The sequence below is a fragment of the Aestuariibius insulae genome (assembly GCF_040783535.2).
Classification (GTDB): Bacteria; Pseudomonadota; Alphaproteobacteria; order Rhodobacterales; family Rhodobacteraceae; genus Aestuariibius; species Aestuariibius insulae.
This window is the reverse complement of record NZ_JBFONW020000001.1, coordinates 831,659-1,280,029: the sequence shown is the minus strand read 5'-3', so window position 1 is coordinate 1,280,029 and position 448,371 is coordinate 831,659. Positions and strand designations below refer to the sequence as shown.

Genomic DNA, 448,371 nt, shown 5'->3' with positions numbered 1-448,371 from the left:
CTCGAAAAGACGGCAAAGGGAGGATCCGACCGTTTCTGCGGTGCGGAATAGTTCGCGGACTGAAATAATGTATGACGACGCCGACGAGACCGGCTGCGGCCCCAGACCAAGCGGACCCAGAAGCGAATCACAGCCCCTGCGCCAGCAGGTTTTCGAATTCGTGCGCGCCGCCGGTCAGGCCCCCCGGATGGACGTGGCCCGGCTGCTCGAGATTTCCCCCGGATCGGTGACGTCCCTGACCTCCGATCTGATCGCGACCGGCTTTCTCGAAGAGGTCGAAAGCGTCCCCCGCGATACCGGACGCGGACGTCCTCCGGTTGCCCTGCAGGTCGCGAACGGTGCCGGACTTGTCGTCGGAATGAAGCTCGCCGACCGGACGCATTCCGCCGTTCTCGTCGACATGGCTGGCCGGATGCTGGCCGAAGCCGAAGAGCTCTGCGGCGGGAGGCGGCAAAGCTATGGCGTGACGGTCGATGAGGCCGACAGGCTGCTGACGACATTGCTGGACGGGGCCGGGCGGCAGCGCAGCGATATTGCGGCGGTGGGCGTGGGCCTGCCCGGGATCGTCGATGCAGCCACAGGCATCGTCGCCTGGTCACCGATCCTGAGCGAGACGGATGCCGATCTTGGCCAATGCCTGAACGATCATCTGGGGCTGCCAGTGCATCTGGACAACGATGCCAATGTGCTCACCCTGGCCGAGCTGTGGTTCGGAGCAGGTCGCGGCATGTCGGATTTTGCCGTGGTCACCATCGAACACGGCGTCGGCATGGGGCTCGTTCTGGGCGGAGAGCTCTTTCGCGGGGCGCAAGGCCTTGGCATCGAGCTGGGCCATACCAAGGTGCATCTGGACGGCGCGCTCTGCCGATGCGGACGGCGCGGCTGTCTTGAGGCTTATGTCGCCGACTACGCGCTGGTGCGCGAGGCGGCGACGGCGCTCGACCGCGAGATGACGGAAGGCGCCAGCGCCATTCTCGAGCATCTCTATGCAGAGGCGAAGGCAGGCCATAGCGCGGCGCAGACGATTTTTCGGCGCGCCGGGCGCTACCTGGCGCTCGGCCTCTCGAACGTCGTCCAGCTTTTCGATCCGACCAAGATCCTGCTCAGCGGGGAGCGTCTGCGCTACGATTATCTCTACGCCGAAGATGCCATGGCCGAGATGGCGGAAATGGCCCTCCCCCTCAGTCGCCCGCCCGTCCCGGTCGAAATACATGCATGGGGCGACCGGGTTTGGGCGCGGGGCGCGGCGGCTCTGGCGCTCGACGCTGTCACCGCAGATCGGCTGGGCCGATGAAAGGCCTGATCGCCGCGCTTCTGCTTGCCGGAGGCGCCCAGGCCGAGGTGCGGTTCGAGGACCGCTCGGAGGCCCTTCCCGAGCACATCTATAACGGCGGCTGGGAACATTTCGTCGGTGGCGGCGTGGCTATCTTCGACTGCAACGGCGACGGGCTGCCTGAGATTTTCGCCGCAGGTGGAGAGAACCGGGCGCGGCTCTTCCTGAACCGTGGAGAGTTTGTCTTCGAAGAAGGATCGCTGCCGGATCTGACCGGCGTCACCGGAGCCTACCCTCTGGATCTGGACGGGGACGGGACGCTCGATCTTTATGTGATGCGGGTTGGAGAAGATCTGGCGCTGAAGGGACATGGCGCGTGTCATTTCAAGGACGCGACGCAAGGTCTGGGCCTGCCCGTTAGTGATCAATGGACAACTGCTTTCACCGCGTGGTGGGAGCCGGGGGCGGATCGTCCGGTCCTTGCGCTTGGCCATTATGTGGACCGGACGGATCCGGACGGGCCTTTTGAGGCCTGCGACACGAACCGGATCCTTTGGCCAGCGCAGACGGGTTGGCGCGCCGAGGTGCTGTCGCTCGGGTTTTGCCCGCTCTCGATGCTGGCGGCGGAGGATGCGCGCGGTCGCATGACGCTGAGGATCTCGAACGACCGGCACTACTATGTCCGCGGCGGGGCCGAGCAGATGTGGGACATCGAAGAGCGGCGATTTCTCGGGCCCGAAGATGGCTGGGAGGGGCCGCAGCTTTGGGGCATGGGCATCGCCTCGCGCGATCTCAATGGGGATAGCGCGGATGAGGTGATGCTGACCTCGATGGGCGACCAGCTTCTTCAAATCGCGGAGGGCGGCGGCTATGTCGCCGCCCCGTTCGAGATGGGAACGACCGCGCACCGCCCCCATGAGGGCGATGACGGTCGCCCCTCGACCGGCTGGCACTCGGAATTCGGCGATGTCGATAATGACGGGCGACCGGATCTTTTCATCGCCAAGGGCAATGTGGACCAGATGCCGGGCAACGCGATGGAGGACCCCAACAGCCTGCTGATGCAACAGCCGAACGGGACGTTCCGCGAGGTCGCCGGGCGGGCGGGCGTCGCGCAAAGCGCGCGGTCGCGCGGGGCGGCGCTGGCCGATCTGGATCTGGACGGACGGCTCGATCTCGTGGTGGTGAACCGGCGCGCGCCTATGGGCCTCTGGCGGAATGTCAGCGATGCGGGCGGGTTCGTCACCGTCGAGACGCCGCCCGGGCTCGGTGGCCGCGTGCAGCTGCGAACCGAAGACGGCGTCCAAAGCCAGCAAATCACGGTAGGCGGCGGTCACGCGGGCGGAGAGGCCCTGCCCCTGCATTTCGGGCTCGGAAACGCGCCCAGGGCCGAGCTGCGCTGGCGTCCCCCCTCGGGCGATTGGAGGCCATGGCAGACCGTCGACGCAGGGGGAACTCTGGTCCTCACCGCACCCCGCTAAGCGCAGGCAGGATTTTCTAGAAAATCCTGAAGGGCAAAATCTTCCAGAAGATTTTGGCTACGGATGATCAACCGGAAGCCCCGATGGCACAGCGTCCGGACTGCCCAGACGTCCCTCCAGCGCGACCGGATCGTCAAGCGCCGCCAAAAAGGACATCAAGGCATCGAGATCCCGCTCGGACAAGGTCGCCGTCACGCCAATCGCGGCATCCGCGATCCTCCTCGTTTCGGCAGCATCGCCCGCAATCCTGAAATCCTCGACTGGCAGATCGGGAAGACGCACGGTCTCGATCAGCCCGGCAATCCGTCCCGAACCCGCCTTCGGATCGGCGTGATCGCGCAGAAACGCGCGCAGATTGGCATGGGTGCCCGCATGACCCCAGGGCCCGGTTCGCGTCACGTTGCGCAAGGACGGCGTGCGGAAGGCGTAGAGGTCTGCCGGTTCCCCCGTCACCCGGAACCGCCCTTCGTCGCGGGCGTGGCTCTCGAACCGGGCCGCCTTTCCCGGACCGATCTGCGGCGCACCCATCGCGTGAAACCCGTGATCCGTCTGAAACGGCCCGGAATGGCAGGCCGCGCACCCCGCCTCACCGTAAAAGAGGGCCATCCCCTCGGCCGCCGCCCCGGCCAAAGGCCGCTCCCCGCGCAGATGCGCATCGAACGGGCTGTCCTCCGAGCGCCATTCATGGGCGATGAAGGCAGCGATCGCATTCGAGATATCCGTGAAGGCGATATCTTCCGGCGCGTCGATATGCGGATAGATCCGGAACGCCTCTGCATAGGCGGGAATGCCCGCCACGCGGCCCGAGATCAGGTGCCAGGCCCCACCCTCTCCGGTGATGCGTCCCATCCGGATCGCCTGGCTGATCTCGTTCTCGGAATAATGCCCCGCCATCTCGTCCGGTGACAGAACCGGGAACATCGTCTGCGCCGACAGGATCGAAGCGAAACCTTCGCTCATATCGTCCCCCAGCGGCGTCCGCAGCGTTCCGTCCGCGCGGACCTCGATACGGCCGTCGTGAAACAGGGTCGTGAACTCCGCATGACCCAGATTGAACAGCGCGGGCGAATTACGCGGGATCCTTTGCTCGGGCAGGTTTGTCGGATCGGCCCGCCGCGCGGGTCCAAGCCCCCGGCCCCCGTCCCCCAGACCCAGCGCCAGACCGTCCGACGTAGCGAAGGCGGGATGATGACAGCTTGCGCAGGACACCGCGCGGTTGCCCGACAGGATCGGATCGTAGAACAGAAGCTGCCCCAGGGCGATCTCGTCCGGATCGGCTGCCGCGTAGTCCGCAGGATCGACCGGAGCGGGCATCCCATCGGCCAACAGCGTTGTTGCCAGCGCGGCAAAGGGCAAAGACAGAAACAATCCGGCCAGAGCATTCCGCATGAGAAGTAGAACTATAACAATGTCTTTCCGCCGAGCGCCGCGATACACGCCACTTTCTTCTTTCGAAGCCGCACAAGCCGACATAGGCTTTCCCATAGCAAAACATGCTCCCCCACCTTTTTTGGACTGTGAAGAGACGCTGCGCCGGATGCAAGACTGCCTCACCCCTCCCCTTTCGCTGCGCGAGCGGCTCAGACGGGACCTGCAGGACGAACATGAGGCGCTGGATCGCAAGATCTCGACTCTGGATCTGACACAGATCCACGGCTACCGGGCCTTTCTTGCCATCCATTACATCGCCCTGAGGGGACTTCAGACCGACGCTCCGCAGGCGATGCTGGGCGATATGATCGACGCGCTCGGCACGGATCTCGATGCGATGGGTGCGCCGACCCTCCCGACCCTTGCGCCCCTTTCGGTCCACACAGTCGCGCTCGATTACATGCTGATCGGATCCCGGCTCGGCACGCAGGTGTTGCGCAAACGCTGGCTTGCAGCAACGGACCCTCGCGTGACGGCAAACGGATGCTACTTCGCCCTGCCCGCCCAAGGCCGCGCCTGGGGCGCTTTGACGAAGGCGCTCGGCGCCATGAATGGCTCGGACGAGCGGGCCGCACAGATCGTCGCGGATGCCCGCGCCCTGTTCCTGCGCTTTTCGACCAGCTATGATCGCGTGCAAACCTCCTTGTCCCTCCCTGCGGAGCAGATTTCGAATGGCCCTTATGCCTCAGCATGATCCTCAAACGAGGCAGCCGATCGACCTGACGAATTGCGATCGGGAGCCGATCCACATTCTGGGCAATGTCCAGCCGTTCGGATGCCTGATCGCGGTCTCCCGGGACTGGATCGTCACGCATTTGTCCACAAATGCAAAGAACATGATCGGCCTCGATCCAGAACATGTGATTGGAACCCCGATTGCCGATCACCTGCCAAAGGACGTGCTGCATTCGCTGCGCTCCAGGCTGCAGATCGCGGCCTATTCCGAAACACCCTCGCGCCTTTTCAACGTCAAGGCATTGGGCGACGACCGTCTGTTCGACATCGCCGCGCATCAGTCCGGAACCAACTGGGTGATCGAGCTCGAGCCGAAAGGCGAGATCGAGACGACCCCCGACGGCGTCTGGTCGGTCCAGCCGCTCGTTGCGCGCCTGCGCCGGCATGACAGCATCAAACGCCTGGCCATGGAAGGCGCGCAGGCGATCCGGGCCATGTCGGGCTTTGACCGGGTCATGGTCTACCAGTTCAACGAGGATCACAGCGGATCGGTCATCGCCGAGATCAAGCAGCCGGGGATGGAACCCTATCTGGGGCTGAGATATCCGGCCACCGACATCCCCAAACAGGCCCGCGAGATGTACAAGCGCAGCGTTCTGCGCCTGATCGCGGATGTGGATGCCGAGGTGTCGCCGATCGTCCCCGAGCTGAATGCGGAAGGGCAACCTCTCGATCTGAGCCTGAGCGTCACGCGGGCCGTCTCTCCGATCCATCTGGAATATCTGCGCAACATGGGGGTTCAGGCCTCCATGTCCGTTTCGATCCTCAAGGACGGAGAGCTGTGGGGGCTCTTTGCCTGCCATCACCGCACCCCGCGCGTCGTCGATTACGAAAAGCGCACGATGATCGAGCTTTACGCCCAGCTCTTCAACTACGAGATCGCGTTGAAAGATTCGGAGCAGAGCCGGCAGGAAGCCGAAGATGCCAAGGAGCTTCACGACCGCCTGATGACCCGTGCGGCGGACCATCACGGATTTGCCAAGAATTTCGAGATCATCAGCGAAGAGATCCGCCAGGTCATCCCGTTCGATGGCATTATCTTCTATTCCGACGACAGGATCATGCGTCTTGGATCGACGCCCGATGACGACCAGTTCATGGCGCTGATCCGGTTCCTGAATACAACCGCCGCCTCGAACGTGTTCGCCTCCGAAGCGCTGAGCGAACGGCACCCGCCTGCCGCCGATTATGCAAACGAGGTCGCCGGTGTGATGGCTCTGCCGATCTCGCGACATCCCCGCGATTATATCGTCCTTTTCAGACGCGAGGTCGCTCAATCCGTCAAATGGGCCGGCAATCCGGAAAAACCTGTCGAGGCGGGGCCGAACGGGGCCCGTCTGACGCCGCGCAAAAGCTTCGAGGCGTGGCAGCAGATCGTGAAAGGCCAATCGACACCCTGGACCAAAAGCGAAAGAAACGCCGCCGAAGCGCTGCGGATCACGCTGATCGAGGTCGTTCTGAAACTCTCCGATGCGGCAGCCATCGCGCGCAAGCAATCGGCTGACAAGCAGGATCTTCTGATTGCCGAGCTGAACCACCGGGTTCGCAATATTCTCAATCTGATCCAGGGGCTCGTTCGGCAAGGGCGGGACGACGCTTTGTCGACCGAGGCCTATACCCGCGAGCTTGGTGGGCGGATCCACGCTCTGGCGCGCGCCCATGATCTGATCACGGCCGAGAACTGGTCGCCCACATCCGTGAAGGAACTGGTTGAGCTCGAGGTCGCAGCCTTCCTCTCTGACAAGGCGGACCGGTTGCACCTCGACGGCGACGATGTCCTCCTTGCGCCCGAGGCAATGACGACGATCGCGCTTGTGATCCACGAACTCGTCACCAATTCGACCAAGCACGGAGCACTGAGCAACGAGACCGGTGTCATCAACCTGGACCTATCCCGCGACGATCGAAAAGCCCTCGTCGTGGATTGGACCGAGACGGGCGGACCGGCCGTCACCGCACCATCGCGCCGCGGCTTCGGCTCCACGATCATCGAACGCTCCATCCCGTTCGAGCTGAAAGGCGAGGCCGAACTGAATTACCGGCTGACCGGGCTCCATGCCCGGTTCGTCATTCCTGAACGCTATGTCAGCGACGCAAAAGTTCAGCGCAAGGAAACGCTCGAAATCGTGACCAGCGACACCGAAGACGGGCCGGTTCCCTCCCACGTGCTGGTGGTCGAGGACAACATGATCATCGCGCTCGATGTAACGGACAGTCTCACGGAACTCGGCGTCGAGGCGTCCCAGGTAGCCAGCAGCGTGACAGAGGCCTTGTCCCTTTTGGACAAGGAGGCTTTCGATCTGGCGCTTCTCGACGTCAATCTGGGCGCGGAGACGTCGATCCAGATCGCGGAGCGACTTCAGAAAGACGGAATCCCGTTCATCCTGGCCACCGGCTATGGCGGAGCGAACGAACTGGCACGCCGCTATCCGGACGCCCCGATCCTGAGCAAGCCCTTCGGAAGCGACAAGCTGAAGCAGGCCATGACCCGGATACTGCTCGAAAAATAAAGAAAATTTGTCCGAACGCGCGGATTTGGCGGTTGCCGGAACACCGGTTTCGGCAATCTGTATGGTTTGACTCGGGCCCGAACACGGACTAGAACATAAAGGGAACAAACTCTTTTGCTGTCTGGTTCTGTCTCATGTCTGTTACCCCTTCCACAGCCGAACGGCTGCGTCATGCCTCCTCCCTGATCGATCAGCTTCCGCGCGCCGCGCGTCCCCTGCCCCGCTCCGTTCCGGGCGCTGACGCGAATGGCCCCGAAGATGTCTTCGCCCCCGGTGCACCGCTTCTGTCCGAGGTGTTTTCGTCCACCGGCAATTGCGGCGTGCCTGTGGGGTTTGTTCTGTCGCAACTGCCCGAACGCGCGTTCCAGGGCGCGCCGATCCTGTGGATTCGCGACCGGCTGACCCGTCTGGAGGCGGGGCGCCCCTATCTGGGTGGAATGCGCCCTGGTCTGCGGGTGATCCGGGTGGATGTCTCGCGTCCGGTCGATGCGCTCTGGGCCATGGAAGAAGGACTGCGCTGCGGCACTTTGGGCGCTGTGATCGCAGAGGTTTGGGGCGATCCGCAGGTTCTGGATTTCACGGCCAGCAAGCGGCTTGCCCTTCGCTCGGAAGCGTCGGGCGTTCCGGCCTGGCTGGTGCGCCGGGCGGCGACAGCACATCTCAGCGCCGCGCGGCGGCGATGGCGCCTCTCTCCGCGGCTGTCACTCTGCGACCCTCACGACCCTCAAGCGCCCGGCCAGATCCGCTGGGAGGCCGAGCTGTTTCGAACCCGAACCGGCAAGCCCGGGCACTGGCACCTGACGCCCGGCCCCGACCGTCTCGAGGTCGAAATCCCATCGGACGAGGTGCAAGACGACAGATGGGATGCAGACCACCCTCTGCCCCAGGCGGTCTGAGGCAGCAGGATGTCGTGTCTACCCTCCCTCCCCCTTCCCTCCGATCCGGATACCCGCATCCAGATGCGCCCCGGACCCGGCTCGGAAGCCGCCCGGCGGATCGTGTCGGTCTATTTGCCCCGCTTTTCGATGGAGCGCTGGCAGCGCGTGCTCGCCCGCTCCGGAGAGGCGCCGCTGGAGGATCTTCCGGCCGGCCTGACGATCGAGGGGCCGCATGGCCCTGTCCTGCATGCAACCAACCGCGCCGCCGAAGCCCTTGGCGTCAAAATCGGCGCGCGCGTGACGGATATGCGCGCCATCTGTCCCGATCTGCGCGCCGATTACGCCGATATCGCAGGCGACCGCGCGATGCTGGAGCGGCTGATGCTCTGGTCCCGCCGCTGGTGTCCTTGGACCTGCCTGGACGCAGAGGACGGGCTGCTCTTTGACACAACCGGCTCGGATTACCTCTGGGGCGGAGAGGCCGCGATGCTGGCCCGCATCGAAGAGGCGTTTTCGACCTTGGGCTTCTCAGCCGATCTGGCCATGGCTCCAACGCCCGGAGCGGCTTGGGCGCTGGCGCGCTTCGGCCCGGTCCGCGCCATCGCGACCCCCCGGACACTGGCAGCCGATCTGGCCGGGCTGCCGGTGCGCGGCTTGCGGCTCAGCGCGGATCAGACCCTTTTGCTTGACCGGCTTGGTCTCAAGACGATCGGCGCTCTGGCGCAGGTGCCGCGCGCGGCCCTCACCCGCCGCTTTCGCGCCAGCGCGGTAGAGGACAATCCACTCCTGCGGCTCGATCAGATCACGGGGCGGCTGGCCGAGCCGCTGTCCTGCCCCGAGGATCCGCCGCGATTTTCCGTCCAGACCCGCCTGCCCGAACCGGTGGAGGATCCCGCGCCCCATCTGGCCGCGCTCTGCACAGAGCTTTGCCGCGTGATGGGGCGCGAGGGGATGGGCGTCCGCCAACTCCGGCTCAGCATCTACCGCACCGATGGCGAGGTCCGTCACCTCGAGACCGCAACCGCCGTTCCCTCGCGCGATCCGGCCCATCTCGAACGGCTCTGGGCGGACCGTCTGGAACGGATCGATCCAGGCTTCGGCTTCGACCTGATCACGCTCTCTGCGCTCTGGGCCGAACCATTGGCCGATCGCCAGACCCGGCTGGGCGGCGGCGCCGACGACGACATCGCACTGGCCCGGATGGTCGACCGGCTGACGGCCCGGCTGGGCCCCCGCGCGGTCAGCGCTCCGGCGCCGCGCGACAGTCACATTCCCGAACGGCGCGAAAGCTGGGTGCCCGCGCTGGGCGCGGCCCCCTCTTCGGCCAGGGGCGATCCGGATCGCGCTCCGCGCCCGCTTCAGCTTCTGGACAGACCCGAGGAGGTTCACGTCGTCTATGCCGTCCCGGACGGGCCGCCCGCCCAGATCGTCTGGCGCAAACGCACCTTGCGGGTGATCCGGTTCGCCGGACCGGAACGGATTTCACCCGAATGGTGGGCGGATCGGCCATCGGCCCGGCTGCGCGATTATTACAGGGTCGAGGATCAGACGGGCCAAAGACTGTGGCTCTTTCGCGAAGGCGTGCATGGCGACGGCCGGGCAGAGCCACCCCGGTGGTGCATCCACGGGATCTTCGCATGACAAAGGGAAAGATTTTTCTAGAAAAATCTTGGGGCCAAAATCTTCTAGAAGATTTTGAGTGACAGAATTTTCTAGAAAATTCTGACCAGCCCATGCCACAGAACGATCATCAGGCCTCCAAGCGCACCCTGTCCTCGACCGGGGAGTTTACAGCCAATCCCCCCGCGCCTTTCGTGGAGCTGGGGCTGGCGACCTGTTTCTCCTTCCTGCGCGGCGCCTCCGACGCGGTCGATTTGACGCTGATGGCCTGGCAGCTGGGCTATGACCGCATCGGCGTCGCCGACTGGAACAGTCTGGCCGGGGTCGTGCGCCTTCATGTGGAATGCGAGACGACAAAGATGCGCGCCGTCATCGGTGCCCGTCTCGTCCTTGTCACAGGCGAGGCGTTTCTGGCCTATCCCAAAGACCGCGAGGCCTATGCCCGCCTCTCCGGCCTGCTGACAAAGGGCATGCGCCACGGCACCGATGGCGCCTGGCAGCAGAAAGGCATCTGCGATCTCACGCTAGACGATCTGGCCTCCCATGCGGATGGCATCCAGCTCATCGCCATTCCCGAAGGCGACCCCGAGGACGTCGCGCGCAGCCTGCCGCGCCTTCTGCGCCGTCTTCCCGGCTTGCGCCATATCGCGGCCAGCTACCTCTACAGAGGCGACGACCGGGCGCGCATCAACCGGCTGGACGCGATTGCACGTGCGCATGGCATCTCGATCCTCGCCACCAATGACGTTCTCTATCATAGCCCGGACCGGCGCCCCCTGCAGGATGTGATGACCTGCATCCGCGAGAAGGTGAAAATCGCAGAGGCCGGATCTCTCCTGGCCCCGAATGCCGAACGGCACCTGAAATCTCCCGAAGAGATGGTCCATCTTTTTGCCGATTGGCCCCATGCAATCACGGCCACGCGCGAGGTGGCCGATCGGTGCAGGTTCTCTTTGAAAGAACTGAAATACGAATACCCCCATGAAAGCCAACCCGAAGGCCGCTCGCCGATCGCGCAACTGCGCCATGACACAGCGCTTGGCGCGGCGGATCGCTACCCGCAGGGTGTGCCGGAGAAAGTGCAGGCAGTGCTCGACAAGGAGCTGGACCTGATCGAGAAAATGGAGGTCGCGCGCTACATCCTGACGATCAAAAGCATCGTCGATTTCGCCCGCTACGAGGCCAAGCCTCCGATCCTCTGCCAGGGGCGCGGATCGGCGGCCAATTCCGCCGTCTGCTTCTGCCTTGGGATTACCGCTGTCGATCCGGACGAGCATCAGGTTCTCTTTGAACGCTTCATCTCGGAGGAGCGCAAGGAGCCGCCCGATATAGACGTCGATTTCGAACATGAGCGGCGCGAGGAGGTGATCCAGCACATCTACGAGAAATACGGTCGCCACCGCGCCGGACTTTGCGCCACGGTGATCCACTATCGCCCGCGCTCGGCCATTCGCGAGGTCGGCAAGGTCATGGGTCTCTCCGAGGATGTGACGACGGCGCTGGCCAAGACGATCTGGGGCAGCTGGGGTCGCGAGATTGGCGAGCAAAATGCGCGTGAGGCGGGGATCGACCTGACCGATCCGCTGATCCGGCGCACGATGATCGTGGCCGACCAGATGATCGGGCTGCCGCGTCATCTCGGCCAGCATGTGGGCGGCTTTATCCTGACCGAACGGCCCCTCTCCGAGACGGTGCCGATTGGGAACGGGGCGATGCCCGACCGCTCCTTCATCCAGTGGGACAAGGACGACATCGACGCGCTGGGGATCTTCAAGGTCGATGTGCTGGCCCTGGGGATGCTGACCTGCATCCGCAAATGTTTCGATCTGATCGAAGAGCGGTATGGCCTGCGCCATGATCTGGCGACGATCCCGCCCGGCGACGAGGCGACCTATGACATGCTCTGCAAAGGGGACAGTCTGGGCGTCTTTCAGGTCGAGAGCCGGGCACAGATGAACATGCTGCCGCGGCTGAAGCCGCGTGAATTCTACGATCTGGTGATCGAGGTCGCGATCGTGCGGCCCGGGCCCATCCAGGGGGACATGGTGCATCCGTTTCTCAAGCGGCGGCGCGGAGCGGAGAAGGTCGAATATCCCAAGCCGGGGCCGGAGCATGATCCCGACGAGCTGAAAAACATTCTGAGCCGGACGATGGGCGTGCCGATCTTTCAGGAACAGGCGATGAAGATCGCGCTCGAGGCCGCGCAGTTCAGCGCGGCGGAGGCGAACGAGCTGCGCCGCGCCATGGCGACCTTCCGGTCGCGCGGGACGATCGAGCTTTTGCAGGAGAAAATGGTCGGGCGCATGGTCAAGCGGGGCTACGATCCCGAATTTGCGCAGCGCTGCTTTGACCAGATCAAAGGCTTCGGGGAATACGGCTTTCCCGAAAGCCACGCGGCCAGCTTCGCCAAGCTGGTCTATGTCTCAAGCTGGCTGAAATGCCACTACCCCGATGCCTTTGCCGCCGCCTTGCTGAATTCGCAGCCGATGGGGTTCTACGCCCCCGCCCAGATCGTGCGCGATGCCGCCGAGCATGGCGTGACGGTCCGCGATGTAGATGTGAACTACTCGGACTGGGACTGCACGCTGGAGCCCGTCGCCGGCCAGACCCGAAGGGTACCGCCCGGGGATCGCGGCACCGGCTTCGCGCTGCGTCTGGGCCTGCGCCAGGTTGGCGGAGTGAGCGAGGACCATGCAAAGGCGCTGATCCATGCGCGCGAGGCGCCTTATCCCAGCATGGCGGATCTGCAGACCCGAAGCGGCCTGCGCGCCCCGGCCCTCCGCCAGCTGGCCGCCGCCGATGCCTTCCGCTCCATGGGGCTGCCGCGGCGGCAGGCCCTATGGGAGACCCGCGCGCTGCATGATGCGCCGGACCTGCCCTTGTTCGACGCCGCTCAGGCCCAGGACGAAGCGCCCGGCCCGATCGTGGAGCTGCCCCGGATGCCCCAAAGCGAGGAAGTCGTGGCCGACTACCAGACGCTCCGTCTGTCCCTGAAGGCGCATCCAATGTCGTTCCTGCGCCGCTCCATGGCCCGGCAGGGATATCTCTCGACCGAAGGCCTGAAAACGGCCCGCAATTTCCAGAAGGTCCGGATGGCAGGCGTCGTTCTGATCCGTCAGCGGCCGGGCAGCGCAAAAGGCGTCTGCTTCATCACGATCGAGGATGAAATGGGGGTGGCCAATCTGGTGATCTGGCCCAAGGTCATGGAGGCCTACAGACCCGTCGTGATGGCCTCGCGCCTGCTGCAGGTCGAGGGATATGTCCAGCGCGACACCGAGCTGATCCATGTCGTGGCCCAGCATATGGAGGATCGCTCGGACGCGCTCCTGAGGCTGAGCCAGGATATGGTCAAACCCGATATCGCCCGGGCCGACCATGTCCGAAACCCACTGCGCGCACCGTCGCAACGCCACCCCCGCAATGTGCGCATCATGCCCAATTCCCGCGACTTCCACTAAGCGGGCAAGATTTTTCGACGAAAAATCTTAAGACCAAAATCTTCTCGAAGATTTTGAAAACCAGAATTTTCTAGAAAATTCTGGCTCTACTCAGTCAATTCATACCGCTCAATCAGAACGCGCACCTTCCCTTGAGCATTGCCTCCACCCGCCCGATGAACCGCAAAAAGATAGCTCCCCGGCAAAACCCGCACCGCCACAAAACTGTCGAGGATCTCGGGCGCCACGTCGTCGTTCTCGGCCACGACCCGGCCAAGATCGTCAAAGATCGTCACGACAGGATCGATATCCTCATGCCCCACCGCCTCGATCACTAACAGTCCCGGCATCTCGATCTCGACGCTGTACCAGACTGCCGCATCCGCGACATCGGCATCGACCCTTTTGCGACCGGTCACTGCACCCAGAGAGAGGACCGGATGATCGCCGTCCAGACTCGGAGCGGCTTCGGCCGCATCGAACCGCGCGCGCTCCACCTCGACCGGATCATAGGCCGACAAGGAAACGGTCACCGGGGCCGACCCGTCCGAAAGAGCTTCCAGGCCCAGACAGTAGGATCCCGGCTCGAGCGGCTCGCTCACATCGATCCGCGCGTTCAGGCTAAGACCGTCATCATCGTTCTCTTCCAGCAGATCTCCGTCATAGGCATAGAGCCGCAGAACCGGATCGGCTTCTTCGTTGGTCGCAGTAATGGTCATGGTGCTGGGCCGGTCCAGCGAGAAGCGGTAAAACCCAGTCTCCGCGATGGCGGCCGAAACTTCCACCCCGTCCTCCAGCATTGCATCGACCGGACCATCCGCAAGCTCGGCGGCCTCTGTCGTGGGGCGACACGTCCCGCTGCTCTCGACGATATTGCCAGCCGTCAAAGGCTCGTGCGTCTCCAATCCGACCCGCATCTGAACCATCATCAACGCACCATCAAAACTGCCCGCGCTCAGGCAGTATCGTCCTGGCGCAAGCGTCGTCTCTGCGCGCGCCGACCGCTCTCCGCCGCCATCGTCATCCTCCAGCAGAATGCGCCCGCTCGCATCCCGAAGCTCCAGCAGAGGATCACCATCCCCCTGGGCTTGCGCCTCCACCCGAACTTCCGCCTCCTGCGACAGATAAAAGACACTGGCCGCCCTCCCGTTGAGAGGCACCAGCGTCATCGTGTCGAACGAAGCATCGGCCACCGTCAGATCGGAGGCCACCTCGCTTCCCCCAGCCCATCGCGCAGGAGCGTCAAGACCCACGCAATCGGGCGTCTGCTGCGCCAAGGCAGCCGTCCCCGTGAACAGCAGGCAGACAAGGGAAGAACGGACGACCATCATGATCAAAGCCTCTTTTGAACGGACATATCGGCAGTCCTGGCACATCGCCTTTGCAGCACCCTGTCAAGTAAACCGTCAGGGCAGCACAAAGCGCACCCCTGGCATCTGCAGGATCCGCGCCACATCCGCCTCATAAGTTGCGGTCAGCTCGTCGACCAGCGCTTGGCTCCAGCCGGGAATATCGATCATCTGCTCGACCTCCTTTGGATCGGCGTGCTGCGACAGGACCTCGGACAACAGGGCGCGCTGCCCATCGATATCGACCACATCCCCCTTCGCGAGCCGCGCGCGCAACGCAGAGCGTCCCTCAGCCGTCAGGACCCGGTCCAGAAGATCAAGCTCTCCTTCGATCTCGGTCTCCGCGTCGATATTCGAGATATCGCGCAGCAAGGCCGGCCAGATAAAGGGCGTGTCCTCGTTGCACCAGACGGTCAGCTGCGCGGCCGGGGCCGCCACGCGGATCCGCTCGATCACGTCCGACCACATCAGATCGCGCGGATCGAGACCGTTCATCAGATCGCGGTAAGGCATTCCGTCGGCCGCCTCGAGCACGACAGGCACGAAAGTCGCGGGATTGCGCAGCGCGAAATAGAGATGCAGATCGTCGCCCGAAAAAATCTCGGCCAAACCGCGCACTTTCGGCGTCGCCTGCTCGTAAAAGACCCCGTTCTCGAAAATCCGCCGCGGCACACAGAGAAACCGCCAATTGCTCATCACAAGCCGCTTGACCCGAACCTGATCGACGCCTTTCTCGAAGATCTCCTCGATCAGCGCATCTCGCGCGCCTGGCGCGGCGGGCGCCCCGTCAAGGATCTGCACGGCCTCCCGGATCTGCCCGCGATAGCGGCTGGGCCCAGGAACCGCGATCCCGGCCTTCAAAAGCGGGTCCGCATTCTTCATCAGAGCCTTCATCAGGCGGTCGTCATCGGTGCAGTTCGCGCCAATATGATATGCGATCTCCATGGGTGCCGCCTGTTTTCGCTCTGTTTTGCCGGACTATAGGCGCTTTTTCGGCCAGTCCAACGGCTTTCGGGCGATATCGACACAGCCCGCCTGAACCGGCCATATCTCGCACTTGCACCCTCGCCCCGCCGCGCGTAAACGAACCCCGGCGCCCCTATAGCTCAGCTGGTAGAGCAACTGATTTGTAATCAGTAGGTCCGCGGTTCGAGTCCGTGTGGGGGCACCATATTTTAATTTATTTTCAGTTACTTGAATCATCTGTGCGTAATTTTAGCGTAATGGGTGATGAGATTCTAGGATCTGTCCTTCAGATCGCGTTTAAGATCCTGCAAGAACCTTATTTGCTACTCCCTCTCACCCATACACTGAGTCCTCTTAGCTATCAGCGTCAACGAGGCGTTCTACTGCGTCTCCACCGTTACCTCAGAGGTCTGGCGTTTTGGAGTTCCCCCGGTTTCGTGGACACTTTTTCACTTGATGAAGGAGAGTGTTTTTCATGCCGAGAACGAGGAACCCGTACCCTGCGGAATTCAGGGAACAGTTGGTCGCGCTGGTGCGTACCGGTCGCAGTGTTGAAGTCTTTCGCGGGAGTATGAGCCCTGCGCCGCGACGATCCACGAATGGGTCAGGCAGGCCGCTGCCGACGATGGCGATGATCCGAGCAGACTGACCAGCGAAGAACGAGACGAACTGCGGCAGCTTCGACGCGAGGTGAAACAACTTCGGCAAGAGCGGGACATCTTGTCAAAGGCCGCGGCCTGGTTTGCACAAACCGATGTGACATCGCGGAGGTCTTCGAGTTCATGACCGCGAACCAGACCGAGTATTCGATCCAGATGATGTCACGCACGCTGGGGATGTCCCGCAGCGAGTTCTATGCCCATCGCAGCCGCCCGCCCAGTGCCCGTTCGTTGGTGGATAAGGCACTAAGCAAACAAATCTCTGCGATCCACGAGGCATCAAAGGAAATCTACGGAGCACCCCGCATCCATTCCGAGCTGGCCGATGAAGTTATCCTTGTGGGCCGCAAGCGTGTCGAGCGTCTGATGCTAGCCAAGGGCTTGAGAGGCGTCAGTCGCTGCAAGGTCGTAGTGACCACGAAGCGCAATCCAAGGATGCGCCCTGCCGCCTATCTGGTTGATCGCAACTTCTATGCAGACGCGCCAAATTTGCTATGGGTGGCCGACATCACCTTTGTTCCGACTTGGGCGGGCTTCCTGTATCTAGCAGTCGTACTCGATGCTTTCAGCTGTCGTGTAATTGGCTGGGCCATGAGCACCCGACAACGGGCGCAACTGGTGATCGACGCGATGAACATGGCAGTGGCACAGCGCAAGCCTGACAGCGTCATTCATCACAGCGACTAGGGATCGCAATACACATCCGTGGCCTTTGGCCTGCGCTGTAAGGAAATGGGCGACAGGCCTTCGATGGAAACGGTCGGTGATTGTTACGACAACGCAATGTGCGAGAGCTTCTTCGCCACGCTTGAATGCGAGTTGCTCGACCGTCGCAAGTTCAAAACCAAGGCTGAAGCCGCATGGCCTACTTTGAGTTCATCGAAGGTTGGTACAACCCCTCGCACCGTCATTCGGCTTTGGGGTACAAGTAACCCATCAACTACGAAAGGACCGCCGCTGAAGAGCTGGAGTCTGCAAGCACATAATCGTCCACGAAACCGGGGGAACCCCAACTCCGATAACGGAGGTGACGAGGCGGTGCAACCTATATCCCAGCAAAGGCCCTATCCTGCATTAGTCTGACGCAAGGGAAGCCTTGAAGCAATGCGTGCTTTAGCCTAGTAAAGATTCCCTCTTAGGTAGCGCCACGTCTCAGCGGCTAATTTTTGATTAAGATGACTGCTTGAGATCCTAGATGGGTGGCAGGACAATAGTTTCTGTTTATAATGCGTATTTGACGTCTTTGATGATTGTTAAGTAGAGCGACAAATCTCCTATATCTCAATTAGAGGGTTTAGCAAAAAGATAGATAAATGATTTGTGTTTTTAGATTAACTTCAATTTCAGGACAGACGCGGATAATTGAAAGGCTTTGGCGTTCTCTTTTCAATCGAGACATGCTCGTATGAGGGCATTATTCTATTGGATATTTAGCTTATGGTTTTTGAGCTTGGCACTTCACTCCTTAGGGTATCATATTAGCTCTAGCTTTATAGTGAATTTTCTCAATAACTTTAGTCATTATGATAGCCTGAGCTTTTTCTTCGTGCCGTGGGGTGGAGGGAGTATGCTGAAGGTTCTTGGGGGGCACATACTTTACTCTATGCTGTATGCGCTCATATCTATTCCATTACTATTATTTTCCGTCATAAAAAGTATAATATCTCAAGTTTTTCATATGGGTGACCATCGTCTACCTATAACTTTTTTTGCTCTTTGTGGGGTCTTGATCTTCGCCGGCTTATTTTGCTCTGTATGGAGCGATTACTCAGATTACAGCCAAGCCGGGCATAGGCTTAGTGGGATGCCGCTTTGGTGGATTCTGTTTGCGACAACTATCATGTGGCCGACAGTTCTATTCTTTTCATTCGTTGCTGCAGCTAGACCTAAAGATCTTGTGAAGAATTGGAAATAAGGGGACTTCACAATGACATCTGATATCGATAGATTTAATGAAGAAATCAGTAATATCTACCAAAATTTCGTTGAAGACTATATTTCACGTAATTCATCTGAAGCGTTCCCTTTGTCCTTCCCCCCTAGAACTGGGCCATTACATTGGCCGCGAGAGGGGGATTGGGCATGGCGAGGAAGCGACATTCAGACGACGACATCTTGAAGCTGCTGCGTGAGATAGAGCTGAAGCTGACGGCTGGTGATGATGTTGCATCGGCGTGTCGGAGCGTCGGGATCAGCGATGCTACGTATTACAATTGGCGGAGGCGGTTTGGCGGGATGGGCCGGTCGCAGTTGTCGGAGATGAAGAGCCTGGAGAAAGAGAACGCGCGGCTGAAGAAGATCGTCGCCGAGCTCGAACTGGACAAGCTCATCCTCAAGGAAAGCCTGAACCACCTAAAGCCCAGGGCCTGACCACAGAGGAGCTCCGTCAGGCCGTCATTCACACACGCCAGAAGCTTGCGACGTCTGAGCGACGGACGTGCCGGGTGATAGGACTGGCGCGGAGCTCCCTGCAATACCAACCGACACAAAGAGATGACGATGCGCTGCGTTTGGCAATCATCCGGCTTGCAAAGCAGTACGGCCGATATGGCTATCGCAAGGTTACTGAGCTGCTTCACGTCGAGGGCTGGCTGGTCAATCACAAGAAGGTCGAGCGGCTCTGGCGGGAAGAGGGGTTACAGCTTCCGCAGCGCCACAAGAAGCGCAAGCGGCTCTACCACAAGGACAGCTCGATCATCCGATTGAGGCCAACCCATCCGAACCACGTCTGGGCCATCGACTTCGTCCACGACAAGCTCAGCAATGGGCGCAGTTACAAGATGCTGACGGTTCTCGATGAGTTCACGCGGCAGGCCTTGGCTGTTGTGGTCCGCACCAAGATGGGTGCCGACGATGTTCTCGAAGCTCTCTATCCGCTCCTGCTGCGCCACGGTTCCCCGGAGTATATCCGATCCGATAACGGCCCCGAGTTCGCAGCAGAGGCGATGCAGGGATGGCTTCGACGCGTTGGTATCAAGCCGATCCGCATTTACCCGGGATCGCCCTGGGAGAACGGATACAACGAACGGTTCAATGGGACATTACGGCGAGAGGTTCTCAATGCGGAGTGGTTCACGACGACCAAGCAAGCTCAGATCGTCATCAATCACTGGCTCAGGCAGTACAATCACACCCGGCCGCATCAGGCACTCAACATGCGCCCGCCCGTTCCTGAAACCCTATTAGAGAAACCCCTGATAAATGGCCCAGACACAGGGGGCTAGACACTTGATCCTGACTCATACCCGGACGCCGATGTCTACGAAGAAGCAAGACAATATAACATTGAGGTCAATGAGTGGCTTGATGAGCGTAACCTTACTCTCCCCGGCTTGATGCTCGTTGGGGATGGCAGCCCTGACTTTGATCCGGTTGATGACTTCTGGGGTTTTGAAACAAGTACGTTTGGTGATCCATCCTTAGGTGGAGTTCGGGTCGGAAATGGATCTGGTCCGTATACGAGTAGGCCCCAAGTTGCAGCTCCTTTCGTACCAGATCCGCCAGCACCGTGCACCCGTCGAATGGCGACGGCATCGCCCATCGAGCGCGCCGTATCAACCTGCCTCAAAGTATCGAGACAACGACCGTAAGCGATGTGGAAGGCCGGGAGTATACATGCGAGATCTCAAGCGATCTGCACGGGACAGCAGTCGTCGAACAATGGGTGATCGAAGGGCAAGGTCACGCATGGTCGGGCGGGCGACCCGAAGGATCCTACACGGATCAGAAAGGTCCGGATGCCAGCGCCGAGATGATACGTTTCTTCTTTCAGAAAGGTGCCCCGACATCGGCGTGAAGGATCTGAAGAAATTATCTGTAAAGAAGGACAAGCGCTGTCATGGCAAACGCCTTCCCCTGACCAGATAGCCCAAGCAGACTGAATTCGCCTGTGTTAGGTGCCTCTGTATGTCCGAAGAGTATCATAGCTGCTTGGTGAGCCGCCTGTCTCGCTTTGTCACACTTACCGATCAGGAATGTGATTTCATCGCAGAGATGGAGAGCGATGAGCATCCTCGTCGGCGAGGTCGACCCATTGTTCGCGTCGGTGATCGGACCGAGGGGATAGCTATTCTGAAATCTGGTTGGGCAGTGGTCAAGGCGGACAGCTCAGATGGGCGAAGCCAAATTCTTCGCGTTTATTTGCCGGGCGAGGTCATGGGGATGACTGAAATCGGATCATCTCATGCGAACCACCGCATCGTTATGCAGACCGATGGCATCATTTGTCCATTTCCACGACAAGGCCTAGCACCGCTCTTCTCGGATTATCCCCGTCTCGGCGCATTGCTTGCAGCTGTCGGCAGCTTAGACCAGATTGCACTTCGCCATCACGCAAGCAGCCTCGGATCTATGAGCGCAACTGGCAAACTCAAATTTTGGCTACTGCAACTTCGCTCTCGACTAGAGGTCGCAAATATCGGGCTTGGAAACAGGTTCCAAGTGCCATTCAGCCAGGTCGAGATTGGACAGGCAGTGGGTCTGACATCGATCTACGTCAACAAATTGCTCCGCCGATTTGTTGATAATGGTGAGATCGAGATCGATCGTCCCTATGTTCGCCTTCTCAAGCGAGCCGATTGGGAGGAGGAGTGTGAATTCGTCAACGCATTCGTCAATATGGATACATCCTGGTTCCCTCCCGCGATCGGTCTAGAAACAACCGGAGAGGCGGATCTCGCCGAACGGAAGTAAGCCTATGCAATAATCTCTGTGTCCGTTCGGCCTGCGGCGAGCCTTGTCATAACGCGATCGTCTTTGTGGGAGACGTCCAGGCATTCCTTGAGGAGATATATATCCCGGTCCAACTCTAACCGGTCAGCGAAGGCAGCAATGTAGCCGTATCCCGCGATCGAGTAGTGAACCAGCCGCTGATACTGCGCGATGATCATCGCATCTCTGACTGCATTCTCGCAAAATACTTTCTCGATCACATGAGTATAGGCCTCTTTGACAAGGGCTTCCAGACCACGGCAGGTCCCGCCTTCCAACCGTTCGTCATGACCTTTAGAGATCTTTTCAATTGCAATGATCCCGCCCTGGATCCCGTCAGCACCTGAAATCAGGGCTTTGGTAAGGTATGGATCAGTCGCCGCATTTGCCATCGTTCTGGTGATATCCAGCACCTGCTGGCTGGCGCTGTAAATATCCTTGAGCTGTTCGAGATAGAGGTCCTCAAGCGTGTCGATGCTCATCGTCTATCCTTTCTAGGTAAGCCCTCACGCTATCTGGGTTCAGCCTCCTGAATAGTGGTCAATTGGCCCAAGCTTGTCATTGCTATGCAAACGCTAAACCAGATTAGCGTCTACATGCCGTTCAGCTCTGATCGTTCACATAAGCTGCTCTGACAAGGCGCGCCCATATCGCGTCATATAAAGGGATGCGCGATTTGAGCACGAGAGAGGAGCCATTACTCTCGATGACGGAGTTGAGCGTAACAATGAAGACAGTGCCGCAGAACACCTCGATCGGCGTTGTTCTGGATCCGCCCACCCAATGATAATGACGGAGAGAACTGGATGCTGAGCTGGATTTTCTGGCCTATGACGATCACCGTGCTGACCGTGACGCTCTTGCCGCTTACGAACGGGGTCGTCTGGTGGGTGCGCATCTGGGACTTCCCACGTCTTCACATCGCGATCTTGGCACTGACACTTTTGGTAGCTTGTCTTCCTTTCGCAATATCATTCAAGCCGTTGCTATGCGTGCTTCTCGGCTGAGTATTATCTTACCAAGCATTCCAGATCTTTCCATATACTCCACTAGCGCAGACGGAAATTGACTTTGTTCAGGCATCCGACCCATCAATCACGGTCTCGTTAATTTCCGTAAATGTTCTGATGGAGAACACGCTGCACGATGATCTTAAGGCCATCATCGATCGGGAAGACCCCGATATCTTGTTACTTATGGAAACCGATCAGGTTTGGAGCGATGCGCTCTCGGATCTGCTGGCTCGGTACCCAACAACCAAATCGCATCTTGCAGACGATCATTATGGCCTCATCTTTGCAACACGTCTCGAGACCCAGAGCTTGGAGTTGCTCTGGCCAGATGCGGACGACACACCGGCCATTCGTGCCGTCCTGAGATCGCCTGACGGTGTGGACTTCAACTTCCTTGGACTGCATCCACGGCCGCCGGTGCCAGGCAATACCACCGTGGTTCGTGATAAGCAGATCGAGGATGCCGCTCTCCTAACCCAATCCTCCATACGACCCACTGTCGTCATGGGAGACTTCAATGACGTAGCTTGGTCGTGGACCACAAGGCGCTTCAAGCGGTACAGCGGCCTTGTCGAACCGCGCGTGGGCCGAGGAATGATCTCAAGTTTTCACGCCAACTATTCGTTCTTGCGACTACCGATCGATCAGATCTTCATAACGAAAGATATAGGTTTAGTGTCGTTCAATCGTCTCGATAACTTTGGCTCTGACCATTTTCCAATGGCAGCAACGGTCCTTTTTGACAAATCATGGGAAGTCGCGGATGGACGATAGTCCGACAAGCGAGGCATCCCGCGAGACGGAAGCTCAAGCGCGAGCGCATACTGACCCTTGGCGGCGGCTGGACGTGCCCATAATTGGAATATTCTGCCTATTGCTGCTGCAGGCGCTCGTGTGGGCAAGCGACTTCCTAATCCCCGTGACGGCCGCCTGCCTGGGTTACTTCGTTCTGAACAAGCCACGCCGCTTCCTTGCCACGGTCGGGATCCCGCCCGTCGTCTCGGCTGCACTTTTCACTGCAATTCTTACGGCTCTGATCGCGCTTCTGCTTGTGCAGCTCAGTGCGCCGGCAGCTCAATTCATCGAAGATCTTCCGTCGCTGATGGCGCAAATAAAGCAGAAACTCTCGGCGGCAGGAGGCACCTTGGAGGCAATCAATGACGCAACCGTTGCCGCGGAAGAGATCATCGACAGTCAAGATGCCGAGACGGTAGAGGTCGAGATCGTGTCCGACACCGGGATCGCATCCGCGCTCTTTAGTATGGCTCCGGGCTTTCTCAGCCGTATTCTATTCGCGCTGATCCTTTTGTTCTTTCTTGTCGCATCGGGCGACATGTTTCTTGCTAAAGCTGTGCAAAGTTTTGACCGGTTTAAAGACAAGCGACGTACGGTCGAAGTCGTTCATACAATAGAGGAACGGTTAGGATACTATTTAGGCGGCATTGCCATCATTAACGCAGGGCTTAGTGTGGCCGTCGCAATTGCGATGACTATCTGGGGTCTACCCAACGCCGTGATCTTCGGTTTTATGGCTTTCGGCCTCAACTTCGTGCCCTTTCTGGGCGGCCTCATGGGCGCGACTATCGCCGCCGCAGTTGCGTTTGTCAGCTTGGACATCGCTTGGGCCACAGCAGGTGTTTTCCTGACCTATATCGCTCTGACTTCAGTAGAGGGCCAATTCATCACGCCACTCGTGATTTCCCGAAGGATGCGGCTCAACACGACGATCGTTTTTGTTTTCGTGGCGTTCTTTGCGTGGATTTGGTCGATCATAGGCATGATCGTCGCCCTACCTATTCTTATCGTCATTAAAATAGCCTGCGACGAGACACAATCATTGCAAACCCTTGCGCGATTCTTAGGCGATGTGGATGACAACAAGGCTGGTCCTGAGATATCGAATTGACAGCCTGACAGAGAACGTCTCAATCAGGCTGTCTTTTATCTCAGGTTTTTTTGACGCAGCAAACGCACAGTAAAGATTAAAAGGCATGCTCCTGCAGCCGCAACGATTAATTGACCGATCCACCCACCGAGCGTTGTACCGAAAACTGCAACCAGCAGCCAATTGAGAACGACCGCACCGACGATACCGAGCACGATATTCATGAAAAGCCCCTGATCCGATTTCATGATCTTCTCCGCAATCCACCCGGCAAGTGCGCCGATGATCAACGAACCGATCCATCCTATTCCAGTCATGATGACTAATCCTATTTTATTGAGTTTCCAAAACTATCTCGATGACGCGGCATCTCCGGTGTGTCGAAAAATTACATCAACGGCCACCGCAATGAAGGACAAAAACTGCCGCCGGATAACCGGCGGCAGGGATACTCGTTAAAACCTGATGAGGAGGGATCGTGGCTCCGCCTCCAAACCTTTTGTGGTTAGGCTTCAGTCCAGACCAACCTCTTCAGCAAGACGTACACCCGGCTCTAGAATGCGGACTTCGCTTTCGTTGAACTCTGGCATGTTCTCAAGTTGTGACTGAGTGAACTGAGGTACGATCAATTCGTTACCGCGAATGATCAGCTTTTCCAGCGGCACTGCTATTTCATTCTCACCCATACCAAGGAAACCGCCGACTCCGACGATTGCGACAAGCGTTTGCCCGCGAATACCGATGAAATCGACTTCGCCGACGTCTTCGCCCGACTCGGTGGCGACGCTACGGCCGACAAGGTCTTCGACGTTCTGATTGAAGATCGGCAGAACCTCGACAGACTCCTTATATCGAGCACGATCCTCTTCTGGCATGTTACCAGCTTCGTCTGCATTGAAGTCTTCCATGACGACACGTGCTTGCATCTGCTCGATTTCGATATTGGCCTCGCCACCTCCGACAACATTGACCTCCGGCTCTTCACTGGTAACGGACACATCAGCGCTCTCGCCCTGCTGAACATTCACCTGCGCATCTTCTTGCGTCACGCTTACCCGCGCATCTTGACCTGTCGCGACATTGATTTGCGCTTCGCCTTGTTCGAACTCGACACGAGGTTGCGCTTCCTGGATTGTGATCTTTGGCTCTGGCCGAATGAAACGGACGATTGGCTCAGGCTGATCCACATCAATAATGGGCTCGCCGGTCGCAACGTCGACTTCAGGTTTTGGGACCATGACAGTCACTACGGGTTCGGGAATGACCACGGTGATCTGGGGCTGCGCCTGCTCGACCGTAATGATTGGCGCCTGTTGACGTACCCTTACGGTCGGCTCCGGTACGACGACGGTAATTTCTGGCTGGGGCTGTTCAACAGTGACGACAGGCTGGCCTTGTGTCACTTCTACATTTGGATCCGGAACAGTGACATTGACAGTCGCATCCTCCTGCTCGACGACGACCTGTCCGCCTTGTGTCGGTAGAACAGTCTCATTCGTTTCAGCTGTGGTTTGGGCGAACGCGCTACCGGCCGTAAATGTGGTGATAGCGGCGGTGCCAAGTAGTCTCTTCATCGTAGCCTTCATTTTGTTTTCCTTCACAGCGGTCAGCCGAACATTGCACTCTCGCGCCATGCCGGAGATCTGAAGAACAGACCGCTAATGGTTTTCCGAAGTTCTCTCGTTGCAACGCTTGGCGTTGGACGAAAATTAACCAACGGTGGCTTGGATTTGCTGAACCGCTAATCCTCGAAGCTATTCACAAGCTATCAAGGCCTTCGAGAGAGCATGGCTCTTAAGCACTAATCTCAGACAAGTTTCGGGTGTTCTTCCTGGACCATACGGCTCCCCTGGATCTTAAAGTCATAATCGTCGATGTTCAGTTGATCGTCTTGAGAAACGGCAGGAGATCGGAGCCGTGACAGGTCAGATCTCCCCTGGTTGGAAACCGTATTGATCGTGCGTCTTGAGCCCTATCGCCCAAGAGCTCAAAGCAAGCCACACTCATCGAGTAAATTTATTTTAATCGATTGCAGCGATTTGAGGTAGCATGATGCGCCAGGCGCCGGCCAGCTGCTTGAGACGCTCTTTACGGTCTTGCAGTATCCCAGAAGCCGCGCATCCCCTCTTAAAGTGGCGAGGTCCAAGGCTGCCATCTATCGACCGGCAACTATCCTGCGCCGCAGTCCAGCGATCCACGCATTCACTACAAAGGTGAAAAAAAACAGAAAAAATTGAACTCACGGTGTGCGAGCAAAGCTACTGTTCGCCTCACTCTCTCGGTTCGTGCTGCGATCAAGAAACGGCCCATACCGGACTCTCACTACAGGCTAACGGTTCTGCGTTTGCAGCCTGCATTGCCGCCATTCGCCGCGCTTACAACATTTTGAGATGGTCGACCTCTCAGTCTGCGGACGACATGAGCTTTCTCCGCTAGTACGCCAATGACCGTATTTTTTAGTTTACGCGGCTCGGATCGAGGAAGAGCCTCGCCTCCAACGCTCCTGATAGCCAGTGTATTGTTACCTTTGCGGCACGCGAACTCCGTGCCACCCGCAGCTGTTATCGGGCTTCTAAAATTCGTCGAACTCCGGAACAGTGCCTAGCCTTACAAGGAAGCTTGGGTCGCCAACCTCTCCACTGCTTCGATCTTCGGTGACCATATAGGCGTCGGCGCCTGCGCAATCCTTGGATAAGGCCTCTCGTTCGGCTCTGTTTTGTGCTTCTGAAGCTGTGGAATATTCAAGTTGCTTGGCAATTTTTAGGCCGCTCTGCCCATTACGCTCAGCCTTCGTTTCAACATAAGTTTGGCAGATATAGTGAGTTTTTTCTGGGGAAAGCTCTGGATTTGTCATGGATGGATCCTTTTGATTGGCTGGGACGATTGGAAGTTCTGGGAACAGGTCTGGCCGATTTCAGCCTGGTTAAAGTGCCTCTTGCCCAGCGGAGCACATCACGCAAACAAAGCCTCCGAAGTTCAACTACCGCGCCGAAGCGGCTTTGATGCGACGCGATTTTGACGCTGCTGAATCTTTGGTTACAGGTGGCGTGTTTGCTTCTCTTCCAAGGCGAGCATTGCGCAGTCGGGAATTCTTGGCTTGTCGTTGTTCCGTTTCTTCGTCGACCATTTGTCTGACGACACGCGTCGTCTTATCCATCGGAGTTTCCGATTTAGAGTCATACACTTTGAACGCATTGTTTTTTTCGAGTTTCGTCAATTTTCAGTTTCCTTTGTTTTGCAGGTCGGTCGAACCAAGCGAGGTTCTTCAAACCAGCGCCAAGTGTTCGACCTTGCCTTGGGCGCGCCGTGATAATCGTGTGGGTGGATCGCCCAACAGTTTCACTTCGATATCTGGCGCAGCCATGGCATGCATCAACGCATTGTAATTCATCTGGAATCTCACCTCGGAACCCACCTGTTTCATAGATCGGGATGTTCCGATGACAAGATGATCGCTGGTCGCTCCGATCAATGTGCTTCCAACAGGCATCGAAAGCCCCAGAATGTCGGTGTCCTGATGTCCCATCGCGAGGATCATACGTGCAGAAGCACCACGGCTTGTTACAGTGCGAAGTCGTTCCGTAGTTGGATCGGTCAAGGCAATAGGGAAAGGCGCAGGTTTTACCCCCGTTTCGATAACTTCCGCGACAAGCGTGAAGGCATCCGTGTACATCCCGCCGATTTGGTCGCCGGAAGTTGGGTCAACGCCCAGAAGAATTGCCTCCCCCAGTCTTAGGTCGTTGATGCGTCCAGTGGTCCGGTCCCCAAGCGCCCACGGCAAGTTTGCTGAGTTGCCACCGGACACAGTTTTTAAGAATGGGCCACATACACCCTCAACTTCGTTCGCGAGGTCGCAAAGAGAGGCCATTTGAGACGCACTGGGGGCGATCCCACTCAGACAAGCAAAGTTTGCGCCAATACCTGTCAACGCCACCCCTTCCATCGTCATGACCTGCTGCGCAACTTCAGCGACGTTCTCAGGTAAAATACCTTCGCGTCGATCGCCCATCTCGACCATCAGTATGATACCGTGAACCTTATCTTTTCGGATGGCAGCAGACGCCAAGGCCGCAATGACAGCAATCTCTGTGTTATAGCTCGCTTCACAGAACTGAACGACCTCATCGACCTGACTTAGCATCGGCGTCCGGATCAGCGTGACCGGGCATGTGATGCCTGCTTGGCGTAGCCTCTGCACATTATTGATACGTGCATCCGTAAGCCCCAAGGCACCCCCGTCCAGTATGGCCTTGGCAATCGCAGGATGCCCGCAGACCGCCTTGGTAACGGCTGTGACGCCTATTCCACGCGGGCCCAACCGTCGAACGACGGTTTGTGTGTTGACACGTATCTTGCTCAAATCCACTTCGATGCGAGGGCAGCTCATATCGCGGCCATCGAATGCCTTTGCGTCAAACCGGGATATGCGGCCACCACCATCGCAAGCAAATGGGCAGCCGGTCGGGCCAATGCATCGGTGACAGGCAACCCGAGTTTGTGTGTTTGTGCTGCGATCGTGTCGCTGATTTCGGCTTCGGACATCCCCTCATGATTGAGCGTGACACCGATGACCTTTGTGTCGGCAAAGGCCTCGATCAAGGCAATCTCACTTGACGACGTGGGCATCGGCATATCGGGAAAGTCGCAGCGATGGACACGATTAGGCGCGTGCTGAAGGATGACAGCATCCGGCTGACTCCCCCGCAGGATAAAGGCAGATGTACAAAACGCGGGATGGCTCAATGCGCCTTGGCCTTCGATCAAAATAACATCGGGTTCTTCAGCTTCAGAAGCCGCAATAATCGCGCCTTCAAGTTCGCCACAGCAGAACTGGGGCGGCACGGCATCCATTGCGATGCCGTACTTGGCGCCCTGCATCAAGCCGGTCTGGCCCGTGCCGACAAGCACTGTCTTTATACCCTTCGCATTCAGGGCTGCCGCCAAAACGATCGCCGTTGTCCGCTTTCCTATGGCGCAATCGGTGCCGAGAACTGCGATCCGCAGTGCTTTGATACTAGCGACACTACCATCGAAGAGGCGCATGTCCTTACTGGGCTTTGGCTTGCGAATGTCGCGGATCGTGACATTCTGCTCCGAGGCAGCGCTGGCTATTTCTCGGTCATCGCTCAGATATTCATGCAGCCCACTCACAATGTTCATACCAAGCTCAATTGCTTGCAGAACAACGCCTCGGTCCGCAGTCGAGAGACGCCCCGTTGACGGAGCCATCCCATAGATTAGCGTATTGGGAAGGACGGTTTCATGGGCAACAGCGGCGTCCAGATGACCAAAGATGGGTATGCTGTTGCTGACGTCGTCTAGAACGGATCCGCTGTCTTGTCCGCTTACGGTGCTGTCGATGACGGAAAGGATGCGATAGGATTGAGAATGGCGCACAAGGCCATTTGCCGTTTTGCCATCGATTTGCGCGAAGTTCCCTTCGCAGTAGACGACCGCCGTCGGTGAGGACGTGATCTGCTTGCCTGACGTCAAGCCTGCAGGTTTGATCTGTTTCATTGGAGGCGCTTGTGCTCCCCTGACAGGGCGGCGGATGGTATCGACAGTTTCAGATTTGGTTTCCATTGTGGTTCTCTTCTCTAGGTTGGTACGGAGGGCAGAATCGCCCTTACATGCGCATTTTGAATGGGGATGGTTTCGTGTCCCGCGCCTAGTTGTTAAGGACGCACAGCCCCTTTGATTTTTTGAAATTTTTGTTGTATTCCCAGCGGTTGCCCGGCCTGTCCAAATGCGCGTTTTCAGGAACATCAATCAGCTCGCATGTCTCGCCAGAAGCGACATATCCACGATCACACTTCCACCCAGAGCTGTAGGTTCCGTCGTCAAAATATGCATTTTCGGGGATTACGACGGCTTCGCATAGACCGGCCTGCTCAAAGAAGCCGCGCTCACATGTCCAGGGCTGACCGTATCTTGATCCATTCAGATAGGCGTTGGCTGGAACCGCAATCGCAGTACACAGACCGTCAGTTGCTTCAAACCCGCGTTCGCACGTCCACATGGAGCCATATGAGGCATCTGCTAAGTATGCATTTGGTGGCAGCACGATCTCCTGACATGTGTCATCGACCTTGATGTAGCCACGCAAACACTGCCAACGTTCGCCTGACGGGTCCAAAAACCCACCTTCGGGTACCTCTACCGCAACACATGCCGCGTCATCGGTTCTGCGAAATCCATGCAGACATTCCCAACCGGACCCGTAGGACCGGTTCGTGTCGTATGCGTTTTGCGGCACAACAACATCGACACAGGTATCTTCGCTTAGTCGGGAGCCAATGTTACATTCCCATCCATCACCGTAACTTTTAGCATTGGCGTTCGCAGGCATTGCCTGAACGGTGGTTTGAGCAAATGCAGGGAGTGCAAGCAGCATGACCGCCAAAATCGAACCGACAAATAGGGCCATGACAGTTGGTGTTTGTGCAGGGGCACAGGCAGAGATTGCATCTGGACCACGAGGGTCTGTGAGTTGCGATTTACGAGCCATCTAAGGCAGGCCCCGCAAGACATGCGTCTGCGAGATCCCGGCTCGGGGTATCCGTGCCCGGCAATGTGGCCCAGCCGTCTTCCATCATCGCATTGCGCCGCTGAAAGCCAGAATCTTCTCGAAGCGTTGCCAGTACTTCAACTCGTTCCGCATAGGCTTCTGATAGGCCCAGACAGACCGGCACCATGGCCAAGGTGACTTGCTCTGCGGCAAAGCTATCAGCAATCTTCTGCGCACCGCCTGCAGTTGTCCAGCCGCCCCAAATGAAGCCAAGAATAGAGACAGCAACTGCGCCAACCAACGCGCCGAAAATACAGGGTTTCGTCCATTCGGGAATTGTCATTTTTAATCCTCTGACGGAGAAAGCGCCGCCGCACTATTCTTGGTCGCCTTTGTGTTTGCGTTGGCGTGATCCTGCGCCAGAGCCAAATCCAGATCCCGTTGATCCACTGCGCGCAGTTCTGACTTTCTTCCGCGCCAATGGATCAAGAGAAACGTGGCTGTCCGTCGGTATGCAGCAAAGCTGTGGCTCAGCATGACTTCGTCGTCTGCCACCACTTCATAGTCGCCTGCGGGCAGTTCATCGGTGTATCCGGCGACCACAAACGGATGAAGAAATGTCACAACTGAAGTGGTCGTGCGCGATGACATCGGCAACCTTCCCAAACATCAGATCCCTGCTAGAGGACACGACAGCTGAATTTTCATGGTGGATGGTTGTGGTCCGCTCTGGCAGGCTGATGCGCCTATGCCGCAGAGAACCGCAACCTTCATATTTCTTACTTAGTCTCTTAGTATCGGAAAAACAAGATTGGTGACTCTGGTTCCACTTCTCAGACCACCCATGCCACGAAAGAGGTCAAGGGTGGCGAGCCCTCGCCATAGGCACCCAAAGACCCCTTCCCAGCAAAGTGATTTTTGGTTCGCTCGCGTAGAAACCGCTATTGGGGTGTCTCGCAGCATTGGTAGATTTCGGCTCTCTGCGGTAATCGGATGCGGCGCAGCATTTACCAAATCAAGGCCTCAACCCATTTCACGGACCGGCCTACACCGGACCTTCACCCGACCGTCAAGATGCTGCTCCCGCAACCCGCAAAACTGCCATTCGCTGCATGTGCTCACTATCCTTACAAATGAAGGACCCGCAGGGGACTGGTCGTCAGATATGAGCGGAGATCGTTAAAGTCTCGAGATCTAATGGCCAGAATCATGACAAGGCGGTTTCATGGCTGCTCACGTAGCATGCTCAGAGATCGACCGAGGCTGCGATCAGTTGGCCCAACGCCGTGAGACGATATTGGATTTTTCTGTCATGGCTTCTTGCAACGAGACCTGTTGCTTGCAGGTCTGGACCGATCGATTCAAAGTCTGTCCCTGTGTTTTCACGAAGAATGTCGTTCTTCGTATTGAAGTCACCATCTTCACTCAGCACCCACAAGGCAACTCCAACAGTGTCACTCAGGAAGCCGCTGGGGAGATTTGGTTTTGCCTCCCAATTCTTGGCTTCTTCAGACGGCCGCTCAGAAGCGATCATAGCGGAAATCAAGCCGGTGACTTCTGAAGGAATACCTCCAGTCTTCGCCAGGATGGTGCTGCGAAGATCGGCAGAGTCTAGATCGGTTCTTTCGAGTTTGTCGAGGTGAACCCGGATCATCTCTGCACCCCAAGGGGTCAAGAATTGTGTTTGCTCACGGCGGCGGATTGCGAGCGCTCGCAGGTCAGGGTTCGACGCACTAATGGTGATCACAGGCCGAATGCTCTTGTTCAGGACTGACGTCCGGCGAGCAAGCAAATCGAGAAGCAGCTTTGCTTCGGTTGGTTCCTCGGCTTCGTAGACGACAATGTTGCGCTTACCAATTTCAGCGCGCGCCTTATCTACGATGCGACGCAAATCATTGGCGGAGGCTGCTTCTTGGACAATGATTTTATCATCCCTTGCGCCTGGGAAGGTTCCAGCTTCCGCGATCCTGCGCAATGCCTGTGAGACCTTGCCGATTCCGAGGACTTCAAGGCCACAGATGATCTGAACTGGATCCTCCGTTGTGTTACTGATGAGTCTTTCCATATGGAAGTCACTCAAGGGCGAGTAAGGCCATTGATTCTCAGGCTGCTTCGGAGCAGCGGAGTAGCGCTTCCGGTGGGTAGCACTATCGTAATTGATCGTCGGGTCCTTGTTCTCGATTTCGTCGAGAGCATGGTAGATATCATTTCCCGTGCCGAGCATCGCGGCGACTTCTCGCGTGCGGAGCAGGTAGTTGTAGCGATTCTCGCTTCCTGGAACCGGATTTCGCCCAAGAACCCCGAGATCGAAGAGTTCTTCCAAGAGCGCTTCGAAGGACGGGAGAGTTGGGGCTTCACTGGTTTTGGGCCAGAATAACGATGCCTCCTCCATCAGAAGACGTGTGGGAAGACCCGTGATGAGGGCTCGGCGCTCATCACCTTCGTAGATCAAGCGCGCGAGTGTGTAGGCAACCAGTGCGTAGCGAGGATCGAGATTGAGTGTGAGATGGAACTTCTCTCGAATCCGGGTCTCGATGTGCTCGAAACCTCGGTGAGCAAACAAGGTATTGGATGGAATAGTCCAAAGTGGGTCACCTGCGGGAAGTTTGTAGGTCTTACCGCTGCCGACGCCGTGCATCGTAGAAAGGAGTCCCTTCATGTATTCTTGCACGAGTGACGGATAGTAGTTGGCCCATGTCAAAATTTCCTCGACGGCCTGCATGTTCTCAAATGCAAAGCCAGCCGCTCGCATGGGGGAAACAACCAGATCGAAAGCTGCGCGCTTGTCATCAATGTTCTGATTGAGTGGGCCTATGCAGATCGGCTCACCAAGGTGCCAAAGCGGTGAGTTCGGCTGTCTATTCATCCTTTGAACATTGTGAAGGCCAGCGAAAACGACTTTGAAGGCACGCTGGGTCTTCTCCATAAGCTCTTTCAGTTTACTGAGCTGCGGATAGTCGTCGCGTGTATCTTGGGTAATGAAATTGTCGGCTTCATCGAACATGCAGATGATGCGTCCGTTCGGGTGTCGATTAACCCACGCCTGGATGTCCCTGGAGACTAGGTCGACGGAGGTGTGATCAGGCTTGACGATGTCATCCGGCAGCATATTGGATATATGTCTCCAGATCTCGCTGGTCTTTTCAGAGATACCCAACGCTTTGATCTCACGATTTACGAAGAAGCGTTTTTCGCTATCGTCATGTTGGGTCTGCGCAATATGGGCGAGGAGCGCCGATTTCCCGAGTTGCCGGCCACCGTAAACCAGGCAGCCGTCGGCCGTTTTCGCAATGATTTTATGAACCTCCCCTTCGCGCCCGAAGAACATCTCAGGTGGCAACTGACCTGCATCGGTTGTGTATGGGTCAATGCGCCCGTAGGGTAGTCCGCACTCAAAGACCGTGCGCGCGCGGGTTTCCCTGCGGGTGGCTGCGAAGGCAATCAAAGCCTCATCAATAAGCAGAGCAGGAATTGCCTTCGAGCGAAGGCGTTCTGCGATTTCCCGACGCCGGGAGGCATCCGCTACGCCGGAAAGAAAGATGATCGCCGGCCTGCTGGAATCTCCGATTGCCTTGATCATTGTCTCAGGGAGAGTTTCCGGAGATGCGACGACAAAGTTGTAGCCGCTGGTGGCATTGGAGCCGAAAACGGGCGGTAAGAACCATCCATCAGAAACAATGCGAGTATGGAGCGTCCCCGTCCAAGACCCCTTCCGGCCAAGCTCTTCGATCTTGGATACGTTGACCTGCTCGAACCCGATTTCCTCGAAGAGCGCTTTGATTTGGCCGTGTGTTGCCTTCTTCGTGCGCATACCGAGCATCAGGTCGCGATACATTACTATAAAGTTGACGGCAGCAGCGCGGCGGTCTTCCTCCGCAAACAGAAGATTTCCCTCTGTTGCGGTGGCCTCTTCGAATGCTTTGTTGTCGGCCGGCCATTTGTCTGAGCTGGCAAACGGAAGGAACTCAGGAGTAAACTTCCAAATGAGACCCTGTAGGTCAGTTTCAAAGACGGCTGCCGACCGGCCGTCACGAAGTTGAGCAATTCGATCCTCTAAGGCTTCAATCGTGAGCTCGTCGATTTTGTTGAGAAGAGTTTCGACATCGTCTTCGTTCTCAGGTTTTCGATACTCGTTGATCCGCGAGATTTGGCCATCACGGATGCTAAGTTCGATGTCGGCGATCGTTTGATCTAGGACGGCAAGGCGCTCCGTGATTCCGGCGATATCATGGACTTCGCTTCCAGCAGCCAGGCCGTCGATTTTTTCGAGTGTAAGCTTGCACCATGTAAGTTGACGGCTGATCTGCTCTTGGTTTTTGAAGTCGACCTTGTCGAGCGCTGTAAGCATTCGGTTCCGGTTTTCAACTTCAGGTCGCCAATCGGCTACGAAGGCCATTACCGCTTCCCGGACTTTTTTATCCGAAGAGACGTCGAATTGATCGACCATGCGATAGGCAGAGTCGAAGGCGCCCTCGGCGCAGGCGCGCTTAATAGCATCTTCCTGTCCAAGGATCTGATTTTCATTGAGGATTCGCGTGTAGATATCGGCGCGTTCTTCGCTGTCAGAAAGTTCATCCCGATCGACTGGCGGGAGCAAGTCCATCTCGGCGTAGAGGGCGTCCTCAAGCGTCGAGAACCGGCCAGTATCCCGCCCAAGAAGTGCGTCCCGGGTCTCATTGATCTGCTCGCTGATCCAGTAGGCTACGGCTGCGATCAAAGGATCGTCAGTGCGGCCAACTTCGGCTTCGAGGCCGTCTCCTGCTTTCTTGAGCTGCGTGCGGAGAGTGGCCGTGGTCAGCCTTGTTCGTTCTTCGGATTGCTGGCCGTTCGCTGCTGCGGATTGCGTCGTCTCAACCCAGCGTTTCAATAGTGCCACGGGTTCATCGAACTGACGAGCAAGATACTCGACGCCTTTCGAATAGAGGGCGAGATCGTTGTACCCTCTTTCGGCTGCATAGGTTTCGGAGAAGGCTTCGATGGATTGAGTGTCGCGCAAGTTCTTAACCGCGGCTCGGGCCAATTTCGGTGCGGTAGGGTCTTTTCTTGAGATGGCCTGAACTGCGGCGCCGAGTTCGCCGTTAAGCGACACGATGTAGTGCATGAGCTCGGTGGCAAAAGGCCAGCGGGACTTTTTTTGACTGAGGGCCTTGCAGATCCGTTCCAAACGATCCGTGAGGCGTTGCTTTTCAGGCGTTCCCGGTTGCCCTGAGAGTTCAGCGAGGCGATCAGGGCTGGGAGGGTAGTCGAAGCTGAGCCGCGACACGGTATCATTCACTTCGATCAGGTGTTGGCCAAGGGTGCCCTTGCAGAGATCGGAAACCTGGGTGCGAAGCGTCGTATCTTTTGAAAGGATCGCAGGTCGCAAAATCGACCCGAGAATAAGAACCGACGCGAGATCAGAGAGAGGCGTCGAGGTGGCATTTCCAACGTGTTCATTGAACTTATGTAGATCAGGACCAAATCCGCGATAAGACGCGCGACTTGCTGCAGCGACACGCAAAGCAACAGCGGGGAGCGGCAGCGCCATACCCTCGTGTTCATAGGCTGCTGCGGCATTGGCAGCGATCGCAATGAAGTCGCGTTCGATAAGAGAGGCGAATACATCCTTGTCGACAGGCGCGGGTTGAAGCGACTGAGAGGCAGCCGCTTCAAGTTGTTCGGGTTGAGTTTGCAGTTGGTCGTGAACCGACAGATCGGAAGCTTTGTCGTGTTGCTCGGCAGAATTTTGATGATCTGCTTCGTTATCTTCATTGCCTTCCGTTTCCGTCTGTGGACCGTGAGCTTTATCATTGGGAGCAGGATATTCATCTACCGCAGGATCCTCAGCCGGCTCTACATCTGCGGGCTGTATGTCGAGGTTAGAAGTGGCTTCCTCCGTGCTTGTCGCCTCAAACTCTGCGCTTGCCGCACGATTTCCTCGTTCCGCGACTTCATCAGAGGAGTTTTCAGTGCTTTCGTCTGCTCTCTCAACTTCTTCTTGAGTGTTGGGGTTGTCGGACTGGACCTGAAGAAGGCCTTGTTCGCGGATCTTGTCGAAAATCTCCAGATAATCTGATGGATCGGAGTTTTCGTCGAACGTGTCTGCATCTTGAGCGGGATCGTAGTTCTCGAGGAGCAACATAAAGCGATCAGGCGTCGGGTCACCGAGTGAGCGGAAGATGTCGAGGATGGCCTGGTAGGCCTCTTCCATCCGATTGATCTTGTTCTCAAGCTTCTCTGCCTGGGTCGCAAGCTCGCCGATCAATGCGAATTTTTTTGCTGCCGTTGCTTCGGCGATTTCATTACCGATGGCTTCAAGCTGATCGGTTGTGGTTGAGATTTTTTCCTTCCGACTGAGGATCAGATTGTAGAACTGATCGGAAAGCAAAATTCCGGCGGTCGGGCTGGCGATGCGATCAATATCATCCCCCTCCTCAATTGCGCCAAGTGTTCTGAGCCGGATTTCGACCTCCTCCGAGATCTCTTCAGTGAGGAAGTCCTGCATATCTCGGGCTGCGACCGAGAGATCGGCAATTAAAGAGATCCTCTGAACTTCGATAACCGAGCCAATCTGGAGTTCTTCGGCCAGACCCCGAATGGCCGTATGGAGATGCCCCAGGATGAGAGTGGAGCAAGCATCTGGTTCAGCTTTGATTAGATCAAGGATGTCAGCGGCAATGTCGCCCCAATCCATGTCTTCATCGATTTCAGGCAGTCTCTGTTCGACCCAGTCCGTTGGGCCGCGATGCGTGAGGATCTCCATGGCTTCCTCATGAACCCTTTCGAAACTGTCGGGTTCAGATAGCACGTGGTAATAGTTCATAACCGCGTATTCGCAGAAGGACGCGACGGCAATTTCAGGCGATAAATCGTCAAGGAGAAGTTCGTGGACGCGATCCTGCAGTTCCGCGTGGGCCTCGAGCCGAAGTTTCGAGAGCGGCAATCTGGCGATGACACCCTTCTTCATCGCGGCCTTTTTAGCGCGAGGACCCTTTTGGGTGCCCCGCTTCTGCATCACAACCGTTTCAAGTATAGGAAAGATCCAAGGCGCTTTTTGCGCCCGAAGGATTAGTGTCTTGTAGAGGTCGGCTGGTTTGTTCGGGTCGAATGTTACTCCCATGAGGCCAGCGATTGTCTTCATGTCTTTGTTGGTAAAATGGCCCGACTCAGCGAAGAATTCCGGAGCATTTTGGCAGATGTCGAGCAAGGGAAATTCGCTGAAATATTCAGGCGATTCCCAGTGTTCATATTTCCATGTGCTCATGGTTTGAACAGACGCCGGGATGCCGGCAAACGAAGCGTTTTCAGTTTGAGTCGTAAGAGCGAACGATGGCGTTTGTTTCGGGGTGTCTTCAGGCATGTTCGATCTCTTATTTGTTCCAGCTTTGCGTGAGCTTCACGCCAGCATCGAGAAGGATCGCTTCAATCCATGCAAGTGCGGGGCGCCGTTCGAACTCAGACCATAGTCGTTGGTTCGAGTAGTCGTTGAGGCAGCGCGTGCAACTTGTCACGCAGTCGGGGTTCTCGCAATTTAGGATTCTTCGGGCAGCGAGAAGAAGGTCCACAGATTGAAAGCCATCTTCCCGCGTCAGCCGCGTCGAATAACCAGCCCCGCCGGACACCGTGTCATAAAGCACAATCACGAGATGGCCGTCGAGCCTTTGAACAATGGCCCGAAGGTCACGCGCGTCCGTCTCGAGAAGCTCTGCTGCGCCGAGGCGTAGAGCTTCTTGCAATGTGCGGTCGATATTCGTCGACGTAATTAGATCTCCGTTTGGATCATGAGGTGTACCTTGAAAGAGAATAGCGCGCACGTCTGTCTCGAAGACATGCGCGAGATCGATCGGCCAGACTGGGAATGAGGGGTCGTATCGACAATCGCGCCCCGTTCGTGGGTTGGTATGAGCTTCCAAGGTCATAGGTTGCTGCCAGGCATTGTTGGGGCCAGCACTGATTGCAGGCACGGCGTGCTCACAACGGGGGCACCAAGCAAATCCGCCGCCATGCCGCCCTTTGTTGACAGTGATGATGCGCCCCAATTGATCGTCAGGGCGGTTTGAGCCTGGCGCGTGGAAGGTCAAAATCCCCGGCACATCCGTCGGCGTGTAGCTTGAGATTGGCGCTTCGGTCAGCAGAAGCGCCTCTTCGGATACGGTCGATCGAATTCGACTCGCGCCCGGGTCTCGGCCCTGACCGTCGCGCACCGACGTGAGGAAGCCGTGCGGCATGAGGAAGTCGCGCTTTCTATTGATGGAAGAGAACTGCGCACCGCATTGAGAGCAGTTTTCGTCGCGGGTGACACGTTGAGGGGTGATCTGCGGAGATCGGCAGACTTCGCAAACGCGATACTGAGCCTTCTCGATAAACGCGTCATCACCGGTGAACTTGGATCGCTTTGATATCCCGTCAGAGATCCAAACACGGCCACCAGCGACGATTTCCGAACCAGGAGCATATTCTGAGATGCCGATGGCTCCATCACGATCAAGCTCGAGCACGGAAGTGTCGGACGTTTGACCAGCCGCGTTGAGAACTTCGAGAGAAACGGAGTGCACTGGGAATGAATAGGTGGGGATGACCGCGCGCCGAGACAGCTGATCGATCATGAACTGCCCGATGTAGAGGCGTTGTTGTGTGCGAAGCGCCTCTTGGTATCGGCCGATGCGTGTGAAACCGGCAGAGTCGTTGGCGTCGAGTTGCTTTCGCTCCTCTTCAAGATCATCTATGCCGGACTGCATGATGGTCCAACGCCCCCAAACGGCATCGGCGAATTGCATCACTCTATTGCGTAACTCTCGGCGGCAACCTTCTGCATCGAGCGCAATATCCGCATTTGCGGCAGGTAGACGCGTTCCGAGCGCGGCCGCTGCCGCGACGTCTTCATCTGCGTTGTCGAGCCAAGTGTTGAAATTTTCATCAAAGGCAAGGCGCGCGTCGTCTGTCAAAGCGCTGGCGAAGACATCGCGAAGTTGAGGAGACCCGCTTCGTTGGTAGTCTGCGAGGCGGCGTTCGAGGAATTTCGCCAGAAGCATTGAGAGCTGGTGACGCTGAAAGAAACCACCGTTGTCCAGGCTGAGATACGGCACGCGTGGTTGCTCAGCCAGATATTCTTCGAACCGTTCGAAGACAGAACGGTCATACCTCCCGGAGCGGGAGGTTGTCAGAACGATAGGGGCGACTTGGGCGCGTCGCCCTGCCCGGCCTGCCCGCTGCTGATAGCTTGCGATGGATGGCGGAACGTTCTTGCAAAGGACACTTTCCAGATCACCGAGGTCGACGCCCATCTCCATCGTCGTCGTGCAGGAAAGAAGGTTTACCTCCCCGATTTTGAAGTCTTCCTCGATCGCGGTTCGGATTTCACCGGCAATCGCCGCAGTGTGCTCGCGCGCAATCCCCATGGCTGGATGCTCGTGGTATCTTGCAACGTAGTGGTTTTGCTCGAAGAGATCCGCGCGCTCCTCTGCGGCGATTTCAGTCAAGGTTCCCTTGCAGCCCATGGACTGACAAACTCCAGCGGTGTCGAACTGAGTTCGACTTCCGCACTTGATGCACTGATAAAGGTGGGTGTCCTGGCCAGGCACGACTTTGATGCCGGGGCCAAACCTAAGGCCCCGTCCTACTCCATGGCGGGCAGTGATGGAGCGAGGCCCCTCCATCACTTTCCAGAACGCAGTCAGAACATCGAGTATCTGGTTGTCGTCGATAGCCTCCCCTGTTGCGGTCGCCATTTTTTTAAGGAGAGCGGTGAAGCGGTTTGGTCGATTTGCCGCGGGGATGAGATTCATCGCCGTTGTTGCTCGGCTATTTTTCTCTCGTGTAAAACAGCGCGTCTGCTGCGCCGCAATGCGGGTCCAGACTGATTCATCGACCAGGTCTATCATGCCTGATCCCTGATCTGAGACAGCGCGATGTTCTCTGATCATCTTGAGAAGATAACGGACGTAAGCTTCCGCGAAGGGCTTCATCTTTTTCGGAAAGTGCTTCTCGACGGCGAAGACCGCACGATCGAGTTGATCGTAGTTGACGCCAAGGAGCCCAAAGCCTTCAAGGCCGAGACGTCCGCGGCCGAGGGTTGTCAGCTCAGCGACGATCAGGGCCTTCAGGCGCTGCATTTCATTTGTGCCGGTCTCGAGCTCTGGCAGAACACCGGGCCGGTAAAGTCTTAGTCCGTCTTTACGAAGCTCGTTTCGAACGGCAGAGACAAGATTGTCGATGTCGATTTCGCCATTGGCTTCGACGGCGCGGAGAATAGCACTGCGAAGGGCTTGCTCTCGCGAGGTGCGTTCAAAGAAGGGCGCAAAGAACGCGGCGTCCTGTCTGTTGTCAGAGAAGACCAGCAGGTTTCGTCCATCCATGGGGGGATTGGTTCCGAGATCTCTGGCAGGCATCGATTCAAGGATGGACTGCGCAGCAACGGCAGCAAGGGCTTCATCGCCCGGCCTAACCGTCGTGATCGGCTCCGGAAATCTGGATGAGCGATGGTGGCATGCTACGCAGCGCGGCATGTAACGTCGACCGTCGTCGGGATCCTCTTGCAGCTCGACATTCTCGAGGGCAACAGCGCCAGCCGCCTCCTCTTCGACCGGTAGGCCAGAAGCGGGGTCGAAGTAAATCATGTGCGGTGTATCATCTTCACTCGAGGTGTCATCTTCATCATCCTCCTCTACAGCCTTGCCGCCAGAGACCAAGCGCAGAAGACGACGAGGGCCGCCACCCGGCGTCGCCTCAAGGTGCGTGGGGCCATCCCAAGCCTCGATATAGGGTTCGCCGCAATTTCGGCAGACGAAGAGCTCAAAAGCGGGGCGCGCTTCGTCATCCATTTCTGCACCAATGACGACTTGCGACAGGCTTTCGCTGTCGTTGGCCTTAAGGGATACGCCGGTTCTGTCCGGTGCTCGCGATATCAAATGGTATCGAGCAGGGAGAAGAGGAAAGACGGCAGCGCTTCCGCTGACAGCCAAAACGCCGATAGAGATCAAACCGACCAGTGCTGGAATTGCGCCTTCATCCGCATCGGGAAACACGTTCTCAGCAAGCCGAGGGAGGGGGATGGATCCGCCTTCGAGGCGGCGGGCGATTTCGTGAACTTCCTCGAAGTCTGACAGCCGTTCGATTAATGCATCACCCAATGAAGGGTGAGAGGGGTCGAGGTTTAGTGCGTCCAGCCCAAGGAACTCCGCTTCGGCATTCCAGCTCTCGATGTCCATGGGAGCGCCTGTCTGAACGGTCTCGCGAACCATGTTTGCCAAGTTGGAGGCGTTAGCCCAGTCGTCAGAGCTAAGGCCACTTGCCGAGGCAGGCTTGGATAATTTTGGATGCAGTTTTCTCTTTGATGTAATGACTGCGGGTTCGCCAGCGAAGGGCTCGCCGAAAAGTCTTTCGGCGAAGTCGGAAAGCTCCCCTTTCCGCTTTGGGTTTAGCGATGCCGATGTACCAACGCATCTGACTTTTCCATCAGGGATCTCAAGGTGAGCCTTGAGGCGCCGCAGTAGGAAGGCGACTTCGATCGCCTGAGCGCCCGTATACGTATGGATCTCATCGAGAACGATGCGAGCGAGGCGCGCGTTCTGAAGGAGCGGGCGGTTTGTAGGCAGGAGCAGAATATGCTCCAGCATCGCATAGTTGGTGATGAGAATGTGCGGGGGTGTCTGCCGCATTTCCTGCCGCGAGAGCTTCCAGTTGAGAGGAACGTCGGCGTCCTCTCCGAAGGTTTGTTGGAAGCTGGGGGTTTCGCGGAGCCTTGTGACTTCCTGTTCTCGAGTTGCATGGGATTTCACCTGCCCAGTGTAGCGGCCAAGCGTGATGCCAGGATCTCCGAGATCGCGAAATAGGAGCTGGGCAATCCGGCCGAGTTGATCGTTCGCCAGAGCGTTGAGCGGATATACGAGGATAGCGCGCACGCCAGGCCGTTCGAGATTACCCTCCTTGAGGATGTCATTGATCATTGGGTAGAGGAAGCTTTCCGTCTTACCCGAGCCTGTTCCGGTTGCGACGAGATAGTTCTCGTCCCGGAGCAGTGTCTCTTCTTGGTGGGTATGAAGGGGACGCTCCCACACGGAGGGCTCATTCTGACCAAATTCGACCCATCTGTGGTCCAGTAGACCTTCACTGTGAAGTTGTGCGAGGCTGCGCCCTTTTTCGAAATCTGGAAGAGTTTCGACGTATGGTCCTTTTACGAAGGTGAGGCGTCTGACTTTTTCGCGGAGTCGTTCGGCAAGTTTGGGCGCGCGGATCTCATTTATTGGAGAAGATGTTGCCACAAAACGCGCGAGGGTCCGATTGAGGTCTTCGCGGTAGGCATTCGGATCGAGAATTGTCATTGGATGAATGCTCCCTGAGTGGTCGCGTGGCCCCAGAGGGCACGAAAATAGGCGAAGAGTTGGACGCCTGCGCGTAGCATCATGGTCATGGTGGAACCGATGTCTTGCCGTGATAGCCCCGTTCTCAAAATCAAATCATGAAGGAACTCCTCTGATCGCTTTTCGGCACAAGCACGAGCGAAACGCTCGATCTGAATCGCGATCTTCGCAGGAATTGGGTCTCCGCCTCCATTGTTATCAAAGGCTCGAATTTCATTTAGGTGCTCAACGTGAGCTTCACAGATAATCCGGCAAGCATTGCCAAGAGCGCCGCCTCCAATTAGGTCCACCATGTCTGTCTCTCTCAAACGGAAGCGAAGATCGACAAATGCGGTGCTTAAGGCGTTCGCTGACAACCCGTTCGGAATATCAGGGTCTTCTTGCAGTCGATTGATCCATGCTCCAAGCGGATGCCGGACCATGAGGTCTGGAGGTGGTTCCGGTGCTTGGATGGACTTCATGAGATCGAGGCTCGTGAAACCCGTTCCTTCCGAAAGCCCGGAAAGAGCGTGGGCCCCAGCCTCGAATACCCAAGGTGCCACCCCGACTATGTCGTGGCGAGCTGTGCCCCCGCCAAGTCGCGTGACGTTCAGAACTGGCTTGATGGCCCCGACGATCCTGTTTTTGGTGAGAACGTCGAATGCCTGCGCATAGGCGGGGTATAGTGCTGTCGACACTTGTCCGCTCAGTGCGTCAGGTTCCGGATGCGCCAGCATTTCAGCAAGTTTGACAACGGCACTGCGGTCGGCGGGGATTGACCCGGAGATCCCGATCGCAACGGGGGATCGAGATCCATCCCCTACGGGTTCGATGACGCCGTTGACCGATATGGTTTCAAATGTGATTCGCGCCGGACCCGAGAGCTGGGCTTTGTCGACACGAACCGTGATCAGCTTGGTGCCCTGGTCTCTCGTGGCCTCGATGGCCGGAAGAGGTGGCAGTGATGCCGGCAACACGCCGAAGGTGTAATCTCCGACATCGGTTTCTTGTCCGACCTTTTCTACATGAACGCGCAGGAAGTCGACGTCATCATGTGGTCGAAGCGTTAGGACGGCCAAATCTTCAGCTTCGTGCAGCGCGAGGGCGCCAGCGTCGGTGACGCGACGAAGGCGAGCGAGTAGGTCCAGCTTTCCATCCGCGCGTCGTATTGCGATGCGGTCGTCTCCTGTATCCTCTTCGAGTTTCTCAGCCCCAATCTCAAAGATTTGGCGTTGGATGAACGGGCGATTGATTTGCTGGCCGAGGACAATCAGGTCCGCATTACGATCGTGACAGCGAAATCGGAGCATGTCGTGGCGATTGTCGTAGCCAAAAGTCACCGTTCCTCCTTTTGGGACGAACACCTGATCATTGCTCGCGATCCGAAAGTGCCAGAGCTTTTCAGATCGGGCGATCAGATCGAACTCGAAGGCTTGCTCTTCGAGCGCAAGGCCAAGGATTGGTGTTTCAGCTTCAGATCGCGGATCAACCGAAAGTCGATCAAAGGAGTCAACGTGCAGTCCAGAACTTCTTGCAGGCACGTAGTTGGAGGGAACCTCGACGTTTTCAAGATCGCCGGTCGGCGGTGTCACGCCGGGCCAGACCCAGGAGGTCGCTTTGAGATCTGCGCGTGCGTTTGGATCACCAGCAGCGCCGGGGATCAAGACTTCGACGATGATCTTTCCGGGGTCGCTGTTAGGATCGAAGCCGAAACTATTGAATGTGACGCTCGCGTCGTTCTTACCATTGATGCGGATGCTCCTGTATCGCGACGAGACGCCAATTCGTGCACGCAAGATCCGCTCTTCGCCACCAACCTCAAGATCAAGCCGCATATGAATCTTGAGGTCATTCGCATAGAGAGCGCTATTTCCGTTTCTCCCGAGAACGGTGCCATCAAACCAGATCGCCGTGTCGATCGGAGCGGCGATTTGCAAGAGAGATCGATCTGATAACGAGAGCGTTTCACCGATTTCGATCCACGCAGAGAAAACTGCAGGATCAGCGGTCGGGATCGCTGCTCCAAACTCTGATGCGCTGAAAGGAACCTTGCTGATAGCAATCAGTCGCGTCGCAGATACTTGGACTTCGTCGATCGTCTCATCGACACGATATAGCAGCGAACCACTGTCGGCATCGAAGAGCATCACTTCGTTTTCGGTGGGTGCGAACGCAACGTCGATGTTTGCAGATCCCGCAATCCAGTTGATTGTATCGGGCCACGGGGCCTCTATGGATGTTCGCTTCCCACCAGGTATCTGTCTTGCGAATATACCATCCTTGATCGACTGAGATTTTGATGACTTCTCAGGCAGAAGCCCAAGTCCATTTCGATGCCAGATGACTGCTGGTGGTCCAACAATATCGGATCGTTTCTTTCCAATCCGGCTCGCAAATGTGTCGTAAGCTTCGAAGAGGGATCTTTCGCCCTCGCCAGCACCAGTATCGCCACGGCGCCAAGCATCGAAACGGCGCGCGTAATGGGCGGATTCATCGAAGCGAATTGGGGCGATAAGACGCGGTTGTCCCGCACAATGATTATCAACCGCAATTCGTTGCCAATGCCGGGAGGCAACCGTATCTTCGATCGCCGGTGGACCTTCTTGGATCGCAGTCCAAAGGAAAGCTTTTGCAAGGTTTTCATGTTGAGGCTCCGGCGCGCCAAGTGGTGCGAAAAACACTGTCGTCGGATCAGTGCTGCTCACAATCGGAATGCCGATTCTTCTGGCCGCTGTTGCGAACCGAGCTTTAAATGTTCTACGATCATCGCCGCGGATCGACTGGTTGAGAAATGCTTCTAGGTGAGGATAAACCTCCCGGTCTTTGGCTGTGTAACTCTTCGAAAGCGGGTAGAGGACGGCCCAGACCCCGAGTGTCGGGAACCTCATCAAGAGCATGTCGATCGAGTATTGGCGTGCAACGCGTCGGGCAGAGGCGAAGAGAGAGTCGGAAAGCTCAAGGTCAGCAATAAATGGAGCCGAGCTTTCGGCAGTCCACAGAGACCGCATTTCTTTCTCAATTACGCTTAGGTCGCTGATCGCCACTATAGTTCACTTTGCAAAAAGGCATAAGACGAAGGCAAAGCCTAATGTTCGATATTGAAGGTACTATTGCATTCTTTCAACCATGAGCCCCTCTCTCTTATTAAAACTCACACAAGGCTCAGATGGACGCAAGGCACTGAAAAAAGAAACCTTTCGCTCGACTCTGAGGTTCGCCTGCGGATCCCTCATTCGCTACGAGAGCTTGCAAGTTGCTTTTGGGTGGTCCGGCCAGCTGTATGGTTGATCCGTGTCGGGCGCGGAGCCCTCAAATTGCTCAACCGCACGGCACGTCGGCCGCGACGTCATGTTTGCAGGGTCAATTGCGGCCATACCGTGTTGTAGCTGTATCACCATGGGTCAGCTCGCGCTGTGCGTCGTCCATGTTGTCAAAGATCTCCCCATCGAAGCCTTCGATAGACGTGTTCCGCTGGGACCATCCCGAATCAAAACAGTTTCATGGCGGGGTTTTCCGTCGACCCATCCGAGAATGGCCCAGCTGGTGAGACGGCTCTTTCGCTTTCGTCTGCTCCTTCAGCGTTGGCGCGGGCTCCACATAACGGCAAGGGATTTCGCGGGCAGCAGTTCAGCTTCGAGAATACTTGCGGCACTCGAAACGGTTGCAGCAACAGTTCGCACCTGCAGCGAACTGCCGATATCCTGAAGAACCGTCCGGAAACAAGACCGCCGCCAGGTCTTGGCGTCGAAAGTCTGCTTTCGTACATCGCGCAGTTTCATGCTGCAAAACGGCGAATGTCGCCTTTCCGCCCCTCGAGCCAAGGCGTCTCGTTCGCCTTGCTCCATTCCCTATTATCCTCCCCCAAAACTTAATCGCCTTTCTCAGCCCCGACGCCGCTCAATATCTTGGAGGCCGGTCTCTGCCTGATCTGCCGGGAATAGCTAACTCTTTGATTTGTTTATCGTTCCTCTTACGCCAGCGCAGATCACCCGCATGTCGCACCCCATCTCCCTTCCCCTCCGCTCTTGATTTTCCGGTCCTGTGCAAAAAAAATCTGCGCCTGATAGGGGGACGGGTCTAGGGCTGGAGGGCTCCGAAGGTTTGACCTACCCCCCTCCCGCTCGGACGACTGAGCTGCCGGTTCACCTCGAGGTCACTATCGACGACATGCTGTGCCCTATGTCATCTCCACTCTACTTCGAGCGCGGCGTTCGCCACCAACACCCATGTCCTTTGAGGTTTCGCCTGGACGTTCTGGTTTGGACGGGTAGACCAGTGCCGATGATGATCCGCGCCGCCATTCCGCTGAGCCGATGTCCGATCCCATAAACCAGCTGGTGGGGCGGAGGATCCGTCTGATCCGGACGGCCCGAACCCTCCGGCAGGAGGATCTCGCGCAAGCGCTCGGCGTCTCGACCACCCAAGTCCAAAAATACGAGAATGGGACCAATCGGGTGCCTGCCAGCCGTCTTTTCAAGCTGTCGCAGCTCCTGGAACAACCAGTCGGCTGGTTCTTCGACGAGCCGAAGGGCAGATATGCAGTGACCGCAGTCGATCCCGAGGCGCTACAACTCGCGCAGACCGTAATGGCGATCTCGGACACGCCCAAACGGGCGGCCCTGCTCCGGCTCATCCACGCGCTTGCGCGACGCTAGGCGAGGGAGGGGCCAGACTCCTCTCATCGCTTCGCCTCGCCTACCTTCCGCCACGGCGTCGCTTCTGGCATGGCGTCGCTCAGCCTGACCTTCCGCAAGACGCCTTCCGTCTTCAGCTTTCGCCGCAACCAATCCACCGCCATCCACCAACGGATATAGGCATTCCGAGCGGCGCTGATCTCGGCAGCGTCTGGATGCCAGCGGCACGGGCACCAGCGGACCTCCACCTTGCGACTGACCCAGCTGCGACCCCGTAAGCCGTTCCGCATGGGACGCCGGACGGTGAGGGTCTCGAGCACCGCGGTCTTGGCCATGCCCTTCAGATTGCGCTCGACCGGCTCGATCCGCGGCCGGGCCTCCGGCATCCAGTCCGGCTGCCGTCCGGTTCGGGCCAGTTCGGCAATCGTGATCGCCATCCGCCGCCCGCCGAGCTCAGTTGGAAGGTCAGCCAAGACAGCCGCGATCGTCTCCGCATCCTCATGGGCCGAGCTCCGGCCGATCGAGGTATCGATCCGCATGCCGCCCAGACCGGCACGCTGCAGCAGCACATATTCCATCCCATAGCCGCGGGCTTTGGGCGCGGGCTGGTCTACGAACTCCAGACGGACCTTCTCACGTGCGAAGGCCCATTCAAGGGCCTCGAGAATGCCCCGCTCGGACGGAAGCTGACGCGGCCGAGGATGTGGAGCCACTGGTCGAGGCGGCAGATTGATGACTGTCGACCGGGACTGACCGTCATCCGGTGTCTCACCGGGCTCGCTTGGCGCGATCCGGGTGACCTCGGTTTTTTCCAGGAAAGCGTCGATGGCTGCCTGCTCTTCTTTAGTCATTTTGGCGCTTTGGCCCATTGTTTCACCTTTGATTCCTAGATGTTGTTCCTTCGACAGAAGGAGAGAGAATATGTTGAATGAGAGAGTCAGCTCATGGGGCGGCTGGGGCAGAACTCGTAAAGCTGGGGCCGAACCCCAGCAAAGGCGCCAAACAGATAACCCACTGAACAGAAACGCATAATCAAGACGGTGGGGCCCGTGGGGCGCTTGGGGCGCAGAATCGGGACCTACACGTGAGAGATCTCCTGCAAGCAAAGCTCCCCACACCCCGGATCTCGCGCGCGCACGTGAACCCCGCCAATTTGCGCCCCAAACGCCCCAGCCGCCCCGAACGAGGAGTAAGCCTTTGTCGCCCATACTGTTTTCGGATCGAACGCCCGCGAAAGAACGGCCCCGTTCTGGGGCCGATCTCGGAATTCGGCCCCAGAATTCGAAGAACTTGGGTAAAGGGGTGCGGGGTGCGGGCGGCGCTTTGAGGGGAGGAGGCCGCCCGGAGCATCACGTGAAGTCATCCTCGTCCGGCGGTCCATAGCCGCTGGCGCCGCTGGCGTTGCCAGAGCTGTCCTTGCGGACCATCGGCAGGCCTTTGGCGTCGCGAGGGGCGTCAGCGAGGCGCTGGCGCATGTCGCCCGTCAGACGGACGCCGCTATAGCCACGCACACCGACCCGCTTGTGGCGCTGATAGGTCTTGCCGCTGTTCGGGTGCCGGTATTTACCGCTGCGGTCCTTGAGCTTGCGCTGCAGATTGCCGGGCTGCCAGGCATGGGCCGTGTTCTCGAGCAGATAGAGATAGCAGGCATCGACGAGATCGCGGGCCGAGATGAACTCCGCGCTGCCATCCATCTCGCAGGCCGTCGCAAGGAAGTCGCCGATCGGATCGCTGTCCTTGCGGTACTCTTCGGTCGCCTGCAGCACCTGCGGCGGCTCCTGCAGACCGCCTTCGAGATAGTCGATCAAGCCCGCGATCATCCAGTTCAGGATGCCCGAGCGCTCCTCCTCGAAGAGCGTGTCGCCGAGCTTCTCGTCGCGCCGCGCCTCAGGGATCTGCACTTCGAACGGGCAGAGCAGCGGCCGCCGCCAGATCCCGTCATCGGTGCCTCGGATCTCGAGCTTGTGGTTGCCAGTGAAGACAAGCTTGAAGTAGGGCGTGAACTCGACGAAGTCCGAATGCAGGTTGCGCACCAGCATCTCGTCGCCGCCGGTCATCTCCTTGATCTTCTGTTCTTGCAGCCGCTCGCCCTCTTCGGGCTCGGCCGTGATCGCGGCGCGGGCACCGATCAGGCGCATGAGATCGGGCGTGGCGTCCGAGCCCGACTTGCGGTTCTTGCCCGTCAGGCTCTCGATCTTCACCATCGTGGCATAGTCGCCGAGCATCCGCCGCATGAGCCCCGCCAGCAGCGATTTGCCGTTGGCGCCCATGCCGTAGCAATAGAGGAACTTCTGCACCGGAAGGGCGGTCACCGAGAGGCCAAACCAGCGCTGCAAGAAGGCGCGCATCTCCGGATCGGGCTGCACGGTTGCAAGAAAGCGGTCAAACTTCGGACAGGTCGCGTCCGGATCGTACTCCACCGGCATCAGCTTGGTGATGTATTGCGGCCGGTTGCGGCCTTCGATTGGGACGATCCGCTCATGCGGCAAGAGAACGACCTCGGCCTGTTTGCCGCCGCCGTCCTCGCGCATGTCGACAATGGTAAAGCGCAGGAGGCCGGACTCGGTGTTGACCGTCAGAGGATCGGCGTCGAGATCCTCGACCTCGCGTTGCAGCGTGGTGGTGGCTTCCAGCAGCAGGTTCTTGATCGCCCCGCTATTGCCGGTCGATCGCGCAAAGGCCTTGTGCCGGGCCCGGGACGATCCGCGCCCCCAAAGCTCCCCGTTAAGCTTATCCCGCTCGGAAATCAGACACTGTCGCTTCTCGGCCCGGTCATCCTCCGAGAGATCCGGATAGGCCGCCCCTAGATCCCGCAGCTCGCTCCGGATCGCGTCCAGACGCTCGACCCGGCGACGCTCGGCCGCGTTGAGCTGGAGGTGCGGGATCTCCTTTTCGATCCATTCGTGGATCGTCTGGCCAAGGCCGCGCACGGCGATGCCATCGGGATCGAGCTTCCAGCGTCTCTGATCCCAGAGATGCCAGCCGACGCGCGGCACGAATAAGGCGTCCTGCCCGCAATAGATGACAAAGCGACGGCTGTTGCCGGTATCGTTCTGTGCCTGCTTAGCGCCCTCGACTTCGGGGCTCGGGATGCTCTCCGGCGGCCCTTGCCGATCGGGGGGCGGGGGACCGTCGCTATAGCCATCGTCTCGAGGCGCCGCGCCGGGTCCGGAAGAGACTTGTTCCTCTGGCGACACATCCTCGGCGTTCTCGAAGGCGGCTCTTACCTCGTCCGTCTTGTCGGTCATGCCGACCCCATCAGCAGATCGTTGAAATCCACCCCCTCACCGGCCCGGACGATCTGGCCGCGCAGATCGGGGCAATGGGCCATCGCCCTGCGCAGCCCGCATTCCAGCTTGGCGCGGGTCATTTTCGGCTCGGAATCCCCGTCCATCAGATAGATCAAACGTTTGACCCAAGGCGGCGGCAAAAAGGCCTCTTCATCGTCCAGATCAGGCAGCCCGGAATAGCGCTGGCCTTTGATCTTCCGCATTCGGCCGGCCATGTTGCCGAGATCGATGCCGCACCAATAGTCCGCATTCGGGACCGGCTGCACGACCTGAGCCGCGAGCGTCGTTTCGATCCCTTCGCCCATGATGAGAACCGGCGACGTCGCCATCGGTGTCAGGCGAATTGCGCCGCCTTTCTTCGAGCCCAGCACCTTCTTGGCATCGAGCACCGTTCCATCGTGTTCGATGATCGCCTTCCACTTCGACTCCGGAGAGGACAGATCGATCCACGTCCGATGGACGCCAATCAGTTGACCCGAAGGAGCCACGATCCCCGCCAGCATGGCCGGTCCCCGATGGAGTTCTGTCCAGGCCCCGTCGATCATATGCATGTAGCGAAGCGCCGGGTGGAAGCGCAGCGCACTTCGGGATGTGTCGAATTTGATTCCACGCAGGGCCAAGTATTTCTCGGCCGTACTCCCGGAAAAGATGCGCGCATCGGCCCAAAGCGCCCGCGCCATCGAGATCGCCTCGGCCCGCTTCCGCGCCGCGATCTGCGCGCGCCTCTTTTCGTCCTTCTCTCGTCTCTTTCGGCGGCGCTCGATCTCCTCATCGGACAGCTCCACGGCCCGTTCACCGACCAGCCAGTCGAGAGCTTCCTTGAAGTCGCAGTTGAGGACGTGTTCGACCAGGCGGATCCCGTCGCCACCGCCGCAGGTCCGGCAATTGAAGACGTTGTCTCCTGGATTGATGGCAAACCGGTCCGTCCCGCCGCATTTGGGACAGGGACCGGCGAGCTCATGACCAAGCGGCTTCAGACCTTCGATCTTCAGCCGATCCGCAATCTCCTTGATCGGCACCGCGCGGGCCTCCTCGAGGCGTCTATCGTCGGACCCGCTCATTGGCCAAGCTCCCGACCGAGTAGCGTCTCCGCCATTCGAATGAGGGTAAGCTGCACAAGCATCTTCAACTGAACCATCTGCCGGCCGTACTCCGACCCGCCTCGGCGGCAGGCCACAAGACCTTGCGCGATCGACAGGAGCTGGACGGTGGTGTCACCCAGAGGCTGCTTGTCATGCGACGGCAGGGAGACTTCACGCTGATTGATTAGCAGCTGCAGCCGGTTCATCTCGGAGACGAGGATATCCTCCTCTACCGGATCCAGTCGGCGGCAGCACAAAGCGGCCCCAAGATGAAGAAGCGCCCGCTCTTCCTTTGTTGGCGCCCGGCTAGACATGACCGATACGCCGTCGCTCCGCCCACCATCGCGGCGGCATCGAGCCATCATGACGGTCGGCGGGTACATCTCGCATCACCTTGTCGATCCGGTGATAGGCGCCAACCACAGAGCTGCGCGAGACACCGAACCGCTCCGCGATCTGGGCGAAGGTTAGACCCTCTACGTCCCTCAGATGCAGGAGCTGGAGAAGCCGCTGATCGGTCCAGTCGGTCGCTTTAGGATGGCTCATGGCGCCTCCAGCAAGGACAGGAGCCGACCATCCGGCGCCAGGGTCAGACCGAGCTTCCGGCAGTCGAGCCGGATCGTGGACAGACCCACGCCCCAGTCTTCGGCGATCTGACGGGCGGTCTCGCCCGCCTGCAATCGGCTCCAGAGATCACGATGGCGATCCGAAAGCCGCCGCGCCTCCTCGGACCGATAGGACTTACACCAAGGAGAAGACTCCCCAGCCGGAACCAGGTCATTCGCGATCTCGCACCAGACATAGGTGGTCAAGCTGGTCTCGCCCGGTGGGATCCGGCGGACGCGGCCCGCCGCAACGGCCCCGTCGATCAGGGCGCGCTCTGCGGCAGTGAGCACGCGGCTCATGGCAGTCGCCCTTCCCGAGGAGCCGCATCCGTCAAATGCCAAAGCGACAGAGCGATGCATGTCAGCACAGACTGGCCCTCACCGAGCCGTCGCGCGCCCACTTTGGAGTTGCCTGCTGCGCTCATGTCGCCGTACCACTGGCATAGTCCCGGTCGGGCAAGACATCTATCGATACGGATTGAGAGGGTTGAATGTCGGATCATGAGCCACCCCATACATCCTCTATAAAGGACGTAGCAAGTGTCTTCTATCGAGGACGTGCGATTTTATCCCCTTTCGCGGATAAGAAAGGCATGGAGTATGGTGATTTCAGAGAACGTCTGCGTACGGCCGTGGCGGCGTCGGATAAGTCTCTCCGAGCGATCTCATTGGCAGCAGGCGCAGGGCCTGGCTACCTTCATAGCATTCTCGAAGAGGGGAAAAGCCCGTCGGTCGATCGCCTGATGAAAGTCTGCGATGCGATCCCGGTCAGCCCCGCCTACATTATGCTCGGCATCGACGCGAAACCAGAAGATATGACTATTCTCGAATTGCTGCACAAAAACCCGGATGCCCGCGACGGAATCCTCAGGATCCTCGGCGCAGCATCTTCTTGATCTCTTCAATAATGATCGCCTTCTGTTCCGGCGTGAGCTTCTCCAGAAGCTCTAGTAAATCGTCCGTGGTCATCTAATCCTCCGTAGCGCCCCTCCAAGGACCGACTCTACCTGAGATATGTGGATCTCATAGGGAAATCGCCTCGCTACGTCCTCTATGGGGGACGGCCACTCTTGACATCCCCTATAGAGGATATAGTCTCTCTCCCTCATAAAGGAGACCTAAGATGAAGGGATGGCGCGCAGATCGGACGGAACATACCCCTTGCGAAGCGGCTGCCGGATCGAGGATCGGAGAGCCGTTCATGGGACGGACGAGGCGTGGCTCCGGCCTCATCGCGCCGAGGCAGAGCCCACGCTGCGGCCGTCCACGGAGAGAGACCCAGGAGGACTGAGATGACCCAAGTCAGGATCGTCACCGAGGACGACCTTCACCGGGCGATCGCCCCGCTCGAAGCTCAGCTTGCGCGTCTGGTGACGGCTCTCGAAAGCGCTCAGGTCCGCCCCAAATCCGCCTGGCTTTCGGTAAAGGACTACGCCAGGCTTCTGGGCGTGACCGAGCGGACCGTGCGGCGCCATATCAAGGACGGGCGTCTGGAGGCGCGCCGCATCGGCGGTGCGATCCGGCTCAGACGGCCATAGCCGCGCGGATCATCCAAGCTTCTTCGCGAGAGCATCGGCGCTCTCGTTATAATAGACCATCAGCATCCTCAGGTCCTTATGGCCGACCATTCGGGCCAGGTCGAGCACATCGAGCTTCTTAGCCAGCTGCGTAATCGCGCTGTGGCGCGCATCGTGGAAGGTCAGGTTCTCCACCCCCGCCCGATCGCGAAGCTTGCGCCAGAGCGCATCCAGCCGGGGCGGTGTAAGCCCAAAGACGGGATCGGCCTCCGGTAAGGCGGTCAGAAGCGCCACAGCCCGGCGGGACAGGGGGACATCGCGGGGATGGCCGTTCTTGGTGTCGACGAGGCGCGCCACCTGCCGGCCCAGATCGATGCGGTCCCAGGTCAGGCCAGTGATCTCTCCGGCCCGCATCGCGGTTTCGATCGAAAAGAGGAACGCCTGATAGGCGCGTCCCGTGGCGGTCCTGAGATCGTCGCCCGCAAACTCCGCCAGACGCGCGATCTCCTCCGGCGTCGCGAGCCGGTCCCGCGGCGGCGGCGCCTTCGGGCGACGCACCTCGCTCATCGGATTGACGGCGATCATCCCCCATTCCCGGCGCGCCAGGTTCAGGACCGACGAGATCAGCTGCATCTCCCGAATGACCGATCCCGGCGCGACCTCCCGAAGACGCCGGTCCCGCCACCCCGCAAGATCGGCGGGCCGAAGGTTCCCTATCCGGATCGCGGCGATGGCGTCACGCTTGAGCTTCTCAAGCCGGATGATCTCCCACCGAGCGCCCCGCTTTTGCGGCGAGACCTCGCGTGCATATCGGTCGAACAGCTCTGCCAACTTCGCCTGCGCCGTGATGATCTCTTTGTTCAGAACGAGATATTCCTGCTGCGCGGCCCAGTCTTTTGCTTGTTGCCGCGTCGCCCAGACCATCGATCTGCGCACACCGCCCCGGGCAATCTCCGCCCGGTACCGTCCCGAAGAGAGTTTCCTGATGCTCGCCATCCAACGCACCATGCGTAATTTGTGCGTAAAAGGATGACCACTTCGGGCCGTCTTGTCTAGGTCAGCTCTGGGGCATGGGCCAGGTAAGTCGCTGATCTGAGGAGAGATTCATGAAAGAAGAGGACAGATCAGAAGACTGATTGGTGCGGTGTGGGGGCACCATATACAGCATCAAATCCCCCCTTTTTCTATGACCCCTTAGCTCTCTGTGGTTTGATTAACTACAGAAATGACGACAAAGAGCTTGGCTATGGACTTACAAGTGAAGTACCTCAGCCTCCACGCGAATGAGCGCTGTCGCTACCGACGGGCAATCCTAGAAAAGCTGAGAAAAAAACTTCGGTGGTCGTCGGGAGATCACGAAGGTTCTAGGCAAGACCGCAGAAGAAGCGATGGCCAAATTCGATAGGTTTTCGAAACAGGTTGAGGCCGCTTTCGACGCTGGAAAACCGCTCGACAACACATCGTCCCCAATCGATGCGCTCGAGGAAACTCTTGCTTATGTGAAAATGCGGGGTTTCGACCCTTACCAAGGCAAGGAGGGTGTCTCAGTGAATGCAGTAGAAGTTCGCGAGTACTTCGTCAAAGAGATCCTCTCTAAGGATCTACCGTCAGGACCGAACGGAGAGCATCGAAGGCCTCAGGATCTGACGCACCGCGATCAACTAAGCATTGAGCTTCTACCAGGCGGTGAAACAGAGACGGCCATCGTTCCTACGCTCTCAGAGAGCTTCAACTATTATCGCAAAGGGAAAGGTCACACAGCTCCAGATGCTGGCCGTAAGAAACTGCGACGCTTTCGAGATGTGGAGACTTTCGGGCTCGCAGTACGGGAATATGGATCCTCCTCTTTGAACGAATGATAGACCTTTCAGGGGTGACGTATCAGCCTGCGACATGTCAGAATGATTTGAATTTGATGAGGCAACGGAAAAGGCGCTCAAAACTTATGGCGCAAGACGATCTGGCAGCGGAAAAACCATCGGTAGTGCTCGATGGCGACAGCCCCCTTACTTTTGATCTAGATGATCTCGGGTCCGGTCAACCTGTGTCTTTGCGGGATGGTGACCCGGCACGCTTTGGTGTGTTTGGGTGGGATGATCCTTTCGTTAACACTGACGGCATCCGTCAGGCAGACTGGCATAACATCGACATCGCCATGATCGGCAGCTCACGTCTACAATATGGGCTGTCGCCAATTTGCAATCCGATTTCTCTTACGCCAGAGAATTGGCGCGTCGTATGCGGTGTAGTGCGTCCGGCATTCCTGCTTGTGGAAAGTTTTATCCAGTCGTTCGACGGACACTGGTATCTCGATCAATTCCATACGGCGGATCAGTCTGATGGGACTTCTATCGCCGAAATCGTTGTTGCCTTTCGCGCAGCCGGGATCCCGACCGTCTTTTGGGATACTCTCGACGTCGCATTCGCTGACCATCTTGGCGGGATGGCTGATCAGTTCGATCTGCATTTTTTCAGCGACGGTCGACATCTTGACGGTTCGCGCTCCCGCTCGACAGTAAAGCGCGGAGATAGCGAATATCTGCCGCCTGCCTGTTCGCCTGCTCTTCAAACCCCGATCGATACCTCTCGCGGTTTTGCGGATCTTGGTTTTGCCGGTAACAGACGGCCAGGTGATACCGTTCCACGGATACTTTTTGACGGTTGGGCTGATATTATACGCCATCGTGACGCATTGTCGTTCCTCGAGACCCTGACGCCGGACGGCCTTCGGATCGTTGACTCGCGCTATCGGCTTTACAAAAATCAGATCGAGACGAGTGGCCCCCTCGGCGAGCATGTGCTTGGCTGTGTAACCCGTCCAAGTCTATGGTCTTTGACGCGGCGCGCCTCTGCGCGGATCGTATCGACGCAGACGATTGTGACGCCTCATGCGCAGCATTGGGATTTAGTAGAGGCTGCTGCCTGTGGCACGGCGATATTTCAGCACGGCACCCCGCAGCCAGGAGGTGCGCTGGACGGATTTTATGATTCCTATGAGAGCGGCAGCGATTTGGTCGATGCTGTCCAGAAACGGCTCGCTGATCCCGTCGATCTTTTAAACGAAACCCAACGAGGGTGGCGCCAAGCGGCGGGAAAAGAAAGCTATGCGCACCGGCTTCAGATTATCTTCGATCGGCTAGGGCTTGATAGCAAAGTTCGCGTGCAGCCAAAGGTATCCGTCTTGGCCGTAACGTTCCGCCTTCAATATCTGGAGCGCATTCTCAAGCAGTTTGACGCGCAGACCTATCCCAATAAGGAGCTTGTTCTTGTTGTTAATAGCAATGAGATAACTCTTTCCGATGTGACAAAACAGATCGGCATCCGAAGCGATGTTCGCATCGCAGTGCTGCCTGCTGAACGAGTAGAAGCGGGAAGCCTGAACCACGGAATCCGCATGGCGACAGGCGACTATATTGTGAAGATGGATGATGATGATCTTTACGGACCCAATTACGTCTCTGACATGATACTGCACGCAAGCATTCAAGATCTTGATCTTTTTGGAAAGGCGAACCGGTTCTTCTATTTCTCTGAGCTCAACCAAACATATGCACGGGACGAGAAGCAAACGTTAAAGCTAGTTAGGTCCGATGATTTACTGGAGGCGCATATCGGCGGGGCGACCCTTTCTGGAAGGACCAGTTTTTTTCGCCGGAACCCGTATCCCGAAGGAAACTTCTCTGCCACAGACACGCATTACTATTCCAACTTGCAAGGTCGTGTCGATGGGCGCTTCGCAATCCTCGACGACAGTAGTTTTGTCTATTGGCGCCGCGGAGCTGCAGAGCATAGCTGGAAAATCGATAATGAGAAAATGCTAGAAAATATGACATTCGTAAGTGATGGAGTTCCTCAATCTATGATAGAGTAGTCGTATCATGGCATATTCTTCCGGAGCCACAAAGGTATTAAATGGATGTAGCGCCCTTCTGTGTAGTAGGTCTGTTGAATATCAAAAGCGCTACGGTATTGCTAACTACACGGTCGAGGAACTTGCCAGAATGGCTGAGGATGTTGACTTCGACGGTCGGCGAGTTTTGGAGTTTGGCGGCTGGAGCATCTCGACAGAGATCACGATTAGCGACTTAGGTGCTTCAACATGGATCTCAGTTAATATGATTGGAAGTATTTCAGGCGCATATCAAGAACGACGCTTTGGACATCTGAAAGACGTGGAGATCCTTGACCATGATGCCGACGCCAAGAAAATAGGCCGGCAGCCTTCCACGATAATTGACGGAGACGCCACACTTCCACCTCCGGCCTTTTCGGACGCTTCGATATAGTTGCCTCCTTTGCAACGATCGAACATGTGCTGGATATGGTGAGGTTCCTTGAAAAGGCATGGCGTGCGTTGGTGCCGGGCGGTTTTTTTGCCATAAGGTTCGGCCCGATCTGGCCGTCTGTGATAGGGCATCACGCATATGTATCGAAAGATATCAATTTTCAGAAACCCGACGGACCAATCAGCCCATGGGGGCATTTATTATTGCGTCCTCTAGATATGCTTGAAAGCCTGCTTGCCGCTGGTGTGACCGAAACTGATGCTGCACTTACAGTCCAGCAACTTTATATATCTCCGCGTATCAACAGATATTTTAGCGAGGATTACCAAGGGTTCTTTGACGCATCGCGTTTTGCATCGACAGAATTTAAGGCGGCTTGGCCAAAATTTCCTCCGGCTGACATCGATGCGGCTCTACAGTTGATTTATCTGAGGCATAAGGAGTTTTGGCCGGAGCTTGGTATACCCTAAGTTACAAGACGTAGGACCGCCGAACCGATACTGAGCGAAGAAGAACTATTACCGGGCTAGGGTGACGATGACGTGATGATAAGGTAACTCGGAGGCCTATGACCAAGAAGACGTGATCTAGTTGGCCCTTTGCCTATAGTATGATCGAAAAGCTTTATCGGCTTGAAGCCTGTTCCAATTTACCTTTAGTCAGCAAGATGAAATCGAAAAGGGCCATCACGATGAAGATCGGGTTCATCGCCAGATCAACACTTGGCGCGATGGGGGAAGCTGCGCTTACGAACTATGTCCGACTGGTCCAAGAGCATCACGACGTTTTTGTTATTCAGACGCCGGGTCAGGAAAAGATTGTCAGAGCTCCATCCACAGGTTTGCAGCTTTATGACGTCCCGGCCAGTCCAGTAGCAGAACGTCGACGCGCGATCTACGACGTTTTGCGCAGCACGCGGCCTGACATCGTTCATATGATACAAAGTCCGTATTGTTTCGATGATTTTATGACGTTGAAACCTGTTTTTCCAGATATTAAATGGTGCCTTGATTTTCGCTCGCCTCATGTCGGACCGCGCGATGCGCCAAGCCTAAAGCGGTTTCAACAAATGCATCTTCACGTCGACGGCCTGATGACGCATTCTCTGGAAAGCCTACGCACTAATATTCGTCGCCGATGGCGCGCGGCCGTTGAAATTCCGCCGGGCGTCGACACCGCCTCTATCCCATTTGCTCCAGCGCGAGATAGGCAAGATGGATCAACGCGGCTTCGTCTCGTTTACGTGGGCAGTCTATCAAGAACTCGCAAGATCGACGCCTTGCTTGATATGATTGCCCAGGCTGTAAAGGTAACTCCGAACCTGCATGTAGACTTTTTCGGTGCTGGAAATGCTGAAGAAGAGCTAAAAGGCCATCTGATCAAAGCAAATCTTATTGATCGAGTGGTGTTTCAGGGGCAGGTTGATCAGGCGACGTTGTGGCAACGCATGAATAGCTATGATGCTGGAATTGCCTATGTTCCGAATGAAATGTTTGGCTCAGCACCATCATTGAAATCGATTGAATATGCCGCACTTGGGCTACCGGTTCTGGCCTCACGTACACCAGGTCATGTCTCCTTCCGCCGCAGACATGGGTTTGCATTCAATTTTTTCAGCAACACACCCGGTGGCCTTGCAACCGTACTTCAAACTGGCATAGATCGCTCTACAAAAACAATACAGACCAACCGGAAAGCCGCCGAGGCCCTTGACTGGAGGCGCATTATAGAAACCCGATTGCTTCCTGTTTATCAGAAACTGCTGCAATAAAATCTTAATCTGACGCGAGCAAATCTCTCGAGATCTTATCGAGCTGTTTTGCGGCCATTGTAGCGTACGTCTTGCGTATCGAAACGTTATGTGCTCGAATTGCGTCTGCTTCGGCTTTATCCCGCGGACGCTTCAGCATGAAATTCATATCACGAACGCCGAAACAGACTGGCACCTTAATATTTTCAGATAGGAGAAACGACATTAATAAAGCATCGTGACTTTGCCAAGGCTTCACAATGTCAGGCAATATCACACAGGTGTCGAGATCTACGCCTTCAAAAGCAATCTCGAAGTCATGGAACGATACACCCAAGCCGCGTCGCGCCCGCGTAAGCGCAAAGCCTTCCTCTCCCCCTTGAACATGGCTTTGTAGTAAATGCGACGCGAGCTTCAGGTCTGGATGAAGGCCTAGATAGCGATGAGCTGTCTTATCTGGTAAGCCGATCAGGAAGGGTATTTCGTGCGTATGAAGATCCTGCCACGATAAACGGTTCGGGGTATTGCCAACGTAAATATGAGCGTCGGGGATTCCAGTTTGGGGATCCATAGCTTTCCAAAGCCCGGAAAGCGTCGCCAGACGTTCGTCTTCGGTCATGTGTTCAAGTACAGCGAAGAGCATGAACACTGAACCAGGCTCAGCTGCACTGACGGCTGCGGCGACGACGTCCGCCGGGGGGAGATGGTGGAGTTCAAGATTATCGAGGCCATAGGCCTTTTTGCGTTCGAGGCAGAGCTCAAACATTTGTAGATCTATCTCAAAGGCATCCACATTCTTGAAAATCTCGGTAAAGGCGTGAGTAACAGATCCTGCACCACACCCGATTTCGACCACTTTACGAGTTGATGCCGGAGCACTCTCGGGGAAGGCACTCGTCATTCTTGGGCCAAATTCACGGTGAAAGCGGTCACGGCGCGCATAAGAGACATTTGCGATTGCAGCGTCTGTGTAACCGCGGCTTCGAAGCTCCTGGGCAAATGCCTCAGTGGCAGGGTGATCCGCCAGAGATGCAAGGGGTTGGGTGTTGCTTGAGGATGCAGCTGCCCCGACTGCATTAGCTTGGTGCGACATTGCTTCTCCTGAATGTCAGGTCGATGTCTATCAAGTGCTTTGATAGACTTGCACGGCTCGGCGCATCCGTGCAACACCTGCTTTGGCACAGATTACATGGGGTCCGACATGAGTGATTGCATCGTTATCACGGGGGCCGGTCGATCTGGTACATCACTCGTTTCAGGCCTTCTTGCAAAGGCAGGCATGCGTCTATCAGACGACTTGATCGAAGCGAGTGTCCAGAACCCACGTGGCAGTTTTGAAGATCGGGAAATCTTTTTGCTGCAACGTGAGATGCTGGCACAAGTGGGCCCCCTAAGATTGCCGCCGCCAGAAAACTGGATGGATAATCCCGCCGTCTCAAAAGCGGAGCCCTTATTGCGAGAGCTTTTAAGGAAGGGCGTTGCGGGTGAGGATACAGAGCCGGACAAGGGTCTAAAGCCGTGGGGCTTTAAGAGTCCCGACACGGCATATACATTTCGTTTGTGGCACCGAATCTTTAATGCCGAAAAGGTCGTTCCAAAAATTGTTCTATGTATACGTGAACCGTCGGCGGTCGTTACGTCTCTGATGAGACAGTATAACTGGGATGCAGGGACTGCCGAGCTCTTCTGGCTGACCAAATACCTTTCTGCGATTATAGATACTGGCGCTAATGTCTTCTTCGCCCGTTATGAACACATCTTGCGCGCTGATATGGATCATATCAATGCTTTGTGTGAGTTTACAGGTTTGGAGGGTGGGCTGAATCGCAATGCGGTAGATGAACTCCTAGAGCCAACCCTCAATCGCAGTGGAACCAACGGCTACACATGCTCTATTTCTGCTGTCGAACAGATGTGGGACGTTTTGAAGAGTGCCGTCAGTACGGAATTTGATCGTGAGATATTGCTCAAAAAAGCGCTGGAGATAAACGACTTAATTGCTCCGTTACGTGTCTGGCTGAATGAAGCTTACCGTATACATCAACAACAAGTGTCTTCAGTAGCTTCCAATACCAAAGATACCGATATGCCCTTGCGCAAAGCTTTGGAAGAAAGCGAATCTACTTTAGATGCGACTCGCAAGGAGTTTAAATCATCGGTTCTGCAGAATGTCGAACTGGAGCGTAAGATCGTCCTCGCCACCGAGGAAATTGAACGTCTGCGTGTCTTCTCAGCTGCTGCTGATCAGAAACGCAAAGAATCCGTAAGTAAGGCAGAGGACTTACGCCATGAGCTGGCAGGTGCACGCTTGCTTCGTAGAAAGGTACAAGAACCCAGAGAGAAATCAAATGACATTACCCATAAGGCAAACAAAGCTGCTATGAGGCGGTTAAAAACTGAAGTCGCCACTCTGAAAGACGACGTCATAGAGACTCGGAGTAGCACAAGTTTTCAACTTGGACATATTTTCATTCGAGCAATAAAACGACCAGGTCGTAACACAATAGCGGCTCCGTGGCGCATATTAAAGCTTAGTCTTGCTCAACGATCGCGACGAGCTCAATAGCAGATCCTGACTTCAGGGTTCATAGCGAATAGATGACGGTCGCCGCAAGAATGATGGCTGAGAGAACGATCTTCGGACAACGGTCGTACCGTGTTGTGACACGCCACCAACCCTTGAGCCTGCTGAACATGATCTCAATCCGATTGCGCCGTTTGTCGTATTTGACCGGGGTCTTTCACTGCTTTCGACAATGGATGCAGGCATGTATCCCTTTGTCTTTCAACGCTTCCTTGAACCAGTCGGCATCATATCCGCGGTCCCTGAACAGCCAGTCGACATTCGGCAGGCTGCTTAGCAATGCTCGCGCTTCGATGTAACCTCTGACCTGACCTTCCGTAATGAACAGGTTCAATGGCCGGCCCTTGCAATTGTCGCTCGGAGCAATGGCAATTCTATGGCTGTTCTGTCGTAGATAGCGTGCAGCTTAATGTTCAGGCCCCCCTTGTCCGACCAAATAGGCGTCCGCGCCTCCCTTTTTTTTGGACGCTCATCCTGTTCGATGGATTTTCAGGGAGGTGGCATCGATCGTCACAGTCTTTTTCTTGCTGTGCTCGGCGGCCAGACCCGCCATTACCCGGGCGAAGACACCCTGTTCGTGGCTCCTTTATACCAATAGCGTCAGCTACTCACCTCCACCGTTCCCAACGGTTGTACAGTATCTTATGCGTCCCATAGGCAGCAACGGCACTACGCCACCGTAAGACGTTGCGATTGATGAAAACAATCCCACTCAAAACAGGTCGATCATTAATACGAGTTTTGCAGTGGGACGTCGGGAAAAGGGCGCAACACGCATCATCTGCGCAGCCATGCGCCAGAAAAAATCAGACATGTTCACCGTGCATTTTCGAACTATGAGTTACGCCACCACGCAGAAATCATTGGTCCTGACCCTCAATTTGTAAGTGACGCGGCTAACCGCTGCTCTCCGCCCCATACCCGTTACCTTCCATAAGAAGCGGGCTGCCTCTCTCCTTCCCTGTCAGACTTAACCAATGATGCTCCTCAAGATCCAACCATCAAAATTGAACAATAATAACTGATAAAGGGACCAGCTTTTTCGAAGCCGATCTTCTGAAGACCCCCACCCCCTGGGACCCCTATTGATCCCTTCGATCGTACTTCTTCTACCCTGCCAATAGATCTTAGCCTTGTGTCAGCGCTGAGCTGTGGGGCGATAGCCTGATTATAGAGTGGTGTCCGCCTTTTGGCAGACCCGCCATCACAAGCTCTTAGACATCAATGGCAGACAGAAAGGGACGAATATGCTCATCGGATATGCACGGACATCTACAGTGGATCAGAGAAACGGCGTAAAGGCTCAGAGAGAGTCACTGAGCGCCGTAGGCTGTGAGCGGCTATAGTGAGCAAACAAGCTCCTTAGCCGTCAGGGAGGCCCTCAGAGCCGCTATCGACTATGCTACTCCTCCTGACATGCCGCCCAATTCAGACCGAAGCGGTCGAGGTATTTTCGCAGCCGGTCCGCGTCGTTCCGACTCGCCTTCTGCGACCGGGATGCTGCAAAAAGGCGGCGCCCCGCCGCGCTGAGGCTCGCGGAAGCCCGGCAGATCCGTATGACCGCAGCCAGCTGAACGCGATCGAACTCGTCGATACCGGTTGCCGCCTCGCCCATCACCGATGCAAGAAGCTGCAAATCGGGATCGCGACTGGCATCGTGCCAGATCCCCTTGAGCGTTTCGATCTCGTGGCTCACCATCGATTGGGTGATCCGCCCGCGCGGCGCGAGGGTGCACAACCGCTGGATGGAGGCCCCCAGATCCCGGAAATTGCCGGGCCATAGCGTTCCAGGATCGGTCGCGAACCTCTGATAGCTTGCATGCGCATCTGCATTGAACGTGATGCGGCTACCAAGCTCTTGTTCCATCCGATCCATCTCGAACGCAATATTCGGCGCAATGTCTTCGGGGCGGTCGCGCAATGCGGGCAACGTAAAGGTCCATAGATTAAGACGGGCGAACAGATCGGCGCGGAACCGGTTTTCAGCCACAAGCCTTGCCAGATCCCGCCCTGCGCCCGCGATCAGATGAAAGCGGCTAGTCACTTCATAGTCGGATCCAAGCGGAAGATAGGTCCCCGTCTCGACCGCGTGCAGGATCATCGCCTGTTCATCCAGCCCCAGCTCGTCGATCTCATCGAGAAACAACACTCCGCCATCGGCCTCCTGCAACAGGCCGCGGCGGTCAGCGCCGGCCCCTGGGACGGCCTGCCTTCGATGGCCAAACAAAGTCGATATCGCTCTCTCTCCCTTCAGGGTCGAGCAATTGACATGGACAAGCCGCCCCTTGATCCGACGGCGCTGAAGCTTCAGTTCGTAAAGCCGCCCGGCAAGGTTCGACTTGCCGGTTCCCGTCGGTCCCATCAGCAGCAGCGGCGCGTCCGAATTCGAGGTTACCAATTCCATCCGGTCGATCATTGCGTTGAAGGCCGGGTTTCTGGTGTCGATCCCGCCCTTCAAAAGCGTATTGAATTCCTTGGTGACAAGGTCGAACCGCTGCTGCAGGGCGTTGTATTTCGACAGATCGAGATCAACGATCTGCAAAGAGCCCGGCCCCTCCTCGTCCTGACGCGGTGGTCCGGTTTGGACCAGCTTCGCCGGAATATGGCGGGCTTCGGTCAGCAGAAACCAGCAGATCTGCGCCACATGTGTGCCGGTCGTCAGGTGAACGTGATACTCTTCCCGCTCGTCGTCAAAGCCGTAGTCGCGGGCGAAGTCGAACATCGCTCCATACATCTCTTCGAAATCCCAAGGATCCCGGATCTCCATCTGGTGCAGCAGCACCTCTGTTCCGGGATGTCTCGCTTCGATATCTGCCCGGATCTTTGCACCGAGCCCCTGCCAACGGCGACTATGGAGCAGCTCGAGCCGCGCGACAGGAAAGTCAGGATGATCATTAATCTGTACAGAAGGACGCCAGCGCCGTCGCTTTCCCGCATCCAGATTCGTCCCCAGAAAGCCGATAACAACGTTCTTCTTCATATCGCTATCCATATGTATAAACTACGATATGTGTAAATCTTAAAAATCTGTATCTTTATCCGGCGAGCTGGATTTACGGTACAAAATCAAAGTCTTACGTGAATATCGGTTTTTCTTCACGGCATCGATCCGATCCGGCAAAACGTCCTCACCAATGAGTGAAGGATAAGAGAAATGGCAAACAAATCCGTGTTTGCATCGATGAAGGGTCCGTTGTCTCCGGCAGGGACCGCCAGGAACCTGGCGGGGGCACCGGCCTACACCTATTCCGATGGGCATGCCTTGGCACAGATCGCGATGACCGGAACGTTCGGGCGGACGGTCTATCAGGACCCGATGCAAGAGCTCTCTCGCACGCTTGGTCTGGCACGCAAGGTCGATCCGTCCTTCCTGGCGAAGGCGGCAATCTATACCCGCAAGCAGGGGCATATGAAGGATATGCCTGCCCTGCTGCTGGCAGTCCTGTCGGCCCGCGATCCGATCCTATTCCGGCAGGTCTTCGGACGTGTGGTAGACAACGGCAAGATGCTCCGCACCTTCGTGCAGATCATGCGGTCGGGCCAGGCCGGGCGGACATCGCTGGGATCCGCACCAAAGCGAATGGTTGCCAACTGGCTGATCGACGCGCCGGATCGCGCAATCCTGCAGGCCAATGTCGGGAATGACCCGTCGCTGGCCGACGTGATCAAGATGGTGCATCCCAAACCGGGCAATGCCGCCCGCGAGGCGCTTTTCGCCTGGATTCTCTCAAAGCCGTGCGACATCGCATTGCTGCCAGACAACGTGCAGGATTTCCTGCGGTTCAAGAAGACGGGGAAAGGCCGTTTGCCGGATGCCCCGTTCCAGATGCTGACGCAGCTTGATCTGTCCACAATGCACTGGGCCCAGATCGCTGAAACGGCATCCTGGCAGATGACCCGCATGAACCTGAACACGTTCCTGCGGCACGGGGTTCTGGCTCTGCCGAAGATGCGCCGGATGATCGCAGATCGTTTGCGGGATCCGGATCTGATCGCGAGGGCACGGGTCTTCCCGTATCAGCTGATGACGGCCTATCAGGCCATGTCAGCCGAGATGCCAGAAGAGATCAGGGAAGCGCTGCATGAGGCGATGGAGCTTTCGGTGCGCAATGTGCCAAAGCTGCAAGGCCAGATCGTGGTCGCTCCGGACGTGTCCGGTTCCATGGCCGGTCCTGTAACCGGCTACCGCAAAGGAGCCACCACGGCGACCCGGTTCGTCCACGTGGCCGGCCTCGTTTCGGCATCAGTGCTGCGGCGCAACCCGCAGGCGACGGTGCTGCCGTTCGAGGTGACGGTGCGCGACATACGTCTTGAGCCGCGCGACACGGTCCTGACGAATGCGGCACGCCTGGCGGCTTTGGGTGGCGGCGGGACCAACTGTGCGGCACCGCTCGAATGGGTGCTGGAGAAAGGGCGCACCCCGGATCTGGTGATCATCGTCTCGGACAATCAGTCCTGGGCGCACAGCAAATATGGCAACCGTGGGACGGTGATGATGCAAGCTTGGGAAAAGCTGAAGCAGAGGAATCCGAAGGCCAGACTGGTCTGCATCGACATCGCCCCCTATGGGACCACCCAGGTCAAGGACCGAGCCGATGTGCTGAATATCGGCGGGTTTTCGGACACGGTCTTTGACCAGATCGCGGCATTTGCAGGCGGCGAGATGGGTCCGGACCACTGGGTCGGCCAAATCGAGGCCGTCGAGGTCTGAATAACCGGATCAGGCGGACAGCCTGAGGGGATGCGGGACAGGACCCTGCCTTGCCAAAGAATGTCCGCCTGATCCGACCCAAGAAGCTCCTCGGAGATCCGGACCGAACGTCCTGCCTCCGCAAAACCGTCCCGGTGTCCAAAGGGCCGCAGGACACCGATCGAATGGAAAGGAAGCTATCCCGGCGAATGCCGGTGGAACTACAGGGTAGAGCGCCGGTCACGGGATCGGAGGTCGCGGGTTCAAACCCCGCCGTCATGCAAGTGGCGTAGCTCAGCAAAAAACGTTTCACCTCCCCTTGTCGCCGGACCCGAAGAAATCTTGCCTGGCAAATGCCGGTGGAACTACATCGTGTCGCGGGTTCGAGCCCCGCCCTCGCCACTAGGCGGGGTAGCTCAGTCGGTAGAGCAGTTCGTTTCGCCAAACCCTTGTTGCCAGACCTGAACACTCCCGGGCGAAGCCTTGGTGGAACTACACAATAACTGTCGTGGTCGTGGGTTCGAACCCCACCCCCGCCGCCAAGCGGGGTAGCTCAGTCGGTAGAGCACGTAACGTTTCACCAGATTCTTGTCGCCCGGGTCAGATCAATCGAAGCGGACCGGGCTGCGTTCTGCGGTTTCCCTCAACGAGTCCGCCAGACCGCTATGCTCGAAAGACCAGTCCCAGCAGATGCGCTCATGTCATTGCAACGCGACCAACGAGAACAAAGAGACCTTAAAATGGACAAGCAAAAAGAAGGTGAGGCCTTTCGGTCTGCATGGAAAGGGATGAACGGGCAAGTCACCCCCTTGGCCATGCGCCGGTTCGAGGCTCGGCGAGAAGCCTATACGCCGTTTCAGATCGCAAAGCTGGATCCCATCTTTCGAGATGCCGTCCGGTATCACGTCCTAGCTTCGGACAGTTGGATCTCGCGTCTTTCTTCGCGGCGATCACACGTGGATCCGACGCGCCTTTTTCGGGACCACCCGCAATATGCCCTGATGGCGCTGCATGCTCCATCGGGGCAAATGCGGGAACTGGCCGTCAGGTGGGCTCCGATGAAGGATCCTGCAGCGCTGACCATGTTGCTCTTGCGGTGCAACGATTGGAGCGCGGTCGTTCGAACAGCCGCGTTCAAGCGGCTGGACGATAGCCTATCACAGCTTAACGACAGGCAAATTGCCCAACTGGCATTGTTTCTTCTGGCACGGGTCCCCCATTGGGGGCGTGGCGGGGCAGATGTCCTGCCTCGGTTCAAAGCGCTTCCCAAATGGCCGGCAGCCGTCAAGATGATGCTCAAAACAAGCCAATACGGCCCGCTCGCGAAAACCATGCGGCAGTTGCTGCGCCATCCGGACCACGACTGGATGCTGCCTGAACTCGCAATGCGCGCAAAGTCGGCTTTTGTCCGGGCAGTGGCCTGCGACACCGTGCTGACAGGTCGGGCAAAATGGCATGTCGGCTACGACTGGGTCTGGGAAGACCGGGTCTACAATCTCGGCCGCCGACGGGCGCTCTATGACAGCCGACCCGTCCCCGTCTCGTCCCAGTGCCGTGCGATGATCCTGAGATCGGCATGCAACGACAAAAGCGCCAAAGTCAGGTGCCTTGCCGCAGAGTATTTCATCTCCAACGGCATAGCGAAGCACGGCGATCTCGCGCAAACCTTGTTGCAGGATCGGGCCCGGACTGTCCGCGAACGGATGACGTATTCCACAAAGAAATGGTCCGCCCATCCGGAAGAAATCGATAGCGTTCAAAGCAGCCCTACCCGGTCTTAAAGATATGAAGATGAGATGACCACGAACATACAGAAAACCAGCCGCCTGCTGTCGCAGGTCCTCAGGCACGCCCCCGAAGCGATCGGGATCACCCTCGACGCCGAAGGCTGGGTCGCCGTCGACGACCTGCTGGAGCGGCTCGCCGCAAACGGGCACCCCCTTTCGCGCGCAGATCTGGAGCACATCGTCCGCACAAGCGACAAAAAGAGGTTTACCCTATCGCAAGACGGTGCGCGTCTCCGTGCGGCGCAGGGACATTCGGTGCCCGTGGACCTTGGGCTTGAGCCGAGGGAGCCGCCCGCGATCCTGTTCCATGGCACCGCCGCAAGCCACCTCGCACAGATCCGGGCAGATGGCCTGCTCCCTCAAAGGCGTCTGCAGGTCCACCTGTCTGCGGATCGGGACACCGCGATCCGGGTGGGACGGCGGCATGGAAAACCGGTCGTTCTGATCCTCGACGCCGCCGCGATGGTGGCGGACGGCTTCCGCTTTTATCAGGCCGAAAACGGGGTCTGGCTAACCGATCACGTACCAGCCGGATATCTAAGGCAAGACGACGACCCGAATCCCGAACCTTAAAAAGAGAAACCGTAACAAGTCGCGGAGCTTGTTCCTCACATCCCCAAGCCGCGGCCCGCCCAGAGAACCCGGCCTCCGCCCATCCCATTCAAACCTCCAGCAGATCACTCACCCGCGGCGGGCAGCAGATCCGGCCTGACGAGAAAGGCTTCATCCGTCAGACTCTCCAGGAACGCGATCAAAGCGGCCCGCTCGGCCGGGCTGATCTCGAAGCCGCGCACGAAATGCGACTTGTTGGGATTGAGCCGCCCATCCCCGGCAAACGGCCCCTCCGCCAGATGCCGCCCTCCCGCCGCATAATGGTCCACGACCTCCTCCAGCGTCGCAAGGCTGCCGTCATGCATATAGGGCGCCGTCAACGCGATGTTGCGCAGGCTCGGCGCGCGGAACAGACCGCGATGCCTCGGGTTCTGCGTCTGTTCGAACAGCCCCTGATTATCGACCGGGTAATCCCCCGTGTCGCCGACATTATAAAGACCGTTGGAAAAGAACATGAACGGCCGCGAGGCAGGATCCGAAGTGTCGTCCATATAGGCCGTCGTCAGCGTCGGCCCGCTATGGCAGTGAAAGCATTCCAGCCGCTCGCCGTTGAACAGCGCTAGCCCCAGCTGCTCCTCCTCCGTCAGAGCGGACAGATCGCCCTGCGCGAAGGCGTCGGCGCGGCTGTCGAAACTGGTCATGGTCCGCAAAAAACTCGCCAGCGCAAAGCTGATCTTGTTGAAACTCGCCCCCGTCTCGCTCTGCGGAAAGGCGTCGCGAAAAAGGCGTGCCATCTCGGGATCGTCGTCGAACCGGGCCAGAACCTCGGCCGCGTTCGCATCGTTCACGCCCAGCTCGACCGGCCGCTCCGACCGGATCGGAATGTGGATCTGCTCTTCCAGCGTGACCAGCGACTGGCTGGCCCAGGTCAATTGCGAAAACCAGGCGACATTGGCCAGCGACTGCGAGTTGCGCGGATGGATCTGCCCGGTCGAGCCTTCGGACCGCGCCACCCCATCGCTGAAGGCCAGCTCAGGCAAATGGCAACTGGCACAGGATTGCGTCTGGTTGCCCGACAGACGCGTATCGTAGAACAGCTCCCGGCCCAGCGCGATCTTCTCTGCCGTCAGCGGGTTGTAATCCGGGATCGCCGGCAGTTCGACATGGTCCGGCAGGTGAAGAAGGCCGCGCAGCTCGGCCTCCTCCGCCCCGGTCTGCGCGGTCAGGGTGGCGGCGCTTAAAAGAAGCATCGCTCCCGTCCAGCCCGCCCATAACCGGCTCATTCCATCACCTTGAAGACCATGTTCCGCGAAGCATCGCTTTCACCGCTGTTCAGATCGATCCCGAACGCATCAAAGATCGTCGCACAATCCTGCTGCATCTTCGCGCTGTGGCAGCTTGTGCCCGGCTGCATGCCAAGGACCTCGCGCGTTTCCATGTTCATGATCGGCGCCTGAAAATCGAGGCCCTCTAGAACCGCCTCCAGATCCAGCATCACCCGCAGATCCGATGGATCCGACACCGGCAGCACCACTTGCGCGGTATTGAGATACCCGCAGCGCTCCCGGTCCGTCAGCGCCTTGCCTTCAGCAGGCCCGCAATCGCCCGATCCGATATGGATATAGCCTTCGCCATAGGTGCCATCGGCAACATCAACCGTGTGGTTCAGCACGAAATGCCGATAGCCCGATGCCCAGTTCCAGTACATCTCGGCCAGCGGCGACGGCGCATCCTCGGCGGTGCCGCCCGCGATCACCGCCTGCATCACCGACTGGGGCACGCCGATGTCAAAGCTGACTTCGGTGATCCCCTCTACCGCGACGGATCCGGTGACGGCCTCATTCACTCGCGCCGTCCCTTCCCCGAAACTGACGGAGCCGGGCGCGCAGGTCCCGTCCGTATTCGCCGTCAGATCGACCAAAGCCACGCTGCCTGCGGAATGAACGAGCTGAAACGGTGTCTCCTCCAGCACCGCGAGATAGGCCGTGCCGTCCGCATCCCGAAAGCTCAGATTGCTGACATAAAACCGCAGATCATTGATCCCGACGGTCATGTCGCCCTTAGGGCCTAGTCCCGCAACCTGCGAGGTGCAATCGACCAGCGCCCCTTGCGCCATAGCCTGAAACGTCATGGAGAAGGGCACGTCCATCGCCGCCTCGCCGTCCATCTCGTGTTGCGAGTGATCCATCTCCTCCATCGCGCCGTCGCGGGTCTCGATGTTGAAGACGACCTCGACCGGCCCCGCCTGCTCGAAATTCAGCGTCGCGGCAAAGCTCTCTCCCTCTTCCCACGGATCGCCGCCCAGCCCCATGAACATGATGTGCAGCCCGCCGGGCTCCAGCACGAGCGTCTCGCCCGGGGCGATCTCCATCCCGTCCTCTTGGGACAGCATCCGCGCGACACCGGCATCGTCGATCTCGGTCCGGTGCAGCGTGATCCGCTCGAACTCGGCCTCGACCGATAGCAGGCGGTCGGGCGTGTCGCCTTCATTGGTGATCGACAGATAGCCGATCCCGCTGATCGCCGTGGCGGTCGTCTCGAAACTGTAGGGATGACCGATGACCAGATCACCGGTCGAGAACTCGTGCGCCGCCAAAGGCGTCGCAAGACTGCAGGCAAAACCCGCGACAAGAGAGATTGAGCGCATGGCGCCCTCCTTGAATGAAGCGTGCTCCCCGAGGGGGCGGGATAGGAAAGGATGTCCCATGAACCGGGACGGGATCGCGTCAGCCGATTTCCGGCGGTGCCCGCTGCCGATGCCGCCCCGAACCGCGCGCATCCTCGGCCCACGCGACGCGCAGAACCGCGCCCGCAGCATCCGGGCCTTCCAGATCCACAAGCGCGGCAAACGGCGCCGGACCGGACGCCTCGTCAAGAAGACGGCACAGCGGGCAATGATCACCCCCACCGCCAAGCTCACCGCAATAATCCGCAGCGGCCAGCCCCATCGCATAGACAGCACGCAGCTCGCTCGACGCCTCCGCGCGCGCGGGCGCAGTCCAGGCGCTCGCCAGGCTGACAAACAGCACAAGCCCAAGGGCCAGCAGGCCGGAAAGGAGCGGTCTTCCTCGCATGGCGGCAATCTATGCCACTCCCGCGCGGGTGAAAACCGCTAGCGTGTCGCAGCCCGGCGAAATCCGGATCCGGCATCGCTTCCACCTGCATCGTCCTGCCAATCCTGCTGCCCAAAATCGCGGCTCAAAATTAAATCTGGTTTAAGCCCTTGAATCGGGTAAGCTTCTTGGATCGCGCCTTCGTGCGGTGGTCCCGAGGCGACCGTGCTTCGGGCGTGACAGGCCTCCGTTCCCCCATCGGATCCGCCGTTCGGATCCTCCCGTCGCGCGACAGGGCCCGGGTCAGGAGACGGGCCGCCCTCCGGGCGCAGCGCGGTCGCGCCCCGACATCCAAAGGAACATCCCAAGACATAGGTACATCATGAGCGCGAAAATTGTCGTCGGACTTGACGGAGGCGGTTCAGGAAACCGCGCTGTCGATTATGCTAAGAAACTCGCCGGTCAGATCGGATCCTGCGAGCTGATCCTCGTCTACGTGATCGAGTGGTCGCCCTTCACCTTCCAGACCCCCGAAGAAAACGAAGAACGCCACAAGCGCCGCGAGGAAGAGATCTCCGCCGCTCAAAGCCGCATCATCCAGCCCGCTCTCGACCGGCTCGCTGATGAAGGCATACCAATACGCGGCATCGTCAAGCACGGCGACGTGGCCGAAACGCTCGACCGGGTTGCCAAGCAGGAGAAGGCCGACCAGATCGTCGTCGCCCGCACGTCCGAGACAGGAATGATCCGCCGGATCTTCGGCTCCTCGACAGCCAATCTCGTGATGCATTCCACCGTCCCCGTGACCGTCGTCGGATGAGGAGCGTTCCAGTGACATACAAAACAGCTTTCACCGCAGCCGCCCTCGCGCTCTGCACCGCCGCAGCCCATGCCCAGGAGGCCCCGGGCATCGACGAACGCGTCAACGACGCCTTCGCTGCCGCCACAGGCCCCTTCGTCGGCTTCATCTTCTCGTCCCTGCCCGGCACGGATTTCCCGTGGATCGTGCTCTGGCTCGTCATCGCGGCCAGCGTCTTCACGATCTATTTCGGCTTCATCCAGATCCGCGCCTTCGTCCATTCGATCCAGCTTGTCAAAGGTGACTATTCCGATCCCGACGATGCCGGAGAGGTCAGTCACTTTCAGGCCCTGACCACCGCCCTCTCGGGCACGGTCGGCCTCGGCAATATCGCGGGCGTCGCCGTCGCCGTCGGCATCGGCGGGCCGGGCGCGACCTTCTGGATGATCCTCGCGGGTCTTCTCGGAATGGCCTCCAAATTCACGGAATGCACGCTCGGCGTGAAATACCGCAACGAATATCCCGACGGCACCGTCTCGGGCGGCCCGATGTACTACATGAAGAAAGGCTTTGCCGAACGAAACCTGCCCGGCGGCGGATTTCTCGCCATCCTCTTCTCGATCTTCTGCATCCTGGGCGCCCTTGGCGGCGGCAACATGTTCCAGGCCAACCAAGCCCATGCTCAGATCATCGGGGTCACCGGAGACTATCCGGGCTGGATCACTGGCACCGTTATGGCGCTGGTCGTCTTTGCTGTCATCGTCGGCGGGATCAAATCCATCGCCCGCGTCACTGAAAAGGTCGTTCCGTTCATGGGCGTTCTTTATGTCGGCGCGGCCCTCGTGATCCTGCTGATAAATTTCGATCAGATCGGCTGGGCCTTCGGAGAGATCTTCCGCGGCGCCTTTACCGATACCGGGATCGTCGGCGGCGCCATCGGCGCGCTGATCCAGGGCTTCCGCCGCGCCGCCTTCTCCAACGAAGCGGGCGTCGGATCGGCGGCCATCGCCCACTCGGCGGTCCGCACCAAAGAGCCGATTACCGAAGGCTTCGTCTCACTTCTGGAGCCCTTCATCGATACGGTCGTCATCTGCACGATGACCGCGCTGGTCATTACGATCTCGGGCCAGCTGATGATAGATGCCGAAACCGGCAACTATCTTATCAGCGAAGGCGCGATCCAGACCGTGGGCGGCACTTCCGGCGTCGCGCTGACCTCGGCCGCCTTTGAAAGCGCGTTCAGCTGGTTTCCCTACGTGTTGGTGATCGCGGTAATCCTCTTCGCCTTTTCGACGATGATCTCGTGGTCCTATTACGGCCTCAAGGCCTGGACCTACATGTTCGGCGAAGGCAAGGCGAAGGAGCTCATCTTCAAGGTCATCTTCTGCCTCTTTGTTATCGTCGGAGCGGCGGCAGAGCTCGATGCGGTTATTGGCTTTTCGGATGCAGCAATCTTTTCGATGGCGTTGGTCAACATCCTCGCCCTCTACTTCCTGATGCCTATCGTCCGCCGCGAGCTGCGCAGCTATCAGGAGCGGCTGAAATCCGGCGAGATCAAGAAGTTCGTCCACTAGGGCGACGCTCAAAACGGCGCCGGATCGGTTTTCCTGACCGGCGCCTACCCCCGGCGCGCCGTCGACGCGCGCGCCTTGATCTCGGTCCCCAGATCCACGGCCTCCGGCTTCTCCTCGGGCGCATCGATCACCTGCATCAGCAGCTCCAGCGCTCCTCGCCCGATCCGGTAGCGCGGCGTTGCCACTGAACTCAGCGCGGGGTTCAGAAACCGGCTCATCTCCAGATCGTTGAACCCGCAGATCCCCAGTTGCCGGGGCACCTCGATCCCGCGCCGCGCGGCCTCCAGCAAGGCACCAGCCGCCAGATCGTCATTGTTGCAGAAAACCGCATCCACCTCCGGCGCGCGCGCCAGCAGATCCCCCAGAAGCTGCCCGCCTAGACCCACGGTCGACGCCGCAGGCGTCGTCACCACCCGCCGCGCCTCGAACAGACCTCGCGCCTTCAGCGCCTCGGTAAACCCCGCTAGCCGCCGCTGCGATCTCGGATCCATCCGCGCGCCCATAAATCCGATCCGCTCGTAGCCCTGCTCCAGCAGATGCTCCACAGCCGAAACCGCCCCGTCCCGATGGGAAAACCCAATCGCCAAATCCACAGGCGCGGGTCCCTGATCCATGATCTGCACCACCCGGCACTCGGCCCTCTCCAGCATCGCGCGCGAGCTGTCCGTCTGATCGAGCCCCGCCACGATCATCCCCGCCGGTTTCTGCCGGAGGAAGGTCCGGATCAACCGCTCTTCCCCCGACGGGCTATAGCGGAAATTGCCGATCTGCACGCTGTAAGGCGTCTCTTCGACCGCGTCATAGATCCCGCGCAGCACCTCGGAAAAGACGCTGTTGGTCAGCGACGGCACCAAGAGCCCCACCACATCCGTCCGCTTCGACGCCAGCGCGGAGGCCGCCGCATCGGGCACATAGCCCAGCCGCTCGATCGCCGCCGCGACCCGCAGCCGCGCCTCCTCCGACACCAGCTCGGGACGGCGAATCGACCGCGAGACGGTGATCGCGCTAACACCGGCAGCTTCGGCCACATCGACCATGGTCACCGCGCTACGTTTGGGATCGATCTCCTTCATCTGCTTTGAAATACAGCAAGAAACCCGATCCGCAAACCCTTTGGAGCATCTCGCGGTTTGACTTATGATTGCGCAATCATTAACCAACATTCAATCGGATCGCCCAAGATCCGAACACGACATCAGGGAGGATGCACCATGCGTGCCACATTCATCGCCACAGCGCTTGCCGTTCTGGCCTCAACCGCCAGCGCCCAGGATCACAGTTTCCGCTTCCAGTCATCCGACCCCGCGGGCAACGCCAATTTCCAGCTTCAGCAGCAATGGGCCGCAAGCGTCTCCGAGCTGACCGACGGCCGCGTCACGGTCGAGCTTCTGCCGGTCGAGACCATCGTCGCCCATACCGAAACGCAGGACGCGGTCGCCGCCGGGATCCTCGACGGCCACTTCACCGACACCTCCTATTTCGCGGGCAAGGAGCCTGCCTTCGGCCTCATCGCCAACCCCGTGGGCGCGTGGTCCGACCCGCAGGAAATGTTCGACTTCATGGAGAGTGGCGGCGGCAAGGAGCTGATGAACGAGATGCTTAACCCCTACGGGCTCCAGTTCATCGGCGCGACCACGCCGGGGCTGGAATCCTTCCTCTCCAAGGTCCCGCTCGAAGGTGTGGACGATCTCCAAGGCCTCAAGATGCGCGCCCCCGAAGGCATGGTGCAGCGCGTCTTCGCCGCCGCGGGCGCCGCCCCGGTCAACCTGCCGGGATCTGAGGTTTTCACATCGCTCGACAAAGGCGTGATCGATGCCGCCGACTACACGGTCTTCTCGACCAACCACGCCCAGGGCATGCATGACGTGGCCACTCACCCGGTCTATCCGGGCTTTCACTCCATGCCCCTTGTCGAGGTCTCGATGAACAAGGCCAAGTGGGACGCCTTGCCCGAAGATCTGCAAACCGCGCTCGAGCAAAGCGTGACAGACTTTGCCACCATGCAGGTCGAGGCGCTGGCCGAGGCCGATCAGGCCGCCATCGCCGAAGCCGAAGCTTCGGGCGAGGTCACGATCCACGACTGGCCCGCCGAGGAACGCGCCCGCTTCCGCTCCATCGCCACCACCGAATGGGAAAAGGCAGCCTCAGCCTCGGACGCCTCGCAGAAGGTCTACGACACGCTCACCGCCTATCTCGAATCCAACGGCCTGCTGAACTAGGCTCCAAACCGGCGGCGCCTCCCCCGGGGGGCGCCGCCGCTTCGTCCCGGAGCCTCGCCATGACCGACACGCCCGATCCCCTTCCCGCACGCGAAGATCCCGGCTCCGCCGAAGCGGCAGGGCTCTATGGCCGGGCGATCAACGCCATCGGCGTGATCTTCGCCATCGGCATCCTCGCCTCCGCCGGCATCCTCTTTCTGGAGGTGATCCTGCGCTACGGTCTGAACCGACCCACGATCTGGGCGCACGAGATGGTCATCTTCTTGAACGCCGCCGCCTTCGTCTTCGGCGGGCTCTATGTCGCCGCGCGCGACGCGCATATCCGCGTCGTCCTGATCTACGACCAGCTCTCGGGCCGCCTGCGCCGGATCTTCAACGTCGTCATCTCGATCGTCTGCGCCCTGTCCTCGGCAGCCTTCGCCGCCGCGATGTGGACCTCCGTCGCCCGCGCAGTCTGGACCCCGGCGGGAGACATCCGCTTCGAGACCACCGGCTCTGCCTGGGATCCGCCGACACCGGGCCTGCTGAAACTCTTTCTCTTCGTCGTCCTAATCTTGCTGGCGATCCAGTTCACGATCCTCGCGATCAACTACGCGCGCGGCAAAGGCCAGTGAGACAGCTCGGCCAGACCTTATGCCCGGTGGCACCGCCGGGCAGCGCCCGACCCTCCCCATGGGAGGGCGCTTCACGCTCCCCCAGGCTCGGACGCTGCCCTCCGCTTATCGCTCCCAAACCCACGGCCCACCCCTGATGGACCTCCTCCCCGACCTCTCCGCCATGGGCATCGAATGGGCGACCTTCGCCATGCTCGTCATGCTCATCGGCCTGCTGCTCACCGGCATGCCGCTGGCCTTCGTCACCCTGCTCGTCGCGCTGATCTTTGCGCTCGGCTGGTTCGGCCCCATGGCCGTCCCGCTGATCACCTCCCGCATCTTCTCCTTCGTCAATTCCTTCGTCTTCGTCTCCGTCCCGATGTTCGTGTTGATGGCCGCGATCCTCGACCGTTCGGGCATCGCCCGCGACCTCTTCGACGCGATGCGCGTCGTCGGAGGGCGGCTCAGAGGCGGCGTCGCCATCCAGACGCTGCTTGTCGCCGTCATCCTGGCGGCCATGTCCGGCATCATCGGCGGCGAAGTCGTCCTCCTTGGCCTCCTCGCGCTGCCCCAAATGCTGCGCCTCGGATACGACCGGCGGCTCGCCATCGGCGTCTGCTGCGCGGGCGGCGCGCTCGGCACGATGGTGCCGCCCTCGATCGTGCTCATCATCTACGGCCTCACCGCGTCGGTCTCGATCGGAGACCTATTCACCGCCGCCTTCATCCCCGGCCTGATGCTGGCCAGCTTCTACGTCGCCTACGTCCTGATCCGCGCCTATCTCGACCCCAGCATCGCCCCGATCCCCGAACAGGGAGAGATCCCAACCGCCGAAAAGCTCCGCCTCCTCAAAGGCCTGATCCTGCCGATCATGGTGGTGATCTTCGTTCTCGGCTCGATCTACGGCGGCATCGCATCCGTCACCGAAGCCTCCGCTATCGGCGTCATCGGCGTCACGCTCTCCACCGTCATCCGGGGCGAATTCTCCCTCACCCTACTGATGGGCGCCGCCCGTCAAACGCTCGCCACCGTCGGCATGATCGTCTGGATCGGCATCGGAGCCTCCGCCCTCGTCGGCGTCTTCAACCTGATGGGCGGCATCCAGTTCGTCTCAGGCCTCATCACCGGCATCTCGGACAATCCCACCATCGTCGTCCTCTTCATGATGGCGATCCTGTTCGTGCTCGGCATGTTCCTCGACTGGGTCGGCATCGCGCTATTAACCATGCCGATCTTCGTGCCGATCATCCGAGAGATGGGCCTTGATCCCGTCTGGTTCGGCGTCGTCTTCGCGATGAACATGCAGGTCAGCTTCCTCTCGCCCCCCTTCGGCCCCGCCGCCTTCTACCTCAAGTCCGTCACCCCGCCCGACATCTCGCTGGGAGAGATCTTCCGCTCCCTCCTCCCCTTCATCTGTCTGCAGATTCTGGCCCTCGCGATCCTCATCGCCTTCCCCGCGATCGCGGGGGGATAAGGAGAGCCAGACATGACCTTCGCCTACATCATCGAGCCCCCGTTCAACTATCACAATGAGAGCGGCACGCTCGCCGGATGCGATATCGATCTGGCCCGGCACGTTTTTAAACAGATCAACGACGAGGAGTTTGCCCCGGTACAAACCGAGTTCGCCGACCTCCTGCCGGGTCTGACCCGTGGCGACTGGCAGATGACCACCGGCCTCTTCTCCTCCGAAGAGCGGAGCAAGATCGCCACCTTCACCCGTCCGATCTGGGCGCTTCCGGATGGCCTGCTGGTGCCCGAAGGAAACCCGCACGCCATCACCGGCTACCGGTCGCTGGCCAAGACGGCCAACGGCACCCTCGCGGTCATTCGGGACCAGATCCAGCACCGCACCGCCCGCGATCTCGGCCTCCCCGAAAGCCGCATCACCGCCTTCGAGACCTATGAAGACGCCGCCGCAGCGGTCGAGAACGGGACTGTCTCCGCCTATGCCAGCGTGGCCCGGGCCCATGCAGGCTTTCTGGCCGGCCATCCCGACAAACCGCTCGAGGTCGTAGCGGTCCCTAGCTCGGAAAAGGCCCCCGCCTATGGCGCCTTCGCGGTCGCCCTCTCCCGCCCGGACCTGCTCGACCGGGCAAATGAAATCCTGTCCCAATACCTCGGAAGCCCCGACCACCGACGCATGATGGCGGGCTACGGCTTCACCGATGCCGAGATCGACCTTGTGAGCCCTCCGCACAACCGCCAAAGGTGACCCAAGCCAGCGCGCAAAAGGACCCCGCCCCATGACCTCCGCCGACACCCCCACTCTCCGCTCCCGCTCCTGGTTCGACAACCTCGCCGATCCCGAGATGACCGCGCTCTATCTCGAGCGCTATCTCAACTTCGGCCTCACTCCTGAAGAGCTCCGCTCCAACCGCCCGATCATCGGTATCGCGCAGACGGGCTCCGACCTCTCGCCCTGCAACCGCCACCATGTCGATCTGGCAAAGCGCTCCGCTCAGGCGATCCGCGACGCGGGCGGCCTGCCGCTCGAATTCCCCTGCCACCCGATTCAGGAGACCGGCAAGCGCCCCACCGCGATGCTCGACCGCAACCTCGCCTATCTTAGCCTGGTCGAGATCCTCTACGGCTACCCGATCGACGGCGTCCTCTTGACCATCGGCTGCGACAAGACCACGCCAGCCCTCCTGATGGCCGCCGCCACCGTCAACATCCCCGCCATCGCGCTCTCCGTCGGGCCGATGCTCAACGGCTGGCACAAGGGCAAGCGCGCGGGCTCCGGCTCGGTCATCTGGGAAAGCCGCCAGCGCCTCGCCGCAGGCGAAATCGACGCCGCCGAATTCCTCGAGATCGCCGCCTCCTCCGCCCCTTCGACGGGCTACTGCAACACGATGGGCACCGCGACCACGATGAATTCGCTCGCCGAGGCGCTCGGCATGCAGCTCCCCGGCTCGGCGGCCATCCCCGCCCCCTATCGAGAGCGCGGGCAGATGGCTTATCACACCGGCAAAGCCGCCGTTGAGGCCGTGATGCAAGACCGCCGTCCCGCCCAGATCATGACCCGCGCCTCCTTCGAGAATGCCATCGTCGTCAACTCCGCCCTGGGCGGCTCGACCAACGCGCCCATCCATCTCAATGCCATGGCCGCCCATCTCGGCATCACGCTCACCAACGACGACTGGGAGAGGATCGGCCACCACATCCCCCTCCTCGTGAACCTCCAGCCGGTCGGAGACTACCTCGGCGAGGACTTCCACCATGCCGGCGGCGTCCCCGCCGTCATCGGCCAGCTTCTCCGCGCGGGCCTGCTGCCCCACCCCGACGCACTCTGCATCACCGGCAAGACCATCGGCGAGACCTATCAAAATGCCCCCGTCCACAACGCAGAGGTCATCCTCAGCCCCGAGAAGCCGCTCAAGACCGATGCGGGCTTTCTCAACCTCTCCGGCAATCTCTTCGACAGCGCCATCATGAAAACCTCGGCCATCGGCGCCGAATTCCGTGACCGCTACCTGTCTAATCCCGACGATCCCGACGCCTTCGAAGGGCCCGCCGTCGTCTTCGATGGCCCCGAGGACTTTCACCATCGCATCGACGATCCCGCCCTGGGTATCACGCCGGACGCCATCCTCGTCATGCGCGGCGCGGGCCCCAAGGGCTATCCGGGCGGCGCCGAAGTCGTGAACATGCGCCCGCCCTCCTACCTCATCAAGAAGGGCGTCCACGCCATGGCCTGCATCGGCGACGGCCGCCAATCGGGCACCTCCGGCAGCGCCTCGATCCTCAACGCCTCGCCTGAGGCCGCAGACGGAGGCGGCCTCGCCCTCCTCCAATCCGGAGACCGCATCCGCGTCGACCTCAAAGCCCGCAAAGCCGACATGCTGGTGAGCGAAGACGCCCTCGCCTCTCGCCGCCAAACCCTCGAGGCCGCCGGAGGCTTCCCCTCCCCTGACAGCCAAACCCCCTGGCAGGCCCTCTTCCGCGAAAAGGTCAAACCCTTCGCCGATGGCATGGTCCTCGACGGAGCCCCCGATTTCCGCGACATCGCCTCAAAGGGGTTGCCGCGGAATAATCACTAGAGACCGGAAGTCATCTCTCCCGCGTAAAGCGCGAAATGCCTAATTGCGAAAAGGCTGTGCTTGCGGAAGAAAAGGAATGATCGATTTATAGAAGCTCAAAGGCGGGCGGGGACGAAGATCACCGCCAGACATGACGATTCTCGGATCGTGGCCGCGTTTAATCAGGAAATAATCCGTAACAAGCTGCGCCTGTGCTTCCGTTCGCAATGTCAAAAAGGAAACCGACCCCGGCGTTTGCATCATATAATTGTAATCGCTGAGAGACGAATGATGCTCATGGGTATCGTCGAACGCCGCGTCTCGCATTGCATCGACCAGTTTATTCTTCGTCTTAAACCGACCCTGAACAAATGTGCTGGTGCGCCAAAGAAAATCGGAGAGTCGCTCGCCTACTCTGGGCTGTGCGGCTGCACCGAGATGCGACAGGAACCGATCGTTGGAATAGATAGCCCACGCGGTTTGGTATTCAGGCTGTGGCCCAAACTCGAACACAGGATCCCATGCTTCTGCCTCCCAGTATTCTCCCTTGTCCTTCTTGTAGAGCGTGTTGTAATAATATTCTTTCTCAAACGCGTTATGCATTTTATCGATAAGGACACAGTCCTTTGCAGCAATGCTATCTGTAGCTGCTTCTTTAGTAAGGCCTTCGTACTTCCTTTGAAGCTCCTTGATCTTTCGCTGTAGTCTGTTCCAGTATATATCGCCCATAAATTCGTAATGGTCTGATAAAGTAAGATTGTGGTGATCGCTCTCTTCGAGCGCACTTTTGATCCCGTTCTGATGTTGCCAGATATGAGCTACCTCATGAACCAGCGTGGCCATATGCTTCGGCTTTTCGCTTTCGGACAGATCGTCTCGCCAGTCATCGCCGACAAGATAGATATCGTTGCCAGAAGCATGGGAGCGTCCGGGAAAATCCTTCTTCGCTTCATCATCGATATAGCCATTATGAATACGAACCAGATCGAAGATCACACCGGTGGCGAAGATTTCGCGAAGCAGGGTGATTTCCCCGGCCGTTAGCTTACGACCACCACGGTCTTGGGACAGGGCCATATTACTTGTTCTCTCTTACTTTGGGCGCGATAGATCTACCGCTTGAAATCTCAAATCTTTGAATAGCGTCTGGGCTGAACTCTATAGTCGGTCCAAATGGCTTCACAAGTGAAAGCTGCTCAGCTCGCCAAAGCATGGCCCGCGCCCCCACCCCGCCTCCACCGTCCCGAGCAGGGCTCCCCTGCGGGTGACTGCCGCCTGAACCTGATGCCGCAATCTCGGACCGAAACGCTTCGGGATCGCATTGGGCCTGGCGCGCGCCTCGCTTTCCCATCCCGTTGCGCCTGATGGCGACAGATCGCCCCGTTAACCCCGAAGCGCTCCTGCAATCCACCGACCAGATACCGACGCAATACCGACCGGATACCGAACCCCCGATTCCGCCCCAAAAGAATCGTTAACCATTCTCCGCGCACCCGCCCCTTTCCCCTTGCCGCCCTCTCCAAGCGGCGCGATCAATGGGCATGACTTACGACCTTCTGACCCTCGGCGAGCCGCTCTTCGAATTCGCTCATATCTCCGGTGACGACTGGCGCTCGGGCCATGGCGGAGACGTCTCGAACGTCGCCATCGCCGCCGCCCGCCAAGGCGCGAAAGCCGGGATCGTCACCCGGCTCGGCGACGACGGCTTCGGGCAAAGCTTTCGCGATCTCTGGAGCACCGAAGGCGTCGATCACAGCCACACCGAAACAGACCGCAACGCTCCCACAGGCCTTTATTTCATACGCCAAACCGATCAAGGTCATGTCTTCGACTACCGGCGCGCAGGCTCTGCTGCCGCGCAGTTCGCGCCCGAAACCCTGCCCAAAGAGCCGCTGCAAAAGACAAAGATCCTGCATTTCTCGGGCATCACCCAAGCCATCAGCGACAGATCGAACGAGGCCGCTCTCCTTGCCGCGCAAATCGCGAAAGAGGCCGGCGCCCGCATCTCCTACGACCCCAATCTTCGTCTCAAGCTTTGGCCGCTGGACAAAGCGCAAACCCAGATCGAGCGGGCACTGAAGATCACCGATATCGCCCTGCCCGGCCTCGACGACGCGCAACAGCTCACCGGCCTCCTAGACCCCGAAGCCATCATCGCTCTCTACCACGATCTGGGCCCTGAAATCGTCGCTCTCACCATGGGGGCGGAGGGCACTTTAGTCTCTGATAACAAGACGATAACCCACCTGCTGCCGCTCAAGGTCGAGGCGGTCGATGCCACCGGTGCGGGCGACTGTTTCGACGGCACCTTCCTAGCCCGTCTCGCCGCCGGAGACACCCCTCGCGACGCCGCAGCCTATGCCACGACTGCCGCCGCGATCTCAGTCACAGGCCACGGCGCGGTCAGCCCGATCCCGGTCACCGAGGATGTCCTGGCCCGGATGCCTCAGACCACTTAAAGGTCGAATTCCGGCATCGGCAAACTCTCCAAGGCGCGACCCAAAGCCTCGCCCCACCGAGACGAAACCTCGCGGATCAGGTCGTCCTCCGCCTCGAACCGCCGCGTGAAGCCGACCTCGTAGCTGTCCTTGGCATAGACCTGCAAATCCAGCGGCGGCCCGACCGACAGGTTCGCTTTGATCGTCGAGTCGAAACTCACCAACAACAGCCGCGTCGCCTCCTCAAAGGACATGTCCGAACGGTAGGCCCGCACGATAATGGGCCGTCCGTATTTCGTCTCTCCGATCTGGAAAAACGGCGTATCGTCCCCGGCCTCAACGAAATTTCCCTCGGGATAAACAAGGAACAGTCGCGGCGCGCTGCCCTTGATCTGGCCGCCCACGATGATCGTGGCGTCAAAGACCCCCTCGGACTGCTGCGCCGCGCCCTTGTACTCGGCAATGACGTCGCGCACCGTCTCGCCGATCATCCGTGCGACCTGAAACATCGACGGCGCTTCCAGAAGGCTCGGGCTGCGCTCGACCGGAGCCTTCATCCGCTCGTCCAGCATGGAGATCACAGCCTGCGTCGTCGCCAGATTGCCCGAGGTCATGACCGTGACGACCCGTTCTCCCGGGATCGACCATGTGTGCAGCTTCTGAAAGATCGAGATGTTGTCGATCCCGGCATTTGTCCGGGTATCGGACATGAAAACAAGGCCCTGATCCAGCCTCATCCCCACACAATATGTCATGAACTCGTCCTACTGCTGCTGTTGCACGGAAACGGTCACGTCGAGCTCTTCCTCGCCCGCGCCGAATCTCGTCCCACGTATGGGCGCAGCCTCGTTGTAATCAAGTCCCGTGGCGACCCTCACGTAGCGCGTATCGGGAGAAATACCGTTCGAGATATCGAAACCGACCCATCCAAGCCCCTCGACATAGGCCTCGGCCCAGGCATGGGTCGCGTCCTGCTCCACCCGGTCGTCCATCATCAGATAGCCCGAAACATATCGCGCCGGGATATCCATCATCCGCGCGCAACCGACGAAGATATGCGCATGATCCTGACACACGCCGCGCCCCGCAACCGCCGCCTCTTCACCGGTCCAGTCCGCGCCTGTCTGCCCTGTCTCATAGCTCACGCTGTCCCGGATCGCCTCGGACAGCGCGTGTAGCCGGTCCAGCGGCAGGCCCTCGCTCCCGATCTCCTTGACCAGAGCCCGCATCGTCTTGCCGGGCCGCGTTATTCCGGTATCCCGCTTGAAAAGCCACAGCGGCACATAGCCCCCATGGGTGCCCAGAATACCGTTGGTTTCCTCAAGCTGAACCGTCCCCCGGCTCTCGATGACGATCTCGGTCGCATAGGTGTCAACATTGCACAGCTGAACCCTGTTACGATGCTCGTCCTCGAATTCCAGCTGCAACTCCCCGCCGGAGACGGTGATGTCCCAGTCAAGGATCCGCTGCCCGTTATGACTTTTCGGCGTCAGCCGAAGCTGCTGCATGGCAAAGGTGACAGGCTGGTCATAGCGATAGGTGGTCCGGTGTGTGATCGCGAGTGTGTTCATCCGTGAAACCTGTATTGAAGCTCGATCCGCTGACCCAGCGCGCTGATCGTCTCGATGAAATTCTGGATGAACTCATGCAGACCCAGTTCAATCACGCTGTCGATATCCGTATCCTTCAGCAGGCGCCTCAGCGCATCCGACACATCTAGACTGTCCGTCCCGTGCCCGTCATCCGACAGGTAGCGCAGGTTCTCCCCGATCTTGCTGGTGCAGAACAGCAGCGACCGGGGCATGCGCCCGTCGAAGATTAGGAAATCGGCGATCTGTCGCGGCTCCACATCCTGCCCGTAAGCCCAACGATAGGCCCCTTCGGCCGAAACCGACCGCAGGATCGTCTCCCACTGCACATTATCGAGCGATGTGCCCACCGCGATCGCATGGGGCAGCAGCACGTAGTATTTCACATCGAGGATGCGCCCGGTATTGTCAGCCCGTTCGATAAACGTGCCGATCCGCGCGAAATTGTAGATCTCGTTGCGCATCATCGTGCCGTGGAGCGCCCCACGCACGAAGGCCGATCGTTGCCGGATCGTGCCCAGCACATCGGGCAGCTCGCGCAAGGAAACCTTCCGCTCCAGCAGGGGCGACAGCACCATCCAGCACTCGTTCACCGCCTCCCAGACCTCGCGCGTAAGCGCGGTCCGCACCGTCTTGGCATTGTCGCGCCCGGCATGGATGGCGCTGCGCACGCTCGACGGATTATCGAGATCCCGGAGCAGAAAATCGATGGCCGTATCCTGTTTGAAGGTCTCGTGCTTGGCCAGATACGCATCCCGCACCATGGCGGCCGACAGCACCGACTCCCATTCGGCATCCGCGTCCGACGACCGGGTGAGCGCAATCCTCTGGCCCGCATCAACCAGACGCGCCGTGTTCTCAGAGCGCTCCAGATACCGAAAGAGCCAATAGACCCCGCCTGCCGTTTTCCCCAGCATCTATTCCTCCAGCACCCAGGTATCCTTGGTGCCGCCTCCCTGGCTGGAATTGACGACAAGCGATCCTTTCTTCAGCGCCACCCGCGTTAGCCCGCCCGGCGTGATCTCAATGCCGCCCGGGCTCATCAGAACGAAGGGCCGCAGATCGACATGGCGCGGGGCCAGCCCGGCCTTGGTAAAGATCGGCACGGTCGACAGGCTCAGCGTCGGCTGCGCGATATAGTTGCCGGGTTTGGCTTCCAGCTTTGCCCGGAACTCCGCCAACTCCTTCTTCGAGGCGGTCGGCCCGATCAGCATCCCGTAGCCGCCCGAACCATGGACTTCCTTCACCACCAGATCGGAGAGGTTGTCGAGCACATAGGCCAGCGCGTCCTTTTCGGAACATCGCCATGTCTGCACATTCTTCAGCAAGGCCTTCTCGCCGGTATAGAACTCAACGATTTCCGGCATGTAGCTATAGATCGCCTTGTCGTCGGCAATACCCGTCCCCGGCGCGTTAGCAATGGTAATCCCGCCCGCGCGGTAGACATCCATGATCCCCGGCACGCCCAGCGCACTGTCAGGGTTGAAGTTCAGCGGATCGAGAAAGTCGTCATCCACGCGCCGGTACAGCACATCGATCGCCTTGTAGCCCCGCGTCGTGCGCATCGCGACGCGCCCGTCGATGACCCGCAAATCGTGCCCTTCGACCAGCTCCACCCCCATCTGATCGGCTAAAAAGGAATGCTCATAATAGGCCGAATTGTGAATCCCCGGCGTCAGCACCGCCACAACAGGATGCCGTCCGGCACTATCGGGCGCACTGCGGCACAGCGATTTATGCAAGAGTTTCGGGTAGTTGCTGACCCGCTGCACCCGGTTTTGCGAGAAGAGCTCGGGGAACATCTGCAGCATCGTCTCGCGGTTCTCGAGCATGTAGCTCACCCCCGACGGCGTGCGCGCATTGTCCTCCAGCACATAAACCTCGTCCTCGCCGGTCCGCACCAGATCGATCCCAACGATGTGGGTGTAAACCTTTCCGGGTGGCTCCACCCCGATCATCTTGGGCAAAAACGCCTCGTTCTGCGCGATCAGATGGGCCGGGATGCGTCCGGCCCTTAGGATCTCCTGGCGATGGTAGATGTCATGCAAAAACGCGTTGATCGCCTGCACGCGCTGCTCGATACCCTTCGAGAGCCTCCGCCACTCCGCGCCCGAGATGATGCGGGGGACGATATCGAACGGGATCAGCCGCTCTCCTGCCTCCTCGCGCCCGTAGACGTTGAAGGTGATCCCGGTCAGGCGAAACAGCTCCTCCGCCTGCTGTGCCTTCTTGCGGAGCCGGCTGGGATCCTCTGCATCGAACCACTGGTGAAAGTCCTGATACGGTCGCCGGGGATGCTCCCCCCGACCGAACATCTCGTCGAAGTGACGGTCTTCATTCATTCGGTCAGGCTAACCGCGCGCCATGCGTTTCACAACGCAAACCACGGATATCCCTCGGGATCACAGGCTCGCCGCCCATAATTTAAGCGCCCGGTCTGCCGGTCATGTCGTCACGTCAGGCTTATCCCGGCCGGTCATCTCGTGGATCTGCGCGATCTCGTCCGCCGCCGCAACGATCGTCTGAAGCGCCTCGTCCGCGGGCCGGTCCAGACCTTCCGGCCCTTCGACCCGATCCTCAAGGTAGACCCTAAGTGTCGCGCCTTGCGTACCCGTACCCGAGAGGCGAAAGACGATCCGCGCTCCACCCTCGAACATCACTCGGACACCCTGCCCTTCCGAGCGCGATCCATCGACCGGATCGTCATAGGCGAACTGATCGGCCGCTTCGACTGTCATCCCTTGCACGATCGTACCCGGCAGATCGGAGAGCTTCGCCTCCAGCCGCTCCAGCAGCGCATTGGCCTTGTCTGTCTCAACCGCCTCGTAGTCGTGGCGCGAATAATAGTTGCGACCATAGCTCGTCCAGTGATCCGCCATGATCTCGGCCACCGAGATCTTGCGCGCCGCCAGAATGTTCAGCCACAGCAGCACCGCCCACAGCCCGTCCTTCTCGCGCACATGGTCCGATCCGGTCCCCGCGCTTTCCTCTCCGCAGAGCGTGACCTTTCCAGCATCCAGCAGATTGCCGAAGAACTTCCAGCCCGTCGGCGTCTCGTAGGCCTCAATGCCCAGCGCCTCGGCCACCCGGTCGACCGCGCGCGACGTCGGCATCGACCGTGCCACGCCCGCCAGCCCATTGGCATAGCCCGGCGCAAGCGTCGCATTCGCGGCGAGAACGGCAAGGCTGTCGGATGGCGTCACATAGGCGCCCTTGCCCACGATCATGTTCCGGTCGCCATCCCCGTCCGAGGCCGCCCCGAAATCAGTAGCATCAGAACCCATCATGACGTCCATCAGCTCCTTGGCCCAGGTCGGGTTGGGATCGGGATGCCCGCCGCCGAAATCCGGGCTCGGGTTGCCATTCATGACCGTCCCCGCAGGCGCGCCGAGCCGCCTTTCGAGGATCTCAGTCGCATAAGGCCCCGTCACCGCATGCATCGCATCGAACCGCATAGTGAACCCGCCCGCGAATAGCGCCTTCAAAGCGCTGAAGTCGAAAAGTTCCTCCATCAATTCCGCATAGTCGTCAACAGGGTCGACGACCTCGACCGTCATCTCCCCACAGGAGGTCTCTCCTAACGAGGACACGTCCACATCCGCCCCTTCCCAGATCCGGTAGCCGATGATCCGCATCGTTAGATCATGCATTTTCGCGGTCAGGCTTTCCGGCGCAGGTCCACCATTGGGCCCGTTGAACTTGATCCCGAAATCCGCATCGATCCCGCCGGGATTATGCGAGGCCGACAGAATGATCCCGCCATCCGTGCCCCGCGTGCGGATCAGGTTCGAGGCCGCCGGTGTCGACAGGATCCCGCCCTGCCCCACGATCACCCGCGCCGCGCCTTCCGCCGCCGCCATCCGCAGGATCACCTGCACGGCGCGGTCGTTGAAATACCGCCCGTCGCCCCCAAGAACGAAGGTCTTACCCTCCGCCCCGCCGATCGCGCCAAAGATCGAGGCCACGAAATTCTCAAGGTAATGCGTGCCCATGAACGTCCGCGTCGTCTTGCGCAGGCCCGACGTCCCCGGTTTCTGCCCCTGAATGGGTGTCGTTTCGATGGTCAGAACACTCATGGCAGTGTCTCCTCTGAGGTTGAGGGCTGTAGAATGAAAACCGTAACGGAGCCGGCGGCAACGGTCTCGGCCTCGAGGGCCGGGCGCGGCGCGGAGGACGGATCGGCGCTGTCGATCTCGCGGCACCAGATGGTCCCCTCGGGCGTCTCGGGCATCGAGATCTCTTCGGCCGCGCCAGCATTAAGCACCAGTAAAAGCGCTCCGTCCCGATCCACATACTCAGGCGTGCCCGAGGCCGTGCGCACCTCCGCGATCACGAGCCGCAGCGCCTCGTCGCTCCAGTCGCCCGGCTGAATGGGAGTGCCGTCTGCCTTGTGCCAGAACAGATCGGGCGTCCCGTCGATAAGCCGCTCGCGCGAATGCAGGAACCGGACCTGCCGCAGCGCCGGATGCGCCTTGCGAAACGCGATCATCCGCCGGGTCCAATCGAAAAAGTTCCAATCCGCGCCCTCCCAGTCGATCCAGCCGACCGGATTGTCCTGATTATACGCGTTGTTGTTGCCGCCCTGCGAATTGCCGATCTCGTCGCCCGCCAGGATCAACGGCACCCCCTGGGACAGCAGCAGCGTCGCCATCATAGCTCGTCGCCGCGACGCCCGCGCGTCCGTCAGCGCCTCGGACGGGCCTTCCTGCCCCATATTGTCCGAGTAGTTCTCGCCGTGCCCGTCGAGGCCCTTTTCACCATTATCGAAATTGTGCCGCCGCTTGTACGACACCACGTCCGTCAGCGTGAACCCGTCATGCGCTGTCAGCATGTTCACCGAAGACGTCGCCAGCCGCCCGGAATGGTCGAACTCTCCCGCCGATCCCGCAAGCCGCGCTGCCATATCCGGCGCACGGCCCGCATCGCCGCGCCAGAACCGCCGTGCGCCATCGCGGTAGCGGTCGTTCCATTCCATAAAAGGCGGCGGATAGGAGCCGAGCTGATAGCCGCCCGGCCCAATATCCCAAGGCTCCGCGATCAGCTTGACCCCCGCCAGAACAGGATCCTGCCGCACCGCGCGAAAGAAGCCGCCGTTTGGATCAAAGCCCCCCGGCTCGCGCCCCAGCACACTGGCCAGATCGAACCGAAAGCCGTCGACATGGCCGACTTCCACCCAATACCTCAACGAATCCAGCACCATCCGCAGGACCATCGGCTGCGTCAGATCCAGCGTATTGCCCGTGCCGGTATCGTTTACGTAATGCCGCGCATTCACCGCATCGAGCTTGTAATAGCTCGCATTATCCAGCCCCCGAAAGCTCAGCGTCGGCCCCAGCTCGTTGCCCTCGGCGGTGTGGTTGTAGACCACATCGAGGATCACCTCGATCCCGGCGCCGTGCAGCCGTTTCACCATCTGCTGAAAGTCCCGCATCGTCCCATAGGCCGGATGCGGAGCAAAGAACCCGAGCGTCTGATAGCCCCAGTAATTCACCAGCCCCCTCTCTTCGAGAAAGCGGTCGGTGATGAAGGTCTGGACCGGCAGCAGCTCCAGCGCCGTAATGCCCAGCTTCGTGTAATGCGCGATCATCGCATCGCTGGCGACACCGGCAAAGCCGCCCTCCGAGACCTCAGGGTGCTGCGCCGTCAGCCCCTTCACGTGGCCTTCGTAGAACACCGTCTCCGCCGCAGGCCGTCGCAAGAGCCGGTCGCCCTCCCAATCGAACCGCTCGTCCACGACGATCCCGCGCGGCATGAAGGCGGCGCTGTCACGCGGATCGAGCGTCAGATCGTCCGCGCCGACCTCATAGCCCATCAGCGCATCGTCCCAGACCGGCAGTCCAGTCAGCGCCTTGGCATAGGGATCGAGCAGCAGCTTGTGCGGATTGAACCGATGCCCCTCCTCGGGCGTATATCGCCCCCGCGCGCGAAGGCCGTAGGTTTGGCCCACGCCGATACCGGCCACATGCCCGTGCCAGATATCACCCTCCCGCTCGGGCAGGTCGATCACCAGATCCTCGCGCCCGTCCTCGTCGAAGAGGCACAGCGTCACCCGATCCGCATGGGCCGAGAAGACGGCGAAGTTCACCCCGTCCTCCGTCACCGCCGCCCCCATCGGGAACGATCGTCCGCCTGTTACCGTGATGTCGCTCATGCGCTGGCCAGCACCTCGTATAGATCGGCATAGGCCCGCGCCGATTGCGCCCAGCCCACAGGCTGCGTCATCGCATTCTTCTGCAGCCGCGCCCAGATCCCGGGGTCGGCATAAAGCTCGGTCAGGCGGATCAGCGCCTGCGCCAGCGCCTCGGATGTCACGGGATAAAACTGAATCCCCGTCGCCACGCCCGTCGCCAAAGCCGCCGGATTGGCGTCGATGACCGTATCAGCCAGCCCGCCTGTCAGCGCGACGACCGGGATCGTGCCATAGCGCAGCCCATAAAGCTGGGTCAGCCCGCACGGCTCGAACCGCGAGGGCACGAGGATTGCATCGCCGCCTGCAATCATCCGGTGCGACAGCCCTTCGTCATAGCCGATCCTCACGGCGACCCCGTCATGCGCCTCGGCCACATGGGTGAACGCCACCTCCATCGCGGGACTGCCCGAGCCCAGAAGCGCAAGCTGCCCCCCGTTGTCGATCAGCGCAGGCAGCGCCTCGAGCAGCAGATCGAGCCCCTTCTGATCGCTCAGCCGAGAGATCACGACGCAAAGCGGACCAGCACTCTCCGGCAATCCCAGCTCCTTGCGCAGGGCAGCGGTGTTGCGGGCCTTGCCCTTGGCAGACTTGTAGCCCTTGATCTCGGGATCGCTCGCCGGGTTCCAGATCGCCTCGTCGATCCCGTTGAGGATCCCGCTCAGATCGCCCGATCTGGCCCGCATCACACCGTCCAGACCCATCCCGAATTCGGGCCGCATCAGCTCGCGCGCATAGGTCGGGCTGACCGTCGTGATCCTGTCCGACCAGACCAGCCCGGCCTTGAGTGAGCTGATCTTGCCCCAGAACTCATAGCCCTCCCGGTCGAAATCATGCGGATCCAGCCGCAGGCTCTCGATCTGGTCCCGCCCGGCCAGCCCGTGAAAGGCGATGTTGTGGATCGTCAGCACCGTCGGGATACCGCTATCCTTCAAATAATACGCGGCCAGCCCCGCCTGCCAGTCATGCAGATGAACCACATCGGGCCGCCATGTGCCCGCCTTGGCCACCGCCGCCGCCGCCCAGCTTAGCGCGGCGAACCGCTCGGGATTGTCGGGCCAGTCGTGCTTGTGCTCATCGAGGTATAGCGATCCGCCTCGATCAAAAAGATGCGCAGCCTCCAGCACCAGCAGATCGAAGCCCGCCGCCTCGCCGCTCAGAACCCGGCCTTTGCCGCCGAAGCAATCGTCGATCTTCAGAACGACCTTCGCACCCTCAAGCGCCGCCATCACCGCCGGATAGCCGGGCAGCATGACACGCATCTCCACCCCGACCTCGGCCAAGGCCCCCGGCAAAGCGCCAACCACATCGGCCAGCCCCCCGGTCTTGACCAAAGGCGCGCATTCCGAGGCGACCGACAGAACCTTCACTGCGCCGCGGCCCTCGCATCCAGCATCGGCTGGGTAATCAGCGTAACGCCCCCTTCGGAGACGCGGAACCACTTGGCGTCCTCCTCCGGATCCTCACCCACGACCAGCCCTTCAGGGATCTGCACCCCCCGGTCGATCACCACATCGCTGAGCTGAGCATGCCGCCCCACGTTGACATAAGGCATCACCACCGCCCGCGTCAGCGACGCGAAGGAGTTCGTATGCACCTGCGTGAAAAGCAGCGACTCCCGGATCTCGGTCCCCGAAATGATGCAGCCTCCCGCGACGAGCGAAGAGACCGCCGTCCCGCGCCGATCGTCCTCGTCATGAATGAACTTGGCGGGCGGCACGCTCTCCGAATAGGTCCAGATCGGCCAGTTCTTGTCCCAGAGGTTCAGATCCGGATCGAAGGTCGTCAGATCGATATTCGCCTTCCAATAGGCATCCACCGTCCCGACATCCCGCCAGTAGGACGGCGCCTCGTCGCTATGGCGCACGCAGCTGTCATCGAAGCGGTGCGCCACCGCCTTCCCGTTCCCCACGATATAGGGAATGATATCGCCGCCGAAATCATGCTTGCTCTCGGCATCGTCGGCATCGCGCTGCAACAGCTCGCGCAGAAACGACCACTTGAAGACGTAGATCCCCATCGAGGCCAGCGCATGATCGGGATCGCCAGGGATCGAGGGGGGATCGGCGGGCTTTTCCAGGAACGACGTGATCCGGTCGGTTTCGTCCACATGCATCACACCAAAAGCCGTCGCCTCCATCCGCGGCACTGTCAGACACCCGACAGTCACATCCGCCTCGCTGTCCACATGCTGACGCAGCATCAGCTCGTAATCCATCTTGTAGATGTGATCTCCTGCCAGAACGAGCAGGTAATCCACGTCATAGCTATCCACGATATCGATGTTCTGCGTCACCGCATCGGCCGTGCCGACATACCATTTCTCCTCGCTCACCCGCTGCGAGGCGGGCAGGATATCAAGGTATTCGTTCCGCTCGGCGCGAAAGAAGGACCAGCCCCGCTGGCAATGCCGGATCAACGAATGTGCCTTGTACTGCGTGGCCACCGCCATCTTGCGGATCCCGGAATTGAGGGCATTGGACAACGCGAAATCCACGATCCGCGTCTTGCCCCCGAAATAGACCGCCGGTTTCGCCCGCGTATCCGTCAGCTCCTTGAGGCGCGAGCCGCGCCCGCCCGCCAGCACGAAGGCCATCGTCCGGCTAGACAGCCTCTGGTTCGACATCGACATCGCAATCCTCCCTTATGACCCTTCATGCACCAGCATGATCACCGACAAAGGCGGCAGAACGAACCGGGCCGAACAAGGCTGGCCATGTGCCCCCTCATCGTCCGTCGTCACACCGCCCATATTGCCGCGCCCACCTCCTCCGTAGACATCGGCATCCGTATTCACGATCTCGCGCCAGCGTCCCGCCTCAGGCAGCCCAATTCGCCATTCCGTCCGCTCAACCGGCGTGAAGTTGCAGATCACCGCGACCGGCGCATCCCCCTTCGCCCCGAAGCGCAAGAACGATAGGACCGAATGATCCACATCCCCACCCTCGATCCACTGAAATCCCTCGGGCTCGCAATCCTTCACATGCAGCGCGGGCCAGTCGCGATAGGCCCTATTCAGATCCCGCACCAAGGCGCGGATCCCCTCATGCGCGGGGTTCTGAAGCGCATCCCAATCGACAGATGCATCGTGGTTCCACTCCGCCCCCTGCGCGACCTCATTGCCCATAAACAGCAGCTTCTTACCCGGATGGCCCCACATGAACCCGTAATAGGCGCGCAGATTGGCGAACTTCTCCCAATCGCTCCCCGGCATCTTGCCCAGCATCGAGCCCTTGCCATGGACCACCTCGTCATGGCTGATCGGCAGGATGAAATTCTCTGTAAAGGCGTAATCGATCCCGAAGGTCATCTTGTGGTGATGGTATTTCCGGTTAATCGGCTCTTCGGGCATGTATTCGAGCGTGTCGTTCATCCACCCCATGTTCCACTTGAACCCAAAGCCAAGCCCGCCCGCATCTACGGGTGACGACACGCCGGGATAGGCCGTCGATTCCTCGGCAACCGTCATGATCCCGGGCATCTCGCCATAGGTGATCGTGTTCATCTGCTGAAGCATCGCGATCGCCTCGTAGTTCTCGCGGCCGCCATCCTTGTTGGGGATCCACTCGCCATCCTTGCGCGAGTAATCGCGGTAGAGCATCGAGGCGACCGCATCCACACGCAGCCCGTCGAGGTGATATTCCTCCAGCCAATACAAGGCGTTAGAGGTCAGGTAATTCGCCACCTCCTTGCGCCCATAATTGTAGATCAGCGTGTTCCAGTCCTGGTGAAACCCCTCCTTGGGGTCCGCGTGCTCATAGAGATGCGTCCCATCAAAGAGCGCCAGCCCATGCGGGTCGCTCGGAAAATGCCCCGGCACCCAGTCGACCAGCACACCAAGCCCCGCTTTGTGCGCGGCCTCCACCAGATCGCGAAATTCATGCGGCGGCCCAAAGCGGATCGTCGGCGCATACATCCCCACTGGCTGATAGCCCCAGGACCCATCGAACGGAAACTCGCTGATCGGCATCAGCTCGATATGGGTGAAGCCCATTTCAGAAGCATAGCCCACCAGCTCATCCGCCGCCTCCTTGTACGAAATCGGCCGTCCATCCTCGCGCCGCTTCCAGCTTCCCAGATGGACCTCGTAGATCGAGATCGGCGCGTCCCGCCGGTTCCGCGCCGCGCGCCCCGCCATCCAGTCGTCGTCGGACCAGCCATAGCCCGCAATGTCGCGCACAACGCTCGCCGTCTCGGGCGGGTGCTGCGCGCCGAACCCCACCGGATCGGCCTTCATCGGCACAGGCCGCCCGCCAGCGCCGCGGATCATGAACTTGTAGGCCGCGCCATCACCCACACCGGGGACGAAAATCTCCCAAACGCCGGTCCCCCCGCGCCGCCGCATCACGTGCCGTCGCCCATCCCAGAAGTTAAAATCGCCCACGACGGCGACCCCGTCGGCATTCGGCGCCCAGACTGCGAAATGCGTCCCCGGCGTCCCTTCATGCTCCATCACATGCGCGCCAAGTACCTGCCAGATCCGCCGATGCGTGCCCTCGCCCAGCAGATACTCATCCGTCTCGCCCAGCACTGGCCCATAGCGATAAGGGTCGTCATACTCCCATTCGGCGCCGTCGCCCGCACCTTTCAGCCGGTAGACCCGCCCCGGAACCTCGCCCACGAAGACATGCGGCACATCTGTCGGCAAAAGCGGGTAATCCGTCCCTTCCTCGACCGCCCAAAGCTGCGAGGCGCCGGGATCGAAGGCCACAACCGTCAGTACGCCGCCGCGCTCGCGCGGCCCAAGGATCGAAAACGGATCGGGATGCAGCCCATCGGCAATCAGATGCGCGGTCTCGGCATCGAGGATATCGGCGCGGGTGAGTTCTGTTCCGGACGGCATGCTGATCGGTCGTCCCCCTTGTTGCGGGGTTAACCTTAGGGCACGTTTTCGGTTCCGTCAGGCGCTAACAGGCGAGATGCCCCAGATATCCGCCATATAGCCGCGGATCGTCCGATCCGACGAGAACCAGCCAGACCGCGCGACATTCAGCGCCGCCTTCTCGGCCCAGCCGTCTGCATCGGCAAACCAGCGGTCCGCCTCACGCTGCGCGCGCCAGTAATCGGCGAAGTCGGACGCAACGAGGAAATGATCCGGGCCGCTCACGTTATCGGCGATCCCCGCAAACAGATCCGGCCAGTCCGGAATAAAGGTCCCGTCCCTCAGCGCCTCAAGCGCCCGTGCCAGCCGAGGCTCCGCCTCAATCGCCGTGGCGGCATGATCCGGAATCGCGCGCCGGGACGAGACCTCCTCGGCGGTCATCCCGAAGAGCAAGAAATTCTCCGCCCCGACCCGCTCCCGAATTTCAACATTCGCGCCATCCAGCGTGCCGATGGTCAGCGCGCCATTCATCGCGAATTTCATGTTCCCCGTGCCCGACGCCTCTTTGCCCGCCGTCGAAATCTGCTCGCTCAGATCCGCCGCCGGGATCAGCCGCTCGGCCAGGCTGACATTGTAATTCGGCAGGAACACTACCTTGAGCAGATCGCCTGTCACGGGATCAGCGTTCACCATCCGAGCGACCTTGCCGATCAGATGGATGATCTCTTTGGCGAAGTGATACCCCGGCGCCGCCTTTCCCGCGAAAATCTTTACTCGCGGCACCCATCCCGCCTGAGGCGCATCGCGCATCTCCTGCCACAGGGCAATCGTCTCGAGAATGTTCAGATGCTGGCGCTTGTATTCGTGGATCCGCTTGATCTGCACGTCGAACATCGCGCCCGGATCAACCTGCACGCCCTGCGTCGCGCCAAGCCAGGCCGCCAGCTGCACCTTGTTCGCCCGCTTCACCTCGGCCATCGCCTCCACGACGCCCGGCTGCAAAGGCTCCAGCTCGCCCAGCCGCTCCAGATCCGTGAGCCATCCTTCCCCGATCGCCGCCGTCACCGCGCCCGCCAGCCCCGGATTGCATCCCGCGATCCAACGGCGCGGCGTCACCCCGTTCGTTTGGTTCACAATCCGCTCGGGGTGCTGCCGGTGCAGCCCGGCAAAGACCGTCTCCTTCATCAGCTCGGTATGCAAAGCCGACACGCCATTCACGCGGCCCGCCATCGCGAAGGCCAGGTTGCCCATCCGCACCTCGCTGCCGCCCAAGATCCCGGCCCCCGGCATCGCGCCCGCCAGCATCCGGATGATCTCCAGATGACGCGGCAAGAGCCAGCCCAGCAGCATCTCGGGCCAACTCTCGAGCGCCTCGGGAAGCAGCGTATGGTTGGTATAGTTCAGCACCCCCCGCGCCAGCTTCAAAGCCGCGTCGAACTCCAGCCCCTCCTCGTCGATCAGAACCCGCATCAGCTCGGGCCCCGCGATCGCCGGATGCGTGTCGTTGAGCTGGATCGCTACATGATCCGGCAACGTCTCCATTGGCAGGCCCGCCGCCCGATGATCGGCCAGCAGATCGGCGAGCGAGGCCGCCGACAGGAAATATTCCTGCTTCAGCCGCAGCGTCTGACCCGCCTCAGTTCCGTCATCGGGATAGAGCACCCGGCATAAGGCTCGCGCCGACGCCTCCGTCTCGGAGGCACCGACATGATCGCCGCCATTGAACCGGCCCAGATCGAAGCTCTGCACCGCCTCGGCCGCCCATAGCCGCAAGGTTCCGGCAAAAGAGCCCTGCCAGCCCGGGACCGGCACATCATAACCCTGCGCCCAGATCGTCTCGGAGGGCTTCCAGACCCCGTCCGTCACCGTCCCGAAAAACCCGATCCCGTAGCTGCGCGCGCTGCGCAGCTCCCAGGGATAGCCTCGGCTCAGCCAGTCCTCGGGCGTTTCGGTCTGCTTGTCGTCCTCGATCCCCTGCCGGAAGAGCCCATGTTCGTAGCGCAGCCCGTATCCGACCGCCGGGCATCCCACCGTGGCCATCGAGTCCAGAAAACACGCCGCCAATCGCCCAAGACCGCCATTGCCGAGCGCCGCATCCGGCTCCACTTCCAGCACATCGTCCAGTGTCAACCCCAGCTCCAAGCACACAGCCTTCGCCGCGTCCCGCAATCCCAGCGACAAAAGCGTATCGCCCGCCAGCCGCCCGATCAGGAATTCCATCGACAGATAGGCAACCCGCTTGTGCCCAGCGCCGCGCTCCAACGCAGACTGCCAGATCGGCACCACGACCCCGCGCAGAACCGCCGCCATCGCCCGCCGGACCGAGCACAGATCCCGCCGCCCGCCGTGATCCGAGCTCAACCGCTCGAGAACCGCCGCCCGAAAGGCCGCGTCGCTTGGCACCGTCACAGCTTCATCGCGCATATCGGCCATCGCCGGGGATCACATCCCCAACGCCTCCTTGTACATTTCGAGAACCGCCTCTTCCTCGGCGATATCGTCACGGTCGCGCTTGCGCAAAGCGATGACCTTGCGCATCACCTTCGTGTCGTAGCCGCGCCCTTTGGCCTCCGCCATGACCTCTTTTTGCTGCTCGGCAATGTCCTTTTTCTCGGCCTCGAGCCGCTCGAACCGCTCGATGAAGGACCGCAATTCGTCTGCCGTCACGCGGTATTGCTCGGTCACACTGCTCGTCTCGTCGCTCATCGCTCGCCTCTGATCGGGAAATTGCCACGCGCGGTCCTAGCCCGATGGGCCCCGCCCGCGCAAGCCCGCTTGCACGCAGGCCACGCCCGCGCTACCGCAAGGCATTCAACGGCCAAGGAAATCCCATGCAAGCGCTCGTCTGGATCGGAGCCCTTATCACGCTGATCGGCTTTGCCGGCATCGTCTGGAGCCTCCTGAAGGTGATGAAGGCCCGGCGCGAGGAGCTCTCCGACGACGAGCTTCGCCAGCGCATGCAAAAGATCGTGCCGGTCAATCTAGGCGCGTTTTTCCTATCGATGCTCGGTCTGATCTGCGTCGTCGTGGGTGTGATCCTGAGCTAACTTCGATCAAGACGCCCGACCGGCGGCCACGCCGGGCAGCGCCCGACCCGCCCCCCACGGGGCGGGCGCTTCTTCACCGTCTGGCTTCGCGCAGCCGTCCAGCCCCGACCGACATGCCGCGCTCAGTTCAACTCCGCCCCGCCGGGCCGGGCGCTGCCCTCGTCTCTCAAGACCAATCGCCTCAATCCAGCATCCCGACGATCATTTCCTCCAGAAGCGGCACAAGCTGCCCGTAGATCGCCCCTTTCGGATCCGATGCATTTCCCGCCGCCGCCCGGCTCGCGACCCCCTGCAGGATCGCCGCCAGCCGGAACCCCGAGAAGACCAGATAGAACGTCCAGTCCCCAACGCCGTCGATCCCGCGCGCCGCACTATAGGCCGCGACATACTCCTCTTCGGTCGGCAGCCCCAACGCCGCGCGATCCTTGCCCGCGAGGCCCCGCATCTGCCCCCCATGAGGCAGCCGCCATTGAAAGCACTGATAGGCCAGATCGGCCAGCGGATGGCCCAGCGTCGACAGTTCCCAGTCGAGCAAACCGATCACCCGGGACTCCCCCCGCGCGAACATCATGTTGTCCAGCCGGTAATCCCCGTGCACCAAAGCCACCTGCCCGTCATCTTCGGGCATCCGTTCGCGCAGCCAGGCCTCGATCCGCATCATCGCCTCCGACGGCGTCTCGACCGAAGCCCGGTATTGCTCCGCCCAACGCTCGGTCTGCCGCGCGAAGTAATTTCCCGGTTTGCCGTAATCGCATAGCCCCACCGCCTTGGGGTCGACCGAATGCAGCGCCGCCAGAACCCGGGCCATCTCGTCATAGTAGGCACGCCGATCCGTCTGAGAGATCTCTGGCAGGACCGGATCCCAAAAGATCTCCCCGTCCAGGTATTCCATCACGAAGAAAGCGCGACCCGTCGGCGATGTTGCGTCTTCGGCCAAAGCCAACATGTTCGGCACTGGAACATCCGTTTCCGCCAGGGCCGCCATGACCCGATACTCTCGTTCCACCAGATGTGCCGATCTCAGCAGCTTGCCCGGCGGTTTGGATCTCAGGACATAGGGTCCCGATGCGGTATCGATCCGATAGGTCGGATTGGATTGCCCGGATCCAAACTTGACCAGGCCGGTCACACCGGAAAGATCCGGGATATGAGCCATCAGCCAATCGGCGATCACCGACGGCTCGGCCCCCAGCGCTGCACTCTCATCTGTCATGATCTCATCTAGCCTCGGCCAGCTGAGGAAGTTCAAGAGAATTCCCCCGCTAAGCGGCGCACGCCATTGCACAGATCTCGCCCGCTCAACGTCCAGGCCGCCGCCTTCGGTTTTGCCACAATTGCACCGACCAAATACCGACGCGATACCGACGCGATACCGAAGGCTAAAATCAGTTGAATCGGGGATTGCAGCGCTTCCCGTCCACCGGCACTCTCAGGGTCCAATCTAGGAGCGTCACACATGGATCTCGGCCTCTCTCCCTCTCTTCAGACCACCTATGACGCCGTCCGCGACATGGTCCGAACCGAGATTGCTCCCCTCGATGACGAGTTCCTTGCCGAAGTGGAGAAGGGAGACCGCTGGACCTTCACCGATCGACAGACCGAGATCCTTGAAACCCTTAAGAACAAAGCGAAATCCCGTGGCCTCTGGAATTTCTGGGACACGTTTTCGGGCGGAGATCTAAGCACGGTCGACTACGCCTATCTCGCCGAGGGAATGGGCCGCAGCCATCTTGGCGCCGAGGTCTTCAACTGCAACGCTCCCGATACCGGCAACATGGAGGTCTTCTCTCGCTACGGCACGGATGAGCATAAAGAACGCTGGCTAACACGCTTGAAAGGCGGAGAAATCCGCTCTGCTTACCTGATGACCGAACCCGATGTCGCAAGCTCGGACGCCACCAATATCGCCATGTCCGCCATCCTCGATGGTGATCACTACACCCTCAACGGAGAGAAATGGTGGGCCACCGGAGCAGGCGATCCGCGCTGCGCCGTCTATATCGTGCTCGCCAAAACCGGCGGCGACCATTTCCCCAAACACGTTCAGCACTCCATGTTCGTGATCCCCGCCGACGCGCCCGGCATAAAAAAGCTAAGAGCCATGGAGGTTTACGGCCACGACGACGCCCCGCACGGCCATATGCATATCCGCTTCACAGACGTCCGCGTTCCCGCGAAAGATCTGCTTCTAGGCGAAGGGCGCGGCTTTGAAATCGCGCAAGGCCGCCTCGGCCCAGGCCGCATCCATCACTGCATGCGGGCCATCGGCCAAGCCGAGAAGGCCTTGGAACTTATGACAAAACGGTCAATCAGCCGGGTCGCTTTCGGCAAACCGCTCGCCCAGCTTGGCGCCAATTACGACGAAATCGCCGATGCCCGGATGGAGATCGAGCAGGCGCGTCTTCTTTGCCTCAAGGCAGCGTGGATGATGGACCAGGGCGACAAGCGCGCCGCTGCCCCATGGATCAGCAAAATCAAGGTGATAGCGCCCGAAATTGCGCTTCGGATCACGGATGCCGCCGTCCAGATGCATGGTGCGATGGGCGTCTCGCAGGACACACCGCTCGCGCGGCAATGGACGAACCTGCGCACACTCCGTCTTGCTGACGGACCCGACGCCGTTCACCGGCGCCAGGTCGCCCGCGCGGAGCTTCGCAAATACACCCAGGAAAAAGTTTAGCTTGTCAGGGCATTAGACCTGACAAGCTAAACCGGCATATTGTCGAATTGCGCCTCGATCGCCTCATCCCGCAATGATGCATTGAGCCGCCTTGCCCTGATCGGAACCGCCATGCGCTTTTGGTCCATTTCTATGATCACACGATGCAGCCTTGGCTGAAGGCTGGTCCGATCCGAACTTTCCTCGATCCGCTCCAGCAGGTCGCTCAGTTCATACTCCATCTGTTGGCTGGTCATCTCGCTCTCCCCATTGAGACGGTATCACCATATCAGATTCGCTCGCCCCGTGCTTGACTCAAATCAACTTATGGTTTTGCGCAGCTCGACTTTCCGATTGCTGATCGCTAGACGAAGAACACCGCGACCGGTAGGAAGGGCCATGGACATTCGCCCCCTCACGCCAACCTACGCCGTGTCTCCTCAGATAGAGCCGACCGATATCTACGCGATCCGCGAGGCGGGGTTCACGACAATCATTTGCAATCGGCCTGACATGGAGGTCCCTCCCGCTGTCCAAAGCGACGCGATACGGACGGCGGCAGAGGCGGCGGGCCTTGAGTTCAAGGATCTTCCTGTCACCCATCAGACCCTCACGCCAGAGATCATCGCGGAACAGAAACGCATCCTGGATGGATCAAGCGGTCCTGTCCTCGCCTATTGTGCATCGGGGACCCGGTCGTCTATCTTATGGTCCCTCGGCCAGGCGGGCGAGCGTCCTGCGGATGAGATCATCGCAGCAACCGCTCAGGCTGGATACGATCTTGCCGGACTTCGGCCGCAGATCGAGCAATTGGCAAAGTCCTAGGGGACGTCGGAGCTCGACCGGTTGTCCACACCCTCAAGGGCGTCGAGAACCTGATGCTCTTGAGGTATCCGAAGCTCGGGAACCTGATCCTCCGGCGAAGCGACCTTGGCAAGATCGAAGACAGGCTCGACCATGACCTCGCTGACAAGTCTGAGCGCCCGGGCCCCTGAAACCTGCCCTAGCCTCCCGCGCGCGACTGTCGCGCCGGAAAGCGTTTCGATCCGAACGCTGGACAGCGCAGCGACCGGGACAGGCACGATTGATCCAACCTTGAACGCGCGCAGTTCAGCAAGGGGAAGATTGGGGCGGTGCAGAACAGCCTCCAGATCCGCGGTCGCGCACATCAGACGCGATTTGAATTGAGAGCGCCAAGTCTCTACATTCGCCTGCTTTTCTGACATGGCTTGCACAGGTTCGGGTAGAATAATTTGAATGCGTCCACTTCGACCGGCTTCGCCTAACGCGACCTCGAGATCCGTGATCCGGAACGATCCATCGTTCAGCAAAAGCTCTGCCGCAGAAAGCTCAGACAGAAGCGTCAAGTGTCCGTATCCGCGAAATCGTTTGGCCAGCGACGTTCCTTCCGCCAGATCCAAAACCTGAAGCAACATCGCATCAATGAGTGAAGCCGCCATCGAAGCATCGGTGTGGGTAGGGCGCCGAGGTTCGGATGGATCGGCCGCAACCCGTCCTGTCGTCGCCACTTCGATGGTTGCGGACATTACCTGATGATCGAGAACCACCAAACCGTATCGCTCGTTCGGCCCGCGCATCAGAAGGATGAGCAGATCGTCTGTCAGATCCGCAAGGCAGTCTAGAAGGGACCTCACCTCCTCACGCCCGTCCACGACACGCAGATCAAGGTCTATCGCCTGCTCCGCACCTTTGCGCAGCGCGCGACCCAGTATCTTGAGATCAGCGTCATCCCGTCCTGCGCCAGCCCCGACAGGTCGCAACTTGCGCCGCAATACCGGATCCGTCTGACCCTCTCTTGTCATGTCTTCGCCCGCCATGCGCTCATACGGAGAAAGCCTTAACGGCTGAACGTTACTTGGGGGTTAAAGTCCTACTCGGCTGCAAGCGCTCGCGCATCCGGGAGAACAACGCGGAACGCAGCTCCATCGCGTCCAGGCAGATAATCGATCGAGCCGCCGAGCTTTTCCATAATCTCGCGGCAAATGGCGAGGCCGAGACCTGCGCCGCCTGCAGCCGAATGATCGGACAAGCGCGAGAACTTTTCGAATATAACCCGGCGCGATGCCTTTGGAATTCCGCTTCCGTTATCCACAATGTCGATGGTTCGCCCTCTTACCTCGATCCGCAATTCGGGGCTTTCCGCGTCACAGTATTTTGCGGCGTTCGAAATCAGATTGATGAAAACCTGGCTCAACCGATCGAGATCCGTTTCAAGCAGAAGGCTGGCCTCGGCATCGCGATCGCGAATGATGCGCAGACCGATTGTCTGCCGTTCGGTAGCAGCCACGGCCCTGTCGATCAGATCCACAAGCGGGCCGTCGGCGACATTAAGGGTTACCTGCCCGTTTTCCAGCACGCTTAGGTCAAGAAGATCGTCAAGGAGCCGTGTCAGTCGAACCGCCTCGTCCTGGATAATCCCAGCAAACCGGGCACGCTCATCTGCCGGAACGTCTCCGTCGCGCAGCAATTCCGAGAAGGCGCGGATCGACGTCATAGGCGTTCTAAGCTCATGGCTGATTTGGCTGAGAAATCCGTCCTTCTGGATCGAAAGAGCGGTCAGCTTCTCGTTGGCCTCCTGAAGCTGCTGCGCCGTCAGCGTCAGCTCTGCCGATTTCGCTTCTAGCCGGGAGGAATACTCCATCATCTGTGCCGTCTCGTCAGCCACCGCGATAAGATCCTCGACGGACACCGATGTTCCCCCCTGGATCTGTCCGATCATCGCATGGGCCGTCGCCGCACCGACAGAACCTGCAAGCTCCCGCTCGAGCCGATCAAGAAAGTCCGGAGTGACTTCCGGCAGATAGCCTGCGGTGCCTTGGAGCTTGGCCTGCCCTTCGAACAGGTGATGAGCTTGGGTGCTTCCGAGGATCCGTTGCGCCATGACGAGCAGGTCTTCCGCTTCCGCGGTGCCTTGCCCCCACCCTTTGGGACTGGCGGAATGGGCAAAAACGTCGACGACTTGCGCACCCTGAAGCCGCTCTAGCGGGCTGGGGAAGGACAGGACGGATCCGATAAAAACCGCAAGCGCGTTAAGGATCATTGACCACAGGACGGTGTGCAGTACCGGATCCATCCCTTCGATCCCAAAGAGCGCCTGCGGCCTGAGCCAGCCAATCCCCATCGGCCCGTCGGTCATGACGCTTTCGGGTAGACCAAGGCCACTGCCCGGTAAGAAGAGAGTGTAGATCCAAATCGCAAATCCGATCACAAGCCCTGCGCCCGCGCCAATCCGAGTCGCGCCTCTCCAGAACAGACCCGCGAGTAACGGCGGCAGGATCTGTGCACTCCCGGCAAAGGAAATCAGTCCGATAGACGCTAAGGCCTCCGTCGCGCCGGAGAGCTGAAAGTAGAGCCAACCCAAGGACAGGACCACCGCAATCGCGATGCGGCGAGACAGGATCACGGTCCGCCGAACATCGCCTGACATGCTGGCACGGTCGCCTGTCGAGCTAAGCCAGATCGGCATGACGATATGGTTCGACACCATGATCGAGAGCGCGATAGAGGCCACGATGACCATCGATGTCGCCGATGAGAGCCCGCCGAGAAAGGACAGAAAAGCAAGCCCGTCCGCACCCAGCTGAAGCGGCAGGGTCAATACGAAAAGATCCGGGTTCGACCCCTCCGGCATCACATCGAGGCCGATTACCGCGATCGGCAGGACGAAAAGGCTCATCGCTCCAAGATAAAGAGGGAACGCCCAGCTTGCGGTCGCCAGATGCCGTTCGTCAGAGTTTTCAACCACCATGACGTGGAACATCCGGGGCAGACAGAGAACCGCTGCAGCCGACAGGAAAATCAGTCCGGCCCAGCGTCCCGGCCCGATTTGCCATTCGGCCTGGGGCGACGCATCGATCCGCGCGAGCACGTCCGCCGGCCCATCGGCCACTTGCCAAACAACGAAAATTCCGACGGCGAGCAAGGCAAACAGTTTGACCACAGCCTCCAGGGCAATCGCCATCACCACGCCGTGGTGCCGTTCGTTAACGTCGAGATTGCGCGTCCCAAAAAGGATAGTGAAAAGAGCAAGCCCCACGGCGACCCAGAACGCCGTCGCATGCAAATCTGCCTCGCCCCAACCCTGCTCCGCGAAGACCGAAACGGACAGGGTGACCGACTGCAATTGCAGGGCGATGTATGGCGTGGTCGCCACGACAGTGATGACGGTCACGATCACGCCAAGCGTGTTCGATTTTCCGAACCGCGATGAAATCAGGTCGGCAATCGATGTGATCCTTTGCGTCCGCCCCACCCGGACCAACTTGCGCAGAAGGGCCCACCAGCCCACCAGAACAAGTGTTGGTCCCAGATAGATGACGAGATATTCCAGCCCGGATCTCGCGGCATATCCGACCGCGCCGTAGAAAGTCCAACCGGTGCAGTACACGGATAGAGAAAGCGTGTAGACCAGCGGCGATCTTAGCCAGCCGTCCCGTCCATTCGCGGCCCGCCGCTCCGCCCAGAAGGCAACGGCAAAGAGCACCGCGACGTAACTCAGCGCGACACCAACCAGCAGGTTGAAAGACAGCATCAGTCGCGACCTTCTCCGCCCTCATCCGGCTCCGGACGGCTGAGGGGCCCAGACAGACAAGCCGCCGCGACGATCAATGCAAGCCAGGCGCCAAAGACATAAAGAGCAGCATTGGAGTTCAGTTGAACAGAAGCCCCCGATCCGCCTGACCAGGTCAGAGGCACCATCAAGAGCACTGCGCCGACAATGGGCAAGACCCGCGCGACATCGCGAAGACGCCTGCGTCTATAGGTATCTCGTGCCAGAAAGATAGATGGTCTCTGGCTCATGACGCAGCAAGCGCGCGTACGCTTTCGAGCACTTCCGCGTTCGAAAACGGCTTGGTCATGAAACGGCTGACGCCAAGCCGAGCTGCCATTTCACGGTCCTTCGTCTGCCCGCGGGCCGTCAGCATCAGGACCGGTAGATCCGCCGTCGCCGCATCGGCACGAAGATCGCGCAGGATATCAAATCCACTGCGCCCCGGGAGCATGACATCGAGAATGACAAGTTCCGGGCGGCCTTCCCGCACCTTCTCTGTCGCCGTCTCCCCATCGGAATGCGTGTGCACGGTCCAGCCATCCCGGCTCAGAATAAAGCTGATCGCTTCGATGATATTGGGCTCATCTTCGATCAGCAGGACACGTCGTCCCATGTACCAGGTCCTCCCAAACCCTGTCACCGGCCGGTTCTCCGGCTCTTACATTGACTATCGCGACAATGGGGGAGCCTGTCAAAAAAACAAAGGGGATAGCATGCTCTTTCAGACTGCCATGGACCGCCGTCTAAAGGATAGACGCCTCCCGGCGAGCCGCACAACCGGTGCGGGGACACACTTTGCAGCTCGATCCGACCTCCAACGCCGTCGTCGTCTCAGGCCCATCCGCCAAGAGAAGCATGGTCGCTTCGACCACAGGGGGCTCATCGAACCGAGCGGGTCCCCGGATCTCGGCCGTTGCAAATGCTGTGAACCGCGCAGGCGGCGCAGCGGGCATGACAAGCTCCGCCCGGAGCGGCAGCCCGGCCCGGCCCATGGCGGTGAAGACCGGCCACCGCGCGCAAGCGGCTCCGAGAGAAGGCATCTGAAATCCGGGCACGGGCTTTCGGAACAGGATCGCTCCGGCCGCATCGCTTAGGACAAGACCGGTCGGCCGCCCGCCAAGCCCATCGCCTCCAACCGCAAGACGGCGCAGAACAGTCCCAAGATCCACGCCAAGCTGAGCTGCAAGTTGCGCTGGATCGATGTCCTTGGACTTACGGACTTTGGAAAGGGACGCTTCGGGCACCGCCTGCGCATCGCGGGCATATCGATTCAAAACCGGTCGTGCAGCGCGGCGGGCCTGAGGCGAAAAGAGCTCTTCGAGCGTTTTGTCCACCGCATCGAGCCCTCCGGCCTCAAGCGCATCAATCCGCCAGTCATGTGCCTGAAAGACCGACCCTATTTCGTCGGCCGGACTTTCCGAGGTCCCTTCGACCGTATCCCGCTCGAGATAGTCGACAAGGGCCTGACTATGCTCAGCAAGCCGTAGACTGTCATTGTAGAGATTGGCGTGAAACCGGCGGCGCCAGTCGGCATCTAGATTCTCTCCGTTCACTAGTATCGACGAGGTCGACCGGATCGCGGTCACCGCAGAGATCGTCTCGTGCAGGGACGCCGCGAGTGCCGGATCATGCACCATCCGGTCGGCGAGCGTTTCCACCCGTTCCGCCAGCAGATCGATCCTTGCAGCCTGCGCGGTGACCAACTTGGCCCAGCCTGGAAAACGGTTCGCGAACTCGTCGATCCGGTCAAGTTCCGTGTGGACGTCGACCGCATTCGATGCGGTCTGCAGATCGCGAACCAGAGCTGCCTCCGCCCCCTCCATCAGAAGAGACGGGTCCATCTCAAGTTCTCTGGCGATCGCATTGACAAGCCGGCCGCCAATTCTCCGGCGGTCATGCTCGATTAGGTTGAGATAGGAAGCCGAGATTTCAACCTGCCTGGCAAGATCCGCCTGTTTGATACCTGCGGCCATTCGCGCCTTGCGGATCCGCGACCCGATTTGCCCTGTCGATGATGCCACCGGTTTTCCCTGTCTTATCAACGGATCGCTGCATTGCACAGATAATAGGATTTACAAGTTTCTGCGACGCATTGTCGATAAATTTACAGAAAAGTTCAGCAGTGCAAAGGTCTTGTTGCGAGATTTTCCGCCAAGCACCATGACTCCTACACGCTGTAAACATGACAGTCGTCTGAATGCGCGAGGAGGCGCAGAGGCGATATGTCTATCGGGAGGATAACATGGCGAAATCCAATTTCACGCGTCGCGGCCTTATGCGCACAGGCGCATTAGGCGGTGCGGCTCTTGCGACCCCTACGCTCTTCACCAGCAGGGTCTGGGCGGAAGCGCATACCGGCTTCACCAATGCTCCGCCGGGCGACACGGTCACGTTGGGCTTCAACGTTCCGCAATCGGGGCCCTATGCGGATGAAGGCGCCGATGAACTGCGGGCCTTCGAGCTTGCAGTTGAGCATTTGAACGGAGAAGGCGATGGCGGCATGCTGCAGACCTTCTCGTCCAAGGTTCTCGACGGAACCGGGATCATGGGCAAGCGCGTCGAATTCGTGACTGGCGACACGCAGACGAAATCCGATGCCGCCCGCGCCTCGGCCCGGTCGATGATCGAGAAAGACGGCGCCATCATGGTGTCAGGCGGATCAAGCTCCGGCGTCGCCGTTGCCGTACAGGCGCTCTGCCAGGAAGCTGGCGTGATCTTCATGGCCGGCCTGACCCATGCGAACGACACGACCGGCAAGGACAAGAAGGCGAACGGCTTCCGCCATTTCTTCAACTCCTACATGTCGGGCGCCGCGCTTGCCCCAATCCTCGCCGCGCAATACGGCAATGATCGCAAGGCCTATCATCTGACAGCCGACTACAACTGGGGCTATACGACAGAGCAGGCCGTGCGCGAGTCAACCGAGGCTCTGGGCTGGGAGACAGTGAATACGGTGCTTACGCCGCTGACCCAGACCGACTTCTCGTCCTATATCGCGCCCGTTCTGCAGTCCGAGGCGGACGTCCTCGTCCTGAACCACTATGGCGGCAACATGGTCAACTCTCTGACTAACGCGGTCCAGTTTGGCCTGCGCAGCCGCCAAGCCAATGGCAAGCAGTTCGAAATCGTCGTGCCGCTCTATTCCGAACTGATGGCGCGCGGCGCGGGCGAGAATATCGCCGGCATCCTCGGCTCTCAGAACTGGGACTGGAAGCTGGAGAACCAGCTCGGCGAGCGCTACCTTGGCACAAACGCATTCGTGCAGAGCTTCGGCAACAAGTATGGCTTCCCGCCCTCTCAGGCCGCCCATACCTGCTACGTGCAGACGCTGCTTTACGCCGATGCCGTCACGCGGGCCGGATCGTTCAACCCTTGCGCCGTCGACGAAGCCTTGTCGGGCTTCGAATTCGACGGGATGGGCAACGGGCCGACCCTTTATCGTGCCGATGACCACCAGTGCTTCAAGGACGTCGTCGTGGTGCGCGGCAAGGAGAACCCGGAGAACGAATTCGACCTCGTTGAAATCGTAGAAGTTACTCCGGTCGATCAGGTCACATATGCGCCTGACCATCCGCAATTTGCGGGCGGCTCGCTGGGCGAGTGCAACCCGGGCGCCTGATCCGCGCCAATGCTACGGCCGTCGCTCCCGTGTCGGAGCGGCGGCCTTCCGATCCACCGGGTCGGATCAGATTGCAAACCGACACGTCATCTGACCGGAACGTCGCAGCGGGGCCGCCATGGACGCCATTATCCTTCAAATCCTGAACGGGCTCGATAAGGGCAGCGCTTACGCGCTGATCGCCCTCGGCCTCACGCTGATCTTCGGCACGCTGGGTGTCGTAAACTTCGCTCACGGCGCGCTCTTCATGCTGGGCGCGTTCTGTGCTGTCACCTTTTCGCGCCTGCTGAGCCTCGGCTTCGTTCCCGAGGATGCGGGCGACACATCCGTCGGCGGCTTCAGTTTCGGTGCGCTTCAGCAAGAGACGCCCTATGTCGTCCACTGGTTCGGTGAAGCGACGGGCAATGCTATAATAGACTGGGCTGTCCCGCTCTCGATCCTCTTTGCCATCCCCGTGATGATCGCAATCGGCGTCACGATGGAGCGCGGCTTGATTAAACACTTCTACAAACGCCCCCACGCCGACCAGATCCTCGTGACCTTCGGTCTCGCGATTGTGCTGCAAGAGATCATCAAATATTTCTATGGCGCGAACCCGATCCCGACCCCGGCCCCTTCGGCCTTTGTCGGCAGCTTCGACTTTGGCGTTCTCCTCGGGTTTGACCCCGGATCAATCGTCTATCCCTATTGGCGCCTCACCTACTTTTTCTTCGCCGCGATCTTGATCGCTGCGGTCTTTGCCTTCCTGCAATTCACGACATTCGGTATGGTGGTTCGCGCAGGCATGGCGGATCGCGAAACCGTGGGCATGCTTGGCATCGACATCGACAGGCGCTTTACCATCATGTTCGGGATCGCCGCTGCAGTGGCCGGACTTGCAGGGGTCATGTACGGACCCATCAATTCACCCAACTATCACATGGGCATGGACTTTCTCGTCCTGAGCTTCGTGGTGGTCGTCGTGGGCGGCATGGGCTCTCTGCCGGGGGCCGTTTTGGCAGGCTTTATGCTAGGCATCATCGAAGCCTTCGCGTCGATGACACAAGTTCTGAACGTTCTGCCCGGGATCAATCAGATCATCATCTATCTTGTCGCCATCGTCGTGCTTCTGACCCGTCCTCGCGGTCTGATGGGACGCAAGGGCGTGATGGAGGACTAAGCCATGACAGACCAAACCACCGATACTCGCGCTGTCCGCGCCTCCGCCTCAAAGACAAAAACGGGCTCGGGCAGAGTGATGGGTCTGGGGCGCAAGGATTTCTCGCTATTCTTGCTCGTTCTCGCGTTGTCCCTCTTTGCACCCTTCCTCCTCAATCCCTTCCCGGAGGGGTCTGCACTGTCTCAGTTCAATGCAGGCTACCCGGACCTGATGCAGCGCTTCGTAATCTTTGGGATCTTCGCGATCGGCTTTAACATCCTCTTCGGTCTGACCGGCTATCTGTCCTTCGGTCACGCCGCCTTTCTGGGCGTCGGTAGCTATGCTGGCATCTGGATGATGAAACTGCTGACGACCAATGTGATCCCGGCCATCCTCGGATCGATCGTCGTCGCGGGCCTTTTCGCATTGATCGTTGGTTTCATTTCGCTTCGGCGTTCCGGGATCTATTTCTCCATCCTGACTCTCGCCTTCGCGATGATGTCCTTCGCCTTGGCCTATTCGGTTCTCACCCCGATCACCGGCGGCGAGACGGGTCTGCAACTCAAGTACTTCGATCCCCGGATCCTCGATGCGGAACTTGCCCCCGGAAATCCGCCGCGTGCAAACCTCTTCGGTTTGAACATGACCTCAAGCTACGAGCTTGAGATCGGCGCTTGGGTCTTCACCTTCAATGCGGGCTATTATCTCGCAGCCTTCATGATGCTGCTGGCCTTCTATCTCTCGATCCGCATCTTCCGCTCTCCCTTCGGCATGATGCTGCGGGCCGTGAAATCCAATCAGAACCGGCTGAACTACACCGGCATCAGCTCAAAGCCGTACACTCTGGCAGCCTTTGTGATCTCGGGCATGTATGCGGGTCTGGCAGGTGGATTGCTGGTCGCGATGGACACGCAGGTCGGCGCAGAGCGAATGTTCTGGACGGCAAGTGGAGAGGTCGTTCTCATGACCATCCTTGGCGGTGCGGGAACGCTGATCGGGCCTGTCCTTGGTGCGGGCTTCATCAAGTATTTTGAGAACATCATCTCGAAGATCAACAGCACCGTCCTGCATGACTGGTTCGCCTTCTTGCCAGACGGCCTCGAGAATATCGTCGTCGCCATCATCTACCCCTTTGTCGGCAAAGGCTGGCACCTGACACTCGGCCTGCTCTTTATGTTGGTCGTGATCTTCCTGCCCGGCGGTCTCGTCCAGGGTGGCCAGAAGCTCGCGACGGTTTTCCGGCGCGGGAAGAAGGCCGGCTCGGTGGAAAGCGACGCGGCCAGAAAGCAGCCCGGCCATCCCGGCGAATAAGGAGACGGCAAATGGGAATTCTCGAAGTCAAAGGTGTGGGAAAGCGGTTCGGAGGTCTTCAGGCGCTAGGCGACGTCAATCTGTCGGTCACCGAAAGCACGGTTCACGCCATCATCGGTCCGAACGGGGCAGGCAAATCAACACTGCTCAACTGCCTTGTCGGCAAGCTGATCCCCGATACCGGTTCGGTCCTCTTCGATGGCAAATCCGTACTCGGACGCAAACCGCACGAGATCAACCAGATGGGTATTAGCCGGGTGTTCCAGACCCCCGAGATCTTCGCCGATCTCAGCGTGCTGGAGAATGTCATGATCCCCTGCTTTGCCAGACGGGACGGCGCCTTCCGTCTCCATGCCATCGAAAGCGTCGAGAATGAGAAAGGCCTGCAGGAGAAGGCGGAGGAGATGCTCGCCGATGTCAATATGCTGGAAAAGCGTGACATGATCGCAAGTTCGCTGTCGCGCGGTGACAAGCGCCGTCTCGAAATGGCGATGTGCCTCGTTCAGGATCCCCGTTTGCTTTTGCTCGACGAACCAACCGCCGGCATGGCGCGGGCGGATACCAACAACACCATCGATCTGCTCAAGGAGATCAACGAAAAGCGGGATATCACGATGTGCATTATCGAGCATGATATGCATGTGGTTTTCTCGCTGGCAGAGCGGATCACCGTTCTCGCGCAAGGCACGCCGCTCGTTGAAGATACACCGGAGAATATCAAGGGGCATCCAAAGGTCCGCGAAGCCTATCTGGGAGAAGCACATGTCTGACGCGCCAAAACCTTCTAGAAGGTTTTGAAGCTCAATTTTCTTCTAGAAGAAAATTCAAAGTCAGATTTTTCTAGAAAAATCTGTCCCCTAGGGAGAAGCCGATGAACGTTCCGTTTAACAAGAACGCCAATAACGCAGCCACTCACCCGGCCTTTCTTTCGCTTTGGGAGGTCGAGGCCTATTACGGGGAGAGCTACATCGTTCAAAACATCTCCTTCAATATCCACGAAGGAGAGATCCTCGCCTTGCTCGGACGCAATGGTGCAGGGAAAACCTCGACCTTGCGGACCATTGCGCGTCTCGACAATCCCGAGTTGCGGCATGGCGAGATCTGGCTCGACCACCAGCCGCTCCACGAGATGAAATCGCATCAGGCCTCTGCGGCCGGAATCGCGCTTGTCCCGGAGGACAGGCGGATCATTCCAGGCCTGACCGTCGAGGAAAATCTGCAACTGGCGCAGATCGCACCGCCCAAAGGATGGTCTATTGATCGGGTCTACGATCTCTTTCCGCGTCTTGGCGAGCGGCGTAAACAGGAAGGCGTCACCCTGTCTGGAGGGGAGCAACAAATGCTCTCGATCGCGCGAGCGCTTTGCAAAGACATCAAGGTGCTCTTGCTCGACGAACCTTATGAGGGCCTCGCCCCCGTCATCGTTCAGGAAATTGCTAAAACCCTCAACATCATCCGCGACCAAGGCATCACGACCATCATCGTCGAGCAAAATGCCGTTGCCGCGCTCAAGCTCGCCGATCGCGCGGTCATCCTCGATACCGGCTCGATCGTTTACGACGGCTCGGCGCAAGAGGTTCTGGACGACGAGATGCTGCGCGCCGAGTATCTTGCTATCTAACACCCCCAGGCGGCCCCTTCCCCTTGGCACGAAGCCGCCCCATCGCCGACCGCAAGTCAGCGGTCAGACAAAACCGAGGAGATCGATATGCTCGATGAGAAAACGCCCACGTACCCGCCCTCCGATGCCTTCGCCTCCACCGCTCATATCGATGCGGCAACCTACGAAGAGATGTACGCTGCCAGTATCGAAGATCCGGAGGGGTTCTGGGGAGAGCACGGCAAACGGATCGACTGGATCAAGCCCTATAGCATCGTAAAGAATACGAATTTCGACTTCGGCAACGTCTCGATCAAATGGTACGAGGACGGCACGCTCAACGTCGCAGCCAACTGCATCGACCGTCATCTAGAAGCGCGCGGCGACCAGACTGCCATCATCTGGGAGCCTGACGATCCGACCGAGGATGCACTCCACATCAGCTATCGGGACCTTCATCGCGAAGTCTGCGAGATGGCCAATGTTCTAAAGGCACTGGGTGTCGGGAAAGGGGATCGCGTGGTTCTCTACCTGCCGATGATCCCCGAAGCCGCCTATGCCATGCTCGCCTGTGCCCGGATCGGCGCCATTCACTCCATCGTCTTTGCCGGGTTCTCCGCCGACGCGCTGGGCGCGCGGATCAACGGATGTGATGCAAAGGTCGTGATAACCGCTGACGGCGCGCCGCGTGGCGGGCGGGTGACCAATCTCAAGGACAACGTCAATCAAGCGCTTCTGAACGTCATCCATACCTGCCAAAGCCTCGTCGTTCGCCGCACCGGTCAGCAAGTTGCCTGGCGGTCAGAGACCGACCATTGGCTGCACGAGATGAAAGAGACGGTTTCGGACGACTGCCCCGCCGAAGAGATAGGCGCAGAAGATCCACTCTTCATTCTCTACACGTCCGGCTCGACCGGTCAGCCCAAAGGGGTGGTGCACACCTCGGGCGGATATCTAGTCTACGCCGCGATGACCCATCAGATGACGTTCGATTACCATGATGGAGACGTCTATTGGTGCACCGCCGATGTCGGCTGGGTCACCGGACACAGCTATATCGTTTACGGCCCGCTTGCGAATGGCGGAACCACGGTCATGTTCGAAGGGGTGCCCACCTATCCCGACGCATCGCGCTTCTGGCAGGTCTGCGAGAAGCATAAGGTCAACCAATTCTACACCGCGCCGACCGCCATTCGGGCTTTGATGGGCAAAGGCAAGGAGTTCGTCGAGAAATCCGATTTGTCGTCGCTTAAGACGCTCGGAACAGTGGGTGAGCCGATCAACCCAGAAGCATGGAATTGGTACAACGAAGTCGTGGGAAAAGGCACATGCCCTATCGTTGATACCTGGTGGCAAACCGAAACAGGAGGTCACCTCCTGACACCGCTCCCCGGGGCGACGGCAACAAAGCCGGGATCCGCGATGACGCCGTTCTTCGGCATCAAACCCGTCGTGCTCGAACCGGAAAGTGGAAAGATCATCGATGATGACCCCGCCGAGGGCGTCTTATGTATCGCTGATAGCTGGCCCGCCCAGATGCGGACGGTCTGGGAAGATCATCCTCGGTTCGAGGCGACCTACTTTCAGCAGTACAAGGGATACTACTTCACCGGTGACGGCTGCCGCAGGGACGAGGATGGCCATTACTGGATCACCGGCCGCGTCGATGACGTGATCAACGTCTCGGGCCACCGCATGGGGACAGCCGAAGTGGAAAGCGCTCTGGTGGCACATGAGGCCGTCTCGGAAGCGGCCGTCGTCGGGTATCCCCACGACGTGAAAGGCCAGGGGATCTACGCTTACGTCACGCTCATGTCCAACAAGGAGCCGACCGACGAGCTGCGCAAGGAGTTGGAAGTCTGGGTGCGAAGCGAGATCGGACCGATCGCGAAGCCCGACCTTATCCAATGGGCCCCCGGATTACCGAAAACCCGATCGGGCAAGATCATGAGGCGTATTCTGCGCAAGATTGCAGAGAACGATTACGGCAGCCTTGGGGATACATCGACATTAGCCGAGCCAGAAGTTGTCGATAACCTTATCGAAAATCGAATGAACCGCTAACGATGACCGGGCCGCCGTTGTTCGGCGGTCCGTTAACTTTGCCTTCAGAAGTTGGGCGCGACTTAAGTCTCTCTTAACGAAGATGAACATAATCCTTCGATCTACCGGGTGGTGGCACTGAACGAAGGATTATAAATGATAGTCGAAACTATTGGTTCGTCGTCTCTATTTCCGACGACGCAGGCACCGAAACAAACCGTTGCGGGATCGGAAAGCGGACAATCCGCGGACCCGAAAGAAGAGACAGGCACGAACACCGCCCCAATCGCCGATGGCGAGGAAAATGCGTCCAGTCCGCCGCGCGAGGCACCGCCTGCAGCAAACGCGCCGACAGAGGTGACGCCGGCAAAACCCCAAGCTGATCCGCTCCTCTCCGCAGGTGTAGCAGTAGAGACGGCAGCACCGCCCAAACAATCGGTATTGCTGACACTGGATCCGCCCTCGCCCGAGACTTCTGTTGATGAAGCCCGGGCCAGAGCGGCGGACGTCCAGAAAGATCTCCGGATCGAAGCTTTGATCGATCAGGTCACATCGATCACTGACCCGGCAGAGAACACCGCTGAGGCTACGCGTTTTGCGGAAGACGCATCTGTCATTCGGGAAATCGCCGGAGGGCGCACTGGTCCTGAAATCGATCTGACCAATTAGATCTAAAATCTTCACCGGATCTTCAAACCTTAGACGTATCGAAGATCCGGTGGGGACGCTATCGATGTCGGAGTGTGAGATGGACATCCTCCAGATTTCTACAGGCCTTCGCGGCGGTTATCAGATGGCAACCGCGTGGATCAAACCGCCCTCGCCTATGCAGGCGGCCCGTACCACCCAGCTTGATATGGCAGAGCTTTCGACAGTCCGCCCTCCGGACCCCGGACAGAAGGCGGCAATCGGACGAACCCTTCTTGAAAGCCGCATCAGCGACGCTTCGGATCTGCCGCACTTTCTCAGGCAGATCGAGGTCACGCTCAAACCCTATGGGATCAGCATGCTGCCCCCTGATCCGGACGCACGCCCGGCGGATTCGCGAGCAATCTGATCGACCCTAGATCCGGCGATAGGATCCTTCCCTCTTGAAAGATGGCCCCTTTTGAGCGACCCACTTACGGCGAAAGCCTGTGAGAACGGCGCAACCGGTCGAGGACAAGATGGCGAAGAACACTCAGCACGACAGCGATGTCAGCTTCATCCGAGCATTGGCAGAGCTTCTGCGGGAGAATGATCTCACCGAACTGCGGGTAAAACGGGACTATTCCGAAAATGATTCGCTCGATGTTCGGGTCAGCCGGGGCTCCATCGCAATCGCACCTGCTCCCGTAGCATCCGCAGCCGCCGCCCCGGCGGCCCCCGTCGCCGCTCCGACACCAGCTTCTGCATCCGCGACCGAGGCGGAGGACCCAGCCGCGCATCCCGGGGCCATCACCTCTCCGATGGTTGGCACGATCTATCTACAGGCCGAGCCGGGCAACCCGCCCTTCGTCACAACAGGCCAGAAGGTCAGCGAGGGCGATACCCTTCTGATCGTGGAAGCGATGAAGACTATGAACCAGATCCCCGCCCCCAAATCAGGCACGGTCAAACGTATCCTCGTCGAAGACGGCGCCCCGGTTGAGTTCGGCGCTCCATTGATGATCATCGAGTAATGTTCGACAAGATCCTCATCGCCAATCGCGGCGAAATCGCCCTCCGTGTCGTCCGCGCCGCGCGCGAGATGGGCATCCGGACCGTCGCTGTTCATTCGACCGCGGATGCAGATGCCATGCATGTCCGAATGGCCGATGAGTCGGTCTGCATCGGCCCGCCTCCCAGCCCGCAAAGCTACCTGTCGATCCCCGCCATCATCTCCGCCTGCGAGATCACGGGCGCCCAGGCCATCCATCCCGGCTATGGTTTCCTAAGCGAGAACGCTAATTTTGTGCAGATCGTCGAAGATCATGACCTGACCTTCATCGGCCCGACCGCCGAACATATCCGCGTGATGGGCGACAAGATCACCGCGATTGAGACGATGAAGGCTCTAGGCGTGCCCTGCGTGCCAGGCTCGGATGGCGGTGTCCCCACACTCGAAGACGCCCGCCGTATCGCGTCCGAGATTGGCTACCCGGTCATCATCAAGGCCACTGCAGGCGGTGGCGGGCGCGGGATGAAGGTCGCCGAATCCGCAAGTCAGCTCGACACGGCCTTCGGTGCCGCCCGATCCGAGGCCAAGGCGGCCTTCGGCAACGACGAAGTCTATATCGAGAAATATCTCACCACACCGCGCCATATCGAGATCCAGGTCTTCGGCGATGGCAAGGGTAACGCCGTTCATCTCGGCGAGCGGGATTGCTCCCTGCAACGGCGCCACCAAAAGGTCTTCGAAGAGGCGCCCGGCCCCGCAATCGATGCCAAGACCCGCGCCGATATCGGCAAGACATGCGCCGAGGCCGTCGCTCGCATCAACTATATCGGCGCCGGAACCATCGAATTTCTCTATGAGAACGGCGAGTTCTACTTCATCGAAATGAATACCCGCCTTCAGGTCGAGCATCCTGTGACCGAAGCGATCTTCCGGCAGGACCTGGTCCGAGAACAGATTCGCGTGGCGGCGGGACTGCCGATGTCGTTTACTCAGGACGACCTCAAGATCGACGGGCACGCGATCGAAGTGCGCATCAACGCCGAGAAACTCCCGAATTTTGCTCCATCTCCCGGCAAGATCTCACAGTATCATGCACCAGGTGGGCTTGGTGTGCGGATGGACAGCGCGCTTTATGACGGCTATTCGATCCCACCCTACTACGACAGCCTGATCGGCAAGCTTATCGTCCACGGTAGGGACCGCCCTGAAGCGCTGGCTCGGCTTGAACGCGCCCTGGGCGAGCTGATCGTAGATGGCGTTGAAACCACTATTCCGCTCTTCAATGATCTGCTGGCCGAGAAGGATATCCTGACCGGAGCCTATAACATCCACTGGCTTGAAGAATGGCTCGAAAACAACCTCGGCTAGGCCGGTGACATCACGATCCGGTCTTAGCCCGGAGCGTCTTTTGCAAGGATACGCGTCGGGCATCTTTCCGATGTCCGAAGGGCGCGACACGGATGAGATCTTTTGGGTCGACCCGCGCCAGCGCGGCATTTTCCCGCTCGACCGGTTCCACATCTCGCGATCCCTGCGAAAGACGCTCCTCAAAGAGCCGTTTCGTCTCACGCTTGATCAGGCATTCATGCAGGTCGTCGAAGGCTGCGCTGATCGTGCGGATACCTGGATCAACAGGACCATCTTCAATCTTTACGGCGAGCTTCACGCGCTGGGCTTTGCCCATTCGATCGAGGTCTGGGACAACGACGATCTCGTCGGTGGGGTGTACGGCGTCACGCTAAAAGCAGCGTTTTTCGGCGAAAGCATGTTCTCTCGAAGAACCGATGCGTCCAAGATCGCTCTCGCATATCTCGTGGCCAGTCTCAGATCAGACGGGTTCAAGCTATTTGACACGCAGTTCCTGACAGATCACCTCGCCAGCCTCGGCGCGATCGAAGTGCCACGTCATGTGTACCAACAGCGTCTTGCGGATGCACTGGAGGGCTCTGCCAAATTCGGCGCAACGCCGCTGCTGCCTTCTCAGGAGGTTGTGCAGCTCAGCACCCAGACGTCATAGCGTGGGTGGTTCATCGCATGAAGCGCGGGGGCCGATCCGATCAACCAACCCCGGAAGGCGGGATCCTCAAGGCCCGTGACAAAAACCGTCACGAAGGCAAAAGCGTCTCCGGACGGATTGCCAGCGGGATAGCGGCACTCCTCCAAAGCAATCTCGACCCGGCCCTCTCCGCCGATCTGGCCGATAGCGACATCGACATCCTCGAGATCTCCTGTCGTTTTGTCGAGAATTCTCAATACACCGCCGGACGCCGAGACGACCTCGTCTTGCGAGGCAGCCGGACCAGCCAAAAGCGCCAAGGCCAAAGCAAGATATCTCATTCCGGCGTCCACGCTTCGTAATCTGTCGTCGGAGCCGGATCGCGACGGCGGATTGATCCCGGCGGCGCATAGGCAGCAGGAGTTCCCGTGAGGTTCGGGATATGAGGCTTTTCCCACTCTTTTCGCGGCAGCGGAGCCTCGGTCGGCGGCTCGTCCCATGTGTGGTGCAGCCAGCCATGCCAGTCCGGGCTTACCTTGCTGGCTTCCGCTTCATCATTGTAGATGACCCAGCGACGTTTGCCGCCATCAGTCTGATAATAGATATTGCCGATTTCATCCCGGCCGACCTCTTCGCCCTTCCGCCAGGTGAAAAGCTGGGTGCCCAAAGTCTGGCTGTTCCACCATGTCAATACACGGAGCAAACCTGTTTTCAGTCCCATCGAGATGTCCTTTTCGCTCGATCTGTCTATGACCCATCGCTCTTTCGGCGTCCAGTCTCAGCGCTGTGGCACGCGGGCGGTGACCTCGATCTCAATCCGGTATTTAGGGTCGATCAATCCGCATTCGATCATCGTCGCGGCGGGCGGCGCATCGCCAAACGTGGCTGAAAGAACCGGCCAACAGGCTTCGAACTCCGATCGGTCAGGCAGCATGTATGTCACCCGGACAACGTCCGAGAAACCGCTACCAGCTGCCAACAGGGCTTCCTCGATGATATCCAAGGCCTGCCTGCACTGAACGGCTATGTCAGAAGACACCTCGCCGGTCTGCCGGTCGACACCAACCGTCCCGGACACAAAGATCCATCCATCCGCGACGACAGCCCGGCAATAGCCTATCTTCTCTTCGTAAGTTCCGCCGCTTGGGATGCGCCGGATCACCTTATCCGGCAGAGGCCGACTCTTTCTCGCCCTCGGCGTAAATCATGAGAGGGGCCGCATCCGAATTCACCGCATCGTCATTGACGACAACCTCAGTCACGGCGTCCATGCCGGGCAGGTCAAACATCGTGTTAAGCAGGATGTCTTCAAGGATAGACCGTAATCCCCGCGCGCCGGTCTTGCGTTCGATGGCACGCTTGGCGATGGCCGCCAAAGCATCCTCGGTGAAGGTGAGTTTCGTGCTCTCCAATTCGAACAGGCGCTGGTACTGTTTAACCAAGGCGTTCTTCGGCTGGGTCAGGATCGTAATCAGCGCATCTTCATCGAGATCCTGAAGCGTCGCGATGACCGGCAAGCGGCCAACGAATTCCGGGATCAGACCGAACTTCAGCAGATCTTCCGGTTCCAGATCCATAAAGACCTCGCCGACACCGCGCTGGTCATTGTCGCGAACATCGGCCCCAAAGCCCATCGCAGACCCCTTGCCGCGCTGCGCAATGATCTTGTCGAGACCCGCAAAAGCCCCGCCACAGATGAAGAGAATATTCGTCGTATCGACCTGCAGAAATTCCTGTTGCGGATGCTTGCGACCGCCTTGCGGAGGAACGGAGGCCACGGTGCCTTCCATGATCTTCAGAAGCGCCTGCTGCACGCCCTCGCCCGACACATCGCGGGTGATCGAGGGGTTGTCGGACTTGCGCGTGATCTTGTCGACCTCGTCGATATAGACGATGCCTCGCTGCGCCCGTTCCACGTTGTATTCCGAGGCCTGAAGCAGCTTGAGGATGATGTTCTCAACATCCTCGCCGACATAGCCCGCTTCGGTCAGCGTCGTCGCATCGGCCATCGTGAACGGCACATCGAGGATCCGCGCCAGCGTCTGCGCCAGCAGCGTCTTGCCGCAGCCCGTCGGGCCAATCAGCATGATATTCGACTTCGCCAACTCGATATCGGTCGACTTGGACGAATGGTTCAGACGTTTGTAATGATTGTGCACTGCAACCGAGAGCACTCGCTTGGCATGGGCCTGTCCGATCACGTAATCGTCGAGGACCTCGCAAATCTCTTTCGGCGTCGGAACACCGTCAGCCGCCTTAAGCCCCGCGCTCTTGGTCTCCTCGCGGATGATGTCCATGCACAGTTCGACGCATTCATCGCAGATGAACACGGTCGGCCCGGCAATCAGCTTGCGAACCTCGTGCTGACTCTTCCCGCAAAAGCTGCAGTAAAGTGTGTTCTTGCTGTCGCTTCCGGAAGTGTTTGCCATGGGCGATCCTCGGTGACGCTACCAGCCGCCAACTATAACGGCTTTGTCGTTTTACCAGACTAAGGCAGCCCCCAACGGGCCACAACGGCAAAATGCCCGGATCACTGTCACGTAATCCGGGCGTTTCGTCTCACTCTTCGGTCTCGTCGTCGTCCTTGGCGCGGTTCTCGACGATCTCATCGATCAGGCCCCACTCCTTGGCTTCTTCAGGCGACATGAAGTTATCCCGCTCGAGCGCGGATTCGACCTCTTCAAGCGTCCGGCCGGTATGCTTGACATAGATCTCGTTCAACCGCGTCTTCAGCTTCTGCGTTTCCTGCGCATGGATCATGATATCAGTAGCTTGGCCCTGATATCCGCCCGAGGGCTGGTGCACCATAATCCGCGAATTGGGCAGTGAGAACCGCATCCCGGCCTCGCCTGCGGTGAGCAAAAGCGACCCCATCGACGCCGCTTGCCCGACGACCAGTGTCGAGACCTTCGGCTTGATGTACTGCATCGTGTCGTAGATCGAGAGGCCCGATGTCACGACGCCGCCGGGCGAATTGATATACATCGAGATCTCCTTGGACGGATTTTCCGCCTCAAGGTGTAGCAATTGCGCCACGATCAACTGGCTCATCCCGTCATGGACGGGACCGTTCACGAAGATGATCCGCTCCTTGAGGAGTCGCGAGAAGATGTCATAGGCGCGCTCGCCCCGGGCGGTCTGTTCGACGACCATTGGGACAAGGTTCATGTAGGTCTGGGCGGGATCTTGCATCGGGTGCCTGCTGATTTGGGGGAAAAGGATCCGGTCTGGGTTCGAAAGAGACTAGTTGTGCTCCTTGCGGCCTTCAAGGGCGGCCATGGACTTGACGTTTCAGTTCGTATTCGCTTACGGTAAGTCATGACTTACGAAGTTGCAATAGTCGCTCTCGCCGATCCCTCCCGCCGGGCCATCGTCGATATTCTGCGTCACGGCCCAGCCCCGGTGAGCGAACTTGCCAAAGCCCTTCCGATTAGCAGGCCCGCGGTTTCCCAGCATCTGCGCGTCCTCAGCGATGCCGGTCTTCTGACCGTGGCTCAGCATGGGACACGCCGGTACTACGCGATATCTCCCGAGGGCCTCGAAGATCTAAGGCGCTATCTCGACCATCTCTGGGACGATGCCTTGTCCGCATTCCGAGATGACGCTGTGAAACACTCCGAAAAGAAGGCTAACAAATAATGAAGACGTCAAAGCCGATTGAAAAAACAATCACCGTCCCGCTCAAGCAGGAAGAGGCGTACGACTTTTTCACCAACAATCTGGACAAGTGGTGGCCCTCACTGGACGAAACGGTCGATATCGATCCGAAGTTCGGAGGCATAATTCAAAGAAACGGTCCCGATGAAGGTCCGGAAATCCTGGGGCGCATCACGCATATCGACCCCGGAAAGAGTCTGACTTTCACGTGGCAGAAGGGAGATGCAGTCGTCGAGCTGCTTCTCACATTCACACAAACCGAAGACGGAACCCGGGTCGATCTCATAGAGCTTCCTCTCGCATTCGTTGACGCTGTGGCAGCGTGCAGATGGATCCCTTCCCCAGACGAAATCCTGCTCGCCTTCAGGTCCTGCGCCGTGCCTGTCATGGCTTGACCGCTTGAAGCGCCTTCCAGCTGCGCCATGTCAGCCGGACAATGACCTCAAGCTCTATCTGGCCCGGACCCGCCACACGCGATAATGCCCTGCGGCAGCTTTCAGAGTTTCTGCCGCAGGCGGGCTCGGACTATGCGGCCTTGCGAGGCTATGACCTCAAAGATCACCCTCACGTCTCCCGCCTGTCACCTTTCCTGCGACATCGTATCCTGACTGAAGACGAAGTCCTGCGAACTGTCCTTAGGAGCTACGACCGCGATACCGCGCAGAAATTTGTGGATGAGGTTCTCTGGCGAACCTATTGGAAAGGCTGGCTCGAGATGCGTCCGGGGGTCTGGCGCGATTACCGCCTCGGCGTTCAGGCCGCGTTGAACCGGATCCAAACGGAAAGCGGGCTGCGCTCCGAATGGGAGGCTGCGTGTTCTGGCCGAACAGAGATCGAGTGTTTCAATATCTGGGCCCGACAACTCACCCACGACGGGTATTTGCACAATCACGCTCGAATGTGGTTCGCCTCCATCTGGATCTTCACTCTGCGCCTCCCGTGGGAGCTGGGTGCCGATTTCTTCCTGCGGCATCTTTATGATGGCGATCCGGCCTCCAACACCCTTAGCTGGCGATGGGTCGCGGGCCTTCAGACCCGGGGCAAGGCCTATATCGCAGAAGCTTGGAATATCGAGAAATTCACGAAAGGTCGCGTCCCTCGCCCCGAGGACCTCGCCGCCAATCCCGCCCCTCTCGACGGCCCGCCATCTCCGGACCCATCGAGCCTCGATCTCGCGCTTGAATGGGACATGCATTGTCCCACCGGGCTTCTAATCACCGAGGAAGATCTCAGTCCATCTGACATCTTCCCCGAAACAGACAGGTTGCAGGCAATCGCGCACTATCACGCCACGCAAGACAGATCGCCGCTCGCTGTCTCTCCACATGTCGTCTCATTCGTATCGGACGCTATCGAGGCCTGTTGCGCCTCCCTACCAGGTCAGGCGACACATTGCCCAACGCCGGACGAGGTCGTGACCTGGGCGATCGCGCACGATCTCAAGCAAATCGTCACTGCCTATCCGCCTGTCGGCCCGACCGCCGACGCTCTCGCCGCCCTTGAACCCCGGCTCGAGGACGCCGGTATTGCCCTTGCACGCATCGCACGCCCCTACGACGCCGACGCATGGCCACGGGCAAGGGCAGGCTATTTCAAATTCAGGAAGACATCCGGTTCATTTCTCGAAAGGCTGGCGCAGGACGCGGCAGCCTAGATCGAGCTGTTATTGTTGCCCGTCAGCACGGCCATCGTTGCATTGTCGGTCATCTCGAGCGCGTCACCTTCCTCGAGCTCCAACAACTCGGTTAGACGCGCGCGCCCGCGATTGGCCCGGCTCTTGATCGTACCGATCGCCACACCGCACATGCCCGCCGCCTCCTCATAGGAGAACCCGGAGGCTCCCACGAGGATCAGCGCCTCACGCTGCTCGTCGGCGAGTTGCTCGAACGCGCGACGAAAATCCTTCATCTGCAATCGCCCGTCATGGGCAGGCTTCTCGGCCAGTCCGGCCGCGAAAATGCCGTCCACATCCGCGACCTCGCGCTTGGCCTTGCGCCGCCCGGTATAGAACGTGTTGCGCAAAATCGTGAAAAGCCAGGCCCGCAGATTCGTTCCCGGCTTGAACCGTTCGAAATTGCTCCACGCCTTGACCACGGTGTCCTGCACCAGATCGTCGGCAGCCGCCCCATTGCGCGCCAAGCTCAGCGCAAAGGCACGCAAGGCAGGAAGGTGTTCGATCAGCTCTTCCTTGGGATCACGAAAGCTCATGTATCGTCCTGCGTCTTGTCGACCGCGCCCGGACCTTCGGTCTTGAGACGTTCCAACAACAGCTTGAACCGGTCCGGAAGCTCTTCATCGAGCGCCTCCTGATAGACCCGTTTAAGGTTTTCTTCGATTTCATCCGTTTTTTTCGGTTCAGCCATGTATGTCTTCTGTTTTCGCCTACTTACAATTCGACTAGCTGTCTGAAAGCTTTATCGTGAGCTAGAGCCACAAGACCAGTGCATAAATAATATTAGGCTGTCCATGACCCAATCCGAAACCTTCGCAACACATATCGAGCGTCATATCCCCTTTCTGCGGCGATATGCCCGCGCTCTGTGTGGAAGCCAGAATGCTGGGGACGCGATCGCCGTCGAAGCGCTTGAGAAGGCAATCGAACAGTCCGGCAACCTGACTGAGTCGCCGGATATCAAGATCGCTCTCTTCCGGGCCTTCCACGAAATCTGGAGCGCGAAGTCTGTCGATGCGGAAAACGGCGATGAGGAGGATCACCTTCACGTCAGGGCGCAAAAGAATATGGCGCAGCTCACCGGCAACAGTCGCGAGGCCCTGCTTCTACACGCGATCGAGGAGTTCTCGTATAACGAGATCGCCCAAATTCTGGACGTGGATCGCGACCGAACGATGGAGCTGGTCGAAACCGCTCGTCAGGAAATGAAGGACGTTGTCGCTGGCCGGATCCTCATCATCGAGGATGAAGCGATTATCGCGATGGACCTGCAAAGCATCGTGACCGAGATGGGACACAGCCTGACCGGCATCGGCCGTACACGCGATCATGCGGTCAAGCTTGCAAAGGCAGAGACCCCTGCCCTTGTCATGGCCGATATCCAACTGGCCGATAACTCATCCGGGATCGATGCGGTTGGCGACATCCTCCAGATCGTCGGCGACGTTCCGGTCATCTTCATCACCGCGTTCCCGGAACGCCTGCTCACAGGGAAGAAGCCGGAGCCGGCCTTCCTGATCGCCAAACCCTATACCGAAGAGCAGGTACGCTCGGCGGTCAGTCAGGCGATGTTTTTCTCCTCCACAGAGACCTTGATCAAGCAGTAACAGGATCTGCCGCAGCGCTGTCGATTGCGTCACGGCGGATCCGCTCGGCCCGCGCATCCTCGAGAGCCACGTTCAAAGCGGCCCCGAGCAGGATCAAGAACGCGCTGATATAGGTCCACATCAGCATGGCGATGACCGCTCCGATTGATCCGTAGATCTCGTTATAGCGTCCGAAATTGGCAAGATAGAGAGAGAAAGCCGCCGAGGCCCCAGCCCAGGCGACAACGGCGACGAACGCGCCGGGTGTGATCCACGCCATCCGGGCGCCGCGACGGTTCGGCCCGAACCGGTAAAGCAAACTCAAAGCGACCAAAAGAACGAGGATCGCAACGAGCCAGCGCACAAGCTCAGCGACCAGCCCTGCAATCGGACCAAGCGGCAAAAACGCCAGAACGATCGGAGCCACGACAATCGCCAGAAGCGCGATGATCGCCATGCCGACCAGAGTAATCGTCAGCGTAAACGCTATGATGAAGTGCCGCACGCCGCCGCGGTTGGGCTGCCGGTTGATCGCGTTGAGGCCCCGCATCAAGGCCGCAACACCGGCCCGCGACGTGAACAATGCCGCTCCAATCGAAATCAGCGTGGCCAAACCCAGCTCTTCTGTGCGTGCGCCCGTCAAGCTCGCGATCTGCTGATCGATCAGCGCAAAAACGTCCCCGGGGATGATGTTGCGCATCAGATCGAGCTGCGCATCGACGACGACCGGATCCGCGACCAAACCAAAAAGGGCGATGATCGCGGCCAAACCAGGAAAGATGGCCAGCATACCAAAGAACGCGACCCCCGCCGAGATAAGCCCGAGATTCTTCTCATCCATCATCCGAAAGACGGCTTGAATGGCCTTGATCCAAGTCCGAACACGGTATCCGAAAAAACGATACATATACTTACACTAGTGCGTCAGCGATCGTCCGCAAACGGCAAGTCTATATCTGAAAGGGGAGGTGTCATCGGCGGTATGTCCAGGGGGGACGGTAAATTGGACATGCCGCCGATGATCAGGGGACAAGAGACATTCGGGAGTGTCTCTTCTGATGTGTGAACACCCGACCCCCGGTTGAGTTCCAAGAAAAATGCACCTGACCCGAAAAAAAAATGAAATGGCGCTTACTCGGTCGGGTCAAAGTCGTAGATCCAGCTCGATCTGCGCTTCAAAACGCCCGGCGCAAGGCGGCCCGCTAGCCACGCCGGACCATAGGTTGCTGCCCTAGCTAAAGCGTTCTTTTTATGGAACAACCTGACGTTCCGAGCAGACAGTGCAGCGATCCTCTGGCTGCGTTCCGACCGCAATTCGTAATACTGCGGCAATGCCTCGCGCACCGTCTTTCGTTCGAGAAGCCGCGCAAGAACGGCCGCATCTTCCATCGCCTGAACCGCTCCTTGTGCCATCGAAGGCAACATCGGATGCGCTGCATCTCCGAGAAGTCCGACCGATCCGTCTGACCATGACGGCAGCGGATCACGCTCGAACAGGCCCCATCGCCAAATCACGTCAACTGACCTCAGGCACGAGAGGATCGAAGGATGCCATCCGTCGAAATCCGACAGCGCATCGCTCGCGGACTCTTTCGTGCCCCACCCCTCGGCATCCCAATCGGGAGTTTCGACAACGCCGACCAGATTGACGACATCGCCTTTCCTGACGCGGGTTGTCACCACGTGACGCCCTCGGCCGACCCAAATGCACCCCGTTGGCGGAGGAGGCGCCCCTTCGAGTTGATCGACCGGGACCAGCATTCGCCACGCGGCATAGCCCGAGAACGTCGGGCGAATGTCTGGATGCATCTGCCGCGCAAAAACCGACCCGATCCCATCGGCGCCGAGAACCAGATCTCCGCCAAGCCTTTCTCCGGTCGCAAGCTCGACTTCTGCTCCATGCGCCGTTTGACGATAGCCAATGGCTATCTGCCCAGCGAGAAACCGGCCGGGCGTCACCGCCTCAAGCCGGGCCCGCAAAACCTGAACAAGGTCGGCCCGGTGCACCTGAACATACAAAGGACCGCGACCGTCCTCCCCGCCCACCAGCCGGTCCACCGGCAGCGAAAAAATCGGTCGACCTGACTGGCCAAGCCGCATCTCTATCGCTTCAGGTTCAAAGAGGAACGGCTCAAGATCCGCAGCCACATCCAACCAGCGAAGGACCCGCATCCCATTGGGCGAAATCTGTACCCCCGCCCCAACTTCGCCCGGCGTATCTGCGCGCTCCAGAACAGTGACATCCCACCCGATCCGGCTCAGCGCCAATGCCGCCGTTAATCCGCCAATGCCGCCGCCTGCAATAATGGCTTTCACGGATGCGACCCTCTCAGATCTTGTATGTCAGAGGGCCTGATCCAGCCTAGTCGTGTAAGACGGGAACCAGCTGATATCCATATCCTGATACCTGTTGGAGAAATCCGTCATCTCAGTCATCTCACCCTCTTTCAGGATCCTGATCGTCCCGCCGTCCCGTTTGATGAATCCATCCTCTTCCAGCCGCCGAAAAGTCTTACTGACATAGACATTCGTCAATCCGAGCAAATCTCCAATCTCGGTCTGCGACAGGGGAAGTCGCATCGTATCGGTCATCGAGACATTCGTGATCCGAAGCCGATGCAGAATATCGAGCAGAAGCGACACGATCCGCTCTCGCGCGCTCATCCGTCCCATCGCGCGGACAAGATCCATGAAAATCACTTGGTCCCGGACAGCCAGCGCAAACAGAAGCGCCGTCAGCCTTGGGGACAAACGAAACACGTCGTCCAGTCTCTTCTTGGGGAACGGACATAAGCACGCAGGCTCTGACGCTTGCACTGTGGTCGTCGCATGATGAAAAGCGAGATCCGGAAACCCGATGATATCGCCCGGATGAAAGATCCGAACCAATTGGCGCCGCCCGTCTGGCATGTCGACAAAGGCATAAAGCCAACCGGACTTCACGACATATAGTTTGGAGGTCTCCGTGCCGATCCGGGTGATGATCTCGTGCTTCTGCACATCGATCTGGTCCAGCTCGAACTGTGCCAAATGATGGCGGGATAAGTCATCGAGCTCGATATAATGCGACAGCTTTTGCACAAGGCAGCTGTCTTCTGTGTCCGTCATTCAGCAACTCCTGTCCTGCCTCAACAGCCAGAAGCACCCTGAGTTCCAGACAAGAGGCACAGGGAACGAACCGGCACGACAGCGCGTTTGAAATCTGACGTTCCTTCTCAAGCCCTCAAGACGACCGGGGAGATTGCCAAAATGCAAGATACCAAGACTTCCAATCCGAACTGGGATCCCGACGCCGCCGCACGCAAGATCAAGGATGACGCAGCGGATGTCGCAAAACATACGGCCCAAGATGCCAAGGGTCGAGTTTACGACGCGAAAGCCGATGTCGCCTCCGAGATCGGTTCAGCCGGTCTGGCCGCGCAGGATGCCGCCAGCCGGATGTCGCCGGGCAGCCCGCAACAAAGAACCCTCGACGAGATCGCGCGCGGCCTGACCGACGCATCGACCGCGCTTCACACAAAGACGATCGGTGAACTCGCCACCGATCTCAGCCAATTCGCACGGCGCAATCCCGCTCTCTTCCTCAGCGGGGCAGCCGTTCTTGGCTTTGCGGCAACGCGGTTTGCCCGCGCAAGCAGCCCGGCAGTCGTGCCAGGGCGGATCGATCCTGCCACGGGGAGCCGTATTTAATGGCAACTCAGGACAACATCCCGCCCACCAGCCTCGTCGAAGATGCCCTTCGCCAAGTCAGCGGCCTGGTTCGTAGCGAAGTTGATCTGGCCAAGGCTGAGATCACTCAGAACCTCACTCGCGCTGTCAAAGGCATCGTCCTGATCGTCGTCGCCACGGTGCTGGCGATCACCGCGCTTCATGTTCTGGCCGGCGCTCTTGTCGCTGCTTTTGTGCAGCTCGGCCTGACGCCTGGCCTCGCCGCTCTCGCGGTTGCTGCCCTGTTCGGCGGCGTGGCCGCCGTGATGATCATGATGGGCGTGAACGCTCTGAAATTGTCATCGATAGCGCCAACTCGGACTGCCAAAAACCTCAAAAGAGACGCCAATGCGGTAAAGGAGGTCTACGATGCCTGACGACAAACGCACCCCCGAAGAGATCGAGCGCGAGATCGAGCAAGAGCGCGAGAATCTCACCCAGACTCTGAACCGGCTGCAGGACTCCTTTTCTCCCGAAGCCGTAGTCGACAAGATCGGAACGCAGATCCGCGAAAACGGAAACGATGTTGCACGCACACTCGTTAATACGATCCGCGAGAACCCGGTCGCATTCGCTCTTACCGGCATCGGCCTTGCATGGCTGACACTGGGCGCGCCGCGCGACAAGGCATCGAAGACGCGAGCGCTCTCGCGTCCGCACGAAGTGCCGTCCTACCCATCGCTTCCGCCAGCCGCGAAGGGTGAGTGGGCGCGCAAGGCGGGCCAGATCGAACTCACGCCAGAACAACAGCAAGCCGAAATGAAGGCGAGCGTTGCGCGCCTCAAGCTCCGCTCGAAGGAATGGCGGGATCGCCTTTCTGAAGGAACGGAAGGCCTCAGCGAAGAAGCCCGTCTGCGCGTGCTCATCGCTCGAGAAAAAGCGTTGTTCTATCGCGACCAGTTCGAACGCGGCTATACAGCCAACAAAGAAAAGGCGGGAGATCTCTTCGAAGAGTACCCCTTGGTCGCGGGCGCTTTGTCCATGGCCTTTGGTGCAGCGATCGGTGGCGCCCTGCCTCGCTCTGACTTCGAGGATCGGGAGTTCGGACGCTACAGCGACGATCTCTTCAATGAAGCCGAAGACATCTTCAAGACCGAGATCGAAAAAGTCGGGACGCGCACGAAAAACGCAGCGCGTGACGCCACCGATGCAGCGAAGGATAGTCTGACAGGCACATCGAGCCCCGAGGGATCTTCCCATTTGGCCACAGCGAGAACGGCCTGATCTTCTGATCGTAAAAGGAGGTGCCGGGCGATTGCGCCCGGCATCCTCGTGAACGAAAGAAAACTGCGCAAAATCAGCAAAAATTAACCTTACGTCACCCTCGGATCATCTTGCCCTTAAAGCATCGAGTTGTCGCCTGACATACGCACAAAGACAGCTTCCTGCTCCTTTTCGAGCCGAAATCTTAACAAATTTATCTAATGTAGATAAGAGGTTGAGCGATAAGTGCTTCATATCCATGGCGCAATTAATCTTGTTTAATTCGCCTTCCCTGACTTTTGGATAGGTATTCTCCAACGTGAAGTCCGACCTTCGTGCATCCACGATGATGTCAGGCGACAAATGGAGAATAGAACATGTCGAGGTATTCGAGCTCACTTCTGATTCGGCTCGAAAGATATCTTCCTTTGCAGGAGGCAGAGCGCGAGACAGTTGCGAGTCTCGAAAAGTCCGAGCTGCGCCTTGACAAAGGAGACATTCTTCTCGATCGCGGGCAAATTTCGAATCAGATTTATGTGCTGAAATCCGGGTGGGCGGTCGTCAGAACCCAGCCGAGCCGTGGCCTCAGCTCTATCGCCCGCATCTATCTTCCCGGCGAGGTCATCGGCTTTGCCGAACTCGGCCTTCTTGAGACGCCTCATACCGTATCGATGCAGACCAGCGGCATTGTCGGAACGTTCGACAAGGACCAGTTGCCGAAACTCTGGCTTGAACATCCTCGGATCATGTCCCTTCTAACGGCGCTCTCCAGTCTCGATCAGATCGCGATGCGGGACCAGATCTTTACGTTGACGCGCCTCGATGCGCGTGACCGCTTGATGTACTTTCTTCTCAGTCTCAGGTCCCGTCTGGCAGTGTCCATCATGGGGATGGGCGACCGCTTTCACCTCCCATTCAATCAACAGGAGATCGGCGATGTGCTGGGGATCACGTCAGTTTACGTGAACAAGATCCTTCGCCAGCTCTCGGAGGATGGCGATATTGAGATCGATCGTCCCTACATCCGGCTCGCCAAGCGTGAAGAATGGATCCGGCATGTCAATTTCATCGACCGCTTTGCCGAAGTCGACACAAGCTGGTTCCCAAAGGTCGCCTGACCGCACGGGCCCATCTTGCTGCCTGGAGTTGAGCCTGAAAATGGCTCGGCAACCAGCACCCCTGGCGTAGCCGGACCAGAGAGAAAGAGCCCAATCTGTTTCCCAGATAAAGACTCGTCACATCAAGTCCGAGCGGCTAACGATATTCCGGTGACCATCGAGACATCGGGAGATTTGCGTGCAAGACAGCATATCCGACGCGAGCCATATCCTGAAACTACCGGATGAGGACGTCCCTGCTTTCATCCGCCAACAGATCCTCACAAAGTCCTTCTCGACAACAGTTCGGAACCTGAACGCCGATATGCTCAGCACCAACGAGCAGGACCGCTCAGCCGCCTTGACGGCGCTCAAACGCCTTGGTCTGGACGCCGATAGCTAAGGCCTACGGCAAGTGCCCCCGACTCGGCGGCGAGGGCACTTAGATGTTTATAGACGCAAATCTGAAAGAGGCGTCTGCTTAAGGCAGAAGAACCGCATCGATGACATGGATGATCCCGTTCGAGGTATTGATATCGGCCGAAATTACGTTGGACGAATTGATCCGCACCCCGTTCGCGCCGTGCAGACGAAGCGTCTGTCCTTGAACCGTCGGAATACGCCCGCTTTGACCGGCAAGCGCAGACGCCGGATAGCGGCCAGGCGCTACGTGATAGGTCAGGATGCTCACCAACTGGTCCTTGTTCTCAGGCTCCAGCAGGCTCTCGACGGTTCCGGCGGGCAATGCTGCAAAAGCCGCGTCATTCGGCGCGAAAACCGTGAAGGGACCCGGACCTTTCAGCGTCTCGACAAGTCCCGCAGCCTGAACAGCAGCGACCAGCGTGGTAAAGTCTCCGGCCGCAATCGCAGTATCAACGATATCAGGCTGAGCTTCGGCCATGGGCGCACAGGCGCTCAAAAGGGCGGTTCCGGTCAGGACAGAACCAGTGGCAAGCAGCGAACGACGAGTGATCATGAAGGTCTCCAGTGCAAGTTGGACAAGTTAATTTTACGTGTGTGTTTTTTTCACACATGACCAAGTGTCACACCTGTCAGATAAGTCAAGTTTTCTGTGGAACTTTTTTCCACGCGGATCTACTTATCTGACATGGCTGACAATGCGCCCCAGAAATTTACCAATGTTGTCAAAGGTCTCTTGCGACCCTTGGTACGTTTGCTCATCGCGCGCGGGGTGTCCGCGCCGATGGTCTACCGCGCGCTGAAGGAAGTTTACGTCTCCACTGCGGTTGAGGATTTTGCAATTGGAACAGACCGCCCCACCGACAGCAGGGTCAATATCTTGACCGGCATTCACCGGCGCGACGTCAAATCGATCCGCGAAGCGATCGAAACCGGCGAAAGCGCAACCCGCCAGAAAGCCACCCTCCTGACAACCGTCATCGGCCGCTGGACCGGATCAGAGCAGTTGCGCAGCGAAGACGGAACTCCGCGCCCGCTCCCCCGGTCTGCACCCGATGGGCCAAGCTTTGAAACGCTCGTGCGGCAAATCAATCGCGATATCCGGCCGCGCACCCTGCTGGACGAATTGCTGCGGCTTAATCTGGTCGAGATCGATGAAAGCGACATGATCACGCTCGACCCTACCGCCATCATCGGCCCTGGTGACCAGGATCAAAAGGCGCTGTTCCTTGCCGAGAACGTTGGCGACCACCTTGCCGCGGCTTCCGAAAATTTGATGGAGGACACGCCGGAATTTCTCGAACGGGCTGTCTTCTATAATAATCTCAGCAAAAGCTCGATCGACGCGATCGAGGCTCGCGCCCGCGATCTAAGCCAGAACGCCCTGCTTGAAATCAACGCGATGGCGCGGCAATTCCAGGAAGATGACGCCCAGACAGGCGGCACATTGCAGCGCTTTAGATACGGGGTCTATTTCTACCGCGAAAAAGCGGATAGCGACCCTGAGGACTGAGAACGGATCGCCACGATGAAACGTCGTCATTTTCTTGCCGCTACAGCCGGCACATGTCTAAGCGCGCCTTGGCTGGCCGCACAGGACAGCACTCCTCCCTCCGAAGGCGGCATCGGCGGCACGGGTATCGTCGGGATATTGACCGACCTCGGCAGTCTGATCGTAGCCGGACGCCGGGTCGAGACGACCAACCGGACGCGCTTCGTTAATGCATTCGGGGCCGCCCGCGAAAGCGATATCGGCATCGGCACCGCCTTGACGGTCGAGGCGGTGGCCCAGGGCGGCGCCCTCGTCGCGCAGCGGGTTCTCGTCAGCTATCCGCTGATCGGCACCTTGATGCAGGACGGATCGGTCAACGGAATCCGCGTGATCGCCGAACCCGGCGCCGTCGGACGCCCGGCCCCCGGAACCGTCGTCGCCGTCAGCGGTGTCTGGCGGGATGGCGCGGTCGTGGCAAGCCGGTTCGACCGGATCACCGGCGCGCCCTATTCGGTTATCGCAGGCGACATCCTCAGGGATGCGGATGGCAGCTGGCGGATCGGCACCGCCCGGCTGACCCTGCCGTTCGGAGCGCGCCCAACCGCAGGCACCTACGTAACAGCGCTCGGCAGTCCAGAGACGGACGGGTTCACCGTCAGACGCCAGAGCGCCGGGCGCTTTGGCAGGCGCGCCGTTCTGGGCGCCCTCGCGGTCGAGGGCTATCTGCGCCCTGCCCCTGCTGCACCCGGATACCGGCTCGCCGGTCTGGGCCATTCCTTCGACGAAGGCGCGCAGCTTCAGCCCTTCCACGGGCATAGGGCCCTCTTTACAGGTCCCTATGTGCAGACGTTCGAGGTATCGCGCGGGCTCATCCTGCCCGAACGGCTCGACCAGCGCAGGGCGGCAATGCGCGATGTCCTTGCGGGTCAGGCAACCTTCCGACCCGCAAGGTAGATCAGGCCCGCCGGAGTAGTCGGCAGGTCTGCACGTTCACAGTATGAACGCGTCGGGGTTCGTTCCGAGATCCAGACCGATGATCAGCGGATCATGATCGGACGCCGCAAAGACGTCATCGCTGTAAAAACCCGCATCGTTGAAGGCCGAATTGTAGTTCAGCAGATCCGGCTCCTGCGCGTTGATATGCCACTCGGTCGCGCCGGTGATGTTGTCAGCCAGCCCGGCAGATGCGAAGCCCTGATCGAGCGTGCCTTGCTGGCCGTCGAAGATGAAGCTGAACGCATCCTCCTGACCGCCTGCAAACTCGTCGATCACATCGACATAGTCCGCCGATCCATCCCCGTTCAGATCAACATCGCGGAGCGTCTGCGTGGGATCGTCCTGCGCATAGGCATTGAAATCCCCCAGAACCAGAACGTTTGCGCCATCGCTGGTTCCGTATTCGTCCTCGAGATACTCGGTCAGCTCGGTCGATCCATCGTTCCGCACGGCATTCCAGAATCCCTGACCATCTCCCTGATCAAAGTTGGGATCGGCCTTCAGTGCTGCCAGATTGGCCTCGACCATCGCCACATCCTCGGGCGGGATGGATCCATTCGCCAATGCCGTCTCAATCCCGTCCGCAAGGTCCTGCAGGTTGCTGTCGCCCTTGGACTTGTGGTGGACCGATACGACCGTGAAGGTCTCCCCGGTCTCGTTATCCTCGAACGTCGCAATGGTTGCCGGACGGTTCCGCTGGAAGTCCCCAACCTGATCGCCGTCGGAGACGTAAGGATTAAGCTGCTCAGCAATCGCAAAGGTCGCCTGTCCGCTCGCCTCCTCGAAGACCAGCGTTTCGGAACTGACCAGAGTCACCGCGTTTGCGTCATAGAGGATACCGGTCGTGATCGCATCCGTTCCGATGAAGCCATCACTGCCCGGATCGGTCGGATCGACAAAGCGGATATCTGTCGCCGGATCGGCCGCATCCAGCTCAGAGGCCAGCCTGACGATCGCACCATCCTCACCGAAGCCGTTATTCTCGACCTCCTGAATGGCAAAAACCTCCGCGCCAGTTCCGGTCAGCGCGTTGACAAGGCTGTCCGTCTGCCGGTCGAGATCCTCTTCCGAAGACGCACCCCGTGGATCGAGCGCTCCGTCCGGTCCGGTCGTGTTTCCGTCCCGGTCCAGCGTGGTGAAGTAGTTCAGCACGTTGAACGATGCGATCTGCAGGCTACCGCCCACATCGTCCGGCGTCTCCGGCCGCGCATCCCCGTTCGTGCTTTCGTCGATCTCCATCGTCTCGGTCGCATAGACGCGGTAATTGCCGAAGCCTTCCGACATGATCCCCTCGATCGGCGCCGTCACTTCGGCCCCAAGGCGCAGCGTGCCGCCCTGATCGAAATCATCCCCCGCATCCAGGATTCCGTTGCCGTTATCGCCCGGCGAGGTGTTCGGAATGAACGCGAACTCGCTCGGATTGGAGCCCAACGGACCGTCATCGATGATCAGCCGGTTGTTCGCGTTCGCCTCTTGAAGTGCCGCGATCTCCGCAGCTTGCGTCTGCGCATCGAAAAGCTGTGTCGGCTGGGTCTGCGTGCCGGCGCTCACCGTGATCTCGCCAAACCGGTCGAGGTTGAAGTTCTGCGTCACCGTAAGCGCTTCGTCCACCTCTCCGCTGACGACCTCGACCCGCATCCCTTCGACGGCCTCGTAATCGACATCCGCATCCGTCACCCCGGACACGGCGATGGTCACCGCCTCCGGCAGATCACTGATCGTCGCATCCGTGACCGTCGTGGTACCGCCGGAAAGCTGCGTCAGCCCACTGAACTCGCTTACGCTCCCGCTAACCTCGACGGTCTGCCCGACCTCGACCAAGCCATCGCCAGGGTTCGTATTGGACCCCGTAAAGACGAAGATGGCCTCAGACGTCGCCGCATCCCCGTCGCTATCGGCGTCTTCCTCCTGCACGTAATAGCCGTTGCTCGTCGTATAGGTGACGATCCCCTCGACCGTGACGGTCTCGCCCAGCAGCGCCGCTTCGCTGCCGCTGCCCTGAACCTGTGAAATCAGAACGAACTCGCCCCCGCCGCCAGTATCGCTCGCCCCCCCGGGAGAGCCCACATCGCCCCCCGAATTGCCGCCATCGGTATCGGACTGCTGCCCCTGATTGACCGGCGTATCGCCGCCCACGGTGGACAGGGCCCAATTGCTCCCGTCATTGGCGTCCGAGGCCAGATCCGTCAGGTAAATCGACGCGCTGTTATCGTCGGAGGGCCAATCTCCGCTGTCGTCATAGGTAACCGTCACGACCGTATTCTCGCGCGCCTCGAAATCGGACTGGTAGCTGTCGAAATCCGACCAGATCGAGATCGTGTCGCCCCCGTTGTTCAGCGCCAGATCGTTCCACTCGGTGACGGCGATCAGCGTCACGTCCTCCTCGAGGTTCCACGCATCGCGGAACTGCTGCTCCGTCAGATCGTCGCCGTTATAGAGGATCGTGCTGCCGCCTGCCGCAACCGTCCCGGCCGCGATATTCGCGCTGGACACCTGCGTCGCATTCCCGTCATCGATAACGTATCCGGCGAGATCCAGATCGGCACCCCCCGTATTGCTGACCTCGACCCACTCCCAGTCATCCTCCGCCGAGGCCGGGTTATACATGATCTCGGACAGCACCAGGTTTGCTTCTACCGGCGCATCGTCCACCCCCGTCACCGTGACCGTGACCGTTGCAGTCTCGGTCCCGCCCTGTCCGTCGCTAACTGTATATGTGAACGTATCCGTCGCCGTTTCGCCATCGCCCAGTGCGTCGAACAGATCGCCCGGATCGTAGGACACCGCGCCATTCACTAGCGTTACCGAAGCACCCGCCTCGCTCGTCGCGGACACGGCTGTCACGCTCAAAGCATCACCGTCGAAATCGCTGTCATTGGCCAGCAGATCCGCCGCGGAGAACACCGCTCCATCGTTTTCCGACGCGGTCACCTCGTCGCCCCGCGCCACCGGACCATTGTTGCGCCCGTCGACAAAGATCACCCCGTCATCGAACTGCAGCGTCTCCACGCCATAGAGCAGATCCGCCCCATCCGCACCGACGACCGATACCGGATTAAAAAAGAACGGCGACCCCGAGATGATCTCGTAATCCTCAAAGCTGCCTGAAAAAACGGCAGTGTCCGACCCAAATCCGCCAAAGATGACGTCGTCACCCGCCCCGGCATTGATCACATCATCGCCAGTCAGCGCGAAGATCGTGTCGTCCCGGTCCGAGCCGTTGATCGTGTCATTGCCGAAGCTGCCAAAGATATAATCGCGGAAAAAGAGGGAAGAAAACATGGGGAAAGTCCTGTCTTGGGTTAGGGAAGGAAACCAAAGCACTGTTTGCGGGTGAATCACTCAGTCACCGATTCATGTACCAAGCGTGTGTCAGCGGAAGAGAAATGACCAGCCTTGCGCTTTGACCTCCGCTCGGCGACATCTCCGCCAGACCCAAGCCCGGAGCCTGCCCATGCCCGCCCCATCTCCCTCCGCCGCCGACGTTCTGGCGCGCCGTCTTTACGAGGCGGGCTGCCGTCATGCCTTCGGAATGCCGGGCGGAGAGGTGCTGACCATCGTCGATGCGCTCACCCGGGCGGGGATCGAAATGATCCTGGCCAAGCACGAAAATGCCGCCGCCTTCATGGCCGAAGGCGTCTATCACCGCACCGGCGTGCCCGGCATTCTTGTGGCCACGGTCGGCCCAGGCGCGCTCAACGGGGTCAACGCGGTGGCCAATGCTCATCAGGACCGTGTGCCGCTGATCGTGCTGACCGGCTGCGTCGATCCGTGGGAGGCGCAGACCTACACCCATCAGGTCCTCGATCAGCGCGCCGTCTTCGCGCCTATCGTCAAGGCGGGCTTTACCTTCGACGCCAAAGCCGCCCATGTCATCGCCGACAAGGCCGTCGCCATCGCCACCGAAGGCCGCCCCGGCCCGGTGCATATCGACCTGCCCATCACCGCCGTTACCGAAGCCGTCACGGCCCCGGCACCTTCTCGCCGCGCTCCCGCTACCCCGACGGTGCCTGCCAAGGAGCCTCTTGAGCAGGCCCGCCAGTGGCTGACAAGAGCCAAGCGCCCCCTCATTATCGCAGGCGTTGACGCAATGACCGATGGGCTGGATCTTGCGCCAATCGCGCATCTGCTCAACGCGCCCGTCATTACGACCTACAAGGCCAAAGGGCTCCTGCCCGAAGACGACCCGCTTGCGCTTGGTGGCGCGGGCCTGTCTCCCAAAGCCGACAAGATCCTCCTGCCGCTGATCGCACAGGCGGATGTCGTCCTCTGTCTCGGCTATGATCCGATCGAGATGCGCACCGGTTGGCGGGATGTTTTCGATCCCAAAGGACAGCACGTCATCGACGTAACGGCAGAGCCGAACCATCACTACATGCATCAGGCAGGTCTCAATATTATCGGCTCAATCGCCGCGACCGCCTCCGTCCTGACGGATAGCTTGCCCCCTCCGAACGGATGGCCCGAAGCGGAGCTATCCGCCGCCCGCGCGGCCCTTGCCGAGGCCTTCCCTAAAGACGAAGACTGGGGCCCCGCCGCCATCATCGACACCTGCCAGCAGGCGCTCCCCCGCAACGTCCTAGCGACCGCCGATAGCGGCGCGCACCGGATTCTCCTTAGCCAGATGTGGGAGTGCTACGAGCCCCGCGCCCTCACTCAATCCTCCGCGCTTTGCACCATGGGCTGCGCCCTGCCGCTCGCCATCGGCACCGAGATCGCCGAGCCGGACCGCACCGTCGTCTCCTTCTTAGGGGATGCGGGTTTTCTCATGGTCACCGGAGAGCTCGCCACCGCCGCCGAGCGCAAACTCAAGACAATCTTCGTCGTCTTCGTCGACGCCTCTCTCGCCCTGATCGAGCTCAAGCAGCGCCAGCGCCAACTCCCCAACAGCTTCGTGGATTTCGATGCACCGGATGTGGCCGCCATCGGCCGCGCCTTCGGCGGCGAAGGTCACACGGTTCAAAGCCGCGAGACGCTCAAGGCCGCGCTCAAACAGGCGCAAGAGGCGAACACCTTCACCGTGATCGGCTGCGTTATCGAAAGGGAAAGCTATGACGGACGCCTCTAAGGGCCCGCTCGACGGCCTCGTTGTTCTTGACCTGACGCGGATCCTCGCAGGCCCGACCGCCACCCAGATGCTCGGCGATCTTGGCGCGACCGTCTGGAAGATCGAGAACCCCGAACGCGGCGACGACACCCGTGCCTGGGGCCCGCCCTATGCGGACACCGAAGACGGCATCCAGGACCTCTCCGCCTACTTCCTCTCCGCCAATCGCAACAAGATGTCCGTCGCCGTCGATCTCGCCTTGCCCGAGGGTCAGGCTCAGATCCGAAAACTTGCCGCCCGCGCCGATATCATGGTCGAAAACTTCAAACCTGGAGGCCTCGTCAAATACGGCCTCGACCCCGACACCCTCCGCAAGGCCCATCCCGGCCTGATCACCTGTTCGATCTCCGGCTTCGGCCAGACCGGCCCCAATCGGGAAAAGCCCGGCTACGATCTGATGGCCCAGGGCTATGGCGGGATCATGTCGCTGACCGGCGCGCCGGACGGTCCTCCAATGAAGGTCGGCGTCGGCATCGCCGACGTCATGTGCGGCATGTACGCCGCCACCGGCATCCTCGCCGCCCTTCACCACCGAACCCAGACCGGCGAAGGGCAATCCATCGATGTAGCCCTCGTCGACACCCAAATGGCCTGGCTCATTAACGAAGGCACCAACACTCTGATGTCCGGCAAGATCCCCGAGCGTCGCGGCAATGCCCACCCCAACATCGTGCCCTACGATGTCTTCGATGCCTCGGATGGCCATGTCATCGTTGCCGTCGGCAATGATGCCCAATTCGCCCGCTTCTGCGACGCGCTGGGCCTCGGCCCGCTGCACGAGGATCCGAGCTTTGTAACAAATCCCGCCCGGATCACGCACCGGGACGCCCTTATGTTACACCTGCGCCCCGCTTTGACGACGATCCCCGCCGCCACGATCATTCAAAAACTAGAGGCCGCCAAAGTCCCCGTCGGCCCAATTCATGATCTAAATCAGGCACTTGCCACCGATCAGGCGAAGGCCCGCGACGCCGTGATCGAGCAAACCCAGAACGGCGCGACCCTCAAGCTTCTCGGCAATCCCCTGAAATTCTCCGCCACACCCGTCCAGTACACCCGCCCGCCTCCGCGCCTAGGCGAGCACACGGGCGTCGTCCTCGGCAAAACGGACACTGAAAACGACTAATTCACAGGCACTTCCCCGCACAACAAGGCCATCGGCGACGCGCCGCTTAATTCACTTCACGAAATCAGCGGCTTGGCATCACGCTTGCGTCACGTCACGCGCACGCGGCTGGCGCGATCTCCACATTTGAGTAAACCGGTGCATGAAAAACCGGCACAGGAGCCGACCCATGTATGATATTTGTGACAGCGACATCGCCACCACCTCGCCCGAGGCGCTGGCCGACTGGAACGCGATGGTTCTGGCCTTCCTCGCCCACGGCACCGAAACGCCCACGCATCTGGGATCGCTCTTGACCCGGCAGCCCGATCTGGCCATCGCCCAGGCGGCCAAGGGGCTCTTTTCCATGCTCATGGGCCGGCGCGAACTGGTCGCTACCGCCGCCGAGGCGCACACCCTCGCCCTGGCCGCCGGTCCCGTGGATCTCAGGGCACGCGGCTGGACCGATGCGCTCGGCCACTGGCTGGCGGGCAGCCCGACCCGCGCCATCGCCGCGCTCGAGGCGGTGCTGGGCGCCAATCCCCGCGACACGATGACGATGAAGGTGATCCACGCCATTCGGTTCGTCCTCGGTGATGCCACCGGCATGCGCGCCTCGGTCGAACGCGCCCTGCCTCATCACGACGATACCCATGCATGCCGCGGCTACGCACTCGGCTGCCACGCCTTCGCGCTCGAGGAAACGGGCGACTACGACGCTGCCGAACGCGCTGGCCGCGCCGGTCTGCAGCTGGCCACCGACGATGCCTGGGGCCTGCATGCCGTCGCCCATGTCTACGACATGACCGCCCGCTCGAAAGAGGGCATCCGCCTGATCGCCGACAATGACGGCGCCTGGATGCACTGCAACAACTTCCGCTACCATGTCTGGTGGCACAAGGCGCTGCTCCATCTCGATCTCGGAGACATCGCGGAAGTCCTCTCGCTCTACGATCAGAAGATCCGCGCCGACAAGACCGACGATTATCGCGACATCGCCAATGCCACCTCGCTTCTCATGCGGCTCGAACTGGAAGGCGTCGATGTCGGGGGCCGCTGGGACGAGCTTGCCGCCTTCTCCGAAGCGCGCTCCGGCGATGGCTGCCTTGTCTTCGCCGATCTGCACTACGTGCTGGCGCTCACCGGCGCGGGCAAAGAGGATGCCGCCCGCACCATGGTCGCCCGCGTCCGCCGTGAAGCGGGCACCGAAACGGATATGGGACAGATCTTCGACGATCCGGGTCAAGCCGCGGCCCACGGCCTCGCGGCCTTTGGCGAGGGCTGCTACGACACCGCCTTCCGCGCGCTGGCCTCCGCCCGGCCAAAGATGCCGACCGTCGGCGGCTCCCATGCCCAGCGCGACGTGTTCGAGCGGATGACCGTCGATGCCGGACTGCGCGCCGGATATCTGGACGAGACCGAAACCATCCTGAACGACCGCCTTGCACGCCGGGCCGGACAGGCAGATACGTTCACCGAAACGCGGCTGGCGCAGATCGATGCCGCGCGTCGGGAACCCGTCGCCATTCCCGCGCAATAACCCTTGTAGGAGATCGGCGCCCTTGACCGCGCAGTGACCCCGCCATGACCCTCGCAGATCCCGCAGATATGGCCAAAGAGACGCCCGCCCCCATCGCGGCCGCGCCCATGGTGCGCATTCGCGATCCCCGCCTCGATTTCTTTCGCGGCATTGCGATGTTCATCATCCTCTTCGCCCATACGCCGGGCAACTGGGTGACGCTCTGGATCCCCGCTCGCTTCGGCTTTTCGGACGCGACCGAGATCTTTGTCTTCTGCTCCGGCATGGCCTCCGCCATCGCCTTTGGCGGCACCTTTGACCGCGCGGGCTGGCGGCTCGGCACAGCGCGCGTCGGCTTTCGCATCTGGCAGGTATATTGGGCGCATATCGGCCTGTTCGTCGCGGTCGTGGGCCTGACGATTTTTCTTACGGACCTCGCAATCACCAACAAAAACTATTGGGGCCAGCTCAATCTCTGGCCACTCTTTGTCGACAGCGAAAACTGGTCGAACACCGAAAACATGCTGGCGCTTCTTACGCTGCGGTACGTGCCGAACTATTTCGACATCCTGCCGATGTATATGGTCGTTCTCGCGATGATGCCGCTCGTCGTTGCGCTCGCGCGGATTAACCTCTGGGCCGCCGCCGCCCCGATCCTCTTCTTCTGGCTGATGGCCCAAGAGGGCCTGACCTCCACCCTCGGCCTTCCCCATTTCGCCTTCCCGGCAGAGCCGTGGTCGGACCGCAACTGGTTTTTCAACCCCTTCGGCTGGGCGCTCATTTTCTTCACCGGTTTCGCCTTCATGCGCGGCTGGATCCCCAAGCCGCCGGTCGCGCCGCTTCTGATCGCGCTTGCCGCGCTTGTCGTCCTGGCCAATATCCCGCTCTCCAATATCGGCGTGCGCGAGCTTGGCCTCGACTGGGCGCGCGACTGGCGTCGCGAGAACGGCGTCTGGTTCGACAAGAGCGATTTCGGCATCCTGCGCTACATCCATTTCCTCGCCCTCGCCTACCTCGCCTGGACCCTCGCGGGCGAGGCGGGCCGCCGCTTGCTCCCGCCAGAAGGCAACGGAGCCATCGCGCGCGTCTGGACCACCTGTCTCGCTGCCATCATGAAGGTCGGCCAGCAATCGCTCGCCGTCTTCATCACCTCGATGTTCCTCGCGCGCCTTCTGGGCTTCGTCTTCGACGTCGCGGGCAGCACCTATTTGACGCAAACCATCGTCAACATCACCGGCTGCCTGATCCTGATCGCCATCGCCTATGGCGCGGGCTGGTTCAAATCCCAGCCGTGGAAGGCCAAACGATGAACCGCCGGTCCGTCCTTGCTGCCATCGCGGCCCTTGCGGCAACCCCGCTCAAAGCCTTCGCGGACGAGCCCGGCCTGACGCTTGGCATCCCCAAACCCTTCTCCGATGCCGACGTGATCGACCGCGCCCGCGCGCTGGCGCAAAGCCCTTACGTGCCGCGCCCCGAGATCCCGCAGGAATGGCGCGATCTCAGCTACGATCAGTTCCGCCATATCTGGTTCGACCACCGCAATGCGCTCTTCGAAGGAACCGAGTCCCCCCTGCGCGTCGATTTCTTCCCGCCCGGTCTCTATTTCCCGCAAGCCGTGCAGATGTCCGTGGTCGAGGATGGCGAGGCCCGTACCATCGCCTTCGACAAGGCCGTCTTCGACACGACCGACGAATTCCCCGACCTGCCGCGTGATGCGACGCTGGGCTATAGCGGCCTGCGCCTGCGCGCCGAACTTGAAGAGCCGGGCATCTTCACCGAATTCGCCGTCGTGCAAGGCGCCAGCTATTTCCGCGCTATCGCCACAGGGCAGATCTACGGCCTCTCCGCGCGCGGGATCGCCATCGACACGGCCGAACCCTCGGGCGAGGAATTTCCCGACTTCACCGCCCTCTGGATCGAACGCCCCGCGCCCGGCTACGGCACCGTCACACTCCACGCTTTGCTCGACGGCCCGTCGATCACCGGTGCCTACCGGTTCGAGATCACGCCCGGCGCACCGCTTTCTATGCAGGTGCGCGCCACACTCTTTGCCCGCCGCGACCTGCCGCATCTGGGCGTTGCCCCGCTCACCTCGATGTTTCTCTTCGACGAGACGATGCGCGACCGCTTCTCCGACTTCCGGCCCGCGGTCCACGACAGCGACGGCCTGATGATCGCCAACGGCGGCGGAGAGCATATCTGGCGCCCGCTGGCCAATCCGCGCGCGCTCCAGCTCTCGGCCTTCGCCGATATGGGCCCCAAGGGCTTCGGCCTGATGCAACGCGCCCGCACGTTTTCGGACTTCGCCGATCTCGAAGCGCTCTATCACCGTCGCCCCGGCCTTTGGGTCACGCCCGAAGGCGACTGGGGTCGCGGCTCCGTGACCCTGGTCGAGATCCCTGCCGATCTCGAGGTCTACGACAACATCGTCGCCTATTGGCGCCCCGCCGAGCCCTTCGCGGCGGGCACCGAACAGACCCTCTCCTACCGCCTCGACTGGGGCGACGCCCCAGCACCGGGCCATGCCCTCGCGCAGGTCCTGAACACCCGGATCGGCGCCCGCCCCGAAGGCGGTCTCATCGTCGCCATCGATTTCGCCGCCGCGGACGGCCTGCCCGATCTCGACACGATTGTCCCGCTTATCCGCACCAGCGCAGGCGAGACCAGCGGCGGCCTGCTGCAACGCAACCCCGACACCGGCGGCCCGCGCCTCGCCTTCACCTTCCGCCCCGGCGACGCGACGCTCGCCGAGTTCCGCGTCCAGCTCAGATCCGAGACGGACCCCCTCTCCGAAGTCTGGCTCTACCGATGGACCGCGTGACGCCTGCCCCCGGCTGGGACTCGGCCCGCTGCGCGATGCCGCCCCGCGCGCCACTCACCATGCCGGTGCAAAGCTTCCGCGCCGCGCCCCCACGCCCCGCCGATCCCGAGCGGCAGATCTGGCGCTGGGCCGTCTTCGCCCCCGCCATTCTTGCAACTATAGGGCTGGCGACCGCACTCACCCTCTGGCTCTCCTCCAATGGCCTGATGGCCGTCGAGATCCTCCTGACCGCGCTGATCGCAACCACCTTCATCTGGGTCGCGCTCTCCGTCTCTACCGCTGCGATCGGCCTGATGGCCCGCCGCCAGCGCCAGCGCGGCCCGCTGCCGGAACGGCCCCTCTCCACCGCGCTTCTCATCCCGATCCACAACGAGGATCCCCGCGCCGTCACCGCCAATGCCCGCGCCATGCTCGAGGCGCTGGCCCCCAGACCGCTACCCGGCGACACTGCGCTCTTCCTGCTGTCGGACACCACCGACCCGGCCATCGCCGAGGCGGAATGGCAGGCCGTCCAAACCCTACGCCTAACCGCGCCTCTGCCCGTCCACTACCGCCGCCGCCTGACAAATACCGACCAAAAGACCGGCAACATCGCCGACTGGATCCGCCAGAACGGAGCGGCCTGGGACGCCATGCTGATCCTCGATGCCGACAGCCTGATGTCCGCCCGCACGATCCGCCGCCTGATGCGCGCCATGGCCGCCGACCCGCAAGCCGGACTGATCCAGACCGCCCCCGCCCTGATCGGCGCGGACAGTCTCTTTGCCCGGCTGCAGGCCTTCGCCAACATGGCCTATGGCTGGCTCCTGGCCGAGGGGCTCTCGCTCTGGTCCGGCGATGCAGGCAACTTCTGGGGCCATAACGCCATCATCCGCACACGCGCTTTCGCTGCCACCTGCGGCCTACCCAAGCTCTCGGGCCGCACGATCCTGTCCCACGATTTCGTCGAAGCCGCCCTGCTCAGACGCGCCGGATGGCATGTCCGCTTCCTGCCCGGCACCGGCGGCTCGTTCGAGGAAACGCCCGCCCATCTGATCGACCATGTCCTGCGCGACCGGCGCTGGTGCCGCGGCAACCTCCAGCACCTGCGCCTGATCGCCGCCCGCGGCCTGCACCCCGTTTCGCGCTTTCACCTCTTTCACGGCGCGATGAGCTATCTGCTCTCCCCGCTCTGGTTCGTTCTGCTGCTCACCTGGGCGCTGCTCGGCACGTCCGAAGCGACGGTCCTGACCTATTTCAACGCCGAGAACCCGCTCTATCCCGCCTGGCCCGAGCTAAACGCCCCCGGAGGGCTCGGCTTTCTGATCGCGCTTTACGCCACGCTTCTGGCGCCCAAACTGATCGGAGCGGCCGTGATCGGCACCAACCGCGCCGCGCGCCGCCGCTTCGGCGGGCCCCTGCGGCTTGCGGCCTCGACCGGGATCGAGATCCTGCTGTCCATCGCCTACGCGCCGATCCTGATGATCCAGCAAATGCAGGCGGTCCTGCGCGCGATGCTCGGCACCGGCGCGTGGACCCCGCAACATCGCGGCGCACAGCGCTACCGCACGCTCACGCTGTTGCGCTTTCATTGGGTCGAGACCGTCCTTGGGGCGCTTTTGACCGCAGGTCTCTTTGCCGGTCTGGTCTCGCTTTGGCTGCTGCCCATCGCGGGCAGCCTGCTTCTGGCCGTGCCGCTCTCTGCCCTCTCGGCGGTCAGCCTTGGCAAAGCTCCGTCATGGCTGCGCCTCGACACGCCGCAATCGTTGCACCCGCCCCGCATTGTCCGGGCCGCTGCTGAGTATCGAGCGGCTCCGCAGGAACCACATCGTCCCATCCCGGCCATCGCCGCTGAATAATCCGGTCAAAAAAGGGCAGGACCAGAGGCGCCTGGTCAAGCCCGGCGCACCTGTGCGCCTAGAATGCCTCGACCCAGTCGAGCGCAAAATCGGCCCATCCACGCGGCACGGTATGCCCCCCAGGAAAGATCGCCAGCTCCAGCGCGCTTCCCTCCGAACACTCCATCCAGGCCCGGCGCAGGTAATAGTCGTCCGTCACGAACCGGTCCGTATCGGGACGCGACTGCGCGCAACCATTGGTCGCCCGCCAGATCTCCATCGCGTAAAAGACATCCCCCTGAACGACGGCATCCGCATCCTGCCAGCTTTCTCCGCGTAAAAGCCGCCCTTCCAGCGGCACCGTCCCATCGGTCCAGCCATGGGTGTGCAGTAGCCGCACCGGCCCTCCGCAAGACGCCATATCTGGATGCGGACGCCAGAAACTGCCCCCCACCGGCAGATAGACGGCAAAGGTCTCGGGCGCGGCGCAGGCCAGATAGGTCACCATGGAGCCTCCGATCGAGAAACCGCCGAGCGAGATCTCCTCGACATCCACCCCATGCCGCGCAACATCATCGCGCACTTGCGTTAGAAACCCGATCTCGTCGCGCCTCTGTGCCCGCTCGGGATGAAACGACCAGCTGCGCCCGTTCGCGCCTTCGCGCGGCAGACCGTCCGGCGCGATCACCGCATAGCCCCGCGCCAGCGCCGCCTCGACCAGGTTGCGGTTACGAAGAACACCCTCACCCGAACTGCCCCAGCCATGCAGGAACATGAGCGCAGGCAGCGGACCGTCGGCGTCGTCTGGCAGGACGATATGATACTGCCCGCCCTCGATCTCGCAGGCCGTCTCCTCCCCCGCGCAGCCCGCCAAGGCAGGCGATGCGCTAAGACATCCCAGAGCCGCCAAAAGCGTCGTAATCCGCATCATCTCAATCCCCGAACCGCAGGCGTCCCGGACCTGATCCGGGACCTCTTATCCTGCCTGACCTTACCTATTGCGAGACCTGAACCACCGGCAATCCGCGCTCGATCCAGCCGGGCCCCGCGCGAGAGCCCAGCATACCTTCGGGCACGTCGATCACGTTCTGCACCCCCGCCTCACTCAACCGCTCCGTCACACGGCGGGACCGGACACCACCGGCGCAGATCACAGCAACGGGCCGTCCCGATGCCGCCGCCCGCAACCGCTCAACAAAGTCGTCCTGCCGCATGTCCAGCGGAACGGCGCCCTCTGCAACGCCCGTGGCACTCCACTCGTCGGGCCGCCGGATATCGACCAGCACGATCTCTCCGGCCAGCGCCGCCTCGCGCGCCTGAGGCGGCGTCAGCTCCGTTTCGGCCTGTGCAGGCCGCGAAATTCCCCAGACAGCCGCCGAGCCAAGGAGGGCGGCGCCCCCTCCGGCCAGCACCGCCCGGCGATTAACCATCAACCGGCGCGTCCGAGGTGAATTGAGGGATCACCCGATCCGACGCCGCATCCGGCTCCAGCCCTGTCCAATTCCCTTCAGAGAGCGTGAGATTGCCCGGAATGTCTTCCTCCCAGAAGGTGACGACATTCTCGGTGATGTTCAGATAAAGCCGGTCATCGACGATCCGCCACAGATTGGGATTACCCGGCACCTTGCCGCCCTTGGCAACACCGTAGGCGCAATGCCCGTCATAGGCGGGCGCATAGAAGGCAGGATCGGCCAGGAACCGGTCCCGGTTCTCCTCGCTCGCAAAGGCAAAGACCGCCCCGTTATACTCTGCCGTGATATCGGCCCGCCCCGGTATGCCCGCAGGCTGCGACTGCCCGACCGGAACCTGCTCCAGATCGCGATAGGCCACCACATCATAGCCCGAAACGGCAAAGCCCGTCCCGTCGACGAATTGCGGACCGGCCACGGCAGGCGAGGCGACAAGGACAAGCCCGAAGGCGGCGGCACGAAGAGATGACAGCATGACAGGCACACTCCTGGATCGATGAAGACTGGCTGCACCCTACCCCCCGAACCAGCTCGCGATAGCCCCGCTCGCGCGGTCGTGACCGCCCGCGATCAGGAGGCGCGCGAGCGTCGCCAAAGCGCCCGCCCCAGCCGCCAGATATAAGCGGCCACCAGCAGGCCCACGACGGCCGTCGTCACAGGGTTCAGCCAATCCTTCACCAGATCGTACTGCGCCTCCAGCACATACCCCGCCGCCGTCAGAAGCGCGGTCCAAAACAAACTCCCCAGCGCCGTCAGGGCCAGAAACCGCCCGCGCCGCATCCCGGCGAGCCCCGCCGGCACCGAAATGAACGTCCGCACACCCGGGATCATCCGCCCAAAGAAGATCGCTGCCTCTCCATGCCGGTCGAACCAGCCAAGCGCGCGGTTGATATCCTGCTCCGAGATGGTCAGCCACAGCCCGTGGCGCTGCACGATACGGCGCAACCGGTCCGCCCCGATCGCGGCGCCGATCCAGTACCACAGATAGGCCCCCGCCGTGGCCCCCGCCGTTCCGGCCAGCACCACCAGCCACAGGGACATCTGCCCTTGCGCCGCCTTGAACCCGGCAAGCGGCATGACCAGCTCTGACGGGATCGGCGGAAAGACGTTCTCCAGAAGCATCAGACCAAAGACGCCCAACGCTCCGCCAGCCTCGATCCAGCCCGAAATAAGATCAAACATCTGGCCTAACCCGCTGCGCCGCGATCCGGTTCATCCATCGCCCCAACCCGTCCTCTAAGCCTCAACAGCAGCAAGGCGCCCGCAAAGCCAAGCCCGACGACAAGCCCCGCCCAGATGCCCACCGCGCCATAACCCAGCACACTGCCAAGAACATAGCTGGCCGGGATCCCCAGCCCCCAATAGCTGCCCGCCGCAAGCCACATCGGCACTGCCGTATCATGCAGCCCGCGCAGCAGCCCCAGCGCCATGACCTGCGCTGCATCCGCGACCTGAAAAAGCGCCGCCATGAAGATCAGGATCACCGCCATCTCGACCACGGCAGGCGCCAGCGGATCGGCGCTATCGAGAAAGATCCAGGCGATCGGGCGCGGCAGCAGCACGAAGATCAGCACCGTCAGAACCGCAAAAACCCCCGACAGACCGAAAGCCGTCATCGCTCCGCGCACAAAGCCAAAGCGATCCCGGCGCCCATAGGCATTGCCCGCCCGAATGGTTGCGGCCTGGCTAAGCCCCAGATGGAACATGAACGTCACCGAAGCCGCCTGAAGCGCCACGCCATGCGCCGCCAGCTCGACCTCGCCGATCCAACCGACCATGACGGCCGCCGCTGCGAAAAGGCCGACCTCGCTCAGGTAGGTCAGCCCGATGGGAAAACCGAGCCGCGCCACCTTGACGAGGGCCTCCCAGTCGATCCGCCAAAGCCGCACGAAAAGCTGCTCCGCAGCCAGAACCTTCTGGGCATAAAAGACGAGCGCGATCGCCCCGAAAAGGTTCACGAGAACCGACGCCAGTGCGGATCCCGCCAGCCCAAGCTCGGGCACTCCGAACCGTCCGAAGATCAAAACCCAGTTCAGCCCGACATTCAGCACGGCAGAGGCCACGGTAACCAAAAGCACGATCTTGGTGCGCTCCACCCCCGCCAGCGTGCTGCGCATCGTTAAAAGAACAAGCGCGGGCGCCATGCCAAACGCACCGATCTGCAGATAAAGACCGGCCCCATCCGCCAGATCCGGCGCCTGCCCCATCAATCGGAACAGCGTTGGCCCCATCAGCAGAACCGGCAGGATCAGCAGCGAAAAGCCGACCGATAGCCAAAGCCCCATCCGCGTGGCCCGGCGCAGCGCGGTCGTATCGCCTTCGGTCGCCGCTGTCGCAACGATCGGCATCACGGCAAAGGCGAATCCGGCCCCCAGAAGAAGGATCGCGAAGAAGATCGACTGACCCAGCACACCGGCTGCCAGCGCGCCGATATCGTACCAGCCGAGCATGACGACATCGGTGATCCCGATACTCAGCTGCGCCAGCTGGCTTCCGATCAGCGGAAGCCCCAGCTCCAGCAATCGGGAGACATCGCGACGATATGACAAGGGAGCGGCGGTCATATCCGCCACCTACGCCCGGCGGGCGGCCCCCGCAATCAGGGATCTGTGCAGAGCAGGTCCGCACAAACGAAAAACCGCGCAGAACTTACGTTCTGCGCGGTCTTCTATAAATCTAAAGTAGCTTGACGCTGCTTAGTTGCCGGTACCAGTGCCGGAACCGCTGTCGTCATCATCGTCATCGTCGCCCGATGCGATTGCAGCGATCAGAAGAACGCCTGCTGCAACAGCGGCGATGGTGCCGAGGTTGCCAGCCGAGGAACCGGGTGCAGCGGCAACAACAGGTGCGACAGGCTCGACTTCGCCTTGGGGGGCAAGAAGGCCACCCGCGCTCGAAAGGGTCGGGATGAGAAGTGCAGCAACAGCTGCGCCGGTGAGAAGCTTTTTCATGGAGGCCTCCTTAGTGGAATTACGTGCTCTCCCGGTGAGATGTAGCAGGCAAATCGCCGAGCGCAAAGACATTCGTCTCAAAAGGACGATTCTGTGGCAGAACTGACGATATTTTTTGCCGATCTTCGCCATTTCAGGGGAAATTCGCGGGTGTCCGTGCCGCCTGCTTTGTCAAACCGAACCGCCCCGGCATCAAAATAAGTATCTGATTCGGCTTCGGAAAGCGTCAGATGCCGCTTCTCCACGTCAAAATCCCCACCAGATTCGAATGCAGGACAGCCCTTCAAACAGGGCCCGCGACAAGGCGGCACTTTGCTTCCTGAAAGCGGCGGATTTTTGCCCGTCAGGGCCGCGTTAGGTATGTCATCTCACAATCGATCCCGTTCCCGGCGCGCCCTTCGCCTGCCACATCGGACACCCCTCCGGCGGACCCCAACGCAGCCAGATCGAGTCATCGCCTGCAATCGCGGAATGCCCTTGCGATTATCTTTCCTCCAAGGGGCGGACCTGTTCTAATGTCGGCAAAACTGACTCCAAGTCAGAAAAACAAAAGCGAGCGGAGCCCAGATATGCCAGATGACCTCCTCGGCGGCCATGATCCCGAAAAGTCAGGGTCCCAAAACTATGACGCCTCCTCCATCGAGGTGCTTGAGGGCCTCGAGCCGGTCCGCAAACGCCCCGGCATGTATATCGGCGGCACAGACGAACGCGCGCTCCACCACATGGTGGCCGAGGTGCTCGACAATTCCATGGACGAGGCCGTCGCGGGCCACGCCAACCGGATCGAGGTCGAGCTTCACGCCGACCACTCCGTCACCATCCGCGACAACGGACGGGGCATCCCGATCGACCCGCATCCGAAATTCCCGGACAAGTCCGCGCTCGAGGTGATCCTCTGCACCCTCCACGCAGGCGGCAAGTTCTCCGGCAAGGCCTATCAGACCTCGGGCGGCCTGCACGGCGTCGGCGCCTCCGTCGTCAACGCGCTCTCCGATACGATGACCGTCCAGGTCGCCCGCGACCGCCAGCTCTACGAACAGCGCTTCTCGCGCGGCCTGCCGCTTGGCCCGGTCGAACAGATCGGCGCGGCCCCCAATCGGCGCGGCACCACCGTCACCTTCCACCCGGATGCCGAAATCTTCCCCGATCCACGCTTTAAACCCGCCCGCCTGATGAAGATGGTCCGCTCCAAGGCCTACCTCTTTTCGGGCGTCGAGATCCGCTGGAAAACCGCCATCGAAGCAGACGGCATCCCCGCCGAGGCAACGTTCCACTTCCCCGGCGGCCTCTCCGACTACCTTGGCGAAACCCTCGGCACCGCCACAACCTATGCCGACGCCCCCTTCGCGGGCAAAGTCGACTTCCAGCAGAAATTTGGCGAACCCGGCTCCGTCGAATGGGCGATCAACTGGTCCCCCGTCCGCGACGGCTTCATCCAATCCTACTGCAACACCGTCCCCACTCCCGAAGGCGGCACCCACGAGGCGGGCTTCTGGGCCGCCATCCTCAAGGGCATCCGCGCCTACGGGGAACTTGCCAATAACAAGAAAGCCGCCCAGATCACCCGCGAGGATCTGACCACCGGCGCCCAGGCCCTCGTCTCCTGCTTCATCCGCGAGCCTGCCTTCGTCGGCCAGACCAAGGACCGCCTCTCGACCGAGGCCGCCGCCAAGATGACCGAAGGCGCCGTGCGCGACCACTTCGACACCTGGCTCGGCGCAGACCCCAAATCGGCGGGCGCCATCCTCGACTTCCTCGTCCTGCGCGCCGAAGAGCGCCTGCGCCGCAAGCAGGAGAAAGAGACTGCCCGCAAGACCGCGACCAAGAAGACCCGTCTGCCCGGCAAACTCGTCGACTGCTCCTCGAACACCCGCGACGGCACCGAGCTTTTCATCGTCGAGGGCGACAGCGCCGGCGGCTCCGGCAAGGGCGCGCGCGACCGCAAGACCCAGGCGCTCCTGCCGCTCCGGGGCAAGATCCTCAACGTCCTCGGCGCCGCCTCCTCCAAGCTGGGTCAGAACCAGGAGATCCGCGACCTCTCCGAAGCGCTCGGCTGCGGGATGGGCACCAAGTTCCGCCTCGATGATCTACGCTACGACAAGATCATCATCATGACCGACGCTGACGTGGACGGAGCGCATATCGCCTCGCTCCTCATGACCTTCTTCTTCACGCAGATGCGCCCGATGATCGATGCCGGCCACCTCTATCTCGCCTGCCCGCCGCTTTATAAACTGACGCAAGGCCCCCGCCGCGCCTATGCCCTGAACGAAGCCGAACGCGACGCGATCCTCGAGCGCGGCTTGGGCGGCCCCAAATCAAAAGGAGGCGGCCAGATCTCCGTCTCCCGCTTCAAGGGTCTGGGAGAGATGGACGCCAAGGACCTCAAGGAAACCACGATGGACCCGGCGACCCGCAAACTCATTCGCGTCACCGTCGCCGAAGACCACCCCGGCCAGACCGGAGACCTCGTGGAACGCCTCATGGGCAAGAAACCAGAGCTGCGCTTCCAGTACATTCAGGAGAATGCGCGGTTCGTGGAAGAACTTGACGTTTAATTAATGTATGCATATTTATTAGGTCACGAATGACCGATTGGGACGAGGCAAAGCGCCGGTCGAATATGGACAAGCACGGAGTCGACTTCGTCGAAATTGTGCGCTTCGACTGGACCACCGCCCTCACCCGCGAGGATAAACGCGGCGATTATGGAGAGCGGCGCTACGTCTCGATCGGCTATATTGCGGACCGCCTTCACGTTTGCGTCGTCGCGGCGCGGGAGGGTGGGCTCCGCCTCATCAGCCCGCGCAAGGCCAATGCCCGCGAAAGGACGCTTTATGAGCAAGCGTAAAAGCTACATCGCCCCTGACGGAGACGCCTCCGAGCTTGACGCCGACTTCTTCAAAGACGCCCGCCCCGGTCGCCCGGCCCTACCCGAGGAAGACCGCAAGCAACGCGTCACCCTCTACCTCGACAAGGATGTCGTGGCGCGGCTGAAAGAAGACGGCAAAGGCTGGACGACGCGCGCGAATGCGCGGTTGAGGGAGGTGTTGGGGTTGTGAAGGCTGGCTCAACAGAAGACCGTTGAGTTTCGATCTGAGAGGTTAGCTACACCTCAATGCTTTAAAATTCATGATTCAGAATAATCTTTAAATCCATTTCCTGAGATTTTATAGAATGACATCAAGATGAAAAATCCTGTACTATCTCTGGCCTTGTTGTTTCCCAGCGTATCATTTTTTTGTGGTGCTCCGAATGTCTTGATTGGAGAAACAGTTACTTGTGTCGATAAGTCAGATTCACAGATCATAGAAGAGGCCGTAGAAGCCGTAGTTACTTTTCCGACACTGAACCTTCTTGTAAGTGACGAGGAGCTTCGCAAAAAGATCCGCGAAGGATTGGTGCCATACCGAGACGCTGATGATTTTATTAGTTCCAACCCAAACTGCTGTAAAATCTTTGGAGTAGGCCAAGATCTCCTAGCTGCCTTTCCTCATATCTCAAAACTAGAAGACCCCGTACGTATTAGTGTCAGTCGTCGCATTCGGGCAAGGCTCGATGGAGAAATACAATATTTCCCGTCCCTTAGCGTCGAGAGCTTCATAGAGAGATGCCAGTTAACACCGCAGAATGAATAGCAAGCGTAGAGTGGGTGATTTCACTCACCGCATCTCCTCCCTCTGCCCGCCTTGCGCGCCCCGCGTTCGAGACTGGAATCGTCCACTGGACGATTTCCGAGACGTCTCTCACGCCGCCGCGGCCCTTCACACCCGCTCCGCAATCGGCAACTCTCCCCACGAACCCGGGGGAGGACACCACATGCATCACGCGCTCATCATGCTGGCCGCCGGGATCGGGATCCCGATCCTCGCCGCGCTCAATGCCCGGCTCGGAGCCAATATCGGCGGCCCCGCCGCCGCCGCGCTCGTCCTCTTCACCGTCGCTCTGGTCGCCACTGCCGCCGTGACCCTGATCACCAGCCCGCAGGCCCTGACCCGCATCGTCAGCCAGCCGCCGCATCTCTTTGCCGCCGGGATCCTCACCGCCTTCTACGTGCTGACGATCACATGGATCGCCCCCGTCTTCGGGGTTGGCAACGCTGTCTTCTTCGTCCTGCTGGGCCAGCTCATCTCGGCGGCGATCATCGACCATTGGGGCCTCTTCGGCGCCCGCCCAGCCGAGCTGTCCCCGATCCGCCTCTTCGGCATCTGCGTCATGGCCGCCGGGGTCGCGCTCACCCAGCTGGCCAGGCGCGGCTCGTAAGCCGTCACTCCTGAATGCTCTCCAGCCACAGCGCCACATCCAGCAGCCCCTTCTCGGTCATGATCGTCTGCCCCGACGGCAGCTGATGCGGCACCGGGATATCCTCAAGCAGCATCCCGAACGCAGGCATCACCCCGCTATGGGCCAGCTCCGGGTCGCGCCCGTCGACCTGGCGCAGAACCCGCGTCATCGGGAACGTACCGTCATTGTTGATCCGCAACATCGACAAATCCGGCACCGGAACAGTTAGGATCTTTGCCATCGGCCCGTCCCCCCGCCCCGCCTCCCCGTGGCAGGACGAACAGAAGACAAAGAACGTCCGCTCCCCCTCCACAAGGTCCTGCGCGTAGGCCGGTCCGGCGAGTAGAAGCACTGTCAAAATTCTAAGCATATCGCGTCCCTCCGTCCTGATAGCCTAGCCCGTTCGGATCGTCTCGGGTTTGAGCCAGATCAATCCGCGAAGCCGCGCAGTTTGGAGGAACTTATGTCCGGTTCGGACTGTTTCTGTTGGTCGTACAAAGAATACTCAGGGAGTGGGATTGTCTGGGCTGAACCACCGTACGGAGGTGTAACGATCCGACCCTTCCTCGTTTTCACCGACTAAATACCGACGCGATACCGACTGGATACCGCACCCCCATTTGGGCGATTAACCAGAATCACTCAGAGGTTTTCGCCCGAATGAAACCCACTATCCGCATTTTGAAAATCCACAACTCACGCAAGTCGAACAGCCTTCCACCATCCTCAGATCAAAGCTCCCGCAAGACGCACAAGCCGCCCCGCGGGGCTGGCCCGCAGCCTCTGCCTGCGGATCCGATTTCAGCCCCAGCCCTTCCCCCTCGAGAAAGCCGATCGCTACCATATGTTGTTCTATCACCCCCCCGATAGCGGCAAGTATTGAGGGAATGTAGCGCCCTTTTATCCAGGCCCCGCCTCGCGGATCAAAGACCGCCTTCAGCTCTTCGACGACAAAACTGACATCCCCGCCCCGCCGGAACACCGCCGAAATCATCCGCGTCAGGGCAACGGTCCAGGCAAAATGCTCCATGTTCTTGGAGTTGATGAACACCTCAAACGGCCTGCGCCGCCCGTTCAGAATGACATCATTGATCGTGATGTAAATTGCATGCTCGCTATCGGGCCATTTCAGCTTATACGTATTCCCCTCCAAAGCCGCCGGCCGATCCAGCGGCTCGGACATATAGACAACCTCGCCGCCCATCTCCGCCTGATCGCGCTCAGGCGGAGCAACCTCTTCTGGTTTGCTTTCCGATACCGTCAAGACGGACCCTGTCACCGCATTTGGCCGATAGGTCGTGCAGCCTTTGCAGCCCTGATCCCATGCGGCCATGTAGACATCCTTGAAGTCGTCAAAGGAGATGTCCTCGGGACAGTTGATTGTCTTTGAAATACTGGAATCGACCCATTTCTGGGCGGCCGCCTGCATCCGGACGTGATCGAGCGGGGCAAGGGTCTGAGCATTGACGAAATGATCCGGCAATTCGGCATCCGCGCCGTGCGTGTCGCGGTAGAGCTGTACCGCGTAGTCGACGACCTCTTCCTCTGTCCGGGAGCCGTCCTTTTGCAGGACCTTGCGTGTATAGCTGTAGGCGAAGACCGGTTCGATCCCGGAGGAGACGTTGCCGGCGTAAAGGCTGATCGTCCCCGTAGGAGCGATGGAGGTCAAAAGCGCGTTGCGAATACCATGCTCGGCGATCGCCGCGCGTACGTCCTCATCCATGTGCTCCAACGATCCGCTATCCAGAAAGGGCTCGGCCTCGAACAGGGGAAAGGCGCCTTTTTCCCGTGCCAGATGCGCTGAGGCCAGGCACGCGGCGCGGGCGATCCGGTGCATCCAACGCTCAGTTTGACGCGCCGCCTCTTCGGATCCATAGCGCAGACCGAGCATCAAAAGCGCATCGGCAAGGCCCGTGACGCCAAGGCCGATCCGGCGCTTGTTGCTTGCCTCCTCCTGCTGCTGGGGGAGCGGGAAACGAGAAGCATCGACGACATTGTCCATCATACGCACAGCGGTCGCGACAAGATCATCAAGCACGTCGTGGTCGATCTCGGCGCCGTCTTCGAATGGGTCCGAGACCAGCCGCGCGAGGTTGATCGAGCCAAGCAGGCAGGCGCCGTAGGGCGGCAAAGGTTGCTCGCCGCAGGGATTGGTCGCCGCAATGGTCTCGGCGTAACGTAGGTTGTTCATCCGGTTGATGCGGTCGATGAAGATCACACCGGGTTCAGCATAGTCGTAGGTCGACTGCATGATACGGTCCCACAGGAGCCGCGCCTTTAAGGTTTTGTAAACCTTTCCGTCAAAAACGAGATCCCAATCGGCATCGGCCTTCACCGCCTCCATGAACGGATCCGTGACTAGCACCGATACATTGAAATTTCGTAAACGTTGCGGATCGGATTTCGCGGTGATGAAGTCCTCGATATCCGGGTGGTCACAGCGCATCGTGGCCATCATCGCGCCGCGCCTCGCGCCTGCGGACATGATCGTGCGGCACATTGCATCCCAGACATCCATGAACGACAGCGGCCCCGAGGCGTCAGCGGCCACGCCGTGGACGGCCGCGCCCTTTGGACGGATGGTCGAGAAATCATAGCCGATGCCCCCGCCCTGCTGCATGGTCAGCGCGGCCTCTTTCAGCCCGTCGAAGATGCCCGCCATCGTGTCGGGGATCGTGCCCATCACGAAACAGTTGAAAAGCGTCACCGACCGTTCGGTGCCCGCCCCTGCCGTGATGCGACCGGCGGGCAGGAACTTGAAATCCTCCAGCGCCGCGTAGAATTTCGGTTGCCAGTCGGAGGGATCAGCCTCGACCTCCGCCAGAGCGGTCGCAATCCGGTTCCAGGTATCCTCAACGGTCTCGTCATGGGCCGTGCCATCTGCGCCCTTGAACCGGTATTTCATGTCCCAGATGGTCTCGGAAATGGGCGCGGCGAAACGGCTCATGGGCAGGCTCCTGACAGACGGCGGGGCGACCAGCATTACGGTCTGCGACCCTTTGGGTCAATTGTGAACATCGAGGGAATCGGATTATGTTAGCCTCGATATATGGGGTCTCCATGACAGATTTTATCCACATGCAGAAGCTTTCGGTCGGATCCGAGAGCGTCGAAAGCCTGATCGACTGGCAGCAAAACCGTTCGAAACAGCGGATCGACGGACGCTACTACCATCAAACGCGAATGTGGCCCAAGCGGGTGGACGAGATCCTGGCGGGCGGGTCGATCTACTGGGTGATTGCCGGTGTGATGCAGGCCCGCCAGAGGATTATCAGCTTTGAGCCTATGATCGGGGCGGATGGGATTAGCCGCTGCGCGATCATGCTCGACGATGAGATCGTCCGCACCGAAGCGGTGCTGCGGCGGCCCTTCCAGGGATGGAGATATCTCAAACCCGAAGACGCGCCTCGCGATCTGCCCAAGGGACGCGACGCGGAGGCCGGGATACCGCCCTCGCTGAGCGCCGCGCTGGCCGAGATCGGGGTACGCTGACGGGGAGGCCCCGGCTCGAGGCCGGGGCGCGTCTGCGCTAAAGCCCGAGCTTGACGCGGAATCGGTCGAGGGCGGCTTGCTCCTCGTCCGACAGCATTGCGGTGAGGCTGCGCCAGAGGGTGGCCTGACTTTGCAGGATGGGCGGCTCGTCCAGCGGGCGCAGGTGGTTGGCGGTCAGTGTTTCCCCGGTCGAGGTGATATCGGCAATCGCCTCTGCCGTTTCCGCCGCCACGGTGCCTTCGGTTGCGCCTTGGCTGTCGACGATCTGGTAATCGGCTACGCCCTGCTCTTTCAGCCAGGCGCGGGTTAGACGGTGATATTTCGTCGCAATCCTAAGCCGGTGTCCATGGGCTGCGCGGAACTGGGCGGCCACGGCATCCAGATCATGCGCCGTTCGCACATCGGTCCAGGCCATTGGAACGGCGAGGATTAGATCGGCCTGGCCGAAGCCGAGCTTGGCCTCTTCGGCGACGAAAGCCTCGACCGGGGCAAGGCGTTCGTGGATCAGATCGGTGCCGGTCACGCCGAAATGAAGCCGTCCACGCGCAAGCTCGCGCGGGATTTCCGAGGCCGAGAGCAGGAGCAGATCCAGCCCCTCTATGCCAACGGCGCGAGCGGCATATTCCCGATCGGCGCCGGTTTTCTCAAGCGTGATGCCGCGGGTTGGGAACCAGTCCATCGTATCCGCCATCAGACGGCCCTTGGACGGAATGCCGAGTTTGAGCGTCATCGCGCTGCCTCCAGGGCAAGATCGGGGCGAATGACCCCGCCAACGGCAGGCAGCGCCCTGCCCCGTCCAAGAAGCCGGGTGAGCGCATCATAGCGTCCGCCGGTAGCGACAGGCTGATGGCCTGGCCCAGGCGCGAGGCCGAAGACAAACCCATCGTAATACTCCAGCAGCGTGCGGCCGAAGGTGGTCTGGAACGGCAGACAGGTGGGATCGACACCAAGAGCGGCGAGCGCGTCAAGGCGCGCCTCCAGCCGGTCGGCGGCGGGGGCCAGATGCGGTGTGCGGTTCGCCAGATGACGCAGGGCCGCAAGCGCTGCCGGAGATGTGTCGCGCAAGGCGAGGATGGCATCGAGAGTGCTGCGGTCCTGCGGCGTAAGCGCGGGCGTTTGGGCCTCTTCGGCAAGCGCGGCATGACGCGCGTCGATCTCGGCTGCGCTACGCTTGCCGATCAGGGGGGCCTCGGACCGGATCGCCTCTCTGGCGGGGGTTTCGGCGCTGTATCGGGCTAGAAGCGCCCGGAAGCGGGCGGGCCGCCAGATATGCCGCTTGAGCGCCTGTTTGCGTGCGTCTGTCGTCGCCAATCCGTCAATGGCGGCGGTCAGGATCCCGAGATCCCCGGTCGACGGCGTCAGCGGGCCAAGCGCGTCACGGATCGTCGCGAAGGCCTCGGCATCGGCCTGGGCCGGGTCGGATCCATCGAAGATCTCGAACCCGATCTGAAGGTATTCGGTAGGCCGGTCCGGGTGATCTTCCTGACGGCGGAAGACCTCTCCGGCATAGGCATAGCGCGCGGGATCGGCGCCGTTCTCCATATGCCACTGCACGAGCGGGACGGTGAAATCGGGCCGCAGCATCATCTCGCCCCGCTGGGGATCCTGCGTGGTGTAGGCGCGGGCGCGGATATCCTCTCCATACAGATCAAGGAGCGTCTCGGCGGGTTGCAGGATACCCGTCTCGAAAGGTTGAGCGCCCTGGCTAGTGAAATGCGCGAGAAGGCGCGCGGCTTCGGCGCGGATAGCGGGGACGGTCATGTCAGCTGTGCCGTGCAAGAATCTTCTGGATTTGCGCAACAAGATCCGTTCGAGGCACCTCGATCTGGGATGGATTGTCCTTCCATTCCTCCAGCGTCGCCGTCTCCGAGAGTTCGGCGCCGAGGATGAGGTCCTTGATCTGGACGACGCCCCGCGCGGCCTCGTCCTCGCCTTGGATGATGGCGGCGGGACTCTTGCGTTTATCGGCGTATTTCAGCTGGTTTCCGAAGTTCTTGGGATTGCCGAGATAGAGCTCAGCGCGGATGCCTGCGGTTCGCAGCTCGGTGACCATGGTTTGATAGTCAGCCAGGCGGTTCCGGTCCATGACGGTGACGACGACCGGGCCTTGGACCTTAGCCTCTGTGCCGCCCGTCGCATGCAGCGCGGCGAGCAGACGGTCGACGCCGATGGAAATGCCCGTGGCGGGAACGGCCTGACCGGTGAACCGTTTGACCAGATCGTCATAGCGCCCGCCGCCCGCGACAGAACCGAACTGGCGGGGTTGTCCTTTTTCGTCAGTGACTTCGAAGGTCAGCTCGGCCTCGTAGACGGGACCGGTGTAGTAGCCAAGGCCGCGGACAGTGGCGGGGTCGATGAGGATGCGGTCTGGCCCGTAGCCCTGAGCCTCGAGAAGCGTCGCGATCTGGGCGAGTTCTTCCACGCCGTCGAGACCAATCTGGGAGGTGCCGACGATCTCGCGGAGGCGGGCGACCGTGTCCGCTCCGGTGTCGCGGCGCGCATCCATGAAAGCCATGATGGTATCGGTCTGGTCCGGCAACAGTCCGGCTCCCTTAGTGAAATCGCCGCTCTCGTCCTTGCGGCCTTCGCTGAGCAGGGCGCGGACTCCGTCCGGGCCAAGGCGGTCGAGCTTGTCGATGGCGCGCAAGACGATGCCGCGTTCGGTCTCGTGACTTTCGGACAGACCCGCCGCCTCCATCACGCCGTTCAGGACCTTGCGGTTGTTGATGCGGATCACGTATTGCCCGCCCAGCCCAAGAGCCTCGAGCGTGTCGGCGAGCATGGCGCAGATCTCGGCGTCGGCGGCCATTGAGGCCGTGCCGACGGTATCCGCATCACATTGATAGAACTGGCGAAACCGGCCCGGCCCCGGCTTTTCGTTGCGCCAGACCGGGCCCATCGCGAAGCGGCGGTACGGGGTCGGCAAGTCATTACGGTGTTGGGCGTAGACGCGCGCCAGCGGGGCCGTCAGATCGTAGCGGAGGGCAAGCCAGTCGCCGTCCTCCTCGCCCGGTTCCTGGAAGGCGAAGATGCCCGCGTTGGGGCGATCTACGTCGGGCAAAAAGGAGCCCAGGGCCTCGACCGTCTCGATCGCGGGGCTTTCGAGGGCATCAAAACCGTAGCGGTGGTAGACCTCGGCGATAGTGCGCAGCATGTCGGTCCGGGCCGTGACCTCGGCGCCGAAATAGTCGCGCAGACCGCGCGGGTTGGCCGCTTTGGGGCGGGGCTGTTTCTTGACTTTGGCCATCGGGATGCCTTCCGGATCGTGCGCGAGCCGTCTAGCGTGGGGTGTCGCGCGGGGCAACAGTTGCCGCACGGCTTATGGGGCGACGCAGTGTAAGGTGCTGAAATGACATCGGATCTGGTAAAACTCGAAGAGCGGATCGCGGAGCTGTCCAAGGTGACCGACGATCTGAGCGAAATCGTCGCCCGGCAGGATGCCGAGATCGCCGTCTTGCAGCGGCGGGTGCAGATGCTGATGGAGCGGGAGGCCGGACGGGAAGCCGAGGGCGGTGGAGGCGTCGTTCTGGGGGACGAGCGTCCGCCGCATTACTGAAGGATCAGTCGCGGCGATCCGTTTCGTCTTCGGAGTTTTCCAGAATGATTTCAGACTCTTCCGTGGGCTTGTCCGGACGGCGCGCGATCCGGGACTTGGCCGTCAGATAGAGGACGGCGACGGCGACCACTCCGATAAGAAGCGCGATGAGTACGATGTCTGTCATACCGGAACCCTCCTACCCGACCGTGTCATATTGATGGCCTAGCCCCTAATTCTCAAGGGAGGCAGCGATCAGGTTTCGGTTATGTACGAGGAATTCCGCCCAGCTCTCGTTGGTGCCGAAGCGCTGGTAAGCGATGAAGAACGCCATCTGTTTTTCTAGCCGTGACAAGCGGTTACCGCAAGGTTTGCCTTTACCCGCACCGCAGGTCGCGCGCTTGATCCGCTCGTAGGCGGTATCGGTCGGGCTGTAGGCAACGGAGGCCGGAGTGGCTTCGTAACGGACGAATTCGTGGCCTCCGGGAGTGCCTGTCGTGACAAGGGCGGCCATGAATTGGCGGGGACAATTATCGGCAAATCCGGTCAGGAAAAACGGGCGCATCTGGGTGCTTTGGGGGTTGCTGTCATAGAGCGTAACCCCTTGGCGTGTATCGGGAAAACGGCCGACCTTCTCAGCCCCGCGGGTGACGTCGACGCCGCATCTGCGCGCCATCTGGCCGAAAGCCGGAGCGGTTCCCGGCGGCAGGTCGATGCTATCGGCGCCCTGAGAGGCGCGCGTGACATCGGCGGCAGGATCGCACGCAGCGAGAAAGCCCAGCAAAAGCAGGGTCATGAGAGATCTGATCATGTCGGTCGTCCAGCAAGAACAATGCGCTTTGATACCGCGCCGGGACAGGACTGACCATTGCGACGCAGCGGCGCGGGGCGGGGATCGGCGGAGCGGCGCTGTCCTTTTATACCGATCCGGATGCAGCGGATTATCAGGCGTCGGGGTAATCTGCGCGAATCACCCTTAATTGCAGGGCCTTGCGACAAAACGCCTGTTCGGTATCCGGTCGGTATTACGTCGGTATCCGGTCGGTGGATTTTCGCAAAGGTCCCGGGTTAACGGATCGGACGATGGTTCGTCGTGCAACATTCTCGATTTCACGGAAACAATGGTGCGGATTGGGTCAGAATTGTCCAACTCGCCATTGGACGAGCCAACCTACCCGTCTGCCTCAGGCGGAAGAGCGCAGCTCTGGCGGGATCATCAGGTTGCTTTGGCGCAGCGCGACGGTGAGCAGATCATCGACATCCGAGAAGACCTGACTGACGCGGGCGCGGCCTCCGGGATCGAAGATGAAGTGGTATTCGAGCGATCCCGTGATGTGATCGATGCGGACGAGATCGGACCAGCGATATTCTGTTCTGCGGAGCGTCCAGCCTATGACCGAGACGGCATAATCGTCATAGGCGACGCGGGCGCGCAGGAGCCAAATGAAGATATAGCTGAAGAGGCCTGCAAAGGCGTATCCGACCCAGCGGATGGGTTTGTCCGGGAGAGTGAGTGCGACCCAGAGGAAGAGCGAGACCAGCGCCAGGCAGGAAATCGTTCCGATCCAGAATGCTCCGGGTTTGAGAAAGAGGGTCTTCTTGCCCGCGATGACCTGCTCTTTGCGGTCGCGGCCACGGAAAGCGAGCCAGGTGATGACCGTGATCAGGAGCACGTTTGCGGCAATCGGCAGGACGATCTGAAGGCCGATAGAGCGCCAGATCTCTCCGTTCGAGAGCAGATCCTGAACCCGCGTTTGGATCGCTGGGCGGCCCAAAGAGAGCCAGCCAAGGACCGCGAGGGCTGCCAGGCAGATGGCCCAGAGGGCCAGATTCAGGGATTTACGCATTGGTTGTCTTTCGAGGCTCTTTCCACTCTTTCTCAGCGGGAAAAACCAATGAAGTCCAGCGCGAGCGCATGGGTCCGCCGACACCTGTGGCGTTCGTGTTTGGTGCGCGATCGGGCTTGGCTGGTTCTACGCGTCCTCGACCGCGACGACGCCAGGGAGCGATTTGACGGCGCCCTTGATCTGGGGCGTGACGGGGAAATCGCGGCCGGTTTCGATCTCAACCTCTCCGGGAAGAGTGTCATCCATCAGCACGAGGATGATCGGGCCCTTGCCTGCGCGTTTGATGGTCTGTGCGGCATCCTCGAGGACGCGGGCGATGGTCGGGACCGCTTCGGGGTTGTCGATGAAGACGCGCAGGCCGCTGCTGCCCGCTTCGGCAACGGCAGTGTCGATGGGCGAGACGGAGCGGCCGAGGAGCTTGAGTTGCTCGGCCTCCATCGTCGCCTCGACCTGCAGGACGACCTGCGCGCCGGTCTCTAGGTAGTGACGAGCAGCCTCCAGCGTGTCGGAGAACATGGTGACTTCGTATTGGCCGGTCGGGTCGGAGAGCTGGACGAAGGCGAAGCGGTTGCCGCGGGCCGACTTGCGTTCCTGCCGGCCGGCGACGGTTCCGGCCATCTTGACGATCGCGGGGCCTTTTTCGGCGCGTTTGGTGACCTCGTCGAGCGTCATAACCTGCTTGCGCTTGAGTGGCGCCATGTAGTCATCGAGCGGATGGCCGGAGAGGTAGAAGCCGATGGCCTGGAATTCCTCGGCCAGCCGTTCGGCGGGGAGCCAGTCCTGCACGGGGGAGAGGCGCGGCTCTGGCAGGTCATCGCCCGCCTCGCCGAAGAGGGAGGTCTGGTTTGAGCCACGCTGGTCGTGGATGGCCGCCGAATAGCCGGTGAGCGCGTCGAGGCTGTCGAAGATGCGGCGGCGGTTGGGGTCGAGCTGGTCGAAGGCCCCTGCCCGCGCCAGCATCTCGAGCGGGCGCTTGCCGACGCGTTTGAGCTCGACGCGGCGGGCGAGGTCGTAGACGTTGACGAAGGGCTTCTCGCCTCTTGCTTCGGTGATGAGGCGCATCGCCTCGACCCCGACATTCTTGAGCGCGCCGAGGGCATAGATAAGCTGGCCGTCCCGGACGGCGAAGGTCGCGTCGGAGCGGTTGAGGCAAGGTGGCTGCCACGGCAGGCCGAGGCCCTTTTTGACCTCCTGGAAATAGACGGCGAGCTTGTCGGTCAGGTGGATGTCGCAGTTCATGACGCCAGCCATGAACTCCACGGGATGGTTCGCCTTGAGCCACGCGGTCTGGTAGCTGACGACAGCATAGGCGGCGGCGTGGGATTTGTTGAAGCCGTAGTTGGCGAACTTGTCGAGGAGGTTCCAGACCTCCATCGCCTTCTTCTCGTCCACGCCGTTGTCCTTGGCACCCTTGAGGAATTTCGGGCGCTCGGCGTCCATCGCCTCCTGGATCTTCTTGCCCATGGCGCGGCGGAGCATGTCGGCGCCGCCAAGGCTATAGCCCGCCATGTCCTGCGCGATCTGCATCACCTGTTCCTGGTAGACGATGATGCCCTGGGTTTCGTCGAGGATGTGATCGACAAGGGGATGGAGCTTTTCGCGGTCCGAGATCCCGTTCTTGACCTCGCAGAACTTCGGGATGTTCTCCATCGGGCCGGGACGGTAGAGCGCGACGAGGGCGATGATGTCTTCGATACAGTCTGGCTTCATCCGGCGCAGGGCGTCCATCATGCCCGAGCTTTCTACCTGGAAGACGGCGACGGTCTTGGCGGCGGCATAGAGCTTGTAGCTGGCCTCGTCATCGAGGGGGATCGCGCCAATGTCGTTTTCAGTGCCGGGGGCGGGCCCGTAAAGCTCGGTGCCCTCTGCGGAGCGGTGGATGGGGCGGGTCGCTGTGATCAGATCGACGGCGTTCTGGATGACGGTGAGGGTCTTGAGGCCAAGGAAGTCGAATTTGACGAGGCCCGCCTGTTCGACCCATTTCATGTTGAACTGGGTGGCGGGCATGTCCGAGCGCGGGTCCTGGTAGAGCGGGACCAGCTTGTCGAGCGGGCGGTCGCCGATGACGACACCGGCGGCATGGGTGGAAGCGTTGCGGAGCAGCCCCTCGAGCTGCTGGGCGTAGGTAAGAAGGCGGGCGACGACCTCTTCGGACTTCGCCTCTTCACGCAGGCGGGGTTCGTCGGCGAGGGCCTTTTCGATCGAGACGGGTTTGACGCCTTCGACCGGGATCATCTTGGAGAGGCGGTCGACCTGACCGTAGGGCATTTGCAGGACGCGGCCCACATCGCGGACGGCGGCCTTAGAGAGGAGAGCGCCGAAGGTGATGATCTGGCCGACCTTGTCGCGGCCGTATTTTTGCTGGACGTAGCGGATGACCTCCTCGCGGCGGTCCATGCAGAAGTCGATGTCGAAATCGGGCATCGACACCCGTTCGGGATTGAGGAAGCGTTCGAAGAGAAGCGAATAGCGCAAGGGGTCAAGATCGGTGATCGTCAGCGCATAGGCGACAAGCGAGCCCGCGCCGGAGCCGCGCCCGGGGCCGACGGGGATGTCGTGATCCTTGGCCCATTTGATGAAGTCGGCGACGATCAGGAAGTAGCCGGGAAAGCCCATGCCTTCGATGATCTTCAGCTCGAAATCGAGGCGCTTTTCGTAGTCTTCCACGGGCGCGGCATGGGGGATGACGGCGAGACGGTCCTTGAGGCCCGCCTCGGCCTGGCGGCGCAGCTCCTCGACCTCGTCATCGGCGAATTTGGGCAGGATCGGATCGCGTTTATAGGCCTTGAAGGCGCAGCGTCTGGCGATCTCGACCGTGTTTTCGAGCGCTTCGGGCAAGTCAGCGAAGAGGGTGGCCATCTCCTGCTGGGACTTGAAGTAATGCTGGGGCGTCAGGCGGCGGCGCGGCTCGTTCTGGTCGACATAGGCGCCGTCCGCGATGCACAAAAGTGCGTCATGCGCCTCGAAAAGTTCGGTCTTGGGGAAGTGGACGTCGTTGGTGGCGACGATAGGCAGGTCCATCGCATAGGCCATGTCGAGATGGCCGCGTTCGGTCGGCTCTGGCGCGGCGTCCTCGCCCGGATGGCGCTGAAGCTCGACATAAAGGCGGCTTGGATAGATCGCGGCGAGGCGGGTCATCAGGGCCTGCGCCTTAGCGGTCTGGCCGAGAGCCAGCAGGCGGCCCGTGGGGCCGTCCGGGCCGCCGGTCAGCGCGATCAGGCCGTCGCTATGGGCCGCCAGTTCGTCCAGCGTGACCTGGGGCAGCTCTCCGCCCGCATCGAGATAGGCGCAGGAATTGAGCGCCATGAGGTTTTCGTAGCCGGTTTCGTTCTGGGCGAGGAGCACGATGGCGGCGGGCGGCTCGGGCTGCTTGCCGGGATCGGTGTCCAGATAGGCGACATCAATCTGGCAGCCGATGATCGGTTGGACCCCAGCCTTGACCGCACCTTCGGAGAATTCCAGCGCGCAGAAAAGGTTGTTGCTGTCGGTGACGGCGACGGCTGGCATGTCGCTTGCGGCAGCCAGTCCGGGCAGTTTTTTGACCGGGACGGCCCCTTCGAGCAGCGAATATTCGGTGTGACAGCGCAGGTGGATGAATCGGGGGGTGTCGGCCATGGCACCACAATATGTGGTGTTGCGCGGTCTGGAAAGCGAAGGCTGCGGGTTGTCCACAAGAAATCCGCGCGTCAGCCAGGCTGGATGAATTCCAGACGGTTGCGGAATGGGTCGCTGGCGTAAAAGCGGGTGAGACCGGGCAGTGCGGAGATCTCGGTGACCTCAACCTCGGCGGCGGCGAGCCGGGTCCTGAGGGCGATGAGATCCTGGACCGTAAAGGCGGGATGCGCCTTGCGGGCTGGGTTGAAGGGCGTCTCGATCCCGAGATGGAGCCTGAGGGTGCCGGTCTCGAACCAGAGGCCGCCGCGACCCGCCAGTTCTTGCGGTTTGGGAACGACAGTCAGGCCCAGAAGATCGCCGTAGAAGGCGCGCGCCCGATCCTCGGCACCATACGGGATGGCGAGCTGGACGTGATGGAGACCGAGAAGGGACATGGGGCCGTGCTGCTGCAGTGGACGCGCCGCGGCGTCCGGTTTCTTGTTCTATAGCAAAGGTGCGGCGACCAGGGCAGGTCGACCGCCGCCGTCCTTCAGCGCGGACTGGCAATCGTTGGCGCGTAGCTGCGCCAGGCAGGGCAGCCATTTCGGTTTTCGATACCAGCTGATAGGTACTGTAGCGCATCTGGAGTCTGTATTGTCATGACATTGAACGAAAGCGACATTGATGCCCGCTCGGCTGCGACCCGCTGTTCTTCCTGCGGAGTGTATCGCAACGAGGGTGACCGATGCGACTATTGCGGCGCTCTTTATCTTGACAGGATTGCGGCGCGTCCAGAGATCGGCAAGCGCCGTTCGCTCGGTGAAAAGTACAAGGTCGACAGGACTGGCAAGGATCTCAGGATCACGTGGAACTGGAGAAATGGAACGATCTGGTTTCTTATCCCCTTCTTCATCTTCTGGAACTCTATTGCGATGTCCTTTGTGCAGGCAGGTGACTTTCTTTCGGACCCTCTTTCTGCCTTTCCGATACCGGGGATACATCTAATCTTCGGGGTGCTCGGGATCGGTTATGTCATGGTTTCGTTGATCAACAGAACGACGATCCTTGCAAAGGATGATGTTCTGTCCTTGAGGCATCATCCAATCCCTTGGCCGGGGAATGTGACCTTTGAAAAGGACGACATCGAGAGCCTTTTCGTGTCGAAGACCCAACGATCCAGCAAGAAAAACAGTTGGAATGTTCCGGTTCTGCAACTCGTGACAAAAGCGGGGCTCAGATATGAGCTGCTTAAAGGAAAGACCGAGGTCGAATTCGCCGATTTCGAGTCCCTCAGACTTCATCTTCTGGAAGCGCTGCATCTTGAGCCCAAAGACATGATCGGTGCCATTCCGGAGTGAGTAAGGCAGACGGGCGGCTCTGCGCTGCCCCTTGCCCGGCAGCCTGCCCGATCGCCCGAAAACAAGGCAGAGATGCCCTGACTACATAGGCCAAGGCACCCGGGGGCTTGTCAAAGTCGGGCGGGCGGGCTTTGATCCTTCCCCGCATGGGGGCCCAGCGTCTACGCCGCATCGACGCCGGGCCAGATCCCTTTACCCAAAGTAAGGCGGCGGGTTTATCGCGATGGAGGTCTCCTTTCGGCTGAACGGAGAAGATGTGCGGGTCCGGGTGGGTCCGACTGTGACGCTGCTTGATTGGCTGCGCGAGGCGCGCGGGCTGACGGGTACGAAGGAAGGCTGCAACGAGGGCGATTGCGGCGCCTGTTCGGTCATGGTGGTCCGGGACGGAGAGGCGGCCGCTTTGAATGCCTGCATTCTCTTCATGGGGCAGCTGGAGGGCTGTTCGGTTCGGACGGTGGAAGGCATCGCGGGGCCCAGCGGGGCGCTGCACCCGGTTCAGGCGGCAATGGTGGAGCATCATGGGTCGCAATGCGGGTTCTGCACGCCGGGCTTCGTGGTGACGATGGCGGTGGCGCATCTGAACGGGCAGCGCGATCATGAGGATCAGATCGCGGGGAACCTCTGCCGCTGCACAGGCTATGCACCGATCCTGCGGGCGGCGGAGGCCTGCGAGGATCAGCCGGTGCCTGATTGGCTGGCCAAGGAGATCCGCGCGGACGCCCCTGCGGGGGGCGGGATGTGGCAGGCAGGCGTGTCTTCCGGGGACCAGGCCGCCGGGATGGTTCGCGCGGAGGGCGGTGTTTCGGACCTGCGGTCCCCAGCCTCCGGCGGGAGTATTTTTGGCCAGATGAAGGGGATCGGCGCGGCTCAGGCGGTGCGGCCGTCCTCGCCGGATGAGCTGGCGGAGTGGTATGCGGCGCATCCGGAGGCCACGTTGATCGCGGGGGCGACAGATGTGGGGCTGTGGGTGACGAAGGGGCTTCGCGATCTTGGAGAGGTCTGTTTTCTGGGCGGATGCGAGGATCTGAAGGCGATTGAGGTCGGGCCGGAGCGGGTGCGGATCGGGGCGTTGGCGACGGTCGAGGCGGTGCGGGAGGCTGTGGTCGAGCTGCATCCGTCCTTTGCCGAGATGCTGCGGCGCTACGGGTCGGTTCAGGTGCGGCAAGCGGCGACGCTGGGGGGCAATATTGCCAATGGCTCCCCCATCGGGGACGGGCCGCCGGCGCTGATTGCCCTGGGGGCGGTGCTACATCTGCGGCGGGGCGATGTGCGGCGGGAGATGCCGCTGGAGGAGTTCTTTATCGAGTATGGCAAGCAGGACCGGTTGCCGGGCGAATTTGTCGAGGCGGTGAGCTTTGACCGGCAGGTGGACCGGCTGAGGTGCTATAAGCTGAGTAAGCGGTTCGATCAGGATATCTCGGCGGTGTGCGGGTGTCTGTCGGTGTCGGTTGCCGATGGGGTGATCGGGTCGGCACGGGTCGCGTTCGGCGGGATGGCCGGGGTGCCGAAGCGGGCGGCGGCGGTCGAGGCGGCGTTGGTCGGGGCGCGCTGGTGTCGGGAGAGCTTTGACCTGGCAGCGGAGGCGGTGGCGGAGGATTTTGCGCCGCTCAGCGATATGCGGGCCTCGGCGGCGTATCGACTGGAGGCGGCGCGGGGGATGACCCGGCGGTATTTTGAGGATCTGGAGGGCGGCGCGGTGTCGGTTCTGGACGTTGCTCCGGCGGCGCGGGAGGCGGCAGAATGAAGGACGAAGCTGCGGTGACGGGCGCTGTCGGGCGCGGGCTGGCGCATGACAGTGCGCGGCTGCATGTGACGGGGGCGGCGCGCTATGTGGACGATGTGCCGATGCCCGCGGGGTGCCTGTCGCTTGCCTTCGGGTTGAGCGAGGTGGCGCGCGGGCGGATCCTGGCGATGGATCTGGAGGCGGTGCGGGCGGCGCCGGGGGTGGTCGCGGTGATGGTCGCTGCAGATCTCCCGGGGGCCAATGACGTCTCTCCGTCTGCGCATGACGAGCCGCTTCTGGCGGAGGGCGAGGTCTTTTATGCCGGGCAGCCGCTCTTTCTGGTGGCGGCCGAGAGCCATCTGGCGGCGCGGGCAGCGGTGCGGCGGGCCTTGGTGAAGATCGAGGCGATGGAGCCGATCCTGACCGTGGAGCAGGCGCTGGCGGCGGAGAGCCGGTTCGAGGATGGGCCGCGGGTTTACTCCAAAGGCGATGTGGAGGCGGCGCTGGAGGAGGCGGCGCATGTGATCGAGGGCCGGGTCGAGATCGGCGGGCAGGAGCATTTCTATCTGGAGGGTCAGGCGGCGCTCGCTTTGCCGCAGGAGGATGGCGGGGTCGTGGTGCAGTCGTCGACGCAGCATCCGACGGAGATCCAGCACAAGGTGGCAGAGGCGTTGGGGCTGGCGATGCATGACGTGCGCGTCGAGGTGCGGCGGATGGGTGGCGGCTTTGGCGGCAAGGAGAGCCAGGGCAACGCGCTCGCCGTCGCCTGCGCCGTGATCGCGGCACGGACCGGGCGGCCCGCCAAGATGCGCTATGACCGGGATGACGACATGATCGTGACCGGCAAGCGGCACGATATCCGGGTGGAGTATCGCGCGGGCTTTGATGCGCGCGGGCGGATCCTTGGGGTGGATTTCACGCATTACATGCGCTGCGGCTGGGCGCAGGATCTGTCCTTGCCGGTGGCGGACCGGGCGATGCTGCATGCGGACAATGCCTATCTGCTGCCGGCCACGCGGATCACCTCGCACCGGCTGAAGACACATACGCAATCGGCGACGGCGTTCCGGGGATTTGGCGGACCGCAGGGCATGGCGGGGATCGAGCGGGTGATGGACCACGCGGCCCATGTGCTGGGGGTGGATCCAGCGGAGTTGCGGCAGCGGAATTACTATGCGGAGAGCGCCGGGGGACCAGCCCCCCGGACCCCCCGGAGTATTTCGGGCCAGATGAAGAGAGATCCGCGCGACGTGGAGATCGCGGTTTCGGGAGATGCAGCCTCGCGGGGGGCTGTGGGTGCGGTGCCGTCGGAGCGCGGGGGGGGCGTGCCTTCGGGCGGGGAGAATACGACGCCTTACGGAATGAAGGTGAAGGATTTCGAGTTGGGCGCGATGACGGAACGGCTTTTGGAGACGTCGGATTATGCGGCGCGGCGGGCGGAGATTGCGCGCTGGAATGCGGCGAACAGGGTCCTGAAGCGGGGGATCGCCTTTTCGCCGGTGAAGTTCGGGATCTCGTTCACGCTGACGCATCTTAATCAGGCCGGAGCCCTGGTCCATGTCTATCAGGACGGGACCATCGCCATGAACCATGGCGGGACCGAGATGGGACAGGGATTGTTCCAGAAGGTCGCTCAGGTGGCCGCCGCGCGGTTCGGGGTGGAGCCGGAGGTGGTGCGGATCACGGCGACGGATACGGGCAAGGTGCCCAATACCTCGGCGACCGCGGCCTCGTCGGGATCGGATCTGAACGGGATGGCCGTGAAGGCCGCCTGCGACACGATCCGGGAGCGGATGGCGGAATGCCTTGCGGGGCTGTTTAAGGCGCGGCCATCGGAGGTGGTGTTCGCGGATGGCCTCGTGCGGGTCGGGGCGGAAGAGATGAGCTTTGCCTCAGCCGCCAAGCTGGTGTACGAGAACCGGGTGAGCCTGTCGGCGACGGGGTTTTACAAGACGCCCGAGATCCGCTGGGACAGGATCAAGGGTCAGGGGCGACCGTTCTTTTACTTTGCCCATGGCTGCGCCGTCAGCGAGGTTGTGATCGACACGCTGACCGGAGAGAACCGGATCCTGCGCGCCGATATCCTGCATGATTGCGGTGCGTCGCTGAACCCGGCTTTGGATATCGGGCAGATCGAGGGCGGCTTCGTGCAGGGCGCGGGCTGGCTGACCACCGAGGAGCTGGTCTGGGATGGCGAGGGTCGGCTGCGGACCCATGCGCCGGCGACCTACAAGATCCCCTGCGCCTCGGATGCGCCGGATGTGTTCAATGTCGCGCTTTGGGACGGGGAGAACCGGGAGGAGACGATCTATCGCTCCAAGGCGGTGGGCGAGCCGCCCTTCATGCTGGGGATTTCGGTCTGGCTGGCGCTCAGCGATGCGGTCGCGGCCTGCGGGCCGGGCTATCCGGCGCTGGATGCGCCCGCGACGGCGGAGCGGGTTCTGGCCGCGGTGCGGCGGGTGCAGGCGTGAGTTTCGATCTCGAGGCGCTGCGCGCGGCGGTGGCTTTGCATGGATCGATCGCGCGGGTCGTCGTGGCCGCCACGCGCGGGTCGGTGCCGCGCGAGGTCGGGGCGGCGATGCTGGTCTGGGAGGGCGGGCAGTCGGGGACGATCGGGGGCGGCGCACTGGAATATCAGGCGGCGCAGGCGGCCTTGGGCGGGCGCACGGGGATCAGCCGCCATCCGCTTGGGCCTGCTTTGGGGCAGTGCTGCGGCGGGGCGGTGACGCTGGTGACGGAGCTTTGGGATGCGGCGTTGATCGCGGGGATCGAAGGGACGATTGTCGCGCGGGATCTAAGCGGGCGCGGCGAGACGCTGGCGGTGCGGCGCGTTCTGGACCGGCCGCGCGGGCGCGGCGAGGTGGTGCCGGTTCTCATTGATGGCTGGATGATCGAGCCGGTGACGGCCCCGGTGCGGGAGCTTTGGATCTGGGGCGCGGGGCATGTGGGCCGGGCGATCGTTCAGGTGCTGAGCCCCCTGCCCGGCTTGCGGATCGTCTGGGTGGATACTCGGCTGGAGCGGTTCCCGGATTGCGTACCGGAGGGGGTAAGCGTGCTGGCGGCGGTGCAGCCGGAAGATCTGGTTGAACGGGCGCCGCGGGATGCGGAGCATCTGGTGCTGACCTTCTCCCATGCGCTGGATCTGGAGCTGTGCCACCGGCTGCTGGAGCGCGGCTTTGGGCGCTGCGGGCTGATTGGGTCGGCGACGAAATGGGCGCGGTTCCGGTCGCGGCTGGCGGGGCTGGGCCATTCGGCGGAGACGATTGCGCGGATCGACTGTCCGATCGGGGATCCGTCTTTGGGCAAGCATCCGCAGCAGATCGCGATCGGTGTGGCGGGTGCGATGCTGACCGCGCCTCGCGTGGATCTAAGGGAGAAGCAGGCGTGACGCTGTTCAAGGCGGAGGGGCTGAGCAAGGCCTATGGGCCGGTTCGGGCGAACGACGATATCGGCTTCGAGGTCGCGGCGGGCGAGGTGCATGCGCTTTTGGGCGAGAACGGCGCGGGCAAGTCGACTTTGGTCAAGATGATCTACGGGCTGGTCGCGCCGGATGCGGGGCGGATGGAGATGGCGGGGTCGCCTTATGCGCCCGAGGATCCCAATGCCGCGCGCGATGCGGGCGTGGCGATGGTGTTCCAGCATTTCTCGTTGTTCGATGCGCTTGATGTCGCGGAAAATATCGCGCTGGGGATGGCCGATCCGCCGCCGCAGCGGGCGCTGGCGGCGCGGATCCGGGAGGTAAGCGAGGCCTACGGTCTGCCTCTCGATCCCGGGCGGGCGGTCGGGGATCTCTCGGCGGGGGAACGGCAGCGGGTCGAAATCGTGCGCTGCCTTTTGCAGGCTCCGAAGCTTTTGATCATGGACGAGCCGACCAGCGTTCTGACGCCGCAGGAGGTGGAGATCCTGTTTGCTACCCTGCGCAAGGTCAGCGCGGAGGGGACGGCAATCCTTTATATCTCGCACAAGCTGGAGGAGATCCGGAGCCTGTGCGATGGCGCGACGATCCTGCGGCAGGGGCGCGTTGTGGCGCGCTGCGATCCGCGCGCGCGCACGGCGCGGGAGCTGGCGGAGCTGATGGTTGGAGAGATGCTGGAGCCGCCTGCGCGCGAGCGGCACGCGGCCGGGGACGTCGTGCTGGTGCTGGACGGGCTGTCGGCGCCTGCGCGGACGGCGTTCGGCACGCGGCTCGAGGGGATTTCATTGGAGGTGCGGCGCGGCGAGGTGCTGGGGATCGGAGGCGTGGCCGGGAACGGGCAGGACGAGCTTTTGGCGGCGCTCTCGGGTGAGATGAAGGTCGCGCCGGGGATGGTCCGGTTCGGGGATCGGCCGGTAGGTGCCCTGGGGCCGGAGGCGCGACGGCGGCTGGGGCTGCTTTGTGCGCCCGAGGAGCGGCTGGGCCATGCGGCGGCGCCCGCGATGAGCCTGACGGAGAATGCGCTTCTGTCGGGGATGACGCGCAAGGGGCTGGCGCGGAACGGATTTCTGCGTTGGGGCGCGGCAAGGGGATTTGCCGAGGAGGTGATCGACGCCTTCGATGTGCGCGTTCCGGGTCCGGGGAGCGCGGCGCAGGCCCTGTCGGGGGGCAATCTGCAGAAGTTCGTCATCGGGCGGGAGGTTCTGCAGGCGCCCGAGGTGCTGGTGGTCAATCAGCCGACCTGGGGCGTGGATGCGAAGGCGGCGGCGCAGATCCGGCAGGCGCTTCTGGATCTGGCAGCGGGCGGGGCCGCTGTGGTGGCGATCTCGCAGGATCTCGATGAGTTGATGGAAATTTCGGACCGGTTCGCGGCGCTCAACCAAGGGCGGCTGAGCGCTCCACGGCCTGCGGAGGGGCTGACCGTTGAGGAGATCGGCCTGATGCTGGGCGGGGCGCATGATATGGATGTGGCGCATGTGTGAGAGCGTGGAATTTGCATATTTTCGACAAGATGAAGATCAGTGGAGCGAGAGGGCGGCCTGAGGGCGCGCGTTAAGGTTAATGGGCGTTAAGGTTAACGGCTTGGGTGGTGGCTCTTTTAGTGGAGGGAGCGGTTTGTCATCGTAGTTTGACCGTTTCGACGGAGGGTTGCGGGTTTGCCTCTGATCGGACGGTTTGCTCCTAGAGAGGGGATCGTCCTTTACGAGAGGCGCGACGCTTTCTTGAGCCGTCTTGAGGCGCTTTTCTCGGGCGGGATCGCTTTGCCGCAGGTCGCGGTTGGCGAATCCTCTTGTCGGTGATTTGCTGTGGCGCGGCCCTTGGGGGCGAAAGGACGGTTTGGCTCGTGACGATGAAGTGCCGGTTTGGGATACGGCCCCTTTCGGGAGGGCGCGCGTGATTTCGCTGCAGCGGCGGGCGGCTCCGTCGCGGGCTATGGCGTTTGCGACGCCGGTTCTGGCGGTCCTTGCGACCATGGTGGCGGGCGGGCTGATGTTCGCGCTGCTGGGCAAGGATCCTGTGGCAGCGATCCGGGTGATCTTTTGGGAGCCGCTTTTCGGGGAGTTTGCCTTTTATTATCGCCCGCAGCTTCTGGTGAAGGGCGCGCCGCTGGTTCTGATCGCGATCGGGCTAGCTTTGGGCTTTCGAGCGGGGATCTGGAATATCGGCGCGGAAGGCCAGTATATCATGGGCGCGCTGTGCGGAGCGGCGGCGGGGCTGGCGCTTTATCCGGCGGAGACGCGCTGGATCTTCCCGCTGATGGTGCTCTGCGGGGCGCTGGGCGGGCTGCTTTGGGCGATGATCCCGGCGCTTCTTCGGGTGCGGTTCGGGACGAACGAGATCCTCGTGTCGCTGATGCTGGTCTATGTGGCCGAGCGGCTTTTGAGCGCGATGGCGCTGGGCGCCTTGCGCAATCCCGAAGGCAGGGGCTTTCCGGGATCGCGGAACCTGTCGCAATGGGACGCTTCGGCAAATCCCGAGCTGATCGCCGGGACCGGCATGCATTGGGGCGTGGTTGCCGCGCTGATCGCAGTGATCTTCGCCTATGTGCTGCTCGAGCGGCACGTACTGGGCTTTCATATCCGCCTGTCAGGAGAGGCGCCGAAGGCGGCACGGTTCGCAGGCGTCGTGCCGGGGCGGCTGGTGGTTTTGTGTCTGGGGATCTCGGGAGCGCTTGCCGGGCTGGCGGGGACTTTTGAAGTGACGGGACCGGCCGGGCAGATCACCATCAGTTTCAACACCGGATACGGGTTCACGGCGATCATCGTGGCCTTTCTCGGGCGGCTCCATCCGGTGGGGATCCTGCTGGCGGGCTTGTTGATGGCGCTGACCTATATCGGCGGAGAGATCGCGCAGTCGCAGCTTGGCCTGCCGGGAGCGGCGATCTCGATGTTCCAGGGGATGCTGCTGTTCTTTTTGCTGGCGGTCGATGTGCTGACGCATTTCCGGCTGAAGTTCGGTCGCAGCGAGGCTACGCCTGCGCTGAGGACGGAGGCGGCGGAGTAGATGGATCTGTCGGCGATCAATCCCGTTCTTCTGGTCGCGTCGCTGATCGTGGCGGCGACGCCGCTGCTGTTCGCGGCCTTGGGCGAGCTTGTCGTGGAGCGGGCGGGCGTTCTGAACCTCGGGGTCGAGGGGATGATGATCACCGGCGCGATCTGCGGATTCATCGTCGGGGTCGAGAGCGGGAGCGCTTACCTGGGCTTTCTCGGCGCGGCTGTGGGCGGGGCGCTGCTCAGCCTGATCTTCGGGGTTCTGACGCAGTATCTGCTCAGCAATCAAGTGGCGACGGGGCTGGCGCTGACGCTGTTCGGGCTGGGTCTGAGCGCGTTGCTTGGGCAAGGCTATCAGGGGGTGAAGGGGCCGACGCCCGCGCGGCTCGATATTCCCGTCCTGAGGGATTTGCCGGTCGTGGGGCGGATCGTTTTCGGCCATGACCTGATGGTCTATGCGGGCCTCGCGCTGGTGGTCGCCGTCTGGTGGGTGCTGACGCGCAGCCGGGCCGGGCTGATCTTGCGCGCAGTGGGCGAGAACCACGATGCGGCCCATGCGCTGGGCTACAAGGTGGTGCGCGTGCGGCTGGCGGCGATTGCCTTTGGCGGGGCCTGTGCGGGGATCGGCGGGGCCTATCTGAGCCTTGTGCGCGTGCCGCAATGGACCGAAGGGATGACCGGCGGGGCGGGCTGGATCGCGCTGGCGATCGTGGTCTTTGCCGCTTGGAAGCCGTGGCGCGCTTTGCTGGGTGCCTGGCTTTTTGGCGGTGTGACGGTGCTGCAGCTCAATCTGCAGGCGGCGGGGATCGCGCTTCCGGTCGAGTATCTGTCGATGTCGCCCTACCTTGTCACCATTCTCGTCCTCGTCCTAATGTCCTCGGGTCGTGCGCCCGGCTCGCTGGGGCGTATCTTCCACAAGACGGGCTGAGCCCGCTACCAACAGGGGAAATTCACATGTATCGCAGAACACTTCTTGGGGCGGCTGCCGCCCTTGGGCTGGCCGGGATGGCCTTTGCGCAGGACGATCCGGTCAAGGTCGGGTTCGTCTATGTCGGCCCCGTGGGCGACGGCGGCTGGACCTATGAACACAACAAGGGCCGTCTGGCGGTCGAGGAGCATTTCGGCGATGCGGTCGAGACGGTCTTTGTCGAAAGCGTGCCCGAAGGTGCCGATGCCGAGCGGGTGATGACGCAGATGGCGCTGGATGGGGCCGATCTAATCTTTACGACGTCCTTTGGCTATATGGATGCGACGATCGCGACGGCCGAGAAGTTTCCGGATGTGAAGTTCGAACATGCGACCGGCTTTAAGCGGGCCGACAACGTGTCGACCTATTCGGCGCGGTTCTATGAAGGGCGCGCCATTCAGGGTCATATTGCGGGCAAGATGACCGAGAGCAATGTGATCGGTTATATCGGGTCCTACCCGATCCCCGAGGTGATCCGGGGGATTAATGCCTCCTACCTGCATGCCAAGGCGGTGAACCCGGATGTCGAGTACCGGATCGTCTGGGTCTACACCTGGTTCGATCCCGCCCAGGAGGCCGAGGCCGCGCGGACGCTGATCGATCAGGGCGCGGATGTGATCCTGCAGCATACGGATTCTACCGCGCCGTTGGCCGCCGCTGAGGAGGCCGGGAACGTGATTGGCTTTGGGCAGGCGTCGGACATGGCTCAGTTTTCGCCGTCGCCGCGCGTCAGTTCGATCATCGACGATTGGGCGCCCTATTACATCGACCGCGTGCAGGCTGTCGTCGACGGGACCTGGGAAAGCGTGGATACCTGGGACGGGATCGGCCCGGGTATGGTCGGGATCGGCGAGATCACCGATGCGGTTCCGGAGGATGTGAAGGCCGAGGCGCTCGACATGAAGGAGCGGATCGCGGCGGGCGACTATCACCCGTTTACCGGTCCGATCAACAAGCAGGACGGTTCGGTCTGGCTGGCCGAGGGCGAGACCGCATCGGACGAGGATCTGCTGGGCATGAACTTCTATGTCGAGGGGATCGAGGGCGACATTCCCGAATAGGGTTTGTCTGATCCGAGTTTGAAGGCCCTTCGTTGCGGAGGGCCTTTTTTCGTGTGAACGAATGACAAATCAAGCTCAGATCAACAGGTGCTGCGCGGTGCACGAATGACGGCTTCAACTCTATCAATTTGCCCAAGACTTAGTCGAGTTTTCCCGACAATTCTATGCTGCGCGACTTCGCTTCGTTAGGCTTACTCCAATTATACTCTGCTTTTGACTGAGGAATGACGTGTCGTTGAAATTCACCGACGAGAGCTCGTGTGAAAGAAGCACGCCGTGATGGCGACAGCGAGCTTAGGATGGATGGCCGCCAGCTTGATGCGCTCGGTCTAAAAACGAAGGTGCCTGCGAGATGTTTCACGTCTTCCGACAATTGATAGCTTGGTTCCGTCCCCCGACATATGATCCCAAGAAGCCTCCTCTCGGAATGGAAGCGACGAATCTAGATCTAGTGAACAGAACAAATTCAGAGAACGAGCGGATCGAAGACAAAAACTGGCGAGACATGAACCGACGCTAGAACAGAATAGAAATTTACGAACTCGTAACCGGATTGCTTTTTTCAGGTTCGATGAGGTTCCGTCAGTTCAAATCTGTGAGCCAACATCGGGGCAGCCGGAGTGAGATAACGGCCCGTCCCGCATCTATGACATCGGGCAAGGACTGCTGCGAAACCTGCAAGGCCTGTCAGACGCGCCGCGCCCGGAGGCCGGATCAGGATTGTTCACTGAGCATTTAGTCGCGCCTGACAATATGTGAGGTCACCAAGTACCGTCTTCGATGAAAATCAGGCGAAGGCTGGGGCGTAATCGTCAGCCTCAACGGCGGGATAGGGCAGCGGGGCGACAGGTGCGCCCTTGCCGCGTGCGGCGGGAAAAAGGCGCATGATTTCGGATCGGCCTGTTTCCGGGACGGCTGCCAGATGGTCGGGGCTGACATGGAAGGTCTCGACCGGAAGGCCGCTGGCCATCACGACCTGGGGGCCATCGAAGACGATATTGTAGAGCGTGATGTCGTCCGTCGTCCTGTCGAGATGGGCCTTGTCGCTAAGCCCGACAAGATCGCGGGCCATCATCAGGCCGCCCTGCCCGCCCACATCGCTGAGCAGGTGGGCCGGGACGAGGATCCGATGATCCGGCGCAAGCGTGAGGGATCGCTGCGGCATCATCGGACCCACGACACGTGGCCCAAGGCAGACAGGCACGCAGGACGGATCCTCCTGCCGTTCGGCAAGAGTAAGCGTGCGCGTCCAGACCATGCGAACCGGCTGCAGACCGCCGCCTCGCGTTACAATCAGATCACCGGGACGGATATTCTCGACACGGCGTTCGCCGCAAGGTGTCCGAAGTTGGGCATCCGCCGAGAGCCCGGTGACAACAGCACTTGTTACGTTATCACCGATCTTTGAGATAAAGCTCATGACCGCGCCCTTCTAAGTCCCCTACCGAAACAATGCTGCATAGCACTGCGGCAGGATCATGGTCAGACGGCGCGAGTCATGTCCGAATTGCGGCAGGGGCGCGGCAAGATTCAGTTATCCACACGAATCCGCTCATTCCGGGGGTCATAAGGGCTGTCTTCAGTCACGGTGGCGGGCCAGAGACGGTCGAACATCTTCACCTCGAGCGCCTGACCCGATTCGGCCAGATCGGGGCGGACATAGCCCATCGCGATGGACTCGCCGAAATGGGCGGAATAGCCGCCCGAGGTGCAGCGGCCCACCCGCTCTCCGTTCAGGTAGATCGCCTCACGACCCCAGGGATCGGCATCGTCCGGGCCGTCCACCAGCAGGGTGACGCATTTGAAGCGGAGGCCCGTTTGCTCCATCGCGGCTTTGCCGTGGAAGTCTTTGCCGAGGTCGACAAAGCGGTCGAGACCTGCCTCTAGAGGGGTGGCATCGCGGCCCAGTTCGGTGCCGAAGGCGCGGTAGGATTTCTCCTGCCTCAGCCAGTTCTGGGCGCGGGCACCGACCAGCTTGAGCCCGTGCTTTTCGCCCGCCGTCATGAGCAGATCGAAGAGATGGTTCTGCATTTCGATCGGGTGGTGCAGCTCCCAGCCCAGCTCTCCGGTATAGGCGACGCGGATGGCTTTGACGGGGACCATGCCGAGCTCGATGTTGCGCATCGAAAGCCACGGGAAGCGCTTGTTTGACAGCGCGGTGTCCGGGTTGGGATCGTTGATCAGCTCGGCCAGGACGGCGCGGGATTTGGGACCGGCGATGGCGAAGACGCCCCACTGGGTCGTCACGTCCTCTTCGTTGATGCGGCCGAACTCGGGCTCTTTGTCCTCGATTGCCTTGTAGAGAAAATCCTCGTCATAGGCGTGCCAGCCCCCGGCGGAGACGAGGTAATAGTCGTTTTCGGCCTGCCGGACGATCGTGTATTCGGCATGCGTCGTGCCCGCAGGGCCCAGCGCATAGGTCAGATTGATGCGGCCCACCTTGGGCAGCTTGTTGGTTGTGAACCAGTCGAGAAAGGCTGTGGCGCCGGGACCGGTCAGGCGGTGCTTGGCGAAGGCGGTCGCGTCGATCAGGCCGACGCCGCTGCGGATCGCCTCGGCCTCGGCTTTGGCGTATTGCCACCAGCCGCCACGGCGGAAGCTGCTGGCGGCCATGTCGTCAAAGCCCTTAGGGGCGAAGTAGTTGGGCCGTTCCCAGCCATTGACCTGACCGAATTGGGCGCCGTGCGCCTTCATCCGATCATAGCAGGGCGCGGTCCGAAGCGGGCGGGCCGCCGGGCGTTCCTCGTCGGGCCAGTGCAGCTTGAGGAGGAAAGGATAGGTCTCCTCGTTCTTTTGAACCGCATATTCGGAGGTCATCCAGTCGCCGTAGCGCTTGGGATCGAGGCTGGCCATGTCGATCTCGGCCTCGCCTGCCGTCATGACCTGCGCGAGGTAGTGTCCTGCCCCGCCCGCGGCGGTGATCCCGAAGGAGAAACCTTCAGCCAGCCACATGTTGCGGAGGCCCGGCGCGGGACCCAGAAGGGGATTGCCGTCAGGGGTGTAGCAGATCGGGCCGTTGAAATCGTCCTTGAGCCCCACTTCCTCGGTTGAGGGAATGCGGTGGATGAAATCCATATATTCCTGCTCGATCCGTTCGAGATTGAGCGGGAAGAGATCGGCGCGGAAGCTGTCCGGGACGTCAAAGCGGAAACGGTGCGGCGCGCCGTCCTCGTAAGGGCCGAGGATCCAGCCGCCGCGTTCCTCGCGGACATACCAGCGGGCATCGACATCGCGCAGGACGGGATGTTCGCCGTTCTGCTTGCGCCATTCGACGAGGGCGGGATCGGGTTCGGTGACGATATACTGATGCTCGACCGGGACGGCAGGCGTCTTGATCCCAAGGAGGCGGGCGGTGCGCTGGGCATGGTTGCCGGTGGCGGTGACGACATGTTCGGCGTGGATGACCTGCTGCTCGTCCGTGGGCACCAGATTGCCGCCCTTTTCGGTCATCTTGGTGACAGTGACGTCCCAGTGATCGCCGGTCCATTCGTAGCCATCGACCTGCCACTTGCGCTCGATCACGGCGCCGTATTGGCGTGCGCCCTTGGCCATGGCCATCGTGACATCGGCGGGGTTGATGTAGCCATCGGTGGGGTGGAAGATCGCGCCGACCAGATCGTCGGTGCGCACGAGCGGATAGCGCTCCTTGATTTGGTCGGGGCTCATCCATTCGTAGGGGACGTCCACATTCTCGGCCGTGGTGGCATAGAGCATGTATTCGTCCATCCGCTCCCGGCTTTGGGCCATACGCAGGTTGCCGACGACCGAGAAGCCGGGATTGAGGCCGGTTTCCTCTTCGAGGGTTTTGTAGAACTTGATCGAGTAGTCGTGGATATGGGTCGAGGCGTAGCTCATGTTGAAATAGGGCAGCAGGCCCGCCGCGTGCCAGGTGGAGCCCGAGGTCAGCTCGTCCCGTTCGAGCAGCATCGTCTCCCAACCGGCCTTAGCGAGATGATAGGCGATGGAGGTCCCGACGGCCCCGCCGCCGACGACAAGCGCTTTCACATGGGTCTTCACATCACTCTCCCGTCCCCGAATTGACGCAGAGCGTATCGATCCGGGGCAGGCTTTCGCAAGCGCCGTCCGACGCTATGGGGCGCGGATGCGACTATCGGTACCAAGGAAGAGGGGTGTATGGGGCTTGATGCATGCTTTCCCCGATTGTTCACGCAGGGGCGGCAGCCTTGGGGGCTGCGTTACGCGCTTCCTTACTCATCGGCTTGCCCGTCGGTAGAGGGCTCTTTATGCCTTGAAAAACCGAGACTGTCCGGAGGCTTTCCCCTTTGAAGGTTTGCACGAAGATTGCCGATTTTCGGCGGCAGATTGCTCCGTTCCGGGTGGCGGGGGAGACGGTTGGGCTGGTGACGACGATGGGGGCGCTGCATGAGGGGCATCTGGCGCTTGTGGCGGCGGCGAAGGCTCAGACCGCGCGGGTTGTGACGACGATCTTCGTCAATCCCACGCAGTTCGGCGATCCCAAGGACCTTGAGAGCTATCCGCGCGACGATGCAGGGGATCTGGGCAAGTTCGAGGATGCGGGCGTCGATGCGGTCTTCATGCCGTCGGTGGATGAGATGTATCCCAAGGGCGATGAGACCATCGTGGAGACGACGCGGCTGGCCAATATGCTGCACGGCAAGGTCCGCCCCGGGCATTTTCGCGGCGTGGCGACGGTGGTGACGAAGCTGCTGAATATCGCGCAGCCCGACGCGGCCTATTTCGGCGAGAAGGATTGGCAGCAGCTTCAGGTGATCAAGCGGATGGTGCGTGATCTGCATATGCCGGTGCGGATCATCGGCGTGCCCACCAAGCGCGAGGCGGACGGGCTCGCTATGTCCTCGCGCAATCAGCGCCTCGGGCCCGATGACCGGGCGGCGGCGATCGTACTGTCCCAAGCGCTCGACAAGGCGGAGGCGGCGGCGCGCAAGAAGGCGACCGTTTCGGAAATCGAGAGCCTGCTGCGCGGGACCATCAATGGCGAGCCGCGCGCGAGCCTGAGGGCCGTCGATATCGTCTGGACCGACACGCTGGAGCGGGCGCAGGGGCCGCTTACGCGGCGGGCCGCTTTGCTGGTCTCGGCCGAGTTCGGCGGTGTATTACTGATCGACCAGAGGGAGATCGCTCCATGAGCAAACAGACCAAGATCCGCCGGATCACCGCGCCGGAAATCGCTGCGCGCAAGGGCAAAGAGCCGATCGTATCGCTGACATCCTATCACGCGCATACCGCCGCCATCGTGGAGCAGCATGCCGATTTCATCCTTGTGGGCGACAGCCTCGGGATGGTGATGCACGGGATGGAGAACACGCTGGGCGTGTCGATGGAACTGATGATCGTGCACGGTCAGGCGGTGGTGCGCGGCACCAAGCGGGCGCTGATCGTCGTCGACATGCCGTTCGGCAGCTACGAGGAAAGCCCGGAGGTCGCCTTTCGCAACGCCGCGCGGATCATGAAGGAAACGCAATGCGGCGCGGTCAAGCTGGAGGGCGGGCAGTCGATGGCCGAGACAATCCGTTTCCTGACCGAGCGGGGCATTCCGGTCATGGGCCATACCGGGCTGACGCCCCAATCGACCCATGTGATGGGGGGCTTCAAGACGCAAGGCCGCGATGAAGACACCTGGCCCGATCTGATTGCGGATGCCAAGGCGGTCGAGGAAGCGGGTGCCTTCGCGTCGGTTCTGGAGGGCGTGGTGGAGCCGCTGGCGCGGAAAATCACCGAGGAGATCTCGATCCCGACCATCGGGATCGGGGCGTCGGCAGCCTGTGACGGGCAGATCCTCGTGCTGGAGGACATGCTGGGGCTAAGCGACTGGGTGCCGAAATTCGTCAAGGTTTACGGCTCGCTAGGGCCGATGATCGAAGAGGCGGTGCGCAGCTATGCGGACGAGGTGAAGTCGCGCGATTTTCCCGGCGAGGATCAGGTCTACCGCTGATCTTACGTGAATTGCTCGCGGATGAGCCGTTCCTCGAGCCCATGGCCGGGATCGAAGAGCAGGCGGTGCGCGATGGACGGATCGCTGCGGATCTCGGCCCAAGCGACATCTCGGACCGAGCGACGGCTGTCGGCATCGGCCATGACGGGACGCTTTTCGGGAGAGAGCACCTCGAACCGGACGACCGCACTCATCGGCAAGAGCGCGCCGCGCCAGCGGCGGGGACGGAAGGCGGCCATGGCGGTAAGGGCGAGCACGTCCGCGCCGATGGGTAGGATGGGGCCGTGGGCCGAATTGTTGTAGGCGGTCGATCCGGCAGGAGTGGCGACCAGCGCGCCGTCGCAGACCAGCTCTGACATCCGCTCTCGCCCATCGACGAGGATCCGGAGCTTGGCCGCCTGGGGACCCGAGCGCAGCAGGCTCACCTCGTTGATCGACAGGGCCTCGCAGCGCATACCGCCGACAGTTTCGGCCACCATGGAGAGCGGATGGATCACCGCCTCTTCGGCGGCGGCGAGGCGGTCGATGAGATCGTCCTCGCTGTATTCGTTCATCAGGAACCCGACGGTGCCGCGGTTCATTCCATAGACCGCAGCGGGCATGTCCTGGGTCGCATGAAGCGTTTGCAGCATGAAGCCGTCACCGCCAAGCGCGACGATCAGATCGGCCTCTTCGGGGGGGACAGAGCCGTGGCGGTCGCTTAGGCGCTTGAGCGCTTCCTGGGCGAGATCCACCTCGCTGGCCAGAAACGCGATCTTGGGTCCGGCCATCTGGCCCTCCTGCCGGGTCGTTCGGGGCAACTCTTGCCTGCGCCATGGGGAAAGGCAAGCGGACCGATTAATCGGCCTCGCGCCCGTTTGCCGCCTTTTCGTGCTATGCTTGATCCGCTAAAGACGCGCCAACGCTGCCCTGCCTGAAGGAGAGAGACCATGAACGCCCCCCACCGTGACGACGGGTTCTTCACCGAAGGTCTGGGCACGCGCGATCCCGACATCGCCGCTGCCACGCGGATGGAGCTGACGCGCCAGCGCAGCGAGATCGAGCTGATCGCATCCGAAAACATTGTCTCGGCCGCCGTGATGGAGGCGCAGGGCGGCGTGATGACGAACAAATACGCCGAGGGCTATCCGGGCCGCCGCTACTATGGCGGGTGCCAGTATGTGGATATCGCGGAAAATCTTGCGATCGAGCGGGCGAAAGAGCTCTTCGGCTGCGACTTTGCGAATGTGCAGCCCAATTCGGGCAGTCAGGCCAATCAGGGGGTCTTTACCGCGCTCTTGCAGCCGGGCGACACGATCCTCGGCATGAGTCTTGATGCGGGCGGGCATCTGACGCATGGGGCCAAGCCCAACCAGTCGGGCAAATGGTTCAACGCGGTGCAATACGGCGTGCGCCAGCAGGACAACCTGATCGATTACGACCAGATGGCGGAGCTTGCGGCGGAGCATAAGCCCAAGATGATCATCGCGGGCGGATCTGCCATTCCGCGCCATATCGACTTTGCGCGGATCCGCGAGATTGCCGATAGCGTGGATGCCATCGTTCTGGCCGATGTGGCGCATTTCGCAGGTCTGATCGCGGCGGGGGTTTATCCCTCGCCATTCCCCCATGCCCATGTGGTGACGACAACCACCCACAAGACCCTGCGCGGCCCGCGCGGCGGGATGATCCTGACCAATGACAAGGCGAATGCCAAGAAGGTGAATTCGGCGATCTTCCCCGGTATTCAGGGCGGCCCGCTGATGCATGTGATCGCCGCCAAGGCGGTCGCTTTCAAGGAGGCGCTGGAGCCGGGGTTCAAGCTTTATCAGGAGCAGGTGATCCGCAACGCGCAGGCGCTGGCGGATGAGTTGATGAAAGGCGGGCTCGATATCGTGACGGGCGGGACCGATTGCCATGTGATGCTGGTCGATCTGCGGCCGAAGTCGGTCAAGGGCAACGCGACCGAAGAGTCGCTGGGCCGGGCGCATATCACCTGCAACAAGAACGGCATTCCGTTCGATTCCGAAAAGCCGATGGTCACGTCGGGGATCCGTCTGGGATCGCCTGCGGGGACGACGCGCGGCTTTGCCGAAGAGGAGTTCCGCCAGATCGCGCGTTGGATCGTCGAGGTCGTGGACGGCCTTGCAGCCCATGGCGCGGATGGCAATGCCGAGGTCGAGGAGAAGGTGAAATCCGAGGTCGAGGCGCTTTGCGCGAAGTTCCCGATCTATCCGAACCTCTAGACAACCCACTGATCCAATGAACAGACGTGTCTCGGCCTTGAGCCGGGACCTCTGGCTCGCCGCTCCTAGACCGTGCCGGTCCAGACGAGGGCGAGTACGATCAGGATCCCCACGACCAGAATATTGAACGCGATGGCAGCGGCCAGATTGATCCGCCGGGTCCAGCGCAACTCTCCCGGTTCGGTCTGTTCGAGAAAGGTCCGCATGTCGCGATAGATCCCCTCGAGCGACCGCAAATCGATCTGGCGCGCCAGTTTGGGATGGCCGCCGAAGGACCGGGCCTCGATCAGACGGGCTGCGTTGCGGCGCTGGCGCCGGGGCAGCAGACGCCCGGCCTTGGCGACCTGCCGCTCGAACGGCACGTTCGGAAGCGCCAGCCGCTCCACCATCATCCGCTGCAGCTCAGCCGCCATCTCGTCCACGCGCGCATCTTGTGTCATGACAGCCTCTTAGGCCGCGCAAAAGGAGCCGACAATGCTCAACACGACAAGCCAAGGCACAGGACCCCGCGTCGTCATCGCCCATGGCCTTTTCGGGTCGGGCCGCAACTGGGGTGTGATCGCCAAGCGTCTGGCGGACAGCTTTGAGGTCGTCACGCCGGATATGCGCAATCATGGGAGCAGCCCGAACTACCCCACCCATAGCTACGAGGATCTTGCGGGCGATCTGGCGGAGCTTGGCCCGGCTCATTTTGTCGGGCATTCCATGGGCGGCAAGGCGGTGATAGCTCTGGCGCTGACCCGGCCCGAGCTGGTCGAGAGCCTTGCGGTGCTCGATATCGCGCCGACGTCTTACAGCCATTCCCAGATGGGTCCGCTCGAGGCGATGCGGCGGGCCGATCTGAGCGGGATCACGCGGCGATCGGAGGTGACGCTGGACGGGCTAGATGCGGGAACGGCGGCCTTTCTGCTGCAAAGCCTGGATGTGGAGGAGCGGCGATGGCGACTCAATCTCGACGTGCTGGCCGATGAGATGCCGAAGATCCTCGGGTTTCCCGATCTGGCCGGACGTTACGAAGGGCCTGCTCTTTTCCTGCGTGGTGGGAAGTCGGCCTATGTCGAGCATGGGCATGAGGATCGGATCAGAACGCTTTTCCGCGCGGCCCGGATCGAAACTGTCGATGGGGCAGGCCACTGGCTGCATGCGGACAAGCCCCGGGAGGTCGAAGCCGCACTTCGGGCATTTCTGACGACCTAGTCCGGATCGCAGGCATCGCCGACGCCGTCATCCTCTCCCGGCAGGAAGACGCAGAGCGGCAGGGCGGTGACCGCCTCTCCTTCGAGCCCGGTCAGGACCAGCGCATAAACGTCATAAAAGCTGCCGTCGCGCGCTTGTTCTTCATAGACCACGAGCGCATCAGGCTTGCCGTCGTCGGTCCAGTCTCCCACGGCAAGGGGCGCGATGCTGATGACCCAGAACTGGTCCCGGGCCATCGCCGCCGAGCAGAAGACGGTCCAGTCCACATCGTAGAGCTTATCGAGCGTGACCGGATCGGTCCCCTGGGGCAGCCGGGGCGCGGAGCCGTTGGGAAAGCTGCGCAGGTCCATGTTCTGGATCGATCCGTCGAGGACCCTGCAGGCGGTTGGCCTCTCGGTCTGGAGCGGCTCGCCGATGCCAAGCAGGAAGCCGATCTCGCAGGAGACGAACCGCTGCGGCTGCACGGCGGGGCTTCGGCGCACCTCGGGATAGGCGGCAAGATAGTCGCCGCAGGTGGGAAAGGCCGGCACGCCGGTTTCGATCGCGGCCACCTCGTCGGGGATGGCCGAGGGCAGATCATTGCGGAGCCGGTCCGGTTCGGCCAAGGCCAGACCAGGCAGGATCAGGGCGAGCAGGGCCAGTCTCATTGCGTGTCCTCCCCCGACATGGCGGCTTCTTCGAAATCGCCGTCCAGAAGCGGCTCGAGATAGGCGGCCTCGCGTCTGCGGCGGGATGGGTAGCGGTCGCCGAAATCGCGCAGCTCGTCATGGGCGGCTTGCCAGTCCTGCATGAGAATACTGCTCCAGAAACTCGGGGTCCGGGTGGCGAGATCGCCGTATTGGAACGCGACGGACATGATGACGGTCTGCGCTTCGGGCGGCAACTCCCGAAAGAAGTGACCGGCCTCTCCCATGCGGGCGATGGCGGTGTCGAAGCGGGCCGCGACTTCGGAGGCTTTCTCGCGCTTTACGGCCTGGTCGATTGCGTCCGCATCCTCAGAAGAAATCGTGAGAGGAGAGGCACTTAGCGCCTTCTGGGCGGCGTCGCGGCGCAGGCCGAGATAGGGGCGGAGCGTCTCGAAGAGGGGGGTGCCGCGGGGGGCGATGAGGTTAAGGTCATCCTCGCTGTGCTGGCCCAGATCGAAGCCCGTGCCGATGGTTACGCCAGAGCGGCCCACGACGCGGCCGTCGCCGTCGGAGGGGATGTAACCCTCTGTAATCGCGGCGCCTTCCTGCTCGGCAATGAAGGCCCAATCGATGTCGAACTGCATGGATCCTCCGGCCGCGCCTGTCCGGTCTGATCTAGAGGACGCGGCGGATGCGTCAAAGCGGCGCGGGTAAACCAGTTTGGTTTCGAGGCGGGCGGGAGGCGAATTGGGCCGTCGGTATCCGGTCGGTATCGCGTCGGTATCCGGTCGGTGGATTTCGCGCATGTCCCCCGCCCGCCCGGGCCGCGACATATAAGCGACGCCCTAGCGGTTCTTTCCTCCGCGGAGCCTTGCGCGACGAAGGGGCGGCGATATCATTGCGGCCAGTTCAAGGAGAGACCCGATGCGCCGGATGATTTTGATCGCCCTGACCCTTACTCTTGCCCATGGCACGCTGTCGGGCTGCGCGCTCGCGGTTGGCGCGGGGGCGGCGATCGGCGCGGATGCGATCGCGGAGGATCGGGGCGGTAACCTTTTCTAGGCGCCCTGCCCCGTGCCGAGTTCCTCGTGACCGGTTGGAAGGGGTTTGGGGATGGGCGAAGGCGGCCCATGCTGCGCTTGGCTTTTCCGTTGGGCGTTGGTCGTAGGCGGGTGCGTGGCTCACCGCCTCTGCGTGATCAGCGCCAGCTCCGCTGGTCTCCCTCTGCCTGACAGCCAAGCGGAGGAAGTTGCTGGGCGAACCGCTCTTCAAGCTGCGCGCAGCCCCATGCACTGACCGGACCGGGCATGACCTGATTGAGCGTGATCCCGGCCTCGTCATAGGGGCTATCGCTCGATGTGACGTAGAAATAGTAGTAGCCACCAACAGCGCCTCCGAGCCCGAGGATCGTGCCAACGATGATCGCCAAAATCTTCATGTGAAATCTCCTGCAACTATGGGTGGACCATGGAGATGTCAGTGCGGGAGGGCAATGCTTGGTGACCGGTGTTTTTGTCGAGATGGCGATGGGTGGAGGCGGCTTGTCGTGCGCTTGCTGGCTATGAGCGGGGACGGGGATCCGAAGGCAGCGCCTGGCGGGGCAGGGTTAGGCTGGGGTTGGTGGTGTCAGGATGGGGACGGGGGTGATTGGTGGGAGGGGGAAGGAGCGCCCGCCCCGTGGGGTTCAGGAGGACCGTCGCGCTGGTGGCGCGGCGAAAGCCCTCTGAGCGGTGAGGCGTTGCTCGGTGGTGTCGCCGGGCGGAGAGAAAGGTGATGGGTGGCAAGCATCCATCCTACGCTTGCTGGGTTGGCAGACAGATATGGCGGGCAGGATCGAGGTCCGCCCGGCGATGGTCTATTCTCTGCATCGGATCGAGAGAGAAGAGGGCAGCGCCCGACCCGACGGGGCGCCTCTGAGCTAGTCGCACTGTTCTCCCGAAGTCCTACCGGAGTGCTGTTTGCACCGCTGCAAAAGCGCCCGCCCCGTGGGGGGCGGGTCGGGCGCTGCCCGGCGTGCCGCCGGGCGAGAGAGACCGAAGAACCTATACTCAAAGATTTCTGATTGTATACTTCTTAGAAAGTTATAACCTTAGGTAGAAAGAGGCCCAATGATAAACAGAATTCTGCTTCTAATAATTGCTGTTGGAATCTGGACTCTAGCACTCAAACCAGAAGGTTTAGCTGCACATGAAGATCAGACCTGTGAAGTCTATGGCGATGGCGTTGGTGAAGTAGACAGCAATGGAAAGGTTCATGTTATTGTCATTGGAGAAGCGGTTGGTTCACTTTAAATTAAAGAAGATCTACTAGGAGCTATTCATCATGGATATGCAATAAGGAATGGAGTATGATTTATACTGAAGGGATGATTAGGAAAGAAGCGCTGAAGGAACTCGATTCACATCCTCGCGGCACACTTACAACATCAGAGCTAATACAAGCTCTCGAGCTACGATTAAAACCTACCGGCAAAGATGCAGAAGTTGCAGACAATAGAAGTGATACATATTTCTCTCAGAAAGTTAGAAATCTCGTGTCACATAGAGCCCAGTCGACCGGGCTAGTCCACCAAGGTCTAGCGGTATACGACCCCGACAATGAGAGTTGGGCGATTACCGAACTCGGAAAAAAATCTGTATGAGATACTAGCTATATCTAGCTTTGTAACCAAGCGGCAGCCAATTTAACTCCGTGCCACCGATGTGATCTTGATCCCAGACAAACCAGGCGTAAGCTGTAGTACCGCTTCCTTTTCTAACTGCGCCTTTTGGGTAGAAGGTAATTCTTTCGCTAAATATCCAAACCTTGCTGGGAGGCTTTTCGTTAAAAATACTCTTTTGCCTTCCAGCACCCTCAAGGAAAGCAAGTCGAAGAAGCAAAGCGAACTTCTTTTTAGCACACCTTAAGCCAGAATGAACAAAATCTTCTGCTGCATTAAAGGGTGGATTTGTGATAACGTTAGTGTGACGGTCTGTTGCTTCACGAAAGTCGATACCGATTTCACCAAAACCGCGATCATAGAGATCAGAACTTCGAACCTTGCTAGAACTTTCACTTAGAACGTTAGACATTGCTCCATCACCACAGGCTGGCTCCCAAGTGTCACCTATAAACTCTTCATTTTCAATTAGTGCATAAGTGGCCCATGCTGGCGTTGGATAGAAGTCCGGACCGTCTATATCAGCAACTCGCTTTAGGGTTGGCTGCGGTGCCGCTACGAAGTGATTATTCATTGCCTGCCTCGTTTTTGCGGTGAGACTACAAAATAGAGAAAAACAAGCAAGAACCTCGTGAATCTGAACTAGAACAATGACTTACCGTTCTTAGCCCCTAAATCGAGCGGCGATCTCACCCAGCCTTGCACCGGGTGCCGCACGCGATTAGCTTCGCCATTCGCTGCCGCGCACTCGCCCTGAAAATGGACGGCTAGCCGTCCATTTTCAGGGCGCTTATAAATGCCTCCTGCGGGATATCCACCTTCCCGAACTGGCGCATCTTCTTCTTGCCCGCCTTCTGCTTCTCGAGGAGCTTTTTCTTACGGGTGGCGTCTCCGCCGTAGCATTTTGCGGTCACGTCCTTGCGCAGGGCGGCGAGGGTTTCTCGGGCGATGACGCGGCCTCCGATGGCGGCCTGGATCGGGATTTTGAACATGTGGCGCGGGATCAGGTCCTTGAGCTTTTCGCACATCGCGCGGCCGCGCATCTCGGCCCGGTCGCGGTGGACCATGATGGAGAGCGCGTCGACCGGCTCTTCGTTGACGAGGACCTGCATCTTGACGAGGGCATCCTCGCGGTAGCCCTCCATCGTGTAGTCGAAGGAGGCGTAGCCCTTGGTCACGGATTTGAGGCGGTCGTAGAAGTCGAAGACGACCTCGTTCAGCGGCAGATCGTAGACGACCATGGCGCGGGTGCCCGCATAGGTCAGATCCAGCTGGATACCGCGGCGATCCTGGCAAAGCTTGAGCACGTCGCCGAGATATTCGTCCGGCACGAGGATGGTCGCCTTGATGCGCGGCTCTTCGATGTGATCGACATGGGTGAGGTCGGGCATGTCGGCGGGGTTGTGCAGCTCGATCATCTCGCCATCGCGCATGTAGATGTGGTAGATCACGGAGGGCGCGGTGGTGATGAGCTCGATGTTGTATTCGCGTTCGATCCGGTCGCGGATCACCTCGAGATGGAGAAGGCCGAGGAAGCCGCAGCGGAAGCCGAAGCCGAGGGCGGCGGAGCTTTCCATCTCGAAGGAGAAGGAGGCGTCGTTGAGGGCGAGCTTTTCGATGGCGTCGCGCAGATCCTCGAATTCGGCGCTGTCGACGGGAAAGAGGCCGCAGAAGACGACGGGCTGGGACGGCTTGAAGCCGGGGAGCGCGTCGGTGGTGCCCTTCTTCTCGTGGGTGATCGTGTCGCCGACGCGGGTGTCGCGGACCTGCTTGATCGAGGCGGTCAGAAAGCCGATCTCGCCGGGGCCGAGCGCGTCGATGGTGGTGAGCGCGGGTTTGAAGACGCCGATCCGGTCGACATGGTGGACGGTGCCGTTGGAGAGGAACTTGATCCGCTCGCCTTTTTTCAGCTGGCCGTCGATGATGCGCACAAGGACGATGACGCCGAGATAGCTGTCGTACCAGCTGTCGACCAGCATCGCCTTAAGCGGGGCGTCCGGATCGCCCTTGGGGGCGGGCAGGTGCTGGACGATGGCCTCGAGCGTCTCGTGGATCCCCTGCCCCGTCTTGGCGGAGACTGCGATGGCGCCGGACGCGTCGATGCCGATGACGTCCTCGATCTGCTCGGCGACGCGGTCGAGATCGGAGGCCGGCAGGTCGATCTTGTTGAGGACCGGCACGATCTCGTGGTCGGCATCGATGGCGTGATAGACATTCGCGAGGGTCTGCGCCTCGACGCCCTGCGTGCTGTCGACGACGAGCAGCGAGCCTTCGACCGCGCGCATGGAGCGGGAGACCTCGTAGGCGAAGTCGACATGGCCGGGCGTGTCGATGAGGTTGAGCACATAGGCCTGCCCGTCATCGGCGGTGTAGTCGATCCGGACGGTCTGTGCCTTGATCGTGATGCCGCGCTCGCGCTCGATATCCATGCTGTCGAGCATCTGCTCTTTCATGTCGCGGTCCTGCACCGTCCCCGTCTCCTGGATCAGGCGGTCGGCGAGCGTGGACTTGCCATGGTCGATATGTGCGACGATGGAGAAATTACGGATATGGGCAAGGTCGGTCATTGCAGTGATATGCGGGGGAACGGTCAAACGGTCAATGGGGCAGAAGCGCCGCGGAGATCGATCGGATTTTATACATTTGAGTGTATATTATTTCGCATATGGAGTTGCACGATGGTATAGGAGGAGTATATCAACCGGGCGACGTTATATGAAGGAGCGGTCAGATGACCCGCCTGCTGACGAACGAGATAGCCACGATGACCGAGCTGCGCGAGCCACAGAAGGTGCTTGACCGCGCGCGGGGCAAGCCGGTGGCGATCATGAAGAACTCCAAGCCTGTGGGGTATTTCGTGCCGATCGAGGCTGTATCTGAACCGGAAGAGCACCGGACAGCGACCATGGAAGAGATCATGGATATCATGCGTCGGCGCAAGGAGATCGACCAGCCTGTTCTCGACTACCTTCGCGACAAGTAAATGGCTTTCAATCTTTTGACGACCAAGCTGGTCGTCGCCATTCACGACGAGGTTTTGAACCCCGGCGAATTGCAAGGTCTGGCCAGAGATAAGTCACTGGACGGAGCGCTTGCCCGGGTCGACAACAAACTTGCCTACGGGATGATCCGCGACGTCTTTGATTTGGCTGCCGCCTACGCCGAAGCCATTGCGACAGGTCATTGTTTTAACGATGCGAACAAACGTACGGCTTATCAAGCCACGGTTCTTCTCCTGGAGGCGAATAGTGTCTCGATGGCATTCGCCTCTGACGAAATCGGCCCCCTCATAATCGAGCTGGCGCAGCGCAAGCTTGAGGGTGAGGATCTGGCCGATTGGCTTCGGGCGCGGGCCGGTTAGAGGGACCCGTTCGAAACCCGTTGTACTTGACCCCTGCTTGCGGGCACTCTTGGCGGATGGTGATGACAGAGCCCAGTTTCAGCATTGGGATCGAGGAGGAGTATCTTCTTGTCGATCTTGAGACGCTGAGCCTCGCCCCAGCGCCTGATGCGCTGATGGCGGCATGCAAGGCGGAGCTGGATCGGCAGGTCAGTCCGGAATTCCTGCAATGCCAGATCGAAGTCGGGACTGTCGTCTGCGCCGATATCGCAGAGGCGCGCACGGATCTGGCGCATTTGCGGCGCACGATCAAGGCGGCGGCTGCTGAACACGGGCTGGCTCCGCTGGCGGTGTCGACGCATCCGTTCTCAAAGTGGGACGATCAGGCGTTCACCGACCGCAAGCGCTATCGCGAGCTGGAGGACGATCTGGAGCATGTCGCGCGGCGAATGCTGATCTGCGGAATGCATGTTCATGTTGGGATCGAGGATGAGGATCTGCGCATCGATCTGATGAATCAGGCCTCCTATTTCATGCCGCATCTGTTGGCGCTGTCGACTTCCTCTCCGTTCTGGGAGGGGAATGATACAGGGCTGAGCTCGTATCGGCTGAGCGTCTTTGACAACATGCCGCGCACGGGGCTGCCGCCACGGTTTCACAGCTTTGCGGAGTATCGCCGGACGGTCGAGACGATCATCCGCACAGGCGATATCGAGGATGCGACGAAGATCTGGTGGGATCTGCGTCCGTCGGACACCTATCCGACGCTCGAGACGCGGATCTGCGATATCTCGCCCCGGATGGAGGATGCGCTCACGCTGGCGGCGCTGATCCAGAGTCTGATGCGGGCGCTGAGCGATCTGCGGCGGTCGAACCGGCAATGGCGGTCCTATGACCGGTTCCTGATGGAGGAAAACCGCTGGCGGGCGCAGCGTTATGGATCGACGGATAGTCTGATCGATCTGGGGATCGAGACGCTGGTGCCGGTAACAGAGCTGGTCGAGGAGTTGATCGAGTTCGTGGAGCCCCATGCCGACGTGCTGGGCTGCCTCGCAGAGGTCGAGAATGCCCGGACCATCGCGCAGGCGGGCACGTCGGCAGACCGGCAGAGATTTGTGCATGAGGCGGCCGTCAAAGCGGGGGCGAGCGACGCCGAAGCGCTGAAGGCGGTGGTCGAGATGCTGCTGGCAGAGTTCAGCGAAGGGCTTTGACGGGCGGGATATAACGTCACTGTCAGGCGCTGTTATTTGCCAATTTCGCTTGCCCGGATCATCGAGGGACATAGGTCCCTTGATCACATCCCAAGCAGGTATATCGCCCATGTCCGATCTCAGTCGCCGCCATGTCCTGACCGGTCTTGCCGGGCTTGTCGCCTGCCCTGCCCTCGCGCAGTCCGGCCCTTGGGATGCGGCTGTGGGACGGGCCCGGGCCTTGGATCAATGCCATGCGATGCTGGTGCGGATGGGCGGGCGCGAGGTCGTCGCGGAGGTGTTTCGGGGGCCGGGGATCCGGACGGCGGTGCCGATCAAGTCGGTGTCGAAGACTGTGGTGGCGGCCCTGACCGGGGCCGCGCTTGACCGGGGGGAGATCCCGTCGCTGGAGGCGACGCTGGCCGAGGTGGCGCCGCGGCTGATTCCGCGCGGCGCGGACGAACGGGTGGGCGAGATCACGGTTGAGAACCTTGTAACGATGCAGGCCGGGCTGGAGCGGACGTCGGGCGCCAATTACGGCGGCTGGGTGAGCAGCGGCAATTGGGTGGCCAATGCGCTGTCGCGCCCCTTCGTGGCCGAACCGGGGAGCCGGATGCTCTATTCGACGGGGTCCTTTCACGTGCTCGGCGCGGTGCTGTCGGAGGTGTCGGGGCAGAGCCTGCTGGCGCTGGCACGGGAGCGGCTTGGCGGGCCGCTCGGGATCGAGATCCCCGCTTGGACGCGGGATCCGCAGGGACGGTACCTGGGCGGCAACGAGATGTCGATGAGCCTGCCCGCGATGGTGCGCTTTGGTGAGATGTACTTGAGCGGGGGCGCCTTGGGCGGCACGCAGGTTCTGAGCGGCGATTGGGTTGAGCGGTCGCTGGAGCCGCGGACGCGTTCGCCCTTTTCGGGGCTGAGCTATGGGTATGGCTGGTTTCTGGGGCGATCAGGCGGCGACCGATATGCTTTGGCGCGAGGCTATGGCGGGCAGATCATCTGCATCGTGCCGACGCTGGATTTGACTATCGCGATTACCTCTGATCCGACACGGCCCGCGCGCAGCGGCGGGTATTTCGGGGACCTGATGCGGCTGATCGAAGCAGATCTTTTGCCCGCCGCACGGGACGAGATGGCCTGAGGTTTGGCTTAACCTGCTGTTTCTTCCCCATGACGTTCGGCGGCGATGACGTCGACAAGATCCTCGTGCCCGCCGGGAGCGTCGAGCGTGGACCATGTGCGGTCGCGCGGAGGCGGCGGAGGCGTTTCGCAGGTGCGGCGGTGCAGATTCACCTTTGCCATAAAATTCGCCGAGATGGGCGCGGTCACGAAGAGGAAGGCCATGATCAGCAGCTCGTGCATGGAGCCGTCGGCGAAGGTGTAGGAGTGGATCATCGAGGCGAGGAGCAGCGCGCCAACGCCCATCGTGCCGACCTTGGTTGGGGCATGCAGGCGGGTCAGGGAGTCGTTGAATTTCAGCAGGCCGATAGCCCCAACAAGGGTAAAGATCGCCCCGATGAAGAGGCAGATCGCGACGGCAATGGTTCCGATCAGCTCGAGGGTCATTCGATGATATCTCCCCGAAGGACGAAGCGGGCATAGGCCACCGTCGAGACGAAGCCCAGCATCGCGATAATGAGCGAAACCTCGAAATAGATGCGGCTGCCCTGGGCGATCCCCAGAAGGACGATCAGGCCGATCGCGTTCACGACCATTGTGTCGAGCGCGAGGATCCGGTCGCCGGTATTGGGACCGATGACGAGGCGGACCATCGACATGATCTGCGAAAGCGCCACCACAACGAAGGCGATGGTCAAAGCGATGTTCATGAGATCGGCGGCGAATGTCATACGAAGATCTCCTTCAATCGGCGCTCGTAGCGCTGCTTGATCTGATCGCGCACGGCGTCTGGATCGTCGGTGTCGAGCGCGTGAACCAAAAGGCTGTGGCCTTCATCGGACAGATCTGCCGAGACGGTCCCGGGGGTCAGGGTGATCGTGCCGGCGAGCACCGTGATCGCCTCTGGCTGGCGCAGGTCGAGCGGGACGACGACCCAGGCGGGCCTGAGCTTGTCATTCGGGCGGGTGAGGACGATCCAGGCAACCTCTACATTGGCGATAAGGATATCCCAAAGCACGAGGAGCACATAAGAGATCATCTTGCCCAGCCGGAAGCCGCGCGGCGTATCAGGCCACCAGGCTGCGGTGCCCCAGGGGATAATGATGCCGAGGATCAGGCCGAAGACGATCATACCTGCCGAGATATTGTTCTGCAGCAGCGTCCAGACAACGGCGAGCAGAAGCGTAAGGAACGGGTGCGGCAGAAGCCAGCGGAGTGCGCCCTTCATGTCAGTTCGCCTCCTCTTTCGGGCTGAGCTTGCCGGGCGTGTCCATCACGGTGGAGATGTAAGGCTCGGGTGAGAAGAGCTGTTCTGAGATAGCTGTTGTATAGCCGGTCATGGGGCCTGCGAATACCGTATGGGCCGCCAGAAGCGTCACGATCCCGCCGACCGCGACATAGGAAAGAGCCGCCGGGGCGGGGGGCGGCTTGGGCGCGTCGTCTTCGGGCGTGATGCTTTTCGCTTTCCAGAAGACGATGCTGCCCGCCCGGGCGAAACCGACGACGCCGACGAGGCTCGCGCCGAGGATTGTGGCCCAGGTCCAGACGACGAGAGGCGAGGTGAAGGCCGCATCGAGGATCAGCAGCTTGCCGACGAAGCCCGAGAGGGGCGGCAGGCCTGTCATCGCGATGGCGCTGACGAAGAAGAGGGCCGATGTGAAGGCCGCTCCGGTCATGGGCGGCATAGCCGTCAGGCGCAGGCTACCCCGGCCCGACTGGACAAGATCGACGATCAGGAAAAGCGCGGCCGCCGCCAGTGTCGAGTGGACCATATAGTAAAGCGCGGCGGCGATCCCTTCCGGCGTAAAGAGCGCGATGGAGATCAGGACCATGCCCATGGAGCCAACGACAGAAAACGCGACCAGCCGGTCGATCCGCCGGGCGGCCAGAACGCCGATCATCCCGATGGCCATAGAGGCGAGCGCGGCGGGTAGAAGCCAGACCGAATGCAGGCCCGCTGTCGCCTCGAGATCAGGCGGGAAGACCATCGTGTAGACGCGGATGATCGCATAGGCGCCGACTTTGGTCATGATCGCAAAGAGGGCCGCGACCGGCGCAGGCGCTTCGGCATAGCTGGACGGCAGCCAGAAATGCAGCGGTACAAGAGCGGCCTTGACGGCGAAGACCAGCAGCAAAAGGACGGCGGCGACGCGGATGCCCACCGTCGCCTCCGGCCCGATCAGCGTGACGCGCTGCGCCAGATCGGCCATGTTGAGCGTTCCGGCCTCGGCGTAGATGGACCCCAGCGCGAAGAGAAAGAGGGTCGAGCCGAGCAGGTTATAGAGGACGTATTGGACGCCCGCGCGCAGCCGCTCGTTGCCGCCTGCATGGATCATCAGGCCGTAGGAGGCGATCAGCAAGACCTCGAAGAAAACAAAGAGGTTGAAGAGGTCTCCGGTCAGGAAGGCGCCCATGATCCCCATCAGCTGGAACTGGAAAAGCGCGTGGAAGTGCCTGCCCTTGCGGTCCCAGCCGGAGCTGACAGCATAGAGCAGGACGAAGAAGCCAAGCACCGCCGTTAGGAGCACCATCATGGTGGAGAGCCGGTCCCCGATCAGAACGATGCCGAAGGGGGCGGCCCAGTCGCCCAGCTGGTAGAGCGCGATGCTGCCGTCCGAGGCCTGCCAGGCCAGGCCTGCGGTAATGGCGATCAGACCGACGACGCCGGCGAGGGACACCACGCGCTGGATGCCGATATGGTAGCGCGCGGCCAGCACGATGAAGGGCGCCAGAATGGCGGGCAGCATGACGGGAGCGACGATCCAGTGGGTCATGGCCGCTCCTCCACCCGGGGGTCGGGGCCTTCGGTGGGATCATCCACGTGATCGTCGTCGGAGCCGAGATAGGCGCCAAGCGCGATCATCACAACAACGGCGGTCATCCCGAAGGAGATCACGATGGCGGTCAGGACAAGCGCTTGCGGGAGCGGGTCGGCATAGACGTCGACGCCGTCGCGCAGGATGCCGGGCGAGCCGGTCGTCAGGCGACCGGAGGCAAAGAGAAAGACGTTCACCGCATAGGTCAGCAGCGAGATGCCGAGGATCACGGGGAAGGTGCGCAGGCGCATCACGAGGTAGAGCCCTGCGGCGGTAAGGATGCCGATGGCGGAGGCGACGAGAATTTCCATATTACCAATCCCCCGCCAAACCTGAGCCCGCGGGGGGCGGATCGTCCCGGGAAGGATCGATATCCATCGCGTGCTCGCTTTCTTCGGAATGGGCCCGGCGGGCAAGGCGCGAGAAGCTTTCGAGCGACAGCATTACGGCACCGACGACGCTGAGGAAGACACCGAGGTCGAAGATCAGCGCTGTGGCCAGCTCGAACTCGTTGAAGGGCGGGATGCGGACATAGGTGAAGTCCGTGGTCATGAAGGGCTTGCCAACGAACCACGACCCGATGCCGGTCAGGCCCGCGATCAGGACGCCCGCGCCGATCACACCATGATAAGGGTAGCGCAGCCGCGCGGAGGCCCAGCTGAAGCCGCTGGCCATGTATTGCATCACGACGGCGATCGAGACGACGAGACCGGCGATAAAGCCGCCGCCTGGCTCGTTATGGCCGCGCAGGAAGATGTAGAAGCCAACCATCAGGACGACCGGCATGATGACGCGGGTCAGAACGACCATCATCATCGGGTGCATATCGCCCGAAAGCGGCTGGTCGGGCGTGCGGTTCAGCAGGCGCGCGCGGACCGGGCCGGAGAGAAGCGTTTCGGTGAGCGCGTAGATCAGCAGCGCCGCGATGCCGAGGACGATGATTTCGCCATAGGTGTCGAAGCCGCGGAAGTCGACGAGGATCACGTTGACGACATTCGTGCCGCCGCCGCCCTTGTAGGAGTTGGCGAGGTGGAATTCAGAGATCGCGGGCGCGATGCTGTCTCGCAGCAGGTAGTGGTAGGACAGCGCCATAGTGGCGAGGCCGCCCGCGACGGCAATCGCTCCGTCCCGGGTGCGGCGCAGGATGCTGCTTTCTTTGGGCGTGCGGTTGGGCAGGAAGTTAAGTGCCAGCAGGAGCAGGATGATCGTCACAACCTCGACCGTGAATTGGGTCAGGGCCAGGTCGGGGGCGCTGAAGAAGACGAAGCCGACCGACACCATGAGGCCGACAATGCCGATCAGGATCAGCGACAGGAGGCGGTTGCGGTGCAGGAAGACGAGCCCGCAGGTGGCGGCGACGAGCATGAGCCAGGCGGCGACCTCGACCGGGCCTGCGGCCTGCATCGCGCGGCTGGCTGCGCCAACGCTGCCGGTCATCCAGGCATGGGTGCCTGCGGCGATGACGGCCACAGCGAAAATGGAGCCGTAGCGCGAGAAGGCACCGTCATGGATCCGGTGGGTGAAGGCGCGCGAAAGGCGGACGGTGGCGTCGATGATAGCGTCGAAGATCACCTTGGCCTCGGGGCGCGGTGTCGCGTCCCAGAGGCGGAGGGTGGGGCGGAAGATCGCGAGAAGGAGCGCTCCTCCGACGACGGCGGCGATCGACATGAAAAGCGCCGGGACCAGACCGTGCCAGATCTTGAAATAGGCGGTCGGCACGTCGCCTTCGCCGCCTAGAACCGAGGCGGTCACGAGTTTGACAAAGGGTTCGGCAAGGAATGGAGCGACGCCGATGATCACGACGAGGACGACGAGGATCGCGGGCGGCAGCCACAGGCCCGAGCCGGGATCGTGCGGCTTGGCCGGATAGTCGTCGCGGACGGGACCGAAGAAAACGTGGCCAATCAGGCGGAAACAGTAGGCGGCCGAGAAAAGCGATCCGACGGTCGCCATGACCGGGACCAGAAGCGGCATGCCGAAAAGGACAGTGTCGGTGGTTTCCTCTAGCATCATCTCTTTTGAGAGGAAGCCGTTGAGGAACGGGATCCCGGCCATCGAAAGCGCCGCGAGGGTCGCGATGACGAAGGTGACCGGCATCAGGTGTCTGAGCCCGCCGAGGCGGCGGATGTCTCGGGTATGGGCCTCGTGATCGATGATCCCCGCCGACATGAAAAGCGCGGCCTTGAACGTGGCGTGGTTGAGAATGTGGAAGATCGCCGCCATGGCGCCGAAAGCGGTGCCGGTGCCCAGCAGCATCGTGATGAGACCCAGATGGCTGACCGTCGAGAAGGCCAGAAGCGCCTTCAGGTCGTGTTTGAACAGCGCGATGACGGCACCGAGGACCATGGTAATGAGGCCCGCGGTCGTGACGATCATGAACCATTCGGGCGTCCCCGACAGGACCGGCCAAAGCCGGGCCATCAGGAAGATCCCGGCCTTCACCATGGTTGCCGAATGCAGATAGGCCGAGACGGGTGTCGGCGCAGCCATGGCGTGCGGCAGCCAGAAGTGGAACGGGAACTGCGCGGATTTTGTGAAGCAGCCGAGCAGGATCAAAATCAGCGCAGGCAGGTAAAGGGGCGACTCCTGAATGAGCTCGCGGTTCTGCAGGATCACGCTGAGATCGTAGCTGCCCGCGATCTGGCCGAGGATCAGCATTCCGCCGATCATCGCAAGCCCGCCCATTCCCGTGACAGCAAGCGCCATGCGGGCGCCTTGCCGCCCTTCGGGCAGGTGCTTCCAATAGCCGATCAGCAGGAAGGACGAGAGCGATGTCAGCTCCCAGAAGACCAGCAAAAGCAGAATGTTATCGCTGAGGACGATACCGACCATCGCGCCCTGAAAGAGCAGCAGATAGGTAAAGAACTCGCCCATATTGTCGTCGCGCGAGAGATAAAAACGCGCATAGGTGATGATGAGCAGACCGATGCCCAGGATCAGGGCGGCAAAGAAGAAGCCAAGCCCGTCGAGCATGAAGGTCGCGTTAAGGCCCAGAAGCGGCATCCAGTCGACGCGGGCGGTCACGACCTCTCCGGCGAGAACGGCGGGAAGATGGGAGAGAAGGCCGATCGAAGCGGCGAGCGTGACGGTGAAGGTTACGCCCGCGCAGGCTTGCCGACCGGCGGAGTTCATCAGGCCCGGAAGAAGCGCACCAAGGAAGGGCAACGCCACGATGAGGAAGAGGGACACGCGAGCTCCTTACCTTTTGGCCGTCAGTCTGGCCTCTTTTGTGGTAGTTTCCGCCCTACCTCAAGAGGCGACCCGCCAGGGCGCATCTTGATCGATCGCGTCCACTTCTGATGCTTCAGATAGTCACAGCCCGGGAAAGTCCAGCTTTTCCGGCATTCCGCGTGCTGCATCTGCGAGACGGCGATCGCGTGGCCGGCCCAGAGCGAGTGGCAAAAAAGAAAACGGCGCGCCTCTTTTCAAGACGCGCCGTCGGTAGCTGGAGCGGGTCTTGTCTAACCGACCAGAGCGTTGTCGTCCCGCGTGACCGTGACGATGGCCGAACGCGGCAGGCTGCCTTCGCCATCGGGGAAGGGCTGACCGGGGTGCTGGATGCCGACGAACATCGTGCGCCGGTCGGCCGACCAGGTGAGGCCGGTGACCTCGCAGCCGTTCGGGCCGGTCAGAAAGCGGCGGATCTCTCCGGTCGCCGGATCGCCCGCGAGCATCTGGTTGTTGCCCATGCCCGCGAAGTCGCCTTCGTTGGAATCGTCGCCATCGGTCTGGATCCAGATCAGACCGGCAGTGTCGATCTGCATCCCGTCCGGCGAGTTGAAGAGGTTGCCCGCGTTGATGTTGGCCGTTCCGGCGTAAAGATCGTCGCCGTGAACCTCCGGGTTGCCCGCCATGACGTAGAGATCCCAGTCGAAGCTCTCGGCGCCGTGATCGTCCTCATGTGGACGCCAGCGGACGATCTGGCCGTAATTGTTGATCTCGCGCGGGTTGACCGCGTTGACCTCCATCGGATCGCCGCCCGCATTGGTTTTGACCACGCCGCCATCTTCCTTGGCGCCGCGGTTGCGGTTGTTGGTCAGGCAGCAATAGGCCTCGACCGCGGTCGGATTGACTGCGATCCATTCGGGACGGTCCATTGTCGTCGCACCGACGGCGGAGGCGGCCATGCGGGTGAAGATCGAGATCTCGGCGGGCTCCATCCCCGTCGCCTCGGGCGTCAGGGCAACCCACTGGCCGGTCATGTCGTCGTCGAACCGCGCTACGAAGAGCTGGCCATCCGACAAGAGCGTCGAGGTATCGCCGCCCGCGACGTAGATGCCCGTGGAGACCCATTTATACATGAACTCGCCCCGTTCATCATCGCCCATATAGACGACGACCCGGCCTTCGGGGGTCAGTGCATAGGCGGCGTTCTCGTGCTTGAAGCGGCCCAGGGCGGTGTGCTTGACCGGTGTCGCCTCCGGATCCCACGGATCGATCTCTACGATGTAGCCCGCGCGATGGGGCTCGTTTGGGTTCTGCGAGATGTCGAAGCGCGCGTCGAAGCCGTGATAGTTGTAGCGGCCCGCATCGATGTCGGTCGAGACGCCGTAGCGCCGGTAGCCCTGCATCACGGCCTCGTCTCCCAACACCTCTTGCGTGGTTCCGAAATAGCCGTTGAAGTTTTCTTCGCAGGTCAGATAGGTGCCCCAGGGGGTTCGGCCCGATCCGCAATTGTTGAACGTGCCGAGCGACTGGGTGCCGGTTTCATCGGCAGCGGTCTTGAGCAGGTCGTGCCCGGCGGCGGGGCCGTCGATCACCATGGGCGTGTTGTGATGGATGCGGCGATTGTAGGCGCTGTCGACAACCACGGACCAGCCATCCGCACCCTCGACCACTTCCATGACGTTGACGCCTTGGAAGTTCTGCAGCCGCAAGACATCGTCAGCGGAGCTTGCCTCGCCGTCCTGACTGGCGGGCAGGTTGATCTTGGGGTTCGGGTATTCGCTGTTGACCACAAGAAGCTCGGTTCCGCCCTGGTGAAAAAGCTCCATCCCGTCGGTATTCTCGCCGAAAACGCGGTCGGACCCTTCGGTCGGGATGCCCGTTTCGGGATCGAAGGCGGGCGCGTCTGGAAAGAGCGGATCGCCCCAGCGCACGAGGACATCCCAGCTATAGCCGTTCGGCACGTGCACGGTGCCGTCAGTCTGCGGCGCGAGCTGTTCGAAGGCAAAGCGGCTGGTCTGCTGGGCGGCGACGGGGCTGCCCTTGAGGAAGGCCGTTCCCATGACGGCCGCGCCCGATCCGAAGGCGAGCGTTCCGCCCAGAAAGCTGCGACGCGAGATCGCGCGTTCGACGACGCGGTCGAATTCCTGCACCTTGGATCTTGGGAATCGAACCTCGTCCCATTCGTCTGCGGACAGGTCTGAAAGATCGGCCTTGCTCATGAAGAACTCCTTGCTGTGGCTGGGGAGACGGCGGAATTGCCGTCCGTGGCCGCAGGATAGAGGGCCAAGCAAAAAGTTCTGTGACAGCGCGGCAGGAGAACCGACGCAAGGCGGGCAAGAGCGACGGGGTGGCTTCAGCTATCTGATAGATAATCTGCCGAGACATATCCCGTGATCTGCGGCGCATCGGCGAGCGAGACGCGGCACCAAAGCTGACCAAGCTCGGTCACGCAGTTGCGCCGATTGAGCGGCGTTCCGTCCGGTAGCCCCAGAATGACGCGATATCCCAGCCCCGGCCCGGCCCGCAGCTTGAGCAGTTCATCCGGCCCCGTCCGGTCGACGGCGGTGCGGTCGGCCAATCCGGCATCGCATCCGGCGAGAAGGATAAGAGCCAAGAAAAAGGGAAGGGTCCTGCGGTACATGATCTGCCTCGTTCGGTTTTCTTTCTGGATAGACCGGGATGCGGGCAAATCCCAGTCTGCTTTCGCGAGATCCCCGAAGTGCGCCGCAAAGGCAGCTCGGCGGGCGACCACGCCTTCCGGCAAGTTTTTTGAATGTCTGCTTGCCAAGACCCGTTTGTCGCAATAATCGCGGATCACGTCCTGCATCAAAGCAGAGCGATGGAGATTTTATGTCTACGATTGCGGCCCGCCGCTAAGGTCCACTTCTTTGGACCGACCTGAACCAAAAGACTTCCGCGCGGGATGCCGGAGGCCTTTTCGGCTGACGTAAGATCAAGAGACACTCCATTGAATATCTCAAAGCACGAACAGCGTGTTTTGCACGTTCTGGCGCAAGGTGGAGCCATCCACTTCGAGCGCATGACGAACGGCAAGGTGCGCGACGTCTCCTGCTTCACGCGAGACGGCCATGTGTTGGCCGATTGCTCGCTGAAGCTTTTCGACCGCCTGAAGAAGCGGCGGCTCATCAAATCGGTGAACGGACGACCCTACCGCGCCACGTGGCTCGGCATTCGCTCTGTGAACCCACAATACAATAACCGATAAGGACACTGAGATCATGACAGATCCAATCATCAAACCGACGTCTTCGGACGATATCCCGAATCTTCAGGCCGTTCTGGGCGGAACGCAGCTGTTTCCAAGCGAAATGCTTCCCGGCATGCTGGCCGCTGCCCTGGCAGGGGAGACGGATGCCTTCTGGCTGTCCTGTCTGCATGGGGGCGAGGCCGTCGGTCTGTGCTACACGGTCCCCGAAGATCTGGCGGATGGCACGTGGAACATGCTCGCGCTTGCGGTCCGCCCGGATCGGCAAGGCAAGGGTCTGGGCGCTGCACTGGTCGCCGCCGCCGAGAGGCATCTGGCGGATCAAGGGCAGCGTATTCTGATCGTGGACACATCCGGCACCGATGACTTTGCCCTGACACGCAAGTTCTACGCGCAAAATGGCTATGAGGAAGAGGCGCGGATCCGAGATTTCTGGGCCGAGGGAGACGATAAGGTGATCTTCCGAAAGGCGCTCTGACACGAGAGGTCCTTTGCCACTACCGTGGCAGAGGGCATCCATCGCCGATATGCGCCTATCGTGCGGAGCCCTGTAGAACGGGCCCAAACTAGACCATGATTTCACAGAATGTCGGGCATGAACGTACGCGATAGCCCCGTCTCTTCAACGGCGTGGCAGTCCATTCTGCCGCTGCGAGGGCACTTTTTTGCAAACGATGAGGTGTTTGGTGGAGCCTAGGGGAGTCGAACCCCTGACCTCTTGCATGCCATGCAAGCGCTCTCCCAACTGAGCTAAGGCCCCGACCGGGCGGACGCCTGAGACGCCGCCTCGCGTTCTCTATGCGAGTGACCCGCACGAGATCAAGTGTAAAACGTCAGCTGTCCTCGTCGCTATCGGAGGCCACGTCGGCGATATCGTCGAGCGAAACCTCGTCGTCGTCGTCGTCGTCCTCGAGCACATCATCGCCCAGATCGACATCGGCCTCGTCTTCCTCGTCATCATCATCGTCGAGAACGATCTCGTCTTCGTCTTCCTTGGCCTTCAGCTTCTTGGTCTGTGCATCCTCGGCATCGGCGACCATGGTCCGCGTCTTGCCTGTCTCGACCTCGACGACCTCTCCCGTATAGGGGCTGACGATCGGATTGGCATTCAGGTCATAGAAGCGTTTGCCGGTCGTCGGGCACAGGCGCTTGGTGCCCCATTCTTCCTTCGGCATGGGTAAGGTCCCTTCCTGGATCAATTCGTACACTTGCAGCGGATCGGCGTCCCCTGCCATAAGCCGGGCATCGTGTCAAAGACCCGGTCCGGTTCATTGTTCAGGAGCGCGATATGGGACGTCTTGTCCTTGCTGGCAACCCCCCTATCGATGTCGTGCTGCGGCGCTCGGCTGCGGCCAAACGGATGTCGCTTCGGATCTCGGGGCTGGACGGCCGGGTGACGCTGACGGTGCCGCGCCGGGTCAGCGACCGCGAGGCGCGATCCTTTGCGCAGGGCAAACGGGCGTGGCTTGAGGATCATCTGAGGGCGCAGCCTGTCTTTCGCCCCGTAGGGATCGGGGAAACTGTGGCGTTCGAGGGGTCGGAGGTGGCGGTTCGGTCCGCTCCGGTTCGAGCGGCGCGGCTGGAGGATGGTGTGCTGCTGGTGCCTGAGCGGTACGAGAATGCCGGGCGGCAGGTGATGGCCTTTCTCAAGCGGCAGGCCGATCTGCGGCTACGGGCGGCATGCGATGACTATGCGGAGCGGATCGGGCGACCTTACGGGCGGTTGACGCTGCGCGATACGCGCTCGCGCTGGGGGTCGTGTTCGTCGCGGGGGGATCTGATGTTTTCCTGGCGGCTGATGATGGCGCCTGCCGATGTGCTGGACTACGTGGCGGCCCATGAGGTCGCGCATCTGGTGCATATGGATCATTCCGCCCGGTTCTGGGCGGCGGTCGAGGCGATCTATCCAGGATTTCAGGTCCAGCGCGGGTGGCTTCGGACGCATGGGGAAGCCTTGCATCTTTACCGGTTCGAGGATTGACGCAGGCGGCCTCTGCCTTCAGATCAGGGGCGATGATGCTGCCAAACGTGACACCCGCGCCAGCGACCGCTGCGCATGAGCGCATCTACAGAACGCTTCGCACCCAGATCCTGCACGGGGAGATCGCGCCTGCGGAGGCGCTGACGATCCGAGGGGTGGCAAGCTCCTTTGACGTGTCGATGACCCCAGCAAGAGAGGCTGTGCGGCGGCTGGTGGCGGAAGGCGCGCTGTCGCTGTCAGCTTCGGGGCGGGTGGCGACGCCAGAGCTGTCGAGCGACCGGATCGAGGAGCTGGCCGCGTTGCGCGCCTTGCTAGAGCCGGAACTGGCTTCGCGCGCCCTGCCCCGCGCGCATTTCGCGCTGATCGACCGGCTGGAGACGATCAATGCCGCGATCGCGCAGGCGATCATGCGCAAGGATGCGTCTGGCTATATCCGGACGAACCTCGAATTTCACCGCGCGCTGTATCTCAGGGCGCAGGCCCCGGCGATGCTGGCGCTAACCGAGACGGTCTGGCTTCAGCTTGGGCCGACGATGGGGGCGCTTTATGGCAAGCTAAAACGGACGGCGCCGCCGCATCATCACAAGCTGATTCTGGCGGCCCTGCGCGCCGGAGACGAGCCGAGCCTGCGGCTTGCCGTTCGGATGGATGTCACGCAAGGGTTGAGGATGTTGCGGACCTGAAAAGGCGTCAGGCCTTCATCCGCTCGGACGTTGGATCGTAGAGCGGCTTGAGCGAGGCCTCGGCTGGGATCCGGTCTCCCATCACGTCGATCTCGTAGGTGGAGGAGAGGACGTCCGCCGCGCTCTCGCCTTTGCTCGGCACGTATCCAAGGCCGATCGCGCCGCCCAGATGGTGGCCGTAGCTGCCCGATGTTAGGTGGCCGACGATCTCGCCGTTGCGCAGGATCGGCTCGTGGTGGAAGAGCAGCGGTTCGGGATCGGTGAGGCGGAACTGCACGAGGCGCGACTGCGGGCCGGTCTGTTTGCGGGTGAGCACGGCTGCGCGGCCGATAAAATCGGGCTTGTCGGTTTTTACGGCAAATCCGAGGCCCGCATCGATGACGTGATCCTCGCAGGTGATGTCGTGGCCAAAATGGCGAAAGCCCTTCTCCATCCGGCAGCTATCCATCATGTGAAGGCCGCAGAGCTTGAGGTCGAGATCGGCGCCCTCGGCCATGATCGTTTCGAAGACATGGGCGGCCATGTCGGAGGAGACATAGATCTCCCAACCGAGTTCTCCGACGTAGCTGACGCGGTGGGCGCGGGCGAGGGCCATGCCGATTTCGATCTCGCGGGCCGTGCCGAACGGATGGGTGGCGTTGCTGAAGTCGTTGGGCGAGATGCGGGTGAGCAAGTCACGCGATCTGGGGCCCATGAGTGCGAGAACGGCCTCACCCGCCGTTACGTCGGTAAGGGTCACGCGACGGCCTTCAATATGGCGGGCCATCCAGGTTTGATCGGCAAGACGTGTCGCGGCGGGCGTGACGACGAGATAGGCCGTTTCAGACAGCCGGGTGACGGTGACGTCCGCCTCGATCCCGCCGGAGTGGTTGAGGAACTGGGTGTAGACGATCTTTCCAGGCGGGACGGAAAAGTCGCCCCCTCCGATATGGTTCAGGAAGGCCTCGGCCTCGGGGCCTTCGACGCGGATCTTGCCGAAGGAGGACATGTCGTAGAGGCCGACATTTGTGCGGATAGCTTTGTGTTCGGCAGCAACGTTGTCGAACCAGGCGGGGCGTTTCCAGCTATAGGTATAGGCGCTGTCCTGGCCGGGGTTGGCGAACCAGTTGGCGCGCTCCCACCCGGCGAGCTCTCCCATTACCGCGCCCTGATCGAGAAGCTCGCGGTGGATTGGGGAGCGGCGGATCCCGCGGGCCGTGGCCTTTTGCCGGAACGGATAGTGGTCGGCATAGAGGAGGCCGAGCGTTTCTTTGGAGCGTTCGAACAGGTAATGGCGGTTGCCCTGAAAGGGCTGCATCCGGGCGATATCCACGTCACCGAGATCGGAGGGCCGTTCGCCGGTGTCCATCCAGTGCGCGAGCGCCATGCCGGCGCCGCCCGCCGACTGGATGCCGATGGAGTTGAAGCCCGCGGCGACCCAGACATTGGTGCTCTCGGGAGCGAGGCCCAGATGGTAGGCGTCGTCGGGGGTGAAGCTTTCGGGACCGTTGAAAAACGTGTGGATGCCCGCGTTCTCCAGCACCGGCATTCGGGCGCAGGCCTGTTCGAGGATCGGTTCGAAATGGTCGAAATCCTCGGGGAGTTGATCGAATTCAAAGCTGTCGGGGATGCCCTCCCTGCCCCAGGGCTTGGCCTCGGGTTCGAATGCGCCGAGGAGGATCTTGCCCGCATCCTCTTTGTAATAAGCGCATTCGTCAGGGACACGCAGGACGGGCATGCGGGTCAGGCCTTCGATGGCTTCGGTGACGATGTAGAAATGCTCGCAAGCATGGAGCGGCACGTTCACACCCGCCATGTGCCCGACCTCGCGGGCCCACATGCCGGCGCAATTCACCACCATGTCGCAGGTGGTGTAGCCGGATTCTCTGTCCGTCTCCCAATCGACGCCGGTGACGGTCTTGCCGTCGCGGTGGATCCCGGTGACCTTGGTTTGCTCATAGATGCGAGCACCCCGGTTGCGGGCGCCTTTGGCGAGCGCGAGGGCGATATTCGCGGGATCCCCCTGCCCGTCTTTCGGCAGCCAGACGCCCGCTGTGACGCCATCTGTATTCAGCAGCGGGTAACGTGCGGCGACCTCGGCGGGAGACATCTCGAAGGCCTCGACGTCGAAGGCGCGGGCCATGGCGGCCTGGCGCAGGATCTCCTCGCGCCGGTCCTGGGTTAGAGCGACGGTGATCGAGCCGCAGCGCACGAAGCCGGTCGCGATGCCGGTTTCGTCCTCGAGCTGGCCGTAAAGCTCCTGGCTGTACTTGGCGAGCCGGGTCATGTTCTGGCTGGCCCTGAGCTGCGCGATCAGGCCTGCGGCGTGCCATGTCGTGCCCGAGGTAAGCTGTTTTCGCTCGAGCAGGACGACATCGGTCCAGCCCAGCCTGGCCAGATGATAGGCGACCGAGCATCCGATGATGCCGCCGCCGATGATGACGGCGCGGGCATGGGATGGCGGTGAGGTCATAAGGATCTGTCCTGTCGCGGGATCGGCACTGCGCCGGGGCATATCGCATCCAACTTGGCCGGTCCTGTCAATCGCCTGTTAAGGGTTCCGGTTGACATGAGCGGCGCAAAGACCTCCCTTTGGCGTGATCTCCGGGGACGGCGCTGGCGCTATCCCATGGACATGCACTGGACACCCGGCGGGCTTTGGCCCTGAAGTGTCGTCGACCAAAGAGATGCGCGCAACGTTCGCCGGACCGGCAGAGGCTTTGCCCGCGCATCGGCAACAACAGGAAGGAAAGACCCATGTTTTCGAAGGTTTCTGCAGCATCGGCCGCTCTGCTCTGCACCACGAGCCTGGCCTTGGCAGAATGCGAGACCGTGACATTCGCGGATGTCGGCTGGACGGATATCACCGCGACGACGGCAGCGACATCGGTGGTTCTGGACGCGTTGGGATACGAAACCGAGACGCGCGTTCTGTCGGTGCCGGTGACGTATATTGCCCTGTCCGAAGGGGATGTGGATATCTTTCTGGGCAACTGGATGCCCACGATGGAGGCCGATATCGCCTCCTATCGCGAGGCCGGAACCGTCGACACGGTCCGCGCCAATCTGGAAGGCGCGAAATATACGCTGGCCACCAATGCGGCTGGCGCGGCGCTTGGCATCGCCGATTTTGCGGATATCGCAGCCCAGGCCGAGGCGCTCGACAGCACGATCTACGGGATCGAGCCGGGAAATGACGGCAACCGGCTGATCATGGACATGATCGAAGCGGATGCGTTCGGGCTGTCGGAGTTTGAAGTGCGCGAAAGCTCTGAGCAAGGGATGCTGGCGCAGGTCGGGCGGGCCTCCGGCAAGGATGAGCCGATCGTGTTCCTCGCCTGGGAGCCGCATCCGATGAATGCCAATTACGAGTTGACCTATCTGACCGGCGGGGACGATTTCTTTGGCCCCGAACTGGGCGGCGCGACGGTCTATACAAATACGCGTCAGGGCTATGTCGAGGACTGCCCGAATGTCGGCGCTTTGCTGAACAATCTCGAATTCTCGCTTGAGATGGAAAACGAGATCATGGGCGCGATCCTCGATGATCGGCAGGATCCGGAAGAGGCGGCGCAGGCCTGGCTGACCGGCAATCCGGACGTTGTGATGGGCTGGCTCGACGGGGTGACCACGGTCGATGGCGGCGACAGCGCGGCGGCGGTGAGCGAAGCGCTCGGGCTCTGAGAGCCGCGTTGCATCCGGGCCGGCCTCCGGGCCGGTCCCTTAGCACCATGCGGCCAGGCCGCATCAAGGCAGGAGCGCCGGGATGGAGTGGCTGACAGAGACCAAGATCCCGGTCGGGGATGCGGCCGAGGCGGTGTTCGACTGGCTTCAGATCAACGGGGCTTGGTTCTTTGACCGGTTCTCCCCGGCGATGGAGTTCTTGATCGACGGAATGATCACGGTGCTACAGGCGCCGCCTCCGCTCGTCGTGATTGCGCTGTTCGCGGCCTTGGCCTGGGTTTTGCAACGCAGTTGGACGACCTGCATTCTGGTGGTTGTCGGGTTTCTCTTCGTGCTCAATCAGGGCTATTGGGAGGAGACGACCGAGAGCCTGACGCTGGTCCTGATGGCCTGCCTTGTTTGCATGTCGATCGGGGTGCCGATCGGGATCGCGCTGGCGCATAGGCCGCGTCTTTTCGCGGCGGTCCGGCCGGTGCTAGATCTGATGCAGACCTTGCCGACCTTCGTCTATCTCATTCCGGCTATTGTCTTTTTCGGGATCGGTATGGTTCCCGGACTGATCGCGACGGTGATCTTCGTGATCCCCGCACCGATCCGTCTGACCCATCTGGGGATCAGCTCGACGCCCAAGGATCTGCTGGAGGCGGCGCAGGCCTTTGGCTCGACAGGTTTGCAGACGCTCTGGAAGGTGGAGCTGCCCTATGCGATTCCGCAAATCATGACGGGGCTCAACCAGACGATCATGCTGTCGCTCTCGATGGTGGTGATCGCCGCGCTTGTCGGGGCGGACGGGCTGGGCGTTCCTGTGGTGCGGGCGCTCAATCAGGTGAACCCGGCCTTGGGGTTCGAAAGCGGGTTCGTGATCGTGGTCGTTGCTGTGGTGCTGGACCGGATGCTGAGGGTGCGCCGCAGATGACGGTGATGGTCGATCTCGACAATGTGTCGATCGTGTTCGGCAATGCGCCGGAGACGGCTTTGGAGATGGCCGATGAGGGCCGGTCGCGTGCGGATATCCAGGAAAAGACCGGCCAGGTTCTGGGGGTCTGCAACTGCACCTTGGCCGTGGAAGAAGGCCAGACGCTTGTTCTGATGGGCCTCTCCGGATCGGGAAAATCAACGCTGTTGCGGGCTGTCAACGGGCTTAATCCCGTCACGCGCGGGGCGGTTCGGGTCTATGACGGATCTGGCGCCGTCGATGTCGCCAAGGCGAGAGGCGCGGCGCTCAGGCATCTACGGCAAAGCCAGATTTCGATGGTTTTTCAGAACTTTGGGCTGCTGCCCTGGCGCAGTGTCGAGGCAAATGTCGGGCTGGGTCTGGAGCTGGCCGGGATGCCGGCGGCCGAGCGGCGCGAGAAGGTGGCGCGCCAGCTTGAGCTGGTGGGACTTTCGGATTGGTCGGATCGGAAGATCAGCGAGCTGTCCGGCGGGATGCAGCAGCGGGTGGGGCTCGCGCGGGCCTTTGCCACAGAGGCTCCGATCCTGCTGATGGACGAGCCGTTTTCGGCGCTTGATCCGCTTGTCCGGGCGCGGCTTCAGGACGAGTTGATCGATCTGCAAACGCGGCTGAAGAAGACGATCATTTTCGTGAGCCACGATCTGGATGAGGCGTTCAAGCTGGGCGACCGGATCGCGATCATGGAAGGCGGGCGCATCGTACAGCACGGCACGCCGCGCGATATCTTTGCCAATCCCGCGAACGAGTATGTCTCTGATTTCGTTCAGAATATGAACCCGTCGACGGTGCTGACAGTGCGCGATGTGATGGCGCCGAAACGGGCGGAGCGACCTGTTCGCGAGATCGAGGGGAGCGCGTCTCTCAACGATGCGGCAGAGCTGCTGCGGCAGGCAGAGGATGGGCGCCTTTGCGTGCTCGAGGACGGGGACTGCATCGGTGAGGTGGACGCCGAATGCCTTTTGGCGGGCTTTAGCGGGCAGGCCGCAATGCGCGCCTAGACGGCCTCGTCCCGGGTCAGATCGAGGAACACGTCCTCCAGATCCGCCTCGGTGGTTTTGACGTCCCGGATGGAGACGCCCGAGCGGCGCAGCGCGTCGAGGATATCGTCCGCAGAGGTGTGGCTGGTGCGGTAGGTGAAGGAGATCCGCCCGTCGGGATGCCCCTCCATCTCGACCCCTTCGGGCGGTGTGATCTCGGCCGCTGTCGCCTCTTTCGGCTGGATGACCATCGTCTTTTTATCGAGCCTCCCCAAGAGGTTGGCAGTGGTATCGCAGGCGCGGATCTCGCCGTGATTGACGATGGCGATCTCGTCGCACATCTCTTGGGCTTCCTCCAGATAATGGGTCGTCAGGATGATCGTCATGCCGTCGTCGTTGAGGCGGCGGACATTGCGCCAGAGCATGTTGCGCAGCTCGATATCGACGCCCGCCGTGGGCTCGTCGAGGACGAGGATCTGCGGGGAATGGACGAGCGCCTTGCCCAGAAGCAGGCGCCTGCGCATCCCGCCCGAAAGGGAGCGGGCATAGGCGTTGGCCTTGTCCGTCAGGCCGATCAGCTCGAGGATTTCGTCGGTGCGGCGCTGGGATTTCGGCACGCCGTAGAGCCCGGCCTGAACCTCGAGCGCGCCGCGCGGGGAGAAGAACGGATCGAGGTTCAGCTCCTGCGGCATCACCCCGATGGAGGCGCGGGATTGGCGCGGATTGACGTCCTGATCGAAGCCCCAGATCTTCACCGTGCCTTCAGTTTTGTTCACCAGACCGGCGAGGATGTTAATCAGCGTCGATTTTCCGGCCCCGTTCGGGCCCAGAAGACCGAAGATGGAGCCGCGCGGAATATCGAGGTCGATGCCCTTAAGCGCCTGTTTCGGCGGCTCTTTTCCGGAGGCGGCATAGGTCTTTTTCAGGCCGGAGATTTCGATGGCGGGGGTCATGAACGTCTTCCTGTTGCGCGGGGCGGCGCGAGCGTTATTGTCCGCGCTTACCTAACAGGGGCAGCGGCCCCGGCAAGTGCAAGGACCCAGCCGATGGATGCGCCCGAGACCAAGATCGTCAGTTCCTACCGGATCGCCTGCGATGGCGGCGAGGGCGCATTGGGGCATCCGAGGGTGTGGCTCCAGATTTCGCAGACCAAGGGCTGGGTCGAATGCGGCTATTGCGATGCGCGGTATATCCACGAGGATCACCTTGATGAGGTGCCGGACGAGGTCAAACCGTAAGCGGATCGTTAACCGCGGCGGGATAGGATGTCGGTGGATCCGCCGAGGGGCCTGCGAATCATAGGTTAACGCCTGTTTTTTCTTGGAATCCGGGCTTCGGTATCCGGTCGGTATTGCGTCGGTATCCGGTCGGTGGATTTTCGAAGGACGCCCAGGTAACGGAGCGTTCGGTTCTTTTGTTGCGCAACGATGTGGACAGTGTGGGGCGCTGGGGTGGGATTGTTTATACGTTGAATGAGAGAAGAAATTCGAAGTCCGCTGTCTACTTATTCAGAACCGCGCGCTCGGATTTGGAGAAACGCGGGATGTCGAGGGTCGACGCCTATCGGGTCAAGAGATAGGTCTGTCAATGATCGGGATCACCGAAAGGCCAGCGCGAAGACGTATCCGCGCTGGCGTCGTTTTCACGTTAAGCGAGTAGAGATGCCTCGAACCCCTTGAGGGACGGTCGGGCCGAAGCGCCGTAGCTTTCGGCTGAAACTGCCAACTCGGGAAAGATCGAGAAGAGCTCGTTACGTTGGTCTTCATCAATAGCCGACAAGCCCATTTCACCGGGATGGAAGCTCTCGCATGGCACGCCTTCGGCAAAGATAATCTCGTGAGTATCGAACAGGATGTGAAAGTACTCGACCTGATCGCTCTCGCGGAGGAAGACTTTGTCGGAACCGATCAGATGTTTGGCAGGGGCCAGGACCTCGGTCTCTCCGAAGAATAGCTCGGCGCGCCAGCCGGACAGAAGGACACGGTGCTGAGGGGACAGAACCAGTTCGCGTTCGTTTCCAATGGCACCGGGTGCAAAAACGACAGGGGCAAGATTGCCAATCGCGGGAACCGATCTACGGCCGATCCAGCGGATTGGTTGCAGACCGTTATCGGCGGTTTCGATCATGTCGCCGACTTCCAGGTCTTCGATCAGCTTGAGGCCAACCTGTGTTGCGATCAGAGTGCCTGCCGTAAAGCAAGGAACGAGCGAACTGTAGGCTACTGTGGTCTCAATCAATCTCTCGGTTAAGTATAAGTGACGCCCGGAACCAGCGGGAAGTCCGCAGCGAAACCTTGAATACCTGATCCTGATTGATTGGAAAGAGCATAGACGATGCCGGTAGATCCATCAGAACCGGTCACCGAAAAAGATGTGAAGAACTGAACTGGTTCCCCAGGTTCAAATCCAGTTGTACCGGCAGATGATGGATCGTTTGACGCAACTCCCGGATTTCCATCGGGATCTGTTCCCTGTAGCTGAAGAAATTCGTCGTCGTCGTCGAGAGACAGAACCGTGATATCCTCTTCCGCGACTTGGAAGGGAAGTCCTTGGTTAAAGGTCTGAAAGTCGATCCCGCTTGGGTTATCCGCATCGATTATCTGAAAATTGTAGGCTGCCATGATCTCTCCACATTAAACTGAAACTACTTCAAGCAGCACTACTCCTCATAGTGGAGTTGGTCAACTTTAGGTTGAGTTTTAGTTAAGATTGCGACGATCTGTCCACCTAGAGCAGAGGATGCGGTTGGCCGAGCAACGACCACCTTTGCTGACCCTGCGGGGTCTCAAGGGTCATCGAGAGGTCTTCTGCCCGGGATTGAGGGGAGCGCCGCCTTAGTCTGGATCTCGCTAATTTACTCTGTGGCAGTGCGGCACCGGTTCATCGATGGATAGGCCTCGGCGCGAAGGCGGGATGGCTTTGGGAGCGGGAGCTGCGCTTTGCCTTTTGGGTTTCGGGCTCTTCGAGCGGAGGGAGGGAGTGCGATCCGCCCTTGTGCCCCGGGGGCGTGACCGGCATCGTCGGGGCACGAACGGGAGGACATGAAAATGACAATCACACGCCGCCATACGCTCGCTTTGATGGGCGCCGCTACGGGAGCGCTGGCCGCTCCGGCCCTTGCGCAGGGGACCAAGCTGAAGGTCGGGGCTTTGCGCTTTACCTCGCATTCGCCGAGCTTCATCGCGCTGGAGCGGGGGTATTTCGCGGAAGCCGGGCTTGATGTGGAGCTGGAGTTCTTTCAGGCGGCGCAGCCGATGGCCGTCGCCATTGCCTCTGGCGATGTCGATTATGCGATGACGGCCATTTCGGGCGGGCTTGTGAACCTTGCCGACAAGGGCGCGATCAAGGTGATCGGCGGCGCGCTGTCCGAAGAGCCCGGGATCGACGGGCAGAAGATCCTCGCCTCGGACGCGGCCTTTCAGGAGGGCGTGACGGCGCCCGGTGCGCTGGACGGGCGCCGCTTCGGGATGACGACGGCGGGGTCGAGCTTTCACTATATGGGATCGAAGATGGCCAAGGCCGAGGGGATCGACATGACCTTCGTGCCGCTTCAGAAGGTGCCGGCGATCATCGGTGCGCTCAAGACCGGGCAGATCGATGCCTGGTCGATCGTGCCGCATATCGCCAAGCCTGTCGCCTCGGGGCCTGAGGTGCATATGATCGGGTCGGTCGTGGATTACCTGCCGGATTATCAGGTGACGACGATCTTCACCTCGACCGAGAATGCGGGCGATAGGGCACTGACCGAAGGCTATCTGGGCGCGGTCACGCGCGGGATCTCGGATTACAACAGCGCGATGATCGACCGGGCGGGCGGAGAGGCCGGGGTCGATGCGATGGTCGATCTGATCCACAAATATGTCTACACCGACCGCGAGCGGGAGCGGGCCGCGCCGTCGATCATCAACGGGACGATGCGGATCAACGAGGGCGCGACGCTCAACGTGGCGTCGGTGCGCGACCAGCTGGAGTGGTTCCAGTCCGAGGGGCTGGTGGATGCGGGGATCTCGCTGGATCAGTTGATCGACGGCTCCTTTGTCGAGACGGTCGGGAGCTGACGGGGTGAGGACGCGCGTCTGATGGATCTGCGGATCGAGGGTCTGACGCATCGCTACGGCGAGACCGAAGTGCTGTCGGGGATCGACCTCGACATCCCTTCGGGGCGGATCGTCTGCATCGTGGGGCCCTCGGGGTGCGGCAAGTCCACCCTGCTGCGGATGATCGGCGGGCTGGAGCGGCCGAGCGCGGGGGCGGTCGTTCAGGTCGGCCCGCCACCGGAGGGGTCGCTGAACCCGCTGACCTACGTCTTTCAGGACTTTGCCCTGCTGCCCTGGCGCAGCGTGGCGGGCAATGTGTCGCTGGCTCTCGAGGATCACCGGCTTGTGGACCGGGCCGGGCGGATCGCGGATGTGCTGGCGCGCACGCGGCTGTCGGATTTTGCGCATGCGCTGCCCCGGCAGCTGTCGGGCGGGATGAAGCAGCGGGTCGCGATTGCCCGGGCGCTGGCCGTCGATCCGGCAGTGATGCTGATGGACGAGCCGCTCTCGGCGCTCGATGCGCAGACACGCGAGCTGCTGATGGATGATCTTGTGGGCCTGTGGGAGCGCGAGCGGTTCACGGCGGTCTATGTGACCCACAATCTGGCCGAAGCGGTGCGGCTGGGTCACCGGGTCGTTGTCCTCTCCCGCCGCCCCGGGCGGATCCGCGAGATCGTGGAGATCGATGCGGAACTGAGCGGGCGGGGCGCGATGGAGGATGTGCAGGCGCATCTGTGGGGGCTGATGCGCGACGAGGCCCGCGCGGCGGATGCGGAGCTGGTCGATGGGTGAGACCGGGGCGCGCACGGTGCAGGCGGCGGCCCGGGTTGCGGCTTCTGCGGGTGCGGAGAGCCCGCATCCGGTGCCATTTCGGGGCGGCGGGTTTCGGATCACAGGCAATCGGTGGGCCGGTTTTGTCGTCTTCGCGCTGCTGATCGGCGGGATCGAGATCGGCATCCGGCAAGGCTGGATCGGGCGGCTGACGTTCCCGCTGCCCTCCGAAGTGCTGGATGTCTTTCGCCAGCTTTGGGTGACCGGCGCTTTGTGGGATCATCTGTTGCCGTCGCTGTCACGGTTTGCGGTGGGCGGCGCGCTGGGCGCGTTGGCGGGGATCGGGATCGGGACGCTGATCGGGCTGTTCGGGTTGGTGCGCGCCGGGCTTGTTCCTGTTGTCAGCGCGCTTTTCCCGGTGCCCAAGATCGCGCTTTTGCCGCTATTCGTTATCTGGTTCGGGATCGGCGAGGGGTCGAAATATGCGCTGATCGCGCTGGGGACCTTCACGCCGATGGTCGTGGCGACCTATGGCGCGGTGGATAACGTGGACCGGACGCTGATCCGGATGGGGCAGTCCTTTGGCCTGTCCTGGTGGTCCATCGTGCGCAAGATCGTTCTGCCGGGCGCGATGCCCGGGATCCTGTCGGGGCTGCGTATCGGGCTGGCGATTGCGATCATACTGCTTGTCGCCGCCGAGATGCTGGGCGCCACCTACGGGATCGGGGCCTATATCCTCGAGGCGGGATCGCTTTACGATCTGGAGCGGCTTTTTGCGGGGGTCGTGATCCTGTCGGTGCTGGGGGTTCTGACCTCGTCGGTGATCGGCTGGATCGAACGGCGGGTGCTGCGCTGGCGGACCTGACCGAGGGCGCCTTGCCCGGGACGCGGTCTTATGGCGGAGATATCGCGGCTTTCAGTGCGGCGGTCAGGATCGAGCGGTCTCCGATCTGATTGGCGAGGATCAGGATGAGGCGGGCGTTAAAAGCCTTGCTTTGCGCGTCGGTGAGTCCCTCATGCATCGATAGAAGCTCTTCATAGAAGCCGTCTGGGTCGGGAATATTGGGGGTCAGCGTCAGGGTCATATCAGGTCTCGTATCCGGTTGCCTTGCGCAGGGCTGAGGTGATGTCGCCTTGGGTCGCGCCGCTCCAGCGGGCGGCGACGTGTTGATCGGGACGGATCAGGTAGAGGGCGGCCGTTGCCTTCCCAAGATAGCGCTGGCGCAGGGCGCCGCTGGGATCGTCCGTCGCGGTTGAGAGGGTCAGCGTCTGGATGGGGATGCCGTCGGCAGCCTCTAGCGCAGGTGCCTCGGTGTCGATGGCGAGCAGCGTGAAGGTGCCGTTGAGGCGATCGAGGAGAAACCCCTCGGCCAGTGGAGCGTCCGGGCATGGCGCGCCAACGCGGGTGCATCGCGGTCCGTTCAGGCTATCGGGACCGTTGAGCGAGAGCCCGTCATAGGCGCAGGGGACGGACAGTCGGCCCGAATTGACCAGCGGGCGAGCAAAGGCATGGGTCTTCGCCAGTTCGAGCACCGCGTTGCGGAAGACCTTGCTGATGTCGCTTTTGGGGGTCAGGAAGTCCGTCGACCGGGTGGAGTTGAGGATGTTCTCGTCCGCGCCGTGGACACGCTCTTCGCAGTAGCTGTCGAGCAGGGTCTCGGGCGCCAGTCCCTTGGTCACCAGATCGAGCTTCCACGCCAGATTGTCGGCATCCTGCACGCCGGAATTGGCCCCGCGCGCGCCGAACGGCGACACCTGGTGGGCGCTGTCGCCTGCGAAGATCACGCGGTCATGGCGAAACTTCTCCATCCGGCGGCACTGGAAGGTATAGATCGAGGTCCATTCGAGGTCATAGGAGGCACCCTGCCCCAGCATCGCGTCGACGCGCCTGCGGATGTTGTCCTCCTGCAACTCGGCCTTACGGTCGATGTCCCAGCCAAGCTGGAAGTCGATGCGCCAGATGTTGTCGGGCTGCTTGTGCAGGAGGGCCGACGCGCCGCCGCCCTTGAAGGGAGGTTCGAACCAGAACCAGCGTTCGGTCGGGAAGTCGGCGGTCATCCGGACATCGGCGATGAGAAAATTATCCTCGAAGACGCGGCCTTCGAAGCCGAGGCCCATCATCTTGCGCACCGGCGAGCGGGCGCCGTCACAGGCGACGAGCCAATCGGCCCGAAGCGCATAAGCGCCGTCCGGGGTGTCGATCTGGGCTGTGACGCCATCCGGGTCCGGCGTGATGCCCGTGACGGTGTTGCGGCCCCGGATCTCGATCGGCGCGCCGTCCTTCTGGGCCTGCCGGATAGCGTCCACGAGGAAGGCTTCGAAATAGGGTTGCTGAAGGTTGATGAAGGCGGGGTTCTTGTGGCCATCTTCGGGCTGGAGGTTGAATTCGAAGACCTTGTCATGGCCGTGGAAGACCTTGCCCAGGTTCCAGACAACGCCTTTGTCGACCATGGCCTGACCCGGACCGAGGCGGTCGCAGATCTCGAGCGTGCGTTTGGCAAAGCAGATCGCCCGGCTGCCCTGCCCGGCCCCTTCCTGATCGTCGAGGATCAGAACCGGCGTGCCCTTGCGGCCCAGATCGAGCGCCAGCACGAGCCCGACGGGACCGGCACCGACGATTACGACGGGATGGGTCCGGGGCGGCGCCCCGAGCGCGGAGGGCTTTTCGTAGGGGTAAAGGGTGGCGGTCGTCCGGGTCGAGGGGTCGGCCATCTGGTAGTCTCCCGGTGCGGGGGTCAATCGCGCAGCTGTTCCCACATGTCCAGATCACGCTCGGCGGTCCAGATGCGCGGATGGGCGATGCCGCGCGCCTCGTCATAGGCGCGGCTGACATTGAACGGGAGGCAATGCTCGTAGATGGCATAATCCTTGAATTTCGGATCGCAGACCTCGCGTACGGCAGTCCATGCCTCTTTGAGGGTGCCGCCCTTCATGGCGACGCGGGCGGCGGGCGCGTAGGTGGATTGAACGAAATCACGCGTGCTTTCGATGGCGCGGCTCACCGCCTCGCGGCCCATGAGCGCCGCGCCGCGACCGGGTGCGATAGCGTCGGTGCCGTAGGCCTTGATGCGGTCGAGCGTCCGGCCCCAATCGGCGAAATGGCCGTCGCCGCAATAGCAGGCCGAGTGATCCTCCACGATGTCGCCTGTGAACATGACGTTCTCGTCGGGTACATGGATCACCGCGTCCCCGGCCGTATGAGCGCGGCCGATCTGCCTGATATCGACACGGCGCTTGCCTAGATAGACCGTCATCGCGTCGCTGAAGGTCGTGGTCGGATAGGTCAGGCCCGGGATGCTTTCGTGTCCCTGAAAGAGGCGGGGGAAGCGCTGGAATTCGCTGTCCCAGTCTTCCCGGCCGCGCTCGACCACCATGGCGCGGGCCCGGTCCGACATGATGATCTGATCCGCGCCGTAGGCGGAGGCGCCGAGAACGCGCACGGCGTGGTAATGGGTCAGAACCACGTGGCTGATCGGTTTGTCCGTCACCTCGCGGACCTTTTCGATGACCTTCTTCGCCAGACGCGGAGTTGCCTGCGCCTCGACGATCATGACGCTGTCATCGCCGATGATGACGCCAGAATTCGGATCCCCCTCGGCGGTGAAGGCCCAGAGCCCTTCGCCGATCTCGTCGAAGGTGATCGTCTTTTCCGTCATGTCCCCCTGAGAGGCGAAACCTGTGGTCATGCTGGTGTCCTTTGTGTTGCGGGGCGTGCTGGCGGTTGCGGCAGGCCGAACCATACGCCTCTCGGGGGCGGATCCAAGCTGTGCCTCATCCGAAGCTCCAGACGCCCATGGGCAGCCAGAGGGCGAAGGCCGGAAGCGCGACGAGGATGATCAGGCGCAGGATATCGGCGGCCCAGAACGGGGTGACCCCCCGGAAGATCGTGCCGGTCGAGACATCGGAAATGACGGATCGGAGGACGAAGACATTCAGCCCGATGGGCGGCGTGATGAGCGAGATTTCGGTGACGACGACCACGATGATGCCGAACCAGATGAGTGCCATCTCGCCCGTCACATCGCCCTCGAAGAAGCCCAGCGAGGCGACGAGAGGCGCGAAGACGGGCACCGTCAGGGTGATCATCGACAGGCTTTCGAAGACCGCGCCGAGGAGCAGGTAGACCACGATGATCATCGCCAGCACCGAGAAGGGTTCGAGCCCGGCCCCCTGCACCAGATCGAGCAGATCGCCGGGAAGGCCCGCGCGGGTGATCAGGCGGTTGAAGATGTCGGCGCCGATGAGAAGAACGAAGAGGCCGACCGATGTTTTGACGGTCTGCGAGAGCGCCTCGATCAGGCCGGTCCAGGAGAAGCGCCCGATCAGGATGGAGATCAGGATGGCCCCGAAGGCGCCGACGCCGGCGGCCTCGTCGGCGGTGAAGATCTGCCCGTAGATCCCGCCGATAATGATGACGAAGAGGATCAGGATCGGGATGACGCGGATCACGCTGCTGCGGACCTCGGCGGCGGACATTGCGTCTCCGGCGGGGCCTGCCTCGGGTTTGCGCCAGACGACGAAAGCCACGGCGCAGAGATAGAGCAGGATGCCGAGGATCCCCGGCAGGATCCCGGCGAGAAAGAGCTTGCCGATAGATTGGCCGGTCAGAAATCCGTAGATGATCAGGATGATGCTGGGCGGGATCAGGATGCCGAGCGTTCCGCCCGCTGCGACAGAGGCCGTCGAGAGGCTGTCGTGATATCCATATTTGCGCATCGGCGGCAGGGCGACCTTGGACATGGTCGCGGCGGTGGCGAGCGACGAGCCAGAGACGGCCGAGAAGCCGCCGCAGGCCAGGATGGTGGACATGGCGAGCCCGCCGGGCAGCCTTCCGACAACCGCATAGGCGGCCCGGTAAAGGTCATTGGCCATCCCGCTTTGTGCGATGATCATGCCCATGAAGATGAAGAGCGGGATGACCGACAGCGCGTCGTTCTGTGTGACATCGAGAATGGAATCCGCCGCAGGACCCAGCCCCGCCGACCAGCGCCAGTCCCGCAGGATGACGAAGCCGATCGCGCCGACGATGCCCATGGCGATGCCGATGGGCAGACGCAGGAAAACGAGCGCGATGACGATCGCGAAGGCGATCAGGGAAACGATCATGGCGGATCCGCGCGCCCGGATCGCAGGGCGAGGACGGCGGCGCGCGCCAGAAGAAGGAGGCCGGTCAGACCGACGATGGCGGCGATCAGACCGATCAGCGGATATTTCGGCAGAAAGAGCAGCTCGCTTGTCGTGCCACGGGACAGTGCCTTTTGGGCGCGATCCAGAAGCCAGTAGCCCATGATAAGGAATGTCAGTGCCGTGACGGTTTCGATGATGCGGTCCCGCCAAAAGGCCGCCCTTGCCGAGAACATCCCGTCGAAGAGATCAACGGCGATCTGATCGCCCCTCAGGCAGACGACGGGAAGGGCGAAGAAGATCGAGCCTGCCAGCAGGATCTGCGAGATGTCCTGACGGCCAAAGATCGGAGCGTTGAAAAGATAGCGCCCGATCACCTCGACCACGGTGAGGATCATCAGCAGAAGAAGGCAGCCCGCGCTGAGCGCGATGCATGTCCGGGCAGACCAGAGGCCCGCCCGGTCCAGAAGTCGGCTCATTCAGTTACCGCTATATTCGGCCATCGTCTCTTCAATGATCTGGAGCGCGGCCTCGGCATCGACACCCGTCTCGGAGACCTGGGACAGCACGGATTGCCGGATCTGGGGGACGAGCGCCTCGAATTTCGCGATGGCTTCGCCGTCGAGGTCGATGACCTGCCCTGTCTCCATCTGGGCGGTGACGCCGCGATTGTTCCCTTCGTCCCACGCCTCTCCTGCGAAGGCGGAAAAGTCCTCTCCCAACGCGGCCTGGATCGCGGCGGCATCCTCTTCGCCGATGGAAGACAGGAACTCCTCGCTCATGACGATGGAGAAGGAGCCGCGATAAAAGCCGCCGGGGACGCGGTAGGTATAGGGCAGGACCTCGGTCAGCCTAAGGATCGAGATCGTGTCCCCGGGAAAGAAGGTGCCGTCGGCCACGCCGTTGGCGACAGTCTCGTAGACCTTCGGGGCGGCGACCTGAACGCCTGCCATATCGAGCCCGGCCAGAACGTCGCCCATGACGCCGCCACCGGACCTGATCTTGAGGCCGGACACCTCGTCGAGGGACGAGATCTCGGTCGACAGGTGCAGCATGCCGGGCGCGTGGACCATCATGGCGACGGGGACGAGGCCCTCATGTTCGTTCGCGCCGCCCAGGATCTGCTCATGCGCGCGCCAATGCGCGGCGGAGGCGGCGGCGGAGTCCCCTTCGAGGCCGGGGATCTCGATGAGCTTTGTCGTCACGAAGCGGCCGGGATTATAGCCGTGGAAGATCCACGCGGCATCCGCGCCGCCATCCTCCACGAGATCGGCTTGGGAGGGGGGTGCGGCCAGCTGGTATTCGACCGTGCCGGTGACGCGGCCCTCCGTGGACTCTTCGATGCGGGCGATGAATTCCGGCCAGATAATCTCGTTCATGATATGGCTGGGCGGCAGCCATGAGGAGATGACCATCGTCTCCTCGGCCTGGACGGTCGTGACGCTCGCAATCAAGGACGTCGCGGCCGCAAAGATCATCGATTTGGTTTTCATGTTTTCCCTCCCGTTTTCCCGAGGCTGTTGGTCTTCGGGATTGCACAAAATTCACATAAACCGACCGGTCAGTCAATATTAGTGAGGCGTCGGTGTTGCTTTGCGACGAGCATTGGTCACCCGTCATTCAGGGGTCCGAGGATCGAATGGAGGGCGCTTGGCGCGCGAGGTGGTGGGGCTCGATCCGGTGAGCGTTGCGGCGGCCAGCCTGACTTGGCGTCGGTCGTTGGTTGAAGGGGACCGGCTATGGGAGCGCTAGGTCGCTTTACTCCCCGATAGTCCGGTCAGAGTCAGGTCGGCGACGGTTGCGGCATAGTCGAGCCGCTGCTCCTTGGTGGCGGCGGGGCGCCACATGTAGAACCAGTTCAGCATCCCGAAAACGGACATGGTGATGTCGCGGCATTTGCCGCTATCGGTTCCCAGCGTGTCGGGTGCGCAGCCTTGCAGGATCTGCGCCATCAGGCCGACCAGGTCCCTTTGATAGCCTTTGAGGATCGCCTGCTTGTCCGGGTCGAGAAGCGGCAGGCCTTCGGTCTGGATCTTGTGTTCGTTGTCCATCCCCTCATAGGCGAGCAGAAGCTCTCGGGTGATGGTGTGCAGCTGTTCGGGCGGGGTCTGATCCGAAAGGTCCGTCTCGCAGACCCAGTTGCGAAGCTGGGCGAGATAGGTGTCGAGGATGTCGAAGACGAGATCGTTCTTGCTGTCGTAGTAGTGGTAGATATTGGCCTTGGAGATGCCGCAGGCCTTCGCCACTTCGGTCATGGAGGCGCGGGCGATCCCTTCGCGCGCAAAGACAGCGGCGGCGATAGACAGGATGTTCAGACGTTTCCTGTCGTGATCCTTTGCCTTCGTTCGAACCATGGCCGCTACTCCTTGGGGCGCGCATCGACGACGCGGCGGGCCTTGCCCTGGCTGCGTTCGACACTGCCGGGAGGACCCACGACGACGTCGGTCGATACGCCGATGACGTCCTTGATCTTTTGCGCGAGCGCCTGGGCGGAGGCGGTCCGCGCCTCGGAATCCGACGCCTTTGGCGCCGTCTCGACATGGATCGACATGGCGTCCATGCGCCCATCCCGTTTGAGCTCTATCTGGAAATGCGGGGCGAGTTGGGGAATGGACAGGACCTGTTCTTCGATCTGGGTGGGAAAGATATTCACGCCGCGCAGGATGATCATGTCGTCCGACCGGCCGGTGATCTTCTCCATTCGCCGCATAGAGCGTGCCGTGCCGGGCAGCAACCGCGTCAGATCGCGCGTGCGGTAGCGGATCATCGGCAGGCCCTCCTTGGTGAGCGTGGTGAAGACGAGCTCTCCCATCTCGCCGTCGGGGCAGACCTCACCGGTTTCGGGATCGATGATCTCGGGATAGAAATGATCCTCCCAGATGTGAAGGCCGTCCTTGGTTTCCACGCATTCATTGGCGACGCCGGGACCGAGGATCTCGGAGAGGCCGTAGATGTCGACCGCATGCATGTCGAAGGCGTCCTCTACCTCGCGGCGCATCGCGTTTGTCCAGGGCTCTGCCCCGAAGATCCCGACATTGAGCGGGCTGCTCCGGGGGTCGATGCCGCTTTTGCGGTACTGTTCGAGAATGTTGAGCATGTAGGATGGCGTGACCATGATCGTCGTGGCGCGAAAATCCTCGATCAGGGTGACCTGCCGTTCGGTGAGGCCGCCCGAGACGGGAACCACGGTGCAGCCCAGACGCTCGGCCCCGTAATGGGCGCCGAGTCCGCCGGTGAAGAGCCCGTATCCATAGGCGATGTGCACGATATCGCCGGGCCGGGTGCCGCTGGCGCGCATGGAGCGGGCGACGAGGTCGGCCCACATATCGATATCGTTGCGGGTGTAGCCCACGACGGTTGGCTTTCCGGTCGTGCCGGAGGACGCGTGGAGCCGCACGATCTGGTCGCGGGGCACGGCGAAGAGGCCGAACGGGTAGCTGTCCCTCAGATCGTCCTTATAGGTGAAGGGGAACTTCGCCAGATCCTCCAAAGAGCGCAGGTCATCTGGATGAATGCCCATCGCGTCGAAGCGCTGGCGGTACATCGGCACATTCTCGTAGGCGTGCCGAAGGGACCATTTCATCCGTTCAAGCTGGCGGGCGCGGATCTCGTCGATGGAGGCTACCTCGATCGGGTCGAGAGTGTCGCGCGGGGGTGTGAGGTCTTTCACATGCTACTCCTCGAAAAGCGTGCCGCGGAGCGTCCGGGAGCAGCCTCTGAATTCAGCGATTGCCACGCCATCGCCGGTTGTCACGCTGACGTCGTAGATCCCGCTACGCCCGCTGAGGCTGACCTCGCGCGCCGTCGCAACGAGCCGGTCGCCGACCTGGGCGGGCGCGATGAAAGTGATGGTGTTGTGCTGGGCCACGACCTTTTGGTTGCGGCTATTGCAGGCGAAGGCAAAGGCGCTGTCGGCCAAGGCGAAGATGATCCCGCCATGGCAGATCCCGTGGCCGTTCGCATGATGATCCGCGACGGTGAGCGTCAGGCTGGCAGTGCCTTCATCGACATGCTCGATCGACATGCCCAGCCACGCGCTGGCGCGGTCGCCGGACAGCATGGCGGCTGCGGATTTCTCGGCGCGGGCTGTTGGGGTCAGCATGGAGCGGCGCGGTCTGGTGTTTGCGGCATCACTGGGCGCGCGCATCGCGGCCCTGCGGTCGCGGGAGCAAAGCTGCGTCCCCGACCTTGTGGAGAGATCAAAACCGGCACCGAACTTTCCCTTGCAATCGGCCTTGCGCGAGCCTAGCACAGAATACATTAACCGACCGGTTGGTCAACTTTGTTTCGCAGCGATGGTCCGCCTGTCTGGACGGGGACCAAAGCGAGATCCGAGACGTCAGGGGGCGGGATGGCACTTCAGGATGTGAGAAGCTTTGCGGCGGGCCGGTGGATCGGGTCGGACCAGAGCGCCCGCGAGATCCGGTCGGCCGTCACGGGCGAGGTCATGGCCCGGGCCGGAAACGCGACGCTCGATATGGACGAGATGCTGGATTACGCCAGAGGCCAGGGCGGCCCCGCCCTGCGCGCCATGACGTTTCATGCGCGTGCCCGGATGCTGAAGGCTTTGGCGCAGCATCTGGCAGAGCACAAGCAGCGGCTTTACGACATCTCCTTCGCGACGGGCGCCACGCAAAAAGATCACCTGATCGATATCGATGGCGGGATCGGAACGGTTTTTGTCTTTGCCTCCAAGGGGCGCAGGGAGATGCCGGACGATACCGTCTACGTGGACGGGCAGATCGAGCAGCTATCGCGAGGCGGCACGTTTCTGGGGCAACATATCTGCACGTCCCTGCGGGGCGTGGCGGTGCATATCAATGCCTTCAACTTTCCGGTCTGGGGGATGCTGGAGAAGCTCGCCCCGACGCTGCTGGCGGGGGTGCCTGCGATCGTCAAACCGGCGACGGCCAGCTGCTATGTCGCGGAACTGGCGGTGCAGATCATGTTGGAGAGCAAGATCTTGCCAGAGGGTGCTTTGCAGCTTGTCTCGGGCTCTACCGGAGATCTGCTGGACCGGCTGACGGTGCAGGATGTGGTGAGCTTCACCGGCTCTGCGCGGACGGCTCTTGCGTTGAGATCGGCGGCGCCTTTGCTTGAGCGGGCGGTTCGGTTCGTGGCCGAGCAGGACAGTCTGAACGCCTCGATCCTTGGGCCCGATGCGCGGCCCGGCACGCCGGAATTTGATCTGTTCATCCGCGAGGTCACGCGGGAGATGACGGCCAAGGCCGGTCAGAAATGCACGGCTATCCGCCGCATCATCACGCCCGAAGAGACGGTCGCGCCCGTCATCGAAGCGTTGCGGGACAGGTTGTCGAAAGTGAGGATCGGCGATCCTTCAGACAGCGCGACAGGGATGGGCGCGCTGGTGTCGGCCGAGCAGCGCATGGACGTTCTGGAGAAAGCCGCCCAGATCGAGACGGAGGCCGAGCGGGTCTTTGGCGATCCAGAGGATTTCGAGATCCACGGCGAGGCGGCCCAGTCGGGTGCTTTCGTTCCGCCGATGCTGTTTCACTGCGCCCGGCCCGATATGGCGCAGCACGTCCACGAGGTCGAAGTCTTCGGCCCGGTTTCGACCATCATGCCCTACCGGGATCTGGATCATGCGACCCAGCTTGCAAACAAGGGGCAAGGCAGTCTTGTCGCCTCGATCATCACGCGCGATCCCAAGGTTGCGCGCGCGGTTGCGCTTGGCGCGGGGGCGTTTCACGGCAGGCTGTATTTCAACAACCGCGACAGCATGGCGGAAAGCACCGGCCATGGATCCCCCCTGCCCCATATGGTGCATGGAGGGCCGGGACGGGCCGGGGGCGGCGAGGAGCTTGGCGGGGTGCGCGGGGTGATGCATTACATGCAGCGCACAGCGGTCCAGGGCAGCCCCGACATTCTGTCTGCCATCACAAGCAGATGGGTGCCGGGCGCGACAGAGATCACGCATGAAGACCATCCTTTCACCCGCAGTTTCGACGATCTTGAGCTGGGCGAGACCTTTCGCACAGCTGCCCGGGAGATCATGCTGGAGGATATCGAGCAGTTCGCGCGGTTCACCGGCGATACGTTCTATGCGCATATGGATGACGCGGCGGCCAAGCGGAACCCGTTCTTTCCCGGCCGTGTGGCCCATGGATATCTGATCCTGAGCTTTGCCGCCGGTCTTTTCGTGCAGCCCGACGAGGGGCCGGTTCTGGCCAATACGGGCCTCGACACTCTGCGCTTTCTCAAGCCGGTGGAGCCCGGGGACAGCATCCGGGTCAGCCTGAGCGTGAAGCAGAAGACACCGCGCAACGACGATTACGGAGAGGTCCGCTGGCATGTGGCTGTCGCCAATCAGGACGGGGATCCGGTGGCGAGCTACGATCTGTTGACGATGAACGCCTATGGGGCGGGAACAGGGCCGTAGGCAGCGCACGGCTCGCCATGCTAGGGTCCGGCAAAGACATGTTTCAGGGGTCCGACGGACCAGTGCAGCCTCCCCACCCTCTTGTCATGGATCTTATCGGGCGTGAGAGCCTGAAGACATGGTCGCTTATCGTCACCCTGTTCGGGGATCTGGACGGGGAAGAGCTGACGGGCGCGCAGATCCGGGATCTGCTGGGGCATCTGGGGATCAAGCCGGATGCAATCCGGGTGGCGCTGCATCGTTTGAAAAGCGATGGCTGGATCGTATCGACGCACCATGGCCGGGAAGCGGTCTATGCCCTGTCAAAGACCGCGCGGCGGGAGACGGTTGCGGCCAGCGCGGATGTCTACCGGCAGAAGGTGAAGTTCCCGGAGGGCTGCCGGTTCTACCTGCTGAAAGAGGCGGCGGCTCCGGCGGGATCGGTTGCGCTGACCCGGGAGCTGATCGTGGCGCCACGGGATGTCGCGAGCGGGTTGCCGGATGCGGTCCCGCTTGTGGCCGAGACGGGCGATATCCCGGTCTGGGTCGAGAGGCGTCTGGTGTCCGAGCCGTTTCTTGAGACGGCTGAGGGTCTTGTCGCCATTCTGCAGGCTGCGGAGCGGGCGGGCGGGTTGCCGTCGGAGCGGGACCGGACCGCGATGCGGCTCTTGGTTCTCCATCACTGGCGGCGGCTCGCCCTGCGACCGGGAAGCTGGGCACATATCGGTCTGCTGCCCGAGGGATCTCTGGCCCGGTGCCACCGTCTGGTGACGACTTTTCTGAAGGACAGCCCGCCGATCCGCGCCTGATGCCTTCCGCTTTAGTGTCCTGCCGCGTCGTAGGACCAGACGACCCGTTTGCCCGAGACCGGGTAGCATTGGCAGGTCAGCACGAACCCGGCATCGACCTCGTCATCTTCGAGGGCGTGATTGGCGATCATCTCGACATCGCCTTGCTCTACCTTGGCTTTGCAGGTCGAACAGACGCCCGCCTTGCAGGCAAAGGGCGCATCGAGATTGCTGGCCAAGGCCGCATCCAGAAGACTGGTGCCGCCGGGGATGGTCAGCGTCTGCGCCTGGCCGCCGATCGTGACGCGACCGGGGATGCCATCCGCCATTTCGGAAAGATCCGCGACCGGCGTGGGCAGGCGGCCCGGTTGGCCGCTGGCAAAGAGCTCGAACCGGATCCGGTCACGCGGCAGGCCATGCGCCTCAAGCGCGCCGGAGATCGCCAGCATCATCGGTTCGGGGCCGCAGATCAGGGCCATGTCGACAGAGCTTATGTCGATCCAGGACCGGAAGAGGTTGGCGCATTTCGCCTCGTCCACGCGGCCGCGAAAGAGGTCGATCTCCTGGCTGTCATCCTCGAGGATGTGGATCACGTTCAGACGGCCGAGATGCCGGTTCTTGAGGTCCTCCAGCCCTTCGCGGAACATGATCGTGGCCGGTGTGCGGTTGGCGTAGACCAGCGTGATCCTCGCCTCCAAGTTTTCCGTGAGGGTACTGTGCAGGATCGACAGGATCGGTGTGATCCCCGAGCCGCCCGCGAAGGCCAGATAGTGCGGTGCCTCGATGCCGGAGGCGGCGTTGAAGTTGCCCATGGGCGGCATCGCCTCGATCACGTCGCCTGCCGCCAGTTCGGTGTTCGCCCAGGTCGAGAAGGCGCCGCCCGGAACGCGTTTGATCCCAACCTGCAGCGGGCCTTTCCTGTCGCCTGTGCAGATCGAATAGGATCGCCGGATCTCGTGCTCTCCGAACTGGCGCCGGAACGTGAGATACTGGCCCGGCGTGAAGGCGAAGGCCTGATGATCTTGGGGGTTCAGGGTCACGACAACCGCATCGCGGATGGTCTTTTCGACGGCTGTGACCGTGAGGGGATGAAAGTGGGGCATGGTCTGCGTCTTCAGATACATTTGAAATAGTCGAACGGCTCGAGGCAGTCAGTGCAGCGCCACAGGGCCTTGCAGGGCGTCGAGCCGAACTGGCTGATCCTCTCGGTGGCCGTCGAATGGCATTGCGGGCAGCGCTTGGGACCTCCGGCGGCCTGAGGCGGCGCGATGCCGTAGCGTTCCAGCTGCGCGCGGCCTTTGTCCGACAGCCAGTCCGTCGTCCAGGGCGGCGCGATGCGGGTCGTCAGGCGGACCGCCTGAACGCCGCTTTGAGCCAGTGCCGTTTCGATATCGAGCGCGATCACGGCCATGGCGGGGCAGCCCGAATAGGTTGGGGTGATCGTCACCTCGACGGTATCGTCCTTGACGCGAACATCGCGCACCACGCCCAGATCGACGACCGAGATGACCGGGATCTCGGGGTCGGGCACGCTTTCGAGCCATTCCCAGATCTGCGCCTCGTCTATCGCGCGGGCCACAGCCATCCTACCAGACCGCTCCGGGATAGGAGCGTTGCAGGGTCTGCATCGTGGCCAGCATGTGACCCAGATGCTCGGTATGGCGACGGCCGGTGCGACCGCCCGATTGGGCGAAGGAGCTGTCCGGCCTTGTCAGGCAGGCTTTGGCCAGCACCTCTTCCGTCTTTACCTGCCATGCAGACTGCATTGCCGACGGCATCGGCGCGATGCCGGTGTCCGCCATGGCGGCGTCGGTCGCGTCATCGGCGAACATCTCGCCGGTATAGGGCCAGAGGTAGTCCAGCGCGGCCTGCATGCGGCTCTGGCTTTCCTCGGTGCCGTCGCCAAGGGCGATCACCGTCCCGGAGGAGCGGTCGAGATGGTAGAGCGCCTCCTTCACCGATTTCGCCGCGATCTCGGCGATGCGGGGGTCGGAGCTGCCTGACAGCGCGGTCAGCCAGGGGACCTGAAACGCATCGAAGAGAAACTGCCGCATCAGCGTCCGGCCGAAATCTGCATTGGGTGCCTCGAGCATCAGCAGGTTCCGGAAATCATAAGGATCGCGCAGGAAGGCGAGATCGTTGGCCGACCGGCCCGCGTCTTCAACCTCGGCTGCGTAGGCGAGCCAGAGCTGGGTCTGCCCGATGAGATCAAGCGCGGTATTCGTGAGCGCGATATCCTCTTCAAGGGCGGGTGCGATGCCGCACCATTCGGACATGCGGTGCCCCAGAACCAGGGTATTGTCGCCTTGCCGCAGGAGAAATTCGAGGAGAGGGGTCATCACATTTCCCAACATCGTCCGGGATGTCGTAGAAGGTCGGATGGCGATAGATCTTGTCGCGGGCCGGATCGTACATCGGGCCTTTCTCCGACGGGCTTGAGGCGGTGATCCGGTCCGCTTCGACCACCCAGATGCTGACGCCTTCATTGCGGCGGGTATAGACATCCCGCGCGTTCCTGATCGCGTGTTCAGCATCGGCGGCGTGAAGAGAGCCGACGTGGCGGTGGCTCATCCCGTGCTGGCCTCGGATGAAGACTTCCCAGAGGGGCCATTCTTTGCTCATGGTCTATTCCGCCGCCATCTTGCGCGCGGCGGATTTCTCGGCATGTGCCATCAAGGCGTCGCGGACCCAAGCGCCGTCGTCCCATGCGGTTCGGCGGGCGGTTATCCGGTCGACATTGCAGGGGCCGTTGCCCGCGATGACTTCGAAAAACTCGCTCCAGTCTGGTTCGGTGAAGCTGTAATGCCCCTCCTCCTCGTTCCATGCGAGGTCCGGATCGGGAATGGTCAGGCCAAGGTATTCGGCCTGGGGCACCGTTTCGTCCACGAATTTCTGGCGCAGCTCGTCATTGGTGTTCATCTTGATCTTCCACGCCATGGACTGCGCGGAGTGAACGCTGTCCTTGTCGGAGGGGCCGAACATCATCAGGGCGGGAAACCAGAAGCGGTTCAGGGCATCCTGCGCCATCCGGCGCTGGTCGGAGCTTCCGCCCGCCATCGCCATCATGATGTGAAAGCCCTGTCTTTGGTGAAAGCTTTCCTCCTTGCAGATCCGGACCATGGCGCGGGCATAGGGACCGTAGGAGGTGCGTTGGAGCGGCACCTGGTTCATGATCGCGGCCCCGTCGACCAGCCAGCCGACAGCGCCCATATCGGCCCAGGTGAGGGTGGGATAGTTGAAGATCGACGAATATTTCATCCGGCCATCGAGCAGCATCCGGGTCAGCTCGTCGCGCGTGACGCCCAATGTCTCGGCGGCGCAATAAAGGTAAAGTCCGTGTCCCGCCTCGTCCTGGACTTTGGCCAGAAGGTTCGCCTTACGCTCGAGCGTCGGGGCCCGGGTGATCCAGTTGCCCTCGGGGAGTTGGCCGACGATCTCGGAATGGGCATGCTGCCCGATCTGCCGGATCAGGGTCTTGCGATAGCCCTCGGGCATCCAGTCCTTCGGCTCGATCTGTTCGCCGGCATCGATCCGGGCCTGAAAGGCGGCCAGTTTCTCAGGGCTGTCCTTGGTCGCCTCGGACGTCACCATCTGTGCGTACATGCCTTGGCTCCTTCAATCGTGCGGTTTGCCGCTGCCAGTCACAGGCGCTGCGTTCACTCATCAGTTTATCATGTTACGGGATATAAATCATCATGGTTTTTGTAACATGATAGGGGCGTGCATGGCCCCCGGTCCTTTCCCTGACGAAAGGAGGGGCGGTCAGAGTGGGACCAGATGGTTGTCGAAGGCGAGAGGATGTTCGGCAAGCCGCGTGAGGCCGGTGTCGTCCAGCCGGTAGATCCGACCGTTTCCGTCGGTGGCCAGGGTCTGGTCGGTCGTTCTGCACAGACCGCAGATATCGGGCGCATGTTGGGAAACGATGACCGTTCCGTTCTGGCCAAGAAGCGCGACCCGTCCGCTGCGGGGGGCGGAGACCGCGATGCCTGCGCTATGGGTCGAAACGCTGCCGATATAGGCGCCCAGGTTGCGCATCTGTTCGATGTCCGGTGTCAAATCGGTGAGCGTTCCGTCCTCGTAGAGAGCGACAAGCGGAGGGGCGTCGAACGGATCGCCTTGCCACTGGAAACCGACGGCGATGCGACCCTGCCGGTCGGCTGCGATATGGCGCAGGGAGTTCTGATGAGCCTTGGGCTGGACCTGCTGCAGGATGGATCCCGAATTGCGGAGGATCGTGAGGTTCGGCTGCATCTTATCCAGATTGAGCTTCTCGCGACCCGTTTTCGGATGGGTCCGGATGCCGCCATTGGCGACGGCGAGCCTGCCCCCGCCTATGCGGATGATCTCGTGCGGTCCGATCCCGCCGGAGGGGAATTCATCGATGCGCGCATAGCCAAGACGCCGGTCCCAGACGCCGATCCGCCCTGCCCCGCTAGCATAGTCGTTTTCGGTCGTGAAGAGCAGCGCGCCGTCTTCGGAAAAGGCCGCATGACCGTAGAAATGCCGCCCTTCGGGGGCTTCCAGCTGCCTGCGCACGATGCCTTGCGCGCAATCGAGGACCAGCGCGAAGGTTCCCGGTCGGCGGGCGATCACGACCGCTTCGGCGCGGGTGGGGTGCGCTGCGCCCGCATGGGCGCGGGCGGGAAGCGGGATGGTGAAGGCGAGGCTCCCGTCCTGGCGCAAGCCGGTGAGAGCGAAGGACCCGTCCGGGCGGCGCGCGCCGCTGAGAGCGACAGGGCTGCCCACTGCGGCCCATCCCGGCACCGGTGCAGCCAAGGCGCTGAGCCCGGCGACAAATCCCCGTCGCGAGAGCATCAGTCGCCGTCCAGCGCGTTGAACCCGGCCTGAATGCCAAGGGGGTTTCCGATCTCTTCGATAACGGCGAGCTGAACGGCGCGGACCGCCTGCTGGAGGACCTCGATCTTGAACCGCGAGGCGGGATCCGCAACGCCCGCCAACGTGGGATCGTTGAGCGCTGCCGCACGGGCGCGGGCCTCGGCGAAGGCGGCCTGCGTCTGGGGCGTGTCTGCGGCCATGGTCGTGGTCAAATCTTCGAGCGCCGCGAGGCTCAGCTTGATATGGCGCAGGGTGCGGCCGGACCGCCGCGCCTCCGCTCGGGCCGGTCGGGGGCGATCGAATGTCCCCAGTGGACGGCCGAGGCGCTGGTCGTGCAGGAATTCCAGGCCGGTCGAAAGAGCGGTGAAGAGCGCTCGCTGTGCTTCGAGGTCGGACTGGTAGCGCGCATTCGCTCCGGCGTCGCGGAGAAGGGTCGCGTGATCCTCCCACCCTTCTTCGAGGAGGGTCGATTTGCGGGCGAGATCGCGCGCGATAGCCACCGCAAGCTGGCACGCATAGTCAGGATCGGTTTGCGACTCGTAAAGGAGGCGTTCCAGGGCGGTGAAGCCCTGCGCCGCCACCGATACCTCGCCGAAGCTGTCCGGATCATCGACGATCGGATCGGTTGCCGATGCGAGGTCGCGAAGGGCCTTGCCCGTCCTGTCCTTCGGATCGGGCCAGAAGGCCATAGCAAGTGACAGACCCTGATCCTCGATTGGTCCGAACTGGATGTGGCTGACACCGAGCCAAGCGTCATAGGCGGTGTTGAATGGCGCCTTAAGAGGCTCTGGCGTGCAGTCCTCTTCTGCGGCGGCTGCGAGCGTGGCGGTTGTCTCGGCAAGCTTGAGATGGCCAGGGAGGATATGGCGGTCGAGGGCGGCATCCACATCCGCGAAAGCAGGGGCTGCGACGAGGGAGAGAGCAAGGGCAAGGCGCATATCTAGAGACTTTCAAGAAAACGAATGAGAGCGGCGCGATCGGCTTTCGGCATCTCGACGACCGCCTGCTTTTGCGCTTCGGCTTCGCCGCCGTGCCAGAGCACGGCTTCAAGCAGCGACCGTGCCCGCCCGTCATGCAGGAAATAGGTATGGCCCGAGACCTGACGGGTGAGCCCGATCCCCCAAAGCGGCGGCGTGCGCCACTCCCGGCCGGTCGCGCGCACCTCCGGACGGTTGTCGGCCAGGCCGGGCCCCATATTGTGCAGGAGCATGTCGGTATAGGGCCAGATCAGCTGGAAGCTTTGCTCTGGCTGGCGGGCGAGACGATGGGTGACGAATTTCGGGGTATGGCAGGCTATGCAGCCGGTGTCGTAGAAGATGCGCTTGCCATGTAAAACCTCGGGATCGTCCACATCGCGGCGGGCGGGCACGCCGAGATTGGAGGCGTAGAAGGTCACAAGGTCGAGCCCTTCATCGCCGATCTCGGCGTTGTCGTGGATCGCCGTCTCGCCGTGGGGTGCGGTGCGGCAGGCCGATTGCGCCTCGGTGCAATCGCCATAGGCCGCCGGGAACAGCGTTGTCGAAATTCCGATATCGCCGGAGAAGGCGGAGGCGGATTGCTCTTTCACCGATGGCTGGCCCGCCTTGAGCCCGAAGCGCCCGAGCATGGGCACGCCGTGCTCTTGAGACAGTACGATCTGGGCGCGACCGGAAATCCGGTCACCATCGAGATCGCCCGGATCGGCAAGGGCGAGGATGTCGGCGGCGGGGATCGCATCGAGCAGTCCGAGACCGATCATCTGCGGCGCGACACGCGGTGAGAGCATCATATCCGGATGAAGCGGGCCGTAGCCAAGATCCTCAATCGCATAAGTGGGCCGCCGGAGGCTGGCGGTTTCCCCCTCTGACAAAGAGATCGGCTCTTCGGTATAGCGGATCGCGAGCCTGCCTTCGGCCGGGTGACCAGCGACGGTGAAGTCCTGCAACTGGCCGCCATAGGTGGGGTCTGGGGCGGAGTTCAGATAATCCTGTATCTCGCCGAAATCGGGGCCACCCGGGATCGACAGGCGCGCGATCATCGACACACGGCTGTCCTCGGGCCCGTCTGGCGGGTGGCCGCGTCCATCCTTGAGATGGCACCGCTGGCAGGACCGTGCGTTGTAAAGCGGCCCCAGCCCGTCGGAGGCAAGGGTGGAGGACGGCGACGAGACCCAGAGCTTTTTAAAGAGGCCGTTGCCGACTTTGAAGTCGAGTTCGCGTTCGAAACTGATATTGGCCGAGGGCTGGCTGAAGGCGTCTCGGGTGCCGGACGAACGGACCGTCGCCGCCCCGGCCTGATTCGCCTCGAAAGGTTCCGCCATCTCGAATTCCGTCGCAGGCCGGGTCACATTCGCGATCCGCGCCGCCTCTTGAGGGGTGCGTGGGACAATTTGCAGGTGTAAATCCTGAAGATCCTGAGCGTAAACTGAACTGGACGCTGCGAAAACAGCAGCCAAGACAGCAATGGTTCTTGTGAGACGCGACATATCCTATAAATATACTCAGGAATTAGGATTGGCGAGCGGATAGCACGCCTGAGCCTGGAGAAACGCAAAGATGGTGGCACTCAGCAAACAGCAGATCGACTGGAGCTGGCCCGATGCCGTTCCGTCGGATCGGAGCGCGGACGCCTTCCTGAACCATGTGCGGTTCGTCGCGCTGGGCTGCCGGGCAAAAGCCCGCACGGATCTGTTCGAAGCCTGCGCGCTGCTGTCTCTGGACCGACACTCGTCCTTTCGGGCGCATGCGGAGGCGCTGATCCTGTGCCTGAGCGACGCGCTGGGTCAGCGCGCCATCCTGTTCCGGCCCGGAACGCGGGAGCACTCTTTCGACGAGGCGTGGCTGTTGCGGTTGGCTGCCGCGCTTGCGCAGAGCGACGAAGACAGCGCCGCATTTCTTCTAAGATCGCGCCTGCCCCGGGAGCATCACCGCCATATCCGGTTTCTCGTCACGCGGATCTCCCTGCCGTTCGCCCTAACTTAGAATTATTCTAAATAGGGCTTGCCTCGGGCGGCTGCCTTGCTATTTGTTAAGCAGCAAGCCAGCCAGCCGTTCCCGGCAAGCAAGCGAAAAACTGAACATCAGGGACATATCATGACGCAGACAGCAGTCGCATTGTCGACCGATGCCAAAACAGAAATCGTCGAAGCACTGAACCAGAGTGTTGCCGAAACGGCCGTGACGACGATGCTTGCACAGAACTTCCATTGGAACGTGACCGGTATGGCCTTTGGCCCGCTTCACGATCTGTTCCAGAAGATCTACGAGGATCATTTCGTCGCGCAGGACGATCTTGCGGAGCGTATCAAGGCGCTCGACGGACATGCGGAGGGCATGCTTGAGGTTATGCTGAAGCGATCGAAGGTCGCCGAGCATGACGGTCACGCCACCGACAAGGACATGATCGCCATGATGCTGTCCGCGCAGGAGACGCTGGCGTCGACGGTTGCGGGCTGCGGCGAGTTGGCCGCGAATCACGGAGATACGCTCACCGAGGATCTGTGCATCGCGCGCGGCGAAGTGCATGAGAAATTCGCGTGGTTTCTCAGAAGCCACCTGCGCTAAGCGGCACTGATCCGGATTGAGAAAGGCCGCATATCCGTGCGGCCTTTTTTCATGTCCACCAGCTAGGCGGCCTTTCGGACGGCCCTGACCGGCTTGGCTTTTTTCTTCATGCATTTCTTGAGGTATTCGGGCGCCCAATGCTTGTAGCGCCCGAGCCGGGATTGCTGACCCACGAGCATTTCGACAAAGGCGTCGCGATGCTTGTTCTTCTTCAACTCCTTGAAGAGCGACTTTTGCGCCTTTGTCATCGAGCAGCCGATGCAATGGCCTTCACGCTTGAACTTGCACACGTCGATGCAGGGGCTTGGGGTCTTTGCCATGGGAGTCGTGCCTTGCTTGCTTGAGGGAAGACCTAGGATCGGTCTTCCGTCTTGCCAGGTGGCAGTTTGTCTTACTGGAACACCGCCTCGGGATCATCGAGGCTGTCGGATCCTTCGAAGGCAATTGTCTTCACATCGAGAGCCGCAACGGCACGTTCGATCGACCGGGTCTGATCGATCAGGGCATCGACCGCCCCCATGATAAGCGCCTCGCCCGCCTCATTGCCGCGTTCGAGCATCATATCATAGGCGAAGCCGGCTTCGGCCGCCGTCTTCATCTCGGACATCTCGAACATCGTCGCGTTCAGCTTCGACGTCAGTTCGGTATCTACGCCCGCATCCGCCGCGGCTACGAGCGATGACAAGGACGGGCCCGAGACGACAGTTCCGTCGATCCGGGTATAGCTGCCGAGATAGACGTTTCGAATGCCCAGAGCGTCATAGAAGTGGCTGTTATGGGTGTTGTCGGAGAAGCAGTCATGCTCTTCCTCCGGGTCGTTGAGCATGACGCCGAGCTTCATCCGCTCGCCTGCCTGCTCACCATAGGAAAGCGATCCCATCCCGGTCAGGATGCTTGAGATCCCCGCGGTTTCGTCTGCGATGAGTTGGGCGCGGGCTTCCCCGCCGTCCTGCCATTGGCCGACCATCCATTCGAGATCCGAAACAAGCAGCTCTGTCGCCGCTTTGAGATAGTCGGCACGGCGGTCGCAGTTCCCGCCTGTGCAGGCCTCGCCGGACGCGTAGTCGGTCCAGGGGCGATTGCCTGCACCGGGACCATGACCGTTCAGGTCCTGACCCCAGAGGAGAAATTCGATGGCATGATAGCCCGTCGCCACGTTCGACTCGACGCCGTCAGCCTCGTGCAGGGCGCCTTCCAGAAGCGCGGGCGTGATATCGGCGGCATCGACCTGCTCGCCCGACAGGGTGAAGGCCGGATTGGCGATGACATTGAGCACCGCATATTCGTTCTCGTCGGTCGCGCCGCCATAGGAGCCGTCCACGTAGTCGATCAACCCTTCATCGAGGGGCCAGGCATTCACCTTGCCTTCCCAATCGTCGACGATGGCATTGCCGAAGCGGTAGACCTCGGTTTGCTGGTACGGCACGCGCGCTTCGATCCAGGCGTCCCTCACGGATTGCAGCGCTTGCGCGGACGGGGCGTCGACGAGTGTGTTGACCGCCTCGAGCAGGTCCTGCGCCGAGGTCAGGCTGTCTTCGTATTTGGCCTCGGCGATGTCGGCATAGGTGCCCAGCACAGCGGCCCGGTCAGCAAATGCCGGGACTGCGGTCAAAAGCGTCGTTCCGAGCGCGGCTGCGATTGTAAGTTTCATTCCTGTCTGTTCCCCTGTTGAACAATTATTCGATTGGATGAAGGTGAGTGATGCCGATCTGCGGGCTTCCGCCCGGATCGACCCTTGGCGCCGCGGGCCTGTCCCTGACCGTTGCGAAAGTTCCGGCCAGCCTGTGCTCGCCCCTTGTCATTTGGTCAAAATCAGCTTTCCGGCCCGTGTGATGCGCAGGATATAAGTCTGCCCATCAAGAACGATGCAGGCTTGCGTGCATCCCTCCATCAGCTTGCGCGCGTCATAGGTTGCCGTGCGAGAGGCGTCCGTCCGCGTTTGCAGATCGGACATGTCAGTCATGTCGCGACCGGTCGAGCCGGTCGAGGATCGGCTCGACCGGTTGATCGACGGAGTTCACACCGTCAAAGGCCTGATTGATCAGCTCGATCCGGTATTGAGCTTTGGAAGACAGGCGTTCGCCCTCCTGCTCCGATTGCCGTTTGCGGCCAGATTCCATGACGGTGTACTCCAGATGGATCCGTCCGGGCTTCCCGAATTGGGTGGCTGAGACTCGCTGGTCTTTTGTCGACTATTTCTATCAGAAAAGTCAATTGCCGGCCGAGATGGTGATATCGATTGGTGTCAGGTTGGCTGCTTGACTGGGGTGGCCGCGTCGCTGAGGCACTGCAGATCCAGAGCAAACAGGCCTGAAGGATAGCACGTTCTCATGCGAATATTGCGTACGGAGTTGCGGTCGTTTCAGGAAGTGGTGCCCGGGGGCGGAATCGAACCACCGACACGAGGATTTTCAATCCACTGCTCTACCCCTGAGCTACCCGGGCGCCGGGTCGAGGGGCTGGTTGGCCGCTCGGAGAACGAGGAGGAGATATGCTCCGCGTTCGGGGTCCCGGCCTTCTAGAAGAGGTGCAGGGGGGTGTCCAGCGCGATTTAATGCGTCTGCCGGTCCGCATCGTCATGGAGGGCTTTTTCGATCTCTTCCTCGTCTGGTGGCTCGGCGGAGGGGACGCGGTAGGCGCCTGTCATCCAGCGCCCCAGATCGAGATCGGCGCAGCGCCGCGAGCAGAACGGGCGGTAATCGGCGGAAGGTGCTTTTTCGCAGATCGGGCAGGCCATCAGAGGGTCTCCGGCAGGTCGAGCGGGCGCCGCTCGCGCTTTCTTTGCAACTCATAATGCCCAAGCGGCGTCCAGCCGACCAGGGCCGTCTCGATCGGATCGGCGCGAAACGCCGCTCGGAGGGCGCTTTCCACCTGACGGCGCTGCGCCTTGCTCATCGGGGCGAAATCGACGGTGATCTGCCCTCCGAGGCCGCGCAGGCGCAGCGCGCGCGGCAGGGCGCGGGCGGCGGAGAGATTGGCTTTGAGCCCTGCGGCGGGCGAGGTGTCCGCGCCGGTATTCACATCGACGGCGACCAGGGCACGGGTCGGTTCGATGAACATGTGGCCGCCTGCCAAGGGGACGCGGCTGCTGCGAAGATCCTCGAGTGCATCCAGAACGCCGTGATCGCGAAAGCCGCTTGGCTCGGTGACGATCTGCGCAGGGGCGGTCCAGTCCCGCCAGGCCAGACCATGCGGACCGTCGCCTTCGGTCAGGGCCTCGGGCTCTGATCCGTCCGCGTCCGAGAGGATGGCGGCCGCGAGATCGGACATGGCGACGATGTCCTCCGTCAGCTCGTCCTCGGTCGCCCCTGCCGCGGCGGACCGCAGGATGAGGCCGCCCGGTCCGTCGAAGGTTGCATGGGCAATCTCGAGAAGGCGCACGCGCGCCTCCTCGTCCCGGATCCGGCGGCTGACATTTATGCCGTCCGCTCCGGGGGTGACGATGACGAAGCGGCTTTTGAAAATCAGCTTTGAGGTCACCGGAACGGCTTTGCCGGGTTCGGCGTAGCCGGTGACCTGAACCAGAATGGCTTGACCGGGAGCCAGCCCCTTTGCCTGGCGGAGAAATCCGGTTCCGTCGGGCAGACGCACCATCATGCCGCCCTGCCCTTTGAGTGGTCGGTCGCAGATGGCGCGAAAGATCGCGCCGGGACGCGGGTTGTCGGAGCTGTCGATCAGGATATCGTCGAGGATGCCATCGACCATCAAGGCAGCGGCTTCTTTGTCTGCCAGATGATCGAGGATGATGAGGGTCCCCTTCACCGGATCGCTCCGGCGGCGCGCAGAAGGTTGGCCGTTTCCGCGACAGGCAGACCCACCACACCGGTAAAGGATCCACTGATCCAAGGGATGAACGCGCCCGCAGGGCCCTGGATGGCGTAGCCGCCTGCCTTGCCTTGCCAGTCGTCGCTGTCGAGATATCCGTTCAGCTCGATATCCGACAGACGCTTCATCTTGACGGCGGTCACGACACTTTTCTGCCAGATCCGGTCAGAGGAGCGGACGGCGACGGCGGTGATCACGTTGTGACGTCGCCCCATCAGCCTGATAAGGAACTCGGCGGCTTCGGCGGCGTCGGCAGGTTTGCCGAAGATGCGGCGACCCAAAGCGACGGTGGTATCGGCGCACAGAACGATGTCCTCGGGATCCGCCTTGACGGCCTCCACCTTTTCGAGCGCCATCCGCTCGCAATAGGGCCGGGGCAACTCTCCGGGGGAAGGTGTCTCGTCGATATCGGGAGGGCGCACGGCGTCCGGGACGACGCCGATCTGCGCGAGGAGCTCCAGCCGCCGCGGCGAGCCGGAGCCCAGAACAAGCCGCATCGGCTTATTTGAAGCGATAGTTGATCCGACCTTTAGTCAGATCATAGGGGGTCATCTCGACCTGTACCTTGTCGCCTGCGAGGACGCGAATGCGGTTCTTGCGCATCTTGCCTGCCGTATGGGCGATGATCTCATGGCCGTTTTCCAGCTCGACCCTGAACGTCGCGTTCGGCAGGAGTTCCTTCACGACGCCTGGAAATTCGAGCAGTTCTTCCTTGGCCATGGTCTCTCCTTTATGAAATCTCGCCTAACGGTGCGAGACGCGGCACTAAATGCGCCGCGTCTCCCCGGTTTTCAAGGGAAAACTCGCGGGGACGTCGGGCCTGTTGCAATGCAACCCGATCCGGAGGCTCTGCGTTACACCTTTCGATGACCCAAGCCCCTCTCACCCTGCCCCGCGACCGCTTTCTCGACCTGCCGCAAGGCGAGGACCGGAAGGTCGGGATCGAAATCGAATTCGGCGGTCTGACCGAGGACGAGGTCGCGGACATTCTGATCGAACAGCTTAGCGGTAGGTGCGAGCGGACGGGTCCCGTTGGACTGCAGCTTGTCGAAACCGCTTTAGGAACGATCAAGATCTATCTGGATACTGCGTGGCGGGACCGGGCCGATACGGCGGTTGTGGGAAGGCTTCTGGAGGCGGCGCGCCGGATCGTGCCGGTCGAGATCGTGACGGAGCCGCTTGCGTTTTCCGATCTGCCCCGGCTCGAGGTATGCCGCGCGGCTTTGCGCGAGGCCGGTGCGATCGGGAGCCGGAACGGGTTCCTGCTGGGCTGGGGCGTCCATTTGAACGTCGAGACCGAAGGGTCTGAGGTCTCCGATATCCTTCCTGTGCTGACGGCCTTTGCCCTATGCGACGATGTGATCCGCGCGCAGAACTGGATCGATCCGTCGCGCCGGATCGTGCCTTTCATCGACCCCTATCCCCGGCGCTTTATCGACGCTTTGGCGGATCGGGACCAGTTCAGCATGGAAGAGCTGATCGACCTTTACCTGGAGCATAATCCGACCCGCAACCGCGCCCTGGATATGCTGCCGGTCTTTGCCCATATCGCCCCGGACCAGACGCATGCCGGTTTGTCCGGCGACGAGAAGGTGAATGCGCGGCCCGCTTATCATTACCGGCTCCCCGATAGCCGGATTGACGAGGCAGATTGGACGCTTGCCCTGGAATGGAACCGCTGGATTCTGATCGAGCGGATCGCTGCGGATGCCGATCTGCTCGATCTGATCCGCGAGGATTGGCGGGATCACCGGGCGCACTGGACGACGCTTCGGACAGACTGGCCGGATCGGGTTCTGGCGCGTCTTGAGGCCGCAAACCTCTTGGATGATATGAAGGAGATCGCATGAAACCCGTCATCGGTGTCACCGTTTCCGAGCGCTCCGGCTGGCGGATCTTTCCGCTTGTCGCCTTCAACGTCTGGCTGGCAGGCGGGCGCGCCGTTCGGTGGCAGTCGGGCCGCGATGTAGATGTGGGTACGGTCGACGGCGTAATCGTCGGCGGAGGCGATGACATCTCCCCTGACCTTTACGGCGGCGAGCTGGTCACCTCCGCACGGCTCGATCCCGCTCGCGACGCGCTTGAGAAAGAGATCATCGAGACGGCTTGGAAATCGAATACGCCCCTTCTCGGCATTTGCAGGGGCAGCCAGATGCTTAATGTCGTGCTGGGCGGAGATCTGGATCAGGATGCCTACAAGACCTTCGGATCGCGCAAATACAAGACCGTCCTGCCGCGCAAGACGGTGACGGTCGAGGCCGAAACGCGTCTTGCGGGCCTGGTCGGATCCGAGCCGATGAAGGTGAATGCCCTTCATTCGCAAGCGGTCAATACGCTCGGGCGCGGCCTGCAGGTGGCGGCGCGCGATGAGGGCGGAATGATCCAGGGGATCGAGCGAATTCGGGATCCTTTCATGCTTGGCGTTCAGTGGCATCCGGAGCATCTTTTCTACGCGCGGCGGCAGCGCCGGATTTTTGCCGCGCTCGTTCAGGCGGCAGATGCCTACCGCGAGAACCGAAGCCAGATCGACGGTGTCGACGCTGCTGTCGCCCAAGGCTGACGCCCCTGCCGCGAGATCGTTAGCGAACGGTGAATATCATAAAATATGTTAGAAATGTGTCGGAACGTTTCGCGCCTTCGATCTGTTTGCGAGCATCACCTTTCAACAAGAAGGATATGCTATGACACTTCGTCGCCTCCTTATCTCGACCGCGCTGACTGTGCCGATGGCTGCAGCTCCAGCCTTCGCTCAGCAGGAGCAGGTTTGCCAGGACCTCATGCAGATTGCCCAAGACGGTCTGCCCGAAAACAGTGAACGTACACCCGATGATGTGCTGCGCATCGCCCAGTCCGACATCGCCGCAGATTGCGAAGTCATGCTGGTCGAAGTGACTGCGCTTGTCGAAGCCGAAGCTCAGACGGAAGCGACCGATACCGATGCCGCCCGTCTGGCAGAGACCGATCAGTTGACAGTGACGCTCGAGGACGAGCGCGTTGTCGAAGGAATGGTCTTCCTTGAGCAGGAAGCTCCGCAGGTTGATGTCGAGCAGGGCGATACCGAGGTTGTCATTTCCTCCGCCGAGCCCGCAGTGACCATCGAAGAGCAGGGCGCAGAGATCCTTGTTCGCCAGCAGGCACCCGAGATCAACGTGGAAATGCCGCAGCCGACGATCACCATCACGCAGGCCGCGCCCGAGATCATCATCACGATGCCCGAGCCCGGTGTGAACGTCGCCTCCGCACGTCCTGAGGTCGAGATCCGTCAGGCCGAGCCGCAGGTGACCGTCAATCAGGCGCCGCCGACCGTGAATCTCGAATTGCGCACTGCCGACAATGCAGAAGGCAGCCAGGGTATCCAGGTTCAGGATGGCGCATCCGGCGAGACATATGCTGCCGGTGAAGTCCGTGAGCCGCGCGCCACGACCAACGCGCAGATCACCATGGCGACCAGCGATCCGACCGTGATCTACGAAGAGACCGAGACCGAAGGTCAGGGCAACATCCAAATCACGCGGGCCGAGCCGAGCGTCACCTTTGAGGCCGCAGAGCCGAACGTCCAGTTCTCCTCTGCCGGTGAGCCGACCGTGAATTTCGAGCAGCAGGGCGAGATCATCGTCACCATGCGCGAATTCGGTGAAGGCGACAGCACGGACGGTGACACGCAGCAAGCCAGCGCGATGCAGTCGGTCGAGCAGATGCAGAGCGAAGACGGCATGCAGACCGCGGATGCCACCGAAGTCGACGGCACGCAGCCGATGACCGAGACAGCAGAGGCCGGCGGTCTGATCACCGAAGGCGAAACCGAGACGGCCGATGCCGGAAGCGAGACCATGCAGACCGAAGAGACCGATATGGTCGCCGAAGGTCCAATGATCGAGCGTGAGGGCTACCAGACAGTGCCCGCCACCGAGATTGAAGTCAGCTCGCTCACTGGTGCGTCGGTCTTCGACATCAATGACGAAAATATCGGCGAGATCGGCGAGCTTGTTCTGAGCAATGCCGGTGATCTTGACCGGGCGATCGTCGATGTCGGCGGGTTCCTCGGCCTTGGAGAAAAGCCCGTTGCGGTTGAGGCAGGTCAGATGGCCTTCCTGCGCAACGAGGAGGGTGGAGACCTTCGCGTCTATGTCGACGCCAGCCGTGCAGAGCTGGAATCGCAGCCCAGCTACGAAGGTCAGTAATCTAAGTTAGATCTTCTGAGAGGGTCGCTCTTCGGAGCGGCCCTTTTTCATTTACGGATCCGGTGTTTCCCACCGGTTCTCGAGCCGCTTGAGGATCTGGTCCCGGCTTTGCCTGTAGCTTGCCAGCTTTTCCTCCCGCCGGTCGCCAAGACCGGACGGATCGAGGATCGGCCAGTATTCCACCTGAACATGATGGGTCTGGGTCAGATCGAGCGCCCGCCGCTGACTGGCAGGAGAGAGCGCGATCACCATGTCGAACGAGCTGAGATCGTCGCCCCATTGCTCCATTTCGTCAAAGCTGCGCGAGCGGTGACGGGAGAGCTCCACCCCGATCTCCTCACAGACAGAGACCGCGAAGCCGTCGATTTCCATATCGTTGAAGACGCCTGCTGACTGGATGTAACAGCTTGTCCCATAGAGCTTTTTCATGATGCCTTCGGCCATGGGCGAGCGGATGGAATTGTGATCGCAGCAGAAGAGGACCGATTGGGGAAGCTGCTGACCCACTCTCACCCTCCGAAATGCAGGACGCAGATCAGCGTAAAGAGCCGCCGGGCCGTATCATCATCGACCTTGGCCTTGTCGTCGAGCCGCTCCTGAAGGATCCGCGCCCCTTCGTTATGGATTCCGCGCCTGGCCATATCGATGGTCTCGATCTGGCTCGGCGGGAGCGTCTTGACCGCTTCGAAGTAGCTTTCACAGATCTGGAAATAGTCCTTCACGACCTGCCGGAACGGGCCGAGAGAGAGATGAAAGGCCCCGGCCGGATCCCCGTCCTCGCTCGCCAGATCAAAGACAAGCCGCTGGTCGCGGATACCAAGCCCCATACGGTAGGGTCCGGGATGAACCTCTTTGCCGTTGCGACTGATCAGGGCGAAGGTATTGGCCTCGAGCAGATCGAAGATCGCGACCTGTCGCTCCTGCTCGATTTCGGGCGTGGGCGGCGGAAGCGCCTTGTCGTCCAAGGAAATGTCGACAATCCGGGTCATCGGTTCACCTTGTCCAGTCGCGCCCGGACGCTCAACCCATGTGCCTCCAGACTTTCCGATATGGCAAGCCGTTCAGCTGCCGGTCCAATGGCGCCAAGGCTATCGGGTGTCATTCGCGCCAGGGTGGTCCGTTTCAGGAAGTCGAGCACTGACAGCCCGCTGGAGAACCGCGCGGATCTGGCCGTTGGCAGGACGTGGTTCGGACCGCCGACATAGTCGCCGACCGCCTCCGGGGTCCAGGATCCGATGAAGATGGCACCTGCATGGGTGATCTGGGCGGACAGCGCGTCGGGATCCTCGACGCAAAGCTCGAGATGTTCCGGGGCGATCCGGTCAGACAGTCGGGCGGCCTCCTCAAGATCGCGCACGACGATGATCGCGCCGAAATCACGCCAGCTCGCCCCCGCGATGGCACGGCGCTGCAGTGTCTTGAGATAGCGGTCCACGGCCGCGCTGACCGCGTGTCCCATTGCCTTGCTGGTCGTGATCAGGATGGACTGGGCGCTCTCGTCATGTTCGGCCTGGCTGAGCAGGTCCAATGCAATCCAGTCGGCATCGGCAGTCTCATCTGCGATGACAAGCACCTCGGAGGGACCCGCGATCATGTCGATCCCGACCTTGCCGAAGACACGGCGCTTGGCCGCCGCCACATAGGCATTGCCCGGGCCGGTGATCTTGTCGACGGGGCGGATGGTTTCGGTGCCGTAGGCAAGTGCCGCGATCGCTTGGGCGCCGCCGATCCGGTAGATCGTCTCAACGCCCGAGATGCGGGCTGCCGCGAGGACCAGAGGATTGACCGCGCCATCTGGGGTCGGGCAGCACATGGCCACGCGCCGGACACCCGCCACCCGCGCGGGGATCGCGTTCATCAGGACGCTGGAAGGATAGCTGGCAAGGCCGCCCGGCACGTAAAGGCCCGCCGCATCGACGGCGCTCCAGCGCCAGCCAAGCATCGCGCCGGTGTCGTCCTGCCAGCTTTCGTCCGGTGGAATCTGGCGTAGATGGTAGGCGTCGATTCGGTCCGCCGCGAGATCGAGGGCCGCTCTGTCCTCCCGCGAGACCTTGGCGACTTCGGCATCGATCTCGGCCGTCGAAAAGGCAAGCGTTGCGGACGTCAGATCAAAGCGGTCGAACTTCGATGTCAGCTCGATCACTGCCGCATCTCCGCGCGTGCGCACATCCGCGATGATCTGCGCCACCGCGTCGTCCACATCGGGGCTGTCTTCCCGCTTTGCGCTTAGCAAAGCCGTGAAAGCAGTCTCGAAATCAGCGGCGTCGGCGTGAAGGAACTGAGGCATGGGTCCGCTCTTACCCGCGCGGTCCCCATGGCTCAAGACGCGTCTTGCGTCAGAGAAAGCACATAGAAATGATCGTCCTGCCAGCGATCCCCCAGTCTGACCGCCCGGGGAATGCGGCCTTGCCATTTAAAGCCGTAACGTTCGTAAAACCGGATGGCCCGCAGGTTGTCCGCGGCGACCGAAAGCTCCAGCTGGCGAAAGCCGCGCTCGCGCGCCTCCGCAAGGACCGCATCGAACAGAGCCGATGTCGCGCCAGTCTTGCGATAGCTCGGCCTTGTATAGACGGCGAAGATCTCGGCCCGGTGACGGCAGGCCGCTGCGGTCATTGGAACGAAAGCGAGAACCCCCGCCAGTGCATTATCCGAAAAGATCGCCCGGATCGTGCCTCTCTTCAGGCGCTTCGCGACGGCCTCGTCGGTGAGAGCCCGCTCTTCGTCGTAGGTCGTCAGGAAGGCTTCTGGGACGGTCTTCAGCGCCTCGAGACGGATCGAGCGCCATTCCGCCAGATCGTCAGGCCCGAGCGCGCGAATTTCAAACGTCATGCTCCGGCGCCTTACGAGAGGGCGCGCGATAGGGACGGGTGACATCGCGCAGCAAAACCTCCAGCGCTTCGACCTCCACCCGGATCGCTCCGTCACCGGCCAGTGTCAGGATCACTGCGCCGGTGCCGTCCTCTTCCGCCTCGAATTCGATCGTCAGAAGGGACAGGACGATATCGGGATCCTTGACCACGCCTTGCGAAGCGACGCCGGTCACATCCTCGAAGGCCAGAACCGCCTGGACGCGTTCAAAGTCGCGGCCGCGCCGTTCGGCGGCAGGCTTGTCCTCCCAGCGAAAGCGGTTGAGCAGAATTGCGAAGCGGCGATCGGACGCCTTCCAAAGCATCTCTTCGCCCGGGAAAACGGCATCCTGCAGAAGCGAGGAGATCACCTTAAGATCCTCGCTGTCGCGGGCGACCAACCTTAGCGGTTTCTCACCTCCATCGGCAAAACTTGCATCTGTCATTCACTAATCCGTTCGATATCCGCACCCAGCGCGCTGAGCTTCCGCTCTACATTCTCGTAGCCGCGATCAAGATGATAGACCCGGTTCACGCGCGTTTCACCCTTCGCCGCGAGGCCCGCGAGAATGAGGGAGACCGAGGCCCGCAAATCCGTCGCCATCACGGGCGCGCCGCGCAGGCTTTCGACGCCGGTGACCTTGGCCGTTCCGCCGCGAACGTCGATCTTGGCACCCATTCGCTGAAGCTCGGGCGCATGCATGAAGCGGTTCTCGAAGATCTTTTCTTCCAGCGTGCTGGTGCCCTCGGCCAGGCAAAGCATGGCCATCATCTGGGCCTGAAGGTCGGTCGGGAAGCCCGGGAACGGCTCGGTTGTGACATCGACGGCATGCACGCGCCCGTTCGTGCGGGCCACCTTGAGGCCCCGGTCGGTCTCGGTCACGTCAAGGCCGGCTGCGCGGATCTTGTCGACAAAGGCCTCGACCAGTTCGATCCGTCCGCCCAGACATTCCACCTCTCCGCCTGCAAAGGCAGGCGCCAGCATGTAGGTCCCAAGCTCGATCCGGTCGGTGACGACCTGATGGGTCGCGCCGTGAAGCCGGTCGACCCCTTCGACGGTAATCTCGGAAGTTCCATCCCCCTCGATCTGAGCGCCCATGGCCCTGAGGCATTTCGCGAGATCGACGATTTCAGGCTCGCGCGCCGCATTTTCAATGACTGATGTGCCTTTGGCGAGCGTGGCCGCCATGAGGATGTTTTCGGTCGCCCCGACGCTGGCGAAAGCCAGCTTGACCCGCCCGCCCTTCAGCCCGCCGGACGCCTTGGCGTGAACGTATCCATCGGACAGATCGAGGGTCGCGCCCAGCGCCTCCAGCCCGGTCAGGTGAAGATCGACAGGGCGCGCGCCGATTGCGCATCCACCGGGCAGCGAGACCGTCGCCTCGCCGAACCGTGCCAGAAGCGGGCCTAGAACCAGGATGGAGGCGCGCATCTTTCGGACGATATCGTATTCGGCCCGGGTGCTGGTGATGTCGTGCGAGGACATGGCCAAAACCTTGCCATCCTGCATCGACGTCACTTCGGCCCCGAGCGACTGGAGCAGCATGGTCATCGTCTTGATGTCGCTGAGCCGCGGTGCGTTGGTGAGGGTAAGAGGCTCCTCGCTTAGCAGCGTGGCCGGCATCAGCGTCAGACAGGCATTCTTGGCGCCCGCGATCGGGATCTGCCCGGACAGCGTGTTGCCGCCGCGTACCAGTATCGAGTCCATGTTCGTTTATCCTTCGTCCTGCTCGTGCCCGTCGTCTCTTGCGCGCTTTTGGGCCTTCCGACGCGCGAGGTTGGCCTTCAAAGCGGCCTTGAGACGTGCCTCCCGGTCCGGTCGGGTGGTCTCGGCTTTGCCTTGCGCGGTGGAGGCTCTGTCTGACGAACTCTTTTCGCTCATGAAAGGTCCCTACCAAGCGGGCCAAAAAGCGTCCAGTCAGGGCTTGCGCGGTTGATCTATTGGGGTTAGGTCCCCGCACCGATGCTGCTGTAGCTCAGAGGTAGAGCACTCCCTTGGTAAGGGAGAGGTCGAGAGTTCAATTCTCTCCAGCAGCACCATCCCGGCTTTCTCTTACAGACTTTGCGCGGCGAGGCGTTGCGGCGCTCTCCCTTTGGGCTGCGCGCATGTCCTGCCAAGCCAAAGAACGGCGAGCGGATCGCCTAGACGATCCGACCTGCCTCCAATCGCACGGTTCGGTCCATGCGGGCCGCCAGTTCCAGATTGTGCGTTGCGATTACCGCCGCCAGCCCGGTGTCGCGGACGAGGTCCATGAGGACGCCGAAGACGATATCCGATGTCGCGGGATCCAGATTGCCCGTCGGCTCGTCCGCCAGAAGCAGCCCGGGACCGTTCGCAAGCGCCCGGCAAAACGCGACCCGTTGCTGCTCTCCGCCCGAAAGGGCGGCGGGACGGTGGTCGGCGCGGGCCTCGAGCCCCACGCGCTTGAGCAGATCAAGCGCCCGCCCCTCTGCCGCGCCTGCCCCCGTTCCATTCGCAAGCTGGGGGAGGATGATGTTTTCCAATGCGTTGAATTCGGGAAGGAGGTGGTGAAACTGATAGATGAAGCCGACCTTCGCGCGCCGCATCGCCGTGCGCCGCCGGTCGCCGAGCGCTGTTACATCCTCACCGCCGATTGCCACCGATCCGCCATCGGCGCTGTCGAGCAGTCCTGCGATGTGCAGAAGAGTCGATTTGCCTGCCCCCGACGGAGCGACAAGGGCCACAACCTCGCCCGCAGCGACGGACAGGGACACACCCTGCAGAACCTTGATCTCGGACGGTTTCCCAGAATTGTAGACCTTCGTGATCCCGTCGAGGGCGAGCGCGGCTTCACTCATAGCGCAAAGCCTCGACCGGGTTCATCCGCGCCGCACGCCGCGCGGGGAAATAGGTGATGGTCCAGCTTAGTCCCAGGGACAGGGCGACGGCGGACAGCACATCCTCCAGATGCAGCTCGGCGGGCAGATTGTAGATCCCGCGGATTGACGGATCCCAGACCCCTCCCCCCGCCAGGTAGTTCACCGCAGAGAAGATCGGATCGATATAGATCGCAAAGAGGCATCCAAGGATCACGCCGCAGACCGTCCCGATTGTTCCAATACTCGCACCGCACAGGAAGAAAACGCGCAGGACCGAGCCTTGGGTCAGCCCCATGGTCCTGAGGATACCGATGTCCCGGCCCTTGTTCTTCACCAGCATGATCAGTCCGGAAATGATGTTCATCGACGCGATCAGAACGAGGATCGACAGGATCACGAACATCACGTTGTCCTCCACCGCCAAGGCTCTCAGGAAGGAGGAATAGGCCTCTCGCCACGTGAAGATCTGCCCTTGGGGGCCGAGCGCTTCCATCAAGGCAGGCCGCAGCGCGTCGATTTCCTCGGGGGCCTCGACCATGACCTCGATCTCGTCGACGCGGCCCTCGCGGTTGAACATGCTTTGCGCGGCCTCGAGCGGCATGTAGACCCGCGTGCGGTCGATATCATAGCGGCCTGCGCTGAAAATAAAGACGACCTCGTAGAAGTTCCGCCTAAGGCCGCGCCCCATGGGCGTCATCGGCCCCGTATTCGACACCAGCTCGATCCGGTCGCCGACCATCAGCCCCAGCTCGGCGGCGATCCCGTTGCCGATGGCGATGCCGTCCTCGTACCGGTCAAGATCGCCTCGCGATGTCACCGGATCGACGATGCGGGGGATATCCCGCAGATCCTCGGCGGTCATTCCAAAGACCTGGACGAACGTGCTCTCCTGCCGGTGATTGGCCATCACCTCGCCTTTGACGACGGGGGCCGCGCGGATCACTCCAGGCACATCGGCAAGCTGAGAGGCGCGCGCCTCGTAGTCCGAGATCGTTCGGTCCAGCGCGCCGGACGCATCGACCACCGGGATATTGTAGACGCTCACATGGGCATTCGCGCCGAGGATCGTTCCCACGAATTCCGACCGAAATCCGGATCTGACGGCGAGGGTCGCGATCAGGGCAAAGACCGCCAGCGTGATCCCGATCAGGCTGATCCATGTCATCGTCGACACGCCGCCTTCGGCGCGCCGCGCGCGGATATAGCGCCACGCGATCATCCATTCGAACCGCGAAAAAGGAGGGGGACTGCCTGACATCTATGCTCTGCTTGGTCTTTTTGGTTGAGGGGACCGTGCGCTGCCCGCCGTTCGGCGTCAAGCGACCGAGCGAGGTGCCGCGGCGTTGCCTCGGGTCACAGGTCAGCTATTGTTCTGGAGGCGAGGCGCTTCAACGGTGAGGCGTCAATTCACGTCATGACGGAGATCCCGATGACGCACCGCCCGCTTTCCCACCCTGCCGCTGATCTTTTCGCCACCGAACATGCCCAAGGACATCTCTCTCGCCGTGAATTCCTGACCCGCGCGACCGCGCTCGGGCTGACCTCGACCGCCGCCTATGGCCTGATCGGGCTGCAAAGCCCTGCTTTGGCCCAGAGCGGCGCGCAGGAGGGCGGCGTTCTGCGGATCCAGCAGGATGTCCGTGCCCTCAAGGATCCGCGCACCTATGACTGGCCGCAAATGTCGAACTACACGCGCGGCTGGCTTGAATATCTTGTTGAGTATCAACGCGATGGCACCATTCGCGGGATGCTGCTGGAAAGCTGGGATGTGAATGACGACGCCACCGAATATACGCTCAACGTCCGGCCCGGCGTCACCTGGAACGATGGCAGCGACTTCACCGCCGAGGACGTCGCGTTCAACATCGCCCGCTGGTGCGAAACGGCCGTCGAGGGCAACTCGATGGCCTCCCGCATGACATCCTTGATCGATTCCGAAACCGGCACCCTTCGCGAGGGCGCCGTGGAGGTTGTCGATGAGGCGACGCTGGTCCTGCGTCCAGGAATGGCCGACATCACATTGATCGCGGGCTTCTCGGACTATCCGGCAGCGATCGTCCCGCAGAGCTTCTCCGGCGATGATCCGCTCGCTAATCCGGTTGGAACAGGCCCTTACTTTCCGGGCGAGTATACGGTCGGTGTCGAGGCGATCCTGCTCAAGAACGCGGATCATGACTGGTGGGGCAACCGCACCGAAGGCTATGGCGGCGCTTTTCTCGAGGAAATTCGGTTCATCGACTTCGGCACCGATCAGGCCTCGCATTTCGCAGCCGCCGATGCGGGCGAGGTCGATATGGTCTACGAGAGCCTTGGCGAATTCGTCGAGCTGATGGACACAATCGGATGGACTAGATCCGAGGCAGTGACGGCCAACACGTTGTGCATCCGAACGAACCAGACCGCCGAAGTGAACGGCCAGACCCCCTATGCAGATGCACGGGTGAGACGAGCGCTTGCCATGGCGGTCGATAACGCCGTCTGTCTGGAGCTGGGCTATGCGGGGTTGGGCGAGGTCGCCAACAACTTCCACGTCTCTCCGATCCATCCCGAATATGCCGATGTCGAACGGCTGCCCCACGATCCCGCTCAGGCGCTTGCCCTGATGGAAGAGGCGGGCATGGCCGATTTCGAGCACGAGTTGATCTCGATCGACGACAACTGGCGGCGCGATACGTCGGACAGCGTGGCCGCTCAGCTTCGCGATGCGGGGCTGAACGTCACGCGAACGATCCTTCCCGGCGCGACCTTCTGGAACGACTGGACAAAGTATCCCTTCTCGACCACGGACTGGGCGCAGCGCCCCTTGGGGGTTCAGGTGCTGGCCTTGGCGTACAGGTCCGGCGAGGCCTGGAACGAAAGCGGGTTCTCGAATCCCGACTTCGACGCCAAGCTGAACGAGGCGATGGCAATCTCGGACGCCGATACCCGCCGCGAGCTGATGGCCGAAATCCAGACGATCATGCTCGACGAGGGTGTCGTCATTCAGCCCTATTGGCGCTCGATCTACCGCCATGCAGCGCCGAATGTCGTCGGAGCCGATGCGCATCCGACTTTCGAAATCCACGTCTACAAGCTGGGTCTCGCCGCTTAAGGCGGCGCCTCCCTAGACGCCGGAATAAATCGACCCGATCCGCTCGAGCGCTTGCTCGGGCGGCATCTCCTCGCTCTCGCCAGTCCGGCGCGAGGTCAGCTCGACCACGCCGTTCTTCAGACCGCGCGGCCCGACCGTGATCCGCCACGGCAAACCGATCAGATCCATCGTCGCGAACTTGCCCCCGGCCCGCTCGTTGCGGTCGTCGTAAAGCGGCTCGAGCCCCAGCGCCGTCAGCCCGGCATAGAGGCTTTCGCAGGCCGCATCGGCCTCTGCATCGCCTTGCTTGAGATTGACGATCCCGCAATGGAACGGCGTGACGCCTTCGGGCCAGATGATCCCCTTGTCGTCACGGGACGCCTCGATGATCGCTCCGACAAGCCGTGATACTCCGATCCCGTGAGAGCCCATATGAACCGGCACCGGCTTGCCGTCGGGACCTTGCACTGTCGCGCCCATCGGCTCGGAATACTTGGTGCCGAAATAGAAGATCTGGCCGACCTCGATCCCGCGTGCTTCGCGCCGATGCTCCTCGGGCACCGCATCCTCGAAATCGGCGGCATCATGAGTATCGTCCGTGCGCGCATACAGCTCGGTGAACTCGTCGAGCACGCCGCGGCACTGATCGACGCTATCGTAGTCGATCTCGCGCGAGCCAAGGCGGATATCCTCAATCCGTGCATCGTAGAACACGCCGCTTTCGCCGGTATCGGCGAGAACGAGGAATTCATGCGTGTAGTCGCCGCCGATCGGGCCGCCTTCGGCCTTCATCGGGATCGCTTGAAGCCCCATCCGCTCGTAGGTGCGCAGATAGCTGACGAGATGCCGGTTATAGGCGTGATGGGCTGCCGCTTCATCAAGATCGAAGTTGTAGCCGTCCTTCATGTAGAACTCGCGGCCCCGCATGACGCCGAAGCGCGGGCGCATCTCGTCGCGGAACTTCCACTGGATATGATAAAGTGTCAGCGGCAGGTCCTTGTAGCTGGAGACCGAGCCGCGGAAGATATCCGTGATCATCTCCTCGTTGGTCGGTCCAAAGAGCATGTCGCGGTCGTGCCGGTCGCGCACGCGCAGCATCTCGGGCCCATAGGCGTTGTAGCGGCCGCTCTCCTGCCACAGGTCGGCTGGCTGGATCGTCGGCATCAGAACGGGGATATGTCCGGCGCGCTGCTGCTCTTCATGCACGATCTGCTCGATCCTTTTGAGCACCTTGAAGCCCAAAGGCAGCCAGGAATAGATCCCCGCCGCCTGTTGCCGGATCATCCCCGCCCGCAGCATGAACCGGTGCGAAGCGATCTGCGCATCGGCAGGCGTTTCCTTGAGAACGGGCAGAAAATAACGGCTCAGACGCATTGTCGGGGCTTCCTCACATCAGGTGCCGTTCGGCTTTAGCGGCGGCGGATCGCACGGGCAAGCCGCCATTGCCTGCGGACAGCGCAAAACGAGAAAGCGACTGCCGGTCCTTGAATAGCGCCGGATCATGGGCAATGTCTTGAGAACGCCAGAGAAGGATGCCCATGGCACTACCGGTCAGCCACCAAGCCCGCTACTGGGGCATTGCCGCAGTGATCTTCCTCGTCACGCTTTATCTTCTGGGCGACGTGATCCTGCCCTTCATCCTTGGAGGTGCGATCGCGTATCTGCTGGATCCCATCGCCGACCGCCTGGAACGGCTTGGGCTCAGCCGGGTCGGGTCCGTGATCGTCATCACGATCGGCGTCATCCTGATCTTCACGATCCTGCTTCTGGCGGTCGTGCCGCTTCTGCTCGATCAGATCCCGCGCGCGGTCGGCGCGATCCGGACGTTTCTGGACGATCCACAAGGACGCCTTGCCTCAAGCTACCCGGCCTTCTTCGGAGAGGACGGCAGGTTCGCGGACTTCCTTGCCCCCGATGGTGCGGCCGCCGAGTATTTCCAGCAGATCGGAGAAGCGATTCAAAGCCGGGCGGGTCAGCTGCTCAACGGTCTTGCGGGCGCGGCTGGCGGGTTTGTGAACATCCTCGTCCTCTTCGTGCTCGTCCCGTTCATCACCTTCTACCTGCTGCTCGACTGGGACCGGATGGTCGCCCGCATCGACGAGCTGCTGCCCCGCGATCACGCGCCCACGATCCGCCAGATCTTCGCCGATATCGACAAAACGCTGGCCGGGTTTCTGCGCGGGCAAGGCCTCGTTTGTGTGATCCTCGGGATCTACTACGCGATTGCGCTTGCCCTTGTCGGGCTCAATTTCGGCGTCCTGATCGGCCTTCTTGCGGGGTTCATCAGCTTCATTCCCTATGTCGGCGCCATCGTCGGCGGCGTGCTGGCGATCGGTGTCGCTCTCTTTCAGTTCTGGGGCGAATGGTGGTGGATCGTCGCCGTCTGGGCGATCTTTCAGTCCGGCCAGTTCGTGGAGGGCAATATCCTGACGCCCAATCTGGTCGGCAGCAGCGTCGGCCTGCATCCGGTCTGGCTGATCTTCGCCCTCTCAGTCTTTGGCGCTCTTTTCGGCTTTGTCGGTCTGCTGGTCGCAGTGCCTGTTGCCGCCATGATCGGCGTCGTCGCCCGGTTTGCCATAGACCGCTACAAATCGAGCAAACTCTACTGGGGTTTCTCTCCGCCGGATCGTGTGCCTGAGCCAAGTGAAGAGCCGGTGCAGGCAGAGATCCAGCCCCCCGACGAAACCGCCTGACCCGTGCCTCGGCAGCTTAGCTTTCCCCTGCCGGATCAAACCGCGCGGCATGCAAGCGATTTCTTCGTTTCGCCTGCGAATACGATTGCGCATCGGGCGGTCATGAATCCGGCAAGCTGGCCCGATGGGCGTCTGGCTTTGATCGGGCCCGCCGGTTCGGGCAAGAGCCATCTTGCGCAGGCCATTGCGGTGCCAGGCGACACGCTTCTGCTCTCGGCGGCGGATCTTGAGAGGGACGGCGCCGCCCTTCCCGAAGCCGAGCTGATCATTCTGGACGACCTAGGCGACCCTCTAAGCGCGGCTGCCGAAGAACGCCTTTTCCATATCTACAACCACCTTGGCAGTGGAACCGGCAAGCTTCTTTTGATCGCACGCACCCCGCCAAGCCAGTGGCCTATCGCCTTGCCCGATCTGGTCAGCCGCGTGAAATCCGTCACCCCGGTGCAGATCGAGGATCCGGATGATGCGCTTTTGCGCGCGCTGTTGACCAAGCTTTTCCGGGATCGCCAGCTCAATCCGCCGCCTCAGGTGATCGAGCGCTTGGGCGCGCGCATCGAGCGCTCGTTCGCAGCCGCACAAACGATTGTCGACCGGGTGGATAAAGAGGCCTTGGCGCAGGGCCGGGAGATGACCTGGCCGTTCGTCCGCACGCTTCTTGAGGACGAGGGTCCAGAAGCATGATATCAGTCTGGATATCTGTCACCGCCCTGTCACGCCAAGGCCTCAGACCATTCGCATGACCCAAGCTGACTTTCTCAAGGCCGACTTCCCGGAACCGGCAACGCTCGATGACGATCTGACCGGGCCGTCGCGTTTTTTTAATCGCGAGCTGTCCTGGCTCGGCTTCAACTGGCGCGTCCTCGAAGAGGCCGAGAACCCCCGTGTGCCGCTTCTAGAGCGACTGCGGTTCTTGTCGATCTCGGCGGCCAATCTTGATGAGTTCTACACCGTTCGCGTGGCTGGCCTGCGGGAGCTGAAGCTCTCCGGGAATACGACCCCCGCCGCGGATGGTCTAAGCCCGGGCGAGCAGCTTATCCTGATCGACCGCGATGCGCGCCAGCTTATGGCGCGCCAGCAAACCACCTTTGAGACCCTCGCAGAGGAGATGGAGGCGCAAGGCATAACCATCTGCGCGCCCGGCGATCTGAATGGCGACGACAAGGACTTCCTGTCGGAATACTTTCTCAATCAGGTGTTCCCCGTTCTCTCCCCTCTTGCGATCGATCCGGCCCACCCGTTCCCGTTCCTGCCGAATGAAGGCTTCACGCTCGCCCTAGAGCTTAAGCGGCGCAAGGATGACCAACCCCTGCGCGCGCTGCTTCCGATCCCCCAGCAGATCGATCGGTTCATCCGGCTTCCCCAGACGGACGGCCTGCGGTTCCTGCGGCTTGAGGATCTGCTTTTGTTGCATATCGACCGGCTCTTTCCCGGCCATAAGATCAAGGGGCATTGCATCTTCCGCATCCTGCGCGACAGCGATCTGGAACTGGAAGAAGAGGCCGAAGATCTTGTCCGGGAGTTCGAGGTGGCCCTCAAGCGCCGTCGCCGGGGCGATGTCGTTCGGATGAAGATCTCCGTGGGTGCTCCGAATGCGCTCAAGGCTCTCATCATGGAAGAGCTTCACGTCACTGAAGACGAGGTGGTCGAGGTCGACGGCATGATCGGCGCGACCGACCTGTCCGAGCTTGTCCTCGATGAGCGTCCCGACCTGCTCTGGCCGTCCTTCACTCCCCGCATCCCCGAACGCGTTCAGGACCATGACGGCGACATGTTTGCGGCCATCCGCCAGAAGGACATGCTGCTGCACCACCCTTACGAGACCTTCGATATGGTGGTCCGCTTCCTGCAACAGGCCGCACGAGATCCCGATGTCGTCGCGATCAAGCAGACGCTTTACCGCACATCCAAGCAGTCCCCCATCGTCGAGGCCCTTTGCGAGGCCGCCGAAGACGGCAAATCCGTCACCGCGCTGGTGGAGCTGAAGGCCCGCTTCGACGAGGCCGCCAATATCCGCCAGTCCCGCCGGCTGGAGCGCGCGGGCGCCCATGTCGTCTACGGCTTTCTGAACTACAAAACGCACGCCAAGATCAGCACGGTCGTCCGGCGCGAAGGCGACAGGCTTGTCACCTACAGCCATTTCGGAACCGGCAACTACCATCCGCTGACTGCCCGGATCTACACCGATCTGTCGCTCTTCACGACTGACCCGGCACTGGGCCGTGATGCTGGCAAGATCTTCAACTATCTGTCCGGCTATGCCGCACCGGAAGAGCTTGAAAATATCTCGATCTCTCCGCGCGAGCTGAAGAAGACATTGCTGAAACGGATTGCCGAAGAGGCCGATTTTGCCTCGAAGGGCAAACCGGCGATGATCTGGGCCAAGATGAACTCCCTGATCGAAGCGGACGTGATCGACGCGCTTTATGCCGCCTCTCGGGCAGGCGTGCAGATCAGCCTCGTCGTACGCGGCATTTGCGGTCTGCGCCCCGGGATCAAAGGCCTGAGCGAAAATATTCGCGTCAAATCGGTCGTGGGCCGCTTCCTCGAACACAGCCGGATCGTCTGCTTCGGCGCGGGACATGGGCTGCCGCACAAAAATGCGCGCGTCTATATCAGCTCTGCCGACTGGATGGGCCGCAATCTCAACCGGCGGGTCGAAACGCTGATCGAGGCGACAAATCCGACCGTGAAAGCGCAGATCGTCAGCCAGATCATGGCCGCCAATCTCGCCGATGTGGCACAAAGCTGGGTGATGGGCCCGGACGGAAAATTCACCCGGGCGGAAACCCCTGAAGACGGCTTTGCGTTCAACTGCCACAGGTTCTTCATGGAAAACCCGTCGCTTTCCGGGCGCGGGTCCGCTGGCGCCTCCGACGTTCCGAAACTGACCCATACCGAGGATTGACCTTGAACGAGACCGCGCCTGACTTCGGCCCATTCGGGCGCCCGCTCTTCGATAGTCCCGAGGCGCGCGCCCTGTCCCGGGTTGGCGTCGTTGATGTGGGATCAAACTCGGTCCGACTTGTGGTCTTTGACGGCGCAGCCAGAAGCCCCGCCTATTTCTATAACGAAAAGATCATGTGTGCGCTGGGCGCGCATATCTCGGAAACCGGGCGTCTAAACCCCGAAGGGCGCGTGCGCGCGCTCTCCGCCATGCGCCGCTTTCGCGCTTTGGCCGACGGGATGGGCATCTCTCCACTCACAGCCGTTGCAACCGCCGCGGTGCGGGAGGCCGAAGATGGCGAGGAGTTTCGCGCCGAAGTCGAAGCGGAAACCGGGATCAAGCTTTGGGTGATTGACGGCACGGAGGAGGCCCGCCTTTCGGCGCAGGGCGTTCTTCTTGGCTGGCCCGGCTCCTACGGTCTGGTCTGCGATATCGGCGGCTCATCGATGGAGCTGGCCGAGCTGGACGAGGGCCGCGTCGGCCGCCGCATGACGTCAAGGCTTGGACCTTTGCGGCTGGCCGATATCAAAGGCGGCAAGGCAGGCCGCAAACGTCATATCAAGGACGAGATCGGCGCCCTGCATGCCAGTATGGGCTCGTCCGACAAGCGTCTGTTCCTCGTCGGCGGCTCGTGGCGCGCCTTTGCCCGCATCGATATGGAGCGGCGCGGCTATCCACTGACCGTCCTGCACGAATATCGTATGACGGCCACCGCGATCCGCGACACGGCCAAGATGATCGAAGGCAGCGATCTGAACGAGCTGCGCGGCCGCTGCGGTATCTCGGAGGCCCGCATGTCGCTGATCCCGCTCGCCGCTCCCGTCCTCAAGCAGCTGGTGCGCACGTTCAAACCCAGAGACATCACCATCTCCAGCTACGGGATCCGCGAGGGGATGCTCTACGAGGAAATGCCCTCGCAGCTACGTGTCCGCGATCCGCTGATCGAGGCGTGCCGCTTTGCCGAATCGAAGGACGCGCGCGTTCCGGGCTTTGGCCGTACCCTCTATGCGTTCATCAAGCCGCTTTTCAACAGCGCGTCACCTGCAAAGAAGCGCCTGATCCGGGCCGCCTGCCTGCTGCACGATGTCAGCTGGCGCGCCCATCCCGATTACCGGCACGAGGTCTGCTTCGATCTCGCAACCCGGGCCAATCTCGGCGGTCTCAAGCATTCCGAACGGATCTGGCTCGGTCTGGCGCTCTTTCACCGTTACAAGAGCAACCGGATCGGCACCCGCTTCGAGCATCTCTACGATCTGATCCCCGAAGAGGCCCAGACGGAGGCCGAGATCGTCGGCAAAGCGATGCGGTTCGGCGCGATGCTTTGGCAGCAAACGGACGCACAGATCGGGCAGCTTCGATTCTATCCCAAGAAGAAGAAACTCGACCTTATCCTGTCGAACGAGGCGGCCCCACTCTTTGGAGAGGTCGCCGAATCCCGGTTCTCGTCACTGGCGAGCATTCTGGGCGCCGAAACCGACGTCAGATACCGCAAAAAGATCTAGATCTCGATCTCGCCGTCCAGATCGAGCGTCGGCGCATCGGGTTTTCTGGGGATCAAGATATCGCCATTCGGCAGGATCTCGGGCGGCCCATAGTTGGTCATGTCGTCGATCTGGCCCATCAGATCGGCCAGCGCCGGTCCCATCTCGTTCATCAGCTGTCGAAGCTGCGGCCCCATATCTTCGGCCAAGCCTTCAAGCTCTTCGAGCGCGGGTGCCATTTCCTTGCGCAAACCGTCGAAGAAAAGCTTCGCCCCTTCCTCCATCAGGCTGAAGCCGCGCTCCTCCTCAGCCTCCTGCGCATGCGCCGGAGAGGCGAGGCCCAAGGCCAGAACGACTGCAAGAATATGTTTCATCTTTGATCACCGCATCTATCCAATGACCTGAAATATAGTCACCTTCATCCGCTATCCCAACCCCCGAGGTCCAGATCGAGCGTGACGGGGAAATGATCGGAAGCCGCCAGAAGCGCCTCGCGCAGCGCGTTATCGCCCCAGCAATCTGGATCTTCGAACGGGTGCCAGATCCGCCAGACCGGATCACAGACGACCAGATCGGGCGAGATCATCACGTAATCGAGCAGCGCCTGAAGATATCTTTTCTCGGTGTCGATCCAGAACCGGGCCGTCGTTTTCGTAGCGCCCAATCGACGGCTCAGCGCCTGCCGGGCATGAGGATCGGTCATCTGCGCCGCGCCGCCTTCGCCCAGCACAATCTCGACCCCGGAGCGGCCAAAGAGGCTCTCATAGTCGTCCAACCCCGGCCCGTCGTTGAAATCCCCGAGGATAATCAACGGCTCGCCCGCCTCTAGATGCTGGTCCGCGCGCCGCCGGATCCAGATGCATTGCGCAAGCTGCTTTCGCCGGTTCGCGATGGCCCGCGCCATCGCGGCGTCGCCCGTCTCGCCGCTGCGCCCGCCCTTGGATTTGGCATGCACGCCGATCAGCCGCAGAACCGGCCCGCCCGCCACCTCAAAGGCAACCTCAAGAGGCGGCTTGGAGAACCGCATCCGCTCCGGCGCAGCATCGACATCCAAATCATAGCGCAGCACCTGATCGAAGCGGGGCGCCCCGTCGCGTCCATGGGTGCCAGTTAGCTCGCCTTGGGGATCATGCCGGGCCGTTCCGATATCGGGATCGTAAAGCAGGATGATCTCCTGCTTGGTTTCGCTTTGAAATCCCAACAGCGCCTTGCGCGCCCGCAGCCCGAACCGGTCTGCAAAGGTTTCGAGTGCCCGCACCCCTGACCGCTTCCGGCTGCTATCGGGCGCCTCGATGACCATGACCGCATCGGCATCGAGCGCCTGAAACACACGCCCCACCGCCTCCAGCTGTTCGCGGCGCGTGACCCCATAGCGTCCGGCCCGCTCGTCATCGTCCCAGGGCTGGCCCGCACTATCGAACAGCGTCCAGAACCACTCGACATTATAGGTGGCGATCCTCACGCACGCCCTTCGGACACAGCCTCCCAGGCGCGATTGACCGCGATCATCCGGCGTTCCGCGATCTTGACCGCCTCCTCGGGCACGCCCCGTGCGATCATCGCATCGGGATGCGTCTCCCGCACCAGGGCCCGCCAGGCATCCCGAGCTTCATCGAGCGTCGCCTCCGGCGCGATCCCCAGCACCTCCCGCGGGTCCGGCTCCGCATTCGGGACGAACCGCATCCGCATCTGGTTGAAACATCGCGGCTTGATCTCAAAGATCTCGGCCACCCGTTCGAGGAAAAGCTCCTCGTTAGGATGATATTCGCCATCGGCCATCGCGATATGAAAGAGCCCCTCGACCAGATCGACCAGAGCCTCCTCGTTTTCCCCGCGAAACATCTGATGGATCCGCCGCGCGTAATCCTCGAACCCCGACACGTCCTTGCGCGCCAGATCAAACACCCGCCCGGCATTCTCCTCGTCTTCGGAGGCGATGTGGAACACCTCGCGAAACGCTGTCACCTCATCGCGTGTGACACGCCCATCGGCCTTGGCCATCTTCGCCCCGAGCCCGATTACTGCGATGGTGAATCCGACGGATTGCTCCGGCGCAGACCGCAGCCGATCAAAGATCGACGACAGCCCCTCCCCCGACCGCAGGGCGGCCAGAACTTCGATGATGCGGGTCCAGATCGACATGACGCCACTTTAATCCGTCTCGAGAAAAGGTCGAGGACCTCCAACCTTTGCGGCACCGAACCCAGCGCGCCCGAAGGTCGCGGATCGCGGTTCAGTCACTCCGCCGCTTCGGGCCGCGCCTTGCGGATCAGCTTGAGAATATCCTGCGCCGCCTCGGGGATGTTGGTGCCCGGTCCGAAGATGGCCTTCACTCCGGCATCGTAAAGGAACCGGTAATCCTGCTGCGGGATGACACCGCCGCAGATGACAAGGATATCCCCCGCCCCCTGCGCCTCCAGCGCCTTGACGAGCTTGGGCGCCAGCGTCTTGTGACCGGCGGCCTGCGACGAGATCCCGATCACATGCACATCGTTGTCGATGGCGTCCTGCGCGGCCTCTTCCGGCGTCTGGAACAGGGGCCCGACATCCACGTCAAACCCGATATCGGCAAAGGCGGTCGCGATCACCTTGGCGCCCCGGTCATGCCCGTCCTGACCCATCTTGACGACCAGCATCCGGGGCCTGCGCCCCTCATCCTCGGCGAATTGCTCGACCGCCGTCTGGATCGCAGCAAAACCCTCATCGCCCTCATAGGCGGCTCCATAGACCCCTGCCAATGTCTTCACCTCCGCCCGGTGGCGCCCAAAGACGCCTTCCATCGCCATCGAGATCTCACCGACCGTCGCCCGTGCCCGCGCTGCCTCGACCGCCGCCTCCAGCAGGTTGCCGCCCTCTGCGGCCCGCCGCCCCAGCTCCAGCAGAGCCGCATCGCACGCCGCCTGATCCCGCTCCGCCTTGATCCGGTCTAGCCGGGCGATCTGGCTCTCTCTCACCTTGTCATTGTCGATATCGAGGATGTCGATCTCATCCTCTTTCTCAAGCCTGTACTTGTTGACCCCGACAATCACCTCGTCGCCCCGGTCGATCATCGCCTGCCGCCGGGCGGCCGTCTCTTCGATGCGCAACTTCGGCATGCCGGAGGCGACGGCCTTGGTCATACCGCCCATCTCCTCGACCTCCTCGATCAGCGCCCAGGCCGCCTCGACCAGATCGGCCGTGAGCTTCTCCACGTAATAGGAGCCCGCAAGCGGATCGACGACATTGGTGACACCCGTTTCCTCTTGCAGGATCAGCTGCGTGTTGCGCGCAATCCGTGACGAAAACTCCGTCGGCAGCGCCATCGCCTCGTCGAAGGAGTTGGTATGCAGCGATTGCGTTCCGCCCAAAACCGCGCTCATCGCCTCGAATGCCGTGCGCACGACGTTGTTATAGGGATCCTGCTCCTGCAGGCTCACCCCCGACGTCTGGCAATGGGTCCGCAGCATCATCGACCGCGGGCTCTTCGGCTCGAACTCCTCCATGATCCGGTACCAGAGCAGTCGCGCCGCGCGCAGCTTTGCCGCTTCCATGAAGAAGTTCATCCCGATGGCGAAGAAGAACGACAACCGCCCCGCGAATTTGTCGACATCCATGCCGCGCGCGATCGCGGTGCGCACATATTCGCGGCCATCGGCCAGCGTGAAGGCAAGTTCCTGAACCAGGTTCGCCCCCGCCTCCTGCATGTGATAGCCGCTGATCGAAATCGAGTTGAACTTCGGCATCTCGGCTGAGGTATATTCGATGATATCTGCGATGATCCGCATCGAGGGTTCGGGCGGGTAGACATAGGTGTTGCGGACCATGAATTCCTTGAGGATGTCGTTCTGAATGGTCCCCGACAGGGCCGCACGGTCGACCCCCTGCTCTTCTCCGGCGACGATAAAGGACGCCAGAACGGGGATCACCGCCCCGTTCATCGTCATCGAGACGCTCACCTCACCAAGCGGGATGCCGTCGAAAAGGATCTTCATATCCTCGACTGAGTCGATCGCCACGCCCGCCTTGCCGACATCGCCTTCCACCCGTGGATGGTCGCTGTCATAGCCGCGATGCGTTGCCAGATCGAAGGCCACGCTGACCCCCTGCTGCCCGGCAGCCAAAGCCTTGCGATAAAAAGCGTTCGATTCCTCGGCCGTCGAAAAACCGGCATATTGCCGGATCGTCCAGGGACGGCCCGCATACATCGTGGCCTTCACGCCGCGCGTGAACGGAGCCTGCCCGGGGATCGAGCCGAGATGATCCAGACCGTCCAGATCCTCGGCGGTATAGACCGGCGCGACATCGATCCCCTCGAGTGTCGTCCAGGTCAGATCCTTAAGGGATCTGTTTTTCAGCTCCTTAGCCGCGATCTCGGCCCAGTCGTCCTTGCGTCCCATCACCGGCTCCTTCCAGCTGATCCGTCCGCTTTGGATGCGCTCAGCCGATTATAACCCAAATAACTGTCTCGTGTCCTGACGCAGAGACTCTTCGCAAAGGCGATCGGCCCAACTATATCTGCGGTAACAGGAGACCTCATGACCTTATTTCCGACCCGCGCTGTGCTCGCCTTGACCGCAGCCGTCCTCACAACACCCTTTGCGGCCGCTGACGATGCGGTCCAGACGCCCCTTGTTCTCGGCCCGGTCGAGCAATGGCAGGCCGATCCGACCGTGATACTCGAAGCCGTCGATGTCACGCTCGATGACTTCCGGTGGCTCGCGCGCCCGGTTGTCGTCTTTGCCGACACTCCGAACGATCCCCGCTTCCAGACCCAGATCGAGCTTCTGGCCGCCCGCATGGAAGACCTCGCCGAACGCGATGTCGTCGTTCTGACCGATACCGACCCCGAAGCGTTCTCCTCCCTGCGAGAGCAGCTGCGTCCACGCGGCTTCATGCTTGTCGTGCTGGGCAAGGATGGGGGCGTAAAGCTGCGCAAGCCGGTGCCCTGGGACGTTCGGGAGCTGTCGCGCTCCATCGACAAGATGCCGCTGCGCGAGCAGGAAATCCGCGATCGCCGGGCGCTGAACCAGTAAAGTTCATTGAATCCTAACCTGTTGCAGCTTATATCTCGCCCAGGAGGACAAAAGATGTCAGATCGCCAACAGCCCGCACCTGTCCATCTTCCATATACACCCATTCCCGTCACGGGCCGGACCGGTCCGCGTCCTGAAGGGTATTGACCTCCCGCTCCGACGCCGCAACGCGTTGAACTTCCAGTCTTTTTGCCTCGGCCTCGGCGGTTTGCTCGCGTAGCTCCTGCTCAAACTTCTCCGCCTCCTCCTTGCCCTTCTTGGCATAGATATCGATCATCCGAAGCGCGTGATTGCCGAACGCAAAGGCCTGCACCTTCATTTCGGTCAGATCCTCGTAAAGCCTCACTTGACGCTCGACCGGCAGCTGCGCGAACGTCTTCCCCCTTAGATCCTCGGTCACATCCCCCATCACCTGAAGCTGCGCGTAATAGGCGACCACCGCATCGATTGTCGTGCGCGGGAGGATATGAATCTCGTCGATGATCGAGGCATAGACCTGATCCTTCCGGTCCCTCACCACGAACGGAATATAGGACCGCCCTCTATTCGCCTCATCGCGCATCCGCTGCACGACAAGGCCTGACTGCGCACGCAGCATCTCGGCGCTGCCCAATGTCTGCAGATTGGCGCCAATCTCAGCAAAAAGCGCCCGGTGCACGTCCCTCAGCCGCTCCTTGCGCATTCGGCTGCTGCGCCGCCGGTTCTGCCGGCCATTCACGATCCAGCCGACAGCGACAAAGAGGCCCGCGATCACCGCCTGCCAGATACGCGGATCGACCCCCTGAAGCCACGCCCATATCGCCGTCAGACCGCTCACTCGAACTCCATGATCACATCATCGACCGCAAGGCTCGCCCCGGGTTCGGCGTTGATCTTGGCCACCGTTCCGCGCCGTTCGGCGCGCAAGATATTCTCCATCTTCATCGCCTCAACAGTGCAGAGCGCCTGCCCTTCCTGCACCTCCTCGCCCTCGGCCACGTCGATCTTCACGATCAACCCCGGCATCGGACAAAGGAGTAGCTTCGACGTATCGGGCGCCTCCTTCTCGATCATATGCGCCATCATCGCATCCTGACGCGGATGCAGAACCTTCACATCCAGATCCGCGCCGCGAGACCGGATCCGAAATCCGTTCGTGATCTTGTCGACCTTGAGCACCAGCGGCGATCCATCCACATCCAGCCGCGCCAGCGTATCGCCCGGCGTCCAGTCGCTTTCCACGCGGTGGCGCGCCTCATCCTCGAACCGAACCGTCGCGCCCTCCCGGTCTGCCTCGATTACCACGGGCCAGATATGACCGCCGATCCGTACCACCCAATCCGCGCCGACCTTGCGCTCGTGATTGCTCATCCGGCCCGAAATGCGCGCCCGCCGGATCTCTGCCACCCGATGCATCGCCGCCGCCGAAGCCGCGACCCGCCTCAAATCCTTCTCCGGCAGATCGACGGCGCCGAAGCCGTCGGGATATTCCTCGGCGATGAATGCCGTCGTGATATCGCCGCTGACAAAGCGCGGATGATCCATCACCGCGCTGAGAAACGGCAGGTTGTGCCCGATCCCTTCCAGCTCGAACGTATCGAGCGCGATCCGCATCTCCTCGATCGCCTCCCCCCGGGTCGGGGCCCAGGTGCAGAGCTTCGCGATCATCGGATCGTAATACATCGAAATCTCGCCGCCCTCGAAAACGCCCGTATCGTTGCGGACAACGCGGCCCTCTTCGGCGACCTCCTCTGGCGGACGATACCGCACCAGCCGCCCGATCGACGGCAGGAAGTTGCGATACGGATCCTCTGCATAAAGCCGCGACTCGATGGCCCAGCCGTTCAGCGCCACATCGCCCTGCTCAAAGGAAAGCGTCTCCCCCGCGGCAACCCGGATCATCTGCTCGACCAGATCGATCCCGGTGATCAGCTCCGTCACCGGATGCTCGACCTGAAGCCGGGTGTTCATCTCGAGGAAGTAAAAGTTCTTCTCCCCATCAACGATGAACTCTACCGTGCCCGCGCTGCGATAGCCGACCGCATCGGCCAAAGCGCACGCCTGCTCGCCCATGGCCTTGCGCGTCGCCTCGTCCAGAAACGGCGACGGAGCCTCTTCGATCACCTTCTGGTTTCGCCGCTGGATCGAACATTCCCGCTCGCCCAGATAAAGCGTCCGGCCCTGCCCGTCCGAGAGCACCTGAATCTCGATATGCCGCGGCTGGGTGACGAACTTCTCGATGAACATCCGGTCGTCGCCAAAGCTGGCCGCTGCCTCGTTCTTGGAGGCCTGGAACCCCTCGCGAACCTCGCTCTCGTCCCAGGCGATCCGCATCCCCTTGCCGCCGCCGCCCGCGCTGGCCTTGAGCATCACCGGGTAGCCGATCTCGCCCGAAATCCGGATCGCTTCATCTGCATCCTCGATCAGCCCCATATGGCCGGGCACGGTCGAGACCCCCGCCTCCGCCGCGATCTTTTTCGAGGTGATCTTGTCGCCCATCTTTTCGATGGCCCCCGCGGGAGGACCAATGAAAGCGATGCCTTCCGCCTCGAGCACCTCGGCAAAGGCCTTGTTCTCGCTCAGAAAGCCGTATCCGGGGTGAACCGCCTCGGCGCCGGAGGACCGGATCGCCTCCATTACCTTTTCGATCACGATATAGGACTGATTGGCGGGCGCCGGGCCGATATGGATTGCCTCATCAGCCATCTTGACATGAAGGGCATGACGATCCGCATCGGAGTAGATCGCGACGGTTGCGATCCCCATCTTCCGCGCCGTCTTGATGACGCGGCAGGCAATCTCGCCCCGGTTCGCTATCAGGATTTTCTTGAACATGGGTCCCCTCAAACCGCCATGCCATAGGCACGATAAAAGCGCGACTCAACCCATAGGAGAGCCGCGTGATTGGCATTCCGCCAAAGAGAAACCGCCCGGACGCAAGCGCCCGAGCGGTTCAACTTCAGATTTTCGATCTGTTTAGCGGCAGATGCCTGCGTCGTCGCAGAACACGCCGGCAAGGCCGCCGACGGCTGCACCGGTTGCAACATCGTTGTCTGTTGCGTCAGCAACGACAGCACCGGCAGCTGCGCCAATGACTGCGCGCTCGGTGTCGTTATCGCCGATGCCGCTGCCTGCACAGGCGGACAGCGAAAGCGCTGCGAAACCCGCGAATGCGACTTTTGTAAGGGATACCATGACTCTGCTCCTGTTTTTTTCCATCTGGCCACAGCGCGAACCTTTTTGCCCGCTGGAATGACCAAACTCGATTTGAATAAAGCACGTCCACGCCAGAACGGAAGAGCCAGGCGGCTGTTATTCGATATCACGCGAAGAATAGCCGATCTTCGCCGACGAACCGCCAAACGGAATGGAGGCGATCCAATCTTAATGTGACTGGATCGCCTCCTAGGGGAAGGGTAACGGTTTTGACAATTTGCGGATGAAGGCTTGCTGGAACCGCCATCCACATATCGAAAGTTGCACAGGGTTTCTTCCATTGCAAAGGATAGATCTGCGCTTGCCTTAAAGTAGGCTGATTCCCGCCTAGATTGTATTGCCGATGCTTGTATACAAAGGCACATCAGACCCCACCTTCCTGATCGAAAGCGTCGGGAAAGCTGGCACGGGCGCGTCTTTCATCGATCTTGAGCAGCGAATCGTAGCTGGCCGGATCGAACGGATCCTCCGCCGGGATCACTTCACGGCCAAACAGCCACGAAAGTCGCCCCGCATCCAGATTGCCCCGCTCAAACGGCTCGGCTCCGAACTGCTCCCAAAGCGCGGCCATAAAACCGGCATCGGCGCGCCTATCGGCAGGTTTGCGATCGGCATATCGCTCGCGCGAGACGAGAGCAGTCGCGCCTCCTTTGTTGTCGCGCCGGATCGTAAACTGAAAATCGGTTCCCGGAAGCCGACTGGGAAATCCGCGATGCTTGAGCATCAGAACGGCTCCCACAGGCATGTGGCTTCCTCGATAGCGAAGGCCTCGAAAAACTGGATCACGTTTGGGACGGTTTCGCCGAAGGGTGTTTCCCGATCCGACAGCGAGATAACGATCTTTTCCGCCTCCCAACCATTCGCCTCAAGCGCGGGGAGCGCATAGGCCGAACACAAATGCGGAAAATCCCTCTCCATATCCGTAAAGCTCAGTCCCGCCGTGCCGATGGATGGCGCCAGAAACCGAAATCGGGCGACCTTTGTCTCTGGCTCAAGCACCAGGTCGAAAAGCATCACCTCCTGCCCGGACGGCACATCGAGCACTGCCTGCTCGGCCATGACCGCCGACGACAGTAACACGGCGACGCAAAAGGCTAGCCGCGCAAGGCTTCGATCAGCTCGTCCTTGGACATATCGGAGCGCCCCTCGATATCGAGCTCCTGCGCCCGGTCGTAAAGCTCGTCCTTGGTCCACTCCTCGTAGGGAGGCTGTTGCCCGCCTTTCTTCGAGGGCTCCATGTCGTCGTTGGACTGCGCATTCGCGATCGCGGCAGCTTTCTGTTTTGACATGCCATCGTCGCGCAGGCTCTCGTAGGTCTCGTCGTTCTTGATCGACGGTCCGTGGTCCTTGGTCATGCGTCTTTCCATCTCGCTTGGGCATGTGCGCAACGGAGAACGTCCTGCCCCGGTTCCCACCGACCAGATACAGACCGAATACCGACCGGATACCGCAGCCCGAAAAGACACTGTCAAAGCGGGATATTGTCATGTTTCTTCCACGGATTTTTCAGTTGCTTGCCACGCAACGACGCAAAGGCCCGGCACACCCTCCGCCGGGTTGACTGGGGCAGGATCACCTCGTCAATGAACCCCTTTTCGGCGGCCACGAAAGGATTTGCGAACCGATCCTCGTAGTCCTTCGTCCGCTCCCCGATCTTTTCAGCATCGCCCAGTTCGGACCGGTAGAGGATCTCGACCGCTCCCTTGGCGCCCATCACCGCGATCTCCGCCGTTGGCCAAGCATAGTTGAAGTCACCGCGTAAGTGCTTGGAACTCATGACATCATACGCCCCACCATAGGCCTTGCGGATGATGACCGTAACCTTCGGAACCGTCGCCTCACCATAGGCAAAAAGCAGTTTCGCGCCGTGCTTTATGACGCCCCCATATTCCTGCCCCGTCCCGGGCAGAAACCCTGGCACGTCGACCAGTGTCAGGATTGGAATTTCGAACGCATCGCAAAACCGGACAAACCGCGCCGCCTTCCGGCTGCTGTCGATATCAAGACAGCCCGCCAGGACCATCGGCTGGTTCGCGACCACCCCGACGCTCTGCCCTTCCATCCGAATAAACCCTGTTAGAATGTTCTTCGCAAACTCCTGCTGTATCTCATAAAAATCGCCCTCATCGGCGATCTTCAGGATCAGCTCCTTCATGTCGTAGGGCTTGTTCGCGTTATCGGGCACCAGCGTATCAAGGCTATCATCCACCCGGGCAGGATCGTCAAAGAACGGCCGCGTCGGAGGCGCCTCCCGGTTGGACAGCGGCAGGAAATCGACTAGCCGCCGCACCTCCGCCAGCGCTTCGACATCGTTCTCGAATGCGCCGTCGGCGACCGAGCTCTTGCGCGTATGCGTGACCGCTCCGCCCAGCTCCTCGGCCGTTACCACCTCGTTTGTCACGGTTTTTACGACATCGGGCCCGGTGACGAACATGTAGGAGGTGTCTTTCACCATAAAGATGAAATCGGTCATCGCTGGCGAATAGACCGCTCCGCCCGCGCAAGGCCCCATGATGACAGAGATCTGCGGCACCACGCCCGAGGCGAGAATATTGCGCTGGAAGACCTCTGCATAGCCTGCAAGACTGGCCACGCCTTCTTGGATCCGCGCCCCGCCCGAGTCGTTCAGACCAATCACCGGCGCGCCGTTCTGAACCGCCATATCCATGATCTTGCAGATCTTTTCGGCATGGGTTTCGCTGAGCGATCCACCGAAGACCGTGAAATCCTGGCTAAATACATAGACCATCCGGCCATTAATCGTACCCCATCCGGTGACGACCCCATCCCCGGACGGACGGCTCTCGGCCATCTTAAAGTCGGTCGCGCGATGGGCGACGAACATGTCGAACTCTTCGAACGATCCCTCATCGAGAAGAAGCTCAATCCGTTCACGCGCCGTTAATTTGCCTTTGGCATGCTGTGCGTCGATCCTCTTCTGACCGCCTCCAAGCCGCGCGATGTCCCGGCGCGCCTCTAACTCTTCAAGGATTGTGGTCATGGGCCCTCCGCCTTCGATATCGCAACACCCTAGCAACAGGACCGAATGTGCAAAAGCATGATCCAGCAAATTTGCAAAACCTTGCAAATACCGCGCTCATATTTTGCAAATATGCAAAGGCGACGGATGCATGGACAGGGTCGACGTTCGCGGATACGCCCGCTGAATGACGAACTTTCCGAAGACGCGCTTTCTCGATAGCAAAACGCCGCCACATATCGTGACGCTTGTGCTTTTGGTGGGTGTCGCTGCCCTGTCGATGAGCGTCTTTCTTCCCTCGCTCAAGGCAATGGCCGAGCATTTCGACACAAGCTATGCCGTTATGCAGATTTCTGTTTCGGGATATCTGGCTGGCACCGCGCTTCTGCAGATCATCATCGGACCGATCGCGGACCGCTATGGCAGGCGACCTGTCCTGCTTGTCTCGATCGCGATCTTCTGCCTTGCGACCGTGGGTACGATCCTCGCCCCCACCATTACAGTCTTCCTCGTCTTCCGCATCCTTCAGGGGATCATCGCGACCGGCATGGTTCTTGGTCGTGCGGTCGTCCGGGACATCGTTCCCCAGGATCAAGCGGCATCGATGATCGGATACGTCACGATGGGCATGGCGCTTGTTCCCATGGTCGGGCCAATGATTGGCGGCGGGCTGGACGAACTCTTCGACTGGCGGGCTGCTTTCATGTTTCTCCTGCTATGCGGCCTCGGCGTGTTCTGGCTGGTCTGGCGCGATCTGGGAGAGACGGTGCGCGGCGGCGGGATGAGCTTTGCCGACCAGATCCGCACCTACCCCGAGCTGCTCAGCAGCCCCCGCTTCTGGGGCTATGCCCTTTGTGCCGCTTTCGGATCTGGCGCGTTCTTCGCCTTTCTTGGCGGATCGTCCTTCGTCGCCGATACCGTCTTCGGCCTCTCCCCGTTCTGGGCGGGCTTTGCCTTCGGCGCGCCTGCCATAGGATATGCTGCGGGCAATTATCTTTCGGGCCGATACTCTGTTCGCTTCGGGATCAATACCATGATCCTGTCAGGCACGATCATCACGCTCCTGGGCCTTGGCCTATCGCTTGGTCTTGCGGTGATTGGCCTATCCACACCGACCCTCTTCTTTGGCTTCTGCACCTTCCTTGGCCTTGGCAATGGGATGATGCTTCCCAATGCAACCGCAGGCCTTCTGTCGGTACGCCCCCATCTGGCCGGGGGGGCCTCCGGTCTGGGAAGCGCCATGATGGTGGGCGGCGGCGCTTTGCTTTCGGCGCTGGCCGGGCTCGTTCTGACCGGAGAGGCCGGAACGATACCGCTTCAGGCCATCATGTTCGGCACCACCTTTTGCAGCCTTTTGTCGATCCTCTTTGTCCTTCGGCGCGAACGCCGGCTTGAACGGCCAGCTTTGCAAAGTTAAGCCTTTGCAAATTTGCAGCCGCCGGAGGGGACGTTGGCCGTTCAAAAGCACTATGCGGGCGCGAAATTGCGCGAGATCCGCGTCAGGGCCAATCTGACCCAACGCGCCTTTTCCGAGCGGCTGGGTGTGTCGCTCCCCTATCTCAATCAGATGGAGAACGACAACCGTCCGGTCAGCGCGACGGTCATCCTCGCTCTGGCGCGGGAATTCGAATTTGATGTCAATCAGTTGCAAGGAAGCGATGAGGCCCGCCATCTCAGCGACCTAAAAGAAGCCTTGAAAGATCCCGTCTTCGGCGACGCCCCGATCTCTGCCGCAGAGCTTAAACTTGCGGTCGCCAATGCGCCCAACCTGATGCGCAGCCTAATCCATCTTCACGGGACCTACCGACAGACGCATGATCGTCTTGCGGCCCTCGATCAGGCCCTTGGATTGGAGGAAACCCGATTGAGCCTTTCTCCGTGGGAGGAAGTCCGAGATTTCTTTCACTATCGCGACAACTACATCGATGCGATCGATCACGCGGCGGAAGAGTTTACAACCGATGCGCCGGATCTGATGTCTGCTATCGACGCCGCGTTGCAACAGCATGGCATATCCACGGCCCTTGAGGATCTGGACGGCCTGCGCGCCTACGATACCGACCGCCGAACCCTCACCTTGTCGTCGCGGTCGCATCCGGCGACCCGGCGCTTCCAGACGCTGCTTCAGATCGCCCTCGTCGCTCATCACGACCTGCTGGAGGCCACTCTGGATCTCGCCCGATTTCGAACACCGGAGGCCCGCGACATCGCGCGGATCGGGCTGGCCAACTACTTTGCCGGCGCCGCGATGATGCCCTATCGCGCCTTTCTACAAGCCGCCCGCGAGACGCGGCATGATCTCGAACGGCTCGCCGACCGGTTCGAGGCTTCCATCGAGCAGATCGCGCACCGTCTCTCCACGTTGCAACGCCCCGGGGCGAAGGGTGTACCGTTCTTCTTCGTGCGCGTCGATCAGGCCGGAACCATCACGAAACGGCATTCGGCAACGCAGCTTCACTTCGCACGGTTCGGCGGTGCCTGCCCGCTTTGGAACGTTCACCGCGCCTTCGAAACACCGGGCCGTTTCCTAAGGCAGCTTGCCGAAACCCCAGACGGCACGCGGTATCTGTCCATCGCGCGCGACGTCTCAAAATCGGGCGGCGCCTTTACCGCTCCGATCCGGCGCTATGCCATCGCGCTAGGATGCGAGCTGCGTCACGCGCCCGATGTCGTCTATTCTGACGGGCTTGATCTGGGCAATTCGGCCGCGTTCGAGCCTATCGGGATCTCCTGCAGAATCTGCGAGCGCACCCAATGTCACCAACGCGCCGTACCCCCGCTGGAGCACAAGCTGGATGTCGATCCGAACCAGCGCGGGGTTCTGCCCTACCGGATCGCCTTGCCGCGCCAGACAAGGCTCTGACGGTTCAGCGCTGACAGATCGGCCTTCCCGTCAAGAACCGCCTGACCGAGTGAGATAGCCTCGGTCAAAACGCTGTCAGACGCATGCGCATAGGCCGGACGTTTGGCGATATGATCGTACCACACCCCGCCGCACGCCGCGTCGAGAAGGATCCGCTGAAAGCAGTGGTCGAACCGAACCGGCCAATCCGGCTTTGCCGCCGCAGGAAGATCCTCTCGCGTCAGCTTGAGCCACTGCGCCTCAAGGGCTGCCCGTCCCATCATCGCGGTAGCGGCGCGGCCACGGCCGCCTCCCGTCCGCGCGCCAAGGCCTCGCGCCAGGCAAGGACGCTCACGGATGCCATGATGATCCCGCCGCCGATCAGAACCCAGACATCCAGCCCCTCGTTAAACACAAAGGCACCCAGCAAAGTCGCCCAGATAAGCTGAAGAAAGGTAACAGGCTGCGTGACGCTTACCGGGGCGGAGGCAAAGGCAATGGTCATCGTCGTGTGCCCGGCGGTCGCAAGGCAGGCGACAAGGAACAGCCAGGCCAGAGCAGTGCCGTCAACAGGGACCCAAACGGCCCAGGCGAAAGGCGCGAGGCCAATGGTGACAGTAATCGACAGCATCGCGACGATCATGCTGGGCTCGACCTCGGACGACAGTTGCTTGGCAATCAGATAACCGCCTGCAAAAAACACTGCCGTGAAGAGCATCGCGATATGCCCCATCTCGATCTCCCTTAGTCCGGGCCGCAGGATGATGACCGCACCGATCAGAGCGACAATCACCGCAAGGATCCGCCTCGTCCGCAGACGCTCACCGAGGAAAAGAGCGGCTCCGAGCGTAACATAGACGGGCGACAGATAATTCATCGCGGTGACTTCCGCGATCGGGATCTGAGTCATCGCAAAGAACCACAGGATCACAGCGCCGGTATGGGCCGCCCCACGCAACGCGAAAAGGCCAACCTGACGGCGATCCAGTCTCACCCGAACCAAACGGCCAATCAGCGGAAGCAGAAAGACAAGTCCCAGCACATACCGAAGAAAGGCCGCCTGCGCCGGCGGGACGTCATCACCAAGATGTTTGACGACCGCTGTCACGCCAACAAAAAGGAGCCCCGTGATGGCCATCCAGAAAAGGCCCTGAACGGGCTGATCGCGCGTCTCCTGTACCATGAATAGTCCGGTGACAGGTCACGCGGGGCGACGCAACCCGCCGCTCTTGGCTCTGGCGCGCCCTTGTTGAAACAGAAGCCAGGCCAGGGGGATGGTCCAGCCGAGGGTGATCAGTCCAAGGATCCGCTCCCAAAGGCCATCATATGTCGTCGGCAGCACAAAGAAGATCGGCGCGGCAACAGCCCATGCGATAGCTGCGATCCGGAATATCCAAAAATAGAGGGTTGAGATCCGTCCGGCCCCATCGGCCATCAGCCATGGACCAACGGCGTAAAGTGCCCCCATCGCGTAGACGAGATAAATATGGATAACGATGCCCTCGTTGTCGCCATCGCCATATTCGTTGCGAACTCCAACCAAGGTGACCACCAGCGCCAATATCACGAGGATGAAAAGCCCGCCGCTCCATCCGAACTGGCCCAGATGCAGATGCGCCGCGCCAAGAGACAAAGCGATCAGGCTCGCTGCATACAGGTAAAGCGCGACGTCCATCACGATCTCGCCCTCCCCCGCGGCCATGTCGCTGATCGTATCCGCGACCCAGTCGTAATTCGGGACGAAGAACGGCCCGAGAAGGGTTCCCGCAACCAGGGCCAGTGATCCGAGAAGACCGGCGAGGCCGAGACCTATCAGCAGGGCTGGGCGATCTTCATGAGTTTGCGGCTGGTGCGGGGTCATGCCGCGAGAACAGGCGGCAGCACGCAAAGGTTCCGGCGCAGCCTAAAGCTGCGCCATCACCTCGTCACTGGCTTCGAAATTCGTCGTAACCGATTGAATATCGTCGTCATCCTCAAGCGCATCGACCAGCTTCATCAGCTTTTCCATACCTTCGAGATCAAGCTCCGTGGTTGTTGTCGGCTGCCAGACCAGCTTGGTGCTTTCGCTCTCTCCCAGCTCGGCCTCGAGGGCCGTCGAGACATCGTTCAGGTCCGTATCGGCGCAGAGGATCACATGCCCGTCCTCGGAGCTGTCGACATCCTCGGCCCCCGCCTCGATGGCGGCCATCATGACCGTGTCGGCATCACCGACATCGGCGGAATAAACCACCTGCCCCTTGCGCTCGAACATGAACCCGACCGATCCTGTCTCGCCCAGATTGCCGCCGTTCTTCGAAAAGGTGGAGCGCACGGTCGACGCCGTTCGGTTGCGGTTGTCGGTCATCGCCTCGACGATGACAGCCACTCCGCCGGGCCCGTACCCCTCATATCGGATCTCGTCGTAATTCTCGGCATCGCCGCCTTGCGATTTCTTGATCGCCCGGTCGATGACGTCCTTTGGAACCGACTGGCTCTTGGCTTCCTTTACCGCAAGGCGCAGGCGCGGGTTCTTGTCCGGGTCCGGATCGCCCATCTTGGCAGCCACCGTTATTTCCTTGGCGAGCTTGGAGAACAGCTTGGAGCGGGCGGCGTCCTGCCGTCCTTTCCGGTGCTGGATATTCGCCCATTTGGAGTGGCCTGCCATCGATTGGTCCTCGTCATGTCGGATGCGGGCCGTCTATAGGCCAGCGCGCCGCCCGAGGGCAATCCCGCGAGGCGTCTAAAGCGGCCAGATGAATGGGATTGCAGCCGAAGCCAGGATACCCACGCTTAGGTTCAGCGGCACGCCGACCTTCAGGAAATCGGTGAACTTATAGCCTCCCGGGCCATAAACCAGCATGTTCGTCTGATACCCGATCGGGGTCGCGAAACTTGCGGAAGCCGCCATCATCACGGCCACGACCAGCGCACGTGGATCGTATCCAAGCGCGGTCGCCAGCCCGATAGCGATGGGCGTGACAACGACGGCCACAGCGTTGTTCGATACAAGTTCGGTCAGCACGCTTGTCAGCAGGTAGATGGCCCAGATCACAAAAAACGGCGGCAACCCTGTCAGAAGCGGCGCAACCGCGGTCACGACCAGTTCGACCGCGCCGGAGGCCTGTAAGGCGGCCCCAACGCCCAGCATTGCAAAGATCAGGACCAGAAGCCGCCCATCGATGAAAGAGAACGCCTCGTCGGCATCGATGCAGCGCGTCACCAGAACGAAGGTCACCGCCACGATGCTCAGCAGCAGAATGGGCGCCACGCCTAGAGCAGCCAAAGCCACAATGCCAAGGATCGCCACGATGGCCAAAGGCGCATGCGTGCGGCGGAAGGCCTTGGCGGACGGATGCGAGACATCTACCAGATCCATATCCGCGGCCAGCCTCTGAATGTCCTCGGGCGCCCCTTCCAGCAAAAGCGTATCGCCCACCCGGACCGTCAGCTCGTCCAGCTGCAGCCCGATATTCTGGTTCCGGCGATGGACCGCTAGCGTGTAGACACCGTATCGCCGCCTCAGACGCAGATCGCCCAGCTTACGCCCGACCATCTTGCAACCAGGTGTGATCAGAACCTCCACGGTCGAGGTTTCGACCGCCGACACCTGATCGACCCGCCGCAATGACTTGTCGTTCTGCAGGCTCAGAAGCTCTGTCATCGCCGTTCGGAGAACCACACGGTCGCCCACAGCCAGCTCGACCCCTTCGAGGTTGCGCCGCAAAGAGGCGTCGCCTCGAACCACGTCGACAAGACGGACCCCGTCCCGCTTGAAAAGCTGCACGCCCGTGACCTCGCGCCCGATCAGATTGCTGTCCGGCGGGATCACTGCCTCGGTGAAAAACCGCATCTTCGATCGGTCCGATAAAAGGTTCGCCATGCTGTCCCGATCGGGCAGCAAAAACGGCGCAACGAACCGAAGATAGAGCATCCCCCAGGCGACGACGATCAGACCCAGCGGTGTCACCTCGAAGATGGTGAACGCCTCCAGCCCATTTGAACGCGCAACCCCGTCAACCAGCAGGTTCGTCGATGTACCGATCAAGGTGAGCGTGCCGCCCATGATCGCCGCGTAAGACAGCGGGATCAGCAGCTTGGAGGCCGACCGGCCCAAGGTACGCGCGATCTGCACGAAAATCGGGATCATCACGACAACTACGGGCGTATTCGACACGATGGCCGAGGACGACACGACAAAGGCCTGCAATCCGCCCAATGCCAGTTTGGGCCGTGTCTTGACCTGCCGGTCCGCCAGCTTCGTCAACGCATCGAGCGATCCGGTGCGCACCAGCGCTCCCATGACGACGAACATCGCTGCAATCGTCCAGGGCGCAGGGTTGGACAGCATCGACAACGCGTCTTCATAAGGCAGGATACCGAAGACCAGCAGCAGCGACACACCGCTCAATGCGGTCACCTCCGCCGGAAAGACCTCCCGCAGGAAGAGCAGAAACATCAGGACGACAACGCCAAGCGCGATATAAGGCTCGGCGGCCGGGGGCAGGCCAATAAGATCAAGCACAGTCGGTCACCAGCCATTCATCGAAAAATCGCGCCACAATCGCGCGCGGTCGGGCCAAGGTCCAGCGCAGATCCGCATCAGACCGACGCCGGTGACAATTCTCCGCCATCGCGGATCATGTGAACCTCGATCGCCTTGCCCGTCCGGTCGTCAGTGACGGCCAGCAGCCCCGACAGCGTCGCTTCCCCGTTGGCGGGCGTGAAACGCCCTTTGCTCATACCGGTGACGAACCTCCGCAAAGGCTCTGCCGGCTCCATCCCAATCACCGATCGATAGTCGCCGCACATGCCAGCATCCGTCTGATAGGCCGTCCCGCCCGGCAGGATCATCGCATCCGCCGTCGGCACATGCGTATGCGTGCCAACGACCATGCTCGCCTTGCCGTCACAGAAATGGCCCATCGCCATCTTTTCCGAGGTCGCTTCGCAGTGGATATCCAGCAGGATCGCCTGCGCCTGCCCGCCCAAAGGATGGGTGCGCAACACCGCATCGACAGCCGAGAAAGGATCGTCAAAGGCGCGCTTCATGAAGACCTGACCAAGGACCTGCGCGACGAGCACTTTGCGCCCGCCCTTTGCATCAAACAGACGCGCACCGCGACCGGGCGCGACCTTGGAGAAATTGAGCGGTCGCAGGATCCGCGGCTCGCTTTCGATATAGCTCAGCATGTCCTTCTGATCAAAAGCATGATCGCCCAGCGTCAGGCAATCCGCCCCCGCCTCCAGCAGCAGCTTGGCATGATCGGCGCTCAGCCCCATCCCGCCGGTGGCATTTTCGGCATTCACCACGACGAAATCGGCCCGCAGCCGTTCACGCAGATCTGCAAGCCGACCGGTGATGGCCGACCGTCCGGACCGGCCGATCACGTCACCAAGAAAAAGCAATCTCATTGGGTGGGCCTAGGCGGCGGCGATCCCGAAAACAAGCGCCAGATCGACGCGACCGGCACCAAGGCGATATCGTACGGCAAAGCCGCGCTCATGGGACGATCACCTCGCGCTCCGTCACGATCATGTCGAGCGGCGCATCCGTCGGTTCGGTCGGCACCATCTTCACCTCTTGTGCGGCATAGGCAAAGCCGACCGCCAGACAGGCTCCGTCCGCGCGCAAAGCCGCCAGCGTCCGGTCGTAATACCCGCCGCCATAGCCTAGCCGTGCGCCCGCCCGGTCAAAGGCGAGAAGCGGAATGATCAGGATCTCGGGCGTCATCCAATCCCCCTCATCGGGCACGGGCACCCCGAAGGGACCGGGCACCAGAACCGCGTCCGGCGACCATTCCCGAAATCGAAGTGGCTGCGCCTCCTCTTCGATCACCGGCACGCCGACTGGCCCCCAGGCCGCCGCTTCCGCCATGGCGGACACCGGATCGATCTCGGTCCGGATCGGCAGGTAGCCCGAGACGGGCACCCCGCGATGACCCGCAAGAATTTCGGACAACCGGCCCGCCGCGCCGACCGGAGCCGCCTCATGCGCCGCCTTTCTGCGCACAAATGCCGCTCGCCGCGCGTCTTCCTTCGTCACAGCAGCAGCACCACGGCCAGACCCAGAAAGGCGAAGAAACCGACGACATCCGTCACCGTCGTCACGAACGCGCCCGAGGCCAAAGCCGGATCAACCTTCAGCTTTTCAAGGATCACCGGGATCACCGTCCCCGCCAGTCCTGCGGCCACCATGTTGATCACCATGGCAAGCGCGATCACGATCCCCAGCATCGGCGAGCCGAACCAGATGACCCCGACAATTCCCATGACGATAGCAAAGATGACGCCGTTGATCAGACCCACCGCGACCTCCCGCCGGATCACCCGCCAGACATTCGATCCCGTCAGGTCCTTCGTCGCGATCGAGCGCACCGCGACCGTCAGCGACTGCGTGCCCGCATTGCCGCCCATCGAGGCCACGATCGGCATCAACACCGCCAAAGCCACGATCTGCTGGAGCGCTATCTCGAACTGCGCGATCACAAGGCTCGCAAGGATTGCGGTGACAAGGTTCACCGCCAGCCAAGGCAACCTTTGACGCGTCGTGTTTATCACCCGGTCCGTCAGCGACCCTTCGCCGACACCGGCCAGACGCAGAATGTCCTCCTCATGCTCTTCATCCAGGACCGCCATCGCGTCATCGATGGTGATAACGCCGACAAGGCGGCCGTCCTCATCCACGACCGGCGCGGAAATCAGGTGATACTGATTGAAGGCGTAGGCCACCTCGCCTTCGTCCTGCATGGCTGGAATGATCCGAAAGCTGTCCTCTATCAGGTCGCGAAGCGGAACCTCCCGCCGCGATCCCAACAGACGGCCCAGCGTGACATAACCCACAGGTTTCATGCGCGGATCGATCAGGATCACGTGGTAGAACTGATCGGGCAGATCCTCCTCGCCGCGCAGATAGTCGATCGTCTCGCCCACCGTCCAATGCTCGGGCGCGCGCACCGTCTCGGCCTGCATCAGGCGTCCGGCGCTTTCTTCCGGCCAGGCCAGCGCGGTCTCGACCGCCTGCCGGTCCATCGCCCCAAGCGCATCGAGAACCGCTTCCTGCTGTTCGTCGCCCAGATCCTCGACCAGATCGACGACATCGTCGCTTTCCAGGTCCCGCACCGCCGAGGCGAGCGCGTCGGGCGTCAGCTGGTCGATCACCTCCTCGCGCAGGTTTTCCTCAAGCTCGGACAGAACCTCCCCGTCGAACCCGCTTTTCCACAGATCCAGAAGGTCGGCGCGGGGCCTGTCTTCGATCTGCTCCAGAAGGTCGGCGACATCGGCAGGGTGCAGCGGCTCGAGCAAAGAGGCCAACTGCCGCTCGTCGCCCGTTTCGACGGCCGTCAGGATCTTCTGAACCTTCTTGGCCTCAAGCGCATAGCCGTCGGCGTCGCCCTCGATCTCGATTGTCTCATCCGTCATCGAAGGTCTCCTTCAAGCCGTCCGGCGCACCATAGGCAGGCCCGCCCGCCCGGCAAGCGGCATGTGATTTACCCCGCCTTCACTCCGACCTAGGGTGCCGTCATGTCCAGTCACCTCCTTCTCGGTCAGATCATCACATTCGACGGTCAACCAAGTGCCGCCGCGCCAGAATTGGCCGCCCGGCACGAGCCCCATGGCGCGGTCCTGATCGAAGACGGGACTATCTCCGCGGTCGATACGGCTCAGACGCTTCGTAACGCTCACCCCGAGGCTGCGATCGTCGATTACGGCGATGCGCTGATCAGTCCCGGCTTTGTCGACACGCACATGCACTACCCTCAAACGCGGATCATCGCGAGCTGGGGCAAACGGCTGATCGACTGGCTGAACACCTACACGTTCCCTGAGGAAATGAAATTTGGCGATCCGGCTTACGCGCACGACGTTGCCGCGCTCACGCTCGATCTCGCGCTTCAGAACGGCACCACGACGCTGGCCAGCTACTGCACGATCCATCCGCAAAGCGTCGACGCCCTTTTCACCGAAGCGGCCAACCGCAACATGCGGATCGTCGCGGGCAAGACCTGCATGGATCGCAATGCACCGCCCGGCTTGTGCGATACGCCGCAATCGGCCCATGACGACAGCCTTGCCCTGATCGAGCGCTGGCACGGCAAGGGCCGTGCCCAATATGCAATCACGCCGCGCTTTTCGCCCACCTCGACCCGCGAACAACTCGAGGCGCTCGGTGCGCTCTGGTCCGCCTATCCGGACTGCCTGATGCAGACCCATCTGAGCGAGCAGACCGACGAAATCGCATGGGTCAAAGAGCTTTTCCCCAATGCGCGCGACTATCTCGACACCTACGAGACGACCGGCCTTCTGGGCGCACGCGGAATCTACGGCCACGCCATTCATCTGGAGCCTCGGGAAATCGACCGGCTCACTGAAACCGGCGCGGCCATCGCACATTGTCCCACCTCGAACACCTTCATTGGATCAGGGCTCTTCGATCTGGCGGGTCTGTCGTCGCGCGGCGTTCCCATCGGCCTCGCGACCGATACCGGCGGCGGCTCCTCCTTTTCGATGCTGCGCGTGATGGCGGCGACCTACGAGATCGCGCAGCTTCGCGGCACCGCGCTTCATCCAGCTCAGCTTCTCTGGCTGGCCACCGAGGGAGGTGCCCGGGCGCTGCATCTTCAGGACCGGATCGGAACGCTCGCCCCCGGCTACGAGGCGGACCTCACGATTCTCGATCTTGCCTCCAAGCCCGCCATCGCCCAGCGCATGAGCCGCGCCGACACCATTTGGGAAGCGCTCTTTCCGACGATCATGATGGGCGACGACCGTGCAATCCGCGATGTGTGGGTCGCCGGAGAGCGGGTCAGCAGGGCTGCGGCTGCGCCATGACCAGAACCCAGTTTCCGGAATTCTGCGCAAGGCCGTAACGGGTTACGCGGCGGTTCTGCATCAAACGGCGATGGCCCGGCGATCTCTCCCAAGCGCTGAAGATCTGCGCTTCGGAGAACGATCCCTTCCCGAGATTTTCCGCCGTATAGCAAGGGCTGAATCCGGCTCTCTTGACACGGTCGCTGGGCTTCGTGCCGTCCGATCCGCGATGTGCGAAGAACCCGTTGCGCGCCATGTCGGCCGCATGGCGCCGCGCCGCCGCGGTTAAACGGCTGTCCGCCCGCACGGCAGGTAGTCCGCGCGCCGACCGGAAGGATTGGAACCGCGCCGCAAACGACGCCGATCCGGGAGAGGCCGCCGGGATCCGGTCCAAGACCGTGATCTCTGTCCCGGAAGCACCGCGTCCCACAGTCTCGACCGGGGTGCAGGATATGGCAGCCATCAGGCTTAGGATGCAGAAAATACGGATCATTGACGCCGTCCTGAATTTCAAGGTTCGACGCAGCAAAGCGGGGAGACTTCATCATCGTCGTGGCGAAAGACGAGCAAAAATGCGGCGAGCGATACAACCTTATCTAGAATGCCCCCGATTGCGATCATGTTTCCGCCGATCCGGCGGAAAACGGCAGCGGTCCCCCGCCTCTTAGCGTCTCAGCCGCCCGCGACCAGATCGCGGGCCGCATCCAGCATCTCGGGGCAGGAGGCGGCAATCACCCTCCCTCCGCCGGCCGCATCTCCGCCGTCCCAGGACGAGACGACACCGCCTGCCGCCTCGATCACAGCGATAGGCGCCTGTATATCGTAGGCGTTCAGCCCCGCCTCGATCACCAGATCGATCTGACCCGCCGCCAACAGCGCATAGGCGTAGCAATCCATCCCGTACCGCGTCAGCTGGACCTTGGCCGCCACCCGCTCGAATGCCGCGCGCTCTTGAGGCGTGCCGACCTCCGGAAAGGTCGTGAACAGGATCGCCTCGCCCAACGGTCGCGCAGCCCGTACAGCAAGCGACCTGGCGCCATGTGGCCCGGTCATCTTTGCTTGGCCTGATCCCCCTTCGAACCGCTCGCCGATATAGGGCTGATCGATGATCCCGTAGATCGGTCCGGTCTCATTCGACACAGCAATCAGCACGCCCCATGTCGGCGTGCCCGCCAGATAGGCCCGCGTGCCGTCGATCGGATCAAGAACCCAGGTCAGCCCGCTCGATCCAGCCTCTGCGCCGCGCTCCTCTCCCAGAACACCGTCTTCGGGCCGCCGCTCGCGCAGGACCGCTCGCATCGCATCCTCTGCCGCCCGGTCAGCGATGGTGACCGGATCAAAGCCCGTGACATCCTTGTTGTCTGCCGCCAATCCATCGGCCCGAAAGTGGCGCAACGTCTGGACGCGGGCCGCATCGGCCAACGCATGAGCCACCGCCACCAGCTCTGCTGCATCACCGCGCGCATCCAGACGATTGCGTTCTGTCATCAAGAGAACGTCAGGCTGCCCGGCCCAACACCCGCGCCAGCTCAAACAACTGTCGCCTCTGGTTTTCCGGGATTGCGTAATAGGATCGAACCAGCTCAAGCGCTTCCTTGTCGACCAGAATGTCGGTTGGCGCCTCGCCCGTCTCCTCACTCGCAGCAGAGGATGCAAGACCATCGAAGAAGAACGACACATCGACATCCAGCGACTGAGCGATATCCCAAAGTCGAGAGGCGCTGACACGATTGGCCCCGGTCTCGTATTTCTGGATCTGCTGGAATTTGATTCCAACCCGCTCTGCCAGTTGCTGCTGGGTCATTCCGGCCGTCCACCTACGGTGCCTTATCCGTTTCCCAACATGCACATCAACTGGGTGCTTCATCTACGTTCTCCAATACAATCGTTTATCAGCCGGCAGGAACGTCGCCCCAAGGCGTCCCATCAAATTCCGGCCCTAGGGCTTATTCGATACGGCGACAAAATGCCGAACGAAGGCGAAAGCCCCCCACGGCGCGCAACTTAGGTCAATTGTCTTGGCTCCGCCAGCCTAGATCGCTTTCGCTCTGTCCCGGGACAGGATATCGAAGCTGCAGTTCAAATAGGACATGCTATGCGCGCCTTCCTCGTTTCCTCCTTCGAGGATCCTCCCCGCTACACTGACGTAAACCGGCCCGATCCAGCCAAAGGTGAGGTTCTGATCGAGATCGAGGCCTGCGCGCTCAATTTTGCCGATCTGCTGATGGCGAACGGCACCTATCAGGACACACCCACTCTGCCTTTCGCCCTCGGGATGGAGGTCGCAGGTCGCATCGCCGCGCATGGCGAAGGCGTCAGCGCCCCTGCATTGGGAACACGGGTCGCTGTCTTCGGCGGCTCGGGCGGTCTGGCCGAATATGGTGTTTTTCCCGCGGACCTGTGCATTCCACTCCCCGACGACATTCCCTCGGACATCGCCGCCGGACTGATCGTCGCCTACGGAACCAGCCATCTTGCCTTGACCCGGCGCGCGCAGCTTCAAGCCGGAGAGACGCTCCTTGTCCTGGGGGCCGCCGGCGGCGTCGGCCTAACGGCGGTCGAGCTGGGCAAGGCGATCGGTGCCACGGTCATTGCCGTCGCCCGGGGCGCGGGAAAGCTTGAGATCGCGCGGCAGGCTGGCGCGGATCATCTGATCGACAGCGACATTGATGATGTCAAAGCAGCGGTCAAGGCCCTTGGCGGCGCGGATGTCGTCTATGATCCGGTGGGAGGCGATCTTTTCACCGCTGCGCTTAGCGCTTGCAAACCCGAGGCGCGCTACATCCTGATCGGCTTTGCCAGCGGGGAGGTCCCGAAACCTCGCGCGAACGTCCTTCTGGTGAAGAATATCACCCTGATCGGCTTCTATTGGGGAGGCTACATGGCCTTTAACCAGGACGCGCTCAAATCCAGCCTGGACGAGATCATGGGCTGGTACGCCAAAGGCAGGATCAAGCCGCATGTCAGCCATCACCTCCCGCTTGAAAAGGCCAACGAGGCGCTTGATCTTTTGCGCACCCGCAAAGCCACCGGAAAAGTGGTGGTCACGGTCAAGCCGTAAGCGGCACAGCCTCTTCGCGGGTGGCTTCGGACCGATAGGTCGTCCGGATCATGTCGCGAAGCGCACTCGATACCGTCGCATTGGAGCGCTGCATATAAAGCACGATTTGCGTCCGCCCCGGATCGGGCAAAGCGCCGTCGTGATGGATAGGAGCGGTCTGTCGTGGATAGACGCCCTTGATGGCCGCATGGACCGCCAGATCGGCGCTGACCACCGCCTCGACCGCATTGTCCATGTCCGATTCCACGATCATCTCCCAATCGAACTGCGCCTCGTCCATCCGGCGCAGAACACCGGCCCGGAAGATGCAGTTCCTGCAAAACGCGACCGGCAGCGGGCGCTGCTTCCAGGCGGTGCCGTTCATTGCCCCGATCCAGACCAGCGGCAGCTGTACCAGCGCCTCGCCTCCCGGTCCGGGCTGCTCCTCGGTCGTCAGGATCGCATCGCATTCCCCCCGCCCGAACATCTCGCGTAGCCGCGTTGTCGGTGCCGAGACAAGCCGCATTCGCATCCGCGGAAACTCCGAGGCGAAGCGGCGCAGGATCGGTGGGATATACGGATAGATGATGTCATGCGGCACGCCCAGAACGATTTCCCCCTCGAATTCGTTGGCCGTCAGCCGCCCCCAAGCCTCATCGTTCAGATCGATCATACGGCGCGCGTAGCTCAGAAGCTGCTCGCCCTCCGCCGTCAGCGCCACACTGCGCGCGCTCCGGTCAATCAGCGAGATCCCAAGCGATTCCTCGAGCCGCTTGAGCTGCATCGACACCGCCGACTGCGTCAGATTGAGGAACCCCGCGGCCTTTGTAACCCCGCCTGTATCGGCGACCGCAACGAACGAGCGCAAAGCCGTGATATCGAGATTTCGAGGCATATCACAATTCCTGATGCATCATCGATCAAACATTCATTTTCAACATGCCGCATCTGCATCTAGATATCAAGCAATCCGATATGACACCTGATTTGGATCACGCTTTGGAAAGGAAGCGCTATGTTCGCCGCTCATTATCCCACCGCCACCCGCACAGCCGTCCCGCGCAGGACGTCTTTTATCTCCTTGATCGCGCAAATGCTCCGCGTCCGGTCTCAGAGGATTGCCTTGTCAAACCTCGATGCGGCAGCTCTTGCTGACCTCGGCGTCACCCGCGCTGAAGCTCTCAAAGAGGCCAACCGCCCGTTCTGGGATCTGCCCAACGTCCGCTAAGCGTCAAAATGCCCGGAATTTAAGTTCCTTTCAGTTCTAGAAGACCTTGAATTCCGGGTCGATCCATCCAATCTTTCTGTGTAAGTTCCGTAACGCCCGTTGCGGGGTCCATTCAGTTTGGAGGAAGAAAAACCGATGGAAGAGTATGTGAAGGCCCGGTCAACGGCCGGGATCCGCTCGGAAGAGATTGACGCAGGGCTTCGCGCTCATATGAACAAGGTCTACGGCACGATGTCCGTGGGCATGGTCATCACGGCCCTTGCCGCTTGGTCGATCTCCGGCCTTGCGACAACGACCGATCAATCCGCTGCGGCTGCCGCGCTTCCCAACGGAACGCTGCTGACAGATCTTGGCTACGCGATCTATGCCTCGCCATTGCGCTGGCTGATCATGTTCGCGCCGCTGATTTTCGTTTTCGGCTTTAGTGCGATGATTAATCGGATGTCGGCTGCCACAGCGCAGCTTGTGTTCTACGCCTTCGCCGCTGTTATGGGTCTGTCGATCAGCTCGATCTTTCTGGTCTACACGTCGTTCTCGATTGTGCAGGTCTTCTTGATCACGTCGATCGCCTTCGCGGGTCTCTCGCTTTGGGGCTACACTACGAAGAAGGACATCTCCGGCTGGGGATCGTTCCTGATCATGGGTGTGATCGGCCTCATCGTGGCAATGATCGTCAACATCTTCCTGCAGTCGCCTGCAATCATGTTCGCGATCTCGATCCTAGGCGTGCTGATCTTCGCCGGTCTGACCGCCTATGATACGCAGAACATCAAGAATACCTATCTCCAGCACGCGTTCGCTGGTGATCAGGAATGGCTCGGCAAGGCCGCTATCATGGGCGCGCTGAACCTCTATCTCGACTTCATCAACATGTTCATGTTCCTGCTGCAGCTTTTCGGCAATCGCGAATAACGCAGCAGAGCACAGCCATCTACTCGAAGGGCCGGTCACTGACCGGCCCTTTTCACGTCAGGCCCCGAACCATCCGAACCGCTGGAAATCGGATCCCCGGCCGAAGAGGCACGTCCACATCCTCGATCGCGGTGAAGCCCTGAGCGCTGTAGAACGCGACGGCACTGCGGGTGCTCATCGCAACCAGACGCCGGACGCCCAAGGCAGAAGCCTGCCGCATCACATGGGCCATCAAAGCGCGTCCGATGCCGCGGCGGGCCAAGCGATGATCAACGGCGAAATGCCGGATATGCCCGGTCTGCCGACGTCGATCCCCGTCATGCGGATCGGTCAGGCTCCACCCGCCCGCGCCGATTAGGGTGCGATCCTCGTCCTCGGCGACAAAATAAGTGCCGGACCGCAAAAGACCCGGCTGAGCTTTTGAGATTAAAGGGACAGCGGTCACCATGATCGACGGCGGATAATCCTTCCTCAGCAAAGCCGGAAAACTCCGCGCCATCATCTGATCCAGAGCACCCAGATCGTCGCCTCGTGCAGGTCGGACCGTCAAAGTCTGCGCCATCATCTGTCCCCCAAAACGCAAAAGGCCGCGCCGGGTAGATCCCGCGCGGCCCATGTCATACCGAAAAAGGCAGATCTTACTTGATCTTGCCCTCCTTGTACTCGACATGCTTGCGCACGACCGGATCGTATTTCCGGACCGTCATCTTTTCCGTCATCGTCCGCGCGTTCTTCTTGGTCACGTAAAAGTGGCCGGTGCCCGCGGTCGAATTCAGACGGATCTTGATCGTCGTCGGTTTCGCCATGATTTCTCGCTCTTCTCGCCCCTCGCATGACTGCGCGGGGGCGTATCATCTCGTGAAGCCCGCGTTTTAGCGATGGGGCCCTTGCTGTCAACCGCAAAGCCCGCCTAAACGCCCGGCGCGCGCGCCACCAGCAGGACCGATTCCGTCTGCCCGTCCAGATTGATGATCGGCGACAGGGTCAGATCCCATCTCCGCCTCTCTCCGCCCGAGGAGGTGCGCGCCGCGCCCAGCTTCACAAGCTGCCCGGACAGCGCACGGTCAAAGGCCGCCTGCAACCCCGCCCGTTCATCCTCTGGCCAGAGATCCCACCACCTGCGTCCCGTCACCGTCTCCGATGTATCGAGATCCATAAGAGTGCGACCGGTCTGATTGAGAAACCCGACCCGGCCCTTCGAATTGAGAATGGCCACGGCATCCGGGCAGGCCCGCAGAAAGGCCAGCGTGAATGCAGGCGCGGCTGATCCGATAACCTCAACGGCATGGGCATCGGGTCCGATGTCCTTCATCGATTGTTTGGTCATAGCAATGTCCCCGAACGCAGGCCGTCCCCCGACCCGCGATTCTACCTTAAGGGAAGCCGGTAATGCCCGGAAAGGCAATGCCAGATGCTGTTCTGGTTTAATTTGACGCGGATGGCCTGTAAGCCGGATTCTGTCCACGGATCGCTCCGCTGGATGATCATTCATCTCGGGCGCCCGTTGCCGAACGCCCTCTAGCTGCCAACCCGGACCTCTCGGGCTGAAGCGTCCCTGCCCGAAGGCGCGAGGTCCCTATTTGGCATTGCTCCCGGTGGGGCTTGCCGTGCCGGTCCGGTTGCCCGTCCCGCGGTGGGCTCTTACCCCACCGTTTCACCCTTGCCCGAATGGATCCGGGCGGTCTGTTTTCTGTGGCGCTGTCCCTCGGGTTGCCCCGGCCGGGCGTTACCCGGCACCGTTGCCTCATGGAGTCCGGACTTTCCTCGAACGGTCACCCGCCCGCGATCATCCGGCCATCCGCGCGTTGCCGCAGCTAATGCCAAGGGCTCAGCCCGTCAATGCCGAAGCACCAGGGCAAGGATATCTCTCCGCCAGATCCGCGACGAGCCCGCTGTCAAACTCGTCCAGAGGTCCCGCCGCCCACGGCCGGAACCTTAGCCGAACCGCATCCAGCAGATCCTCATTGCTCACCAGATCGACCGGATAGCCGAACCGGGCCGCCGCCTCCCCGAAGGCGGACGGATCAGCGTCCTGCATATCCGGCCAGACAGACACGCCCTCCCGCGCAAGCCTGCGCCAGTCAAAGCGCGGACCGGGATCAAACTTCCGATGCGGCGCCATATCCGAATGCCCGATCACCGCTTCCGGCCCCAGATCGTAGCGCGTCAGCACTTCGCCAAGCAGCCCCGTCAGCGCCGCCATCTGCGGCTCTGCGAACGGCTGGGCGCCGTCATTGGTCAGCTCGATCCCGATCGAGGCGGAGTTCACGTCCGACACATCGCCCCAGCGGCCCTGGCCCGCATGCCAGGCCCGCTGATCCTCGGCCACCAAAGCCTCACACAGACCGGTTTCCGAGATCAGGTAATGCGCCGACACCTCGGCGTCGGGATCGCAAAGCCGGGCGCGCGCCGCCGCATGGCTCTCCATCCCGGTGAAATGCAAAACGACGAGAGAGATGGCCGCCCCATCCCGGCGCGGCCCGAAATTAGGAGACAGGCTCAGTTCGAGACAGCCCGCCGATAGGGCGCCGGATCCCAGGCGCAGGCAAAGCCATCCCCATCGGGATCCACGCCAAGCCGGTCCCGCTCCGGACCGCCAGCGGCGAGAAACGCGCGCTGCGCCTGATCGGCCGACAGGTACTCCGCGCAGGCCCGCTGCTGTTTACGCTCGCCCGAAAGGGCCGAGCGCGAATAGACCGCCTGCCCCTTTGCATGGCTCGTGCTGACCGCGAATTCCACGATATTCGGCCCGCCCGACCCGCGCCGCTCCGGCACAGCGGTTGGCTGGATCACTCGGTAAGCCGCGGCCTGCCGCGCAAGCCGGTCCGCATCGCTCTCGATCGTCTCGCGGTTGGAGACCGCGCCGAAATCCTGCTCATCCGAAATCCCGCTCGAGGCGATGGCCACATCGCCCTGCACCGTCGACCGGCCCCGGCCTGCGCCCAGCGCATCCCGGTCGGCCCCGCCAGAGACACCGATGCCCGCAGCCGCCAGATCGCTCGACGGGATCGCATTGCCCGAGGCAGGCGATCCCGGCACCGGCTGCGGCAGAACCACTTGGGGCCCGCGCACGCGCTGCCCGCGCAATTCCGCCTCGCGGGCCAGCCGCTGGCTTTCGTAATCCTGATAGTCGTTGAACCCCACACCCGTGGACCGGGTCGCCGGGGTCGTCGTGCATCCGGCAAGGACCAACGCCACCAGACTGACCGCAAATATCTGTTTCATAACCGCGCCTGCTCCGCTTCCGTTCAACCTGCCGCGCATGGCAATTTGATCGAGATTACCACCAGCGTGACGGCTTTTCCACAAAACCGGCGGATCGCTCAAGACAATAAGCCGTGTTCAGCAGATCGCCCTCCTCCCATGGACGCCCGATCAGCTGCAGCCCAAGGGGAAGTCCTTTGGAATCAAGACCCGCAGGCACAGCGATCCCCGGCAGACCCGCCAGATTGACTGTGACCGTAAAGACATCGTTGAGGTACATCTGCACCGGATCGTCGAAGGTCTGCCCCAGCTCGAAGGCCGCCGACGGTGTCGCGGGCGTCAGGATCGTGTCGATCCCGCTGTCGAACGCCTGCTCGAAATCGCGCTTGATCAGCGTGCGCACCTTGCGCGCGCGGTTGTAGTAGGCGTCGTAAAATCCCGCCGACAGCACATAGGTCCCGACCATGACCCGCCGCTTGACCTCGTCGCCGAAGCCCTCGGCGCGGGTCTTTTCGTACATCTCGGTGATCCCGTCGCCTTGGGACAGCTTGGCCCGATGTCCGAACCGCACTCCATCATAGCGCGCCAGGTTCGACGACGCCTCGGCAGGCGCGATCACATAATAGGCGGGTAGCGCGTATTTCGTATGCGGCAGCGAGATATCGCGCAACTCGGCGCCCGCATCGCGCAGCATCTCCTTGCCGCGCGTCCACAGATCCTCGATCTCCTGCGGCATCCCCTCCATCCGGTATTCCTTGGGGATCCCCACGACCTTGCCCCGGATGTCGCCGGTCAGGGCTGCCTCGAAATCCGGCACCGCCAGATCGGCCGAGGTCGAATCCATCGGATCATGCCCCGCCATCGCGCCCAGCATGATCGCCGCATCGCGCACATCCTTGGTCATCGGCCCCGCCTGATCGAGGCTCGAGGCAAAGGCCACGATCCCCCAGCGCGAGCACCGCCCATAGGTCGGCTTCAGCCCGGTGATCCCCACGAACGCCGCCGGCTGCCGGATCGACCCGCCCGTATCGGTGCCCGTCGCCCCCAGACAGAGCCGTGCGGCCACGGCAGAGGCCGACCCACCCGACGATCCGCCCGGCGTCAGCGCCGCCTCCGAATTGCCCGCGCGCCAGGGGTTCACCACATTGCCATAGGTCGACGTCTCGTTAGACGATCCCATGGCGAACTCGTCCATGTTCAGCTTGCCCAGCATCACCGCGCCCGCCTCGAACAGCTGACGCGTCACGGTGCTTTCGTATTCCGGCTTGAACCCATCCAGGATGGCTGATCCCGCCTGACTGGCGACACCCTTGGTGCAGAACAAATCCTTGATCCCGAGCGGTATCCCGCACAGATCTGGCGCGTCCCCGGCCTTCAGCCGCGCATCGGCTGCCGCCGCCTGCTCGCGCGCGATCTCGGGCGTTTTGTGCACGAACGCATTCAGCTCGCCCGACGCTTCAACCGCGCCAAGGCACGCCTCGGTCAGCTCGCCCGCGCTCAGCTCGCCCGCGCGCAGCTTGCCGCGCGCCTCGGCAATCGTCAGATCCGTCAGATCGCTCATTCCACCACCTTCGGCACCGCAAAGAACCCTTCCCGCGCATCCGGCGCATTGGCTAGAACCGCCGCCTGCTGACCGCCATCCGTCACCACATCCTCGCGCCGCTTGAGCCGCTGCGGCGTCACCGACGTCATCGGCTCGACCCCCTCGACATCCACTTCCTCAAGCTGCTCGATGAACTCGAGAATAGCCGAGAATTCACCCGCCAGCGCAGGCAAATCCTCATCCTCGACCCGGATCCGGGCGAGCTTGGCGACACGGCGGGCCGTTTCGGTATCGATGGACATGGGCGCTCCTTCGGCGGGACTGCGGCGCCCGATCTACCCCCGCGCCTCGCCTGCCGCAAGCCTGTGACGGCGGTAAACCTCGATCATGATCCCCAGCATCAGCCCATTGAGCAGGTGCCACCAGTAATGCGTGCCCATCGGCAGCATATCGCAGGCCAGCTCGTCGATGGACCGAAGCGTAATCGACAGCGTCAGGATCGCGCCGCCGACAATGAACCCCTGCGCTGTTGCAAGATCCCTTCGCCATAGCCCGATACCATAGACAAAGAGCAGGATCGGCACCGTCCAGTAGAAATTCGAAATCGCGAAGAACCCGTTCTGGTTCGCGGCCCAGACCACCGCCGCCGCATAGGGAAAGAACAGGAGAACCGCGATCCCCGCCTGCCACAGCTTCAGGTTCAGCACATGCCAATGAACCAGGAACAGGTAGACCAGGATGAAAATCCCGATCGGAATCGTATCGGCCAGCGCCGCCCATAGTGTTGCATGGGTGTGAAAAAGAAAGCTTCCGATCCCGATTGCGAACAGGATGACACACAGAACCCGCGCCCAGACCAATCCTGCCGTCCGGCGCCACATCCAGAGCGCTGCGATAATGAAAGCGGCATTCGTAACGGCATTGATCGGCTCACTCCAATAGGTAAAGTCCGTCCGCTCGCAATAGCCGTCGATCTGGCGCATCAATTCTTCCATGCGCGGCACGTTATCCGCCGCCCGGCCAAGCGCAAGCGGCACATGCATCGGCCCATTCCGCCGCATCCCGCTATGGCAAAGAGGCGACAAATCCCACCGCCCTGCCTATCGCTTGTAGGTAAAGAACCCCTTCAACAGCGCTTCCGATTCCTCCGCCGCGATCCCGTCGATCACTTCGGGCCGGTGATGGCTCTGCGATTGCTCGAAAATCCGCGCCCCATGCGCCACGCCGCCCGATTTTGGATCGGCGGCCCCATAGATCAGCCGCCCAATCCGCGCCGCAGCGATGGCCGCCGCGCACATCGCGCAGGGCTCAAGGCTCACCGTCAGCACATAGCCCGGCAGCCGTTCGCTCCCCGCTTCGGCGCAGGCCGCGCGCAGCACCAATATCTCGGCATGAGCCGTCGGATCGTTCAGCTCCCGCGTCCGATTCCCGGCCTGCGCCACGATCTGCCCCGACGGATCGGCAATCACCGCCCCCACCGGAACCTCCCCCCGCTTGGCGGCGGCCCGCGCCTCGTCCAGCGCAATCTGCATGTCACTTCGAAAGCTCATCGCTCCTTCATGCCGCCCCGCCGCTGAAAGCGCCACCGCTTGCAGCAGGCGCGATGGCAGACTACCCCAACCGCATGACCGACACGCCCCCTCCCGGAGACCGCATCGCCAAGGTTCTCAGCCGCGCTGGCGTCGCCTCGCGCCGCGAGGCCGAGCGTATGATCGAGGCGGGCCGCATCCGCGTGAACGGCAAGCTCATCGACAGCCCGGCGCTCAATGTCACGGATGCCGACAAGATCCTCGTCGACGGCGCCCCGCTCAAGACCCCCGACGCGCCGCGCATCTGGCTTTACAACAAGCCTCCGGGCCTCGTGACGACGGAACGCGACGAACAAGGCCGCGAGACGGTCTTCGATGCCCTCCCCAAGGAGATGCCCCGTGTCATGAGCGTCGGCCGCCTCGATCTCAACTCCGAGGGCCTGCTCCTTTTGACCAATGACGGCGCGCTCAAACGCAAGATGGAGCTCCCAGCCACCGGCTGGCTCCGCCGCTACCGCGTCCGCATCAAAGGCAGTCTGAGCGAAGCCAAACTTGAAGAGCTACGCAAAGGCATCAGCGTAGAAGGCACTGACTACCAACCGATGCAGGCCAGCTTTGACCGCCAGCAAGGCGCCAATGCCTGGCTCACGATCGGTCTGCGCGAAGGCAAAAACCGCGAGATCCGCCGCACGATGGAGGCGCTCGGCGTCACTGTGAACCGCCTGATCCGCATCAGCTACGGCCCTTTCCAGCTGGGCAAGCTGAAGACCGGCGAGGTCGAGGAAGTGCGCCAGCGCATCGTCCGTGACCAGCTCGGCCTCGGCGCGCCGCCCCCGCCGCCCGGCAAACCCAAAGTGCAGCGCCGCCGCCGCTAAGCCGCACCGGGTCCGGAAAACCTGACCCGCACTCGCAAAACGCAAAAGATGCCCCTAAGTAGAAAGGCGAAAGGGGCACCATGGCACGACTTATCCTGTTTCTACTGGCGATCTGTTTGATTGCAGCTACAGTCACGATGATCGCGTCGGCATTGCGCCCTGTCGTTGGCGCATCGCAAGGGGGCCCCATGTCGAGCCAGTTCCGCAAGATCGCCTATCTGGCACTGTTTCTCTTGATGATGGGCCTGACCACCGGGCTGCTCGGAGGGCTCTGATGGCGCGGCGCTACGGCGGCAAATTCTCCCCCGGCAGCGACGAGACCGGCCAGACAGCTCCGCAATTCGACCGCGGCGTCGATCCGGCGGGCGCGCGCACCAATCTGCTGTTCCTGCCCGCTGTCGCCATCGTTTTCACCTCGCTGACAGACGGCCCCGTCTCGCTTGCCACAGGCCTCGCCGCAGGCGGGATCCTGACGCTGGCCGCCTGGCTTGTCCGCGATGGCCTGCGCGCCGAGGCGGAATACAACGCCCGCGCCGTGGCCCGCCGCCCGGCCATCCCGCGCAAGATCTTCGCCTCCGTGCTCACGGGTCTGGGCATCGCCCTGGCCGCCTATAGCAAGGAGGCCGGGATCGTCGGATCGATCCTTTACGGGCTCGCCGCTGGCGGCCTGCATACCGCCGCTTTCGGCTTCGATCCCCTGCGCAACAAGCGCATCGAAGGCGTCGACACCTTCCAGCAGGACCGCGTCGCTAAGGTCGTAGACGAGGCCGAGGCCCATCTTGACCAGATGCGCGGCACGATCGAAGCTTTGCGCGACCGCCGCCTGACCGAACGCGTCGCCCGTTTTCAGGCCGCCGCCCGCAAGATGATCCGCACGGTCGAGGAAGATCCCCGCGATCTGTCCGGCGCGCGCAAGTTCCTCGGCGTCTACCTTCTCGGCGCGCGCGATGCCTCTGCCAAGTTCGCCCAGCTTTACGCACGCACCAAGGACCCCGAGGCGCGCGCCGATTACGAGACGCTGCTTGACGATCTCGAAGGCAACTTCGCCCAGCGGACCGAAAAGATGCTGCTTGATGATCGCAGCGATATGGATATCGAAATCAAGGTGCTGCGCGACCGCTTGCAGCGCGAAGGGGCGCTCGCCCGCAATCAGGAGAATTGAGCCATGTCCGACACCGTCCGCCAGCAGGCCGAGGCCGAGACTGAAACCGTCACGAAGGTCGCCGCCGTGACGCTGCCCGAACCCGCTCCCGCGCAAGAGATCGTGACGCTCGAAGAGGCTGATCCGGCCGCCAGCGCCGAGATCCGCCGTCGCATGGACGAGCTCGACATGAGCCAGACGAACTCCATCGTCTCCTTCGGCTCTGCCGCGCAATCCGAATTGCAGCAGATCAGCCAGGCGATGCTCTCGGACGTCAAGAACAAGGATGTCGGCCCTGCGGGCAATTCCCTGCGCGATATCGTGTCGACCATCCGGGGCTTTTCGGTCGAGGAACTCGATCCCAATCGCAAACGCTCCTGGTGGGAAAAGCTGCTCGGTAAATCCAAGCCGGTCGCTGAATTCATGGCCAGGTTCGAGGATGTCCAAGGCCAGATCGACAGCATCACCGACGATCTGCTCAAGCACGAACATGTTCTGCTCAAGGACATCGAATCGCTCGATCAGCTTTATGAAAAGACCCTCGCCTTCTACGACGAGCTCGCGCTTTACATTGCCGCCGGCGAGGAAAAGCTGAAGGAACTCGACGGCACGGTCATTCCCGCCAAGGAAAAAGCGGTCGATGCCGCCCCCGAGGACAAAGCCGTTATGGAAGCTCAAGAGCTGCGCGATATGCGCGCCGCCCGCGACGATCTGGAGCGGCGTGTCCACGATCTCAAGCTGACGCGGCAGGTAACGATGCAATCGCTCCCCTCGATCCGGCTGGTGCAGGAGAACGACAAGTCGCTGGTCACCAAGATCAATTCGACCCTCGTCAACACCGTCCCGCTTTGGGAAACGCAACTGGCCCAGGCGGTCACGATCCAGCGGTCGGCCGATGCCGCTGCCGCCGTCCGCGATGCCAACGATCTGACCAACGAGCTACTCACCGCCAACGCCAAGAATCTGCGCGACAGCAACAAGATCATCCGCGAGGAAATGGAACGCGGCGTCTTTGACATCGAGGCCGTCAAACAGGCCAATTCAGATCTGATCGCGACGATCAACGAAAGTCTGCAGATCGCCGACGAAGGCAAGGCCCGGCGCGCCGCCGCCGAAGAAGAGCTTCAGAAGATGGAGCATGAGCTCAAGGAGACGCTCGCTTCGGCCAAGGCCCGCAAGGATAGTATTGGCGACACGGCAGGCACTTCGGTCTGATCCATTGCTGGCAGCCCGCGCCTCTTTTGCTCTCGCGATGATCGCGGGCCTTGCGGCCTGCGATTTCACCGAGCCTGTTCCCCCGCCCGCGCCTGAGCCTCCCAAGGCCGCGCCCGCTGCGCCGCCTGCGCCGCGTCAGGCGCCAGCGCCAAAGCTGGACCGGGATGCGCAGATCTATTTCAAGCGGCTACAGGACGGATTGCTGGTACAGGGCCTGCTGCGTCAGGACGGCGGCGGGCCGGACACGCCATATACCGCTCGCGAGCTTGCCCGCAACTTTATCCAGATCGCGCTCTATGACGAATACCGGACCGAGGCGGACACGCTTGTGCCCGAGGCGACCGAGAGCGTCCTTCGCCGCTGGTCGCAGCCGGTCCGGATTGGCATTGAATATGGGGCTGCCGTCCCTCCCGCGCAGCGCGCCGAAGACAGCGCCTTCATCGCTCGCTTCGCGATCCGCCTGTCGCGCCTGACCAAACATCCCGTTTCCGTTGCGCCTGCCGCCGCGAACTTTCACGTTCTGATCCTCGATGAGACCTCGCGGCAGGCCATCGCTCCCCGTCTGCGCAATCTGGCCCCCGGTATTAGCGAGACGGTGGTCCGCGAGATCGTCACCCTGCCCCGGACCACGCTGTGCCTTGTCGTCGCCTTTCCGAACGGGCCGGACCGCGCAACCTATTCCAAGGCGATCGCGGTCGTGCGCGCCGAACATCCCGAGTTGATCCGCAAAGGCTGTATCCAGGAAGAACTGGCGCAAGGCATGGGACTTGCCAATGACAGCCCGCAGGCGCGCCCGTCGATCTTTAACGACGACGAGGAGTTCGCCCGGCTGACGACCCATGACGAACAGCTTCTGAAGATGCTTTACGATCCCCGGATGCGCCCTGGAATGACAGTGAACGAAGCCGAACCTGTCGCGCGGGTGATCGCCCGCGAACTGGCGGGAGAAGGCGAAAGCTGAAATCAGCACTCGCAAGGCGGCTATCAGAGACCTCTCGGCCTCTCGCCAATTGGCAAACAGCGGCACTGTCATCATTGGTTTCCGGTCGCTCAACATTCTATCCTTACAAGCAGTCTAAAGGACGGATCTTAAACAATCGTAAGCCCAGGCCAGATATTCACCGACCGGATACCGACGCGATACCGACCGGATACCGCAACCCCGATCCGGCCTTGTAACGCCGCCCGTCACAGGCCACGTTATACCCAATAATCCTCCCGTCAGGAGCCTTGCCCAATGCCTATTTTCGACTTCCTTAAAGGCCAGTTCATCGACGTCATTCACTGGACGGATGATACAAGAGATACAATGGTTTGGCGGTTCGAACGCGAGGGGCACGAGATCAAGTACGGCGCCAAGTTGACCGTCCGCGAAGGTCAGGCCGCTGTCTTCGTGCACGAGGGTCAGCTAGCCGATGTCTTTACCCCCGGTCTCTACATGCTCGAGACCAACAACATGCCGATCATGACCTCCCTCCAACACTGGGATCACGGCTTCAAATCTCCTTTCAAATCAGAGATTTACTTCGTCAACACGACCCGTTTCACCAACCTGAAATGGGGCACGAAGAACCCGATCATGGCCCGCGATCCTGAGTTTGGCCCCGTCCGTCTGCGGGCTTTCGGAACCTACTCTGTCCGCGTCGTGGACCCCGCAAAGTTCCTCACCGAAATCGTCGGCACCGACGGCGAATTTACCATGGACGAAATCAGCTTCCAGCTGCGCAACATCATCGTTCAGGAATTCTCCCGCGCGCTCGCATCCTCAGGCATTCCGGTTCTCGATATGGCCGCCAATACCCGCGATCTGGGCAACATCATCGCCGAAGCCATCAGCCCCGTGATCGAAAGCTACGGCGTGACGCTTCCGGAATTATACATAGAAAACATAAGCTTGCCCCCCGCCGTCGAACAGGCACTGGACAAAAGAACCTCTGTCGGGATCGCGGGCGATCTCAACCGCTTCACCCAATACTCCCAGGCCGAAGCCATGACGAAAGCCGCCGAACAAGGCGGCGACAGCGGCATGGGCGCCGGTCTTGGAATGGGCATGGGTATGGCAATGGCCAACCAAATGTCGCGCGGGCCTTGGGGCGGACAAAGCTCCGCGCCGCCCCCGCCGCCCGTCGAACATGTCTGGCATATCGCGGAAAATGGCGAGACGAAGGGCCCTTATTCCAAGGCGGATCTGGGAAAGATGGCAGCCGATGGCAGCCTCTCGCGTGAGACATTTGTCTGGACGCAAGGCCAGGACGGATGGCTCAAGGCAGAGGATGTGCGCGAGCTGGCGCAGCTCTTCACGGTCATGCCGCCCCCGCCTCCTCCTGTATCGTAAGCGACCGGCCCCAGCCCCGAAAGCGCCACGATGTCAGACGTCGAGACCGCCCTTCCCCTCGAGCAGCACCGCTTTCCCTGCGACAATTGCGGATCCGATTTCCGCTTCGATCCCGATGCGGGACGGCTGGTCTGCGACCACTGCGGAAACACGTCCCAGGTCGAAGGCCTTGGGCGGTCGACGCACGCCTTGGCAGAACTTGACTTCCAGACGGCGCTGACGACCCCCGTCTCGCAGGCCCAGATCGAGGAGACGCGGGTCTCCAAATGTCCGAATTGCAGCGCCGAGATCGAGTTTGACCCGGAGATCCACGCCACCGAATGCCCGTTTTGCGCAACGCCTGTCGTGACCGATACTGGCGTACACCGCCACTTCAAACCGCAAGGCGTCCTGCCCTTCGCGCTTGACGAGCAGACCGCGCGGAAAGCGATGACCGACTGGCTCGGAAAGCTTTGGTTCGCGCCCAACGGCCTACAGGACTACGCCCGAAAGGGCCGGGCGATGTCTGGCATCTACGTTCCCTACTGGACCTTCGACGCCCAGACACGTTCCTCCTATCGCGGTGAGCAGGGCAACGACTACTACGAAACCCGGACGGTCATCCGCGACGGAAAGCGCCAGCGCGTGCAGGTCCGCAAGACCCGCTGGCGCTCTGTCACCGGCCGCGTCGCCCGTGCCTTCGATGATGTCCTCGTCCTTGCCTCGAAGGCCCTTCCTAGACGCTATACAGAGGGTCTCGAACCGTGGGATCTTTCGATGCTCGAACCCTACAGACCCGAATTTCTCGCAGGCTTTCGCGCTGAAGGCTATCAGGTGGATCTTGAAAGCGGCTTCGTCCTGGCCCGCGAAATCATGGATCGCGTTATCGAACGGGACGTGAAGTTCGACATCGGAGGCGACCGCCAACGGGTTCACGCCGTCGACACTCAGGTGAGCGGCGTGACCTTCAAGCATATTCTCTTGCCCGTTTGGCTTGCGGCCTACAAATATCGCGGCAAGACCTATCGGTTCGTCGTCAACGGTCATACCGGCCGCGTTCAGGGAGAGCGCCCATGGTCCAAATGGAAGATTGCCATCGCTGTCATCATCGGCCTTTTGATTGCCGCTGTAATCGGCGCAATCTCGGCCATGCAGGGGTAAGCGCATGATTCTCTGCTGCGGCGAAGCCCTGATCGACATGCTGCCCCGGGAAACTGCGGAGGGGGCACCGGCCTTCGCCCCCCATGCGGGAGGCGCGGTCTTCAACACGGCGATTGCTCTGGGACGCCTTGGCGCTGAAACCGCCTTTTTCAGCGGGATCAGCACGGATTTCTTCGGCGATATGCTCAAGGAGAGCCTCGCCGCGTCCAATGTCGAAACCAGCACCGTCGCCTTCTCGGATCGTCCAACGACGCTGGCTTTCGTGCGGCTTGCTCAGGGTCAGGCCAGCTACGCCTTCTACGACGAGGGGACCGCCGGACGATATCTCTCGGTTGAGGATCTGCCCCTAACCTCTGCGAACGCTCTCTTTTTCGGAGGCATCAGTCTTGCGACCGATCCGTGTGGAGCGGCCTATGAGGCGCTCATGCTACGAGAGGCGTCCCGTGCGGTGACGATGATCGACCCCAACATCCGTCCCGGATTTATCTCCGATGAGGCGGCCTACCGCGCCCGGATCGGACGGATGATCGAAGCGGCAGATATCGTGAAGGTCTCTGATGAGGATCTCCGGTGGCTCGAAGGAAACGGCACTCTTCCCGATCTCGCCCGGTCCTTGCTGAAGAAGGGTCCGCGCCTCGTCGCTGTTACGCAAGGGGCCGACGGGGTCGCTGGCTATACCTCTAACCACGACGTCTGGGTCGAAGCCACAAAGGTGGACGTCGTCGATACGGTCGGCGCGGGTGACACATTTAATGCAGGTCTTCTGGCTTCCTTGGATAGATCCGGCCTGCTGAACGATGACGCTCTGCACTCTTTGTCCGAAGATCAGATCGGCGAGGCCCTGACACTCGGGAGCCGGGCAGCGGCCGTGACCGTCTCCCGCGCAGGCGCCAATCCGCCTTGGGCAAAAGAGCTGTGAGAGCGCTTCTTCAAAGGGTCAGTCAGGCCTCGGTTCAGATCGAGGGCGCCACGATCGGGGAGATCGGCCACGGTCTTCTTATCTTCGTTTGCGCGATGCAGGGGGATACCGAAAGCGATGCGGATGCCTTGGCCGCAAAAATCGCAAAGCTCCGTATCTTCCGCGACGAGGACGGACGCATGAACAAGTCCGTTACAGATGTGAATGGCGCCGCGCTGATCGTTAGTCAGTTCACGCTCGCCGCCGATACGTCGCGCGGAAATAGGCCTGGATTTTCTCAAGCTGCCGCACCGGAAGACGGCAACCGTCTCTATCTTCGGTTCATAGGAGCGATGTCGGACCTTAATTGCCCTGTCGCAACCGGCCGGTTCGGAGCGGATATGGCCGTCCATCTCGTGAACGACGGCCCGGTGACGATCTGGATAGAAAGCCCGAACAGCTCAAAATAAGAAGGGCCCGGATGATCCGGACCCTTGTCTTGCGCCGTATGTCTGATGCGTCAGGCGTTTGCCATCCATTCATCGACTTCCTTGCGGGCTTCTTCTTTGGACTTGCCGTATTTTTGCTGGATCAGGCCTTCCATTTGCTCGCGATCACCCTGAGCTTGATCGAGCTCATCATCGGTAAGCTCGCCCCAGCGCTCCTGCGCCTTACCCTTCATCTGTTTCCACTGACCTTGGATCTGGTCCCAGTTCATCGCTGTCATCCTCATGTTTGATTGCAGTGATTGTAAGAACCCAATGCATCACGGCGTCCCTTTGTTTCGTTCCTATGGGAACCTGAGCGACTTTTCTCCACTTGTTTTGAAAAGGATTCATAATGCTCGAACACCCGCTCAGACCCTTCATGTTGCCGATCCTGACGGCGATCGCGGTTGCGACAGCGTTCTATGTCGCATCCGAGATTTTTGCGCCAGTGACGCTTGCGCTTGTCTTCGGGGTGGTTTTGTCACCGCTATCGCGCGTTTTTCTTCGGTTTGGGCTGCCAAATGTACTTAGCGCCTTTGCCACGCTGGTCATTTTTCTCGCGATCATTGCGACGCTCTTTACCGCGCTCAGCCCAATCGTTCGCATCGCAATCGACAGCGCCCCAGCCATCTGGAACGAGTTGAAGAGCTTCGCAGGAGACATCAGGCGGGCGGCCGAAGGGATCGACCAGGTCACAAGCGATGTGACCGCCGCGGTGAGCAGTAGCGGAACAAGCAGTGGCGGCGCAAATATCGTCGTGCCCGATATCACCGATCTCCTGACATCTGCTCCGGCCGTGGGTGCTCAACTGCTGATCTTTGTGGGCACGCTCTACTTTTTTCTGTTGGGCCGCGAAGACATCTACGAGAAAGCCAGCCGAACCCTGCCCCATATATCCAAGGACTTGCTGGAAGCTGCGGAACAGGACGTCTCGCGATACTTCCTTACGATCACGGTCATCTACGCAATCTTCGCGACAATCGTGACGGGCTACTTCCACCTGATCGGGCTGCCTGCGCCGTTCCTTTGGGGCAGCTTGGCCTTCCTTCTCAACTTCATTCTTTATCTTGGTCCGATCCTCCTGGCCTGCAGCCTTCTCGTCGCGGGAATCGTCGCTTTTGACGGGATCTATGCCATCCTGCCTGCGGCGGGCTATTTGCTCATGAATATGACAGAAGGTCAGTTCGTTACGCCGCAACTCATCGGACGAACCATGTCGATCAACCCGATGCTGGTCTTCCTCAGCCTTGTCTTCTGGCTCTGGCTCTGGGGGCCGGTGGGCGCGATCATCGCTATCCCGATCCTCGTCTGGTCGCTCGCCCTGCGCAAAGAACGCAAAGACAATTTTACCGCGACCCAGCTCTCTCAGGAAGCAGCGTAGTAGCGGCTACACCATCTCCTCGGGAACGATCGGGATGGCTCGTCCGAACCGGCGAGCCGCCCCGATCGAATAGGGCAGGATGAACCCGTCCCGCTTTTCTGGGTGCTGACCTTGATTGTCCTCGGCCAGCTCGCGCCACGCCTTGATGACGTCATCGCCATCAAAGAACCGTCGAGGCGCATCAGCCGGAAGCCAATGCCTGAAACATTTCTCGCGAATGATCTTCACCTGCTCCGCATCACTGACCTCGACCCCAGCTTCGGTATCCCAGTAAAGGCTGCGACCGTTGAGATTGGCGGAGGACACGATCGCCGCCCTGTCATCGAAGATCGAAACCTTCGCATGGACATAGACCATGGGGGCCTCGCCGAGGCGCTTGGGACCTTCGTCCATCTCGTCGCGCAGACGCGGTTGCACGGGAGAGCCGATGAAGAACCGATCCTTGAAGGCGTCCCGGACCATTTCCAGACAGCGCGCCTGAAGATGCTCTCCCAGCCTTTGATCGCTTGACCGCCGACCGTCGAATGCGATCTCCTCGGGAACCGCAGGAACGATCATCAAAAGCTTGAGATCAGGATTGGCGAGCGCGGCTTCGGCCAGTTGATGAGCCAACCTGCGATCGCGGAAGAACTGGGTCTCGAGGTAGATCAGGTCCTGCGCTTCACGGACATGCCGGCTATGGGCCTGCGCCACCTCCGACAGAACGGGCCGCGGGCCCATCGCAAGCCAAGGCCGCTTGCGCTTGGAAGACAACGTCCTCAGCAGACCGCGCGGCATCGCGGGCGGATCCTTTCCTTCAACGACATTTAGGAAACTGCCCAGATGATCGTGGGCCGCGACAGCAAGATCGCCCTCCATCGACAGCTGGACATCGTGCCAGGTCTGTTGCGCCAGTTGGTCATGCTCGGGCGTGTCGAACCGCCGGTCATCCAGATCCAGACCGCCGATATACAGCGATTTCCGATCGAAGACGGCCAGCTTCTGATGATGCGTGGCGGGATGAAGGACCGGCAGCTGCCATCTTTTGAGCCGCCAGCTCTCCCCTGCCTTCTCCGCAAACCTGGCGACAAGCGGGATCCGCCTCATCGCCTCATCCCGCTCCTCTGCAGGAAGGGCGTTCACATCCTCCAGGATTGGCTTGAGGCTGCTCCGGATTTTCGGCCAAAGGATGATACGCGGCAACACGCCCACCTCTGCCGGATGCAAGGCTGCCGTCACGGTCAGGTTCTGAGAGGCACCCGACGCCTCCGCCGCCGCATAAAGTGCCCGCAAACTGTCCCAGGTCTGCCGGTGAAGATTGACGCGCCCGACCGGATCGAAGTCAGAGATGACCATCCGAAGGCTCACGCCTCGCTCAAGTGTGTGCGTGATCAGATCGAACCAGGTTTCCCCGACAGCAAGCGCCGCGTCCGAGCGCAGTTTCGCGAACGGATCAAAGATCCGGAAGCAGGCCCGGATCTCATGCCTCGCCTCGAGAAAGAGGCGCTCCATCTCCGGATACGCCTCATGCGCTGTCAGAAGGACTTTCAGGTTGCGCAAAGCCGGTGGCGCATGCGGTTGAGACGGCATCAGACCTCTTCACGATATTCAGGCTCGAACTCTTCGACATTGAACCGTGATACAACCCGATAAACACCGTTATCTTGGGTCACTTCTGTCTTTGCGCGCAATTGCATCGAGAAAGCACGGATCAGCTGCGATCCAAAACCCGACATCTCGCTTTCTTCTGCCAGGGGCGTCGATGTGCCAAGCGAGTTTGAGATCTCAAGCAAAGCCTGCCCCGGCGCTTCAAGCACGAAGCGGACCTTGACCCAGGGTGCCTTACCTTCATCGGCCCCGGCATATTTGAAAGCGTTGATCGCGGCCTCCGTCAGGAACAGCGACAGCGGCACCGCCTGATCGGGATACATCACCACCGGCTCGATATCGAACTGCAGATCCATATGCTGCTCTGGCACCGTACTGAGCCGCGCGGTTTGGCTGACAAGATCGCGGACGAGATATCCCGCATCCAGCTTGTCGAGATTTTCGGTCTGGTACAGCTTGCGATGCACCGTCGCGAGGCTTTGCACCCGATCCTGCAACCGGCTGAGGATCTGCTTCGTCTCGCCATTCGTTGTCTTTCGAAGCTGCATATTCATGATCGAGGAAATCAGCTGCAGGTTGTTCTTGACCCGATGGTGGACCTCCTTGAGTAGAACATCTTTCTCCTTGATCGCCCCTTCCAGCTTCGCCTCGTCATAGATGACATCCTCCGCCATTCGCTGAAAATCGCGTTCGATCGCCGTTAATTCACCGGAAAGCAGGTGACCTTTATCCGTAAACGGGCTCCGTCGGTCAGAGGCGAACAGCCGTATCCCATCGCTCAAACTGCGGATCTGACGCACAACAAGCCGATCAAGGGCAAAGTAAGCGACGATCAAGCTCGCCACCCACATGAAAATTGGAAAAAGGCTTGGAGAGATCGCGAAATCCAATCGCCGGGCGATCGGGGTATCGGGGTCCCAAACCGCCAGCGCGGTTAGAACGTCCGGGATCAATATCGAGCTTCCATAGAGATGCGCCTGACCGTCTATCGCCGTGCCGCGAAAGACACGTGGCGGTTCGGTGACAAGACGGGCAAGGTTTTCTTCCCCTGGCCGATCTTGCTCCGCTGCATCGAAACCTGCGGTGGCGCTGACAATTTCTCCGCGACTATTCAAAAGCAGAATGCTCTGCGGCGTCTCTGCGCCGCCAATCCCGATATTGGTAGGCAAGCGATCATGAGGGATCGAAATCGAGATGAACCCGAAAAACTCGCCATCGATCTCGATTGGCTCGGATACGATCAGGACCGATTGCTCCGACAAAGGCCCAGCGCGATTGACAAAGACAGACGCAGCTCTTCGCTCCATCGCGTCGTCAAAGTTGTCATAGGCAGTGGCATCAAAGGCTTGCCCGGTTGAGCTGCAAGTCACCTGCCCGTCCGGGGGGATAAGCGCGACAAAGGAATAAACCGGCGTTATCGACACCACCCGTTCCAAAAATGCGCTGCAGTCGTTTGGATTGGTCTGCAGGTTAACAGACGTCGCCCCAATCACCCGCGCAGCGCCAAAGGCAGCTTGGATCGGGGCATGTTGACCCCCGGCGGCACGCTCACTCAGAGCGAGGATATTCTGCTGCGATTGCTCCTCAACGCGGTCCGTAACCTCCTGCGTTTGCAGCACCGCCAGAAGACCGATCGGCAACAGCACAACGGACAAAAGGGCAAGGATGCGAAATCCAAGGCTTTGATGCCAAGCCCAATCGTACCGCGTTGAAAACATTATCTTGTGACGGATGTGTTCATTGCGACAACCGCCAACGTCGCTTCGTCGGTCATCTCGAAATTCGTATCGCCCTTAAGATCAAGCAGCGCCGAAAGGTGGTTTCGCGCCCTGTTGACCCGGCTCTTGATGGTCCCGACAGCAACGCCGCAGGTCATCGCGGCTTCCTCGTAGGAAAAGCCGGAAGCGCCGACAAGAATAAGAGCCTCTCGTTGTTCGATCGGAAGCTTGCTCAGCGCCCTTTCGAAGTCACGCATTTGCAAGCGCCCATCATGCGATGGCTTCTCTGACAGACGGGCCGAAAAGACCCCGTCAGTGTCGGAAACCTCTCGCTTCACCTTGCGGTAGCTCGAGTAGAACGTGTTGCGCAGAATGGTAAAAAGCCACGCCCGCATGTTCGTTCCAGGCTCAAACTTATCGATATTCGTCCACGCCTTGACGATAGTATCCTGAACGATGTCATCTGCCTTTGCCCAGTCCTTCGTCAACGACATGGCGAACGCCCGCATAGGCTTGAGATGTTCGACAATTTCGTCGCGCGGATCCGCATGGACCACGGCAGCTCCGTTAGATGTGCTCTGTCTGGCGACACTCATGATTTGTCCTCCAGTCCCGATTCTGCCTCTTTGTCCCTCAGCTGCTGCATAAGCGCGTCAAAGCGGTCGGGGACCTCCGCATCCGAATAGGATCCGTAAACCTGCTTCAAACCCTTCGCGATCTGCTTGCGGGTGTCTGCCCCGTCTCTCTCCTGCGCCATTTTGCCCTTTAAGTTCGTTAATTGCTTTGCCGAGACTTGGAACCAACACCCGCCAGATGCATTTTGGTTCCATATAAGTTCAAAAAGGACAGGCTAGAATGAGCACCCCGCAAGACGCGACGCCTCTCACTACCCATATCGGCGCCGAATTGCCTTATCTGCGGCGCTATGGCCGCGCTCTCACCGGAAGCCAGAAAAGCGGCGATGCATATGCCGCGGCGACGCTCGAAGCGATCTTGGAGGATACGTCTGCCTTTGAAGGAAACATCGCTCCGAAAACAGCTCTCTTTCGTGTCTTTCACTCGATCTGGGACAGCTCAGGCTCGCGGATCGAGGATGCGTCCGACGGGCTGGAGGCAAAGGCCCAGGCGCATCTAAGCCGGCTGACAAAGAACACGAGGGAAGCGCTTCTTCTCAGATCGCTCGAAGATTTCCCCCCGGCCGAAGTCGCAACGATCATGCAAATCGACCTGTCAGAGGTCGAGCATCTGCTCTCCGTCGCCGAGCAGGAACTCTCCGACGCGATCCAAGGCCGTGTCCTGATTATCGAAGATGAAGCCATCATAGCCATGGATCTCGAAGCCTTGGTCAAGAGCATGGGTCACGAGGTTGTTGGGCTCGCGCCAACCCGGACCGACGCGGTCGAGATGGGCAAAAAAGAGCGACCCGATCTGATCCTCGCGGACATTCATCTGGCGGACAAATCCTCCGGCATCGACGCCGTAAACGATCTCCTCGGCCATTTCGGAGAGATCCCGGTGATCTTCATAACCGCGTATCCGGAACGTCTTCTCACTGGCGAGCGTCCCGAACCGGCCTTCCTGATCTCCAAACCCTATGTCGAAGATCAGGTGCGGTCCGCCGTCGGTCAGGCGATGTTCTTCTCATCGACTGAAACTCTGAAGGCCTAAAAGTGGAACCTTGAGGACGGTCAGCCCGTTCCTCAAGGAACCCCATTGGACGGAGAATGATATGGCCCAGACGGCAACGAAGGACGCAACACCGATCAAACCCGCTGAAACGAACGACAAAGGTGATCTCAATACGCAGATCGAACTTCTTCAGCGCGACCTTGGCAGCTTGGCCGAAACCACGCTTGCCCAGCTCGATCAGCTTCATACGGAGGGGCGCGCCCGCGCCAAGAACCTGACCGACCAAACGAACGAGTTCGTAAGGTCACAGCCCGTTACCGCGCTCGCCATCGTGGCCGGAGTTGGCTTTCTGGCGGGATTGATGAGCCGCCGTTAAAATATATAGATTTGTGCCTATCCAGCACGAATCACTAAAATTGCAAAAGGCCGCTGAACGGACACCCGGTTCGTCGCGGCCTTTTCTTTTCAGACGTGACAGCTTTTCAGAACCACCATTCAATCTCACTGAAACACCAAAGCAGCGCTGCCCACTCGATCACGCGAGAGTACGGCCCACGAACGCAGCCTGAACCCAAGACAGCGGCCCGACATACGCCCAGGCGTCCTTCAAAACCTCATGCCAGGGCACCCGGCCCCCGGCTCAATTTGTATCAGACACCCAGTGAGATCCTGTCGGGCAGTCAGATCCCGCTCCAAAATGACAAGAGATCCAGACACCACATGTCCTGACCTGCTTCCATCAAAGATGGAACACTTCATGAACCTCTGCATTTAACTACGACATAGGCAGGAACGAAGTACCAGTATGTCGACCAAGTGCAAAAATTGTCCGCTCCGTCGCCACGACATCTTCGTGAAGATGACTGCGGACGAAGTCCGCTTTACCCAGAAATTCAAGAAGGGAGAGCTGACAATCGACCCCGGCACACCTCTCCTTGTGGAAGGGTCCGGCAGCCCTCAGCTTTATAGCGTTCTTGAGGGGATGGGGCTACGTTATATGACACTCGATAATGGTCGCCGCCAGGTCATCAACTTCGTATTCCCCGGTGATTTTCTCGGCCTGCAAGGCGGTATCATGACCGAGATGCAGCATTCGGTCGATGCGGTCTCGCCCATGACACTCTGTGTCTTTGACCGTAGCGAGCTGTGGTCATTTTTCCGCGCACATCCCGAACGCGCCTATGACCTGACGTGGCTCGCCGCCGTCGAGGAGCATTTCCTTGGCGAAGCGCTGGCCTCCCTCGGGCAGCGCAGCGCCGCCGAAAAGATTATCTGGGCCTTTCTCAGGATCTTTCAGCGCGGCACCGCGTTGGACCTCGTCGAAAACAACACGATGCCGTTCCCGTTCCGGCAACAGGATCTGGCCGACGCACTCGGACTTTCCCTTGTCCACACAAACAAAACCCTGGCGCGCCTGCGTGACAAGCAGATAGCAGCGTGGAGAGACGGGATGCTGACAGTCCACGATATAGACGGCCTCGCGCGGGAAGGCGGCATTCGGCCTGATCCTCTTCCCGAACGCCCGCTCTTCTGATGTCGGATCGCGACCTTACCAAAGGCCCGGTCTGGCGGGCACTCGCCTCGGTCTCTGCGCCAATGTCTCTTGGCATTCTTGCAGTGCTCAGCGTCGGAATCGTCGATGCCTACTTCCTGGGTCAGCTTGGCGGCGCTCCGCTCGCTGCCGTGGGATTTCTCTATCCCGTCGCCACCGCCATCACATCGCTCTCCATCGGTCTCTCGGCGGGCGCGAACACCGCCGTCTCCCAAGCGATCGGACGCGGTGACGACGAAAGCGTCCCGAGGCGTCTCGCGCTGCATGCGTTCGGGCTTGGTGCGGTTCTCTCCCTGATCGTCGCAGGGCTCTTCTGGGTCGGGTTCCGCTGGCTCTTCGGCGCGATGGGCGCCTCCGACGAGGTGCTCAAGGAAATCGCGGAATATGCGCCGTGGTGGGCCCTCTCCTTTCCGTTCCTTGTCGTCATGATGATTACCAACGCCGTATTCCGTGCCCACGGGGACGGGGCGACCTCCGCCGTGACGATGATCTTCTCTGCCCTCGTCAACATGGCGCTCACTCCGATCCTGATCTTCGGCTGGTGGATCTTTCCGGAAATGGCGACCGAAGGCGCAGGTCTGGCAACCTTTATCGGACGCGCCGTGGCAGCAGTCGCCGCCATCAGCTACGCAATCTGGCGCGGCCTGCTCCAGTTCCGCTGCGAGCCGTTCAAGAACATCCCCAAATCCGTCAAAGAGATCGGCAGCGTCGGCCTGCCCGCGTCTTTCTCCAATGCGATCAATCCAGCAGGCATGGCAGCGGTCACGGCGGCGGTTGCCACACTGGGCGAAGCAGCCGTCGGCGGCTTTGGCGCGGCAACGCGCGTGCAATCGGTCGCAATCGTGGCGCTTCTGGCGCTGTCCTCGGGCATCGGACCGGTTGTCGGCCAGAACTGGGGGGCCGAAAAGAAAGACCGGGCGCGCCGGGCTGTCCGTCTATCGTGGCTCTTCTGCCTGATCTACGGACTCGCCATCGCGGCTCTGTTGACCCTCTTCGCCGGGCCGATCTCCACCGCCATGGCGTCAAGCGAGGAGGCCGCTGGATATGCCGCGCAATATCTCAGCATCGTCAGTTGGAGCTTTGTCGGCTATGGCGTCATCATCACCGCCAATGCCGCGATGAATGCTCGGTCAAAGGCGCTTTGGTCGATGGGGCTCAGCCTCTCGCGGATCCTGATCTTCTATCTTCCGCTGGCCTGGATCGGCGTGACGCTCATGGGCTATCCCGGCATCCTTGCCGCCGCTGTCATTGCGAACCTCGCGGCGATCTATGGCTCTTACATTGCAGCACGAGCGACAGATCTTCTGGAAACCGATATCGGCCTGATCAGAAAGCCCGCCGAACGGATCTCAGGCTAGTCCGACAGAAAGGACAAAAGCTCCGCCTCTCCGGCGCGCAAACCGGTGCGGCCACCGGGGTCAAGACCGGCAAGGCGCTCCTTTCTCTCCGCGTTATCCATCTCAGCCAAAGAGATCACATCTGGATGAATGTAGCTGCTTCGCGCGATCGTCGCCGTGTTGTGAAGCTGCTCGGCCGCCGCTTCCGCCATCGTCTTGATGGTCAGAGACCCGTCGCCCGCCGCCAGCGCGACCCGGAACGCTTCCCGGGTCCCGTTCCAGGTGCGAAAGGTCTTCGCCGATACGCCCTCTCCGCAAACGTCATGCAGAAACCCATTTACCTGCTCGGACCGCACCGACCGCGCAGTCCCGGCGTCATCGGTCCAGCCAATCAGATCCGCCCCAGGCAGATCCGCTGTTTTCTCAAGCGCCGATTGAAGCGCATCTCCGTGCAGGACTTTGGAGATCATCTGCCCGCCCTTTGCCGCGTAAGTCAGATCGACCTCTCCATCGCCAAAGGTTGCATGCCGCGTCCGAAGCGTTGTGGCACCATAAGTTCCGTTCTCATCGCGATAGTCGGGATGCCCCAGCCGCAACGAGGCTCGGTCAAGCAAGGCCAGGATCGCGGCAAGCGCAAGATCCTCGCTTCCTTTAGGCTCTTTCAATCCCTCCGCGATCCTGCGCCGCAGACGCGGCAGCATCGTCCCGAAATGCGCAAGCCCGTCATATTTACGAGCTGCCTGCGCTTCAGCCCAGCTTTGATGATAAAGATATTGCTTACGTGTCCGCTCGTCCCGCCCCGTTGCCTGTAGATGACCGTTCTGAAGGGGAGAGATCCAGACATCCCCGTAAGCGGGCGGAACGCCGATAGCCTCGATCCGCTCACGCTCCTTGGTGTCATCAATTCCCGTGCCATCCGGAGCGATATACTGAAAACCTCGACCCCGCCCCTTTCGGCGAATTCCCGGCTCGCTGTCGGGATAGTAGATCAGATCGGGATCAAGCGGCGTCATCGACGGTCAGATGGGACAGCAGCCGCTGCTCGATCAGATCGAAGGATTGTCCGGAAAGATCGACTGCAACGGCCTTCATCACCTTGTTCTTCAGCGACAGCGGCATCGCCTCCCTTAAGACTTCAAGCGTCGGCTCAGGCGCCGCGATCAGCAGCTCCTCGAATTGATCCTGAGTGTCGGCATCCCGCAGCGGCTTCAAGAGTCCAGACGCGTCATCCCCAAGCAACAGAGGCTCAGCTGACGCCAGATCATCATCGGCCTTCACGGCCTCTTCGAAAGCGGCCCGAGACAGGCCGCCCCCGATCAGATCGCGCGGGATCTGCTTGAGGTGGCATTCCTCGCCTTCACCGAGATTTATGAAAATCTCGGCGTCCGAGGTGCCCGCCACGATAACCCAGATCCCGTGCGGAAGACGTGTCACGCCTTCGACAGCTCGCTGCCGGACTTGAGGACCTCGTCCCCGTCGTCCTGCTCGATCTTGTAGGCCGGCTCATCGTCGCTCGCATTGCGGGTGACTTCGTTCCCGTCGATCTTGAGCGTGATCTTCTGAGTGTACTTCTTCTGCACGGTCCCGGTCCCGGTACCGTTGCCCCAGTTCCACTCGACCTTATCGCCTTCGCTGTAATCGCTCATCACATCACTCCTTGATCTTGTCAGTCCCCGCAAATGCCTGAACGGCGCCGCGGGTTCCCTAGACCCGGCTGACCTTGATGCGCATCTCGTCTTTGACCTGCCCCCAGGCCAGCATCGCAAAGATCGCGGTGCCACCAACAACATTGCCAAGCAGAACCGGGAGGAAGAAGCCGAAGATCGCGCCGACCGCGCCCAGCTCGCCGATCCAGATCAGAAACGCCATTTCGACCGATCCGGCGACAATATGGGTGAAATCTCCCGCAGCGATCAGCCAGGTGAAGGCAAGGATAGTGAAGAACGCGCTATCGGTCTGCGGCAACATCCACACGATCGCCGCCACCAGAATGCCCGCCGGAATGCCTCGCGCAAAGCCCTGCAAAGGCGGCATACCCGTCGCGTGATAGGAAAGCTCGGTAAAGGCGGGAATGATTTCAGGCGGGATCGCGGGCGTAAACGCATAGACCGCCGCGATGGCAAAAGCACCGACGACATTCGCCCCCAGAACGATCCCCCAGAGCCGGGCGATCCGAAGGATCATCCGGCCTGAGAAATCGACCATCAAAGGCAAAACCGTGGTGATCGTGTTTTCGGTAAAAAGCTGCATACGGCCGAGGATGACCAGCAGGAACCCCAAGCTATATCCAATATTTTCAACCAGATAGCTTGATGGAACGTCTGGCAGATAGGTCCTTAGGATCGCTTCGGCCAGAACCGAAAAAGAGATTAGGATCCCCGCTCCGATCCCCGACCAGATCAAGGACCGCGTCGGACGGGCCAACTCTTCCTCACCGTCCCGCCGGATCACCTCATAAACCAGTTTCGAGGTCAGCTTGGCTGCTTCTTCGACGGATTTCTCTTCCGCCTTTTCTTCAAGCTCGCGCTCTTCCTCGGTCTTGGTATCTTCATCCGTCACGGCGCAATCCTCACGTCCAACGCTAGCTAAAGCATTGAACCTTCGATCAGTTCCCTCAGGCAGCGCTCCGCTGAAGCTTCACAGCTTCGCTGCGGGCCAGTCGGATCAGATGCGCCATAAAAGGCTTTGTCGTCTCCTCGCGCCGCGTCGCTGCATAGAGCCGCCGTGTGATCCCGCCTTTCGTCAACGGGCGAGTGATGTAGTCAGCACTTGTCCGCGCCTCCCGCAGCACCCAGTCCGGCAGAACCGACACACCGCGCCCCGAGGCAACGAGGATCAGGATCATCGCGGTCAGCTCCACCTGCCGGATCGCAGCAGGCTCAACGCCTGCAGGCATCAAAAGTTGGCTGAAGACATCGAGACGCGCGCGACCCACCGGGTAGGTGATCAGTGTTTCACCGCGAAAATCACCAGCCTCTACGAAATCCTTCGCCGCCAAAGGATGCGTATCGGCAGCCACAAAGACCGGCTCGTAATCGAAGAGTGGCGTAAAATCGACGCCATCCAACTCTTCGGGATCGGAGGAGACAACCAGATCGACCTCCTCCTTCTGCAAGGCGGGCAAGGCCCCAAAAGCCAGTCCCGGACGGATATCGATATCTACATCCGGCCAGTTCTTGCGAAACGCATCGAGAACCGGAAACAGCCACTCGAAACAGGCATGGCACTCGATCGCGATATGCAGCCGTCCGGCGCGCCCGGTCTCGAGCCCGGCAAACTCGGCCTCCAACGCAGCGACCTCCGGCAGGATCCGTTCTGCCGCTGCAAGCAGCTTCAGCCCCGCAGCCGACAGCTTCAGCGGCTTCGATCGACGCACGAACAGCTCCACCCCCGCCTGCGCTTCGATCCCCTTTACCTGATGGGATAGCGCCGATTGGGTCAGCCCCAGCCGCTCCGCCGCGCGGGCGAGGCCTCCGGTTTCGTGAATGGCTTGGATCGTTCGCAGGTGGCGAAACTCAATATGCAAATCAACCTCATCTTCAAAGTGAGTATTATGAAATTGTCTCACGCGGGTAGAATTGAAACAAGAGGTCCACTTAAGGAGTTGCCCTGTCATGCCGCGTCCATCCGTCTCTTTCGAAGTCTTTCCGCCTCGCTCGGACAAGGGGCGGGACACGCTTTTGCAGGCAACCCGCGACTTCGCGAAGGCGGATCCCGACTTCATCTCGGTAACCTACGGCGCCGGTGGATCGACCCGCACGAAAAGCGTTGAGACAGCGGCCCTTCTGCAAAGCCGAACCGGACTATCCATCACAGGCCATCTAACCTGCGCAGGCCAATCGCGCGCCGAGGTTCTCGAGACAGCCGAGGCCTATCGCGCCGCCGGGATCACCCGCATCCTCGCCTTGCGCGGCGACCCTACGGATGGCGCAGACCACTACACGCCCCATCCCGATGGCTTCGCCACAAGCTGCGATCTGATCGAGACGCTGGCCAAAGACGGCTTCGACGTCACCGTCGCCGCCTATCCAGATCCGCATCCCGACAGCCGGGGGACAACTCAGGATCTCGACTGGCTCAAGCGCAAGCAAGATGCCGGGGCAAGCGCCGCAATCACCCAATTCTCTTTCTCGCCAGAACGCTATCTGCGCCCGCGCGATGCCGCCGCCACTGCCGGAGTGACGCTACCCCTGATCGCCGGCATCCTCCCGGTCAAGGACTGGGACAAAGCGCGTCGCTTCGCCAAATCCTGCGGCGCGCCCATTCCACTCGAGCTCGAACAGGCCTTCGACACCGCCGAGCGTCACGACCGCGCGCGCCTCTTCGCGCTCACCCAAGCGACCGAGCTCTGCACCGAACTTGTCTCGAACGGTATGACCGATCTGCATTTCTACACGCTCAACAGCGCCGATCTGACGCTCGACATCTGCACAGCCCTCGGCGCCGCGCCCCGGCAGGATCCCTTGTCAAACGCCGCCTGACGGGGCAGCTTCCGCGGACATCCCGGAGGCCCCAATGTTTCATGCCAAGACGCCCGCCGACCTGCCGGATCCCGAGATCTTGCGCACCATGTCGGGTCTTCAGTTCATGCAGGCCATCCGCGACGGAACGCTTCCCGGCCCGCCCATCGGTGCCCGTCTGAATTACCGTTTGAACGAGGTCAAAGAAGGCCGGGTGACGTTTCGCGGCGCGCCGGGATTTGACATGACCAACCCGCTCGGGACGGTCCATGGCGGCTGGTACGGCACGCTTCTCGACAGCTGTATGGCCTGCGCGATCATGACCATGATCCCGGCGGGCACGACCTACACGACGCTCGAATACAAGATCAACATCACCCGCAGCATCCCGCTGGACACCGAGATCACCGCCGAAGGCCTCGTCTCCCATGCGGGCCGCTCTACCGGGGTCGCGACAGGAGAGATCCGGGGGCCTGACGGCAAACTCTATGCCACAGGCTCCACCACCTGCATCATCCTACCGCTGCCACCGAAAGCCTAATCGGCCAGAACCAGACCGATCTCCGGCGCCTGCTGCACAGCCTCGTGCAGCCGCTCCGATGGATCGCGCCCGACCACCCGGCGCCGGCGCCACAGGAACAGCTTCGACCAGCCGCGCCACGCCCCGATCGATGGCGCGCCCGCATCCTGTTCGTACCGGCTGCGCCATCCATCCGGCAGCTCAAGCCCGCACATCTCGAGCCGCGAGATGATCCAGACAAGCGGGATATTGGCTAAAGGCCGCGCCTCCAGAAACCCGCCCAGCTGCCCGCCGACATCACCGTGCGTGCCTCGAAACCAAACCTGCTCCATCTGCCCGGGCCAGTCCGGATTGCAGACCCACATCACCGGCGCATAGGCCATCCGCCGCTCTTCCAGAGCCAGCGCATGGAACCCGTGCCGGATCGCCGGGCCCAGCGCGTGGTTGTGAAAGGCGTGCTTTTCGGGAAGGAACCGCCAGAGCAGCGGCACCCGCAACCCCAGCGCCTTGACCGTATCCCAAAGCGCAACCGCCTCGATCTCCACCGTCTCGTGGCAATGGCGCGCGGCAAAGACCGCCGCCGCCTCGCTGTCCGGGCTGGCCTGATAATGGCGGTAGACCTCGCGAATATTGCGCTCGGTCGCGTCCTCGGCCCGCAAAAGGCCAATCCGGTCGATCACCCCGGCCAGCGACCGGACCGCATAGGCGCCGCGTGAAAACCCGACGAGGAAGATCAGATCCCCGGGCCGATAGCGCGAGGCCAGAACCCCGTAAGCCCTCTGGATCTGCCGGTTGATCCCGCGCCCCGCGATCACGTCCCAGGTCCTCGACCAATCACGCCACTGGATCCCGGCCTCATAATAGACCGTCAGCCCCAGACGTGGCCCCTGCTCGGATAGCAGCTTGTAAAGCAGCCCCGCATTCGTCTCGTGACCATCGTCCAGCGAGGACATCGTCCCGTCGAGAATAATCACATGGGAATGCCGCCCCCGCACAGCCGTAAGCTGCCCGCCCTCCCGTTTCGGAGCGCGGCCGATAAGCCCAAGAAGCCAGTCACGCAGCCGCACGCGATCCCTCTTTCAGCATCTCCCAGACCCGCAGCGGCGTGAACGGCATGTCGACCCGTTCGATCCCGAGATCCCAGACGGCATCCTGCACGGCGTTGGCCACAGCAGCCAAGGCGCCCACGGTCCCGGCCTCGCCGCAGCCTTTCATACCCATCGGGTTGGCGGTCGACGGCACCGCCTCGGTCGTGAAGGCGATGAACGGCAGGTCATTGGCCCGCGGCATCCCGTAATCCATGAAGGTCGCGGTCAGAAGCTGCCCGTCCTCATCATAGACCACCCGTTCGTTCCAGGCCTGACCGATCCCCTGCGCGACCCCGCCATGCACCTGCCCTTCGGCCAGCATCGGGTTGAGAAGATTGCCAAAATCATCCGTCACCGTATAGCGAACGACATCCATCCAGCCCGTCGCCGGATCGATCTCCACCTCGGCCACATGCGCCCCGTTGGGATAGGACCGCCCCGGAAGCTGAGCGCGCGCATGGTGATCGAGCAGATCGTCCCGCCCCGCCTGCCGCGCCATCTCGGCCGCCTCCAGCATCGTCGGCGCGACATTCGATCCCGCAATCCGGAACCTCTCGTCGTCAAAACTCACATCCTCGGCCCGCACATCCTCCCGCTCGGCCAGAAACGCCCCAAAGGCCCCGACCATCACGGCCACCGTCGCCAGCGTCGCATTGGCCTGAACCGTCGCCGACCGCGACCCTCCGGTCCCGCCGCCCTTGGCGATGATATCGCTGTCGCCCTGCACGACGCGGATCTTCTCCATCGGGATCCCCGACTGATCGGACAGGAAATGCGCGAACACCGTCTCGTGTCCCTGCCCGTTCGACTGCGTGCCGACATGGATCTCGGCCCCGCCGTCTTCGGTAAAGACGACCCGCGCGCCCTCGGAGGGATCGCCCAGAATACTCTCGATGTAATAGCACAGGCCCATCCCGCGCAGCTTGCCCTCGGCCTCCGATGCCGCCTTGCGCGCCGCAAATCCGGCCCGGTCCGCCTCTTCGGCCACCCGCTCCAGCACGCGGGGGAAATCGCCCACATCGTAGGTCTCGCCTGTCGCGCTCACGTAAGGAAACTGCCCCGGCGCGATGAAATTCTTGCGCCGCAGCTCCCAGGGATCGACGCCCAGCTGCCGCGCCGCGTGGTCCATCACCCGCTCAAGCACATAGATTGCCTCGGGCCGCCCGGCCCCGCGATAGGCATCGACCTGCGTGGTGTTGGTAAAGATCCCCTTCACCCCAAGCCAGGTCGTCTGCACGTCATAAACGCCCATCAGAACCTTCGCGAAAAGCTCCGACTGGATGAATTGCGCAAAGCCGCTGTTATAGGCGCCCAGATTGCAGCGGGTCTCGACCTTGTAAGCGGTAATCCGATGATCGGCATCGAAGCCCAGCTCGGCCACCGAGACCAGATCGCGCCCCCCATTGTCGCTCAGCATGGATTCGGTCCGCTCGCCCATCCAGCGGACAGGCCGTCCCAGCGCCCGCGCGGCAATCGCCACGAGAAACATCTCCGGATAGGCCATCGCCTTCATCCCGAACCCGCCGCCGGTGTCGGGGTTCGTCACCCGCACATCGTCCGGCTTGAGCCCCAGCATCCGCGCAATATCACCCTTCGGCCCCCAGACGCCTTGCCCATTGACGGCGACATGCAAACGTCCGCCTTCCATAATCTCGGCAAAACACCCACGAGGCTCCATCGAGTTCACGATGATCCGGTTGTCCTCGATCTCGAGCCGCACGCGGTGCGCCGCCGCCTCCAGCGCAGCCTCGGTCCCATCCCGGTCGCCCTTGCCCCAGTCGAAGGCCACATTCTCGGGGGCCTCCTCATGAAGCACCGGCCCGCCAGAGGCCACCGCGACATGCGCCTCGAGGCTATCAAGGTCCAGCTCAATCAATTCGGCCGCATCCTTCGCCGCCGCAAGGGTCTCGGCAACGACGAAAGCCACCGCCTCGCCCACGAACCGAACGCGCCCTTCGGCCAGCAGCGGCCGCTTCGGCGCCGCTCCCTTAGAGCCGTCCAGGTTATCGATGATCGACGCCCGCATTCCGTCCGTCACGCCAAGCTCTGCCAGATCGGTGGAGGTCAGCACAAGATGCACCCCCTCGACCTCGCGCGCCGCCTCTACGTCCAGACCGGAAATCTCCGCATGGGCCTCGCTCGAGCGCAGCACATAGCCATGCAATGCGCCTTCGGGTGCGATATCGTCCACATAGGCGCCTTGCCCGGTCAGGAACCGAAGATCCTCGACCCGTCTGACCGACTGGCTCTTGCCGAACTTTTCCATAGCCTGCCGCCCTTTCGCGTTACGCTGTCCCGCGCAACCTATCCGCCGCGCGTGGCAAGTCCAGAGCCGCATATCCGCGCAGCCTTTCCATCCGGTGAACAGACGCGCTCAGTCGTCCTGCGCAACGGGCGGAATACGGCTCTCGTCCAGCTGCCGGGGGCCAATGGCACCCTCCCACCACGTCTTTCGGCCCAGCCGGAACAGCCGCAGCCGGTCGCCCGGTTTATAGCGGTAATAGACATAATGCGGGATATTTTTCCGCACCCCGTAGATCCTGTCTTCGGTCACCCAGTTGAACGTCCCCCTGCCCGGAACAGGCCGCCCGTTCACCTTTCGCTCCGAAATCTGCATCGATGTGATCCGCCCCTCGACCTCCTCTCCCAGCCGCCGTGCCCGAATAGCGCGGATCACGCTGCCCCCGCGAAAAACGAAGAGCATGGCAATAAGAAGCGTCAGCGCAAAAAGAACCCAGCCAAATCCAGCCTCAGCCCGCCTCGTGCTACCCACCCGGGTCTCGACCTGCTTGGGCCGACCGGACAGATATCGGATCTCGAACCGATCTCCTTCGGCATGGGGCCAGGGAACGCTCCGATCCGACTGGTTCTCGATCCGCTCGCCCTCGACCTCGTAAGTGAAATGCATCCGGTGGGTCGTCTCCAGCTCTCCATCGCTGTTACGGCTACTGAAAACCTCGAAGGACTGCGCTTCGGCTGTCGTTATCCGGCCGTCCCGCTCGAACTGGGTCGCGGTGACGTCGGCGAGCAACCAGATCGCAAAGAAGAAAAGATAAAGCAGAACCGGCCCCCAAAAGAACATCCCCTTCGGCGGCTGCTCCCGCCAAAGCGTCCATGCGCTCTTCGGGTGATCCACGCTGTGCTTGTCCGGTCCGTCCCGCATTTCCCTTCCCCTTCCTGCAAGCCTTCGTTATCTCGCCCCCGACCCGGAGGACAGACATGCCGCTCGAAAAGACCTTCAACGCCGCTGAGGCCGAACCCCGCATCTCGACCGCATGGGAGGAGGCGGACGCCTTCAAGGCCGGCGCCAACGCCAAACCCGGCGCCAACCCGTTCTGCATCCTTCTGCCCCCGCCTAACGTCACCGGCTTTCTCCATGCGGGCCATGCCTTCAACCACACCTTGATGGATATCCTGACGCGCTGGCACCGGATGCGCGGCGACGACACGCTCTGGCAGCCGGGCCTCGACCATGCGGGCATCGCGACCCAGCTCGTTGTCGAACGCCAGCTCAAGGAAAGCCACAACATCCGCCGCCAGGACATGAGCCGCGAGGACTTCATCGCAAAAGTCTGGGAGTGGAAGGAGACCTCCGGCGGCACCATCATCGAGCAGGACAAGCGCCTCGGGGCCTCCATGGACTGGACCCGCGAAGCCTTCACCATGGACGACAATTTCCACGACGCCGTCATCCGCGTCTTTGTCGACATGTACGAAAAGGGCCTGATCTATCGCGGCAAACGCCTCGTCAACTGGGACCCGCATTTCGAAACCGCGATCTCCGATCTCGAGGTCGAAAACAAGGAAGTGCCGGGCCATATGTGGCACTTCAAATACCCGCTCGCGGACGGCCAGACCTATACCTATACCGAAAAGGACGAGGACGGCGCGGTCCTTTTCGAGGAGACGCGCGACTACATCTCCATCGCCACGACCCGCCCCGAAACGATGCTCGGCGACGGCGCCGTCGCGGTCCACCCGGACGATCCGCGCTATGCCCCCATCGTCGGCAAGCTCTGCGAGATCCCCGTGGGCCCCAAGAAGCACCGCCGCCTGATCCCCATCATCACCGATGACTACCCCGACCCCGATTTCGGATCCGGAGCCGTCAAGATCACCGGCGCCCATGACTTCAACGACTACGAGGTCGCGAAACGCGGCGGCATCCCGATGTACCGCCTGATGGACACTAAAGGCGGGATGCGCGCCGACGGCGCCCCCTATGCCGAGGCCGCGAGCCGTGCTCAGCAGATCGCAAATGGCGAGGACTTCACCGAAGCAGAAGCGGACACGCTCAACCTCGTCCCCGACGATCTGCGCGGCCTGGACCGTTTTGAGGCCCGCGCCAGGGTTGTCGAGCAAATCACCTCCGAAGGCCTTGCTGTCATGGTCCCGCCGACGGATCCGCGCCTCGGCAAAACCTCTGCACCACCCGCTCCCGAAGAAGGCGGAGAGCTGCGCCTCGACCAACTCGTCCCGCTCATTGAGGCCAAACCGATCATGCAGCCCTTCGGCGATCGCTCAAAGGTCGTGATCGAGCCCATGCTGACCGACCAATGGTTCGTCGAGACGCAAAAGATCGTCGGCCCCGCCCTCGACGCCGTCCGGTCGGGAGAGGTCAAGATCATCCCCGAAAGTGGCGAGAAGACCTACTACCACTGGCTGGAAAACATCGAGCCCTGGTGCATCTCCCGCCAGCTCTGGTGGGGCCACCAGATCCCAGTTTGGTATGGACCGAGTGTTGCCGATGGAAAGAGTCTCACAACTGACGGAATGGCTGCCCTGAATTTTTCTCAGCGCAAAACTTTCTGCGCTGAGTCTAAGGAGAGGGCCAGACAACTGGCCGTAGATTTTTATGGGGATGGCCCCGATATTATAGCGATTGATGATGATGCGTACGTCCCGGAGGATGGCGTTCGGAAGGAGGCAAATCCTATAGCATCTGGTATCGGCGTTCCCGACTTCGTTGAAGCGAATCGTATTGTCATCTCCCGCGACCCCGACGTCCTAGACACTTGGTTCTCCTCCGGCCTCTGGCCCATCGGCACGCTCGGCTGGCCGGATACCGAGGACCCCGCCTACCAGAAATACTTCCCCACCTCCGTCCTCGTCACCGGTCAGGACATCCTCTTCTTCTGGGTCGCCCGGATGATGATGATGCAATATGCCGTCGTCGGGCAACGCCCCTTCGATACCGCCTACCTCCACGGCCTCGTCCGCGATGCCAAAGGTCAGAAGATGTCGAAATCGATCGGCAACGTCGTCGACCCGCTCGAGCTGATCGACCGCTATGGCGCCGATGCCGTCCGCTTCAACATGGCTGCCATCGCCACGCAGACCGGCACGATCAAGCTCGATGAGAAACGCATCGAAGGCTATCGCAACTTCACCACCAAAATCTGGAACGCCTTCCGATTCGCAGAGATGAACGAAGTGTTTAGCGTCGCAAAATCCACCGACGCGATACCGACAGGATACCGACCGGATACCGCACCGACAGAAACTGTTAACAAATGGATCCTCGAGGAGCTGAAGCAGATAATTGAAGACACCGACCGGTGCCTTAAGGAGTACCGCTTCAACGATGCCGCTAACGGTTTGTATACCTTTGTCTGGGGCCGCGTTTGTGATTGGTACATCGAGTTCTCCAAACCGCTCCTCCAAGGCGACGACGCCGAAAAACGCACGGAAACCCAAAGGGTTATGGCTCAGGTCCTCGACACCTGCTTGATCCTGCTGCACCCGTTCATGCCGTTCGTCACCGAAGAGCTCTGGGCTGCCACCGGCGACCGCCCCGAGATGCTCGTGACCACCGACTGGCCCCAACCTATTGAGATCACAGGCGAATCGGCCATCCCCGAGATGTCATGGGTCATCACCCTGATCGAGAACATCCGCTCGGCCCGCGCGCAACTCAACGTTCCGGCCAAGCTCGATGTGCCTCTCATCAGCGTCCAGCAGGACGACCGTGCGACCTCCGCCTGGGAGAAAAACCAAAGCCTGATCAAGCGCTTGGCCAAGACCGAAGACCTCACCCACGGGGCACCGCCCAAAGGCGCGATCACCGTCGCAGCCCCCGGCGCGACCTTCGCGATGCCTGTCGCCGACCTGATCGACGTGGAGGCTGAGAAGGCCCGCCTCGACAAATCGCTTCAAAAACTCGGCAAGGAAATCGGCGGCCTCGAAGGACGGCTCAAGAACCCCAAATTCGCCCAGAGCGCACCGCCGGAAGTCGTTGAGGAAACTCAGGAAAACCTGCGCGCCAGGCAAGAGGAACAAGCCAAGCTTCAAGACGCCCGCGACCGCCTGAACGAGATCGAATAGACCGAACGTTGCGCAGACCGGAGCCCCATCCGGTCCCGCACGCCCTGCTGACGAAAAATTAAGGTGCTCGCGCCAAAATCTCGGCTATCCTAAAGTCTGTTCAGTTCGAGATCCGCACCATGCAAAACCACCCGATAGGCTCCGCCCCCGATTACACCAACGCCTTTATGGCGATGTCCGGGCTGATCCTGTTCATGACGTTCTTCGTGATCGCAGCGGCGGTCGGCTATCTCTGGGTCTTTCTCACGGCCTTCGGCCTGAACAAAATGATCGCCTTGATAAGTCGCAAGATCTAGTGTCCCACCAGGGCACTCGACGCCGCATCTAGCGCCCCGCTGCCATGAGGGATCTGTAACGCGCTCAATCCCGTCTCAATGCAGCCCAAGAGGCCCAACACCATGTGGGCGTTCACATGCCCCATATGCCCGATCCGGAACCAGCCCGACGCCGGCTCCCGCCCAAGTCCGATCCCAAGCGTCACGCCCATCTCGAATTCCATGAACTCGCGCAATCGGTCCCCGTTCTCCGCCCCAATCCCGACACTCGTCACAGCGCAAGACCGGGCGGACTTATCCTTTACGTTCAGATGCATAGGCCCTTCTACAGCCCAGGCCTCTCCTGCCGCCCAGACCGCTTCGGCCAGTCGTTCATGCCGCTGCCAGACCTGCTCGAGCCCCTCCTCAAAGATCATATCAAGCGCTTCTCTCAGCCCGTAAATATGGTGAGTCGGCGCCGTACCGTCGAAATACTGATAGTACTCCTCGCCCCCTGTCCGGGGCCGCCAATCCCAGTAATGCGTCACGTTCTGCGCCGTCTCCCGCGCGGCATCGGCCTTCTCGTTGAAGAAGACGAACCCCATTCCCGGCGGCGTCATCAGCCCCTTTTGGCAACCAGTCACCGTCACATCGACACCCCAGTCGTCCATCTCGAACCGGTCGCACGCTAGCGACGCGATGCAATCGCACATCAAAAGCGCCGAATGTCCTGCCACATCAATGGCTTGCCGAACAGCACCCACGTCACTTTTGACGCTAGTTGACGTATCGACAAAGACCGACAGAACCGCCTTGATCCGCCCTTCCTTGTCCACGCGCAGCGCCTCCTCGACCCGCTCAGGATCCACATCCCGCTCTTGCCCGAACTCCAAAAGTTCAACCTCGAGACCCAGGTTGGCGGCGATCGCCGACCAGCCATGCGCGAACCGCCCCGTGGCCAGCACCAGCACGACATCCCCAGGCGAGGTGACATTGGCCAAAGCGGCCTCCCAGACGCCATGCCCGTTCGAGATGTAAAGCGCGACCTCACCTTCAGTGCGCGCGACCCGTTTGAGATCCGGCAAGAGCGACCGGGTGACATCATGCAACTCACCCGTATAGATATTCGGAGCCGCCCTGTGCATCGCTCGAAGCACCCGGTCGGGAATGACCGATGGGCCGGGAATGGCAAGATAGGGTCGGCCATGTGCAAGGCTCATCGGAGGCTCCTTCGACAAAAGATCGACGTCATTCCTATCCGCTTCCCGGCTCGGGTCAATCTCCCGCTCAGAAAAGCATTGCCCGGAAATCGTTCACATTCGTATGCGTCGGACCCGTCGTTAAAAGTCGCGATCTTCGGTCAAAAAATGTCGCCGCATCATGGGCTTGCAGGCTATCTGCGATCTCGCTCTCTGATGCAGTATCTTCTGAGAGCCAAAGACCTCCGGCATGCGGCCCCATGCCGTCGATTCCATCGGTATCCGCCGCGAGAACGGAGACGACGGAAGGCGCATGCAGGGCAAAAGACAGCAGAAACTCAACGTTCCGCCCGCCCCATCCGGGATCAGCGCCCAGCGTGACGGTCGTCTCCCCGCCAGAGAGCAGGACGGTCCCCCCACCCTCTCCCGCTTTGATCCGAGCCGCCACGTCCAACGCCATCTGCCGCCCAACCTCTCGTGCCTCACCTTCGATCGCATCTCCCAAAATGACCGCTTTCAATCCGGCTTCTTCGGCGACCTCTGCGGCCGCTAACAAGGATGTCATTGGCGTTGCAATCAGGCGATAGTCCTGTTGGAAACAGTCATGCGTCGGATCTGGTAGAGGCTCGGCTCTCCTCAACTTTGCCAGTAATATCTCAGGGAGACGCCCTTCCAACGCCATCAAATCTTGATCGCAAGAGTGGCTTGCCACAGTCGGTCCTGAAGCAATCGCCTCGGGGTGGTCCCCTGGCACGTCGCTGATGGCGAGGGTCAGATGCGACGCTGGATGAACAGCTCGTGCGAGCCGTCCGCCTTTGATACGCGAGGCCAATTTGCGCAGACGGTTCATCCGGTCAATCGGTAGACCAGAGGCAAGAAGCGCTGTATTAAGTTCCTGCTTGTCGGCCAGCGTCCAGTCCTTCGCCGGCGCGCATAGAAGCGATGAGCCTCCACCGGAAATGAGGAACAGAGCGAAGTCATTTGGTCCCAGCGTCGCGGCCAGATCGAGGATCCGCTTCGTCGCGGCCAGACCCGCCGCATCCGGAACTGGATGAGCTGCCTCGATCAATTCGATCCCTTTGGTAGGAAGTCCGGCCCCATGCGGAACGATGACCAATCCCTCGCACGGCCCCCAAGACGCCTCAACCGCTTGCGCCATTCGCGCGCCAGCCTTGCCAGCGCCCAGAACGACGACGCGGCCCTCCGGACGCTCCGGCAAATGGGCGGGTAGGCAATGATGCGGATCGGCAGCGGCAACCGCTTTGTCAAATAGTCTGCGTAGCAAATCGGACTGCGACGCGCTTGTCCCGAACATCCTAAAATTCCCCCCAAACGACGGTGCTCCCATCAACATTGATTGTCAGGACCGGACTGACAAGGCGAAGCAAGTATCGGAAAACCACATAGAAATCGATGGTAATGATGATCTTATATCATCATCTTAAGATGGAATCTCATGCGCCTTGACCCACCAAGACGAATACAGAACAGATCTCGTAATGCTTTGTTTTAAGGCGACTATTCCAGATTTGCTCAGAGGGCGGGCATAGACGGGAGACATCGACGTCACCCTTCGATAGCGCTTGAACATTCTGGCGTCTGGTCGAAAGATGTTAACACAACGTCCATAAATCGAGGGTTCGGACATATCGAACCCCGCCTCAACCGGGAGATCCGATCTTATGAAACGCAGAACCCTTCTTGCCCTATCCACATCGCTCATGGTCGCGGCAGGCCCGCTTTGGGCGCAATTGACCGAGCATCCCGAAACCGGTGAGCCCTTGGCTGAGAACCAGACGTTCAGCTATCGCCTTCTCGATCAGTTCCCGACGCTCGATCCTGCTTTGAATGAAGAAACCGCAGGCTTTCACGCCATCCGTCAGCTTTTTGAAGCACTTGTCAGTCAAGATGCCGATGGCAACATCATTCCCGGCGTTGCGGAAAGCTGGGAGAATGAAGACTACACCAAGTGGACCTTTACGCTGCGCCAGGATGCCAAATGGTCCAACGGTGATCCGGTAACAGCCAACGACTTCATCTATGCGTGGCAGCGCGCTGTCGATCCAGCGACAGCCTCCCCCTACGCGTGGTACATCGAACTGTCCTCGATCGAAAACGCGGCTGAGATCCTGGCTGGAGAAGCAGAGCCATCTACGCTTGGCGCCACCGCAGTGGACGACTACACGATCGAAGTGAACCTGACGCAGCCGCTTCCTTTCTTCCCTTCGATCATCACCTACGCGACATTCATGCCCGTTCATCAGGCGACCGTCGAAGAGCATGGCGATGGTTGGACCGATCCAGAGAATATGGTCTCGAACGGCCCTTACATCCTATCCGAAATCGCCCTCAACGAGTTCTGGTCCGCTGCGAAAAACCCCGAATACTGGGATGCAGATAGCGTTATTATCGAAGAGATCACCGGCTTTATCATCAATGACGTCAACCAGGCTCTGACCCGCTGGGAGGCCGACGAGTTCGACTTGATCGAGCCGCTTCCAGCCGGATCGTTCCCTCGCCTTGAGGAGCAATACCCTGACGAGGCGACCTCTGTCTCGCGCCTTTGCTCCTACTATTATCAGTTCAATCAACGTGAAGACGCGCATCCCGCGCTACAAAATCCTGACGTGCGCCGCGCGCTTAGCCTTGCGGTAGATCGGGACGTGATCGTGGACCAGATCCTCCAAGGCGGCCAGCTTCCAGCCTACAACTTTATCCACGCCAATACCGCAGGCTTCGAAGTGCCCGAGATCGATTATGCTAGCATGACTCAGGCGGAGAGGGATGAGGAGGCCAAGCAGCTTCTTGAGGAGGCTGGCTTTGGCGAAGGTGGCGAGCCTCTCGAATTCGAGCTGATCTATAACACCTCCGAAAGCCATAAGCAGATCGCGACCGTCATCAGTCAGATGTGGAAGCAGAAACTCGGTGTCGATATCTCGCTTACCAACTACGAGTGGTCGACCTATCTCGATCTTCGCAAGGCTGGTAACTTCGATCTGGCCCGCTCAGGGTGGTGCGCGGATTACAACGAAGGCTCGACCTTCGTGAAGATCCTCAAGACGGACCACGAGAACAATGACGGTAAATACTCCAACCCCGAGATAGACTCGATCCTTGAGACCGTTCTGACCTCGGACGACCCGAATGCAGGTTATGCCCAGATCGAAGAGCTTTTGGCGGCGAACATGGGAATGATCCCGATCTACCACTATGCCAACACCTTCCTGCTCGACAGCACGATCAAGGGCTGGCCATACAACAACGCCGAAAACAACTGGTATGTGAAGGACTTCTACCGCGTCGCGGCAGAGTGATCCGGCATCGTTCCGCGCACCCCGGCATCATGCCGGGGTGTCTCTTTCAGCCTGTTCTTGAGGCAGGCCCCCTCCCCGACACTCTGCGCGCTCCCTTTCCCCTTCAAACGCACGCGCTCGTGTCCATCCGCCGGGTCCCGACATGCTGACCTATATCCTGCGACGACTGGCCGTCGCGATCCCAACACTTTTGCTGTTGATCGTCTTTTCCTTCATCCTGATGGAGGCCGCTCCCGGCAGCCCGTTCGACACTGAGCGCGGCGTGCCGCCTCAGGTTCTCGCCAATCTCGAGGCAAAATACGGGCTCGACCGCCCGATGATCCACCGGATGGGAATCTATATCTGGAACGTCGTCACTCAGTTTGACTTCGGCCCGTCCTTCACTTTTTCGAACCGCACCGTGAACGATTTGATCGCGCAGGGCTTCCCGGTGACCCTGACCTATGGCACCTACGCCTTCATCGTTGCCGTCCTCGTAGGAGGCTCGCTTGGGATCGCCGCAGCAATCTACCACAACTCCTGGCTTGATTATCTGGCGGTAGGCATCTCCATTGGCGCACAGGTCCTGCCAAATTTCGTAATGGCCCCAATACTGGTGCTTATCTTCACACTCTGGCTGGACTGGCTTCCGGGCGGCGGTTGGCGCGGTGGGCAGGCGCAGTATATCATCATGCCGGTTATCGCCCTTTCGACCTCCTACATGGCGTCCATCGCCCGTCTGACCCGCTCTTCGATGCTTGAAGTGCTGAACGCCGGGTTCATCCGCACCGCCAAGGCCAAGGGCCTGCCCATGCGCCGGGTGATCCTCCGGCATGCGCTGAAACCCGCGCTCCTTCCGGTTATCTCATACCTTGGACCCGCCTTCGTGGGCATGATCACCGGATCGGTGGTCATCGACGTGATCTTCTCGACCGGGGGCATCGGGCAGTTCTTCGTCAACTCCGCGCTCGCCCGCGACTATTCGGTGATCATGGGCATCACGATCCTCGTCGGAGCGCTCACCATCCTGTTCAACCTTTTGGTCGACGTGCTTTACGCATGGATCGACCCGAAAATTCGGTATTGAGGAGACGTATATGACGACCCTCGACCTTGACCCTCAGACGCCAGCGGCTGAACTCAAAGGCCGTTCGCTCTGGCAAGATGCGCGCAACCGCTTTTTCCGCAACCGGGCCGCGCTCGCCTCGATGCCGATCCTTATTTTCGTCATCCTTTTCGCCGCGTTCGGACAGTATTTTGCGCAATGGTCCAACGAAGAAATCGATTGGTCCATGCTGGGCCAGTTCGAAACCATCGGCGGCCCCTCCTTTGAGAACGGACATTACTTTGGCGTCGATGAGACGGGCCGCGACATCTACGCCCGCACTGTTCAGGGCACGCGTATCTCGCTGATGATCGGCGTGATCGGGGCGCTTGTCTCGGTCGTGGTCGGTACGATCTATGGCGCGGTTGCAGGCTATATCGGCGGGAAGACCGATCAGATCATGATGCGGATTGTCGATGTCATGATGTCGATCCCCTACATGTTCGTTCTGATCCTTCTCCTCGTCGTCTTCGGCCGATCGATGTTCATGCTCTTTGTCGGCATCGGCCTGATCTCGTGGCTCGACATGGCTAGGATCGTCCGGGGCCAGACGCTGAGCATCAAGAATAAGGAGTTCGTCGAAGCCGCGATTGCCACCGGTGTGACGACCCCGGTCATCATCGCCCGCCATATCGTCCCGAACCTGCTGGGCGTCGTGATTGTTTATGCCACGTTGCTCGTGCCCTCGATGATCATCTTCGAAAGTTTCATCAGCTTTCTTGGTCTTGGCGTGCAAGAACCTGCCACAAGCTGGGGCGCGCTCATCAACTCCGGGACCGACCACATGCGCACGGCGCCCTGGAAGCTCTATTTCCCGCTCGCCTTTTTTGTCGTCACGCTCTTTGCCCTTTTCTTCATCGGCGACGGTCTGCGCGACGCCCTCGACCCGAAGGATCGCTGAGCGATGACGCTTCTTGAAATCGACAATCTCGGTGTGACCTTCGACACGGCAGATGGCGACGTCCACGCGGTCAATGGCCTATCGCTCAAGATCAATGAAGGGGAATCCCTCGCGATCGTAGGCGAAAGCGGATCGGGCAAAAGCCAAAGCGCCTTTGCCGTCATGGGCCTTCTGGCCAAGAACGGACGCGCCACCGGATCGGTCAAGCTCGATGGATCCGAGATCCTCGGCCTGCCCGAGCGCAAGCTCAACCGTATCCGGGCCGAACAGATAGCGATGATTTTCCAAGACCCGATGACGTCTCTCAATCCCTATCTGAAGATCGGCGCGCAAATGAGCGAGGTGCTGACCCTGCATAAGGGCATTTCCCGTAAGCAGGCGGAGGCCGAAAGCGTCCAGATGCTCGACGCCGTCCGCATCCCCGACGCCGCTGGCCGGCTGAACATGTATCCGCACGAGTTTTCCGGCGGCATGCGCCAGCGCATCATGATTGCCATTTCTCTGCTCTGCCGCCCGCGCCTTCTGATCGCGGACGAGCCGACGACAGCGCTCGATGTGACCGTGCAGGCGCAGATCATGACGCTACTGGCAGAGATTCAGAAGGAGTTCGGCACCGCCATGATCCTCATCACGCATGACCTTGGCATCGTCGCCGATGCCTGTGAGTGCACGATCGTGCTCTATGGCGGGCGGGTCATGGAACAGGGACCAACCGACGATCTCTTCGCCAAACCGACTCACCCCTACACGCTTGGCCTCCTCAAGGCCGTCCCGCGCCTCGATATCGATCAGGACGAGCTTGAGACGATCCCGGGCGAGCCCCCCGACATGTCCCGCCTGCCCGCAGGCTGCCCGTTCTGCCCGCGCTGCGGATTCTCCAAACCCCGATGTTCGACAACCCAGCCAGAGCTTCGCCTCGAAGGCCAGCTTCGCCGCGCATGCCACGCCGATGTCGCGGAGGTCGCCGCATGACCCTTCTGTCCGTTCGCAACCTCTCCGTCACCTTCGACGTCATGCCCCGCGGCGCCTGGCCCTGGACCAAACCGAACAAGCTGCAGGCCGTCACCGACGTCTCCTTCGATCTTGCGGCCGGCGAGACATTGGGCATTGTCGGCGAAAGCGGCTCGGGCAAATCCACGCTGGCCCGCGCCATCATCGGAACGGTGCCCGCCGCCTCTGGAGAGGTGATCTGGGAAGATACAGACCTGACCAAGATGTCGCCCCGCGACCGGCGCGCCCACCGGCGCGAGACCCAGATGATCTTTCAGGATCCGCTCGCCGCGCTCAATCCCCGGATGCCGGTGGGAGAGATCATCGCCGAGCCGCTCCTGACCCACTATCCGCAGACGTCGAAGAAAGAGGCCCGCACCAAGGTCGGCGAGATGATGGAGAGGGTCGGTCTTCTGCCCAACCTGCTCAACCGCTATCCGCACGAATTTTCCGGCGGCCAGTGCCAGCGGATCGGTATCGCCCGCGCGCTGATCCTGTCGCCCCGGCTCATCGTCTGCGACGAGCCTGTCTCGGCCCTCGATGTCAGCGTGCAGGCGCAGGTCGTCAATCTGCTCAAACGGATCCAGCGCGAGATGGGGCTGTCGATGATCTTCATCGCCCATGACCTCAGCGTGGTGAAGCACATCTCGGACCGCACACTAGTGATGTATCTGGGCCGCCAGATGGAGCGTGCGGATGCCCGCGCCATCGTCCGCGATCCCCATCATCCCTATACCCGCGCCCTCATCGCCTCCGCGCCGATCCCCGATCCGGTGCGCGAAAAGGCCCGTCACCGCCCCGTGCTCGAGGGCGAGCTGCCTTCTCCCCTCGATCCGCCTTCAGGCTGCGTCTTCCGTACGCGCTGCCCAATCGCCCGACCCGCCTGCGCCGAAGAGCGTCCCCCGCTGGTCGAGATCCGCCCTCAGCACGTGGTCGCCTGCCCCTATCACGACGAGCAGGAACCCTATCAAATCCTGCCCGCCGAGACCGAGCTTGCCTAGCGAGCGTCGGAAAGGCTCTGCCCGATCCTCATCAGCCTGACCGCCTCGGCGCGATACCCGAACGGATCCTCGCCCCGCGCGCCCTGCGCCAGCGCAATCGCCTCTTCCCAGCCCCAATCGCCGAGATAGCGCGCCTCCGTCAGAAGCTGCCCGAACCCGGCAATCGCAACGGCAAAGCGCACATCCTCGCTCGCCTCCTGCGGTGCCGCCGGGATCGGCATCTCCAGCAGCGCGCTCTGCGCCGCGCCCGGCGCCTTGTAGCGCAGCTTGAGATATCCCAGCTCATCCCGCGGCCCCGACACCACCGTCTCGGCGCTCTCTTCGGCACCATACCGCAGCGGCTCATTGCGGATAGCCGGGCTGCCCACCGGCGTCACCTCGTAGATCGCCGTCACCGTATGACCCGACCCGATCTCTCCGGCATCGACGGCGTCGTTGTTGAAGTCTTGCCGCGCCAGCCCGCGCGTCTCATAGCCCAGCAGCCGGTATTCCTGCACGACCGCCGGGTTGAACTCGACCTGCACCTTCACATCATCCGCGATGGGAAAGAGAGCGCCCGTCAGTTGCTCGACGAGCACCTTCTGCGCTTCGGCCACCGTATCGATATAGGCCGCCGTCCCGTTTCCGTTCTGCGCCAGCGCCTGCATCGTCGCATCGTCCAGATTGCCGCGGCCAAAGCCCAGCACCGACAGATACGTCCCCTCCCCGCGCCGCTCGCCGACATAGCGCGCCAGCGCGCCCGGATCGCTCGGCCCGACATTGAAATCGCCATCGGTCGCCAAAAGGATCCGGGAGACATCGCCCTCCTCAGACATCTGCGCCGCCAGCGCATAGGCCTGCTCCAATCCGGCCTGCCCCGCCGTGCCGCCGCGCGGCTGAAGCCCGTCCAGCGCCGTTAGGATCTGTGCCCGCGCTTCGGCTCGTGTCGGCTCGAGCACGACACCCGCATTGCCCGCATAGGCCACGATCGCGATCTCGTCCTCCGGCCGCAGCCGGTCCAGCATCAACGGCAACGCCTGCTTGAGCAGCGGCAGCTTGTTCGGCTGATCCATGGATCCCGATGTGTCGATCAGCAGGACAAGGTTCAGCGGTGGGCGCGCATCGGCCTCCAGGATCTGCCCCTGAAGCCCGATATGGACAAGCTGCGTGCCCTCGTTCCACGGCGTCTCCAGCACCGTCACCGACGGCCGGAACGGCGCCTCGCCCACACTCGGAGCAGGATAGTCATAGGGGAAATAGTTGATAATCTCCTCAATCCGCACCGCGCCCTCGGGCGGCAGAACTCCCGCCATCAGCGAGGACCGGACAATCCCATAGCTCGCCGTATCGACCTCGACCGAGAAGGTGGAGACAGGCGCCTCGAGAACCGTCTTCATCACAGACGGCTCGAACTCCGGGAAGGTATCGCCAGACTGACCAATGTGCCTTTGCGTGATCTCGATATCCTCAAGCATACGCTCAGGCCTTACAGTCAGTCCCGTCATGCCCTCGCTCGCGGTAGCGTCCCGCTCAAGCGACCGCGCAATGAGGTCCCGCCGCGATTGTCCGGACGGCTCTGCAGACAGCGCGAAGTTTTCCGTCTCCTCCAGAACTGGCTCGGTGCTCAATGCAGGTGGCGCCGACTGAGGGGCGATCGCTCGCGGAGCAACACTGTGCAGCACCTCCTGATCCGCCTCCGGCGCCGGATCTTCGCCAGGTGTCACCATCGGAGTAGGCACCGGCGGCATTGGCGGCTCGGGTACGGCGGACGGAGAAACCTCCGGCGCGACCGGCGCGCTCTCTGTCGCAGCCACCGACGGCGTCAATTCGACCTCCCCCGTCAGCCTGTCCGAGCCGGTTAAGGACCGATCGTTCATCAAAGGCGTCACCACGACCACGCCGACGGTCAGCGCTGCAATAGATCCGGTCGCGGCCAACGCCGCGCGCGAAGAGAGAAAATTCGAAACCATGTGCCAAATCCCTGTCTGTCCCGCCGCACCTTGCGGAGGGTCAGAGTTGAGACGCGCCTCGGTCTGAGATTCTTGGAGCCGGTCGAATTCTTCCATCGCTAGACGCATCGCAGCGCCTTTGGCCTCGGTCCCCGGCTTGTCAGAGGTCCTCTGCAACGCGGATTTGAGCTTCTCGAAATCGTCACTCATGCCAGATCCTCCGCGACCGCCACAGCCCGCAGTCGCCGTTTCACTTCACTCATCCGCCAGGCGACCGTGCCTTCCGATATCCCCAGAACCTCCGCCGCCGCGGCTTGCGTCATCTCCTCGCCAAGGATCAGGGCCACCGTATCGCGCAGATCCTCGGGCAGCTGCGACATCGTCTCGGCCAGCCAGGCCTTGCTGGCCTCCGCGTCCGACATCTCGGCCTGTCGGGCGATTTCCCAGTCGCCCCACCCCGCGCTCGCCTTGGCCCGGCTCGTCTCGCGCCTGCGCCAGTCATGCACCGCATTGACGACGACCCGGTAGAGCCAGGTGCGAAACCGCGCCCGCTTCTCGAATCCCGAGAGCTTTCCGGCCAGACCGATGCAGATATCCTGCGCCAGATCTTCGGCCACGTAACGATGCCCGGTCAGACGCAGGATCAGCCCGAAGATCATATCGTAATGCCGCTCAAGCAGCAGCGCGAACGCGTCGCGATCCCCCAAACCCGCGGCGCAGGCCAAATCCTCGTCAGCGGTTTCCATTCGCATCACATCCGTTTGACGCGCGCGGGACGCCGATCCTTGGGACGGCCCCCGCTTTTTTTATCCCGTCAGAACTAGCGGCTTACTTCTTCCACTTCACACCGCGGAAAATCCGGCCCGTGACGATGTTGTCATTGTAGCGCGCGATCAGCGACACCATCGCATCCATCTCGGCCTCATCCAGGAAATTCGGCTCCAGCCCCAGATCCAGAAGGCCCGTATGCGTGGGGTTGTAATGGTGCTCTTCCATCTCCTTGCGGGGATTGGGCAGGTTCTCGATCTTGACGTCATAGCCCAGCCGCTGACCCGAGGCCTGAACCCGCTCCGCCAGATCGTTGACGCTGAACGTCTCCACGAACTGGTTGAAGATCCGCAGCTCGCCCGGGTCGGCGGGCGTCTCCACGGCCAGTTGAACGCATTGCAGCGCATCGCGCAGATGCAGATAGCCCCGCGTCTGCCCGCCCTTGCCGTAGACCGTCAGAGGATAGCCCGCCACCGCCTGCACCATGAACCGGTTCAGCACGGTGCCAAAGATCTCGTCATAATTCAGGAACGAGTAAAGCCGCGCATCCTCGCCGCTCTCATTCGTGGCCAGCCCATAAACCGGCCCCTGCATCAGATCCGTGACCCGAAGCCCCCAGACCCGCACGTAAAACCACAGCAGATCCGTATCGAGCACCTTGGTCGTGTGATAAAGCGATCCGGCCGCGCGCGGGAACAGGAACTTGTCCTTGCGTCCTTTGTGATCAATCTCGATCCAGCCTTCCTCGATATCGATATTGGGCGTGCCGTACTCGCCCATCGTCCCCAGCTTCACCAAGTGCGCATCGGGGGTGTAGGCATTCATCGCCTGAATGACGTTGAACGTGACGCCCAGATTGTTGCGCAAGGTCAGATCCGCCGCCCGCCGGTCGATCATCGAATAGGGGGCCGAGGGTTGCTCGGCGTAGTGGATGATCGTCTCGGGCTTGAATTCCTCGAACACGCTTGAGATGAAATCCCAGTTATCCAGGTCGCCGATCTCGACCCCGACCGTCTTGCCCGAACTCTCCTCCCAGATCCGCGCCCGCTCATGCAGGTTAGGCACCTCGAAAAGCGCCTCGCTGTCGGTCTCGCGCATCAGATTGCGCCGCATGTAGTTGTCGGTGACCAGAACCTCGTGGCCTGCTGCCGACAGTTTCATCGCCGTCGGCCAGCCGATATAGCCGTCTCCGCCTAGGATAAGTACGCGCAAGGGATTTCCTTTCAGAAAGCTATGTCAGGGACGCTCTGAGATGAGAGGGAAGGACATCGGGCTCGCCCAGCAGATCGCGGATCTCATCGCGGCCCATCGGGGCCTCCCGGTCTGAATGATAGACCTTGTCAGAGGCTTCAAGCTGCATGTCCTCATAGACATACTGCTTGCGCTGCTCCTGCGTGTGACCGGCCGGAAGCACGATCAGAAACTTCTCCCCTTCGAGAAGCCGCCCACTCTCTTCGTCAGTGCTCAGTTCCTCCCAAAGCTTCTCCCCGGGCCGCGGCTGAGTGAACTTGATCTTGATATCACTTGGATTCTGATCCGTGATCGGAGCCAACAGATCTATCATCGACTGAGCCAGATCAGTGATCTTCAGCACTGGCATCTTGGTGATGAAGACCTCTCCACCCTTTGCGAGCGCCATGCTCTCGATCACGAGATCGGCCGATTGCTCCATCGTCATGACGAACCGTGTCATGCGTTCGTCCGTCACAGTCACAGGCCCGCCCGCCTCGATCTGGTGGCTGAAAAGCGGAACGACAGACCCACGCGAGCCCAGAACGTTCCCAAACCGCGTACAGGCAAAGGATGTCCGGCTTTCGGAGTTGCGCAGGAAGTTCATCGCCGTGAAAAGCCGCTCGCCCATCAGCTTGGACGTGCCCATCACATTGGTCGGATTCACGGCCTTATCCGAGGAGGTGAAGATCACCTTCTCCAGCCCGTTCGCCAGCGCCACGCGCCCAACGATCTCGCAGCCCAGAATGTTGACGTTGATCGCCGAAAACGGACTGCGCTCGCAGGAGGGTACATGTTTTAACGCCGCCGCATGAAAGCACAGATCCATGTTCGAGAATGTTCGCTGCATCTCGCGCTCGTCACAAATGTCGCAATGGAAAAACTCGACCCGCGGCTCGCCGTCATAGAGCCCTTCCATGTCGAAAAGCCCACTCTCGTTGTTGTCGACGACGCGAACCAGCGCCACATCGAGCCGCAGAAGCTGCCGAACAACCTCTCGCCCGACGGAGCCGACACCTCCCGTCACGATGATTCTCTTGTTTTGAAAGTAGGTATCGAAATTGGCCATATTGCTTTGCACCCGTGCCGGATGCGCCCCGCTTTGGAAATCAATAGTGACCCTCTACTTCGACGCGGCAAGAAGCAAAAGCCTTCCATGGAACCTTTGCTCGACAGCCCTCGGTTTTTTCGTAGCGCATGATCTCTGCGCAAAATAACGTCTCGTATGGCGGTATGGTTGTAAGCGTGAATCCTGCGCGATAGAGGACGTTATGGACCAGAGAACAGATCTCAACGCGGGACAAGCGGTCGCACAGGTAGGGCAGCCACGCCTTCATCGGACTTTCGACGTCGCGCCGGGCCGCCCTTACGAGCTCCGTCTGCGGCTAATCGATCGTGATCAAAACTCAGATTTCGTTCTAAACTACGCAGACGCAAGTATCCTTTTCTTCAATACCAGGGGGGATGTAATTCATCCCGAATGCTGCGGGGAAGAGCTTCAGATACCTCACCTCGACTCGCTGAGAGTCGAGGTCCTGCCCGGGTTCGACGGATCTGATCTGCATCGCGCTGCCGGCTTGTCTACACGGTACTTTATACCGCCGCCCCACGTTGTATCGGCGCAGATATTTGTCGATTGGCCTCAGGATAAAATCGATCTTCTGGACTGCTGTGCCATGTCGATCGACTGGGTTGGCCAGGGCAACGAGATAATTAGTTCCCTGAAAACTGCCTGCAGGATCAGAGAACAGCTATTTAGAGAGATGATCTCTCATTACCTTGAGACGGAAGATAGCTTCAACGATATATCCCGGATCCCGCTCGAACAGATGACTGCCATAGTGGACCAGTTTCAGCCAAGCGGAAGTTGGGACCCGGTCCTGAGCAAGCTTGATAAGTTGGTCCAGCAGGAGATCGACGATGCGGACCAACGACGCGAAAGGCTTCGAGCAGAGGCTCGAAAGAAGATCTCTATCGGATTTATTGGATCTGAACGAGCATATGCTCGACTCTCGTGCTTTGCCGATCTCCATCTTATCAGGGAAGCGGAGTTCGAATCTCAGCTCAAGTTTGGAGAATTTGATCGGCTCATTGTCGAAACAACCACGGAGCCACTTTGCGGAGAGTGGCGTCATAAGCTCTCTAGTCTGTCAGGAGAAATTCCCGAAATGGGAAGGCAGCTCCTCTCGAAAGCCACTGAGTTTGATCTTCCTACTTGCCTGTTTGCAACCGTCGGATCCGGGGAGTTTCACCTTTGGAGAGAACTTTCAGAGCAGGTCGGATCTGTCGTAATCGAGGGTATGGAGTCAGATTGGGATAAGGCAGACCTTTCGAAGGTTACATCTAGATTCATCAAGCCTGCGACAGAACCGTGTGCAAATGCCGCCTTGTGCGGTACCGATCCCGATACGAGGCTACTTGTTCCCGTCGCATCAGATGTCTTCAACGATCCTGAGTTTGCGGAATTTCTTCAAACCCAGACGTCCTATGGAACCCTCTTTACTGAGTATCATTACGATTTCGTCGCCCGCTCACTGAGAGAAAGGTTGCCTGGGATTACATTTGAGGCAGAACGGGCTTTATTCCATTCCCGCATGACAAAACTGATACAGGAAAGTCGTCTTGTTCTAATACCAGGATCATCGTTGCGGTCGAAAGAGCAACTTCTCGCCCTCCTACTTGATGCGATCGCATCTGGTAGCATTCCAGTTATTTTCGGCGAGACAGAGCTAAGATATCCAATTGTTGACGCGATCGATAGGGTTTGGGCCGCGTCTGAGTTACAAGAGCTTCAGCGTCTTTATAGGATACAGTGGTACTGGGAGCATCGTTGGCGCTTTCTCTTTCGAAAGGTGTGTGAGGATTATACCTGGAAGAGTGATGATCGCACTGCTATTTTTGGCAAGGATCCGCTGGATCCAGATTACGACGAACCTCTCATTACCGCAATAATCGTTTCCAAGAGACCGCAGCTTGTTGCCTCATGCATCGACGCATTTCGAAATCAGACAGCTCGAAAGAAGGAACTGATCGTAGTGCTCAATATGAGCACCGAACCCGAAAGCCTCCCCGCACTCGCGGAAAATGAGAGCGTTTTTCGCTTACCTCCTAACTGTACTGTTGGTCAATGTTTGAATGCTGGGGTCGCAAGCTCAAATGGAAAGTATTGGACAAAAATGGATGACGATGACTTCTATGTCGATACTTACCTTGAAGACCTACAAGCATATTTTCGCGCGACGCAGGCAGACTGCCTTGGACGACAAGCTGTATACTTCTACTTTGACGGCGCAAACGAGTCTCGAGCACGCGATTTTTTAACCAGACGTTGCTTTCGACTGGCCCGCGCTGGAAACTATCTGTCTGGAGCGACCTTGTCAGGTCGAGCAGATGTACCATTGATAGAATTCTCGGATCGGTTTAGAAATGCAGCGGACTCTATTTGGGTCGAGTCTGCTCACCAGGAGGGTTACCGTGTTGTTAGCTACGATAGCAGCTCCCTAACCGTCTTTCGAAACGCGGATGAGAGTTTTCATACCTGGAAAATGCCGGATCTACAGAATAGCCCCAGGCGCTTATCATATATAGGTCCGAACAATATCCACGCAGTTTTGAATGCGCACTCAGATGCTTACGACAATTAAAGATTCAATAGTTGCCTGTATGGCAACCTATCCTGATAGGTTTGACGTTCTCGAACGCTCTGCCCGCTCTATTTCAGGGCAGCTGGACCATCTATTTATATATGTGAACGAGACGCTTGACGGGTTTCCAGATCTTACCTCTTTGAAAAACGTCACGATACTTAATGGGGCCGAACATGAAGGGAATATCTCGGCGAATGGGAAGGTTTATCCGCTAAACCTACTATCGAACTGCCTTGTTTTCACTATAGATGATGACTTCATATATCCCTCTAACTACGTTTCAAAAATCAAATTCATCTTTAAAATCTGTAAGAATAATTGTTGTGTAGCGGTTCACGGTAGCATCTTACCACCAGAGCTAGAATGGTATTTCGATCGAACTCACGTTTTCGCCGCACGCGACTCTCTTTTAAGAGCCGAACTCGTAAATCTCGCTGGCAGCGGAACTTTTGCTTTTCATCAGTCGACGCTCAATACTAATTTTTCAGATTTTCAGCCTGACGTGCAAGTCGATTTAATCTTTAGTTCTCTTGCAAGGCAGCGAGGGTTGCCAATTTGGTCACCAAGCCGACCAAAGGACTGGCTGATTCCCTTACGACCAGATGGCTTGATGCAAGATATGAAGAAAGAAGTGACCTACCATACCTATGAAGCGCGAAAACTGGATTGGTCATTCTCGGTCTATCGCGACATTGCCACCAAGGCCCTACAGAAGAACGGTCGCCCGATGTCTGAGATCTATTCGGATCTGAATCTAAGCCAAGCTTTGATATCTGCTCTTGGGACAGGAAGAACCCCTGCTAACTGGCAAACTAGTAGGAAGAACTTTCTTGCCCGCAGAAATTATCTTCGCCTTCTTAGCCCCAAGGGACCGACCAGCCACAACGAGTATGGGAGCCAGATATGAGTTATGAGCTTGATGACCGACCCAACAATCAAGTGGCCGCCCCCGGCGACTCCAACGCTTTGAATAAGAGCAACGAACCGCTTGAAAAGCTCTACTCAACCCTAATGAAAGAGCGAGATAAGTTAGCAATTAGAAATGACGAGCTTAAGGCGACTAATATTGACCAACGGAGAACAATTGAAGAACTTAAAAGAATAACCAGTCGCACCTTGAAACTAGAAAGAAAATCAAATAATAGTTCCATCGATGCTCAACACGCAGCCGAGTATACTAGAAGTGTTATCAAGTCATCTACACGATGGAAAGTAGGGAATTTCCTGGTTAATCTCGTTCAAGCGCCAGCGAAACTCCTTAAACACCTACTACAAAGAAATCCATAGCAACTCCATATATCGATCTACTCGCTATAGTATGCAGAGGCGCTGTACGAAGATCGGTGCAGGCCTTATATCGTGTATATTCAATACTACTTGTCGGAATATCAGTCTAAGGCGGCTCACTCCAACTTCTCTAATAAGAGGAAAGTCACGATAATATGAGGCGATAATCAGTATGTTTTATTTATCTGCCAATAGCACGCTAAACGAACAAAATAGCAAAAATGACGCTAACTAAGCGTTCGATCAACGTCATCATGTATAGCACAGTTTCCTAACGACTAAAGGACCAGCTCCCTTAAACGCTTGTGCAAATGTATTTCATTTCCACGTAGTCCTCGATCCCAAATTTTGAGCCTTCGCGGCCGAGGCCGGATTGTTTGACGCCTCCAAAGGGAGCGACTTCGGTGGAGATGATGCCGGTGTTCACGCCGACGATGCCGTATTCGAGGGCCTCGGCGACCTTGGTCACGCGGGAAAGGTCCTTGGCGAAGAAATAGCTGGCGAGGCCGAAGATCGTGTCGTTGGCGAGCGCGATGACCTCGTCCTCGTCCTTAAAGCGGAAGAGGGGAGCGAAGGGGCCGAAGGTTTCCTCGGTCGAGACCTTCATGTCCTGGGTGGCTCCGGTGACGATGGTGGGCTGGAAGAACTGGCCACCAAGGGGGTGGGGCTTGCCTCCGGTGAGGACGGTCGCGCCTTTGGAGAGGGCATCGTCCAGGTGTTCTTGGACCTTCTCCAAGGCATCGGGTTCGATCAGGGGGCCGAGGTCGGTGCCGTCCGCGAGGCCGTCGCCGACCTTCATGTTTTCCACGGCCTTCTTCAGCTTCTCGGCGAAGGCATCATAGACGCCGTCCTGCACGTAGATGCGGTTGGCGCAGACGCAGGTCTGGCCGTTGTTGCGGAACTTGCAGGCGATGGCGCCTTCGACGGCGGCATCGAGATCGGCGTCGTCGAAGACGATGAAGGGGGCGTTTCCACCAAGCTCCATGGAGCATTTCATAACCTGATCGGCGGCCTGCTTGAGGAGGATACGGCCAACCTCAGTCGAGCCGGTGAAAGTGAGTTTGCGGACCTTCGGGTTCTCGCAAAACTCCTTGCCTGCCTCCGAGGAGGAGGTCGACGGTAAAACAGAGAAGACGCCTTTGGGCACGCCCGCCTCTTCAGCGAGGGCGGCCATCGCGAGAGCCGAAAGCGGGGTCAGCGAGGCGGGGCGGACGACGAAGCTGCAGCCGACGGCAAGCGCCGGGGCGACCTTGCGGGCGATCATGGCGTTGGGGAAGTTCCAAGGTGTGATCGCGGCGGCGACGCCGATCGGCTGACGGATCACCGTGAGGCGCTTGTCCGGCTGATGGCCGGGGATGGTTTCGCCGTAGACGCGCTTGGCCTCTTCTCCGAACCATTCGACGAACGCGGCGCCATAGGCGACCTCTCCGCGGGATTCGGTGAGCGGCTTGCCTTGCTCGGCGGTCATGAGAATAGCGAGGTCCTCCTGGTGCTCCATCATCAGATCGTACCAGCGGCGCAGGATCTGGGCGCGCTCCTTTGCCGTTTTCGCGGCCCAAGCGGGTTGGGCCGCATGGGCGGCGTCGATGGCTTGTGCTATCTCTTCTCTGGAGAGATCGGCGACATTGGCAATAATGTCACCGCGGGCGGGATTGGCGACCCCGAAGGTCTTACCGCTGCCAGCCTGCACCCAGTTGCCCGCGAGATAGGCATCTTCGCGCAACAATGATGGGGTCTTGAGCATTGATCGGATGTCGGTGGTATCATCGAGCATGGCGGCCTCCCTTGGCTTCGGGCCGGGCGGCCCCTTTGGGAGGATAGTATGGATATCGATGACGCCTATGCAAACATGTCGCATATTCCGGAGGGCGATGCCTATCCGGCGCGGTGGGCGCGGGCGGCGGAGGCCTTTCGGGCGCAGGTGAGGTGCGAGCTGGATCTGCCTTACGGAGAACATCCGCGCGAGGTGTTTGATTTGTTCCACCCAGATCGGATGGCCATGGGGCTGCTGGTTCTCGTGCATGGCGGCTATTGGATGCGCTTCGACAAGTCCGATTTCTCGCATTTGGCCGCCGGCGCGGTGGCGCGAGGCTGGGCGGTGGCGATGCCGTCCTATCCGCTGGCGCCCGAAATGCGCGTGCGGCGGATCTTCAAGGGGCTGCGCGACGGGATGGGCCGGGTTCTGGAGCGGGTGCCGGGGCCAGTCGTGCTGGCGGGTCATTCGGCGGGTGGGCAGCTGGTGCTGCGGCTTGCGTGTCGGAAGTCACGATTCGAAGGGCGCGAGCGGGTCGAACGGGTTATGGCAATCTCGCCGATCACCGATCTGCGGCCGCTGACGCACACTTCGATGAATGAGATTTTGCAGCTGACCCGCGAGGAGGCAGTTCGCGAGAGCCCTGCGCTCAGGCACCGGCGCAAAGGGATCGACATTTCCGTCTGGGTCGGCGCGAATGAGCGGCCCGCCTTTCTTGAGCAGGCGCGCGGCATCGCGCAGACCTGGGACGGCGTGGAACTGATCGAAGAGCCAGAGAGGCATCATTTCAATGTCATCGACGGGCTGGAAGAGGCAGAAAGCGGGATGACCCGGCGACTTCTACGGGATCTAAATTGAGCCGCACGCTATCGCCATGGACTGGTCTGACGCAGGGATTAAGAGCGGGTCTCGCGGCTATTCCGGGTAGAAGGCAGGTTCTTCTGGGTACGCCTTTCACTCACCAAGCTCAAAGGACAAACCAGATGGAGGAGCGATGATCGAGTTCAGCAAATCGAATGAAGTGCCGTACGGGATCTTCAGTCCTCTTTTTATGCGGTCCATGACGTTCGAGGGCGTTACGACCCCCAGCGCGGAACATGCGTTTCAATACGGCAAACCAAAGCGCGAGGCCGTAAGGGACTGGATGCTGGCCGCGCCGTCGCCGTCTCTCCTGGCCGTATTAAGTGCCGCCTTGCCGACTTGGGAGATCAACAAAGGGTGGTCTCGAGGCGTTTACGACCGCATGGAGGCGATCACGCGCAGCAAGTTCGACCAGCATGAGGATCTTGCAAGAGTGCTGGAGAATAGTAGCGATGAGCCTTTGATATATCGGCCGCAGCATGTTTCGACGCCTAATCGGTATTCGGGCTTAATCGACGGAGATGGAGAGAATGCTTTAGGCCAGATCCTCATGAAGATAAGAGAGGAGCGTCGCCGAAGATGAAAGAACTTGTCTACTGCGACGACGGGATGACGCGGTGCTCGTATCGGATCGATGACCCGTATTTCACGGAATATCACGATACGCAGTTCGGCCGTCCGACATCCGACGATCGCCTGATCTTTCGCAAGATCTGTATAGAGATCTTTGCCGCCGGTCTTTCATTTCATGGCGTCTTGGCCAAGATGGAGGTGATGGACGCCGCTTATCATCGGTTCGAGATCGACCGCGTGGCGGGGTTCTCTGATGCGGATGTCGAACGGCTGATGGCGGATGAGGCGCTGATCCGCAATCGCCGCAAGATCGACGCGGTGATCAACAATGCCCGGTGCGCCAAGGGGATCATCTCGGAGTTCGGATCGCTCGGCGCATTCGTCTGGCAGTACGAGCCGGACCCCGCGTCTCGTCCAAATGTCATTGATTACAAGAGCATCGAGGAGAACACCCAGTCGGACTATTCCGTGCGGTTGGCCAAGGACCTGAAGACACACGGGTTCAAATTCGTCGGTCCCGTTTCGATGTATGGTGTGTTGCAGGGCTGCGGTCTGATCAACGATCACTTCCACGGTTGCGACTTCCGCAACGCCTGTGAGGCGGACCGCGCGGCGTTCGATGTGCCTAAACCGAAATAGCGTTATCCAAAGAGGAGACGGGGTCGAGATCGACTCCCAAGCCATCTAGACTGGTATCCGGTTCAGGAGATAGTCGCGGCAAAGCCGGATTAGTCAGAATCTCAGGGCAACGCCCTGGCCTATTCCGCCGCCAGACCTTCGGTGAATTGCAGGCGGGCGAGGCGGGCGTAAAGGCCGCCTTCGGCGACGAGTTGGTCGTGGGTGCCGGTCGCGGCGATGCGGCCCTGATCGAAGACGACGATGCGGTCGGCTTTCTTCACGGTTGCGAGGCGGTGCGCGACGATGATCGTCGTGCGGTCCCGGCTGAGCGCCTCGACGGCGCGCTGGACGGCGCTTTCGCTTTCCGCATCGAGGGCCGAGGTCGCCTCGTCCAGCAGCAGGACGGGGGCGTCGCGCAGGATGGCGCGGGCGATGGCGATGCGCTGTTTCTGCCCGCCCGAGAGCATCACGCCACGCTCGCCGACATAGCTGTCATAGCCGTCCGGGAGAGCGGTCAGGAAGTCATGGGCGGCGGCGGCCTTGGCGGCGGCCTCGATCTCGGAATCGGTGGCGTTGGGCCGTCCGAAGCGGATATTCTCGCGCGCGGTCGCGGCGAAGATGACCGGATCCTGCGGCACCAGCGCCATGAGCTTGCGGAACTCGGTGCGGGCGATGTCGATGAGCGGGATACCGTCGAGCGTGATGCGGCCCGATTGCGGATCATAGAACCGAAGGAGGAGCTGGATGATCGTCGTCTTGCCCGCGCCGGAGGGACCGACAAGGGCCACCGTCTCTCCGGGGCTGACGGTCAGGTCCACGCCATCGAGCGCGGCGACGCCGGGCCGGGCGGGATAGGAGAAGGTGACATCCTCGAAGCAGATCTCTCCTTCATGCAGGTCGGGAAGCCTCTGGCTGGTGGCCGGATCGCGGACGGTATCCTCGACATTGAGCAGCTCAACCAGTCGTTCGGTGGCGCCAGCGGCGCGTTGCAGCTCGCTCCAGATTTCGGAGAGGGCCGCCGTCGCACCGGCAACCATGATGGCGTAGATCAGGAACTGCACTAGCTCTCCGATCGTCATGATCTCGGCGCGGACGTCGCGGGCGCCGATCCAGAGAACCCCGACGATGCCCGAGAAAACGAAGAAGATGACGATCGCCACCATGACCGAGCGGACGGCAATGCGTTTGCGCGCGGCGACGAAGCTTTTCTCGGTGACGTCGGCAAACATGGCACGCGACGGGGTTTCATGGGTGAAGGCCTGGACGGTCTGGACCGAGAGCAGCGCCTCGGAGCCGTTGGCCGAGGAGGCGGCAATCCAGTCCTGGTTTTCTTTCGATAGGCGCCGGACGCGGCGGCCCAGCGTCAGGATCGGCACGAGGATGAGCGGGACCAGCAGAAGGACCAGGCCCGAGAGCTTGGGCGAAGTGTAGAACATTAGAACTAAACCGCCGAAAAGCATCAGGATGTTACGCAGTGCGATGGAGACCGACTGGCCGATCACCGACAGCAGGAGAGTCGTGTCGGTCGTGATGCGCGAAAGCACCTCTCCAGTCATGATCTTTTCGTAAAAGGCCGGAGACATCCCGATCATCCGGTCGAATACCGCCTTACGGATGTCGGCGACGACGCGTTCCCCGATCCGGGTGACGAGGTAGTAGCGGAGCGCCGTGCCGACGGCGAGAAGCGCCGCGATCCCGAGGGCCGCGCCGAAATACTGGTCAAGCAGCAGCACGTCCCCTTCGAAATTGTCGACGACGCGGCGGACGGCGAGCGGCAGCACGAGGCTGACACAGGCGGTCAGGACCAATGCGAAGATCGCCGCCGCGATCATCACCTTATAAGGCGCCATGAACGGCAAGAGGCTACGCAGGGCGCCGATGCGTTTGGATTTGGCGCGCTCTTCAGTTTGATTGGGAGGGGTCGCCATGGGCTCCGGGCTTTCGAGTCACTGGCTCTGATAGGGTGGCAGGACCGCGTGGACCATGCGACGCTTTGGAGCGGGTAGCGGGAATCGAACCCGCACCAAGAGCTTGGAAGGCTCGTGTGATACCATTTCACCATACCCGCCGCTCATCATTCGTATAGGGCGGTCCGAGGGGGAGGTGCAAGAGGCTGGGCGCTTCCATTTCTTAACAGTTCCTTCGCACTTTCATGCAATATCAATAGCCGGGTGGTTATAGAGAGGATTGCAGCGAATGATTATTGACGGGAAGGACAGATTCATCCCGGCACGGACCGAGGTGGATGAACTAGAAGACGCGATCGGAAATGTGGATCAGCTGGCGGTCTCCCTGATCAAATCGAGTAGGGACTGCATAAAAGTCCTGGATCAGGAGGGCGTGCTTATCTTCATGAGTGAGAACGGTCAGTGCGCGATGGAGATTAGTAACTATGAAGTGGTGCGCGGACAGCTTTGGTCTGCGCTTTGGCCCAAAGAACTAGCAGGCGAGATCGAGCAACTTGTTGACATCGCTCGCGGCGGACAGCGTGGGGAGATCGTGGCGGGCTGCCCGACCGGACGAGGACGCCTGAAGGTCTGGCAGGTCTTCACGAGCCCGATCCATATCACAGGAACAGGTCCTTCGGACCGGATCCTATCGGTTTCCCGTGATATCACTATCGGATGGCAGGCTGGAAAGTGGCCGGATGCAATCATCGCTCCATCCATAGCGCATCTTCCAACCTGAACTGTTCTGATTTCCAACGTAAGCCGCCGGTCCATCTAGGTCGGCGGCTTTTGTTTGTGCAAATTTGGTCTTCAGGTCCTGCGTAAGTATAAAGCCAGCTCTTTCAAGAAAGGCACGCGCCATAGGATAAACCTCAATCTTTCTCAAGTCAGCTCAGGCACATCTGGGACTACCGCTCCATCGTTTTATCAAACCTAGAGATCGGTTGCCCGCCCTGGATGAAACGACGGAAAACACAACTATTTTAACGAAAGCTCCTAGAGTTACCGGCCCGTTAACCGAACGTTTGGATTTTCGTACAAAAACGAGGGTAGCGCACATACGGTAAGGGGACAGTTTAGTGCTTTTAGATAGACGATTAACGCAGACCGGCCAATCGGCCGAATTCAGATCATTGGATAAACCCTGCGCAGCTGCGTTGATCCGGGCCATGACCTATCCGGCCGTGCTTTTGGATAAAGATGGAAGAATCAGCGCGATGAACCAGCGCGCCGCGGAGAAAACGGAAACCACATCGCCCGATCACGTTACAGGACTTCTGTGGAGCCAGCTCTGGCCCTCTGAAATCGAGGAGATAATTGACCAATCGGTCCGCGACGCTGCGATGTGCGGAAAGGCCGACCTTACAGCAGGATGCAGGGCAGGCCCGGGGGACGGGGTGATCCTGGATATGGAGATAACCGCTCGGGACGGTTTGATCTTCGTGACAATGAGCGATGCGACAGAAGCTTGGCGGCGCGGGGACCGTCCTCAGGCCCATGTCGCGCGATCGCTTAGGATAGGTCGTCTCTACGCGATGCAGCGTGTCGCCTAGCTGCTCTGTGCGAAGGCAGGGACCAGTCTTACGCTGGTCCCTGCCGTTTGGATTTTGACCTAAGCGGTTACTGACCCACGATCGTGATGCGACCGTCAGTGTAGGGTGTAAATGGGCCGCTTGCCGCAAGGTACTCTGCCGTTACATCGGCAAGATCGGGCCCGAAATCATAAGCGTTTGCGGCCGTTTCGAACATCGAATACCCGTCCCCTCCATTGCGGACGTAGTTGTTGGAGACCAGAAGGTAGCTTTGCTCAGGATCGAGCGGTTCTCCAGCTATCATGACGTCGGACACACGGCTGCCTGGCTCCTGCGATAGATCGGCAGTGAAGGTCATCCCCGCGACCTGAGGAAAGCGACCCGCCCCCTCTTCGACCTGGCCGACGCCGTTTTCGAGGGCGGCAAGGATGTCCTCGCCCGTCACTTCGAAGGTGGCCAGGGTGTTCTGGAAAGGCAGAACCGTCAGCACCTCGCCCATGGTAATCTCGCCCGCATCGATCGAGGCGCGCAAACCACCGCCGTTCTGGATTGCGGCAACGACGCCCTGATCGGCCACACGGTCGAGCATAGCATCGGCAACGAGTGTACCCATAGGGCATTCTTGCACGCGGCAGACCGTCCGATCCCCTTCGATCGCCTCGGAAGTTTCGGCTACGACGCGAGTCTTCATTTCCTCGATCGGAGCGCCGAGTTCCGCGATACGGGCAACGATCGCTTCGTCTTCTTCAACTGATGCATCAAGAAGGATCGTGTCGCCCGTCGCGTCGAGGACATTGCCCTCATCGTCGAAGGTGACAGTCAGATGGCCGACATATTTGGAATAGGCATAGGCCTGTACAACGGGCGTGTCGCCAACCATGGTCGGATAGGCCATTGCGCCCTCTTCGGTATTCGAAAAGAGCGTGTGCGAGTGACCGCCGACCATTACGTCGACCCCGTCAACCGCCTCGGCGATCTCCATATCCTTGGTCGCGCCAACATGGGTCAATGCAATGATCTTGGTTACCCCCTGCTCTTCAAGCGATTGCACATCCGCAGCCAGCGCGTCGATCTCGTCTTGGAAGACCACATCTTCTCCCGGAGAAGAGGTCTCGACCGTGTCAGTGGCCAGGGCCGAGACAATGCCGATCCGCTCGCCGCCGATTTCGAGGATCGTGTGATCTTCGACCTGACCTTGCAGACTGTCCGATTGGCTAAGATCCAGGTTGCCGCCGAGGATTGGGAACTCGACCCCTTCGGTCAGCTTCAGCAGACCTTCATTGCCATCGTCAAATTCGTGGTTGCCGACCGCCATCGCATCGAAGCCGATGAGATTCATCATCTCAATCGCCACATCGCCCTTGTAGGTCGTGTAAAAGAGCGAGCCCTGATACTGGTCGCCCGCATCCAGAACGACGATGTTCTCGCCCGACAGCTCTTCGCGCAGCTGTTCGATCATGGTCTCGACCCGCGCGATCCCGCCAAAGCATTCGCCTGCCTCGTTATCCTCGGCAGAACAGGTGGAATCGAAGCGGTTGATCGGCTCGATCCGGCTGTGCAGGTCGTTGATATGGACGATGTGTAACGTGTAATCAGCGGACGCGGCGCCTGCGGTAAGCGCGAGGGTCGCGGTGGCTGCAAGGAAACGGGTCATTCTTTTTACTCTCCTGTTGAATCATCCCCCCTGGGAGACGGAACGATGATGACACCATTGTTGCCGGTTTGCGAAGGGGTTTGGCGGTTGACCCCTGGGCAGGCGCGCGGCAGGGAGGGGATATGCTGATTTACAAGGTACTTCGGGCTGAAGAATGGGCGGATCTTGCCTCGACCGGGCAGATTGCGGGCGCTCCGGTCGATCTGGCGGACGGGTTCATCCATTTCTCGACCGCCGATCAGGTGGCCGAGACGCTGGCCAAACATTTCGCGGGGGCGGCGGATCTGGTGATCTGCGCGTGCCATACGGACGATCTGGGCGCTGATCTGAAATGGGAGCCGTCGCGGGGCGGCGCCTTGTTTCCGCATTTATATCGGGCGCTGCGGTTGAAGGAGGTGCGCTGGCAAGAGGGGCTGGTTATGGCGGGCGGGCAGCATGTGCTGCCGGACCGGGTGGAATGAGCGTGCTGGAGCGGGCGGCTTTGGCCGCGCTTCACTGGCTGGATCCCGAGCGGGCGCATGGGCTGGCGCTGCGGGCCTTGCGCAGCGGGATCGTGCCGCGTCCGGGTCCGGTGACGAGCGGGCGATTGGCGGTCGATCTGGTGGGGATGGCGCTGCCCAACCCGGTAGGGTTGGCGGCGGGGTTCGACAAGAATGCGGAGGCCGTCGGGCCGCTCGGTCGGGCGGGGTTCGGGTTCATCGAGGTGGGCGCCGCGACCCCCCTGCTCCAGCCGGGCAACCCCGGCCCGCGGCTGTTCCGGCTGACCGAGGATGCGGGCGTGATCAATCGGTTCGGGTTCAACAATGACGGAACCGATGTGATCGCGCGCCGTCTGGCGGCGCAGCCCTGCGCGGTGCCGCTAGGTCTGAACCTCGGGGCCAATAAGGAGAGCGCGGATCGGGCAGGCGATTTCGCGGCGGTCCTAGAGCGGTGCGGGGGCTTGTGCGATTTCGTGACGGTGAATGTCTCCTCGCCCAACACCGAACGGCTGCGGGATCTGCAAGGCGCGGAGGCGCTGGCTGCGCTTCTGGCCCGGGTGGTCGAGGCGAACCGCGCGCTGGAGCGGCCTGCGGCGGTGTTCCTGAAGATCGCGCCGGATCTGGACGAGAGCGCTCTGGACGATGTGGCGGGCGTGGCGGAGGCGGCCGGAATCGATGGGATCGTGGCGACCAACACGACGCTGGACCGGGAGGGGCTTCAGAGCGCGCATCGTGGCGAGGCGGGCGGGCTGTCAGGACAGCCGCTGTTCGAGAAGTCGACGCGGGTGCTGGCCGGGCTGGCGCGCCGGACGTCGCTGCCGCTGATCGGGGTCGGAGGCGTCGCCTCGGGAGAGCAGGCCTACTCGAAAATTAAGGCGGGCGCCTCGGCGGTGCAGCTTTATACCGGGCTTGTTTATGGCGGACTGGGGCTTGCCAGACGGATCGCGTGTGATCTCGATCTACTTTTGGAACGGGACGGCTACGGGTGCGTTAGCGAGGCGACCGGAACGGAGACGGCGCTTTGGACATGACCTTGATCTGGCACAATCCCGATTGCTCGAAATCGGTGCGAGCGCTGGAACTGCTCCAGGAGGCCGGGGCGCATCCGCAGGTTCGGCTTTATCTGCGCCAGCCGCCAACGGTAGAGGAGCTGCGGCAGGCACGGGAGGCGCTGGGGGTTCATGCGATCGAGATGATCCGGACGGGTGAGCCGCTCTTTCGGGATCTGGATCTGGCCGATGGCGATGAAGAGGCGCTGCTCTCGGCGATGGCGGCCCATCCGGCTCTGATCGAGCGGCCCGTCATCTTTTCCGGCGGCAAGGCTGTGATCGGACGCCCGCCCGAGGCGGTACTGGATCTGCTGGGGGAAAGATCCTTCTAGAAGGATCTTGTTTGCAAAATCTTCTCGAAGATTTTGGGCTGCACAATTTTCTAGAAAATTGTGCTACGCGGCGGCCCGCTCGAGGGCGGGATAGCGCGCGCCGAGCGTCAGGCCGCGGACGACAAAGCTGAGCAAGAGGGCGATCCAGAGACCGTGATTGGCGAAGGCCTGCATCAGCGGCCAGAGCGCGACCGCATAGACCAGCGCCGAGAGGATCATCATGTTGCGCATGTCCCGCGAACGGGTCGCCCCGATGAAAATCCCGTCGAGCATCCAGGCGGCGACCCCCAGGATCGGGGCGGCGATCATCCAGGGCAGGTAAGCCCGGGCGGCCTGCTGGACCTCCGGGGCCGTGGTCAAGCGGTCGATGATGGCGGGACCGGCGGCCCAGAAGAGGATCGCGAGGAGCGTGCAAATGGCCAGTCCCCAGAAGCTGGTCAGAAGAGAGCCGCGCCGGACGGCTCTGGGGCGTTTGGCCCCCATCGCTTGGGCGACGATGGCTTCGGCGGCGAAGGCGAAGCCGTCCATCGCGTAGGCGGTCACGAAGAGGAACTGAACGAGGATCTGATTGGCGGCCTGCGGGACCTCTCCAAAATAGCCGCCAAGTAGCATGAAGCTGAGAAAGATCGCCTGCAGCAGGACCGAGCGGATCATGATGTCGGTGTTGACGATAGCCATCCGCTTGAGCTTGTCGGGCTCGAGGATCCGGGTCCGATCACGCCAGACCGGTCGGGCGAACGCGTCCCGTGCAAGCCAGAGCGCCAGAGCGAGCCCCGTCCATTCGGCGACGAAGGTGGCCGCCGCGACGCCCGGAACGCCCCAGCCGAGACCAAGCACGAAAAGAACGCTGAGCGCGATGTTAAAGCCGTTCATCCAGAGCTGGATGACGAGGACGGCGCGGGTGCGTTCCTGCGCGATGAGCCAGCCGGTCAGCCCGTAGAGCGAAATCGCGGCGGGGGCCGACCAGATGCGGATCGTCATGTAATCACGCGCCAGCGCCTCAACTTGCGGCGTGGAGGGCGAAAGCGCCATGGCGCCGGCAAAGAGCGGCCATTGCAAAACGATCAGCGCGATGCCTGCCGCAGCCCCGATCAAGAGCGCGCGGGTGAGCAGCAGCGAGACCTCGTCGCGGTTTTCCGCGCCAATGGCTTGTCCAACAAGGCCAGTAGTGCCCATGCGCAGGAAGCCGAAGATCCAGTAGATCGCAGTAATCATCGCGGCGCCGACACCAACCGCGGCAATGGGGGCCGCCTCGCCCATCTGACCGACGACGCCTGTATCGACGAGCCCAAGGATCGGGACCGTGGCGTTGGACAGCACGATGGGACCGGCGACCTTCAGGACGCGCCGGTTGGTGATCGGGGTGGGTTCAGCTCTCTCTGCCATTTGTGTGGTCGGGCGCACGGACGTGCTGCGGGGCCTCGTCTGGAGAGGAGGGCATCAGGAAATGCCCCGTGGCCTGCGCAAAGAGACGGGAGCGGTTGTCCTGCCACGCTTCGACATGAACCGACGCATAGCGGCGGCCCGAGCGGTTGACGCGGGCGCGGGCATAGGCGTCGCGCGGCAGACCGGAGCGGAGATAATCGACGGTAAAGTCGATGGTCTTGGGCAGGCGCGGCAGGCGCGTGGCATCGGCATCGATCCGGCCGGCCTCGATATCTTCCCACAGCATGGCCCAGCTCAGTTCGATGATCGCGGTCGTCTCGAGAAAGGCCGCCGTCACCCCGCCATGGAGCGCGGGCAGGATCGGGTTGCCGATGAGCTTGTCGTCGAAAGGCAGGATCGCAGTCAGCTCGTCGCCGCGGCGGTCAAAGGTGATGCCAAGGAACTGGATATAAGGCACGCCGCCGACCAGCGCCTCGAGGGCGGCGTCGCGGCGCTGTTTGACCTGCTGGACGGGATCGGGGCGCTTCATAGCGCACGCTCGATCGTGAAAGCGCCGGTCGCGGCGGCGACGGGGCGGTCCGTGTCCTCGTCGGTGGCGGTGGCGCGCACGAAGGCGACCGAGCGGGTGACGTGATAGCATTCGGCGCGCGCGGTGATCGTCTGGCCGGGCGTCGCCGCGCGCATGTAATCGATCCGCAGATCGATGGTCGCCGTTCCGATGGGCTGCGAGGGGTGGCACATCACGGCAGCGCCGCCGCAGGTATCCATCAGCGCCGAGACGGCTCCGCCATGGATGACGCCGGTTTCTGGATCGCCGACAAGGCGGTCGTCATAGGCCATTGCGATAGTCGCGCGGCCTTCTTCGATCTCGGTTAGCGTCATACCCAACGCCCGTGCATGGGGGATAGCTTCGATGAACTGGCGCGCGAGTTTGGCCACATCGGTCATTTGGGACCCCTTCTTGCTGTTTCACGTTGTGGCGGTGGGCGGCTCCGGCTTCAAGGTCAAACACTCTGATTGTGCCTTGCAGATTGTCCGACGAGCCCGATGGCACTAGCATAGGCAAAGGGAGCACGTGAGATGGCCAACGCAGAAGAGATCGGCGGCCCCGAGCCGCGTCTGACATTTAAGGAGATGTGCGCGCGGTTCGACGTGACGCCGCGCACACTTCGCTACTACGAGTATATCGAGTTGCTGTCGCCGGAGCGGGAGGGCCGATCGCGTTACTACGGCCCCCGGGAGCTGGCGCGAATGACTCTGATCCTGCGCGGACGACGATGGGGATTTTCGCTGGAAGATATCCGGCAGTGGCTGTTGATCTATGAAAAGGAAGGCACAGACAAGCAAATGCGAGCCTTCATCGAGCTGGCAGACCGGCAGCTCAGTGAACTGGCCGAGCAGAAGGTTCAGCTTGAGGAGACGATGACCGAGCTCAAGGACCTGCGCGACGAGACGGCGCAGAGCTTGGAATGAGAGCGTTTGTCATCGCGACTCTTCTGGCCGCCGGATCCGTCTTGGCCGATACGCCGCTGCAACCGCCCAAGGATTGGTCCTTCGAAACCAAGGACGGCATCTCGGTGCGTGGGGATCTGTCGGAAGATCGCGTCGAGGTACGCGCGGGGGAGGCCGAGCCTTGGATCATCGAAGGGTTTCGCAGAACGGCCATTCCAGACGATGAAGGAGCGTTTCTCCTGGTGCCCTATGCAGACAACCTGATCGCGTCCAACGATCCCGACTTTGTGGTCTATGAGGTCTTCGCGGCGCCGGGCGACAAGATTGGAGAAGTTCGGCTGGGGGATCTGCTGGATCCGTTCTATCTAGTGCCTGCGGCATCGCATTATGTCTGGGCTTCAAATAGCCATTCTTGGGACGGCAAGAGTTGGACATTCTCGACACCAGATGGCGGAACGTGGCGGATTAGACCTGATCCTTTTACGCTGATCCTCTACTAAGCCAGCCTTTAGACCCGACGGATTGTTTCCGATGACCTAGCGTCAGGTTTATTGACCTTTCGTTAAGATCCTCGTGACGCCGCGTTACGTTTACCTTCACGTCAAGCTTGCTTGTAGAGTGGGTTCAAATTTCTCAAATCGGCGGTCTCGAATACGACCCATGACCGTTGAGGATGGATGAGATGACCGAGACGATGACAATCCGCCAGATGTGCGAGGCGTTCGACGTAACGCCCCGGACGCTGCGTTTTTATGAAGCGAAAGAGCTGTTGTTCCCAATCCGTCAGGGAACAAAGCGGCTTTTTACCAAGCGCGACCGCGCGCGGCTCAAGCTGATCCTGCGCGGCAAGCGCTTTGGCTTCAGCCTCGAGGAGATTCGCCAGCTTCTGGATCTTTATGATCTGGACGACGCCCAGCAGACGCAGCTGGTCCGCACCTACGAGGTCGCCCAGCGCCATCTCAAGGAGATGGAAGCTCAGCGGGCCGAGCTTGATATCGCGATCGACGAACTTCGGGAGCAGATGCGCTGGGGCGCCGAGAAGCTGGCCGAGTTGGGCGCGCGCGTCGCCGCAGAATAACCGCCGGACCCCGCGCCGGTACCGATATTAGGGAGAGTGACCACCATGCCGATCTACGACGCACCGACCAAGGATATGCAATTCGTCCTGCACGACATGCTCAAGGTGAGCGAGCAGGATATTCCGGGATACGAGGATCTCGACCGGGAATTCACGGATGCCATTCTCGGCGAGGCCGGCAAGATCGCGATGGAGGTCATGGCGCCTCTGAACATCATTGGCGACGAGCAGGGCTGCAAACTGGAAAACGGTGTGGTGCGCACGCCCGATGGCTTCAAAGAGGCCTTCGAGCAGGTCCGCGAGGGCGGCTGGATGGGCCTTGATGCCGATCCCGAATATGGCGGTCAGGGCCTTCCCTATCTGGTGCAGACTGCTGTGGGCGAGATGTTCTCATCGGCGAACATGGCGTTCAATATGTATCAGGGTCTAACCCATGGCGCTTGTGCCGCGATCCATGTGCACGGCTCGGACCAGCAGAAGCAGACCTACCTGCCGAACATGATCTCGGGTCAGTGGGGCGGCACGATGAACCTGACCGAGCCGCAATGCGGCACGGATCTGGGTCTGATCCGCACCAAGGCCGAGCCGCAGGACAATGGCACCTACAAGATCTCGGGACAGAAAATCTGGATCTCGGCCGGGGAGCACGACATGGTCGACAACGTCGTTCACCTCGTCCTCGCCAAGATCCCGGGCGGACCCGAGGGTGTAAAGGGCATCTCGCTGTTCATCGTGCCGAAGTTCCTCGTCAAGGACGACGGCTCGCTGGGAGAGCGCAACGCGCTCTCTTGCGGCGGCCTTGAAAAGAAGATGGGCATCCATGGCAACGCCACCTGCGTGATGAACTATGACGGCGCGACAGGTTATCTGATCGGCGAGATGCACAAGGGCATGCGCGCGATGTTCACCATGATGAACGAAGCGCGTCTGGGCGTGGCGCTGCAGGGCTATGCCCAGGGCGCGGTGGCCTATCAGAACGCCCTCGGCTTCGCCCAGGATCGTTTGCAGGGCCGTGATGCGACCGGCGTTCAGGCGCCTGAAAAGCCCGCCGATCCGATCATTGTGCACCCCGATGTGCGCCGCAACCTGATGGATCAGAAAAGCTTTGTCGAAGGCGCGCGCGCCTTCACCTTCTGGGGTGCGTCGCTGATCGATCAGGGCCACCGGTCCGAGGATGTCGACGCCGAGGCGATGGTGTCGCTTCTGACGCCGGTTCTGAAAGGGTTCCTGACCGACAAGGGCTTTGAGACAACCGTGCTTGCTCAGCAGACACTGGGCGGATCGGGCTTCACCCGCGAATGGGGGCTTGAGCAGTTCGTACGCGATGCGCGGATCACAATGATCTATGAGGGAACGAACGGGATCCAGTCGCTCGATCTGGTGGGCCGCAAGCTGGCGCAGAACGGCGGTAGGACTGTCATGACGTTCTTTGAGATGGTGAAGGCTTTTATCAAGGAGAACGAGGGGAACGAGGCGCTGAAAAAGGACTTCCTCGATCCGCTGAAGGCGGCGTCGAAGGATCTTCAGACCGCGGGGATGTATTTCATGCAGAACGGCATGAAGAACCCCAATAACGCGCTCGCCGGGTCATACGATTTTATGCACCTCTTCGGTCAAACCTGCATGGGTCTGATGTGGGCGCGTATGGGCAAGGCGGCGATGGAAGCTCTTGAAGGCGGCGCGTCCGACCGGGAGTTCTACGATACCAAGCTGGCGACGGGCCGCTACTACATGGCGCGCCAGTTGCCCGTGACGGCCACGCATCTGGCCCGCATTCAAAGCGGTGCGGAACCTGTGATGGCGCTAGACGCGGCGAACTTCTAAAGACCCATCGGGCGGCCCATGTGGCCGCCCGTCATCGTGATGGGAGGTCCCGATGGCAAAAAAGCGGCTACCCCTACCCAAGCGGTTCTCTGCCGCGCTAACCGAGGACGCCTATGCGCGTTTGCGGGCGCTCAATGATGAATACGGGCTAGGCAATAACTATCTGCTAACGGTGCTTTTGGAAAATCTCGATACGATCGCCGATAAGGATCGACTGGCCAGCGCGTTCGATGCGTTCATCGTGGAGTACGGCGCGCCCGGCGGTTCGATGGACAAGCGCAAATGACGCCCGTGGGATTTGAGTATTTCTGGCCAAATGAGGATCCGGGATCCACTCCGCTCCGGACCGGTGCTCCGCAATTGCGGAGCTTGTGGCCCGAAGAGAAGCTTCACCTGGCACGGCCATCGGCTCTCCAGCCTGTACCGCCTGTGAAGGGTACCGCCATTAACCTTAATGCTCCGTTACCGCGGAGGCGGGATCCTCTTCATCTGGCCAGAAATACTCATTTGACGGATCATCCCGGGCGTTGCGGTTCGGGAGGGACGCGATGACGATCCAGCTTCGTTGTTTTGGAGAGAGCGGCAACGCTTATAAGGCCGCGCTGACGCTTGAGCTCTCCGGGCTGGAGTGGGAGCCGGTCTTTGTGGATTTCTTCAATGGCGCCACCCGGACCCCGGATTTCCGTGCGCTCAACCCGATGGGCGAGGTACCCGTCATGGTCGACGGCAATTATGTGCTGAGCCAGTCCGGCGCCATACAGGATTATGCCGCCGAAAAGAGCGGCCGGTTCGGCTGGGCCGATGGCAACGCGCGGCGCGAGGTGCTGCGCTGGCTACTGTTCGACAACCACAAGATCTCGGGCGTTGCAGGCCCCTTGAGGTTCAACATGAATTTCCTGCCCGAGGAGAAGCGCAACGCTGAGGTGAATGCCTTCATGTCGATGCGGCTGGGCTCGGCGCTCAAGGTGCTCGACGCCAATCTGGGCGGCCGCGACTGGCTTGTAGGCGGCGGGCCGACGATCGCCGATTTCGCCACTTGCGGATACCTGTTCTACGGCGAGCCCTTCGGCTTTGACCGCGCCACCTATCCAAATATCGACCGTTGGCTAGGCCGTATCTCGGGCCTGCCCGGTTGGACACACCCTTACGATCTGATGCCCGGCTCCCCCGCGGACCGCGCCTGAATGAGGAGACTATCATGACTGAAGAGGCCTATATCTACGACGCCGTGCGCACGCCGCGCGGGAAGGGCCGCAAGGATGGCGCGCTGCATGAAGTGACTGCCGCGCGGCTCTCGGCGCTGACGCTCAACGCGATCAAGGAGCGCAGCGGTCTTGAGGGGCATGCGGTCGAGGACGTGATCTGGGGCAATGCCACACAGGTCATGGAGCAGGGCGGGTGCCTGGCGCGGACCGCCGTTCTGGCCTCCGATCTGGACGAGCGGATCCCGGGCCTGTCGATCAACCGCTTCTGCGCGAGCGGCATGGAAGCCGTGAACCTTGCTGCCAATCAGGTGCGTGGGGAAGCCGGGCATGGCTATATCGCAGGCGGGGTCGAGATGATGGGCCGCGTAGCCATGGGGTCGGACGGGGCGGCGATTGCGGTCGATCCGTCGATTGCGATGGACACCTATTTTGTGCCGCAGGGCATTTCGGCCGATATCATTGCGACCGAATACGGGATCAGTCGCGACGATGCGGACGCTTATGCGGTCGAAAGCCAGAAACGCGCCAAGGCGGCTTGGGACGACAATCGCTTTGACAAGTCAGTCATCACGGTGCGCGATGTGAACGGGGTCGAGATCCTGAGCCACGACGAATACATGCGCCCCGGCACCGACATGCAATCGCTCGGCGCGCTGAAAGCGTCGTTCAGGGAGATGGGCGAGGTAATGCCCGGCTTCGACAAGATCGCGATCATGAAGTATCCGCATCTCGAGGCGATCAACCATATCCATCATGCGGGAAATTCTTCAGGGATCGTCGATGGCGCCGCCGCCGTTCTCATCGGCGACAAGGCGTTCGGCGACGCCAACGGCCTCACGCCGCGCGCGCGGATCCGGGCGACGTCGAAGATCGGAACCGATCCGACGATCATGCTGACGGGACCGGTTCCGGTGACGGAAAAGATCCTGGCCGATCACGGTATGCAGATCAGAGATATCGATCTTTTCGAAGTGAATGAGGCCTTCGCGTCGGTCGTGCTTCGCTTCATGCAGCGGTTCGATGTCGATCACGATAAGCTTAACGTTAACGGCGGGGCGATCGCGATGGGCCATCCGCTGGGTGCGTCCGGCGCGATCATCATCGGCACGCTGCTCGACGAGATGGAGCGGTCTGACAAAGAAGTCGGGCTGGCGACGCTATGCGTGGCCTCCGGCATGGGCGCCGCCACCATCATCGAGCGGGTCTGAGGCGGATGACAAGCTCCGGCCAGGGGGACGGAACCGGTACGCCGGACCGCGATCTTGCAACCGGAGATCTGAGTTCGGAACGGGCCAAGGAGCTTTACCAAGAGATGCTCGACCGTATGGGAGCGGCCTATGAGACTGGGGATTTCGACGCCTATTGCGACGCGATCGAGGCACCCTTTACGCTGGCCACGTTCGAGCACGAGATCACCATGCGGACACAAGACGATCTGCGCGTGATGTTTAATGCGTTCCGCAAGCGGCTTGATCAGGTGGGGGTAACGCAGTTCGTGAGGAGCTGTATCGCCGCCGAGTTCCACGGGCCAGAAATGATCGAGGGGACGCATGTCTCCTCGTGCCTGCGGGACGGGATGTATATCGAGGATCCCTTTCCGGTGACATCGATCCTGCGCCGCCGCGGGCCGCACTGGAAGGCTGCATCATCGCAGAACGCCCTGCCTGATCCGTCGCTGTTTACGCAGGTGATGGTCGAGGCGCGGCAAAAAATCTGTCCCGAGGGGCGCGACCCCAACGGACCCGGCGACAGGCCGGAGACATGAATGAGACCGAGGAGACAACCATGACCGATTTCACGATGGACACAGGCGCCGATGGCGTTGCCGTCATCACCTGGGACACGCAAGGCAAGTCCATGAACGTGATGAACCAGCAGGGGTTCGAGGATCTCGACCGGCTGGTAGGCGAGGCGCTGGCCGACGAGGCGGTCAAAGGGATCGTCATCACCTCCGGCAAGGAGGGATCCTTTGCGGGCGGGATGGATCTGAACATCATCGCGCGGATGAAGGATGCGGGCGGCGACGATCCGGCTAAGTCGCTATTCGAGGGGGTGATGGACATGCATGGCGTTCTGCGCCGCATTGAACGCGCGGGTATGGATCCCAAGACGAACAAGGACGGTAAGCCGATTGCGGCGGCTCTTCCGGGGACCGCGCTTGGCATCGGGCTGGAGATCCCGCTGGCCTGCCACCGGATTTTTTGCGCCGACAACCCCAAGGCCAAGATCGGCCTGCCCGAGATCATGGTCGGAATCTTCCCGGGCGCAGGCGGCACGACGCGGCTGGTGCGCAAGATGGGCGCGATGGCGGCCTCTCCGCTGCTGCTCGAGGGCAAAATGAACGACCCGAAGAAGGCGAAGGCTGCCGGTGTCATCGACGAGGTCGTGGACGATCCGCTCGCCGCGGCCAAGGAATGGGTTCTGAGCGAGCCGAAGATCGTCAAACCCTGGGACGAGAAGGGCTATAAGATGCCCGGCGGCGCACCCTATCACCCGGCCGGGTTCATGACCTTTGTAGGCGCGTCGGCCATGGTGAACGGTAAGACACAGGGCGTCTATCCGGCGGCAAAGGCCTTGCTGAGCGCGGTTTATGAGGGCGCTCAGGTGCCGTTCGATACGGCGCTGAAGATCGAGGCGCGGTGGTTCACGAACGTTCTGCTCAATCCGTCGTCGAGCGCGATGATCCGGTCGCTCTTCATCAACAAGGAAGCCCTGGAAAAGGGCGCGAACCGCCCGGATGTTCCGGATCAGAAGGTAAGCAAGGTCGGCGTTCTCGGCGCGGGCATGATGGGCGCCGGAATCGCCTTGGTATCGGCCCTCGCGGGGATCAAGGTCGTGCTTCTGGATCAGAAGCAGGAGGCGGCGGATAAGGGCAAGTCCTACACAGCCGATTACATGGATAAGGGAATTGCCCGCAAGAAGGTGACGGCCGAGAAAAAGGAGGCCGTTTTGGGCCTGATCACCACGACGACGGACTATGCGACGCTGGCCGAATGCGATCTGATCGTAGAGGCCGTTTTCGAGGATCCGGGCATCAAGGCGACCGTGACCAAGGCCGTCGAAGAGGTCGTGGGCGAGGACTGCATCTTTGCGACCAACACCTCCACCTTGCCGATCAGCGAGTTGGCGAAGGCTTCGAAGCGACCAGAGCAGTTCATCGGGATCCACTTCTTCTCACCCGTCGACAAGATGATGCTGGTCGAGATCATCAAGGGCCGCGAAACGGGGCCGCTTGCGGTGGCAAAGGCACTCGATTTCGTGCGCCAGATCCGCAAGACGCCGATCGTCGTCAATGACGAGCGGTTCTTCTACGCCAACCGCTGCATCATTCCTTATATCAACGAGGGGATCCGCATGGTGAAGGAGGGCGTCGAGCCTGCCCTGATCGAAAATGCGGCGAAGCTGGTCGGGATGCCGCTGGGTCCGCTGCAGCTGACCGACGAGACCTCGATCGATCTGGGCGTGAAGATTGCCAAGGCGACCAAGGCCGCGATGGGTGACGCCTACCCCAATGACGAAGTCGACGAGGTGCTTTTCTGGATGGAGAGCGAGGGTCGGCTGGGCCGTAAGTCGAGCGCCGGGTTCTATGCCTATGACGAGAAAGGCAAGCGCCAGGGTCTGTGGGACGGGCTGGAAGGACGATATCCCGTAAAGGACAATCAACCCGAGCTTGTCGATGTGCAGCACCGCCTGCTTTTCGCACAGTTGCTTGAAGCCGTGCGGGCGCTTGAGGAAGGCGTTCTCGAGGATATTCGCGAAGGCGATGTGGGCGCGATCCTCGGCTGGGGCTTTGCACCCTGGTCGGGCGGTCCGTTCTCGTGGCTCGATATCATTGGCACGCCTTATGCTGCCGAGCGATGCGATCAGCTGACGGAACAGTTCGGCGAGCGGTTCGCCTGCCCGGCCCTGCTGCGGGAGATGGCCGAGAAAGGACAGAGCTTTTACGGTCGCTTCGGTCAGGAGGCGAAGGCCGCCGCCTAAGGCAGGTTTGCGCTATCCCATCGGCACTTCGGGCTATACGCACGCTACCAAAAAAGGGCGCGGTCATTGTGGACCGCGCCCTCTCTTCTTGCCGCGCATGCTAGAGCGGAAGCGCTCGATCATATGAACGGCACGAAGGGTCTCCGACCCTTCTGACGTGAAAGGCTCCACCGGAGCCTTTTTGAGACTGTCCTTAGCCTCCGACCGGGGGGCGACCCCCGCTTCAGTAGCCGGCAGGCGCTTTATGCTGGAAAGAGCGCACCGCCCTGCGGCAGGATGGCGACATCAGGCTTTGGGAGGAGCGGTCATGGGCTGGATGCAGGACGAGGCGGGTCTAGGCAAATGCGCGGCCAATTACGTGCCGCTCACGCCGCTCAGTCATCTTCTGCGCGCAGCGGAGGTATTCGCGGATCAGGAGGCGCTGGTTTATGGCAGCCTCCGGCGGAGCTACGGGGAATACCATGAGCGGGTCTCCCGACTGGCGAGCGCTCTGGTCGGGGCAGGCGTTGCGCCCGGCGAGGTTGTTGCAACGCTTCTGCCCAACGTTCCCGCTCAATGCGAGGCGCATTTCGCCATCCCGGCCTGCGGAGCGGTTTTGAACACGATTAACATCCGGCTCGATGTGGCGACGGTGGCCTATATCCTCGATCACGGCGGGGCAAAGGTGCTGATCGCCGACAGCCAGTTCCTGTTGCTTGCCATGGAGGCCATCGAAGCCATGGAAGGCCCTGCCCCGCTGGTGATCGAGGTGCCGGACGAGCAGGCGGGCGTTCCGGGGCTGGGCGAGCAGATGGATTATGAGGATTTCCTCGCAACCGGGGATCCGGGTTTCGACTGGATCCTGCCGCAGGATGAGTGGGAGAGCCTCTCGCTGAACTACACGTCCGGCACGACGGGCAAGCCCAAAGGCGTCGTCTACAGTCATCGCGGGGCCTATCTGCTGACCATGGGCACGCCGATCAGCTGGCGGATGACGCTCTTTCCGGTGATCCTGCAGATCCCGCCACTGTTTCATTGCAATGGCTGGCACCATGTCTGGATGGCGCCGGTCTTTGGCGGCCGGATCGTCTGTTGCCGCAACGTGACGGCGAAGGCGGTGTTCGATGCCATAGCTGATGAGGGGGTGACGCATTTTGGCGGGGCTCCGATTGTTCTGAACATGCTGATCAACGCCCCTGAAGAGGAACGACGCGCGACCGATCATCTGGTGCGTGTCTTTACCGCTGGGGCGCCTCCTCCGGCAGCGACGCTCGAGCGAATTGAGGCGATGGGCTTCGAGGTGACGCATGTCTATGGGCTGACTGAAACATACGGGCATGTGACCGAATGCCTGTGGCAACAGGACTGGGAGGGGATCGAAGGAGACGAGCGCGCCGCCCGCAAGGCACGGCAAGGCGTCGCTTTTCCGATGATGGAGCCTTGCGTCGTTCTGGACGGCAACGGCACTCCTGTGCCGCGGGACGGCGCGACGCAAGGTGAAATCGGGCTGCGCGGCAATGCGGTGATGAAGGGCTACTACCGCAACCCCGAAGCGACGGCGGAGGCCTTTGCACCGGGTTACTTCCTGTCGGGAGATATCGCCGTGCAGCATCCAGACGGCTATCTGCAGATCGCGGACCGCGCCAAGGACATCATCATCTCGGGCGGAGAGAATGTCTCGTCGGTCGAGGTCGAGGGGGTGCTGATGCACCACCCGGCCGTGTTGCTTTGCGCCGTCGTGGCCAAACCGGACGACAAATGGGGCGAGGTGCCCTGCGCTTTCGTTGAGCTGAAGAACAGCGCCTCAGTTGGGGAGGACGAATTGATCGCCTTCGCCCGCGAGCGGCTGGCTGGCTTCAAGACGCCCAAGGCTGTGGTCTTCGGAGAATTACCCAAAACCTCGACCGGCAAGATCCAGAAGTTCGAGTTGCGCCGCCGGATCGAGTTGGGCGCCTCGTGATTGCCGCGTCTCGCGCGCTGGTCTAGATTGACACGCAACGACAGAGGCGGAGCAGGCCCATATCGATGACGGCTCTCGAGCGATATCAGCGGCTGGAGACAGGTGGGCTGTGGCGCGCCGGTTCGGACGATCAGCGCCGCAACGTCACCGTCACCTTCGGAGAAGCCACCTTGGTGATTTCGGACAAGGCCGGGCGCGCGCTGAGCCACTGGTCCCTTCCTGCCGTGACCCGCGCCAATCCCGGCGAGCGACCTGCGCTTTATACGCCCGGCGATGACGGGGGGGAGACGCTCGAGATCGACGATGACGACATGATCGCGGCGGTGGAGACCATTCAGCGCGTAGTGACGCGAAGTGGTCCGCATCCAGGCCGTCTGCGGGTAATGGGGGTGCTTACAAGCGTCGCCTTGGTGGCCGCCGTCGCCGTGCTTTGGTTGCCCGGTGCCCTGCGAGAGCATACTCTCGGCGTGGTGCCGCAAGTTAAGCGCAGCGAAATCGGAACGGCACTTTTCGAAGAGCTGCAGCGCGGCGCTGGAGGGGCTTGCGGAGGCGCAGCTGGGCAAGTGGTTCTTGAGGCGCTAGCCGAGCGCCTCAAGATCCCTGAGATCCACGTCGCGCTTGCTTCGCCGCGCAAGGCGGTCCTGCTGCCGGGCGGGACCGCGATGATCGACCGCTCGGTGGTCGAGGACTACGAGGATCCGGCAGTCGCAGCGGGGTTTCTACTGGCCGAGACCCAGCGGGCGGAGGATCCGCTGAGCGGCCTGCTGCGCTTTGCCGGAACGCGCGCCGCCTTCCGCCTTCTGACGACCGGAGAGCTGCCACAGGAAGTTATCCGGCGCTATGCGGAGCGTCTTCTGGCGGAGCCTACGCCGCTGCCTCAGACCGACTTGTTACTCGCGACCTTTGCTGCGGCGGGCGTGCCCAGCAGTCCTTTTGCTTACGCGCTCGATGTATCGGGCGAGAGCGTGCTGCCCTTGATCGAGGCTGATCCGTTGCGTGACAGGACTCCGCCCCCGGTGCTGAACGATGGCGATTGGGTTCGGCTCCAGCAGATCTGCGAAGAGTAGCGCCGGGCGAGGCCGGGCGCGATTGATCGGAGGGGCGGTCTGGCCCGAAGGCGGGGAGCCTCCGGCGGAGGTATTTTTGGCAAGATGAGGAGGACCCCTCCGCTCAGGGGACGGCGTTAAGGTTAATGGTCGGTAAGGTTCAAGGGGCTATCTACGGGCAGACCATTGACCGCGCGTTCCGCCTGCCAAGGCGGTCGGGGACCGATGGGCGTTTTTGTCGAAGCGCCGGGAGTGGATAATTGGCGGGACGTCCTCGACCCTTATTTCGTGCCGAACATACGGTCACCCGCATCGCCAAGGCCGGGAACGATATAGCTCTTCTCATTCAAGCCTTCGTCGATGGCGGCAGTTACGATGGGAACGTCTGGATGGGCCTCCTTCATCCGGGCAATCCCTTCAGGCGCGGCCAGAAGGCAGAGAAAGCGCAGATCCTTAGCCCCTGCCTTCTTGAGCAGATCGATGGCCGCCACTGAGGAGTTGCCGGTCGCCAGCATCGGATCGACGGTGATGACCATGCGGTCGCGGATCCGCTCTGGGGCCTTGAAGTAGTATTGCACCGGCTCCATCGTCTCCTCGTCTCGGTAAAGCCCGATGAAGCCCACACGGGCGGATGGAATCAGATCGAGCATGCCATCGAGAAGGCCGTTGCCCGCCCTCAGGATCGAGATCAGTGCCAGCTTGCGGCCCGCGAGCATCGGCGCGTCCATCTCCTGGATAGGGGTTTCGATACATTTTGTCGTCATCGGCAGATCGCGCGTGACCTCGTAGGCCAGAAGGTGGCTTATCTCGCGCAGGAGCTGGCGGAAGACGGCGGTCGGGGTCGACTTGTCGCGCATGATGCTGAGTTTGTGCTGCACGAGGGGGTGCGTGACATGGGTGACATGCTCGGTCATGGGCGCTCCAGTCTTTTGGCGATGCGGTCTTTCGTGGCGTCATCGCAGAAAGCGGCGTCGAGTGCGACCCGGTTCAGCTCGGTGAAGACCTCGTCGCCCCAGCCGAAGACCTCTACAAGGCGGTCGTATTCGTGGGTCATCGTGGTGTGAAAGAAAGGTGGATCGTCGGTGGAGACGGTGACCTTTACGCCCGCGTCGCGCAGTCTAGCGATCGGGTGGGAGGGCCAGTCCGGGACAACGCCGAGCGCGACATTCGAGCCCGGGCAGACCTCGAGAACGGTGCCCGCCTCGGCAAGGCGCTCGACCAGGGCGGGATCCGCGATGGCCTGTACACCATGGCCAATGCGCGTGACCGGCAAGGCATCGAGCGTAGCCCGGACCATCTGCGGGCCACCCCATTCGCCTGCGTGGCAGGTCAGCCCAAGACCGGCCTCGCGGGCGCAATCGAAGGCCCAGCGGTAGTCGGCGGGCATGCCCTGCATCTCGTCGCCCGCCAGACCGAAGCCGCGGATATAATCCCCGGCGGTTTCTGCCGCGCATTCGGCGATTGGCCTCGATTGGTCAGGACCAAGATGGCGGATCGCAGTGACGATGCCGCGGGCGGTGATGCCGTCCTGCGCCTCGGCCTCGTCCGAGGCGGCGATCATAGCGGCGAGATAGTCGCGCCAGGCCGCGATATCTCCACCGCCGCAGAAGTCAGGGCTGAGAAAGAGCTCGGTATAGACCACGCCGTGGGCTGCACTTTCGGAGAGGATGGTGCGGGTCAGGCGGTGGAAGTCCTCGGGGCCTTGCAGAACGCTTGTGGCGGCGGTGTAGATGTCAAGGAACTCGTTGAAGCTTTGGTAGCGGTAAGCGCCGTCCGCATCGAAGATCTTGGAGAGATCGATGGACTTTTCGGCGGCAAGCCCTCGGATGAAGGCGGGCGGCGCGGCCCCTTCCAGATGGAGATGCAGCTCGATCTTGGGGATCATTCCGGGAGCTCCAGGTGGCGGGCCACGAGCCCGGTAATGTCGGAGAAGGCGATATGTCCCAATTCTTTGGGACCGAGGCCCTGGACCAGCACCGGGACGCGCTCGCGGGTGTGGTCGGTGCCGGTCCAGCTGGGATCGTTACCATGATCGGCGGTGAGGATCAGCAGGTCGTCCGGTTTGAGCTGGCTCGCGAGGGTCGAGATAGCACCGTCAAACCATTCAAGATGACGCGCATAGCCCGAGATGTCGCGGCGGTGGCCGTAAAGAGCATCGAACTCTACGAAATTGGCAAAGACGAGAGCGCCCTCCGCCGCAGTGTCCATAAGATCGCCGAGATGCTCCATCAACTGGGCATCCGTGCCTTTGCGCACCTCATCGATGCCATGCATCGAGAAGATATCGCCGATCTTGCCGATCGCATGGACCGAACGGCCCGCGCGCTGCGCCCGGTCGCAGATCGTATCGCCGGGCGGGGCGATGGCGAAGTCCTTGCGGTTGCCGGTCCGGCGGAAGCCGGTTTCGGGATCGCCGACGAAAGGCCTTGCGATGACGCGGCCAACCTTCATCGCATGCAGCCTGGGCGCGATGGCGGCGCAAAGATCGAGCAGGCGGTCCAGACCATAAGCCTCTTCATGGGCGGCGATCTGGAAGACGCTGTCGGCGGAAGTGTAGCAGATCGGCCAGTGGCTATGCAGGTGTTCGGCCCCAAGCTCTGCGATGATCTCGGTGCCGGAAGCGTGGCAATTGCCAAGAATGCCAGCCGTTTCCGCCGCCGTGCAGACGGCGCCGACGACGTCCTCCGGGAAAGCGGGGATGGTGTCCGGAAAGTAGTGCCAGTCCCACGGGACAGGCACGCCCGCCAGTTCCCAATGACCCGATGGCGTGTCCTTGCCGTTCGAGATCTCGGTCGCAGCGCCCCAGGCGCCGGTGGGCTCTACCCGGTCGCCCGGAAGTGGCTGGCCGCTGGCCAGCTGGACCGCTTGGCCAAGGCCGAGCGATGAGAGATATGGCAGATCGAGCGGGCCGGTCCGGCCGTCTTCGGCCTGTCCGGCGGCGCAGGCCTCGGCGATATGAAGAACGGTGTTGGCGCCCGTATCGGGACGGGTCCCGTTGAAGAACCGGTCCGCGTCGGGCGCGCCGCCGATGCCGACGCTGTCCATGACAACAAGAAAGACGCGGGCCATCAGTGGATCTTCTCAAGGATGAGCGGCCCCCGTTCGGGCACGCTGTCGCCGATCCCGATGGCCGCTTGAACAGAGGCGCTGGCCCGATCCGCGGCGTCCTCTGTCGCGGCGTGAATGACAGCCAGAGGATCCCCGGCGGCGACTGTCGTGCCCAGCGGTGCGATATCCGACAGACCGACCGACGGATCGATGCGGTCCGTCTCGACAAGACGTCCGCCGCCCAGGTGGACGACCGCCTCGCCCAGTGCCCGCCCATCAAACCGGGCGACGAAGCCGCTTTCGCGGGCCGTGACCTCGCGCCAGATCGAGGCCTGCGGCAGATGATCGGCCCAACCTTCGGCGATATCGGCCGGCCCGCCCAGCGCAGCGGTCATCCGCCCGAACCGCTCGAGCGCGGCGCCCGATCCAATGGCGTCCGCGATCCGGTTTGCGCCCTCTTCGGCGGTCTTGGTCAGGGCGCCTTGCTGCAGAAGAGTGCCGCCCAGGGCGCAGGTCAGCTTGACCAGCGGTGTGTCCGTCACGGCCCCCGTCAGGACCTTCATGCTCTCCCGGATTTCGAGTGCGTTACCCATGGACGGAACGAGCGGGGCATTCATGTCGGTAATGAGCGCCCGGGTGGGGCACCCTGCCCTCTTTGCCGTCCGGGTGAGCGATGTCGCGAGGTCCCGCGCCTCGCCGATCTGCCGCATGAAGGCGCCGCTACCGACCTTCACGTCGAGCACCAGCGCATCGAGCCCGGCAGCCAGTTTTTTGGAGAGGATCGAGGCGGTGATCAGATCAAGGCTCTCGACGGTCCCGGTCACGTCGCGCACCGCGTAGAGCCGTTTGTCGGCGGGTGCGATCCTGCCGGAGGCCGCCACGATGGCGCAGCCGATGTCACGGGTCATCCGGCGAAGTGTGTCCTGACCGACCCCCGTCGAAAGACCCGGGATCGCCTCCAGCTTGTCGAGGGTTCCACCGGTATGGCCCAGCCCGCGCCCAGAGATCATCGGCACGAAGGCGCCGCAAGCGGCGAGCGCGGGCGCGAGAACAAGCGAGACGCAATCGCCGATGCCACCCGTGGAGTGCTTGTCGAGCACCGGGCCGGGCAGATCCCAGCTCAGGACATCTCCGCTGTCGCGCATCGCTTCGGTTAGGAACGCGCGACCCTCTTCGGTCAGGCCTTTAAGGACCACAGCCATTGCGAAGGCGCCGGCCTGCGCGTCACTGACATCGCCGTTCGCCAGTCCATCCGCCAGCTTGGCGAAGGCGGATCGCGGCAGGTCGTCCCCTCGCCGCAAGGCCAAAAGAGTATCGCGGACCTCCACCTTGGTCAGCCGGCAGCCATGTGATCCGCGCCGAATGCGCCGGGCAAAAGGTCGCCGACGGTCATGGTTAGCCGCGCACCCTGGGTCGTCATCATTGTCACTTCGACGTCTGGATCGCTGAATTCCTTGAGTTTTTGCCGACACCCCCCGCAGGGCGTGACTGGTTCGGCCCCTCCCGCGATGACGGCGATTTCGACGATCCGCGTTTCCCCGGCGGCGATCATCGCGGCGATTGCGCCCGCCTCGGCGCAGGTGCCTTCGGGATAAGCAATATTCTCGACGTTGCAGCCGGTGAAGATCTGGCCGCTTTCGCTGCGCAGGGCGGCGCCCACGGGAAAGCCGGAATAGGGCGCGTGCGCGTTTTGGCGAACGGCCGTGGCGGCGTCGATCAGGGTCTGCGTGTCAGCGGTCATAGGGTTCTCCTGAGGCAGCCCTTTCAGAGTGACTGGCGCGCGGGCCAGATGCAACCGGAGGGAACCCGACGTTGCAAGGCATCGTTTTCAAGATGTTAAACCAGAAGGAGGATGATCGATGATCCCGCCCACCAAACCCGTTATCGACGATCCGGAGGCGGAAGCCGCGCGCGATCCGGACGCGCCCATGACAGAAAAGCAGGCCGCCGAGCTGAGGGAGCTGACTGAAAAGACAGGCGATCCTTTCGACGCAAACCTGACCGAGCGACAGGCCGATGAGAGGATCGCCGAGCTGCGCGAACGAAGCGCGAACTGACAGCGATTTCTTAAGATTCGGGGCCTATTGTCCCTGCCATCGGTTATGGCGGGTGAAGATCATGGCATCTACTGGCGGAGTGTTTTTACTGTGTTGCCTGTTGGTGCTAGGTCGTGCCTTGGCCCGTTGGGCTGAGCGTGGCGGGCCCGGGCAGCGCGACCTCGAGCAGTTCAATATCGTCCGACGGATCTGCATAGGTCGCGACAATGCCGGGCGGAAGCGTGAAAGCGTCTCCTGCCGCGAGCCTTTGACTAGAATGCCCATCGGCCTGGATCGTCATGGTGCCCTGCATGACGAAGGTGAAGTGAATGTCGGCATCATGCTGCATGGGAACGGGTGCTCCCCTGCCTCGGCGCAGGACCTCGACTGCCGCAATGCCGCCCGTATGCTCTGCGATCGTCGTATCCCGAGAAATGAACCCGGTGCGAGATGCATCACGCCAGATCGCGCCGTCCGCGCGATGATGGACAAAACGCTGGCCTCGAAAGAGACGGTCCGGATTGTAAGCGGCATTGGGCAGGGCCATGTCATGATCAATCGTGGTCACATGCTCCGCGGGAACACCAATCTCGATCACCTCGATATTGTCCGACGCGTGCAGCACCCGGTGCCGGATCTCGGGCGGCTGGATCACGCAATTGCCCGCCTCAAGTCGAAAGGGCGGCCCCTGATCTTCGTAGACGAGATCGACCCAGCCCCGATAGCAGAAGATTAGCTGAAACCCGACCGTGTGATAATGCACCATATCGGGCACCGGGCCGCCATCGGGAATCCGGATATGGCTGGCAATGATCGAGCCGCCGAGCCGGTCGGGGATAAGATCGCGATATTGCATCCCCGCCCGCCCGATCACCCATGGCGCCTCATCCGCAAGGCGCCGCACCGCGAAAGCATGCTGCGTTTCGGGACGCTCAAGAAGTGGTGATAAGGGTGTGGTTTCAATCCGCGTCCCGCCCGGCAGAATGCGCGGCTCGCTAGGTAGATCGCTGCGCCAGATCAAGGTGCCAGGCGGCGCATCGCAGACCTGCAGCCGAAAGCGGGCCCCATATCCCGACAGGACCGCAGTTGTCGGATCGTCCGCAGGCATGATCATTTCAAGCCGAAAGCCAAACTCGTCGGTCAGTACGGCCAGATCGCCGGCTAGATCACCGGTCGGGAGCAGAACTTCGACCAGTTGAGGCTCCGCGCTCGAAGGAGGATCTTGCGCTTTCGTCATGCGCGAAGCCTCGCGTCCACGCGGAGCAATTGCAAGCCCGCGCCGTCCGTGGTCAATTAGCGAGACATGATGGGGCGCAAAAGTCGTTTAACGCTAAACGACCGCTCCTAAAGGAGACCTGCGATGGAGGACGGTCAGGGCGACGGGCCCTTCGTGCCCGACAGCTTGCGCCAAGCGGCGCTGGACTATCATCGTTACCCGAAACCCGGCAAACTCGAGGTTCGGGCCACCAAACCGCTCGCGAATGGGCGCGATCTGGCGCGGGCCTATTCGCCCGGCGTTGCCGAAGCCTGCCTTGAGATCAAGGCCGATCCGGCCACTGCGCGAGACTATACCGCGCGCGGCAATCTCGTGGCGGTCGTCACCAACGGATCGGCGGTGCTGGGCCTTGGCAATATCGGCGGCCTCGCCTCCAAACCGGTGATGGAGGGCAAGGCGGTCCTCTTCAAGAAATTCGCCAATATCGACTGTTTCGATCTGGAGTTGAACGAGCCCGATCCTGAAAAGCTCGCCGATATCGTCTGCGCACTCGAGCCGACCTTCGGAGCAATCAACCTCGAGGATATCAAGGCGCCTGATTGCTTTATCGTCGAAAAGCTGTGCCGCGAGCGGATGAACATTCCCGTTTTTCACGATGATCAGCACGGGACGGCCATCGTGGTCGGGGCCGCTGCGACAAACGCAATGCGCGTTGCCGGAAAGGACTTCAAGGACATCAAGGTCGTCTCTACCGGCGGAGGAGCTGCGGGCATCGCCTGTCTCAACATGCTTCTCAAGCTTGGAGTGCGACGCGAGAATGTCTGGCTGTGCGACATCGAAGGTCTCGTCTACGACGGCCGCACGTCGGATATGACACCGCAAAAGGCGGACTTCGCCCAAGGCACCGAGCCAAGAACGCTGGGCGATGTGATCGCGGACGCCGACCTTTTCCTCGGCCTCTCGGGCCCCCGCGTTCTGACCCCGGAGATGGTCGAGAAAATGGCGCCCGGACCGATCATCTTCGCGCTGGCCAATCCCGAGCCCGAGATCCTGCCGGATCTTGCCCGGGACGCAGCGCCTGACGCGATCATGGCAACGGGACGTTCGGATTTTCCCAATCAGGTCAACAACGTCCTATGCTTTCCCTTCATTTTTCGCGGCGCGCTCGACGTTGGCGCAACCGAGATCAACGACGAGATGCAGATCGCCTGTATCGAGGGGATCGCCGCGCTGGCCCGCGCCACGACAAGTGCCGAAGCGGCAGCAGCCTATCAGGGCGAGCATCTGACCTTCGGTCGCGACTACCTGATCCCCAAACCGTTCGATCCCCGTCTAATGGGGGTTGTCGCAACCGCGGTTGCGAAGGCCGCGATGGAGACCGGCGTCGCGACACGCCCAATCGAGAATCTGGCCGCTTACAAACAGTCTCTGGATGCGAGCGTCTTCAAGTCAGCTCTGATCATGCGGCCGGTTTTTGAAGCCGCCGCCAGCGCCCGCCGCCGCATCGTCTTTGCCGAAGGGGAGGACGAGCGTGTGCTGCGTGCAGCCCAGGCGATCGTGGAGGATATGACCGACCGTCCCATCCTGATCGGCCGTCCGGAGGTGATCGCGGCGCGCGCCGAACGCGCCGGTCTGACAATCAGCCGCGATGTCGATTACGAGGTGGTCAATCCCGAACAGGATGACCGCTATCGGGAGTACTGGCAATTCTACCACGACCGGATGCAACGCCGAGGCGTCACGCCAGATCTGGCGCGGGCGGTCATGCGCACCAACACGACTGTGATCGGTGCTGTGATGGTCGCGCGAGGCGATGCCGACAGTATGATCTGCGGCACATTTGGCCAGTATCTCTGGCACCTCAACTATATTGAGCAACTCCTTGCCAGCGACGGCAAACATGCTGTCGGAGCGCTGAGCCTTCTCGTGCTCGAGGACGGACCGCTCTTTGTCGCCGATACCCATGTCCATCCGGAGCCTTCACCCGAGCAAATCGCAGAGACCGTCGTCGGCGCAGCGCGGCACGTCCGGCGCTTCGGACTCGAGCCGAATATCGCGCTCTGCTCGCATTCCCAATTCGGCAATCTCGATTGCGATACCGGGCGGCGGATGCGGGCCGCGTTGGCGCTGCTCGATGCAGGCGGTCACGATTTCTGTTACGAAGGTGAGATGCACGCCGATGCAGCGCTCGATGCCGGGCTGCGCGAGCGCATCTTCCCGCATAGCCGGATGGAGGGCGTCGCCAACTGCCTCGTCTTCGCCAATACCGATGCGGCCTCGGGCGTGCGCAACATTCTCAAGATGAAGGCCGGCGGGCTTGAGATCGGACCAATCCTCATGGGCATGGGCAACCGCGCCCATATCGTCACCCCGTCGGTGACGGCCCGCGGATTACTGAACATGGCTGCGCTCGCCGGAACTCCGGTGGGACATTACGGCTAGGCTGCGCGCCCTGCGGGGATGGGGGGCGGGGCGATGCGCGGCACGCGCGAGCGCCCGAACCGCATCCCCGCAGGCCCCTTGCGAATGGTCCCGTTCGCCCCCTAGAACGGAACTGGACGAGGGAGGATGTTCCATGGGGTATCGCGAGAGCTATGCGGCCTGGCAGGCCGATCCCGAGGGCTGGTGGCTCAGGCAAGCAAAGGCCATCGACTGGGACACGGTCCCTACCCGCGCGCTCTGGAGCGAGAAAGCTCCAATTTATGAGTGGTTCAAGGATGGCGAAGTCAATACCTGCTGGAATGCGGTCGACCGGCATGTCGAGGCAGGTCACGGGGATCGGGACGCGATCCTCTATGACAGCCCCGTCACGGAGACCAAATCGCGGATCACCTATGCCCAGCTTCAAGATCGTGTCTCGCGTGTCGCGGGCGGCTTGGCGGGTCGCGGGATCGGCATAGGCGACCGGGTTCTCATCTATATGCCGATGGTGCCCGAAGCGGTCATCGCGATGCTCGCCTGCGCGCGGATCGGAGCCATTCATTCGGTCGTCTTCGGGGGCTTTGCGTCGCATGAGCTGGCTGTCCGGATCGACGACGCAACGCCCAAAGCGATCCTCTCGGGCTCCTGCGGGATCGAGCCGGGGCGGATCGTCGACTATGAGCCTCTTCTTAACGGGGCATTGGATGAGGCGCAGCACAGCCCCGACTTTTGCGTTATCTTTCAACGGGCTCAGTCGCCTTCAAAGCTGACCCCCGGCCGCGATCTGGACTGGGACGATCTTGAGGCTGCGGATCCTGTTCCCTGCGTTCCGGTTAGCGGCGATCATCCCGCCTATATCCTCTACACGTCCGGAACGACCGGTCAGCCCAAAGGCGTGGTACGACCAACGGGCGGGCATCTCGTGGCGCTCGACTGGACGATAGAGGCGATCTATGGCGTCAAACCGGGAGAGGTCTTCTGGGCCGCCTCTGATGTGGGCTGGGTCGTGGGGCACAGCTATATCTGTTACGCGCCTCTGATCCATGGCTGCACGACGGTGATATTCGAGGGAAAGCCGGTGGGAACGCCGGATGCGGGGACGTTCTGGCGGGTCATCCAAGAGTATGATGTTGCGGTCCTTTTCACTGCTCCGACAGCGTTTCGTGCGATCAAGCGGGAGGATCCGAAGGGAGAGCTATCGGGGGCTTATGATCTGTCGTCGCTTCGGGCGCTGTTTCTGGCCGGGGAGCGGGCCGATCCCGATACGATCGAATGGGCCCAGAAGGTGCTTGGCGTGCCGGTGATCGATCACTGGTGGCAGACCGAGACGGGTTATACGATCGCGGGCAATCCGCTCGGGCTGGGTCTGCTGCCGGTGAAGATCGGATCGCCTGCCGTTCCGATGCCCGGCTACGAGGTTGATATCCTTGGAGAAGATGGCCTTCCGGTCCCTGCCGGGGATCTTGGATCGATCGCCATCAAGCTGCCGCTGCCGCCCGGAACGCTGCCGACGCTTTGGCAGGCAGAAGAGCGGTTCCGCAAAAGCTATCTCGATCAGTTCCCCGGATATTACGAAACGGGGGATGCGGGATATGTCGATGAGGACGGCTATCTGTGGATCATGGCGCGGACCGATGACGTGATAAATGTCGCCGGCCATAGGCTATCGACCGGGGCCATGGAAGAGGTTCTGGCAGGGCATCCGGATGTGGCGGAATGCGCGGTGATCGGGGTCGCCGATGCGCTTAAGGGTCAGATTCCAATGGGATTTTTATGTCTCAATGCGGGGTGCGATAGGGCCGAGGCGGATGTGGTTGCCGATTGCGTGCAGCGGGTCCGCGGCACGATCGGGCCGGTTGCGGCCTTCAAACTGGCGCTTGTGGTGGACCGGTTGCCGAAGACGCGGTCGGGCAAGATCCTGCGGGGGACGATGGCGTCGATTGCCGATGGACGGGCGTTCAAGATGCCTGCGACGATCGACGATCCGGTGATCCTGGAAGAGCTTCGCGAGGCGCTGGGGCGGGTCGGATATCCGGCCGCGCCCTAGCCTGCGGGTGGCGGGTCGTCCCGCATTTTGCGGCGGCCCAGAAGCGCCAGCGTGGCGTTCCTGCCGCCGCGCAGGACGGGGTAAAGCGCGCGCGACAGACCGGCATTGCGGAAGACGAAGCCGTTGAATTTGTTGAAGATCGTGCTGTCCGATGAAAGCATGGCGATGCGGTTCATAGCCTCTGCGCCGTGGTGGAACTGTCCGTCCATGACCAGCACCATCCCCTCATCCAGATCAAGCCCGAGGGCATTGGCCTGGTCCACGAGGGGGCCTCCGTCGCGGGCGTTGATGAGCTCGACCGGGCCGACGGCCTCGCGCAGGCGCACCATCGCCACGAAGCGCGAGCAGAACGGGCATTCGCCGTCATAGAGGATCGAAACCGGATCGGACATGGGACCGCCTTTCCCTTTGGAGGTAGGGGCGGAGCCTGCACTTGTCCAGCGGGGCGCCTAAGTCTTAACGAGAAATGACCTGGAGGGGAGGCGAGCCCCCACAAGGAGCGGTGAGTGTGCGAATCAATAGGTAAATAAGGGGAATGGGCGCAAATTCGGGCTTCGGTATCCGGTCGGTATTGCGTCGGTATCCGGTCGGTGGATTTTTGGGAGAGTCCCGCCTTAAGGAACCGGTCGATGCCTCAGGGGCGCAACGGTGATGGACAATCCCGTGCGCAGGGACCTGATTGTTGAGAGAGCTCAGCAGTCATGCGAGAGGCGTGCCGTGGCGTTGGGATCGAGTGCAGCCCGGATGGCAGCCCGCCCGGCCCGGGTCGCGACGGCCTCGATCCCGGCGGCATCTGCGAGATAGGCAGCCGCGAAGCCTTCCATCCCAAGGCGGCGATATTGGAGCGTGTGGCAGACCTCGTGCGCCCAAAGATAGAGGCTGGTCTCGGGCCCCGGCTCGGTGCCGAAGACGATGATCGGCCCGATGGTCACGGCGTGGTTCGCGGTCTCTCCCGCCTCGAGCTGGGCGCGGTTGATGAGCGCCGGGAGCGTCTGGCCGGTTTGGTCTACGACATAGCGGACGGGCGCGAGATCCGCCTCGGTGTAATAGCGCGCGAGCTGGGTGCGGATATGGGGCGGGAGGGGTTTGGCGCCCGGGCCGTAGTGATCGCGGGCCGCTGTAAGGGTGGCGGCGAGCATGGGGGCGGCGTGGCGGATGATGGACCGGTCCCGCGTCTCTGCAGCGATGGGGGTGGCGAGGAGCAGGGTGAGGAGGAAGCGGAGGGGCATGGGGTGGCTCGAGGGGCGTAGCGAGTTGAGAGCGGAGAGTCGGTGGGTGAACCCGCGCTGGAGGCGCGGAACCACCCACCCTACGTGAATTTGCGCGCCTATAGCTTGTCGGCTGAGTTCCCTGATAGATGATGGCGTCGACGGTGTGCGAAGTGGAAAAGAGCCAATAGAGGCAAAATAAGGTACAGCTTAGCCAGAATGAAGGTTAGCGCATCAGAAAATATTTTATCTGCACTGTCTGCTACGATCAGCAAACCAAATACTGGGGCAAGAACCAACCCAATCAACGTACGTCCTAAGCCAAAATTCTGTGTGTTTTCCGAGAACTCCTGGAAAGCTCCGTACGTCATAAGTCCACCCCAAAAAAATACCATAGCAAAAAATGGCAAAGCCAATAATAGAAAGAGACTGATAGTAGTTGATCGTGCCATACCTGCCTTCCCGCCACGGCCATATTGAGAAGACGTCATGTATAGAAAGAGAAAAGCTAAGACGGCCGCAAGTCCTGCTATTATAGAATCTCCGAAACCGCTGAAGCCCCAAGAATCCCAATTCATATATCCTATTATAAATAAGTATACTAGAAACGCTGAGAGGAAAGGGATAAGAAAGCCCAAGAAGTTTCCTTTTGTCTTCATAACGATCTCGCAATTAAAAAAGGTGTTTATATTAAATCATAGCGCATGAGAGATCAAAACTTCACGCTCGAAGTCTAACTTCGCGTCAAATTCATCTATAAGCAAACCTGTGAACTGAAGTGCAGTTACTTGTTGAGCGCATTTAATTCCTCAAATCATCCCCGGCACGACCTGATCCGGGGGTCTGTGGCCGTCGTCGAAGGTTTTGATGTTGAGGAGGACTTTCTCGCCCATTTCGGCGCGGCCTTCTTCGGTGGCGGAGCCCATATGGGGGAGGAGGACCACATTGCGTAGCTCTCGCAGGCGGGGGTTGATGTTGGTGCCGCGCTCGTAGACGTCGAGGCCCGCTCCGGCGAGGTCTCCGGTGCGCAGCTGCCGGGTGAGGGCGTTTTCGTCGACGACCTCTCCGCGGGAGGTGTTCACGAGGACGGCGGAGGGCTTCATCAGCTTGAGGCGGCGGGCGTTCATCAGGTGGAAGGTCGAGGGCGTGTGCGGGCAGTTGACCGAGAGCACGTCGACGCGGGAGACCATCTGGTCGAGGCTTTCCCAATAGGTCGCCTCGAGCTCGTCCTCGATCTCGGGGCGCAGGCGGGTGCGGTTATGATAATGGATCTGCATCCCGAAGGCGCGGGCCCGGCGGGCGACGGCGCTGCCGATGCGGCCCATTCCGAGGATGCCGAGACGGCGGCCTCCGACGCGGCCGCCGAGAAAGGCGCCGGGAGACCAGCCGTCCCATTCGCCCTTTTGCATCACGGCGAGGCCCTCGGGGATGCGGCGTGTGACGGCGAGGATCAGCGCCATGGTCATATCAGCGGTGTCCTCGGTCAGCACGCCGGGCGTGTTCGAGACGAGGATGCCGCGCTGGCGGGCGGAGGCGACGTCGATATGGTCGACCCCTGCCCCGTAATTGGCGATGAGCCTTAGCCGATCTCCGGCGGCGGCGAGGACATTGGCGTCGATCGTATCGGTGATCGTGGGGACAAGGACGTCGGCCTGGCGGGCCGCTGCGATCAGCTCGTCGCGAGTCATGGGCGTGTCGTCCGTCCTGAGCTGGGTGTCGAAAAGCTCGGAGAGGCGGGTTTCGACCCGTTCGGGCAACCGTCGCGTGACGACAACAGTGAGGCGCTTGCCGGGCATGGGGCGGTGTCCTTTGCTTGAGACCGGGGACCGTTTCAGGCCATGGTGACGGCAATGGACGGGCGGCACAAGAACCCCCGAATGAGAGCAGTGACCCAGATGATTAGACGGATGATCGCCAGCGCCGTTGCCTTTTGCGTTCTTGCGGGCGCGGTCGCGGCCGAGCGGGGGCCGGTGACGAACCTGCCCTTGCCGCGCTACGTGTCGATGAAGGCGAGCGAGGGCAATGCGCGGCGCGGCCCGTCGCTCAGCCACCGGATCGACTGGGTTTTCGTGCGGCGCGATATGCCGTTGAGGATCACGGCGGAGCATGGCCATTGGCGGCGGGTCGAGGATCGCGAGGGTCAGGGCGGCTGGGTGCACTACTCGCTGCTGTCGGGCGCGCGGACGGTCATTGTCGACGAGCCTGTGATGCTGCGCGCGACCCCCGATGCGGCGGCGCTGGAGACGGCGGAGCTGGAAGCGGGCGTGGTTGCGCGGCTGGGCGATTGCGGCCCCGACTGGTGCCGGGTGCGCGCGGGCGGCTATCGTGGCTGGGCGCCGAAGGGCACGCTCTGGGGTGTGGGGGCGGACGAGATCCGCGAGTAGGATCAAGTAGCTCCCTATCAATGGTTCAGGTCAGGCGGATGATTTGACCGACGGCAATCAGGTCAAGATTATAGATCTCGGGATTGAGTTCTTTCATCTCGTCAATCGAGACACCTGTGACCTGAGCAATTTCGGATAGGGTATCGCCCGAGGCCACTGTCCAGAAAGGGGGACGATCTACCAAGGACGGCTCTCCGCCGCGGGATATCTCTTCGGGCGCTGAAACGGTCTTCGAGTGTTCCTGCCACCAAGGGATGATATCAAAGCAAGGACACGCTTTGGCAGAACCGCTTGTGCGACGTATGAGATCACGATGGCCCATAACGATCACGCTGTCAGGATCACCTGGATAGAGTTCCAGAAATCTTCTCAGACCCTTCGCAAGCGTGTCCATCTGCTTTGGTGTTGCATTATGTTGAGGGCGATTGCTCGCATCAACCCCGCCAACCAGGGATATTCCAAAAGATCGCTCATTCCAGCCCGGCCCGCAATTCCCCACATGCGCACCTGATTTACCGATAGGGCGTGTCAAAGCACCCATGTCGGAGTCGAGCCAGGTCCCGTCTCTCTTGATCAGAGCATTATATCCGCAGCTATTGAAACGTCGTGCCCGATGCATCCGGTCGATATCGGTATCATCGAGATCCTGATCGGGCGGCGTGGCCGTCACATGAACGATCAAATGGTCATAACGTGACAAACGGGAGTCGGGCTGTGAACTCTTTGAAAACATGGCACTCTCGCAAACTAAACATCGATAAAATACATCCTCAGATTTAATCTTTATAAACTAAAAGTAGAAACAATGGAAGATCTGCTCAGATATTGAGGCGGAGATTCTTAAGCCTTCCGGGCGGTGCCCATGTAGATGATCGTCTTGAGCGGCAGGCGCCCGAAGGTGGGGTCGAGCCGTTTGGTGAGGCCCCGGGGGCCGAGGCCGGTGGTGTCTCCGGGCTCAAGGCCAGCCATTTCAAGCGCGGCGGTCAGTTCGGACGGGGTGATGAACATCTCCGGATCGTGGGTGCCCTTGGGCAGGAGGCGCAGAATATCCTCGGCCACGGTGATCACGGCGAGGCGGGAAAGCGGGTTGCGGTTGATCGTGTCGTAGAAGAAGAGGCCGCCGGGTTTGAGGACGCGGTGGACTTCGGCCAGGACCTGGTGGAGGTCCGAGACATGTTCGAGCACGTCGACGCAGGCGACCGCGTCGAAGATGGCGTCGTCATAGGGCAGGTCCTCTCCGACGCCGGTATCGTAGCGGATGTCCTTGCCAGTTTCCTCGGCATGGGCGCGAGCGGCGGCGATCGCCTCCGTCGCGGGGTCGATGCCGGTGACCTTGGCGCCGCGGTCGTGGAGCGCTTCGGCGAGGAACCCTCCGGCGCAGCCCAGATCCAGCACCGTCTTGCCGGGCCAGTCGATGAAGCGGTCGAAATAGGAGAGCCGCCCGGGCACCATGTTCTTGAGCGTGCGCACCCAGCGGATATCATCGGACCACCAGTTGGCGGCGACATCGTCGTAGATCGTCAGATCGTTGCGCTGGCGCTTGGCCATGGGGCGGGTCCTTCTCGCGGGGTTAGGAACAGCCATTGAAATAGAGCGCGGTGGGGTCGCGTCATCTGATGGGCGAGTGTCGCGCGCATTGTCCGGTCTGTGGGACAAATTGGACCTAGCGTGAAACACGCCGCAAGAGAGAGTCATTGATGGACCGTCGCTGCCAGTAGAACTCGGTGCCACTATCTAGTTGTCGTACTTCGAAGCCGATTTTCTCTAGAACTCGCATCAGTTTAGGATTTGGCGTCGAGCAGTTCCTTGCAAGGACAGACCATTCGATTGCAGCAAAATCCCGCTTCAATACCGCTCTTTCAATAGTATTGATCAGCACCGGGAACACCCCTTCACCACCTTGTTCTACAACGGCAATTTCAACAGTAAGCACTTTCCCTGATTTGGAGAACTCAGCGAGAACTTTCGCTTCGCCAACAGAGAATACAATTGGACGCCCAGCGAGAGTGTAGGCGTCCAAATCATCGAGATTCACAATCTCGTCTGGCTTGATGCCATCGATCAAGAGTTCGCGCTTCGACACAATACTTCCTACTATTGGCTTAGGCTATATGAAGCTATGAAGGGTCCAATCTCAATCTACGTTTGGGCTCGAAGCTGCCCTTGGGTCGATACAGAGGCGACGGGTCACAGCAGGCTTTTGTAAAGGTCTTTTACCGCAGACGTCGGTTGCCGGAGGATGAATTTACAAAATTTGTCAAGGAGACCTTTGGGGTACTCCTTTCGTCAGCAGACTGTGTAGGGTCTAGGCAAAGAGGTCGGGCGTCCTTGTGAGGAGCGTGGTGTCCGGTCGGTCTGGCGGGGTGGGGACCAGTGCAGGACAGACAGCATGAGTGCGATTGCAGATGCGGTGCCGGGAACGGCGGCGCCGTTGGTCGTGCCTGCATCCCGGGGCGGCATTGCGGTCCTGGGCGGCGTGCGGGCTCGGCTCGAGAGATTATCGAAGGAGGAGACAGACCATGAGCGAGAATAAAGATCCGCGTGAGTATTGGGCGGCGAATGTGCGGCTTATCCTGATCAGTTTGGTGATCTGGGCGGTGGTGTCGTTCGGGTTCGGGATTGTCCTGCGTCCTTTGTTGGCGGGGATTTCGGTCGGGGGGACCGATCTGGGGTTCTGGTTCGCGCAGCAGGGATCGATCCTGGTCTTTCTGGTTCTGATCTTCTTTTACGCCTGGCGGATGAACAGGCTCGACCGTGAATACGGCGTGGACGAGGAATAGAAGATGGATCAGTTCACACTCAATCTGCTCTTTGTGGGCGCGTCCTTCGCGCTTTATATCGGGATCGCGGTCTGGGCCCGGGCGGGGTCGACCGCGGAGTTTTATGCGGCCGGGCGCGGCGTGCATCCGGTGACCAACGGAATGGCGACGGCGGCGGACTGGATGTCGGCGGCGTCGTTTATCTCGATGGCCGGTCTGATCGCGTTCACCGGCTATGACAACTCGTCCTTCCTGATGGGCTGGACGGGTGGCTATGTGTTGCTGGCGCTGCTTCTGGCGCCGTATTTGCGCAAGTTCGGCAAGTTCACCGTATCCGAATTCATCGGCGACCGGTTCTATTCGCCGACGGCGCGCATGGTGGCGGTGATCTGCCTGCTTGTTGCGTCGATCACCTATGTGATCGGGCAGATGCAGGGGGTGGGGATCGCGTTCGGGCGGTTCCTTGAGATTGACGCCTTTTGGGGACTGCTGATCGGAGCCTGCGTGGTCTTTGCCTATGCGGTCTTCGGCGGCATGAAGGGCGTGACCTATACGCAGGTGGCGCAGTATATCGTGCTGATCACGGCCTATACGATCCCGGCGATCTTTATCTCGCTGCAACTGACCGGCACGCCGATCCCGGCGCTGGGTCTCTTTGGAGAGCATACCGCCTCGGGCGAACCGCTTTTGGCCAAGCTGAACCAGATCGTCACCGATCTGGGCTTTAACGAGTATACGGCGGCACATGGATCGACGATCAACATGGTGCTGTTCACGCTGTCGCTGATGATCGGCACGGCGGGTCTGCCCCATGTCATCATGCGGTTCTTTACCGTCCCGCGCGTGTCGGATGCCCGCTGGTCGGCGGGCTGGACGCTGGTCTTCATCGCGCTGCTTTACCTGACGGCTCCGGCTGTGGGGGCGATGGCGCGGCTGAACATCTCTGAGCTGATGTGGCCCAATGGCACGGAGGGCGAGGCGGTCAGCGTGGAGCAGATCGAGAGCGATCCCGATTATGCCTGGATGGCGACCTGGCAGAAGACCGGCCTTTTGGGCTGGGAGGACAAGAACGGCGATGGCCGGATCCAGTACTACAACGATGCCAATGCCGAGCTTCAGGAACGCGCGGCGGCGAACGGTTGGGAGGGCAATGAGCTGACCAACTTCAACCGCGATATCCTGGTGCTGGCCAATCCCGAGATTGCCTCGCTTCCCGGATGGGTCATCGGTCTGGTGGCGGCGGGCGGTCTGGCGGCGGCCTTGTCGACGGCGGCGGGTCTGCTGCTGGCGATCTCCTCGGCGGTGTCGCACGATCTGCTGAAAGGGCAGCTGACGCCCAACATGTCAGAGAAATCCGAGTTGCTTGCGGCGCGGATCTCGATGGCGGCGGCGATTGTGGTGGCGGTTCTGCTGGGGCTCAATCCGCCCGGCTTTGCGGCGCAAACGGTGGCGCTGGCCTTTGGCCTTGCGGCAGCCTCGATCTTTCCGGCGCTGATGATGGGGATCTTCTCGACCCGCATCAACAATGTCGGCGCGGTCGCGGGGATGCTGGCGGGTCTGGTGACGACGCTGCTTTATATCTTCCTGCATAAGGGCTGGTTCTTTATCCCGGACACCAACACGTTCACGGATGCCAACCCGCTTCTTGGTCCGGTCCAGTCGACCTCGTTCGGCGCAATCGGGGCGGCGGTCAACTTTGCGGTGGCCTTCGTGGTCTCGGGTATGACCAAGGAGACGCCGCAGGAGATCAAGGATCTAGTGGAGAGCGTTCGTGTCCCGCGCGGGGCCGGTACTGCGGTCGATCACTAAGCGTCGTTGAAAATTTGTTCTGCCTGCGTTTGCGCGCGGGCAGGACATCTCGCAATAGAGGCCCGCATCATGCCCCTTCCGGCACATCTGGCCCAATTCCTCGCCTCCGTTCATCCCTATGACAGTCTGCCCGAGGCGGCTTTGGCGGAGCTTGCCGAGGTCTGCGAGGCCGCCGATTTCGGCGCGGGCGAGACGGTTTTCGCCATCGGCGACGCGATCACCGCCCTTTACGTCGTCGTGAGCGGCGAGGTGCAGATCACCGATGAGGCGGGGGTTCAGCTGTCGCTGCTGGGGCCGCGAAATTCCTTTGGGGAGCGCGCTTTGCTCAGGGGGGATGAGGCGAGCCGCGATGCGAAGGTAACGGCGGAGGCGACGTTGATCGTTGTCCCCTCCGAGGCGTTCTTTGCGCTGATTGATGCCCATGCGCCTGTGGCGAAGTTTTTCGACCGGCGCCGCCCGGAGCGGCCTGTCGGGCCGGATCTGGCGACCTTGCCGGTGGAGCGGTTGATGACCCGCGATCCGCTCGTCTGCACGCCCCAGACGCCGATCCGCGCTGCGGCGGGGATGATGCAAGGGCGCCGGATCTCGTCGATCTGCGTAAGCGATGCGGACGGGTTTCACGGGATCGTCACGCTCCGCGATATGAACGGGCGGGTGATCGCGGAGGGCGGCGATCCGGAGGCGCCGGTCCGCGAGATCATGACGGCGGATCCGTTATCCCTGCGCCCGGACGCGCTGGTAACGGATGTGCTGCATTTGATGGTGGAGCGCGGAATCGGGCATATTCCGATCATGGACGGGGAAGCTCTGGTCGGGATCGTCACGCAGACCGATCTGACCCGTGCGCTAGCCATGTCCTCGGCTGATCTGGTGGGCCGCGTGGCCAAGGCGGAGAGCGCCGTGCAGATGGCGCGCGCGACGGCGGATATCCCGCAGCTTTTGGTGCAGCTGGTAGAGACCGGCAATCGTCACGAGGTCGTCACCCGTCTGATCACCGATATTGCCGATACCGCGACACGGCGCCTGTTGGCGCTGGCCGAGGCGGAGCTGGGCGCACCGCCGGTGCCCTATCTTTGGCTCGCCTGCGGCAGTCAGGGACGTCAGGAGCAGACGGGCGTGTCCGATCAGGACAATTGCCTGATCCTGTCCGACGATGCGACAGAGGCGGACATGCCGTATTTCCGGGATCTGGCGCGGTTTGTGAGCGATGGGCTGGATGTCTGCGGATATTTCTATTGTCCCGGCGATATGATGGCGACCAATCCGCGCTGGTGCCAGCCGCTGCGCGTCTGGCGGGAGTATTTCCGGGGATGGATCGAGCGGCCCGATCCCGAGGCGCAGATGCTTGCCTCGGTGATGTTCGATCTGCGCGCTATCGGCGGGGACGAGACACTGGGGGCGGATCTGCAGGCCGAGACGCTGGAGGCGGCATCGGCCAATTCGATCTTTACCGCGCATATGATCTCTAATTCGCTTAAGCATCAGCCGCCCCTGGGGCTGCTTCGGGGACTGGCGACGATCCGATCCGGGGATCAGCGCAACCGGCTGGATCTCAAGCACAGGGGCGTGGTGCCTGTGGTCGATCTGGGGCGGGTCTATGCGCTTCAAGGTCGGCTGACGCCGGTCAACACGCGGGCGCGGCTGGAGGCGGGGATTGCGGCGGGCGTTCTATCAGGCTCGGGCGGGAGCGATCTGCTGGATGCCTATGATCTGATCGCTGCGATGCGGCTGACCCATCAGGCCGCGCAGATCCGGGCGGGGGAAGCGCCGAGCAATTTCCTCGACCCGTCGGATCTGTCGGATTTCGAGCGGAGCCATTTGCGCAATGCCTTCGTGGTAGTCAAGACGATGCAAGCGGCTGCCGGTTCGGGCAAAGGCGCGTTAGGATGAGGCCATGTTCGTAGAGCTTATCGCCACCATCTTTGCCGGCATCGCCTGCGCCGGGGTCTTTCTGGTGCTGAACCGGGCCGTGAACCGCCGCCTGCCGAAATGGGGGATGCCGGTCGCGGCCGGGCTGGGGATGCTGGGGATGACGATTTCGAACGAATACACCTGGTTCGAGCGGACGTCGGAGCGCTTGCCCGAGGGGGTGACGATCGCGATGACCGTGGAGGAGCAGAGCTGGCTGCGCCCGTGGACGCAGGTCTGGCCCTATGCCAAGCGCTTTGTGGCGGTCGATACCGGCACGGCGCGACGCAATGCCAACCTGCCCGAGCAGCTGCTGGCGGATCTGTATTTCTTTGGTCGCTGGTCGCCGGTCAATCAGGCGCCGATGCTGTTTGATTGCGCGGAAGGCCGGTCGGCTTTGTTGATCGACGGGGCGCAATTTGCCAGCGACGGGGCGGTGACCGATGCCAATTGGGAGCGAGTGCCTGAGGGCGATCCGATCCTGAAACTAGTTTGCGAGACCTGACATGTTCGCGCATCTGGGTCTGCGATTGCGCGTCTTCCTCTTCTTCTGTCTCCTGGCGGTTGCCGGGATCGGGCTGGCGGGCGCGGCGCTGGCGCTTGGCTGGTCGCGCGCAGAGGAGGCTTTGCCGACTGCGCCCTTCGTGACGGCCTTTGTGGTTTTTGCACTTTTGAACACGGCGGTCGTGCTGGGCGTCTGGCTGTTGTTCGACGAGAATATCTCAAAGCCGATCAACGCCTTGTCGGCGGGTCTGCGGCTGCGGGCGCATTCGGGTGTCAACGCTCCGATCAGCGCGCATAGCGCGCGCTATCTGGGCGATCTGGCCCCGGCGGCGGAGGCCCTGTCGCAAACCGCGAGCGCCTCGGTGACCGAGACGGCGACCCGCATCGCGCGCGAAACCGAGCGGCTGAAGGTGGACTCCGAGCGGCTGACGGCGGTGCTGACCGAAGCCCCCGTGGCGACGATCCTGCTGAACGCGGCTTTGGAGATCGTCCTTTACGACACGCAGGCCGCCGATGTCATGGCAAGTGTCGCAGTGCCGCGCCTGCGCGCGCCCATCCGCGACTACTTCGACATGGATGATCTGTCGGACGCGATGGAGGGCCTGAGCCAAAGTGCCGACGACAAGCCGATCATGCTGCGCGACGCGAGCGGGGCGCGATCCTTCGAGGCACGGCTGAGGGCGCTGCGCAGCGACGGCTACATGATCTTCATCGACGATCCGACGCCTCGGATCGAACGGGTCGCGCCGCGCCCGCTGGTCTTCGATTTCGATCTGATGACCGCCGCCGAGACCAAGGCGATCAACGACCGGGCGCTGACCGATCTTTGCTTTGTGGCCTTCGATACCGAGACAACGGGCCTGTCCGTCGAAAAGGACGCAATCGTGCAGATCGGCGCGGTTCGGGTGCTAAACGGCCGGATCGTCGAAGGCGAGGTGATGGAGAGCTATGTCAATCCCGGGCGCCCGATCCCGGCCTCCTCTACCCGGATCCACCAGGTCACCGATGCGGACGTGACGGGCGCACCCGATATCAAGGCGGCGGGGCGCGCCTTTCATCATTTCGCGCGCGATGCGGTGCTTGTGGCGCATAACGCGCCCTTCGATATCGGGCTGCTGCGCCGCCATGCCGCCGAGATCGGCGTCGAGTGGGATCATCCGGTGCTGGATACGGTGCTGCTGTCTGCGGTGGTCTTCGGAACGAACGAGGACCATTCGCTCGATGCGCTCTGCGCGCGCCTGTCGGTCGAGATTGCGCCGGAGCGGCGGCATACGGCGCTGGGGGACGCCATGGCCACCGCCGAGGCCGTGACCCGGCTGCTGCCGCTGCTGGAGGGCAAAGGCCTGCGCACATTCGGTGCGCTGCTGGGCGAGACCCGGCGGCACAGCCGTTTGCTGGAGGATCTGAACCCGCCTGCCGCTTAGGCCGCGGTGTCGAGCCCCCTGCCCTTGAGCAGCGCCTCGACCCCTGGCAGGCGGCCTCGGAACTCTGTGTAGAGATCCTCGGCCTCGTCGCTGCCGCCCTGGGACAGGATGTTTGCCTCGAGCGCCTTGGCCATATCGGGATCGAACGGATCGCCCGTCTCCTCGAAGGCGGCGAAGGCGTCGGCATCCATCACCTCGGACCACATGTAGCTGTAATAGCCCGAAGAATAGCCGTCCCCGGCGAAGACATGGGCGAAATGCGGGGTGGCGTGACGCATGGGGATGGCGTGCGGCAGGCCGATCTCTTCGAGGATCTGCGCCTGACGCTGCATCGGATCGGCGGGCGGTTCGCGGTCGTGAAAGCCCAAATCGACGAGGGCGGAGGCGAGATATTCGACCGTCTGGAAGCCCATATCATAGGTCGAGGCGTCGAGGAGGCGTTTGAGCAGATCCTCGGGCATCGGCTCGCCCGTCGAGGCATGGACCGCGTGCTTTTGCAGGATCTCGGGGACCTCCAGCCAATGCTCGTAAAGCTGGGAGGGCAGTTCGACGAAATCGCGGGCAACGGAGGTGCCGGACATGCTTTCATAGGTCACGTTCGACAGGATGTGATGCAGCGCGTGGCCAAATTCGTGGAACAAGGTGCGCGCATCATCGAAGGAGAGCAGCGCCGGATCGCCCTTCGCGAAGTTGCAGACATTGACGACGGTCGGACGGATCTCGGCCGTGAAGGTCTGCTGATCGCGGATCGTGCTGCACCAGGCGCCCGAGCGCTTGGACGGGCGGGCGAAGTAGTCGCCGATGAAAAGCGCCATATGCTGCCCGTTCCGAGTCACGTTCCAGGCCCGGCAATCAGGGTGATAAAGCGGCACATCGACCGGCTCGAATTCCAGGCCGAAGAGCCGGTTCGCGCAGTCAAAGACCGCCTCGATCATGTTATCGAGCTGAAGATAGGGCTTGATCTCGGCCTCATCGAGATCATGTTCCGCAGCGCGGCGCTTTTCGGAATAGTAGCGCCAATCCCACGGCTCGAGCGGGCCGTCGAAGCCGTCGGCATGGAGCCGTTTGGTCAGCCGGTCCTCATCGGCGAGGGCCTGCGCCTTGGCCGGGCGCCAGACTTGCATCAGCAGATCGCGCACGGCCTGCGGGGTGCCTGCCATTTCGGTCTCGAGCTTGTAATCGGCGAACGTGTCATAGCCCAAAAGCTGCGCCCGCTCGTGCCTCAGCTGGAGGATCTCGGCGGCGATGGCGCGGTTGTCGGTCGCTCCGCCATTGGCCCCGCGCGAGGTCCAGGCCCGCCAGGCGGTTTCGCGCAGGTCACGGCGGTCGGAAAACTGCAGGAACGGCACGATCAGGGAGCGGGAAAGGGTGATGACCGGGCCGTGCTCCCCTCCAGCGGCGCGGGCGGCGCTGCGAACGAAATCGGGCAGGCCCGTCATCTGATCCTCGTTGAGCGGCAGGCTCCAACCCCGTTCATCGGCCAGCAGATTCTGGGTGAACTGGGTGCCGAGCGTGGCCAGGCGGCTCTTGATCTCCTTGAGCCGGTCAGACGCCTCGCCCTCCAGCTGCGCGCCCGCGCGGACGAAGCCGCGCCGCGTCAGATAAAGCAGGCGCTGCTGCTCCTCGGTCAGATCGAGCGTCTCCCGCTCCTGCCAGAGCGTCTCGATCCGCTGGAACAGGGCGCGGTTCGAGGTGATGGCCGAATAATGGGCCGACAGTTTCGGGGAGAATTCCCGCTGCAACGCCTCTCGCGCCGGATTGCTGTCGGCGGAGGCAACGGCATAAAACGCCGACAGCGCCTTATCGAGCGTCTCGCCAGCCCTTTCGAGCGCCTCGACGGTATTTGCAAAGGTCGGCGGCTCCGGGCTCTCAGCGATCGCCTGGATCTCTGCCATGCTGTCGCTCAGGCCCTGATCCACGGCGGGGGCGAAGTCGCTGTCATCGATCCGGTCGAAAGGCGGCAGATCGAACGGCGTCTCCCAGGCGGCGAGAAGAGGGTTGGTCATCGCAGGTCTCCTTTGCTCTTCAGGTAGAGTGCCCGCGCCCAGCTTTCCAGCGGATCAGCTTCATCTGGCCGAAAATACTCCCCGCGGAGCGTCCCGCCCCTACCGCTGATCCCGCCGCCTGAGGTGATGCTCCAACCGGCGCAGCAGGATCGACAGCGTGATCGTCAGCGTCAGATAGATCAGGGCCACGATATTGTAGGTCTCGAAATAGCGGAAGTTCCCCGCCGCTGTCACCTTGCCCAGCTGCGTGACATCCAGAACGCCCAGCACCGAGACAAGCGAGCTGTCCTTGATCATCGCCACGAAATCGTTGCCCAGAGGCGGCAGGATCGTGCGGATCGCCTGCGGAAAGACGATATGGCGAAAGCGCTGGCGTCCGTTCAAGCCCAGCGCCTCGGCGGCTTCGATCTGCCCCTTGTCGATCGATTGCAGGCCCGCCCGAAACACCTCGGCCAGAAAGGCGGAATAGCCGATGGTCAGCGCGATGGTGGCTCGCCATAGCAATGAGAAATCCCGGGATCGGATCGGATCGAGACCGAGCGCCTCGCGCAGCCCGTTCCAAAGCGCGACGAGCGCGGGGGCAAAGACGAAGGCCACGTAGAGCAGAAGGACAAGGATGGGGATGCCGCGGACGATCTCCACGTAAAACCGTGCCAGCTGCCGAAGAACGAGGGAGCGCGACAGCAAGGCGATGGCAAGACAAAGCCCGAGGATCGAGGCAAGGCTGAAGCCGACCGCGGTCACGAACAGGGTGACCTGAACGCCCTTGAGCAGCGTGGCAAAGATCTGCGCCGAGAGCGGATCGGACGCGACGCGCCAGCAGGCGAGGACGCCAAGCGCGATGATGGCAAGAAGCCACCACGGAAAGTCAGGCTTGGCGGTGCGGCCGGGCATCAAATTTTTCTAGAAAAATTTGCCACGTCAAAATCTTCCAGAAGATTTTGAGACAAGATTTTTCGTCGAAAAATCTTACTCGCCCAGCGTGTAGTCCAGAAACCACTTCTTGTTCAGCGCATCGAGCGTGCCGTCCTCGCGCATGGCGGCGATGGCGGCATTCATCGGCTCCACCAGATCGGATCCCTTGGGAAAGATGAAGCCGAAATCCTCGGTCCCAAGCGTCTCGCCCACGATCTTGAGTGCGCCGTCCGAGGCCGCGACATAGCCGTTGCCTGCCGTCCCATCGGTCAGGACAAGATCCACGTCGCCTGTGCGCAGGGCCTGAACCCCAGCGCCGAAGGTTTCGAACAGCCGGATACGCGGATTCTGCTCGTTTCCGTCCAGAACGTCGTAGACCCCGACATAGAACGGCGTTGTGCCCGGCTGGGCGGCCATCAGCAGATCCTCGTCGGCGGCAAAACCCGCTGCATCCGAAAAGCGGTCTTCGTCGCCGCGCACCAGCATTACCATCTCGGAGCGCATATAGGGATCGGAGAAGTCCACGACCTCGGCCCGGTCCTCGCGGATCGTGATGCCGGTCATGCCCATGTCGTATTGACCTTCGGCCACCGCCGGGATCATCGCGTCCCAGGAGATGTTCTCGTAGTCGATCTGGACGTTCAGACGCTCTGCGATCTCGGCCATGGCGTCATATTCCCAGCCGATGGCATCGCCCGATCCGGGTTCGATGAATTGCAGCGGCGGGTAGGCGTTTTCGGTCACGACGGTGATCGTCCGGCCTTCCAGATCCGGCAGCTCTCCTTGAGCAAGGACGGGGGTGGTCATCAGCGCGAGGGCGGCGAGGGTCTGGCGGATCATGGGGGCTCTCCGGGGTGGTTTGGGTGGGGCAGAGTATGAAGGCCCGCGCGGCGGGTGCAAGCCTCAGCCGCCGCAGACCGGGCAATCGGGGCGGCGTTTGACGGCGATGGTGCGGGTCTCGCCCCAAAGCGCATCGTAAAGCAGCATCTGGCCGCGCAAAGGCTTGCCCGCACCGGTCAGGATCTTGATCGCCTCGACCGCCATCATCGTGCCCAGAACGCCGGGCAAAGGGCTAAGCACGCCCGCCTCCGCGCAGGTGGGCACGAGTGCTGGATCGGGGCGTTCGGGGAAAACACAGGCATAGCAGGGCGCGCCATTGGCCGGATCGTAGACGCTGATCTGGCCTTCCCATTGGGTGAGCGCGGCGCCAATCAGGGGCTTGCCCTGGGCGACGGCCACGCGATTGGCCAGCTCGCGGGTTTCAAAATCGTCTGTGCCGTCGAGGATCAGATCGTAGTCGTCGAAGAGGTCGGCGGCGATCTCTTCGGTGAGGCGGCGATTGTAGGGGCGCACGCTGATAAACGGGTTCTGGGCGGCCATCGTATCGGCGGCGGAGAAGACCTTGGGCGTTCCGATCGAGGCATCCCGATGGATCGTCTGGCGCTGCAGGTTCGTGTTTTCGACGATATCATCATCGACGATCCCGATCTGGCCCACGCCTGTGGCCGCCAGATATTGCAGCGCCGGAGAGCCCAGCCCGCCTGCACCGATCATCAGGACCCGGGCCTTTTTGAGCGAGAGCTGGCCCGGCCCGCCGATCTCGCGCAGGGTGATGTGGCGGGCATAGCGCTGCAATTCGAGATCGGAGAACGGACCTTCGGGGACCGGCGCGGGCACACGCGGATCGGGGAGCGTTTCGGTCTGGTTCGCCCGGCTGCGGACGGATCTGAGCCAGCCGCGATAGAGATAGACAAGCCCTCCGAAGGCCAGGAGCAGCAGCCAGAGGGCCGGAGAGCTGCCGGTGCCCTCGCGCAAGGGATGGCCGTCGGGCAGCGCGATCTGGATTGCGAGAACGCAGACCAGCAGGAGACCGATCATCGTCCAGCGCGCCTGTTTCGGTGTGCCCATGATCGCGCCGATGCCCCAAAGCGTGGCGGCCATGACGAGAACGACGATCATGTCGTGCCCGTGGAGCCGAAGCCGCCTGAGCCGCGCGGCGTGTCGTCAAGGCTCGCCGAGACCACGAAAGAGGCGCGCAAGACCGGGGCGAGGACCATCTGGGCGATGCGCAGCCCGTGTTCGATGGAAAAGGCCTCGGCGCCGAGGTTCATGACGATCACCCCGAGCGGGCCGCGATAGTCGCTGTCTATGGTTCCGGGGGCGTTGGGCAGGATCAGGCCGTGGCGCAAGGCGAGACCGGAGCGCGGACGGATCTGGATCTCGTGACCCTCAGGGATTGCGAGGCGCAGGCCGGTGGGGATCAGGGCACGTTCGCCGGGACCGAGCGCGATACCGGTCCTGCGCGACGCTTCGGGCAGGTTGGCGCGCAGATCGGCGCCCGCCGCGCCATCCGTCTGGTAGGCGGGTAACGGCAGGCTTTGGTCGGCCTCATCGGTCCAGGCGAGGGTGATCTGGGTCATGGAAGCGGATCTAGCGCCGGGTGCGCCGCTGTCACTTCAGCGCCTCGATGATCCGGGCGGCAAGCTGGGCGGCGACCTGACGCTTGCTCATGCGGGGCCATGGATCGGCACCTGCTTCGGAGATGAGGGTGATCTGGTTTTCGCTGCCGCCCATGATGCCGGTTTCGGCGGAGACGTCGTTGGCGAGGATCCAGTCGCAGCCCTTGCGCTGCCTTTTGGCGGTGGCATGCGCCTCGACATCCTGAGTTTCGGCGGCGAAGCCGATGACGAGGACGGGGCGGTTTTTGTGTTTGGAGATCTGCGCCAAAATGTCTGAATTTTGCAATAAGGTTATTTTTGGCGCGTCAGAGCCGCTTTTTTTGATCTTTTGATTGGAGGTCTCGTCGACTTTGTAGTCGGCCACCGCCGCAGCGAAGATCGCGACATCGGCGGGCAACGCATTCTTGGTCGCGTCGAGCATCTGGTCGGCGGTTTCGACCTCGATCACCTGCACGCCTTGCGGGCGGGGGGCCGTGGCGGGACCGGTGATGAAGGTGACGGAGGCGCCCTGCCCGGCCAAAGCCTCGGCGATGGCGGTGCCCTGCTGGCCGGAAGAGCGGTTGGCGATATAGCGCACCGGATCGATCGGCTCGTGCGTCGGGCCGGAGGTGATGAGGATATGGCGCCCCTTGAGCGGGCCATCCGAGAGGGCGGTGTCGATGGCGTCCGCGATCTCGTCCGGTTCGGACATGCGGCCGGGGCCGAATTCGCCGCAGGCCATGGCACCCTCGTTGGGACCGGCGACGAGGATGCGGTCCGCGCGGAGGGTTTCAAGGTTGCGCCGGGTGGCGGGGTGGTCCCACATGCGGACATTCATGGCGGGGGCGATGAGGACGTGCTTGTCGGTGGCCATCAGGAGCGTCGAGGCGAGATCGTCCGCATGGCCGTTTGCCATCTTGGCCATCAGATCGGCGGTGGCGGGGGCGACGACGACGAGATCGGCGGCGCGGGACAATTCGATATGGCCCATCTCGGCCTCGTCGGTGAGATCGAAGAGGTCGGTATAGACCTTGGACTGCGCGAGGGCCGAGACGCTGAGCGGGGTGACGAACTGGGCGCCGGCACGAGTCAGGACGGGAGTGACGCGCGCGCCCGCCTTGGTGAGCTGCCGGATCAGATCGAGCGATTTGTAGGCCGCGATCCCGCCGCCGATAATCAGAAGAATATGCTTGCCGCCCAGCATCGCGCGCCCCTTGTCGTTCGGTTCAGGGATAGGATGTCCGGCGGCAGGCGTCCATGGGGCTTACCGGAAGGCGTCGCAGGGATCGCCCCGGACGGGCGCGGGGGCGTCGATGAACAGATCGAAGGTGCCGGATAGCGCCGCGTCCCCCTCGGTCTGGCCGATGGAGAGGACGGCGGTGTTCGGGGAGGCTTTGGCCAGCGCGGCGGGCACGCCCCAGTCGGTGCGGGCATGGCCGTTGCCAGTGATGAGAACGACCGGCGAGCCGTGTCTGAGCAAGGCGTCAAGCGTGGCGGCAGCGAAGACCACGTCGCGCTGGCGTTGGATGTCGACCATCATCGGGAGCTGTTCAGGGGGGAGCATGTCGCAATGCGCTTCGGCCTGGAGCGCCTCGCGGGCCTGCTGCTGATCGGCGGGGAGCGGGTCGCCATAGCCGAAATGGCCCGCATCTTCAGGCAAGGCGGTCATCAGAACGCCGCTCGGGGTCTGCGTCCAGTCGCGGGGGCCGGTGCCGACGATGGCAGCCTGCGGCGCGGCGGCCATGATGGGCGCGTAGAAGGCGATGTCGGGCCAGCCGCTGTCATCCCAATCGAGGAGCGGACCGAGCGTTTCGGCGTCGCGCGAGATTTCGGGCGTGATGCGGGCGGCTTGATCGTCGCTGAGCATTTCAAAGACGATGGCCGAGGGGGCGATTGCATCCACAAGCGCGGCCTGGATCCGGTGGTGATCGGGATTGTCGTGAAATTCGCCGATGATGACGATATCCGCCGTCTGCGCGGCCTCTATCGCCTGAACGAGATCGGCCTCTTCCGCCATGGCGAGGCCAGCCAGGCAAAAGAGGCCGATGAGCGCGCTACATCCGGGGAGGGACCCAAAGGGAGCGGTTGATCTGGTTCGTCCGGTCACGCGAAGAAGTGATGAACCTCTCGCGACTGACCCTCGAGATTCTTGCGCATCTTGCCGAAGGCAGCCGCCTCGAGCTGGCGCACCCGCTCTTTCGAAAGACCCAGCTCGTTGCCGAGGCTTTCGAGCGTGCGGGGATCGTCGCGCAGTTTGCGCTCGCGGACGATGAACTGTTCCCGGTCGTTAAGCGCGGAGAGCGCGCTGACGAGCCAGTTGCGCAGGCATTCGGTATCATGGCTATGCTCGACATTCTCGGCGGCCTGCTGGCTGTCATCCTCGAGCGCGTCGATCCATTCGCGGCCCTCATCCTCGGTCGATTGGGTGGCGTTGAGCGAATAATCGGAGCCGGAGAGGCGCCCTTCCATCATCTCGACATCATGGAGCGGCACGCCGACCTCGGTCGCGATGAGCTGGCGCATCTGGTGGCGATCCAGCGCCTCGCCAGAGGATGCCGCTTCACGCTCGAGACGGGCCTGAACGCGGCGCATGTTGAAGAAGAGCGATTTCTGTGAGGAGGTCGATCCGGTGCGGACCATGGACCAGTTGCGCATCACGTAATCCTGGATGGAGGCTTTGATCCACCAGACGGCATAGGTCGAAAAGCGCACGCCGCGGTCGGGGTCGAATTTGTCGGCCGCCTTCATGAGGCCGAGCGAGGCCTCCTGAATGAGGTCGTTCATTGGGGCGCCGTACCGCTTGAACTTGGCGGCCATCGAAATGGCGAGGCGCATATAAGCGGTGATCAGGCGGTGAAGCGACTTTTCACAACGCTCGTCGCGCCAGGCATAGGCGAGGCGCAGTTCGGTTTCTGCATCCAGAAGCTCTGCCTTCATGGCACGGCGGGATAGGGATTGATCGTAGGTTCCATCGAATGCCATGGGCTTTTCCTCACTCTGACAGACGTATCGCTTCTGGGACTTGCGATACACTCATGCTACGACGGTCAAACTCGGCTGGATCAATAAAGTTGCGTGGATGACGTTGCAAAAGTTCACATTGGTCCTAGGCGGCGCGGCATCGGGCAAGTCTGTGTTCGCGGAGCGCCTTGTCGAAGCCTCGGAAAAACAAGGGGTCTACGTCGCGACTGCCCAATTTATAGACGCCGAGCTGGACGCGAGAATTTCCGATCACAAAATGCGGCGCAACCAGCGGTGGAGGACAGTCGAGGCTCCTGTCGCGCTGGCTGAAGCCATCGCCGGGGCACCGGAGGAGGCCGCGGTGTTGGTCGATTGCGCGACGCTGTGGCTGACCAATCTGATACTCGCCGAGGCGGATCACGAGGCGGCGGGGGACGCCGTGCTGAAGGCGATGGATGCGCGCGCCGGACCAGTGGTAATCGTCAGCAACGATGTGAGCGGCGGGATCGTGCCCGAGACCGCGCTGGGACGCCGGTTCCAGCGGGCGCAGGGCGGGCTGAACCAGAGGCTCGCAGCGCGGGCGGATCTGGTGGTGATGGTGACGGCCGGGTTGCCTCAAGTGCTGAAGGGCGAGTTGTCATGAGCCGTCTGTGGCTGGTGCGGCACGGGCCGACCCATGCCAAGACGATGATAGGCTGGACCGACCGGGCGGCCGATCTGAGCGATGACGCGGCTCTTGGGCGGCTGAGCGCGGCACTGCCCGAGACAGCGCAGGTCATATCCTCCGATCTGAGCCGTGCGGTGGCGACGGCGGACCGGATCGGAGGGGAGCGGTCGCGCAGGGCACATCGAGACGGGTTGAGAGAGATCCATTTCGGCGATTGGGAGGATCGCAGCTTTGCCGAGATCGACGCGGAGGCCCCGGATCAGATCCGGGCCTTTTGGGAGGTGCCCGGTGCAGTGCGCGCGCCCGGCGGCGAAAGCTGGGACGATTTGGCGGCACGGGTGACGGCGGCGGTGGATGAGGAGATGGCGCAGGAAGCGGAGGATCTGGTGGTCGTCTGTCATTTCGGGGCGATCCTGACGCAGGTTCAGCGGGCGCTGGATCTGAGCGCCCAGGCAGCGTTTCGGATGAAGATCGATCCGCTTTCGGTCACGTTGCTGGAGCAGCACGGCTCTGATTGGTCCGTGGGTTTCGTGAACCGGCTGCCCTGACCCATCACGAAACGCGATGAGGCGGCACACGATCTTTCGTTTGAGCCGTCCCGGTCCTCCGCGCAGGATCGGGGCATGACCTATCATCTTATTCTGGGCGACCGCGCCTATTCGAGCTGGTCCCTGCGGGCCTGGCTGCTTGTCGATCGTTGGGACATCGATGCCGACATCTCCTACGTTTCCTTCCTGAGCCGCGATGTGGAGGCGCAGCTGGAGCGCGCTACCCCGTCCCGGACGGTGCCGACGCTTGTTCTGGCGGACGGAACGCCGGTCTGGGATTCGCTCGCCGTGGCGGAGACGCTAGCCGAGGCGCATCCGTCGATCTGGCCGGAAGACGCCCCTGCCCGGGCGGTCGCGCGGTCGCTGGCCGCGGAGATGCATTCGGGGTTCGGCGCGCTGCGCGAGGTCTGCCCGATGAACCTCCGGGTGGCCTATCAGGATTGGGATCCGGGCGATGGCGTGGCCGCCGATCTGCGGCGGCTTGAGCGGATCTGGGATTATGCTTTGGACCGGTTCGGGGGGCCGTGGCTTTGCGGGGAATATAGCGCCGCGGATGCCTTCTATACGCCTGTCGCGGCGCGGATCGCGGGCTATGGGCTGAACGTGTCAGAGAGCGCGGCGGCCTATGTCCGTGCGCATCTGGAGGAGCCGTCGTTCCGGGCCTGGCGCGCGCTGGCGCTGACCGAGGGGCCGGATCTGCCGTGGTATGCTCGGAGCTATCCGCAGGCGGACTGGCCCGGCTGATCGGGCTGGCCTCTCTTGATCCTGGGGGCGTTTACCATTCCTAAACCCTCTTCGCGCTAGGCCGTTAACCAACAAGGAACGGAGGGCGCGGGATGACCGCTTTGGCCTATACGGTGGCCTTTGAAGGGGTCGAAGCGCGCCTCGTCGAGGTACAATGCGCGGTCACGCCGGGCATGCCGGCCTTCTCGATCGTGGGCCTGCCCAACAAGGCGGTGAGCGAGGCCAAGGAGCGGGTGCGCGCTGCGATGACGGCGATGAACCTCGCGCTGCCCGCCAAGCGGATCACGGTGAACCTCTCTCCAGCGGATCTGCCCAAGGACGGCTCGCATTTCGACCTGCCAATTGCTTTGGCGCTTTTGGCTGCGATCGACGTTCTGCCGCGCGAGGACGTGGCGGGCGCGGTGGCCTTGGGAGAGCTGTCGCTCGACGGGTCGCTGGTGCCGGTGATCGGCGCGTTGCCCGCCGCGATGGCCGCCGCAGAGGAGGACCGGATGCTGCTGTGTCCGAGTGCCTGCGGCCCCGAGGCCGCCTGGGTCGGGGCCTGTGCGGTGATCGGAGCAGGATCATTGGGCGAGGTTGTGCGGCATTTCACGGGGCAACAGGTTTTATCTCCGGCGGAGCCTGGGGAGGTCACGCTGGAGCGCAATGGCCCCTGCCTGCGCGATGTCAAAGGGCAGGAACGGGCCAAGCGGGCGCTGGAGATCGCGGCGGCGGGGCGCCACCATGCGCTGCTGATCGGAACGCCGGGATCGGGCAAATCGATGATGGCCAAGCGGCTGCCGGGGATCCTGCCGCCGCTGACGGCCGCGGAGGCGCTGGAGACGTCGATGGTCCATTCGCTGTCGGGGCTGCTGGATGAAGGCGGGATCAGCCGGGCACGGCCCTTTCGCGATCCGCATCACACGGCCTCGCAGGCAGCGATCATCGGCGGCGGGCGCGGTGCGAAACCCGGCGAGATCAGCCTGGCCCATAACGGGGTGCTGTTCCTCGACGAGCTTCCGGAATTCCCCCGGCAGGTGCTGGAGACGCTGCGCCAGCCGATCGAGACCGGGGAGGTGATGGTGGCGCGGGCCAATGCGCATATCCACTATCCCTGCCGGTTCATGCTGGTGGCTGCCGCCAATCCCTGCCGCTGCGGTTATCTGAGCGATCCGGCGCGGGCCTGCGCAAGGGTGCCGGGCTGCGGGGAAGATTATATGGGCAAGATCTCGGGGCCGCTGATGGATCGGTTCGATCTGAGGGTGGACGTGCCGCCGGTGGCCTTTGCCGATCTGGATTTGCCGGATGATGGGGATCCGTCGGAGGTGATCGCGGCACGGGTCGCGACGGCGCGGGACGTGCAGGCGGCGCGGTATGGCGGACTGGACGGGGTTCGCGTGAACGCGGATCTGGAAGGGACCGCTTTGGAGGAGATGGCGACGCCCGATGCGGACGGGCGCGCGCTTCTCTCGACGGTGGCCGAGCGGTTTGGTCTGTCGGCGCGGGGCTATCACCGGGTGCTGCGGGTGGCGCGGACGATTGCGGATCTTGCGGGCTCAGAGGACGTGCGAAGGCCCCATGTGGCCGAGGCAGTGAGCTATCGCGTCAGCTCTGCCGTGCCGTGAGGCGGCGGTCGATCGCGTCCCAGATCTGGCCTGCGATATTGACGTTGTCGAAGTGTTCCAGCTCTTGGATGCCGGTGGGAGAGGTCACGTTGATCTCCGTCAGGTAGTCGCCGATCACGTCGATGCCGACGAAGACCTGACCCTTTTCCTTGAGCAGCGGGCCAATGGCCGCGCAGATCTCGCGGTCGCGGTCTGTGAGGCCCGAGGGCTCGGGGCGGCCGCCGACATGCATGTTCGAGCGGGTCTCGCCCGAGGCGGGGACGCGGTTGATGGCGCCGACAGGATCTCCATCGACGAGGATGATGCGCTTGTCGCCCTGGCTGACATCGGGGAGGAACTGTTGGGCGATCAGCGGCTCGGAATTAAGGCCGCAGAACAGCTCGTGGAGGGAGGCGAGGTTGCTGTCGCCCTTGGCCAGCTTGAAGACCCCCGCCCCGCCATTGCCGTAGAGCGGTTTGAGGATCATGTCACCGTGGCGCTCGCGAAAGCGGCGCAGGGTCGCTAGATCGCGGGCGATAGTGGTAGCCGGAATGAGGTCCGGGAAGTCGAGGACGAGCAGCTTTTCAGGGTAGTTGCGCACCCAGAACGGGTCGTTGACGACGAGGGTGTCTTGACGGATGCGGTCCAACAGGTGGGTTGTCGTAATATATCCCATGTCGAAGGGCGGATCCTGGCGCAGCCAGACAACGTCGAATTCAGTCAGGGCGCGATGCTGGGCCTCGCCGAAGCTGACATGGTTTCCGCGCTCGCGGCGCAGCGTGGTGGGCCGCCCGGTTGCGGTGATTTCGCCCTCCTCGAAGGCGAGCGCATCGGGGGTATAGGTAAAGATCTCATGGCCGCGCGCCTGCGCCTCTTCGGCCAGACGGAAGCTGCTGTCAGCGTCGATATCGACCGCCTCGATCGGATCCATCTGGAAGGCGATTTTGAGGGGCATTTCGGGCATCTCCATCCGGGACCGGGTTCGGCCCTTAGATGGCGCAGCCAAATGCCGCTGGCAATGGTCTAGGCCGCTTCACCGAAGGCGTTTTCGAGGATCCGGACATCGCCAATGCCATCGACGAGCGCCACGTCGAACCGCATCTCGGTCAGCAGGCCGCGCGGCTCGCCGCCAGCAAATTCACTGGCGGTGGCGCAAATCCGTTCCATCTGTTTCGCGCCGACCCGGGCGATGGCGCTGTCGAAACTGCGGCTTTTCTTGACCTCGACAAAGATCAGACCGTCTTCGGCCGGATCGCGGAGGATCAGGTCGATCTCGCCGATGCTGCCGCGCCAACGGCGCGCGGCAATTTCGCAGCCGCGCCGACGATAGCGGTCCACGACCGTTTCTTCGGCTGTGACCCCTGCCTCGTAAGACGTTTTGCCCCGATGCGCCTTTTGCGTTTTCATTCGTCTTTCTCCATTCTAAGGGCGGCTTGATACACCTCCCGCCGGGGCAATCCGTAGCTTCCCGCGACCAGCGTGGCCGCATCCTTGACGCGCAGCGTCTTCATCGCGTCCTTCAGCGCCGCCTCGATCTCTGCCGGGTCGGCTGCCGCATGTCGGGGGCGGTCGATCAGGACAACGACCTCTCCCTTGACGGAGCGATCCGCGAATTGGCGGACCAGATCGTCCAGAGATCCGCGCGCGACCTCTTCGAACTTTTTCGTCAGCTCCCGGCAGATTGCGGCTTGCCGGTCTGCCCCCAGAGCATCGCGCGCATCCGTTAACATATCGTTTAGCCGCTTGGGGCTTTCGTAAAAGACCAGCGTTCCGGGGATCGGCGACAGCTCTGTCAGGGCCGCGTGCCGCGCCGTTTTGGTGTTCGGCAGGAAACCTGCGAAGAAAAACCGGTCGGTGGGAAGGCCTCCGACGGTGAGTGCCGCCAGAACGGCGGAGGGGCCGGGGACCGAGATCACCGGCAAGTCCTCTTCGGCGGCGGCGCGGGCCAAGGCGAAGCCGGGATCGGCGATCAGGGGCGTTCCGGCCTCGGACATGTAGGCGACAGCCCGGCCTGCCGCGATCTCGGAGAGCAGGCGCTGGCGCACCGCGTCGGTGCTATGGTCGTGATAGGCGACCAGCGGGCGGTCGCCCAGCGGGATGCCGTGAATGTCCATCAGCTTGCGGCTCGTCCGGGTGTCTTCAGAGGCGATGACATGGGCCGTGGCCAGCACGTCGAGGGCGCGCAGGGTGATGTCGCGGGCGGTTCCGATGGGGGTCGCCACGAGGTAGAGCCCGGCGGAGAGTGGCCTGGTGCCGTAATTCATGACTCGACCGATGGCCCCTCTTGCTTATTATCCGCTCTGCGTCAAAGGTCGCCCGATGCGCGCGGCGCTGCCAGCTTCTGCAAGGAGAGATTACGCATGATTGCCCGTTTCCAAACCGCCCGCAAGGCGGCGCTTCGCCTCTTTGCTGCCCTTGCCCTTCTGGGGGCGGCTGCCTGTGCGCCGCTTGAAACCGGAGGCGGCGGCGGAGCGGTCGATCCGAATGCGCCGGTGCGTGTGGCCCTGCTGGTTCCGGGCGGATCGGGGTCTGGCACAGATGCCTTACTGGCCCGCAACCTCGAAAACGCGGCCCGGCTTGCCATCCGCGATCTCAATGGCGCGCGGATCGATCTTCAGGTCTACAACACCGCCGGTCGCCCCGGCACGGCGGCGAGCGCCGCGCAGCGGGCCGTTGATGAAGGCGCGCAGATTATTCTGGGACCGCTCTTTGCCGAGGCCGCGAATGCCGCTGGCGTGGCTGTCGCCGATGAAGGCATCAACGTGCTGGCCTTCTCGAACAACACCGCGATTGCAGGCGGCAACGTCTTCGTGCTGGGCCCGACCTTCCGCAACACCGCTGACCGGCTGGTCCGTTATGGGCGCCGGACAGGGATCCGCAGCTATGTGGTGGCCCATGCCGACACCGTCCCCGGAAATGCCGGACGCGACGCTATCGTCGGCGCCGTCCAGCAGAATGGCGGGACCGTTGCGGCCGTCCAGAGCTATCCCTTGTCCCAGAACGGGATCCAGAGCGCGGCGGGTCCGATTGCAAATGCGGTCCAGAGCACGGGCGCGCAGGCCGTCTTTACCACGGCGGTGCCCGGAGATGAGCTGTCGCTGATCTCGACCGGCATCAAGGAGCGCGCTCCGGTGCAGCTGGTCGGTCTGACCCGGTGGAATTCCGAAGCGCGGTTCCAGTCGCTGCCTGCCTTGCAGGGCGGTCTGTTCACGGTGCCGGACCAATCGCTGCAGCGTCAGTTCGAGGCCCGCTATCGGGCAGCTTACGGGCAACCTCCGCATCCGATTGCAGGGCTGGCCTATGACGGGATCGCTGCGGTCGGCGCGCTGATCAGCTCGGGCAACCGGCAGGCGCTGAGCAGCCGGGCCCTGACGCAACGGTCCGGTTTCCGGGGCACGGGCGGCATCTTCCGTTTGCGGACCGATGGCACTAATGAGAGGGCGCTCGCGGTTGCCGAGCTGCGCAACAATCAGGTCGTCATCCTTGACCCAGCCCCTTCGAGATTCGGCGGCGCCGGTTTCTGATCCAGAGGATCAGGCCGAACGCGGCCTGATCGCCCCAGCCCGAGAGATCTACGACAGCGCGGCAATTGCGGCGGCGCTGGAGGCGTCTTTGGCCGCGTCCGGCAGCGCGCGACGGGCGCAGATTGTAGCCTGCCTCAAAGCGGCGCGGAGCCATGGGCTGGCGGTCATCGCGGAGGCCTTTCGCGCAGCGCCCCATGCCTCGCGTCCGGCGACGCGCAGCTATGCCTGGCTGACGGACCGCATTGTTCTGGCGCTGTTCGATCTGATCGCAACCCGGATCCATCCGCCAGCGTCCAAGACCGAGCCGCTCGCGATGATTGCGGTCGGAGGCTATGGCCGAGGCGAGATGGCGCTGCATAGTGACGTCGATCTTCTTTTTCTCACCGAGCGGCAGATGACGCCCCGGGCCGAGGCGATCATCGAGGAGATGCTCTACGTCCTGTGGGATCTGAAGCTGAAGGTCGGCCATGCCAGCCGGACGGTGAAGGAGTGCCTGAAGCTGGCGCGCGACGATTACACGATTCGCACCAGCCTTGTGGAATACCGGTTTCTGGGCGGGGATCCTGCGCCTGCGGACGACCTGCAAAAGCGGCTTTGGGGGGATCTCTTCAAGTCGACGGCTTCGGATTTTGTGGAGGCCAAGCTGGCCGAACGGGCCGAGCGGCACCGCAAGCAGGGCGGGCAGCGCTACATGGTCGAGCCCAACGTCAAGGAGGGCAAAGGCGGGCTGCGCGATCTGCAATCGCTCTTTTGGATCGCCAAATACGTCAACGGGGTCAGCGACGCGCGCGAGCTGGTTGATCTGGGCTTTTTTACCGCCGAGGAGTTCGAGACCTTCCGCGAGGCAGAGGATTTCCTCTGGGCCGTGCGCTGCCATCTGCATCTGCTGACGAACCGGGCGATGGATCAGCTGACCTTTGACATGCAGGTCGAGGTAGCCGATGCGATGGGCTATCGTGACCATTCGGGGCGGCGCGGTGTCGAGCATTTCATGCAGGATTATTTCCTGCAGGCCACCGCGGTCGGAGACCTGACGCGAATCTTCCTTGTGGCGATGGAGGATGCGCACCTGAAGACCGAGCCGATGCTGACCCGGATCTTCAAGCGCCGGAAGAAGGCGCGCGATCCCTTCGCGATCGAGCAGAACCGGCTGGTCATCGCGGATGAAGCGGCCTTTCTGGGCGACAAGCTGAACATGCTGCGCGTCTTCGAGGAAGCGCTGAGGACCGGCACGTGGCTGCATCCCAACACAATGCGACTGGTGGCGGCGCATCTCGATCTGATCGATGCGGAGGTCCGATCGATGCCCGAGGCGCGCCGGATCTTTCTTGATCTGATGCTCAAGCACGGCAACCCCGAACGCGGGCTGCGCCGGATGAACGAGCTGGGAGTTCTGGCCGCTTTCATCCCGGAATTCGAGCCCATCGTCGCGATGATGCAGTTCAACATGTATCACAGCTACACAGTCGATGAGCATACGATCCAATGCATCAGCCAGCTGGCGCAGATCGAGCGCAAGGAGCTGGTCGAGGAGCTGCCGGTGGCCAGCAGCATCCTTGAGGCGGGGGTCAGCCGGCGGATCCTTTACGTGGCATTGCTGCTGCACGATATCGGCAAGGGGCGGCCGGAGGATCATTCGGTTCTGGGCGCACGGATCGCGCGGGATGTGGCGCCCCGGCTGGGTCTTAAGAAAAAAGAGGCCGAAACGGTCGAGTGGCTGGTGCGGCACCACCTGTTGATGTCCGACATGGCGCAAAAGCGGGATATCGCGGACCCGCGCACGGTACGCGATTTTGCCAAGGCGGTGCAGACGCGGGAGCGGCTGGATCTGCTGACGGTATTGACGGTCTGCGACATTCGCGGGGTCGGCCCGGATACGTGGAACAACTGGAAGGCCGTGCTGATCCGGGCGCTTTACCGGCAGACGCGGCGGGGGCTGGAGACCGGGCTGGAGGATCTCAACCGCACGGAACGCGGCGCGGAGGCCAAAAAGAAGCTGCGCGAAGCCTTGGCCGACTGGCCTGCAAAGGACATCAAGGCCGAGATCGCGCGCCATTATCCGCCCTACTGGCAAGGTCTGCACGTGACGGCGCATGTGGATTTCGCCAAGCTGCTGCGCGAGATCGGGACCGATCAGATCCGGATGGAACTGACGCTGGATCACGACCGGGACGCCGCACGGGCCTGTTTTGCGATGGCCGATCATCCGGGGATCTTCGCGCGGATCACGGGCGCTCTGGCCTTGGTCGGGGCCAATATCGTCGATGCGCGGACCTTCACCACCAAGGACGGATACGTCACCGCCGCCTTCTGGATCCAGGATGCGAACGAGACGCCCTATGACGCTGACCGGCTGCCGCGTCTTCGCAAGATGATCGAGCGGACGCTCAAGGGCGAGCTGGTCGCGCGGGAGGCGCTGACCGGGCGCGACAAGGACAGTCTGAAAAAGCGCGAGCGGGCATTCCGGGTGCCAACTTCGATCGCGTTCGATAATGACGGATCGGATATCTACACGATCATCGAGGTCGATACCCGCGACCGTCCGGGACTTCTGCACGATCTGTCCCGAACGCTTGCGAATGCGAATGTCTATGTCTCCAGCGCGGTCATCGCGACCTATGGAGAGCAGGTGGTGGATACGTTCTACGTCAAGGATATGTTCGGGCTGAAATATCACTCGGAAGCCAAGCAGAAGAGCCTTGAGAAAAAGCTGCGCGCGGCCATCGAGGCGGGCGCCGAGAGGGCGATTTCTTGAAGCCGATCCGCCTGCTGAGCAGCATCTTTACCGTCGGGATCTGGACGCTGCTGAGCCGCATCCTCGGTTTCGTGCGCGACGTGATGATCGCCGCTGCGCTTGGCGCGGGGCCGGTAGCCGAAGCCTTCCTGATCGCGTTCTCGCTGCCCAACATGTTCCGCCGGTTCTTTGCCGAAGGGGCGTTCAACATGGCCTTCGTGCCGATGTTCTCCAAACGGCTGGAGACCGGCGAGGGCGCGGAGGATTTCGCCCGCGATGCGCTGTCGGGGCTGGCGACGATCCTGATCGTCTTTACCGTGCTGGCGCAGATCTTCATGCCTGCCCTTGTCTATGCCATCGCCAGCGGCTTTGCCGAGGATGTGCGGTTCGGGCTGACGGTGGATTTCGGGCGGATCACCTTCGTCTACATCCTTTTCATCTCGCTAGCCGCGCTGTTTTCAGGGGTGCTCAACGCGATGGGCCGGTTCGCGGCGGCGGCGGCGGCGCCGGTTCTGCTTAACGTCATTCTGGTGAGCGTGCTGCTGGTGGCGCAGGCCGGATGGTTCTCAGAGACTGTCGTCGTGGGCGCGCCAGAGCCGGTGCCGGGGCTGCATACGGGCACGATGCTGGCCTGGGGCGCGGCCATCGCGGGCATCGCGCAGCTGGCGCTGGTCTGGATTGCGGCGGACCGGGCGGGTATGAAGCTGAGGCCGCGCAGGCCGCGTATGACGCCCGAGCTGAAGCGGCTGGCGATCATCGCAGCTCCGGCGGCTTTGGCGGGCGGGGTCGTGCAGATCAACCTGCTGGTCGGGCGGCAGGTGGCAAGCTTTTTCGACGGGGCGATTGCGTGGCTGAACTATGCGGACCGGCTTTATCAGTTGCCGCTGGGTGTGGTCGGGATCGCCATAGGCGTGGTTCTGCTGCCGGATCTGTCGCGTCGGCTGGGGGCAGGCGATACGGCGGGCGGGCGCGATGCGTTCAACCGGGCCTGCGAGATCAGTCTTGCGCTGACGATCCCGGCGGCGGTGGCGCTTGTCCTGATCCCGATCCCTCTGGTGGATGTGCTGTTCCGGCGAGGCGCTTTTGATGCGGATGACACGGCAGCGACGGCCTTGGCTGTTGCGGTCTACGGGCTCGGGCTGCCTGCCTTTGTGATGCAAAAGACGCTGCAGCCGCTGTTCTTTGCGCGCGAGGACACCAAGCGGCCGTTCTATTACGCGGTGGCGGCGATGGTCGTGAACGCCGCTTTGGCCATCGGGCTGGCGGGCACGTTGGGCTATATCGCGGCGGCGATCGGGACGACGATTGCTGGCTGGGCGATGGTGGTCCTGCTGTGGCGCGGCGCCCGGTCGATGGGGGAGGCCGCGACGCTGGACGCGCGGTTCCGGCGGCGGTTCTGGCGGATCCTTGCGGCCTCTGGCGTAATGGGCGTTGTCCTTTGGGCAGCGTCGGTGACGATGACGCCGTTCTTCGGGATGGATGGTGTTCGCTATGCGGCGCTGGCCATTCTGGTAGCCGTAGGGATGATCAGCTACGCCCTGGCCGGGCAGCTTTTCGGCGCCTTCCGGCTGTCGGATTTCAGGCGGGCCGTCCGGCGCTGAGCGAGGTGTTTCGCCGCGCTGGCGCGCGTCGACAGGCCGGGGGGCGCTGCCCCCCGGACCCCCCGGAGTATTTGCGGCCAGATGAAGGGATCAGCGGCGCTTGATCCGGGCGAGGAGCGCTTTCATGCCGCCGGGCGCGGCGATCGGGGCGACCGCGAAGCCCACGAAAAAGCCTGCGAAATCGGCCAGCCAATGCGGCGAGGTGCCGAAGAGGCTGAAGGCGATCTGGAGGCCCGCGAGGAGCAGGATCAGGCGGAAGGCTTCGATCTGGTTGCCACCTGTCGCGGCGAGGCCGACCCAGAGAATGTAGGTATAAGCGCCGATCAGGCCATAAACGGCCGGGAAGGCTCCGTAGAGCGGAAACGGGGTCCAGACGAGGCCGCTATAGATGATCGCGGCCAGGATCGAAGAGGTGAAGAAGACGACCAAGACCGCTGCGCTTGAGAAGACGTCGCCTACGAATTTGCCAAGCGCCAGCAGGATGACGCAGGCGAAGGCGGCGCTGATGAAGCTGCCGTGGATGAACGGATAGGTGACAAGCCGTATCAGGTTGGAGGCGCTGAAATTACTAGTCTCTACCATGAAGCCCAGAAGCTGGGCGGGCAGCGCGAATTGCTGGAAGGCCCAGCCGCGCCAGCCGATCCCTTCTTGTCCGGCAAGGAGGCTGATGCTGCCGATGGAGAGGAGGATCTCGATCCCCGCGATCAGCCCGAAGAGCACGATCACGCTGATGGGGAGGGGATTGACGGCTTTGATCCTGGACATGGGCGGCCTTCTTGACGGGAACCGGGGGCATGGGTAAGCCAGCCCGGCCCCCTTGACCAGACCGAGCGTGTTCTACCATGACCGATGCCTCCTTTACCCCCCGCGTTTTCTCGGGGATCCAGCCGTCGGGCGGCCTGACGCTTGGCAATTATCTGGGCGCGATGAAGCGCTTTGTCACGATGCAGGACGAGGGGAAGTTCGAGACGATCTATTGCATGGTCGATCTGCATGCGATCACCGTCTGGCAGGATCCGGCTGTCCTGCGAGACAATACGCGCGAGCTGTGCGCGTTCTTTATCGCGGCGGGGATCGATCCGGAAAAATCCATTCTTTTCAACCAGTCACAGGTTCCCGAGCATACGCAGCTCGCCTGGATCTTCAACTGCGTGGCCCGGATGGGCTGGATGAAGCGGATGACGCAGTGGAAGGACAAGGCGGGCAAGAATGCCGAGAACGCCTCGCTCGGGCTCTTTGGATATCCGGCGCTGATGGCAGCCGATATTCTGGTCTATCACGCGACCCATGTGCCGGTGGGCGACGATCAGAAGCAGCATCTGGAGCTGACGCGCGATATCGCGATGAAGTTTAACCACGATTTCGGCGTCGAGTTCTTTCCCGTGACGGAGCCCGTGATCGAAGGGCCCGCGACGCGGGTGATGAGTTTGCGGGACGGCTCGAGGAAAATGTCCAAGAGCGATCCGTCCGATATGAGCCGCATCAACATGAGCGACGATGCCGATGCGATCGCGCAGAAGTTCCGCAAGGCGCGTACGGACCCCGAACCGTTGCCCTTCGAAATGGAGGGTCTGACGGACAGGCCCGAGGCACGTAACCTGGTGGACCTTTACGCGGCTTTGTCGGGGCGGACGTTGCCTGAGGTCATGGCCGAGGTCGGAGGCAAGCCGTTTTCGGAGTTCAAACCGATGCTGGCGGATCTGGCGGTGGAGGTGATTTCTCCGATTTCCAGTGAAATGCGGCGCCTGGCCAAGGATACGGCAGAGATTGACCGGGTGCTGGCCAAGGGCGCGGAGCGGGCGCGTGCTGTGGCCGCGCCGGTGGTCAAGCGGACCTACGAGATCGTCGGAATGGTGGGGTAAATCTGCCGGGTTCGGCGGCTCTCTAACGGGGTTTTGCCGGGATCGGACCGATCTGCTATCCTTGTTGAAAAACAAGGGGATCGGGCATGGTGCGAGGGCTGCGGAGCCTTCTATTGGCGGGCAATCTGGCTGTGCTTTTCTGGGTGGTGGGAACGGCGCCTCTGACCTCTCCTTTCGTGGAGCGGTCGGCGGAGGAGCTGGCGTATCGGCTGGACCAGATGATGGCGCGCGAGGTCAATGCGGCGTGGCTGGAGCCTCGGCTTGAGGAGGCCGTGGCGGCGGATGATGTGGACCGGATCGCGATGCTTCTGGGGCTGGCGGAAGAGTTCGGGATTTCCCTTTCGGATCAGATGATTGAAGCCGCGCGAGCCGAGGTCGAAGCGGCGGAGGGCTGGACCCGGTCGGCCTTGTCCTGCGGGTCCTGCATGATCGAGATGGCGTCCTGCGAGCGGCTGTCGCAAATCGCGGCTTGTGCGATTCCCTTCGAGCTGAGTCCGGCGGGCGATGTTAACGCTTTGCGGCGGGCCGGGATGACTGCTTTGCGGGGCGAGGAGGTCGACCGGCTCGATGTCTCTCTGGCACTCGTGGGGCTGGGATCGACGGCGGCGATCCTGGTCTCGGGCGCGTCGAGCGTGGCGGTCAAGGCAGGGTCCGCAGGCCTGAGGATGGCGCGCCGGATGGGCACGCTAACCCCTTCGTTCTCAAGGGTTTTGAGCGATGCGGCGCGGGTCGATCTGAAGCCTGCGGAACTGGTGCGCTACACGCGCGGGGCGGTGCCGCTGGGCGCGGTTCTCGACACGGCGAAGCTGGCCCGTCTGGAGGGGATAAGCGGCGATTTCGCGCGCGTCGTGCGGGCGACTTCGGCGTCGGAGGGGATGGTTCTGTTGCGCCATGTGGATAACGCCGAGGACGTTGCCCGGCTCGCACGGGTGGCCGAGGCGGCAGGGCCCGCGACGCGCAGCCGATTTGCCGTTCTGGGCAAAGCGCGGGTCTTTCGGGCGACCGTGAGGCTGAGCGATATGGCGGTGACCGCGCTGCTTCTGGGATATGCCGCCTTTCTGCAAGCCCTTATGATCATTGCGCAATTCATCGGCGGCCGGATCGTGCGGAGCGCCCTGCCCCGTTGAGCGTTGCCAGCGGCAGTTCCGGCGGGCATGCTCTGTTGCGGGGATCAGGTGAGGATGCGGACGATGCGTAAATTTCTGGTCATTCTCGACGATAGCCGGGAATGTCTGAACGCCATGCGCTTTGCGGCGATGCGTGCCTCGAAGACCGGCGGCGGGGTGGCCGTTCTGTCGATCATTCCGCCCGATGAGTTCAACCACTGGATCGGTGTCGGAGAGATCATGCGGGAGGAGGCGCGCGAGCGGATCCATGCGCATTTCGAGGTCTTTGCCAAATGGATGCGAGACCGCCAAGGTGTTGATCCTGAACTGCAAATCCGGGAAGGCGAGGTTGTTCCGCAGCTTATGGGCCTGCTTAAGGATGATCCTGAAATCGGGGTGCTGGTCCTTGGCGCGGGGGACGACAAGTCGGGGCCCGGGCCGCTTGTGACGCAGCTGACGCGGCAGGCGGGGAGCCTTCCGATCCCGATCACGGTGGTGCCGGGCGATATGTCAAAGGACCGGCTTGAAGCGATCACCTGAGGCGTTGCGCAAGGCCGGTTTTCAGGATTTCGGGGCTTTCGGTATCCGGTCGGTATTGCGTCGGTATCTGGTCGGTGGATTTTTCCTTAACGCGCGGGTCACATATGTGGCCTCTCGTGATATCAAGGCCTTGCGAATTCGACTAAAAGTTTAGGCATTCAGTCGGCTCCACACTCTTCGCGCATCGTGTCGACGCCCTCTTCGACGGTGACGTAATAGGGGGCCAGACGCGCCTTGCCGCAACTGTCGAGCGCCTCCTTGACCGGGGCGTGCAGGGCGGCAAATCCGATGCGGAGGTCCTTCTCCTCGATATTCTCGCAGAGCCGGGACAGCATCCGGATCCCACTGGCATCGATGTCGTTGACCGACCGCATGTCGAGCAGGACGCAGCGGATATCTTTGTGGCGGGAGAGAAGCGACAGGATCCGCTCCTCGCAATGGGCGACATTGCCGAAATAGAGCGAGCGGTCGATGCGGATCGGGAGAACAGGGAGGGTATCGACCTCGACCTCGTCGCGGTCGACGGAGCGGAAGATGTCGCCTTCTCCGGCGCGACCCAGACGGGTGATGCGCGGCAGGCTGGAGAACCAGAGGAAGGCAGCGATCCCGGCCAGTGTTCCAGTCAGCAGGCCCCATTGCACGCCGAGCACGAGGGTTGCGACGAAGGTGACGCCGAGCACACCGGCCTCGGCGCGACTGTGGCTCCACACCTCGCGGATTTCGCGCAGCTTGATGAGGCCGAAGACGGCGCTGATGACGAGGGCCGCCAGTGCCGCTTCGGGCAGTTGGGCGAGGATCGGGCCACCATAGAGGGTGACGGGCAGCACGATCAGACCCGCGAAGGCCGTGGCCAGAGGTGAGCGGCCGCCGCTGTCGAAGACCAGCGCGGAGCGGCTGAGACTGACACCGGTCGCGTAGCCTCCGGTCAGGCCAGCCGCGACATTGGCAGCGCCGACGGCGATCGCCTCTCGGTTGGTGTCGAGCGGTGCGCGGCGGCGGGCGGAGAGCGATTTGGCCACTGCGGTGCCGGTGGCAAAAACGAGGATGGCGACGATCAGGCTGTCGAGGGCGAGCGCGAGCCACGGTCCGGGGCTGAGCGGCGGGAGGGTCAGGGTCGGCGGCCCGCCGCCGGGCTCGTCGACGCGGGCGACCTCGAGCGAGAGCATGCTGGCGGCCACCCCGGCGGCGACAAGTGCCAGAAGCGGGATGCTTTTGACCAGCGGCAGACGGAAGGGCGGGCGGATCCCGATGCGCCAGAGCCCGGGTCCGGCATAGCGATCCCCGAGCAGGATCAGCGCCAGAACGCCCGCGCCTAGCGCCAGTGTCGGCCAATTGGGCAGGCCCGCCCCGAGAAGGCCCTGCGCCGCATCGACGAGATTGCCGGAGCGGGCCGCCTCGACCCCCAGAAGCGCGGGAAGCTGGCTGGCCGCGATCAAAAGCGCGACGGCGGCGGTGAAGCCCAGGAGGGCTGGTTCGCTGATGAAATTGACCAGACGCCCCAGCTTGAAGAGGCCGAGAAGGAGCAGGATCGCTCCGGTTTCGATGGCGATGATCGCGGCGGCCTGCATCGGTTCCATCCCGCTGGAGCCGATGGCGTCGGCGACCAGCAGTGAGGCCAGCGCGACCGGCCCGACCGACACGAAGGCGCTGAGCCCGAAGACGGCGTAAAGAAGCGGGGGGATCATCGCGGTATAGAGCCCCGCCTCGGGCGGCAGTCCCGCAAGCAGGGCATAGGCCATGGCTTGCGGCACGAGCAGAACGGCGAGGATCACGCCTGCGACACCGTCGGCTATGGCGGCCTTGGGCCCGTATCCGTCGAGCCAAGGGGGAAGAAGGGATGCCATTGCGCCTCGCCTGATCGTTTCGGGTCAACGCAGCGGAGCGGGATGGGTTCAATCGGAAGCGCCCGGCGCTGTTGCAGACAGGCGTCAGTCGGGGGCGTTCCGGGCGCGCGCCCTTGTTGGGCTGCCGGGCGGTTCCAATATAGATTTCAGTAAGTTGGAGGAAATGGGTGCGTTACTTCGTTCGAATGGTTGTGCATGCGGTGCGGCAGGCTCCTCCGCCGAGCCTGTCCTTGATCGGGGCGAGCCTTGGTGTTGTCGCGACGCTCGTGATCCTTGAGCGGCTGTTTCCCGGACGGTCCGGGTTTGACGTGTTCCTGGCAGCGTTTCTGGTGGGATCGCTGATACGCTTGTCGTCTTACCTTCATCGTAGCCAGCCGCATGCCGGGCCATCGGCGATCGGAGCCGCTTTGATCGCGGCGGCTGTTCTGGCGACGATGCACTTTCAGGACCCGATCTGGATGCAGCGGGTGAATACGATCACATCCCTCATTTTCGTGGGTCTTTTTGCGTCGGATCTGGCAACGTCCGACTTTTCGCTGACCCGCCGCTACTTCTCGGGCGCGGATTGGGTCGAGATCTATCCCCGGCTGGCATGGATTCGGGTGGTGATTTATGCTGGCCTTGCGGTGGCGAACGAGATCGCGATTGCGATCACAAGCCCGTCTGGTTGGCTTGTCTATTGGGCGATCATGGCACCGGTGATGCATTATGTCTGGCTTGCCAGCGCCGATATCGCCTATTGGACGCGTCCCGGCGCCGAGGACGGGACTGAAGTTTAGAACCGTTCCAAACTCTTGACAGGGGCGGGCGGCGGGCGCATATTTTGCAGACCCTTTTGAGAGGCTCCTCGCATGTTCATCCAGACCGAATCCACGCCGAACCCGGCGACGCTGAAGTTCCTGCCCGGCCAGACCGTGCTGGAGGCCGGGACCGCTGATTTCCCAACTGCGGATACGGCTGGGCCGTCCCCGCTGGCGCAGAGGATCTTTGGGGTCGAGGGTGTGACGGGTGTGTTCTTTGGCACCGATTTCGTGACCGTGACGAAGGCGGACGAGGTGGAGTGGGATCACATCAAGCCCGGCATCCTTGGCGCGATCATGGAGCATTACCAGTCCGGCAAGCCGGTCATGGAGGGCGAGCAGACGTCCGGCCATGCGGAGCATCACGGCGAGGACGGAGAGATCGTCGGCCAGATCAAGGAGCTGCTGGACACCCGCGTGCGGCCCGCCGTGGCGCAGGATGGCGGGGACATCACGTTCCATGGCTTTGACCGCGGGGTTGTCTATCTGCACATGCAGGGCGCCTGCGCGGGCTGTCCGTCCTCGACGCTCACGCTGAAGATGGGCATCGAGAACCTGCTGCGGCATTACATTCCCGAAGTGCTCGAGGTGCGCCCTGTCGCGGCCTGACCCTACGATCCTCGCATTCGACACATCGGCCGCGCATTGCGCGGCCGCTTTGCTGTCGGGCGGACGGATCGTGGCGGAACGGTTCGAGGAGATGACGCGCGGACAAGCGGAGCGGCTGATGCCGCTGCTCGAGGAGGTTCTTGTGGAGGCGGGCTGCGCCTGGGACGAGCTGGACGCGATCGGCGTGGGCGTCGGGCCTGGGAATTTTACGGGGATCCGGATCGCGGTGTCGGCGGCGCGGGGGCTGGCTTTGGGGCTGGGTGTGCCTGCAGTCGGGGTGTCGGGGTTCGAGCTGCTCGGCGGCGGGGATCCGGGTCGGGCTGTGGCGGACGCGGCGGGGCCGGTGCTGATCTGCCTGCCAGCGCCAAGGGATACGGCCTATGTTCAGCTCGTGTCGGCGGAAGGCGTACCGGGGCCGTATCGGGTCGTTGATTCGAAGACCGAGCGGCTGAGAGACGACGAGCAGAGTGCGGCGGCAGTCGGCGCGGCGGCGGCTCTGTTCGAGGGGCGGGTGAGGGTTGAGCGCGCGCAGTTGGATCCGCGTTCCGTCTCTGTGCGGATTGCCGAGATCGCGGCGCGTAAAGTGGCGACAGGCGAGGCCTTGCCCCGCCCTGCCCCGCTTTATGTGCGGGCGGCAGATGCAGCGCCTCCGCGGGAGGCGGCTCCGGTCATTCTGGATGGGTGAGCTGGCGGAGCGGCTGGCGGATCTGCATGGCCGGGCGTTTCCGGCAGCTCAGGGATGGTCTGGTCGGGAGATGGAGGGGCTGGTGGCGCAGGCCGGCGTCTTTGTCACGGAGGCGCCGGGCGGATTTGCCATGGGCCGCGTGGCAGCAGACGAGGTGGAGCTTTTGACCGTTGCCGTCGCGCCAGAGGCGCGGCGCGCGGGATGCGGAGCGAGGCTGCTGGCCCTGTTCGAGGCGGAGGCCGCGCGACGCGGCGCTTGCGAGGCGTTTCTGGAGGTCGCGCAGGACAATGACCCGGCGCGGGCGCTCTATCTTAAGGCAGGTTATGCGGAGGTCGGGCAGCGGCGCGGATACTACCGGCGCGGGCCGGACGTAGCGGTCGATGCGGTGATGATGCGCAAGGATCTGGCAGCGGAGGGCTACAAACAGCCGCCGCAGAGCTCGGCGCCCCGGGCTTGACCCGGGGCCTCCCGGTCCGGCCGGGCCGGATACGGGTCAAACGCGAGGATCTGACCTAGGGGCATCCGCCTAATCGGCAGGCATTTGCGGCGCGAGGCGGCGTTTGAAGCCCAAAAAGCTATTGATCTTCCGCCGGGGGAGAGGCCTTATCCCATGGTGATACGCGGATCCGTCCTATCAGGGCGGGGACCGCTCAAGAGGCGCATCAAGAGCCTCGGGTTAACGATAACAGGGAGACCTCAATGACCCTCAAGCACACGTTCATGGGCGCCGCTGCCGCGCTGGCCCTTACCGCTGGCGGAGCGCTGGCCGATCCGGCCGTCGTCTTCGATCTGGGCGGCAAGTTCGACAAGTCGTTCAACGAAGCGGCCTTTAACGGCGCCGAGCGCTGGAAGGAAGAGACCGGCGGCAGCTATCGCGAAGTCGAGATGCAGTCCGAAGCCCAACGCGAACAGGCGCTGCGCCGTCTGGCCGAAAGCGGCTCGAACCCGATCGTGATGACCGGCTTTGCCTTCGGCAACGTTCTGAGCGAAGTCGCCCCCGACTATCCCGACACGACCTTTGCGATCATCGATGCGGTGGTCGAAGAGCCGAACGTGCGCTCGGTCGTGTTCAAGGAGCATGAGGGCTCGTTCCTCGTCGGCATGATGGCGGCGATGGCCTCGGAATCGGGCACGGTCGGCTTTATTGGCGGCATGGATATCCCGCTGATCCGCAAATTCGCCTGCGGCTATGCCCAAGGCGTGCTGGCAGTGAACCCCGATGCGACCGTAATCGCTAACATGGCCGGCACCACGCCCGCTGCTTGGGCCGATCCGGTCAAGGGGTCTGAGCTGACGCAGGCGCAGATCAGCCAAGGCGCGGATGTGGTCTATGCCGCCGCCGGTGCGACCGGTGTGGGCGTTTTGCAGACGGCGGCCGATCAGGACATCCTGTCGATCGGCGTGGACAGCAACCAGAACTACCTGCATCCAGGCGAGGTTCTGACCTCGATGCTCAAGCGGGTGGATAATGCCGTCTATGAGGTCTTCGCGGCTGGCGATGCTGTCGAGACCGGCGTCAATGTCATGGGCCTCGAGAACGAGGGCGTGGGCTATGCGCTGGACGAGCATAACGCCGATCTCGTCACCGCAGAAATGCAGGCTGCCGTCGATGAGGCCTCTGCCGCGATCATCGCGGGCGAGACCGAAGTGCATGACTACATGAGCGACGAAAGCTGCCCGGCGCTGAGCTTCTGAGGCGTTTGCGGATCTGACGGAAGGCCGCGCTGGGACCAGTGCGGCCTTTTTCGGCAAGTACGAGGGAGACGACATGACCGATCCCGCCATTGAGTTGAAAGGGATCTCGAAATCCTTCGGCCCGGTTCAGGCCAACAAGGATATCGCGATCCGGGTGATGCCGGGCACGATCCACGGGATCATCGGCGAGAATGGCGCGGGCAAGTCGACGCTGATGTCGATCCTCTACGGGTTCTACAAGGCCGATGCGGGCGAGATCTTCATTCGCGGGCAAAAGACCGAGATCCCGGACAGTCAGGCGGCCATCGCCGCGGGAATCGGGATGGTGTTCCAGCATTTCAAGCTGGTAGAGAATTTCACGGTTCTGGAAAATATCGTTCTGGGCGCAGAGGATAGCGGGCTTTTGAAGCCGTCGCTGGGCCGCGCGCGGCGCGAGCTGGCGGAGCTGTCCAAGGAATACGAGCTGAACGTGGAGCCCGACGCCCTGATCGAGGAGATCGGCGTCGGGATGCAGCAGCGGGTCGAGATCCTCAAGGCGCTCTATCGCCGGGCCGAGATCCTGATCCTCGACGAGCCGACGGGCGTGCTGACGCCGTCCGAGGCCGATCACCTCTTCCGGATCCTCGAGAACCTGCGCGCCGAGGGCAAGACGATTATCCTCATCACCCACAAGCTGCGCGAGATCATGGAGATCACCGATACGGTCAGCGTGATGCGGCGCGGCGAGATGACGGCGACGGTCAAGACCGCCGAGACCTCTCCGCCCGAGCTGGCCGAGCTGATGGTGGGCCGCAAGGTGCTGCTGCGGGTCGAGAAGGCGCCCGCGCAGGCCGGCGATGTCGTTCTGGAGGTGCGCAATCTGAGCGTGACGGACGACAAGGGAGTGCAGCGGCTCAAGGGCATCGATTTCGACATTCGGGGCGGCGAGATCCTGGGGATCGCGGGGGTCGCCGGGAACGGACAGTCCGAGCTGCTGGAGGTGCTTGGCGGGATCCGCAGCGCGACGGGGACGGTGCGCCTGAAGGGGCAGGAGATCGATCTAACCGGCACCCAATCCGATGGCCGCTCGCGCCGGGCGCGCGGGATCGCCCATGTGCCCGAGGATCGCCAGCGCGAGGGTCTGATCATGGACTATCACGCCTGGGAAAACGTCGCCTTCGGCTATCACCACGACTCCCGCTATGGCAGCGGGATCTTCATGAAGAACGCCGCCATGAAAGAGGACACGGCCGGCAAGATGGAGCGGTTCGACGTGCGTCCGCCCGATCCCAAGCTGGCGGCCAAGAACTTTTCGGGCGGCAACCAGCAGAAGATCGTGCTGGCCCGCGAGATCGAGCGCTCGCCCGAGCTGCTGCTCGTCGGGCAGCCGACGCGCGGTGTGGATATCGGTGCGATCGAGTTCATCCACGAGCAGATCGTGGCGCTTCGCGATCAAGGCAAGGCGATCCTTCTGGTCTCGGTCGAGCTGGAGGAGATCCTCGCGCTCAGCGACCGGATCGCGGTGATGTTCGACGGTCAGATCATGGGCGAGCGCCTGCCCGAGGACACCAATGAGACCGAGCTGGGTCTGCTAATGGCGGGTGTGACCGATACGGATGCGCCCCATGACGTCTCCGAGATCGAGGCGAACCTTGCCCATGCGGGCCACCGGTGATGATTGAACATGGCGTGGAATTCGCGGAGACTGCCCGCGACGGGACGGATCGGGGAGCCACGAATGCCGAGCGACAACGGGATCGACGACGCCATCGCCAAGCTGATGGAGCAGGACAGCACGCCCAAGGCCAAGCGCGAGCGCAAAAAGGCCGAAGCGGCACGCAAGCGGGGGGCGTCCCCGGGCGGCTCGACCGCCTCGATGCTGGAGGGCAACCGCAAATATGTGACGATCGGAGCCGCGGTGCTTGTGGCCGCCTTCATCTTCGGCGCAATCGTCGGGCCGTGACCGCCGGACGCGGGAGACCGCAATGGACGTGATGCCCAAATGGGCCGAGGTCGTGCTCGTGCCGCTGATCTCGCTGGTGCTGGCCTTCCTGATCTCGGCGCTCGTCATCCTCGGCATCGGGGAGAACCCGGTGAATGCGATCCGGGTGATGGTAAGCGGCGCACTTGGGTCGGCTTACGGGTGGGGTTTTACCCTTTACTACGCGACGAACTTTATCTTTACCGGACTGGCCGTGGCGGTCGCATTTCATGCACGCCTTTTCAACATCGGCGGTGAAGGTCAGGCCCTTATCGGGGGTCTTGGCGTCGCGTTCGTCTGCCTCTACATCCCGTGGCCGCATTGGTCGTTGGCTCTTTTGGGCGCAACCGCCGGTGCCGCGATCTTTGGCGCAATCTGGGCCGCAATCCCGGCCTGGCTCCAAGCGAAACGCGGCAGCCACATCGTCATTACGACGATCATGTTCAACTACATCGCGGCTGCTTTGCTGAGCTACATGTTGACCGAGCAGATAAAGGCTCCGGGGTCAGATCCCGCGTCGGCCTTCTTTCCCGATGCAACAAATCTGCCGACTTTCTACGATATGTTTTCTTGGACCGGACTCGGCTTTTCAGAGTTTACGCCCGCAAATGTCTCTTTTCTCATTGCGCTTCTTGCCTGTCTTTTCGTCTGGGTGCTGATCTGGCGCACCAAGCTGGGCTACGAGATCCGCGCTTTCGGCCATTCGGAACCGGCGGCGAAATATGCCGGGATTTCGCCCACCAAGATCATCATGGTCACGATGATCATCTCGGGCGCGCTGGCGGGCATGATGGCGATCAACAACGTCATGGGAGAGGCCGAGCGGCTGAACCTCAATGCCGCCGAAGGGGCGGGCTTTATCGGGATCGCGGTCGCGCTGATGGGCCGGTCGCATCCGATCGGGGTCTTCATGGCGGCGCTGCTTTTCGGGTTTCTCTATCAGGGCGGGGCCGAACTGGCCTTTTCCACGTCGATCCCGTCCCAGCTGATTATCGTGATCCAGGCGCTGGTGATCCTCTTCACCGGAGCGCTCGACAACATGGTGCGGATGCCGCTGGAGCGGATCTTCCTAACGCTGCGCCGCCCGCCGAAGCCCGAAACCAAGCTGGAGGCGGCGGAATAGGCCCATGGATTTCCTGACCCTACTGCAAGTGCTCGATTCCACCGTTCGCCTCGCAACGCCGCTTCTGCTGGCCTGCCTGGCGGGTCTTTTCAGCGAACGGGCGGGGATCTTTGATATCGGGCTCGAGGGCAAGATGCTGGCCGCGGCCTTCCTGTCCGCGGCCATCGCCTTTGTCACCGAATCGGCCTGGATCGGGCTGCTGGCGGGGATCGGCGCCTCAATGGTGCTGGCGGGGATCCACGGGCTGGCCTCGATCACGTTCCGGGGCAACCAGCTGATCTCGGGGGTGGCGATTAACTTTCTGGCCGCCGGAATGACGGTGCTGGTCGCGCAAAGCTGGTTCAGCCAGGGCGGCCGCACGCCGTCGCTGATGTCGGGCGGCCGGTTCGAGCCTGTCACCCTGCCCTTCGCCGAGGCGCTTTCGGGCGTGCCGGTGCTGGGCCCGATCTATACTGAGCTTCTGTCGGGCCATACGGTGCTAGTCTATCTGGCCTTCGCGATGGTGCCGCTGACCTGGTGGATCCTTTTTCGCACCCGGTTCGGTCTGCGCCTGCGCGCGGTGGGCGAGAACCCGGCGGCTGTCGACACCGCTGGCGTTTCCGTCGTTGGGCTGCGCTTTGCAGCCGTTGCGATTTGCGGGGTCCTTTGCGGGATTGCGGGCGCCTATATGGCGACGGCCCTGCAGGCAGGCTTCGTCAAGGACATGACGGCGGGCCGGGGCTATATCGCTCTGGCTGCGCTCATCTTCGCCAAGTGGCGCCCCTGGTACGCGCTTGGCGCGACGCTGCTCTTCGGGTTCCTGCAAGCGATCGCGCTCAGACCTGACGTGATCGAGGCGGTGCTCAGCTTCCGCGTTCAGGTCCAGCTTCTCGACGCCCTGCCCTATATCCTGACGGTGGTGATTCTCGCGGGCTTTGTCGGCAAGGCGGTCCCTCCACGCGCCGGAGGCGAGCCCTACGTCAAGGAGCGCTGAGGCTCCTCTTCATCTGGCCATAAATACTCAACGGCGCAGGTCTCCCGCGAACCTGCCGCTCCCTCAAAGCAAAACACATCCCCGCGCCTGCTGCGTCCCGCCCGCCGCAGGCGCGCAGGCGAAGCGCAGCTCCGGATGTCCCCCGGTTGCGCCGCGAGGCGGCCCGGGTCTAAGACGGGATATGCAGATATACCTGCCCATTGCCGAAGTGTCGGTAAACGCGTTCCTTCTTGTCGGTCTGGGCGGACTGGTCGGCATCCTCTCTGGCATGTTCGGGGTGGGCGGCGGATTTCTGATGACCCCGCTGCTGTTCTTCATCGGCATCCCGCCCGCCGTCGCTGTGGCAACCGAAGCCAATCAGATCGTCGCCTCCTCCTTTTCGGGTGTGCTCGCCCATCTCAGGCGCCGGACTGTCGATTTCCGAATGGGCACCGTCCTTCTAGTGGGCGGTCTGATCGGAGCCGCGCTCGGGGTTGTGATTTTCAACTGGCTCAAATCGCTGGGGCAGGTCGATCTGCTGGTGCGGCTCAGCTATGTCGTCTTTCTGGGGATCGTCGGCGGTCTGATGTTCCTGGAGAGCCTGCGGGCACTTCTGCGCGCAAAGCGGTCCGGCGCGCCGCAGCGCAGGCGGCATAACTGGGTGCATAACCTGCCCTTCAAGATGAAATTCCGGGTCTCGGGGCTTTATATCTCGGTCATTCCGCCGGTTCTGGTGGGCATCCTCGTGGGGATCCTGGCTGCGATCATGGGGGTCGGCGGCGGGTTCATCATGGTCCCTGCGATGATCTATCTGCTGGGCATGCCGACCAAGGTCGTGATCGGAACATCGCTCTTTCAGATCATCTTTGTCACCGCCTTCACGACGCTTCTCCATGCCACGACGAATTTCACGGTCGATATCGCGCTGGCGCTGTTGCTGCTTTTAGGCGGGGTGATCGGCGCGCAAATCGGCACGCGGTTGGGCACGCGGCTCAAGGCCGAGCAATTGCGAATCCTTCTGGCGGCGATGGTTCTTCTGGTCTGCGGCAAGCTGGCCGCCGATCTGCTGATCCAACCCTCCGAGCTTTATTCGCTGGGCGCGGGCGAATGATCCGGGCGCTGATCCTTTTGCTGATGCTACCGCTCGGCGCCATGGCCGAAGAGGTGGTTCTGGGCCTCAGCCGCGATCAGGTGGCGATCACCGCGACCTTCGAAGGCGATGATATCCTTGTCTTCGGGGCTGTCCGCCGCGAGGCGCCGGTGCCCGAAGGCCCGCCGCTCGAGGTAATCGTCACGGTGGCGGGGCCGGACCGTCCGGTGATTGTGCGCAAGAAGGACCGGCGGCTTGGGATCTGGGTGAATACAGAGGCGATCGAGGTCGATTCGGCGCCTTCTTTCTATGCGGTGACGACGACGGGACCACTGAACGAGATCCTGATGCGGACCGAGGATCTGCGGCACCGCATTTCGATCCCGCGCGCGATCCGGTCGGTGGGCGCGCCCGCGGAGATTGCCGATCCGGCGGCGTTTACGCGGGCGCTGATCCGCATCCGGCGGGGAGAGCAGCTTTACCAATCGCTTGAAGGGGCGGTCGATCTGGAGCGCGACACGCTTTTTCGGACCGAAGTGGATCTGCCCGCGAACCTGACAGAAGGCGATTACGAGATCCGGATCTTCCTGACCCGAGGCGGGCGGGTGGTGGACAACTACACGACGACGATCCCGGTTCAGAAGGTCGGGTTGGAGCGGTGGCTCTACACGCTCGCCCACGAGCGACCGCTGATCTACGGGCTTATGTCGCTGGCGCTGGCGATCGGGGCGGGATGGGCCGCCTCTGCCACGTTCCGGGCATTCCGGGCTTAGCCCGTCTCCTCGGCGGTCAGGGTCAGAGGCACGACCGGCGCGGCCAGATCATCGGTGCGCAGCGGGCCGGTCGGTTTGGCCAGGCGATTGCGGATCACCCAACGCAGCTGCGTTTCGGCGCGGGTGATCGCGACATAGGCGAGGCGTTTCCACAAGGGTTGACCTGCTTCGACGCGGCCCATCCGGGCGGCGATCTGAAGGTCGGGGCCGAAGACCTGCACCGTGTCCCATTGAGAGCCCTGCGCCTTGTGGATCGTCACCGCAGCGCCATGCAGGAAGGTGGCGCCCATGCGGGCGGCGAAGGGGATGAAGGGCTCTTCGTCGTCCTGCTGTTCGATCTTGACGATGGAGGCGGCGGAGACCTGGGGATCCTCGGCGCCGATCACGTGGAGTTTCGAAAAGCCGGGTTTGCGGCCCGGGCCGAGATAGATGACCTGCGCGCCTTTGATCAGGCCGCGCGCCTCCAGATCGAGGCGTTTCTTGCGGTGCTTCATCGGCAGCTCGATCCCGTCGCAGATCAGCGGCTCGCCCTCTAGCAGCTCGTCCTCGGGCGCGGAAAAGGCGGCGCGGAAGGCGTGGATCAGGCGGATGCGAGTGGCGTTGCGCCAGACCAGAACCGGCGAGCGGGCCATCAGGTCGCTTTCCACGCGCTCGGCCCAGACGACGCGCTCGTCGGTGCGGGCGGCATCGCGGATCATCTCTTCGAAGTCGTGGAATTGAAGAGCGGGATCGCCCAGCGCGTGGGCCAGATCGAGGATCGGGTTGTCCGCATCCTGCCGGTGGACGCGGGAGAGCTCCTTGCGGCGGGGCGCGGGGAGCGTGTCGAAGACCATGCCGCCTTTGGTTTCCCCGCGCGGCTGAACGGGGGGAAGCTGGGCAGGATCGCCGAAAAGGACGAGCGTCGGGAAAATCTCGGTCAGGTCCTCGAACTGCTTGGGGTCGAGCATCGAGCTTTCGTCGACGAACCCGATATCGAGCGGCTCCTCCCGGCGTTTCCAGCCGGTGATAAAGTCGCTGCCTCTCAGACCCGCCGCCGCGAGCGCCGCGGGGACGGATTTATGGGACTGATAGGAGGCGAAGGCGCGGTCGAGCGCGATATCGGTGAGGCCTTCGATCTCGGGGCGGTCGCCATTGCCCGCGAGCCAGTCGGCGACCTTTTCGTATTCGGGATCGTAGACGGGCGTATAGAGGATGCGATGAATGGTGGTCGCAGGCACACCGCGGGTCCGCAAAACCGAGGCAGCCTTGTTGGTGGGGGCGAGGATCGCGAGAGTGCGGCGATCCTTGCGGCGGCGGCCTTCGTAATCGCCCGAGACGACATCAACACCCGCTTCTTCGAGGGCGTGATAAAGGCGGGCCAGCAGCAGCGTCTTGCCAGATCCCGCCTTGCCGATGATCGCCATGACCGAGGATGTGTCGTCGCCGCGCGGCGGGGTCAGAAGATCGTTATGCAGATCGATCCCCGCCTCCCCGAGAGCGGTGGCGACGGCGTCATAGGCTTCGGCCTGATCGTCGGAAAGGGCGAGCTGCTCGGTCATGGGGCGACCTTATGGCGGGCGCCCCCGGGGGACCAGCGGTTAGGCGGTCATGGGCATGAGCGCCCGCTCTCCAAAAGCCTCGCCGAACCAGTGTTCGGAGAGGGCGCTGCTGACGCCCGCGCGGGCGAGCACCATTGCGCGATCGGCTTCGGTATAGGTCCAAAGACCGACGCTGATCGCGTCGCGGCCTGCGCCGGAGGTGCCGAGTACCTCGGGAGAGGAGCCGATCATGCGGTAGATTCGGATCATGCGGGCATCGAAGACGCCGAGGAAGTGATCGAGATGGAAGCCGCGCATCAGCTCTCCTCCGCCGAGCATGAGAAGGCCCGCGACGCGCGGCTCGGCCTGGGGGGCGAGGCAGAAGCGGGTGCATTCCCAGATGAAGGGGCTTTTGAGCGTGGAGATATCGGCGATATCCGCGAAATGCTCCTCTGTCATGGTGCGGCCCGTGGTCGGCAGGAAGCGGGCGGAGCCGCCATGGCTGCCATCGGCGCGTTCCCAGATCACGTAGAGCGGGTCGAGATCGTCGTACTGGTCGCGCTCGAAGCCGTCTTCGTCGACGGTGACATCCCAGCCGAGCCTGTCGCGGAATTGCGTTGCGCGGTCGCGAAACATGCTGTCGCGCAGTTTGGGGTGATCGTGGAGGTCGTCGCCGAAAAGATACCGTAGCATTGTAAAAACCCTGTTCCGTCCTGATGAAAGGACGCTAGGGCGCGGTCTCTTAACGGGGTCTGAGGCCACCGTGCGGTGGCCAAGCGGGGCCGGTTTCTTCTTTGAAAACAGACATATCGCGCGGATCGGCGTTGCGCGGCGCAACAGGCCGCGTTCTAGCGGCGCCGCCTCGCCTTAAGAAGCGCGGCGATCCGCATGCTTGCCGGGCCAGCCGCCGCTGGATTCCGGGCCGGTGACGCCGACGACGATCAGGCCCTGCGCCATGGCGCGGGCGACGGCGTGGGTGGTGTTGAGCGCGCCCAGCTTGAAGCGGGCGCTTTCGATATAGGCGCGCAGCGTATGTTCGGAGATTGAGAGCGTGTTGGCGACCTGCGCGCGGCTATAGCCCATCGCCAGGAAGGTCATCGCGTCGATTTCGCGGGGCGAGAGGTTCTTGGCCGCCTCGGGAACGCGGCGCTTTTCGAACTCGAGGCCTTTTTGGTTGAAGACATGGGCGATCAGGATCAGGTCGCGGCGATTGCGGTCGGTGAAGGCATCCCATTCGGCGTCCTGGCAGCTATGCGACAGGGTAAAGAGCGCGAACTGGCCGTTAGGGCCGCGGATCGGGATGGAGTAGCCCTGATTGCCGACGCCGTGAGCGAGCGCTTCTTTTTGGAAACCACGCGCGGCCTTCGAGCTCCAGTCGAGGCGTTTCCAGTCGACGGGGTGGAAGCGCTGGAAGCATCCGATGACGACGGGATCGATGCGCAGGTAATCGCGATCCACGTAGATCTGCGCCCATTCGCGGGAATAGGTGCCGCAGCCATACTGTTCTCCGTCGGAGGAGACCCAGTGATAGACGATGTGGTCGACCTTGTAGATGTCACGAAGAGTGGTGATGTGACGTTGAAGATCCTCAAGCGACGTCGCTTGCTCGAGCTCCTCCAAGAAATGTTCCAGTTGTCGCGCCATTCACATTTGCCCTGAGGGGATGGCCCCCTCGCATTGCAGACATCTCGGCGGCGGCGATCAGGCTGGTATCATCCAGCTGCTCTGCCAAGATGGGCAGATTATTCTGTTGGGCAAACGCCTTCAGATCCGCGAGTACGTCAAGTATCCAGTCCTGTCCCAACTCGATACTCTCCCCTAAATGGTTAACAAACAGTTAATACTACCTTAGCAGGAGGGGAGAGCCGGCGGATATTCGCCGTTTGCACTCCCCCATATCTGGGGAAGGTGTAGCGGCTCAAGTTTTTGAAATCGTTAACATGAAAAACCGCCCCGGATGGGGGCGGTTCGGAGCCTACGGATCACTACGGATCAGCGGGCGGCTTCGACCGTATCCTCGAGCGTTCTGAGACCGGTGCGGGAGGCCTGGACCAGAACGGCCATGTTCCCCGGTTTATGCTCGTTGCGCATCATCTTCATATGCGCGGCCGGGATGTCGTCCCAGGCGAAGACCTCGGACATGCAGGGATCGAGCCGCCGTTCGATCATGAGCTGGTTGGCGGCGCTCGCCTGTTTGAGATGGGCGAAGTGGCTGCCCTGGATGCGCTTTTGATGCATCCAGACATAGCGGGCATCCATTGTCAGGTTATAACCTGTCGTGCCTGCGCAGATGACGACCATCCCGCCTTTCTTCACAACGAAGGTCGAAACCGGGAAGGTCGCTTCGCCCGGATGTTCGAAGACCATGTCGACATTGTTGCCTTTGCCGGTGATGTCCCAGATCGCTTTGCCGAATTTGCGAACTTCGCCAAACCACGTCTTGTAGTCGTCGGTATTGACCGTGGGCAGCTGGCCCCAGCAGTTGAAATCCTTGCGGTTGATGACGCCCTTGGCCCCGAGCGACATGACGAAGTCGCGCTTGTCCTCGCCGGAGATGACGCCGATCGCATTGGCACCAGCCGTGTTGATGAGTTGGATCGCATAGGAGCCGAGCCCGCCGGAGGCGCCCCAGACAAGGACGTTCTGACCCGGCTTGAGCTCGTGCGGGTGATGCCCGAAGAGCATGCGGTAGGCAGTGGCGAGGGTCAGCGTGTAGCAAGCCGATTCTTCCCAGGTCAGGTGCCGGGGGCGGTGCATGAGCTGCTGGGCCTGCACGTTGGTGAACTGCGCGAAGGAGCCGTCGGGGGTCTCGTACCCCCAGATCCGCTGGGAGGTGGAAAACATCGGATCGCCGCCATTGCACTCTTCGTCGTCGCCGTCGTCCTGATTGCAGTGGATAACGACCTCGTCGCCGACTTTCCAGCGGGTGACCTTGTCGCCGACCGCCCAGACGATGCCGGAGGCGTCAGAGCCTGCAATGTGGTAATCCGCGCCATGGCCGTCAAAGGGGCTGATCGGAACGCCGAGGCCTGCCCAGACACCATTATAGTTCACGCCGGCAGCCATCACGAGGACAAGGACTTCATGGCTGTCGAGTTTCGGGACGTCGACGACTTCGACCTCGAAGGCGGTGTCAGGCTCGCCGTGGCGTTCGCGCCGGATGGTCCAGGCATACATCTGTTTAGGGACGTAGCCCATCGGTGGCATCTCTCCGATCTCGTAGAGATCTTTTTCAGGCGCATCGTAATCGGGCGGGGCGGGAGCGGTATCGAGGGCCATGGAATCTCCTTCACCAAAAGTGGCTTTGCTGCAGTGCAGTATATGCCGACCTATCATCGCCTCGCAACAATACAATTCGAGATTAGCGCTTTTTGGTAATTTTATTACCCACATAACCTGACGTCAGCCCGCAAGCGCGTGACACGACAGAAGCAAACATATCTTTATTTTGCCATCTTGAGTGCTTTTCCTAGGCGAAAATGCAACCTAAAGATGAGTACTTAGTCGAGATCATTTCTCTCGGTTGTTTATTGCTGACCTTACCCACTCAGAGGACCTATCGATGACATCTGCTCTTCTTTCTCGCCGCTCTGCCTTGCTCTCGATGGCGTCCGCGGCTTCGGTTTCTGTCATAGCCCCTGGTTTTGCGTTTGCAGCATCGCCCATGGAGGCCGCGCACAAGATCAATGTCGCCGGGCGTCAGCGCATGCTGAGCCAGCGCATGAGCCGCGCGGTGATCTATACGCATCTGGGGATCGAGCCGGAGCATCACCTGACCCTTTTGCAAAGCTCGTACCGCGACTTCGACAAGGCTTTGATCGGTCTGCGGGAGGGCGATGCGGATCTGGGCGTTCCGGCCGAAGAGTCGCTTGCGGTGCGTGAATGTCTGACGGCCGTCGATCTGACCTGGATCGATTTCGGGACCCGGATGACACAGATCATGATGAATGGGTCGGCGACCGCCGAGGATGTGAGGTTTGTCGCGCGCAGCAATGAAAAGCTGCTGATGCTGTCGGATAAGGTCGTCAAAGAGATCGTCTCGGTCTACAGCAACAGGGACGTGGAACCCGGGCGCGCCGTGTCGATCGACGTGGCCGGTCGCCAGCGCATGCTGAGCCAGAAGATCGCTAAAGAAGCCGGACTGTCGGTGTTCGAAGATGGCAGCAAGGATGCCTGCGCGCGGCTGACCGATGCGATCAATCTGTTCGATATGTCCCTTTCCGCCCTGATCAACGGTCTGCCGACCGTGACGCTGCCCGCGCCGCCTGCCCCGGTCCTGAGCAAGCTGAAGGAAGTCGAGACGATCTGGAGAGACTATCGTCCTATCGCCGAACGCATCGCTGAAATGGAGAGAGCATCGCAGGACGATCTGCTGACGATCGCGCTGAAATCCGATCCTCTTCTAGTGACGATGCATGACGCCGTTCAGCTTTACGAGGCAGCGCCGTAGGGGGCACGGCGCGGAGGAAACCGTCAATTGCTCTTCCCCCCCCGTTGCAATTGACGGTTTCCTTTCATGTCGTATAAGCGGCCTTGAACGAAATATCGTTGCGAGGCGAATATGGCTGACCGTCCCTGGCTTTTCCGGACCTATGCGGGTCATTCGACCGCGACGGCGTCCAATGCGCTTTATCGCGGCAATCTTGCGAAGGGGCAGACCGGGCTGAGCGTTGCCTTCGATCTGCCGACGCAGACGGGATATGACAGCGATCACGAGCTGGCGCGCGGGGAGGTCGGAAAGGTCGGCGTTCCGGTCTGCCATCTAGGGGATATGCGCACCCTTTTCGATCAGATCCCTCTTGATCAGATGAACACCTCGATGACGATCAACGCGACGGCGCCCTGGCTGCTGGGGCTTTATATCGCGGTGGCCGAAGAACAGGGCGCGGATATCGCGGCCCTTCAGGGCACGGTGCAGAACGACATCATCAAGGAATATCTGAGCCGGGGGACCTATATTTTCCCGCCCGAGCCATCGCTGCGGATGATCACGGATGTGGCGGCCTATACGCGCCAGCATCTGCCGAAATGGAACCCGATGAATGTCTGCTCGTACCATTTGCAGGAGGCGGGTGCGACGCCGGAGCAGGAGCTGGCCTTTGCGCTGGCGACGGCGCAGGCGGTGCTGGACGATCTGAAGGGCAAGGTCGCGCCGGAGGACTTCCCTGAGATGGTCGGACGGATCTCGTTCTTCGTGAACGCGGGGATCCGGTTCGTCACCGAGATGTGCAAGATGCGGGCCTTTGTCGATCTGTGGGACGAGATCTGCCAGGTCCGCTATGGCGTGGAGGAGCCAAAATATAGGCGGTTCCGGTACGGCGTTCAGGTCAACTCGCTGGGTCTGACCGAGCAGCAGCCGGAAAACAACGTCTACCGGATCCTGATCGAGATGCTGGCAGTGACGCTTTCGAAAAAGGCGCGCGCGCGGGCGGTGCAGCTGCCCGCCTGGAACGAGGCGTTGGGTCTGCCGCGCCCTTGGGATCAGCAATGGTCGCTGCGGATGCAGCAGGTGATGGCCTATGAGACGGATCTGCTTGAATACGAGGATCTCTTTGACGGCAATCCGGCGGTGGAGCGGAAAGTCGACGAGCTCAAGGCCGGGGCGCGCGCGGAGCTGGAGCAGATCGATGCAATGGGCGGCGCGGTTGGGGCGATTGAGTATATGAAGGGCCGTCTGGTGGAGGCCAATGCCGACCGGATCGGCGGTATCGAGCGCGGGGAGACGACGGTCGTTGGCGTCAACCGATGGCAAGGTGGAGAGCAAAGCCCGCTGACCTCTGGCGATGATGCGATCATGGTTGCCGACCCTGATGCGGAAGCCGATCAGCTGGCGCGGCTGGCCGCCTGGCGTGAGAGCCGCGACGGCAACGAGGTCCAGAAGGCTTTGGTCGCTTTGCGGGAGGCGGCCAAGCGGGGGCTCAACATCATGGGCCCGTCGATTGCGGCGGCCAAGGTGGGCTGCACAACCGGCGAATGGGCGGGTGTGATCCGAGAGGTCTTTGGCCAGTATCGCGCGCCAACCGGGGTTAGCCATGCTCCGTCAAACCGGACAGAAGGGCTCGAGGAGTTGCGGCAGGCTGTGGATGCCGCCAGCGACAGGCTGGGCCGACGGCTGACATTTCTCGTGGGCAAGCCAGGTCTTGATGGCCATTCCAACGGCGCCGAGCAGATTGCGAGCCGGGCGCGTGATTGCGGGATGACTATTGTCTATGAAGGTATTCGTCTGACACCGGCTGAATTGGTTTCTGCCGCGAAACGCGATGATCCCCATGTCATTGGGCTTTCTATTTTGTCTGGCTCTCACATTTCTTTGGTAAAGGAGATGATGGCACAGCTGGAGGGAGAAGGGCTGGGACATATTCCGGTCGTGGTTGGCGGAATAATCCCGGACGACGATGCGGAGCGGCTGCTCGGCTTTGGCGTGGAAAAAATTTACACGCCAAAGAACTTCGAGTTGAATACTATTATGTCCGATCTCGTATCCCTTGCAAATCCGGCAAGGAACGCTGCCTAAGACGAAATACGATTATTGAAAAATGCGCTCGACATTTGCGTTCGGTTCGATTTTCTGGCTTTAGAGAGAAATCACTTTCTGGAGGCTGACAAAAAATGGCAATCGATCTTTCGAAAATGAAGCGCGGCGAACTTGAGAAACTGCGCAAGGATATCGACAAGGAACTAAAGAACGCGGAGGCGCGCGATCTAAAGGACGCTCGCGAAAAGGCGGCCAAGGTCGCGGCAGAACATGGGTTCACGCTTGACGAATTGGCTGGCGGAGGGCGCAAGTCCGGCAAGGGCGGATCGAAACCGAAGGCCCCTGCGAAGTACCGCAACCCCGAAGATCCGTCGCAGACCTGGTCGGGTCGCGGACGTCGTCCGGCTTGGATTGCAGAAGCTCAGAAGAAGGGCAAATCGCTCGACGATTTCCTGATCTGATCGGATAGAATGCACAGGCATCGGCGCCAAAAGGCGCGCCGGTGCCGACAGCGCGGATGAAGGCGGAGGTCGCGATGACGGTCCATATCGGAGCTGAACCCGGCGATATTGCCGACATCGTTCTGATGCCGGGAGATCCGCTTCGCGCGAAATGGGCGGCGGAGACGTTTCTCGAAGACGCGGTCTGTTATAATAAAGTGCGCGGGATGCTGGGATTTACGGGGACCTGGAACGGTCACCGCATTTCCATCCAGGGCTCGGGCATGGGAATGCCGAGCCTGTCAATCTACGCGAACGAGCTGATCCGGGATTTCGACGTTAAGACACTGATCCGCATCGGATCGGCGGGCGCGATGCAAAAGGATGTCGCAATCCGGGATGTCGTCCTGGCGATGACGGCGACGACTGTTTCTTCCCCGTCGCGCGGTATTCTCAAGGAGCTTAATTTCGCCCCTTGTGCGAACTGGGAGCTTTTACACGCGGCCTGGAACGTTGCTCAGACTCGCTCTGTGAAGACGCATGTGGGCGGTATCTATTCCTCCGATGTGTTTTACGACGAACGGCCCGATCTGAATGAGCAGATGACGCGACATGGAATTCTGGCTGTCGAAATGGAAGCGGCGGAGCTTTATACGCTTGCTGCCCGATATGGCCGCCGTGCATTGGCTGTTCTGACGATAAGCGATCATTTGCTGACGGGAGACGTTCTTCCGGCGGAAGAACGTGAAAGATCTTTCGGAGATATGGTCGAGATCGCGTTGGAGGCGGCAACGGCTTAATCTGCCTTTCGGAACTAAGGCGTTCCAGCTGTCGTTAGATTTCCGGTTAATAAAAGGATGCCGCCATGGTGTTTGTTACACGTCTTGCTATGATTTTCGCGTTTGTCTCGCTCTTGTCCGCGTGCGGCAGCGCTGGCGGAGGTGGCGGAGGGTTTGAAAGCGGCGATCCGTCAGGCGCGGAAAGCGATTCGGAAGGCGATCTTGGCGGTGGCAACAGCGATAGTGGCGATGGCGTCGCTCTCTAAGACTCTCTGATATGCCTACTTTTCCGTTAAACCGTTTTCTACTAAGGGAACTTTTGACAGGCCGCGCGGTTGTCGCGCTGCAGTCTTACTAGAAGGAGCGACATAATGTCCAAGACCCTCAAACTTCTCGGCCTCACCGCCGCTGTTGCAGTCATTGCCGGCTGTGCACGCAACGAGCCCGAGCCCGTCGTGTTCACCGAGCCGGCACCGATCTTCACCAAGGACGGCCAGATCATTCAACAGCGCCCTGTCGTTGTCGCTCCGGCATCCAACGATGTGAACGGCCCGCGCGCTGGCGCGACATCCGACATCGAAGGCGATCCTAACGATGACGACGCAGCCGGTCTTGGCGGCGGCCTGTAAGTCGACCTAACTCTGAGAAAAGAGGCGGCGCTTGGATCAAGCGCCGCCTTTTCTGTGTCTAGCGACCGTGGCTTCGATCATAGGGGGCAGGATTAAGTTGCTGCCATTGCGACAAAGCTGCGGGCTGCGGATGGAATAGATCAATCTGGAGCGGGTGGCAGATCGCCTCGTCGCTCGAATGGGTACTTGCGCAATTCCCGCCGGGACAGGCGGAGAGACCGACGACAAGGTCTATCTCAGCCAAGAATTCGATATGATCCCCCTGCCGCGCGGGGCTGGCCTTCATGAAGTACTGGCCGGTATCGCGGGTAAAGCCGGTACACATGAAGACATTCAGCACGTCATGAATGTGAAGCTCGGCGTCTTGGAGCGCAATTTGCCGGTGATCAGCAAGAGCGCTGGTGAGGTTGGAATGGCAGCAGTGGTGGTACTGCGCACCGTTTGAGAGCAGCGCATGGGTGTAGGGATCGCAGCGCGTGCCGATGACGTCGTGAACGCCGCCGCCGAACTCGTCGATACCATACCAGCCAAGCGTGTCATGGGTGATCGTCGCCATCGGGCGAAGATGGGGAAGGGTCGACCAAAGCCTGTCTCCGGTCGTGAGGTGGGTGCCGTGTAGGGCGCGGGTCTTGCCGGAAAAGAAGCGCTCGCCAAGATCGGCGGCGTTCCAGAGGTTGAGGTCTCCGACCTGGGAGCCGTCCGGACAGGAGATGCGGAAGAGCGTTCCTGCGGGCACATCGATACAGCGGCCTGTCCGCGGCGGAACGGTCATGCCGCCTTGTGGCGCGGCGCCCTCGCGCAGGGTGGCCAGATGCTTTGGATCAGGGGTAGGAAGGCTGTCGTTTGGATAGCAGATGACCGGAGGGACAGCCCTCCGGTCATTTGCGTCATCAGGTTCAGGTCGGGCTTTCACTGCGTGTCTGGTCCCCTTGCGGTGCGGATTGCCCCTTGATGAACCATCCGCCCGGTTTCTTGTCGCGCGGGGGGCCGTACCAGTCCTCGTTGCGGGTTGCGATCATAGTGCCTGCAAGTGCAGCGAAGGCAAGGGTCGCCCCGGCGAGAAGCGCGTAATCCGTACTGCGCAGGATGAGATAGAGCACCGCGTAAAGCAGTGTCAGAAGCGCCCCCAGGACCGCCGCGCGTTTGCCCAACTTGAGCGCGGTGGCGCCGAAGAGCGTGAGAAGCCCGATCGTGGCCGCACTGGAGAGCAGATAGGCGGGACCAAAGCCGATCTGCTCGGCATAGGCCACCATCAGCAGCACGAAGAGCGATTGCGCCAGACCGATCAGGATATACTGGACCGGATGCGCGGGCTTGCCGCTGCGCCCTTCGATCAGAAGGACCGTCAGGAAGGTCAGCGAGATGATGAGGATGCCGTAGCGGGCGGCGCGGTAGGTCTTTTGGTAGAAATCGTTGGGTTCGTAATACTGGACGCCGAAGCTGATATTGCGGGCCTCCTGTTCGAAGTTGTTGCGTGAGATCTGGGGCAGGTTGCGGGCCAGATGCGGGATCACCCAGCTTGCGGTGAAGCCGTCTTCAGTAATCTCGCGGCTGTCGGGAAGGAAGGCACCGGTAAAGCTGGGATGGGGCCAATCGCTTTGAAGCGTGACGGTTGTCGTGCGGGCGACGGGCGTGAAGTGCAGGCTGCCCGCCCCGTTGACGCCGAGCGAGAGGGAGAAAGCGTCGATCCGGCGTGGATCGCCGATGGCGGAGGCAACGCCTGGCTGATCGCTACCGGACGAGACGCGGGGGTCGAGTGGATATTCGGTGTCGTCGCCGCGCAGAACGGCCTCCCCGCGCAGGGCGCGGTTGTTGCTGACACCCAGGACGACCTGTGCTTCGGACCAAAGGATCGTGTCTTCGGAGCCGACCGCCTTCTCCAGCGCGCTGAGATCGAAGTCGAAGTCCAGATCGAGGACTGAGTTGTAGACCGGAACTTCGAAGATGCCGCGGCTTCGGATGCTTGTTTCGGATGTGCCATCGAGGGTGAGCTTGTCAGGGAAGACGTAGAGAGGCGCCTTCCGGTCTGTGACGGTGATCTCAACCGTCTCCAGCGCGCCTGCGGATTCGCGCACCCGTCCGGTGGTCGTGGCGCCGGCTGTCTCGACCTCTTCGACCGGGACCCTGCGGGTCACGGGACCCTCGACCGGGATGATCAGATGGGGCCCGACAATCTCTTGTGCGCCGCCCCATTCGGCACCGATGGACCGGGCGGTCTGACGTGAATAATCCGCCCGCTCGTCGATGATCGCGCCGACAAAGAACAGCGGGATGAACATGAGCAGGGCGAGAAGCCCGACGATGAGAAACCGGATACCGGATGACCTGAGCATTTTTGCCTCCTGATTGTGTTACCAGGAGGCATAAGGATCCGATCCGGCAGGACAAGCCGGGCAGATGTGCAGGATTTGCGCAGACTGCTTAAACGGAGCGTTCGACCATCATCTGTTTGATATTCGCAATGGCTTCGGCCGGGTTCAGACCCTTGGGGCAGGTCTTGGCGCAATTCATGATCGTGTGGCAACGATAGAGCTTGAAGGGATCCTCAAGCTCGTCGAGCCGCTCGGGCGTCGCCTCGTCGCGGCTGTCGATGATCCAGCGATAAGCATGGAGCAGCGCCGCAGGGCCGAGGTAGCGGTCGCCGTTCCACCAGTAGCTTGGGCAAGCGGTGGAGCAGGAGGCGCACATGACGCATTCATACAGCCCGTCGAGCTTTTTGCGGTCCTCGATGGACTGCTTCCACTCTTTCTCGGGGCGGTTCGTCTTGGTCTCGAGCCACGGCATGATCGAAGCGTGCTGTGCGTAAAAATGCGTGAGGTCCGGGATCAGGTCTTTGACGACTGGCATATGCGGGAGAGGGTAGATCTTGATGTCGCCCTTCACCTCGTCCATGCCGTAGATGCAGGCCAGCGTGTTGATCCCGCCAATATTCATCGCACAGGAGCCGCAGATCCCCTCGCGGCAGGAGCGGCGGAAGGTCAGGGTCGGATCGATCTCGTTCTTGATCTTAATCAGCGCGTCCAGAACCATCGGGCCGCAGGTGTCCATATCCACAAAGTAGGTATCGACCTGCGGGTTTTTCCCGTCATCGGGATTCCAGCGATAGACGTGGAACGTGCGCAGGTTCGTCGCGCCCTCTGGCTTGGGCCAGGTTTTCCCCGTTCGGATGCGGGAGTTCTTGGGGAGGGTGAGTTGGACCATCGGAAGACCTCTTCTTTCGCATCTACCTAACTGAAAGCGGGCGGAGAACCAACCGAAACTGCAGGGTGAATTGCCGCATGGCGCTATCGAAATTGACCGAGGAAGTCCTCTTTCGCCGCGCGGGGAAGCGTCATGGAAAGGGGGATGGGTCCCTTGATGCGTTCGGCGAGATTTGCGGGGATGTCTTCGCGGGCAATTGTCGGCAGGCCGGTCTCTGAGCCTATCTCTCGAGCGCGATTGTCGATGCTTACCACAAGAACGCGGCGGTTGTGTTTCAGGCCGCGAATGCAGCCATGAAGACGGGTTCCGGTCACATCGGTGTCGGTTTTGGCAAGATGCGCATCGTAGGCTTGCAGGGAGGGTGGGAGGATCTCGATATCCGAGGTCCGCGTCAGTTCCTGCAAATAAGGGAGATCGCGCGGTTGCTGAGGCCAAAAGGCAAGATTCTCGTAGCTGTTGCGCAGGATCTCGATCATCGCGGCGTCGTTAGAGTTGGCTTTGTGTTTAGTCAGGGTGAAGCAGACGGATGGTGCCGGTTCGGACGGCACCGGTGGAGATTTGTCGATATATCGCCAGAGCGTCGGGCAGGTTGTGTTGATCGCCTTACGGCCCGCCGTGCGGATAATCTGACCGCCGAGGCTGTCCCGAACAGCGTGGCCGTGGGACGATGACAGAAGGGTCGAGAGAAGCTTTGCCTGCGTGCGGTCGACCTTGTCAAAATCTCGATTTGCACCGACGCCGAACAGGACAACCTTGTTCTTCAGGACGGGGATATCGTCTTTTGTCACCGTCCAGACGAACCGGCGCTTGGTCTGGTCCCGGGCAGACAAGGCGTTGGTGCCAAGAAGGAAGACTACATCCGCCTGCCCTGCAAGATCGCGGCCCCATGGACCAAGCCCATCATGGCCGGAGGAAGTGGAAATATAGGCATCGGGAAAGAGTGGAAGGAGGTGAGACCTGCACTCCTCAACGATGATTTCGTCGCCTAGATTATCGGAGGCTATGGACGTATCGATCAAGTGAACATGCTTCATGCCCGATTTTCTGACACGGACGTGGCGCGATGGACAGCCCCGGATGCGGCGGATATGGCATTGCGACCCTGTTCGACGGATCCAAAGCATGTTCGCGCTTGCCTCCCGCAGTTTCGATGAGCCCAGCCAGACTTTCGTGCGGCTCCATGCCGAGCGGCTCGCGCCGGGGGAGACGGTTTTCCTGAGCCGCAAAGATGTGCCTCGCGGTCTGCTGGACGGCCCGGTGATGGTAACGGGGCATATGCCGCCTGTTGCGAGAGCATCTGATGAGAAGCCGATCGTGCTGGGCAATGCGCTTTCACGGTGGATTCGAGGGAAACCCGAAGATCAGATCGCGCGGTTCCTCAGCTATCATGGCGTGAGGACGCTGCTCGCGGAGTTCGGGCCGCAAGGTGTAGCGATGCGGCGTCCTGCCCGAAAGGCGGGCGTCGATCTATTTGTGCATTTTCACGGCTTCGATGCCTCCCGCCTATTGCGAGAGGAGAAGTGGCTGGCCAGCTATCCCAAGCTTTTTGCCGCGGCCAAGGGGGTCTTCGCGCCGTCTCAATTCATCGCAGGCAACCTGATCGGGGCGGGCTGTCCGGCGGAGAAGATCACCGTGACACCGTGCGGGATCGAACCCTCCGATTTTCCCCTCTCTGAGCGGATCGCGGGGCGATGTCTGGCGGTGGGCCGGTTCGTTGACAAGAAGGCACCGCAGATCACCTTGCGGGCCTTTGCGGCGGCGGCGAAAAACAGGCCGGATGCGCATCTGGACTTTGTAGGCGACGGGCCGTTGCTGGATGAGTGCAAGGCAATTGCGGCAGACACAGGCATCGGACGCCAGATCACGTTTCACGGCAGCCTGGACCATGTGGCCGTTCGGGAATTGATGGCGGAGGCCTCCCTTTTTCTGCAGCATTCGGTCACCGGGCGGGATGGAGATACCGAGGGACTGCCCGTGGCCATTCTGGAGGCGATGGGTTCGGGTCTATGCGTGATCTCGACCCGGCATAGCGGCATCCCGGAGGCGATCGAGGACGGACGACACGGGTTGCTTTGCGACGAGCATGATGAGGTTGCGATGGCCCGGAACCTCAAGACCGCGCTTGCGGATCGGGATCTCGCCTCAGGGCTAGGTGATGCTGCAAGGGTGCGGGTTCAGGAGAGCTTTACCGTTGATCGGTCAATCCGGCTGCTGCGTCAGGCGATGGGTCTGGGCGACGCCTGACGAGCCTTATCCCGTGAGGACGGACGGCCCTGTCTGCGCGATGCAGCGGATCGTGTCGGGACGGCCTGCGATCTCGACGACAGTCGACGTTGTTTCGGCGGTGGGGCCAGTGAGGGCGCCGCGGGCGATCAGGATGATCTCGGAGGAGGTCGCATTGTCGATCACGCAATCGGTGACTGGGGCGACCTGAAGGCCAGGGAAGCGGGTTGCGATGATGCCGCTGACGACGCTTTTGGCCGACTCCCGCGCGAGGGAATCAGCAAAGTCGGGATTGGTGGTGCAGGCGGCCGTCAGGGAGACCGCCGCCATGAAGAGGAGCGGTCTCAATAGACCCTTGCCTTTGGCTCGATCTTCTTGAGGTCGATGCCGCCTTCGTTGTGGCCCATGAGCGGGTTGAGATGGACCGGACGGTAGGTTAGATCGACGCCGCCATTGACCCAGGCCAGCGTGTGTTTGCGCCATTCGGCGTCGTCACGGTCGGGGAAATCCTCGTGGGCGTGGGCGCCGCGGCTTTCCTTGCGGGCTTCGGCGGAGACGACGGTGGCCAGAGCGTTGGGCATGAGGTTGGTCAGCTCCAGCGTCTCCATCAGGTCGGAGTTCCAGACGAGGGACCGGTCGGTGACGGCAAGATCGTCGACCTTTCCAGCAACTTCCGTCATGTTTTCAACGCCTTCCTTGAGCGTCTCGGAGGTGCGGAAAACGGCTGCGTCTTTTTGCATAGCCTTCTGCATCTCGAGCCTGAGCTCGGCAGTGGTCGTCGTGCCCTTAGCGTGGCGCAGGCCATCGAAGCGCGCGAAGCCCTTGTCGATGCTGGCTTGATTGGGCTTGCCCGCAGCAGCTTCGGCATCGACGATTTCGCCTGCCTTGATGGCGGCGGCGCGACCGAAAACAACGAGGTCGATCAAGGAGTTGGAGCCCAGACGGTTGGCACCGTGGACGCTCGCACAGCCCGCCTCGCCAACAGCCATGAGGCCAGGTGCGATCCGGTCAGGATCATCTTGTGTCGGGTTCAGCACCTCACCCCAATAATTGGTAGGGATACCGCCCATATTGTAGTGAACCGTCGGCAGGACCGGGATCGGTTCTTTGGTCACGTCCGCCCCGGCGAAAATCTTTGCCGATTCGGAAATGCCGGGAAGACGCTCTGCGAGGGTCTCTGGCGGCAGGTGCGAGAGGTTGAGGTGAATGTGGTCCCCCTCGGGGCCGACCCCCCTGCCCTCGCGGATTTCCATCGTCATGCAGCGCGACACCACATCGCGCGACGCGAGGTCTTTGTAGGTCGGTGCGTAGCGCTCCATAAAGCGCTCGCCTTCCGAATTGGTTAAGTAGCCGCCCTCGCCCCGTGCGCCTTCGGTAATGAGGCAACCGGCGCCGTAGATGCCAGTGGGGTGGAACTGCACGAACTCCATGTCCTGAAGCGGAAGGCCCGCGCGCGCGACCATGCCGCCGCCATCGCCGGTGCAGGTATGGGCCGAGGTCGCCGAGAAGTAGGCGCGACCATAGCCGCCTGTCGCGAGCACGGTCATCTTGGCGTTGAAGACGTGGAACGTGCCGTCCTCGAGCTTCCAGCAAAGGACGCCCTGACAAACGCCATCGTCGCTCATGATGAGGTCGATGGCGAAGTATTCGATGTAGAATTCGGCATTGTTCTTAAGGCTCTGGCCGTAAAGCGTATGCAGGATCGCGTGCCCCGTGCGGTCAGCAGCGGCGCAGGTGCGCTGCACCGGTGGGCCTTCGCCGAACTTCGTCGTGTGGCCGCCAAAGGGGCGCTGGTAGATCTTGCCATCCTCGGTGCGGGAGAACGGGACGCCATAATGCTCAAGCTCGTAGACGGCCTTGGGCGCTTCGCGGGCGAGGTATTCCATCGCGTCGGTATCGCCAAGCCAGTCGGAGCCTTTGACCGTGTCGTACATGTGCCATTGCCAGTGGTCGGGGCCCATATTGCTGAGGCTGGCCGCGATGCCGCCCTGGGCCGCAACGGTATGCGAGCGGGTCGGGAAGACCTTCGTCACGCAGGCGGTTCTGAGGCCCTGTTCGGCCATGCCGAGGGTCGCGCGGAGGCCGGCGCCTCCGGCACCCACCACCACGACGTCATAGTCATGCGTCTCGTAGTCGTAAGCGGCCATAATTCCTGTCCTTTTCCTAAACCGCGATGCGCGCCACGGCGAAAACGCCTGCGGCGGCGGCGGAGATGCTGAGGCAAATCATCGCGATGATGAGAAGCTTGCGGGCGACGCCGTGCACATAGTCCTCGATCAGGACCTGCACACCGCCCTTGAAGTGATAAAAGCCGACCGCGAAGGTCAGCGCTGCGATCAGTGCGGGAAGCGGTTGGCGGTAATAGGCCATCACCTCTTCATATGGTTTTCCAAGGGCATAGCCGAAGGTGAAAACGAAAAGCGGCATCAGGATCAGCAGAGCGGTGGAGCTGACCATCATTGACCAGTGATGTTCGGTGCCTGACTTGGCGGAGCCCAGGCCAACGGCGCGTTTGCGGTCTGTCATGAAGGACATCTGCGTTCTCCTCAGACGATGATTGCGGTGATGATGGCCAGAACGACGGAGCCGCCGATCATGACGTAGCCCATCGTGTAGGAGCTTTTGAGATCAAGGCCGTAGCCGTTGTCCCAGATGAGGTGCCTAAGACCGCCCAGCGTGTGATACCAAAGCGCCCAGACGCTAAGGAACAGGACCAGGTCCCCGAACCAGCTGCGCAGGAAAGCGTCAGCGGTTTCAAAGGCTTCCGGGCCAGAGGAAGCCGCGAGGAACCACCAGACGATCATCAGGGCCGAGACCAAAAGCGCGTTGCCCGTC

General features: G+C 61.4%; 432 protein-coding genes, 6 tRNA genes, 1 other RNA gene and 3 pseudogenes (1 of these 442 running past the window's edge). 206 read left to right on the top strand and 236 right to left on the bottom strand.

Features of this window, described 5'->3' with window-relative positions:
• Window positions 1-67: 67 nt before the first annotated feature.
• Together AAD018_RS06190 and AAD018_RS06185 are read left to right on the top strand one after the other, a co-directional pair.
• Window positions 68-1,294: an ROK family protein gene (locus AAD018_RS06190; protein WP_367313004.1), complete on the top strand. Its 1,227-nt coding sequence runs from the start codon at window positions 68-70 to the stop codon at window positions 1,292-1,294.
• A complete protein-coding gene (locus tag AAD018_RS06185) occupies window positions 1,291-2,754 on the top strand; it encodes a CRTAC1 family protein (RefSeq protein WP_367313006.1) in 1,464 nt (487 codons plus the stop codon). The genes AAD018_RS06190 and AAD018_RS06185 overlap by 4 nt, the downstream gene beginning before the upstream one ends.
• Window positions 2,755-2,811: 57 nt before the next feature.
• Here AAD018_RS06185 and AAD018_RS06180 read toward each other — a convergent pair whose 3' ends face one another.
• Window positions 2,812-4,143: a cytochrome-c peroxidase gene (locus tag AAD018_RS06180; protein ID WP_367313007.1), complete on the bottom strand. Its 1,332-nt coding sequence runs from the start codon at window positions 4,141-4,143 to the stop codon at window positions 2,812-2,814.
• Between the two features lie 148 nt (window positions 4,144-4,291).
• Between AAD018_RS06180 and AAD018_RS06175 the strand changes: the two genes are divergently transcribed.
• From AAD018_RS06175 to AAD018_RS06155, 5 genes are all read left to right on the top strand, one after another.
• A complete protein-coding gene (locus AAD018_RS06175; RefSeq protein ID WP_367313008.1) occupies window positions 4,292-4,879 on the top strand; it encodes a biliverdin-producing heme oxygenase in 588 nt (195 codons plus the stop codon).
• On the top strand, window positions 4,857-7,430 hold the full coding sequence (locus tag AAD018_RS06170) for an HWE histidine kinase domain-containing protein (RefSeq protein ID WP_367313009.1): 2,574 nt from the start codon (window positions 4,857-4,859) through the stop codon (window positions 7,428-7,430). Before AAD018_RS06175 ends, AAD018_RS06170 begins: the two co-directional genes overlap by 23 nt.
• Window positions 7,431-7,564: 134 nt before the next feature.
• The gene (locus AAD018_RS06165) at window positions 7,565-8,326 is read left to right on the top strand and encodes an ImuA family protein (RefSeq protein WP_367313010.1); all 762 of its coding nucleotides are present in this window, start codon (window positions 7,565-7,567) and stop codon (window positions 8,324-8,326) included.
• A 63-nt stretch (window positions 8,327-8,389) separates the two neighbouring features.
• Window positions 8,390-9,949: a Y-family DNA polymerase gene (locus AAD018_RS06160; protein WP_412005190.1), complete on the top strand. Its 1,560-nt coding sequence runs from the start codon at window positions 8,390-8,392 to the stop codon at window positions 9,947-9,949.
• A gap of 92 nt (window positions 9,950-10,041) precedes the next feature.
• A complete protein-coding gene (locus tag AAD018_RS06155) occupies window positions 10,042-13,386 on the top strand; it encodes an error-prone DNA polymerase (RefSeq protein ID WP_367313012.1) in 3,345 nt (1,114 codons plus the stop codon).
• A gap of 86 nt (window positions 13,387-13,472) precedes the next feature.
• On the opposite strand, the gene AAD018_RS06150 is transcribed toward AAD018_RS06155, so the two are convergent.
• Window positions 13,473-14,696 (bottom strand): ABC transporter substrate-binding protein, encoded by a 1,224-nt coding sequence (locus tag AAD018_RS06150; RefSeq protein ID WP_367313013.1) that lies wholly within the window; start codon window positions 14,694-14,696, stop codon window positions 13,473-13,475.
• A gap of 75 nt (window positions 14,697-14,771) precedes the next feature.
• Window positions 14,772-15,659 (bottom strand): hypothetical protein, encoded by an 888-nt coding sequence (locus AAD018_RS06145; RefSeq protein WP_367313014.1) that lies wholly within the window; start codon window positions 15,657-15,659, stop codon window positions 14,772-14,774.
• Between the two features lie 150 nt (window positions 15,660-15,809).
• Here AAD018_RS06145 and AAD018_RS06140 point away from each other — a divergent pair.
• The 5 genes and pseudogenes from AAD018_RS06140 (at window position 15,810) to AAD018_RS06120 (ending at window position 21,031) form a co-directional block, all read left to right on the top strand.
• Window positions 15,810-15,885 (top strand) — tRNA-Thr (locus AAD018_RS06140).
• Between the two features lie 270 nt (window positions 15,886-16,155).
• A pseudogene (locus AAD018_RS06135) lies at window positions 16,156-17,271 on the top strand (IS3 family transposase).
• A gap of 1,150 nt (window positions 17,272-18,421) precedes the next feature.
• Window positions 18,422-19,563, top strand: a protein-coding gene (locus AAD018_RS06130) for an IS3 family transposase (RefSeq protein ID WP_412005189.1) whose coding sequence is annotated in 2 segments (ribosomal slippage) — window positions 18,422-18,682 and window positions 18,685-19,563 — 1,140 coding nt in all. Because the reading frame shifts where the segments join, the coding sequence is not laid out codon by codon here.
• A 284-nt stretch (window positions 19,564-19,847) separates the two neighbouring features.
• A complete protein-coding gene (locus AAD018_RS06125) occupies window positions 19,848-20,135 on the top strand; it encodes an alpha/beta hydrolase family protein (protein WP_412005188.1) in 288 nt (95 codons plus the stop codon).
• 110 nt (window positions 20,136-20,245) lie between these two features.
• Window positions 20,246-21,031, top strand: a complete 786-nt coding sequence (locus tag AAD018_RS06120) for a Crp/Fnr family transcriptional regulator (RefSeq protein ID WP_367313016.1) — start codon at window positions 20,246-20,248, stop codon at window positions 21,029-21,031.
• Window positions 21,032-21,033: 2 nt separating this feature from the next.
• Here the strand turns inward: AAD018_RS06120 and AAD018_RS06115 are convergent, their stop codons facing one another.
• Window positions 21,034-21,531, bottom strand: coding sequence for a DUF892 family protein (locus AAD018_RS06115; RefSeq protein WP_367313017.1), 498 nt, complete (start codon window positions 21,529-21,531; stop codon window positions 21,034-21,036).
• 324 nt (window positions 21,532-21,855) lie between these two features.
• Here AAD018_RS06115 and AAD018_RS06110 point away from each other — a divergent pair, with 324 nt between their 5' ends.
• Genes AAD018_RS06110 through AAD018_RS06100 form a run of 3 tightly spaced genes read left to right on the top strand, consistent with a single transcriptional unit; the run spans window position 21,856 to window position 23,968 of the window.
• A complete protein-coding gene (locus tag AAD018_RS06110) occupies window positions 21,856-22,056 on the top strand; it encodes a hypothetical protein (protein ID WP_367313018.1) in 201 nt (66 codons plus the stop codon).
• A 24-nt stretch (window positions 22,057-22,080) separates the two neighbouring features.
• Complete coding sequence (locus tag AAD018_RS06105) at window positions 22,081-22,836, top strand: endonuclease/exonuclease/phosphatase family protein (protein ID WP_412005204.1); 756 nt, start codon at window positions 22,081-22,083, stop codon at window positions 22,834-22,836.
• Window positions 22,826-23,968, top strand: a complete 1,143-nt coding sequence (locus AAD018_RS06100) for an AI-2E family transporter (protein WP_367313019.1) — start codon at window positions 22,826-22,828, stop codon at window positions 23,966-23,968. The genes AAD018_RS06105 and AAD018_RS06100 overlap by 11 nt, the downstream gene beginning before the upstream one ends.
• Window positions 23,969-24,003: 35 nt before the next feature.
• Here the strand turns inward: AAD018_RS06100 and AAD018_RS06095 are convergent, their stop codons facing one another.
• From AAD018_RS06095 to AAD018_RS06035, 13 genes are all read right to left on the bottom strand, one after another.
• The gene (locus AAD018_RS06095) at window positions 24,004-24,264 is read right to left on the bottom strand and encodes a GlsB/YeaQ/YmgE family stress response membrane protein (RefSeq protein WP_367313020.1); all 261 of its coding nucleotides are present in this window, start codon (window positions 24,262-24,264) and stop codon (window positions 24,004-24,006) included.
• Between the two features lie 195 nt (window positions 24,265-24,459).
• Window positions 24,460-25,533, bottom strand: coding sequence for a PRC-barrel domain-containing protein (locus AAD018_RS06090; RefSeq protein ID WP_367313021.1), 1,074 nt, complete (start codon window positions 25,531-25,533; stop codon window positions 24,460-24,462).
• A 986-nt stretch (window positions 25,534-26,519) separates the two neighbouring features.
• Entirely contained in the window at window positions 26,520-26,801 is a 282-nt protein-coding gene (locus AAD018_RS06085; RefSeq protein WP_367313022.1) for a hypothetical protein, read from the bottom strand.
• A 126-nt stretch (window positions 26,802-26,927) separates the two neighbouring features.
• A complete protein-coding gene (locus tag AAD018_RS06080; protein WP_367313023.1) occupies window positions 26,928-27,164 on the bottom strand; it encodes a hypothetical protein in 237 nt (78 codons plus the stop codon).
• A gap of 48 nt (window positions 27,165-27,212) precedes the next feature.
• Window positions 27,213-28,334, bottom strand: a complete 1,122-nt coding sequence (locus AAD018_RS06075) for an alanine/ornithine racemase family PLP-dependent enzyme (RefSeq protein ID WP_367313024.1) — start codon at window positions 28,332-28,334, stop codon at window positions 27,213-27,215.
• Window positions 28,331-29,530: a DUF1611 domain-containing protein gene (locus AAD018_RS06070; RefSeq protein WP_367313025.1), complete on the bottom strand. Its 1,200-nt coding sequence runs from the start codon at window positions 29,528-29,530 to the stop codon at window positions 28,331-28,333. Before AAD018_RS06070 ends, AAD018_RS06075 begins: the two co-directional genes overlap by 4 nt.
• Before the next feature lie 85 nt (window positions 29,531-29,615).
• Window positions 29,616-30,374: a hypothetical protein gene (locus tag AAD018_RS06065; protein ID WP_367313026.1), complete on the bottom strand. Its 759-nt coding sequence runs from the start codon at window positions 30,372-30,374 to the stop codon at window positions 29,616-29,618.
• Between the two features lie 70 nt (window positions 30,375-30,444).
• Entirely contained in the window at window positions 30,445-30,798 is a 354-nt protein-coding gene (locus tag AAD018_RS06060) for a hypothetical protein (RefSeq protein WP_367313027.1), read from the bottom strand.
• 2 nt (window positions 30,799-30,800) lie between these two features.
• On the bottom strand, window positions 30,801-31,106 hold the full coding sequence (locus tag AAD018_RS06055) for a hypothetical protein (protein WP_367313028.1): 306 nt from the start codon (window positions 31,104-31,106) through the stop codon (window positions 30,801-30,803).
• Between the two features lie 595 nt (window positions 31,107-31,701).
• Complete coding sequence (locus AAD018_RS06050) at window positions 31,702-37,794, bottom strand: hypothetical protein (protein WP_367313029.1); 6,093 nt, start codon at window positions 37,792-37,794, stop codon at window positions 31,702-31,704.
• A 10-nt stretch (window positions 37,795-37,804) separates the two neighbouring features.
• Complete coding sequence (locus AAD018_RS06045; protein ID WP_367313030.1) at window positions 37,805-42,754, bottom strand: DEAD/DEAH box helicase; 4,950 nt, start codon at window positions 42,752-42,754, stop codon at window positions 37,805-37,807.
• Window positions 42,751-45,816 carry a hypothetical protein gene (locus AAD018_RS06040; protein ID WP_367313031.1) on the bottom strand — a complete coding sequence of 1,022 codons (3,066 nt, stop codon included), beginning with the start codon at window positions 45,814-45,816 and terminating at the stop codon, window positions 42,751-42,753. Before AAD018_RS06040 ends, AAD018_RS06045 begins: the two co-directional genes overlap by 4 nt.
• 531 nt (window positions 45,817-46,347) lie before the next feature.
• The gene (locus tag AAD018_RS06035) at window positions 46,348-46,551 is read right to left on the bottom strand and encodes a hypothetical protein (protein WP_412005187.1); all 204 of its coding nucleotides are present in this window, start codon (window positions 46,549-46,551) and stop codon (window positions 46,348-46,350) included.
• 534 nt (window positions 46,552-47,085) lie between these two features.
• On the opposite strand from AAD018_RS06035, the gene AAD018_RS06030 reads away from it, so the two are divergent.
• Window positions 47,086-47,427, top strand: a complete 342-nt coding sequence (locus AAD018_RS06030) for a helix-turn-helix domain-containing protein (RefSeq protein WP_367313033.1) — start codon at window positions 47,086-47,088, stop codon at window positions 47,425-47,427.
• A 23-nt stretch (window positions 47,428-47,450) separates the two neighbouring features.
• Here AAD018_RS06030 and AAD018_RS06025 read toward each other — a convergent pair whose 3' ends face one another.
• The 6 genes from AAD018_RS06025 to AAD018_RS06000 form a co-directional block, all read right to left on the bottom strand.
• On the bottom strand, window positions 47,451-48,257 hold the full coding sequence (locus AAD018_RS06025; RefSeq protein WP_367313034.1) for a hypothetical protein: 807 nt from the start codon (window positions 48,255-48,257) through the stop codon (window positions 47,451-47,453).
• A gap of 498 nt (window positions 48,258-48,755) precedes the next feature.
• Complete coding sequence (locus AAD018_RS06020; RefSeq protein WP_367313035.1) at window positions 48,756-50,654, bottom strand: phage/plasmid primase, P4 family; 1,899 nt, start codon at window positions 50,652-50,654, stop codon at window positions 48,756-48,758.
• A complete protein-coding gene (locus AAD018_RS06015) occupies window positions 50,651-51,757 on the bottom strand; it encodes a DUF7146 domain-containing protein (RefSeq protein ID WP_367313036.1) in 1,107 nt (368 codons plus the stop codon). Before AAD018_RS06015 ends, AAD018_RS06020 begins: the two co-directional genes overlap by 4 nt.
• Window positions 51,754-52,092: a hypothetical protein gene (locus AAD018_RS06010; RefSeq protein ID WP_367313037.1), complete on the bottom strand. Its 339-nt coding sequence runs from the start codon at window positions 52,090-52,092 to the stop codon at window positions 51,754-51,756. Before AAD018_RS06010 ends, AAD018_RS06015 begins: the two co-directional genes overlap by 4 nt.
• Entirely contained in the window at window positions 52,085-52,324 is a 240-nt protein-coding gene (locus tag AAD018_RS06005; RefSeq protein ID WP_367313038.1) for a GcrA family cell cycle regulator, read from the bottom strand. Before AAD018_RS06005 ends, AAD018_RS06010 begins: the two co-directional genes overlap by 8 nt.
• Complete coding sequence (locus tag AAD018_RS06000; protein WP_367313039.1) at window positions 52,321-52,683, bottom strand: hypothetical protein; 363 nt, start codon at window positions 52,681-52,683, stop codon at window positions 52,321-52,323. Before AAD018_RS06000 ends, AAD018_RS06005 begins: the two co-directional genes overlap by 4 nt.
• Window positions 52,684-52,874: 191 nt before the next feature.
• Between AAD018_RS06000 and AAD018_RS05995 the strand changes: the two genes are divergently transcribed.
• On the top strand, window positions 52,875-53,279 hold the full coding sequence (locus tag AAD018_RS05995; RefSeq protein ID WP_367313040.1) for a hypothetical protein: 405 nt from the start codon (window positions 52,875-52,877) through the stop codon (window positions 53,277-53,279).
• A 396-nt stretch (window positions 53,280-53,675) separates the two neighbouring features.
• Window positions 53,676-53,921, top strand: a complete 246-nt coding sequence (locus AAD018_RS05990) for a helix-turn-helix domain-containing protein (protein WP_367313041.1) — start codon at window positions 53,676-53,678, stop codon at window positions 53,919-53,921.
• Window positions 53,922-53,930: 9 nt separating this feature from the next.
• Here the strand turns inward: AAD018_RS05990 and AAD018_RS05985 are convergent, their stop codons facing one another.
• Window positions 53,931-54,896, bottom strand: coding sequence for a tyrosine-type recombinase/integrase (locus AAD018_RS05985; protein WP_367313042.1), 966 nt, complete (start codon window positions 54,894-54,896; stop codon window positions 53,931-53,933).
• 392 nt (window positions 54,897-55,288) lie between these two features.
• On the opposite strand from AAD018_RS05985, the gene AAD018_RS05980 reads away from it, so the two are divergent.
• The 5 genes from AAD018_RS05980 to AAD018_RS05960 all read left to right on the top strand — a co-directional run bounded on the left by AAD018_RS05980 (window position 55,289) and on the right by AAD018_RS05960 (window position 59,957).
• Window positions 55,289-55,759 (top strand): hypothetical protein, encoded by a 471-nt coding sequence (locus AAD018_RS05980; protein WP_367313044.1) that lies wholly within the window; start codon window positions 55,289-55,291, stop codon window positions 55,757-55,759.
• Between the two features lie 86 nt (window positions 55,760-55,845).
• Window positions 55,846-57,771, top strand: coding sequence for a glycosyltransferase (locus AAD018_RS05975; RefSeq protein WP_367313045.1), 1,926 nt, complete (start codon window positions 55,846-55,848; stop codon window positions 57,769-57,771).
• A 7-nt stretch (window positions 57,772-57,778) separates the two neighbouring features.
• On the top strand, window positions 57,779-58,186 hold the full coding sequence (locus AAD018_RS05970; RefSeq protein WP_367313046.1) for a hypothetical protein: 408 nt from the start codon (window positions 57,779-57,781) through the stop codon (window positions 58,184-58,186).
• A 35-nt stretch (window positions 58,187-58,221) separates the two neighbouring features.
• A complete protein-coding gene (locus AAD018_RS05965) occupies window positions 58,222-58,656 on the top strand; it encodes a hypothetical protein (protein ID WP_367314193.1) in 435 nt (144 codons plus the stop codon).
• 140 nt (window positions 58,657-58,796) lie between these two features.
• Window positions 58,797-59,957 (top strand): glycosyltransferase family 4 protein, encoded by a 1,161-nt coding sequence (locus AAD018_RS05960; RefSeq protein ID WP_367313047.1) that lies wholly within the window; start codon window positions 58,797-58,799, stop codon window positions 59,955-59,957.
• A 4-nt stretch (window positions 59,958-59,961) separates the two neighbouring features.
• Here AAD018_RS05960 and AAD018_RS05955 read toward each other — a convergent pair whose 3' ends face one another.
• Window positions 59,962-61,029, bottom strand: coding sequence for a methyltransferase domain-containing protein (locus AAD018_RS05955; protein WP_367313048.1), 1,068 nt, complete (start codon window positions 61,027-61,029; stop codon window positions 59,962-59,964).
• Between the two features lie 108 nt (window positions 61,030-61,137).
• Between AAD018_RS05955 and AAD018_RS05950 the strand changes: the two genes are divergently transcribed.
• Window positions 61,138-62,502: a sulfotransferase gene (locus tag AAD018_RS05950; RefSeq protein ID WP_367313049.1), complete on the top strand. Its 1,365-nt coding sequence runs from the start codon at window positions 61,138-61,140 to the stop codon at window positions 62,500-62,502.
• A gap of 19 nt (window positions 62,503-62,521) precedes the next feature.
• Here the strand turns inward: AAD018_RS05950 and AAD018_RS05945 are convergent.
• Window positions 62,522-63,334 (bottom strand): annotated as a pseudogene (locus AAD018_RS05945) (IS5 family transposase).
• A gap of 588 nt (window positions 63,335-63,922) precedes the next feature.
• Window positions 63,923-65,500 carry an RNA repair transcriptional activator RtcR gene (rtcR, locus tag AAD018_RS05940; protein ID WP_367313050.1) on the bottom strand — a complete coding sequence of 526 codons (1,578 nt, stop codon included), beginning with the start codon at window positions 65,498-65,500 and terminating at the stop codon, window positions 63,923-63,925.
• Between the two features lie 174 nt (window positions 65,501-65,674).
• Here rtcR and AAD018_RS05935 point away from each other — a divergent pair, with 174 nt between their 5' ends.
• From AAD018_RS05935 to AAD018_RS05920, 4 genes are all read left to right on the top strand, one after another.
• Entirely contained in the window at window positions 65,675-67,231 is a 1,557-nt protein-coding gene (locus tag AAD018_RS05935) for a vWA domain-containing protein (protein WP_367313051.1), read from the top strand.
• A 384-nt stretch (window positions 67,232-67,615) separates the two neighbouring features.
• A tRNA-OTHER gene (locus AAD018_RS05930) sits at window positions 67,616-67,752 on the top strand.
• A 198-nt stretch (window positions 67,753-67,950) separates the two neighbouring features.
• Complete coding sequence (locus AAD018_RS05925; protein WP_367313052.1) at window positions 67,951-68,991, top strand: hypothetical protein; 1,041 nt, start codon at window positions 67,951-67,953, stop codon at window positions 68,989-68,991.
• Window positions 68,992-69,006: 15 nt separating this feature from the next.
• Entirely contained in the window at window positions 69,007-69,570 is a 564-nt protein-coding gene (locus tag AAD018_RS05920; RefSeq protein WP_367313053.1) for an RNA 2'-phosphotransferase, read from the top strand.
• Window positions 69,571-69,674: 104 nt separating this feature from the next.
• On the opposite strand, the gene AAD018_RS05915 is transcribed toward AAD018_RS05920, so the two are convergent.
• The 3 genes from AAD018_RS05915 to AAD018_RS05905 all read right to left on the bottom strand — a co-directional run bounded on the left by AAD018_RS05915 (window position 69,675) and on the right by AAD018_RS05905 (window position 72,623).
• The gene (locus tag AAD018_RS05915) at window positions 69,675-70,832 is read right to left on the bottom strand and encodes an MbnH family di-heme enzyme (protein WP_367313054.1); all 1,158 of its coding nucleotides are present in this window, start codon (window positions 70,830-70,832) and stop codon (window positions 69,675-69,677) included.
• On the bottom strand, window positions 70,829-72,196 hold the full coding sequence (locus tag AAD018_RS05910; RefSeq protein WP_367313055.1) for an MbnP family copper-binding protein: 1,368 nt from the start codon (window positions 72,194-72,196) through the stop codon (window positions 70,829-70,831). The genes AAD018_RS05915 and AAD018_RS05910 overlap by 4 nt, the downstream gene beginning before the upstream one ends.
• Window positions 72,197-72,275: 79 nt before the next feature.
• Window positions 72,276-72,623, bottom strand: a complete 348-nt coding sequence (locus tag AAD018_RS05905) for a hypothetical protein (protein WP_367313056.1) — start codon at window positions 72,621-72,623, stop codon at window positions 72,276-72,278.
• A 361-nt stretch (window positions 72,624-72,984) separates the two neighbouring features.
• Here AAD018_RS05905 and AAD018_RS05900 point away from each other — a divergent pair, with 361 nt between their 5' ends.
• Both AAD018_RS05900 and AAD018_RS05895 read left to right on the top strand, forming a co-directional pair.
• Complete coding sequence (locus tag AAD018_RS05900) at window positions 72,985-73,422, top strand: universal stress protein (protein WP_367313057.1); 438 nt, start codon at window positions 72,985-72,987, stop codon at window positions 73,420-73,422.
• Window positions 73,423-73,433: 11 nt separating this feature from the next.
• Window positions 73,434-74,975, top strand: coding sequence for an alanine/glycine:cation symporter family protein (locus AAD018_RS05895; RefSeq protein WP_367313058.1), 1,542 nt, complete (start codon window positions 73,434-73,436; stop codon window positions 74,973-74,975).
• A 44-nt stretch (window positions 74,976-75,019) separates the two neighbouring features.
• Here AAD018_RS05895 and gntR read toward each other — a convergent pair whose 3' ends face one another.
• The gene (gntR, locus tag AAD018_RS05890; protein WP_367313059.1) at window positions 75,020-76,048 is read right to left on the bottom strand and encodes an HTH-type transcriptional regulator GntR; all 1,029 of its coding nucleotides are present in this window, start codon (window positions 76,046-76,048) and stop codon (window positions 75,020-75,022) included.
• A gap of 138 nt (window positions 76,049-76,186) precedes the next feature.
• On the opposite strand from gntR, the gene AAD018_RS05885 reads away from it, so the two are divergent.
• The 5 genes from AAD018_RS05885 (at window position 76,187) to AAD018_RS05865 (ending at window position 81,830) form a co-directional block, all read left to right on the top strand.
• Entirely contained in the window at window positions 76,187-77,194 is a 1,008-nt protein-coding gene (locus AAD018_RS05885) for a TRAP transporter substrate-binding protein (protein ID WP_367313060.1), read from the top strand.
• A 59-nt stretch (window positions 77,195-77,253) separates the two neighbouring features.
• Entirely contained in the window at window positions 77,254-77,808 is a 555-nt protein-coding gene (locus AAD018_RS05880) for a TRAP transporter small permease subunit (RefSeq protein WP_367313061.1), read from the top strand.
• Between the two features lie 136 nt (window positions 77,809-77,944).
• Window positions 77,945-79,261 carry a TRAP transporter large permease gene (locus AAD018_RS05875; protein WP_367313062.1) on the top strand — a complete coding sequence of 439 codons (1,317 nt, stop codon included), beginning with the start codon at window positions 77,945-77,947 and terminating at the stop codon, window positions 79,259-79,261.
• 12 nt (window positions 79,262-79,273) lie between these two features.
• Window positions 79,274-80,002 carry a transporter substrate-binding domain-containing protein gene (locus AAD018_RS05870; RefSeq protein WP_367313063.1) on the top strand — a complete coding sequence of 243 codons (729 nt, stop codon included), beginning with the start codon at window positions 79,274-79,276 and terminating at the stop codon, window positions 80,000-80,002.
• Between the two features lie 31 nt (window positions 80,003-80,033).
• A complete protein-coding gene (locus AAD018_RS05865) occupies window positions 80,034-81,830 on the top strand; it encodes an IlvD/Edd family dehydratase (RefSeq protein WP_367313064.1) in 1,797 nt (598 codons plus the stop codon).
• Window positions 81,831-81,869: 39 nt separating this feature from the next.
• Here AAD018_RS05865 and AAD018_RS05860 read toward each other — a convergent pair whose 3' ends face one another.
• Window positions 81,870-82,886 (bottom strand): hypothetical protein, encoded by a 1,017-nt coding sequence (locus tag AAD018_RS05860; protein WP_367313065.1) that lies wholly within the window; start codon window positions 82,884-82,886, stop codon window positions 81,870-81,872.
• A 464-nt stretch (window positions 82,887-83,350) separates the two neighbouring features.
• Between AAD018_RS05860 and AAD018_RS05855 the strand changes: the two genes are divergently transcribed.
• A complete protein-coding gene (locus AAD018_RS05855; RefSeq protein WP_367313066.1) occupies window positions 83,351-84,268 on the top strand; it encodes a sugar kinase in 918 nt (305 codons plus the stop codon).
• Here AAD018_RS05855 and AAD018_RS05850 read toward each other — a convergent pair.
• The 11 genes from AAD018_RS05850 to AAD018_RS05800 all read right to left on the bottom strand — a co-directional run bounded on the left by AAD018_RS05850 (window position 84,265) and on the right by AAD018_RS05800 (window position 99,551).
• Window positions 84,265-85,002 (bottom strand): peptidase, encoded by a 738-nt coding sequence (locus tag AAD018_RS05850; RefSeq protein ID WP_367313067.1) that lies wholly within the window; start codon window positions 85,000-85,002, stop codon window positions 84,265-84,267. The genes AAD018_RS05855 and AAD018_RS05850 overlap by 4 nt on opposite strands.
• Before the next feature lie 9 nt (window positions 85,003-85,011).
• Window positions 85,012-85,818: a transglutaminase family protein gene (locus AAD018_RS05845; RefSeq protein WP_367313068.1), complete on the bottom strand. Its 807-nt coding sequence runs from the start codon at window positions 85,816-85,818 to the stop codon at window positions 85,012-85,014.
• A complete protein-coding gene (locus tag AAD018_RS05840; protein ID WP_367313069.1) occupies window positions 85,815-86,753 on the bottom strand; it encodes an alpha-E domain-containing protein in 939 nt (312 codons plus the stop codon). Before AAD018_RS05840 ends, AAD018_RS05845 begins: the two co-directional genes overlap by 4 nt.
• The gene (locus tag AAD018_RS05835) at window positions 86,754-88,178 is read right to left on the bottom strand and encodes a circularly permuted type 2 ATP-grasp protein (protein WP_367313070.1); all 1,425 of its coding nucleotides are present in this window, start codon (window positions 88,176-88,178) and stop codon (window positions 86,754-86,756) included.
• A 102-nt stretch (window positions 88,179-88,280) separates the two neighbouring features.
• The gene (locus AAD018_RS05830; RefSeq protein ID WP_367313071.1) at window positions 88,281-89,912 is read right to left on the bottom strand and encodes an alpha-D-glucose phosphate-specific phosphoglucomutase; all 1,632 of its coding nucleotides are present in this window, start codon (window positions 89,910-89,912) and stop codon (window positions 88,281-88,283) included.
• Window positions 89,909-91,987 (bottom strand): glycogen debranching protein GlgX, encoded by a 2,079-nt coding sequence (gene glgX / locus AAD018_RS05825; protein ID WP_367313072.1) that lies wholly within the window; start codon window positions 91,985-91,987, stop codon window positions 89,909-89,911. Before glgX ends, AAD018_RS05830 begins: the two co-directional genes overlap by 4 nt.
• The gene (gene glgA / locus AAD018_RS05820) at window positions 91,984-93,393 is read right to left on the bottom strand and encodes a glycogen synthase GlgA (protein ID WP_367313073.1); all 1,410 of its coding nucleotides are present in this window, start codon (window positions 93,391-93,393) and stop codon (window positions 91,984-91,986) included. The genes glgX and glgA overlap by 4 nt, the downstream gene beginning before the upstream one ends.
• On the bottom strand, window positions 93,390-94,655 hold the full coding sequence (glgC, locus tag AAD018_RS05815; RefSeq protein WP_412005186.1) for a glucose-1-phosphate adenylyltransferase: 1,266 nt from the start codon (window positions 94,653-94,655) through the stop codon (window positions 93,390-93,392). Before glgC ends, glgA begins: the two co-directional genes overlap by 4 nt.
• Window positions 94,656-94,667: 12 nt before the next feature.
• Window positions 94,668-96,866 (bottom strand): 1,4-alpha-glucan branching protein GlgB, encoded by a 2,199-nt coding sequence (glgB, locus tag AAD018_RS05810; protein WP_367313074.1) that lies wholly within the window; start codon window positions 96,864-96,866, stop codon window positions 94,668-94,670.
• A gap of 57 nt (window positions 96,867-96,923) precedes the next feature.
• Entirely contained in the window at window positions 96,924-99,269 is a 2,346-nt protein-coding gene (locus AAD018_RS05805; RefSeq protein ID WP_412005203.1) for a glycogen/starch/alpha-glucan phosphorylase, read from the bottom strand.
• Between the two features lie 18 nt (window positions 99,270-99,287).
• Window positions 99,288-99,551: a DUF2312 domain-containing protein gene (locus AAD018_RS05800; RefSeq protein WP_367313076.1), complete on the bottom strand. Its 264-nt coding sequence runs from the start codon at window positions 99,549-99,551 to the stop codon at window positions 99,288-99,290.
• Window positions 99,552-99,676: 125 nt separating this feature from the next.
• Between AAD018_RS05800 and AAD018_RS05795 the strand changes: the two genes are divergently transcribed.
• The gene (locus AAD018_RS05795; protein WP_367313077.1) at window positions 99,677-99,892 is read left to right on the top strand and encodes a hypothetical protein; all 216 of its coding nucleotides are present in this window, start codon (window positions 99,677-99,679) and stop codon (window positions 99,890-99,892) included.
• A 181-nt stretch (window positions 99,893-100,073) separates the two neighbouring features.
• Here AAD018_RS05795 and AAD018_RS05790 read toward each other — a convergent pair whose 3' ends face one another.
• Window positions 100,074-101,105, bottom strand: a complete 1,032-nt coding sequence (locus AAD018_RS05790; protein WP_367313078.1) for a phosphotransferase family protein — start codon at window positions 101,103-101,105, stop codon at window positions 100,074-100,076.
• Window positions 101,106-101,348: 243 nt separating this feature from the next.
• Here AAD018_RS05790 and AAD018_RS05785 point away from each other — a divergent pair, with 243 nt between their 5' ends.
• Window positions 101,349-102,572 carry an acyl-CoA dehydrogenase family protein gene (locus AAD018_RS05785; RefSeq protein ID WP_367313079.1) on the top strand — a complete coding sequence of 408 codons (1,224 nt, stop codon included), beginning with the start codon at window positions 101,349-101,351 and terminating at the stop codon, window positions 102,570-102,572.
• 26 nt (window positions 102,573-102,598) lie between these two features.
• Here AAD018_RS05785 and AAD018_RS05780 read toward each other — a convergent pair whose 3' ends face one another.
• Window positions 102,599-102,808: a hypothetical protein gene (locus AAD018_RS05780; protein ID WP_367313080.1), complete on the bottom strand. Its 210-nt coding sequence runs from the start codon at window positions 102,806-102,808 to the stop codon at window positions 102,599-102,601.
• A 142-nt stretch (window positions 102,809-102,950) separates the two neighbouring features.
• Here AAD018_RS05780 and AAD018_RS05775 point away from each other — a divergent pair, with 142 nt between their 5' ends.
• Complete coding sequence (locus tag AAD018_RS05775) at window positions 102,951-103,376, top strand: protein tyrosine phosphatase family protein (protein ID WP_367313081.1); 426 nt, start codon at window positions 102,951-102,953, stop codon at window positions 103,374-103,376.
• Here the strand turns inward: AAD018_RS05775 and AAD018_RS05770 are convergent.
• From AAD018_RS05770 to AAD018_RS05750, 5 genes are all read right to left on the bottom strand, one after another.
• Window positions 103,373-104,374: a FliM/FliN family flagellar motor switch protein gene (locus AAD018_RS05770; protein ID WP_367313082.1), complete on the bottom strand. Its 1,002-nt coding sequence runs from the start codon at window positions 104,372-104,374 to the stop codon at window positions 103,373-103,375. The two genes, AAD018_RS05775 and AAD018_RS05770, sit on opposite strands and share 4 nt — an antisense overlap.
• Window positions 104,375-104,442: 68 nt before the next feature.
• Complete coding sequence (locus tag AAD018_RS05765) at window positions 104,443-107,103, bottom strand: ATP-binding protein (RefSeq protein WP_367313083.1); 2,661 nt, start codon at window positions 107,101-107,103, stop codon at window positions 104,443-104,445.
• Window positions 107,103-107,372 carry a hypothetical protein gene (locus AAD018_RS05760; RefSeq protein ID WP_412005185.1) on the bottom strand — a complete coding sequence of 90 codons (270 nt, stop codon included), beginning with the start codon at window positions 107,370-107,372 and terminating at the stop codon, window positions 107,103-107,105. Before AAD018_RS05760 ends, AAD018_RS05765 begins: the two co-directional genes overlap by 1 nt.
• Complete coding sequence (locus AAD018_RS05755; protein WP_367313084.1) at window positions 107,369-107,737, bottom strand: response regulator transcription factor; 369 nt, start codon at window positions 107,735-107,737, stop codon at window positions 107,369-107,371. Before AAD018_RS05755 ends, AAD018_RS05760 begins: the two co-directional genes overlap by 4 nt.
• 130 nt (window positions 107,738-107,867) lie before the next feature.
• Window positions 107,868-109,145: a helix-turn-helix domain-containing protein gene (locus AAD018_RS05750; protein WP_367313085.1), complete on the bottom strand. Its 1,278-nt coding sequence runs from the start codon at window positions 109,143-109,145 to the stop codon at window positions 107,868-107,870.
• Between the two features lie 221 nt (window positions 109,146-109,366).
• On the opposite strand from AAD018_RS05750, the gene AAD018_RS05745 reads away from it, so the two are divergent.
• From AAD018_RS05745 to aat, 11 genes are all read left to right on the top strand, one after another.
• A complete protein-coding gene (locus AAD018_RS05745) occupies window positions 109,367-110,743 on the top strand; it encodes a substrate-binding protein (protein ID WP_367313086.1) in 1,377 nt (458 codons plus the stop codon).
• 118 nt (window positions 110,744-110,861) lie between these two features.
• Window positions 110,862-111,902, top strand: a complete 1,041-nt coding sequence (locus AAD018_RS05740; protein ID WP_367313087.1) for a branched-chain amino acid ABC transporter permease — start codon at window positions 110,862-110,864, stop codon at window positions 111,900-111,902.
• Window positions 111,903-111,977: 75 nt separating this feature from the next.
• On the top strand, window positions 111,978-113,192 hold the full coding sequence (locus AAD018_RS05735; RefSeq protein WP_367314195.1) for a branched-chain amino acid ABC transporter permease: 1,215 nt from the start codon (window positions 111,978-111,980) through the stop codon (window positions 113,190-113,192).
• 11 nt (window positions 113,193-113,203) lie between these two features.
• A complete protein-coding gene (locus AAD018_RS05730) occupies window positions 113,204-113,962 on the top strand; it encodes an ABC transporter ATP-binding protein (RefSeq protein WP_367313088.1) in 759 nt (252 codons plus the stop codon).
• 101 nt (window positions 113,963-114,063) lie between these two features.
• A complete protein-coding gene (locus AAD018_RS05725; RefSeq protein ID WP_367313089.1) occupies window positions 114,064-114,813 on the top strand; it encodes an ABC transporter ATP-binding protein in 750 nt (249 codons plus the stop codon).
• An 87-nt stretch (window positions 114,814-114,900) separates the two neighbouring features.
• Window positions 114,901-116,856 carry an acetate--CoA ligase gene (gene acs / locus AAD018_RS05720; RefSeq protein ID WP_367313090.1) on the top strand — a complete coding sequence of 652 codons (1,956 nt, stop codon included), beginning with the start codon at window positions 114,901-114,903 and terminating at the stop codon, window positions 116,854-116,856.
• Between the two features lie 135 nt (window positions 116,857-116,991).
• Window positions 116,992-117,504, top strand: a complete 513-nt coding sequence (locus AAD018_RS05715; RefSeq protein WP_367313091.1) for a hypothetical protein — start codon at window positions 116,992-116,994, stop codon at window positions 117,502-117,504.
• A 64-nt stretch (window positions 117,505-117,568) separates the two neighbouring features.
• Window positions 117,569-117,892 carry a hypothetical protein gene (locus tag AAD018_RS05710; RefSeq protein WP_367313092.1) on the top strand — a complete coding sequence of 108 codons (324 nt, stop codon included), beginning with the start codon at window positions 117,569-117,571 and terminating at the stop codon, window positions 117,890-117,892.
• Window positions 117,893-118,001: 109 nt separating this feature from the next.
• A complete protein-coding gene (gene accB / locus AAD018_RS05705; protein WP_367314196.1) occupies window positions 118,002-118,496 on the top strand; it encodes an acetyl-CoA carboxylase biotin carboxyl carrier protein in 495 nt (164 codons plus the stop codon).
• Window positions 118,496-119,842: an acetyl-CoA carboxylase biotin carboxylase subunit gene (gene accC / locus AAD018_RS05700; RefSeq protein WP_367313093.1), complete on the top strand. Its 1,347-nt coding sequence runs from the start codon at window positions 118,496-118,498 to the stop codon at window positions 119,840-119,842. Before accB ends, accC begins: the two co-directional genes overlap by 1 nt.
• A 4-nt stretch (window positions 119,843-119,846) precedes the next feature.
• On the top strand, window positions 119,847-120,491 hold the full coding sequence (gene aat, locus AAD018_RS05695) for a leucyl/phenylalanyl-tRNA--protein transferase (RefSeq protein WP_367313094.1): 645 nt from the start codon (window positions 119,847-119,849) through the stop codon (window positions 120,489-120,491).
• Here the strand turns inward: aat and AAD018_RS05690 are convergent.
• The 5 genes from AAD018_RS05690 to AAD018_RS05670 all read right to left on the bottom strand — a co-directional run bounded on the left by AAD018_RS05690 (window position 120,455) and on the right by AAD018_RS05670 (window position 123,662).
• Entirely contained in the window at window positions 120,455-120,811 is a 357-nt protein-coding gene (locus AAD018_RS05690; protein WP_367313095.1) for a DUF2155 domain-containing protein, read from the bottom strand. The two genes, aat and AAD018_RS05690, sit on opposite strands and share 37 nt — an antisense overlap.
• The gene (locus AAD018_RS05685; RefSeq protein WP_367313096.1) at window positions 120,808-121,191 is read right to left on the bottom strand and encodes an NADH:ubiquinone oxidoreductase subunit NDUFA12; all 384 of its coding nucleotides are present in this window, start codon (window positions 121,189-121,191) and stop codon (window positions 120,808-120,810) included. The genes AAD018_RS05690 and AAD018_RS05685 overlap by 4 nt, the downstream gene beginning before the upstream one ends.
• Before the next feature lie 57 nt (window positions 121,192-121,248).
• A complete protein-coding gene (locus tag AAD018_RS05680) occupies window positions 121,249-121,632 on the bottom strand; it encodes a RidA family protein (protein WP_367313097.1) in 384 nt (127 codons plus the stop codon).
• 1 nt (window position 121,633) lies between these two features.
• Complete coding sequence (gene clpX / locus AAD018_RS05675; RefSeq protein WP_367313098.1) at window positions 121,634-122,899, bottom strand: ATP-dependent Clp protease ATP-binding subunit ClpX; 1,266 nt, start codon at window positions 122,897-122,899, stop codon at window positions 121,634-121,636.
• Between the two features lie 130 nt (window positions 122,900-123,029).
• On the bottom strand, window positions 123,030-123,662 hold the full coding sequence (locus AAD018_RS05670; protein ID WP_367313099.1) for an ATP-dependent Clp protease proteolytic subunit: 633 nt from the start codon (window positions 123,660-123,662) through the stop codon (window positions 123,030-123,032).
• 126 nt (window positions 123,663-123,788) lie between these two features.
• Here AAD018_RS05670 and AAD018_RS05665 point away from each other — a divergent pair, with 126 nt between their 5' ends.
• Genes AAD018_RS05665 through AAD018_RS05655 form a run of 3 tightly spaced genes read left to right on the top strand, consistent with a single transcriptional unit; the run spans window position 123,789 to window position 125,781 of the window.
• Complete coding sequence (locus AAD018_RS05665) at window positions 123,789-124,109, top strand: ArsR/SmtB family transcription factor (protein ID WP_367313100.1); 321 nt, start codon at window positions 123,789-123,791, stop codon at window positions 124,107-124,109.
• On the top strand, window positions 124,109-124,522 hold the full coding sequence (locus tag AAD018_RS05660) for an SRPBCC domain-containing protein (protein WP_367313101.1): 414 nt from the start codon (window positions 124,109-124,111) through the stop codon (window positions 124,520-124,522). The genes AAD018_RS05665 and AAD018_RS05660 overlap by 1 nt, the downstream gene beginning before the upstream one ends.
• Before the next feature lie 41 nt (window positions 124,523-124,563).
• Complete coding sequence (locus AAD018_RS05655; protein WP_367313102.1) at window positions 124,564-125,781, top strand: FAD-binding domain-containing protein; 1,218 nt, start codon at window positions 124,564-124,566, stop codon at window positions 125,779-125,781.
• Here the strand turns inward: AAD018_RS05655 and AAD018_RS05650 are convergent.
• Both AAD018_RS05650 and AAD018_RS05645 read right to left on the bottom strand, forming a co-directional pair.
• The gene (locus tag AAD018_RS05650) at window positions 125,778-126,335 is read right to left on the bottom strand and encodes an RNA polymerase sigma factor (protein WP_367313103.1); all 558 of its coding nucleotides are present in this window, start codon (window positions 126,333-126,335) and stop codon (window positions 125,778-125,780) included. The two genes, AAD018_RS05655 and AAD018_RS05650, sit on opposite strands and share 4 nt — an antisense overlap.
• The gene (locus AAD018_RS05645) at window positions 126,332-126,490 is read right to left on the bottom strand and encodes a NepR family anti-sigma factor (RefSeq protein WP_367313104.1); all 159 of its coding nucleotides are present in this window, start codon (window positions 126,488-126,490) and stop codon (window positions 126,332-126,334) included. The genes AAD018_RS05650 and AAD018_RS05645 overlap by 4 nt, the downstream gene beginning before the upstream one ends.
• 103 nt (window positions 126,491-126,593) lie before the next feature.
• Here AAD018_RS05645 and AAD018_RS05640 point away from each other — a divergent pair, with 103 nt between their 5' ends.
• Window positions 126,594-127,406 carry a response regulator gene (locus AAD018_RS05640; RefSeq protein WP_367313105.1) on the top strand — a complete coding sequence of 271 codons (813 nt, stop codon included), beginning with the start codon at window positions 126,594-126,596 and terminating at the stop codon, window positions 127,404-127,406.
• Here the strand turns inward: AAD018_RS05640 and AAD018_RS05635 are convergent.
• The 3 genes from AAD018_RS05635 to AAD018_RS05625 all read right to left on the bottom strand — a co-directional run bounded on the left by AAD018_RS05635 (window position 127,396) and on the right by AAD018_RS05625 (window position 130,493).
• A complete protein-coding gene (locus tag AAD018_RS05635) occupies window positions 127,396-128,229 on the bottom strand; it encodes a YihY/virulence factor BrkB family protein (RefSeq protein ID WP_412005184.1) in 834 nt (277 codons plus the stop codon). The genes AAD018_RS05640 and AAD018_RS05635 overlap by 11 nt on opposite strands.
• Before the next feature lie 287 nt (window positions 128,230-128,516).
• Complete coding sequence (locus AAD018_RS05630) at window positions 128,517-129,701, bottom strand: FAD-dependent monooxygenase (protein WP_367313107.1); 1,185 nt, start codon at window positions 129,699-129,701, stop codon at window positions 128,517-128,519.
• Between the two features lie 27 nt (window positions 129,702-129,728).
• A complete protein-coding gene (locus AAD018_RS05625; protein WP_367313108.1) occupies window positions 129,729-130,493 on the bottom strand; it encodes a Crp/Fnr family transcriptional regulator in 765 nt (254 codons plus the stop codon).
• A gap of 141 nt (window positions 130,494-130,634) precedes the next feature.
• Here AAD018_RS05625 and AAD018_RS05620 point away from each other — a divergent pair, with 141 nt between their 5' ends.
• From AAD018_RS05620 to AAD018_RS05600, 5 genes are all read left to right on the top strand, one after another.
• Entirely contained in the window at window positions 130,635-131,075 is a 441-nt protein-coding gene (locus AAD018_RS05620; protein ID WP_367313109.1) for a hypothetical protein, read from the top strand.
• A complete protein-coding gene (locus AAD018_RS05615) occupies window positions 131,075-131,470 on the top strand; it encodes a phage holin family protein (protein WP_367313110.1) in 396 nt (131 codons plus the stop codon). The genes AAD018_RS05620 and AAD018_RS05615 overlap by 1 nt, the downstream gene beginning before the upstream one ends.
• On the top strand, window positions 131,463-132,317 hold the full coding sequence (locus AAD018_RS05610) for a DUF3618 domain-containing protein (RefSeq protein ID WP_367313111.1): 855 nt from the start codon (window positions 131,463-131,465) through the stop codon (window positions 132,315-132,317). Before AAD018_RS05615 ends, AAD018_RS05610 begins: the two co-directional genes overlap by 8 nt.
• A 356-nt stretch (window positions 132,318-132,673) precedes the next feature.
• Window positions 132,674-133,414 (top strand): Crp/Fnr family transcriptional regulator, encoded by a 741-nt coding sequence (locus AAD018_RS05605; protein WP_367313112.1) that lies wholly within the window; start codon window positions 132,674-132,676, stop codon window positions 133,412-133,414.
• A gap of 178 nt (window positions 133,415-133,592) precedes the next feature.
• A complete protein-coding gene (locus AAD018_RS05600) occupies window positions 133,593-133,796 on the top strand; it encodes a hypothetical protein (protein ID WP_367313113.1) in 204 nt (67 codons plus the stop codon).
• 78 nt (window positions 133,797-133,874) lie between these two features.
• On the opposite strand, the gene AAD018_RS05595 is transcribed toward AAD018_RS05600, so the two are convergent.
• Window positions 133,875-134,294 (bottom strand): fasciclin domain-containing protein, encoded by a 420-nt coding sequence (locus tag AAD018_RS05595; protein ID WP_367314197.1) that lies wholly within the window; start codon window positions 134,292-134,294, stop codon window positions 133,875-133,877.
• 207 nt (window positions 134,295-134,501) lie between these two features.
• Between AAD018_RS05595 and AAD018_RS05590 the strand changes: the two genes are divergently transcribed.
• Window positions 134,502-135,326, top strand: coding sequence for a DUF6502 family protein (locus AAD018_RS05590; RefSeq protein ID WP_367313114.1), 825 nt, complete (start codon window positions 134,502-134,504; stop codon window positions 135,324-135,326).
• A 15-nt stretch (window positions 135,327-135,341) separates the two neighbouring features.
• On the top strand, window positions 135,342-136,259 hold the full coding sequence (locus AAD018_RS05585; RefSeq protein WP_367313115.1) for a DUF5666 domain-containing protein: 918 nt from the start codon (window positions 135,342-135,344) through the stop codon (window positions 136,257-136,259).
• 36 nt (window positions 136,260-136,295) lie between these two features.
• On the opposite strand, the gene AAD018_RS05580 is transcribed toward AAD018_RS05585, so the two are convergent.
• Window positions 136,296-139,583 carry an ExeM/NucH family extracellular endonuclease gene (locus AAD018_RS05580; RefSeq protein ID WP_367313116.1) on the bottom strand — a complete coding sequence of 1,096 codons (3,288 nt, stop codon included), beginning with the start codon at window positions 139,581-139,583 and terminating at the stop codon, window positions 136,296-136,298.
• Between the two features lie 172 nt (window positions 139,584-139,755).
• Between AAD018_RS05580 and AAD018_RS05575 the strand changes: the two genes are divergently transcribed.
• The 6 genes from AAD018_RS05575 to mdoH all read left to right on the top strand — a co-directional run bounded on the left by AAD018_RS05575 (window position 139,756) and on the right by mdoH (window position 148,691).
• Window positions 139,756-141,369, top strand: coding sequence for a thiamine pyrophosphate-binding protein (locus AAD018_RS05575; RefSeq protein ID WP_367313117.1), 1,614 nt, complete (start codon window positions 139,756-139,758; stop codon window positions 141,367-141,369).
• The gene (locus AAD018_RS05570) at window positions 141,353-142,534 is read left to right on the top strand and encodes a CaiB/BaiF CoA transferase family protein (protein WP_367313118.1); all 1,182 of its coding nucleotides are present in this window, start codon (window positions 141,353-141,355) and stop codon (window positions 142,532-142,534) included. Before AAD018_RS05575 ends, AAD018_RS05570 begins: the two co-directional genes overlap by 17 nt.
• Window positions 142,535-142,703: 169 nt before the next feature.
• Window positions 142,704-144,053, top strand: a complete 1,350-nt coding sequence (locus tag AAD018_RS05565) for a tetratricopeptide repeat protein (RefSeq protein ID WP_367313119.1) — start codon at window positions 142,704-142,706, stop codon at window positions 144,051-144,053.
• Between the two features lie 44 nt (window positions 144,054-144,097).
• Window positions 144,098-145,342: an OpgC family protein gene (locus tag AAD018_RS05560; protein WP_367313120.1), complete on the top strand. Its 1,245-nt coding sequence runs from the start codon at window positions 144,098-144,100 to the stop codon at window positions 145,340-145,342.
• Window positions 145,339-146,853 carry an OpgD/OpgG family glucan biosynthesis protein gene (locus tag AAD018_RS05555; protein ID WP_367313121.1) on the top strand — a complete coding sequence of 505 codons (1,515 nt, stop codon included), beginning with the start codon at window positions 145,339-145,341 and terminating at the stop codon, window positions 146,851-146,853. The genes AAD018_RS05560 and AAD018_RS05555 overlap by 4 nt, the downstream gene beginning before the upstream one ends.
• The gene (gene mdoH, locus AAD018_RS05550; RefSeq protein ID WP_367313122.1) at window positions 146,841-148,691 is read left to right on the top strand and encodes a glucans biosynthesis glucosyltransferase MdoH; all 1,851 of its coding nucleotides are present in this window, start codon (window positions 146,841-146,843) and stop codon (window positions 148,689-148,691) included. Before AAD018_RS05555 ends, mdoH begins: the two co-directional genes overlap by 13 nt.
• Window positions 148,692-148,749: 58 nt before the next feature.
• Here mdoH and AAD018_RS05545 read toward each other — a convergent pair whose 3' ends face one another.
• From AAD018_RS05545 to AAD018_RS05515, 7 genes are all read right to left on the bottom strand, one after another.
• The gene (locus tag AAD018_RS05545; protein WP_412005183.1) at window positions 148,750-149,598 is read right to left on the bottom strand and encodes a CE1 family esterase; all 849 of its coding nucleotides are present in this window, start codon (window positions 149,596-149,598) and stop codon (window positions 148,750-148,752) included.
• Between the two features lie 67 nt (window positions 149,599-149,665).
• Complete coding sequence (locus tag AAD018_RS05540; protein WP_367314198.1) at window positions 149,666-150,100, bottom strand: rhodanese-like domain-containing protein; 435 nt, start codon at window positions 150,098-150,100, stop codon at window positions 149,666-149,668.
• Window positions 150,093-150,614, bottom strand: coding sequence for a YHS domain-containing (seleno)protein (locus AAD018_RS05535; protein ID WP_367313124.1), 522 nt, complete (start codon window positions 150,612-150,614; stop codon window positions 150,093-150,095). Before AAD018_RS05535 ends, AAD018_RS05540 begins: the two co-directional genes overlap by 8 nt.
• Before the next feature lie 95 nt (window positions 150,615-150,709).
• Window positions 150,710-151,321, bottom strand: a complete 612-nt coding sequence (locus AAD018_RS05530; RefSeq protein ID WP_367313125.1) for a DedA family protein — start codon at window positions 151,319-151,321, stop codon at window positions 150,710-150,712.
• Window positions 151,322-151,326: 5 nt separating this feature from the next.
• Entirely contained in the window at window positions 151,327-152,703 is a 1,377-nt protein-coding gene (locus AAD018_RS05525) for an MATE family efflux transporter (protein ID WP_367313126.1), read from the bottom strand.
• A 132-nt stretch (window positions 152,704-152,835) separates the two neighbouring features.
• Window positions 152,836-153,090: a hypothetical protein gene (locus tag AAD018_RS05520; RefSeq protein WP_367313127.1), complete on the bottom strand. Its 255-nt coding sequence runs from the start codon at window positions 153,088-153,090 to the stop codon at window positions 152,836-152,838.
• Between the two features lie 77 nt (window positions 153,091-153,167).
• Window positions 153,168-153,335 carry a hypothetical protein gene (locus tag AAD018_RS05515; RefSeq protein ID WP_412005182.1) on the bottom strand — a complete coding sequence of 56 codons (168 nt, stop codon included), beginning with the start codon at window positions 153,333-153,335 and terminating at the stop codon, window positions 153,168-153,170.
• A 324-nt stretch (window positions 153,336-153,659) separates the two neighbouring features.
• On the opposite strand from AAD018_RS05515, the gene parE reads away from it, so the two are divergent.
• The 5 genes from parE (at window position 153,660) to AAD018_RS05490 (ending at window position 157,353) form a co-directional block, all read left to right on the top strand.
• Window positions 153,660-155,648 carry a DNA topoisomerase IV subunit B gene (gene parE / locus AAD018_RS05510; RefSeq protein ID WP_367313128.1) on the top strand — a complete coding sequence of 663 codons (1,989 nt, stop codon included), beginning with the start codon at window positions 153,660-153,662 and terminating at the stop codon, window positions 155,646-155,648.
• A 29-nt stretch (window positions 155,649-155,677) separates the two neighbouring features.
• Window positions 155,678-155,941: a BrnT family toxin gene (locus tag AAD018_RS05505; protein ID WP_367313129.1), complete on the top strand. Its 264-nt coding sequence runs from the start codon at window positions 155,678-155,680 to the stop codon at window positions 155,939-155,941.
• A complete protein-coding gene (locus tag AAD018_RS05500; RefSeq protein WP_367313130.1) occupies window positions 155,928-156,152 on the top strand; it encodes a BrnA antitoxin family protein in 225 nt (74 codons plus the stop codon). The genes AAD018_RS05505 and AAD018_RS05500 overlap by 14 nt, the downstream gene beginning before the upstream one ends.
• Before the next feature lie 126 nt (window positions 156,153-156,278).
• Window positions 156,279-156,728: a hypothetical protein gene (locus AAD018_RS05495; protein ID WP_367313131.1), complete on the top strand. Its 450-nt coding sequence runs from the start codon at window positions 156,279-156,281 to the stop codon at window positions 156,726-156,728.
• 181 nt (window positions 156,729-156,909) lie between these two features.
• Entirely contained in the window at window positions 156,910-157,353 is a 444-nt protein-coding gene (locus tag AAD018_RS05490) for a DMT family transporter (RefSeq protein ID WP_367313132.1), read from the top strand.
• 4 nt (window positions 157,354-157,357) lie between these two features.
• On the opposite strand, the gene AAD018_RS05485 is transcribed toward AAD018_RS05490, so the two are convergent.
• A complete protein-coding gene (locus AAD018_RS05485) occupies window positions 157,358-157,744 on the bottom strand; it encodes a c-type cytochrome (RefSeq protein ID WP_367313133.1) in 387 nt (128 codons plus the stop codon).
• A 300-nt stretch (window positions 157,745-158,044) separates the two neighbouring features.
• The gene (locus AAD018_RS05480; RefSeq protein ID WP_367313134.1) at window positions 158,045-160,321 is read right to left on the bottom strand and encodes an adenosylcobalamin-dependent ribonucleoside-diphosphate reductase; all 2,277 of its coding nucleotides are present in this window, start codon (window positions 160,319-160,321) and stop codon (window positions 158,045-158,047) included.
• Window positions 160,322-160,434: 113 nt separating this feature from the next.
• Here AAD018_RS05480 and AAD018_RS05475 point away from each other — a divergent pair, with 113 nt between their 5' ends.
• The gene (locus AAD018_RS05475) at window positions 160,435-160,866 is read left to right on the top strand and encodes a DUF1489 family protein (protein ID WP_367313135.1); all 432 of its coding nucleotides are present in this window, start codon (window positions 160,435-160,437) and stop codon (window positions 160,864-160,866) included.
• A gap of 37 nt (window positions 160,867-160,903) precedes the next feature.
• On the opposite strand, the gene hisG is transcribed toward AAD018_RS05475, so the two are convergent.
• From hisG to hisS, 3 genes are read right to left on the bottom strand one after another with little or no spacing between them, the layout of a single operon-like run.
• Window positions 160,904-161,596, bottom strand: coding sequence for an ATP phosphoribosyltransferase (hisG, locus tag AAD018_RS05470; protein WP_367313136.1), 693 nt, complete (start codon window positions 161,594-161,596; stop codon window positions 160,904-160,906).
• Window positions 161,593-162,627 (bottom strand): ATP phosphoribosyltransferase regulatory subunit, encoded by a 1,035-nt coding sequence (locus AAD018_RS05465; protein ID WP_367313137.1) that lies wholly within the window; start codon window positions 162,625-162,627, stop codon window positions 161,593-161,595. The genes hisG and AAD018_RS05465 overlap by 4 nt, the downstream gene beginning before the upstream one ends.
• A gap of 1 nt (window position 162,628) precedes the next feature.
• Window positions 162,629-164,113, bottom strand: a complete 1,485-nt coding sequence (gene hisS / locus AAD018_RS05460; protein ID WP_367313138.1) for a histidine--tRNA ligase — start codon at window positions 164,111-164,113, stop codon at window positions 162,629-162,631.
• Between the two features lie 102 nt (window positions 164,114-164,215).
• On the opposite strand from hisS, the gene AAD018_RS05455 reads away from it, so the two are divergent.
• Window positions 164,216-164,422 (top strand): SlyX family protein, encoded by a 207-nt coding sequence (locus AAD018_RS05455; protein ID WP_367313139.1) that lies wholly within the window; start codon window positions 164,216-164,218, stop codon window positions 164,420-164,422.
• A gap of 4 nt (window positions 164,423-164,426) precedes the next feature.
• On the opposite strand, the gene AAD018_RS05450 is transcribed toward AAD018_RS05455, so the two are convergent.
• The 5 genes from AAD018_RS05450 to AAD018_RS05430 form a co-directional block, all read right to left on the bottom strand.
• Entirely contained in the window at window positions 164,427-164,588 is a 162-nt protein-coding gene (locus AAD018_RS05450) for a hypothetical protein (RefSeq protein ID WP_367313140.1), read from the bottom strand.
• Between the two features lie 45 nt (window positions 164,589-164,633).
• A complete protein-coding gene (locus tag AAD018_RS05445; protein ID WP_367313141.1) occupies window positions 164,634-165,212 on the bottom strand; it encodes a hypothetical protein in 579 nt (192 codons plus the stop codon).
• A 373-nt stretch (window positions 165,213-165,585) separates the two neighbouring features.
• Complete coding sequence (locus AAD018_RS05440; protein ID WP_367313142.1) at window positions 165,586-166,248, bottom strand: hypothetical protein; 663 nt, start codon at window positions 166,246-166,248, stop codon at window positions 165,586-165,588.
• A gap of 126 nt (window positions 166,249-166,374) precedes the next feature.
• Window positions 166,375-169,863: a DNA polymerase III subunit alpha gene (gene dnaE, locus AAD018_RS05435; protein ID WP_367313143.1), complete on the bottom strand. Its 3,489-nt coding sequence runs from the start codon at window positions 169,861-169,863 to the stop codon at window positions 166,375-166,377.
• A 71-nt stretch (window positions 169,864-169,934) separates the two neighbouring features.
• Window positions 169,935-170,297, bottom strand: a complete 363-nt coding sequence (locus AAD018_RS05430) for a VOC family protein (RefSeq protein ID WP_367313144.1) — start codon at window positions 170,295-170,297, stop codon at window positions 169,935-169,937.
• 204 nt (window positions 170,298-170,501) lie between these two features.
• Between AAD018_RS05430 and AAD018_RS05425 the strand changes: the two genes are divergently transcribed.
• The 8 genes from AAD018_RS05425 to AAD018_RS05390 all read left to right on the top strand — a co-directional run bounded on the left by AAD018_RS05425 (window position 170,502) and on the right by AAD018_RS05390 (window position 181,356).
• Window positions 170,502-171,200 (top strand): hypothetical protein, encoded by a 699-nt coding sequence (locus tag AAD018_RS05425; protein ID WP_367313145.1) that lies wholly within the window; start codon window positions 170,502-170,504, stop codon window positions 171,198-171,200.
• Window positions 171,201-171,423: 223 nt separating this feature from the next.
• Window positions 171,424-172,944, top strand: coding sequence for a xanthine dehydrogenase small subunit (gene xdhA, locus AAD018_RS05420; protein ID WP_367313146.1), 1,521 nt, complete (start codon window positions 171,424-171,426; stop codon window positions 172,942-172,944).
• Window positions 172,941-175,394 carry a xanthine dehydrogenase molybdopterin binding subunit gene (xdhB, locus tag AAD018_RS05415; protein ID WP_367313147.1) on the top strand — a complete coding sequence of 818 codons (2,454 nt, stop codon included), beginning with the start codon at window positions 172,941-172,943 and terminating at the stop codon, window positions 175,392-175,394. The genes xdhA and xdhB overlap by 4 nt, the downstream gene beginning before the upstream one ends.
• Window positions 175,391-176,311 carry a xanthine dehydrogenase accessory protein XdhC gene (xdhC, locus tag AAD018_RS05410; RefSeq protein ID WP_367313148.1) on the top strand — a complete coding sequence of 307 codons (921 nt, stop codon included), beginning with the start codon at window positions 175,391-175,393 and terminating at the stop codon, window positions 176,309-176,311. The genes xdhB and xdhC overlap by 4 nt, the downstream gene beginning before the upstream one ends.
• Window positions 176,308-177,819: an ABC transporter ATP-binding protein gene (locus AAD018_RS05405; RefSeq protein WP_412005181.1), complete on the top strand. Its 1,512-nt coding sequence runs from the start codon at window positions 176,308-176,310 to the stop codon at window positions 177,817-177,819. The genes xdhC and AAD018_RS05405 overlap by 4 nt, the downstream gene beginning before the upstream one ends.
• A gap of 412 nt (window positions 177,820-178,231) precedes the next feature.
• Window positions 178,232-179,341: an ABC transporter permease gene (locus AAD018_RS05400; RefSeq protein ID WP_367313149.1), complete on the top strand. Its 1,110-nt coding sequence runs from the start codon at window positions 178,232-178,234 to the stop codon at window positions 179,339-179,341.
• Window positions 179,342-180,256 (top strand): ABC transporter permease, encoded by a 915-nt coding sequence (locus tag AAD018_RS05395; RefSeq protein WP_367313150.1) that lies wholly within the window; start codon window positions 179,342-179,344, stop codon window positions 180,254-180,256.
• A 26-nt stretch (window positions 180,257-180,282) separates the two neighbouring features.
• Window positions 180,283-181,356, top strand: a complete 1,074-nt coding sequence (locus AAD018_RS05390; protein ID WP_367313151.1) for a BMP family ABC transporter substrate-binding protein — start codon at window positions 180,283-180,285, stop codon at window positions 181,354-181,356.
• A 787-nt stretch (window positions 181,357-182,143) separates the two neighbouring features.
• Here the strand turns inward: AAD018_RS05390 and AAD018_RS05385 are convergent.
• Both AAD018_RS05385 and AAD018_RS05380 read right to left on the bottom strand, forming a co-directional pair.
• Complete coding sequence (locus tag AAD018_RS05385) at window positions 182,144-182,776, bottom strand: Hint domain-containing protein (RefSeq protein ID WP_367313152.1); 633 nt, start codon at window positions 182,774-182,776, stop codon at window positions 182,144-182,146.
• A 110-nt stretch (window positions 182,777-182,886) separates the two neighbouring features.
• The gene (locus AAD018_RS05380) at window positions 182,887-185,373 is read right to left on the bottom strand and encodes a GcvT family protein (RefSeq protein ID WP_367313153.1); all 2,487 of its coding nucleotides are present in this window, start codon (window positions 185,371-185,373) and stop codon (window positions 182,887-182,889) included.
• 266 nt (window positions 185,374-185,639) lie between these two features.
• Between AAD018_RS05380 and panC the strand changes: the two genes are divergently transcribed.
• Together panC and panB are read left to right on the top strand one after the other, a co-directional pair.
• Entirely contained in the window at window positions 185,640-186,485 is an 846-nt protein-coding gene (gene panC / locus AAD018_RS05375) for a pantoate--beta-alanine ligase (protein ID WP_367313154.1), read from the top strand.
• Window positions 186,482-187,291: a 3-methyl-2-oxobutanoate hydroxymethyltransferase gene (gene panB / locus AAD018_RS05370; RefSeq protein WP_367313155.1), complete on the top strand. Its 810-nt coding sequence runs from the start codon at window positions 186,482-186,484 to the stop codon at window positions 187,289-187,291. Before panC ends, panB begins: the two co-directional genes overlap by 4 nt.
• Before the next feature lie 2 nt (window positions 187,292-187,293).
• Here the strand turns inward: panB and AAD018_RS05365 are convergent, their stop codons facing one another.
• Window positions 187,294-188,061, bottom strand: coding sequence for an NAD kinase (locus AAD018_RS05365; RefSeq protein ID WP_367313156.1), 768 nt, complete (start codon window positions 188,059-188,061; stop codon window positions 187,294-187,296).
• A 159-nt stretch (window positions 188,062-188,220) separates the two neighbouring features.
• Between AAD018_RS05365 and glyA the strand changes: the two genes are divergently transcribed.
• Complete coding sequence (glyA, locus tag AAD018_RS05360) at window positions 188,221-189,516, top strand: serine hydroxymethyltransferase (RefSeq protein WP_367313157.1); 1,296 nt, start codon at window positions 188,221-188,223, stop codon at window positions 189,514-189,516.
• Window positions 189,517-189,581: 65 nt separating this feature from the next.
• Here glyA and AAD018_RS05355 read toward each other — a convergent pair whose 3' ends face one another.
• Window positions 189,582-189,956, bottom strand: coding sequence for a hypothetical protein (locus AAD018_RS05355; protein WP_367313158.1), 375 nt, complete (start codon window positions 189,954-189,956; stop codon window positions 189,582-189,584).
• 34 nt (window positions 189,957-189,990) lie between these two features.
• Between AAD018_RS05355 and AAD018_RS05350 the strand changes: the two genes are divergently transcribed.
• The gene (locus AAD018_RS05350) at window positions 189,991-190,713 is read left to right on the top strand and encodes an alpha/beta fold hydrolase (RefSeq protein ID WP_367313159.1); all 723 of its coding nucleotides are present in this window, start codon (window positions 189,991-189,993) and stop codon (window positions 190,711-190,713) included.
• Here AAD018_RS05350 and AAD018_RS05345 read toward each other — a convergent pair.
• Together AAD018_RS05345 and AAD018_RS05340 are read right to left on the bottom strand one after the other, a co-directional pair.
• The gene (locus AAD018_RS05345) at window positions 190,710-191,360 is read right to left on the bottom strand and encodes a hypothetical protein (protein WP_367313160.1); all 651 of its coding nucleotides are present in this window, start codon (window positions 191,358-191,360) and stop codon (window positions 190,710-190,712) included. The genes AAD018_RS05350 and AAD018_RS05345 overlap by 4 nt on opposite strands.
• Window positions 191,357-192,172, bottom strand: a complete 816-nt coding sequence (locus tag AAD018_RS05340) for a pesticin C-terminus-like muramidase (RefSeq protein WP_412005180.1) — start codon at window positions 192,170-192,172, stop codon at window positions 191,357-191,359. The genes AAD018_RS05345 and AAD018_RS05340 overlap by 4 nt, the downstream gene beginning before the upstream one ends.
• Before the next feature lie 91 nt (window positions 192,173-192,263).
• Here AAD018_RS05340 and AAD018_RS05335 point away from each other — a divergent pair, with 91 nt between their 5' ends.
• Window positions 192,264-192,401 (top strand): hypothetical protein, encoded by a 138-nt coding sequence (locus tag AAD018_RS05335; RefSeq protein ID WP_367313162.1) that lies wholly within the window; start codon window positions 192,264-192,266, stop codon window positions 192,399-192,401.
• Window positions 192,402-192,537: 136 nt separating this feature from the next.
• Here AAD018_RS05335 and AAD018_RS05330 read toward each other — a convergent pair whose 3' ends face one another.
• Window positions 192,538-192,777, bottom strand: coding sequence for a hypothetical protein (locus tag AAD018_RS05330; protein WP_367313163.1), 240 nt, complete (start codon window positions 192,775-192,777; stop codon window positions 192,538-192,540).
• Window positions 192,778-193,447: 670 nt separating this feature from the next.
• On the opposite strand from AAD018_RS05330, the gene AAD018_RS05325 reads away from it, so the two are divergent.
• Complete coding sequence (locus tag AAD018_RS05325; protein ID WP_367313164.1) at window positions 193,448-193,630, top strand: hypothetical protein; 183 nt, start codon at window positions 193,448-193,450, stop codon at window positions 193,628-193,630.
• Window positions 193,631-193,686: 56 nt separating this feature from the next.
• The gene (locus AAD018_RS05320; protein WP_412005179.1) at window positions 193,687-193,980 is read left to right on the top strand and encodes a hypothetical protein; all 294 of its coding nucleotides are present in this window, start codon (window positions 193,687-193,689) and stop codon (window positions 193,978-193,980) included.
• A 4-nt stretch (window positions 193,981-193,984) separates the two neighbouring features.
• On the opposite strand, the gene AAD018_RS05315 is transcribed toward AAD018_RS05320, so the two are convergent.
• Window positions 193,985-194,572 (bottom strand): hypothetical protein, encoded by a 588-nt coding sequence (locus tag AAD018_RS05315; RefSeq protein WP_367313165.1) that lies wholly within the window; start codon window positions 194,570-194,572, stop codon window positions 193,985-193,987.
• 193 nt (window positions 194,573-194,765) lie between these two features.
• Entirely contained in the window at window positions 194,766-196,565 is a 1,800-nt protein-coding gene (lepA, locus tag AAD018_RS05310) for a translation elongation factor 4 (RefSeq protein WP_367313166.1), read from the bottom strand.
• 164 nt (window positions 196,566-196,729) lie between these two features.
• Between lepA and AAD018_RS05305 the strand changes: the two genes are divergently transcribed.
• The 4 genes from AAD018_RS05305 (at window position 196,730) to AAD018_RS05290 (ending at window position 199,669) form a co-directional block, all read left to right on the top strand.
• Window positions 196,730-196,981 (top strand): hypothetical protein, encoded by a 252-nt coding sequence (locus AAD018_RS05305; RefSeq protein ID WP_367313167.1) that lies wholly within the window; start codon window positions 196,730-196,732, stop codon window positions 196,979-196,981.
• Window positions 196,982-197,359, top strand: coding sequence for a type II toxin-antitoxin system death-on-curing family toxin (locus AAD018_RS05300; protein ID WP_367313168.1), 378 nt, complete (start codon window positions 196,982-196,984; stop codon window positions 197,357-197,359).
• 62 nt (window positions 197,360-197,421) lie between these two features.
• Window positions 197,422-198,549, top strand: coding sequence for a carboxylate-amine ligase (locus tag AAD018_RS05295; RefSeq protein ID WP_367313169.1), 1,128 nt, complete (start codon window positions 197,422-197,424; stop codon window positions 198,547-198,549).
• Between the two features lie 109 nt (window positions 198,550-198,658).
• Window positions 198,659-199,669: a serine hydrolase domain-containing protein gene (locus AAD018_RS05290; protein WP_367313170.1), complete on the top strand. Its 1,011-nt coding sequence runs from the start codon at window positions 198,659-198,661 to the stop codon at window positions 199,667-199,669.
• 8 nt (window positions 199,670-199,677) lie between these two features.
• Here AAD018_RS05290 and AAD018_RS05285 read toward each other — a convergent pair whose 3' ends face one another.
• The 8 genes from AAD018_RS05285 to AAD018_RS05250 form a co-directional block, all read right to left on the bottom strand.
• Window positions 199,678-200,094, bottom strand: coding sequence for a Na+/H+ antiporter subunit G (locus AAD018_RS05285; RefSeq protein ID WP_367313171.1), 417 nt, complete (start codon window positions 200,092-200,094; stop codon window positions 199,678-199,680).
• Window positions 200,091-200,378 (bottom strand): K+/H+ antiporter subunit F, encoded by a 288-nt coding sequence (locus tag AAD018_RS05280; RefSeq protein WP_367313172.1) that lies wholly within the window; start codon window positions 200,376-200,378, stop codon window positions 200,091-200,093. Before AAD018_RS05280 ends, AAD018_RS05285 begins: the two co-directional genes overlap by 4 nt.
• Complete coding sequence (locus tag AAD018_RS05275; RefSeq protein ID WP_367313173.1) at window positions 200,375-200,875, bottom strand: Na+/H+ antiporter subunit E; 501 nt, start codon at window positions 200,873-200,875, stop codon at window positions 200,375-200,377. The genes AAD018_RS05280 and AAD018_RS05275 overlap by 4 nt, the downstream gene beginning before the upstream one ends.
• Before the next feature lies 1 nt (window position 200,876).
• Entirely contained in the window at window positions 200,877-202,421 is a 1,545-nt protein-coding gene (locus tag AAD018_RS05270) for a monovalent cation/H+ antiporter subunit D (protein WP_367313174.1), read from the bottom strand.
• Window positions 202,418-202,774, bottom strand: coding sequence for a Na+/H+ antiporter subunit C (locus AAD018_RS05265; protein ID WP_367313175.1), 357 nt, complete (start codon window positions 202,772-202,774; stop codon window positions 202,418-202,420). The genes AAD018_RS05270 and AAD018_RS05265 overlap by 4 nt, the downstream gene beginning before the upstream one ends.
• A gap of 1 nt (window position 202,775) precedes the next feature.
• Window positions 202,776-205,652 (bottom strand): monovalent cation/H+ antiporter subunit A, encoded by a 2,877-nt coding sequence (locus AAD018_RS05260; RefSeq protein WP_367313176.1) that lies wholly within the window; start codon window positions 205,650-205,652, stop codon window positions 202,776-202,778.
• A gap of 272 nt (window positions 205,653-205,924) precedes the next feature.
• Entirely contained in the window at window positions 205,925-207,850 is a 1,926-nt protein-coding gene (locus AAD018_RS05255; protein ID WP_367313177.1) for a PhoX family protein, read from the bottom strand.
• Between the two features lie 134 nt (window positions 207,851-207,984).
• A complete protein-coding gene (locus tag AAD018_RS05250; protein WP_367313178.1) occupies window positions 207,985-208,272 on the bottom strand; it encodes an SH3 domain-containing protein in 288 nt (95 codons plus the stop codon).
• A 327-nt stretch (window positions 208,273-208,599) separates the two neighbouring features.
• On the opposite strand from AAD018_RS05250, the gene AAD018_RS05245 reads away from it, so the two are divergent.
• Together AAD018_RS05245 and AAD018_RS05240 are read left to right on the top strand one after the other, a co-directional pair.
• Window positions 208,600-208,857 carry a YjhX family toxin gene (locus AAD018_RS05245; RefSeq protein WP_367313179.1) on the top strand — a complete coding sequence of 86 codons (258 nt, stop codon included), beginning with the start codon at window positions 208,600-208,602 and terminating at the stop codon, window positions 208,855-208,857.
• A gap of 13 nt (window positions 208,858-208,870) precedes the next feature.
• Window positions 208,871-209,335, top strand: coding sequence for a GNAT family N-acetyltransferase (locus AAD018_RS05240; protein WP_367313180.1), 465 nt, complete (start codon window positions 208,871-208,873; stop codon window positions 209,333-209,335).
• Window positions 209,336-209,541: 206 nt separating this feature from the next.
• Here the strand turns inward: AAD018_RS05240 and AAD018_RS05235 are convergent.
• Together AAD018_RS05235 and AAD018_RS05230 are read right to left on the bottom strand one after the other, a co-directional pair.
• Window positions 209,542-209,617 (bottom strand) — tRNA-Ala (locus AAD018_RS05235).
• Between the two features lie 73 nt (window positions 209,618-209,690).
• Window positions 209,691-210,032 (bottom strand): TIGR02300 family protein, encoded by a 342-nt coding sequence (locus tag AAD018_RS05230; RefSeq protein WP_367313181.1) that lies wholly within the window; start codon window positions 210,030-210,032, stop codon window positions 209,691-209,693.
• Between the two features lie 113 nt (window positions 210,033-210,145).
• On the opposite strand from AAD018_RS05230, the gene AAD018_RS05225 reads away from it, so the two are divergent.
• Window positions 210,146-210,838: a M48 family metallopeptidase gene (locus AAD018_RS05225; protein ID WP_367313182.1), complete on the top strand. Its 693-nt coding sequence runs from the start codon at window positions 210,146-210,148 to the stop codon at window positions 210,836-210,838.
• 35 nt (window positions 210,839-210,873) lie between these two features.
• Window positions 210,874-211,521, top strand: coding sequence for a GntR family transcriptional regulator (locus AAD018_RS05220; RefSeq protein WP_412005202.1), 648 nt, complete (start codon window positions 210,874-210,876; stop codon window positions 211,519-211,521).
• 7 nt (window positions 211,522-211,528) lie between these two features.
• On the opposite strand, the gene AAD018_RS05215 is transcribed toward AAD018_RS05220, so the two are convergent.
• Window positions 211,529-213,973, bottom strand: a complete 2,445-nt coding sequence (locus AAD018_RS05215) for a GcvT family protein (protein WP_367313184.1) — start codon at window positions 213,971-213,973, stop codon at window positions 211,529-211,531.
• A gap of 284 nt (window positions 213,974-214,257) precedes the next feature.
• Between AAD018_RS05215 and choX the strand changes: the two genes are divergently transcribed.
• The 3 genes from choX (at window position 214,258) to choV (ending at window position 217,137) form a co-directional block, all read left to right on the top strand.
• Complete coding sequence (choX, locus tag AAD018_RS05210; RefSeq protein WP_367313185.1) at window positions 214,258-215,184, top strand: choline ABC transporter substrate-binding protein; 927 nt, start codon at window positions 214,258-214,260, stop codon at window positions 215,182-215,184.
• Between the two features lie 82 nt (window positions 215,185-215,266).
• Window positions 215,267-216,100 carry a choline ABC transporter permease subunit gene (choW, locus tag AAD018_RS05205; protein WP_367313186.1) on the top strand — a complete coding sequence of 278 codons (834 nt, stop codon included), beginning with the start codon at window positions 215,267-215,269 and terminating at the stop codon, window positions 216,098-216,100.
• Window positions 216,097-217,137, top strand: coding sequence for a choline ABC transporter ATP-binding protein (gene choV / locus AAD018_RS05200; RefSeq protein WP_367313187.1), 1,041 nt, complete (start codon window positions 216,097-216,099; stop codon window positions 217,135-217,137). Before choW ends, choV begins: the two co-directional genes overlap by 4 nt.
• Here the strand turns inward: choV and AAD018_RS05195 are convergent.
• Window positions 217,134-218,069 carry an ABC transporter ATP-binding protein gene (locus tag AAD018_RS05195; protein ID WP_367313188.1) on the bottom strand — a complete coding sequence of 312 codons (936 nt, stop codon included), beginning with the start codon at window positions 218,067-218,069 and terminating at the stop codon, window positions 217,134-217,136. The two genes, choV and AAD018_RS05195, sit on opposite strands and share 4 nt — an antisense overlap.
• Before the next feature lie 93 nt (window positions 218,070-218,162).
• Here AAD018_RS05195 and AAD018_RS05190 point away from each other — a divergent pair, with 93 nt between their 5' ends.
• On the top strand, window positions 218,163-218,354 hold the full coding sequence (locus AAD018_RS05190; protein ID WP_367313189.1) for a zinc-finger domain-containing protein: 192 nt from the start codon (window positions 218,163-218,165) through the stop codon (window positions 218,352-218,354).
• 409 nt (window positions 218,355-218,763) lie between these two features.
• Here the strand turns inward: AAD018_RS05190 and AAD018_RS05185 are convergent, their stop codons facing one another.
• Window positions 218,764-219,354: a Hint domain-containing protein gene (locus AAD018_RS05185; protein WP_367313190.1), complete on the bottom strand. Its 591-nt coding sequence runs from the start codon at window positions 219,352-219,354 to the stop codon at window positions 218,764-218,766.
• An 8-nt stretch (window positions 219,355-219,362) separates the two neighbouring features.
• Window positions 219,363-219,737: a hypothetical protein gene (locus tag AAD018_RS05180; protein WP_367313191.1), complete on the bottom strand. Its 375-nt coding sequence runs from the start codon at window positions 219,735-219,737 to the stop codon at window positions 219,363-219,365.
• A 426-nt stretch (window positions 219,738-220,163) separates the two neighbouring features.
• On the opposite strand from AAD018_RS05180, the gene AAD018_RS05175 reads away from it, so the two are divergent.
• Genes AAD018_RS05175 through AAD018_RS05165 form a run of 3 tightly spaced genes read left to right on the top strand, consistent with a single transcriptional unit; the run spans window position 220,164 to window position 222,789 of the window.
• Window positions 220,164-221,174 (top strand): ABC transporter substrate-binding protein, encoded by a 1,011-nt coding sequence (locus AAD018_RS05175; RefSeq protein ID WP_367313192.1) that lies wholly within the window; start codon window positions 220,164-220,166, stop codon window positions 221,172-221,174.
• A gap of 21 nt (window positions 221,175-221,195) precedes the next feature.
• Window positions 221,196-221,945, top strand: a complete 750-nt coding sequence (locus AAD018_RS05170; protein ID WP_367313193.1) for an ABC transporter ATP-binding protein — start codon at window positions 221,196-221,198, stop codon at window positions 221,943-221,945.
• Window positions 221,938-222,789 carry an ABC transporter permease gene (locus tag AAD018_RS05165; protein WP_367313194.1) on the top strand — a complete coding sequence of 284 codons (852 nt, stop codon included), beginning with the start codon at window positions 221,938-221,940 and terminating at the stop codon, window positions 222,787-222,789. Before AAD018_RS05170 ends, AAD018_RS05165 begins: the two co-directional genes overlap by 8 nt.
• Window positions 222,790-222,817: 28 nt before the next feature.
• Here AAD018_RS05165 and AAD018_RS05160 read toward each other — a convergent pair whose 3' ends face one another.
• The 9 genes from AAD018_RS05160 to paaI all read right to left on the bottom strand — a co-directional run bounded on the left by AAD018_RS05160 (window position 222,818) and on the right by paaI (window position 231,147).
• Window positions 222,818-223,009, bottom strand: a complete 192-nt coding sequence (locus AAD018_RS05160; RefSeq protein ID WP_367313195.1) for a DUF2783 domain-containing protein — start codon at window positions 223,007-223,009, stop codon at window positions 222,818-222,820.
• 1 nt (window position 223,010) lies between these two features.
• Window positions 223,011-224,636, bottom strand: coding sequence for an FAD-dependent oxidoreductase (locus tag AAD018_RS05155; protein WP_367313196.1), 1,626 nt, complete (start codon window positions 224,634-224,636; stop codon window positions 223,011-223,013).
• Between the two features lie 23 nt (window positions 224,637-224,659).
• On the bottom strand, window positions 224,660-225,610 hold the full coding sequence (locus AAD018_RS05150) for an MBL fold metallo-hydrolase (RefSeq protein ID WP_367313197.1): 951 nt from the start codon (window positions 225,608-225,610) through the stop codon (window positions 224,660-224,662).
• Window positions 225,611-225,695: 85 nt separating this feature from the next.
• Window positions 225,696-227,030, bottom strand: a complete 1,335-nt coding sequence (locus tag AAD018_RS05145; RefSeq protein WP_367313198.1) for a TRAP transporter large permease — start codon at window positions 227,028-227,030, stop codon at window positions 225,696-225,698.
• A complete protein-coding gene (locus tag AAD018_RS05140; protein ID WP_367313199.1) occupies window positions 227,027-227,527 on the bottom strand; it encodes a TRAP transporter small permease in 501 nt (166 codons plus the stop codon). Before AAD018_RS05140 ends, AAD018_RS05145 begins: the two co-directional genes overlap by 4 nt.
• Window positions 227,528-228,541, bottom strand: a complete 1,014-nt coding sequence (locus tag AAD018_RS05135; RefSeq protein WP_367313200.1) for a TRAP transporter substrate-binding protein — start codon at window positions 228,539-228,541, stop codon at window positions 227,528-227,530.
• Between the two features lie 255 nt (window positions 228,542-228,796).
• Window positions 228,797-229,402 (bottom strand): TetR/AcrR family transcriptional regulator, encoded by a 606-nt coding sequence (locus AAD018_RS05130; protein ID WP_367313201.1) that lies wholly within the window; start codon window positions 229,400-229,402, stop codon window positions 228,797-228,799.
• A gap of 5 nt (window positions 229,403-229,407) precedes the next feature.
• Window positions 229,408-230,718: a phenylacetate--CoA ligase PaaK gene (gene paaK / locus AAD018_RS05125; RefSeq protein WP_367313202.1), complete on the bottom strand. Its 1,311-nt coding sequence runs from the start codon at window positions 230,716-230,718 to the stop codon at window positions 229,408-229,410.
• A gap of 3 nt (window positions 230,719-230,721) precedes the next feature.
• Entirely contained in the window at window positions 230,722-231,147 is a 426-nt protein-coding gene (paaI, locus tag AAD018_RS05120; protein WP_367314200.1) for a hydroxyphenylacetyl-CoA thioesterase PaaI, read from the bottom strand.
• Window positions 231,148-231,399: 252 nt separating this feature from the next.
• On the opposite strand from paaI, the gene paaZ reads away from it, so the two are divergent.
• Complete coding sequence (gene paaZ / locus AAD018_RS05115) at window positions 231,400-233,448, top strand: phenylacetic acid degradation bifunctional protein PaaZ (protein WP_367313203.1); 2,049 nt, start codon at window positions 231,400-231,402, stop codon at window positions 233,446-233,448.
• An 86-nt stretch (window positions 233,449-233,534) separates the two neighbouring features.
• The gene (locus tag AAD018_RS05110; protein WP_412005178.1) at window positions 233,535-234,236 is read left to right on the top strand and encodes a hypothetical protein; all 702 of its coding nucleotides are present in this window, start codon (window positions 233,535-233,537) and stop codon (window positions 234,234-234,236) included.
• 11 nt (window positions 234,237-234,247) lie between these two features.
• On the opposite strand, the gene AAD018_RS05105 is transcribed toward AAD018_RS05110, so the two are convergent.
• From AAD018_RS05105 to AAD018_RS05070, 8 genes and pseudogenes are all read right to left on the bottom strand, one after another.
• A complete protein-coding gene (locus AAD018_RS05105) occupies window positions 234,248-235,318 on the bottom strand; it encodes a 2Fe-2S iron-sulfur cluster-binding protein (protein WP_367313205.1) in 1,071 nt (356 codons plus the stop codon).
• 11 nt (window positions 235,319-235,329) lie between these two features.
• Entirely contained in the window at window positions 235,330-235,800 is a 471-nt protein-coding gene (gene paaD / locus AAD018_RS05100) for a 1,2-phenylacetyl-CoA epoxidase subunit PaaD (protein ID WP_367313206.1), read from the bottom strand.
• 1 nt (window position 235,801) lies between these two features.
• Window positions 235,802-236,554, bottom strand: coding sequence for a 1,2-phenylacetyl-CoA epoxidase subunit PaaC (paaC, locus tag AAD018_RS05095; RefSeq protein ID WP_367313207.1), 753 nt, complete (start codon window positions 236,552-236,554; stop codon window positions 235,802-235,804).
• Between the two features lie 7 nt (window positions 236,555-236,561).
• Window positions 236,562-236,837: pseudogene (paaB, locus tag AAD018_RS05090) on the bottom strand (1,2-phenylacetyl-CoA epoxidase subunit PaaB); the annotation flags it as partial.
• A 3-nt stretch (window positions 236,838-236,840) separates the two neighbouring features.
• Window positions 236,841-237,818, bottom strand: a complete 978-nt coding sequence (gene paaA / locus AAD018_RS05085; protein ID WP_367313208.1) for a 1,2-phenylacetyl-CoA epoxidase subunit PaaA — start codon at window positions 237,816-237,818, stop codon at window positions 236,841-236,843.
• 159 nt (window positions 237,819-237,977) lie between these two features.
• Window positions 237,978-239,030: a DUF1513 domain-containing protein gene (locus AAD018_RS05080; RefSeq protein ID WP_367313209.1), complete on the bottom strand. Its 1,053-nt coding sequence runs from the start codon at window positions 239,028-239,030 to the stop codon at window positions 237,978-237,980.
• Window positions 239,030-239,989, bottom strand: coding sequence for an imelysin family protein (locus tag AAD018_RS05075; protein WP_367313210.1), 960 nt, complete (start codon window positions 239,987-239,989; stop codon window positions 239,030-239,032). The genes AAD018_RS05080 and AAD018_RS05075 overlap by 1 nt, the downstream gene beginning before the upstream one ends.
• Window positions 239,990-239,991: 2 nt before the next feature.
• Window positions 239,992-241,515, bottom strand: a complete 1,524-nt coding sequence (locus AAD018_RS05070) for a di-heme oxidoreductase family protein (RefSeq protein ID WP_367313211.1) — start codon at window positions 241,513-241,515, stop codon at window positions 239,992-239,994.
• A 70-nt stretch (window positions 241,516-241,585) separates the two neighbouring features.
• On the opposite strand from AAD018_RS05070, the gene AAD018_RS05065 reads away from it, so the two are divergent.
• On the top strand, window positions 241,586-242,011 hold the full coding sequence (locus AAD018_RS05065) for a hypothetical protein (protein ID WP_367313212.1): 426 nt from the start codon (window positions 241,586-241,588) through the stop codon (window positions 242,009-242,011).
• 111 nt (window positions 242,012-242,122) lie between these two features.
• Entirely contained in the window at window positions 242,123-242,593 is a 471-nt protein-coding gene (locus tag AAD018_RS05060) for a Dps family protein (RefSeq protein ID WP_367313213.1), read from the top strand.
• Between the two features lie 62 nt (window positions 242,594-242,655).
• On the opposite strand, the gene AAD018_RS05055 is transcribed toward AAD018_RS05060, so the two are convergent.
• The 9 genes from AAD018_RS05055 to infA form a co-directional block, all read right to left on the bottom strand.
• Window positions 242,656-242,913: a DUF1289 domain-containing protein gene (locus AAD018_RS05055; protein ID WP_367313214.1), complete on the bottom strand. Its 258-nt coding sequence runs from the start codon at window positions 242,911-242,913 to the stop codon at window positions 242,656-242,658.
• A gap of 71 nt (window positions 242,914-242,984) precedes the next feature.
• Window positions 242,985-244,244, bottom strand: a complete 1,260-nt coding sequence (locus tag AAD018_RS05050) for an imelysin family protein (protein WP_367313215.1) — start codon at window positions 244,242-244,244, stop codon at window positions 242,985-242,987.
• Window positions 244,245-244,391: 147 nt separating this feature from the next.
• Window positions 244,392-244,547, bottom strand: coding sequence for a hemin uptake protein HemP (hemP, locus tag AAD018_RS05045; protein ID WP_367314201.1), 156 nt, complete (start codon window positions 244,545-244,547; stop codon window positions 244,392-244,394).
• A gap of 1 nt (window position 244,548) precedes the next feature.
• Window positions 244,549-244,713: a hypothetical protein gene (locus AAD018_RS05040; protein ID WP_367313216.1), complete on the bottom strand. Its 165-nt coding sequence runs from the start codon at window positions 244,711-244,713 to the stop codon at window positions 244,549-244,551.
• A gap of 250 nt (window positions 244,714-244,963) precedes the next feature.
• Window positions 244,964-245,038 (bottom strand) — tRNA-Phe (locus AAD018_RS05035).
• Window positions 245,039-245,144: 106 nt separating this feature from the next.
• Window positions 245,145-245,330 (bottom strand): DNA gyrase inhibitor YacG, encoded by a 186-nt coding sequence (locus AAD018_RS05030; RefSeq protein ID WP_367313217.1) that lies wholly within the window; start codon window positions 245,328-245,330, stop codon window positions 245,145-245,147.
• Window positions 245,330-246,355 (bottom strand): ribonuclease E/G, encoded by a 1,026-nt coding sequence (locus AAD018_RS05025; RefSeq protein ID WP_367313218.1) that lies wholly within the window; start codon window positions 246,353-246,355, stop codon window positions 245,330-245,332. The genes AAD018_RS05030 and AAD018_RS05025 overlap by 1 nt, the downstream gene beginning before the upstream one ends.
• Window positions 246,352-246,915 (bottom strand): Maf family protein, encoded by a 564-nt coding sequence (locus AAD018_RS05020; RefSeq protein ID WP_367313219.1) that lies wholly within the window; start codon window positions 246,913-246,915, stop codon window positions 246,352-246,354. The genes AAD018_RS05025 and AAD018_RS05020 overlap by 4 nt, the downstream gene beginning before the upstream one ends.
• A 4-nt stretch (window positions 246,916-246,919) precedes the next feature.
• On the bottom strand, window positions 246,920-247,138 hold the full coding sequence (gene infA, locus AAD018_RS05015) for a translation initiation factor IF-1 (protein ID WP_007205486.1): 219 nt from the start codon (window positions 247,136-247,138) through the stop codon (window positions 246,920-246,922).
• Between the two features lie 146 nt (window positions 247,139-247,284).
• Here infA and AAD018_RS05010 point away from each other — a divergent pair, with 146 nt between their 5' ends.
• The 3 genes from AAD018_RS05010 (at window position 247,285) to AAD018_RS05000 (ending at window position 250,599) form a co-directional block, all read left to right on the top strand.
• Complete coding sequence (locus AAD018_RS05010) at window positions 247,285-248,268, top strand: amidoligase family protein (RefSeq protein ID WP_367313220.1); 984 nt, start codon at window positions 247,285-247,287, stop codon at window positions 248,266-248,268.
• Entirely contained in the window at window positions 248,265-248,978 is a 714-nt protein-coding gene (locus tag AAD018_RS05005) for a gamma-glutamyl-gamma-aminobutyrate hydrolase family protein (RefSeq protein WP_367313221.1), read from the top strand. Before AAD018_RS05010 ends, AAD018_RS05005 begins: the two co-directional genes overlap by 4 nt.
• 121 nt (window positions 248,979-249,099) lie before the next feature.
• Complete coding sequence (locus tag AAD018_RS05000; protein ID WP_367313222.1) at window positions 249,100-250,599, top strand: PRC-barrel domain-containing protein; 1,500 nt, start codon at window positions 249,100-249,102, stop codon at window positions 250,597-250,599.
• 51 nt (window positions 250,600-250,650) lie between these two features.
• On the opposite strand, the gene AAD018_RS04995 is transcribed toward AAD018_RS05000, so the two are convergent.
• The 7 genes from AAD018_RS04995 to AAD018_RS04965 are packed head-to-tail and all read right to left on the bottom strand — an operon-like array spanning window position 250,651 to window position 255,327.
• Complete coding sequence (locus AAD018_RS04995) at window positions 250,651-251,106, bottom strand: arsenate-mycothiol transferase ArsC (protein ID WP_367313223.1); 456 nt, start codon at window positions 251,104-251,106, stop codon at window positions 250,651-250,653.
• A 2-nt stretch (window positions 251,107-251,108) separates the two neighbouring features.
• Entirely contained in the window at window positions 251,109-251,588 is a 480-nt protein-coding gene (locus AAD018_RS04990) for a UPF0262 family protein (protein WP_367313224.1), read from the bottom strand.
• Window positions 251,585-252,886, bottom strand: coding sequence for a histidinol dehydrogenase (hisD, locus tag AAD018_RS04985; protein WP_367313225.1), 1,302 nt, complete (start codon window positions 252,884-252,886; stop codon window positions 251,585-251,587). The genes AAD018_RS04990 and hisD overlap by 4 nt, the downstream gene beginning before the upstream one ends.
• A gap of 32 nt (window positions 252,887-252,918) precedes the next feature.
• The gene (locus AAD018_RS04980) at window positions 252,919-253,428 is read right to left on the bottom strand and encodes a GNAT family N-acetyltransferase (RefSeq protein WP_367313226.1); all 510 of its coding nucleotides are present in this window, start codon (window positions 253,426-253,428) and stop codon (window positions 252,919-252,921) included.
• Entirely contained in the window at window positions 253,418-253,891 is a 474-nt protein-coding gene (locus AAD018_RS04975) for a DUF2948 family protein (protein WP_367313227.1), read from the bottom strand. The genes AAD018_RS04980 and AAD018_RS04975 overlap by 11 nt, the downstream gene beginning before the upstream one ends.
• On the bottom strand, window positions 253,888-255,153 hold the full coding sequence (murA, locus tag AAD018_RS04970; RefSeq protein ID WP_367313228.1) for a UDP-N-acetylglucosamine 1-carboxyvinyltransferase: 1,266 nt from the start codon (window positions 255,151-255,153) through the stop codon (window positions 253,888-253,890). The genes AAD018_RS04975 and murA overlap by 4 nt, the downstream gene beginning before the upstream one ends.
• 6 nt (window positions 255,154-255,159) lie before the next feature.
• Window positions 255,160-255,327: a hypothetical protein gene (locus tag AAD018_RS04965; RefSeq protein WP_367313229.1), complete on the bottom strand. Its 168-nt coding sequence runs from the start codon at window positions 255,325-255,327 to the stop codon at window positions 255,160-255,162.
• Between the two features lie 83 nt (window positions 255,328-255,410).
• On the opposite strand from AAD018_RS04965, the gene AAD018_RS04960 reads away from it, so the two are divergent.
• Window positions 255,411-255,485 (top strand) — tRNA-Thr (locus tag AAD018_RS04960).
• 102 nt (window positions 255,486-255,587) lie between these two features.
• On the opposite strand, the gene AAD018_RS04955 is transcribed toward AAD018_RS04960, so the two are convergent.
• Both AAD018_RS04955 and AAD018_RS04950 read right to left on the bottom strand, forming a co-directional pair.
• Entirely contained in the window at window positions 255,588-256,265 is a 678-nt protein-coding gene (locus AAD018_RS04955; protein WP_367313230.1) for an ABC transporter ATP-binding protein, read from the bottom strand.
• On the bottom strand, window positions 256,258-257,544 hold the full coding sequence (locus AAD018_RS04950; protein ID WP_367313231.1) for an ABC transporter permease: 1,287 nt from the start codon (window positions 257,542-257,544) through the stop codon (window positions 256,258-256,260). Before AAD018_RS04950 ends, AAD018_RS04955 begins: the two co-directional genes overlap by 8 nt.
• A 171-nt stretch (window positions 257,545-257,715) precedes the next feature.
• Between AAD018_RS04950 and AAD018_RS04945 the strand changes: the two genes are divergently transcribed.
• On the top strand, window positions 257,716-259,377 hold the full coding sequence (locus AAD018_RS04945; RefSeq protein ID WP_367313232.1) for an ABC transporter substrate-binding protein: 1,662 nt from the start codon (window positions 257,716-257,718) through the stop codon (window positions 259,375-259,377).
• Between the two features lie 12 nt (window positions 259,378-259,389).
• Here AAD018_RS04945 and proS read toward each other — a convergent pair whose 3' ends face one another.
• On the bottom strand, window positions 259,390-260,730 hold the full coding sequence (gene proS, locus AAD018_RS04940) for a proline--tRNA ligase (protein WP_367313233.1): 1,341 nt from the start codon (window positions 260,728-260,730) through the stop codon (window positions 259,390-259,392).
• Between the two features lie 13 nt (window positions 260,731-260,743).
• Entirely contained in the window at window positions 260,744-260,896 is a 153-nt protein-coding gene (locus AAD018_RS04935) for a hypothetical protein (protein ID WP_367313234.1), read from the bottom strand.
• Between AAD018_RS04935 and AAD018_RS04930 the strand changes: the two genes are divergently transcribed.
• From AAD018_RS04930 to AAD018_RS04915, 4 genes are read left to right on the top strand one after another with little or no spacing between them, the layout of a single operon-like run.
• Complete coding sequence (locus AAD018_RS04930; protein ID WP_367313235.1) at window positions 260,895-262,049, top strand: AI-2E family transporter; 1,155 nt, start codon at window positions 260,895-260,897, stop codon at window positions 262,047-262,049. The two genes, AAD018_RS04935 and AAD018_RS04930, sit on opposite strands and share 2 nt — an antisense overlap.
• Window positions 262,050-262,052: 3 nt before the next feature.
• On the top strand, window positions 262,053-262,730 hold the full coding sequence (locus AAD018_RS04925) for an HdaA/DnaA family protein (RefSeq protein ID WP_367313236.1): 678 nt from the start codon (window positions 262,053-262,055) through the stop codon (window positions 262,728-262,730).
• A 55-nt stretch (window positions 262,731-262,785) separates the two neighbouring features.
• The gene (locus AAD018_RS04920) at window positions 262,786-264,954 is read left to right on the top strand and encodes an RNA degradosome polyphosphate kinase (protein ID WP_367313237.1); all 2,169 of its coding nucleotides are present in this window, start codon (window positions 262,786-262,788) and stop codon (window positions 264,952-264,954) included.
• Window positions 264,955-264,956: 2 nt separating this feature from the next.
• Entirely contained in the window at window positions 264,957-266,495 is a 1,539-nt protein-coding gene (locus AAD018_RS04915; RefSeq protein ID WP_367313238.1) for a Ppx/GppA family phosphatase, read from the top strand.
• On the opposite strand, the gene AAD018_RS04910 is transcribed toward AAD018_RS04915, so the two are convergent.
• The 4 genes from AAD018_RS04910 to scpA all read right to left on the bottom strand — a co-directional run bounded on the left by AAD018_RS04910 (window position 266,492) and on the right by scpA (window position 270,850).
• Window positions 266,492-266,848, bottom strand: coding sequence for a hypothetical protein (locus AAD018_RS04910; RefSeq protein ID WP_367313239.1), 357 nt, complete (start codon window positions 266,846-266,848; stop codon window positions 266,492-266,494). The genes AAD018_RS04915 and AAD018_RS04910 overlap by 4 nt on opposite strands.
• 44 nt (window positions 266,849-266,892) lie before the next feature.
• Window positions 266,893-267,936 (bottom strand): endonuclease/exonuclease/phosphatase family protein, encoded by a 1,044-nt coding sequence (locus AAD018_RS04905; RefSeq protein WP_367313240.1) that lies wholly within the window; start codon window positions 267,934-267,936, stop codon window positions 266,893-266,895.
• On the bottom strand, window positions 267,933-268,616 hold the full coding sequence (locus tag AAD018_RS04900; protein WP_367313241.1) for a TerB family tellurite resistance protein: 684 nt from the start codon (window positions 268,614-268,616) through the stop codon (window positions 267,933-267,935). The genes AAD018_RS04905 and AAD018_RS04900 overlap by 4 nt, the downstream gene beginning before the upstream one ends.
• A gap of 95 nt (window positions 268,617-268,711) precedes the next feature.
• Window positions 268,712-270,850 (bottom strand): methylmalonyl-CoA mutase, encoded by a 2,139-nt coding sequence (gene scpA / locus AAD018_RS04895; protein WP_367313242.1) that lies wholly within the window; start codon window positions 270,848-270,850, stop codon window positions 268,712-268,714.
• Between the two features lie 138 nt (window positions 270,851-270,988).
• Between scpA and AAD018_RS04890 the strand changes: the two genes are divergently transcribed.
• On the top strand, window positions 270,989-271,486 hold the full coding sequence (locus tag AAD018_RS04890) for a DUF4174 domain-containing protein (RefSeq protein ID WP_367313243.1): 498 nt from the start codon (window positions 270,989-270,991) through the stop codon (window positions 271,484-271,486).
• Between the two features lie 109 nt (window positions 271,487-271,595).
• Here AAD018_RS04890 and AAD018_RS04885 read toward each other — a convergent pair whose 3' ends face one another.
• From AAD018_RS04885 to AAD018_RS04855, 7 genes are all read right to left on the bottom strand, one after another.
• Window positions 271,596-272,303: a hypothetical protein gene (locus AAD018_RS04885; RefSeq protein WP_367313244.1), complete on the bottom strand. Its 708-nt coding sequence runs from the start codon at window positions 272,301-272,303 to the stop codon at window positions 271,596-271,598.
• Window positions 272,300-274,300, bottom strand: coding sequence for an acetyl-CoA carboxylase biotin carboxylase subunit (locus AAD018_RS04880; protein ID WP_367313245.1), 2,001 nt, complete (start codon window positions 274,298-274,300; stop codon window positions 272,300-272,302). Before AAD018_RS04880 ends, AAD018_RS04885 begins: the two co-directional genes overlap by 4 nt.
• A gap of 141 nt (window positions 274,301-274,441) precedes the next feature.
• Window positions 274,442-274,660, bottom strand: coding sequence for a hypothetical protein (locus AAD018_RS04875; protein ID WP_367313246.1), 219 nt, complete (start codon window positions 274,658-274,660; stop codon window positions 274,442-274,444).
• Window positions 274,661-275,045: 385 nt separating this feature from the next.
• Entirely contained in the window at window positions 275,046-275,405 is a 360-nt protein-coding gene (locus AAD018_RS04870; RefSeq protein ID WP_367313247.1) for a hypothetical protein, read from the bottom strand.
• On the bottom strand, window positions 275,405-275,740 hold the full coding sequence (locus AAD018_RS04865; protein ID WP_367313248.1) for a DUF6497 family protein: 336 nt from the start codon (window positions 275,738-275,740) through the stop codon (window positions 275,405-275,407). The genes AAD018_RS04870 and AAD018_RS04865 overlap by 1 nt, the downstream gene beginning before the upstream one ends.
• Window positions 275,741-275,775: 35 nt before the next feature.
• A complete protein-coding gene (locus AAD018_RS04860) occupies window positions 275,776-276,036 on the bottom strand; it encodes a DUF7218 family protein (RefSeq protein WP_367313249.1) in 261 nt (86 codons plus the stop codon).
• A 113-nt stretch (window positions 276,037-276,149) separates the two neighbouring features.
• On the bottom strand, window positions 276,150-277,682 hold the full coding sequence (locus AAD018_RS04855) for an acyl-CoA carboxylase subunit beta (protein WP_367313250.1): 1,533 nt from the start codon (window positions 277,680-277,682) through the stop codon (window positions 276,150-276,152).
• 166 nt (window positions 277,683-277,848) lie between these two features.
• On the opposite strand from AAD018_RS04855, the gene AAD018_RS04850 reads away from it, so the two are divergent.
• Both AAD018_RS04850 and AAD018_RS04845 read left to right on the top strand, forming a co-directional pair.
• On the top strand, window positions 277,849-279,078 hold the full coding sequence (locus AAD018_RS04850) for a multidrug effflux MFS transporter (protein ID WP_367313251.1): 1,230 nt from the start codon (window positions 277,849-277,851) through the stop codon (window positions 279,076-279,078).
• 33 nt (window positions 279,079-279,111) lie between these two features.
• Complete coding sequence (locus AAD018_RS04845) at window positions 279,112-280,524, top strand: helix-turn-helix domain-containing protein (protein WP_367313252.1); 1,413 nt, start codon at window positions 279,112-279,114, stop codon at window positions 280,522-280,524.
• Here AAD018_RS04845 and AAD018_RS04840 read toward each other — a convergent pair.
• The 8 genes from AAD018_RS04840 to mgtE all read right to left on the bottom strand — a co-directional run bounded on the left by AAD018_RS04840 (window position 280,488) and on the right by mgtE (window position 287,901).
• Window positions 280,488-280,787, bottom strand: a complete 300-nt coding sequence (locus AAD018_RS04840) for a hypothetical protein (protein ID WP_367313253.1) — start codon at window positions 280,785-280,787, stop codon at window positions 280,488-280,490. The two genes, AAD018_RS04845 and AAD018_RS04840, sit on opposite strands and share 37 nt — an antisense overlap.
• Complete coding sequence (locus tag AAD018_RS04835; protein ID WP_367313254.1) at window positions 280,784-281,686, bottom strand: DMT family transporter; 903 nt, start codon at window positions 281,684-281,686, stop codon at window positions 280,784-280,786. The genes AAD018_RS04840 and AAD018_RS04835 overlap by 4 nt, the downstream gene beginning before the upstream one ends.
• Window positions 281,687-281,704: 18 nt before the next feature.
• The gene (locus AAD018_RS04830) at window positions 281,705-282,364 is read right to left on the bottom strand and encodes a DUF998 domain-containing protein (protein WP_367313255.1); all 660 of its coding nucleotides are present in this window, start codon (window positions 282,362-282,364) and stop codon (window positions 281,705-281,707) included.
• A gap of 42 nt (window positions 282,365-282,406) precedes the next feature.
• Window positions 282,407-283,147 (bottom strand): YebC/PmpR family DNA-binding transcriptional regulator, encoded by a 741-nt coding sequence (locus AAD018_RS04825; protein ID WP_367313256.1) that lies wholly within the window; start codon window positions 283,145-283,147, stop codon window positions 282,407-282,409.
• A gap of 75 nt (window positions 283,148-283,222) precedes the next feature.
• Window positions 283,223-284,938: an SLC13 family permease gene (locus AAD018_RS04820; protein WP_367314202.1), complete on the bottom strand. Its 1,716-nt coding sequence runs from the start codon at window positions 284,936-284,938 to the stop codon at window positions 283,223-283,225.
• A 143-nt stretch (window positions 284,939-285,081) separates the two neighbouring features.
• Complete coding sequence (locus AAD018_RS04815) at window positions 285,082-285,894, bottom strand: TIGR00282 family metallophosphoesterase (protein WP_367313257.1); 813 nt, start codon at window positions 285,892-285,894, stop codon at window positions 285,082-285,084.
• A gap of 88 nt (window positions 285,895-285,982) precedes the next feature.
• Window positions 285,983-286,525 carry a 5-formyltetrahydrofolate cyclo-ligase gene (locus AAD018_RS04810; RefSeq protein ID WP_367313258.1) on the bottom strand — a complete coding sequence of 181 codons (543 nt, stop codon included), beginning with the start codon at window positions 286,523-286,525 and terminating at the stop codon, window positions 285,983-285,985.
• On the bottom strand, window positions 286,522-287,901 hold the full coding sequence (mgtE, locus tag AAD018_RS04805) for a magnesium transporter (protein ID WP_367313259.1): 1,380 nt from the start codon (window positions 287,899-287,901) through the stop codon (window positions 286,522-286,524). Before mgtE ends, AAD018_RS04810 begins: the two co-directional genes overlap by 4 nt.
• Before the next feature lie 102 nt (window positions 287,902-288,003).
• Here mgtE and guaD point away from each other — a divergent pair, with 102 nt between their 5' ends.
• A complete protein-coding gene (guaD, locus tag AAD018_RS04800; RefSeq protein ID WP_367313260.1) occupies window positions 288,004-289,311 on the top strand; it encodes a guanine deaminase in 1,308 nt (435 codons plus the stop codon).
• On the opposite strand, the gene AAD018_RS04795 is transcribed toward guaD, so the two are convergent.
• From AAD018_RS04795 to AAD018_RS04785, 3 genes are all read right to left on the bottom strand, one after another.
• Window positions 289,286-289,783 carry a CAP domain-containing protein gene (locus tag AAD018_RS04795; RefSeq protein WP_367313261.1) on the bottom strand — a complete coding sequence of 166 codons (498 nt, stop codon included), beginning with the start codon at window positions 289,781-289,783 and terminating at the stop codon, window positions 289,286-289,288. The genes guaD and AAD018_RS04795 overlap by 26 nt on opposite strands.
• A gap of 179 nt (window positions 289,784-289,962) precedes the next feature.
• A complete protein-coding gene (locus AAD018_RS04790; RefSeq protein WP_367313262.1) occupies window positions 289,963-290,778 on the bottom strand; it encodes an inositol monophosphatase family protein in 816 nt (271 codons plus the stop codon).
• Between the two features lie 10 nt (window positions 290,779-290,788).
• Window positions 290,789-291,157, bottom strand: a complete 369-nt coding sequence (locus AAD018_RS04785; RefSeq protein ID WP_367313263.1) for a helix-turn-helix domain-containing protein — start codon at window positions 291,155-291,157, stop codon at window positions 290,789-290,791.
• Between the two features lie 228 nt (window positions 291,158-291,385).
• Between AAD018_RS04785 and AAD018_RS04780 the strand changes: the two genes are divergently transcribed.
• Window positions 291,386-292,351 carry an NADPH:quinone oxidoreductase family protein gene (locus AAD018_RS04780; RefSeq protein ID WP_367313264.1) on the top strand — a complete coding sequence of 322 codons (966 nt, stop codon included), beginning with the start codon at window positions 291,386-291,388 and terminating at the stop codon, window positions 292,349-292,351.
• Here the strand turns inward: AAD018_RS04780 and AAD018_RS04775 are convergent.
• Window positions 292,341-293,225 carry a LysR family transcriptional regulator gene (locus AAD018_RS04775; RefSeq protein WP_367313265.1) on the bottom strand — a complete coding sequence of 295 codons (885 nt, stop codon included), beginning with the start codon at window positions 293,223-293,225 and terminating at the stop codon, window positions 292,341-292,343. The two genes, AAD018_RS04780 and AAD018_RS04775, sit on opposite strands and share 11 nt — an antisense overlap.
• A gap of 120 nt (window positions 293,226-293,345) precedes the next feature.
• On the opposite strand from AAD018_RS04775, the gene AAD018_RS04770 reads away from it, so the two are divergent.
• Both AAD018_RS04770 and AAD018_RS04765 read left to right on the top strand, forming a co-directional pair.
• Entirely contained in the window at window positions 293,346-293,558 is a 213-nt protein-coding gene (locus AAD018_RS04770) for a DUF1127 domain-containing protein (protein ID WP_367313266.1), read from the top strand.
• A 135-nt stretch (window positions 293,559-293,693) separates the two neighbouring features.
• Window positions 293,694-294,470 carry a Bax inhibitor-1/YccA family protein gene (locus AAD018_RS04765; protein ID WP_367313267.1) on the top strand — a complete coding sequence of 259 codons (777 nt, stop codon included), beginning with the start codon at window positions 293,694-293,696 and terminating at the stop codon, window positions 294,468-294,470.
• 52 nt (window positions 294,471-294,522) lie between these two features.
• Here the strand turns inward: AAD018_RS04765 and AAD018_RS04760 are convergent, their stop codons facing one another.
• The 10 genes from AAD018_RS04760 to AAD018_RS04715 form a co-directional block, all read right to left on the bottom strand.
• Window positions 294,523-295,032 (bottom strand): GNAT family N-acetyltransferase, encoded by a 510-nt coding sequence (locus AAD018_RS04760; RefSeq protein ID WP_367313268.1) that lies wholly within the window; start codon window positions 295,030-295,032, stop codon window positions 294,523-294,525.
• A gap of 76 nt (window positions 295,033-295,108) precedes the next feature.
• A complete protein-coding gene (gene rpmG, locus AAD018_RS04755; protein ID WP_007799108.1) occupies window positions 295,109-295,276 on the bottom strand; it encodes a 50S ribosomal protein L33 in 168 nt (55 codons plus the stop codon).
• A gap of 104 nt (window positions 295,277-295,380) precedes the next feature.
• Window positions 295,381-295,797, bottom strand: a complete 417-nt coding sequence (locus tag AAD018_RS04750; RefSeq protein ID WP_367313269.1) for a PAS domain-containing protein — start codon at window positions 295,795-295,797, stop codon at window positions 295,381-295,383.
• A gap of 103 nt (window positions 295,798-295,900) precedes the next feature.
• Window positions 295,901-296,272: RNase P RNA component class A (rnpB, locus tag AAD018_RS04745), an RNA gene on the bottom strand.
• A gap of 26 nt (window positions 296,273-296,298) precedes the next feature.
• Window positions 296,299-296,973 carry an N-acetylmuramoyl-L-alanine amidase gene (locus AAD018_RS04740; protein WP_367314203.1) on the bottom strand — a complete coding sequence of 225 codons (675 nt, stop codon included), beginning with the start codon at window positions 296,971-296,973 and terminating at the stop codon, window positions 296,299-296,301.
• Window positions 296,970-297,695 (bottom strand): hypothetical protein, encoded by a 726-nt coding sequence (locus AAD018_RS04735; RefSeq protein WP_367313270.1) that lies wholly within the window; start codon window positions 297,693-297,695, stop codon window positions 296,970-296,972. The genes AAD018_RS04740 and AAD018_RS04735 overlap by 4 nt, the downstream gene beginning before the upstream one ends.
• 55 nt (window positions 297,696-297,750) lie before the next feature.
• On the bottom strand, window positions 297,751-299,235 hold the full coding sequence (gene gatA / locus AAD018_RS04730) for an Asp-tRNA(Asn)/Glu-tRNA(Gln) amidotransferase subunit GatA (protein ID WP_367313271.1): 1,485 nt from the start codon (window positions 299,233-299,235) through the stop codon (window positions 297,751-297,753).
• Entirely contained in the window at window positions 299,232-299,519 is a 288-nt protein-coding gene (gene gatC / locus AAD018_RS04725; RefSeq protein ID WP_367313272.1) for an Asp-tRNA(Asn)/Glu-tRNA(Gln) amidotransferase subunit GatC, read from the bottom strand. Before gatC ends, gatA begins: the two co-directional genes overlap by 4 nt.
• A gap of 33 nt (window positions 299,520-299,552) precedes the next feature.
• Window positions 299,553-300,260 carry a ceramidase domain-containing protein gene (locus AAD018_RS04720; protein ID WP_367313273.1) on the bottom strand — a complete coding sequence of 236 codons (708 nt, stop codon included), beginning with the start codon at window positions 300,258-300,260 and terminating at the stop codon, window positions 299,553-299,555.
• 57 nt (window positions 300,261-300,317) lie between these two features.
• Window positions 300,318-300,767 (bottom strand): nucleoside deaminase, encoded by a 450-nt coding sequence (locus AAD018_RS04715; RefSeq protein WP_367313274.1) that lies wholly within the window; start codon window positions 300,765-300,767, stop codon window positions 300,318-300,320.
• Between the two features lie 53 nt (window positions 300,768-300,820).
• On the opposite strand from AAD018_RS04715, the gene AAD018_RS04710 reads away from it, so the two are divergent.
• The 9 genes from AAD018_RS04710 to dtd all read left to right on the top strand — a co-directional run bounded on the left by AAD018_RS04710 (window position 300,821) and on the right by dtd (window position 308,820).
• Window positions 300,821-301,621 (top strand): pseudouridine synthase, encoded by an 801-nt coding sequence (locus AAD018_RS04710; RefSeq protein ID WP_367313275.1) that lies wholly within the window; start codon window positions 300,821-300,823, stop codon window positions 301,619-301,621.
• 80 nt (window positions 301,622-301,701) lie between these two features.
• Complete coding sequence (locus tag AAD018_RS04705) at window positions 301,702-301,896, top strand: hypothetical protein (RefSeq protein WP_367313276.1); 195 nt, start codon at window positions 301,702-301,704, stop codon at window positions 301,894-301,896.
• Window positions 301,896-302,783 (top strand): 5-bromo-4-chloroindolyl phosphate hydrolysis family protein, encoded by an 888-nt coding sequence (locus tag AAD018_RS04700; RefSeq protein WP_367313277.1) that lies wholly within the window; start codon window positions 301,896-301,898, stop codon window positions 302,781-302,783. Before AAD018_RS04705 ends, AAD018_RS04700 begins: the two co-directional genes overlap by 1 nt.
• A 3-nt stretch (window positions 302,784-302,786) precedes the next feature.
• Window positions 302,787-303,977, top strand: a complete 1,191-nt coding sequence (locus AAD018_RS04695) for a toxic anion resistance protein (protein ID WP_367313278.1) — start codon at window positions 302,787-302,789, stop codon at window positions 303,975-303,977.
• The gene (locus AAD018_RS04690) at window positions 303,949-304,938 is read left to right on the top strand and encodes a DUF2927 domain-containing protein (RefSeq protein WP_367313279.1); all 990 of its coding nucleotides are present in this window, start codon (window positions 303,949-303,951) and stop codon (window positions 304,936-304,938) included. The genes AAD018_RS04695 and AAD018_RS04690 overlap by 29 nt, the downstream gene beginning before the upstream one ends.
• A gap of 276 nt (window positions 304,939-305,214) precedes the next feature.
• The gene (locus tag AAD018_RS04685) at window positions 305,215-306,312 is read left to right on the top strand and encodes an SPFH domain-containing protein (protein WP_367313280.1); all 1,098 of its coding nucleotides are present in this window, start codon (window positions 305,215-305,217) and stop codon (window positions 306,310-306,312) included.
• A 30-nt stretch (window positions 306,313-306,342) separates the two neighbouring features.
• Complete coding sequence (locus tag AAD018_RS04680) at window positions 306,343-307,452, top strand: TFIIB-type zinc finger domain-containing protein (protein WP_367313281.1); 1,110 nt, start codon at window positions 306,343-306,345, stop codon at window positions 307,450-307,452.
• Window positions 307,453-307,456: 4 nt separating this feature from the next.
• The gene (locus AAD018_RS04675; protein WP_367313282.1) at window positions 307,457-308,371 is read left to right on the top strand and encodes a carbohydrate kinase family protein; all 915 of its coding nucleotides are present in this window, start codon (window positions 307,457-307,459) and stop codon (window positions 308,369-308,371) included.
• Window positions 308,368-308,820 carry a D-aminoacyl-tRNA deacylase gene (dtd, locus tag AAD018_RS04670; protein ID WP_367313283.1) on the top strand — a complete coding sequence of 151 codons (453 nt, stop codon included), beginning with the start codon at window positions 308,368-308,370 and terminating at the stop codon, window positions 308,818-308,820. The genes AAD018_RS04675 and dtd overlap by 4 nt, the downstream gene beginning before the upstream one ends.
• Window positions 308,821-308,870: 50 nt before the next feature.
• Here the strand turns inward: dtd and AAD018_RS04665 are convergent, their stop codons facing one another.
• Window positions 308,871-309,068, bottom strand: a complete 198-nt coding sequence (locus tag AAD018_RS04665) for a CsbD family protein (protein ID WP_367313284.1) — start codon at window positions 309,066-309,068, stop codon at window positions 308,871-308,873.
• Window positions 309,069-309,190: 122 nt separating this feature from the next.
• On the opposite strand from AAD018_RS04665, the gene AAD018_RS04660 reads away from it, so the two are divergent.
• Entirely contained in the window at window positions 309,191-310,219 is a 1,029-nt protein-coding gene (locus AAD018_RS04660) for an AI-2E family transporter (protein WP_367313285.1), read from the top strand.
• A 6-nt stretch (window positions 310,220-310,225) separates the two neighbouring features.
• Here AAD018_RS04660 and AAD018_RS04655 read toward each other — a convergent pair whose 3' ends face one another.
• The 4 genes from AAD018_RS04655 to AAD018_RS04640 are packed head-to-tail and all read right to left on the bottom strand — an operon-like array spanning window position 310,226 to window position 314,281.
• Window positions 310,226-311,788, bottom strand: coding sequence for a phospholipase D-like domain-containing protein (locus AAD018_RS04655; protein ID WP_367313286.1), 1,563 nt, complete (start codon window positions 311,786-311,788; stop codon window positions 310,226-310,228).
• Window positions 311,788-313,524, bottom strand: a complete 1,737-nt coding sequence (locus AAD018_RS04650; RefSeq protein ID WP_367313287.1) for a sensor histidine kinase — start codon at window positions 313,522-313,524, stop codon at window positions 311,788-311,790. The genes AAD018_RS04655 and AAD018_RS04650 overlap by 1 nt, the downstream gene beginning before the upstream one ends.
• A complete protein-coding gene (locus AAD018_RS04645) occupies window positions 313,524-314,120 on the bottom strand; it encodes an RNA polymerase sigma factor (RefSeq protein WP_367313288.1) in 597 nt (198 codons plus the stop codon). Before AAD018_RS04645 ends, AAD018_RS04650 begins: the two co-directional genes overlap by 1 nt.
• Window positions 314,117-314,281 (bottom strand): NepR family anti-sigma factor, encoded by a 165-nt coding sequence (locus AAD018_RS04640; protein WP_367313289.1) that lies wholly within the window; start codon window positions 314,279-314,281, stop codon window positions 314,117-314,119. Before AAD018_RS04640 ends, AAD018_RS04645 begins: the two co-directional genes overlap by 4 nt.
• A gap of 98 nt (window positions 314,282-314,379) precedes the next feature.
• On the opposite strand from AAD018_RS04640, the gene AAD018_RS04635 reads away from it, so the two are divergent.
• From AAD018_RS04635 to AAD018_RS04620, 4 genes are all read left to right on the top strand, one after another.
• Window positions 314,380-315,192: a response regulator gene (locus AAD018_RS04635; protein WP_367313290.1), complete on the top strand. Its 813-nt coding sequence runs from the start codon at window positions 314,380-314,382 to the stop codon at window positions 315,190-315,192.
• A gap of 61 nt (window positions 315,193-315,253) precedes the next feature.
• On the top strand, window positions 315,254-315,529 hold the full coding sequence (locus tag AAD018_RS04630; RefSeq protein ID WP_367313291.1) for a hypothetical protein: 276 nt from the start codon (window positions 315,254-315,256) through the stop codon (window positions 315,527-315,529).
• A gap of 429 nt (window positions 315,530-315,958) precedes the next feature.
• Window positions 315,959-316,687 (top strand): Crp/Fnr family transcriptional regulator, encoded by a 729-nt coding sequence (locus AAD018_RS04625; RefSeq protein WP_367313292.1) that lies wholly within the window; start codon window positions 315,959-315,961, stop codon window positions 316,685-316,687.
• Window positions 316,687-318,063: an MATE family efflux transporter gene (locus AAD018_RS04620; protein ID WP_367313293.1), complete on the top strand. Its 1,377-nt coding sequence runs from the start codon at window positions 316,687-316,689 to the stop codon at window positions 318,061-318,063. Before AAD018_RS04625 ends, AAD018_RS04620 begins: the two co-directional genes overlap by 1 nt.
• On the opposite strand, the gene AAD018_RS04615 is transcribed toward AAD018_RS04620, so the two are convergent.
• Genes AAD018_RS04615 through AAD018_RS04595 form a run of 5 tightly spaced genes read right to left on the bottom strand, consistent with a single transcriptional unit; the run spans window position 318,060 to window position 321,568 of the window.
• Complete coding sequence (locus AAD018_RS04615; RefSeq protein ID WP_367313294.1) at window positions 318,060-319,055, bottom strand: DNA topoisomerase IB; 996 nt, start codon at window positions 319,053-319,055, stop codon at window positions 318,060-318,062. The genes AAD018_RS04620 and AAD018_RS04615 overlap by 4 nt on opposite strands.
• Window positions 319,042-319,476, bottom strand: coding sequence for a baeRF12 domain-containing protein (locus tag AAD018_RS04610; RefSeq protein ID WP_367313295.1), 435 nt, complete (start codon window positions 319,474-319,476; stop codon window positions 319,042-319,044). The genes AAD018_RS04615 and AAD018_RS04610 overlap by 14 nt, the downstream gene beginning before the upstream one ends.
• Window positions 319,473-319,688, bottom strand: coding sequence for a hypervirulence associated TUDOR domain-containing protein (locus AAD018_RS04605; RefSeq protein WP_367313296.1), 216 nt, complete (start codon window positions 319,686-319,688; stop codon window positions 319,473-319,475). The genes AAD018_RS04610 and AAD018_RS04605 overlap by 4 nt, the downstream gene beginning before the upstream one ends.
• A 58-nt stretch (window positions 319,689-319,746) precedes the next feature.
• A complete protein-coding gene (locus tag AAD018_RS04600; RefSeq protein ID WP_367313297.1) occupies window positions 319,747-320,601 on the bottom strand; it encodes a formate/nitrite transporter family protein in 855 nt (284 codons plus the stop codon).
• A 55-nt stretch (window positions 320,602-320,656) separates the two neighbouring features.
• Window positions 320,657-321,568 (bottom strand): LysR family transcriptional regulator, encoded by a 912-nt coding sequence (locus AAD018_RS04595; protein WP_367313298.1) that lies wholly within the window; start codon window positions 321,566-321,568, stop codon window positions 320,657-320,659.
• Window positions 321,569-321,656: 88 nt separating this feature from the next.
• On the opposite strand from AAD018_RS04595, the gene AAD018_RS04590 reads away from it, so the two are divergent.
• Together AAD018_RS04590 and AAD018_RS04585 are read left to right on the top strand one after the other, a co-directional pair.
• Entirely contained in the window at window positions 321,657-322,523 is an 867-nt protein-coding gene (locus AAD018_RS04590; RefSeq protein ID WP_367313299.1) for a methylenetetrahydrofolate reductase, read from the top strand.
• Between the two features lie 34 nt (window positions 322,524-322,557).
• Entirely contained in the window at window positions 322,558-323,043 is a 486-nt protein-coding gene (locus AAD018_RS04585) for a PaaI family thioesterase (RefSeq protein ID WP_367313300.1), read from the top strand.
• Here the strand turns inward: AAD018_RS04585 and AAD018_RS04580 are convergent.
• The 3 genes from AAD018_RS04580 to AAD018_RS04570 all read right to left on the bottom strand — a co-directional run bounded on the left by AAD018_RS04580 (window position 323,040) and on the right by AAD018_RS04570 (window position 327,273).
• On the bottom strand, window positions 323,040-324,089 hold the full coding sequence (locus AAD018_RS04580) for a DUF2235 domain-containing protein (RefSeq protein WP_367313301.1): 1,050 nt from the start codon (window positions 324,087-324,089) through the stop codon (window positions 323,040-323,042). The two genes, AAD018_RS04585 and AAD018_RS04580, sit on opposite strands and share 4 nt — an antisense overlap.
• A complete protein-coding gene (locus tag AAD018_RS04575; protein ID WP_367313302.1) occupies window positions 324,076-326,376 on the bottom strand; it encodes a xanthine dehydrogenase family protein molybdopterin-binding subunit in 2,301 nt (766 codons plus the stop codon). The genes AAD018_RS04580 and AAD018_RS04575 overlap by 14 nt, the downstream gene beginning before the upstream one ends.
• Window positions 326,377-326,484: 108 nt before the next feature.
• Window positions 326,485-327,273, bottom strand: a complete 789-nt coding sequence (locus AAD018_RS04570; RefSeq protein ID WP_367313303.1) for a DUF3592 domain-containing protein — start codon at window positions 327,271-327,273, stop codon at window positions 326,485-326,487.
• Between the two features lie 56 nt (window positions 327,274-327,329).
• Here AAD018_RS04570 and AAD018_RS04565 point away from each other — a divergent pair, with 56 nt between their 5' ends.
• Complete coding sequence (locus tag AAD018_RS04565) at window positions 327,330-330,434, top strand: valine--tRNA ligase (RefSeq protein WP_367313304.1); 3,105 nt, start codon at window positions 327,330-327,332, stop codon at window positions 330,432-330,434.
• A gap of 119 nt (window positions 330,435-330,553) precedes the next feature.
• Complete coding sequence (locus AAD018_RS04560) at window positions 330,554-330,730, top strand: hypothetical protein (RefSeq protein WP_367313305.1); 177 nt, start codon at window positions 330,554-330,556, stop codon at window positions 330,728-330,730.
• Here the strand turns inward: AAD018_RS04560 and AAD018_RS04555 are convergent.
• On the bottom strand, window positions 330,727-331,908 hold the full coding sequence (locus tag AAD018_RS04555) for a pyridoxal-phosphate-dependent aminotransferase family protein (RefSeq protein WP_367313306.1): 1,182 nt from the start codon (window positions 331,906-331,908) through the stop codon (window positions 330,727-330,729). The two genes, AAD018_RS04560 and AAD018_RS04555, sit on opposite strands and share 4 nt — an antisense overlap.
• A 67-nt stretch (window positions 331,909-331,975) precedes the next feature.
• Entirely contained in the window at window positions 331,976-333,202 is a 1,227-nt protein-coding gene (locus tag AAD018_RS04550) for a glycerate kinase type-2 family protein (protein WP_367313307.1), read from the bottom strand.
• Between the two features lie 367 nt (window positions 333,203-333,569).
• On the opposite strand from AAD018_RS04550, the gene AAD018_RS04545 reads away from it, so the two are divergent.
• The 5 genes from AAD018_RS04545 (at window position 333,570) to AAD018_RS04525 (ending at window position 339,177) form a co-directional block, all read left to right on the top strand.
• A complete protein-coding gene (locus AAD018_RS04545; protein WP_367313308.1) occupies window positions 333,570-335,201 on the top strand; it encodes a peptide ABC transporter substrate-binding protein in 1,632 nt (543 codons plus the stop codon).
• Between the two features lie 142 nt (window positions 335,202-335,343).
• On the top strand, window positions 335,344-336,267 hold the full coding sequence (gene oppB, locus AAD018_RS04540) for an oligopeptide ABC transporter permease OppB (RefSeq protein WP_367313309.1): 924 nt from the start codon (window positions 335,344-335,346) through the stop codon (window positions 336,265-336,267).
• A 10-nt stretch (window positions 336,268-336,277) separates the two neighbouring features.
• Window positions 336,278-337,186 (top strand): ABC transporter permease subunit, encoded by a 909-nt coding sequence (locus AAD018_RS04535; protein ID WP_367313310.1) that lies wholly within the window; start codon window positions 336,278-336,280, stop codon window positions 337,184-337,186.
• A 3-nt stretch (window positions 337,187-337,189) separates the two neighbouring features.
• On the top strand, window positions 337,190-338,158 hold the full coding sequence (locus tag AAD018_RS04530) for an oligopeptide/dipeptide ABC transporter ATP-binding protein (RefSeq protein WP_367313311.1): 969 nt from the start codon (window positions 337,190-337,192) through the stop codon (window positions 338,156-338,158).
• Window positions 338,155-339,177, top strand: coding sequence for an oligopeptide/dipeptide ABC transporter ATP-binding protein (locus tag AAD018_RS04525; RefSeq protein ID WP_367313312.1), 1,023 nt, complete (start codon window positions 338,155-338,157; stop codon window positions 339,175-339,177). The genes AAD018_RS04530 and AAD018_RS04525 overlap by 4 nt, the downstream gene beginning before the upstream one ends.
• On the opposite strand, the gene AAD018_RS04520 is transcribed toward AAD018_RS04525, so the two are convergent.
• The 4 genes from AAD018_RS04520 to AAD018_RS04505 all read right to left on the bottom strand — a co-directional run bounded on the left by AAD018_RS04520 (window position 339,174) and on the right by AAD018_RS04505 (window position 344,130).
• Window positions 339,174-341,315 (bottom strand): vWA domain-containing protein, encoded by a 2,142-nt coding sequence (locus AAD018_RS04520; RefSeq protein WP_367313313.1) that lies wholly within the window; start codon window positions 341,313-341,315, stop codon window positions 339,174-339,176. The two genes, AAD018_RS04525 and AAD018_RS04520, sit on opposite strands and share 4 nt — an antisense overlap.
• Complete coding sequence (locus AAD018_RS04515; protein WP_367313314.1) at window positions 341,312-341,851, bottom strand: RNA polymerase sigma factor; 540 nt, start codon at window positions 341,849-341,851, stop codon at window positions 341,312-341,314. Before AAD018_RS04515 ends, AAD018_RS04520 begins: the two co-directional genes overlap by 4 nt.
• Window positions 341,852-341,933: 82 nt before the next feature.
• Window positions 341,934-343,085: an NAD-dependent epimerase/dehydratase family protein gene (locus tag AAD018_RS04510; RefSeq protein ID WP_367313315.1), complete on the bottom strand. Its 1,152-nt coding sequence runs from the start codon at window positions 343,083-343,085 to the stop codon at window positions 341,934-341,936.
• A 19-nt stretch (window positions 343,086-343,104) separates the two neighbouring features.
• Window positions 343,105-344,130, bottom strand: a complete 1,026-nt coding sequence (locus AAD018_RS04505) for a polysaccharide biosynthesis protein (protein ID WP_367313316.1) — start codon at window positions 344,128-344,130, stop codon at window positions 343,105-343,107.
• Between the two features lie 649 nt (window positions 344,131-344,779).
• Here AAD018_RS04505 and AAD018_RS04500 point away from each other — a divergent pair.
• Genes AAD018_RS04500 through AAD018_RS04490 form a run of 3 tightly spaced genes read left to right on the top strand, consistent with a single transcriptional unit; the run spans window position 344,780 to window position 348,037 of the window.
• Window positions 344,780-346,747: a glycosyltransferase family 2 protein gene (locus AAD018_RS04500; protein ID WP_412005177.1), complete on the top strand. Its 1,968-nt coding sequence runs from the start codon at window positions 344,780-344,782 to the stop codon at window positions 346,745-346,747.
• Entirely contained in the window at window positions 346,719-347,657 is a 939-nt protein-coding gene (locus AAD018_RS04495) for a hypothetical protein (protein ID WP_367313318.1), read from the top strand. Before AAD018_RS04500 ends, AAD018_RS04495 begins: the two co-directional genes overlap by 29 nt.
• Complete coding sequence (locus AAD018_RS04490) at window positions 347,654-348,037, top strand: hypothetical protein (protein ID WP_367313319.1); 384 nt, start codon at window positions 347,654-347,656, stop codon at window positions 348,035-348,037. The genes AAD018_RS04495 and AAD018_RS04490 overlap by 4 nt, the downstream gene beginning before the upstream one ends.
• Window positions 348,038-348,332: 295 nt before the next feature.
• Here the strand turns inward: AAD018_RS04490 and AAD018_RS04485 are convergent, their stop codons facing one another.
• Window positions 348,333-349,811: an NAD-dependent succinate-semialdehyde dehydrogenase gene (locus AAD018_RS04485; protein WP_367313320.1), complete on the bottom strand. Its 1,479-nt coding sequence runs from the start codon at window positions 349,809-349,811 to the stop codon at window positions 348,333-348,335.
• A 48-nt stretch (window positions 349,812-349,859) separates the two neighbouring features.
• Between AAD018_RS04485 and AAD018_RS04480 the strand changes: the two genes are divergently transcribed.
• From AAD018_RS04480 to AAD018_RS04470, 3 genes are all read left to right on the top strand, one after another.
• A complete protein-coding gene (locus AAD018_RS04480) occupies window positions 349,860-350,648 on the top strand; it encodes an alpha/beta hydrolase (RefSeq protein WP_367313321.1) in 789 nt (262 codons plus the stop codon).
• Between the two features lie 136 nt (window positions 350,649-350,784).
• Window positions 350,785-351,234 carry an NADAR domain-containing protein gene (locus AAD018_RS04475; RefSeq protein WP_367313322.1) on the top strand — a complete coding sequence of 150 codons (450 nt, stop codon included), beginning with the start codon at window positions 350,785-350,787 and terminating at the stop codon, window positions 351,232-351,234.
• Entirely contained in the window at window positions 351,231-351,863 is a 633-nt protein-coding gene (locus AAD018_RS04470; protein WP_367313323.1) for a DNA-3-methyladenine glycosylase I, read from the top strand. The genes AAD018_RS04475 and AAD018_RS04470 overlap by 4 nt, the downstream gene beginning before the upstream one ends.
• 119 nt (window positions 351,864-351,982) lie before the next feature.
• Here the strand turns inward: AAD018_RS04470 and AAD018_RS04465 are convergent, their stop codons facing one another.
• Window positions 351,983-353,770, bottom strand: coding sequence for an ABC transporter transmembrane domain-containing protein (locus tag AAD018_RS04465; RefSeq protein WP_367313324.1), 1,788 nt, complete (start codon window positions 353,768-353,770; stop codon window positions 351,983-351,985).
• Window positions 353,771-353,836: 66 nt separating this feature from the next.
• A tRNA-Gly gene (locus tag AAD018_RS04460) sits at window positions 353,837-353,910 on the bottom strand.
• A 128-nt stretch (window positions 353,911-354,038) separates the two neighbouring features.
• Between AAD018_RS04460 and AAD018_RS04455 the strand changes: the two genes are divergently transcribed.
• On the top strand, window positions 354,039-354,530 hold the full coding sequence (locus tag AAD018_RS04455) for a PAS domain-containing protein (RefSeq protein WP_367313325.1): 492 nt from the start codon (window positions 354,039-354,041) through the stop codon (window positions 354,528-354,530).
• A gap of 430 nt (window positions 354,531-354,960) precedes the next feature.
• Window positions 354,961-355,344 carry a PAS domain-containing protein gene (locus AAD018_RS04450; protein WP_367313326.1) on the top strand — a complete coding sequence of 128 codons (384 nt, stop codon included), beginning with the start codon at window positions 354,961-354,963 and terminating at the stop codon, window positions 355,342-355,344.
• 67 nt (window positions 355,345-355,411) lie between these two features.
• On the opposite strand, the gene AAD018_RS04445 is transcribed toward AAD018_RS04450, so the two are convergent.
• On the bottom strand, window positions 355,412-356,977 hold the full coding sequence (locus AAD018_RS04445) for a bifunctional metallophosphatase/5'-nucleotidase (protein WP_367313327.1): 1,566 nt from the start codon (window positions 356,975-356,977) through the stop codon (window positions 355,412-355,414).
• Window positions 356,978-357,099: 122 nt separating this feature from the next.
• Between AAD018_RS04445 and AAD018_RS04440 the strand changes: the two genes are divergently transcribed.
• The 3 genes from AAD018_RS04440 to arsC are packed head-to-tail and all read left to right on the top strand — an operon-like array spanning window position 357,100 to window position 358,837.
• Window positions 357,100-357,438: a DUF952 domain-containing protein gene (locus AAD018_RS04440; RefSeq protein WP_367313328.1), complete on the top strand. Its 339-nt coding sequence runs from the start codon at window positions 357,100-357,102 to the stop codon at window positions 357,436-357,438.
• Window positions 357,435-358,487: a quinone-dependent dihydroorotate dehydrogenase gene (locus AAD018_RS04435; RefSeq protein WP_367313329.1), complete on the top strand. Its 1,053-nt coding sequence runs from the start codon at window positions 357,435-357,437 to the stop codon at window positions 358,485-358,487. Before AAD018_RS04440 ends, AAD018_RS04435 begins: the two co-directional genes overlap by 4 nt.
• The gene (gene arsC, locus AAD018_RS04430; protein ID WP_367313330.1) at window positions 358,484-358,837 is read left to right on the top strand and encodes an arsenate reductase (glutaredoxin); all 354 of its coding nucleotides are present in this window, start codon (window positions 358,484-358,486) and stop codon (window positions 358,835-358,837) included. The genes AAD018_RS04435 and arsC overlap by 4 nt, the downstream gene beginning before the upstream one ends.
• Before the next feature lie 63 nt (window positions 358,838-358,900).
• Here the strand turns inward: arsC and AAD018_RS04425 are convergent, their stop codons facing one another.
• Genes AAD018_RS04425 through AAD018_RS04415 form a run of 3 tightly spaced genes read right to left on the bottom strand, consistent with a single transcriptional unit; the run spans window position 358,901 to window position 361,171 of the window.
• A complete protein-coding gene (locus tag AAD018_RS04425) occupies window positions 358,901-360,223 on the bottom strand; it encodes an MATE family efflux transporter (RefSeq protein ID WP_367313331.1) in 1,323 nt (440 codons plus the stop codon).
• Window positions 360,207-360,752 (bottom strand): PaaI family thioesterase, encoded by a 546-nt coding sequence (locus tag AAD018_RS04420; RefSeq protein ID WP_367313332.1) that lies wholly within the window; start codon window positions 360,750-360,752, stop codon window positions 360,207-360,209. Before AAD018_RS04420 ends, AAD018_RS04425 begins: the two co-directional genes overlap by 17 nt.
• Window positions 360,749-361,171: a PaaI family thioesterase gene (locus tag AAD018_RS04415; RefSeq protein ID WP_367313333.1), complete on the bottom strand. Its 423-nt coding sequence runs from the start codon at window positions 361,169-361,171 to the stop codon at window positions 360,749-360,751. The genes AAD018_RS04420 and AAD018_RS04415 overlap by 4 nt, the downstream gene beginning before the upstream one ends.
• A 132-nt stretch (window positions 361,172-361,303) precedes the next feature.
• Here AAD018_RS04415 and AAD018_RS04410 point away from each other — a divergent pair, with 132 nt between their 5' ends.
• From AAD018_RS04410 to AAD018_RS04360, 11 genes are all read left to right on the top strand, one after another.
• Entirely contained in the window at window positions 361,304-361,696 is a 393-nt protein-coding gene (locus AAD018_RS04410) for a MerR family transcriptional regulator (protein ID WP_367313334.1), read from the top strand.
• Window positions 361,693-362,175, top strand: coding sequence for a hypothetical protein (locus tag AAD018_RS04405; RefSeq protein ID WP_367313335.1), 483 nt, complete (start codon window positions 361,693-361,695; stop codon window positions 362,173-362,175). Before AAD018_RS04410 ends, AAD018_RS04405 begins: the two co-directional genes overlap by 4 nt.
• Window positions 362,176-362,348: 173 nt before the next feature.
• Entirely contained in the window at window positions 362,349-362,753 is a 405-nt protein-coding gene (locus tag AAD018_RS04400; protein WP_412005176.1) for a MerR family transcriptional regulator, read from the top strand.
• Window positions 362,754-362,798: 45 nt separating this feature from the next.
• A complete protein-coding gene (locus tag AAD018_RS04395) occupies window positions 362,799-364,577 on the top strand; it encodes an acyl-CoA dehydrogenase C-terminal domain-containing protein (RefSeq protein WP_367313337.1) in 1,779 nt (592 codons plus the stop codon).
• A gap of 52 nt (window positions 364,578-364,629) precedes the next feature.
• Window positions 364,630-364,863, top strand: coding sequence for a hypothetical protein (locus AAD018_RS04390; RefSeq protein WP_367313338.1), 234 nt, complete (start codon window positions 364,630-364,632; stop codon window positions 364,861-364,863).
• 262 nt (window positions 364,864-365,125) lie between these two features.
• Window positions 365,126-365,761 carry a glutathione S-transferase family protein gene (locus tag AAD018_RS04385; RefSeq protein WP_367313339.1) on the top strand — a complete coding sequence of 212 codons (636 nt, stop codon included), beginning with the start codon at window positions 365,126-365,128 and terminating at the stop codon, window positions 365,759-365,761.
• Window positions 365,762-365,775: 14 nt separating this feature from the next.
• On the top strand, window positions 365,776-366,990 hold the full coding sequence (locus tag AAD018_RS04380) for an acetyl-CoA C-acetyltransferase (protein WP_367313340.1): 1,215 nt from the start codon (window positions 365,776-365,778) through the stop codon (window positions 366,988-366,990).
• A gap of 5 nt (window positions 366,991-366,995) precedes the next feature.
• On the top strand, window positions 366,996-367,547 hold the full coding sequence (locus AAD018_RS04375) for a hypothetical protein (protein WP_367313341.1): 552 nt from the start codon (window positions 366,996-366,998) through the stop codon (window positions 367,545-367,547).
• Window positions 367,548-367,567: 20 nt separating this feature from the next.
• Window positions 367,568-369,763, top strand: coding sequence for a 3-hydroxyacyl-CoA dehydrogenase NAD-binding domain-containing protein (locus AAD018_RS04370; protein ID WP_367313342.1), 2,196 nt, complete (start codon window positions 367,568-367,570; stop codon window positions 369,761-369,763).
• Between the two features lie 307 nt (window positions 369,764-370,070).
• Window positions 370,071-371,702, top strand: a complete 1,632-nt coding sequence (locus tag AAD018_RS04365; protein WP_367313343.1) for an AMP-binding protein — start codon at window positions 370,071-370,073, stop codon at window positions 371,700-371,702.
• Window positions 371,703-371,767: 65 nt separating this feature from the next.
• Window positions 371,768-372,769 carry a hypothetical protein gene (locus AAD018_RS04360; protein ID WP_367313344.1) on the top strand — a complete coding sequence of 334 codons (1,002 nt, stop codon included), beginning with the start codon at window positions 371,768-371,770 and terminating at the stop codon, window positions 372,767-372,769.
• Between the two features lie 260 nt (window positions 372,770-373,029).
• On the opposite strand, the gene upp is transcribed toward AAD018_RS04360, so the two are convergent.
• Genes upp through AAD018_RS04335 form a run of 5 tightly spaced genes read right to left on the bottom strand, consistent with a single transcriptional unit; the run spans window position 373,030 to window position 377,537 of the window.
• Window positions 373,030-373,662 (bottom strand): uracil phosphoribosyltransferase, encoded by a 633-nt coding sequence (gene upp, locus AAD018_RS04355; protein ID WP_367313345.1) that lies wholly within the window; start codon window positions 373,660-373,662, stop codon window positions 373,030-373,032.
• The gene (locus AAD018_RS04350; protein WP_367313346.1) at window positions 373,659-374,633 is read right to left on the bottom strand and encodes an adenosine deaminase; all 975 of its coding nucleotides are present in this window, start codon (window positions 374,631-374,633) and stop codon (window positions 373,659-373,661) included. The genes upp and AAD018_RS04350 overlap by 4 nt, the downstream gene beginning before the upstream one ends.
• A complete protein-coding gene (locus AAD018_RS04345) occupies window positions 374,630-375,817 on the bottom strand; it encodes a phosphopentomutase (RefSeq protein ID WP_367313347.1) in 1,188 nt (395 codons plus the stop codon). Before AAD018_RS04345 ends, AAD018_RS04350 begins: the two co-directional genes overlap by 4 nt.
• Window positions 375,817-377,124, bottom strand: a complete 1,308-nt coding sequence (locus tag AAD018_RS04340; RefSeq protein ID WP_367313348.1) for a thymidine phosphorylase — start codon at window positions 377,122-377,124, stop codon at window positions 375,817-375,819. The genes AAD018_RS04345 and AAD018_RS04340 overlap by 1 nt, the downstream gene beginning before the upstream one ends.
• Window positions 377,125-377,129: 5 nt before the next feature.
• Window positions 377,130-377,537, bottom strand: a complete 408-nt coding sequence (locus tag AAD018_RS04335) for a cytidine deaminase (RefSeq protein WP_367313349.1) — start codon at window positions 377,535-377,537, stop codon at window positions 377,130-377,132.
• A gap of 118 nt (window positions 377,538-377,655) precedes the next feature.
• Here AAD018_RS04335 and AAD018_RS04330 point away from each other — a divergent pair, with 118 nt between their 5' ends.
• A complete protein-coding gene (locus AAD018_RS04330; RefSeq protein WP_367313350.1) occupies window positions 377,656-377,853 on the top strand; it encodes a DUF3072 domain-containing protein in 198 nt (65 codons plus the stop codon).
• A 106-nt stretch (window positions 377,854-377,959) separates the two neighbouring features.
• On the opposite strand, the gene AAD018_RS04325 is transcribed toward AAD018_RS04330, so the two are convergent.
• Window positions 377,960-379,069, bottom strand: a complete 1,110-nt coding sequence (locus AAD018_RS04325; protein WP_367313351.1) for a cupin domain-containing protein — start codon at window positions 379,067-379,069, stop codon at window positions 377,960-377,962.
• 123 nt (window positions 379,070-379,192) lie between these two features.
• Between AAD018_RS04325 and AAD018_RS04320 the strand changes: the two genes are divergently transcribed.
• Together AAD018_RS04320 and AAD018_RS04315 are read left to right on the top strand one after the other, a co-directional pair.
• Complete coding sequence (locus AAD018_RS04320) at window positions 379,193-381,490, top strand: NADP-dependent malic enzyme (RefSeq protein WP_367313352.1); 2,298 nt, start codon at window positions 379,193-379,195, stop codon at window positions 381,488-381,490.
• Between the two features lie 133 nt (window positions 381,491-381,623).
• Complete coding sequence (locus AAD018_RS04315) at window positions 381,624-383,516, top strand: AMP-binding protein (RefSeq protein ID WP_367313353.1); 1,893 nt, start codon at window positions 381,624-381,626, stop codon at window positions 383,514-383,516.
• On the opposite strand, the gene AAD018_RS04310 is transcribed toward AAD018_RS04315, so the two are convergent.
• From AAD018_RS04310 to AAD018_RS04295, 4 genes are all read right to left on the bottom strand, one after another.
• A complete protein-coding gene (locus tag AAD018_RS04310; protein WP_367313354.1) occupies window positions 383,513-383,908 on the bottom strand; it encodes a thiol-disulfide oxidoreductase DCC family protein in 396 nt (131 codons plus the stop codon). The two genes, AAD018_RS04315 and AAD018_RS04310, sit on opposite strands and share 4 nt — an antisense overlap.
• Before the next feature lie 300 nt (window positions 383,909-384,208).
• Window positions 384,209-384,745 carry an eCIS core domain-containing protein gene (locus AAD018_RS04305; protein ID WP_367313355.1) on the bottom strand — a complete coding sequence of 179 codons (537 nt, stop codon included), beginning with the start codon at window positions 384,743-384,745 and terminating at the stop codon, window positions 384,209-384,211.
• Window positions 384,746-384,843: 98 nt separating this feature from the next.
• The gene (locus tag AAD018_RS04300) at window positions 384,844-385,362 is read right to left on the bottom strand and encodes a hypothetical protein (RefSeq protein WP_367313356.1); all 519 of its coding nucleotides are present in this window, start codon (window positions 385,360-385,362) and stop codon (window positions 384,844-384,846) included.
• 171 nt (window positions 385,363-385,533) lie between these two features.
• Window positions 385,534-386,520, bottom strand: coding sequence for a 2-hydroxyacid dehydrogenase (locus AAD018_RS04295; protein WP_367313357.1), 987 nt, complete (start codon window positions 386,518-386,520; stop codon window positions 385,534-385,536).
• A 99-nt stretch (window positions 386,521-386,619) separates the two neighbouring features.
• Here AAD018_RS04295 and AAD018_RS04290 point away from each other — a divergent pair, with 99 nt between their 5' ends.
• Window positions 386,620-387,108, top strand: coding sequence for an SH3 domain-containing protein (locus AAD018_RS04290; protein WP_412005201.1), 489 nt, complete (start codon window positions 386,620-386,622; stop codon window positions 387,106-387,108).
• 25 nt (window positions 387,109-387,133) lie between these two features.
• On the opposite strand, the gene AAD018_RS04285 is transcribed toward AAD018_RS04290, so the two are convergent.
• The 3 genes from AAD018_RS04285 to AAD018_RS04275 form a co-directional block, all read right to left on the bottom strand.
• Complete coding sequence (locus AAD018_RS04285) at window positions 387,134-387,841, bottom strand: N-acetylmuramoyl-L-alanine amidase (protein ID WP_367313358.1); 708 nt, start codon at window positions 387,839-387,841, stop codon at window positions 387,134-387,136.
• Window positions 387,842-387,948: 107 nt separating this feature from the next.
• Entirely contained in the window at window positions 387,949-388,656 is a 708-nt protein-coding gene (gene ubiG / locus AAD018_RS04280) for a bifunctional 2-polyprenyl-6-hydroxyphenol methylase/3-demethylubiquinol 3-O-methyltransferase UbiG (protein WP_367313359.1), read from the bottom strand.
• A gap of 115 nt (window positions 388,657-388,771) precedes the next feature.
• The gene (locus AAD018_RS04275) at window positions 388,772-389,191 is read right to left on the bottom strand and encodes a hypothetical protein (RefSeq protein WP_367313360.1); all 420 of its coding nucleotides are present in this window, start codon (window positions 389,189-389,191) and stop codon (window positions 388,772-388,774) included.
• 306 nt (window positions 389,192-389,497) lie between these two features.
• On the opposite strand from AAD018_RS04275, the gene AAD018_RS04270 reads away from it, so the two are divergent.
• From AAD018_RS04270 to AAD018_RS04245, 6 genes are all read left to right on the top strand, one after another.
• Window positions 389,498-389,641: a hypothetical protein gene (locus AAD018_RS04270; protein ID WP_367313361.1), complete on the top strand. Its 144-nt coding sequence runs from the start codon at window positions 389,498-389,500 to the stop codon at window positions 389,639-389,641.
• On the top strand, window positions 389,628-389,888 hold the full coding sequence (locus tag AAD018_RS04265; protein WP_367313362.1) for a DUF4212 domain-containing protein: 261 nt from the start codon (window positions 389,628-389,630) through the stop codon (window positions 389,886-389,888). The genes AAD018_RS04270 and AAD018_RS04265 overlap by 14 nt, the downstream gene beginning before the upstream one ends.
• A gap of 3 nt (window positions 389,889-389,891) precedes the next feature.
• Entirely contained in the window at window positions 389,892-391,676 is a 1,785-nt protein-coding gene (locus tag AAD018_RS04260; protein ID WP_367313363.1) for a sodium:solute symporter family protein, read from the top strand.
• A 69-nt stretch (window positions 391,677-391,745) separates the two neighbouring features.
• Window positions 391,746-393,566 carry a DUF294 nucleotidyltransferase-like domain-containing protein gene (locus AAD018_RS04255; protein ID WP_367313364.1) on the top strand — a complete coding sequence of 607 codons (1,821 nt, stop codon included), beginning with the start codon at window positions 391,746-391,748 and terminating at the stop codon, window positions 393,564-393,566.
• A 4-nt stretch (window positions 393,567-393,570) separates the two neighbouring features.
• The gene (locus AAD018_RS04250; RefSeq protein ID WP_367313365.1) at window positions 393,571-394,089 is read left to right on the top strand and encodes a hypothetical protein; all 519 of its coding nucleotides are present in this window, start codon (window positions 393,571-393,573) and stop codon (window positions 394,087-394,089) included.
• Window position 394,090: 1 nt separating this feature from the next.
• Entirely contained in the window at window positions 394,091-395,512 is a 1,422-nt protein-coding gene (locus AAD018_RS04245) for a 3'-5' exonuclease (protein WP_367313366.1), read from the top strand.
• Here the strand turns inward: AAD018_RS04245 and AAD018_RS04240 are convergent.
• From AAD018_RS04240 to AAD018_RS04205, 8 genes are all read right to left on the bottom strand, one after another.
• Window positions 395,509-397,518: a M3 family metallopeptidase gene (locus tag AAD018_RS04240; RefSeq protein WP_367313367.1), complete on the bottom strand. Its 2,010-nt coding sequence runs from the start codon at window positions 397,516-397,518 to the stop codon at window positions 395,509-395,511. The genes AAD018_RS04245 and AAD018_RS04240 overlap by 4 nt on opposite strands.
• Window positions 397,519-397,617: 99 nt before the next feature.
• The gene (locus AAD018_RS04235) at window positions 397,618-398,412 is read right to left on the bottom strand and encodes an amino acid ABC transporter permease (RefSeq protein WP_367313368.1); all 795 of its coding nucleotides are present in this window, start codon (window positions 398,410-398,412) and stop codon (window positions 397,618-397,620) included.
• Window positions 398,413-398,487: 75 nt separating this feature from the next.
• Window positions 398,488-399,273, bottom strand: coding sequence for a transporter substrate-binding domain-containing protein (locus AAD018_RS04230; RefSeq protein WP_367313369.1), 786 nt, complete (start codon window positions 399,271-399,273; stop codon window positions 398,488-398,490).
• A gap of 63 nt (window positions 399,274-399,336) precedes the next feature.
• Window positions 399,337-400,392 carry a HesA/MoeB/ThiF family protein gene (locus tag AAD018_RS04225; protein WP_367313370.1) on the bottom strand — a complete coding sequence of 352 codons (1,056 nt, stop codon included), beginning with the start codon at window positions 400,390-400,392 and terminating at the stop codon, window positions 399,337-399,339.
• Window positions 400,389-400,853, bottom strand: coding sequence for a dUTP diphosphatase (gene dut, locus AAD018_RS04220; RefSeq protein ID WP_367313371.1), 465 nt, complete (start codon window positions 400,851-400,853; stop codon window positions 400,389-400,391). Before dut ends, AAD018_RS04225 begins: the two co-directional genes overlap by 4 nt.
• A gap of 31 nt (window positions 400,854-400,884) precedes the next feature.
• A complete protein-coding gene (coaBC, locus tag AAD018_RS04215; RefSeq protein ID WP_367313372.1) occupies window positions 400,885-402,075 on the bottom strand; it encodes a bifunctional phosphopantothenoylcysteine decarboxylase/phosphopantothenate--cysteine ligase CoaBC in 1,191 nt (396 codons plus the stop codon).
• A gap of 60 nt (window positions 402,076-402,135) precedes the next feature.
• The gene (locus AAD018_RS04210; protein WP_367313373.1) at window positions 402,136-402,888 is read right to left on the bottom strand and encodes a ChaN family lipoprotein; all 753 of its coding nucleotides are present in this window, start codon (window positions 402,886-402,888) and stop codon (window positions 402,136-402,138) included.
• Window positions 402,889-402,974: 86 nt separating this feature from the next.
• Window positions 402,975-403,853 carry an RNA polymerase factor sigma-32 gene (locus tag AAD018_RS04205; RefSeq protein WP_367313374.1) on the bottom strand — a complete coding sequence of 293 codons (879 nt, stop codon included), beginning with the start codon at window positions 403,851-403,853 and terminating at the stop codon, window positions 402,975-402,977.
• A 97-nt stretch (window positions 403,854-403,950) separates the two neighbouring features.
• On the opposite strand from AAD018_RS04205, the gene cobU reads away from it, so the two are divergent.
• The 4 genes from cobU (at window position 403,951) to AAD018_RS04185 (ending at window position 407,395) form a co-directional block, all read left to right on the top strand.
• Window positions 403,951-404,475 (top strand): bifunctional adenosylcobinamide kinase/adenosylcobinamide-phosphate guanylyltransferase, encoded by a 525-nt coding sequence (gene cobU, locus AAD018_RS04200; protein WP_367313375.1) that lies wholly within the window; start codon window positions 403,951-403,953, stop codon window positions 404,473-404,475.
• Window positions 404,472-405,047, top strand: coding sequence for a histidine phosphatase family protein (locus AAD018_RS04195; protein ID WP_367313376.1), 576 nt, complete (start codon window positions 404,472-404,474; stop codon window positions 405,045-405,047). Before cobU ends, AAD018_RS04195 begins: the two co-directional genes overlap by 4 nt.
• Before the next feature lie 75 nt (window positions 405,048-405,122).
• Complete coding sequence (locus AAD018_RS04190; protein ID WP_367313377.1) at window positions 405,123-405,791, top strand: glutathione S-transferase; 669 nt, start codon at window positions 405,123-405,125, stop codon at window positions 405,789-405,791.
• A 92-nt stretch (window positions 405,792-405,883) separates the two neighbouring features.
• Window positions 405,884-407,395: a YifB family Mg chelatase-like AAA ATPase gene (locus AAD018_RS04185; RefSeq protein ID WP_367313378.1), complete on the top strand. Its 1,512-nt coding sequence runs from the start codon at window positions 405,884-405,886 to the stop codon at window positions 407,393-407,395.
• Here AAD018_RS04185 and gshB read toward each other — a convergent pair.
• The 3 genes from gshB to rsmI form a co-directional block, all read right to left on the bottom strand.
• A complete protein-coding gene (gshB, locus tag AAD018_RS04180) occupies window positions 407,376-408,329 on the bottom strand; it encodes a glutathione synthase (protein WP_367313379.1) in 954 nt (317 codons plus the stop codon). The two genes, AAD018_RS04185 and gshB, sit on opposite strands and share 20 nt — an antisense overlap.
• 68 nt (window positions 408,330-408,397) lie before the next feature.
• Complete coding sequence (locus AAD018_RS04175; RefSeq protein ID WP_367313380.1) at window positions 408,398-408,781, bottom strand: YraN family protein; 384 nt, start codon at window positions 408,779-408,781, stop codon at window positions 408,398-408,400.
• Entirely contained in the window at window positions 408,778-409,638 is an 861-nt protein-coding gene (gene rsmI / locus AAD018_RS04170) for a 16S rRNA (cytidine(1402)-2'-O)-methyltransferase (protein ID WP_367313381.1), read from the bottom strand. Before rsmI ends, AAD018_RS04175 begins: the two co-directional genes overlap by 4 nt.
• 96 nt (window positions 409,639-409,734) lie before the next feature.
• Here rsmI and AAD018_RS04165 point away from each other — a divergent pair, with 96 nt between their 5' ends.
• Genes AAD018_RS04165 through murJ form a run of 3 tightly spaced genes read left to right on the top strand, consistent with a single transcriptional unit; the run spans window position 409,735 to window position 415,233 of the window.
• Window positions 409,735-410,898, top strand: a complete 1,164-nt coding sequence (locus AAD018_RS04165) for a penicillin-binding protein activator (RefSeq protein WP_367313382.1) — start codon at window positions 409,735-409,737, stop codon at window positions 410,896-410,898.
• On the top strand, window positions 410,858-413,653 hold the full coding sequence (locus AAD018_RS04160) for a [protein-PII] uridylyltransferase (RefSeq protein ID WP_412005175.1): 2,796 nt from the start codon (window positions 410,858-410,860) through the stop codon (window positions 413,651-413,653). Before AAD018_RS04165 ends, AAD018_RS04160 begins: the two co-directional genes overlap by 41 nt.
• A complete protein-coding gene (gene murJ / locus AAD018_RS04155; RefSeq protein ID WP_367313383.1) occupies window positions 413,650-415,233 on the top strand; it encodes a murein biosynthesis integral membrane protein MurJ in 1,584 nt (527 codons plus the stop codon). Before AAD018_RS04160 ends, murJ begins: the two co-directional genes overlap by 4 nt.
• A gap of 90 nt (window positions 415,234-415,323) precedes the next feature.
• Here the strand turns inward: murJ and AAD018_RS04150 are convergent, their stop codons facing one another.
• On the bottom strand, window positions 415,324-415,998 hold the full coding sequence (locus AAD018_RS04150; RefSeq protein WP_367313384.1) for a rhomboid family intramembrane serine protease: 675 nt from the start codon (window positions 415,996-415,998) through the stop codon (window positions 415,324-415,326).
• Window positions 415,999-416,075: 77 nt separating this feature from the next.
• On the opposite strand from AAD018_RS04150, the gene trpS reads away from it, so the two are divergent.
• The 3 genes from trpS (at window position 416,076) to AAD018_RS04135 (ending at window position 418,741) form a co-directional block, all read left to right on the top strand.
• Window positions 416,076-417,095 (top strand): tryptophan--tRNA ligase, encoded by a 1,020-nt coding sequence (gene trpS, locus AAD018_RS04145; protein ID WP_367313385.1) that lies wholly within the window; start codon window positions 416,076-416,078, stop codon window positions 417,093-417,095.
• 86 nt (window positions 417,096-417,181) lie between these two features.
• A complete protein-coding gene (locus AAD018_RS04140) occupies window positions 417,182-418,222 on the top strand; it encodes a hypothetical protein (protein ID WP_367313386.1) in 1,041 nt (346 codons plus the stop codon).
• Window positions 418,223-418,285: 63 nt separating this feature from the next.
• On the top strand, window positions 418,286-418,741 hold the full coding sequence (locus tag AAD018_RS04135) for a universal stress protein (protein ID WP_367313387.1): 456 nt from the start codon (window positions 418,286-418,288) through the stop codon (window positions 418,739-418,741).
• Between the two features lie 158 nt (window positions 418,742-418,899).
• On the opposite strand, the gene AAD018_RS04130 is transcribed toward AAD018_RS04135, so the two are convergent.
• The gene (locus AAD018_RS04130; RefSeq protein ID WP_367313388.1) at window positions 418,900-420,585 is read right to left on the bottom strand and encodes a SulP family inorganic anion transporter; all 1,686 of its coding nucleotides are present in this window, start codon (window positions 420,583-420,585) and stop codon (window positions 418,900-418,902) included.
• Between the two features lie 167 nt (window positions 420,586-420,752).
• On the opposite strand from AAD018_RS04130, the gene AAD018_RS04125 reads away from it, so the two are divergent.
• The 11 genes from AAD018_RS04125 (at window position 420,753) to AAD018_RS04075 (ending at window position 430,272) form a co-directional block, all read left to right on the top strand.
• A complete protein-coding gene (locus tag AAD018_RS04125) occupies window positions 420,753-421,364 on the top strand; it encodes a hypothetical protein (protein ID WP_367313389.1) in 612 nt (203 codons plus the stop codon).
• Window positions 421,365-421,436: 72 nt separating this feature from the next.
• Window positions 421,437-421,994, top strand: a complete 558-nt coding sequence (locus tag AAD018_RS04120) for a NifU family protein (RefSeq protein WP_367313390.1) — start codon at window positions 421,437-421,439, stop codon at window positions 421,992-421,994.
• A complete protein-coding gene (tsaB, locus tag AAD018_RS04115; protein WP_412005200.1) occupies window positions 421,951-422,679 on the top strand; it encodes a tRNA (adenosine(37)-N6)-threonylcarbamoyltransferase complex dimerization subunit type 1 TsaB in 729 nt (242 codons plus the stop codon). Before AAD018_RS04120 ends, tsaB begins: the two co-directional genes overlap by 44 nt.
• On the top strand, window positions 422,672-423,136 hold the full coding sequence (locus tag AAD018_RS04110; RefSeq protein ID WP_367313391.1) for a GNAT family N-acetyltransferase: 465 nt from the start codon (window positions 422,672-422,674) through the stop codon (window positions 423,134-423,136). The genes tsaB and AAD018_RS04110 overlap by 8 nt, the downstream gene beginning before the upstream one ends.
• 242 nt (window positions 423,137-423,378) lie before the next feature.
• On the top strand, window positions 423,379-424,374 hold the full coding sequence (locus AAD018_RS04105) for a BMP family lipoprotein (protein ID WP_367313392.1): 996 nt from the start codon (window positions 423,379-423,381) through the stop codon (window positions 424,372-424,374).
• A 73-nt stretch (window positions 424,375-424,447) separates the two neighbouring features.
• Window positions 424,448-426,028 (top strand): ABC transporter ATP-binding protein, encoded by a 1,581-nt coding sequence (locus tag AAD018_RS04100; RefSeq protein WP_367313393.1) that lies wholly within the window; start codon window positions 424,448-424,450, stop codon window positions 426,026-426,028.
• 63 nt (window positions 426,029-426,091) lie between these two features.
• Window positions 426,092-426,316, top strand: a complete 225-nt coding sequence (locus tag AAD018_RS04095; protein ID WP_367313394.1) for a hypothetical protein — start codon at window positions 426,092-426,094, stop codon at window positions 426,314-426,316.
• Between the two features lie 22 nt (window positions 426,317-426,338).
• Window positions 426,339-427,457, top strand: coding sequence for an ABC transporter permease (locus AAD018_RS04090; protein WP_367313395.1), 1,119 nt, complete (start codon window positions 426,339-426,341; stop codon window positions 427,455-427,457).
• 4 nt (window positions 427,458-427,461) lie between these two features.
• The gene (locus tag AAD018_RS04085; protein WP_367313396.1) at window positions 427,462-428,430 is read left to right on the top strand and encodes an ABC transporter permease; all 969 of its coding nucleotides are present in this window, start codon (window positions 427,462-427,464) and stop codon (window positions 428,428-428,430) included.
• Between the two features lie 181 nt (window positions 428,431-428,611).
• Entirely contained in the window at window positions 428,612-429,520 is a 909-nt protein-coding gene (locus AAD018_RS04080) for a sulfite exporter TauE/SafE family protein (protein ID WP_367313397.1), read from the top strand.
• Window positions 429,517-430,272, top strand: a complete 756-nt coding sequence (locus AAD018_RS04075) for a TIGR02186 family protein (protein ID WP_367313399.1) — start codon at window positions 429,517-429,519, stop codon at window positions 430,270-430,272. Before AAD018_RS04080 ends, AAD018_RS04075 begins: the two co-directional genes overlap by 4 nt.
• Here the strand turns inward: AAD018_RS04075 and AAD018_RS04070 are convergent.
• The 4 genes from AAD018_RS04070 to ccrA form a co-directional block, all read right to left on the bottom strand.
• Window positions 430,269-431,810 (bottom strand): ATP-dependent DNA helicase, encoded by a 1,542-nt coding sequence (locus tag AAD018_RS04070; RefSeq protein WP_367313400.1) that lies wholly within the window; start codon window positions 431,808-431,810, stop codon window positions 430,269-430,271. The genes AAD018_RS04075 and AAD018_RS04070 overlap by 4 nt on opposite strands.
• 39 nt (window positions 431,811-431,849) lie before the next feature.
• Window positions 431,850-432,482 carry an acyl-homoserine-lactone synthase gene (locus AAD018_RS04065; RefSeq protein ID WP_367313401.1) on the bottom strand — a complete coding sequence of 211 codons (633 nt, stop codon included), beginning with the start codon at window positions 432,480-432,482 and terminating at the stop codon, window positions 431,850-431,852.
• Window positions 432,483-432,656: 174 nt separating this feature from the next.
• A complete protein-coding gene (locus AAD018_RS04060; protein ID WP_367313402.1) occupies window positions 432,657-433,433 on the bottom strand; it encodes a helix-turn-helix transcriptional regulator in 777 nt (258 codons plus the stop codon).
• A gap of 348 nt (window positions 433,434-433,781) precedes the next feature.
• On the bottom strand, window positions 433,782-435,068 hold the full coding sequence (gene ccrA / locus AAD018_RS04055) for a crotonyl-CoA carboxylase/reductase (protein ID WP_367313403.1): 1,287 nt from the start codon (window positions 435,066-435,068) through the stop codon (window positions 433,782-433,784).
• Between the two features lie 283 nt (window positions 435,069-435,351).
• Between ccrA and AAD018_RS04050 the strand changes: the two genes are divergently transcribed.
• From AAD018_RS04050 to AAD018_RS04030, 5 genes are all read left to right on the top strand, one after another.
• A complete protein-coding gene (locus AAD018_RS04050) occupies window positions 435,352-436,239 on the top strand; it encodes a type IV pili methyl-accepting chemotaxis transducer N-terminal domain-containing protein (protein ID WP_367313404.1) in 888 nt (295 codons plus the stop codon).
• 111 nt (window positions 436,240-436,350) lie between these two features.
• Entirely contained in the window at window positions 436,351-438,303 is a 1,953-nt protein-coding gene (locus AAD018_RS04045; protein ID WP_367313405.1) for a methylmalonyl-CoA mutase family protein, read from the top strand.
• Window positions 438,304-438,398: 95 nt separating this feature from the next.
• Window positions 438,399-438,725, top strand: coding sequence for an H-NS histone family protein (locus AAD018_RS04040; protein ID WP_367313406.1), 327 nt, complete (start codon window positions 438,399-438,401; stop codon window positions 438,723-438,725).
• A 74-nt stretch (window positions 438,726-438,799) separates the two neighbouring features.
• Window positions 438,800-439,504, top strand: a complete 705-nt coding sequence (deoD, locus tag AAD018_RS04035) for a purine-nucleoside phosphorylase (protein ID WP_367313407.1) — start codon at window positions 438,800-438,802, stop codon at window positions 439,502-439,504.
• A gap of 350 nt (window positions 439,505-439,854) precedes the next feature.
• Window positions 439,855-440,112: a hypothetical protein gene (locus AAD018_RS04030; RefSeq protein ID WP_367313408.1), complete on the top strand. Its 258-nt coding sequence runs from the start codon at window positions 439,855-439,857 to the stop codon at window positions 440,110-440,112.
• 58 nt (window positions 440,113-440,170) lie between these two features.
• On the opposite strand, the gene AAD018_RS04025 is transcribed toward AAD018_RS04030, so the two are convergent.
• The 4 genes from AAD018_RS04025 to AAD018_RS04010 form a co-directional block, all read right to left on the bottom strand.
• On the bottom strand, window positions 440,171-440,884 hold the full coding sequence (locus AAD018_RS04025) for an urea carboxylase-associated family protein (protein WP_367313409.1): 714 nt from the start codon (window positions 440,882-440,884) through the stop codon (window positions 440,171-440,173).
• A 124-nt stretch (window positions 440,885-441,008) separates the two neighbouring features.
• Window positions 441,009-442,445 (bottom strand): cell envelope integrity protein CreD, encoded by a 1,437-nt coding sequence (creD, locus tag AAD018_RS04020; RefSeq protein ID WP_367313410.1) that lies wholly within the window; start codon window positions 442,443-442,445, stop codon window positions 441,009-441,011.
• An 88-nt stretch (window positions 442,446-442,533) separates the two neighbouring features.
• Window positions 442,534-443,313: a succinate dehydrogenase iron-sulfur subunit gene (locus tag AAD018_RS04015; protein ID WP_367313411.1), complete on the bottom strand. Its 780-nt coding sequence runs from the start codon at window positions 443,311-443,313 to the stop codon at window positions 442,534-442,536.
• An 83-nt stretch (window positions 443,314-443,396) separates the two neighbouring features.
• A complete protein-coding gene (locus AAD018_RS04010) occupies window positions 443,397-444,347 on the bottom strand; it encodes a polysaccharide pyruvyl transferase family protein (protein WP_367313412.1) in 951 nt (316 codons plus the stop codon).
• An 88-nt stretch (window positions 444,348-444,435) separates the two neighbouring features.
• Between AAD018_RS04010 and AAD018_RS04005 the strand changes: the two genes are divergently transcribed.
• Window positions 444,436-445,557: a glycosyltransferase gene (locus AAD018_RS04005; protein ID WP_367313413.1), complete on the top strand. Its 1,122-nt coding sequence runs from the start codon at window positions 444,436-444,438 to the stop codon at window positions 445,555-445,557.
• A 6-nt stretch (window positions 445,558-445,563) separates the two neighbouring features.
• On the opposite strand, the gene AAD018_RS04000 is transcribed toward AAD018_RS04005, so the two are convergent.
• The 4 genes in view from AAD018_RS04000 to sdhC are tightly spaced (at most 16 nt apart) and all read right to left on the bottom strand, a layout consistent with a single transcriptional unit that may run on beyond the window.
• On the bottom strand, window positions 445,564-445,884 hold the full coding sequence (locus tag AAD018_RS04000; protein ID WP_367313414.1) for a succinate dehydrogenase: 321 nt from the start codon (window positions 445,882-445,884) through the stop codon (window positions 445,564-445,566).
• Window positions 445,881-447,683, bottom strand: a complete 1,803-nt coding sequence (gene sdhA, locus AAD018_RS03995; RefSeq protein ID WP_367313415.1) for a succinate dehydrogenase flavoprotein subunit — start codon at window positions 447,681-447,683, stop codon at window positions 445,881-445,883. Before sdhA ends, AAD018_RS04000 begins: the two co-directional genes overlap by 4 nt.
• A 16-nt stretch (window positions 447,684-447,699) precedes the next feature.
• Window positions 447,700-448,071 carry a succinate dehydrogenase, hydrophobic membrane anchor protein gene (gene sdhD / locus AAD018_RS03990; protein ID WP_367313416.1) on the bottom strand — a complete coding sequence of 124 codons (372 nt, stop codon included), beginning with the start codon at window positions 448,069-448,071 and terminating at the stop codon, window positions 447,700-447,702.
• Window positions 448,072-448,082: 11 nt separating this feature from the next.
• Window positions 448,083-448,371, bottom strand: the 3' portion of a protein-coding gene (gene sdhC, locus AAD018_RS03985; protein ID WP_367313417.1) for a succinate dehydrogenase, cytochrome b556 subunit. Its footprint extends 95 nt past the window's final position; 289 of the gene's 384 nt are visible here — the last part of the coding sequence; its start codon lies off the right edge, out of view; the stop codon is at window positions 448,083-448,085.

What these genes read in the sequence shown, in the direction of transcription:
- AAD018_RS04860 (WP_367313249.1), bottom strand. Translation starts at nt 276,036, where the DNA reads ATGACCAAGGACCACGGACCGTCGATCAAGAACGACGAGACCTACGAG.
- AAD018_RS05555 (WP_367313121.1), top strand. Translation starts at nt 145,339, where the DNA reads ATGAACCGCCGGTCCGTCCTTGCTGCCATCGCGGCCCTTGCGGCAACC.
- AAD018_RS06190 (WP_367313004.1), top strand. Translation starts at nt 68, where the DNA reads ATGTATGACGACGCCGACGAGACCGGCTGCGGCCCCAGACCAAGCGGA.
- glgC (WP_412005186.1), bottom strand. Translation starts at nt 94,655, where the DNA reads ATGTCGATGTCGAACCAGAGGCTGTCTAGCCGGACGATGGCCTTCGTG.
- gntR (WP_367313059.1), bottom strand. Translation starts at nt 76,048, where the DNA reads ATGAAGGAGATCGATCCCAAACGTAGCGCGGTGACCATGGTCGATGTG.
- AAD018_RS04360 (WP_367313344.1), top strand. Translation starts at nt 371,768, where the DNA reads ATGACGGCTCTCGAGCGATATCAGCGGCTGGAGACAGGTGGGCTGTGG.
- AAD018_RS05745 (WP_367313086.1), top strand. Translation starts at nt 109,367, where the DNA reads ATGGCGAAATCCAATTTCACGCGTCGCGGCCTTATGCGCACAGGCGCA.
- AAD018_RS04870 (WP_367313247.1), bottom strand. Translation starts at nt 275,405, where the DNA reads ATGCTCAAGCATCGCGGATTTCCCAGTCGGCTTCCGGGAACCGATTTT.
- AAD018_RS05905 (WP_367313056.1), bottom strand. Translation starts at nt 72,623, where the DNA reads ATGCGAGGAAGACCGCTCCTTTCCGGCCTGCTGGCCCTTGGGCTTGTG.
- AAD018_RS05800 (WP_367313076.1), bottom strand. Translation starts at nt 99,551, where the DNA reads ATGAGCGACGAGACGAGCAGTGTGACCGAGCAATACCGCGTGACGGCA.
- AAD018_RS05340 (WP_412005180.1), bottom strand. Translation starts at nt 192,172, where the DNA reads ATGTCGCGGCCCGGGCGGGCGGGGGACATGCGCGAAATCCACCGACCG.
- AAD018_RS05935 (WP_367313051.1), top strand. Translation starts at nt 65,675, where the DNA reads ATGGCAAACAAATCCGTGTTTGCATCGATGAAGGGTCCGTTGTCTCCG.
- clpX (WP_367313098.1), bottom strand. Translation starts at nt 122,899, where the DNA reads ATGGCAAACACTTCCGGAAGCGACAGCAAGAACACACTTTACTGCAGC.
- AAD018_RS04705 (WP_367313276.1), top strand. Translation starts at nt 301,702, where the DNA reads ATGGCACGACTTATCCTGTTTCTACTGGCGATCTGTTTGATTGCAGCT.
- AAD018_RS04655 (WP_367313286.1), bottom strand. Translation starts at nt 311,788, where the DNA reads ATGCCGTCTCAACCGCATGCGCCACCGGCTTTGCGCAACCTGAAAGTC.
- AAD018_RS04875 (WP_367313246.1), bottom strand. Translation starts at nt 274,660, where the DNA reads ATGGTATCCCTTACAAAAGTCGCATTCGCGGGTTTCGCAGCGCTTTCG.
- AAD018_RS05230 (WP_367313181.1), bottom strand. Translation starts at nt 210,032, where the DNA reads ATGCCGAAGGAAGAATGGGGCACCAAGCGCCTGTGCCCGACGACCGGC.
- AAD018_RS04085 (WP_367313396.1), top strand. Translation starts at nt 427,462, where the DNA reads ATGGATTTCCTGACCCTACTGCAAGTGCTCGATTCCACCGTTCGCCTC.
- AAD018_RS05650 (WP_367313103.1), bottom strand. Translation starts at nt 126,335, where the DNA reads ATGAGCTTTCGTGATCCCAAGGAAGAGCTGATCGAACACCTTCCTGCC.
- AAD018_RS05425 (WP_367313145.1), top strand. Translation starts at nt 170,502, where the DNA reads ATGACATTGAACGAAAGCGACATTGATGCCCGCTCGGCTGCGACCCGC.
- AAD018_RS05775 (WP_367313081.1), top strand. Translation starts at nt 102,951, where the DNA reads ATGGACATTCGCCCCCTCACGCCAACCTACGCCGTGTCTCCTCAGATA.
- AAD018_RS05850 (WP_367313067.1), bottom strand. Translation starts at nt 85,002, where the DNA reads ATGACATATTGTGTGGGGATGAGGCTGGATCAGGGCCTTGTTTTCATG.
- dnaE (WP_367313143.1), bottom strand. Translation starts at nt 169,863, where the DNA reads ATGGCCGACACCCCCCGATTCATCCACCTGCGCTGTCACACCGAATAT.
- AAD018_RS04815 (WP_367313257.1), bottom strand. Translation starts at nt 285,894, where the DNA reads ATGAGATTGCTTTTTCTTGGTGACGTGATCGGCCGGTCCGGACGGTCG.
- mgtE (WP_367313259.1), bottom strand. Translation starts at nt 287,901, where the DNA reads ATGACGGATGAGACAATCGAGATCGAGGGCGACGCCGACGGCTATGCG.
- AAD018_RS04305 (WP_367313355.1), bottom strand. Translation starts at nt 384,745, where the DNA reads ATGCCCCTCCGCTTCCTCCTCACCCTGCTCCTCGCCACCCCCATCGCT.
- AAD018_RS05195 (WP_367313188.1), bottom strand. Translation starts at nt 218,069, where the DNA reads ATGACCCCCGCCATCGAAATCTCCGGCCTGAAAAAGACCTATGCCGCC.
- AAD018_RS05565 (WP_367313119.1), top strand. Translation starts at nt 142,704, where the DNA reads ATGTATGATATTTGTGACAGCGACATCGCCACCACCTCGCCCGAGGCG.
- AAD018_RS05020 (WP_367313219.1), bottom strand. Translation starts at nt 246,915, where the DNA reads ATGCGGCTTGTTCTGGGCTCCGGCTCGCCGCGGCGGCTGGAGCTCCTC.
- AAD018_RS06145 (WP_367313014.1), bottom strand. Translation starts at nt 15,659, where the DNA reads ATGGAGATCGCATATCATATTGGCGCGAACTGCACCGATGACGACCGC.
- AAD018_RS04185 (WP_367313378.1), top strand. Translation starts at nt 405,884, where the DNA reads ATGACCGCTTTGGCCTATACGGTGGCCTTTGAAGGGGTCGAAGCGCGC.
- gatA (WP_367313271.1), bottom strand. Translation starts at nt 299,235, where the DNA reads ATGAGCGATCTGACGGATCTGACGATTGCCGAGGCGCGCGGCAAGCTG.
- AAD018_RS05365 (WP_367313156.1), bottom strand. Translation starts at nt 188,061, where the DNA reads ATGGCCGGACCCAAGATCGCGTTTCTGGCCAGCGAGGTGGATCTCGCC.
- AAD018_RS04370 (WP_367313342.1), top strand. Translation starts at nt 367,568, where the DNA reads ATGACCGATTTCACGATGGACACAGGCGCCGATGGCGTTGCCGTCATC.
- acs (WP_367313090.1), top strand. Translation starts at nt 114,901, where the DNA reads ATGCTCGATGAGAAAACGCCCACGTACCCGCCCTCCGATGCCTTCGCC.
- AAD018_RS04295 (WP_367313357.1), bottom strand. Translation starts at nt 386,520, where the DNA reads ATGCCCGGCAAGCGCCTCACTGTTGTCGTCACGCGACGGTTGCCCGAA.
- AAD018_RS04375 (WP_367313341.1), top strand. Translation starts at nt 366,996, where the DNA reads ATGACAAGCTCCGGCCAGGGGGACGGAACCGGTACGCCGGACCGCGAT.
- AAD018_RS04475 (WP_367313322.1), top strand. Translation starts at nt 350,785, where the DNA reads ATGATCGAGTTCAGCAAATCGAATGAAGTGCCGTACGGGATCTTCAGT.
- AAD018_RS05480 (WP_367313134.1), bottom strand. Translation starts at nt 160,321, where the DNA reads ATGAGCCGTTTCGCCGCGCCCATTTCCGAGACCATCTGGGACATGAAA.
- AAD018_RS06030 (WP_367313033.1), top strand. Translation starts at nt 47,086, where the DNA reads ATGTCCGATCCCATAAACCAGCTGGTGGGGCGGAGGATCCGTCTGATC.
- AAD018_RS04675 (WP_367313282.1), top strand. Translation starts at nt 307,457, where the DNA reads ATGATTCTCTGCTGCGGCGAAGCCCTGATCGACATGCTGCCCCGGGAA.
- AAD018_RS04975 (WP_367313227.1), bottom strand. Translation starts at nt 253,891, where the DNA reads ATGACAGATGCAAGTTTTGCCGATGGAGGTGAGAAACCGCTAAGGTTG.
- AAD018_RS04415 (WP_367313333.1), bottom strand. Translation starts at nt 361,171, where the DNA reads ATGACCGATGTGGCCAAACTCGCGCGCCAGTTCATCGAAGCTATCCCC.
- AAD018_RS04060 (WP_367313402.1), bottom strand. Translation starts at nt 433,433, where the DNA reads ATGGCGCGACAACTGGAACATTTCTTGGAGGAGCTCGAGCAAGCGACG.
- AAD018_RS05495 (WP_367313131.1), top strand. Translation starts at nt 156,279, where the DNA reads ATGAAAAATCCTGTACTATCTCTGGCCTTGTTGTTTCCCAGCGTATCA.
- sdhA (WP_367313415.1), bottom strand. Translation starts at nt 447,683, where the DNA reads ATGGCCGCTTACGACTACGAGACGCATGACTATGACGTCGTGGTGGTG.
- AAD018_RS06070 (WP_367313025.1), bottom strand. Translation starts at nt 29,530, where the DNA reads ATGGAAACCAAATCTGAAACTGTCGATACCATCCGCCGCCCTGTCAGG.
- AAD018_RS05145 (WP_367313198.1), bottom strand. Translation starts at nt 227,030, where the DNA reads ATGATCGTTTCCCTGATCGCCTTCGCGATCGTCATCGCGCTCGTTTTC.
- AAD018_RS04045 (WP_367313405.1), top strand. Translation starts at nt 436,351, where the DNA reads ATGGCTGACCGTCCCTGGCTTTTCCGGACCTATGCGGGTCATTCGACC.
- AAD018_RS04760 (WP_367313268.1), bottom strand. Translation starts at nt 295,032, where the DNA reads ATGGCGCAGACTTTGACGGTCCGACCTGCACGAGGCGACGATCTGGGT.
- AAD018_RS06045 (WP_367313030.1), bottom strand. Translation starts at nt 42,754, where the DNA reads ATGACAATTCTCGATCCGAATGCCTACCGCGAAGACCTCAATCGGACC.
- AAD018_RS06065 (WP_367313026.1), bottom strand. Translation starts at nt 30,374, where the DNA reads ATGGCCCTATTTGTCGGTTCGATTTTGGCGGTCATGCTGCTTGCACTC.
- AAD018_RS06120 (WP_367313016.1), top strand. Translation starts at nt 20,246, where the DNA reads ATGTCCGAAGAGTATCATAGCTGCTTGGTGAGCCGCCTGTCTCGCTTT.
- AAD018_RS06155 (WP_367313012.1), top strand. Translation starts at nt 10,042, where the DNA reads ATGCCACAGAACGATCATCAGGCCTCCAAGCGCACCCTGTCCTCGACC.
- AAD018_RS04890 (WP_367313243.1), top strand. Translation starts at nt 270,989, where the DNA reads ATGACCTTATTTCCGACCCGCGCTGTGCTCGCCTTGACCGCAGCCGTC.
- AAD018_RS05505 (WP_367313129.1), top strand. Translation starts at nt 155,678, where the DNA reads ATGACCGATTGGGACGAGGCAAAGCGCCGGTCGAATATGGACAAGCAC.
- AAD018_RS06165 (WP_367313010.1), top strand. Translation starts at nt 7,565, where the DNA reads ATGTCTGTTACCCCTTCCACAGCCGAACGGCTGCGTCATGCCTCCTCC.
- AAD018_RS06015 (WP_367313036.1), bottom strand. Translation starts at nt 51,757, where the DNA reads ATGAGCGGGTCCGACGATAGACGCCTCGAGGAGGCCCGCGCGGTGCCG.
- AAD018_RS04380 (WP_367313340.1), top strand. Translation starts at nt 365,776, where the DNA reads ATGACTGAAGAGGCCTATATCTACGACGCCGTGCGCACGCCGCGCGGG.
- AAD018_RS05725 (WP_367313089.1), top strand. Translation starts at nt 114,064, where the DNA reads ATGAACGTTCCGTTTAACAAGAACGCCAATAACGCAGCCACTCACCCG.
- AAD018_RS05180 (WP_367313191.1), bottom strand. Translation starts at nt 219,737, where the DNA reads ATGGCAGCCTACAATTTTCAGATAATCGATGCGGATAACCCAAGCGGG.
- AAD018_RS04790 (WP_367313262.1), bottom strand. Translation starts at nt 290,778, where the DNA reads ATGACAGAACGCAATCGTCTGGATGCGCGCGGTGATGCAGCAGAGCTG.
- AAD018_RS05070 (WP_367313211.1), bottom strand. Translation starts at nt 241,515, where the DNA reads ATGTCGCGTCTCACAAGAACCATTGCTGTCTTGGCTGCTGTTTTCGCA.
- AAD018_RS05355 (WP_367313158.1), bottom strand. Translation starts at nt 189,956, where the DNA reads ATGACACAAGATGCGCGCGTGGACGAGATGGCGGCTGAGCTGCAGCGG.
- AAD018_RS04015 (WP_367313411.1), bottom strand. Translation starts at nt 443,313, where the DNA reads ATGGTCCAACTCACCCTCCCCAAGAACTCCCGCATCCGAACGGGGAAA.
- AAD018_RS04645 (WP_367313288.1), bottom strand. Translation starts at nt 314,120, where the DNA reads ATGAGTGTCGCCAGACAGAGCACATCTAACGGAGCTGCCGTGGTCCAT.
- AAD018_RS05395 (WP_367313150.1), top strand. Translation starts at nt 179,342, where the DNA reads ATGGATCTGTCGGCGATCAATCCCGTTCTTCTGGTCGCGTCGCTGATC.
- AAD018_RS05875 (WP_367313062.1), top strand. Translation starts at nt 77,945, where the DNA reads ATGGACCTCCTCCCCGACCTCTCCGCCATGGGCATCGAATGGGCGACC.
- AAD018_RS05955 (WP_367313048.1), bottom strand. Translation starts at nt 61,029, where the DNA reads ATGTCGCACCAAGCTAATGCAGTCGGGGCAGCTGCATCCTCAAGCAAC.
- AAD018_RS05320 (WP_412005179.1), top strand. Translation starts at nt 193,687, where the DNA reads ATGATTTATACTGAAGGGATGATTAGGAAAGAAGCGCTGAAGGAACTC.
- AAD018_RS05690 (WP_367313095.1), bottom strand. Translation starts at nt 120,811, where the DNA reads ATGAGATATCTTGCTTTGGCCTTGGCGCTTTTGGCTGGTCCGGCTGCC.
- AAD018_RS06100 (WP_367313019.1), top strand. Translation starts at nt 22,826, where the DNA reads ATGGACGATAGTCCGACAAGCGAGGCATCCCGCGAGACGGAAGCTCAA.
- AAD018_RS05665 (WP_367313100.1), top strand. Translation starts at nt 123,789, where the DNA reads ATGACTTACGAAGTTGCAATAGTCGCTCTCGCCGATCCCTCCCGCCGG.
- AAD018_RS04365 (WP_367313343.1), top strand. Translation starts at nt 370,071, where the DNA reads ATGGGCTGGATGCAGGACGAGGCGGGTCTAGGCAAATGCGCGGCCAAT.
- AAD018_RS06170 (WP_367313009.1), top strand. Translation starts at nt 4,857, where the DNA reads ATGGCCCTTATGCCTCAGCATGATCCTCAAACGAGGCAGCCGATCGAC.
- AAD018_RS05010 (WP_367313220.1), top strand. Translation starts at nt 247,285, where the DNA reads ATGACCCAAGCCCCTCTCACCCTGCCCCGCGACCGCTTTCTCGACCTG.
- AAD018_RS05080 (WP_367313209.1), bottom strand. Translation starts at nt 239,030, where the DNA reads ATGCTCTCGCGACGGGGATTTGTCGCCGGGCTCAGCGCCTTGGCTGCA.
- AAD018_RS04735 (WP_367313270.1), bottom strand. Translation starts at nt 297,695, where the DNA reads ATGAAACAGATATTTGCGGTCAGTCTGGTGGCGTTGGTCCTTGCCGGA.
- coaBC (WP_367313372.1), bottom strand. Translation starts at nt 402,075, where the DNA reads ATGCTGGGCGGCAAGCATATTCTTCTGATTATCGGCGGCGGGATCGCG.
- AAD018_RS05335 (WP_367313162.1), top strand. Translation starts at nt 192,264, where the DNA reads ATGCGCCGGATGATTTTGATCGCCCTGACCCTTACTCTTGCCCATGGC.
- AAD018_RS05575 (WP_367313117.1), top strand. Translation starts at nt 139,756, where the DNA reads ATGCCCGCCCCATCTCCCTCCGCCGCCGACGTTCTGGCGCGCCGTCTT.
- AAD018_RS05455 (WP_367313139.1), top strand. Translation starts at nt 164,216, where the DNA reads ATGACATCGGATCTGGTAAAACTCGAAGAGCGGATCGCGGAGCTGTCC.
- AAD018_RS04570 (WP_367313303.1), bottom strand. Translation starts at nt 327,273, where the DNA reads ATGCGGGACGGACCGGACAAGCACAGCGTGGATCACCCGAAGAGCGCA.
- AAD018_RS04775 (WP_367313265.1), bottom strand. Translation starts at nt 293,225, where the DNA reads ATGCCTCGAAATCTCGATATCACGGCTTTGCGCTCGTTCGTTGCGGTC.
- AAD018_RS06150 (WP_367313013.1), bottom strand. Translation starts at nt 14,696, where the DNA reads ATGATGGTCGTCCGTTCTTCCCTTGTCTGCCTGCTGTTCACGGGGACG.
- AAD018_RS04455 (WP_367313325.1), top strand. Translation starts at nt 354,039, where the DNA reads ATGATTATTGACGGGAAGGACAGATTCATCCCGGCACGGACCGAGGTG.
- AAD018_RS05730 (WP_367313088.1), top strand. Translation starts at nt 113,204, where the DNA reads ATGGGAATTCTCGAAGTCAAAGGTGTGGGAAAGCGGTTCGGAGGTCTT.
- paaC (WP_367313207.1), bottom strand. Translation starts at nt 236,554, where the DNA reads ATGACCCCTCTCCTCGAATTTCTCCTGCGGCAAGGCGACAATACCCTG.
- hisD (WP_367313225.1), bottom strand. Translation starts at nt 252,886, where the DNA reads ATGCCTCAGTTCCTTCACGCCGACGCCGCTGATTTCGAGACTGCTTTC.
- AAD018_RS04545 (WP_367313308.1), top strand. Translation starts at nt 333,570, where the DNA reads ATGAAACGCAGAACCCTTCTTGCCCTATCCACATCGCTCATGGTCGCG.
- AAD018_RS05250 (WP_367313178.1), bottom strand. Translation starts at nt 208,272, where the DNA reads ATGTACCGCAGGACCCTTCCCTTTTTCTTGGCTCTTATCCTTCTCGCC.
- deoD (WP_367313407.1), top strand. Translation starts at nt 438,800, where the DNA reads ATGACGGTCCATATCGGAGCTGAACCCGGCGATATTGCCGACATCGTT.
- hisG (WP_367313136.1), bottom strand. Translation starts at nt 161,596, where the DNA reads ATGACGCTCAAACTCGGCATTCCGTCCAAGGGCCGTCTGATGGCGGAT.
- AAD018_RS04710 (WP_367313275.1), top strand. Translation starts at nt 300,821, where the DNA reads ATGGCAGACTACCCCAACCGCATGACCGACACGCCCCCTCCCGGAGAC.
- AAD018_RS04665 (WP_367313284.1), bottom strand. Translation starts at nt 309,068, where the DNA reads ATGAACTGGGACCAGATCCAAGGTCAGTGGAAACAGATGAAGGGTAAG.
- AAD018_RS05715 (WP_367313091.1), top strand. Translation starts at nt 116,992, where the DNA reads ATGATAGTCGAAACTATTGGTTCGTCGTCTCTATTTCCGACGACGCAG.
- AAD018_RS04650 (WP_367313287.1), bottom strand. Translation starts at nt 313,524, where the DNA reads ATGTTTTCAACGCGGTACGATTGGGCTTGGCATCAAAGCCTTGGATTT.
- AAD018_RS05625 (WP_367313108.1), bottom strand. Translation starts at nt 130,493, where the DNA reads ATGACGGACACAGAAGACAGCTGCCTTGTGCAAAAGCTGTCGCATTAT.
- AAD018_RS06005 (WP_367313038.1), bottom strand. Translation starts at nt 52,324, where the DNA reads ATGAGCCATCCTAAAGCGACCGACTGGACCGATCAGCGGCTTCTCCAG.
- AAD018_RS05175 (WP_367313192.1), top strand. Translation starts at nt 220,164, where the DNA reads ATGACAATCACACGCCGCCATACGCTCGCTTTGATGGGCGCCGCTACG.
- AAD018_RS05640 (WP_367313105.1), top strand. Translation starts at nt 126,594, where the DNA reads ATGACCCAATCCGAAACCTTCGCAACACATATCGAGCGTCATATCCCC.
- AAD018_RS04770 (WP_367313266.1), top strand. Translation starts at nt 293,346, where the DNA reads ATGTTCGCCGCTCATTATCCCACCGCCACCCGCACAGCCGTCCCGCGC.
- xdhB (WP_367313147.1), top strand. Translation starts at nt 172,941, where the DNA reads ATGAAGGACGAAGCTGCGGTGACGGGCGCTGTCGGGCGCGGGCTGGCG.
- AAD018_RS05255 (WP_367313177.1), bottom strand. Translation starts at nt 207,850, where the DNA reads ATGAGCAAGGCCGATCTTTCAGACCTGTCCGCAGACGAATGGGACGAG.
- gatC (WP_367313272.1), bottom strand. Translation starts at nt 299,519, where the DNA reads ATGTCCATCGATACCGAAACGGCCCGCCGTGTCGCCAAGCTCGCCCGG.
- AAD018_RS05350 (WP_367313159.1), top strand. Translation starts at nt 189,991, where the DNA reads ATGCTCAACACGACAAGCCAAGGCACAGGACCCCGCGTCGTCATCGCC.
- AAD018_RS04590 (WP_367313299.1), top strand. Translation starts at nt 321,657, where the DNA reads ATGCCGCGTCCATCCGTCTCTTTCGAAGTCTTTCCGCCTCGCTCGGAC.
- AAD018_RS04420 (WP_367313332.1), bottom strand. Translation starts at nt 360,752, where the DNA reads ATGAAGCGCCCCGATCCCGTCCAGCAGGTCAAACAGCGCCGCGACGCC.
- AAD018_RS05620 (WP_367313109.1), top strand. Translation starts at nt 130,635, where the DNA reads ATGCAAGATACCAAGACTTCCAATCCGAACTGGGATCCCGACGCCGCC.
- AAD018_RS05490 (WP_367313132.1), top strand. Translation starts at nt 156,910, where the DNA reads ATGCATCACGCGCTCATCATGCTGGCCGCCGGGATCGGGATCCCGATC.
- AAD018_RS05300 (WP_367313168.1), top strand. Translation starts at nt 196,982, where the DNA reads ATGGCTTTCAATCTTTTGACGACCAAGCTGGTCGTCGCCATTCACGAC.
- AAD018_RS04615 (WP_367313294.1), bottom strand. Translation starts at nt 319,055, where the DNA reads ATGACGCCGCTTGATCCCGATCTGATCTACTATCCCGACAGCGAGCCG.
- arsC (WP_367313330.1), top strand. Translation starts at nt 358,484, where the DNA reads ATGACCTTGATCTGGCACAATCCCGATTGCTCGAAATCGGTGCGAGCG.
- ubiG (WP_367313359.1), bottom strand. Translation starts at nt 388,656, where the DNA reads ATGGCCAAGCGCCAGCGCAACGATCTGACGATCTACGACGATGTCGCC.
- AAD018_RS06020 (WP_367313035.1), bottom strand. Translation starts at nt 50,654, where the DNA reads ATGACCGACAAGACGGACGAGGTAAGAGCCGCCTTCGAGAACGCCGAG.
- AAD018_RS05440 (WP_367313142.1), bottom strand. Translation starts at nt 166,248, where the DNA reads ATGCGTAAATCCCTGAATCTGGCCCTCTGGGCCATCTGCCTGGCAGCC.
- AAD018_RS05225 (WP_367313182.1), top strand. Translation starts at nt 210,146, where the DNA reads ATGGGACGTCTTGTCCTTGCTGGCAACCCCCCTATCGATGTCGTGCTG.
- AAD018_RS05880 (WP_367313061.1), top strand. Translation starts at nt 77,254, where the DNA reads ATGACCGACACGCCCGATCCCCTTCCCGCACGCGAAGATCCCGGCTCC.
- AAD018_RS05660 (WP_367313101.1), top strand. Translation starts at nt 124,109, where the DNA reads ATGAAGACGTCAAAGCCGATTGAAAAAACAATCACCGTCCCGCTCAAG.
- AAD018_RS05910 (WP_367313055.1), bottom strand. Translation starts at nt 72,196, where the DNA reads ATGCGCTCAATCTCTCTTGTCGCGGGTTTTGCCTGCAGTCTTGCGACG.
- AAD018_RS06090 (WP_367313021.1), bottom strand. Translation starts at nt 25,533, where the DNA reads ATGAAGGCTACGATGAAGAGACTACTTGGCACCGCCGCTATCACCACA.
- AAD018_RS05060 (WP_367313213.1), top strand. Translation starts at nt 242,123, where the DNA reads ATGACGCAGACAGCAGTCGCATTGTCGACCGATGCCAAAACAGAAATC.
- glgX (WP_367313072.1), bottom strand. Translation starts at nt 91,987, where the DNA reads ATGAGCGACATCACGGTAACAGGCGGACGATCGTTCCCGATGGGGGCG.
- AAD018_RS04110 (WP_367313391.1), top strand. Translation starts at nt 422,672, where the DNA reads ATGGGTGAGCTGGCGGAGCGGCTGGCGGATCTGCATGGCCGGGCGTTT.
- AAD018_RS04345 (WP_367313347.1), bottom strand. Translation starts at nt 375,817, where the DNA reads ATGGCCCGCGTCTTTCTTGTTGTCATGGACAGCGTCGGCATCGGCGGC.
- AAD018_RS06175 (WP_367313008.1), top strand. Translation starts at nt 4,292, where the DNA reads ATGCAAGACTGCCTCACCCCTCCCCTTTCGCTGCGCGAGCGGCTCAGA.
- AAD018_RS05615 (WP_367313110.1), top strand. Translation starts at nt 131,075, where the DNA reads ATGGCAACTCAGGACAACATCCCGCCCACCAGCCTCGTCGAAGATGCC.
- AAD018_RS04820 (WP_367314202.1), bottom strand. Translation starts at nt 284,938, where the DNA reads ATGTTTCTGCTCTTCCTGCGGGAGGTCTTTCCGGCGGAGGTGACCGCA.
- AAD018_RS06085 (WP_367313022.1), bottom strand. Translation starts at nt 26,801, where the DNA reads ATGACAAATCCAGAGCTTTCCCCAGAAAAAACTCACTATATCTGCCAA.
- AAD018_RS05870 (WP_367313063.1), top strand. Translation starts at nt 79,274, where the DNA reads ATGACCTTCGCCTACATCATCGAGCCCCCGTTCAACTATCACAATGAG.
- AAD018_RS05525 (WP_367313126.1), bottom strand. Translation starts at nt 152,703, where the DNA reads ATGACCGCCGCTCCCTTGTCATATCGTCGCGATGTCTCCCGATTGCTG.
- choW (WP_367313186.1), top strand. Translation starts at nt 215,267, where the DNA reads ATGGAGTGGCTGACAGAGACCAAGATCCCGGTCGGGGATGCGGCCGAG.
- AAD018_RS04780 (WP_367313264.1), top strand. Translation starts at nt 291,386, where the DNA reads ATGCGCGCCTTCCTCGTTTCCTCCTTCGAGGATCCTCCCCGCTACACT.
- AAD018_RS04030 (WP_367313408.1), top strand. Translation starts at nt 439,855, where the DNA reads ATGTCCAAGACCCTCAAACTTCTCGGCCTCACCGCCGCTGTTGCAGTC.
- AAD018_RS04865 (WP_367313248.1), bottom strand. Translation starts at nt 275,740, where the DNA reads ATGGCCGAGCAGGCAGTGCTCGATGTGCCGTCCGGGCAGGAGGTGATG.
- AAD018_RS05160 (WP_367313195.1), bottom strand. Translation starts at nt 223,009, where the DNA reads ATGACCCTGACGCTGACCCCCAATATTCCCGACCCAGACGGCTTCTAT.
- AAD018_RS05345 (WP_367313160.1), bottom strand. Translation starts at nt 191,360, where the DNA reads ATGAGACTGGCCCTGCTCGCCCTGATCCTGCCTGGTCTGGCCTTGGCC.
- AAD018_RS04470 (WP_367313323.1), top strand. Translation starts at nt 351,231, where the DNA reads ATGAAAGAACTTGTCTACTGCGACGACGGGATGACGCGGTGCTCGTAT.
- AAD018_RS04495 (WP_367313318.1), top strand. Translation starts at nt 346,719, where the DNA reads ATGCGCACTCAGATGCTTACGACAATTAAAGATTCAATAGTTGCCTGT.
- guaD (WP_367313260.1), top strand. Translation starts at nt 288,004, where the DNA reads ATGTCCAGTCACCTCCTTCTCGGTCAGATCATCACATTCGACGGTCAA.
- mdoH (WP_367313122.1), top strand. Translation starts at nt 146,841, where the DNA reads ATGGACCGCGTGACGCCTGCCCCCGGCTGGGACTCGGCCCGCTGCGCG.
- accB (WP_367314196.1), top strand. Translation starts at nt 118,002, where the DNA reads ATGGCGAAGAACACTCAGCACGACAGCGATGTCAGCTTCATCCGAGCA.
- AAD018_RS04090 (WP_367313395.1), top strand. Translation starts at nt 426,339, where the DNA reads ATGGACGTGATGCCCAAATGGGCCGAGGTCGTGCTCGTGCCGCTGATC.
- AAD018_RS04825 (WP_367313256.1), bottom strand. Translation starts at nt 283,147, where the DNA reads ATGGCAGGCCACTCCAAATGGGCGAATATCCAGCACCGGAAAGGACGG.
- rsmI (WP_367313381.1), bottom strand. Translation starts at nt 409,638, where the DNA reads ATGAATTACGGCACCAGGCCACTCTCCGCCGGGCTCTACCTCGTGGCG.
- AAD018_RS04080 (WP_367313397.1), top strand. Translation starts at nt 428,612, where the DNA reads ATGCAGATATACCTGCCCATTGCCGAAGTGTCGGTAAACGCGTTCCTT.
- glgB (WP_367313074.1), bottom strand. Translation starts at nt 96,866, where the DNA reads ATGCCGTCCGGAACAGAACTCACCCGCGCCGATATCCTCGATGCCGAG.
- AAD018_RS05485 (WP_367313133.1), bottom strand. Translation starts at nt 157,744, where the DNA reads ATGCTTAGAATTTTGACAGTGCTTCTACTCGCCGGACCGGCCTACGCG.
- AAD018_RS04765 (WP_367313267.1), top strand. Translation starts at nt 293,694, where the DNA reads ATGGAAGAGTATGTGAAGGCCCGGTCAACGGCCGGGATCCGCTCGGAA.
- AAD018_RS04490 (WP_367313319.1), top strand. Translation starts at nt 347,654, where the DNA reads ATGAGTTATGAGCTTGATGACCGACCCAACAATCAAGTGGCCGCCCCC.
- AAD018_RS04230 (WP_367313369.1), bottom strand. Translation starts at nt 399,273, where the DNA reads ATGATCCGCCAGACCCTCGCCGCCCTCGCGCTGATGACCACCCCCGTC.
- AAD018_RS06000 (WP_367313039.1), bottom strand. Translation starts at nt 52,683, where the DNA reads ATGAGCCGCGTGCTCACTGCCGCAGAGCGCGCCCTGATCGACGGGGCC.
- AAD018_RS05330 (WP_367313163.1), bottom strand. Translation starts at nt 192,777, where the DNA reads ATGAAGATTTTGGCGATCATCGTTGGCACGATCCTCGGGCTCGGAGGC.
- AAD018_RS04880 (WP_367313245.1), bottom strand. Translation starts at nt 274,300, where the DNA reads ATGTTCAAGAAAATCCTGATAGCGAACCGGGGCGAGATTGCCTGCCGC.
- AAD018_RS05645 (WP_367313104.1), bottom strand. Translation starts at nt 126,490, where the DNA reads ATGGCTGAACCGAAAAAAACGGATGAAATCGAAGAAAACCTTAAACGG.
- AAD018_RS04005 (WP_367313413.1), top strand. Translation starts at nt 444,436, where the DNA reads ATGTTCGCGCTTGCCTCCCGCAGTTTCGATGAGCCCAGCCAGACTTTC.
- AAD018_RS04335 (WP_367313349.1), bottom strand. Translation starts at nt 377,537, where the DNA reads ATGACCGCTGACACGCAGACCCTGATCGACGCCGCCACGGCCGTTCGC.
- AAD018_RS04205 (WP_367313374.1), bottom strand. Translation starts at nt 403,853, where the DNA reads ATGGCATTCGATGGAACCTACGATCAATCCCTATCCCGCCGTGCCATG.
- AAD018_RS06095 (WP_367313020.1), bottom strand. Translation starts at nt 24,264, where the DNA reads ATGACTGGAATAGGATGGATCGGTTCGTTGATCATCGGCGCACTTGCC.
- AAD018_RS05475 (WP_367313135.1), top strand. Translation starts at nt 160,435, where the DNA reads ATGACAGATTTTATCCACATGCAGAAGCTTTCGGTCGGATCCGAGAGC.
- AAD018_RS05685 (WP_367313096.1), bottom strand. Translation starts at nt 121,191, where the DNA reads ATGGGACTGAAAACAGGTTTGCTCCGTGTATTGACATGGTGGAACAGC.
- AAD018_RS05760 (WP_412005185.1), bottom strand. Translation starts at nt 107,372, where the DNA reads ATGAGCCAGAGACCATCTATCTTTCTGGCACGAGATACCTATAGACGC.
- AAD018_RS05765 (WP_367313083.1), bottom strand. Translation starts at nt 107,103, where the DNA reads ATGCTGTCTTTCAACCTGCTGGTTGGTGTCGCGCTGAGTTACGTCGCG.
- AAD018_RS04195 (WP_367313376.1), top strand. Translation starts at nt 404,472, where the DNA reads ATGAGCCGTCTGTGGCTGGTGCGGCACGGGCCGACCCATGCCAAGACG.
- AAD018_RS05265 (WP_367313175.1), bottom strand. Translation starts at nt 202,774, where the DNA reads ATGGAAATTCTCGTCGCCTCCGCCATCGGCATCCTTACCGCCGCAGGG.
- AAD018_RS04025 (WP_367313409.1), bottom strand. Translation starts at nt 440,884, where the DNA reads ATGACCGTTCCGCCGCGGACAGGCCGCTGTATCGATGTGCCCGCAGGA.
- AAD018_RS06060 (WP_367313027.1), bottom strand. Translation starts at nt 30,798, where the DNA reads ATGACAATTCCCGAATGGACGAAACCCTGTATTTTCGGCGCGTTGGTT.
- lepA (WP_367313166.1), bottom strand. Translation starts at nt 196,565, where the DNA reads ATGACCGACCTTGCCCATATCCGTAATTTCTCCATCGTCGCACATATC.
- AAD018_RS05885 (WP_367313060.1), top strand. Translation starts at nt 76,187, where the DNA reads ATGCGTGCCACATTCATCGCCACAGCGCTTGCCGTTCTGGCCTCAACC.
- sdhD (WP_367313416.1), bottom strand. Translation starts at nt 448,071, where the DNA reads ATGTCCTTCATGACAGACCGCAAACGCGCCGTTGGCCTGGGCTCCGCC.
- AAD018_RS04350 (WP_367313346.1), bottom strand. Translation starts at nt 374,633, where the DNA reads ATGATCCCCAAGATCGAGCTGCATCTCCATCTGGAAGGGGCCGCGCCG.
- AAD018_RS04565 (WP_367313304.1), top strand. Translation starts at nt 327,330, where the DNA reads ATGCCGCTCGAAAAGACCTTCAACGCCGCTGAGGCCGAACCCCGCATC.
- AAD018_RS04720 (WP_367313273.1), bottom strand. Translation starts at nt 300,260, where the DNA reads ATGCATGTGCCGCTTGCGCTTGGCCGGGCGGCGGATAACGTGCCGCGC.
- xdhA (WP_367313146.1), top strand. Translation starts at nt 171,424, where the DNA reads ATGGAGGTCTCCTTTCGGCTGAACGGAGAAGATGTGCGGGTCCGGGTG.
- AAD018_RS05500 (WP_367313130.1), top strand. Translation starts at nt 155,928, where the DNA reads ATGAGCAAGCGTAAAAGCTACATCGCCCCTGACGGAGACGCCTCCGAG.
- AAD018_RS04315 (WP_367313353.1), top strand. Translation starts at nt 381,624, where the DNA reads ATGGGGTATCGCGAGAGCTATGCGGCCTGGCAGGCCGATCCCGAGGGC.
- rtcR (WP_367313050.1), bottom strand. Translation starts at nt 65,500, where the DNA reads ATGAAGAAGAACGTTGTTATCGGCTTTCTGGGGACGAATCTGGATGCG.
- AAD018_RS05980 (WP_367313044.1), top strand. Translation starts at nt 55,289, where the DNA reads ATGGCCAAATTCGATAGGTTTTCGAAACAGGTTGAGGCCGCTTTCGAC.
- AAD018_RS04920 (WP_367313237.1), top strand. Translation starts at nt 262,786, where the DNA reads ATGACCCAAGCTGACTTTCTCAAGGCCGACTTCCCGGAACCGGCAACG.
- AAD018_RS04930 (WP_367313235.1), top strand. Translation starts at nt 260,895, where the DNA reads ATGGCACTACCGGTCAGCCACCAAGCCCGCTACTGGGGCATTGCCGCA.
- dut (WP_367313371.1), bottom strand. Translation starts at nt 400,853, where the DNA reads ATGACCCAGATCACCCTCGCCTGGACCGATGAGGCCGACCAAAGCCTG.
- AAD018_RS04965 (WP_367313229.1), bottom strand. Translation starts at nt 255,327, where the DNA reads ATGAGCGAAAAGAGTTCGTCAGACAGAGCCTCCACCGCGCAAGGCAAA.
- AAD018_RS05975 (WP_367313045.1), top strand. Translation starts at nt 55,846, where the DNA reads ATGGCGCAAGACGATCTGGCAGCGGAAAAACCATCGGTAGTGCTCGAT.
- AAD018_RS05190 (WP_367313189.1), top strand. Translation starts at nt 218,163, where the DNA reads ATGGATGCGCCCGAGACCAAGATCGTCAGTTCCTACCGGATCGCCTGC.
- AAD018_RS04100 (WP_367313393.1), top strand. Translation starts at nt 424,448, where the DNA reads ATGACCGATCCCGCCATTGAGTTGAAAGGGATCTCGAAATCCTTCGGC.
- AAD018_RS06055 (WP_367313028.1), bottom strand. Translation starts at nt 31,106, where the DNA reads ATGTCATCGCGCACGACCACTTCAGTTGTGACATTTCTTCATCCGTTT.
- AAD018_RS04465 (WP_367313324.1), bottom strand. Translation starts at nt 353,770, where the DNA reads ATGGCGACCCCTCCCAATCAAACTGAAGAGCGCGCCAAATCCAAACGC.
- AAD018_RS05315 (WP_367313165.1), bottom strand. Translation starts at nt 194,572, where the DNA reads ATGAATAATCACTTCGTAGCGGCACCGCAGCCAACCCTAAAGCGAGTT.
- AAD018_RS05450 (WP_367313140.1), bottom strand. Translation starts at nt 164,588, where the DNA reads ATGACAGACATCGTACTCATCGCGCTTCTTATCGGAGTGGTCGCCGTC.
- AAD018_RS04070 (WP_367313400.1), bottom strand. Translation starts at nt 431,810, where the DNA reads ATGACCGAGCAGCTCGCCCTTTCCGACGATCAGGCCGAAGCCTATGAC.
- AAD018_RS04065 (WP_367313401.1), bottom strand. Translation starts at nt 432,482, where the DNA reads ATGCTACGGTATCTTTTCGGCGACGACCTCCACGATCACCCCAAACTG.
- AAD018_RS05055 (WP_367313214.1), bottom strand. Translation starts at nt 242,913, where the DNA reads ATGGCAAAGACCCCAAGCCCCTGCATCGACGTGTGCAAGTTCAAGCGT.
- AAD018_RS05855 (WP_367313066.1), top strand. Translation starts at nt 83,351, where the DNA reads ATGACTTACGACCTTCTGACCCTCGGCGAGCCGCTCTTCGAATTCGCT.
- AAD018_RS05075 (WP_367313210.1), bottom strand. Translation starts at nt 239,989, where the DNA reads ATGCGCCTTGCCCTTGCTCTCTCCCTCGTCGCAGCCCCTGCTTTCGCG.
- AAD018_RS05535 (WP_367313124.1), bottom strand. Translation starts at nt 150,614, where the DNA reads ATGCTGTCATCTCTTCGTGCCGCCGCCTTCGGGCTTGTCCTTGTCGCC.
- AAD018_RS04480 (WP_367313321.1), top strand. Translation starts at nt 349,860, where the DNA reads ATGGATATCGATGACGCCTATGCAAACATGTCGCATATTCCGGAGGGC.
- AAD018_RS06115 (WP_367313017.1), bottom strand. Translation starts at nt 21,531, where the DNA reads ATGAGCATCGACACGCTTGAGGACCTCTATCTCGAACAGCTCAAGGAT.
- AAD018_RS05065 (WP_367313212.1), top strand. Translation starts at nt 241,586, where the DNA reads ATGGTGGCACTCAGCAAACAGCAGATCGACTGGAGCTGGCCCGATGCC.
- AAD018_RS04250 (WP_367313365.1), top strand. Translation starts at nt 393,571, where the DNA reads ATGTTCGTAGAGCTTATCGCCACCATCTTTGCCGGCATCGCCTGCGCC.
- AAD018_RS04950 (WP_367313231.1), bottom strand. Translation starts at nt 257,544, where the DNA reads ATGTCAGGCAGTCCCCCTCCTTTTTCGCGGTTCGAATGGATGATCGCG.
- AAD018_RS04075 (WP_367313399.1), top strand. Translation starts at nt 429,517, where the DNA reads ATGATCCGGGCGCTGATCCTTTTGCTGATGCTACCGCTCGGCGCCATG.
- choV (WP_367313187.1), top strand. Translation starts at nt 216,097, where the DNA reads ATGACGGTGATGGTCGATCTCGACAATGTGTCGATCGTGTTCGGCAAT.
- AAD018_RS04135 (WP_367313387.1), top strand. Translation starts at nt 418,286, where the DNA reads ATGCGTAAATTTCTGGTCATTCTCGACGATAGCCGGGAATGTCTGAAC.
- AAD018_RS05280 (WP_367313172.1), bottom strand. Translation starts at nt 200,378, where the DNA reads ATGACATTCGCCGCCGATCTCATGAACATCGCTTTGACCATCGCCTTC.
- AAD018_RS05605 (WP_367313112.1), top strand. Translation starts at nt 132,674, where the DNA reads ATGTCGAGGTATTCGAGCTCACTTCTGATTCGGCTCGAAAGATATCTT.
- AAD018_RS06075 (WP_367313024.1), bottom strand. Translation starts at nt 28,334, where the DNA reads ATGAGCTGCCCTCGCATCGAAGTGGATTTGAGCAAGATACGTGTCAAC.
- AAD018_RS04795 (WP_367313261.1), bottom strand. Translation starts at nt 289,783, where the DNA reads ATGATCCGTATTTTCTGCATCCTAAGCCTGATGGCTGCCATATCCTGC.
- AAD018_RS05900 (WP_367313057.1), top strand. Translation starts at nt 72,985, where the DNA reads ATGAGCGCGAAAATTGTCGTCGGACTTGACGGAGGCGGTTCAGGAAAC.
- AAD018_RS05835 (WP_367313070.1), bottom strand. Translation starts at nt 88,178, where the DNA reads ATGAATGAAGACCGTCACTTCGACGAGATGTTCGGTCGGGGGGAGCAT.
- AAD018_RS04450 (WP_367313326.1), top strand. Translation starts at nt 354,961, where the DNA reads ATGACCTATCCGGCCGTGCTTTTGGATAAAGATGGAAGAATCAGCGCG.
- AAD018_RS04445 (WP_367313327.1), bottom strand. Translation starts at nt 356,977, where the DNA reads ATGACCCGTTTCCTTGCAGCCACCGCGACCCTCGCGCTTACCGCAGGC.
- AAD018_RS05915 (WP_367313054.1), bottom strand. Translation starts at nt 70,832, where the DNA reads ATGAGCCGGTTATGGGCGGGCTGGACGGGAGCGATGCTTCTTTTAAGC.
- AAD018_RS05795 (WP_367313077.1), top strand. Translation starts at nt 99,677, where the DNA reads ATGCAAGCGCTCGTCTGGATCGGAGCCCTTATCACGCTGATCGGCTTT.
- AAD018_RS04835 (WP_367313254.1), bottom strand. Translation starts at nt 281,686, where the DNA reads ATGGTACAGGAGACGCGCGATCAGCCCGTTCAGGGCCTTTTCTGGATG.
- AAD018_RS04440 (WP_367313328.1), top strand. Translation starts at nt 357,100, where the DNA reads ATGCTGATTTACAAGGTACTTCGGGCTGAAGAATGGGCGGATCTTGCC.
- AAD018_RS04855 (WP_367313250.1), bottom strand. Translation starts at nt 277,682, where the DNA reads ATGACCACAATCCTTGAAGAGTTAGAGGCGCGCCGGGACATCGCGCGG.
- AAD018_RS04945 (WP_367313232.1), top strand. Translation starts at nt 257,716, where the DNA reads ATGACGCACCGCCCGCTTTCCCACCCTGCCGCTGATCTTTTCGCCACC.
- AAD018_RS05785 (WP_367313079.1), top strand. Translation starts at nt 101,349, where the DNA reads ATGGATCTCGGCCTCTCTCCCTCTCTTCAGACCACCTATGACGCCGTC.
- AAD018_RS06180 (WP_367313007.1), bottom strand. Translation starts at nt 4,143, where the DNA reads ATGCGGAATGCTCTGGCCGGATTGTTTCTGTCTTTGCCCTTTGCCGCG.
- AAD018_RS04425 (WP_367313331.1), bottom strand. Translation starts at nt 360,223, where the DNA reads ATGGCAGAGAGAGCTGAACCCACCCCGATCACCAACCGGCGCGTCCTG.
- AAD018_RS04105 (WP_367313392.1), top strand. Translation starts at nt 423,379, where the DNA reads ATGACCCTCAAGCACACGTTCATGGGCGCCGCTGCCGCGCTGGCCCTT.
- AAD018_RS04900 (WP_367313241.1), bottom strand. Translation starts at nt 268,616, where the DNA reads ATGTCGATCTGGACCCGCATCATCGAAGTTCTGGCCGCCCTGCGGTCG.
- AAD018_RS04040 (WP_367313406.1), top strand. Translation starts at nt 438,399, where the DNA reads ATGGCAATCGATCTTTCGAAAATGAAGCGCGGCGAACTTGAGAAACTG.
- paaA (WP_367313208.1), bottom strand. Translation starts at nt 237,818, where the DNA reads ATGTACGCACAGATGGTGACGTCCGAGGCGACCAAGGACAGCCCTGAG.
- AAD018_RS04165 (WP_367313382.1), top strand. Translation starts at nt 409,735, where the DNA reads ATGATTGCCCGTTTCCAAACCGCCCGCAAGGCGGCGCTTCGCCTCTTT.
- AAD018_RS04395 (WP_367313337.1), top strand. Translation starts at nt 362,799, where the DNA reads ATGCCGATCTACGACGCACCGACCAAGGATATGCAATTCGTCCTGCAC.
- AAD018_RS05710 (WP_367313092.1), top strand. Translation starts at nt 117,569, where the DNA reads ATGTCGGAGTGTGAGATGGACATCCTCCAGATTTCTACAGGCCTTCGC.
- AAD018_RS04525 (WP_367313312.1), top strand. Translation starts at nt 338,155, where the DNA reads ATGACCCTTCTGTCCGTTCGCAACCTCTCCGTCACCTTCGACGTCATG.
- AAD018_RS04240 (WP_367313367.1), bottom strand. Translation starts at nt 397,518, where the DNA reads ATGACCAACCCTCTTCTCGCCGCCTGGGAGACGCCGTTCGATCTGCCG.
- AAD018_RS04120 (WP_367313390.1), top strand. Translation starts at nt 421,437, where the DNA reads ATGTTCATCCAGACCGAATCCACGCCGAACCCGGCGACGCTGAAGTTC.
- trpS (WP_367313385.1), top strand. Translation starts at nt 416,076, where the DNA reads ATGACCGATGCCTCCTTTACCCCCCGCGTTTTCTCGGGGATCCAGCCG.
- AAD018_RS05050 (WP_367313215.1), bottom strand. Translation starts at nt 244,244, where the DNA reads ATGAAACTTACAATCGCAGCCGCGCTCGGAACGACGCTTTTGACCGCA.
- AAD018_RS05150 (WP_367313197.1), bottom strand. Translation starts at nt 225,610, where the DNA reads ATGACCACAGGTTTCGCCTCTCAGGGGGACATGACGGAAAAGACGATC.
- AAD018_RS05135 (WP_367313200.1), bottom strand. Translation starts at nt 228,541, where the DNA reads ATGAAAACCAAATCGATGATCTTTGCGGCCGCGACGTCCTTGATTGCG.
- AAD018_RS05140 (WP_367313199.1), bottom strand. Translation starts at nt 227,527, where the DNA reads ATGAGCCGACTTCTGGACCGGGCGGGCCTCTGGTCTGCCCGGACATGC.
- AAD018_RS04410 (WP_367313334.1), top strand. Translation starts at nt 361,304, where the DNA reads ATGGCCAACGCAGAAGAGATCGGCGGCCCCGAGCCGCGTCTGACATTT.
- AAD018_RS05445 (WP_367313141.1), bottom strand. Translation starts at nt 165,212, where the DNA reads ATGATCAGATCTCTCATGACCCTGCTTTTGCTGGGCTTTCTCGCTGCG.
- AAD018_RS05130 (WP_367313201.1), bottom strand. Translation starts at nt 229,402, where the DNA reads ATGGTTCGAACGAAGGCAAAGGATCACGACAGGAAACGTCTGAACATC.
- AAD018_RS04635 (WP_367313290.1), top strand. Translation starts at nt 314,380, where the DNA reads ATGAGCACCCCGCAAGACGCGACGCCTCTCACTACCCATATCGGCGCC.
- AAD018_RS04400 (WP_412005176.1), top strand. Translation starts at nt 362,349, where the DNA reads ATGGATGAGATGACCGAGACGATGACAATCCGCCAGATGTGCGAGGCG.
- AAD018_RS05670 (WP_367313099.1), bottom strand. Translation starts at nt 123,662, where the DNA reads ATGCAAGATCCCGCCCAGACCTACATGAACCTTGTCCCAATGGTCGTC.
- AAD018_RS04285 (WP_367313358.1), bottom strand. Translation starts at nt 387,841, where the DNA reads ATGTTTTCAAAGAGTTCACAGCCCGACTCCCGTTTGTCACGTTATGAC.
- scpA (WP_367313242.1), bottom strand. Translation starts at nt 270,850, where the DNA reads ATGGGACGCAAGGACGACTGGGCCGAGATCGCGGCTAAGGAGCTGAAA.
- AAD018_RS04405 (WP_367313335.1), top strand. Translation starts at nt 361,693, where the DNA reads ATGAGAGCGTTTGTCATCGCGACTCTTCTGGCCGCCGGATCCGTCTTG.
- AAD018_RS04515 (WP_367313314.1), bottom strand. Translation starts at nt 341,851, where the DNA reads ATGGAAACCGCTGACGAGGATTTGGCCTGCGCCGCGGGTTTGGGGGAT.
- AAD018_RS04715 (WP_367313274.1), bottom strand. Translation starts at nt 300,767, where the DNA reads ATGAGCTTTCGAAGTGACATGCAGATTGCGCTGGACGAGGCGCGGGCC.
- AAD018_RS04660 (WP_367313285.1), top strand. Translation starts at nt 309,191, where the DNA reads ATGCTCGAACACCCGCTCAGACCCTTCATGTTGCCGATCCTGACGGCG.
- AAD018_RS04500 (WP_412005177.1), top strand. Translation starts at nt 344,780, where the DNA reads ATGTCGATCGACTGGGTTGGCCAGGGCAACGAGATAATTAGTTCCCTG.
- AAD018_RS05000 (WP_367313222.1), top strand. Translation starts at nt 249,100, where the DNA reads ATGACACTTCGTCGCCTCCTTATCTCGACCGCGCTGACTGTGCCGATG.
- upp (WP_367313345.1), bottom strand. Translation starts at nt 373,662, where the DNA reads ATGACCGAGCATGTCACCCATGTCACGCACCCCCTCGTGCAGCACAAA.
- AAD018_RS05570 (WP_367313118.1), top strand. Translation starts at nt 141,353, where the DNA reads ATGACGGACGCCTCTAAGGGCCCGCTCGACGGCCTCGTTGTTCTTGAC.
- paaD (WP_367313206.1), bottom strand. Translation starts at nt 235,800, where the DNA reads ATGGCTGTGGCCCGCGCGATAGACGAGGCGCAGATCTGGGAATGGCTC.
- AAD018_RS06010 (WP_367313037.1), bottom strand. Translation starts at nt 52,092, where the DNA reads ATGTCTAGCCGGGCGCCAACAAAGGAAGAGCGGGCGCTTCTTCATCTT.
- AAD018_RS04010 (WP_367313412.1), bottom strand. Translation starts at nt 444,347, where the DNA reads ATGAAGCATGTTCACTTGATCGATACGTCCATAGCCTCCGATAATCTA.
- AAD018_RS04680 (WP_367313281.1), top strand. Translation starts at nt 306,343, where the DNA reads ATGTCAGACGTCGAGACCGCCCTTCCCCTCGAGCAGCACCGCTTTCCC.
- AAD018_RS05635 (WP_412005184.1), bottom strand. Translation starts at nt 128,229, where the DNA reads ATGATGGATGAGAAGAATCTCGGGCTTATCTCGGCGGGGGTCGCGTTC.
- AAD018_RS04700 (WP_367313277.1), top strand. Translation starts at nt 301,896, where the DNA reads ATGGCGCGGCGCTACGGCGGCAAATTCTCCCCCGGCAGCGACGAGACC.
- AAD018_RS04990 (WP_367313224.1), bottom strand. Translation starts at nt 251,588, where the DNA reads ATGACCCGGATTGTCGACATTTCCTTGGACGACAAGGCGCTTCCGCCG.
- choX (WP_367313185.1), top strand. Translation starts at nt 214,258, where the DNA reads ATGTTTTCGAAGGTTTCTGCAGCATCGGCCGCTCTGCTCTGCACCACG.
- AAD018_RS04390 (WP_367313338.1), top strand. Translation starts at nt 364,630, where the DNA reads ATGGCAAAAAAGCGGCTACCCCTACCCAAGCGGTTCTCTGCCGCGCTA.
- AAD018_RS05275 (WP_367313173.1), bottom strand. Translation starts at nt 200,875, where the DNA reads ATGAAGGGCGCACTCCGCTGGCTTCTGCCGCACCCGTTCCTTACGCTT.
- AAD018_RS04210 (WP_367313373.1), bottom strand. Translation starts at nt 402,888, where the DNA reads ATGGCGGAAGAGGCCGATCTCGTTCAGGCGATAGAGGCCGCGCAGACG.
- AAD018_RS05465 (WP_367313137.1), bottom strand. Translation starts at nt 162,627, where the DNA reads ATGACCGTCCCCGCTATCCGCGCCGAAGCCGCGCGCCTTCTCGCGCAT.
- AAD018_RS04140 (WP_367313386.1), top strand. Translation starts at nt 417,182, where the DNA reads ATGGTGCGAGGGCTGCGGAGCCTTCTATTGGCGGGCAATCTGGCTGTG.
- AAD018_RS04235 (WP_367313368.1), bottom strand. Translation starts at nt 398,412, where the DNA reads ATGCCCGGCCGCACCGCCAAGCCTGACTTTCCGTGGTGGCTTCTTGCC.
- AAD018_RS04575 (WP_367313302.1), bottom strand. Translation starts at nt 326,376, where the DNA reads ATGGAAAAGTTCGGCAAGAGCCAGTCGGTCAGACGGGTCGAGGATCTT.
- panB (WP_367313155.1), top strand. Translation starts at nt 186,482, where the DNA reads ATGAGCAAACAGACCAAGATCCGCCGGATCACCGCGCCGGAAATCGCT.
- AAD018_RS04550 (WP_367313307.1), bottom strand. Translation starts at nt 333,202, where the DNA reads ATGTTCGGGACAAGCGCGTCGCAGTCCGATTTGCTACGCAGACTATTT.
- AAD018_RS05960 (WP_367313047.1), top strand. Translation starts at nt 58,797, where the DNA reads ATGATCGAAAAGCTTTATCGGCTTGAAGCCTGTTCCAATTTACCTTTA.
- AAD018_RS05995 (WP_367313040.1), top strand. Translation starts at nt 52,875, where the DNA reads ATGTCGGATCATGAGCCACCCCATACATCCTCTATAAAGGACGTAGCA.
- AAD018_RS04605 (WP_367313296.1), bottom strand. Translation starts at nt 319,688, where the DNA reads ATGAGCGATTACAGCGAAGGCGATAAGGTCGAGTGGAACTGGGGCAAC.
- parE (WP_367313128.1), top strand. Translation starts at nt 153,660, where the DNA reads ATGCCAGATGACCTCCTCGGCGGCCATGATCCCGAAAAGTCAGGGTCC.
- AAD018_RS05385 (WP_367313152.1), bottom strand. Translation starts at nt 182,776, where the DNA reads ATGAGCTTTATCTCAAAGATCGGTGATAACGTAACAAGTGCTGTTGTC.
- AAD018_RS05845 (WP_367313068.1), bottom strand. Translation starts at nt 85,818, where the DNA reads ATGAACACACTCGCGATCACACACCGGACCACCTATCGCTATGACCAG.
- AAD018_RS04630 (WP_367313291.1), top strand. Translation starts at nt 315,254, where the DNA reads ATGGCCCAGACGGCAACGAAGGACGCAACACCGATCAAACCCGCTGAA.
- AAD018_RS05270 (WP_367313174.1), bottom strand. Translation starts at nt 202,421, where the DNA reads ATGACCCACTGGATCGTCGCTCCCGTCATGCTGCCCGCCATTCTGGCG.
- AAD018_RS05165 (WP_367313194.1), top strand. Translation starts at nt 221,938, where the DNA reads ATGGGTGAGACCGGGGCGCGCACGGTGCAGGCGGCGGCCCGGGTTGCG.
- AAD018_RS05220 (WP_412005202.1), top strand. Translation starts at nt 210,874, where the DNA reads ATGCTGCCAAACGTGACACCCGCGCCAGCGACCGCTGCGCATGAGCGC.
- proS (WP_367313233.1), bottom strand. Translation starts at nt 260,730, where the DNA reads ATGCGTCTGAGCCGTTATTTTCTGCCCGTTCTCAAGGAAACGCCTGCC.
- AAD018_RS05170 (WP_367313193.1), top strand. Translation starts at nt 221,196, where the DNA reads ATGGATCTGCGGATCGAGGGTCTGACGCATCGCTACGGCGAGACCGAA.
- AAD018_RS05590 (WP_367313114.1), top strand. Translation starts at nt 134,502, where the DNA reads ATGGCTGACAATGCGCCCCAGAAATTTACCAATGTTGTCAAAGGTCTC.
- AAD018_RS04050 (WP_367313404.1), top strand. Translation starts at nt 435,352, where the DNA reads ATGACATCTGCTCTTCTTTCTCGCCGCTCTGCCTTGCTCTCGATGGCG.
- AAD018_RS05595 (WP_367314197.1), bottom strand. Translation starts at nt 134,294, where the DNA reads ATGGCCGAAGCTCAGCCTGATATCGTTGATACTGCGATTGCGGCCGGA.
- AAD018_RS05805 (WP_412005203.1), bottom strand. Translation starts at nt 99,269, where the DNA reads ATGCGCGATGAAGCTGTGACGGTGCCAAGCGACGCGGCCTTTCGGGCG.
- AAD018_RS05780 (WP_367313080.1), bottom strand. Translation starts at nt 102,808, where the DNA reads ATGACCAGCCAACAGATGGAGTATGAACTGAGCGACCTGCTGGAGCGG.
- AAD018_RS04385 (WP_367313339.1), top strand. Translation starts at nt 365,126, where the DNA reads ATGACGATCCAGCTTCGTTGTTTTGGAGAGAGCGGCAACGCTTATAAG.
- AAD018_RS05830 (WP_367313071.1), bottom strand. Translation starts at nt 89,912, where the DNA reads ATGAGTGTTCTGACCATCGAAACGACACCCATTCAGGGGCAGAAACCG.
- AAD018_RS04320 (WP_367313352.1), top strand. Translation starts at nt 379,193, where the DNA reads ATGGAGGACGGTCAGGGCGACGGGCCCTTCGTGCCCGACAGCTTGCGC.
- AAD018_RS05970 (WP_367313046.1), top strand. Translation starts at nt 57,779, where the DNA reads ATGGCATATTCTTCCGGAGCCACAAAGGTATTAAATGGATGTAGCGCC.
- AAD018_RS04245 (WP_367313366.1), top strand. Translation starts at nt 394,091, where the DNA reads ATGTTCGCGCATCTGGGTCTGCGATTGCGCGTCTTCCTCTTCTTCTGT.
- AAD018_RS05305 (WP_367313167.1), top strand. Translation starts at nt 196,730, where the DNA reads ATGACCCGCCTGCTGACGAACGAGATAGCCACGATGACCGAGCTGCGC.
- AAD018_RS04935 (WP_367313234.1), bottom strand. Translation starts at nt 260,896, where the DNA reads ATGGGCATCCTTCTCTGGCGTTCTCAAGACATTGCCCATGATCCGGCG.
- AAD018_RS05290 (WP_367313170.1), top strand. Translation starts at nt 198,659, where the DNA reads ATGTCCGATCTCAGTCGCCGCCATGTCCTGACCGGTCTTGCCGGGCTT.
- AAD018_RS04435 (WP_367313329.1), top strand. Translation starts at nt 357,435, where the DNA reads ATGAGCGTGCTGGAGCGGGCGGCTTTGGCCGCGCTTCACTGGCTGGAT.
- AAD018_RS06185 (WP_367313006.1), top strand. Translation starts at nt 1,291, where the DNA reads ATGAAAGGCCTGATCGCCGCGCTTCTGCTTGCCGGAGGCGCCCAGGCC.
- AAD018_RS04530 (WP_367313311.1), top strand. Translation starts at nt 337,190, where the DNA reads ATGACGCTTCTTGAAATCGACAATCTCGGTGTGACCTTCGACACGGCA.
- accC (WP_367313093.1), top strand. Translation starts at nt 118,496, where the DNA reads ATGTTCGACAAGATCCTCATCGCCAATCGCGGCGAAATCGCCCTCCGT.
- AAD018_RS04955 (WP_367313230.1), bottom strand. Translation starts at nt 256,265, where the DNA reads ATGAGTGAAGCCGCGCTCGCCCTCGACGGGATCACGAAGGTCTACAAT.
- AAD018_RS04555 (WP_367313306.1), bottom strand. Translation starts at nt 331,908, where the DNA reads ATGAGCCTTGCACATGGCCGACCCTATCTTGCCATTCCCGGCCCATCG.
- AAD018_RS04190 (WP_367313377.1), top strand. Translation starts at nt 405,123, where the DNA reads ATGACCTATCATCTTATTCTGGGCGACCGCGCCTATTCGAGCTGGTCC.
- AAD018_RS05155 (WP_367313196.1), bottom strand. Translation starts at nt 224,636, where the DNA reads ATGGCCGACCCCTCGACCCGGACGACCGCCACCCTTTACCCCTACGAA.
- AAD018_RS05005 (WP_367313221.1), top strand. Translation starts at nt 248,265, where the DNA reads ATGAAACCCGTCATCGGTGTCACCGTTTCCGAGCGCTCCGGCTGGCGG.
- AAD018_RS05110 (WP_412005178.1), top strand. Translation starts at nt 233,535, where the DNA reads ATGGATCTTATCGGGCGTGAGAGCCTGAAGACATGGTCGCTTATCGTC.
- oppB (WP_367313309.1), top strand. Translation starts at nt 335,344, where the DNA reads ATGCTGACCTATATCCTGCGACGACTGGCCGTCGCGATCCCAACACTT.
- AAD018_RS04625 (WP_367313292.1), top strand. Translation starts at nt 315,959, where the DNA reads ATGTCGACCAAGTGCAAAAATTGTCCGCTCCGTCGCCACGACATCTTC.
- AAD018_RS05965 (WP_367314193.1), top strand. Translation starts at nt 58,222, where the DNA reads ATGGTGAGGTTCCTTGAAAAGGCATGGCGTGCGTTGGTGCCGGGCGGT.
- AAD018_RS06160 (WP_412005190.1), top strand. Translation starts at nt 8,390, where the DNA reads ATGCGCCCCGGACCCGGCTCGGAAGCCGCCCGGCGGATCGTGTCGGTC.
- AAD018_RS04225 (WP_367313370.1), bottom strand. Translation starts at nt 400,392, where the DNA reads ATGATCGTCGTTCTCGTCATGGCCGCCACGCTTTGGGGCATCGGCGCG.
- AAD018_RS04620 (WP_367313293.1), top strand. Translation starts at nt 316,687, where the DNA reads ATGTCGGATCGCGACCTTACCAAAGGCCCGGTCTGGCGGGCACTCGCC.
- AAD018_RS05030 (WP_367313217.1), bottom strand. Translation starts at nt 245,330, where the DNA reads ATGGCCTGCCCGATCTGCGAAAAAGCACCTTCCGCCGATTACCGCCCG.
- AAD018_RS05390 (WP_367313151.1), top strand. Translation starts at nt 180,283, where the DNA reads ATGTATCGCAGAACACTTCTTGGGGCGGCTGCCGCCCTTGGGCTGGCC.
- AAD018_RS05860 (WP_367313065.1), bottom strand. Translation starts at nt 82,886, where the DNA reads ATGGCCCTGTCCCAAGACCGTGGTGGTCGTAAGCTAACGGCCGGGGAA.
- creD (WP_367313410.1), bottom strand. Translation starts at nt 442,445, where the DNA reads ATGCTCAGGTCATCCGGTATCCGGTTTCTCATCGTCGGGCTTCTCGCC.
- AAD018_RS05240 (WP_367313180.1), top strand. Translation starts at nt 208,871, where the DNA reads ATGACAGATCCAATCATCAAACCGACGTCTTCGGACGATATCCCGAAT.
- AAD018_RS05430 (WP_367313144.1), bottom strand. Translation starts at nt 170,297, where the DNA reads ATGTCCCTTCTCGGTCTCCATCACGTCCAGCTCGCCATCCCGTATGGT.
- AAD018_RS04750 (WP_367313269.1), bottom strand. Translation starts at nt 295,797, where the DNA reads ATGACCAAACAATCGATGAAGGACATCGGACCCGATGCCCATGCCGTT.
- AAD018_RS05610 (WP_367313111.1), top strand. Translation starts at nt 131,463, where the DNA reads ATGCCTGACGACAAACGCACCCCCGAAGAGATCGAGCGCGAGATCGAG.
- AAD018_RS05545 (WP_412005183.1), bottom strand. Translation starts at nt 149,598, where the DNA reads ATGCGGATTACGACGCTTTTGGCGGCTCTGGGATGTCTTAGCGCATCG.
- AAD018_RS06110 (WP_367313018.1), top strand. Translation starts at nt 21,856, where the DNA reads ATGCTGAGCTGGATTTTCTGGCCTATGACGATCACCGTGCTGACCGTG.
- hisS (WP_367313138.1), bottom strand. Translation starts at nt 164,113, where the DNA reads ATGGCCAAAGTCAAGAAACAGCCCCGCCCCAAAGCGGCCAACCCGCGC.
- AAD018_RS05655 (WP_367313102.1), top strand. Translation starts at nt 124,564, where the DNA reads ATGACCTCAAGCTCTATCTGGCCCGGACCCGCCACACGCGATAATGCC.
- rpmG (WP_007799108.1), bottom strand. Translation starts at nt 295,276, where the DNA reads ATGGCGAAACCGACGACGATCAAGATCCGTCTGAATTCGACCGCGGGC.
- AAD018_RS05865 (WP_367313064.1), top strand. Translation starts at nt 80,034, where the DNA reads ATGACCTCCGCCGACACCCCCACTCTCCGCTCCCGCTCCTGGTTCGAC.
- AAD018_RS04095 (WP_367313394.1), top strand. Translation starts at nt 426,092, where the DNA reads ATGCCGAGCGACAACGGGATCGACGACGCCATCGCCAAGCTGATGGAG.
- AAD018_RS05295 (WP_367313169.1), top strand. Translation starts at nt 197,422, where the DNA reads ATGACAGAGCCCAGTTTCAGCATTGGGATCGAGGAGGAGTATCTTCTT.
- AAD018_RS05285 (WP_367313171.1), bottom strand. Translation starts at nt 200,094, where the DNA reads ATGACCCTCGAGCTGATCGGAACCATTGCCGTCGCGATCTGCCTCTTC.
- AAD018_RS04980 (WP_367313226.1), bottom strand. Translation starts at nt 253,428, where the DNA reads ATGACGTTTGAAATTCGCGCGCTCGGGCCTGACGATCTGGCGGAATGG.
- AAD018_RS05105 (WP_367313205.1), bottom strand. Translation starts at nt 235,318, where the DNA reads ATGCCCCACTTTCATCCCCTCACGGTCACAGCCGTCGAAAAGACCATC.
- AAD018_RS04640 (WP_367313289.1), bottom strand. Translation starts at nt 314,281, where the DNA reads ATGGCGCAGGAGAGAGACGGGGCAGACACCCGCAAGCAGATCGCGAAG.
- AAD018_RS06025 (WP_367313034.1), bottom strand. Translation starts at nt 48,257, where the DNA reads ATGACTAAAGAAGAGCAGGCAGCCATCGACGCTTTCCTGGAAAAAACC.
- AAD018_RS04175 (WP_367313380.1), bottom strand. Translation starts at nt 408,781, where the DNA reads ATGAAAACGCAAAAGGCGCATCGGGGCAAAACGTCTTACGAGGCAGGG.
- gshB (WP_367313379.1), bottom strand. Translation starts at nt 408,329, where the DNA reads ATGCCCCTCAAAATCGCCTTCCAGATGGATCCGATCGAGGCGGTCGAT.
- ccrA (WP_367313403.1), bottom strand. Translation starts at nt 435,068, where the DNA reads ATGGCCCTCGATACCGCTCCCGCCCCGCCCGATTACGATGCGCCTGAA.
- AAD018_RS04130 (WP_367313388.1), bottom strand. Translation starts at nt 420,585, where the DNA reads ATGGCATCCCTTCTTCCCCCTTGGCTCGACGGATACGGGCCCAAGGCC.
- AAD018_RS04830 (WP_367313255.1), bottom strand. Translation starts at nt 282,364, where the DNA reads ATGACCCCGCACCAGCCGCAAACTCATGAAGATCGCCCAGCCCTGCTG.
- AAD018_RS04290 (WP_412005201.1), top strand. Translation starts at nt 386,620, where the DNA reads ATGATTAGACGGATGATCGCCAGCGCCGTTGCCTTTTGCGTTCTTGCG.
- AAD018_RS04850 (WP_367313251.1), top strand. Translation starts at nt 277,849, where the DNA reads ATGACGAACTTTCCGAAGACGCGCTTTCTCGATAGCAAAACGCCGCCA.
- AAD018_RS05325 (WP_367313164.1), top strand. Translation starts at nt 193,448, where the DNA reads ATGATAAACAGAATTCTGCTTCTAATAATTGCTGTTGGAATCTGGACT.
- AAD018_RS05770 (WP_367313082.1), bottom strand. Translation starts at nt 104,374, where the DNA reads ATGACAAGAGAGGGTCAGACGGATCCGGTATTGCGGCGCAAGTTGCGA.
- murA (WP_367313228.1), bottom strand. Translation starts at nt 255,153, where the DNA reads ATGGACTCGATACTGGTACGCGGCGGCAACACGCTGTCCGGGCAGATC.
- AAD018_RS04265 (WP_367313362.1), top strand. Translation starts at nt 389,628, where the DNA reads ATGAGCGAGAATAAAGATCCGCGTGAGTATTGGGCGGCGAATGTGCGG.
- AAD018_RS04485 (WP_367313320.1), bottom strand. Translation starts at nt 349,811, where the DNA reads ATGCTCGATGATACCACCGACATCCGATCAATGCTCAAGACCCCATCA.
- AAD018_RS05755 (WP_367313084.1), bottom strand. Translation starts at nt 107,737, where the DNA reads ATGGGACGACGTGTCCTGCTGATCGAAGATGAGCCCAATATCATCGAA.
- AAD018_RS05540 (WP_367314198.1), bottom strand. Translation starts at nt 150,100, where the DNA reads ATGGTTAATCGCCGGGCGGTGCTGGCCGGAGGGGGCGCCGCCCTCCTT.
- AAD018_RS04695 (WP_367313278.1), top strand. Translation starts at nt 302,787, where the DNA reads ATGTCCGACACCGTCCGCCAGCAGGCCGAGGCCGAGACTGAAACCGTC.
- AAD018_RS04260 (WP_367313363.1), top strand. Translation starts at nt 389,892, where the DNA reads ATGGATCAGTTCACACTCAATCTGCTCTTTGTGGGCGCGTCCTTCGCG.
- AAD018_RS05740 (WP_367313087.1), top strand. Translation starts at nt 110,862, where the DNA reads ATGGACGCCATTATCCTTCAAATCCTGAACGGGCTCGATAAGGGCAGC.
- AAD018_RS05990 (WP_367313041.1), top strand. Translation starts at nt 53,676, where the DNA reads ATGACCCAAGTCAGGATCGTCACCGAGGACGACCTTCACCGGGCGATC.
- AAD018_RS05560 (WP_367313120.1), top strand. Translation starts at nt 144,098, where the DNA reads ATGACCCTCGCAGATCCCGCAGATATGGCCAAAGAGACGCCCGCCCCC.
- AAD018_RS05790 (WP_367313078.1), bottom strand. Translation starts at nt 101,105, where the DNA reads ATGACAGATGAGAGTGCAGCGCTGGGGGCCGAGCCGTCGGTGATCGCC.
- AAD018_RS05585 (WP_367313115.1), top strand. Translation starts at nt 135,342, where the DNA reads ATGAAACGTCGTCATTTTCTTGCCGCTACAGCCGGCACATGTCTAAGC.
- AAD018_RS04270 (WP_367313361.1), top strand. Translation starts at nt 389,498, where the DNA reads ATGAGTGCGATTGCAGATGCGGTGCCGGGAACGGCGGCGCCGTTGGTC.
- AAD018_RS04310 (WP_367313354.1), bottom strand. Translation starts at nt 383,908, where the DNA reads ATGTCCGATCCGGTTTCGATCCTCTATGACGGCGAATGCCCGTTCTGC.
- AAD018_RS05950 (WP_367313049.1), top strand. Translation starts at nt 61,138, where the DNA reads ATGAGTGATTGCATCGTTATCACGGGGGCCGGTCGATCTGGTACATCA.
- AAD018_RS05040 (WP_367313216.1), bottom strand. Translation starts at nt 244,713, where the DNA reads ATGGAATCTGGCCGCAAACGGCAATCGGAGCAGGAGGGCGAACGCCTG.
- AAD018_RS04840 (WP_367313253.1), bottom strand. Translation starts at nt 280,787, where the DNA reads ATGATGGGACGGGCAGCCCTTGAGGCGCAGTGGCTCAAGCTGACGCGA.
- AAD018_RS04520 (WP_367313313.1), bottom strand. Translation starts at nt 341,315, where the DNA reads ATGAGTGACGATTTCGAGAAGCTCAAATCCGCGTTGCAGAGGACCTCT.
- hemP (WP_367314201.1), bottom strand. Translation starts at nt 244,547, where the DNA reads ATGTCCGATCTGCAAACGCGGACGGACGCCTCTCGCACGGCAACCTAT.
- AAD018_RS04910 (WP_367313239.1), bottom strand. Translation starts at nt 266,848, where the DNA reads ATGAAACATATTCTTGCAGTCGTTCTGGCCTTGGGCCTCGCCTCTCCG.
- paaZ (WP_367313203.1), top strand. Translation starts at nt 231,400, where the DNA reads ATGGCACTTCAGGATGTGAGAAGCTTTGCGGCGGGCCGGTGGATCGGG.
- AAD018_RS04255 (WP_367313364.1), top strand. Translation starts at nt 391,746, where the DNA reads ATGCCCCTTCCGGCACATCTGGCCCAATTCCTCGCCTCCGTTCATCCC.
- AAD018_RS04330 (WP_367313350.1), top strand. Translation starts at nt 377,656, where the DNA reads ATGATCCCGCCCACCAAACCCGTTATCGACGATCCGGAGGCGGAAGCC.
- AAD018_RS05985 (WP_367313042.1), bottom strand. Translation starts at nt 54,896, where the DNA reads ATGGCGAGCATCAGGAAACTCTCTTCGGGACGGTACCGGGCGGAGATT.
- AAD018_RS05215 (WP_367313184.1), bottom strand. Translation starts at nt 213,973, where the DNA reads ATGACCTCACCGCCATCCCATGCCCGCGCCGTCATCATCGGCGGCGGC.
- AAD018_RS06035 (WP_412005187.1), bottom strand. Translation starts at nt 46,551, where the DNA reads ATGAAACTGCGCGATGTACGAAAGCAGACTTTCGACGCCAAGACCTGG.
- AAD018_RS04560 (WP_367313305.1), top strand. Translation starts at nt 330,554, where the DNA reads ATGCAAAACCACCCGATAGGCTCCGCCCCCGATTACACCAACGCCTTT.
- AAD018_RS04535 (WP_367313310.1), top strand. Translation starts at nt 336,278, where the DNA reads ATGACGACCCTCGACCTTGACCCTCAGACGCCAGCGGCTGAACTCAAA.
- AAD018_RS05530 (WP_367313125.1), bottom strand. Translation starts at nt 151,321, where the DNA reads ATGTTTGATCTTATTTCGGGCTGGATCGAGGCTGGCGGAGCGTTGGGC.
- AAD018_RS04585 (WP_367313300.1), top strand. Translation starts at nt 322,558, where the DNA reads ATGTTTCATGCCAAGACGCCCGCCGACCTGCCGGATCCCGAGATCTTG.
- AAD018_RS04325 (WP_367313351.1), bottom strand. Translation starts at nt 379,069, where the DNA reads ATGACGAAAGCGCAAGATCCTCCTTCGAGCGCGGAGCCTCAACTGGTC.
- AAD018_RS05925 (WP_367313052.1), top strand. Translation starts at nt 67,951, where the DNA reads ATGGACAAGCAAAAAGAAGGTGAGGCCTTTCGGTCTGCATGGAAAGGG.
- AAD018_RS05920 (WP_367313053.1), top strand. Translation starts at nt 69,007, where the DNA reads ATGACCACGAACATACAGAAAACCAGCCGCCTGCTGTCGCAGGTCCTC.
- AAD018_RS06050 (WP_367313029.1), bottom strand. Translation starts at nt 37,794, where the DNA reads ATGCCTGAAGACACCCCGAAACAAACGCCATCGTTCGCTCTTACGACT.
- AAD018_RS05840 (WP_367313069.1), bottom strand. Translation starts at nt 86,753, where the DNA reads ATGCTGGGGAAAACGGCAGGCGGGGTCTATTGGCTCTTTCGGTATCTG.
- AAD018_RS04785 (WP_367313263.1), bottom strand. Translation starts at nt 291,157, where the DNA reads ATGAAGCACCCAGTTGATGTGCATGTTGGGAAACGGATAAGGCACCGT.
- AAD018_RS04150 (WP_367313384.1), bottom strand. Translation starts at nt 415,998, where the DNA reads ATGTCCAGGATCAAAGCCGTCAATCCCCTCCCCATCAGCGTGATCGTG.
- glyA (WP_367313157.1), top strand. Translation starts at nt 188,221, where the DNA reads ATGAACGCCCCCCACCGTGACGACGGGTTCTTCACCGAAGGTCTGGGC.
- cobU (WP_367313375.1), top strand. Translation starts at nt 403,951, where the DNA reads ATGACGTTGCAAAAGTTCACATTGGTCCTAGGCGGCGCGGCATCGGGC.
- AAD018_RS05520 (WP_367313127.1), bottom strand. Translation starts at nt 153,090, where the DNA reads ATGAAAAAGCTTCTCACCGGCGCAGCTGTTGCTGCACTTCTCATCCCG.
- AAD018_RS05580 (WP_367313116.1), bottom strand. Translation starts at nt 139,583, where the DNA reads ATGTTTTCTTCCCTCTTTTTCCGCGATTATATCTTTGGCAGCTTCGGC.
- AAD018_RS04685 (WP_367313280.1), top strand. Translation starts at nt 305,215, where the DNA reads ATGCCTATTTTCGACTTCCTTAAAGGCCAGTTCATCGACGTCATTCAC.
- infA (WP_007205486.1), bottom strand. Translation starts at nt 247,138, where the DNA reads ATGGCCAAGGAAGAACTGCTCGAATTTCCAGGCGTCGTGAAGGAACTC.